The organism is Plantibacter sp., assembly GCF_059073635.1.
In genome coordinates, this window is record NZ_JCACOF010000007.1 from 1 (window position 1) to 405641 (window position 405641).

Below are 405641 nucleotides of genomic sequence, written 5' to 3' on the forward strand. Positions count from 1 at the left end.
GTCCCGATCGTTTCTCGATCGGGACGGGCCCTCCGTCGTTCGTTCGCCCATTCCTGGGCGAGCGAATGCCCGTTCGCCCCGGAATGGGCGAACGAATCGGGCATCGGTGAGTTGTGTGGCGGGTCTCTGCACGACATGCTGGTCCGATGAGTGATCAGCCCGAGCAGCCCACCGGCCAGTTCCAGCCGCTGGAGCCGGACGCGACCCCGGTGCAGCCAGACGTCCGCTACGGCGCTCCGGCACCCAAGCGGAAGCGCAATCCGGTCGTGATCGGCTTGAGCGTGCTCGCCGGCGTGCTGGCGATCGCGCTCATCGTCGTCATCGGGCTCCTGGTCGTCGGCCCGGGCGGCACGCCCGCCGCCGACTCGACCCGTACACCGAGTGCGACGGCGACCGCCGGCTCCACTCCTGCTCCGACCACGACGGACACCGCTGAGACCCCTGCCGCACCGGTGCGTCCGACCGAATGCACGCAGCTCTTCCCCGCCGGCTACATCGACTCACTCACCGCAGACGGCTTCCTCGCCTTGAACCCGGAATGGTCACTGCCGGAACTCGCCACCGACTTCTTCGGTTCGAACGACAGCGCCCTCGTGGCAGTGATCTCGTCGAACACCGACCGTCTGAACTGTGCCCTGGTGAAGGCGAGCGGTGGCGGCGACGTCGGCATCACCACCAATCGTCCTCTCCATCGACGCTGCGACCCAGGCGTCGGTGATCGCGCGGATGAACGAGGCAGGCTTCACCTGCTCCGAGGAGACCGGCGGAACGATGTGCTTCACCGAGGTCTCGGAGGACGCCGGTACGTACGGCGAACGTCACTTCGTGCGGGACGGTACCTGGATCGCCACGCGCTGGTCGAACACGAACATCAGCGGCTGGACCCAGGCGATCGTCTCCACGCTCTTCCCCGCCTGACCCCGGCGTCCCGTTCGCAATTCAGGACGGGTCCGGCGCGTCCCGCTCGAACGAGTGTGAGCGGGGCCGACATGCCGATGACGTCCTGAGTTGTGAACCGAGCGGGCGGGCTAGGCGATGCTCCAGTAGTAGACGGAGGCGCCGGGGTGGATGACGGTGATCGCCTCGTCGACGGTGCGGTAGTCGGTGTCGTCGGTGTGCCCCGCGTAGTACACCTGGGTGCCGGCGTCGGTGGTCTCGACCTTCGACACGATGCCCGTGTGGTCGCGGTCGCCGCTGTTGTCCCAGTCGAACTGCACGATGTCGCCGACCTTGACCTGGTTCGCGCTGGGTGTCGTCCAGGGCGGTGGCGAGCTCGGGGTGCTCCTCGACGTAGTTCATGAAGAACGTCGAGCTGACCCAGGCCTTCGAGAAGTCGAAGTCGTCGCCGGTCCCCTCGGCCCACCAGTCCTCGTCCATCGTCCACCCGCGTTCCAGCAGACTCTGGCTGGCGAAGTTCGCGCAGTCGGTGTCGACCAGTGAGCCGTATTCAGCCAGGTTGTAGTCGTTCCAGTGCGTGAACACGTAGGCCATCTGCGCGTCGACGGGGCTCGTGATGTCGTAGCTGTAGCTCAGCGCGTCACCGTCGACCCGGAGCTCGTCCGCGTAGACGGCGATACCGACGTCGGCGGGGGAGAAGCCGGTGGCTGCCGGTACGGCGACGGTCACCTCGGTGCTCGTCGCCGACAGGATCCGGGCTTCCTGCTCACCGAAGACGACGCGGGTCACGCCGTCGACGTCGACACCGCTCACGGTGAGGGTGCTGCCACCCGCGACGGAACCGGTCGTCGCGGAGATCGCGGTGACCGCCGTGGCGTTGACCGTGGAGGCCGGGACCGTGGACGTCGTGTCGTCCACCGCCTGCGCGGCCGGTGCGGATGCGGTCGTGTCGGACTGCTGCAGCGCGATCGGGGTGATGACCGCGGTGGCGAGGAGCAGGACGGCTCCGGCAGCGGTACCGGCGACCACGCGTCGCCCGCGCAGGGGGAGGGCGCGGTAGCGAGCGGAGAGCCGACCGAACGGGGAACGGGCGTCGGCGTGACGGGCGTGGGGGAGTTGCTCGGGCATGGGGCCTTTCCGGGGGATGCGCCGTGGGGGCTCGGCGTCGCGGGATCGGCAGTGATCCGACAGATGTCTGTTAGAACTCCCACTCAACCGCGCGGAGCTGAGGAGACCGTTTCCTCCGGATATGAATCAGACCTGAATCGGGTCGACGGGAGTGAGCGAGTCCCGGCGAGGTTGCCGAGCATCCGTGCCCCGGCTTGCTACCGTGGCGAGCGGAGTGCCGTGAGGGCGCTCCTGAACTGGCTTCCGCCGAAGGAGTACGCGATGAGCACCCAGAACCCCGAGCCCGGATCGCCGACCGACCCGAGCACTCCGGCGGCTGCCCAGACCGCGTCTGGCTCCGCGCGTCCCACGACCGCGTCCGAGCAGCCCGCGGCCGAGCGGCCCGTGGCTGAGCGGGACATCCTCTCCGAGGACACCGTGCAGCAGGACACCATCACCACGGCGGACGGCGTCGGCGCGGACCCGGTCGTCGACGACCGTCGGGTCGCAGACCGCGCCGACACGGCCTCGGACGCCGGGGTGCGCGAGACGCGTCCGTACCAGCCGCACACGCCGCAGCGCGCGTACTCGAACATCGACTTCGACGACGACGACACCGCCGGCACCCCGACGTCGACGGCGGCCACCCGGCAGGCCGACACCGGTGCCCACCCGTACCCCGCCGCGGCCTACGAGCCGGTCGCCCGCTCCGGCGCGACCGAGACCGCCACCGCCGCCGAGACCGAACAGCAGCAGGCCTTCCCGCTGTACGTCCAGGCACCCTCCGAGCCGGAGGTCCGCGGCAACCGCGGCTTCGGCATCCTCATCGGTCTCCTCGGCACCATCATCTTCGCCGGCCTCTACGCGGCGGCCGTCGCGGGCCTCCAGCTGGTGCTGGAAGGCGACGGTACGTTCGTCGAGAACCTCATCCAGATCGCCACCAGCTGGCCGTTCCTCATGGCCGCCGCAGGCTTCTTCCTGGCCTGGGTCGTGACCGCGACCATCGTGAACCGTTCCGGCTGGGTGCACTGGGTGCTCGGCGGTTTCATCATCGGCCTGGTCGTCTTCCTCGCGTGGGTCGGTGGGTTCCTGATCCAGGAGCGCGCTTGGACGCTCAGCATCGACGAGATCCTCGCCGAGGTCACCGGAGTCGCCTTCACGTTCGGGCCGGTCCTCGCCTTCGTCGTCGCCCGCGAGATCCCCGTCTGGTTCGGTGGCTGGATCGCCGCCCGCGGCCGCAAGGTGCGCGAGGCGAACCTCGAGGCGCGTGCCGAGTACGAGCGCGTCCTCGAAGCCGGACCGACGACCGCCCGCTGAGCATGACCGGTGACGCGGACGGAGCACGCGGTCCCTGGTGGATCGCCCCGTTCGCAGCGGTCACCTACGTGGCACTCGTCGTCTGCGCCTTCGGGTTCATCAGCCTGCTGGCAGACCTCGACGTCGTGACCGACCCGGACGCCGGCCCACTGACCGGTCCGCTCATGGTCGTGGTCGCAACGATCGTGGTCCTCTGGGGGATCATCCGTGAGACGCGCCGCACCCCGCTGCGCGTCTCGGTCGGCTCCGCGGTCCTCGCAGGGCTCCTCGCCTGGCTCGCGTACGGCGTGAGCGGCGGCGTGTTCGACGCGATCGCCAGCCGGGACGGAGCGGACGCCGCCGCCTTCGCCGTGACGACACTGACCGGGCCGTTCTCGGTCACCGTCGGTGTGCTGGCGCTCGTCATCGTCCTCGCGGCCGCCGCCGTCGCCACGTCGTCGACCGGGCGGCGTCCGACCCCGCGCTGGCCGTGGGAGCACGACGCGCGGTGAGCCGATGCGACGTCCACCCCGGGCCCGCCCGCGCGGTGCGCTGCTCGACCCTCCCCACGAGGGCGACGGCGTAGGCGATAATCGATCCGTTGCCGTCGTCGGCCGACGGCGCTTGGGGAGGAACCACCGATGAGATCACCCGACCTGACCGACACCGGTCTGGATCTCGACCTCGCGGGGACCGCTGACGACGTCGTCGCGCTCGTCCAACGTGCGGTCGCCGCCTCCGGTGAGGATGCGCAGCAGACCAGGCATTACGTCGCGATCGACGGTGGGACGAGCGCGGACATCCGCCTGCGGGTCGTCTCGGTCGACGATCCGGCTCCGCTGCTCGCGTTCGCGATCACGACCGCCCCGTCCGCACGGGGAACGGCCGCCGCGACGTTCATCATGCAGCACGGCGTCCAGAAGCGTCGGCGTCAGCGCTCGTTGCTCGGGCAGGAGCCGTTCCTCGAGCTTCCTGCAGCGCGCTCGCCGAGCTCGTCTCCGAGTGCCGATCCCGGCGCGTCCGCCACCCTGCGCGTGCACGGCGCTCGCACCGTCCTGGCTCCGCGCGCAGCGGTGTCGACCGGAAGCGAGCCGGCCGTCCCCGAGACGGCACCGGCGACGTGCGCCGGTCACAGGGGCACCGGCCATCCAGAGCTGGGTGCCAGCGGCCGTCGAGGAGCAGGCCCCGGCACCGGCGCACCCTGCGGAGATCCCCGCCCAGAACGTCCGCCGCGTCGACTCCGGTGTCAGAACCTCCGGCTCACGGGAGCAGCTTCCGAGCCGTGGACCGAGGCTCAGGCTTCCTCGGAGGTTCCGGCGGCCGAGCCGCATGCCGGCCCCGTCTGAACCGGCTCCCGTGGTCGCGTCGGTTGTCGCTGCACCTCCAGCGTCCGCAACTCCCGCATCCCCGCCACAGTTCCGTGAGCCTCCGATCGGCCCCCGCCCACACGCACGCTCCCGCGGCGTCGACGTCCTCGGTGCCGCCGGAGCTGCAGATCACCGTCCCGCCCGGCTTGATCGCCGGTGCTCCGGCGGCTCCCCGACCGGCCACGCCCGAACCGGTCCGGCCGACCGACGGCGTCGCGGTCCAGGCGGAGGATGTGGGAGCCACGGTCGTCTCGTCGTCGCTGCGTGCGGGGGACTTCGCCCTCGAGCTCCCCGGCGGCGAGCGGATCCCGCTCAGCGGGCCGATCCTGCTCGGGCGCAACCCCTGCGGCGCGGCCGGAACAGCCCGACGCCGAGCTGCGTGCACTCGTCGACCCGCGCATGTCCGTCTCGAAGACGCACACCGTGGTCGTACCCGGTCGGCGGTCGCTCCGCGTGACGGACCTGCACTCCACGAACGGCACGACGATCACGGACGCGTCCGGCGCCGTCACCGTGTGCCAACCGGGCGAGGCCTACGTCGTGGAGGCCGGTTCGACGATCGGGATCGGCGAGTTCCCGATCCGGCGTGGTCGCGGGCTGAGCCCACTGTCGCGCATGGGGAGTGCTCCCCATCGTCGCGTCGTCCGTGCTCTCGGATACGCTGATACGACGTACGCGCCGGAACCAGCTGTCCGGTGACTGTCGGTGCAGGTCGCCGGTGCCGTGACGACCGAAGGGGAACTGATGAGCCGAGCAACCAGCTCGTCGTCGACGGCGGAGCCAGATCCTGGCCGATCGCCGCGCCGGACTGGACACCGAGCGGATCCGGCCTTCCGACCGAACGTCGCCGCTCGACTTCTGCGCGGCAGCTGCAGCAGCTCGAGTGACGTCGGTGCCGCCGAGAGCTTCGCGATGTGGGTGTCCGTGCACGATCATCGCTCGCCGGCGGAGTCAGATCATGGACGCCGCGTCAGGTCGCAAGTGAGACGCCGCAGCGCACGTGGCAGGAGACGGAGGCAGCGATCGCGGAAGGAGGCACAGGGCTGATGGCGAACTGGACTAGCGGATGATCCCGGGACTGATCGACGTCGGGTGCGCTCGGCACCACCGCGACCGACCATCCAGACGACGGAGACGGCCCTCGACCGAGGCACGCACGGTCGCGACTCAACGCGCAGGGCGGGCATCACCGACGCGAGGTCTGGAGCGGGCGACGCCGCGGCCACGTGGATGGCCTCCCTCGACGACGCCGGTGGCGACGATCGACGCGGTCACCACCGCCGCTGAGCGGCGGCTCGTGACGGCCATCGGCGACGTACTACGACGACCGTGGCCGGCATCAAGCCACGCGTGCGGCGATCGGTGACACGGAGACGATGTTCGAGGCGAACCAGGTCACCGCGAACCAGCCAGTACGCTGGACCCCGCAGGGTGGCCCGAGCCCACGCGAGCAGGCCCAGCGCCGACCAGCTGCAGGACCAGGCGGCCGATGGGCGATCTCACGCTGAGCCCGCAGCGGCGCCTCGACGCGCTTGGCCGAGGAGCGCGACGCCTGGCCGACAGCACGCGCTGGTCTCTCGCGCTGTCCCCGCCCGGACGGCGACCACGTGGGATCGGCAGCAGCGCCAGGCACTCGCCGCGATCGGCATCACCGACGTCCGGCGTCGCTGACGCCGACCGCGATCGCGCAGGGCATGGCCGAGCTCGGGAACCGAGATCGGCTCCGGCGACGTCTCCGAGGCCGAACTGTCGTCGCAGCCTCCAGTCGCTGTACGACCTGTACGGCAACGAACCCGTCAGGTCATGGCGCAGATGAACCTCGCCATGGGCGGCGAGAACGTCGTCAGCCTCATCGACGAGCTCGGCCGTGGGCGAGTGGCTGGATGGGAGCATCCCGGCTGCCGCGGCTCTCGCGCTCGCGCAGAGCGTGCGTGGCGGCTTGTCCGTCGGCTCGCAACGGTGGACCGCCGCTGACGGGGCAGGAGTTCGCCGAGGAGATGATGGCGAACGCCAGCACGGCGGTCGGCGGTGACCCTGCTGGCGATCGGTTTCCTCTTCGGCGATCCGAGCGAACGCCCCGATCGGTGTCACGACGACGCCTCGCGCTCGCCGACATGATCGATTCCAGGACGGAGCGTGGGAACTACCACGATCTGGCAGGACGGCTCACCGCTGCCCGGGCGGCACGACGCTGGCGTCTCGCTCGAGGAGGAGCAGACCGGGCTACTCCGGGCTACCGGCGTCGTGCGACCTGGCCGGCGCGCGTGCTTCGAGCACCCTCGGGCAGTATCCCGGACGAGGCGCTCGACTGGCTGACTCGAGGATGACCGTACCGGACGACACCATGTCATCCGGACGAGGGCGTACGCCTCGGACGACCCGGGTCGAACTACTGGTACTGGACGGACGCGGGACTGGTCGCACGTACGACGAGTTCGCAGGGCTCCGCGCCGGTCTCTGGGCGGGCACGCAGTACGCCACCGGGCGGGCCCCGGGCGCCGCGACAGGTCCGAGCCTGGGACCGTACGTCGACCTCAGCCCGACGCATCTGGGCTCGATGCGGCGAGCCGCTGCCACCGAGGACGATCGATGGCAACAGCTCGCCGGCAACGACGTCACTTCAAGGGTGAGAACGTCAGCAGACTCGCGTCGCGTCGAGCTCGTCCGACGCGCTGGCGCCGCAGATGCCCGGGGCTCGTCGAGGCACCCGCTGTTGCGCCAGAGACCCGGCCAGGACCGTCCGACCCACGACGTCGAGCGTTCTTCGGCATCAGCGACGAGCCGCGCGTCTACGCGAACGTGCTCGCCGGAGGTCGCTCGCCGAGATCCTCGGGATCGCAGCGAGCGATCCGTCAGGCGATGCCGAAGCGTTGGAAGCCGTCGTGACCGCAGTACCAGGATGCGCTCCTCGGCGCAGCGGCCAGCTCGAGGACGCTGTCCAGTCCACGTGGACGCGGCCGAGCGTGATCGCCGTGCTGCAGGGCGATGCTCGACGGCTGCGCGGACCGGTGAGCGACCTCGGCGAGGCGGCACGCGTCACGATCGAGGCGGTCAGTCGACGCGATCGACGTCGTCGAGACCGGCGTCGGGATGCATCCCGATCCCAGGGCTCGGCAAGCGTGGTCGGCGGCGCTCGCCGGCGCGGTCATCGAGACATCGCGAGCAGAGGCTACGCGCGTCGGCGCAGTTGATCGGATGGGGCGGCGACACGCCGTCGACGGCGGGTTCGGTCGAACACGCACGACGCTGCTCGAGGAGCTCGAGGCCGGCGGTGACGCGAGTCCGTGCGACGCAGTCCGGCTGTCAGACCGCGCAGACTCGTCATGGGAGCTCGAGCACGACACGCCGGAGGGTCCGCTCGCCGCGTGCCGGACCCGACGGGCTGAACGGCACCGACCTGCAGGCCTGGTGCGACGACTGGATGCAGGACGACCTGCTGGATGCGCTCGACGAGCAGCGCGGTGGATCCGACTTTCGGAGCTCCCTGCGCCCGCGCCTCCATCGCGACGGAACGGCTCGAACGCCTTCAGACGACAATGATTCGGAGGACGGATGACCGCGACGGGTTCATGGTGCGCCGTGACCGGTCCGCGTCGCGCCTCGTCGACTCCTGGTCGTCGGTCGTCGCTGGTGCTCGCCGGTGCACGCCGAACCGGACGCCGGCACCGGCAGCCGTATCCCGGACGGTCGTCTGGCCTGATCGGCGAACCGGCAGGGTCCGCCTCGAAGGCGACGCGTGCGGTCGAGGCCGCCCGCGCACGCTCTGGCCGCGCATGGCCGATCGCCGCGAACCGCAACGACTTCTCGCTGCCGGAGCTCACGGTCGACGACCGTCGACTACGACGTGCGGTCGAGGCTGTGGCAGCGCCGCCCGTGACCAGCGCCTGACCAGCAGTGGGAGCGACCGAGCTGCCTGCCCGGACCGCTGCCGTTCGAGCCTGTCGAGGTGACCGGCGTCCCGGAGGACGACGGATCGCGTCCGTCCGTGGGTGCGTCGCTCGAGCGACTGGGCGACGGCCGAGGGCGGCACGCCCGCCGGCCGACCCCTGGTACGGGCGGAGCGGCATCGAGTACCGGCTCGCCCACGGACGACGGGTCCAGGACCGTCACGGTCGACGCGTCATCGTCCCGGACCTGGACTGACTGCGACCGTCGGCCGCGCCGGCGTCGCATTCTTCGATCCGGCACCGGTACCGTCGACCGTCGACGGACGCCGAGCGGATCGTCCGAGCCGACCCTGACCGACTGAGCCAGAGCGCGGCTCCGACATCGAGGCCGGATAGCCGCTATGCCGTCGCTAGGCTGATCGAGGTCGCGTCGAGCGGCCCGCACTTCCAAGGGGATCCTGCATGCGCATCAAGCTGACGTTGACCAGGCCGTCGGGGTCGTCCGCCGACATCGTCGTGACGACGGACGCGGCGGCGAGCATCGCGGAGGTCGCGTCGACCATCGCGCGCGTCGACCCGCAGGGGCCGGACTCCGCGAACGCCGACTTCACGCTGCACGCGCGCCTGCCGGGCTCGACCGAGACCCTGCCGCTCCCGCCCGAGGCCCCCATCGGCGAGGCGTGGGTCGGTTCGGGTGCCGTCATCGAGCTCGCCGACGCGGGGGTGTACTACTCCGCGGCGCGCACCGGCCAGGCGCCCGCCGTCGCCGTCGTGCGGGTCCTCTCCGGCGACGACGCCGGCCGTGAGTTCACCCTGCCGGCCGGCAGCTGGACCATCGGACGCGAGGCGAGCTGCGACATCGTCCTCGACGACCCGCTCGTCTCGAAGCGGCACGCACGCCTCGAGGTCGGCGGCGAGATCGAACTCGTCGACCTCGGCGCGGCCAACGGCATCGTCGTCGACGGCGGCATCGTGCCTCGACTCAAGGTCATCGAGCCGGAGCGCGTGCTCATCGGCGACACCGAGGTCGAGATCGGCTTCGCCGGGACCGTCGGTCGCGCGGGTGTCGTCCCGAAGGCCGGGCCGGTGTACTTCAACCGCTCGCCGCGCGTCGAACAGCGCTACGCGGGGGAGACCTTCCCCGCTCCCGAGCCGCCGACCGAGCGCGAGAACCAGCCGTTCCCGCTCCTCGGCATGCTCACGCCCATGCTCCTCGGTGGCGCGATGTACTTCTTCACGAAGAACCCGCTGTCACTGATCTTCATCGCCATGACGCCGCTCATGCTCATCGGCAACTACTTCACCGGTCGCGGGCGCAACAAGCGCAAGCTCAAGCAGCAGATCAAGATCTTCGACGAGCGGCTCGAGTCCCTCGGCAAGCAGCTCGCGGCCGAGCGGGAGATCGAGCACGACGTCCGCATGCGTGAGGCACCGTCCACCTCCGAGGCGCTCAAGCACGCGCTCACACGGGGGCCGCTGCTGTGGACCAGGCGCCCCGAGCACTGGTCCTTCCTGAACCTCCGGCTCGGCGTCGGCACGATGCCGTCGCGCAACGAGGTCTCGGCGAAGGCCCGCGACAGCTTCCTGCCGGAGTTCCAGGAACGACTCGAGAAGCTCAAGGACCAGTACGCGACCGTCGCCGACGTGCCGATCATCGACAACCTCTACGACGCCGGCGCGCTCGGCATCGCCGGTTCACCGCAGACGGCCGGGGGCGCGGTGAACGGCATCCTCGTCCAGCTCACCGCCCTCCACTCGCCGGCCGAGGTCGTCGTCTCGGCGATCGTCTCGCCCGCGTGGTCGAACGCCCTCTCGTGGGTCAAGTGGCTCCCGCACGCGTCCTCGCCGAACAGCCCGCTCGACGTCGGTCACCTCGCCGACAGCGTGTCGAGCGGCAACCTGCTGCTGGCCGCGATCGAGGAGCTCGTCCAGACCCGCCTGCAGGCGGCCCGGGCCGGCGACGCCCGACGCGGAGCCATCTCCGAGAAGCAGGCGGCCCAGGAGCGCGGCGCGGAGATCGGGACGAAGAGTTCCAACGACACCGGCACGAAGTCCCCGATCCCCGCGATCGTCCTGCTCATCTCCGACGACGTCGGCGTCGACCGCGCACGCCTCGTCCAGCTCGCCGAGATCGCGGCGGACGCGGGGGTCTTCCCGATCTGGATCGCCGACGACGTCGTCTCGCTCCCCGCCGCCTGCCGCACCTTCCTGCAGGTCCCGGAGGCCGGGGCCGGCGTCGACGCACCGGCGACGGTCGGCATGGTCCGCCTCGGGTACTCCGTCGACGACGCCCGCCCGGAGTTCGTCGACCCGGTGACGGCCCTCGACTACGCGCGACGCATGGCGTCCGTGATCGACGCCGGCGCCCTCGTCGAGGACTCGAGCGACCTCCCGCGGTCGGTGTCGATGGTGACGCTGCTCGGGCCGGAGCTCACGACCTCGAGCGACGCCGTGGTCGACCGCTGGCGGCAGAACTCCTCGATCCACGACCGCACGCCCGGGCTCCCGCCGAAGCCCCGCCGGGCCGGCCAGCTGCGCGCGACCGTCGGATCGGGCGGTGTCGACGCCATGCACCTCGACCTCCGCGCCCAGGGCCCCCACGCCCTCGTGGGCGGGACGACGGGTGCCGGTAAGAGCGAGTTCCTGCAGGCCTGGGTGCTCGGGATGGCGGCCGAGTACAGCCCCGACCGCGTCTCGTTCCTCTTCGTCGACTACAAGGGCGGTTCGGCCTTCGCGGACTGCGTGACGCTCCCGCACTGCGTCGGACTCGTCACCGACCTCAGCCCGCACCTCGTCCGGCGGGCGCTCACGAGCCTCCGCGCCGAGCTGCACTTCCGCGAGCACCTGCTCAACCGGAAGAAGGCCAAGGACCTCCTCGAGCTCGAGAAGCGCGGCGACCCGGACTCGCCGCCCGCCCTCGTCCTCGTCATCGACGAGTTCGCGGCGCTCGTCGGCGAGGTCCCGGAGTTCGTCGACGGCGTCGTCGACATCGCCCAGCGCGGTCGTTCCCTCGGGATCCACCTCATCATGGCGACCCAGCGACCCGCCGGTGTCATCAAGGACAACCTGCGCGCGAACACCAACCTCCGCGTCGCGCTGCGCATGGCCGACGAGTCCGACAGCCAGGACGTGGTCGGCGTCAAGGACGCGGCGCACTTCGACCCGGGCGTCCCCGGCCGCGGCATCGCGAAGACCGGTCCCGGGCGCCTGAGCATCTTCCAGTCCGGCTATGCGGGCGGCTGGACGAGCGACGAGCCCAAGCGCTCCGACATCGAGGTCCGCGAGCTGCGGTTCGGCGGCGAGACGCGCTGGGAGGAGCCCCGCGCGGCCGACGCCGAGGAGGAGCGCGACCTCGGCCCCACCGACCAGCAGCGGCTCGTCGCGAGCATCATCGCCGCAGCCGACCGGGCGTCCATCCCGGCGCCGCGACGGCCCTGGCTCGACGAGCTGGCGCCCGTCTACGACCTCAGCAAGCTCCGTCAGCGGTCCGACGCCGAACTGCTCATCGGTGTCGCCGACCTCCCGGACTCGCAGGAGCAGCGCCCGGTCTACTTCCGGCCGGACGTCGACGGCCACATCGCCGTGTTCGGCACCGGCGGCTCGGGCAAGAGCACCGTCCTGCGGACCCTCGCCACCGCGGCGGGCATCACGCCGCGTGGCGGTCCGGTCGAGGTGTACGGCCTCGACTTCGGCGCGGGCAGCCTCCGCATGCTGGAGGCCTTGCCGCACGTCGGCTCGATCATCCCCGGCGACGACCAGGAGCGCGTCATCCGACTGCTCCGCCGGATCAAGGAGATCGTCGACGAGCGCAGCGTCCGGTACGCCGAGGCGAACGCGTCCTCCATCACCGACTACCGCCGCGTCTCGGGTCGCAACGACGAGCGCCGCATCCTGTTGCTCGTCGACGGCTTCCAGTCCTTCCGGCAGGAGTACGAGACGACGCTCGGCCTGTCCTCGTGGTACACGCTGTTCCAGCAGCTCATCACCGACGGCCGCCAGCTCGGCGTGAACATCGCGTTCTCGGCCGACCGCCCGGGCTCCGTCCCGACGAACATCAGCTCCGGTGTGCAGCGACGCGTGGTGCTGCGCCTCGCGGACGAGACCGGCTACCAGCTCCTCGGCGTGCCGAAGGACATCCTCGGCCCCGAGTCGCCCGCCGGCCGGGCGATCGTCGACGGTCTCGAGGTCCAGGTCGCGATCCTCGGTGGTTCGCCGGTGCTCTCGGACCAGTCGGTCGCGACGGTCCGGCTCGCGGAGGCGATGTCGCGCGCGGGAGCCACGATCACGGCCCCGCCGATCGGCGCGCTGCCGAAGGAGATCGAGGCGCGCGAGCTGCCCGAGCGCGTCGGCGACCGCCCCGTGCTCGGCATCGGCGACGCCGACCTCGCACCGATCGGGTTCGACCCGTCCGGCGCGTTCCTCGTCGGCGGCCCTCCCGGCAGCGGTCGGACGAACGCCGTCGCATCCCTGGTCGGCGCCATGCGACGCTTCGATCCGACGACGCGCTTCGTCTACTTCGGCTCCAAACGCTCGGAACTGCTGCGGGAGCTGCGCTTCGACGAGTCGGCCGTCACCCCCGAGACGATCGCCGAGCAGGCGAAGGCGCTGTCCGCGGCGATCGCGGCCGAGACGGTGACCGGCCGGACGGTCGTCGTCATCGAGACGCTGTCGGACTACCTCAACGGCATCGCCGACCCGCCGCTCGTGGAGCTCATCAAGGCCATCAAACGCAGCGACCATCTCGTGATCGCCGAGAACGAGGTGTCGGGCTGGTCGTCGTCCTGGCCGCTCATGGGCGAGATCAAGAGCGCCAGGCGGGGCATCCTGCTGCAGCCGGAGCAGATGGAGGGCGACCTCGTCCTCCGGACGACCTTCCCCAGGCTCGCGCGCAAGGACTTCCCGCAGGGGCGCGGAATCTACGCGAACCGCGGTGCGCTGTCGCGCGTGCAGCTGCCGATCGCGCCCGAGTTCCCCGTCGCCTGAGCGGCGTCGTCCCTGGGTGGGGACTGCATGGGGAGTGCTCCCCATGTGCTCCCGCGAGGCGTTGTGGTTACATGATGAAGGCACCGACGGTGCCGGTGACCACAACGAAGGAGCAAGACTCATGGCCAACATCAACGTCAACTACAGCGAGATCAAGCAGGCCGCCGTCAACCTGACGACGGGTAAGGGCGAGGTCGAGACCACGCTCAACCGCCTCCAGACCCTCATCAACAACCTCGTGTCCTCCGGGTTCCAGACCGACACCGCGTCCGGCACCTTCAACGAGACCTACACGGCCTTCACGCAGAGCGCGACGGTCACGATCCAGCACCTCGACAAGCTGTCGGGCTACCTCAACAACGCTGTGACCACGCTCGAGCAGACCGACGCAGCGCTCGCTGCCGGCGCCGGCCAGTAGTCACCACCGTCGGCTTCGCTCTGCGCGCCCTCCCGACCACGTGTCGGTGAGGGCGCGCGGGTTTTCCGGCGAAGTCGACCCACGGCGACAGCGACGCAGCATCACCCGACGAGGAGCGAGCAGTGTACGGCGACACCCAACAGATCCGCCTCCGCGCGACGGAGCTACGAACCCTCGCGACCGAGGTCCGTAGCCGTGCCGGAGACCTCCGCTCGGCCGCCGAGCTCGCGTGGACCTCCACCGCGGCGGAGACCTTCATCGAGCAGCTCGGCACCCGGGCGGTCTCGCTCGAGAACTCGGCGACGCAGCTCGACGACGCGGCCGACAAGCTCGACGCGCACGCGACCGCCGTCGAACACGTGAAGCAGCTCATCGAAGATGCCGCGCGTTGGGTGGGCGACCGCTGGAACGACGCGGTGAACCTCGTCTCCGGCGCGGTCGAGACCGTCAAGGACGGTGCCGCGAAGGTGTTCGAGTTCTTCGGCCAGGAGGTCCCGGACTTCCTCGTGCACCAGGCCAAGGACATCGTCGCCTCCACGCCATCGCTTCCGACACCCGGTGACCGCAGCTGGCTGGACCTGGCAGACCTCTACCGCAGCCGAGGATGGACCCCCTGATGCCCATGACCCGTACCCGCCCGGCTCCGGCAGCGGCAGCCTTCCTGCTGACCGCTGACGAACTCCACGTCCTGGAGCACCGCACCCCGCACATCGTGCTGCCACCCGCCTTCCACACCGAATGGGGTTCGGACGTGTCGCCCGCCGAAGTCCGTGAGCGCGAGCAGCGAGCCGTCGCGCGGCTCCGGGAGCGGCGACTCCTCGCCGGCGGCGACGACAGCCTCCCGGACGACCTCACCGCTGACGTCGATCCCGATTTCGCCGCCTTCCTGTCGATGCCGCAGTTCGCGACGGCGGCCGTCGACGCCTCCTGCTGGACCCTCGACCGGACGGCGATCCAGTCCGTCTCCGTGATCGGCGCGCACGCTCTGGCGCTGTTGCGGACGCAGCGGGTCGACCACTCGGACGCGTCCGTCGCCGAGCACGGCACGGCCGCGCGCGACGAGGACGCCGTCGAGATCCGCGCCTTCGACACCGCCGGCCTGGCGCAGCAACTCCTGCGACCCCTCTCCGCGCTCCACGACGTCCCCGACACGCGGGGTCGTTCGACCGAGGTGGTCGTCCTCCCGCTCGCGGACGCCGAGGCGCTCGTCCTCGCGCTCCGACAGGACCGACCGGACGTCGTCGGCGCGGTCGTCGAACAGCTCCACAGCCCGCAGGCCGCAGTGCTCCTCGGCGGCGTCGCCCAGCGGATCGACGGCGGCTTCCGGCTCGACGCACTCTCCCGGAGCGGGGAGCCCATGAGACGGTGGACGGACACGTGGCTCCGTGGTGCCGACGGCTGGGTCGCCGTGTCGGTCGACACTCCGGACGTCGAAGCGGCGGGTATGGACCCGTCCACCGTCGCCGAGGGGACCCGGGTCTCGCTCCGGGCCGTCCGTCGCGCGGACATCGTCGCCGAGGTGTTGGCGATCGCCGCGACCATCCAGGGAGCACGGGCATGAGCGGCATCACGGTCTCCGGTGGAGCCGGAGGCGTCGGCGCGAAGCTCGACGACATGCGACTGCAGGCGCAGCAACTCGCCACGTTGTCGACCGAGCTGATCGGGCGTTCGGGCACGGCCGCTGCGAAAGCGGTCGACGGCGACCTGCTCGAATCCATGATCCTGTCGCCGGTGACGGGGGCGGCTGCGGAAGGCGCCATCGTCCTCGCCTCCGGTTCCCTGCTCCTCGTGGCGACCGAGACCGGCGTCTCCGCCGTCTTCCTCGAGGGCGCCGTGGTCGCCTACGAGACCGCCGACCAGCTGATCGCCGCGGCGACCGTCGCCCTCCACAACGGGGTCGCCTTCGTCATCGGCGTCCTCGCGGTGCCGGTCGGCCTCGTCGCAGCGGCGGGCGTGGCGGTGGTGGGCGGGGCGTGGATGCTCACCGTGGCAGGCGTCAACGTCGTCGTCGAGGGTGTCGACTCGCTGGTCGAGGGCGCCCAGCAGACGCTGGACCAGATCGGCGACAACCCCTGGCTGCTGCTCTCGCCGGCCGGCGTCGCGGGACTGTTCACCGCCAACTCGATCGCCGCCTACTCACCGCAGGAGGTCATCGACCGGACCGCCGCGACGTATGCGGACGCACTCGCGAGACTGCAGGAACTCGCTCCGATCGCAGGTCAGGCGGCCAACGAATGGTTGGGCGACAACGCGTGGATCGAGGACATCCTCACGGACGGCGCCCCAGGCCTGCTGGCCGGCCTCACCTTCCTCCCCGGGTTGTTGCCCGGCTTCAACGGACTCATGTCGGTCGTCACCGGCCAGGGCTGGCCGCCGCTCACCTATGAGCAGGCGATCGACGCCATCGCCACCGGTGGCGGCCGGTTCGGCCTCTTCGAGGACGGGCACCGCCGCTCTCGCGATCGGATCCCGACGGGACCCCGCACAGCCGCATCGCCGTGCCTCGGGACACGGACCGTCACGCGGCCTCGGCGACCTCATGCAGGGTTCGAGCGAACATCGATCAGATCGGCGAGCGACGAGCTTCAGCGACATCCGGATCGTGGAGCCAGTCGGCCGGACCGCCGCCGAAGTCGTGCATCGTGCAGATACCCGAGCACGCAGGTCTGGAATCCCGACGCGGTGGCGCGACCGCGAACGACTCTCACCTCCGACGTCGCTCGCCATGCAGGGGGAGCAGACCGCGCTCGGCCTCGGCGGTGCTCGACGCGATGGCGCGCCGCCGGCATCTCACCGACCGATCCGGTCATGCTCGAAGGGCTTCAGCCTCGGCGGGATCACGGCCGGGTTGATCGCCTCGGACCCGTCGGCTACCGGCTTCAACATCACCCATGTCGTCACGGCGGGCTCGCCGATCGCGCGATACGACATCCCCGATGACGTCCAGGTGCTGTCGACTCGAGTTCGAACGAGGACCCGGTCGCACGGCTGGACGGACAGGGACAACCCGGACAGGGCCAACTGGACGACGGTGCAGGGCGACGCACCACGAGCTGGTCGACCCGGCGACGCAGGAACTCGAGCAGGATGGCCCGGGAATCGCGTGTGCTCGCACAACTCGCAGCGGTACGAGGATGTTCGCCGATCGATGACGGCGAGCGTCGGGCGACCCGAGTGTCGACGCCTTCCTCGATTCAGCGGAGCGGCTTCTTCAGCGGCGATCAGACCGGTCGATCGACTACCGGGGGACGCGCCAGATGATCGAGCGCAGCCCGACGACCGGCGTCGCTCATCCGCAGTCGGTGCTGCTGAGCGTGACTCCTTCGCAGGGTGCATCAGTATCATCGTCCGAGCGCTCGGCGCCGCGTCGGCCGGCCTGATCCGGGCCCCGTCACGGTCCGGTGCGGGTCCATAGACGAGTCGGTGCGAGGCCATCCAGGCCCGCATCCGGACCGGTGTGACTGGCTCGCCATCGCGCGAAGCGAACGACGAGATCCACGGGGCGTACCTCTCGGTCACCCACGCCTGGAACTGCGACGACGGCGTACGTCACCGCGGACGATCGCGGCGGGCGATGGCGAGACACGACGACCGCGGTGCCCTCCTCGACTTCGTTCCTCGGGACAGGTCGCTGGTCGCAGGGTGAGGAGTCGACCGCGAGCAGCTACGTGACGATTAGGCGTCGACGGGTGCGGGTCGTGACCAGGCCGCCGTCGACGAGCGGCTCATCGCCCACGATCGGTGGTCATCTGCCATCCGAGCAGTACGTCGGTGGCGAGTCGGTGGAGCTCGCTGAAGCTCGCCGACCTCGACGTCGCGCTACGGTAGCTGGCCGGGAGCAGGTCCCCGACACTGCCCGCGACGTTCGGAGGCACGGGATGACGACGATCGAGACCGCGCGGTCCACGCACACCCTGCGCAGCGAGGGCCGGACCGACACCGGGCTGGTCCGACGCCTGAACGAGGACGCGTTCTACGCCGGCGCGCCCGCCTTCGTGGTCGCCGACGGCATGGGCGGGCACGAACGCGGCGAGGTCGCGAGCCGTGAGGTCGCGGCGGCGCTCGAACGCGGCATCCCGATCGGCATGCCGACGACGACCGAGGCGGTCGTGACCACGATCGTCGCCGCCAACGCGGTCATCCGGAGCATCCCCACGCCGAACGGGGTCATCGGCACGACCGTCGCGGGTCTCGCGCTCGTGGCGCTGTCGCCGCAGACCGATCTGCACTGGATGGTGTTCAACGTCGGCGACTCTCGCGTGTACACCTGGGCCGATGGCGCACTCCGTCGGATCACCGTCGACCACTCGGCCGTGCAGGAACTCGTCGACGCCGGTTCCATCACGGAGGAGGAGGCGCGCGAACACCCCGACCGCAACATCGTGACGAAGGCGATCGGCGTCGAGGCCGGCATCGACCCGGACGTCTGGCTCCTCCCCGTCGCCGGGCGGCAGCGGTTCCTCCTCTGCTCCGACGGTCTCACGGGCGAGCTGTCCGACGAGCTGATCGCCGAGGTCCTGTCGCAGGGCTTCGAGGGAGCCGCAGACCGCCTCGTGGAGCTCGCGCTGGCCGCCGGCGGACGGGACAACGTGACCGCGCTCGTCGTCGACGTCGTGTCGACCTCGCTGATGTCCAGCGGCCCCGGCTACGATGACGCGGGTGGTCTCGGGTATCTTGAAGAGACGATGCCGCGAGGCTAGAGGAGTGGCCGTGTACTCGTACGAAATGGAACCGGCCGAGGTCCGCCGTTGGCTCGCTGTGGCGGGGCCCGGCAGACTGGTGCTGGTCGACGCCCAGGGCGACGACACCGCCGCTGCCGCATTCGCCGCGGACCTCCCGGGCGACGCGTCGCTGTCGCTGATCGTCGACCGCCTCGCGGCCGGCGGTCTCTCGAACACGCCCGCGTTCGCCGCGGCCGTCTGGGACGAATCGGGCGCGACGGTCATCGTGCGCGGGCTCGCGGCCGCCGTCGTGACGAGCGCCGCCGGGACCGAGACGGTCCTGGGCGCCCGCGCGACCACCTGGGTCGAGGAACACCACGCCGACGCGGTGAGCGTCACGCTCCGGAGCGACCAGCCGAACCCGTCCGGCGTGCGCCTCCCGCTCGGGTCGGGAGCCGTCTGGACGACCTCCATCACGGCGACCCTCGACGAGGAGGCCACGGCTTCCCTCGCCACTCCGACCACCGACGAGCGCCGGCCGACCGAGTCGTCCACGAGCACGCCGACCGCGGCGGAGCAGCTCGCGGCCCCGCCCGTCCCGGCCCCCGCCGAGCCCGCTGCATCCGCGGCGACCTCGGACGACGCGGACGACGGGACGGACGGCGATGAGGCGACCCCGGTTGCGCACGTCGAGCCCGTTCAGCCGCTCCACGTCGTGCCGTCCGTCTCCGACACCCAGTTCTTCCACGACGAGGACGACCCGGACGAGACCCCGACGACCCCGGAGGAGCCCGTCGACGAGGGTTACGACTTCCTGTTCGGCCAGACCGTGCTCCGTCCGGTCGGTGCGGCGGCGGTCGACGAGGCCGGCGACGCCGAACGCGCGGCGGCCGAGGCGTCGGCGCACCAGCAGGCGGCCCCCACCGCAGTCGCCGCGCCGGAACCCGCAGCAGCCGGACCATCGGACCTCGGCGACCACGACGGCCACACGATCCTCGCCGAGGATCTCGCCGCATTGCGTGCGCGTCGCGCGGCCGAGACCCCGCCTGCTCGATCGACCACCCCGTCGGCCACGCCGCTCACCTACCTCGAGCTCCCCGGCGGCACTCGCCAGTCGCTCGCCTCACCCGTCGTGCTCGGCCGGGCGCCGAGCGTCTCGCAGGTCCCGGCGTCGGTCGTCCCGACGCTCGTCACGCTCACGGGAGACGACATCTCGCGGAGCCACGTGCGCGTCGCGGTCGAGGGCGGCACGGTCGTCGTCACCGACCTCCACTCGCGGAACGGCACGCAGGTCGTCCTGCCCGGTCAGGCGCCGCAGTCCCTGCGACCGGGGGAGCCGACACCGGTGATCGTCGGGACCGTCATCGACCTCGGCGGCGGCGTCGCGCTGCGCGTCCGAGAGGGCTGACGTGCGCCGCTCACCTTCGCAACCGCCGGCCATCCCCGGGCTGCGGTTCGAACGACAGCTCGGAGCCGGTGGGTTCTCCGACGTCTTCCTGTACGAGCAGCAGTTGCCGCGGCGTCAGGTCGCCGTCAAGGTGCTTCTCGCCGAGCACCTCAGTGAGCAGACCCGCGAGGCCTTCGTCGCCGAGGCGAACCTCATGGCGCAGCTCTCCGCGCACCCGTACATCGTCACGATCTACACGGCGGACGTCGCCCCGGACGGCCGACCGTACCTCGCGATGGAGTACTGCGCGGGGCCGAGCCTCGCCGAGCAGGCGAAGCTGCGGCGGTTCGCCGTCGCCGACGCGCTGCGGACCGGCGTCCGCCTGGCCAGTGCGGTGGCGACCGCACACGCCGCCGGCATCCTCCACCGCGACATCAAGCCGGCCAACGTGCTCACGAACGCGTACGGTTGGCCGGCGCTGACCGACTTCGGCATCTCGCAGGCCGTCGAACTCGAGGTGCCGTCGACGGCCGGCCCCGGGCGGCCGGGCGACGTCGGCTCGACAGGCGCCTCGGGTACCCAGACGGTGGGTCTCTCCATCCCCTGGTCACCGCCCGAGATGTTCGAGGACGAGCCGCATCCCGACGTCCGATCCGACGTCTTCTCCCTGGCCGCGACGGTCTACACGCTGCTCGCCGGACGCACGCCGTTCGAGATCCCCGGGCAGTCGAACGGTGCGGCCGACCTCATCAGCCGGATCGAGCGCGGGACCGTCACCCCGCTCGGGCGCGACGACGCACCGGCGTCCCTCGTCGCGACGCTGCAGAAGGGCCTCGCGAAGGACCGCGCCAACCGTTTCGAGAGCGCCGTCGACTTCGCGCGGGCGCTGCAGCGTGTCGAGATGGAGCTGGCCTACGCGCCGACGCCCATCGACATCCCGAACCTCGTACAGCCGCAGTCGCAGGCCCCCCGACCGGACACGTCCAGCAGTGCGTCGGACGAGACGCGGGTCCGGCAGGTCCCGACGGTCGAGGCCCAGCCCCGACCCGGCGTGCCGAGTGTGCAGCCGTCCATCGGAGACGAGACGGTCGTGCGCTCGGCCGGACCGCTCGTCCAACCGATCCAGCCGTCGGCGCCGATCACCGTCGGAGCGGCCTCGGTGCCCTCCGAGACGATCCGCCGCGACCGCCTCGAGACCGCGGCTGCAGTTCCCACGGAGGATCCCGATGCCGACGCCGCCGGACGGGCCAGACGTCGCCGACTGACCCGCCTCCTCGTCGCGGGCGGCGTCGCGGTGCTCGCGGTCGGCGGTATCGCGGCCGGGATCATCTGGCAGGGCGCCGCCGCCGACCCGAAGCCGACGGCCGCGGCGACCGGGGCGCCCATCCAACTGAGCGACGTCCCCTCGCCGAAGCCGTTCGGGGTGAACATCAGCGAGGACGGCAGCGTCGTGACGTTCATCTGGGACAACCCGGATCCGCAGGACGGCGACTCGTACATCTACCAGGTGACGAGCAGCGGCAAGAACTCGCCGAAGGTACCGACCTCGACGTACGCGGTCGACCTGAAGCCGAGCGCTCCGGGCGCGCAGCTGTGCATCGAGGTGGTGATCGTCCGAGGCGGCGTCACCTCACCCGATCCACTCGAGATGTGCTCGCAGCAGTAGCTGGAGCGAGACGATGACCGACCACAGGGGGACCAGACGATGACCACGGACGAGGCGACGGACACGGCGACGACGAAGACGGCGGTGCGCGTCGAGTTCTGCGGCGAGGAGTACGCCGTGGACGCACGCAAGCCGTTCCTGATCGGGCGCGAGGGCGACCTCGTCGTCGACGAGAACCCCTTCCTGCACCGCACCTTCCTCAGCGTGACCTTCGATGCCGGGCTCTGGTGGCTCACGAACATCGGGAACACCCTCTCCGCGACGGTGACGGACACGACCGGCAACGTGCAGGCGTGGCTCGCGCCCGGTGCGCGGCTCCCGATCGTGTTCCCCGAGCTGCAGGTGTTGTTCAGTGCCGGGACGACGACCTACGACTTCACGATCACCTCGGACCTCGAGTACTTCAGTCCGTCGCAGCTCTCGACGACCACCGCCGGAACCACGACGGTCGGGCCGATCCACCTGACGAGCAGCCAGCGCCTCCTCATCGTCGCCCTGGCGGAGGACGTCCTGCGCCAGGCGTCGCCCGGTCGCGGCGAGATCCCGGCGTCGGCCGCCGCTGCCGCCCGCCTCGGCTGGAGCCAGACCACCTTCAACCGCAAGCTCGACAACGTCTGCGACAAGCTCGACAAGTTCGGGGTGCAGGGGCTCCGCGGCGGGCCGGGGAAGCTCGCGACCGGCCGTCGTGCACGGCTGGTCGAGTACGCGGTCTCGACCCGACTCGTGGACGCCAGTGACCTCCCGCTCCTCGACCACGCCGATCAGGCGGACGTCGACGGGGGACAACCGGTTCGTGGTTGACCCTCGCAACCGTTTTCCATGACGGACTTCTTTGTTAGAGTGACTCCGCGTTTGCAGCGTGGCGCATCGACCGATGCTTGACCGAACATCACCTGGGGGACCGTGAGCAACTGGAGTGCCTGGCTGCGCAAACGCAAGACCGCGGCCTCGATCACGGCCCTGTCGGTCCTCGTCGCCGTACCGGTGACCGCCGCGCTCATCCACCAGGGCTTCCCGGTCACGGAGGTCGACCTCGAGTCCCGCGACGTCTGGGTCACCAACGGCGAGTCGCTCCTCGCGGGGCGTCTCAACGATCAGATCTCCGAACTCGACGGAGCGGTGTCGACGGCGTCCAACAACGCCGACGTGCTGCAGGACGGCGACGACGTCTTCCTCCAGGACAAGGCGCTCTCCTCGCTCGAACGCATCGACCCGGCCTTCACGAGCCTCATCCAGCGTGTCTCGCTGCCGACCGGCGCGACGGTGCACTACGGCGGCGACCGACTCTCGGTCGTGGCGGGGGAGACCGGCAAGCTCTGGTCCGTCGACGCCGCGGGGGAACTCCGCTTCGACCCCACGGAGACGAAGCCGATCGTCTCCATCGGCAAGGCCGGTCAAGCGGTCGTCACCTCGACGGGCACCATCCTCGCGGTCGCACCCGCGAAGGGGCGCCTCTACCGCATCCTGCCCGACGGCACGAAGACCGAGTCGAAGCTCCCGAAGCTCGACGACTACCAGTTGAGTGCGGCCGGTGAGCAGGCGGTCATCCTCGACCTGAAGTCCGGCGACCTCGTGAAGCAGGACGGCTCCGTCGTCGAGCTGCCGGGCAAGCCGCTGAAGATCCAGGAGCCGTCGGCGTCGGACGACGCCGCCGTCATCGCCACCGGTGACTCGCTCGTCCGCGTCCCGCTCGGCGGCGGCGACCCGGAGGTGCTCGACGCGGACGTCACGACGGCGGCGACGAGCGCGGCCGAGGTCACGGCACCGGTCAACCTCGACGGCTGCATGCACGGAGCCTGGGCCTCCTCCAGCCGGTACGCCGCCGAGTGCGCCGACAAGAAGCCCGTCATCGAGGACATCAACCCGGAGACCATCGGCCAGCAGCTCGTCTTCCGGGTCAACCGCTCGGTCATCGCCCTCAACAACGTCCAGACCGGCAACTCCTGGCTCGTGCAGGCGAACATGCGCCTCGTCGACAACTGGGACGAGGTGACGCCCCCGCAGGAGGAGGACGGCGAGGACGGCGACGAGAAGGCCTCCGAGCAGTCCTTCGAGGACACGCTCGCCGAGCGCACCGAGGAGAACCGCCCGCCCATCGCCCGCGACGACGCGTTCGGCGTCCGCCCGGGTCGCGCGACGGTCCTGCCGCTGCTCGACAACGACTCCGACGCGGACGGCGACGTCCTGACGATCCAGAACCCGCGCGGACGCTCGCCGCCGAGACCGGCAAGCTCGAATCCATCGACGGCGGGCGCGCGCTCCAGTTCACCCCGGCCGAGGGCTTCGTGGCCGGGACGACGTCGTTCCGCTACTCCGTCAACGACGGCCGCCCAGGCGGCGTGGCCGAAGCGAACGTGAGCATCGCCATCAAACCGCCCGAGGTCAACGAGCCGCCGACGTCCCATCGCGAGGCCGCCGTCTCGGTCGAGGCCGGGCAGACGGTCACCTACAACGTGCTCGCCGACTGGCGTGATCCCGACGGCGACGACATCTTCCTCCAGTCGGCCTCACCGGCGTCCAGCGACCTCGTCCGGTTCACCCCGGACGGCTTCGTCACGTTCACGCACGCCTCGCCCGAAATGGGCCCGCGCGACGTCAAGTTCGTCGTGTCCGACGGAGTCAACTCGGCGGAGGGCACCCTCAAGGTCGACGTCCAGCCCGCCGGAGCCTTGAGCCCGATCGGCACACCCGACTTCGTCTCGACCTTCGTCGGCGAGTCCGCGCTCGTCCAGCCGTTGGCGAACGACCAGTCACCGAGTGGGGCCCCGCTCGGGCTCATCGGCGTCGAAGCGTTGCAGGGCGGTCTCGTGTCCTCGCCGAGCCTCGAGAAGCAGTCGGTCACCGTCTCCTCGAACGAGCCCGGCACCTACTACCTGAAGTACACGCTCGGCGCCGGTATCGCCTCGAGCATCGGGCTCATCCGCGTCGACGTCCTCGAGAAGCCCACCGATGTGCGGCCGCCGGTCGCCGTCAAGGACGAAGGCTATCTGCGTCCGAACGAGACGATCACGATCCCGGTCCTCGCGAACGACGAGTCGCCGGGTGGGCAGGTGCTCGCCGTGCAGTCCGTCTCCGTTCCCGACGAGTCCACCTCGTTGTCCGTCGAGGTCCTCGACAGCGCGGTCATCCGCGTGTCCTCCTCCGCGCCGATCGAGCAGCAGCTGCAGTTCACCTACGTCGTGTCCGACGGCACCTCGTCGGCTCAGGCGGCCGTGACGGTCGTCCCGGTGCCACCGCTGCCGAAGCATCAGGCACCGGTCGCGACCGACGATGCGGTCGTCGTCCGCGCGGGCGACATCGCCAACGTCGCGGTGCTCGACAACGACTACCACCCGGACGCGGCGGTCATGCTCGTCGACCGCCAGCTCGTCGACGAACCGACCGCCGGCCTCGCCTTCGTCGACGACGACGAGGTCCGCTTCCAGGCGCCGAGCGAACCGGGCACCTACACGACGACGTACCGCGTGTACGACACGTTCGGCGAGGCCGACACGGCCACGGTCACCTTCAACGTGGTCGGCGAGGACAAGAAGAACAACCAGCCGCCCGTGCCGCAGCTGCTGACCTCGCGCGTGTTCGCGGGTGCGACGGTCCGCGTGGACGTCCCGCTCGACGGCCTGGACCCGAACGGCGACTCCGTCGTCGTCGACGACATCGCCTCGGCACCGTTGCTCGGTCGCGTCATCGAGCAGGGGAGCACCTGGTTCGTCTACGAGGCGGCTCCGGACTCCTCCGGCACCGACACGTTCCAGTACCGGGTCAAGGACACCTACGGTGCGGTCGCCGTCGGCACGATCAAGATCGGGGTCATCGGACGCCCGGAGGTCGACGGCCAGCCGAACGCGGTCGACGACTACATCGAGGTCCTCCCGGGCAAGGTCGCGTCCGTGCCGGTGCTCTCGAACGACTCCGATCCGAACGGGTACAAGCTCAAACTCGAACCGAAGCTGCTCTCGGTGGACGACGGCCTCACCGCCGAGGTCAGCAAGAGCCGTGTCGTCATCGAAGTGCCGGAGGAGGAGGCGTTCTTCACGGTCCGGTACCAGATCACCAACGGCAAGGGTGGCATCGACAGCGCCTACATCCAGGTCAAGGTCACGAAGGACGCGAAGCCGCAGTTCCCCGAGGCGGATGATCACGTCCTCGAGGACGCCGACATCGTCGGCAAGAAGACCATCGACATCGACGTGCTCGACGGCGCGCAGAACCCCGGTGGGCTGATCGACGACCTGCAGCCGAGCCTCGAAGGTGTGAACGCCGCCTCCGGCGAGGTCCGCGACGGTGGCACCATCCGGGTGACCCTCACCGACCGACGCCAGGCGATCGCCTACCGCCTGACGGACCCGGTCACGCAGCTGAGCGGCGCCGCGTTCATCATCGTGCCGGCGGCGACCGACGGCGAGCCACCGCGGATGAAGAGTCCGCTGCCGGAGCAGATCGTCAAGGTCAACGAGACGCGCACCTGGAAGCTCTCCGACATCACCGAGGCGCCGTCCGGCAAGCCCGTCACGATCGCCTCCGAGGGCAGCGTCGTCAACTTCCGGAGCAACGGCACGTCGAGCTACGTCGACGACGCCACGATCACCTTCACCCCGGCGAAGGACTACCGCGGACCCGCCTCGGTGAGCTTCGAGGCCACGGACGGCCGAGAGAGCAAGCTGCTCACGCTGCCGATCACGGTCGGCGACCCGAACCTCGAGGACGTCCCGCCGACGTTCACCCCGCCGACGGTGACGATCGAGGCCGGCGAGGCGCCGGTCGACCGTCGACCTGCGGGCGTCGAGCGACCACCCGAACCCGAAGATCCTCGCCGCGCTCACCTACCAGGGCTTCGGCGGCACGACCGCGGGCGTCCAGGGCAGCCTCTCCGGTTCGCAGGTCTCGATCTCCGCTCCGCAGGGGACGCAACCCGGCACCTCGGCCACGCTGACGTTCACCGTGAACTACAAGGAGTACTCCGTCCCGGGGTCGATCAACGTCCGCGTCGTCTCCTCGACCAGGCCGCTCCCACGTGCCATCGACGACCGTGTCGAAGAGGGCCGCAAGAACAAGGCCGAGTCGATCAGCGTGCTCGCGAACGACTACAACCCGTTCCCCGACACCCCGCTCAAGATCGTCGACGCCACCGTGGAGAGCGCGCCGGCCGGTGGGGCGACGGCCACGTTCTCCGGTGAGCACGGTCACGGTCACCCCCGGTTCGTCGAAGAGCGGGACCGTCAGCGTCATCTACACGGTCCAGGACGCGACGAACGACCCCAACCGGAAGGTCCAGGGTCGCATCACGGTCGATCGTGAAGGACGTTCCCGATCCGCCGTCGCTCAGTCTGAAGAGTGCGAAGAGCGGCAAGATCGCCGTCGTCGTCGGCGGTTCGCCGGCGAGCAACGGCGCACCCATCGAGTACGCACTGCGGTGAAGTGGAGCGGCGGCGGCGGAGAAGCAGTGCGCCCCCGGCAACGACTGCACCTTCGACGTGACGAACGGGCAGAACTACACCTTCACCGCCTATGCGCAGAACGCCGTCGGTCCGAGTGCCGGTTCGGAACTGAGATCGCTGCGACCGCCTACGGCGTGCCGAGTGCGCCACAGAACGTCTCGACTGAAGTCGTCAGGCGATGCGCCGGCAACGTTGACCATGCGGTGGAACGCTCCCGCCGACACCGGCGGACAGGTCGACAAGTACCACTGGCGGATCATGAAGCGGCTCCAGCACGGTGCAGACCGGGACGACGGGTGGCACCAGCGACTCGGTGGGCGGCATCGGCGCCGGCACCTACCAGGTCTACGTCTCCGCGGACCGGGTCCCGGAGGTACCGGACCCGAAGGCGGGCCGGCCGAGGTGACGGTGAACGACCCGCCACCGCCGAAGCCGAGCGGATCGCTGTACAAGTCCGGTCAGACCGCACGCGTGTCAGAGCGGCGGTACCGGTTGCTACGACGTCGGAGTCCGCTACGCCGACGTTCCGAACGGCAACTACGACGTGCAGATCCAGCGCAATGGCTCGGCGGTGCGGCTCGACCTCGAACATCAACGCCAGTGGGACGGGCAGTTTCGTCCACAACAACCACCTCGGCGTCATCCCCGCCGGCGAGACGATCACCGCGTTCTTCCGGAACACGGCGACGGGCGAGACGTTCACGCATCGGGGCCGACCTCAGCAGCCGCATGGAACGCGATGTAGCGGCTCGACCTTCCACCTCTCCACTCCTACGACGAAAGCACCCAACACCTCCATGACTGTCACGCAGGAACAGGCCACCTGGTTCGCCGACGCGTTCGGCAAGCTCGTCGGCAACGTCGAGCAGGCCATCCTCGGCAAGGAGCACGTCATCAAGCTCGTCGTCACGGCCATGCTCTCGGAGGGCCACGTGCTCCTCGAGGACTACCCGGGCACCGGCAAGACCGTGCTCGCGAAGGCCCTCGCGAACACGCTCGACGGCACGAGCTCGCGGATCCAGTTCACGCCCGACCTCCTGCCGTCCGACGTCACCGGTGTGACGATCTACGACCAGGGCAAGGGGATCTTCGAGTTCCACAAGGGACCGATCTTCGCCTCCATCGTGCTCGCGGACGAGATCAACCGTGCCTCGCCGAAGACGCAGTCGGCGCTCCTCGAGGTGATGGAGGAGGGCATCGTCACGATCGACGGCACGAGCTACGAGGCCGGCAAGCCGTTCATGGTCATCGCGACGCAGAACCCGATCGAGCAGGCCGGCACGTACAAGCTGCCCGAGGCGCAGCTCGACCGCTTCCTCATCAAGACGACGCTCGGCTACCCCGACCGCCAGACCTCCGTGAACCTGCTGCTCGACGCCTCCAACCGGGCACGCGCGACGAAGGTGCAGCCGATCATCGCCTCCAGCGCGGTCATCACCATGGCGCAGCTCGCCACCGAGGTGCACGTCGACGGCAGCATCCTCGAGTACGTCGCCGACGTCGTCGCGGCGACGCGGGACGACCAGGACGTCGCGCTCGGCGTGAGCATGCGTGGTGCGCTCGCCCTCGTGCGCGCGGTCAAGACCTGGGCGATCTCGCAGGGACGCACCTACGTCACCCCCGACGACGTCAACGACCTCGCGCAGGCCGTCCTCGCGCACCGCATCATCATCGACCCCGAGTCCGACTTCGCCGGCGTGACCGCGCAGGACGTCGTCGCCCGGGTCCTCGTCAGCATCGCTCCGCCGGCGTACCGCGCAGCATGAGCGAGACCCTCGAGCAGCGCGCCGCCGCCGCGCCGGACGGATCCGATCCGGTCCGCACGGCGTCGGTCGGCGCGCCTGCCGAGGCGGGGCCCGAGGGTCCCGATGCGCACATCGATGGCGCGCCGGCTCCCGCTCGACGGCCGAACCCGTTCCGCAGCGCGCTCGACGGCGTCGGTGCCGTCGTCGTGCCCTGGGCCAGGGTCGTCTGGTCGGCAGCGCAGCCCGTGCTCGCTGTCGTCAGCGGCCTCGGCTGGGTCGTGCTCGCGATCGGCGTCATCGCGACCGTCGCCGGCTTCATCCTGGGGTGGGCGGAGCTCGTCTTCCTCGGCTTCGTGCCGCTGGCCGCGTTGCTGGCCTCCGTCGCGTACCTCTTCGGGCGGTCGACCTTCCGCATCTCCATCCACTTGAACCCCAGCCGCGTCACCGTCGGGGAGCGCGCGATCGGGCAGGTCCTCATCGCCAACCCCGGCAACCGCGCCACGACGCCCACGCGCCTCGAGGTCCCCGTGGGCTACGGCCTCGCGGAGTTCGCGATCCCGGCGATCCCGAAGGACGGCGAGCACGAGGAGCTGTTCGCCGTCCCGACGAACCGGCGAGCCGTCATCCCGGCCGGGCCTGCCGTGTCGGTCCGTGGCGATCAGCTCGGTCTGCTGCGCCGCGAGGTGCGCTGGACGGAACCGGTCGAGCTCTTCGTGCACCCTGAGACCACGCGGCTCCACCCGACGGCCGCCGGTCTCATCCGCGACCTCGAGGGCCTCGTCACGAAGACCATCACGAACAACGACATCTCCTTCCACGCGCTCCGCGGGTACGTCCCCGGTGATGACCGCCGCTACATCCACTGGAAGTCCTCCGCGAAGACGGGCCAGCTCATGGTGCGGCAGTTCGAGGAGACTCGGCGGTCGCAGCTCACCATGGTGATGACGACCGACTCCCGCTACTACGCCGACGACGAGGACGAGTTCGAGTTGGCGGTGTCGCTCACCGCGTCGATCGCGACCCAGGTGATCCTCGACCAGGTGCCGATCAGCGTCGTGACCGACCGGCTCGCGCTGCGGACCCACACCGTGACCTCCTTCCTCGACGACAGCTGCAGGCTGCAGCTCGCCGAGGGCACCTTCGACACCCCACGCACCTTCGCCCGGGAGACCACGAAGCGTCTGCCTGCACCGAGTGTCGTCATCATCGTCGCCGGTTCGCGGCTCGAGGCACAGGAGTACCGGGGGATCCAACGCCTCTTCGGTCCCGACGTCAACGTGTTCGGCATCCGCGTCGAACGCGGTGCACGGGCCGGCATCAAGGACGTCGCCGGGATGAACGTCATGACGGTCGGGGCACTGAGCGACCTCGCCAAGGTCATGTCGAGGGCCCTGTGAGCGGGGTCGACGAGCGCACGACCGTGCGCCCCGGACGCGTTCCCGCCGGCTCGGCCGCGGACGTCGACGTCCAGGGCATCGTCCCGACCTTCGTCGCGCCGTGGCCGTTGCCCGGCCGCTCCTGGATCGACCTCGCGGTCGTCTTCGTCCTCGCGGCCCTCGGCCTGCTCGGCTTCGGTGCGGCGCTCAGCGGCACCGGGTTCCTCCTCGCCGGCCTCGGCGGTCTCGCGCTCGGCATGGCGGTCGGTGTCGCCTCCCACGCGCTCCGGCTGAACGCCCTCCTGACCGGTCTCTCGACCGTCCTCGTCTTCTACGTCTTCGGCAGTGCCCTGGCGATGCCGTCGGTCGCGACGTTCGCGGTCCTCCCGAACCTGCGGACCCTCGGTGGGATCAGCATCGGGGCGGTGTTCGGGTGGAAGGACTTCGTCACCCTGCAGACCCCGCTGAGCGCGCCCGCCTACATCATGACCCTGCCCTACGTCGCGGGGATGCTCGTCGGGGTCGTCTCCGCCGTGCTCGCCGTCCGCTGGCTGCCGCGCCGTCCGCAGGTCGCCGTGCGCTGCGCCATCCTGCTCGTCGGCCCGACCGTGCTGTACGCGCTCGGCGTCCTCCTCGGCACGCAGACGCCCTTCCTGGCGGCCGTCCGCGGGATCGCGTTCGCGCTGATCGCCCTCCTCTGGCTCGGGTGGCGGCCGGGTGCCGGTCGTGGCGAGAACGCGGCGGCGTCGACCACCGCCGTCCTCCGTCGCAAGAAGATCATCGGCACGGCCGTCCTCGCCGCCGTCGCGGTCGTCGTCGGCGGCGGCGCGGCCGTGGTCGCCTCACCGCCCACGGACTCCCGGTTCGTCCTCCGCGAGGTCGTCACCCCGCCGTTCGACCCCCTGGAGTACCCGAGCCCGCTCGCCGGGTTCCGCGAGTACACGAAGGACCTCGCCGAGACGAAGCTCTTCACCGCCACCGGCCTCGAGCCGGGGGATCGGATCCGTCTGGCGGCCATGGACAGCTACGACGGACGCCTGTGGACCGTCTCGGGACCGTCCACGGCGACCGACGGCTCCGGTGCCTTCGAACTCGTCGGCGACCAGCTGCCCGGACCGGAGCTCATCACGGCCGGTGGCGACCGCCGGGTGTCGATCGACATCACCGGCTACGACGACATCTGGGTGCCCAGCGTCGGATATCCGAGCGCGCTCACCCTCGACGGCAAGGCGGCGGAGCGATCCGAGGACATCCGCTACAACGCCGAGAGCGGCGCGGCCGTCGTCACCTCGGGGATCGGCACCGGCGACGACTACGAGGAGCGGACCACGACGCAGGCCGTCCCGAGCGACACGGCCCTCGCGACGACACCGACCGCAGCGGTCGAGCTGCCGCCCGTCACGAACATCCCCGACATCGTCGTCGCGAAGGCCTCGGAGTTCGTCGGCACCGAGACGACGCCCATGGCCCAGCTGCGCGCGGATCGAGCAGACGCTCCGCACCACCGGGTTCCTCAGCCACGGACTCGCCTCGGACAGCTCTCCGTCGCGCGCCGGCCACGGCGCCGACCGGATGTCGGAGCTGTTCACCCGCACACCGATGGTCGGCGACGAGGAGCAGTACGCGTCGGCGTTCGCGCTCATGGCCCGCTCGCTCGGCTACCCCGCGCGGGTCGTCATGGGCTTCGCGCCCGAGGTGACCGAGGGCCAGGGTTCGGTGCAGGTCGTCGGAGACGACGTGACGGCGTGGGTCGAGGTGCCCTTCGAGGGCTACGGCTGGGTGGCGTTCTCACCGACCCCCGATGAGACCGAGATCCCGCAGGACCAGGACCCGAAGCCCAAGACCGAGCCGCAGCCGCAGGTGCGTCAGCCGCCGCGCAGCGACAACCTCGACGACAGCCTCCTCACCGAGGCCTCGATCGACGATGGCGACGACAAGGACAAGAACGACGGACTCGTGATCCCGGAGTGGGTCTGGTGGCTCGCGCTGATCGTGGGTGTCCCGGTGTCGCTGTACTTCATCCCGCTCCTCGCCATCTCCGGCGCGAAGCGTCGGCGGACGAAGCGTCGCCGCGCGGGCAGTGGTGACCGCAGCGCCGCCGGTGCGTGGGACGAGCTGATCGACCGCTACGCCGAACTCGGGTACACGGTGCCCCCGGCCGCCACGCGGTCGGCCACGGCGTCCATGCTCGGTGCCCAGGAACCGGAGGGCGCGACCACGCTCACCGCGCTCGCGGGGACGACCGACGATGTCGTCTTCTCCGGTCGTGACGTGGACGACACGACGGCCGACGAGCTGTGGCAGCGGTCGGAGGCCGAGGCCTCCCGGGCGCAGGGAGCGCTCGGCTGGTTCGCCCGCCAGCGGAGCCGCTTCCGCTACCGCGCGAAGCGCAGTCTCGTGAGTCGGCTGCAGCCGTCCGGTGCGCTCGCCCGTCGAGCAGCACGGGACCAGCGCGCCGCCGGGCGGCGCTGAGGCCGATGCGGCCGCCGAGGCGCTACCCTCGGTGAGTATGGAGCGCTCGCTCGAGACCAGCGTGAGCCAGGCCGTCGACGCCTGGCTCCGGTGGCTGCCGCGCTGGCACCCCGCCGCCCACCGTGGACGCACCCGGATCTGCCGCCGGTGCATCGGGTCGCCGATCCTGCGGGCGGCCGGCCTCGTGGACGACGTCCCGCACCAGGTGCAGCACGGCCTCGCCACCCGGATGAAGGCAATCGTCGACCACGCGGTGGCGGAGTACACCGAGCGGAACCTCCCTGTCCTCCGCGCCGAACTGCGCGCGGCGGACCTGCGCGAGGCGCAGCGCTCCTACCGCCCCGGGGAGGGGCTCGACCCGGAGTTCGACGGGTTGCAGCTCGACCCCGACCCGGATCCCGAGCAGCCCTACCTCTTCACCCTCGCGGAGCTCGGCGAATCCCAGGCGAGGACGGTCCCGCCACCTCCGCCGTTGTCGGACGACGCGAAGGAGGCGCTGCGCACCGAGATCGCCCTCGCCGACCAGTGCGCGAACGAGACCGGGCGCCGCATCTGCGAACTCCTCGTCGGGCACCGCCTCGCCATCCACGACGCCGTGGAGCGGTACGTCGAACCGCAGGTCACCGCGCTCCTCGACGACCTCGCGCTGGAGCTGGATTCCCCCACCTCGCCCTGGTAGCCGTCGGGGTTCACCCGGACGCAGGAGGGGAGATCTCCCCATCGTGCTGTCCGACACCCGTCACTATACTTTCGAGCACTTGTCATCAGCACGATCCATGCTCATTGGGGGCGCAACACCATGACCGATCCCGGAGATCAGAACCCGCAGCAGCCCCAGTGGCAGCGACCACCCGCTCAGCCCGACCCGCAGCAGGGGTGGCAGGGCAACGGCCCGCAGCAGTCGGGCTCAGGCCAGCAGCAGACGGGGCAGTACGGACAGCAGTCGCCGTACGGGCAGTCGCCGACGCAGCCGTCTGGGCAGTACGGGCAGCAGTCCGGCCAGTACGGTGAGCAGTCGTCCGGCCAGCAGGACCAGCAGACGGGCCAGTACGGGCAGCAGTCCGGTCAGTACAGCCAACAGACCGGTCAGTACGGTCAGACGGCGCAGTACGGCCAGCAGCCGACCGAGCAGTTCGGTCAGCAGGGAACCGGTCAGTACGGCCAGCAGCCCACGGGGCAGTACGGCCAGCAGCCCACCGAGCAGTACGGCCAGGCGCCCTACGCGCAGGGCGCCGGCGGGTACGGCGGCGGCCAGCAGCCGCCCAAGAAGAAGCTCTCGAAGAAGGGGCTCACCGGCATCATCGCCGGCGGGAGCGCCCTCCTCCTCATCATCGTCGGTGGCATCGTCGGCGTCAGCGTCGGCAACGCCCTCCACGCCCCGGAGGTGACGGTCAAGAGCTACCTCGACGCCCTCAAGTCGGGCGACGCCGAACAGGCGCTCAAGCTCTCCGGTACCGAGGTGTCGGCGGCCGACGTGCTGCTGACCGACGACGCGTACAAGGCGGCGTCCGGCAAGGTCTCCGGCTACACGATCGGGAAGACGACGACCAGCGGGAACACCGCGACCGTCGAGGCCCGTCTCACCCAGGGCGGCGAGAGCGTCGACCAGGAGTTCACGCTCACCAAGGTCGGCAAGGACGCCGTGCTCTTCGACAAGTGGAAGCTCGAGGCTCCCGAACTCAGCACGGTCCAGGTCGACGTGGTCGCCCCTGAGGACGCGGTCGCGACGGTCGGCGGCGTCGACCTCACCGACGTCGAACCGATCGCCGAGGGTTCGTACCAGCTGCGCGCCCTCCCGGGCACCTACGACGTCGCCCTCAGCGAGAGCGACTGGTACACCGCCGAGGCGACGACCACGACGGCCGTGGGCTTCGGTCAGGCCGCGGAACCCGCGACGCTCGCCGTCGCCCTCACCGACGCCGGGACGACCGCCGTCGAGGAGGCCGTCAACGCGTACATCGACGGCTGCGGTGCGGCGACGGAGCTCGCCCCGGAGGGGTGCCCCTTCGAGATCCGCAACGACACCGGCTTCACCCCCTCCGGTGTGACCTGGAAGTTCGACACGCGCCCGACCTTCACGATCGGTGACTTCGCGGGAGGCGGCTGGACCGTCGACTCCGAGACCGTCGGACGCATGTCGATGACCTGCACGCTGACCGACCCGGCCACCGGCCAGACCGGTCCGGGCTACAGCATCAACCCCGTCGACTTCGTCGTCGGCGGCACGATCGAGGGCTTCACCGACGAGGGCGCGACCTTCGTCCCGTCCCCGTAGACGCCGAGCTGTACGGCCCCTGGGAGCGATGCTCCCAGGGGCCGTCGTCGTTTGACCACAGCCTGTCGGCGGGCTAGTCTTGTTTGGGTGTGCGCGCTGTCGTGCGCTCTCGTGCTGTCCACGTTCTCCGGAGCCTGGCTCGGGGGAGTGGACAGCAGTCTTGCACCATCGGGTTGATCCCCGCCGGGCTGGTCCCGGTTGCCGATCGCCCCCACGGCATACCCACCACGAAAGCGACGCGCACTCGCGCGGCGCCGGTGGGTCCATACGACCTCGTGATCCGGGAGACCGGTCCACGAATGCTGCAGTACCACTGTCACCGTGCAGTCATCATCAAGGAGCAAGTAGTGCCAACCATTCAGCAGTTGGTTCGGAAGGGCCGCAGCCCCAAGGTCGTCAAGACCAAGGCGCCCGCCCTGAAGAGCAACCCCCAGCAGGCCGGCGTGTGCACCCGCGTGTACACCACCACCCCGAAGAAGCCGAACTCGGCGATGCGCAAGGTCGCCCGCGTGAAGCTGCGCAACGGCACCGAGGTCACCGCGTACATCCCCGGTGAGGGCCACAACCTCCAGGAGCACTCGCTGGTCCTGGTCCGTGGTGGTCGTGTGAAGGACCTCCCGGGTGTCCGTTACAAGATCGTCCGTGGCGCCCTCGACACGCAGGCCGTCAAGAACCGCAAGCAGGCTCGCAGCCGCTACGGCGCGAAGATGGAGAAGAAGTAATGCCTCGCAAGGGTCCAGCTCCGAAGCGTCCCGTCGTCGCCGATCCCGTCTACGGCGCCCCCATCGTCAGCCAGCTCGTCAACAAGATCCTGCTGGACGGCAAGAAGGGCCTCGCTGAGCGCATCGTCTACGACGCACTCGAAGGCGTCACCGCCAAGAACCAGGGCGACGCCGTCGTCACGCTCAAGAAGGCGCTCGACAACGTCCGCCCGACCCTCGAGGTGCGTTCGCGCCGCGTCGGTGGTTCCACCTACCAGGTGCCGGTCGAGGTCAAGCCTCACCGCGCCAACACCCTCGCCCTGCGCTGGCTCGTGAGCTACGCGAAGGGCCGCCGCGAGAAGACGATGACCGAGCGTCTCCAGAACGAGATCCTCGACGCATCGAACGGTCTCGGTGCAGCTGTCAAGCGTCGTGAAGACACGCACAAGATGGCCGAGTCGAACAAGGCGTTCGCGCACTACCGCTGGTAGTCGCCGCCCGATGCGAGGGCGGGCGATCCGCCCGCCCTCGCACACCTGAGTGAATCAGCTCACCCCTACCTATCCCCGGAGGACCCCGTGGCACAAGACGTGCTCACCGACCTGAACAAGGTCCGCAACATCGGCATCATGGCCCACATCGATGCCGGCAAGACCACCACCACCGAGCGCATCCTGTTCTACACGGGCGTCAACCACAAGATCGGCGAGACCCACGACGGTGCGTCGACGATGGACTGGATGGCGCAGGAGCAGGAGCGCGGCATCACCATCACGTCCGCCGCGACGACCTGTTTCTGGAACAAGAACCAGATCAACATCATCGACACCCCCGGCCACGTCGACTTCACGGTCGAGGTCGAGCGTTCGCTCCGCGTCCTCGACGGCGCGGTCGCGGTGTTCGACGGCAAGGAGGGCGTCGAGCCCCAGTCCGAGACCGTCTGGCGTCAGGCCGACAAGTACGACGTCCCGCGCATCTGCTTCGTCAACAAGATGGACAAGCTCGGCGCCGACTTCTACTTCACCGTCGACACGATCATCAGCCGCCTCGGCGCGAAGCCGCTGGTCATCCAGCTGCCGATCGGTGCCGAGTCCAACTTCGAGGGCGTCGTCGACCTCGTCGAGATGCGTGCGCTCACCTGGCGCGGAGACGCCAAGGGTGACGTCGAGATGGGCGCCAAGTACGCCATCGAGGAGATCCCGGAAGACCTCAAGGAGAAGGCGGCCGAGTACCGCACCGCGCTCCTCGAGGCCGTCGCCGAGACCGACGACGCACTCATGGAGAAGTACTTCGGTGGCGAAGAGCTGACCGTCGCGGAGATCAAGGCCGCGATCCGTCACCTCACCATCACGAGCACCATGTACCCGGTCCTCTGTGGCTCCGCGTTCAAGAACCGCGGCGTCCAGCCGATGCTCGACGCCGTCATCGACTACCTCCCCTCCCCGCTCGACGTCCCGGCCATCGAGGCCCACGACGCGCGCGACGAGGAGAAGGTCGTGGAGCGTCACCCCGACTCGACCGAGCCCTTCACCGCGCTCGCGTTCAAGGTCGCGGTGCACCCGTTCTTCGGTCGCCTGACCTACGTCCGCGTCTACTCGGGTCGTCTCGACTCCGGTGCGCAGATCATCAACTCGACCAAGGGCAAGAAGGAGCGCATCGGGAAGATCTTCCAGATGCACGCCAACAAGGAGAACCCGGTCGACTTCGTCACCGCCGGTCACATCTACGCGGTCATCGGCCTGAAGGACACCACCACCGGTGACACCCTGTCCGACCCGCAGAACCAGGTCGTCCTCGAGTCGATGAGCTTCCCGGAGCCCGTCATCGAGGTCGCGATCGAGCCGAAGACCAAGGCCGACCAGGAGAAGCTGGGCACCGCGATCCAGAAGCTGGCCGAAGAGGACCCGACGTTCCGCACCGAGCAGAACACCGAGACCGGCCAGACGGTCATCAAGGGCATGGGCGAGCTCCACCTCGACATCCTCGTCGACCGCATGAAGCGCGAGTTCAACGTCGAGGCCAACGTCGGCAAGCCGCAGGTCGCGTACCGCGAGACCATCAAGCGCAAGGTCGAGAAGTACGGCTACACGCACAAGAAGCAGACCGGTGGTTCGGGTCAGTTCGCGAAGATCCAGTTCGATCTGGAGCCGATGGACGTCACTCCGGAGACGACCTACGAGTTCGTGAACGCCGTGACCGGTGGTCGCATCCCGCGCGAGTACATCCCGTCGATCGACGCCGGTTTCCAGGACGCCCTGCAGGTCGGTGGCCTCGCGGGCTACCCGGTCGTGGGTGTCAAGGCGATCATCACCGATGGTGCGGCGCACGACGTCGACTCCTCGGAGATGGCGTTCAAGATCGCCGGCTCGATGGGTCTCAAGGAGGCCTACTCGCGTGCCAACCCCGTCCTCCTCGAGCCGCTCATGGCGGTCGAGGTGCGTACTCCTGAGGAGTACATGGGCGACGTCATCGGAGACCTCAACTCGCGCCGTGGACAGATCCAGTCCATGGACGACGCCACCGGCGTCAAGGTCATCCGTGCCAACGTGCCGCTCTCCGAGATGTTCGGCTACATCGGCGACCTCCGGTCGAAGACCTCTGGTCGTGCCGTGTACTCGATGACGTTCGAGAGCTACGCGGAGGTCCCGAAGGCTGTCGCCGACGAGATCATCCAGAAGAACAAGGGCGAGTAGTCACTCACTCTCTCTTCACCGCGGTCCGGCCGGGTGTGCGAACACCCGGGCGGATCGCGTAACATGAATACACATCCCTGCAGTGCGTCGGGCATCGAATGGTGCCCGGCGTCCCGCACAACGTCCTGAGGAGGACTCACAGTGGCAAAGGCCAAGTTCGAGCGGACCAAGCCGCACGTCAACATCGGTACGATCGGTCACGTCGACCACGGCAAGACCACGCTCACCGCGGCGATCTCGAAGGTCCTGGCGGACAAGTTCCCGTCCGCGACCAACGTGCAGCGCGACTTCGCGTCGATCGACTCCGCGCCGGAAGAGCGTCAGCGTGGTATCACGATCAACATCTCGCACGTCGAGTACGAGACCCCGAAGCGCCACTACGCGCACGTCGACGCCCCCGGTCACGCTGACTACATCAAGAACATGATCACCGGTGCTGCGCAGATGGACGGCGCGATCCTGGTCGTCGCCGCCACTGACGGCCCGATGGCTCAGACGCGTGAGCACGTGCTGCTCGCCAAGCAGGTCGGCGTCCCCTACCTGCTCGTCGCGCTGAACAAGTCCGACATGGTCGACGACGAGGAGATCCTGGAGCTCGTCGAGCTCGAGGTCTCCGAGCTCCTCGCCTCGCAGGGCTTCGCTGAGGACGCACCGGTCGTCCGCGTCTCGGGCCTCAAGGCGCTCGAGGGCGACGAGAAGTGGGTGCAGAGCATCCTCGACCTCATGGACGCCGTGGACGCCAACGTCCCCGACCCCGTGCGCGACAAGGACAAGCCCTTCCTCATGCCGATCGAGGACGTCTTCACGATCACCGGTCGTGGAACCGTCGTCACGGGCCGCGCCGAGCGTGGCACGCTCGCGATCAACTCCGAGGTCGAGATCGTCGGCATCCGCCCGACGCAGAAGACGATCGTCACGGGTATCGAGATGTTCCACAAGCAGCTCGACGAGGCATGGGCCGGCGAGAACTGTGGTCTCCTGCTCCGTGGCACGAAGCGTGAAGACGTCGAGCGCGGCCAGGTCGTCGTGAAGCCGGGTTCGGTCACGCCGCACACGAACTTCGAGGGCACCGCGTACATCCTGTCCAAGGATGAGGGTGGGCGTCACAACCCGTTCTACGCGAACTACCGTCCGCAGTTCTACTTCCGCACCACCGACGTCACCGGCGTCATCACGCTGCCCGAGGGCACCGAGATGGTCATGCCCGGCGACACCACCGACATGACCGTTGAGCTGATCCAGCCCATCGCCATGGAGGTCGGCCTCGGCTACGCCATCCGCGAGGGTGGCCGCACCGTCGGCGCCGGCACCGTCACCAAGGTGCTCGCGTAAGCATCCGCTGACGCGAACCCCTGATCGACCTCAGGGTCGGCACGGTTCCACACGAAGGGCCCGGAGCATTTCGCTCCGGGCCCTTCGTCGTGCGCGCTGTCGGCCGATCGGCAACCGGGTGACTCATATGTAAGATATCGGTCGACCCATTCTGCATCGAGCCGCCCGAGGTGACCGTGTCCCGTTCCTCCATTCGCCCGCGTCGTCTGTCGCGCCCACGTGTCCTGATCCCGAGCGCCGTCGCCCTGTCCGTCCTGCTCGGCATCGCTGGAGCCTCCGTGTCGGCGGCGGTGGAGGCCATGTCCGTCCGGGAGGAGCTCGAGTCGGTCCTGCCGGAGCTCGAGACGATCCGGGCGGGCGGCGATGGCGGCGGCACCGACGCGATCGATCCTGCCGCCGTGGAGCGTGCAGGAGATGCGGTCGAGCGGGCACTGGCGTCGACGCAGCGGCCTGACTGGTGGCTTGCGGAACGCGTGCCCGTCTCCGGGGCGAACTTCGAGGCGGTGCGCACGGCCGTCGAGGCGGCGCACGTGGTCGTCGACGAGGTCGTCGAGCCGGTCCTCGCCCTGTCCCTCGACGGACTGGCGGTCGACGGGCGACTGGACACGGAGCGAGTGGGGAGACTTGCCCGGAGCTCGGCGCGTGCGCTCGAGCGACTCGAGGAGCAGGTGGCGCGCCTCGACCGTCTCGACCGTTCGGTGCTCCTGCCGCAGGTGGTGTCGGCGCTGGGTGGACTCGACGGACCGCTGCGCGAGGCCTCATCGCTCGCCGCGCGGCTCGCACCGGTGCTTCGGGCGCTGCCCGGGTTCCTGGGGGAGGAGGGTCCGCGAGACGTTGTCGTGCTGTTCCAGAACTCGGCGGAGAGCCGGGCCCTCGGCGGCATCGCAGGAGCTTCGGTGCTCGTGCACGTCGAGGAGGGGGTGCTCAGCGTGACCAGGACCCTCGGCGGCGCGGACTTCGTGTCGCACGCCGATCCGGTGGTGCCCCTGCCGGCCGATGCCGACGCGCTCTACCGGACCGAGGGCTACGCTGCAGCAGGCACCTCCATCCATGAGGTGACGGCGCGGCCGGACTTCCCGTACGGTGCGCAGGTGGCCTCGCGGCTGTGGGAGGAGAGCCAGGGCGTCGTGCCGGACCTGGTGCTGGCCGTGGATCCGGTCGCGTTGTCCCACCTGCTGCGAGCGACCGGCCCCGTGGAGCTGGCCGACGGCACGGAGGTGTCGAGCGAGACGGTGGTCGACGAGCTCCTGAACGGCGTGTACCGAGACCACCCCGGTCTCAGCGACGAGGCGAACCGGGCCCAGGACGCGACCTTCACCGCCGTCGTGCAGGCGCTCACGTCGCAGCTGCAGGCGGGGTCCATGGAGGTGCCCCGGGCGATCGACGGCTGGGTCCAGGCGGTCGACGAGCGGCGTCTGCTCGCCTGGAGTCCCGACCGCGTCGAGGAGCGGGCGCTGGTGCTCGCCGGGGTCGGCGGCGCCCTGCCCGAGCGTTCGTCTCGTTCGGTGCCGTTCGGGCTGTACCTCTCGGACGCGGTCGGGTCCAAGCTCGAGTACTACCTCCGACAGCAGGTCCGTGTCCGTGCGGGGTCGTGCGACGTCGACGGAACCCGCACGGTGATGGTCACGTCGGAACTCTCCAACACGATCGACACGGAGCCGGAGCTCGACACGGAGGCGTTCGACTACATCGCGGGGTTCCACGAGCGTGAGGGGCTCCCACGTGGTTGGATGCGCCTGCGGGTCATGGCCTACGCGCCCGACGGCGCCGACATCCGCTCGGTCCGGGTTGACGGCGCCGAGGTCCCGTACACGGCCGGATCGGACGACGGACGCCCGGTGGCCTACGTGGTGGTGGCGATCGCGCCGGGCGCGACGGTGACGCTCGACGTCGATGCGGACGTGTCCGGCGCGACGGTCGACGCGGTGCGGTTCGAGGGCACCCCGGGGGTGCGTCCGGTCGAGGTCGACAACGTCGTCGAGCCCTGCTGAGCAGCGGCGCCTCGGTGCTCTCGACGCCCGAGACTGGGCGGATCCTGACCATCCGCCGCGCGCGACACGCCCGGGTTGCACGCATGGTGGATCCGTGGCAAACTAGTCCAGTTCAGTATTTCGGACGAGCGTGCCCGTGCGCGCTCCGGCGGATCACTGCCAGGTAGTGCATAGGAGCTCCCAGACGCGGCAACGCGACAGGGATCGAGCCTAGGCCGCGGGTAGCAGAACACCAATCACTTCATCGCAATCCAGGTCGTAGCAGTGCTACGCCCAGCGCCGACCACGAGTCGGGGTGGATGCCGGTGGATGACCACGAGGGTCGCAAGACACGAGTGGTCGTTGACAGCAGAACAGTGGTGCGACACCAGTAGTGCCAATGGCGCGGAGCAACCGAACGTTGCAAAGCGCACGATATGCGTCCAATACGGAGCGATCCGCACGACGCGAGACAGAGAGTGAGTCACACATGGCGGGACAGAAGATCCGCATCCGACTGAAGTCGTATGACCATGAGGTCATCGATACTTCGGCGCGCAAGATCGTCGACACGGTCACCCGTGCAGGCGCAACCGTCGTCGGCCCCGTGCCGCTTCCGACGGAGAAGAACGTGGTCTGCGTGATCCGTTCGCCGCACAAGTACAAGGACAGCCGGGAGCACTTCGAAATGCGCACCCACAAGCGTCTGATCGACATCATCGACCCGACCCCGAAGGCCGTCGACTCGCTCATGCGTCTCGACCTGCCGGCGGACGTCAACATCGAGATCAAGCTCTGAGCTCGGTAGAGACGGAAGGAAGACATGTCTAACACGAAGACCAGCAAGGGTCTGCTCGGCACCAAGCTCGGCATGACCCAGGTGTGGGACGAGAACAACAAGCTCGTTCCCGTCACCGTCATCGAGATCACGCCCAACGTGGTCACGCAGGTTCGCACCCCCGAGGTCGACGGCTACGACGCCGTGCAGATCGCGTACGGCCAGATCGATCCCCGCAAGGTCAGCAAGCCTGACGCGGGTCACTTCGACAAGGCCGGCGTGACGCCGCGTCGTCACCTCACCGAGGTCCGCACCGCCGACGCATCCGAGTACTCGCTCGGCCAGGAGCTCACCGTCGACGGTGTCTTCGAGGCCGGCCAGAAGGTCGACGTCGTCGGCACTTCGAAGGGTAAGGGTTTCGCCGGTGTCATGAAGCGTCACAACTTCAAGGGAACGGGCGCATCTCACGGTGCTCACCGCAACCACCGCAAGCCGGGCTCCATCGGCGCCTCCTCGACCCCGAGCCGTGTCTTCAAGGGCATGCGCATGGCCGGTCGTATGGGTGGCGAGCGCGTCACCGTGCTGAACCTCCGCGTTCACGCCATCGACGCCGAGAAGGGCCTGCTGCTCGTCAAGGGTGCCGTTCCCGGCGCTCGTGGCCGCATCGTATTCGTCCGCACCGCAGTGAAGGGAGCGTAGTTCCATGGCTATCGCTACTCTCGACGTGCTCGACACCAAGCTCAAGAAGGCCGGCACCGTCGACCTTCCTGCCGAGGTGTTCGACGTTCAGACCAACATCCCGCTCATCCACCAGGTGGTCGTCGCGCAGCTCGCTGCCGCCCGCCAGGGGACGCACAAGACCAAGCGCCGCGGCGAAGTGTCCGGTGCCGGCCGCAAGCCGTTCAAGCAGAAGGGTACGGGTAACGCTCGTCAGGGCTCCATCCGTGCACCTCAGATGACCGGCGGTGGCATCGTCCACGGTCCAGTGCCCCGCAACTACGCACAGCGCACCCCCAAGAAGATGATCGCCGCGGCTCTCCTCGGCGCCATCTCCGACCGCGCACGCGGCAGCCGCCTGCACGTCGTCGACTCCCTCTCGATCGGTGAGAAGCCGTCGACGAAGGCCGTGTCCGAGTACCTGACGAACGTCGCTTCCTCGAAGCACGTCCTGATCGTCCTCCAGCGCGACGACGAGGTCAGCCTCCGCAGCGTCCGCAACCTGCAGAACGTGCACGTGCTGTCGTACGACCAGCTGAACGCATACGACGTGCTCGTCTCCGACGACATCGTCTTCACCAAGGCCGCCTTCGAGGCATTCGTCGCCAGCAAGACCGGCAACACGGCCGCAACCGAGGAGGTCTCGGCATGACCGCGATCAACAAGGACCCCCGCGACGTCATCTTCGCGCCGGTCGTCTCCGAGAAGAGCTACAGCCTGATCGACGAGGGCAAGTACACCTTCCTCGTCGACCCGCGCTCGAACAAGACCGAGATCAAGCTCGCCATCGAGAAGATCTTCGGTGTCGAGGTCGCTTCGATCAACACCCTCACCCGTCAGGGCAAGACCCGTCGCACCAAGTTCGGCACCGGCAAGCGCAAGGACACCAAGCGCGCCATCGTGTCGCTCAAGTCGGGTTCCATCGACATCTTCACGGCTGTTGGCTAAGACGGCCGGGAACGAAGAGGAATAAGAAATGGCTATTCGTAAGTACAAGCCCACGACTCCTGGTCGTCGCGGTTCGTCTGTCGCGGACTTCGCGGAGATCACCCGCACCACGCCGGAGAAGTCGCTGCTTCGTCCGTTGTCGAAGACCGGTGGTCGCAACAACCAGGGCCGCATCACGACGCGTCACATCGGTGGTGGCCACAAGCGCCAGTACCGTCTGATCGACTTCCGTCGCAACGACAAGGACGGCGTCAACGCCAAGGTCGCTCACATCGAGTACGACCCCAACCGCACCGCGCGTATCGCGCTGCTCCACTTCGTGGACGGCACCAAGCGGTACATCCTCGCTCCGAACAAGCTCAGCCAGGGCGACGTGGTCGAGTCGGGTGCCGGCGCGGACATCAAGCCCGGGAACAACCTGCCGCTGAAGAACATCCCCACCGGTACGGTCATCCACGCGATCGAGCTCCGTCCCGGCGGCGGCGCGAAGATGGCCCGCTCCGCGGGTGCATCGGTGCGTCTCGTCGCGAAGGACGGCCCGTACGCGCAGCTCCGTCTGCCGTCCGGTGAGATCCGCAACGTCGACCTGCGCTGCCGCGCCACCATCGGTGAAGTCGGCAACGCCGAGCAGTCGAACATCAACTGGGGTAAGGCCGGCCGTAAGCGCTGGCTGGGCGTCCGCCCGACCGTCCGTGGTGTCGCGATGAACCCGATCGACCACCCGCACGGTGGTGGTGAGGGCAAGACCTCCGGTGGACGTCACCCGGTCAGCCCGTGGGGCCAGAAGGAAGGCCGCACGCGCCACCCCAACAAGGAAAGCGACAAGCTCATCGTTCGTCGTCGTACCGCCGGCAAGAAGCGTAAGTAGGAGTAAGAGAAGATGCCACGCAGTCTCAAGAAGGGCCCCTTCGTCGACGACCACCTGCTCCGCAAGGTCGTCACGGCGAACGAGGCCAACAACAAGAACGTGATCAAGACCTGGTCGCGTCGATCGATGATCATCCCGGCGATGCTGGGTCACACCATCGCCGTCCACGACGGTCGCAAGCACATCCCGGTGTTCGTCACCGAGACGATGGTCGGGCACAAGCTCGGCGAGTTCGCGCCCACCCGCACCTTCCGTGGACACGTGAAGGACGACAAGAAGGGCCGTCGCCGCTAACGCGGTGACGTGAAGGAGGAAGAGAAATGGTGGAGTCGATCGCCCGCGTGCGACACATCCGCGTCACCCCCCAGAAGGCCCGTCGTGTCGTCGCGCTCATCCGTGGCAAGCAGGCTCAGGAGGCCTTGGCCATCCTGAAGTTCGCACCACAGAGCGCCAGCGAGCCCATCTACAAGCTCGTTGCCTCGGCCATCGCGAACGCTCGCGTCACGGCCGACAAGGACAACGTGTTCCTTGACGAGCAGGACCTGTACATCGCGAAGGCGTACGTCGATGAGGGTGCAACCCTCAAGCGTTTCCGTCCCCGCGCACAGGGCCGCGCGTTCCGCATCCTCAAGCGCACCAGCCACATCACCGTCGAGCTCTCGACGCCTGATGAGACTGCCGGCGCTGCCAAGGCCAAGAAGGTGAGCAAGTAATGGGTCAGAAAGTCAATCCATACGGCTTCCGTCTGGGAATCACGACCGACCACGTGTCGCGTTGGTTCTCCGACAGCACGAAGAAGGGTCAGCGTTACAGCGACTTCGTCGCGGAAGACGTCAAGATCCGCCGTCTGCTGGCGACCTCGCTCGACCGCGCTGGTGTCAGCCGCATCGAGATCGAGCGCACCCGTGACCGCGTCCGCGTCGACATCCACACCGCCCGTCCGGGCATCGTGATCGGTCGCCGTGGCGCCGAGGCCGAGCGCATCCGCGCCGACCTCGAGAAGCTCACGAAGAAGCAGATCCAGCTGAACATCCTCGAGGTCAAGAACCCCGAGGCCGACGCTCAGCTCGTCGCGCAGGGCATCGCCGAGCAGCTCTCCGCACGTGTGGCCTTCCGCCGCGCGATGCGTAAGGGCCTGCAGGGCGCTCAGCGCACGTCCACCGTCAAGGGTGTCCGCATCCAGGTGTCCGGCCGCCTCGGCGGCGCCGAGATGAGCCGTTCCGAGTTCTACCGCGAAGGCCGTGTGCCGCTGCACACGCTCCGCGCGAACATCGACTACGGCTTCTACGAGGCGAAGACCACGTTCGGCCGCATCGGCGTGAAGGTCTGGATCTACAAGGGCGACATCACCAACAAGGAGCTTGCTCGCGAGCAGGCCAACCAGAAGTCGACGCGTCCGGAACGTCGCGACGGTGGCGACCGCCCCCGTCGGAACGCCGGTCCGAGCAGCGCCCCCAAGGCAGCTGCTGAGGCGCCCGCCGCCGCAGGAGTTGAGGCATAACCATGTTGATCCCACGCAAAGTCAAGCACCGGAAGCAGCACCACCCCGGCCGTTCCGGCCAGGCGACCGGTGGCACCAAGGTGTCGTTCGGTGAGTACGGTATCCAGGCCCTGACGCCCGCTTACGTGACCAACCGTCAGATCGAGTCCGCTCGTATCGCCATGACGCGTCACATCAAGCGTGGCGGAAAGGTGTGGATCAACATCTACCCCGACCGTCCGCTGACCAAGAAGCCCGCCGAAACCCGCATGGGTTCCGGTAAGGGTTCGCCCGAGTGGTGGGTCGCGAACGTCAAGCCGGGTCGTGTGCTGTTCGAGGTCGCCGGAGTCGATGAGACCCTGGCCCGCGAAGCGCTCACCCGTGCAATCCACAAGCTGCCCCTCAAGGCACGCATCATCAAGCGCGAGGAGGGCGACGCATAATGGCGATCGGATCCAAGGAGCTCACCCCCGTCGAGCTCGACACCTTTGAAGACCAGCGCCTCCTCGAGGAGCTCCGCAAGGCCAAGGAAGAGCTGTTCAACCTGCGCTTCCAGTCGGCCACGGGGCAGCTCGAGAACCACGGCCGCCTGCGCGCCGTGAAGCGCGACATCGCTCGCATCTACACGGTCATCCGTGAGCGCGAGCTCGGCATCCGTGCCACGCCGACCGTCGAGGTCGTCGAGGCCAAGGCTGAGAAGAAGACCAAGAAGGCCAAGGCCGCACCGAAGTCCGAGGACACCGCTGCAGCCGACGCCGAGACCACGAAGGAGGCCTAGACATGGCTACCGCTACTGACAAGGCCCCCGAGGGTCACGAGTCGGCCGAGCACGACGTCAAGGACGCCGCTGCTCGTGGCTACCGCAAGACCCGCCGTGGTCTGGTGACCAGCGACAAGATGGAGAAGACCATCGTCGTCGAGGTCGAGGACCGCGTGAAGCACCCGCTCTACGGCAAGGTCATCCGCCGCACCTCCAAGGTCAAGGCTCACGACGAGGCGAACTCCGCCGGCATCGGCGACCTCGTCCTGATCAGCGAGACCCGCCCCACCAGCGCCACCAAGCGCTGGCGTCTGGTCGAGATTCTCGAGAAGGCCAAGTAGGCCTCGCGGCTTACTGAGAGGAAAGCGAACAATGCTTCAGCAAGAATCACGAGTCAAGGTCGCCGACAACACCGGCGCCAAGGAGCTCCTGACCATTCGCGTGCTCGGTGGCTCCGGCCGCCGCTACGCGGGCCTCGGTGACACCATCGTCGCGACCGTCAAGGACGCGATCCCCGGTGGCAACGTCAAGAAGGGCGACGTCGTCAAGGCGGTCATCGTCCGCACCCGCAAGCAGACCCGTCGTTCCGACGGTTCGTACATCAAGTTCGACGAGAACGCCGCTGTCATCCTGAAGGCTGACGGGGACCCCCGTGGTACCCGCATCTTCGGACCGGTCGGTCGCGAGCTTCGTGACAAGAAGTTCATGAAGATCGTCTCGTTGGCGCCGGAGGTTATCTAAGTCATGGCAAAGATCAAGAAGGGCGACCTGGTTCAGGTCGTCTCCGGCCCGAAGCAGGACCGCGGTGGTTACCGCGGCAAGCAGGGTCGCGTCATCGAGGTCCTGGCGGACAAGAACCGGGTGATCGTGGAGGGCGTCAACTACGTCACGAAGCACTCCCGTGTCGGCCAGACCCAGCGTGGAACCAAGACCGGCGGCATCGAGACCGTCGAGGCTTCGATCCACATCTCCAACGTCGCGCTCGTCGACCCGGAGACCAAGGGCCCGACCAAGGTCGGCCACCGCAACGAGGAAGTCACGAAGGACGGCGTCACCAAGACGGTCCGCGTTCGTTACGCCAAGAAGTCAGGTAAGGACCTGTAATGACCGACACAGAAGTGGCGACTGGCAAAATCCAGCCCCGTCTCAAGCAGAAGTACCGCGCTGAGATCCTTCCGCAGCTGCAGAAGGACTTCGGCTTCACGAACGTGCACCAGGTGCCCGGACTCGTGAAGGTCGTCGTCAACACCGGTGTGGGCGAGGCCGCTCGCGACAGCAAGGTCATCGACGGCGCTGTTTCGGACCTCACCAAGATCACCGGCCAGAAGCCGCAGGTCACCAAGGCACGCAAGTCCATCGCGCAGTTCAAGCTGCGCGAGGGTCAGCCCATCGGCGCTCACGTCACGCTTCGTGGCGACCGCGCTTGGGAGTTCCTCGACCGCCTGCTGAGCCTCGCTCTTCCGCGTATCCGCGACTTCCGCGGCCTCTCGGACAAGCAGTTCGACGGCAACGGCAACTACACCTTCGGTCTCCAGGAGCAGTCCATGTTCCACGAGATCGACCAGGACAAGATCGATCGTGTCCGCGGCTTCGACATCACTGTCGTGACCACGGCCAAGAACGACGACGAGGGTCGCGCGCTGCTCAAGGCGCTCGGCTTCCCGTTCAAGGCGGCTGAGTCCAAGTAGGCTGAGCTTCTGCCCGGTCCTCGGTGTATGTCGAGGACCGGGCTTCCGCCCGTTCGGGGCACTCCTGCCCAGAACGGTTCAACCACCACAGGTCGGCACCCTTGCACAGGATGTCGAAACCTGGTGAACAAAGGAAACACTCGATATGACCATGACAGATCCGGTCGCAGACATGCTGACCAGACTGCGCAATGCGAACTCGGCGCACCACGACACCGTGTCGATGCCGCACTCCAAGCTCAAGGTGAACATCGCCGAGATCCTCAAGTCCGAGGGCTACATCTCCGGCTGGGAGGTCGCTGACGCGGCCGTCGGACAGACGCTCTCGCTGAGCCTCAAGTTCGGCCCGAACCGCGAGCGCTCCATCGCCGGCATCAAGCGCGTCTCGAAGCCCGGCCTCCGCGTCTACGCGAAGTCGAACGAGATCCCCAAGGTCCTCGGCGGCCTCGGCGTCGTCATCCTGTCCACCTCCAGCGGCCTCCTCACGGACCGCCAGGCCGAGAAGAAGGGCGTGGGTGGGGAAGTCCTCGCCTACGTGTGGTAGCCAGTCATGTCTCGTATTGGAAGACTCCCCATCGACATCCCGGCAGGCGTCACCATCGACGTCGCCGGTCAGAACGTCACCGTCAAGGGCCCGAAGGGTGAGCTCCAGCTCACCGTCGCGAGCCCCATCGAGGTCAAGCTCGAAGACGCACAGCTGCTCGTCACGCGTCCCGACGACGAGCGCAACTCGCGCTCGCTCCACGGCCTGACCCGCACGCTCATCGCGAACCAGATCATCGGCGTCACCCAGGGCTACACCAAGGGCCTCGAGGTCGTCGGTACCGGTTACCGCGTCGCTCAGAAGGGCAGCGCCGTCGAGTTCGCGCTCGGCTTCTCGCACCCCGTCACCGTCGAGCCGCCGGTCGGCATCACGCTGACCGTCGAGGGCAACAACAAGCTCACGGTCGCCGGTATCGACAAGCAGGCCGTCGGCGAGGTCGCCGCCAACATCCGTAAGATCCGCAAGCCCGAGCCGTACAAGGGCAAGGGTGTGCGCTACGCCGGCGAGATCGTGCGTCGCAAGGCCGGAAAGGCTGGTAAGTAACCATGGCTCGTCCAACGAAGACTGCCGCACGTGGCCGTCGCCACACGCGTCTGCGCAAGAAGGTCGAGGGCACCGCGGTCCGTCCGCGCCTCGTCGTCAACCGTTCAGCCCGTCACGTGTTCGTGCAGGTTGTCGATGACACGAAGGGTCACACCCTCGTCTCCGCCTCGACCATGGAGGACACCCTCCGGACGTTCGACGGCGACAAGACCGCCAAGTCGCGCAAGGTCGGCGAACTCATCGCCGAGCGTGCCAAGGCAGCCGGCATCGACGATGTCGTATTTGACCGTGGAGGCAACCGCTACGCAGGTCGCGTGGCAGCAATTGCCGATGGTGCTCGAGAGGGCGGATTGAACCTGTGAGCGAAGACAACAAGCAGCAGCAAGAGCCTGTGGCGACCGTGGCCGAGGCCCCGGTCGAGACCGCGGCATCGACGGCGCCCACCGGCGACCGCGAGCCGCGCGAGGCGCGCCGCGGAGGCCGCGAGCGCAACCCCAACCGCGACCGCGGTAGCCGCGACAGCGACAAGAGCCAGTTCCTGGAGCGCGTCGTGACCATCAACCGTGTCTCGAAGGTCGTGAAGGGTGGTCGTCGCTTCAGCTTCACCGCCCTCGTGGTCGTCGGTGACGGCAACGGCATGGTCGGCGTCGGCTACGGCAAGGCTCGCGAAGTCCCGCTCGCGATCGCGAAGGGCGTCGAAGAGGCGAAGAAGAACTTCTTCCGCGTCCCGCGCGTCGGCTCGACCATCCCGCACCCCACCCAGGGTGAGGCAGCAGCCGGTGTGGTGCTCCTGCGCCCCGCCGCCGCTGGTACCGGTGTCATCGCCGGTGGTCCCGTCCGCGCCGTCCTCGAGTGCGCCGGGATCCACGACGTGCTGAGCAAGTCGCTCGGTTCGTCCAACACGATCAACATCGTCCACGCGACCGTCACGGCGCTGAAGCAGCTCGAGGAACCTCGTGCCGTCGCAGCCCGTCGTGGTCTCGAGTTCGACCAGGTCGCTCCGGCCCGCCTGCTCCGTGCAGAGGCAGAGGCCGTTCAGGCGGCCGCTGCTGCGAAGGTAGGTGCCTGATGGCCCAGCTGAGGATCACCCAGATCAAGGGCAGAATTAGTGAGAAGCAGAACCAGCGCGACACGCTTCGCAGCCTGGGTCTCCGTCGCATCGGTGCTGTCGTCGTCCGCCCGGACAACGCGCAGAACCGCGGCTACGTGAACACTGTTGCTCACCTCGTACAGGTTGAGGAGATCGACTAATGGCTGAGAAGAACGAAACCACTGAGGAGAAGGCCCCCAAGGCCGCTGCCAAGGCAGCTCCGAAGACGGCTGCCGCGAAGGCCGAGCCCAAGGCGAAGGCGGCCCCCAAGGCTGCTGCAGCCAAGAAGCCCGCGAAGGACGAGCCCGCTGAGAAGCGCGAGCAGGTCCTGAAGGTGCACCACCTCCGTCCCGCCGCCGGTGCCAAGAAGTCCCGGATGCGCGTGGGCCGTGGTGAGGCGTCCAAGGGTAAGACCGCGGGTCGCGGTACCAAGGGTACGAAGGCGCGTTACAACGTCAAGGTCGGCTTCGAGGGTGGGCAGATGCCGCTGCACATGCGCACCCCGAAGCTCCGTGGCTTCAAGAACCCCTTCCGCGTCGAGTACCAGGTCGTGAACCTGGAGAAGCTCGCCGAGCTGTACCCGAAGGGTGGCGACGTCACCACGGTCGACCTCGTCGCCAAGGGTGCCGTCCGGAAGAACGAGAAGGTCAAGGTTCTCGGAAACGGTGACATCTCGGTTAAGCTGAATGTCGCGGTTGACAAGGTCTCCGGCTCAGCTGAGCAGAAGATCGTGGCAGCCGGGGGCAGCGTCAAGTAGCCCTCGGCCGGCTCCGCACAGGAGCTCACTCGGGTGGCCGGCATCATGCCGGTCACCCGGGCCGACCCCGCAACATCTCACAGGAGGCCCCTTTTGTTCAGCGCCATCGGCCGGATCTTCCGGACCCCGGATCTTCGTCGCAAGATCGGGTTCACGCTCGGGATCATCGCCATCTACCGGCTGGGGTCCTTCATCCCCGCTCCGTTCGTGAACTTCCCGAACGTGCAGCAGTGCCTCGCGAACCAGCAGGCCGCCGGCGCATCAGGCCTCTACGAGCTCGTCAACCTCTTCAGCGGTGGCGCGCTCCTCCAACTCTCCATCTTCGCGCTGGGCATCATGCCCTACATCACCGCGTCGATCATCGTCCAGCTCCTCCGCGTGGTCATCCCGCACTTCGAGACGCTGCACAAAGAAGGCCAGGCCGGCCAGGGCAAGCTGACGCAGTACACGCGTTACCTCACGATCTTCCTCGGCATCCTCCAGTCGACGACGCTCATCACGGTCGCCAAGAGCGGTGCACTGTTCGGCAACCAGGGCGGCGTCTGCGCCGACCTCATCACCGCCCAGGGCGGCACCTGGTACGGCATGCTCCTCATGGTCGTCACCATGACCGCGGGCACCGGCCTCGTCATGTGGATGGCCGAGCTCGTCACCGAGCGCGGCGTCGGCAACGGCATGTCGCTCCTCATCTTCACCTCGATCGCAGCCACCTTCCCGGGCTCGCTGGCCGCCATCTGGACCGCGAAGGGCCCGGAGGTCTTCCTCCTCGTGCTCGCCGTCGGCCTCGTGATCGTCGGACTCGTCGTCTTCGTCGAGCAGTCGCAACGTCGCATCCCGGTGCAGTACGCGAAGCGGATGGTCGGACGCAGGACGTACGGCGGCAACAACACGTACATCCCCATCAAGGTCAACATGGCCGGTGTGGTGCCCGTCATCTTCGCGTCGTCGATCCTGTACCTGCCGGCCCTCATCGCGCAGTTCAACCAGCCGACGACCGGCACACCGGCACCCTGGGTCCTGTGGATCCAGCAGTACCTCACCAAGGGTGACCACCCGCTGTACATGCTCATGTACTTCCTGCTCATCGTCGGCTTCACCTACTTCTACGTCGCGATCACCTTCAACCCCGAAGAGGTCGCCGACAACATGAAGAAGTACGGCGGGTTCATCCCCGGCATCCGTGCCGGACGCCCGACGGCCGAATACCTCGACTACGTGCTGACCCGCGTGACCCTGCCCGGATCGATCTACCTGGGGTTGATCGCGCTCCTGCCGCTCATCGCCCTGGCGTTGGTGGGCGCGAACGCCAACTTCCCGTTCGGCGGCGCATCGATCCTCATCATCGTCGGTGTCGGGCTCGAGACGGTCAAGCAGATCGACTCGCAGCTCCAGCAGCGTCACTACGAAGGGCTCCTGCGTTGAGCGCGGCAGCCGGCAAGCCCCGTCTGCTCATCGTCGGTCCTCCGGGATCCGGCAAGGGCACCCAGGCGGCCTTCCTCGCGGAGCGCTTCGACATCCCCGCGATCTCGACGGGCGACATCTTCCGCGCGAACATCAAGGAGGGTACGGCGCTCGGGAAGCAGGTCCAGGCGATCGTGAGCGAGGGCGGGTACGTTCCCGACTCGTTGACGAACGAGATCGTCCGCGACCGGCTCCACCAGCCCGACGCCGTCGAGGGGTTCTTGCTCGACGGGTATCCGCGGACCACCGACCAGGTGGTCGCGCTCGACGCGCTGCTCGCGGAGAACGACGCGAGCCTCAACGCTGTCGTGCAGCTGCAGGCCGACACAGAAGAGGTCGTCGCTCGACTCCTCAAGCGTGCCGCCGAGCAGGGTCGCACCGACGACACGGAGGAGGTCATCCGCCACCGGCTCGACCTCTACGCACACGAGACCGCGCCGCTGATCGAGGTCTTCACCGCTCGCGGGCTCGTCGTGGCGGTCGACGGCCTCGGTGAGGTCGACGAGGTCACCGCGCGGATCGATGCCGCCCTCGCTGCCCGCGGCATCATCGTCCCGGCCGTCTGACGCACCGACACGTCCACCACGGTGTTCCGGAAGTCGATCTACAAGACCCCTGACCAGATCCGCGCGATGCTCGCGCCGGGGCTGGCCACAGCGGCCTCGCTCGATGCAGTGCGCGCGCTCGTCGCCCCCGGGGTGACGACGCTGCAACTCGATGCGGCTGCCGAGGCGGCCATCGTCGCGGCCGGCGGGCACTCCAACTTCAAGCTCGTCCCCGGCTATCGGCACACGGTCTGCACCTCGGTCAACGAGGACGTGGTCCACGGCATCCCCGGGTCACGCGTGCTGCAGGCGGGCGACATCGTGTCGATCGACAGCGGCGCCGAGATCGACGGCTGGAACGGCGACTCCGCGATGACCATCGTGCTGCCGGATCCCACGCGCCCGGAGCTCGTCACCGAGCGCGAGCGGCTCTCGGCGGTGACGGAGGGTTCGCTGTGGGCCGGGATCGCCGAGCTCGCGACCGCCCGACACCTCAACCAGGTCGGTGCCGCGATCGAGGAGTACGTCGAGGACCACTCGCCCGAGGGGAAGCCCTACGGGATCCTCACCGACTACGTGGGGCACGGCATCGGACGCACGATGCACGAGGCGCCGCCGGTGTTCAACTACCGGGTCCGCCAGCGTGGCCCCGAAGTGAAGCCCGGACTCGTGGTGGCCATCGAACCGATGGTGGTCGCCGGGAGCCCCGACACCTTCGTCCGCGACGACGAATGGACCGTCGCCACGCTCGACGGTGGTTCGGCTGCGCACTGGGAGCACAGCGTCGCCGTGCACCGCGACGGCATCTGGGTCCTGACCGCTCACGACGGCGGCGCCGAGGCTCTCGCCGCGTTCGGCGTCACCCCGGTCCGTCCCGCCTGACCGAGCGTCAGCCCGGTCGCCGTCCCGACCTCGTCCGTCCCGGTAGAGTTGCTCGGCATGAGCGTGCCGATCGTGTTCCTTCTCGACGTCCTCCCAGCGGACACCGTCATCGACGACGCCGACCTCGCGGCCACGATCACGCCGGCCGGCGACGGGTCCGGCGTCTTGAGCGTCTTCGATCTGGGCCCCGCGCGGGGGGACGGGATCTTCGAGACGATCGGTGTCGTCGGCCGGCACCCGCAGTCGGTCGACGCGCATCTCGATCGGCTGACCGAGTCGGCGGCCATCCTCGATCTGCCCGCGCCGAACCACGCACAGTGGCGCCTCGCGATCTCGCGCGCGATCGCGGAACTCCCCGACGTCGATCAGAGCGCCGTCCGACTCGTCGTGACGCGGGGGAGTGGCGGGCGCCCGACCGCGTGGATCTCGGCGACGCCGGCTGACGGCTTCCCCGAGCGTGAGAACGGCATCGAGGTCGTCCTGCTCGACCGCGGTCTCGCGAGCGACGTGCAGGAGCGTTCGCCGTGGCTGCTCGCCGGCGCCAAGACGCTGTCGTACGCGGTCAACATGGCCGCGCTCCGTGAGGCGCACCGACGTGGAGCGGACGACGTGCTCTTCGTCAGCAGCGACGGCTTCGTCCTCGAGGGCCCGACCTCCACCGTGGTCGTGCGGATCGGCGGCAGTTTCGTGACACCGCCTCCGTCGAGTGGGATCCTGCCCGGCACCACGCAGCTCGCGCTCTGGGCCCATCTCGAGGAGCAGGGGCTCCCGCACGAGTACCGGATGCTGACACCGGAGGACGTGCTCGACGCGGAGGCGGCATGGCTGCTCTCCAGCGTCCGACTGGCCGCGCCGGTGCGTGCCGTGGACGGACGCCCGCTGCCGATGGACGCCGGTCTCACGGCGCAGATCAACGACGCGCTGCGCTCCCGCACCGACTGACGGGCCCTGGCCGACGTTGAGTTGGCGAAACCCGGAAACATAGCATAGAATCGATCTTTGGTGCTTTCTGCATGCCTTCGGCGAGCCGACATCCGCACCGCAATCCATCCGCACGACCAGTGCGACTCAACCTGAGCGACAGTGAGGCTATGGCCAAAAAAGACGGCGTCATCGAGATCGAGGGCCAAGTGGTCGAGGCTCTGCCCAACGCGATGTTCCGCGTTGAGCTGACCAACGGACACAAGGTACTTGCCCACATTTCGGGCAAAATGCGTCAGCACTACATCCGCATCCTCCCAGAGGACCGCGTGATCGTGGAACTGACCCCCTACGACCTGACCCGTGGTCGGATCGTCTACCGCTACAAGTAGGTCGCGCTGTAAGTAACGGCCGGACGCGCCGCCACCATCCGGTGGTGGGCCCGGCACGATGACAGCGAAAAGAGAGAACTATGAAGGTCAAGCCCAGCGTCAAGAAGATCTGCGACAAGTGCAAGGTCATCCGTCGCAACGGCCGCGTCATGGTCATCTGCGAGAACCCGCGCCACAAGCAGCGCCAGGGTTGATCTCAGAGGATCTGCAGCACGCAGCCCTGAGCACCACAGCACCACCCCTCTAACGGCAGTTCCAGATCCCGCAGCACATCGTGCGCCGCGGGTGACACCTCGGGTCGGAGGCCCGAGCACCGGAACTGCTCCACACCTCCACAACTCCTAGGAGAAGCCACCATGGCACGTCTCGCCGGCGTAGACATCCCACGCGACAAGCGCGTGGAAGTTGCACTGACGTACATCTACGGTGTTGGCCGCACGCGGTCACTCAAGACCCTCGCCGACACCGGCATCAGCGGAGACATCCGCGTGAAGGATCTCACCGATGACCAGCTGATCGCCCTGCGCGATTACATCGAGGGCACCTTCAAGGTCGAGGGTGACCTCCGCCGTGAGGTCGCCGCCGACATCCGCCGCAAGGTGGAGATCGGGTCCTACCAGGGCATCCGTCACCGTCGTGGACTTCCGGTCCGCGGCCAGCGCACCAAGACCAACGCGCGCACCCGCAAGGGCCCGAAGCGCACCGTCGCCGGCAAGAAGAAGGCTCGCTAGGCCCCGCCTAGTCGCCTCGTCATAGGACTCAGGAGATATTCATGGCAGCACCAAAGTCGGCCGTTCGGAAGCCGCGTAAGAAGGAAAAGAAGAACATCGCCGTGGGCCAGGCCCACATCAAGTCGACGTTCAACAACACGATCGTCTCGATCACCGACCCCTCGGGCGCGGTCATCAGCTGGGCTTCGTCCGGTGGCGTCGGCTTCAAGGGTTCGCGCAAGTCGACCCCGTTCGCCGCACAGCTCGCCGCCGAGTCGGCTGCGCGTCAGGCGCAGGAGCACGGCATGAAGAAGGTCGACGTCTTCGTCAAGGGACCCGGCTCCGGCCGCGAGACCGCGATCCGTTCCCTCCAGGCCGCAGGCCTCGAGGTCGGCTCGATCAACGACGTCACGCCTCAGGCACACAACGGCTGCCGCCCCCCGAAGCGTCGCCGCGTCTAATTCCTTCGGTTCACCGGCCGTGATCCGTCCGTAGCGATCGTCTGATCGCCGCGGACGGATCACGGCATGGTCCTGGTGACCAGGGCCAGCGAACACCATTCACTACCTCGCCAACGCAAGTGTCATATAGCGGACACTTAGCCGAAAGGAATCCATAGTGCTCATCGCACAGCGCCCTACGCTCACCGAAGAATCCATCTCGGAGTTCCGCAGCCGGTTCATCATCGAGCCGCTCGAGCCAGGCTTCGGGTACACCCTCGGGAACTCGCTCCGTCGCACCCTGCTGTCGTCCATTCCGGGAGCAGCCGTCACCAGCATCCGCATCGACGGCGTGCTGCACGAGTTCAGCACGATCCCCGGTGTCAAGGAAGACGTCACCGAGATCATCCTGAACATCAAGGGCCTCGTCGTCTCCAGTGAGCACGACGAGCCGATCACGGCGTACCTCCGCAAGACCGGCGCAGGCCAGGTCACCGCAGCCGACATCTCGGCTCCGGCCGGCGTCGAGGTCCACAACCCGGACCTCGTCATCGCGACCCTCAACGACAAGGCGAAGTTCGAGCTCGAGCTCACGATCGAGCGTGGCCGCGGCTACGTGTCGGCCACGCAGAACCGCAACGAGTTCAGCGAAGCCGGTCAGATCCCCGTCGACTCGATCTACTCGCCCGTCCTCAAGGTGACCTACCGCGTCGAGGCGACTCGTGCCGGTGAGCGCACCGACTTCGACCGCCTGGTCGTCGACGTCGAGTCGAAGCCGGCCATCACGCCGCGCGACGCCATCGCGTCGGCCGGTCGTACGCTGACCGAGCTGTTCGGCCTGGCTCGCGAGCTCAACACCGCCGCAGAGGGCATCGAGATCGGCCCCGCGCCGGTCGACGCCGTGCTGCCGGGCGAGCTCTCGATCCCGATCGAGGACCTCGACCTCTCCGTGCGCTCGTACAACTGCCTCAAGCGCGAGGGCATCAACAACGTCAGCGAGCTCGTCGCGCTGTCGGAGACGCAGCTCATGAACATCCGCAACTTCGGACAGAAGTCGGTGGATGAAGTTCGCGACAAGCTCACCGAAATGGGCCTCTCCCTGAAGGACTCGGTTCCCGGGTTCGACGGCGCCCACTTCTACAGCGGCTACGACGACGAGACCGTCTCCTAGCACGCGATCCACCTGACGACTTTCCAACCTGAAGAGAGACAAGAATGCCTACTCCCACCAAGGGACCCCGCCTCGGAGGCGGACCTGCCCACGAGCGTCTCCTGCTCGCCAACCTCGCTGCTGCGCTGTTCACCCACAAGCGCATCCAGACCACCGAGACCAAGGCGAAGCGCCTGCGTCCGCTCGCTGAGCGCCTGATCACCTTCGCGAAGCGCGGCGACCTGCACGCCCGCCGTCGGGTGCTCGCGACCATCACCGACAAGAGCGTCGTCCACGAGCTCTTCACGGAGATCGCGCCCCTCGTCGCCGACCGTCAGGGTGGCTACACGCGCATCATCAAGACCGGTTACCGCAAGGGCGACAACGCTCCGATGGCCGTGATCGAGCTCGTCCTCGAGCCCGTCACGCCGAAGGCGAAGCCGGCCAAGCAGTCCGCGAAGCACGCCGCAGCGCCGGTCGACGAGGCTCCGGCCGAGGAGACCCCCGCCGAGGTCGAAGCTGACGCAGAGGCGACGGAAGCCGTCGAGGCGACCGAGACCGACGGCGAGTCCGTCGACGCCGGCGAGACCACCGACGAGGCTCCCGCGAAGGACGCCAAGTAGGTTCAGCGACACACGAACGGAACCCCGCTCTCCACGTGGAGGGCGGGGTTCCGTCGTTCCTGGCGGCGCTGCGACGGTGTCCTAGGCTGGAGACATGAGTACCACTCCCGCCGTTCCGGCCGGCCGGCCGGCCCTGCCACAGCACCCCGACGTCGATCACTGGCGTCCGGCGGTCCGCGCGGACATCGACGACATCGTGGCGCTGTGCCGTGCCATGGATCCGTTCGACAACCCCCACCGGGTGACGAGCCGCGACGAGATCGCGGACCAGTTCGACCACGCGTGGATCGACATGGCTGCGGACAGCCTGCTGGCGATCGCCGCCGACGGCACGCTGGTCGCCTACGCGATGGTGATCCTGTCGCCCTCGCGAGACGTGTCCGTGTATTCGTACGTCTTCGGCGGCGTGCATCCCGCGCGGCGTGAGCGGGGGATCGGCCGAGCGCTGCTCGCGTGGTCACTGGAACGGTCCGAGCAGCAGCTGGCCTCCGTCGAGACGGGTGCTCCAGCTTCGTCCCGTGCCTACGTCGACGAACGGAACCCGGGGGCGGCGCGCCTGTTGGAGCGGTTCGGCTTCGCCGTGGCGCGGTACTTCACGATCATGGAACGCGATCTCTCCGCGCCCGTCGACGAGATCGACGTGCCCGACGGTGTCCGACTCGAGGCGTACCACCCGGACGTGGCCGAACGCACGAGGGAGGCTCGGAACGACTCGTTCCGGGACCACTGGGGCAGCCTGGAGACGGTCCCGGCGATGTGGGCGCAGTTCGTCGGCGGATCCCACTTCCGCGACGACCTCTCGGTGGTCGCGATCGACGACGACGGACGGGTCGTCGGCTTCACGCTGGCCGAGGTGGACGAGGACAGCTGGTCCGCGCAGGGGTTCACCAGCGCGTACATCGCCCTCGTCGGGACCGTGCGCGACTGGCGTGGCCGACGACTCGCACCGGCTCTGCTGGCCACCGCGCTTCGCCGGATCCAGGCAGCCGGCCTCGAGCGGGCGACCCTGGAGGTCGACACGGCCAGCCCCACGGGTGCACTCGGGCTGTACGAACGACAGGGCTTCGTCGCGACGACGCGTGATCTGGCGTACGTCCGTGAGCGCTGAGCAGGTCGCGGCAGCGGAGGTCCTCCCGACCCAGCGGTTCCGGCTCGCCATCGCGTACGACGGCACGGACTTCGCCGGATGGGCGAAGCAGCCGGGGCTCCGGACGGTCGAGGGGGTCCTGGAGGAGGCGCTGTATCGCGTGCTCGGCAAGACCGTCCCGCCGATGCCGCGGTTCGTGGTGGCCGGACGGACGGATGCCGGGGTGCACGCGGCCGGTCAGGTGGCGCACCTCGACCTCACCGAGCCGCAGCTCGCGAAGATCACGCGATTGCAGGGGCGCCACGCCGAGTTCCACGACGGTACGCCGCGGAACGAGACCGCGAGCTCCCTCCTCGTGCGTCGACTGAACGGCGTGCTCGGGATGGACCGCGACGTCGTGATCCACACGGCGGAACCGGCGTCGGAGGGCTTCGACGCGCGCTTCTCGGCGGTCTGGCGTCACTACCGCTACCGCCTCGCGGACGCCGACGTCCGCAAAGACCCGATCCTCCGGCGGACGACGAGCTGGACGACGGCGTCGCTCGACGTGGAGCTGCTCCACCGGGCGGCCACCTCGCTCGTCGGGCTCCACGACTTCCAGGCGTACTGCAAACCGAGACCACGCGCGACGACCATCCGAACCCTGCAGTCCTTCAGCTGGGAGCGGGACGAGGCGGGCGTGCTCGTGGCGAGCCTCACCGCCGACGCGTTCTGCCACAGCATGGTGCGGGCGCTCGTCGGCGCTTGCGTCGCCGTGGGGGAGGGGCGCATGTCGCTCGAGGAGGTCGTCCGGCTCCGCGACGGCGGGCGGCGGGAGATCGATTTCCGGGTGATGCCGGCGCGCGGACTCACCCTCGTCGAGATCGGTTACCCCGAGCCGGGGCTGCTGCACGCGCGGGCCGCCGAGACCCGTCAGCGGCGGAGCCACGAGCAGGTGGAGGCGAGCGCCGAGTGAGGTTCCCGGTGGGAATTGACCGCCGGGACGTCGTCGCGTAGACTCTCCCGTTGGTGCCTGCGCCTTCTGCGGCGCGGTACCCGAAGTTGAGCCCTCCACCTCGGGCGTTCCGTTCGGAACACCCAACAGGAGCGGGATTCACGAACGACCAACTCCGACCAGAAAGCAGCACTATTGTGACGCGCACGTATTCCCCGAAGGCCAGTGAGATCACGCACGACTGGGTCGTCATCGACGCCACCGACGTGGTCCTCGGCCGCCTGGCCAGCCACGCTGCAGCGCTCCTGCGCGGCAAGCACAAGGCGACCTTCTCCCCTCACATGGACGGTGGCGACTTCGTCATCATCATCAACGCCGACAAGGTGGCCCTCACCGGCGCCAAGCTCCTGCAGAAGAAGGCCTACCGCCACTCCGGTTACCCGGGCGGGCTCTCGGCCGTCACCTACGCCGAGCTCCTCGAGAAGAACCCGATCCGCGCCGTCGAGAAGGCGATCCGCGGCATGCTGCCGAAGAACACGCTCGGCCGCGACCAGCTGAAGAAGCTCAAGGTCTACACGGGCAGCGAGCACCCGCACGCCGCTCAGCAGCCCAAGCCGTTCACGCTCGACCAGGTCGCCCAGTAAGCACCGGACAAGAAAAAAGGATTACACAGTGGCGAACATCGCAGATTCCATCGAAGAGACCCCGCAGAGCTACTCCACCGAGTCGGCTCCTGAAGCAGCAGTCACCGCGCCTCGCGCCGTGCTGAGCGTCCCCGGCGCAGCCGTCGGCCGTCGCAAGCAGGCCATCGCCCGCGTGCGCCTCGTCCCCGGCAGCGGCACCATCACGGTCAACGGCCGCACGCTCGAGGACTACTTCCCGAACAAGCTGCACCAGCAGCTCATCAACGACCCGTTCACCGTCCTCGACCTGGCCGGCGGCTACGACGTCATCGCACGCATCTCCGGTGGTGGCCCCTCGGGCCAGGCCGGCGCGCTGCGCCTCGGCATCGCTCGCTCGCTGAACCAGATCGACGAGGAGAACAACCGCGCCACCCTGAAGAAGGCCGGCTTCCTCTCCCGTGACGCTCGCGTCAAGGAGCGCAAGAAGGCCGGACTCAAGAAGGCCCGTAAGGCTCCGCAGTTCTCGAAGCGCTAAGCGCTCTCAAGACAAGCGAAGCTCGATGCCTCAGCTGTTTGGTACCGACGGCGTACGCGGACTCGCGAACGCCGACCTGACGGCAGACCTCGCTCTCGGCCTTGCCCAAGCCACCGCAGTGGTGCTTGGGCAAGGCCGTAGTGCTGAGGCCCGCCGTGCCGCCGGGAAGCGTCCGGTCGCCGTGCTCGCACGCGACCCACGTATCTCCGGCGAGTTCCTGTCCGCCGCCGTCGCGGCGGGCCTGGCGTCCTCGGGCGTCGACGTGCTCGAGGCAGGCGTGCTGCCCACGCCCGCGACGGCGTTCCTCATCGCCGACATCGACGCCGACTTCGGTGTGATGATCTCCGCCTCGCACAACCCCGCGCCCGACAACGGGATCAAGATCTTCGCCCGCGGCGGCACGAAGCTGCCCGACGCCGTGGAACGCCGGATCGAGGAGTACCTCGACCGCCCCAAGCTCAGCCCGACCGGCGCAGACGTCGGCCGGATCATCCGCTTCGCCGACGCCGAGGACCGCTACGTCCTCCACCTGCTCGGCAGCCTCCCGAACCGCCTGGACGGCATCCATGTCGTCCTCGACTGCGCGCACGGCGCGGCCGCGGGAGTGTCGCCGGAGACCTTCCGCGACGCCGGGGCCAAGGTCACGATCATCGGCAACGACCCCGACGGCATGAACATCAACGACGGCGTCGGCTCCACGCACCTCGACCTCCTGTCCAAGGCGGTCCTCGAGCACGGTGCCGACCTCGGCATCGCACACGACGGCGACGCCGACCGTTGCCTCGCGGTCGACGCTGCGGGCAAGGTCGTCGACGGCGACCAGATCATGGCCATCCTCGCCGTCTCGATGCAGGAGCGCGGCAAGCTCAAGGACGACACGCTCGTCGCCACGGTGATGAGCAACCTCGGCCTGCACGTCGCGATGCGCGAGCACGGCATCAACGTCGTCCAGACCGGGGTCGGCGACCGCTACGTCCTCGAGGCGATGAACGCGAACGCCTATTCGCTCGGCGGTGAGCAGTCGGGCCACGTGATCATGGCCGACTACGCGACCACCGGCGACGGCATCCTCACCGGCCTGCACATCGTGGCCGAGATGGCGCGCACCGGGAAGACGCTGGCGGAGCTCGCCGCGGTGATGCAGGTGTACCCGCAGATCCTCGTCAACGTCACGGGTGTCGACCGCACGCGCCTCGTCGGCGACGAGGTCGTCGACGCTGCCGTACAGGCTGCCGAAGCCGAGCTCGGAGACGACGGACGCGTGCTGTTGCGGCCGTCCGGCACCGAGCAGCTCGTCCGGGTCATGGTCGAGGCGGCCGACCAGCCGACCGCCGATCGCCTGGCGCACCGCCTCGCCGACGTCGTCCGCGAGCGACTCGCCATCTGAGTCGTCCGGCGGCGGGTCGGCACCTCAGCTGTGGAAGAGTGATCGCATGACTTCGACGACGACGGGCGGTGCCTCCGGGCAGCCGACGCCCTACGTGGAGATCGACCGTGCCGAATGGGCGCGACTCGCTCCGGAGACGGCCACACCGCTCAGCGAGACCGAGGTCGTGCAGATCCGTGGCCTCGGCGACCGTCTCGACATGCGGGAGGTCGAGGAGGTCTACGTGCCGCTCAGCCGGCTGCTGAGCCTGTACGCGAAGGGCACCCAGGACCTCGGGCGAGCGACGAGCCGGTTCCTCGGCGACCAGGCGCTCCGGACGCCGTTCGTGATCGGTGTGGCGGGTTCCGTGGCCGTCGGCAAGTCGACGATCGCGCGGCTGCTGCGCGAACTGCTGTCGCGCTGGCCGGACACCCCGCACGTCGAACTCGTGACGACCGACGGCTTCCTCTACCCGAACGAGGAGCTCCAGCGGCGCGGCATCATGGATCGCAAGGGCTTCCCCGAGTCCTACGACCGGCGCGCGCTCCTGCGGTTCATCACCGCGGTGAAGAGCGGTGCCGCCGAGGTGCGGGCACCGTTCTACTCGCACCTGCGTTACGACATCATCCCGACGGCGCAGGTCGTCGTCCGGCGCCCCGACGTCCTGATCGTCGAGGGCTTGAACGTGCTGCAGCCGGCTGCGACGGCGAGCGGACTCGCGATCAGCGACCTGTTCGACTTCAGCATCTACGTCGACGCACGGACGCGCGACATCGAGTCCTGGTACGTCGACCGCTTCATGGCGCTCAAGCGGGGCGCGTTCTCGAACCCGAACTCCTTCTTCAACGTGTTCGCCGAGCTCTCCGATGAGGAGGCGGCCGATCAGGCGCGTGGGTTCTGGCGCTCGATCAACGAGCCGAACCTCATCGACAACATCCGCCCGACCCGCTCACGCGCCAAGCTCGTGCTGCGGAAGGACTCCGATCACACGGTGTCCTCGGTGCTGCTCCGCAAGCTCTGAGCAGCGGCAGGGGAAGGGCCCGGGAACCGGTGGATCTCGGCAAGACCGTCCTGCTCCGAGGCTGAGCGCCGGCACCTCGAGGTTGGTGCAGGATCCTCGCAAAATCGCCCGATTATGCTGCTCTACATGTGTGGAATCGTAGGGTACGTCGGGAACGACAAGACGGTGGACGTCCTCATGGGCGGACTCAAGCGGCTCGAGTACCGGGGGTACGACTCCGCCGGGATCGCCGTGCTCGACGCGACGGGTTCGCTGAACACCCGGAAGCGCGCCGGGAAGCTGGCCGTCCTCACCGAGGACCTCGCCGCGAACCCCATCGCGCCGGGCTCGACCGGTATCGGTCACACCCGTTGGGCGACCCATGGTGGACCGACGGACCGCAACGCGCACCCGCACCTCGGTGACGAAGGACGCCTCGCGCTCATCCACAACGGCATCATCGAGAACTTCGCCGAGCTGCGCGCAGAGCTCCTCGCAGACGGCTTCACCTTCGAGAGCGACACCGACACCGAGATCGCCGCCGTGCTCATCGGCCGCGAGTACCGTTCCACCGGCGACCTCACCGAGGCCTTCCGTCGTGTCGTCGCTCGCCTGGACGGCGCCTTCACGCTGCTCGCCATGCACCAGGACCTGCCCGGCGTCGTCATCGGTGCGCGTCGGAACTCGCCGCTCGTCATCGGGCTCGGCGACGGCGAGAACTTCCTCGGGTCGGACGTCGCCGCGTTCGTGCAGTACACCCAGCGCGCGGTCGCGATCGGCCAGGACCAGATGGTCGTCATCACGCCCGACGACGTGACGGTCACCGACTTCTCCGGCAACCACGTCGTGACCGAGCCGTTCGAGATCCAGTGGGACGCTTCGGCGGCCGACAAGGGCGGCTGGTCGAGCTTCATGGCGAAGGAGATCAGCGAGGAGCCCGACGCGGTCGCGAACACGATCCGCGGACGGGTCGAGGGCGGCCAGGTCGTCATCCCCGAACTCGCCGGTCTCGACGAGCTCTTCGTCGACATCAACCGCATCGTGATCATCGCGTGTGGCACCGCCGCCTACGCGGGCACGGTCGGCACCTACGCGATCGAGCGCTGGGCCGGGATCCCGGTCACCGTCGAGCTGAGCCACGAGTTCCGCTACCGCGACCCGGTCATCGACGCGCGCACGCTCGTCATCTCGGTGAGCCAGTCGGGCGAGACCATGGACACGCTCATGGCGGTGCGTTTCGCGAGCGAGTCCGGCGCGAAGACCCTGTCGATCTGCAACACCCAGGGCGCCACGATCGCGCGCGAGTCGGACGCCGTGGTGTACACCCACGCGGGGCCCGAGGTCGCGGTCGCGTCCACGAAGGCGTTCACCGCTCAGATCACGGCGCTGTACCTGTTCGGGCTGCACCTCGCGCGGGTCCGCGGCACCCAGACTCCGCAGTTCCTGGCGTCGCAGGTCGAGGAGCTGCAGGCCGTGCCCGACAAGATCGCCAGCATCCTCGGCGCCTCCGAGAAGATCGCGCAGCTCGCCCACTGGATGGCCGACTCCCGCGCGGTGCTCTTCCTCGGTCGCCACGTCGGGTACCCGATCGCGCTCGAGGGTGCGCTGAAGCTCAAGGAGCTCGCGTACATCCACGCTGAAGGCTTCGCCGGTGGCGAGCTCAAGCACGGCCCGATCGCCCTGATCGAGCCGGGCCAGCCCGTCTTCGTCGTCGTCCCGAGCCCACGTGGCTCGGCGATCCTGCACCCGAAGGTCATCTCGACCATCGAGGAGATCCGCGCACGTGGTGCCCGGGTCATCGCGATCGCGGAGCAGGGCGACGCCGCCGTCCTGCCCTCGGCCGACGAGGTCATCCCGATCCCGCTCGCCGGTCCGCTGTTCGAGCCCCTGCTCGCCGTCATCCCGCTGCACATCTTCGCGATGGAGCTCGCGACGGCGAAGGGCCTCGACGTCGACCAGCCGCGCAACCTCGCGAAGTCCGTCACGGTCGAGTAGGGGCGGTCCGCGGGGTCCGAGGTGGCCCGTCGAGCGGGCCACCGGGCCGCGCAGGACGGCCGTAGAGTAGAGGGATGATCATCGGCATCGGGGTGGACCTGGTCGACCTCGCACGGTTCGAACGGGCGATCACGCGCACCCCGAACCTGCTGGCCAGGCTCTTCGTCCCGTCGGAACGCGACCTCCCGCTGCGGTCCCTCGCCGGACGGTTCGCCGCCAAGGAGGCGCTCATCAAAGCACTGGGTTCCTCGGACGGTATCCGGTGGCAGGAGATGGCGATCGTGAACGGCCCGGAGGGGAAGCCCGACTTCGCGCTGTCCGGCGTCACGGCGGGTGTCGTGGCCGAGCGGGGGATCACGAGCATGCACCTGACCATGACCCACGACGCCGGGGTCGCCGTCGCGTTCGTCGTCGCGGAGCGGGAGGGATGACGCCCGTGTCCGAGCACGACGAGCGACCGACCCGCGAGGCGATCATCGACCTCGACGCCCTGCGCCACAACGTCCGTCGTCTGCGCGAGCTGACCGGCGTCGGTGAACTCATCGTCGTCGTCAAGGCCGACGCCTACGGGCACGGTGCCGAGGCGATCGCCCGCGCGGCGGTCGAGGCCGGGGCCGATCGCCTGGGCGTCGCCGACATCACGGAGGGCGTCGCGCTGCGTGCCGCCGGGATCACGGCACCGATCCTCGCCTGGCTGCACGGCCCGCAGGCCGCCTTCGGCGCCGCACTCGACGCCGGGATCGACCTCGGTCTGTCGTCGGTCGCGCAGCTCGACCGCGTGATCGAGGCCGCTCGGGATCGGCCGTCCGTCGTGCCGGTCGTCCAGTTCAAACTCGAGACCGGGCTCAGCCGGAACGGCGCGGCCGAAGCCGACTGGCCGGAGCTCTTCCAAGCCGCCGCAGCCGCCGAGGCCGCCGGGCTCGTCCGGGTCGACGGGCTGTTCTCGCACGTCTCCAACACCTCCACCGACGACGACCGGGCCGCCGCCGTCCGCTTCGAGCGCGGTGTGGCCCTCGCCACGGAGGCCGGTCTCGCTCCGCGGAGTCTGCACCTCGCCGCGTCGGCGGCAGCGCTCGGCGAGCCGTCCCTCCGCTACGACGCCGTCCGCCTCGGACTCGCCGTGTACGGTCTCTCGCCCTTCGAACCCACCGACGACGCCGGCCGCTCGGCCGACGCCTTCGGCCTCCGGCCCGTCATGACCCTCCGGGCGACGGTCGCCGCCGTGCGTCGGGTCGAACCGGGCGCCGGGGTGTCCTACGACTACAGCTACCGGACCAGCACGGCGACGACGCTCGCCCTCATCCCGCTCGGATACGCCGACGGTGTGCCGCGGAGCGCCTCGAACGCCGGTCCGGTCATGATCAACGGACGCCGCTACCGGGTGTCCGGGCGGATCGCGATGGACCAGTTCGTCGTCGACGTCGGCGACGACGCGGTCGCGGTGGGTGACGACGCCGTGCTCTTCGGCGATCCGGCGTCCGGCGCGCCGCGCGTCGAGGAGTGGGCGGAGGCCGCCGGCACCATCAACTACGAACTCGTCACCCGCATCGGGCCGCGCGTGGTCCGGACGACCGGGGAGCGGTCATGACCGATCACGTCCTCACCCCGGGCACCGTCGAGGTGGCGACGCCCGAAGAGATGCACGCGTACGGCGTCCGGCTCGGCGCCGAACTGCGTGCAGGGCAGCTCCTGGTCCTGACCGGGCCGCTCGGAGCGGGCAAGACGACCCTCACGCGAGGGATCGGCGAGGGACTCGGCGTCCGCGGCCCCGTCACCAGCCCCACCTTCGTGCTCGCCAGGACGCACCCGAGCCTCGTCGGCGGTCCGCCGCTCGTCCACGTGGACGCCTACCGGCTCGGCTCGGCGCTCGAACTCGACGACCTCGACATCGACTTCGCCCGGTCCGTCGTCGTCGTGGAGTGGGGAGCCGGGTTACTCGACGGCGTGGTCCCCACGTGGTTCGAGCTCGTCATCGAGCGTCCGACCGGAGCCGGCGACGAGCCCGCGACGGACGACGCCGGTGAGGAGCCGATCGAGCGCCGGACCCTCACGCTCTCGCGGCACCCCGCCATCGACGCCGGGTAGGCTGGACGACGTGCTGTTGGCGATCGATACATCCGCGGGTTCGAGCGTCGCCGTCGTCACCCTGGGTGGCGAGGTGCTGGCCGAACGGTCCTCCGACGACCCGATGCGGCACGCCGAGGTCATCGGGACGCTCATCGCCGGATGCCTCGACGACGCCGGGATCGAGGTCGCCGCGCTCACCGGGCTGGTCGCGGGTATGGGACCAGGGCCGTTCACCGGACTCCGGATCGGGATCGCCGCGGCCCGCAGCTTCGGGATCGGCGCAGGCCTCCCGGTGCACCCCGTGGTGAGCCACGACGCGATCGCGCTCGACGCCTACCGTTCCGGTTCCGCCGCAGCCGACGCCACGCTCCTCGTGGTCACGGATGCCCGCCGTCGCGAACGCTACTGGACCAGCTACGCCGGACTCGACGCAGCCGGCCTCCCGGTCCGCGTGCAAGGGCCGGCCCTGGCGAAACCCGACGAGCTGCCGACCTCCGAATCCGCGCGCCTCGACGCGCTGGTCGTCCCCGCCGGGGCACTGGGACAGGTCGCCGCCGCACTCCTCGCCACCGATGGCGCGATTCGCGGGGGAGGAGCCGTTGTACCTCCGCTCGCCCGACGTCACGATGTCAGCGGGCGCCAAGCGGGTGACGGCGTGAGCTGGTCGCTGCGCCGCGCCGGTGTCGCCGACCTCGACGCGATCATGGAGCTCGAGCACACCGTTTTCGTGAACGACGCGTGGTCGGCGGACATGATGCGCGCCGAACTGTCGTCGCCGCACGGCTACTACCTCGTCGCGACGGAGGTCGACGCCGACGACGCGACACTCGCCGGCTACGGCGGTCTCTTCGCACCGTCCCGGTCCGACGACGCCGACATCCAGACCATCGCCGTCGCCGGGCACGCCAGAGGACGAGGGCTCGGACGACTCCTCATGCAGGCGCTCATCGAGCAGGCCCGGCAGCAGGACGTCACCCAGGTGTTCCTCGAGGTCAGGGCCGACAACCCCGTGGCGATCGCACTGTACCGGAGTCTCGGCTTCGAGGAACTCGGCGTCCGCCCCGGCTACTACCAGCCGGACGACGTCGACGCCATCGTCATGCGACTCACGGTCCAGCCGAGGCCACCCATGCCCGCCCACGGGCAGTCCCCGCTCGACCCGACCGACCAGCACCCCGGGAGCATCGCGTGAACCGTGCAGAACCGCTCGTCCTCGGCATCGAGACGAGCTGCGACGAGACCGGGATCGGCATCGTCCGCGGACACCACCTGCTGGCGAACACCATCGCCTCGAGCATGGACGAGCACGCACGGTACGGCGGCGTCGTCCCGGAGGTCGCCGCACGCGCCCACCTCGAGGCGCTCGAGCCCACGCTCACGGCGGCGCTCGCCGAGGCCGGCATCGCGTTGGCCGACCTCGACGCCGTCGCGGTGACGAGTGGCCCCGGCCTGTCCGGCGCACTCATGGTCGGCGTCGGCGCAGCGAAGGCGCTCGCCGTGTCCCTCGGCAAACCGCTGTACGCCGTGAACCACCTCGTCGGTCACGTCGGCGCGGACGTCCTCGACTCCGAAGACGGGACGATCGAGTACCCGACGATCGCCCTGCTCGTGTCCGGCGGGCACACCTCGCTGCTCCTCGTGCGGGACCTCGTGTCGGATGTCGAACTGCTCGGCGAGACCATCGACGACGCGGCGGGCGAGGCCTTCGACAAGGTCGCGCGCATCCTGGGTCTGCCCTACCCGGGCGGGCCGCAGATCGACCGGGCGGCCGTCGGCGGCGACCCGAAGGCGATCCGCTTCCCCCGCGGACTCAGCCTGCCGAAGGACATGGAGCGGCATCGCTACGACTTCTCCTTCTCCGGCCTGAAGACGGCCGTGGCACGCTGGGTCGAGGCGAAGCAGGACGCGGGGGAGCCGGTCCCCGTCGCGGACGTCGCCGCCAGCTTCCGCGAGGCCGTCGTCGACGTGCTCGTCTCGAAGGCGGTCAAGGCGTGCACCGAGCTCGGTGTGCCCCGCCTGCTGCTGGGGGGCGGTGTCATCGCGAACGCACGGCTCCGCGAGGTGGCAGCCGAACGCACCGCCTCGGCCGGGATCGAACTCCGCATCCCGCCGTTGCAGCTGTGCACCGACAACGGCGCGATGATCGCCGCGCTCGCCGCGCAGCTCATCTCCGCCGGACACGAGCCGTCCTCGCTCGACTTCGGCGCCGACTCGACCCTGCCGGTCACCGAGATCCAGGTGCACTGACCGCTCGACGAGCCGTCTCGCGGCCGTCGACCGGGTGCGCGGACGTCGGCGCATAGGATGGGCCGGTACCCGGTCACGGATCGAAGGAGCGGCGATGGATCAGCACGAGCACCCCGACGGACGACCTCAGCACCAGGACGGTGCGGTGGACGGGCAGTCGCGCCCGCCGCAGGCCGAGCAGCCGAACGGGCAGCCGCAGCAGCCGTGGGGGCAGCAGCCCCAGCCCCAGCAGCCCAGCAGCCCTGGTCGCCGTACCAGCCGCCACAGCCCTCCCAGCAGGCCGGCGTCGCGCCGCAGGGCCAGCAGCAGCCGTATCAGCCTCAGCCCCAGGGCCAGCAGCAGCCGTACCAGCCTCAGGCCCAGGCCCAACAGCCGTACCAGCCTCAGGGTCAGGCCTCCCCGCCGCCCACGGATTGGCAGCGCGGCGCCGGCGCGCCCGTCACGCCGCCGACGCGCCCTGCCCAGCAGGGGTCGTCCCCCTCGGCGCCTCCGGCGGGTTGGCAGGGCGATCACGCGACCTATCTCCAGACGGTGCCGACGGCGGTCTACCAGGCGCCGAGCCAGGGTGGCTACGCCGCGTACCAGCAGTCGCAGACGCAGACCCCTGCCGCGTCGACCGGGACCTCGCGGAGCACCTGGTCGCTCATCACCGGTGTCGTCGGGCTCGTCGTGTCGGTCTTCGTCGGTTGGGGCTTCCCCCTGTCGATCGCCGCGATCGTGCTCGGGTTCGGAGCCAGGCGTCGCGAGCCGCAGGGCCGAGGTCGCGCCCTCACCGGCCTCGTGACCGGGTTCGTCGGCCTCGCCTGCTCGGTCGGCTGGCTCGTCTACAGCGTCGTCGTGATCATCGGGTACGTCTCGACCTGATCCTCCTCGGGGCGCTGCGGCCCGGCGGAGGCCGTCGGGTCAGGCGTCGGTGGCCGGCGTCACCCGTTCGACGAGCAGCGCACTGTGTTTGCCGGCGATCCTCGTGAGGATGATCGTGGCCGAGCCGTCGCCCTTGAGCGCGAGGCGCTTCCGGAACGCCGCGGGGTCGACGTCGACGCCGCGTTTCTTGATCTCGAGGACGCCGATCCCGCGATCACGCATCGTGCGCTTGAGGACCTTCTCGTCCATCGGCAGCCGTTCGAGCACCCGGAAGGTCGTGGCGAACGGCGAGCTCGTCGCGGTGTCGGAGGTCAGGTAGGCGATGCCCTGGCCGAGCATGCCGGCCTCCAACCGGATGGCGAGGTCGCCGATGAGTCGGGCCCGGATCACGGATCCGTCGGGTTCGTGCACGTAGTCGCCGAGCTCCCGCACCGGGGCGTCGTCGGCGTCGGCCTCGGCGTGCAACTCGTGGTGGACGCCGTCCGCGAGGAGGAGCGCGGACCGTCGGACATCCGGACGGGCCAGCGGGCCGAACCAGAGCGCCATCTCGACGAGCTGTCCGTCGACCGACACCCACTGCGCCTCGGCGTCGTCGGGGATGAGGGAGCGGTCGAATCCGGGCCCGAGCTTGACGCCTGTGGGAAGGCGGGTCGCCGCACCGAAGACCAGGTCGAGGGACGGGGTGTAGTCGGCGGCACTCGACAGCCGCGCGGTGTCGGCGTGTCCTGCGGTGCGCCGCGCGGGATCGAACCAGACCGCGTCGAAGTCGTCGAGGGAGACGTCTTCGGCGGCGGCGTTCCGCACGGTCGCCGTGGGGAACGGAGCGAGGTTGTAGCTGGCGATGGCCGCGGTGACCTCGTCGATGTCGACCGCCGTGACCTCCAGGTCGAGCGAGGCCATGGCCATCGAGTCGGCGCCGATGCCGCTGCCGAGGTCGGCGATGCGCGTGAGGCCGGCCCGGGCGAACCGCCCGGCGTGCAGCGCGGCGACGGGAAGGCGTGTGGCCTGTTCGAGCCCGGCCTCGGTGAACAGCATGCGGCCGGCGAACGGTCCGAACTTGCCGACAGCCTTCTGCCTCAATCGCGACTGCGTGAGGACCGCCGCGACCAGCTCGGGGGAGTGGCCCTCCTTGCGCAGGCGCCCGACCAGGCGGACGGCCTCGTCCTTCGTCGGGTAAGGGCGGGAGGGAGTCGAGGAGCCTGAGGCCGTCGGCCGTGAGGAGTTCGACGAGTTCCGAACGGTCCATGGTCAGCGGGCCTCGGGCGGAGCTGGATGCATCCGGCAACGGTAGCAGTCGCTGATTGGCACTCGCATTGCATGAGTGCCAGAACATGCCTACACTGGAATCAGCACTCTCGCAGTGTGAGTGCTAACCACGTCTTCGTTTCAAGAAAGAGGTCAACCGTGTCGGTCTCCATCAAGCCGCTCGAGGATCGCATCGTCATCAAGCAGGTCGAGGCAGAGCAGACCACCGCTTCCGGTCTGGTCATCCCCGACACCGCCAAGGAGAAGCCCCAGGAGGGCGAGGTCGTGGCGGTCGGACCCGGTCGCATCGACGACAACGGCAACCGCGTCCCGCTCGACGTCGCCGTCGGCGACAAGGTGATCTACTCCAAGTACGGTGGCACCGAGGTCAAGTACGCCGGTGAGGACTACCTCGTCCTGTCCGCGCGCGACGTCCTCGCAGTCGTCGTCCGCTAGTCACCAGCGCACGGATCCGGCGGCTCAGGCCGCTCAACAGCCCGAATGGCATTCGCCGTTCGGGCTGTGTCCGTTTCCGGAGGGTGTCGCGGGGAGTCGCGGGTCTAGCCTGGACCAGTGCAGAACCCCAGCGATCCAGCCGACGTCGACATCCACCCCGTCACCGTCGACGGGGGAGGGGATCGACGTGCGAGCGTGGCCGTACCCCAGCAGGGGAGCCGGTCCGGACTGCTCTCGGCGGTCGCCGCCTACTGCCTCTGGGGAGCGCTCCCGCTCTACTTCATCGCCCTCGCACCGGCCGGCGCCTTCGAGGTGGTGGCGTGGCGGATCCTCTTCTCCCTCGTCTTCTGCGCCGTCCTCATCCTGGCGACCCGTTCCTGGCGTCGGCTGTTCGGCATCCTCCGCCAGCGCCGCATCGTGCTCACGATGGGCCTCGCCGGAGCGCTCATCTACGTCAACTGGCAGACCTACGTCTACGGTGCGCTCAACGGCCAAGTGGTCGAGGCGTCGCTCGGGTACTTCATCAACCCGATCGTGACCGTCTTCCTCGGCGTCTTCTTCCTCCGCGAGCGGCTGCGTCCAGCCCAGTGGGCCGCGGTGGTCGTGAGCGTGATCGCGGTCCTGGTCCTCGCGATCGGACACGGCAGCGTCCCCTGGATCGCCCTCATCCTGGCCTTCTCGTTCGGCCTCTACGGCTACATCAAGAAACTGGTGGGCGGCTCGGTCGACGCCGTGTCCGGGTTGACGCTCGAGACCGTGTGGCTGATGCCGGTCGCGATCGCCCAGCTCATCGCGGTCGGCGTGACCGGTGGGCTGACCATCGGCACCGCGGGCGTCGGGCACGCCCTGCTGCTCGTCGGCGCCGGCGTCATCACCGCCGTCCCGCTCCTGCTGTTCGCGGCGGCGGCCCGCCGCCTCCCGCTCACCTGGATGGGTTTCATCCAGTACTTCGCACCGATCATCCAGTTCGTCGTCGGTGTCGCGGTCCTGCACGAGGCGATGCCGCCGGAGCGCTGGTTGGGCTTCGGTCTCGTGTGGCTGGCGCTCGCGATCCTCACCGTCGACATGCTCGTCGCCTCCACCCGGGGTCGTCGGGCCGCCGGGGCCGAACGGCGCCGCTCGATGAGGGTCTGAACAGCGGATTCCAGCGCTGATCGCGCGACCACTGCAGGAAAAGCGCGAAACTGGCCCTCCTGAGGTAACGATTTGGTCGTGTTACACGCTTGTAACGTCAACGACATTGTCCAGCGCACGTGCAGCGGATAACTTGACTCAACGGCAGCCCCTGGAGCTGCCACTCTTCTGACAAGCAAGGAGTACCATGAGCGTCTTTTCGAAGGCCACGGCCGCTCGCTCCCGCCCACGTTCCATCGTTCTCGGTGGTATCGCACTGATCGGAGCCAGCGCGCTGGTTCTGAGCGGTTGCGCCTCAAGTGGTAGCGGCGACAGCGGCAGCAGCAGCAAGCCTGCTGGCGACCTGACCCTGAAGCTCGGCACGGCGTTGCCGCAGACCGGTAACCTCGCGTTCCTCGGCCCGCCCGAGGAGGCCGGTGTCGGTCTCGCGGTCAAGGAGGTCAACGACGCCGACCTCGGCATCAAGATCGACCTGACGCTCGGCGACTCGGGTGACTCCGACAACAAGGCGTACGCGACCGAGGTCCCCCGTCTGCTCTCCGAGGGCGTCACGGCCATCATCGGTGCAGCGTCCTCGGGTGTGTCGAAGCTCTTCATCGACGAAGTCACCGGCGCAGGCGTCATCCAGTTCTCCCCGGCGAACACCTCCGCGGACTTCACGACGTGGGACGACAACGGTCTCTACTGGCGGACGGCGCCGTCCGACGTGCTGCAGGGCGAGGTCCTCGGGAACCTGATCGCGGAGGACGGCAACGCCACCCTCGGCATCATCTACCTGAACGACTCCTACGGCACCGGCCTCGCGAAGTTCACCAAGGAGGCGTTCGAGAGCGCCGGCGGTGAAGTGGTCGCCGAGCAGTCGTACAACACCGGTGACACCTCGTTCGACGCGCAGATCAGCGCGGTCAAGGCGGAGAACCCCGACGCGATCGCGATCATCGCGTTCGAGGAGACCAAGACGATCGTCCCCGGTCTCGCCGGCTTCCCCTCGGACAAGCTCTACTTCGTCGACGGCAACCTCGCCGACTACAGCGCGGACTTCGCTCCGGGCACCCTGACGGGCGCCAAGGGCACGCTGCCCGGTCTCGACACCGCGAAGCTCGGTGACTTCACCGACCGCCTCCAGGCGTTCGTGAAGGACGAGGGCGGCGAGCCGCTGAAGGACTACAGCTACGCGGCTGAATCCTACGACGCCGTCATCCTGCTCGCCCTCGCGGCGCTGCAGGCCGGTTCGACCGAGGGTGCCGACATGGCGGCCCAGCTCCAGTCCGTGTCCGGTGGCAAGGACAAGGGCGAGAAGGTGACCACCTTCGAAGAGGGTGCGAAGGCCATCGCCGACGGCAAGAAGATCGACTACGACGGCAACTCCGGTCCGATCACGTTCGACGAGAACGGTGACCCGACCGAGGCGACCATCGGTATCTACCAGTACGGTGACGACAACAAGTACACCCGCACCAACTAGTCGCCCACGCGACTGACGAGGCCCCGGAGTGATCCGGGGCCTTCGTCGTGCCCGGCCGTATCTCTGACCGCTGCCCTGAGTGTTGCGCCGTGTGTGGCGGTGCCAGCGCGGTGCGCTGACGCGAGCGCGGGTCCAGCGCGTGAGCGCGGGTCTCCAGAGACCCGCGCCCACGCGCCTGCGGCGCGCTCACGCCGATTCCGAGCCCATGCGGCACAGCGGGTCGCGCTCACGCCGACGCACCGCGCTGGCGACGGGGCGCCTGCCAGCGCACCGCGCTGACGGAGGGTGCGGCGCGGTCACGTCGGCGCACCGCGCTGACAGCGACCAGTTGGGCGCCCGAGTCAACGGAACGCGCGTTGCAGTCCCGCGCGTTCGAGCTTCGCGGCGAGCCGGCTCGGATGGACGAGGTCCTCCCAGGTGGCGCGGACGACCGTGTAGCCGAGCGCGCGCAGCCGATCCTCCCGATGCTTCTCCGCCAGGACGATGTCGGCCACGTCCCGTCCTTGCGTGAACTCCTCCCGCACATACTTCTGCCGGCCGTCGAGTTCGAGGATGATGCGCTCGTCCGGCCAGACCGCATCGACCACACCGACTGGTCCGTCCGCGTCGGAGAACGCCTGCTGGAGCACCGGCAGGGCGAAACCGAGCTGCGCGATCACGACCCGCATCTTCGATTCGCCACCGTTCGCGGCGAGGGGGTCCGCGAATTCGATCGCAAAGCGCACCTGCCGTCCTCCCCGACGGCCCGGCAGGTCTCGTGCGAGCGAGCGGAGCACCGTCTCGTCGGTGAGCTTGAGCCGGAGGGCAGCGTCGGCGACGGCGACGGCGTCCTCGAGGCGGGCGATCCGAGCGAGATCGACGACGGTCCGTGCCGGGTCCGTGACCGCGAGCCCGTACCGCATCCGTCGGGCGACGGAGCCCTGCGTCGTGTGACGGATGATGCCGGGGGCCGAACGCCCTCCGCGATCACCGCTCGTCAGCGTGTGCACCTCGGGAGGCCACGGACCCACGATCGGAAGTCCCCACAACCGCGCCGCCGAGTAGTGGCTGAACAGAGCGTCCTTGCGGAGCGCGACGGCCGCCGCATCGATCCGGACCCGGTAGCGGTCATCGGGGGACAGGGAACTCCATATCGGTTCAGGGACGTAGATGCCCTTCCGCAGACGCACCAGGTCGCCGTCGCGGTGGGCGGCGCTCACCAGGCGCTCGGCACCGACCCGACGTGCGTCGCGGACGAGGAGGAGTCCGTTCGGGCGGAGGAGCAGGTTGAGATCGAAGGATTCCATCGCCTCACCGTGCCCGTTCGCCTCCGCCGTCACCTCGTGTCGTGGAAGCGATGTGGAGAACTGCTCCCATCCAGCCTCCGGTGGAGCGAGGGTGGAGTGGTACCCAGCGCGGTGCGCTGACGCCAGCGCGGGTCGTTGGCCTCAGCGCGGGTCGCTGTGCCGCGGGGGCGGGGATTCGGCGTGAGCGCGGGTCCAGCGCGTGAGCGCGCGCCTCCGGAGACCCGCGCTCACGCGCCAGGACCGCGCTCGCGTCAGCGCACCGCGCTGGCGAAAGGCGGAGGAGGGGGAATGCACAACTCCTCCGTCCCCGTCTCAGGAGGCCGTCTTGGTACGACGGTGCCCCTCGGGGGAGGGAGGAGTTGTGGTTCGTTCACCGGTCGGGATCCGGTGGCTTCTGGCCCGTCGCTCGGCACGCGGCCGGGACGAGCATGTTCGAGGGTACCGAAGTACCCGCCGACCCGCGAGTGGGGATCGCCCTGATCAGTCCTCGTCCTGGCCGAGCGTGCCCAGGTAGAGGCCGATCACCTTGTCATCCGAGAGGAGCTCGCGGCCCGTCCCGGTGTAGGCGTCACGACCCTGGTCGAGCACGTACCCGCGGTCGCAGATCTGCAGACAGCGACGTGCGTTCTGCTCCACCATGATCGTGGTGACGCCGGCCTTGTTGATGTCCGAGACCCGGATGAACGCGTCGTCCTGGCGCACCGGCGACAATCCCGCGGACGGCTCGTCGAGGAGCAGCACGTGCGGATCCATCATGAGGGCCCGCGACATCGCGACCATCTGGCGCTCACCACCCGACAGTGAACCGGCGCGCTGCTTGAGCCGCTTGCCGAGTTCGCTGAAGATCCCGGTGACGAACTCGAGGCGTTCGTTGTACTGCTTCGGCTTCTGGAACAGCCCCATCTTGAGGTTGTCCTCGATGGTGAGGCTCGGGAACACGTTGTTCGTCTGCGGGACGAACCCGACGCCGCGGGCCACGAGCTTGTTCGCCCGGAGCCCCGTGATGTCCTCGCCGTTCAGCAGCACCTGTCCGCTGCGCACCTTCACCTGACCGAAGATCGCCTTCAACAGCGTCGACTTCCCCGCACCGTTCGGTCCGATGATGCCGATGAGCTCGCCCTTCCGGGCGGTCAGGTTGGCACTGTTCAGGATGTTCACGCCGGGGAGGTACCCGGCGGTCAGATCGGTGACCTCCACGACCATCTCGGCGGTCTTGACCGCGGTGCCACCGACCGGCGCACCCTTCACGTCGCTCATTTCCGTTCCTCCTCCGGCTCGGCACCAGCCGCGAGCCGTTCGTCCTCGATCTCGGCGAGCAGCTCCTCGGCCGCAGCGCTGTCCTCTCCGGCGATCCTGCCGGTCACGACCCCGAGGTCGACGTCCTGGTGGCTCCCGAGGTAGGCGTCGATGACGGCGGGATCCTCCATGACGGTGTCTGGCGGGCCCTCGGCGACGACGCGACCCTCGGCCATGACGACCACCCAGTCGGCGATGTGCCGGACCATCTGCATGTCGTGCTCGACGAACAGCACGGTCATGCCCTCGTCCTTCAGCGCCAGGATGTGGTCGAGCAGGGACTGCGTGAGCGCCGGGTTGACGCCGGCCATCGGCTCGTCGAGCATGACGAGCTTCGGGTCGCTCATGAGCGCCCGCGCCATCTCGAGGAGCTTCCGCTGCCCACCGGAGAGGCTGGCGGCGTAGTCGTCACGCTTCGTGTCGAGCTTGAAGCGACGCAGGAGGTCCATCGCCTTGACCTCGAGGTCCTCCTCCTGCTTCCGCCAGAGCGGCTTCACGAGGCTGGAGAAGATGCCCTCCCCGGTCTGGCCGGTCGCGCCGAGCTTCATGTTCTCGAGCACCGTGAGCAGGCCGAGCGCCTTCGTCAGCTGGAAGGTCCGGACCTGACCCATGCGGGCGACCTTGAACGCCGGGACGCCCCCGAGGCTCTTGCCGTCGAAGTTCCACGTCCCGGTGTTCGGCTTGTCGAAGCCGGTCAGCAGGTTGAACAGCGTGGTCTTACCGGCACCGTTCGGGCCGATGAGGGCGGTGATCGCGTTGCGGGGCACCTCGAGGTGCTCGACGTTCACCGCCTGCAGGCCGCCGAAGGTCCGGGTGACCTGGTCCGCGATGAGGATCGGGTCGACCTTCTTGACGCCCGGGACGATCTCGCCGACGTGGAGGCCGGTGGTCTTGACCGGTCGCGAGGTGGGTGAGCTGTTACTTGACAAAGGTCAGCTCCTTCTTGTTTCCGAGGATGCCTTGCGGCCTGAAGATGACGATCAGCATGAGCGCGACACCGACCAGCACGTAGCGGAGCGTCGACGCCTGCGTCGAGCTCATGAACGGCAGGACGTCCGCCTTCACGAGCGCCGGGAGGACGTTCGAGAGGAACGCCATGATCACCCAGAAGATCACCGAGCCGAGCAGCGGCCCGAAGACCGTCGCGGCTCCACCGAGGAGGAGGATCGTCCAGATGAAGAAGGTGAGACTCGTGACGTACACGCTCGGCACGACCGCGGAGGGGAGTGCCAGCACCACCCCGCCGAGTGCGCCGAAGACACCACCGACGACGAGCGCCTGCATCTTGTAGGCGAACACGTTCTTGCCGAGGGCGCGCACGGCGTCCTCATCCTCGCGGATGCCCTTCAGCACACGGCCCCACGGGCTGCGCATGAGGAGGAACACGAGGAGGGCGGCGACGGCGAGCAGCAGGATGCCGAAGATCCGAACCCACCACTGGTTCGCGTTGAGCTCCCACGGGCCGAAGCCGTAGATGCCCTCCGGGATCGGGTTCGCGGCCCGGAACCCTGCGTGGTAGTTACCGAGTCCGTCGGCCGAGTTCGTGAACTCGTCGAAGACCTGCGTGGTGAAGAGGAGTCGGACGATCTCGGCCGCCGCGATGGTGACGATGGCCAGATAGTCCGCCCGCAGTCGCAGGGTCGGGATGCCGAGGATGAAGGCGAAGACCACCGAGGCCAGACAGCCGACGATGATGCCCGCCCACCACGGGAGGTTGAAGCTCAGGATCGAGATGGCGTAGCCGTAGGCGCCGAGCGCCATGAACCCCGCCATACCGAAGTTCAACAGACCGCCGTAGCCGAAGTGCACGGCCAAGCCGAGTGCTGCGAGCGCGTACGCGATCGTCTCCGGGCTGATGACCCAAGCGAGCGTGTTCGAGAGAATGCTTCCCCAGTCCATGCGCGTGCCCCTAACCGATTCTCTCGCGACGTCCGAGGATGCCCTGCGGTCTCACGAGGAGCACCGCGATGAGCACCACGAGGGCGCCGACGTACTTGATGTCAGACGGGATCCAGAGCGTCGAGACCTCGACGAGGATGCCGATGATGAGGGCGCCGACCATGGCGCCGAAGGCGGTTCCGAGCCCGCCGAGGGTGATGGCCGCGAAGATGAGGAGGAGCAGCTGCGCTCCCATGTCCCACTTGATGCCCGGTCGGAAGTACGCCCACAGGATGCCGGAGAGGCCGGCGAGGGTCGCTGCGAGGATCCAGACGATGCGGACCACGCGGTCGACGTCGATGCCGCTGGCCGCTGCGAGGCTCGGGTTGTCCGAGATGGCTCGCGTCGCCTTGCCGGTCTTCGTCTTGATGAGCCACCAGGCCACACCGAGGAGCACCACGACGCTGACCGCCATGCTGATCATGTCGGTGACGCTGAGCGAGACCGTGCCGAACAGCTTGATGTTCTCCTCTCCCGAACCGGGCAGCTGGAACGTGCCGCCGCCGACGAAGTAGAGGAAGACGTAGCGGAGCGCCAGCGACAGGCCGATCGAGACGATCATCACCTGCACGATGCCGACGCCCTTGCGTCTCAAGGGTCTCCAGATGCCGGCGTCGAGCGCGAAGCCGAACGCGGCACTCAACGCGAGGGCGATGATGATGGCCAACCAGATCGGCCATTGCAGGAACACCCCGAACACGAGCGCCATGATCGCGCCGAAGGTCACCATCTCCGCGTGGGCGAAGTTGCTGAGTCCGGTGGTGCCGAACACCAGGGAGGCTCCGATGGCAGCGAGGGCCAGCATGAGCCCGAAGTTCAGGCCGTTGACGAGTCGTTCTGCGAGTTGATCCCAGAAGCTGACGGTGACGCGGACGCCCTCGCCGAGGAAGAAGTTCACCGACTTCGATTGGGTGAGACCGAACTCGGCCTCGATGGTCGAGCCGCCCTCGGCGACGATGACGCCCTTCGGGAGGGTCTCCTCGTCGAGCGTTACCTTGTACGTACCTTTCTCGGGGACGCCGATCTTCCACTTGCCGTCGGCGTCGGTGTCGACATCGGCCTTGTAGCCGTTGCCGTCGACCGTGATGTTCACGCCTTCGAGTGGTTTGTCGTCGTACTTGACGTTCCCAGCGAAGTAGAAGTCGTACTCCTCGCCCACCTCGTCAGCATGGGCCGGGACGGCGCTCATGACGGACGTGAGGGTGATGGCCCCGAACAACAGGGCGATGAGGAGCACGAATCTCCGTGCCAGTCTCGGGTTTCGGGTCGTTCCAGCGAACTTCACTGCACCTCCAGTGCCGGGCCACTTCCGTGGACCGTTCTCCTGCGTCGGACAACGCTGTTCGACGATAGAACCTGATTATTGCCTACATGTTTCGCCCGTGCGTATTTCTCCGCATCGATTTGTCGGGATCGTGGAATAGGGGTAGGCCCTGCTCGGTTACGATGGTGATACCGGCAGGTCTGCGTTTCTCCGGTGTGTTCGTGGCTATGAGAGGGATAAATGGACCAGCCTGATCCGTTCGGATTCGTAGGACTCACGTATGACGATGTGCTGCTGCTGCCCGGGCACACCGACGTCATCCCGAGCGAGGCGGAGACCTCGTCCCGCCTGACGAAGCGGATCACCGTGAACACGCCGCTGCTGTCGAGCGCGATGGACACCGTGACCGAGGCCCGCATGGCGATCGCGATGGCTCGCGAGGGCGGCATCGGCATCCTGCACCGCAACCTGTCGATCTCCGACCAGGCCGAACAGGTCGACCGCGTGAAGCGGAGCGAGTCGGGCATGATCACGAACCCGATCACCACCACGGCCGACGCCACCGTCGCCGAGGTCGACGAACTGTGCGGCCAGTTCCGCATCTCGGGCCTCCCGGTCGTCGACGACAAGGGTGTGCTCGTCGGCATCATCACGAACCGCGACATGCGCTTCGTGTCGCCGTTCGAGAAGGCCACGACCCGCGTCAGCGAGGTCATGACGAGCACCGGTCTCGTGACCGCTCCCGTCGGCACCGACCGCAACGCGGTGATGGCGCTCCTCGCGCAGCACCGCATCGAGAAGCTGCCCCTCGTCGACGAGGCGGGCAAGCTCAAGGGCCTCATCACCGTCAAGGACTTCGACAAGAGCGAGAAGTACCCGCTGGCCACGAAGGACGACACGGGTCGTCTGCGGGTCGGTGCGGCCATCGGCTTCTTCGGCGACGCCTGGTCCCGTGCGGGCCAGCTGCTCGACGCCGGCGTCGACGTCATCGTGGTAGACACTGCCAACGGTGAGAGTGCCGGCGTGCTCGACATCATCCGCAAGCTCAAGGCCGACCCGGCGTTCGCCGGTGTCGACGTCATCGGCGGCAACGTCGCGACCCGCTCCGGCGCGCAGGCCCTCATCGAGGCCGGCGCGGACGCGATCAAGGTCGGCGTCGGTCCGGGTTCCATCTGCACCACGCGCGTCGTCGCCGGTGTCGGTGTCCCGCAGGTCACCGCCGTCTACGAGGCGTCGCTCGCGGCGCGCGAGGCGAACGTCCCGGTCATCGCCGACGGCGGTCTGCAGTACTCGGGCGACATCGCGAAGGCACTCGTCGCGGGTGCCGACACCGTCATGCTCGGCTCGCTCCTCGCCGGCACCGACGAGAGCCCCGGCGACCTCGTGTTCGTGGGCGGCAAGCAGTTCAAGAACTACCGCGGTATGGGATCGCTCGGAGCCATGCAGACGCGAGGCGAGAAGACCTCGTACTCGAAGGACCGCTACTTCCAGGCCGACGTGCCGAGCGACGACAAGCTGATCCCCGAGGGCATCGAGGGCCAGGTGCCCTACCGCGGCCCGGTGTCGGCCGTCGCGTACCAGCTCATCGGCGGGCTGCGTCAGTCCATGTTCTACGTCGGCGCGCGCAACATCGGCGAGCTGAAGGCCAAGGGCAAGTTCGTCCGCATCACCTCCGCGGGCCTCAAGGAGTCGCACCCGCACGACGTGCAGATCGTCGTCGAGGCGCCCAACTACCGCAAGTAAGCACCCGCACGAACGCCGACGGTCCGGCAGGCTTCCGCCTGCCGGACCGTCGGCGTATCAGGTCAGCGCCCCAGTCGGTGGTCGATACGTCTCAGCACTGCCCACGCCGCGATGGCGACCAGCGCCAAGACGATCGCGCCCAGGACAGAAGCCGCGACGTCGAAACGGTTGATCACGGCGATGATCGCGAACGTCGCGGCGCCGAAGAAGATGCTCGTCCGCATGATTCGAGGGATACGCGAGCGTCTCTCCTGACGTCGTTCCCGCCGAGGAAGAAGTCGCCGAGCGCTTCCAGGCCGACCGTCCATGTCATCCTCTTCACCGTTCACATCCGCTCCAGACAGCGACGTAATCCTCACATATATCACCTGCACCACTGGGTGTGTGCCCTGGACACGGTCCACGTGCGACCTGACCGGTAGGCTGGTGCGGTGAGCATGGATATTGAGATCGGCCGGTCAAAGCGCGCACGGCGCGCCTACGCGTTCGACGACATCGCCGTCGTCCCGTCGCGGCGGACCCGCGACCCACAGGACGTCTCGGTGTCCTGGTCGATCGACGCCTACCAGTTCGAGATCCCGGTGCTCGCAGCACCGATGGACTCCGTCGTCTCGCCGACGACCGCGATCATGATGGGCCAGCTCGGCGGCGTCGGCGTCCTCGACCTCGAGGGCCTCTGGACGCGGTACGAAGACCCTGAGCCGCTGCTCGCCGAGATCCGGTCGTTGCCGGTCGGCCGCGCGACCGCGCGCATGCAGGAGATCTACTCGGAGCCCATCAAGCCCGAACTCGTCACGGCCCGGCTCGCCGAGATCCGCGCGGCCGGAGTCACCGTCGCCGCCGCCCTCTCGCCGCAGCGCACGCAGGAGCTCTACGAGACGGTCGTCGCCGCAGGGGTCGACCTCTTCGTCATCCGCGGCACCACCGTGTCCGCCGAGCACGTCTCCAAGAACCAGGAGCCGCTCAACCTCAAGAAGTTCATCTACGAGCTCGACGTCCCCGTGATCGTCGGTGGCGCGGCCACGTACACCGCGGCCCTGCACCTCATGCGGACCGGGGCGGCCGGTGTGCTCGTCGGCTTCGGTGGCGGTGCGGCCTCCACCACGCGGGCCTCGCTCGGCATCCACGCCCCGATGGCGACCGCCGTGGCCGACGTCGCCGGTGCGCGTCGCGACTACCTCGACGAGTCCGGCGGCCGCTACGTGCACGTCATCGCCGACGGCGGTCTCGGGACCTCGGGCGACATCGTCAAGGCCGTCGCGATGGGTGCCGACGCCGTCATGCTCGGGACCGCATTGGCCCGCGCCACGGACGCACCCGGCGGTGGCTGGCACTGGGGTGCCGAGGCGCACCACCTGCACCTGCCGCGCGGTCGCCGTGTCGAGGTCGGCACCGTCGCGACCCTCGAGGAGATCCTCTACGGCCCGTCGCCGAAGTCGGACGGCACGGCCAACCTCATCGGCGCGCTCCGTCGCTCGATGGCCACCACCGGCTACTCCGACCTCAAGGAGTTCCAGCGGGTCGAGGTCGTCGTCGCGCCGTACCAGGGCGCCTAGCCCTGCCGGAAGCGAGTCGCTTCCGCAAGCGGTTGTCGGGTCGCATCGCGCCGACTAGCCTCTGAGGCAGAGCCTCGTGGACGAGCACCTGCCTCCGGCAGGATCATCGCGAGGGCGGTTCCAGCGAGCGGAGTTCGACGATGGCCACCACCCACAACAACGTGTCACGTTCCACCAAGCTGGGGATGGAGGAGCGCGACGCCGCGATCGAAGCGTTGAAGTCGAAAGAGCTCGACATCCTCGTCGTCGGTGGTGGCATCGTGGGCACCGGTGCTGCGCTCGACGCCGTCACGCGCGGTCTGAGCACCGGTCTGCTCGAGGCGCGTGACTGGGCGAGCGGCACCTCGAGCCGGTCCTCGAAGCTCGTGCACGGCGGTATCCGCTACCTCGAACAACTCGACTTCCGACTCGTCCGAGAGGCGCTCATCGAGCGCGGGTTGCTGCTGCAGCGCATCGCGCCGCACCTGGTGAAGCCGGTCCGGTTCCTGTACCCGCTCAACAAGCCGGTCTTCGAGCGCCTCTACATCGGCGCCGGCATGCTGCTCTACGACCTCTTCAGCTGGAGCGGTGGCCGTCCGCCCGGCGTCCCGCACCACCGGCACCTGTCCAAGCGTCAGGTCCTGACCTCGATCCCGAGCCTCAAGTCGGACGCGTTCGTGGGCGGACTCACCTACTACGACGCCCAGGTCGACGACGCCCGGTACGTCTCGTCACTCGCGCGGACGGCGTCGGCCTACGGCGCGCACGTCGCGAGCCGCGTGCGGGTCGAGGGGTTCGTCAAGGTCGGACAGCGCGTCGTGGGCGTCAAGGCGCACGACCTGCAGACCGACGAGCGCTTCGAGATCCGTGCCAAGCAGGTCGTCAACGCGACCGGGGTGTGGACCGACGACACGCAGTCGATGGTGGGGGAGCGGGGCCAGTTCAAGGTCCGCGCGTCGAAGGGCATCCACCTCGTCGTCCCGCGCGACCGCTTCCAGTCGAACATGGGTCTCCTGCTGCGCACGGAGAAGAGCGTCCTCTTCGTCATCCCGTGGGGCCGGCACTGGCTCATCGGCACGACCGACACGGACTGGCACCTCGACAAGGCGCACCCGGCGGCGACCGCGGCCGACATCGACTACCTGCTCGACCACGTCAACACGATCCTCGCCGTGCCGCTGACCCGAGAGGACGTCGAGGGCGTCTACGCCGGCCTCCGTCCGCTGCTGGCCGGCGAATCGGAGCAGACGTCGAAGCTCTCTCGCGAGCACCTCGTCGCGCACTCCGTGCCCGGTCTCGTGGTCATCGCCGGCGGCAAGTGGACCACCTACCGGGTCATGGCGAAGGACGCGATCGACGCCGCGGTGGACGCACTCGACGGCAAGATCCCGGCCAGCGCGACGGAGAACATCGCACTGCTCGGAGCCGAGGGGTACCAGGCGGCCTGGAACAAGCGTGGCAAGATCGCGCGGGCCTTCGGGGTGCACACTGCTCGCATCGAGCACCTGCTGAACCGCTACGGCGTGCTGACGGACGAACTGCTCGACCTCATCAAGGAGGACCCGACGCTCGCCGAAGCGCTGCCGGGGGCGGACGACTACATCGGGGCGGAAGTCGTCTACGCGGCCTCCCACGAGGGTGCCCTCCACCTCGACGACGTCCTCGCCCGTCGGACGCGCATCTCCATCGAGGCCTGGGACCGCGGTGTCTCGGCGGCCCCGGTCGCGGCGAAGCTCATGGGTGGAGTCCTGGGGTGGGACGAGGAGCGCATCGAGAAGGAGGTCTCCTACTACCTCACGCGCGTCGCAGCGGAGCGGGCCTCGCAGGAGCAGCCGAACGACGAGGCCGCCGACCGCGTGCGCCTGGAGGCACCGGACATCGTCCCAGGGGCCTGAACCGGCGGTGATCGCCCGCAGCGCAACGGCTGCGGGCGCCTCGGGCGAGCGGGCCAGGTGTGGCGGATAGACTAGGAGGACTGCCACAACAAGCCTGAGGAGTACAGCCATGGTGGATGTTCGGCGGGTCAAACTTCCCGGGGTCGGTGTGCTCCACACCTTCGTCACGGACGACGGCGGCAAGGTCGGCGTCATCGCCCACCGGTCCGGCCACAGCGACCTCATCACCTTCGCCGATCACGAGGACGGTGCCGATGCCGGCAAGGTGTCGCTCCGGCTCAACGAGGACGAGGCGCACACGCTGGCCGAACTCCTCGGTGGCACGCAGATCACCGAGTCGCTCAGCGCGCTCGACCAGATCCCCGGACTCAGCATCGACTGGTTCACCGTCGACTACGAAGACCACATCGCCGGGCAGCCGCTCGGCAACCCCGCCGAGAAGGGCATGGTCGGGCTGACCGTCGTCGCCGTCGTGCGCGGCGACTCCGCCAACCCGGCCCCTGCTGCGGACTTCCGGGTCTTCCCGGGAGACACCCTCGTCGTCGCGGGCAGTCCCGAGAAGGTCGCCAAGGCCTTCGCCTACTTCCGTTCGGGCGCCGTCAAGAAGGTCGCCGTCGACGCTCCGCCCGGAGGGTAGGCATGCTGCACGCCGCGACCGACAACCCCCACCTCGGCCAGGATCTGCTCATCCTCGGCGTCCTGTTCGTCATCGCCTACATCCTCGGCCGCCTCGGCAAGCTGATCGGCCTCCCGTCGATCCCCGTCTACATGCTCGTCGGCCTGCTCGCGAGTCCGTACACGGGCTGGTTCCCGCTCGACTTCGCCAGCGCGCAGATCGAACTCATCGCCGTCTTCGGCCTCGTGCTCCTGCTGTTCAACCTCGGCCTGGAGTTCGATCAGGACGAGTTCTTCGGCAACGCCGGAAAGCTCATCGTCTCCGGCGGCTCCTACATCCTCGTCAACATGGCCGCCGGGCTCGTGTTCGGGTTCCTGGTCGGGTGGGGCACACGGGAGGCGCTCATCATCGCCGGCATCACGGCGACGAGCTCGAGCGCGATCGTCACGAAGCTCCTCATCGAGCTCAAACGGCTGACGAACGACGAGACGCCCATGATCCTGGGCGTCACCGTGGTGGAGGACATCTTCATCGCCATCTACCTCGCCATCGTCGGTGTCGTCCTGAGCGGCGAGACCGAGGTGTGGCCCGTCATCGGCAAGCTCGCGATCGCCTTCACGTTCATCCTCGTGATGTTCGCGATCGCCCGGTTCGGCGGACGGTTCGTGTCGCGGCTGTTCCGCACCAAGGACGACGAGCTCTTCACGATCCTGTTCTTCGGCCTCGCGGTCGCGTTCGGCGGCATCGGCGAGCTCCTGGGAGTCACCGACGCGATCGGCGCGTTCCTCATCGGCCTGGTCCTCGGTGCCACCCGGTTCCGCAACAAGATCGAGCAGATCGCGATCCCGCTCCGCGACGTGTTCGGTGCGTTCTTCTTCCTGAACTTCGGGCTCGCGCTCGACGCGACGAAGTTCGGCAGCGTCCTCGTCCCGGTGCTCCTCGCCGTCCTCATGACGGTGGTCCTCAACGTCCTGGCCGGTCAGTTCGTCGCCTGGCTCAACGGACTCGGGCCGCAAGCTGGGATCAACGCCGCGGTCATCCTGCAGAATCGCGGCGAGTTCGCCCTCATCCTCGCGACGCTCTCGCTGAGCGCCGGGCTCAATCCGCTCATCCAGCCGTTCGCCGGGCTCTACGTGCTCATCATGGCCGTGATGGGCCCGATCGTCGCCGGTCGCTCCGAGCAGATCGGCGCCGTCATCCTGCGTCCGCGTCGCCGGAAGGCGCGCCGAGCGGAGCAGGTCGACACGACGGCGGAGGAGGCCATCGCGCTCGTCGAGGGTGCGGGCGACGACCAGGACACGACGCCCGCCGACACCGATCAGGCGGCCATCGACCGACTCGTCGAACAGGCGATGAACGACCAGGAACCACCAGCACGAAAGCGAGAGCCCGATTACTAGCACCGCCCCGTCGGCACCAGGCCCCGACAACCACGGACAGGTCCGTCCGACGCTCCGCTCCGTCATGCTGCGTCCCCGGTGGATCGGCGTCCTCGTCCTCTGTCTCGCCGTCGCGGGCGCGTTCGCCGCGCTCGGGCAGTGGCAGCTCGCACGCGCCATCGAATCCGGGCAGGTGGTGCCGACCGAGACCGAGTCGGTCAGGCCGCTCGCGGACGTCCTCGAACCGGGTGTCGGGATCCGAGAGGCCGACGCCGGTCAGCGGGTGAGCGTGTCGGGAACCTGGGTGCCGGAGGACTACCTCGTGGTGGGCAACCGGGTGAACGACGGCACGCTCGGGTACTGGGTGACGGGCCACCTCGCGACGGACCGCCCGGACCAGGCCGGTCTCGCGGTCGCGCTCGGCTGGACGAAGGACCGCGAGACCGCCGACCGCGTCGCCGAGGCGTTGAACGCTGACGCCCCCACCGGCGCCGTCGAGCTCGAAGGGCGGCTGAACCCGCCGGAGGGCCCGGAGGAGCCGGCAGCGGACGCCGCACCGACCGACCTCGACAACATGTCGGTCGCCGCACTGCTGAACCGCTGGAACGACGCCGACGGCCTGCGGGTGTTCAGCGCGTTCGTCGTGGACGACGTCGCCGTCGACGGACTCGAGCCCATCTCGTCGCCCGCGCCCAGCCAGGAGATCCAGCTCAACTGGTTGAACATCTTCTACGCGGCCGAGTGGGTCGTCTTCGCGTGCTTCGCCGTGTTCCTCTGGTTCCGGCTCGCCAAGGACGCCTGGGAGCGCGAGATCGAGGAGCTCGAGGACGCCGAGGAGGAGGCCGCAGCGCTCCGTCCGTGATGTCCGGTCGCCTGGCGGCCGCGGGTAAGATGGGGGCATGCCCCTCCAGCCGAAACCGTCGACGTTTCCCGCGATCCGAGGCGCGCTGAAGTTCTACCAGGTGGCCGCCCCCATCACCGGTGTGCTGCTCCTGTCGCTCTGCGCCGAGATGCTCATGAAGTACGCGTTCGGCCTCGAGCTCGAGCTCGGCGGTGCTTACGGCTTCCTCGCCTTCGTGCCCTCCGGCACCGCCACCGCGGTCAACCTCAGCACGGGCATCCTCATCATCCACGGCTGGTTCTACGTCGTGTACCTGTTCGCCGCGTTCCGGCTCTGGAGCCTCATGCGGTGGAACGTCCTGCGTCTGCTCTGGCTCGCGCTCGGCGGCATCATCCCGTTCCTGTCCTTCTTCTTCGAGAGCCGCATCCCGCGGGAAGTGAAGGGCTACCTCTCCGGCCGCGAAGCAGCAGCGGCCGCCGAACCCGTGGAGTCCATGCAGTGAGTGAAACCACCCCCGCAGCCGCAGCGGAGCAGACCGCCGCCCGACCGGTCCTCGTCGTCGACTTCGGTGCGCAGTACGCGCAGCTGATCGCGCGTCGCGTCCGCGAAGCCGGCGTGTACTCCGAGATCGTGCCGCACACCGTGTCCGCCGCCGAGGTCGCCGCCAAGAACCCCGTCGGGATCGTCTTGTCCGGTGGCCCGTCCAGCGTGTACGAGCCGGGCGCCCCGTCGCTCGACGAGGGCATCCTCGAGCTCGGCGTCCCGACGTTCGGCATCTGCTACGGCTTCCAGGTCATGGCCAAGCAGCTCGGTGGAGAGGTCGCGCACACCGGTCTCCGGGAGTACGGCGCCACCGACGCGACCAGCGTCGTCGACGTCCCTGGCACCCTCCTGCACGGCGTCCCGACCGAGCAGAACGTCTGGATGAGCCACGGCGACTCCGTCTCCAAGGCCCCCGAGGGCTTCGAGGTCCTCGCCTCGACCGCCTCGACCCCGGTCGCCGCCTTCGCGAACGCGGAACGCGGCCTCTACGGCGTCCAGTGGCACCCCGAGGTCAAGCACTCCGCTTACGGCCAGCAGGTGCTCGAGAACTTCCTCCACCGGGCGGCGGGCATCCCGGCCGACTGGAACAGCGGCAACGTCATCGCCGAACAGGTCGACCGCATCCGCGCCCAGGTGGGCGACGCCAAGGTCATCTGCGGACTCTCCGGCGGTGTCGACTCGGCCGTCGCCGCGGCGCTCGTGCACAAGGCCGTCGGCGACCAGCTCGTCTGCATCTTCGTCGACCACGGCCTGCTCCGGAAGGACGAGCGACGCCAGGTCGAGGAGGACTTCGTCGCCTCGACCGGTGTCCGGCTGGTCACGGTCGACGCCCGCGAGCAGTTCCTGTCGGCGCTCGCCGGCGTCAGCGACCCGGAGCAGAAGCGCAAGATCATCGGCCGCGAGTTCATCCGGTCCTTCGAACAGGCCGAGATCGACCTCGTGAAGGAGGCCCAGAGCGAGGGTGAGCCCATCCGCTTCCTCGTCCAGGGCACGCTGTACCCCGACGTCGTCGAGTCCGGCGGCGGATCCGGTACGGCCAACATCAAGAGCCACCACAACGTCGGCGGCCTGCCGGAAGACCTCCAGTTCGAACTCGTCGAGCCCCTGCGCACCCTGTTCAAGGACGAGGTCCGGGCGATCGGCCGCGAGCTGGGCCTCCCGGAGGAGATCGTCGGCCGTCAGCCGTTCCCCGGTCCCGGACTCGGTATCCGCATCGTCGGTGAGGTCACGGCCGAGCGTCTCGACCTCCTCCGCGACGCCGACGCGATCGTCCGCGAGGAACTGACCGCGGCCGGGCTCGACCAGGAGATCTGGCAGTGCCCCGTGGTCCTGCTGGCGGACGTCCGTTCCGTGGGCGTGCAGGGCGACGGCCGCACCTACGGCCACCCGATCGTGCTGCGACCGGTCTCGTCTGAAGACGCCATGACCGCCGACTGGACCCGCCTGCCGTACGACGTCCTCGCGCGCATCAGCAACCGCATCACCAACGAGGTGAAGGACGTCAACCGCGTCGTGCTCGACGTCACGTCGAAGCCACCGGGGACCATCGAGTGGGAGTGATCGCTCCCTGAGCCATCGGAAGGCCGTCCCGTTCGCGGGGCGGCCTTCCGTCGTCCGCGCCCTTCGACAAGCTCAGGGACCGCGGTGGGGTGGCTCAGGGACCGGGGTGGGTGGCTCAGGGACCGGGGATGGTGCCTCGGTCCGAGGGGTTCGGTCCCTGAGCCTGTCGAAGGGCAGTACCTCGACCGGCGGGTTCCTCGGACGACGAAGGCCCGCCCCGCGAACGGGACGGGCCTTGCAGTACGTGCGCTCCTAGTTGCGGGAGATGGCCAGCAGACGCAGGATCTCGACGTAGATCCAGATGACCGTGACCATGATGCCGAAGGCGCCGGTCCAGCCGTACTTGGCGGGAGCGCGGTTCTGCACGCCACGCTGGATGAAGTCGAAGTCGAGCACCAGCGAGTACGCACCCATCAGCACCGCGAAGATGCCGATGACGATCCCGAGCGGGATGCCGAAGATCGTCGCGCCGTAGAGGCCGAACGGGTTGTTCAGCACGCCCGTGAACATGAGCACGAGGTTGAGGAGCTGGAAGACGCCGTAGCCGATGATGGCGACGAGGAAGACCTTGGTCAGCTTCTTCGAGGCGCGGACCTTGCCGCTGGCGAAGAGGGCGAGGGTCACGCCGACGACGGCGAGGGTCGCGAGGACCGCCTGGACGACGACGCCGGACCAGGCCGGGTTCGCCTCGAAGACGCGCGAGATGCCGCCGACGAAGAGTCCCTGGAAGACCGCGTACCCGAGGATGAGCGCCGGGACCGGCTCCTTCTTGAAGGAGTTGACGAGACCGAGGCCGAGGCCACCGATCATGCCGATGATCATGGGGAGGGCGTAGCCGCTGCCTGCCTGCAGGAGGGAGGTCGTCCACATCCAGGAGATGACGGCGAACACGACGAGGACGGCGAACGAGCCGAGGGTCTTGACGAGCGTGTTCTCGATCGTCATGCGGTCGGCGGTGCCGACGCCCGCCGGTGCGGTGGGCTGCTCGTACATCTTGCGGAGCTGTTCGGCGGTCAGCGAGGGGTTCGCTGCTTGAGCTGCCTGCAGCGTCCCGCCTCCCTGCTTCGCGAATGCCGGGTTCTTCGAGAACGCGGGATTGTCGAGGGCCATGGCTGATTCCTACTCTCAGTCGTGGAGGCTGTGTCGCGCCAAGCGGCGCTGCTGACACCCAGAGTATCCGAGTTCCCTTTGAATCAGCCGGGTCGCGCGTGGAAAACCCCGAACGGACGCCGATGTTCGCGGCGGGCTGACAGCCGGCACCCTGCGCGCACGCCGGAGCGTCGTCCTAGGCTGATGGCGTGCGCATCGACTCCCTGCCCAACCCGCTCGTCATCGGACACCGCGGGGCTCCCGGTTACCGCCCGGAGCACACCGAGTCCTCCTACCGCTTGGCCGTCGCGCTCGGTGCGGACGCCGTCGAGCCCGATCTCGTCGCGTCGAAGGACGGCGTCCTCGTGGTCCGACACGAGAACGAGATCTCCGGGACGACCGACGTCGCCGCCCGAGCGGAGTTCGCCGACCGGCGGACGACGAAGCGCGTCGACGGCCACGAGCTGACCGGGTGGTTCACCGAGGACTTCACCTGGGCCGAGCTGTCGACCCTGACCGCACGTGAGCGGATCCCCGAGGTACGGACGGTGAGTGCGGGATTCGACGGCACCGAGGGCATCCTGCGGTTCGCCGACCTCGTCGCGGTCGTGCGCAGCGCGGCCGAAGCGCACCGACGACCCGTCGGCATCGTGGCCGAGGTGAAGCACGCCGACTACTTCGCGTCGATCGGCCTCCCGCTCGATCGGCTCCTGGCCGAGGAGCTCGCCGCCCTGGGCTTCGGCACCGATCCCGATGCCGAGCCGCTCATCATCGAGTCGTTCGAGCAGTCGGTCCTCATGGCGTTGCAGGCCCGTCGGGTGCAGGCGGAGTTCGTGTACCTCATCGAGCGGTCCGGCAGGCCGAGCGATCTCGTCGCCCGGCTGGGGGATTCGGCCCCGTCCTACGCCGACGCGATGACCGACGCCGGACTCGCGGCGCTCGCCCTCGAGGTCGACGCCATCAGTGTGGACAAGGCGATGCTCATCGACCTGGGCGACGACGACGGCGCCCACCCGACGGACCTCGTGGAGCGCGCCCACGCGGTGGGCCTGCGCGTCTACACCTGGACGCTCCGCCCCGAGAACCGGTTCCTCGCGCCACCCTTCCGGGACGGGTCCGATCCGGCGGCGGTCGGCCGCTGGCTCGAGGAGTTCGTCCTGGTGCTCTCCTCAGGGGTCGACGGCTGCTTCGTCGACCAGGCCGACCTCGGTGTCGCCGCGCGGTCGGCGGCCGGCGACCGTGCGGATCACCGCGACGGCGGTGCTCGGCCGAGCGATGTCGGAGGCAGCGCCTAGACTTGCAGGCGATATGGCGAGCTCTCCTTCTTCGAACGCCGACGCCGTGCAACCGGTGATCGTCGGCTGGCCCACGGCAACCGTTCCCGAGTCGTCCTCCGACGAGCGTGCCGGCGGGAGTCGGCTGCTGGAGGGGCTCAACCCGCAGCAACGGATCGCGGTGGAGTACCGGGGCCAGGCCCTGCTCATCGTCGCCGGTGCCGGGTCCGGCAAGACGAGTGTGCTCACCCGCCGCGTTGCGCTGCTGCTCGAGCAGCGGGAGGCCTGGCCGAGCCAGATCCTGGCGATCACGTTCACCAACAAGGCCGCCGCCGAGATGCGCGAGCGGGTGCAGGCGCTCGTCGGCCAGGCCGCGCAGGGCATGTGGATCTCCACCTTCCACTCCGCCTGCGTCCGCATCCTCCGCCGCGAGGCCGAGCACTTCGGCTTCACCAAGAACTTCACGATCTACGACAGCGGCGACCAACGTGCCCTCCTGAAGCGCATCATCAAGGAGCTCGAGGCCGACGCATACGGCTTCACGCCGTCGAACACCTCGGCGAAGATCTCGAAGCTCAAGAACGAGCTGTCGGACGTCGAGTCGTACTCCCGCACGATCAACACGAACGACCCGCAGGAACTCGTGTTCCTGCAGGTCTTCCGGAAGTACACGCGCGCGCTGGCCGACGCGAACGCCTTCGACTTCGACGACCTCATCAGCCAGACGGTGTTCCTCTTCCGGGCGTTCCCGCACGTCGCGGCGCAGTACCAGCAGCGGTTCCGCCACATCCTCGTCGACGAGTACCAGGACACCAACCACGCCCAGTACTCGCTCATCCGGGAGCTCACCCGCGCGCCCGAGGCCGGCACGGATCAGCTCGCCACCACCCGCACCGAGGGTGCCTCGCTCACCGTCGTCGGTGACTCGGACCAGTCGATCTACGCGTTCCGCGGGGCCGACATCCGGAACATCACCGAGTTCGAGCGCGACTTCCCGGGTGCCAAGGTGGTGCTGCTCGAGCAGAACTACCGCTCCACGCAGAACATCCTCTCGGCGGCGAACGCGGTCATCTCCAACAACTTCGACCGCAAGGACAAGAAGCTCTGGACGGCCGTCGGCGACGGGGAGAAGATCGTCGGCTTCACCGGGTACTCCGGCCACGACGAGGCGCAGTTCATCGCCGACGAGATCGAGAAGCTCCGGAACGCGGGCACGGCCTACAGCGACATCGCGGTGTTCTACCGGACGAACGCCCAAACGCGTGCGCTCGAGGAGATCTTCATCCGTGCGGCCCTCCCGTACCGGATCATGGGCGGCACCAAGTTCTACGAACGCGCCGAGATCAAGGACGCCCTCGCCTACCTCGTGTCGGTCGCGAACCCGGCCGACATCATGGCGCTGCGGCGCATCCTGAACACGCCCAAGCGTGGCATCGGGCCGGCGACGGAGACGGCACTCGCGAGCTTCGCCGAGAACAACGGCGTCACCTTCCGCGAGGCCATGCGGCGCGCCGACGCCCTCGGGCTCGGGCCGAAGGTCACGAGCGCGATCCTGCAGCTGTCGGCGCTCCTCGACGAAGCGCAGGCCGCGCTCGACGACGCCGCCGCGGCCGACCGCCCGACGGCGTCCGCGACCGCCGTCGGCGACGTCCTGTCGCTCCTCATGACGAAGAGCGGCTACCTCGACTCGCTGCGCAACAGTCGCGACCCGCAGGATGAGGCACGCGCCGAGAACGTCGACGAGCTCATCGCCGTCACCAAGGAGTTCGCCAAGAACAACCCCGACGGCGGCATCGTCGACTTCCTGACGGAGGTCTCGCTCGTCGCCGCGGCCGACGACCTCGACGACGCGACGGGCAGCGTGTCGCTCATGACCCTGCACACGGCGAAGGGCCTCGAGTACGACGCGGTCTTCCTGACGGGCATCGAGGAGGACCTCCTCCCGCACCGGATGTCGGCGAACGAGCCGGGCGGCCCGGCCGAGGAGCGACGCCTGTTCTACGTCGGCATCACCCGCGCCCGCAAGCGCCTGTACCTCTCGCTGGCGATGACGCGTGCCCAGTACGGCGAGACGGCCGTCGCCATGCCCAGCCGCTACCTGCAGGAGATCCCGGCCGAACTGATCGAGTGGCGTCAGTCGCCCGGCAACGTCAACGGTCGTGGTGGCACGCAGTCGCGTGCCCTGAACGCCCGCCGTGCCCCCTCGAGCGACCGCTGGTCGGTCCGCTCGCTCCCCGAGGGCGCCTCCGCGGGCGACACGCGGTTCTCCGGCGGTTCGAGCAAGCCGGAGACGGCCTGGGCCAATCGCATCACCGCGAAGGTCCGCGACAACGGCGACCTCGAGCTCGTTCCCGGCGACCGCATCTCCCACGCCGACTTCGGACCGGGCCGGGTGAACGCGGTGACCGGTGAAGGCGCGAAGCGCATCGCCCATGTCCAGTTCGAGTCAGCCGGAGCGAAGAAGCTGCTGATCAAGATCGCGCCCATCGAGAAGCTCGACTGACTGCGCTGAGGCGCGCACCGTCGGTCCGGCCGGTTCCCTGAGCGGAATCCAGCATCTAGGCTGATGCATCATGGGTCTGTTCTCCAAGCGCAACGCGTCCGATGCCCGATCTGCAGCCGTGGAGGCCGAGACATCGGCACCTGAGGATGAGGTGGATCCGGCCGCGGAAGCCCCGGAGACCGTGCCGCAGGTGTCGATCTCGGTCACGACGGTCAACGCAGCCGCTCGGACACCGGAGGCGCCTGTCTCCGTGCCTGCTGCGGCCCCGGCGCCGGCCCGGGCGCCCGCTCCCGTCGAGCCTGACTCCAACGTCGACCTCGCTCAGGCGCTTACCGCTCTGGCCGAAGGCGGTGACGAGCGCGCGATGATGCACGTCCTGCGCCAGAGCATCCAGGGCAAGCTGCTGTTGTCCACGAGCCTCGACGGTGTCTCGGAGGAGGACAAGGCTGCCGGGCGCATCCCGCTCGGCGTCCACCGCGACCCGGAGGGCGCCGTCTACCTCCTCGCCTTCACCTCGTCGCGTGAGCTCGAGAAGACGCGGACGGCGGACGGGCCGGTCACCGGGGTCGCGGTGGACGCCGTCTGGGCACTCCGTCAGGCGACCGGCGACGGGTACGCCGGCATCGTCCTGAACCCCGCCGACGGCAAGGCGAGTGCGGTCGTCCCGAAGACGCTGATCGTGCGTCTGTTCGGGGACGGCCGGAACAACGACCTCGCGAAGCAGGCGCTCGCCCAGCCGCGAGAACCCGATGCCCTCCAGCGGCTGGTCGCCGCACTCGCCGCGCACGGCGGGTTCGTAGCCGGTCGCGCCGAGGTCGACGAGGACGGTAACCGCAAGACCGTCGGCATCGCGGAGACCCGCCTCGGCGACCGTCGACTGCTGGAGGTCTTCACCTCGCCCATCGAGATCGCCGCACTGGGACGAGGGGATGACGCGTACCCGGTCACCGCAGCGGAACTCGCGGCCGCGCTCCGCAGCGACGAGGGCATCACCGGGATCATCGTGAACCCTGCGGCGCCGTGGCTGGACGTCGACCGCGCCCAGCTCGCACCCCTCCTCGACGTGCGCTGAGCGCCGCACCCGCTCCACTCGGAGTGATCCGCCGACGGAGAGCGAGCAGGATGCCGCCGAGCGCGAGCGCTCCGATCGCCGCAGTGCCGGCGAGGAGCAGGGAGCGGTCGTCGGCGCCGGTCTCGGCGAGGCGCGCTTCGGGCACGGTCGGCGTCGAGGCGAGGGTGATCTCCGAGGCGACCCCGAAGGCGGATCGCCAGGGGCGGATCATCGTGCCGCCGTTCTCCGGCAGGGTGTCGCTCGGCTCGATGCGTTCGACCCAGACGTAGTAGCCGTCCTCGGGGAGGACGCAGGACGGCGTCGTGTACTCGCCGGGGCCTGCATCCACGAGCGTCTCGACCTCGCAGACCACCGGTGCTCCGAGCGGGACCTCCGGTGCCTCGACCGGGCGCTCCGCGAACGGACCGAGCAACTGGCTTCGGACGGTCACCGGGATCGGCGTGTACGGTCCGCCCTCCGGCCCGATGAGGCCCCACTCCGCTGCGAGGCCGGTGTCGGTAGCGATCCCGACCGACAGCCGGTCGGTGACCTCGGTTCCCGGTGTCGCCGTCGCGTGCGAGGTGGTGGTGACGACGACCGGCTGGAAGGGGAGTGGAGTGGGACGCTCGCGGTCGGCGCTCGCTCCGGCGGCGACCGTGATGGGGCGGGCGATGAGGACGCTCTGCACGTTGGCGGCGCTCCGAGCGATCGTGAGGCCGGCCCCGTAGGGCAGCTCACCGAACGTGGCGTTCGCTGAGAAGGCCACGACCGCGGCATCGGTGCTCGGCAGGATCCGCAGGCTCTCACCGTTCCCGACGGCCCGCTCGGACGTGCCGTCCTCGAAGGTCGCGCCGTCGAGGGTGACCGTCCCGGTGTGGGTGCCCGGTGGCAGGGTGGTGACGCCGGAGGAGATGAAGTCGACGGCGAGTTCGGTTCGGACGAGGTCGAATCCGTCCTCGCCGCGTTCGATGGACATGGTGGCGCTCGCTCCCCGACTCGCGCCGCCGGGACCGTCGGCCTCGGCGAGCATCTGATGGGCCCGGGAGAGCACGCGGTCGGCGCTCGCTCCTGCCCGAGCGGCGATCTGCGCCGGCGTCCACCCGTTCAGGCCGGTGATGATCCAGGTGGCGAGCTGGCCCGCAGCTGCCTCGTCGGCGTCCTGGCTGGCGCCCCAGTGCCGCGACAGGTAGGCCAGGCGGGCGGCGTCCTCGGGGGTGAACCACCCGAGCGATGATCCGTCGACGTGCTCGTAGGCGTGACCCGGCGGGATCGGGAGGTCGAGGTTGATGCAGAACCCGACCGTCCCGTCGTCGAAGGCCCACGAGCCGAGCCAGCGGCCGTTCGACGCGTCGCGGTGACCGTAGGCGGCGCCGGTGGCGGTCAGTGCGGAGGATGCGGTCGCGCCGCCGAGGACGATGCCGAGGACGAGCGTGAGCAGGATCGGGACGGCTGCCAGGAGCCGGAGGATCCGCGGTCTGCCGCCGAGGAGGCGGCCGGTCTGGGGGAGGTGGTGTGTTGTCATGCCCCCATCGTGCGAACCACGGCACCTCGGTCAGCCGGGCGGGAATCCGAATGTGGACGGGACGGCTCCGCCAATGGGCTGTGGAGGGCGGTGCTGGAACGTCGTCAGCCGAGGTGGCGGGCCGCCTCCGTGCGATCGCGCTCTCGCATCGCCCGGAGGTACCAGGCGGAGGGTGCCGCGCGCAGTCGCTGCGGAAGACGCGGCCAGACGGCCCGCGCGACGGCGACCCGCCGCGCGAAGCGACGCTGCTGCCGCGGCGTCCAACGGAACCCGTAGGCGCTCCGCAGGCCGTCGGGCAGCAGTCCCGCCGTCACGAGCCGGACGAGCGGGAGCAGGCACCGGACGGGGAGCGGCGCCGCGCGAGCGGTCAGGAGCTCGATCGAGACGCGCGCGCGCCTCCGCGGTGACGTGGAGTCCCGCGACCCGGGCTGCGAAGTACTCGTCGAACGCGGCCCGGGTCGGAGGCCAACGGTCGGGCGGGAGCTGCAGGCTCGTCCCCACGATCGCGTACTCACGGTGCAGGCGCTCCCGCGACTCCTCGTCGAGCGGGCCGAACACGAGCTCGTAGACCTGGACGGCGGTGTCGTACAGCGTGGCCGCGACCCAGAGTTGCGCGTCGTGGTCGAAGGCCGAGTACCCGGGAGCGGCCTCGCCCGGCCGGGCTGCGGACCGGTCGCGTGGGCGTGGTTCACCCGCCGGGCCGCGCTGCGCTGCTCGTCCGGCGTGCCGAGGGCGAGCGCGTAGACGAAGGTGAGGGTGGCGTGCAGCCGGTCGAGCGGACGGGAACCGAAGTCGCTGTGCCGGGCCACCCCGGCGGCGACCGAGGGGTCCGCGATCTGCAGCAGGATGGCCCGCCCGGCGCCGGCGACGAGGATGCCCTCGCGAGCGAGGTCCGCCATGCCGGTCATGGACCCGACCTTAGTCGTTCACTGCGAACGTCCGGTTGCGGCGCAGCGCTGGGGGTAGAGTCGTCACTGGCCCTTTTTCTCTCGCCGCCGAGATAACGCGCGGCCGAAAATCGCCACGACAATCACAGCAGAACGCGCGAAGCGCGGATGGGAATGACACGTGGATCTTTACGAGTATCAGGCACGAGACCTGTTCGAGCAGTACGAGGTGCCGGTCCTCGCCGGCATCATCGCCGACACCCCGGACGAGGTGCGGGCCGCGGCCGAGCGTCTCGGCGGCGTGGTCGTCGTCAAGGCGCAGGTGAAGGTCGGAGGCCGCGGCAAGGCCGGCGGCGTCAAGGTCGCCAAGACCCCCGACGAGGCCTACGAGGCGGCGAAGGCCATCCTCGGACTCGACATCAAGGGTCACGTCGTCAAGCGCGTGATGGTCGCGGCCGGCGCACGCATCGCCCAGGAGTTCTACTTCTCGGTGCTGCTCGACCGCGCCAACCGGTCCTACCTGTCGCTCACGAGCGTCGAGGGCGGCATGGAGATCGAGCAGCTCGCGGTCGAGAAGCCCGAGGCGCTCGCGCGCATCGAGGTGAACCCGCTCACCGGTGTCGACAAGGCGGCCGCGGTCGAGATCGCGAAGGCTGCGAACTTCCCCGAGGAGCTCGTCGACCAGGTCTCCGACGTCTTCGTGAAGCTCTACGACGTCTACAAGGGCGAGGACGCGACGCTCGTCGAGGTCAACCCGCTCGTCCTCACGGAGGAGGGGCGCATCGTCGCCCTCGACGGCAAGGTCTCGCTCGACGAGAACGCCGCCTTCCGTCACCCGAACCACGCCGAACTCGAAGACACCGCAGCCGAGGACCCCCTGGAGCTCAAGGCCAAGGAGAACGACCTCAACTACGTCAAGCTCGACGGCGAGGTCGGCATCATCGGCAACGGCGCTGGGCTCGTCATGTCCACGCTCGACGTCGTCGCCTACGCGGGCGAGCAGCACGGCGGCGTGAAGCCGGCCAACTTCCTCGACATCGGCGGCGGCGCCTCGGCCGAGGTCATGGCAGCAGGCCTCGACGTCATCCTCGGCGACGCCCAGGTGAAGAGCGTGTTCGTCAACGTCTTCGGTGGCATCACCGCCTGCGACGCCGTCGCGAACGGCATCGTGAAGGCGCTCGAGATCCTCGGTGACGCAGCGACGAAGCCGCTCGTGGTCCGCCTCGACGGCAACAAGGTCGCGGAGGGCCGCGAGATCCTCGCCGCCGCCGCGCACCCGCTCATCACGCTCGCCGCAACCATGGACGAAGGCGCCGACAAGGCCGCCGAGCTGGCTTCGAAGTAAGGGATCGCACAAGCATGTCAATCTTCCTCAACAAGGACTCCAAGGTCATCGTCCAGGGCATCACCGGCGGCGAGGGCACCAAGCACACGGCGCTCATGCTGAAGGCCGGCACCCAGGTGGTCGGTGGCGTGAACGCCCGCAAGGCCGGCACGACCGTGACCCACGACGGCGGCGTCGAGCTGCCCGTGTTCGGCACGGTCGCCGAGGCCATCAAGGAGACCGGCGCAGACGTGTCGATCGCCTTCGTGCCCCCGGCATTCACCAAGGACGCGGTCATCGAGGCCATCGACGCCGAGATCCCGCTGCTCGTCATCATCACCGAGGGTGTGCCGGTCGGCGACTCCGCCGAGTTCTGGGCCTACGCCCAGTCGAAGGGCTCGAAGACCCGCATCATCGGCCCGAACTGCCCCGGCATCATCACGCCGGGGGAGTCGCTCGTGGGCATCACGCCCGCGAACATCGCCGGCAAGGGACCGATCGGCCTCGTGTCGAAGTCGGGCACCCTCACGTACCAGATGATGTACGAGCTGCGCGAGATCGGCTTCTCGACGGCGATCGGCATCGGCGGCGACCCGATCATCGGCACGACGCACATCGACGCGCTCGCCGCGTTCGAGGCCGACCCCGAGACCAAGGCCATCGTCATGATCGGCGAGATCGGTGGCGACGCCGAGGAGCGCGCGGCCGACTTCATCAAGGCGAACGTCACGAAGCCGGTCGTCGGCTACGTCGCGGGCTTCACCGCGCCCGAGGGCAAGACGATGGGCCACGCCGGCGCGATCGTCTCGGGCTCCGCAGGTACCGCGCAGGCGAAGAAGGAGGCCCTCGAGGCCGCCGGCGTCAAGGTCGGCAAGACGCCGAGCGAGACCGCCGACCTCATGCGCGAGATCATCGCCTCGCTGTAACACCCGCAGCTCGACTGCGACCACGACGCGACGCCCGGATCGGGCGTCGCGTCGTGGCGTTTCGGCCCACGCACGCCGTGTGCCTGACCGTCCGCACGCGCGGCTCCAGGTAGGGTCGAAGGCGCATGAACCGTCTGACCGTCGCCCTCCTCGCCGCCCTCGATGCCACCCTCGCCGTGGCCATCGGCATCGGTGTCGCACTCGTCCCACTCCTCGCCCTGTGGGCCCTGCACTTCCAGTTGGACGTCGACCCCGCCGCGCTCTGGCGGGGGGCCGTCGACATCTGGGCGCTCGGCAACGGCTCGAGCATGCGCATCACCCTCGACACGGCCCTCGTCACGCAGCTCGGCCTGCCTGCCGGGATGGAACCGTTCCTCGTCTCCCTGGCGCCCCTCGCCTTCACGATCGGCACGGTCCTGTTCGGCCTGCGCACCGGGGCCCGCGCGGCACGCAGCACCTGGTGGCAGGGTGCCGTCGTGCTGTCGGTGCTCGTGTTCGCCCTGCTCTCGTTCCTCGTGACCCTCACCGCCCTCCACCCGGCGGTGCGTCCCTCGATCGTCCAGGGGACCCTCGCGCCGACCGTGCGCTTCGCAGGCGGGGTCGTGGTCGCCGCGCTGTGGGTCCGGTTCCGAGAGCAGGACGCGGCCGATCCGATCCTCGACGGACTCCGCGCGATGCGGGACCGGATGCCGGACGGGACCTGGTCGATGGTCGTCGCGGCGCTGCGTGGTGGAGCACTCGCCGCCACCGGACTCGTGGCGGTCTCCGCGGTCCTGACCGCCATCCTCATCGCCGTCGGCTACGGCGCCATCATCTCCCTGCATGAGAGCGCGCAGTTCGGCGTCCTGGGCGGTGCCATCGTCACCGGCGCCGAACTCCTGTACCTGCCGAACCTCGTGATCTGGGCCATGAGCTGGATCACCGGCGCGGGCTTCGCCATCGGGAGCGGCACGGCGATCTCGCCGATCGGCACGCTCGTCGGGCCCATGCCGGCCGTGCCGGTCCTCGGCGCCATCCCGACGGGGGAGAGCCCACTCGGTTTCGCGGTCCTCGTGGTCCCGGTCGTCATCGGATTCGCCGCTGCCGTGGTGCTGCGCCGTCGTCTGCTCGTCGACCTCGACGGGCGTGGCGGGCTCGCACGGCTGGCGGTCGTCGGTCTCGGCGTCGGGGTCACAGCGGGCATCATCGTCGGTGTCCTCGCCGCCCTCTCGGCGGGCGCGGCAGGCCCAGGCCGCCTCATCGAGGTCGGCCCGAACGGTTGGGCGACGGGCCTGTGGACCACGCTGACGGTCGGGATCGCGGCCGTGGTCGGCATGGCGGCCGGTCCGACGCATCTCGCCGAGGAGGACCGCCTCCCGGAGCTGCACGCCCAGCCGAGCGGCCGGGGTGCCCGCGACCGATAGGATGCTCTGGTGCTGTCACTCGTCGTGCTGATCTCCGGTGGCGGATCCAATCTCCGCGCCCTCCTCGAAGCCTCACGCGACGCGGATTTCCCCGCTCGCGTCATCGCCGTCGGTGCCGATCGGGAGGCTGACGGCCTCGCCCACGCTGAGGAGTTCGGCATCCCGTCGTTCACCGTCCCCTACTCGTCCTTCGACTCGCGGGCGGAATGGGGCGCGGCCCTCCTCGAACAGATCCGGGTCTGGAACCCGGACGTCCTCGTCCTCAGCGGCCTCATGCGCCTCCTGCCGCCCGTCGTCGTCGACGCCCTCTCGCCGCGCATCATCAACACGCACCCCGCGTACCTCCCCGAGTTCCCGGGTGCGCACGGCGTCCGGGACGCCCTGGCGGCAGGCGCCTCGCAGACCGGGGCATCGATCATCGTCGTCGACAACGGCGTCGACGCGGGACCGATCATCTCGCAGGAGCGCGTCCCCGTCCTGCCCGAAGACACGGAGCACAGCCTCCACGAGCGGATCAAGCCGGTGGAGCGTCGACTCCTCGTCCAGGCCGTCCGCGACCTCGCCACCGGAACCATCGACCTCGAGGCGCTCTCCACGGCGTCCCGCCCGCCAGCAGAAGGAGCACCCCAGTCATGAGCGGTCCCAGCCACGACCACAGCCTCTACCGCGAACGCGACCTCGTCCCCGTCCGCCGGGCGCTGATCTCGGTCAGCGACAAGACCGGGCTGCTCGAGCTCGCCGGCGCACTCGCCGCAGCGGGCGTCGAGATCGTCTCCACCGGGTCCACCGCGGCGACCATCCGCGGTGCGGGCCACACGGTGACCGATGTGTCCGAGGTCACCGGATTCCCCGAGTCGCTCGACGGTCGGGTCAAGACCCTGCACCCCTCGGTGCACGCCGGACTCCTCGCCGACCTGCGGCTCGAATCCCACGAGGCCCAGCTCGCCGAGCTCGGCATCGAGCCGTTCCAGCTCGTCGTCGTGAACCTGTACCCCTTCGTCGAGACGGTCGCGAGCGGCGCAGCCGGTGACGACGTCGTCGAGCAGATCGACATCGGTGGACCGGCGATGGTGCGCGCCTCGGCGAAGAACCACGCCAACGTCGCGATCGTGGTCTCTCCCGAGCGCTACGGGCTGATCACCGAGGCCGTCGCCGCCGGCGGCACCACGCTCGCGCAGCGTCGCTCGCTCGCCGCGCAGGCCTTCGACCACACCGCCTCCTACGACGCGGCTGTGTCCGCGTGGTTCGCGAGCACGGAGACGACCGCAGCCGAGGCCTTCCCCAGCACGCTGACCGTCACCGGTCGTCGCGAGGCGGTGCTGCGCTACGGCGAGAACTCGCACCAGGCCGCGGCGCTGTACGTCCGTCCGGGCGGTGCCGGGATCGCCCAGGCGACGCAGTTGCACGGCAAGGAGATGTCGTACAACAACTACGTCGACGCCGACGCGGCAGTCCGCGCGGCCTACGACTTCGCCAACCCCGCCGTCGCGATCATCAAGCACGCGAACCCGTGCGGTATCGCCTTCGCGAACCCGAAGGCACCCGACCCGATCGCCTCGGCCCACCGTCGGGCGCACGAGTGCGACCCGGTCTCCGCCTTCGGCGGCGTCATCGCGGCCAACCGCGTCGTGACCCTCGGCATGGCCGAGACGGTCAAGGAGATCTTCACCGAGGTGCTCGTCGCCCCGGGCTTCGAGGACGCCGCGCTCGAGGTGCTCAAGACGAAGAAGAACCTGCGGCTCCTGCAGCTGCCGGAGGACTTCGTGCGCGAGGACCGCGAGGTCCGGCAGATCTCCGGTGGCCTGCTCTACCAGGACGCGGACCGCTTCGCCGACGACCCCCAGGACACCGCCAAGGGCTGGACGCTCGTCACTGGCGAACCCGCCGACGACGACACCCTGCTCGACCTCATCTTCGCGTGGAAGGCGTGCCGCTCGGTGAAGTCCAACGGCATCCTGCTCGCCAAGGGGAGCGCGAGCGTGGGCGTCGGCATGGGTCAGGTCAACCGCGTCGACTCCTGCCACCTCGCCGTGAGCCGAGCCGGTGACCGTGCCGCGGGTTCCGTCGCGGCCTCGGACGCCTTCTTCCCGTTCGCCGACGGCCTGCAGGTCCTGCTCGACGCCGGCGTGCGCGCGGTCGTGCAGCCCGGTGGTTCCGTCCGCGACGAAGAGGTCATCGCTGCGGCCGAAGCCGCCGGCGTGACCATGTACTTCACGGGGGAGCGTCACTTCTTCCACTAGGCCGTGCCGCCCGCCCCTGTGGGGGTTCTGGGCAGGCTCGTGGTGATCTCCCAGCGGCGTCGGACCCTCGTGGCCCGACGCCGCTGTGTCGTTGAGCTACGGTTGTCGAATGACTGCCACCTGGAGCCGCAAGCTCATCGCATCCGCCGCCGCCGCCGTCGCGACCATCGTCGTGGGCTTCCTGGGGGTCATGTTCGTCACGTTCGTCGGCTACCAGTTCGCCGGGACGATCTTCGCCCAGGCGAGTCCGTACTTCTTCGAGAGCACGATCATCACCTTCGTGCTGCTGCTGATCGTGGGCGTCGTCGGCCTCTACCGGTACCGACTCCTCGCCCTGCTGGGCGGCGCCGCCCTCGCCGTCATCGGAGCGCTCCTCGGGCTCATCGTCCAGGTGGCGACGACGGGGCAGCCCATCGACAGCACCGTGCTCGGCAGCATCGTCGCGACGCTCATCAGCCTCAACCTCGTCTTCGTGGTCGTCGTCGCGCTCTCCGCGGCCTTCATCGGATACCCCGTGTACTGGATGGTCGTCCGCACGCAGGACGCCGTGCTCGACGACGGACGCCGCATCGCACTCGTGCGGATGCCCGCCTCCAACCTTGCTGAAGGCCTCGTGACGCACCTGGAGCGCACGCCGATCGACACCGAACTCGCCGACAAGCAGTGGGACGCGTACGTCGCAGCGTTCGACGCCGCCGGCTGGGACACCACCGAGGTCTCCTGGGCCGACCAGCTCGCCGACTCCGTCTTCATCGAGGACGCCGTCATCGTGATCGGCGACGTCGCCGTGGTGACCCGACCGGGCGCCGAGAGCCGTCGCCCCGAGGTCGTCGCAGCCGAGACCACCGCCCGTGAGCTCGGCCTCCGGATCCACCGCATCGAGGGCGAAGGCACCCTCGAGGGCGGCGACGTCCTCCGGGTCGGCACGACCGTCTACGTCGGTCGCAGCGGCCGCACCAACGCCGAAGGCGTCCGGCAGCTCCGAGCCATCCTCGCGCCGCTCGGGTTCGACGTCGTGGCGGTCCCCGTCACGACCGCCCTCCACCTGAAGTCGACCGTCACCGCGCTCCCCGACGGGACCGTGCTCGTCCACCCCGACCTCGTCGAGGACCCGTCCTTCTTCGGTCGCCACCTCGTCGTGCCCGAGCGCGAGGGCGTCGCGGTGGTCGAACTCGCGGAGGACACCGTGCTCATCTCCGCAGCCGCTCCCAAGACGGCTGCGCTGCTCGAGGACCGCGGCTACACCGTGGTCCAGGTGGACATCAGCGAGTTCGAGAAGCTCGAGGGCTGCGTGACCTGCCTGTCCGTGCGGGTCAGCTGAGTCGATCGTGGAGCAGCAGGCTGGAGCGCGCGGGGGTCGGGATCTGAGCCGGAGGACCGTCGCGCAGCGACTGGACATCCCGCTCGAGATGGCCAGGCACCACGGGATCCCGCCGTTCTGGTCGACGGACCAGTTGGCGGCGTTCCTGGCCGACCCGCCGGCCTGGTACGTGCAGTCACGCGCGAACCGGACCGGGAAACGGCCGGTCTGGGTGGAGTTGCGGTGCACGATCTGCGGCACCAGTGAGACGCTCCGCCCGAAGAAGTGGTGGCCGGAGTTCTCGATGGTGAGCTGCTCCTGGCACGGCGCCGACGAGCTGCCTCCGGTGCCTGAGGGCGCCCGTCGGCGCGAGGTCGACGGCATCGGAGCCTTCGTCGGCATCGTCGACGAACCGACCTCCTGACGACGAGCGCACCCGGTCCGGTGCGTGCAACCGCATGGATCCCTTGCAGCCCGACGGCCGATTCCCATAGTCTGGTCTGCTGCGCCGAACCTCGTTCACCGTGATCGGTCGCCGTCCGCGTTCGAGTGCGACCTGTGCACCCGGCCCGCGGCTCTCGCCCCACAGGATGAGGAGGATGCCATGACGCTCTCGAACCACACCGCGCTCGCGCCGACGGTCGATCGTGCACGCTCCGCCTCGAGCCGCCGCCCGGTGGCCGTCCCGGCGCCAGCCGGACGCGACGCCGCAGCGGACGCCGACGCTTAGCACGAGCGCCAGGCAGTCCACCTCACCATCCGTCCGGCCTCGTCCGGGCCCGTCACCGGATGCTGCGACCTCGCACAGCGACCTCGCCGTCCGGCCGTTCCACGACCATCATTCCGTCGGTGATCGACGTCACCGACACTCTCGCAAGGAATCCTCGCAATGACTCCGCTCGGCGATGAACGCCGTCCTGTCCAACCGCGTCAGAGCACCTTCCGTGCCCTGATGCGGATCTACCCGTTCGCGAAGACGGCCATGCCGCGGATCGTGCTCGGCATGGTCGCCGCGCTCGTCGCCGGCCTGGTGGCGCTCGCGATCCCGCTCGTGCTGCAGGCCCTCGTCGACGGCCCGCTCTCGACCGGCGACTCCTCGCAGATCTGGCCGGCGGTGCTCGTGGTCCTCGCGCTCGGTGTCCTCGAGGCGGTCATGATCGCGCTGCGCCGCTGGTTCGTCCTGACTCCTGGGACGCACGTCGAGGCGCGGATGCGCAATGCGCTGTTCGCCAAGCTGCAGGACCTCCCCGTGACCTTCCACGACCGCTGGCAGAGCGGGCAGCTGCTCTCGCGCGCCGTCAGCGACCTCGGACTCATCCGCCGGTGGATCTCGTTCGGCTTCGTGCTCCTGATCGTCAACGGTGTCACGATCGTCATCGGTGCGGTCATCCTGTTCACCTGGAACTGGCTGCTCGGACTCATCTTCATCGCGCTCGCCATCCCCGTGTGGGTGTTCGGGTTCACCTTCGAGGGGCGGTACTCGGTGATCGCCCGGCGCAGCCAGGACCAGGCCGGTGACCTGGCGACCGCCGTCGAGGAGTCCGTCCACGGCATCCGGGTGCTCAAGGCGTTCGGTCGAGGCAAGCACGCCCTGCGGAGCTTCGCGTCGCGCGCCGAGGACCTGCGGGGCACCGAGATCGAGAAGGCGAAGGCCATCGCGGGGATCTGGTTCTGGCTGGTCCTGTTGCCCGACGTCGCCTTCGCGCTCTGCCTGTTGGCGGGGGTCTGGCTCGCGTCGATCGGCGAACTCACCGTCGGTCAGCTGTTCGCCTTCTTCGCGACGGCCACGATCCTGCGGTTCCCGATCGAGTCGATCGGCTTCCTGCTCGCGATGACCTTCGACACCCGTACGGCGACCGACCGGTATTTCGAGGTCATCGACTCGGTCAACACGATCACCGACCCCGAACACCCCGAGCGCATCCGTGAACCGCGTGGTGAGCTCGTGTTCGAGGACGTGCACTTCCGCTACCAGGACGCACCCGACCGCTACGCGGACGTGGTGAACGGCGTCGACCTCCGGCTCGAGCCGGGGGAGACCATGGCACTCGTCGGTCTGACGGGCTCCGGGAAGTCGACCATCACGGCACTGACCACCCGCCTGTACGACGTCACGGGCGGGCGGATCCTGCTCGACGGGGTCGACATCCGCGCGCTCACCCGGGAGGACCTGCGCCGGCACATCGCCATGGCGTTCGAGGATGCGACCCTCTTCTCGGCGAGTGTCAAGGAGAACGTCCTCCTCGGGCGGGACGACATCGACCTCGACTCCGCGGAGGCCGATCGGATCCTGCACGAGGCGCTCGACATCGCCCAGGCCGGGTTCGTCGACGAACTGCCGAACGGTGTGGAGACGTTGGTCGGTGAAGAGGGGCTCAGCCTGTCCGGTGGGCAGCGTCAGCGGCTCGCACTCGCGCGTGCGGTGGCCGCGCGGCCGGAGGTGCTCGTGCTGGACGATCCGTTGTCGGCGCTCGACGTCGACACCGAGGCGCTCGTCGAGGCGGCACTCCGCCGAGTGCTCGCCTCCACCACGGCCCTGATCGTCGCCCACCGGCCGAGCACCGTCACCCTGGCGGACCGCGTCGCCCTCCTGGAGGACGGTCGCATCACCGCCGTGGGTCGCCACAGTGAGCTGTTGCAGCACAACGCCCATTACCGCTACGTGATCTCGAGTCTGGAAGACGACGAACGAGAGTCCAACCGCCAGGAGGTGAACCTGTGACCCCGCCGACGACCGTCCACGGAGTGGAGGGTGAGGAGCGCGACGACCTCACCCGTGACGAGTCCGCGCACATCCGGCGCCGTTCGCTGCGCCTGCTCGGATCGCTGCTCGCGCCCCTGCGCCTGCGCGTGATCGCCGCCATGACCATCGTCGTGGTGTCGACCGCCGCCCAGGTCGCCGGGCCCGCGCTGATCGCCATCGGCATCGACCGGGCCCTCCCGGCCGTCCTGGAACGCGCCGACTGGATGCCGGCCTTCCTCGTGGTCGGCGCGTACCTGCTGACCGGCGCCGCCGGTGCGACGCTGATCTCCTGGTACACCGTGCTCGCCGCTCGGATCAGCCAGGCGATCCTGATCGACCTGCGGAAGCGCGTGTTCCTGCAGACACAGCGGCTCAGCCTCGACTTCCATGAGAGCTACACCTCGGGTCGCATCATCTCCCGGCAGACGAGCGACCTCGACTCCATCCGCGAGCTGCTCGACTCCGGCATCAACCAGCTCGTGTCCGGCGTGCTGTACATGGGGTTCACGGCCGTGGCCCTCGTCCTCGTGGACTGGGTCAGCGGGCTGGTGCTGCTCGGGTCGCTCATCCCGCTGTTCGTGCTCACGCGCTGGTTCCAGCTCCGCTCGCAGCGGATGTTCCGCGAGTCGCGGGTCCGGTCGGCGAAGCTCATCGTGTTCTTCGTGGAGGCGATGACCGGCATCCGCGCCGTGAAGGCGTTCCGGAAGGAGCGGCGGAACGAGCGCGCGTTCGGCGAGCTCGTGGAGCAGTACCGCGACACCAACGCCCGGGTCATCCAGCTGTTCGGGGTGTTCGATCCCGGACTGGTGTTCATCGGCAACGTCTCCGTCGCCGTGGTGCTCCTCGTCGGCGGGTTCCGCGTCGCGGACGGACAGCTCGCGATCGGAGCGCTGCTCGCGGCGCTCCTCTACACGCGCCGGTTCTTCGACCCGATGGAGGAGATGGCGATGTTCTACAACTCCTACCAGTCGGCCGCGGCGGCACTCGAGAAGATCTCCGGCGTGCTCGAGGAGCGTCCCGGGGTGCCCGACCCGGTCGCGCCGGTCGACCTGTGGACGTCGCAGGGACGGATCACCTTCGACGACGTGACGTTCGCGTACGCCGCCGACCGGGTGGTGCTCCCGAAGTTCGACCTCGAGATCCCCGCAGGGCAGACCATCGCGCTCGTCGGCACGACCGGTGCGGGCAAATCGACGCTCGCGAAGCTCATCAGTCGGTTCTACGACCCGACCGACGGTGCGGTGCGCCTCGACGGCATCGACCTGCGCGACCTGCACCCGAAGGACCTCCGTCGGGCGATCGTCATGGTGACGCAGGAGGCGTACCTGTTCTCCGGCTCGGTCGCCGACAACATCGCGTTGGGCAAGCCCGACGCGACGATCGAGGAGATCACCGCCGCAGCGAAGGCCGTCGGCGCGCACACCTTCATCGAGGCGCTGCCGAACGGCTACGACACCGACGTGAACAAGCGCGGTGGTCGGGTCTCGGCCGGCCAGCGGCAGCTCCTGTCGTTCGCACGGGCGTTCCTCGCGGATCCGGCCGTGCTGATCCTCGATGAAGCGACCGCTTCGCTCGACATCCCGAGCGAGCGACTCGTCCAGGAGGCGCTGCAGACCCTGCTCGCGGACCGTACCGCGATCATCATCGCGCACCGGTTGTCGACCGTCGCGATCGCCGACCGGGTGCTCGTGATGGAGCATGGCCGGGTGATCGAGGACGGCGCGCCCGCGGAGCTCATCGGCGGGACGGGTCGGTTCGCCGCGATGCACGCCGCCTGGCGGTCTTCGGTCGGCTGACCCGGACCGCGCAGGCGTGTCCACGGGGTCCTCCGGTGACGGAGTGACCCCGTGGGCACTACACCTCGTCTCGTCGACCTGCCACAATGAGCGGATGACCAGTCTGGAACCGCGTTCGCTGCGTGTCGCCGTCGCGGACGACGCGGTGCTCCTCCGTGAGGGTGTCGCGCAGATCCTCAAGGCGGGTGGTCACGACGTGGTCGGCTCGTTCGGCTCGGCGGTCGACCTGGTCGATCGCATCGACGCGGGGCTGCAGCTCGACGCCGTCGTGCTCGACATCCGGATGCCGCCCACCCACACCGACGAGGGCATCGTCGCCCTCGAGCAGTTGCGGGCGTCGGGCTTCGCCGCCGGGGTGCTCCTGCTGAGCACCTACGCCGTGCCGTCCTACGCGGTCCGCGCGCTCGGCTCCGGTGGTGGCACCGGTTACCTGCTGAAGGATCGCGTCGCCGACTCCGGGACGCTCGTCGACGCCGTGGAGCGCGTGGCGGCGGGTGAGTCCGTCGTGGATCCCGAGGTCGTCTCCCTCCTCGTCGCGGAGCGGACCCGGTCGGACGGTCTCGACCACCTCACGGAGCGGGAACGTGAAGTCCTCACCCTCATGGCCGAGGGGCGGTCGAACTCCGGCATCGCGAAAGCGCTGGTCGTCAGTCTGAAGACCGTCGAAGCACACATCAGCCGCATCCTGGCCAAGCTCGGACTCGAGGACTCTCCGGCGGACCACCGCCGCGTCCTCGCGGTCGTGCGATGGCTGGAACACACGGATGGCTGACGGTCGCCCACACGGACGGGCGACATCGCTGCCGATCCCGGCACCGGCCGGCCGCGGTCGACTCCCGTGGCCGTTGCGACTCGGCATCCTGCTCGCCGCCGCGCTCGTGTGCGTCCTGTCGGTCGTGTTCGGCGTCGTCCAGCCGGGCGTCGCCGACGGCAACGGTCTGCCCTGGTTGGTGGGCCACCTCGCGGCGCTGGTGGCGGCGGGGCTGATCTGGTGGCTGGCTCCGACGGCCACTCCGGGGTGGGTGATCGTCGGGTACGCACTGGCCGAGACGGCCTACATGTGGGCGTACGGCGTCGACGCGGGCTGGCTCTGGCCGCTCCTCATGTCGATCTCCGTGCTCCCGGGGGTCGCGCTGGTGTGGCTCGCGCTGGCCTTCCCCGCCGGGCGGCTGCGGCGCGGCTTCGATCAGCGGCTCGTCATCACCGCATCGGTCTACCTCGTCACCTATGCGATCGTGACGCTCCTGGTGACGCCGAACCACGTGCTCGACGCGAGCCACGAGCGGAGTCGGTACGCCGTCCTCGCCGCCGGAGACGTGGCCGACGTGCTCGGTCGGGTCCATGCGGGTGTCATGGGGGCCTTCGCGGTCGTCGTCGCGGGTGTCGTGCTGCTGCGATGGGCGCGGAGCAGCGGAGCGGCCAGACAGGTGGCCTTCATCATGCCGGTCGCGTTCGTGCTGTGGCTCGTCATCGGGGTGGCGTGGTCCCTCGTCCGCCTCGGGGGATGGCCGGAGCACCTCCGGCTTTTCGTCGAGGACCTCAACGCGTTCTCGGTGGTGCTCGTTCCCGCGGCGTACGCGACGGGTCTCATCCGGATGCGGACGATCCGCGCCAGGGCCGTCGACCTGGTGCAGACCGGACAGCTGAGCGAGACCGGCCACGACCGCTGGGACGGTGCGGTGAAGACCGTCCTCGGCGACCGCACCGCCCGGCTCGTCTGGCCGGGATCGCAGCGGACCACCGACCGGGACCCACGCGGTCGGGCGATGTCGAGCGTCGGCGATGCGGACGCGCCGCTCGTGTACATCGAGCACGACGCGGCACTGCTCGACAACCCGCAGTTGCTCCGGTCGGTGTCGGCGTCGCTGCGCATCATGATCGACAACGAACGACTCACCGCTGAACTCCGCCACTCGTTGCGGGAGGTGAGCCGATCGCGGTTGCGCATCGTGCAGGCGGCCGACGAAGCGCGACGGCGGGCGGAGCGAGACCTGCACGACGGCTCGCAGCAGCAGCTGTTCTCCGTCGCCCTGCGACTCCGGATGGCGAGCGACGCGGCACGCGCCGACGGCCAACTCGCCCTGGCCGACGGCCTCGAGACCACCATCGATCAGCTCGCGAGCGCCATCAAGGAGCTCCGCGAGCTCGCCCGAGGACTGCATCCGGCGCTCCTGGCCGAGGGGGGACTGGTGCCGGCGATCGCCGAACTCGGGCGCCGGTGCACCGTCGTCACCAGGGTCACCGTCGAGCTGCGCGAGCGGCCCGGGCAACTCATCGAGGCGACCGTCTACTACGTCGTCTCGGAGTGCCTGGCCAACGTCACGAAGTACTCCGGGGCGTCCAGCTGCGAGGTGGTCGTCTCCGACGACCCCGACGGCGGGCTCCGGGTCGTCGTTGCGGACGACGGGGTCGGCGGTGCCGATCCTGCGCGGGGGAGTGGGTTGCGCGGCCTCGCGGACCGGGTCGACGCCGTGGGCGGGACGATGCGCGTCGAGAGCCCGGTCGGTGCCGGGACGGTCGTCTCGATCCACCTTCCCGGCTGATCGGGCGCGAATCCGGTCAGTACAGCAGCGCCTCGCGGCCCAGGCGGTATCGCCCGCCGCTCATCGGGACGATCGGTGTGCCTTCGGCCTCGTAGTGCTCGAGCGCGCGATCCTCGTGCCCCGTCGGAGGGAGACCGCCCGACCGGACGACTCGCCACCAGGGCACGGCATGCCCGTACTGCGCCATCACGCGACCGACGCCACGAGCCGACTTCGACCCGATGATCGACGCGACCTGGCCGTAGCTCAAGGCGCAACCCTCGGGGATGTCGGCGACGACGGCCAGTACGGCCTCGGCGAACGCCTCAGCCGAGTCCGTCGGTGACGACCCGCTCACGGCCTCAGAGACTGATGCTGCCGATGGTCTCGCCGTACTGGGTCTCGCCGACGGGGGTGAACCCGACGCGGAGGAAGAACGCCTCGGGACCGAGATCACCGGGCTCGTAGATGACGTTGACGTGGTCGAAGTCACGCTGCTTGGCCTCCTCGATGAGCGAGGCCACCGCGAACCGGCCGACGCCCCGGCCCTGGTCGTCGGCGTCGACGTTGATGCGCCACAGGGCGGAGCGGAACTCCTCCTGCGTCGACTCGTGGTCGAAGTTGGCGGAGATGAAGCCGACGACCTCGTCGCCGTCGAGGATGACGCGCTGCCAGGAGGTGGCGGGGTTCACGACCGCGGCGGCGACCGCGTAGGACACCGGGGCGATGAACTGCTCCTGCCCGGGTTTCATGGTGAGCGCGTTGACCGCCACGATCGTCGATGCGGACAGTTCTTCCAGACGCAGCTCAGCCATGTCCTTAGGCTAACCGGTCGAGCCGACCGCGGATAGTCCGGCCCCCGGGCGACACGCGGTGACCGCCGACTTCCACGGCCGACCCACAGCTGGGGTCGGGGACGGAACCAGGCCATCCGCAACTGTCTCGATGTCAAGAGACCTGGCGGGTCTTGTAAGCTAGGGCGTGGCCGTGCCGTCCACCTTTCGGATGCGGTCTCCTCCATGCCATGCGGAGCACTCCACCGCGTGCGCACCTCCGTAGGCCGCTCGGCTCAGGGCGGCATCAGAAAGGACAACCAGTGTCGAAGATCAAGGTCGAAGGCACCGTCGTCGAACTCGACGGCGATGAGATGACTCGCATCATCTGGCAGTTCATCAAGGACTCGCTCATCCACCCCTACCTCGATGTGAACCTCGAGTACTACGACCTCGGCATCGAGAAGCGTGACGAGACGGACGACCAGATCACGATCGACGCCGCGCACGCCATCCAGAAGCACGGCGTCGGCGTCAAGTGCGCGACCATCACCCCCGACGAGGCCCGTGTCGAGGAGTTCGGTCTCAAGAAGATGTGGCGGAGCCCGAACGGCACCATCCGCAACATCCTCGGCGGCGTCATCTTCCGCGAGCCCATCATCATCTCGAACATCCCGCGTCTCGTGCCCGGGTGGAACAAGCCGATCATCATCGGCCGCCACGCGTTCGGCGACCAGTACCGCGCGACCGACTTCCTGTTCAAGGGCGAGGGCAAGCTCACGGTCGAGTTCACGCCCGACGACGGCTCGGAGCCGCAGAAGTTCGAGGTCTTCCAGTCGCCCGGCGACGGCATCGCGCAGGTGCAGTACAACCTCGACGCGTCGATCCGCGACTTCGCGCGTGCGAGCCTCAACTACGGCCTGAACCGCAACTACCCGGTGTACCTCTCCACGAAGAACACCATCCTCAAGGCCTACGACGGCCGGTTCAAGGACATCTTCCAGGAGATCTTCGACGCGGAGTTCAAGGAGCAGTTCGAGGCTGCCGGCATCACCTACGAGCACCGACTCATCGACGACATGGTCGCCTCGGCCATGAAGTGGGAGGGCGGTTACGTCTGGGCCTGCAAGAACTACGACGGCGACGTGCAGTCCGACACCGTGGCGCAGGGCTTCGGCTCGCTCGGTCTCATGACGAGCGTGCTGGCCACGCCCGACGGCAAGATCGTGGAGGCGGAGGCCGCACACGGCACCGTCACGCGCCACTACCGCCAGCACCAGCAGGGCAAGCCCACGTCGACGAACCCGATCGCCTCGATCTTCGCGTGGACCCGTGGCCTGCAGCACCGAGGCGTGCTCGATGGCAACCAGGAGCTCATCGAGTTCGCGGCGACCCTCGAGGACGTCGTCATCAAGACGGTCGAGTCCGGCGCCATGACGAAGGACCTCGCGCTCCTCGTCGGCCCCGACCAGGCCTACCAGACGACCGAGGAGTTCCTCGAGACCATCTCGGCGAACCTCAAGGCACGCCTGGCCTGATGACGTCGGCCTGACCGACACCAGCACCACACGGACGGGGTCCGGGAGCACACGCTCCCGGGCCCCGTCCGCCGTTCGGGTCTCGACGTCGGTCCGGACGGTCGTGTTAGCGTCGATGGACCACCTCGACGACGAAGTGAGGACCATCGATGTCACCGATGACGAGAAGACAGTTGCTCGCCTGGGCTGCAGCGGGCGGTGCGACCGCGCTCCTGGCGGGCTGTTCCACCCCGGGGACGGTGTCGCCGAACACCGGTCCGACGATCGCCCCGGCCGCCGCCGGTGAACGGATCACGCTCACGTACTGGGCCTGGTTGAAGGACCTCCAGAAGGTCGCGGACGTCTGGAACGCCGACCACCCGAACGTGCAGGTCGAGGCGGTCTGGATCCCCGGAGGCAACGACGGCGGGTATCAGAAGCTCTACTCGGCGCTCGCCGCGGGTGGTGGTCCGGACCTCGCGCAGGTCGAGATGCGGACGCTCCCCGAGTTCCTGCTCGTGAACGGGTTGGTCGACCTCCGGCGCTACGGCGCGGACGAGGTCGCGTCGCGGTACAACGAGACCCTCTGGAACCAGGTCTCCTACGTCGACGGGGTCTACGGGATCCCACAGGACTCCGGTCCGATGGCGCTCTACTACCGCCCGGACCTGCTCGACCGGGTGGGCGCGAAGCCCCCGGCCACCTGGGACGAGTGGTTCCAGGTGGCGGGTGCGGTGCGCGAGGCCGACATGTACCTGGATTGCTTCGCCCTCGACGACGCGTCGTGGTTCGCGGCCATGGCGACCCAGGCCGGCGCGTCCTGGTTCCGTGTCGACGGCGACCGGTGGATCGTGGACATGACGGACGAGGCGACCCTGGAGACGGCCAGATTCTTCGACCGGGCCATCGACGAGGGCGTCATGACCACCTCCTACAGTCAGTTCTCACCGGCCTGGTTCGCCGCTGCGGCGAAGGACTCGATCGCGTCGCTCGCCGGAGCCAGCTGGGGAGACGCCCTCCTGCAGGGCGTCTCGGGGGCCGAGGGCAAGTGGCGGGTCGCGCCGTTGCCCCGGTGGGGGAGCGAGGGGTACGGCTCGACCTTCCAGGGCGGGTCCACGGCTGCCGTCCTGGCGAACAGCGCCCACCCGAGGGAGGCGCTCGAGTTCGCCGTGTGGATGACCACGAGCGACGCCGGCATCGACGCCATGATCGAGCACTCCGGCATCGGGTGGTCGCCGAACGACGCCTACATCGGTGCCCGCCGACAGCAACCGAGCGAGTTCTTCGGTGGCCAGAACTACAACGAGGAGGTCTTCGTGCCGGCGGCCAAGGAACAGAACAACGAGTGGCAGTGGTGGCCACTCACCCAGCAGACCTTCAACATCCTCGCCGACGGGTTCCGGGCCAAGGCCTCAGGCGGCACCCTCGTGGACGCCGTGGTCCAGGGACAGCGCGACGTCATCACCGCCTTCCGCAACAAGGGCCTCCGGATCGAGGCGGCGTCGTGAGCGCCGTCACGGAACGCCCGGCGCGCGGTGTGGCGGACGACCCGTCGCGGTCAGGGGCGCAGCGCCGACGCCGGACCTCGGTCGCGGCTCCGTGGGTGCTCCTCGGGCCGTTCCTGGCGCTCTTCGTCCTCACCTTCATCCTGCCGATCATCGTCGCGATCGGCAGCAGCTTCCTCCGGGTCTCACGGAAGGGCGTCTTCGGCGAGGAAGGTGTCACGACCGAGTTCGCGTGGTTCTCCAACTACGCCCAGGCCCTGGAGAACGGCAACTTCATCGCCTCGATCGGCCGGATGCTCCTCTTCGGCGTCGTGCAGGTCACGGTCATGATCGCCCTGTGCACCCTGCTGGCGCTCCTCCTCGAGTCCGCCTCCGCGAAATGGCCGGGATTCTTCCGGGCCGTGTACTTCCTGCCCTACGGCATCCCCGGCGTGATCGCGACGATCCTCTGGTCGTTCCTCTACGTCCCGGGACTCAGCCCGATCATCGACATCGCCGGGGCGATGGGGATCGAGCTCGACTTCCTCGGCGCAGGCACCGTGCTCTGGTCCATCGCCAACATCGTGACGTGGACCTACACCGGCTACAACATGATGATCATCGTCGCCCAGTTGAAGGCCATCCCCGGCGAGGTGTACGAAGCCGCGAAGGTCGACGGCGCCGGGCCGTTCCGCGTCGCGATGAGCATCCAGCTCCCGCTCATCCGGCCGGCGCTCATCCTCACGACCGTGTTCTCCATCATCGGCACGCTCCAGCTCTTCGCCGAGCCCCAGGTGCTGCAGACCGTGTCGCCCGCGATCGACAACGAGTACACGCCGAACCTCAGCGCCTACACGACCGCGTTCGCCTACAACGACTACAACGTCGCCGCAGCGCAGGCGGTGCTCATCGCCGTTGTCGCGTTCGCGCTGTCGTTCATCTTCCTGCGTCTGACGTCGAGGAGGGCATCATGAGCGAGACCCGGAGCATCACGACCGCGACCTCGTCGAAGCGTGCCCGGCGGCTGAGCGACCAGCAGGGTCGACCCGGTGGGTCCAGGGCGATGCGGGTGCTCGTGACGGGCATCCTCGTCGTCGTCGCGGTCTACTTCCTGGTGCCGGTGTACTGGGTGGTGATCGCTGCGACCAAGAGCACCGAGGATCTGTTCGGCAGCAACGGCTTCCTCCTCGGCTCCGAGTTCTCATTGTGGTCGAACCTCCACGAGGTGCTCACCTACGACGGCGGCATCTTCGTCCGCTGGTTCGGCAACTCGGTGCTGTACGCGGGCGTGGGAGCCCTCATCGCGACGTACCTCGCCGCCGCAGGGGGGTACGCGCTCGCCAAGTACCGGTTCCGCGGGCGCAACCTCGTCTTCGGCACCATCCTCGGCGGGGTCCTCGTGCCGGGGACGGCCACCGCGCTCCCGCTGTTCCTGCTCTTCAGCCAGATGGGGCTCGCGAACACGTACTGGTCGGTGCTCCTGCCGTCGCTCGTCTCGCCGTTCGGGTTGTTCCTCTGCCGGATCTACGCCGACGCGACGATCGACGACTCGCTCATCGAGGCGGCACGGATCGACGGCGCGAGCGAGCTGCGGATCTTCCACACCGTGGGGCTGAAGATCCTCACGCCCGCGCTCGTGACCGTCTTCCTCTTCCAGCTGGTCGGCATCTGGAACAACTACTTCCTGCCGCTCGTCATGCTGTCCGACAGCACGCTGTACCCGATCACCCTGGGCCTCAACAACTGGCGGAGCCAGGTCGACCGCCTGCCGGAGTTCTACGAGCTGACGACCGGCGGCGCGCTGTTGTCGATCATCCCGTTGGCGATCGCGATGATCGTGCTGCAACGCTTCTGGCGTGGCGGGCTCACCGAGGGATCCGTGAAGTAGCCGTCGGCCCGGAGACGGCGACGGGCCCCGGATCAGCCGATCCGGGGCCCGTCGTCAGTCGTGTCGAGCTAGAGGCTGCAGGTGTTGCCGAGCGTCGTGAACTCGTCCTGGAGCTTCGTGAGTGAATCGGTGAGCCCGGTCTGGTCGACGTTCTGCGGGTCGTCGACAGCCGTCTTCGCGACGTCGATGAAGTCGTTGAGCGCCTTCACCGAGTCGTTCGCCGCGGTCTTCACCTCGTCGTTGGTGACCTTGTCGGCCGCCGCCTTGAACGTTCCGGAGAAGTCGTCGAGCTGGGTGACGGCCGCCTCAGGGTCGGAGGACAGCGAGCTCAGGCCCGACTGCAGCTGCGAAGCCGACTCCGTCACCTCGGACTGGATGAGCTTGCACGCATCCTCTTTGCTCTGGGCGCCGCCGGCACAGCCGGTGAGGAGCAGGCCCGAGACGGCGATCGCGCCGAGGAATGCTGCTGCGTTCTTCTTCATGGTGGTGTGATTCCCCCGTGTTCGGTGCCCGTGGCGGGCCCGCCCGCGCGCTGCGGGTCGGCCTCCAGGCTACCCGGTGGAGCCCGCCACCCGCAGGCGTGCGCGGCCCGATCATCGTGTGCGGTCGTCGTCGGCATGGACGCGAGCCCCGTTTATTTGTAAGCTTGGCGAACAAACCGGTGGTGCGAGCGGGTCGCACCACGGATCGAAGGAACCACAGCATGCAGACGCGCCACGACGCCCTCCGGAGACGAACCGCGTGAGGGTGGGACTCGACATCGGCGGCACGAAGACCGATGCCGTCGTCGTGACGGATGACGGCGCGCTCCTGCACCGGCTCAGGCTGGTCACCGGACGCGGTCCGGAAGCGGTCGTCGAAACCGCCGTCGAGGCCGTCAGCCGGCTCGCCGACGCCGTCGCGCGTCCGATCGACGCGTTCACGTCGGTCGGCGTCGGTATCCCCGGCCTCATCGTCCCGGGCACCGGCCGCGTGACCCACGCCGTCAACCTCGACGTGGAGGAACTCGAGCTCGGTGCGATCCTCGCCCAGCGCCTCGGGGTCCCCGTCGCCGTGGAGAACGATGTGAAGGCGGCGGCCCTCGGCGCCTGGCAGCTGCTCGACGGTTCCGGCACGATGGCCTACCTCAATCTGGGCACGGGCGTCGCCGCCGGCATCGTCACGGACGGCCGGCTCTGGCAGGGCTCGAGCGGGGTCGCCGGCGAGGTCGGGCATCTGTCGGTCGATCCGCTCGGTGACCGCTGCGGGTGCGGACAGCGCGGGTGCGTCGAGACCATGGCCGCCGGTGGTGCGGTCTCCGCCGCCTGGGGAGCCGACGTGGCGCTGCCGGTGCTCGACCTCTTCGACCATGCCGACGCCGGTGACCCGCGGGCCATCGCGCTCCGCGCACGCCTCGGTCACGGAGCGGCCGCGGCCGTCCGCATCCTGACCCTCACCGTCGACGCCGACGACATCGTCCTCGGAGGAGGACTCACCGCTCTCGGCGAGCGACTGCTCGCCGTCATCCGCGAGGCTCTGGCCGAATCCGCCGCCGGGTCTCGATTCGTCGCATCATTGCAACTGGAACAGCGCGTGCGCCTCGTGCCGACGGGATCCCCCGTCGCGGCGATCGGCGCAGCGCTCGTGGGAAGAGGAGAATCGTCGCATGGCTGAAGTCGTGATCGTGGGGGACAGCGGTGCCGCAGGCGCCCTCGTCGCGGAGGCGATCGTCGCCCTGATCGAGGAGCGTCCAGACGCCGTCCTCGGACTGGCGACGGGTTCGACACCGCTCCCCGTCTATGAGGCGCTCGCCGCACGCTCGCAGGGCCTCGACCTCTCGCAGGTGCGCGGGTTCGCCCTCGACGAGTACGTCGGCCTGCCGGCCGGGCACCCCGAGTCGTACCGTTCCGTCATCACCCGTGAGGTCGTCGAGCCGCTCGGCCTCGCGCCCGAGCGCATCCAGGTGCCGAACGGTGCGGCCGAGACCATCCAGCACGCCGGCGCCGACTACGAAGCGGCGATCCAGGCCGCCGGCGGCGTCGACCTGCAGATCCTCGGCATCGGCACCGACGGCCACATCGGGTTCAACGAGCCGGGCTCGTCGTTCGCCTCGCTCACCCGCGTGAAGACCCTGACGGAGCAGACCCGCCGGGACAACGCACGGTTCTTCGACTCGATCGACGACGTACCCATGCACTGCATCACCCAGGGACTCGGCACCATCCTCCGCGCGAGACACCTCGTCCTCCTCGCCTTCGGTGCGGGGAAGGCCGCTGCGATCGCCGCCGCGCTCGAGGGACCGCTCTCCGCGAACCTCCCCGGTTCGGCCGTGCAGCTGCACCCGCGTGCCACGGTGGTCCTCGACGAAGCGGCGGCGTCCGAGCTGCAGCACGCCGACTACTACCGCTACGCGTACGCCAACAAGCCCGCCTGGCAGGGCATCTGACGGCTCAGGCGACGCCCGCCAGGCGGAGGAGCGCCGTGGTGAGGGCTGCCGCGAGGACGATGACGACGAACGGCGCGTTCCTCCAGGCGAGGACGCCGGCCACCAGGACGCCCGAGAGTCGCGCGAATCCCGCGAACTGCTGGTCCTGGGTCAGGGCCGTGGTCGTGAGCACCGCCATGAGCAGGACGATGGCGGCGTCCGCGAGCAGCGTCTCGACCCGTTCCGAGACCTCGGTGCGGGTCCGCAGGAGTGGCCCGGCCAGGCGGAACGTGTAGGTGCCCACCGCGAGGATCAGGATCCCGACCAGCACGAGCATCGACTGGTTCATGCGGTGACCTCCGGCTTCGGCTGCTTCCGGCCGAAGCCGAACAGGAGACCGACGAGCGACAACAGGACGGGGATCCCCGCAGGGAGGAACGGCGTCGCGGCGACGGCGACGACCGCGCCGACGAGTGCGGCTCGGCGCGTCCGGCGCTCGCGGAGGGCGGGGAAGATGAGGGCGAGCAGGACGGCGGGGAACATCACGTCGAGTCCGAAGGCGTCCGTGTCCTCGATCACGGTGCCGGCGAAGGCTCCGAGTGCCGCGCCCGCCGGCCAGCAGAGGAGGATGCCGAGGCCACACGCCCAGAACGCGGCGCGCTTCCGCTCCAGGGTGTCCTGGTCGAGCGCGAAGACGACGGACTCGTCGTTGAGGAGGTGCGTCCCGAGCACGCGACGCCAGCCCGTACCGACGACCTCGTGGATCGCGAGGCCGAACGGCAGGTGACGGGCGTTCACGAGCAACCCTGCCAGGGCGGCGGTGAGCGGACTCCCGCCGGCCGCGACGATCCCGACGAACAGGATCTCCGATGCGCCGGCGAGGACGAGCAGGGCGAGCGCCAGCACGACCCAGGGCTGGATGCCCGAGTGCACGGCGACGGCTCCGTAGGAGATGCCGACCAGCCCGTCGGCGATGCAGACCAGCGCGATGGCCCGCGTGGTCGGCCGACCGAGGTGACTCCATATCGAACGCACGTACACTATATTGAACGTCGATCAAGCGTTCGTCAAATCGAACGCGTAACACTCTGGAGCGAACGCATGACGCAGCTCGAACCATCCGACGACGGAGCACCGCACGCCGCGGTCGCGGCGGCGCTGACCCGCGAGCGGCAGCGCACCGGCCTGTCACTCGCGGAGGTGGCCCGTCGAGCCGGGATCGCGAAGTCGACCCTCTCGCAGCTGGAGGCGGGGCTCGGGAACCCGAGTCTCGAGACCCTCTGGGCGCTCAGCGTCACCCTCGACGTCCCGTTCGCCCGCCTGGTCGAGCCGGTGCGGCGACCGGTCCAGGTGATCCGTGCCGGTGAGGGGCCGACCCTCGCCGCGTCCGGGGCGGACTACGTCGCGACGGTGCTGTCCGCGTGCCCGCCGAACGCCCGACGCGACATCTACCGCATCGTCGTCGAACCGGGGGAGCCGAGGCGTTCGGAGCCGCACATGCCGGGCGTCGTCGAGCACTGGATCCTCAGCACCGGTCGCGCGTCCGTCGGACCCGTCGGCGAGGAGGTCGAACTCGGACCGGGGGACTACCTCGCCCACGCCGGGGACGTGCCGCACGTCTTCGAGGCACTCGAGCCGGGTACGACCGCGGTGGTGGTCACCGAGCACGTCTGAGCACCTCGACAAGCTCGGTGACCGGGACCGCTCGGTGACCGGGACCGCGCGACGGGTGCTCAGCCGTCGATGACGTGCACGAGCTCGTCGATGAAGCCGGCGAAGTCCTCGGAACGGCGGATGATCCGGGCGACGCTCGAGCGCTCCGAGAACACCTCGACGAACTGGTCGAACACCGTCTGGAACGCGGCACGACCCGATTCACTGAACGCCACGAGTGCGACGACGCTCACGCGCGCGCCGCCCCACTCCATCGGCGTCTCGTTCACGGCGATCGCGATGGCCGTCGAGTGCGCGGTCATCGCCATGGCGTGCGGCACGGCCAGGGTGTCGGTGAACGCCGTCGACGACATGCGCTCCCGCTCGATCGCCGCGGTGAGGTAGCTCTCGTCGATGATCCCCCGGGCGATCATGCGCTCGCCGAGCAGGCGGATCATGCCCTCCTCGTCCTCGGCATGCGCGTTCCGGAGGAAGAGGTCCGGGTGGAAGTACTGCAGCAGTTCGTCGGTGATCTCCGACAAGCGGGACGAACGACGGACGCGGCTGACCGCGGTGCGGACGCGCTCCACGTCGGCCGCGGTGAGGAACGGTTGGATGACGACGATGCCGTCGGCAGGGGCCGGTGGCTCGATCGTCGTGAGCACGAGGTCGGTGTCGATGGCGGCCCAGTCGACATCGGTGCGGGTGATGACGGATCGGACGTCGAGGACGTCGCCCAGCTGCGATTCGACGCGTCGGCGCAGCACCTCGTGCATGTCGTAGTAGCCGGCGGAGACGATCGTGGAGCCGAGGAGGGCCTCCTTGCGGGCCTTCTGCTCGAGCTGGGCGCCGACGTGCATCGCGATGTAGGCGATCTCGTCGTCGTTGATGATGATCGAGCCGTGCCGCTGCAGTTGGCTGGCGATGAAGACCGCGAGCTCGTAGATCATCGGGTACGAGGTCTTGATCGAGCGGGTCAGCGGATTGCGCGAGTAGGACTGGTCCTGTGCACGACGGATGAGGTTCTGGACGTGGAGGGTGAGCCGGACGATGAAGTCCTCGTCGGAGAGGTCGACGAGGTACTCGCGGCCGGCACGGTCGACGGCCTGACGGACGGCGGCGAGGTCGTCCTGGTTGACGTAGTCGTCGACGAGGACCTCGGCGGGAGCCCCGCTGCCCGGCGTCACCACCCGCGTCACGAGCAGGTAGCTGAGGTAGACGAGGTCGCCCTCGCCGAGCGCGACGTGGAAGTGGGCGTCGACGAGCCGCGCCAGATCCTCAGCGACCGCCTCGACCTCCGGGGTGCGCGGAGCATGGTCTGCGGGCTCCGCCGGACGGTCCTTCGTGACCCGGTCGATGGCGATCGCGATGTGGAGCAGGACGTTCGCGATGCCGTACTCGTTCACGTAGTACCCGCGCGCGGTCAACGCCTCGAGCAGCTCGCCCTTGAACGGGCTGAACTCGTTCGGCGCGAACGCGCGTTGGAGCGCCTCGAGTTCGACGATGCCGCGGTCGGTCTCGTCGCGGAACATCCGGCTGAGGAGACGTCGTCCGCTCGGTCTCACCGCCCGCCATCGTCACCGTCGATCCGGAACGGTCGAGCGTGAGGGCGGTGTCGGCGAGCATGGCGCGGACCCGGCCCAGGTCGCCCTCGACGGTCGACTCGCTGACGTGGAGCCGCTGTGCCGTCTCGTGCACGTCGATTCCCGAGGGGGCGCTGATGAGCAGCCGGACGAGCCCGTACAGCCGATCCCGCGGGGTCTCCGATTCGAACGCCGATGCGGCTCGTCGCCGGTAGACCGCATAGCCGTCGGCGTTCAGCCGATACCCGTTCGGCCCGGACTCGACGACGTCGTGCGGTGCCGTGCGGGTGTTGACCGCCGTGACGTAGCTGCGGACGCTGCGCGGCGTGACGCCGAGCACCTCCGCGACCTCCGTGGCCGTCGTCCAACCGTCCCGTCCCGCGAGGTAGCCGAGCATGCGGTCGTGTTTCTCGCGTGCCACGATGCCCTCTCCGTCGGTCGGCCGTCGCGCGGTCCGGGCGAACCGCTCCACCGAGTCAACCACCTTCCCGGCTGCTTCCGCGCGTTCGACGACCTTTCCGCCCCGGCGGAAGAGCTTCTGGTGGAGCCGCGAGGAGCGCGACGGAATGATGGATTGGTAGGCAATCGGCGGTTCTGGAGAAGGTTCGATGAAGATCCTGGTGATTTGCGGCGCGGGTGCGTCGAGCACGTTCATGGCCCAACGCCTGCGTCGCGCAGCAGCCGACCGATCGATCGACGTCTCCGTCGCGGCCGGTGCCGAATCACAGGTCCTCGGCGGCACGATCGCCCTCGACGGTGTCGACGTCCTGCTCGTCGGCGCCCACCTCGCCGACCACGAGGCCGCGTTGCGTGCAGCGGCCGAGCCCACCGGCACCGCGGTCGCCGTCCTGCCCGGCGACGTCTTCGGCGTCGAGGGTGGCGCGCGAGCCCTCGAACTCGTCCTCTCGATCCAATCACCAACCAGGAGGTAACCCCATGGCAACTCGAACCGTCCGCATCGGCTCGTCGCACGGCCTGCATGCCAGGCCCGCGAAGCTGTTCACGCAGGCTGCGAAGGACGCCGGGGTCCCGGTGACGATCGCGAAGGGCAGCGGCAAGCCCGTCAACGCGGCGAGCATCCTCGGCGTGATCGCGCTCGCCGTCGAGCACGGCGACTACGTGACCCTGTCCGTCGACGGCGAGGGCGCCGCAGCCGAGGGCACCCTCGACACGCTCTCCGAGCTCCTGGTGACCGACCATGACGAGCAGTAGTCCGATGACCGCGTTCCAGGGCATCGGCATCGGCCAGGGCGTCGCCGTCGGCCCGGTGGCCCGCATGGCCGACCCGCTCCCCGCCCCCGCCGACGTCGCCAGCACCCTCGACCTCGCGACCGAGACCGAGCGCGCGAACACCTCCCTCGCCGCGGTCGCCCGTGAGCTCGAGGCCCGAGGCGCCGCCGCCGGTGGTGCCGCTCGTGACGTCCTCGAGGCCCAGGCGATGATGGCGGAGGACCCGACCCTCGCCGAGGAGATCGCCACGCGGCTCGCGGACGGCAAGACCGCCGAGTGGGCCGTCTACGCGGCCTTCGCCTCGTTCCGCGACCAGCTCGCTGCGATGGGCGGCTACCTCGGGGAGCGCGCCGCCGACCTCGACGACGTGTCGCAGCGGGTCATCGCCGACCTCATGGGCGTGCCGGCCCCCGGCGTCCCCTCGCCCGGCCACCCGTTCATCCTCGTCGCCCGCGACCTCGCGCCGGCCGACACCGCTCTCCTCGACCTCGACCTGGTCCTGGGCCTCGTCACGAGCGACGGCGGCCCGACTTCGCACACGGCGATCCTCGCCCGCGAGAAGTCGATCGTCGCGATCGTCGGCGTCGTCGGAGCAGCCGAACTGACCGACGGCACGACGCTCGTCGTCGACGCGGCAACCGGTGAGGTCACGGTCGATCCGACCCCCGAGCTCGTCGCCGCCACGGAGCAGCGCATCGCCGACCGACTCGCGCTCGTGAACGCACCGGTCGTCCCCGGTGCACTGGCCGACGGCACCCCCGTGCCGCTGCTCGCGAACCTGGGCTCGGCCGAGCACGCCGACGCCGCCGCGGAGCTCGGCGCCGAGGGCGTCGGCCTCTTCCGCACCGAGTTCCTCTTCCTCGACCAGGCGCTCGCACCGACGGTCGAGCAGCAGCGGGCGCACTACGAGAAGCTCCTGAACGCCTTCCCCGGCCAGAAGGTCGTCGTGCGCGTCCTCGACGCCGGTGCCGACAAGCCGTTGGCGTTCCTGAACGACGCGCACGAGGACAACCCGGCGCTCGGACTCCGCGGCCTCCGTGCGTTGCGGGCGAGCGAGGACATCCTGCGCGAGCAGCTCACGGCGCTCGCCCAGGCCGACGCGGCGACGAACGCCGACCTGTGGGTCATGGCCCCGATGGTGTCGACCGTCGAGGAGACGAAGTACTTCATGGCGATCGCCGCCGAGTACGGCCTGAAGACGCCCGGCGTCATGGTGGAGGTGCCGTCGAGCGCCCTCCTCGCCGACCGCGTCCTCGCCCACGCCGGATTCGCGTCGATCGGGACCAACGACCTCACGCAGTACACGCTCGCCGCGGACCGCCTGCTCGGTTCCGTCGGCGCGTTCCAGGACCCGTGGCACCCGGCGGTCCTCCGCCTCGTGCAGCTCGTCGGCGAAGCCGGCCAGCACCACGGCAAGCCGGTCGGCATCTGCGGCGAAGCAGCCGCCGACCCGCTCCTCGCCGTCGTCCTCGTCGGACTCGGCGCCACCACCCTGTCCATGTCACCGTCGGCGCTCGCCGACGTCCGTCACTCCCTCCAGCAGTACACGCTCGACGATGCCCGGCGCATCGCGGCAGCAGCACTGGCCGCCGACGGTGCGGCCGAAGCCAGGGCAGCGGCCACCGCTGCAACGACTCCCGAAATGAAAGAGGCAACATCATCATGACAACGACGTCTACTCCCAAGAAGCCGGGAGGTGCACGAGTCGGCGTTCAGCGATTCGGCACCTTCCTCTCCGGCATGGTCATGCCGAACATCGCGGCCTTCATCGCCTGGGGCCTCATCACCGCGTTCTTCATCGCGACCGGCTGGTTCCCGAACGGGATCCTCGGCGGCTTCGGCAACGCCGACCTCATCGGTTGGCAGGGTGCCGCGACGGCGCTCGCGCAGGCCGACGACGGCACGACCTTCCCGCAGTACGTCGGCCTCGTCGGCCCGATGATCACGTACCTGCTCCCGCTGCTCATCGCGAACACCGGTGGCCGCATGATCTACGGTGAGCGTGGCGGCGTCGTCGCGTCCATCGCGACCATGGGTGTCATCGTCGGCAGCGCGATCCCGATGTTCATCGGTGCGATGATCATGGGCCCGCTCGCCGCGTGGCTCATGAAGCAGGTGGACCGGATCTGGGACGGCAAGATCAAGGCCGGCTTCGAGATGCTGGTCAACAACTTCTCCGCGGGTATCCTCGGAGCCATCCTCGCCATCGGCGGCTTCTTCGGTATCGCACCGATCGTCACCGCGCTCAGCAGCTTCCTCGAGGGCATCGTCGACTGGCTCGTCGCCAACTCGCTCCTGCCGATCGCGAGCATCTTCATCGAGCCCGGCAAGATCCTCTTCCTCAACAACGCCATCAACCACGGTGTGCTGACCCCGCTCGGTGTCCAGCAGTCCGAGGAGACCGGCAAGTCGATCCTGTTCCTCCTCGAGGCGAACCCCGGCCCGGGCCTCGGCATCCTGCTCGCGTTCTGCTTCTTCGGCATCGGTCTCGCGAAGGCGTCGGCCCCCGGCGCGGTCATCATCCAGTTCTTCGGTGGCATCCACGAGATCTACTTCCCGTACGTGCTCATGAAGCCGATGCTGGTCCTGGCCGCGATCGGTGGCGGCATGGCCGGTGTGGCGACGAACGTCGCGTTCAACACGGGTCTCCGCGCCCCGGCCTCGCCCGGCAGCATCATCGCCGTGCTCATCCAGACCGCACCCGACAGCTACTTCGGCGTGATCCTGTCGGTCATCGTCGCCGCAGCCGTCTCGTTCGGGATCTCCGCGATCATCCTGCGGGCCAGCCGGAAGCGCGACCTCGAGAACGAGAACGCCGGTGACCTCTCGGCCGCCGTCGCCGCGACCGAAGCCGCCAAGGGCAAGAAGTCGAGCGTGCTCGGCAACCTCTCCGCCGGAAGCGCCGCAGCCGGTGCGGACGTCGTCGACGAGGGCGTCGTCACGACGCTCGAGCGCGGCCCGATCCGCAACATCGTCTTCGCCTGCGACGCCGGTATGGGTTCGAGTGCGATGGGCGCCTCGGTGCTCCGCAACAAGATCAAGAAGGCCGGCATCGACGAGATCACCGTCACCAACAAGGCGATCGCGAACCTCGCCGACGACGTCGACCTCGTCATCACCCAGCGCGAGCTGACGGAGCGCGCGAAGGAGAAGACCCCGAGTGCCGTGCACATGTCGGTCGACAACTTCATGAACTCTCCGAAGTACGACGAAGTGGTGGAGTTGCTCCGCGGAGAGGGAGCACACTAGCAACGGAACGATCCCGGGGCGCACGCGAAGGGCGTGCGCCCCGGGGCTCCATCCACCGCCCTTCATCCGGCTCCGGACCGCACCGGCGGAGCCCCGCACGACGAATGCAGAGGAAGACATGTCGCAGGTACTGACCCAGGATCGGATCACCATCGTCACCGGGACGGTGACGCAGGAGGAGGCCATCCGCCGCGCTGCCGACGCCCTCGAAGCGGCCGGCGCCGTGACCGACGAGTACTTCGAGGCCATGCTCGCCCGCGAGCAGTCCGTGTCGACCTACATGGGCAACCTCCTCGCCATCCCGCACGGGACGAACGACGCGAAGGAGGCGGTCCGCGATTCCGCCCTGTCGTTCACCCGCTACGAGACCCCCATCGACTGGGACGGCGACGAGGTCCGCTTCGTCGTCGGCATCGCCGGCAAGGACGGCGGGCACATGGAGATCCTCTCCAAGATCGCCATCATCTTCTCCGAGGACGACGAGGTCGCCAAGCTGCTCGCAGCCGAGACGCCTGAGGAGCTCTACGCGCTCCTGAGCGAGGTCAACGAGTGATGCGAGCCGTCCACTTCGGCGCCGGCAACATCGGGCGCGGCTTCGTCGGCCTGCTCCTCCACGAGGGTGGCTACGAGGTCGTCTTCGCGGACGTCAACGCCGAGCTCATCGATGCGATCGCCGCGGCCGACAGCTACACGGTGCACGAGGTGGGCGACGGCGCGAAGGACACGGTCGTCACCGGGTTCCGTGCGATCAACAGCGCCACCGACGAGGAGGCCCTCGTCCAGGAGATCGCCACCGCCGACGTGGTGACCACCGCCGTCGGGCCGACCATCCTGCGCTTCGTCGCTCCGGTCATCGCGCGTGGGATCGCCGCCCGTCCGGCCGACGCCGCTCCGCTCGCCGTCATGGCCTGCGAGAACGCGATCAACGCCACCGACCTCCTCGCCACCGAGGTGCGCCAGGCGGTCGGCGACGAGGCCTGGGCGTCGCTGTCGACCCGGGCCGTGTTCGCGAACACGGCCGTGGACCGCATCGTCCCGGGCCAGCCCGCCGGGCAGGGCATCGACGTGACCGTCGAGACCTTCTACGAGTGGGCGATCGAGACCCCGGCGTTCAACGGCTCGCTGCCGTCGATCCCCGGTGCCCACTTCGTCGAGGAGCTCGCGCCGTACATCGAGCGGAAGCTCTTCACCGTGAACACCGGCCACGCCTCCGTCGCCTACTTCGGTGCGCGCGCCGGTATCGGGACCATCGCCGAAGCACTCGCCGAGCCGTCCATCGCCGTCGCCGTCGGTGCGGTGCTGGAGGAGACCTCCGCGCTGCTCGTCGCCAAGCACGGGCTCGACGTCGACGCGCAACGCGAGTACCGCGAGACGATCCTCCGTCGCTTCGCGAACGTGCACCTGCCCGACACCGTGGAGCGCGTCGGTCGGCAGCCGCTGCGCAAGCTGAGCCGGACCGAGCGGTTCATCGGACCCGCCGCAGAGCTGGCGGAGCGCGGCATGGCCCACGACGCCCTCGTCTCGGCCATCGGTGCCGCGCTCGAGTTCGACGTCGCCGACGACGAGCAGAGTGTCCACCTGCAGGCGAAGCTCCACGAGCTCGCGCCGGGCACCTTCGTCGAGGAGGTCACCGGCCTCGCTCCCGAGCACCCGCTGGCTCCCGCGGTGCTCGCGCAGGTCGTCGCCCGACAGGCATCGCTCGCGTAACACCCTTCGACAGGCTCAGGGACCGGATCCGTCCGGACCCTGAGCCTGTCGCCGTTCCCGGAGCCGGTTCCGGTCCCTGAGCCATCCTCCGGCCGCCCGTCGTCGGTCACTGAGCGCGCCCCATTCCGGTCCCTGAGCGCGCCTCATTCCGGTCCCTGAGCGCCCCTCATTCCGGTCCCTGAGCCTGTCGAAGGGTCTCAGAACATCTTGCCCGGGTTGAGGAGGTTCTCCGGGTCGAAGAGCCGCTTGATCCCGTGCTGGAGCGCGAGCTGATCTTCGCCGAGCTCGTCGCCGAGCCAGCGCTTCTTGAGCAGGCCGATGCCGTGCTCGCCGGTGAGGGTGCCGCCGAGCCGCAGCGCGGTGGTGAAGAGGTCGTCGGCGGCCTGCCAGATGAGGTCTGGTACCTCGACTCCCTCGAAGACGAAGTTCGGGTGGAGGTTGCCGTCGCCCGCGTGCGCGACCGTGGGGATGGAGATGCCGTACCGGCGCTCGATCTCGCCGATCGCCGTGAACATCGCCGCCAACTGACTGCGGGGGACCGACACGTCCTCGATGAGCGGGGTGCCGAACTGCTCGAGTGACGGATGCAGGGCGCGGCGGACGGCCAACAGGTGCTCACCCGTCGCGTGGTCGGTGGACATCTCGGCACGCCCGCCGCCGGCGTGGAGCACCTCGAGGATCGCGGCGGCCTCCGCCTCGGCGTTCGGGCCGTCGGTCTGGATCACGACGTGCGCCTCGCCGCTGGTCGGGGTCGGCAGCTGCAGGTAGCGGTGCACGGCGACGAGCGCGACGGGGTCGAGCAGTTCCATGATCGACGGCTGGACACCGGACGCGGTGACGGCGGCGGTGGCCTCTGCTGCCGAGACCACGCTCGGGAAGTACCCGGCGATGGTCGCGACGGTGCCCGGCGTCACGCGCCGGATGCGGACGGTCGCCTCGACGATGACGCCGAGGACGCCCTCGGAGCCGACCATGAGACTCGTGAGGTCGAGGCCGGTGACCCCCTTCACGCTCCGGTGCCCGACGCTGATGAGTCGTCCGTCGGCCAGGACCACTTTGAGGGCGAGGACGGCGTCGCGCGTCACGCCGTACTTGGCGCACAGCAGGCCGCCGGCACCGGTCGCGATGTTCCCACCCACGGTCGAGATCGCGCGGCTCGCCGGGTCGGGCGCGAACCAGAGTCCACGGGCGAGCAGGAGGTCGTTGAAGGCGCCGTTGATGATGCCCGGTTCGACCACCGCGAGGAGGTCGGGTTCGTTGATCTCCAGGACGCGCTGCATCTCGAGCGTCGACAGGACGATCTCGCCCGCGCCGCCGAGCGCGCCGCCGGCCAGTCCGGTACCGGCGCCGCGCGTCACGACCGGCGTCCCGGTCGCGGTGGCGATGCGCATCACCGTCTGGACGTCTTCGATGGAGCGCGCGGAGACCACGGCGATCGGTGGGGCGTCGGACACGTGACCCGACTTGTCGGACCGTGCGTCCGCGAGGACGGCGTCCGTCGTCGAGACCGCGTCGCCGAGGGCGTCACGGAGGGCGTCGAGGACGGTCGGCGTCGTCATCGCGGCAGGGCTGATCCGTCGGCCCAGACCGCCTGGACGTTCCACTGGTGGTCGAGGAGGACGGCGTCCGCGGCGTATCCCGGGGCCAGTCGTCCGAAGCGGTCGGCGAGGCCGAGGACACGGGCCGGGGTGCTCGTGAGGGCACCGACCGCCGCGTCCGCCGCCACACCGCTCGCGACGGCGAGTCGGAGCGCCCGGTCGAGCGTCAGCGTGGAGCCGGCGATCGAGTCGCCTTCCACGAGCCGCGCCAGACCGTCCGTCACCTGGACCTCGAGCGCGCCCAGGAGGTAACGGCCGTCCGAGGACCCGGCTGCGGCCATCGCGTCGGTGATGAGTGCGACGCGGCCCGGGGCCTGCTCGAAGGCGAGCTTGGCGACGTCGGGGTGCACGTGTTCGCCGTCGAGGATGAGCTCGACCGTGACCCGCTCGTCGGCGAAGGAGGCGATGATCGGTCCGGGCGCACGGTGGTGGATCCCGTTCATCGCGTTGAACACGTGGGTGACGAGTCGGGCACCGAGATCGAACGCCGTCTTCGTCAGTGCCTCGTCGGCGTCGGTGTGACCCACGGCGACGATGACGCCGGCCTCGACGAGGACCTGGATCGCCTCGAGGGCGTTCGGCAGCTCAGGGGCGATCGTGATCTGCCGCAGCGTGCCGCGGCTCGCGTCGATGAGGCGTTCGACGACCGCCGGGCTCGGGTCGATGAGCGCCCCGGGGTCGTGCGCGCCCTTCTTGGCCGGTGAGAGGAACGGACCTTCGAGGTGGGCTCCGAGGACCAGGGGATCCTCGGCGACGAGGTCGGCGATCCCCTCGAGACTCGCGACGAGGGCGTCGACCGGGTTCGACACGAGACTGATGAGCGTCCTCGTGGTCCCGTGTGCCCGGTGCACCGCGAGTGCGCGTCCGATGGCGTCGCGTCCGTCGTCGAAGGACGACCCGCCGCCGCCGTGGACGTGGAGGTCGATGAACCCCGGCGTGAGGTGGCCGCCGTGTGCGTCGTGGACGGATGCGTCGTCGCCGACGGGGATGGACCGCCAGTCGTCGCCGGTGCCGGTGGAGCGGATGACGCCGTCGACCGCGTGCAGCCAGAAGGCGTCCTGGTGGCCGTCGACGTCGACCTTGGTGGCGGAGTGGATCAGGAGCTCGGTCATGCGAGCTGCTTCCGTCCGCGGACGACACCACTGGCGACGGCGACCACGGCGAAGACGGTCGCGATGATCGGCTGCCCGAGGTGCAACCAGGCGAGCGCCGCCGCCGCGAAGATGAGGAGCTCGACGACCGCCTGGCCGTAGAGGTCGATGCGGATCACGGCGCGCGGCGAGAGGAACAGCGCCCAGAGGATGATCGCCACGACCGGGGCGGCGATCCCGACGACCACGTTCAGCGGGAACGGCCACACCGCGACGCCCCAGAAGCCGAGCGAGAAGAAGGCGAAGAGTTCGAGGAAGAACCGCAGGATCTCGTTGGGGCCGATCTTCACGTCGGCGGGAGTTCGTTCAGACACCACACGATTCTACGGCGCGTGGCCGCGAGCCCGCTCCGGGTCAGCGGAAGATGATCGTCCGCGCACCGTCGAGGAGGACGCGGTCCTCGGCGAACCACTTCACCGCCTGGGTGAGGGTGCGGCTCTCCTCGTCCTGACCGATGGCGACGAGCTCCGCGGGGGAGCGGGAGTGGTCCACGCGGACGACGTTCTGCTCGATGATCGGTCCCTCGTCGAGGTCGCTCGTCACGAAGTGCGCCGTCGCACCGATGAGCTTGACGCCGCGCGCGTGCGCCTGCTTGTACGGGTTCGCGCCCTTGAAACCGGGCAGGAAGGAGTGGTGGATGTTGATGGCGCGACCGGCGAGGCGCTCGCAGAGCTCGGGGGAGAGGATCTGCATGTACCTGGCGAGGACGACGAGCTCGATGTCGTGTTCCTCGACGGCCTCGACGACCCTGGCCTCGAACGCCGCCTTCGATGCGGCGTCCGTCACGGGCAGCGCCTCGAAGGGCACGCCGTAGAAGGAGGCGAGATCGCGGAGCGAACCGTGGTTGCTGAGCACGAGGGGGATCTCGACCGGGAGCTGGCCGGCCCGCTGGCGGAAGAGGAGGTCGTTGACGCAGTGCGCCGCCGTCGAGGCCAGGACGAGCGTCCGGAGCGGACGACCGACGACGTCGAGCCGCCACTGGAGGGCGTATCGCTCGACGACGGGTGCGATGGCCGCCTCGAACCGCTCGCGCGAGACCGCCGCCTCGACCTGGAGCCGCATGAAGAACCGTCCGGTGTCATCGCTCGAGAACTGCTGGCTCTCGGTGATGTTGCCGTCGGCCTCGACGATCGCACCGCTGATCGCGTGCACGATGCCGGGCCGGTCCTCGCAGATGATCGAGAGCACCCAGTGGACGGAGCGCTCGTGCGTGGTCGAGGGCACAGCGGAGGGATCGGTCGAGTTCGTCACCGACTCAGGTTACCGGGACCCGACCGCTCAAGCCGCAGGGACGGACCGCTCGTCGACGAGGTCGGCGTGCGAGGACTGCCGCAGGTACGACCGCACCGTCTCGCGGCTCTGCCGCAGGCAGTCGATGCGGGCGTCGATCGAGGCGATCTGCGCGTGGAGCGACTCGGCCGTCGCGCGGGAGCAGTCGGGCACGGCACGCGAGGTGCGTGCGTCGTCGAGATCGAGGACCACGCGCACGAGACGGGTCGTGAGCCCCGCGTCGAACAGGTTGTCGACCGTGACGACGTGGTCGATCGCGGACGGTTCGTACTCGTCGGGCGCGTGCGACGCGCGCACGGCCGCCAGGAGTCCCTCCTCCTCGTAGGAGCGGAGCCGGGTGGCCGGGACACCCGTTCGTTCAGCGAGTTCTGCAATGCGCATGAGCGGCCTCTCTGTCACCTTCACGTCAGCTGCAACGTCGGATCGAGCCCTCCGCATTCCCGCCCTCGGGTAGACTCGTCCGCGGTCGCCGGATGTCGGTTGACCCTGGGCGCGCACATCAGCGCGTAGACGAACTCGTCCGCCACGTCAGCCGACGAGTGAACGCCATCGTTGGAGCAATCCGATGACCTCCTCTTCGCCCTCCTCGGCGCGCGCCGCCGAACCCTCCAAGCCGTCGTCACCGCCGTTCCCCTGGGTCGGCCTGATCGCGCTCGCGGCGGGCACCTTCCTCTCCGTCACCGGCGAGATGATCCCGACCGGCCTCCTCCCGGAGATGAGCACCTCGCTCGGCGTCACCGAGTCGCAGATCGGGCTCCTCGTCAGCGTGTTCGCGTTCACGGTGGTGCTGTCGAGCACCGCGCTCATCCACCTCACCAGGCGTGTCCCGCGACACGCGTTGCTCGTGGCCGTCATCGTCGTCCTCGGCGTGAGCACCGGTCTCGGCGCGCTCGCCCCGAACTACGAGCTCCTCGTCGCCACCCGGGTGCTCGGCGGGCTCGCCCATGGCGTCTTCTGGGCGGTCGTCGGCGCGTACGCCGGTCACCTGGTCCCGAAGGAGCAGCTCGCCCGTGCCGTGTCCGTGACGATCGCGGGAGGCACGCTCGCCTTCGTCCTCGGCGTCCCGCTCAGCACCGCGCTCGGGCACGCGCTCGGCTGGCGCCTCGCGTTCGGCGTCCTCGCCGCGGCCATGCTCCTCGGCGCCGTCGTCGTGTGGTGGAAGCTGCCGCCCGTCGGTCGGGAGGAGTCGCACGCGGCCGCCTCGGGTGCCACGGGCCGTGATCCGAGCATCGTCCCGGTCGCGATCGTCTGCATCGCGGTCGGCGTCATCATGGCGGGCCATTACGCGTTCTACACCTACATCGCGCCGTTCCTCATCGGCGAGGTCGGTGTCCCGGCCGGCCAGCTCAGCATCCTCCTCCTCGTCTACGGCGTCGCGGGCGCGATCGGCCTCATCCTCACCGGCAGCGTCTTCGCGAGGCGTGCGACCACGGGCCTGTTCGTCGCCCTGACCGTGTCTGCGGCCATGGTGAGCGTCCTCGCCCTCTCGGCAGGGTGGCTTCCGGGCGCGCTCGTCGCGTTCTTCCTCTGGGGGACGGCCTTCGGCATGCTGCCGCCGCTCATGCAGACGCGCCTCCTGCACGCGGCGAGCCCGCGCATCCGCGACACCGCGAACGCGTTCTACACGACGGCGTTCAACACGGGTATCGGTGGCGGCTCGGCGCTCGGCGCGTTGCTCCTCGCCGAGATCGGTCTCGGCGTGCTGCCGTGGGTGTACGTGTGCCTGGCCGTGGTCGCGACCTCGCTCCTCGCGGCGGACGTGCTGCGCACCCGCAGGCGCGAGTCCGTCTGATCGAGCACGAGCCGTTGCGGACGCGCTGAGCGGGACCGCTTACGGTACAGCCGGTTCGTCCGTCGTCGGCGCCGGTGAGGCGTCTGCGCCATCGGTCGGCGCGGTGACGTCGGGCGCGGTCTCCACCGGCGTCTCCGTCTCCGTCGTCGGATCCGGCTCGGTCGTACTCGGCACGTCCGTCTCCGTCGGGGGAGCCGCTTCCACCGGGGTCTGGTCCGCGATCGGGTCGACGACGGCCTGAACCGGGACCGGAGCGGGAACCGCCTCCGGTGCGGTGTCCAGAACCGCTTCCGGGAGCGGGGCCGTCGCCGGATCGACGGCGGCGTCGGTACTCAGGAGTCCGGTCAGCGAGAGGTACTCGACGGAGGTCGCAGGTCCCACGCGCGATGGGTCGGACGGGTCGACGCTCCAGACGCTGAGCTCGTGGAACCCGACGGCGACGGCGGCGCCGGTGAGCGTCGCTCGACCGTCGGCGTCGAGCGCGACGCGTTGCTCGTCACCACCGTCGACCGTGTATCCGACCGCGCCGTTCGGAGCACCGACGACCACGAGCGGGCCGGTCGGATCGAGGAACTGCACCGACAGCACCGTCCGGAGCCCGGTGACGGCCGGCCCGCTGATCGACATGGTGGCCGGTTCGGCGGACACGGAGACCTCGTCGCCGAGGGTCTGGCGGACGGTCAGGACGAAGGTGCCCGTGCGGCCGAGGTCGACCGGGCCGGTCGACCAGGTCCCGGTCTCGGGAGCGGCTGTGGCGGACGCCCGCCGAGCGGAGGCCGGCACGACCGTCGACGCGACGACCACGTCGCCGTCGAGGATGTCGACGGTGGCGCCGGCCGCTGCGGTGCCGCTGAAGGCGGGCCACAGGAAGCCGCCACCGGTGTCGGCGGCCATCGTCGGCGCCGGGAGCTCCTCGGGGTCAGTCGGATCCACGGGGTCCACCGGGTCGACGGGATCGACGGGAGGGGCGACGGGCGGAGCCGTCGGCGACGGGACCTGCGGCTCGGCGACCGGAGGCGGCGTCGCACCCGTGCCGGGCGTCGGCCGGGGCGTGGGCACCGGTCCCGAGGGTGTCGGGGTCGTCGGCGCGGACGGCGACGTCGTCGGACCCGTGGTCGGAGTCGCGCCCGGTGTCGGCACGGCGACGGGGTCGCTGGTCTCGTCGGCGGAGACGGAGGTCGCCGAGTCGGCTCCGGGCGGGAACACCACCGGACCCAGGACGAGCGCGGCGGCGGTCACCACCGCGACGACGCCGACGCCGATCGCGGCGATGATGCCACCGGAGAGACCTGCCGTCGCAGCACCCGCGACGCCCGCACCCGACGCGACGCCGGCACCCGACGCGGCGCCACTGGAACCGGCTGCACCGGAAGCCGCTGCTCCGCCGGAGGCCGCCACCGAGGTGCTCAGGTGCGCCGTCAGTGCGACCCCGCCGGTGACGCCGGCCGGCATCGCGGCGACCGCGGTCGTCGACGCACCGTTCGTCTGCAACCACGCGGTGTAGCCGGCCGCACCGGCGGCGCCTGCGACGAGGGGGAGGAGGACGAGCGCCATGCGCGAGCCGACCTCCTTCGCCTCAGCGGCCACGATGGTGCACCGCTGACAGGCGTCCAGGTGCGACTCGACCTTGGCCGTGTCCCGGGCGGAGAGGTTCCCGCGCGCGTAGGATCCGAGCCTGCTGATCGTGAAGGCGTGCTCCGAGTCGTCGTCGACGGCCTGCAGGTGCGCCTGGATCCACGCTTCGCGCAGCCCCTCGCGTGCTCGGTAGGCGAGCGCGGCCACCGAGTTGGCCTTCATCCCGAGGAGCGGCGCGACCTCCGCGGGCGTCATCGCCTCGATCTCCGTGTACCAGAGCACCTCCTGCCACCGGGTCGGCAGGCTTCGGAACGCTCGGGCACTCAGGCTGCGGTCGAGGGCCTCGATCGAGGACGCCTCGTTCGTGTCCGGGTCCTCGAAGGAGTCCAGGGTGTCGAGCGAGGTCTCCCGACGCGATCGGCCCCACGCGGCCGCCGTGTTCCGGATGGTCGTGAACAGGTAGGGGCGGAAGGCGCCGGTGGGGCCCTTCCCGCGGCGGACCGCCTGATAGATGCGGGCGAAGGACTCCGAGACGAGGTCGTCGGGATCGAGGCTCGAGGTGACGGACCGGGCGACGGTCCGTCCGGCGTTCGAGTGCCGTCGCCACAGCTCCGCGTAGGCGTCCTGCGAGCCCGTGCGGGTGTGCTCGATGAGCTCGGCATCCGATCGCTCGGTGAGCGATGAAGCCGGGGATGTGTCCAGGCTCATGATGCCTCCGTCTGCGAGCTGCGCACTACCGGGCACCGTGCCCGCTCAAGAGAGTCGGGTGAAGCGGGATCATGACGCCGATTCCTCATCTTGGCACGAGGTGTCTCGCGGACAGCCGCTGGCGCCGAGGAAGATCCGTTTCGATTGTTCTGGGAAACCGCGTCATGACCTGCTCGGGAGGCACTCTCTCAGGATGAACAGCAGGATTCCCGGCGACGGGGACCCGGCTGGGTCGTCCTCGGACGGCCACGATGCGCGCCACGGCCGGTGTGCATCGGGCAACGGACCCGAAACGTTGCAGATCTCGACGGGAGGGGGCGCCTTCGTGCGTACCCGTCGACAGGCCGGGAGTGGTGCTCGGGGGCGAGCATCACTCCCGGCCGCTTTTCCGACCGTCGCTCGGATCAGTCGAGCCAGCCGACCTCGGGGGAGCGGTGGAAGGCGATGCCCGCGGCCGACCAGCCCTGGGCAAGCTCGGCCAGCCGGACCCGGAAGTCGCTCCAGTCCGGCGCGCGTCGCTCCGACCAGCCGATCTCCGCGATGGACGCGACCCGGGGGAAGACGAGGAACTCGAGCGTCTGCACGTCGGCCACGGTCTCCGTCCAGAGCGGGGCCTCGACGCCGAGGATGTCCTGCTCACCGACGCCTTCGACGATCTCGGTCGGCTCCCAGACGGCGGAGCGTTCGACACTCGTGGGGCCGTCCGCCCAGGTGAGGCCGGCCGTCGCGACGTCGGGGTACTGCATGTCGAGGTAGGCGGCGTCGGCCGGAGACATGATGACCTGCCCGCCCTGATCCACGAACGAGCGCAGCTTGTCGGCGTGACCGTCCTCGGGGGAGACGTAGTTCCAGTACTGGCCGATGGTGCCGGGGGCGAGGTCGCGTGACGCGCCGAACTCGTGCCAGGCGATGGCGGTCTTCCCGGTCGTGGCGACCAACTCGGACACCCGACGGGCGAAGTGGAGGAAGTCCGCCTCAGTGGTGGCGAGCGCTTCATCGCCGCCCAGGTGGAGATAGGGGCCCGGGGTCATCGCGGCGAGCTGGGTGAACACGTCCTCGAGGAACGTGTAGGTGGACTCGGCATGGATGTCGAGGCTCGAGAAGCCGACCTCCGTGCCGGTGTAGGGCTCGCGGGCGACGCCGTCCGGGTTGAGTTCGGGATACGCCGCGAGGACCGCGTTCGTGTGTCCGGGGACGTCGATCTCGGGGACGATCGTGACGCGGCGGTCGGCGGCGTACTCGATGATCGCCCGGTAGTCGTCGGCGCTGTACGAGCCGCCCGTACCACCACCGACGGCGGTCGCCGCACCGATCCCGGTGAGCTCCGGCCACCCGGCGATCTCGAGGCGCCACCCCTGGTCGTCGGTGAGATGCAGATGCAGGTGGTTGAGCTTGAGTGCGGCGATCTGGTCGATGAACCGCTGCACCTGCGCGACCGTGAAGAAGTGCCTCGCGACGTCGAGCATCGCGCCGCGGTAGGCGAAGCGCGGAGCGTCGTCGATGACGGTCGCGGCGATGATCCAGTCCTGTGCGCCGGCCGTCGGTGCCCAGTTGGCCGGCGGGAGGAGCTGCCTGAGCGTCTGCGTGCCGTGGTGGACCCCGTCGGCGTCCGCGCCGACGATCTCGACACCGGAGGCCGCGGCGGTCAATCGGTAGGCCCCGCTCGTCGTCGACAGGCGGGGGTCGATCGACAGCGTGATGTCCGTACCCGCGGAGTCCACGATCTCCTCCGTGCCGGTGGTCTCGACCGGGAGGGCGAACCCCGTCGAGGCGCGCAGGGCGTCGGCGAGGATCCGAGCCGTGGTCGCCGCCGACGGGTCGGTACGGATCACCGAATCCGCCGACAACCGGAACGGGGGAGCGGAGGCGTCCGTGGTCTGCGAGACGGGGCGGGGCAGCAGGCTCATGCGCGGTTCCTTCGGCGTCGGCGACGCGGGATCGTGGGGGCTGGAACGGGGTTTGTTCGGAGGGTGAACAAGCGTCGGGCCATCCTGACACACCGGCCCCCACCGCTGCCCGACCTCTCCACAGGACGGTGCGCGTCGGGCGTCCCGTTGCTATGCTGCTAGCAGTCGCAACTGGCGTATAGACGGAGTTCCGCTCCGCCTCAGATGGTTCACCATCGGGGAGCGACCCTGCACCTTGAAGACAAGGGCGGATTCGGCCGCACGCCTGGGCCGAAACGGCACATCACCGACATCCGTTCTGTCACAAAAGGGAGCCAGTCTTGTCCGACACCTTCAACGCGCCACTCTCCGAGGTCGATCCCGAGATCGCAGCGGTCCTCGAGCAGGAGCTCGGTCGCCAGCGCAACACCCTCGAGATGATCGCGAGCGAGAACTTCGTGCCCGTCTCCGTCCTGCAGTCGCAGGGCAGCGTCCTCACCAACAAGTACGCCGAGGGCTACCCGGGTCGTCGCTACTACGGCGGCTGCGAGTTCGTCGACATCGCCGAGTCCCTCGCGATCGAGCGGGCCAAGAGCCTCTTCGGTGCCGCGTACGCGAACGTCCAGCCGCACTCGGGCGCCACGGCCAACGCCGCGGTCCTCTCGGCGATCGCCACCCCCGGCGACACCATCCTCGGTCTCGAGCTCGCCCACGGTGGTCACCTCACCCACGGCATGAAGCTCAACTTCTCCGGCAAGCTCTACAACGCCGTCTCCTACGGCGTCGACCCCGAGACCTTCCTCGTCGACATGGACGTCGTCCGCGACAAGGCACTCGAGCACAAGCCGCAGGTCATCATCGCCGGTTGGTCCGCCTACCCGCGCCAGCTCGACTTCGCCGCGTTCCGCGCGATCGCCGACGAGGTCGGCGCGAAGCTCTGGGTCGACATGGCGCACTTCGCCGGCCTCGTCGCCGCAGGTGTCCACCCGTCGCCCGTGCCGTTCGCCGACGTCGTGTCCTCCACCGTGCACAAGACCATCGGCGGCCCGCGCTCCGGCTTCATCGTGAGCCGCGACATGGAGCTCGCCAAGAAGCTCAACTCGAACGTGTTCCCCGGCCAGCAGGGCGGACCGCTCATGCACGTCATCGCCGCCAAGGCGACGGCGTTCAAGCTCGCCGCCACGGCGGAGTTCAAGGACCGCCAGGAGCGCACGCTCCGCGGTGCCAAGCTCCTCGCCGAGGCGCTCACCTCCGAGGCGTCGAAGGCCGCCGGCATCGACGTCCTCACCGGCGGCACCGACGTGCACCTCGTGCTCGCCGACCTCCGCACCTCCGAGCTCGACGGCCAGCAGGCCGAAGACCTCCTCCACGAGGTCGGCATCACGGTCAACCGCAACTCGGTGCCGTTCGACCCGCGCCCGCCGATGGTCACCTCCGGTCTGCGGATCGGTACCCCGGCACTCGCGACGCGTGGCTTCGGCGACACCGAGTTCGCCGAGGTCGCCGACATCATCGCTCTCGCGCTGCGCAACGGTGCCGAGGCCGGAGCCCTCCGGGAGCGCGTCACGGCGCTCGCCGAGCGCTTCCCGCTCTACCCCGGCCTCCAGCAGTAGGGCGCGGGCGCATGACCGCACAGATCCTCGACGGTAAGGCCACGGCCGCCGCCATCAAGTCCGAACTCGCGATCGAGGTGGCCGCGCTCAAGGAGCGCGGCATCTCGGTCGGGCTGGGCACCGTCCTCGTCGGGTCCGACCCGGGTTCGCAGTGGTACGTCGCCGGGAAGCACCGCGACTGCGCCGAGGTCGGCATGGAGTCGATCCGACGCGACCTGCCCGAGACGGTCTCGCAGGAGGAGCTCGAGGCCGTCCTCGACGAGCTCAACGCCGACGAGAGCTGCACCGGCTACATCGTGCAGCTGCCGTTGCCGAAGCACATCGACACCGACGCGATCCTCGAGCGCATCGATCCCGAGAAGGACGCCGACGGGCTCCACCCGACCAACCTCGGTCGTCTCGTGCTCAACGTGAACCGTCCGATCCACACGCCGCTGCCGTGCACGCCGAAGGGCGTCATCGAGCTGGTGGAACGTCACGGGATCAGCTGGGCGGGCAAGCACGTCGTCGTCGTGGGCCGCGGGGTCACCGTCGGTCGCGCGATCGGCCCGCTGCTCACCCGTCGCGAATACAACGCGACGGTCACGCTGACGCACACCGGAACGGTCGGACTCGACGACATCCTCCGCACCGCCGACGTGATCGTCGCCGCGGCGGGCGTCCCCGGGATCGTCACGCGCGATGCCGTGAAGCCGGGCGTCATCGTCCTCGACGTCGGTGTGAGCCGCGAGACCGACCCCGAGACCGGCAAGTCCCGGGTCGTCGGCGACGTCGCCCCTGACGTGGCCGAGGTCGCCTCGTGGATCAGCCCGAACCCCGGTGGTGTCGGCCCCATGACCCGCGTTGGTCTCCTCGCCAACGTCGTCCGCATGGCCACCCCCTAACCCAGCCCGCGAACTGTCACTCGACGCTAGTCCGAGCGGCCGGCGACTAGCCGGAAGTGACAGTTCGCGAGCCAGGGCGGTGAGGATGGGCGACGGGTCCGTCAGGTGCGAGCGATTCACCCGGATGACCCGCCAGCCCGCTGCCATGACTCGGTCGAGGCGATCGATGTCGTGGAAGATCTGCCGTTCATCCGTGAAGTGGGTGCCGCCGTCGTATTCGACGAGGACCCGCTGTTCGGGATACACCAGGTCGCCCAAGGCCAGAAACCGTCCGTGGGCGTCTGAGATGACCTCGTTGACGAGCGGTTCCGGAAGGCCCGCGCGGACGATCAGCAAGCGCAAGGCGGTCTCCATCGGCGAATCCGTCCGAGGCCGCATCATCGAGAACGCGAGCCGCAGCCGTTTCGCGCCGCGACGGCCGTTCATCCGTGCCAGCCCGCGGACGATCTGCTGCTCCGAGGCCAGTGGTCGCTTGCGGCGGAGCAGCACGTCGCCGGCGACCACCAGGTCGTCCACGGGGAGCCGGGTTCCGAGCTGACACCAGGCGTCGACGGCGGTCAGTACCGGCAGTCCTTCGACGGCGACGACCTCCCAGTGGTCCCCGTCGAGTTGATGCCCGCGCACGCCCGCTCCTCGAGGCGCGCGTGCCGGCGCGATGGAGGCGACATCGAGTGGTGCCTCGTGTTCCCAGGTGGGCACGGGGAGGCCGTGCAAGGCCGCCGCGCTCACGTGGCTGAAGAACTGCCCGTCGTGCAGGAGCGGGGCGTAGGCGTGACAGCGTCCGGGGATGTCCGTGGGCTGGTCGAGCGGTGCCCGGACGCCTCGGTGCGGCGTGGCGAGGTCGCGCGCTCGTAGCCGCGATCGAGGCACGCCGAGGTCGTCGGCGTCGGCCATGGAGAACGGCTGCTTGCTGAGTTCGAGGGGGAGGGGACGTCGGCGGACCATCCCACCACGGTGCCGACTGCGGCGCTTCGGCGTCGGAAGTTCTCCACACCCTGCCCGCGAACTGTCACTCGACGCTAGTCCGAGCGGCCGGGACTAGCCGGAAGTGACAGTTCGCGGGCAGGGGAGGGGAAGGTCAGGATTCTCGGGTGGCGCCGGCGGCGGGGCGGACGGGGAAGATGGTCGGGGCGGTGAAGGACGCCTCGGCGAAGGCCGCCGTGACCGCCTCGGCCACGGACGATGCCAGGGCGACGGGGACCAGGGCGATCGCCGCACCCCCGAAGCCACCACCGGTCATGCGCGAACCGATCGCACCGGCCGCCATCGACGTCTCGACGGCCAGGTCGAGTTCCGGCACCGAGATCTCGAAATCGTCACGCATCGACGCGTGCGAGGCCACGAGCAGCTCGCCGATCGACGTCGGGCCGTGCTCGCGCAGGGTCCGGACGGTGTCGAGGACACGCTGGTTCTCCGTCACGACGTGACGGACGCGACGGAAGGTCTCGTCGTCGAGCAGCTCACGAGCGCGGTCGAGGTCGCCGACCGTGACGTCGCGGAGCGAGTCGGCGCCGAGCGCTGCGGCCCCCGCCTCGCAGGACGCCCGACGTGCCGCGTACCCGCCGGAGACGTGGGCGTGCTCGACGCGCGTGTCGATGACGAGCAGCTCGAGGTCGTGCTCCTCGAAGCCGAGCGGGATGACGTCGGTCTCGAGCGAGCGGCAGTCGAGGAAGACGCCGCAGTCACGCTGGCCGAGGAGCGACGCCGACTGGTCCATGATGCCGGTCGGCGCACCGACCGCTCGGTTCTCGGCGAGCTGGCAGATCTTCGCGAGCGTCCGGCGGTCGTGGTCGAGGTGCCAGATCTCGGTGAGTGCGACGGCGACCGAGGCCTCGATGGCCGCGGAGGAGGAGAGGCCTGCCCCGACCGGGACGTCGGAGTGGATGTAGATGTCGACCCCGGGCACCTCCTGCAAGGGTGCCCCGAACTGGCCGAGCGCCCACGCGACGCCGAGCGGGTAGGCGGACCAGCCGTGCAAGGCGTCGGGATCGAGCGCGCGCACCGAGACCTCGACGATCTCGGGTGAGAAGCTGCTCGACACGCGGATGCGGTCGTCGTCGCGACGCCGGACGGCTGCGACGGTGCGGCGGTCGATCGCCATCGGGAACACGAAGCCGTCGTTGTAGTCGGTGTGCTCGCCGATGATGTTCACGCGGCCGGGCGCGGTCCAGAGGCCGTGCGGCTCGCTGCCGAAGGCGTTCTCGAATCCGCTCGTGGCGGTGCGCTGCAGGTCGGTCATACGGGGTTCTCCTCGTCGGCTGCGGCGATCGCGGCGCGCAGGGCGGTGGCGGTGGTCTCCGGTGGGACGTCGCCGATCCAGGCGCCCATGGCGGCCTCGGAGCCGGCCAGGTACTTCAGTCGGTCGGCTCCACGACGCGGGGAGGTGAGCTGCAGGTGGAGTCGGAGCTCGTCGCGGTGGACGCGGGTCGGGGCCTGGTGCCAGGCGGCGATGTACGGGGTCGGGGTGTCGTACAGGGCGTCGACGCCGCGCAGCAGCCGCAGGTAGAGGACCGGCGAGTTCGTCCCGTTCCTCGAGCGAGGTCGCGGCGAAGTCGGGCACGTGCCGGTGGGGGAGCAGGTGCACCTCGATGGGCCAGCGCGCCGCGAACGGGACGAACGCCGTCCAGTGCTCGCCCGCGAGGACGACGCGCTCGTCAGCCTGCTCGGCGGCGAGGATGTCGGCGAAGAGTCCGGGACCGTAGGCCTCGCTCGCGGCGATGAGTCGCTGCGTGCGCGGGGTCACGTAGGGGTAGGAGTAGATCTGTCCGTGCGGGTGGTGGAGGGTGACACCGATCTGCTCCCCGCGGTTCTCGAAGGGGAACACCTGCTGGATCGAGTCGATCTGCGACAGCGCGTGCGTCCGGCGGGCCCACGCCTCGATGACCGTGCGCGCACGGGTGCGGGACAGCGAACCGAAGGAGCCGGTGCTCGACGGGCTGAAGCTCACGACCTCGCAGCGGCCGACCGAGGTGCGCGTCCGGCCGATCCCGATCGTCTCGAGGTCGGCGAGATCGACCGGTGCGTTCTCGTCTTCGAGCAGCGGTCCGAAGGACGGCGACTTGTTCTCGAAGACCGCGACGTCGTACTGGTCGGGGATCTCGGAGGGGTTCGAGGGGCTCGCGGGCGCGAGCGGGTCGAGGTTCGCGGGTGGCAGCATCACCCGGTTCTGGCGGGCGGCGGCGATCGAGATCCACTCACCCGTCAGCGGGTCCTGGCGCATGGACGCGGTCGGTGGTCGTGGCGCGAGTTCGCGTGCGTCGGGCAGGCGCTCCGCGGGCAGCGTCGTGTCGACGTCGTCGAAGTAGATGAGTTCGCGACCGTCGGCGAGGCGCTGGGTCGAGCTCGCGATCGCCGGGTCGATGACGAAGGTGTCGTCGAGTGGGGGCATGGGGATCCTCAGAACGGGTTGTCGAAAGGAAACGTACAACGTTTCGCCTTGAAAAGTATAGGCAAGTCAGCGAAGATTCATGCATGTCCGACGACGAGCCGATGCAGTTGCCCGCCCCACTGCGACGCGACCGCATCCGCGAGCTCCTCGACGAGCGCGGCTTCGTGCGCGTGGCCGACATCTCCGACGACTTCGGCGTCTCCCGGGTGACCGCCCGGACGGACCTCGACACCCTCGTCGACCAGGGCGACGCCGTCCGCGTGCACGGAGGCGCGATGCCCGTGCAGGGACGCGGCGCCGTGGAGTCGCCGATCGAACTCGCGACCGCGACCTCGGCGCATGCGAAGCAGCGGATCGGTGAGGCGGCGGCCGCGATGGTGCGCTCCGGTCAGAGCGTGATCGTCGACGTCGGCAGCACCGGCCTCGCCCTCGCTCGCGCGCTCAAGGCTCGCCGCGACCTCGCCGACGTCGTGGTCATCACGAACGGTCTGACCATCGCTCTCGAACTCGAGTCGGAGATCCCGAGGTTCTCGGTGATCGTCACGGGTGGGTCGCTCCGACCGCTGCAGCATTCGCTCGTCGATCCGCTCGCCGGGTCGCTGCTCGGCCAGGTCCACGCCGATCTCGCCTTCATCGGGTGCAACGGTGTCGACGCAGGCCATGGCGTGACCAACGTCAACCTGCCCGAAGCCGAGGTGAAGGCCAGGATGGTGCGCGCGGCCGAGCGGGTGGTCGTGGTCGCCGATGCCTCGAAGCTCGGGGTGCGGCAGCTCGGCCGGATCGCCGGCCTGGAGGCCTTCGACGCCCTCCTGACCGACGACGGGGCCGCACCCGAGACCATCGCACTCCTCCGGGAAGCGGGACTCGCCGTGACGCTCGTCCCGCTCGGCGACTGACCTCGCGCCGCGTCCCGCGGCGTCCCGGCACTCGCGCGCCGACGGCCCGATGCGGCAGCATGGTCGCATGAGTGATCGAGTGCATCCTGCCGTGTCCATCGTCGAGCAGACGCTGCGTGATCGCGGGGCCCAGGGCGAGATCACCTGGCTCGACGACGCTGCGCGCACGGCCGCGCTCGCAGCGGAGGCCTTGGGGATCGAGGTCGGGGCGATCGCGAACTCCCTCGTGTTCACGCTCGACGGCGAGCCGACGCTGATCCTCACGAGCGGCGCCCACCGTGTCGACACCGCCTGGGTCGGCGAGCGGCTCGGTGGACGGCTGAAGCGTGCTGACGCCGAGGTCGTCAAGGCGGCGACGGGGCAGGTGATCGGTGGCGTCGCGCCCGTCGGTCACCCGGAACCGATCCGCACCTACGTGGACGAGGCGCTCGCCGCCTACCCGGAGGTCTGGGCCGCAGCCGGCCATGCGCACACGGTGTTCCCGACGACCTTCGAGGAGCTCGTGCGGGTGACCGGCGGGCAGGTCATCGCGGTGGAGCCGCCGACGGATCCTGCGGGGTCGTCGGCAGCTGCGTCGGTGTAGCCACCGGAGCGGCCATGGCGGCCGGCGGCGTCCCCTGCTGCTTCGTCACCCGGCTCGGCGGCAGCGGAGCCGTCGCGGTCACGCCGTTCCTGCGCCCCCACCAGGTGCTCACGACGGCTGCGGCCACGCAGAGCGCCATCGGGATGAGCATGAACGGTCCGCCGGCGCCCTCGCCTCGCTCGAAGACCTGGTCGGTCTGCGACATGAGGGCCGTGGGGACGAGGAGGAGGACGTTGTTCGTCGCATGGATGAGCACCGGAGCCTCGAGGCCACCGGTCCCGCGTGCGGCGAAGGACATCGAGGCGCCGAACACGAAGTAGTAGGCGATGAGCCAGGGGTCGCCGGCGAAGTGCACCGAGGCGAAGACCGCGCCGGAGACCACCGTGCCGACGAGGAACGCCGTCATCGGTCGACTGAACCAGGATCCGACGGAACGCTGGATGAGGCCGCGCGCACCGTACTCCTCGCCGGCCGACTGCAGCGGCGTCGTGAGGATCACGACGGCGAGCATCGCGATCATGGTGCCGTCGACCACGATGGGATCGAGCGGGGAGAGCAGGACGGAGGCGCCGACGTACACGATCCACACCGGGACGATGATGAGCGCGAGACGCCCGAACCAGCGCCAGCGGAAGCGACCCTCCACCGAGGACAGCCACCGCGGCCGGACGCCGAAGAGCGCCCACTGGATGAGCATCGACACCGGGATGAGCGCGGCGAGCGACAGGTTGTTCGCGAGCATCGTCACCGGCGTCAGCGTCATGAGGCCGTTCGCGACGTCGTCGAGTGTGTAGGCCCCGGTGGCCACGTCCACGATGAGCGCGATGCCGCCGAGAACGATCGAGAGGATCAGGAACCCGACGACGAGGAGGAGGAGTGCGAGGGCGCCGCGCCACCAGGCCGGTGCGGCGCGGAGGGCGTGGTCGTAGGTCGCGAGCTGCCGCTGGGGCACGGCTGGATCGACGGGCGTCGAGGCTGGCGTCGAGGGTGATGGCGATGGCGAAGGCGTCTGCGGGTGCTGTCCAGGATTCGTCATGCTGCCAGGGTAGGCAACCGTCGCGACAGGACGCGTCCCCCGAGCGATGGACGACGAGCGACGGATAGCCCGCGATCGGCCTGGTCCCGAACGCTCGACGGTGGGAGACTGGCCGGTATGGCCGGACACCGCATCTTCACGACGAGCTTCGCCAGCGTGTACCCGCTCTACGTCGCGAAGGCGGAGCGGAAGGGCCACACGAAGGACGAGGTGGACCAGGTCATCACCTGGCTCACGGGCTACGACGACGCCGCGATCGAACGGGTGCTCGCCGACGGTACGGACTTCGAGACCTTCTTCGCCGAAGCGCCGGCGATGCACCCCAACGCGTCGCTCATCACGGGCCTCATCTGCGGCATCCGCGTCGAGGAGATCGAGGATCCCCTCATGCAGCGCATCCGTCAGCTCGACAAGCTCGTGGACGAGGTCGCGAAGGGGAAGAAGATGACGTCGATCCTCCGCACCTCCGCCTGACGGCCGAACGCGAGCCCCTCCGATGACGCAGACGGCCGCCGCGCGAGTGCGCGACGGCCGTGTGCTCGGGACCCGCTTGGATCAGTGCGCGAGCACCGGTTCCGCGGACGCCTCCGGGGCGTGGTGCAGGGCGAGTCCCTGGTTGCGTCGGCGGAACAGCAGTGCCGCCGTCACCGCGCCGACCGCGAAGAACCCGGCACCCCAGAAGTAGGCGGTCTGGTAGCTCTGGATCGCAGCCTGCGCCAGCACCTCGGGGGTGGGCGGCGCGTTGTCGGTCACGTAGGCCGTGGCGGCGCTCGCCGCGAGGGTGTTGAGCAGCGCCACACCGATCGACCCTCCGACTTGCTGGCTCGTGTTGACCGTCGCCGACGCGACCCCGGCGAACGCCCGGTCGACACCGAGCGTCGCGGTCTGCATCGAGGCGGGCATGATCGATCCCATCGCGAAGCCGAGCACCATGAGCGCGGGCATGACGTTGCCGACATAGGAGCTGTCGAGGTCGAGTCGGGTGAGGAGGAGCATGCCGATCGCACCGAGCGTCATGCCGAACGGCACCATGACCTTCGGCCCGAAGCGGGGGACGAGGAGGTTGGTCCCCAGCTGTGCGGCGAGCACGAGCATCGCGATCATCGGGAGGAAGGCGAAGCCCGTCTGCTGTGGTGAGTACCCGAGCGAGGCCTGCAGGTAGTAGGTGACGAAGAGGAAGATGCCGAACATCCCGGCTCCGGCGATCATGACCGAGATGAACGCGGCACCGCGGTTGCGGTCGAGGATGATCGACAACGGGAGGAGCGGGTGCGCGGCCCGGCGCTGCCAGAGGACGAACACGACGAGGAGCACGGCTGCGGCGGCGAGGAAGGCCCAGCTGAGCGGCGAGTCCCACCCGTCGGTCTCGGCATTGGCGAAGCCGTAGACGAGGCTGAACAACGCACCCGAGACGAGGACGGTGCCCGGAACGTCGAGCTTGGGGCGGGGGCCGGTCGTCTTCGGGGTGGTGATGAAGAGGACCGCCCCGACGATGGCGATCACGGCGATCACGACGTTGATGTACAGGTTCCAGCGCCAGTCGAACTGCTCGGTGAGGAATCCGCCGAGGAGGAGACCGACCGCGCCACCTGCGCCGGCGATCGCACCGAAGACGCCGAACGCGCGGGCGCGCTCCTTCGGGATCGTGAAGGTGGTCGTGAGCATCGCGAGCGCGGTCGGTGCGAGGAGGGCGGCGAAGACGCCCTGGAGTGCCCGCGCGGCGACGAGGGTGCCGAACGAGTCCGCTGCGCCTCCGAGGGCCGAGGCGATCGCGAACCCGACGAGCCCGATGATGAAGGCCCGCTTCCGGCCCATGAGGTCGGACAGGCGTCCGCCGAGCAGCAGCAGGCTGCCGAAGGCGAGGGAGTAGGCGGTGACGATCCACTGGCGATCGCCGTCGGAGAACCCGAGGTCGGCCTGGGCGGCGGGCATCGCGATGTTCACGACGGTGGCGTCGAGCACGACCATGAGTTGCGCGAGGCCGACGGTGACGAGCGTCCACCAGCGGCGTGAGGAGACTGCCGGGGTTCCGGCGGCGAGATTCGAAGTCATGCTGAGGACTCTATACGGAACTGGACAGTTTCGGAACCGAATAGTTCCAGAACGTTCGAGTTCCTGAACTATGCTGTTCCCGGAGACGAAAGGGAGGTGAGCCGCGATGACGCAGCTCGAGACCCCACCCGCAGCGCCGAAGCTCGGCCGGAAGCGCGACCACACGCGGGACGCTGAGATCCTCGACGCCGCGCTCGACGTCCTCGCCGACACGGGCTACGCCGGGATGACGGTCGACATGGTCGCCGCGCGGGCGAAGGCCGGCAAGGCGACGCTCTACCGCCGATGGGCGTCGAAGTCCGAACTCGTGATCGACGCGGTCGCCTGCATGAAGCAGATCGATCCCGACTTCTCGAAGCTGCCCGACACCGGCTCACTCCGCGGCGACCTCGTCGCGATGATCAAGGCGCCGTCCATCGCCGAGGGCGAGCGCAAGATGCGCGTGTTCGCCGGCGTGATGTCGATGATCTCGGATGCGCCCGAGCTCACCGAGTCCATCCACGCGGCGATCGTGGAGCCGCGCATGGCGGTCAACCGCTTCCTGTTGCAGCGCGCGATCGACCGCGGTGAGATCCGCGCGGACGCCGATGTGGAGACCCTTGCGCTGATCAGCCAGGCGATGGTGAGCTATCGCGTGCTCATGCTGCGGGAGCCGGTGACGCGTGACTTCCTCGTCTCGGTGATCGACGGCGTCATCATCCCGGCCGTCCGGAAGTAGCTCGATGACCGACGGACCCGCCCGATCTCGAACCGGGCTGCTCGATCACGCGGCGCCGGTCCGCCTCGGGACGCCCGACGCCGCACTGCGCTTCTCCGGCTTCCGTGAGCCGGGCGGACGCCACCTCATCGTCGATGGCGCGGAGGCGTTCGAGTTGAGCTTCCCGTGCGGAACCTGCGCGCTGCTGTTCCGTCGTCTGGACGAGGGTGCTCGGGCGCTCGCCGCAGACGCACTGCACGATCACCTGGACGAGGGCGTGCCCGCGATCGACGATCCTTCGTTGCGCGACCTCGTGTCGACGTTCCTGCCCGAGGGGACCTACCTGCCGCTCCTGCTGTCCATCGAGCCCGTCCTGGTCGCTCCGGGTGACGATCACGACTACTTCTCGCGGGAGCAGGTCGCGCACCGCGGGATCGACCCCACGCTCGGGGCGCCGGAGGACCCGGCGACCGGCTACTACCGCGGCCCGACCCGGACGACCGGCGAGCACGAGACCCTCTTCGAGTTCCTGGTGCCGATGGTGCCGCCCGGTTGGAACGACCGCGAGCGCGTGGCCTCGTACGAGGAGCGGCTTCGTGCCGGGGGAGCGGCGACCGTGCTCGCGGTCTCCGTGCTGGACCGGACACAGCCGTTCGACAGCGCCGACGCCCACACGGGTCTCGTGCACTTCGTGCTCGACGGCCACCACAAGCTCGAAGCAGCCGCGCGTCTCGGGGTCCCTGTCACGGTCCTGTCGTTCGTCTCGGTCGACGCGAGCCTCGCGGACGAAGCGACGGTGGCCGGCCTCCCGGAGCTGCTCGCGCGCTGATCACGTCGCGTGTGTGACCGGGTGGATCACGCAGCGCTGGATCCCCCGATCCCTGCGTGACCCACCGGTCGAGGCGGTGAGCGTCGCAAACCCCCGTCGCGAACACACAGTCCACTGAGGCGTGGACTGCGGCGGCATCACCTCCACCAGTGTGTCACGAATAAGTCGTTCGTACCAGTTATCGAGAAGAGGTCGGTTGTGTGAGCTCCGAGCCTCTAGGCTGAGGCCCCGACCGGCCACGGTCGACGGATACGGCGCCGATGGATCGGAGCCGGAACACAGGCTGCCCGAGGAGGTCAGGATGCCGGGGACGCGACGAACGCCCACGCAGGAGCGCGGACAGGTGACGCAGGACGCGATCGTCGAGGGTGCCGCGACCGTCTTCGACCGCATCGGCTACGGGAACGCGAGTCTGTCGATGATCGCGGAGGCGTCCGGGATCTCGCAGGGCTCCATGTACTTCCACTTCAAGTCGAAGGAGCAGATCGCCCTCGCGGTCATCCACGAGCAGCACGACCGGTCGATGCCGCTCATGGCACGGGTGTCGGAACAGTACGACGGGGTCCTCGAACGGCTCATCCGGGTTTCGCGCGCCATCGTCGACCAACTCGAGAACGACCCGGTGGTCCGTGCCGGGATCAGACTCACGCTCGATGAGGGTTCGCTGAGCCAACCGGCCGGCGCGTTCTACGAGGACTGGATCTCGGGGACGGCCGCTCAGCTCGACGTGGCGCTGCAAGCCGGGGACCTGGTGAGTTCGATGTCGGCGCCGGACCTGGCCCGCACGCTGATCGGATTCTTCACCGGTGTCCAGCTCACCGCCCAGGCGACGGTCGGGCGCTCGGACATCGCAGCGTCGGTGGACCGCATGTGGCGGCTCGCGATCGACGCCATCGTCCCCGAGGCGCAGTGGGCCGAGGCGACGCGGGTCCGGGAGGACGCCTTCGGCGCTGCGGGCGATGTGCGCCCGACACGACCTGCCGCGTCGATGTAGCGATCCACGCCGGGGGATGGGCGGGCGACGACCGTCTATCCCGACGTGACGCGTTCGAGTACCGCGTCTGTGGTGGGCCCGGTGGGGCTCGAACCCACGACCCGCGGATTAAAAGTCCGATGCTCTGCCAACTGAGCTACAGGCCCATACGCGCTCTACTCTACGAGATTTCGACGGCACCCGTTGACGCGCGGGTCGGGGCCACGGGGGAGGATCGCCCGCACGGGGCGAGTACCGTTGTCGGGTGCGCGAAGCGCGTCGCAGGGAGGAGCAGGCATGACCGAGGGATTCCATCGTCCGACGAAGCTCCCGCCGTCGATGCTCGAAGCGATCCAGGGCGGTCTCGACCCGGAGGCCGTCTCGAGGATCACCCATGAGACGGCCGTCGCCCTCCTCACCCGGGTGCGGGCGGACCCGGACCCTGCCGTGGTCGATCGCCTCGTGACGTACACGGACGAGCACGGGATCGACGCGATCGCCGAACTCTGGTCGCACGCCAGCCCGCGGAGTCTCCCAGGAGCGCTCTGGCGGATCTACCTACTGCGCCTGCTCATCCGGCAGGACCCGGTGGGGACGAGCTTCAGCTTCCAGCGGGGCACCGAGCTCATCACCACCGTCGACCCCGTGATCGCCGGCGCGGCCGAGCCGACCGGGCCGGAGGAGATCATCGTCCTCGCCGACCAGATCCTCCGTGGGCTGTACACCGGCGACTTCGCGATCGCCCTCGAGCGGGCGGCGTCCTTCTGCCGGATCAACGCGGTCGGCTGCACCTCCCTCGCGAACGACCGGGACGCGGTCGACCCCGCAGACGCCGCGAGACTCACCACGAAGGCCGCACGGTTCAGCACCATCGCCGAGGAGCTCGCCGGCTGCGCCCGACTGTGGCGCACCGACTCCCTGGACTGATCCAGGCGCCCTGGTCAAGGCCTTCGACCTGGGAATGTCCACAGGTGATCCCTTGCTACACTGTTCTAGCCGGGCCGCAGTAACCCCGGGCTCCAAAAATCGCCGCTTCGAGCGGCCTTGCGCCGAGAGGCGTTCCTGCGGCCTGGCACTTGCTTTGTGCGGAGGTCTTCAGCCGCCTGCCGCCCGTTCCGTGATGACACCGGAACTGGGGTGTCGAATCGCGTCGATTCCTCCAATCGGATCCCGGGTCGGCACCGAACTCCGTGTATGACCGCCGCACTGTACACGCAGACCCGACCTCGGGTGGGCGTCGCGCAAACGGCCGGTGTCCGTGAGAAGCTAAGACTTGTGACCACGGGACCGGAAGCCGACGCTGCACCGCAGGTGTCTTTGGCGAACGTGCTCGACGCGCTCCTCATCCGCGTGGCCGGCGGCGACCAGGTCGCGTTCAGCGAGCTGTACGACCACATCGCGCCGCGGGTCCTCGGACTCGTCAAGCGGGTGCTCGTCGACCACGCGCAGTCCGAAGAGGTCACCCAGGAGGTGTTCCTCGAGGTCTGGCAGAACGCCCAGAAGTTCGAGGCGGGCAAGGGCACGGCCACGACCTGGGTGCTCACCATGGCCCACCGTCGTGCGATCGACCGCGTGCGCGCCTCACAGGCCGGACGTGACCGCGATCTCAAGATCGGCATCCGCGACTTCGACGAGCGTGTCGACAACGTGCAGGAGACGGTCGAGATCCGGATCGAGCACGAACGCGTCAAGCGGGCCTTCGTCCGGTTGAGCGAGCTGCAACGCGAAGCTGTTTCGCTCGCCTACTACGGCGGCTACAGTCACAGCGAGATCTCGAACCTGCTCGGCGTGCCCATCGGTACGGTGAAGACCAGGTTGCGAGACGGAATGATCAGACTTCGAGACGAGTTGGGGGTGCGTACATGACCGAGCGAGACGATGCAACAGACCTGGCAGCCGGAAACGCGCTGCACACCCTGACCCCGCGCGAGCAGGAGCGGTTCGACCGCCTGCGCGCCGAACACGAGTCCGTCCGCGAGGAAGCGGCGGAATTCGAGGAGACCGTCGCCATGCTCGACCTCGCAGCACCTCCCGTGCAGCCGTCGGCAGCGCTCAAGAACTCGCTCATGGCTGCGATCCAGAACCTGCCGCAGCTGCCCGCTGACGCCCCCGTCGATGCTCCTGTCGCCGAGGTGCGGGCGCTTCCGACCGCGGTCCCAGAGGTCGACGAGACGCCGGTGTCGACACCGACCGCCACGCCGGCCCCTGCAGCAGCGACCACCCCGGTGGCCGGTGCAGCGGAGCGCAAGGCCGCCTCACGGTGGCGTCGCAGCGCCGTCGGCATGGTGGTCGGCGCCGCAGCAGCGGTCGGCCTCATCTTCGGTGGTGTCGGACTCGCGAACACCTTCGGTGGCGGATCCCTCACGCAGACGGTCGCGCTCGCGGAGATCAACGCGGCGTCCGACGTCCAGCGCGCGAAGGTGTCCATGGACGATGCGACGGCGACCCTCGTCTGGTCGGGCGAGCTCGGCAAGTCAGCCCTGCTCGTCGACGGACTCGGGTCCCTGCCGTCAGACAAGGTCTACGAACTCTGGTACATCGGCGAGGGAGGCCCGGTCTCGGCCGGCACCTTCTCCGCAGCGAACGGCACCACCTGGCGGGTCCTCGACGGCGCCATGAGCGCGGGCGACAAGGTCGGCGTGACGGTCGAGCCGCAGGGTGGCTCCAAGCAGCCCACCACCGACCCGATCATGGTCATCGAGACGGCGTAGTCCGTTCCCTCCGGCCCGAGAGGGTGTGTCGGCAGGCCCTTCGCCTCGACAGACTCGCGGAGCCGCTGCAGACGACGACAGCCCCGCCCGGGATTCCCGGGCGGGGCTGTCGTGATGCCGGCGTCAGATCAACCGAAGCGACCAGAGACGTAGTCCTCGGTCGCCTGGACGGACGGCTTCGAGAACATCGTCGTGGTGTCGTCGTACTCGATGAGCTTGCCCGGCTTGCCGGTGCCCGCGATGTTGAAGAACGCGGTCTTGTCGCTGACGCGGCTCGCCTGCTGCATGTTGTGCGTCACGATCACGATCGTGTACTCCTGCTTGAGTTCCTCGATGAGGTCTTCGATGGCGAGCGTGGAGATCGGGTCGAGGGCCGAGCACGGCTCGTCCATCAGCACGACGTCGGGGGAGACGGCGATGGCACGGGCGATGCAGAGACGCTGCTGCTGACCACCGGAGAGACCGGAGCCCGGCTTGTCGAGGCGGTCCTTCACCTCGTTCCAGAGGTTGGCGCCCTGAAGCGAGCGCTCGACGAGCGCGTCCTGGTCGGACTTCGACATCTTGCGGTTGTTGAGCTTGACGCCCGCGAGGACGTTCTCCTTGATGCTCATCGTCGGGAACGGGTTCGGGCGCTGGAAGACCATACCGACCTGACGACGGACGAGGACCGGGTCGACGCCCGGGCCGTAGAGGTTGTTGCCGTCGATCAGGACCTCGCCCTCGACGCGTGCGCCGGGGATGACCTCGTGCATGCGGTTCAGGGTGCGGAGGAAGGTGGACTTGCCGCAGCCGGAGGGGCCGATGAAGGCGGTGACCGTGCGGGGCTGGATCTGGAGGGAGACGCCCTCGACAGCCATGAAGCTGCCGTAGAAGACGTTGAGGTCGTTGACTTCGATGCTCTTGGACACGGGGTTCCTTTGCTCGCGGCCTAGCGGCCGAACTTGGGGGCGAAGATCTTGGCGATGAGTCGGGCGATGAGGTTCAGCGCCATGACGATGAGGATGAGGACGAGTGCGCCGGTCCAGGCGCGGTCCACGTAGGCGGCCCCGTCGGTGCCCTGGTTCGCGTACTGGGTGTACACGAAGACGGGGAGGGTCATCATCGGGCCGTCGAACAGGTTGTAGTTCATGCTCTGGGTGAAGCCGGCGATGATCAGGAGGGGCGCGGTCTCACCGATGACGCGGGCGACGGCGAGCGTCACGCCGGTGATGATGCCGGCGATCGAGGTGGGGAGGACGATCTTCAGGATGGTCAGCCACTTCGGCACACCGAGGGCGTAGGAGGCCTCACGCAGCTCGTTCGGCACGAGCTTCAGCATCTCCTCGCTGGAGCGGACCACGACGGGGATCATGAGCAGCGACAGCGCGATGGCGCCGCCGATGCCGAGCCGGACGCCCGGGCCGAAGAAGATCGCCAGCAGGGCGAAGGCGAACAGTCCGGCGACGATGGACGGGATACCGGTCATCACGTCGACGAGGAAGGTGATGCCCTGGGAGAGCTTGCCGCGACCGTACTCGACGAGGTAGATCGCCGTCAGGATCCCGATCGGGATGGAGATGACCGACGTGGCCAGCGTGATGAGCAGCGTGCCGGTGATGGCGTGCAGTGCTCCACCGCCCTCACCGACGACGTTCCGCATCGACAGGGAGAAGAACTCGATGTCGAAGCGGGCGGCGCCGGCCGAGATCACCGTGATGGCGACCGAGACGAGCGGCAGGAGGGCGACGACGAAGGCCGCGGTCACCAGGGTGGTGAGCAGGCGGTCCTTGGCCTTCCGGCGTCCCTCCACCATGAGCGACGAGACGTACACCGTCACCGCGTAGAGCGCGGCGCCGAGCACGACGGCTCCGGGGACGTTGTAGCTCTTGTCGGCCGTCGACTGCTGCAACAGCAGGAAGATGACACCGCTGACGATGAGGCTGCCCGCGAGGATCGTGAGCGGCGCGAACTTCGGCAGCTTGCCCGCGGTGAGCGAGTTGGAGAACGGCGTGGCGATGGACGCCTGGCGGCGGTCGGTCGTGGCGGTCATCAGTTCGCTCCCGAGAATTCTTTACGACGGTTGACGATGAGTCTGGCGATGAAGTTCACCACGAAGGTGATGATGAACAGGATCAGGCCGGTGGCGATGAGCTTGTTCACGTCGATGCCGAAGGACTCGGGGAAGTTCAGGGCGATGTTCGCCGCGATGGTGTTCGGGTTGCTCGAGGTGAGCAGGAAGAACGAGTAGACGGCGGCGGGGGAGAGCACGAGCGCGACGGCCATCGTCTCGCCGAGGGCGCGTCCGAGGCCGAGCATGGAGGCGGACACGATGCCTGGGCGTCCGAACGGCAGGACCGCCATCTGGATCATCTCCCAGCGCGTGGCGCCGAGCGCGAGCGCGGCCTCCTCGTGGAGCTTCGGGGTCTGGAGGAAGATCTCCCGGGAGATGGCCGTGATGATCGGGATGATCATGACCGCGAGCACGAGGGCGACGGTGAGGATCGTGCGACCGGTGCCGGACACCGTGCCACCGAAGAGCGGGATCCAGCCGAGGTTCTCGGACAGCCAGGCGAAGAAGGGCTGGACGAACGGCGCGAGGACGAGCGCACCCCAGAGGCCGTAGACGACCGACGGCACGGCGGCCAGGAGGTCGATGACGTAGCCGAGGGCGACCGCGAGTCGGCGCGGCGCGTAGTGGGTGATGAAGAGGGCGATCCCGAGCGAGAGCGGCACGGCGATCGCGAGGGCGAGGATGGCCGCCCAGATGGTGCCGAAGACGAACGGGCCGACGTAGGCCCAGAAGCTCGTCGGAGCACCGGTGAACGACGAGGAGTCGGCCGTGAGGGCCGGGAACGCCTGGACGATGAGGAAGATCGCGACCGCCGCCAGGATGACGAGGATGAGTGATCCGGAGACGACGGAGAGCGTCGAGAAGACGCGGTCGCCGACTCGTTGCTTGGCTTTGGGTCTCGCAGCTAGGGCCTCGACAGCCATGGGTTCCCGTTCTCTCGATGCGATGGTGGTGCCCCTCGACAGACTCGGGGAGCGGGTACTGCGGGTGCTGGTGACGCAGGTCGAGCGTGCCGGGCAGGACCCGGCACGCTCGACCGTTGGATTACTTGATGGACGCGATCGCGTCCTGGACCTTCTTGGCGAGGTCTGCGGAGAGCGGCGCAGCACCGGCCGACTTCGCAGCCTCTTCCTGGCCGGCGTCGCTGGCGATGTAGCCGGCGTAGGCCTTGACGAGGTCGGCGACCTTCGGGTCGGCGTACTCCTGGCAGGCGATGAGGTAGCTCACGAGCACGATCGGGTAGTGGGTCGCGTCCGTGGTCTCGCGGTCGAGCTTGATCGCGATGTCGTTCGCCTCGCGGCCTTCGACGAGCGGCGAGCCCTCGACGACGGCGGCAGCACCCTCGGCGCTGTACTCGACGAACTCCTCGCCGACCTTGATCTTCGCGACACCGAGGTCGCCGGCCTTCGACGCGTCGGCGTAGCCGATGGTGCCGGTGCCACCCTTGACGGTGTCGACGACGCCGGAGGTGCCCTTGGCACCCTCACCCGACTGGAACGGGAAGGTGTCGGCCGGCTCAGCGGTCCAGACGTCCGGAGCGTTCTTGTTCAGGTAGTCGGCGAAGTTCTTCGTCGTTCCCGAGTCGTCCGAGCGGTGGACGGCGGTGATGGGGGTCGAGGGGAGCTTGGCCTCGGGGTTCAGCGCGACGATCGCCGGGTCGTCCCAGCTGGTGATCTGACCGGCGAAGATCTTCGCGATGGTCGCTGCGTCGAGGTTGAGCTCGTCGACGCCCTCGACGTTGAAGATGACCGCGATCGGGGAGATGTAGACCGGGAGGTCGATCGCCTTGGTGTCGGCTGCACATGCGGCGAAGGTGCTCGAGAGCTCTTCGTCGGAGAGGGCCGAGTCCGAACCGGCGAACTGCACGCCGCCGGCGATGAACGCCTTGCGGCCGGCGCCGGAGCCGTCGGGGGAGTAGTTGATGGTGACGTCCGGGTTCGACGTCTGGAAGGCGGCGACCCAGGCTTCCTGGGCGCTGCCCTGCGACGATGCGCCGCTACCGGCCAGGCTGCCCTTGAGGTCGCTGGCGGCTGCGCTCGTGGCGGTGGCGCCGCCTTCGTTGGCCGCACAGGAGGTCAGTGCGACGGCTGCGACTGCTGCTACGACCGCGACGCGGCCGAAACGTGAGAACTTCACAGGGATGTCCATTCATTGGTGTGGGTGCGAGCCGGTGCTGGCTCGTCAGTGACGCTAACCACGTGGCATGACGAGCATCCCCCGTGATGGTAAACAACGGGTGAACGGATATCGACGGCTTCATGGCGGCCGACGTGGCGATGCCGCGAATGCGCGACGAACGCCCCCTGTTCAGGGGGTTCGCGCGGATGGGTCAGACGCGGGGTTCGTGCGTCTCGATGGCGATGATGCCGGAGCTCGGGTTGGTCCGGGAGAGGTGCACGATGGAGAACGCCCCGGTCTCGAGTGCGGCGGCGCTCCCGAGGTAGGAGCCTCGGGTGGACCCGGTGGCGAGCGCGATCTCGTGCAGGATCTCGGGGAGGACCGGTCCGTGGCTGCAGAGGATGGCCGTCTTGAGCGCCCGGACGCGGCGGCCGACGACCCGGCGGACATCCGATTCGCCCCGCTCGTAGGCGTCCTGGCTGATGAGCTCGGAGCGTTTCGGCTCGATGCCCGCGGCCGCGGCGATCGGGCTGACGGTGCTGACGCAGCGCACGGCCGTGCTCGTCACGATCTTGCGAGGACCGAAGGCGAGCAGGGTCGGGACGTTCCCCGCGGCCTGCTTGACGCCGCGCGGCGCCAGTGGCCTGGTCGCGTCCTCGCCGGGCCATTCGGAGGGCGACGTGGCCTTCCCGTGGCGCATCGCGATGAGGGCGAAGGTCGCTGTGACGCCTTCGTCGACCAGCGCGGCGAAGGCGTCGAGGATCTCCACGTCGCGCTCGTAGCTGAGGTAGCTCCGTGCCCGCTTGATGGTGACCCACTCCAGGGCGGCGACCTCGCCGTTCGGGATGAACGTGCTCTCGCGGACGGCCTGGTCGGTGACCTCGGCCGACCAGTAGTGGACGATCTTCTCGCGTCCGCTCGACAAGGGGTACGTGGAGACACCGAGCGGCACACCGAGGTGGACGCTCAGGCCGGTCTCCTCCTTGATCTCCCGCACGGCCGTCTGCGCGAGCGTCTCTCCGGGATCGACCTTGCCCTTGGGGATGGTGACGTCGCCGTAGACCGTCCGGTGGATGACGAGGAGGTGGACCTTGCCGTCGATGAGACGCCAGCACACGGCACCGGCTGCATAGATTGCCGTCGTCGTCATAGTCACTGCCTCGTCGTGTCGTGGTGCTCGGGTGGGTCGCGGTGCGAAGTCGTCAGCGACGGTTCCTCGGCCGGCGGCGCGCCGCGGTCTCGAGCATGAGGGAGTCTTGCAGATCCGTGAGCGGTCGTCCGTCAGCGTCGACCGCGTGGCGCGTCCAGACGCCGTCGGCGTCGAGCCACCAGGACGACGTCTGCTCGTCGAGAGCCTGCTCGAACATCGCGGCGGTCGCCTCGAGGTGCTTCGGGTCGGTGAGCCTGACGAGCGCCTCGACGCGGCGGTCGAGGTTGCGGTGCATCATGTCGGCGCTGCCGATGAACACGTGCGGGTCGCCGTCGTTGTGGAACGAGAAGATGCGCGAGTGCTCGAGGTACCGCCCGAGGATGGAGCGCACGCGGATCGTCTCGCTCATCCCCGGCTGGCCTGGCTTCAGCGCGCAGATCCCGCGAACCCACAGGTCGACCGGGACCCCCGCCTGGCTGGCCCGGTAGAGCGCGTCGATGATCGACTCGTCCACCATCGAGTTGACCTTGATGCGGATCCCGGAGGGCTTGCCCTCCTCGGCGTTCGTGCGCTCCTGCTCGATGTGCTTGAGGAGGCCCTTGCGCAGGTGGCGCGGCGCGACCAGGAGTCGCTTGAACTTCTTCTCGATCGCGTACCCGGACAGCTCGTTGAAGAGGCGGGTGAGGTCTTTGCCGACCTGGTCGTCGGCCGTGAACAGACCGAGGTCCTCGTAGATGCGGCTCGTCTTCGGGTTGTAGTTACCCGTGCCGATGTGGCTGTAGTGGCGCAGCACGCCGCGCTCCTGTCGGACGACGAGCGCGAGCTTGCAGTGCGTCTTCAGTCCGACGAGCCCGTAGACGACGTGGACGCCGGCCTTCTCGAGCTTCCTGGCCCAGGAGATGTTGTTCTGCTCGTCGAACCGGGCCTTGATCTCGACCAGCGCGAGGACCTGCTTGCCGGCCTCGGCCGCGTCGATGAGTGCTTCGACGATGGGGCTGTCGCCCGAGGTCCGGTAGAGGGTCTGCTTGATCGCGAGCACGTGCGGGTCGGCGGCGGCCTGCTCGATGAACGCCTGCACGCTCGTGGCGAAGGACTCGTAGGGGTGGTGGACCAGGACGTCCTCACGGGCGATCGACCGGAAGAGGTCGGGCTTGCCGTTGGGCTCGTCGGGCTGGAACTGCAGCGCCGTGGTCGGGACGCGTTTCGGGTACTGGAGATCCGGGCGGTCGATGCCGGCGAGGCTGAAGAGGCCACCGAGGTCGAGCGGCGAGGGCAGGCGGTAGACCTCCTGCTCGGTGATGTCGAGTTCGCGGACGAGGAGTCCGAGGGTGACATCGTCCATGTCGTCGGTGATCTCGAGCCGGATGGGCGGCCCGAACCGGCGGCGCAGCAGCTCCTTCTCGAGGGCCTGGATGAGGTTCTCGGTCTCGTCCTCCTCGATCACCATGTCCTCGTTGCGCGTGACGCGGAAGACGTGGTGGTCGACGATCTCCATGCCGGGGAAGAGGTGGCCGAGGTGGTTGGCGATGACCTCCTCGAGGGCGATGTAGCGCACGCTGGGAGCGGTGTCCAGCGACGCGGAACGGCGCTCCGCCGGACCGACGCGGACGAAGCGCGGCATCATCTGCGGGACCTTGAGCCGGGCGAACTCCTCGCGCCCGGTGCGGGTGTTCCGCACTCGGACCGCGAGGTTCAACGAGAGGCCGGAGATGTAGGGGAACGGGTGCGCCGGGTCGACAGCGAGCGGCATGAGCACCGGGAAGACCTGGTTGCTGAAGTACTCGCTGAGGTACTCGCGGTCGGCTGCGTCGAGTGAGTCCCAGGTGACGACCGTGACGCCGCGTTCGGCGAGGTCGGGACGGACGAGGTCGTGCCAGGCGCGCGCGTGCCGTTCCTGCAGGACGTGCGCCTGCTGCGAGATCTCGGACAGGACGTCGGCCGGAGCGTTGCCGACGTTGGTCGGGACAGCCAGGCCCGTGAGGATGCGGCGCTTCAGGCCGGCGACCCGCACCATGAAGAACTCGTCGAGGTTCGAGGCGAAGATCGCGAGGAAGTTGGCGCGTTCGAGGACGGGCAGCGCCGGGTCTTCGGCGAGCTCGAGCACACGCTGGTTGAAGGCGAGCCAGCTGAGTTCGCGGTCGAGGTAGCGGTGTTCGGGCAGCGCGGGATCGTTCCGCTCGAAGGCGGGGTCGAAGTCCTCTTCGTCTCCATCGAGGCCGACATCGAGCACGGTTGGGTCTGCTGGCATGTCTTCATCATGACACCGTGGCGGGGGTGGTCGCGACGACTGCGGTGAACACTGTGTAAATGCCGCAGCGCCGCGCCGCTGTGGAGGGGATCAGGCGTCGGTTCTCGCGTACTGCACGTCGATGGTGTGGTCGGTGAATCCGAGCGAGCGGTACAGCGACACCGCAGGGAGGTTGTCGGCTTCGACGTAGAGCGTGACCGCCTCGACGCGTCGATCCCGCAGGCGGGCGAGGCCGGCCTCCATCAGGAGTCGCCCGAGCCCTCGGCCACTGGCCGCAGGGTGCACGCCGACCGCGTAGACCTCGCCGACCGTGTCCTCGACCTTCAACCAGATGAATCCGAGGAGGTCGCCGTCGGAGCCTCGTGCGAGCAGGAAGTCGTCGGCGTCGAACCAGGACTCGGCTTCCCGGGCGCGGAGATCGTCGAGGGTCATGCGTCCCTGCTCGGGGTGGTCGGCGAAGGCGAGCGCGTTGACCTCGAGCCACTCCTCCTCGTCGACTCCCGGCCGGAACGTGCCGACCGTGACATCCGCGTGCCCAGTGGTGGCCGGTCGTGCGCGGCTCGTCGGCGCCTTGGTCAGGCGGAGCTGCAGCAGCGTCCTGACCGGCGAGAAGCCGAACTCCTGTGCGAGCACCCGGGAGGCGGGGTGGTCGCCGTGTGCCCAGATGCGCACCTGCGGAGGACAGTTGGCGAGGACGCCGCGCAGTGCGGCGCGACCGTAGCCGTGACCCCGCCACTCGGGCTCGACGACGAACTCGAGTTCGCCATGGCCGAGGATGGCCGCGCCCACGACGGCGAAGTCGTCGGGGTCGACCGGCGGGTCCTGTGGTTCGACGGCGAGGATCAGTGTTCGGGCGCCGGACGCGGCGTCGATGAGCGACTGGTCGCTGAACGGCGGCTGGCCGTCGACGAGCGACGCCGTGCGCACGACGCGCTCGAGCGCATCCCTGGTGCGGGCGTCGTCGACGTTACGAACCGACAGCGTCAGCCGGGGCATGATCGTCCTCGTAGACGTTGAAGCGGTAGCCGACGTTGCGCACGGTGCCGATGAGCTGCTCGAGGTCGCCGAGCTTGGCGCGCAACCGGCGGACGTGGACGTCGACGGTTCGCGTGCCACCGAAGTAGTCGTAGCCCCACACCTCGCTCAGCAGCTGCTCGCGCGTGAACACGCGGGAGGGGTGGGTCGCGAAGAAGCGGAGCAGCTCGAACTCCTTGAAGGTGAGGTCCAGCGGCTTGCCGTGGACCTTCGCGGAGTAACTGGCCTCGTCGATGACGACGCCCGACGCCTGGATCTTGCTCGCCGAGTGCTCCTGGGAGGCGCGGCCGATCGCGAGCCGGATCCGAGCGTCGACCTCGGCCGGTCCGGCGGATTCGAGGATGACGTCGTTCACGCCCCAGTCGGCGCTGACGGCGGTGAGGCCGCCCTCGGTCAGGATGAGGAGGAGTGGGACCGACAGCCCGGACGCACCGAGGATCTTGCAGAGCGACTTGGCGCTCGCGAGGTCCTGGCGGGCGTCGACGAGCACGAGGTCCGAACTCGGAGCGTTCACGAGTTGTGCGGGGTCGGCTGGGATCTGCCGGGTGCGGTGGCTCAGGAGCCCGAGGGATGGGAGGACCTCGGTGCCGACCATGGAGGTCAAGACCAAAATTTGCGCCACGCGCATCCTCCCGACTGAGTTTGGAACCATATTAGGCGAACGACCGCACCCCACGTCGCACCGGGCGCCCGCTGGTGGTCCGATGGCGTCCGCTCTGTGACAATGGGTCCGTGAGCGAAACCACTCTCTCCCCCCGGCTGCGCTGGATCAGTGTCGTCTCCATCTGGGCGCTCGCGCTCGTCGGCGTCGTCGTGTCCGGCTTGCTCTGGAGCCCGGGGGAGACCTTCTTCGGGCTGTCGGCCACGCTCGGCCTCTGCACCCTGGCCGCGTTCTCGGCACAGCTGTTGACGCGACAGAAGGTGGGATTCGTCGATCGGATGTCGACGAGCGTCACCGGCGCCGTCCTCATCCTCGCCATCGGCGGTGCCGTGTATGGCCTCATCGCCCTGGCCTCGGGGTAGACTTTCCCCATGCTGCTCGCTCTCGAAATCTTCTTCATCGGCTTGCTCGTCCTCGCCAGCCTCGCCATCGCGTTCACCGCGGTGGTCGTGCTGAAGAACCTGTACCGCGGTCAGCGCTAGTCCGGGTCCCTCGATGATCGAGATCCCGAGCGGCCTGCCGAGCGAACTGGTCCCGCTGTCGTGGCTCATCGGCGTCTGGGAGGGCACCGGCGTCATCGACTACCGGGTCGGCGACGAGACCGTGACCCGCGAGTTCGGTCAGCGCGTGAGCTTCAGCCACGACGGCCTGCCGTACTTGAACTACAACTCCTACACCTGGCTCCTGCCCGAGCAGCCCCCGCGCGACGCCGAGGGGGCCTCGTCCACGGACGAGGACGCCCTGTCGGACGACACCGCTGCGGACGTCGCGCCTGACGGAGCCTCGGCGGACGAGTCCGGTGTGCCCGAGCCGCTCGTCACCGAGACGGGTTATTGGCGCCTCGAACGCCCGCTGATCGAAGGCGACCCGGGCCCGGGCATGCTCCCAGGGCAGGGCCCCCGCCCGTTCGGCACCGCGCAATCGGTCGAGACCCTGCGCACGTCGACCGGCGCCTTCCCCCTGCAGGTCTCGATCGTCCACCCGAACGGTGTGAGCGAGCTCTACCTCGGCCAGATCGACGGCCCGCGGATCGACCTCGCGACCGACGCCGTCGTCCGGACCGCTGGAGCCAAGGAGTACGCCGCCGCGACCCGCCTGTACGGTCTCGTCGAGAACCACCTGCTCTGGGCCTGGGACATCGCCGCCCTGGGACAGGACCTCCGGACGCACGCCTCGGCGCGCCTGGCCAAAGCCGACTGACGTGACCATTCCCAACGGAGCGGTCACACCGGAACCGATTCCGGGTTCGCCCTTCCTCACGCTGCCGGGTGCCGTCGAACAGGCGGATGCCGTCGACCACGGCGTCCCCTCCCATTACGGCAGCCCGAACATCGAGCAGCGCCTCATCGCCAACGGTAAGGCGATCGTCGACCTGTCGAACCGTGGCATCGTGACGGTCACCGGCCCCGATCGGCTGAGCTGGCTCAACTCCATCACGAGCCAGGAGCTGCGCTCGCTGTCGGCCGGCATCTCGACGGAGACCCTCTTCCTCGACCAGAGCGGCCGGATCGAGCACGCGGTCAAGCTGCTCGACGACGGCACGACCACGTGGCTCGTCACCGAAGCCGACGATGCTGCGCCCCTCCACGCCTGGCTCGACCGGATGCGGTTCATGCTGCGCGTCGAGGTGGCCGTCGCGACCGAGCAGTACGCCGTGATCGGTGCGGCGGCGGGTCTCGCGGTCGACGCTGCAGAGCCGAACGGCATGCCGCTCGTCTGGCACGATCCGTGGTCCGAGGTCGCGGTCGGCGGGCATCAGTACGCGACGGGCGAGCACCCGGGTGCAGCGTGGACGTGGACCGAGACGATCGTCGCGCGCGAGCAGCTCGAGTCGCTCGTGCAGCAGGTCCGTGCGGGGACGTTCTCCGCCGCGGGTTCGCTGGCCGCCGAGGCCCTGCGGATCGCCGCCTGGCGCCCGCGGTTGCAGTCCGAGGTCGACGAGCGGAGCATCCCGCACGAGCTCGACTGGCTGCGCTCGGCCGTCCACTTGAACAAGGGCTGCTATCGCGGTCAGGAGACGGTCGCCAAGGTGCACAACCTCGGGCATCCGCCGCGTCGCCTCGTCATGCTCCTCCTCGACGGCTCCGATGCGGTCCTGCCGCCGGCCGGTTCGAACGTGGTGCTCGTCGGCGTCGGCGACGACGCGACCCGGAAACCCGTCGGACGCATCACCTCGAGCGGGATCCATCACGAGTTGGGCCCGGTGGCCTTGGCGATCGTCAAGCGCTCCGCGGATCCGGCGGCCGTGCTGACGGTGGAAGCCGACGGCATCGATGTCGCGGCATCGCAGGAGATCGTCGTGCCGGCGGATGCCGGGGCCACGGCGAACGTGCCGCGGCTGCCGCGACTCGGCGCCGTCCGGCGCTGACCTCGGTGGGGAAGCGACGACGCCTCGGACCCGGGCGTACGGGTCGACCGATGGACCGCTGCGGTGCGTCGCCGCATCGCGCTCGGCGACGCCTGGCATCGTCTCGTCGGATCCGTGCCGGCGGTGCTGCAGGTCAGCGCCACGGCGATCGGCGCGTACGCGTTCGCCCACTACGTGCTCGGGCACGCCGTGCCACTCCTCGCCTTGACGGTGACGATCTCGAGTCTCGGGTTCGTTCGCGACGCCCGCCCGATCCGGGTCCTCGAGACGGCCGTGGGGATGAGCGTCGGGATCGCGCTGGCCGAGATCCTGCTCCTCGGCTTCGGGCAGGGGACGTGGCAACTCGCGGTCGCGCTCGTGCTCACGCTGCTCGTCGCCCGGTTCCTGTCGCCGGCGGCGTCGTTCGCGATCGCGGCGGCGGTGCAGTCCGTCCTCGTCATGCTCCTGCCCGTGCCCGACGGCGGCCCGTTCGTGCGCACCCTCGACGGTCTGATCGGCGGGGTCTTCGCCCTGCTCGCGACCGCGCTCATCCCGCGCGACCCACGCCGGAGCGCTCGCCGGGACGGCCAGCGGCTCATCGACGAACACGTCCGGACCCTCGCCTCGCTCGTCGCCGCCCTCCGTCTCGGCGACCTCGAGGAGGCTGACCGCGCGCTCGCACGGGCGAGGGCCACCCAGCCGGCCCTGGACGCGTGGCGCGGAACCCTCGACTCAGGGCTCGCCATCGCGCGCATCTCGCCGTTCCTCCGCAAGGCGGTGTTCGACCTCGAACGGCAGCGGACCATGCTCGACGGCATGGACCTCGCGACCCGCAACCTCCGGGTGATCGCCCGGCGCATCGACTACGTGTCGCGCGACGCCACGAGCCGCCCCGAGCTCGCGGACCTGCTCGCGCGCACCTCCGTCGCGCTCGGCATCCTGTCGCAGTCGATCGGCGACATCGCCCAGCAGCCGGTCGCGAGGCAGTCCCTGCTGGAGATCGCGAAGCACCTCGAGCCGGTCGCCGTCCTCCCCGACGCCTCGGTCTCCGAGCAGGCGCTCGTGCTCGTGCTCCGGCCGTACCTCGTCGACCTGCTCACGGCGACGGGGCTGCCGACGCCGGAGGCGCAGGCGGCGCTGCCCTCGCTCTGACGGCAGCATTCCCCGACACTCAGTCCGTCGAGGAGGGATTCGGGGCGACAGCCGACCACGGCAGTGTCAGCTCACCGAGGCGCCAGCGGCTGCGGCCGGCCAGCACCGGCCACCCGCTGTCCCGGAGCGTCCGGACGGTCGCCAACCAGCGCTGGACCGGGCTGTAGACCGCCAGGGGTGCATGCATCCGCCAGGCGCGGTCGAGGTCCGTCATGAGCGCATGGACACGTTCGCCCGGCACGTTGTGATGGATCAGCGCCTTCGGCAGTCGTTCGGCCACGATGGACGGCAGCTCGAGGTCGGCGAGCCGCAGACTGACGGAGAACGACTCAGCACGCCCCTGGTCGTCGACCGCGATCCAGCTGGACACCCGTCCGATCTCGTCGCACGTCCCCTCGACGAGCACACCGCCGGGCTGCAGCCGCGACGCCATGAGACGCCAGGCCCCCGCGACCTCGGCTTCGTCGTACTGCCGGAGCACGTTGAACGCCCGGATCACCGTGGGACGGTCGTCGCCGGTCGGCACCTCGAACCCGCCGCGCGCGAAGGAGACCGCAGCCGTCGGCGTGAACCGGGTCGTGCCCGCGCGCACCTGCTGCAGCTGCGCGTCAGCGGTGCGGACGCGCCCCGGCTCGATCTCGAATCCGATGACCCGTACGTCGGGCCGGACGGCGAGTAGTCGGTCGTGCAGTTCCAACGCCGTGACGCCGCTCGCGCCGTAGCCGAGGTCCACCACCAGCGGGTTCGTCGTCCGTCTGAGTGAGGGGTGGGTCGCGATCCAGCGGTCCACCCGCCGGAGCCGGTTCGTACCCGTCGTCCCGCGGGTGATCGATCCGACGGGCATGGACCCATTCTCCCTCACGGAGCGGGGTCATCGTCCACCTCGCGGTCATGCGCCGTCGGTATGCTGGGGACATGCCTGAGACTTACACCCTCGTCCTGCTGCGCCACGGCAACAGCGACTGGAATCAGAAGAACCTGTTCACCGGTTGGGTCGACGTCCGACTCAGCGAACTCGGCGTCACGGAGGCCAAGCGTGCGGGCGAGCTGCTCGCCGACTCCGGCATCACCCCGGACGTGCTGTACACCTCGGTGCTCTCCCGCGCGATCCAGACGGCGAACCTCGCCCTCGAGACCGCCGACCGCATGTGGATCCCGGTCAAGCGCAGCTGGCGCCTCAACGAGCGTCACTACGGCGCGCTGCAGGGCAAGGACAAGGCGCAGACGCTCGCCGAGTACGGTCCGGAGCAGTTCCAGACCTGGCGTCGTTCCTTCGACGTGCCGCCGCCGCCGATCGACGACGACAACGAGTGGTCGCAGGCCGATGACCCCCGGTATGTCGGGATCGACGGAGAACTGCCCCGCACCGAGTGCCTGAAGGACGTCATCGACCGGATGTTGCCCTACTGGGAGTCCGACATCACGGTCGACCTGGCCGCCGGCAAGACCGTCCTCGTGACGGCGCACGGCAACTCGCTCCGCGCACTCGTGAAGCACCTCGACGACATCTCGGACGACGAGATCGCCGAGCTGAACATCCCCACCGGCATCCCGCTCGTCTACGAGCTCGACGCGGACTTCCGTCCGGTCGCCCCGGCCCGGTACCTCGATCCCGAGGCCGCAGCAGCAGGCGCCGCCGCCGTCGCGGCGCAGGGGAAGAAGTAGCGGAAACCCCACCAAACCACCACCCCGGTCGGGAGCGCGGCTTGGCGACATCGTCGCCGAAAGTGCTCCTGGCCGGGGTTTTCCATGTCGAAAAAAAGGGGTTGAACCGCCTCGGGGTTGGGCGTACAGTGACTGCACTGTAACCCGATTGGGGGGATACGCATGGAGCAGTCGACCGACGGCACCCGTTTCCCCCTGTGGCGCGCCCTGGCGCTCGGTGGCTTCGCCGCCGCGGCGTTCACGGCGGTGGCCCTCTTCGGGTCGCCCGTCCTCCGCGCATGCCGACGACGGTGCCACCGATCCGTCGCTCCTGGGCGCGGTGACCGAGGTCGTCGGCTCGCTCGAACAGCCCGTCAATGCTGTCGCCGAGGTCGTCGACGTCGTCGACACCACCGTGCTCGAACCGGTGGTCGACGTCGTCGACGAGACCGTCGCGGCGGTACCGGTGGTGAACGACGTGGTCGAGGAGACCGTCGGCGCAGCACCCGTCGCCGCGATCGTCGATCCGGTCGTGCAAACGGTCGACCAGACGTTGACCGGCGTCGCCGACGTCGTCGCCGCGGTCCCGGTCCCCAGTACGCCGATCATCGATCCGGTCGTCCCAGCGCTTCCGCAGGGCCCGGCAGCGGACGTGTCGGCCACTGACTCGACCGCCGGCGGCGCGATCCTCCCGACGACGGTCCTCGGACCGCCGTCCGTCCAGCAGGGCGACTCGGACGACCGTGTCGGGCGGCCAGGATCGCGAAGACACGTCGTCCACCGCGGCCGAGCCCGCCGCCGTCGTCGGATCGTCCAGCCTCCCCGCCACCCCTGCGAACCTTCCGCTGCTGCCGGACGCCGACGGCCGCTGGGCCGTCACGCCGAGCGGCTCCGGGTCCTCCGGCTCCGGTGGGGCCGTCGGTGGCGCCGCAGCGGCCGAACAGTCGATCTCCGTCATCCTCCCTGCGCCCGGCGACGACCGTCGCGGACCTGCGCGAGACGAAGACCTCCCGGCTTCACCCACGTTCCCCTCCGATACCTCTCCTGACTGACCCCGGACCACTCTGCCGTTCGCGGCGGAGACCCGCCCACTGGGCGGTTCAACGGTCCGAAGCCTCCCGACCACGGGAGCACATCAGTCACTCTGCAAGGAGCAGGAATCATGAATTCGTATGTCAAGAAAGGCCTCTACTGTGGCCTGTTCGTCGCGGGACTCACGTTCCTCGGCGCTACGGCGGCCAACGCCGACACGTCCGGGGACGACAGCATCCTCGGCGGAACCCTCGTCGACGTGGTCCTCGAGGCCCCCGTCGAGATCGTCGACACCGCGGTGAGCGTCGTCGGCGATTCAACGGCGACGTCCGCACCCGAGGCGGTACCGGCGCCTGAGCCGGCACCCGCACCTGAGCCGGCACCCGCACCGGAGCCGGCACCAGCACCGGAGCCGGCACCTGCGCCGGAGCCCGCACCGGTGCCCGAGCCCGCGCCGGCCGCCACCACCAGTGGTGACGACAGTGTCGCGGGTGGGAACCAGGTCCAGTTGCCCGTCTCCATCCCGGTGACGGTCGAGGACAACGCGATCTCGATCATCGGCGATGCCGAGCAGTCGGGTTCGACGTCCGGACCGGTGGCGGGGGAGTCCGCCTCACCGGTCACCGACGAGGCGACCACGTCCGGTGACGACAGTGTCGCCGGTGGGAACCAGGTGTCGCCGGTGGTGACCGTTCCGGTCACGGTCGGTGGGAACGCCATCTCGCTGTTCGGTGATTCGAGCAGCGAGCAGGCGGGTGCGCCTGCCACGTCGGGTGGTGCGGCTGTTCCGGCGGCGCCGTCGACCACCTCCGGTGACGACAGTGTCGCCGGTGGGAACCAGGTGTCGCCGGTGGTGACCGTTCCGGTCACGGTCGGTGGGAACGCCATCTCGCTGTTCGGTGATTCGAGCAGTGAGGAGGCGGGTGCGCCTGCCACGTCGGGTGGTGCGGCTGTTCCGGCGGCGCCGTCGACCACGACCGGTGACGACAGTGTCGCCGGTGGCAACCAGGTCCTCGGCGACGTCGGGCTCCCGATCTCGGTGGTGGGCAACGCCGTCAGCGTGATCGGCGACTCCGAGTCGACGGGCACCTCGGCCTCCGCTCCGGCATCGTCCGGCGGCGCCACGTCGACCACGGATGGTGACGACAGCCTCGGCGGTGGGAACCAGATCGACCTCGGCCTGGAGCTGCCGGTCACGATCGGCGGCAACGCGATCTCCGTGATCGGGGACAGCGAGACCGGTGGTCCCGGGACGACCGATCCCACCACCCCGGTCGACCCGACGGACCCCACGGACCCGACCGACCCGACGGACCCCACCACCCCGGTGACCCCCGTCGTGCCGACGGTCCCCGCCACGGTGATCACCACCGCGACGGCGGCGTCCTCGACCGGCTCGAACACGACGGCCTCGGCCGCGCGTTCAGCTGAGCCGACGCTCGCCGACACCGGCAGCGCCGCGGGTCAGCTCCTGCCGCTCGCCGGCCTCGCCACGGTCCTCGGCCTCCTGCTCCTGGCAGGCGGCGCGATCACCCGTCGTCGGATGAGCTAGTCCCGCACGAACAGACGAGCGGTGCCGACCCGGTCTCGGGTCGACACCGCTCGTCGGGGTGTCCGGGATCAGCTGGTCAGTGGTGCACCGGCGTGGTCGCCTCGGGGATCCAGTCGCCCGTCGCGAGGTACTGGACCTTCTTGGCGATGGAGACGGCGTGGTCGGCGAAGCGCTCGTGGTACCGCGAGGCCAGGGTGGCGTCGACGGTCGCGACGGGCTCACCCTTCCAGGTGTCGCCGAGGACCTTCTCGAAGACGCTGGCGTGCAGCTCGTCGACGTCGTCGTCGTCGTTGCGGATCTCGTCGGCGATGCGCGGGTCCTGGGTGCGCAGCAGCTCCGTCAGCTTGCGAGCGATCGAGACGTCGAGTCGCCCCATCTCGGCGAAGGTGGTCCGCAGGCCCTTGGGCACGGCCTTGTCGGGGAAGCGGTACCGCGACAGCTGGGCGATGTGCTCGGCCATGTCACCCATCCGCTCGAGCGACGCGCTGATGCGCAGCGCGCTCACGACGATGCGGAGGTCGCGCGCGACCGGCTGCTGGCGGGCGAGGATGTCGATGGCGAGCTCGTCGAGTTCGATCGCGAGCTGGTCGATGCGGTTGTCGTTGGCGATGACCTCTTCAGCGACCGCGACGTCCGAGTTGCCGAAGGACTGCGTCGCCTTCTCGATGGAGATCGTGACGAGTTCGGCGATCTCGACCAGGCGATCCTGGACCTCTCGCAGTGACTGCTGGAATACCTCGCGCATGGCTCTGGGTGCCGTCCTTCCGTGACCTGGCGGTGGGCAGGCAGATGCCCGCTCCGCCGATGATGCCGAACCAAGGTTAACAGTTGGGGCACCAAGCGTGAACAGTCGTCGAAGTGGCGGGGTATTCGCGAGTTCGGCGTTCGGCGGACTGAGTAACGTAGTACCCATGGACACCATGTGGTTGGTGCTGATCGCCCTGGCACTCGGCCTCATCGTCGGGGGCGGTTTCGTCGCCCTCATCACCCTCGCCCTCAGACGGGGCGAGCGCGCCGCGACGGTCGTCAACCCGGTCGTGCCCGACGGGGTCGACCAGGTGCTCGAGGCCCTCGACAGCGCGGGCATCGTCGTCGATCCGTCCAACAACGTGCTGAAGGCCTCTCCTGGGGCCTTCGCGCTCGGGCTGGTGCGCGACCGCGTGCTCGACAACCAGGAGTTCATCGACCTCGCGCTCGAGGTCCGCCGCACCGGCGAGGCCGTCACGAGCGACCTGGAACTCGCGCTCGGGCGCTTCGGTGAGGCAACCCGGCACCTGCGCGTGCGGGCGGCGCCGCTCGGGTCGCGGTTCATCCTGCTGCTCGCCGAGGACCACACGGAGGCGCGTCGACTCGACGAGGTCCGCCGGGACTTCATCGCGAACATCAGCCACGAGTTGAAGACGCCGATCGGCGCCATCGGGCTCCTCTCGGAAGCACTCGACACGGCGGCGGACGACCCGGAACGGGTGAAGCGGTTCGCCAGCCGGCTCTCGACCGAGTCGCAGCGACTCACCCGGATGACGGCGGAGATCATCGACCTCTCGCGGTTGCAGGCGGCCGACGCCCTCCATCAGCCGGAACTCGTCCGCCTCGATCGGGTCATCGCCGCGGCGGTGGACCAGAACCGCGTGCCGGCCGAGGCGACCGGGGTGGGGCTCTCCCTCAAAGGCGGCAAGAACCTCGAGGTGTACGGTGACGAGGCCATGCTCGTCGTCGCCGTGCACAACCTCATCTCGAACGCCATCCACTACTCGCCCACCGGCGCACACGTGGGTGTCGGCGTCCGGGCGGTCGACGACGTCGTCGAGATCGCCGTCACCGATCAGGGCGTCGGGATCGCCGAAGAGGACCGCGATCGGGTCTTCGAACGGTTCTTCCGCGTCGACCAGGCGCGGTCCCGCCACACGGGCGGCACCGGCCTCGGCCTCAGCATCGTCAAGCACACCGTCCAGAACCACGGCGGCGAAGTGAAGGTCTGGTCGCAGCTGGGCCGTGGCTCGACGTTCACCATCCGCCTTCCCAGAGCAACGACCCCGCCGGAGGACCTCTCCACCGGCACGGCAAGGAGTACCCCGTGACCCGCATCCTGCTCGTCGAAGACGAAGCGTCCCTGAGCGAACCATTGAGCTACCTGCTCGAACGGGAGGGGTACGAGGTCGAGGTGGCGGAGGACGGCCCCTCGGCGGTCCAGGCCTTCACGGCTCGCGGCGCGGACCTCGTGTTGCTCGACCTCATGCTCCCCGGCATCCCCGGGACGGAGGTCTGCCGTCAGATCCGCGCGGTCTCGAGCACGCCGATCATCATGCTGACCGCGAAGGACTCCGAGGTCGACATCGTCGTCGGGCTCGAGCTGGGCGCCGACGACTACGTCACGAAGCCCTACTCGACCCGCGAGCTGCTCGCGCGGATCAGGGCGGTGCTGCGACGCCGTGTCGAGGCGGACCAGGCGCAGGAGGAGGTGCTGCTCGAGGCCGGCACGGTCCGGATGGACACCGAACGTCATGTCGTCGAGGTCAACGGGGCGCCGATCCCGATGCCGCTCAAGGAGTACGAGCTGCTCGAGCTGCTCCTGCGGAACGCCGGACGGGTCCTCACCCGTGGTCAGCTGATCGACCGGGTGTGGGGGAGCGACTACTACGGCGACACCAAGACGCTCGACGTCCACATCAAGCGCATCCGTTCCCGGATCGAGGCGAACCCCTCCGAACCGGTGATGCTCGTCACCGTGCGTGGGCTCGGCTACCGCTTCGAGGCCTGACGCAGGTCCAGGACGGACGAACGCCCCGCAACTCTGAAGAGGTGCGGGGCGTTCGGTCGTGTTGGGCGACGGAGCGTTATTCGGTCGGCTCCGTGGTGGGCGTCGCGAGCGGCGTCGGCGTCTCGGTGGGCTCATCCGTCGGCAGCGGCGTCGGGACGAGCGTGGAGTACTCGAGCAGCTGGCCGGTGAGGACCGGCACGCTCGCCGTGGCGCCCGTCTCGTCGCCGTACTGGAAGAAGACGTCCAGGACGGCTCCGGGCTGCGATGCCGAGGGACTCGATGCGCAGCGGGTCGTTGGCTCCCGAGCCGTCGAACGTCGTCAGGCCGGGCTCCGCGAGGACCTGGAACTGCTCGTCCTTGCCCTCGATCTCGATCAGCACCGTGTGGGCGCGGTCGTCGCGGTTCGCGACGCTGAAGACGAGGTTGCCGGTCTCGCCGTCGTCGGAGACGACGATGGCGTTGCGGACGGCCACGGAGCCGACGGTGACACCGACGCCGTCCGAGGCGTCGTAGTGCTTCAGGGTCGCCTGCGGCGCGATGAGGTTGCAACCGCTCATGCCGAGTGCGACAGCACCCGCGACGACGATGGAAGCGATGAGACGCGCCTTCACAGAACCCTCCAAGATGTGGTGGCCCCGGGCGCAGACGAGTGACAGGTGTCCCGGGATCCGGATTCGAGTCTAGCCCACGGCTGCGAAGGGGTGTGGCCGGGTCGTCGACCCGTGATCGGCCGGTGCGCCACCCGGTCCGCGGGGCACCCGGTACCCGGCTCTGATCAGGGGTCCCGTGGTATTCTGGGAGACGCTGAAGGGACCGAGACCCATGATCTTCGAAGTTGGCGAGACCGTCGTCTACCCGCACCATGGCGCCGCGACCATCACCGAGGTGAAGACCCGGATCATCAAGGGCGAGGAGAAGCTCTACCTCAAGCTCCGCGTCACCCAGGGCGACCTCATGATCGAGGTCCCGGCCGAGAACGTCGACCTGGTCGGGGTGCGCGACGTCATCGGACGCGAGGGTGTCGACCGCGTGTTCGACGTGCTCCGTGCGCCGTTCACCGAGGAGCCGACGAACTGGTCCCGCCGCTACAAGGCGAACCTCGAGAAGCTGGCCTCGGGCGATGTCATCAAGGTCTCCGAGGTGGTCCGCGACCTGTGGCGTCGCGACCAGGACCGAGGCCTCTCAGCGGGAGAGAAGCGGATGCTCGCGAAGGCCCGCCAGATCCTGGTCTCCGAACTGGCGTTGGCGGAGCAGACCGACGAGGAGCAGGCGTCGTCCGTCCTCGACGAGGTCCTCGCCTCCTGAGCCGACCGTCCGTTCGGGCGGGGCGCCCGAGAAGTAGGCTCGTGGCATGACTGCGATCGACGAACCGGGTGCCGTTGCCGACCCATCCCTGGACGGCCCGGCTGTCGGCGTGATCGTCGTGGCGGCGGGCAGTGGGACGCGCCTCGGTGCCGGCATCCCGAAGGCGTTCGTGTCGCTCGCCGGCAGCACCGTGCTCGAACACGCGCTCGCCCCGGTCTTCCGCCTGCGGGACGCGGTCCAGGTCGTCGTCGTGGTCCCAGCGGATCGCGTCGGTGAGGCGGAGACGATCGGTCGTCGCGCGGCGGGGAAGGCGGCCGACCACCTCCGCGTCGTCGTCGGAGGCGACACGAGACAGTCCTCCGTCCTCGCCGGACTCGCCGCCCTGTGGCCGGGAGTCCGCACGGTGCTCGTCCACGACGCCGCACGAGCACTCACCCCGACCGAACAGTTCGAACGGGTGATCGACGCCGCCGCGCGAACGGGGTGGGGGGTCGTGCCGGGGCTCCCGGTGACCGACACGATCAAGCGGGTCGACGCGAGCGACCTCGTCGAGCAGACCGTTGATCGGGCCGCCCTCAGAGCCGTCCAGACACCGCAGGCGTTCCCGCGTGATGCCCTCATCGCGGCCTTCCGCGTCGCCGAGGACCGCCTCGCGGCGGCCACCGACGATGCGGCGCTCTACGCGGACGCCGGACATCCCGTCCTCACGGTCGCGGGATCGGAGGCGGCGTTCAAGATCACGACCCCGTGGGACGCCCAGCGTGCTGAGCGACTCCTGGCGGACCGAGGCCGAGAGCGCGAGGTGGGCGCACGGCCGACCTCCTCGATCAGGACCGGCATCGGCGTCGACGTCCACGCCTTCGCCGACGACGGCGAGCTGAGCCTCGCGGGCCTCAGCTGGCCGGGGGAACGGCCGCTGGCCGGACACAGCGACGGGGATGCGGTCGCCCATGCCATCGTCGACGCCCTGCTGTCCGCTGCCGGCCTCGGCGACATCGGCTCCATGTTCGGCACCGATGACCCCCGCTTCGCCGGGGCGAGCGGCGAGGTCTTCCTGCGGGCAGCTGTCGAACGGCTGCACGCCGCGGGCTTCGTCGTCGTCAACGTCGCGGTGCAGCTCGTCGGCAACCGCCCGCGGTTCGCGCCCCGTCGGACGGAGGCGGAGGGCGTGTTGAGCGCGCTCGTCCACGGGCCGGTCAGCATCGCGGCGACGACCACGGATGCGCTCGGGTTCACCGGCCGTGGCGAGGGTGTCACAGCCATCGCCACCGCCCTCATCGAGCGCCGCTGACGGGTCGGTCCTCAGTCGGCGGACGTGCCCTCGTCGACCGACGCACCGAGCCCGAGGAACCGGCCGTATTCGCCAGCGGCTCGTCGGAACCCCGCCTGCACCCGCTGCGACAGCGGTTGGAACGGCGTCGGGGTGACGACGACGCCGGTCGCGCTCGTCCGTCGGCGCCAGGTGCCGACGACGCGTCCGTCGACGGCGATCATCGGGAGGAAGATGCCGTTCGCGCCGGGGACGATGCGGTCTGCGAACGCCGCCGGGAGCGTCAGCTCGCGGTCGCGGTAGCCGAGGAGCAGTTCGTCGAATCCGGGAAGCGCGAGCACCCGTGGTCGCCGTGGAGCAGGTGACGGCTCGATGCCCTCGGACGCCGACCAGCGGGTGACACCCGTCGCGCGACTCGGAGACCAGCCGTCCGGCGGCCACCTCGACGCCGCGTTTCGCCTGTGCGACGGTGAGCTTCGACCACCAGGTGAGGTCGGCGATCGTCGACGGGCCGTGGCCGGTGAGATACCGGACGACGAACTCGCCGAGCGCCTCGTCCGCCTCGAGCACCCGCGGTGCACGGATCCACTCCTCAGTCAGGACGAGTGCCTGCTGTCTTCCTGCTGGAGGTCCCCAGCAGACCACGCCCGACATCGCGAGTTCCATGATGAGGTGGGAGCCCCGTTGTCCGTCGATCGGGATCCCGGCATCGGTGTGGGCCGTCAACAGCTCATCCCTCGTCACGCGCCGATGCCCGCTGAGCAGTCCCTCGGTGAGCGCACGGGAGCGCGAGAAGGTCTCGGCGTCGAGCTCGAGCTGACGGTGTCTGGCCGCGATCGTCGAGCGGACCCGCGGGACACCGAGTCCGAGCAGCCACCCGAGGTCCTCGGCGGCGACGAGATGCAGGGTGCCGCGCATCGGCCAGGACCGGACGATCGAGCCGTCCTCGAGCGCCGCGAGCACCTCGTCCATCGTCGTGCCGCTCGACCTGACGCCGACCGCCCACAGCGACGAAGCGAGGTCTTGGGCCTGGACCGCGAGCAGCCGCGAGACGACACCCGTGGGGGAGCGGTGATCGGCTCCGGCGAGGAGCTGGGCCGCGAGTCGCGCGCGGAGAACCTGCTGGTCGTCGCGTCCCGTGGTCATGGGACCATCATGCCCGGACGACGGCGGCTAGTCTGGTCTCGTGGCCCTCCGACTCTACGATTCGAAAACGCAGTCCCTCCGGGACTTCGTGCCGCTCCGCGAAGCCGAGGCGGGGCTGTACGTCTGCGGACCGACCGTGCAGTCCTCTCCGCACATCGGACACCTGCGCAGCGCGCTCGTCTACGACCAGCTGCGACGCTGGCTGACGGCCTCCGGGGTCCGCGTCACGCTCGTCCGCAACGTCACCGACATCGACGACAAGATCCTCGCGAACGCCGCCGCCGGCGTCGAGGGCGGGTTCGCCCAGCCCGGCGAGGAGTGGTGGGCGCTCGCCTACCGGTACGAACTCGAGTTCACGGCCGCCTACCGTGCCCTGGGCATCCTGCCCCCGAGCTACGAGCCACGCGCGACGGCGAGCATCCCGGAGATGCAGGAGCTCATCGAGCGGCTCATCGACGCCGGGCACGCGTACCCGGCTCCCGACGACTCCGGCGACGTCTACTTCGACACCGCCTCATGGAGCCGCTACGGCGAACTCACCCGGCAGAGCGCCGAGCACATGGAGGCCGCGACCGACGCCGACCCGCGCGGCAAACGCGATCCCCGCGACTTCGCGCTCTGGAAGGGCACCAAGCCTGGGGAGCCGCGCTCGGCGAGCTGGATGTCGCCCTGGGGCGAGGGACGGCCCGGCTGGCACATCGAGTGCTCGGCGATGTCGACCAAGTACCTCGGCGAGGAGTTCGACATCCACGGCGGCGGACTCGACCTCCGCTTCCCCCACCACGAGAACGAGCTCGCCCAGTCGAGCGCAGCCGGCGACCCCTTCGCCCGGTACTGGTTGCACAACGGGCTGGTCGCCGTCACGGGCGGGCAGAAGATGTCGAAGTCCCTCGGCAACTCCGTCTACGCAGCCGACCTCTTGGCAGCAGCCCGGCCGCTCGTGGTCCGCTACTACCTCGGTGCAGCGCAGTACCGATCGACGCTCGAGTTCCATCCGGGCGCACTCGCCGAGGCCGAAGCCGCACTCGGACGCATCGAGGGCTTCCTCGATCGTGCCGCCCGCGCCGACCTGCTCACCGAGACGACCACGGCCGCCAGTCGAGCGACGCTCCCGGCCGCCTTCGTCGAGGCGATGGACGACGACCTGAACATCCCCCGCGCGCTCGCCGTGTTGCATGACGCCGTGCGCGTCGGCAACGCCGCCCTCGATGGCGGCGACGACCTGGCGACAGCCCGCGAGCGTGCGGTCGCCGTCCTCGACATGACCCGGGTGCTCGGCATCGACCCGACCGACCCTTCGTGGTCGTCGGGCACCGACCCCGTCACTCACCGATCCCTGTCCGCACTCGTCGAGCGTCTGCTCGTCGATCGCGCGGACGCCAGGGTCGCCAAGGACTTCGCAGCGGCCGACCGGATCCGCGACGAACTCACAGCGGCTGGGATCACCATCGAAGACACCCCGTCCGGAGCACATTGGAGTATCAGTGGCAAGTAAGCCTTCCCGCCCGACCGGGCCGAAGAAAGCGAAGAAGGGTCCCACCAAGGGCACCGGCGGCCTCGGCCGCAAGGCGCTCGAGGGTCGTGGACCGACCCCCAAGGCCGAGGACCGCGCCTGGCACCCGGCCGGCAAGCGGAAGGCCGCGCAGGAGCGCTACGCGGCCTCCGGCGGCACCGGCAAGCCGAGGCAGGCGGCCGGCCAGAACGGACGCCCGTCCACGAACGGCCGGACCAAGCAGAAGTCGAGCGACGAGTCCGAGGTCGTCACCGGCCGCAACTCCGTCCTCGAAGCGCTCCGCGCGAAGATCCCAGCCACCACGCTGTACGTCGCGACCCGCATCGAGATGGACGACCGGGTGAAGGAGGCGCTCAGCATCGCCACCCGACGCGGGATCCCGGTGCTCGAGGTCATGCGTCCGGAGCTCGACCGCATGGCCGGGTTCGACGGCGTGCACCAGGGCCTCGCCATCAAGGTGCCGCCCTACGAGTACGCGCACCCCATGGAGTTGCTCGACCAGGTCATCGCCCGTGGCGAGAACCCGTTGTTCATCGCCCTCGACGGCATCACCGACCCCCGGAACCTGGGTGCGATCATCCGATCGACCGCAGCCTTCGGTGGTCACGGCGTGATCCTGCCGCAGCGCCGGAGCGTGGGCCTCACCGCCTCCGCGTGGAAGACCTCGGCAGGAGCGGCGGCTCGGACGCCGGTCGCGATGGCCGCCAACCTCACCCAGACGCTCAAGGCGTTCAAGGAGCGCGGCGTCTTCGTGATCGGTCTCGACGGCGACGGCGACGTCTCCCTTCCCGGGCTCGAACTCGCCGACCAGCCGATCCTCGTGGTCGTCGGCAGCGAGGGCAAGGGCCTGTCCCGCCTCGTCACCGAGACCTGCGACGCGGTCGTGTCGATCCCGATCTCGGCCTCGACCGAATCGCTCAACGCCGGGATCGCGGCCAGCGTGACGCTGTACGAGATCGCGCGTCGCCGGAACGCCGAGTAGGCGACCGGCGCTCGCGCCGCACGAACGAGGACAGGCCCTCGGAACGGATCTCCGTTCCGAGGGCCTGTCTGTCGTCAGTCGAGGAGACGGACGTGGTCAGACGAGGTCTCGCCAGTCGACCGGTCCGGTCATGGCGGCGGGGATGCTGATCGCCTCGGTCGGCGGCACGATCATGGTCGCCTCGTCGCGGCGGTGCCGCAGGACGGTGTTCACGTAGGAACCGACGGCTTCCGCCAGCGGGATGTCGCGACCCTCGTTCTGCGCGAGGAACCAGCGGTGCTCCAGGAGTTGGTGGAAGATCTCGGCGGGCTCGAGCTTGCCGCGGAGTTCGCGCGGGATCGCCTTCACCACCGGCTCGAACACGCGGATGAGCCACTCGTGCGCCGCCATCTCCTCGTCGAACCCGTCCTTCCCGAACGAGGCCGAGTAGGCGTCGAGATCGTTGAGCAGGCGCCTCGCCTGGTTCTCGCCCGCGTCGAGGCCGGTGAGCCGCAGGAGGCGGCGCTGGTGATGCCCGGCGTCGACGACCTTCGGCTGGATCCGCACGGTCGAGCCCTCGTCGGTCGTCTTGATCGCGAGTTCCTCGATGTCGAAGCCGAGTTCGTTCAGACGGTGGACGCGCTCGGTGATGCGCCAGCGCTCGGACGCGTCGAAGGACTCGGAGCCCGTGAGCTCCTTCCAGAGGGACCGGTAGGCGGCGACGATGCCGTTGCTCACGGTGACGGGGTCGAGTTCGGCGTCGGCGCGTCCGCCGGCCTCGAGATCGAGGAGCTCGCCGGCGATGTTCACCCGGGCGATCTCGAGGTCGTTCTCACGCTGCCCGTTCGACAGCCCGCCCTCGTAGAGCTTGCCCGTCTCGGCGTCGACGAGGTAGGCGGCGAAAGCTCCCGCGTCACGCCGGAAGAGCGTGTTCGACAGCGACACGTCACCCCAGAAGAAGCCGACGATGTGGAGGCGGACGAGGAGGACGGCGAGCGCGTCGACGAGGCGGGTCGCGGTGTCGGGCCGGAGGGTGCCCTGGAAGAGCGCACGGTAGGGGAGTGAGAACTTCAGGTGCCGCGTCACGAGCACGCTCGGCAGCTCACGGCCCTTGCGATCGCTCCGGTTCGTGATGACCGCGAGCGGGTCGACGCAGGGGATGTCGAGCCGCTGCAGGGTGCGCAGCATGTCGTACTCGCCCTTCGCCATCTCCGCGGTCGTCTCCTTGACGGCGATGACGTAGCCGGACAGGTTCGCGAACCGGACCAGGTGGCGCGAGATGCCCTTCGGGAGCGAGGCGATGGCCTCATTCGGCCAGTTCTCGAGGGGGAGCTCCCAGGGGAGATCGAGCAGCGCCGGGTCGACGGTGGCAGCGGTGATGTTCAATGCGCCGGACATGGTGCGGAGCGCTCCTCGGGGATCGTCGTACTGAGACTGGACAAGCGAAAACGACGATGGCCGAGCGATCGGAGACCGACCGCTCGACCATCGTCGGCGGGAAACTAGATCGAGGAGGACACGACCGGCTTGTTGCCCAGACGCTCACCCGATGCCGAGTCGAACGCGTGCACGTGGTGCGGCGTCGGCGCGAGGAACACCGTGTCGCCGATGTGCGCGTGGTTGCGACCGTCGACGCGGGCGACGATGTCGGTGCGCTTGCCGGAGACGTCGGTGTGGCCGTAGAGGTAGCCGTCGGCGCCGAGCTCCTCGACGAGGTCGACGGTCACCTCGATGCCGGAGCCCGAGTTGCTGGACACGGTGATGTCCTCGGGGCGCACGCCGACCGTGACGTTCTTCGACGGAGCGGCGTCGGTGATCTCGCGCTCGACCGGGATGATGAATCCGCCGAGCTTGATGCCGCCGTCGGCGATCTCGCCCTCGAACAGGTTCATGGCCGGGCTGCCGATGAAGCCGGCGACGAAGACGTTGTTCGGCTTCTCGTAGAGGTCGCGCGGGGTGCCGACCTGCTGCAGGATGCCGTCCTTGAGGACCGCGATGCGGTCGCCCATGGTGAGCGCCTCGGTCTGGTCGTGGGTGACGTAGACGGTGGTGACGCCGAGACGACGCTGCAGCGACGCGATCTGGGTGCGGGTCTGGACGCGGAGCTTGGCGTCGAGGTTCGACAGCGGCTCGTCCATGAGGAAGACCTGGGGCTGACGGACGATGGCTCGACCCATCGCGACGCGCTGACGCTGACCACCGGAGAGCGCCTTCGGCTTGCGGGTCAGGTAGTCCTCGAGGTCGAGGAGCTTGGCGGCTTCGAGCACGCGGGTGGCACGCTCTTCCTTGCCGACACCGGCGATCTTGAGCGCGAAGCCCATGTTCTCGGCGACGGTCATGTGCGGGTAGAGCGCGTAGTTCTGGAACACCATCGCGATGTCGCGGTCCTTCGGCGGCACGTCGGTGACGTCGCGGTCGCCGATGAAGATGTGGCCGTCGTTGACCTCTTCGAGGCCGGCGAGCATGCGGAGGGAGGTGGACTTGCCGCAGCCGGACGGGCCGACGAGGACGAGGAATTCGCCGTCGGCGACCTCGAGGTTCAGCTTGTCGACCGCGGGGCGGGTGCCACCCGGGTAGAAACGGGTTGCGTTGTCGAACGTCACAGACGCCATGGTTGTTCTCCTTCACCGGCAGGTACGTGCCGGACGATCCGTTGTGAATGGACGCGAACCCGTCATCGATGGCCGGTTCGCCGTTCCAGTATGCCACGACCACCTGTGAATGGAAGGTCCAGCGGCCAGTGGATCTCTCGGTGGACGCACAGCCGGCTCCCGGCCTGGTTTGGGCCTCTCCCAGGCGGCAGGTCTACGATTACTCTGTTTGGCGCTGCCTCGTCTCCGCAGCGCGAGCCCCCCGAAACGAGGATCAATGTCTGGCGCTGGATCGCAGAACCGACCGACCAAGAACGAACGACGCGACGCGGCACGCGAGAAGGCGCGGGTGCTGCGCGAGCAGCAGAAGCGCCGCGACCGCCGCAACCGGGTGCTGCTCCAGGGCGGCATCGTGCTCGGTGCGCTCGCGATCGTGGCGGTGGTGGCGGTCATCATCGTGACGTCGATCAAGCCCGCCGGACCGGTCCCGACCGCGGCCAAGAACGACGGCTTCACCGTCTCCGCCGGCTTGCAGCTGGTCGGAGCCCCGGCCGGTGCGTCCACGCCGACGCCGAGCGCGACCGATCCGGCCGCCCCCGCGGAGCCCGCCCCGGCCGAGACGCCGGCAGCCACCGAGACCCCGGCCGCCGACGGCGTCGAGATCTCCGTCTACCAGGACTTCCTCTGCCCCTACTGCGGTCAGTTCGAGACCACGAACGCCGAGCAGGTCAAGGGTTGGCTCGAGGCCGGCGCCGCGACCTACACGGTGCACCCCCTCGCAACGCTGAGCAACCTCTCGCTCGGGACGCAGTACTCGCTGCGCGCCTCGAACGCGGCGGCCTGCGTCGCGGAGTACTCGCCGAACGACTTCTTCTCCTTCAACACCGCACTGTTCGAGAACCAGCCCAAGGAGAACACCGAGGGCCTGACCGACGCCGAGCTGAAGTCGATCGCCAAGGGCGTCATCTCCGGCGGCGAGAAGAAGATCAACGCCTGCATCGACGACGGCACCTACAAGTCGTGGGTGAAGGACTCGACCGACCGTGCGCGCAGCGGCCCGCTGCCCGGCACCGACGTCGCCAAGGTCGAGGGGACGCCGACCATCCTGGTGAACGGCAAGCAGTACACGGGTTCGCTCACCGACGCCGAGCAGTTCGCGGCCTTCGTCCTCGCCGTCTCGAGCGAGAGCTACTCCACCGGCACGCCGACGCCGGGTGCCAGCGAGTCGCCCGTGACCAACGGCTGATCCGCCGTCATCGTAGGATGGATGGGACCGGGGCCAGCCCCTGTCGGCCGACGTGGCGCAATTGGTAGCGCAACGCTCTTGTAAAGCGTAGGTTACGGGTTCAAGTCCCGTCGTCGGCTCCAGCCGAGAACCGCCCGCTCAGCCTCGCTGAGTGGGCGGTTCCTCATTGGAAGGAACCCTCCCGTGACCCGTGTCCCAGCGCCGCTCGCGCTCCTCATCGCCGTCGTCAGCGGTGCCTTCATCGCGGTGCAGGCCCGGTTGAACGGCGAGCTCGGCGCGCGACTCGGCGACGGGTTCACCGCAGCTGCGATCTCGTTCGGCGGCGGCTTGATCATCCTCACCGTCGGACTGGCGCTGTCCCGTACCGGTCGTCGCGGTCTCTCCACGGTGGCCGGTGCCGTCCGACGCAGGGAGATGCCCTGGTGGACGGTGCTCGGTGGGTGTGCCGGCGCGTTCCTCGTGCTCTCGCAGGGGCTCACCGCCGCCACGCTCGGCGTCGCCCTCTTCACGGTCGCGGTCGTCGCCGGCCAGACCGCGAGCGGACTCGTGCTCGACCGGATCGGCTTCGGCCCGGGAGGCGTCGTCGGGTTCAGCGTCCAGCGCGTCCTCGGGGCGGTCGTCGCCCTCATCGCAGTCGGCGTCGCGGTCTCGGGCGAGCTCGGCGGGAGCATCCCACTCGGCCTGCTCGTCCTGCCGCTGCTCGCCGGGATCGGGATCGGCTGGCAGCAGGCGGTCAACGGCCGCGTGAAGATGCGGGCACAGAGCACGCTCGCCGCCACGTTCATCAACTTCATCGTGGGGACGGTCGTGCTGGTCATCGCCGCCGTGCTGCACGCGGTCATCGTCGCGCCGCCCGGACCGCTCCCGGGGGAGTGGTGGCTCTACCTCGGCGGCCCGATCGGATGCGTGTTCATCGCCGTGGCGGCGTTCCTCGTGCAGCACACGGGCGTGCTCATCCTCGGGCTCGGCACGGTGGCCGGTCAGACCCTGAGTGCGCTCGCCCTCGACGTGCTCCTGCCCACCGACGACGGCGGCGTGCATGTCGCGACGGTCATCGGGACACTCCTCGCGTTCGCCGCCGTGGCGATCGCATCGGCGCGGTTCAGGCGTCGTCCCACGGCATCGTCGTCCGCCGACTGAGTCGAGCCGTCGAGCCGTCGGATGCCGTGAGCGACTCCGTCCTCAGGGCATGGAGCTGAGGTGCGCCTTCGCGTTGATCGTCTTGCGGCGCCCTGTGCGAGCGTTACCCGGCTTCCCTCCGACGTACAGCCAGCCGAGGAGCTCCTCGCCCTTCTTCAGGCCGTGTGCCTTCCGGACCGCTTTGGCGCGAGTCGCGCCGCCGGTGCGCCAGAACACGCCCCAACCGGCGTCGTCGAGCAGGAGACTGACCATGTGGGCCACTCCGGCCGCGACCGCCTCCTGCTCCCAGGCGGGCACCTTCGACTTCTTCACGCTCACGACGACGGCGAGCAACAGGGGCGCGCGGAGCGGCTTCGTCGAGGGCTTCGAGTCGCCCTCCGCCTTCGCGAGCGCCCGGCCGAGCTTCACGCGGTCGTCGCCGCGGAGGGTGATGACCCGCCACGGACGCAGGGCGCTGTGGTCGGCCACCCGACCGGCCGCCGCGAGGACCTCGAGGAGTTCCGCGTCACTCGGAGCGACGTCGGTGACCTTGGACCACGAACGCCGCCCGGCGACGGCGGCGAGGACGGGGCGCTCGACCGGTTCGGTCACTCCGTCGGCTCGGTGGTGTCGGCCGCGGCGAAGTTGAGCGCGATCGAGTTCATGCAGTAGCGGTCGCCGGTGGGCGTGCCGAAGCCGTCGTCGAACACGTGGCCGAGGTGCGAGCCGCAGTTGGCGCACCGGACCTCGGTGCGCACCATGCCGAGGGTGCGGTCCTCGATGAGCTGCACCGCCTCGGGGTTCACGGACTCGTAGAAGCTCGGCCATCCGCAGCCGGAATCGAACTTGGTACCGCTCTTGAAGAGTTCGGCGTTGCAGGCGGCACAGGTGTAGAGGCCCGCGCGCGACTCGTCGAGGAGCTCACCGGTCCAGGCCCGCTCGGTCGCCGCTCCGCGGAGGACCTGATACTGCTCCGGCGTGAGTTCCTCGCGCCACTGCTCATCGGTCTTCGACACGTCGTACGTCATGCTGCTCCATTCGTCTCGGTCATCCTACGTGCGGGGCTGCCTCGTGCATGCGGCTCCCGACGTATTCCATAACACTGCACCGAGCCTGATCCTTCCCGGTGAACGTCGGCCCTCGCCGGGGTGGATGCGGCCCGGCGGCCATCGGCTGAATAGACTTGGACGGCGGCGGACCGGAGCATGACTCCACGGTCGCCGCATCGGCACCGATCGGCAGGAGATGAGCATGCAGCCAGCGTCGCGCACGCCTGCCGATGACGACGCGTCGACGCCGACGGGAGGCCTCGACCAGCGCGAGCTCGAGATCCTCGAGTTCGAGTCCCACTGGATGCAGCACGTCGGGGCCAAGGAGGCCGCCATCCGCGACCGCTTCGCCCTGTCCCCGGCCCGGTACTATCAACTGCTCGGCGCGCTCATCGACTCGCCGTCCGCCCTCGCCCACGACCCCATGCTGATCAAGCGGCTGCAGCGCACCCGCGACGCCCGACTCTCGGCGCGAGGAGCCTCGGCTCCCCGCACCGACGGCTGAGCAGCTCTCGGAGACCACACCATGGCTGAATCCTTCCCGCCCGACCGCTTCGACGAGGTCCCCGACCTCAAGCGCGTCGGCGCGCACCGTGCCCCTGCTCCCAAGGGACGCGGCTGGATCGCCTTCCTCGTCGCCGTCGTCGCCACGCTCGTCCTCGTGGGGGTCGGCACCTTCGCCCTCTTCGGGCTGAACGACCGGATCGACTTCTTCGGCGGCTCGCAGAGCCCGAGCGCCACGCCAACGCCGACCCCCACCCCGACCGAGGTGGCCCCCGTCGTCGACCCCGCGGCCAGCATCCTCGTCCTGAACGGCACACCCACCGCCGGCCTGGCCGCATCGGCGGCGGCAGCGATCACGGCCGCCGGCTTCACGCAGCAGATCCCGACGAGCGACGCCAGCACGGAGGACGTCACGGCGAGCGGCGTCTACTACCAGGATCCGTCGCAGGAGGGCGTCGCCCGCGCCATCGCGAACGCGCTCGGCGGCATCCCGATCCAGATCACGGACACGTACGCGATCCCCGTCGAGGAGGGCGAGGCACCGGTCCTCCGCATCGTCGTCGTGGTCGGCGCGGACTACCAGCCGGCCGCCTGAGCGCGGCTGGAGCAGGTCGATCGAGCAGGTCGCAGGCACGCCGTGTTTCCGGAGTGTTTCCTCCATGTTGAGTTGTCGTATCACTCCGCCCCGTTTGTCGATTTCGAGGGTGAATCCGCGCGGTGCTCCGGATTAGTATCTGGAACTGGCCGCTCATCCCGTCCCGTCTCGACTCGCCCCCGGGTCCGCTTCGGCGCAGGGTGGTCACCGGGGTCCCGATCCCGGATGGCAGGTCCGGGTTCGGCAACAGTCGATGCCTGCGAGCACGCAGCAATGGGAGTATGAAATGGCGAACGGAACCGTCAAGTGGTTCAACGCTGAGAAGGGCTTCGGCTTCATCACGGTCGACGACGGCGGACAGGATGTCTTCGTCCACTACTCGGCGATCGACATGAGCGGCTACAAGTCCTTGGAAGAGGGCCAGGCGGTCGTCTTCGAGGTCGGCACTGGAGCAAAGGGGCCTCAGGCCGAGGGTGTGCGCCTGGCGTAGCCGCTGATCAGGTACGCGATTCCTGCGACGCCGTCCACTTCGGTGGGCGGCGTCGTTCGTCGTTCCGGGGCTGTTCCCGGGAGTTCGCTCAGGGCGCCGGTGCTCACTTGCACTCCCACCCCCTGAGTGCCAGAATCGACTTAGCACTCGTACTCATTGAGTGCTAACAACGTTCATGACGTCCGGGAGGGACGAAAAACACACATGGCTAAGATCATTGCTTTCGACGAGGAGGCCCGTCGCGGCCTCGAGCGTGGACTGAACATTCTTGCTGACACGGTCAAGGTCACCCTTGGGCCGCGCGGTCGCAACGTTGTCCTCGAGAAGAAGTGGGGCGCCCCCACGATCACCAACGACGGCGTGTCCATCGCCAAGGAGATCGAACTCGACGACCCGTACGAGAAGATCGGCGCGGAGCTCGTCAAGGAGGTCGCCAAGAAGACCGATGACGTCGCCGGCGACGGCACCACCACGGCGACCGTGCTGGCACAGGCGCTCGTCCGCGAGGGCCTCCGCAACGTCGCCGCAGGCGCCGACCCCATCAGCCTCAAGCGCGGCATCGAGAAGGCCGTCGAGGCCGTCACGGTCGAGCTCATCGCCAACGCCAAGGAGGTGGAGACCAAGGAGGAGATCGCTGCGACCGCTTCCATCTCCGCCGGCGACACCACCATCGGCGAGATCATCGCCGAGGCGATCGACAAGGTCGGCAAGGAGGGCGTCGTCACCGTCGAGGAGTCGAACACCTTCGGCACCGAGCTCGAGCTCACCGAGGGCATGCGCTTCGACAAGGGCTACCTGTCGCAGTACTTCGTGACCGACCCCGACCGCCAGGAAGCGGTGTTCGAGGACCCCTACATCCTCATCGCCAACCAGAAGATCTCCGCGATCAAGGACCTCCTGCCGATCGTCGACCAGGTCATCCAGTCGGGCAAGCAGCTCCTCATCATCGCTGAGGACGTCGACGGCGAAGCTCTCGCGACGCTCGTCGTCAACAAGATCCGTGGCATCTTCAAGTCCGTCGCCGTCAAGGCTCCGGGCTTCGGCGACCGCCGCAAGGCTCAGCTGCAGGACATCGCCATCCTCACCGGTGGCCAGGTCATCTCCGAGGAGGTCGGCCTCAAGCTCGAGACCGTCACCCTCGACCTGCTCGGCCGTGCTCGCAAGGTCGTCATCACCAAGGATGAGACCACCATCGTCGAGGGTGCCGGCGACGCCGACGCCATCGCCGGTCGTGTCTCGCAGATCCGCAAGGAGATCGACAACACCGACAGCGACTACGACCGCGAGAAGCTCCAGGAGCGTCTCGCCAAGCTCGCGGGCGGTGTTGCGGTCATCAAGGCCGGTGCAGCGACCGAGGTCGAGCTCAAGGAGCGCAAGCACCGCATCGAGGACGCCGTTCGCAACGCGAAGGCTGCCGTCGAAGAGGGCATCGTCGCCGGTGGTGGCGTCGCCCTGATCCAGGCCGGCAAGACCGCGTTCGAGAAGCTCGAGCTCGTCGGCGACGAGGCGACCGGTGCGAACATCGTCAAGGTCGCCATCGACGCTCCGCTCAAGCAGATCGCGCTCAACGCAGGCCTCGAGCCTGGCGTCGTCGCCGACAAGGTCCGCAACCTGCCCGTCGGACACGGCCTCAACGCCGCGACCGGTGAGTACGTCGACATGCTCGCTGCCGGCATCAACGACCCGGTGAAGGTCACCCGCTCCGCGCTGCTCAACGCAGCGTCGATCGCCGGCCTGTTCCTCACCACCGAGGCCGTCGTCGCCGACAAGCCGGAGAAGAACCCGGCTCCGGCCGGCGACCCGACCGGTGGCATGGACTTCTAAGTCCGACAGCAACACCTGCGCAGGGCGTCTCCTTCGGGAGGCGCCCTGCGTCGTTTCCACCAGACGCATCGGGGAGAACCCTCGATCTGTATGCCTGTTTCCGCATGGGTCCGACAGTCGTTGTAGAGACGTGATCGGAACGGCATATCGGCCCGCGCGCCAGTTCCTATGATCGAGCTATGAGACGTATCGGGGGAGCGGCGATCGCCGCCGTATTGGTTCTGGGGCTGAGCCGCGTGCACGCCGAGCTGAAGCGGCTCCGACGCGACATCCACACGACGGTGTCGTCCGCGACACCGAAGCCACTCGGCGACGGCTGAGCCCACTGCGCCGGTGAGCTCATACGGCTTCGGGTGCGAGAACCTCGTCCCAGCCAGGACGTGGTCGGCGACGGCGCTCGCGCCCTCACGGCGTACCCTGGAGGCCCGCGTTTACGGCTGACCCGTCCAGTGCGAACACCGCTGCTGTGGGCGGCGACCGTGGCGCTCGGAGGGCATGCACTGCAGCGTGGAGCAATGGTGAGCCGAGCAGACCTGGCGGCAGGGTGGGACGCCGGTCGGCACGGAACGGTGGGCCGAGTTGACCAGTCCTGCCCGGGTCGCACGCCGACTGGCAGACGTTCTACTACGAACGCTGGGCGAACGGGCGAATCCGGGCCGTGGCCGGACTCCACGCAAGCTGTCCTGCTTCACCCAGAACGGACGCTGTGCCCGGCGTCTGCAGCATGCAACTTCCTGGTCGGCGACAGCTGGGTCGAGGTCCTGATCATGTATGGCCCGGCCGACGATGCCGCAGCGTCGGACGAGGACGCCGTCGGACCGCGGTCACACCCTTCATCGAGGCGATCCGGCTCGGCGCTCGAACCGGTCGGCGACGGCGCCACGGTACGCCTGGGGCGGGACGACGGCCGGGGGCGAACGTCGCTGCCGACGGAGTGCGAGGCGTTTCGTGCCTGCGGCGGCGATGAGTGAGGCCTCTCGGCCAGGAGCTCACCTACAACGTCGGCACCGAAGAAGGCGACTGTCGGCAACCGAGGCGTCGCCGCCGACGACTTCGGAGTCGCCGGACTGCATCTTCTGCCTCCCCGACAGTGACTCGGCTCGCGGATGGCGTCACTGCGAGCTGCTCCCGGGCGGACAGCTGGGCGTACGAGCAGCTGGTCGAGACCCGCATGAAGCGACGGGAGCGGACATCGAGCTTCCTGACGATCGACGGGCTCGGAGTCGCGGGACGCCTTCATCGCAGTGCCAGACGGAGCCCGTGGTCTCATCGTGCAGCGTGCAGATGGCGGTCGCCGGGCACTGGTTGCGAAGTCGAGGTCGAACAACGTGAGTTCCGCTCGATCCGACACCTACGACGTCGACGAGCTCGGCGTCAGCAGGCTCTCGGCCTACGCTCAGCACTCGCCGCCGCCGGTATCGCCGCGCGGCCGCTGATCCCCGCACCGCCGCGCGGGAGGTCCCGCCGACGCGGGTCGTGACCCGCGTCGGCGGGACCTCACGCGCGCGGATCACCCGCTGAACATACTCGCGTTCGCCCGCTCGATCTCGGCGTACTGGGTACCCGCGACGGCGAGCGCCCGGCTGATCTCGCCGAGGTTCTCCTCGACCTGACGCTGGGTGCCCCTCCAGCGCTCGACGACACCGTGGAACGCGGCGGCCGCAGCGCCGGTCCATTGGCCGTCGAGTGCCGCCAGCTGCGTGTGCAGGCGGGCGACCTCGTTCTGGATCTGCTCGATCGTGACGCGTGCTGCCGTGGAGGCGCGCTCGACCGCGTCGCTGTCGACCTGGAAAGTGGCCATCGGGAACTCCGTTCGTCCGGGCGATGCCTGTCATCGCCGCTACCGAGACGGTAGGTGCTCGCCACCGGCCGGAACCGGCGAGGAAGGTTTCGTGCGCGCACTCCGAAGCAGGCCGGAGCCTGTGGAGGAGGGTCGAGCCAGCCCGCCGGCGGGTCAGGCCGGAGGGCCCGCGATGACGATGGGGCTCGTGGCCGCCGACGGGGCGAGCGGCAGGATGACGCGGAACGTCGCGCCGCCGCCGGGGGTCTCGGTCACGTCGACCGTGCCACCGTGCGCCGCGACGATGGAGGCGACGATGGCCAGTCCGAGGCCGCTGCCGCCCGTCTCGCGCGTTCGCGAGCTGTCGGCACGCCAGAAACGCTGGAAGATCTTCTCGCGGATCTGTGGCGGGATGCCCTCGCCGTGGTCGACGATGGCGATGCTGGCGGTCCCTGCGCGGGCGTCCGTGCCGACCGCGAGCTCGATCGGGCTGTCGGCGGGCGTGAAGCGCAGGGCGTTTCCGATGAGGTTCGTGACGACCTGCCGGATCTTGTTCTCCTCGCCGAGGACGATCGGTGGCACGGCCAGGGTCAGTGGTTCGGCGATGGGCTTCGTGTCGGGCGTGGTGGCGTCGCCGGACGGCTTCGGCCGACGCCGGAAGCGGTTGAACGTCGCGCCGAAGATCGGCCCGGTCGAGCTCGTCTGGGCTGGTGCGTCGGCAGCGGCCGGGGACTCGCCGGTCGTCTCGGAGGCATCGTCGTCGACGGCTCGCGCCATGCGTTCGTCGCGGACCACCTGGACCGTGCGCCCGGGGGCCTGGGCGGTGGTGTCGAGCGCGGCGTCGCGCGCGATCGGGAGCAGGTCGACGGGCGCGACGTTCAGTGGTCGCGTCTCATCGAGGCGGGCGAGCTGGAGGAGGTCCTCGACGAGCGCACCCATGCGGATGGCCTCCTTCTCGATGCGCTCCATGGCCTGTGCCACGTCCTGCGGCGTCTGGAGGGCACCCATCCGGTAGAGCTCGGCGTAGCCGCGCACGGAGACGAGCGGGGTGCGGAGCTCGTGGCTCGCATCCCCGACGAAGTTCCGCATCTGCTCGATGGTCTTCCCGCGATCCGAGTACGCGCGGTCGATGCGAGCCAGCATCGTGTTGAGTGATCGGCTGAGTCGCCCCACCTCGGTGTTCGGTGTCGAGCCCGCGAGTCGCTGGCTGAAGTCGCCGTCGGCGAACGCGGCGGCCGTCCGTTCCACCTGGCGGAGCGGTTCGAACGTGCCGGTCACCAGCCACCGGGTGAGGAGCGCTCCGACCACGATGATGAGCACGCCGAGGACGAAGAAGATCGTGAGGTAGGTCGCGATGGTGTTGTCGGTGCCCTGCATCGAGATGGCGACCCATGCCGCTCCCGTGCGGAACCCGTCGAGGGTGACCGGGACGGAGACCGCGTGGTACACGATCGTGCCGCTCGCGTTGGTGGTCGTGTAGATCTGGGTCCCGCTCGCGGCGACGTCGTTCGCGCTGAGGTGCGCCGGGTGTTCGGGAGCGATGCTGTCGTCCCACCCGGACGAGGCGCGGAGTTCGCCGTTCGTGTCGTACACGGCGACGAACAGCGTCGAGGGGGCGTCGAGCTGGAGTTGTCCGTCCTCGGAGATCTCACCGACGATCTTGCCCTTGGCGGCAGTGACCAGACTGTCGTTCGCCTGCTGGGTGAGGACCTCTTTGAGGAGCGGGGTCGTCCCCATGCCCGCGACGAGCAGGCCGAAGGCGAGGACGAGCACCGTCACCCCGGTGATCTTCGTCCGGAGTGAGACGCTGCTCCACCAGGTGGACAGGGAATCGGCCATCGGGTGGGGGCTACGCCTTTCCGGCCTTGAGCATGTAGCCGAATCCGCGCTTGGTCTGGATGAGCGGCTCGCTGGAGAACTGGTCGAGCTTCCTGCGCAGGTAGGAGATGTAGCTCTCGACGATGCCGGCGTCGCCGTTGAAGTCGTACTCCCAGACGTGGTCGAGGATCTGGGCCTTCGACAGGACACGGTTCGGGTTGAGCATGAGGTAGCGGAGGAGCTTGAACTCGGTCGGGCTGAGGTCGATCGGGGTGTCGCCGACGAGGACCTCGTGGGTGTCCTGGTCCATCGTCAGCTCGCCGGTGCGGATCACCGCATCCTCGTCGGCCTGCATGGTCCGGCGAAGGATGGCCTTGATGCGTGCCACGATCTCGTCGAGGCTGAACGGCTTGGTGACGTAGTCGTCGCCGCCGACCGTGAGGCCCGTGATCTTGTCCTCGGTGTCGTCCTTCGCGGTGAGGAAGAGGATGGGCGCCGTGTAGCCGGCGCTGCGGAGGCGCTTGGTGACGCCGAAGCCGTTCATGTCCGGCAGCATCACGTCGAGGATGATGAGGTCGGGCTCCTCCTCGAGGACCGCTGAGATGGCGGCTGCGCCGTTGCCCACGGCACGGACGGCGAAGCCGGCGAATCGCAGGCTCGTGGTGAGGAGGTCGCGGATGTTCGGTTCGTCGTCGACGATGAGGATGCGGGGTCCGGTCATGACACCATTATCTGCACGTTTCTTGAGACTTTTCTGAGAGCCTGTTTCACGCGGTCTGCAGGGCGTGGGCGTCGAGGATCGTGTAGCTGTAGCCCTGTTCGGCGAGGAAGCGTTGGCGGTTCTGCGCGAACTCCTGATCGACCGTGTCGCGCGACACCAGCGTGTAGAAGCTCGCGGTGAGTCCCGTGGACTTCGGGCGCAACAGGCGGCCGAGACGCTGCGCCTCCTCCTGTCGTGAACCGAACGATCCCGACACCTGGATGGCGACGGTCGCTTCGGGCAGGTCGACCGAGAAGTTCGCGACCTTCGAGACGACGAGCACCTGCTCGGTGCCGTCGCGGAAGGCCTGATAGAGCCGTTCGCGCTCGTCGACCGGCGTTGCGCCCGTCAACTGCGGGGCACCCAGCGTCTCTGCCAGCTCCTCGATCTGATCGAGGTACTGCCCGATGACGAGGATCTGCTCGCCACGGTGCCGTTCGACGAGCTGCCGGACGACGTCGAGCTTCGCCGGGGCGGTCGCCGCGAGGCGGTATCGCTCGTCGTCGGCGGATGCGGCGTAGGTGAGTCGGTCCGCCTGGGGCAGGTCGACGCGCACCTCGAAGCACGCGGCGGGGGAGATGAAGCCCTGCGCCTCGATCTCCTTCCACGGGGCGTCGAACCGCTTCGGGCCGATGAGCGAGAAGACGTCGCCCTCGCGGCCGTCCTCCCGGATGAGCGTCGCCGTCAGGCCGAGGCGACGCCGCGCCTGCAGCTCGGCGGTGAGCTTGAAGACGGGTGCCGGGAGCAGGTGCACCTCGTCGTAGACCACGAGGCCCCAGTCCATGGCGTCGAGCAGCGCGAGGTGGGCGTACTCGCCCTTCCGCTTGGCCGTGAGGATCTGGTAGGTCGCGATCGTGACCGGCTTGACCTCCTTCACCTGCCCCGAGTACTCGCCGATCTCCTCGGCGGTGAGGGAGGTGCGCTTCAACAGCTCGTCGCGCCACTGCCGTGCCGACACCGTGTTCGTGACGAGGATCAGGGTGTTGGTGGACGCCGTCGCCATCGCCCCGGCGCCGACCAGGGTCTTGCCCGCACCACAGGGGAGCACCACGACGCCGGAACCGCCGGAGAAGAAGTTGTCGACCGCCTGCTGCTGATAGTCGCGGAGGTGCCAGCCGTCCTCGACCAGGTCGATCTGGTGCGGCGTGCCGGCGGTGTACCCGGCGAGGTCCTCGGCGGGCCAGCCCAGCTTCACGAGTTCCTGCTTGAGCGCGCCGCGTGCCCACGGCTCGACGAGGAAGGTGTCCGGCGTCGGGTGCCCGATGAGGAGGGGCGCGATCCGCTTGGCGCCGGCCACCTCGGTCAGGATCGGGAGGTCCGTGGAGCGGAGGACGAGCTCGCCCTCCTCGGAGCGTTCGATCACGAGCCGGCCGTAGCGGTTGACGGTCTCGCGCATGTCGATCGTCACGGACGCGGGGATGGAGAACTTCGAGTACCGCTCCAGCGTCTCGATCATCTGGTCGGCATCGTGCCCGGCGGCCCGTGCGTTCCAGAGTCCGAGACGGGTGATCCGGTAGGTGTGGATGTGCTCCGGCGCGCGCTCGAGCTCGGCGAACACCGAGAGATCGTGGCGGGCGTCCTCGGCGAGCGGGTGGGCGACCTCGAGCAGCACGGTGCGGTCGCTTTGGACGATCAGTGGTCCATCAGACATAACGGTCGAGTCTACCGGCGGATCCGGTGCGCAACCCCCTGAGCGAGCGCTCAGCCGGCGATCCGGACCTCGGTGATCATCGCGAGCGGCAGGGTGCGTTCGACGTCGGCCGACCGGTCCAGACCGCGCAGGCGACCGCCGGCAAGGCTCACCGGTTCGATCGTGAACGTGGATCGGCGCTCGCCGTGCTGCAGCTGCACGGTGACCGGCGTGTGGTCGCGGACGGCGATCTCCAGTTGCTTGGCCAACCATGCGCTGCTCGTGTCGCCGCTGTCGTCGGCGCGGAGCCGCGACACCAGATCCGGTTCCGTCGAGGCGGCCGGAGCGGAGAGGCTGGTGCGCATGACCGGCTGCCGGCGGATCCGGAGCGGTGCGCCGCCGTCGTCCTCCGCGACCACCGGGTAGCGCGCGTCGTGGAGCGCCCAGTAGACCGTCGCCGCCTCGATCCGGCTGGTGAGCCGGTGCTCGTCGCTCGGACGGAGACCGAGCGCGACGAGGCTCTGGTCGACCGAGATCGCCGCGATCAGGCCGGCGTCGTCGGAGCGGATGTAGCTGCTGCGTCCAGGGTCGGCCGAGGCGTCGGCCGACGCGCGGATCGTCCCGACGCGGACGAGGCCGAATCGGGATGCGGCCTCGGACACGAGGTACCGCAGGGGTTGAGGGACGCCGGTCAGGGAGATCGACTCGAGGTACGCGAGCAGGTCCTCGGCCGTGTCTCCGTCGGCGAGGGCCCGGGTGACGCTCGCGGTCGTGATGCGGTACCTCGACGCCTGAGCGCGCCCCTCCGGCTCCGCGAGGGCCCGGAGTCGCACGTCGAGTTCCGCCGTCGGGGGACCGAGCGCGATGACCGTCAGGTCGTCCTGGAGGACGACCTGCGACACCTCGGCGGGGAGCATGGACGCGAGCGTCGAGGCCGCGTCGGCCGCGTGGTCGTCGACGAGGAGTCGTCCGAATCCGCTGGTCGCGCCGTCGACGGTGATCCCGAGCAGCTCGGCGACCGCGTCGACCGCCCGCGTCGGCGCCACGACGGCATCCTCCGCCAACGGGTACCACCAGCTGAGCTCTTCGACCAGGTCGACGGAACCGCGCCGGTACGCCGTCAGGATGCGATCGCGGATCGTGGCCGGGATCGCGTCGCGCCAGGCTGTCGCGAGACGGAGCCAGCGTTCCGCGGTGGCCGACGCCAGCCAGGCCTCGCCGACCTCGCTCAGGCGGATGGCGGAGCCGATCGCGTCCGTGAGCCCGGCAGCCGACGCCACGGACAGGGCGAGCTCGATCTGGTCGGGCGTGCTCGCCGCCGCGGCTGCGAGCCGTTTGAGGTCCGGCATGGACGGGGCTCCACGGCCGAGCAGGCGTGCGGGCTCGCGGTCGAGTTCATGGAGGCTCTCGCCGACGATGCCGACCGCGCCGGCCGCTCGCTCGCTCGCGAGGGCGTCCGTGTCGGGCGAGGGGCGGGTCGCGTGGGACGTCGGCGCCGCCGCCGGAAGTTGGAGTTCTGCACGGCCTGGTCTGCCGCTCGCCGCCCACTCCTCGAACACCGCGGCCACCGCGCTCACCGGCCTGATCGGACCGGCTCCGTCGTCCAGCACGAGGATGTCCCGCTCCAGCCGCTCCAGGGCGGCATCCACCTCCGACTGCTCGCGTCCGAGCGCGGTCGCGAGCGAGTGGCGCTCGGTCCCGTCCAGCGCGGCGGCGAGCACTGCGAGGGTGTCCCGGTCGAGCAGTGCCATCCGGCGGGCGACGCTCGCATCGTCCAACAGGGCCTCGGCGAAGTCGAAGAAGTCCGCGATGCGGGCGGAGGAGGCCCTGCGGTCGGGAGTCAGCCGGCGGAGCGCGTCGTCCGGGAGCTCCCGGAGGCGGCGCGCGATCGCGAAGGCCTCGCCCATGGTCGTCAGCGCGGCGACTGACCGCGGGACTCGCGGGACCGTCGTACGGCACCCACGATGATGAGCGTGATCAGCATCAGGAAGGCGATCGGGAGTCCGACGAGCGGCAGGATCGTCACGACCGGCCAGACGCCGACGGCGAAGTCGCCCTGCTCGAGGCCGGTGGCGGTGCCGACCATCACCGCGACGAACGCGGCGATCGACACGGCGACGATCGTCACGACCATGTAGGCCAGGATCCGTTCGGGCCGCGAGATGCTCGGCGTCTGCTCATCAGTCACGCTCCCAGGATAGAGGCACGCGGCTGCTGCACCGAATAGGCTGGGGGCCGAGGACCGATGGTCCTCTCGATCGCGCTTCCTGCGCGATCACCGCACGGCGCTGCATTTTCTGCGCACGACACACAGCGAGGTTCCCATGCCCACCGGCAAGGTCAAGTTCTACGACGAGGAGAAGGGCTTCGGCTTCATCAGCTCCGATGACGGCCAGGAGGTCTTCCTGCACGCTTCCGCACTGCCCGCGGGCACGGCCGGCGTGAAGCCGGGGACGCGGCTCGAGTTCGGCATCGCCGACGGCAAGCGCGGCGCCCAGGCGCTGTCCGTGCGCGTCCTCGAGGCTCCGCCCAGCCTCGTCAAGCTGAAGCGCAAGCCGGCCGACGACATGGCGATCATCGTCGAGGACCTCGTGAAGCTCCTCGACGGCATCGGCGGCGACCTGCGCCGCGGCAAGTACCCGAACAGCAGTCACAGCACGAAGATCGCTGCCGTGCTGCGCAAGGTCGCGGACGAGCTGGATGCCTGACGCCGATCAGGAGACGCCCGTCGAGGATCGCGACGTCACGGCCGACACGGACACACGAGCCGAGTCGGACGAGCATCGCTCGGACGACGGCACCGATGGCGAGTCGACCCCGGCACCCGTGCCGGACGAGACCCTGATCGCCGCCGTGGAGCTCGCGCGCGAAGCGCTGCAGGAGATCACGCCCGCGAGCACGGTCGGTGAGCCGGCCGGGCACGTCGTGGTCGATGATCACGTCGTCTCGCTGCTGTTCGCGAACACGATGGCGGGCTACCCCGGATGGTTCTGGACGGTGACGCTCTCGCGGACCGCCGACGACGCCGCGCCGAACGTGCTCGAGACGGAGCTGATGCCCGGCGACGGCGCGTTGCTGGCTCCGCAGTGGGTGCCGTGGTCGGAACGCCTCGCGGACTACCGCGCCGCGCAGGAGGCAGCGGCTGCGGCTGCGGCTGACGACGCGCTCGACGACGCGGACGACACCGACGAGTTCGACGACGACGATGTCGCGCTGTCCGGGGATCCCCGCGACCGCGACCGCGACGGCATCGAACTCGAGTACGACGAGGACGACGTCGATGCGGCGTCGGACGACTCGGATGACGACGACTCGGACGAGGACGAGGACGACTCGGATGAGGACGACGACTCCGACGAGGACGACGACCGGTTCGAGGACGAGTAGCACTCGCACACCGCGAGACAGACGAACGGGCGGCCGAACCTCGAGAGGGTTCGACCGCCCGTTCGGCGTTCAGCGGGGGAGACGGATCAGAGCGCCCCGACGACGTGTTCGATGCTCGCGATGAGCTGACGGACGTCTGCGGGGTCGATCGCCGTGAAGGTCGCGACGCGCAGCTGGTTGCGGCCGAGCTTGCGGTAGGGCTCGGTGTCGACGATGCCGTTCGCCCGCAGGGTCTTCGCGACCAGCGCGGCGTCGATGGCGTCGTCGAAGTCGATCGTGACGACGACCTGCGAGCGGTGGTCGGGGTTCGTCACGAACGGCGTCGTGTAGGAGGTGCGCTCGGCCCACTCGTACAGGGCGCCGGAGGACTCGGCCGTCCGTGCCGATGCCCAGGCGAGGCCGCCGTTGCCGTTGATCCACGAGATCTGCTCCTCGAGGAGCACGAGCGTCGACAACGCGGGAGTGTTGAGCGTCTGCTCGAGTCGGGAGTTGTCGACCGCGTTCTTCAGGCTCAGGAACTCCGGGATGTAGCGGCCGCTCGCCGCGATCCGTTCGATGCGCTCGATCGCCGCGGGGGAGCAGAGCGCGAACCACAGGCCGCCGTCGGATGCGAAGTTCTTCTGCGGTGCGAAGTAGTAGACGTCCGCCTGGCTCGCGTCGAAGTCCACACCACCCGCGGCGCTCGTCGCGTCGATCACCGTGAGGGCGCCGGTGTCGCCGGACACGCGTCGCACCGGGGCCATGACGCCGGTCGAGGTCTCGTTGTGCGGCCAGGCGTACACGTCGACGCCCTCGACCACCTCGGGATCGATGCGGGATCCACCCGGCACCTCACGGACGTCCGGAGCGGTGAGCCACGGGGCGCCCGCCGCCTTGGCGAACTTGCCGCCGAACTCGCCGAAGACGAGGTTCTGGCTGCGCTGCTCGATGAGGCCGAAGGCGGCCGCGTCCCAGAACGCGGTCGAGCCGCCGTTGCCGACGATGATCTCGTAGCCCTCGGGGGCGCGGAACAAGTCGGCCAGGCCGGCGCGCACGCGGCCGACGAGCTGCTTGACGGGAGCCTGACGGTGGGAGGTGCCGAGGAGGGACAGGCCGGCCTCGGAGAGCGCTGCGATCTGCTCAGGTCGGATCTTGGAGGGGCCGCAGCCGAATCGACCATCGGCGGGCAGAAGGGACGTGGGAATCGTGATCTCCGGCATACGGCGATTCTAGAGGCGAGGGCCTCATGGCGTCGTGCCACGGCGCCCGGATGCGTCCACGCGGGGCGGAGTGGCTTGGCGCGGGAACGTCGCCGCCGCGCACTAGGCTTACCGGGAACGTGCAATCGGGCAGGGAGGGCGTCGATGACCGATTTGATTGACACCACAGAGATGTATCTCCGCACCATTCTGGAGCTCGAGGAGGAGAACATCATCCCGCTTCGTGCGCGGATCTCCGAGCGCCTCGGGCACTCCGGACCGACGGTCTCGCAGACGGTCGGTCGGATGGAGCGCGACGGACTCGTCGTCGTGTCGGGCGACCGGCACCTCGAGCTCACCGAACCGGGCCGACGCAAGGCGGTCCACGTCATGCGGAAGCACCGCCTGGCTGAGCGCCTCCTGAGCGACGTCATCGGGCTCGAGTGGGAGTTCGTCCACGAGGAAGCCTGTCGCTGGGAACACGTCATGAGTGAGCAGGTCGAGCGCAAGCTGCTCGACATGCTCAACCACCCCACCGAGTCGCCGTACGGCACCCCGATCCCCGGACTCGACGAGTTCGGCGACAGCCCCGCCGTCGCCTTCTCGCAGGGCGTCATCAACATCGTCGGCCTCGTCGAAGGACGCTCCGAGCCGGTCACGGCGACGGTCCGACGTCTCGGCGAGCCGGCGCAGGTCGACCCCGAACTCCTCCTGCAGCTGAAGCAGGCCGGCGTCATGCCGGGTCGCTCGGGAACCTTCGCGGCAGCGGGCGGCTACGTGCTCGTCACCATCGACGGTGTCGAGGGCGGCCTCGAGCTGCCCAACGAGCTCGCGACGCACATCTTCGTGGAGACCCCTGCCGCGTGAGCATGAGACGCGTATGAGGATTCCCTCATGTGCCCGTTTTCCCGTGATCGAAACGTGACTTTCTGAGGGGTAACCCGTAGGCTGTCACTCGTCCTGAAGGCCATGATCTGGCCCCAGGAAGACGACCGAGGCACCCCCTAGCCCGTCCCTCGGCCACACGAACCGACATCAATCGTCGGATGGGGCTGCGCCATGCCGATCGCCACACCGCGATCGTCGTCGCTCATGCGGGGTGCCGGAGGAATCCACTTGACTGCAGCTGGCGAGAGCGGCCCCGAACAGGCCGAGACGACCCCGAACGTCCCCCTCACCCGGAAGCAGCTCCGACTCCAGGAGCAGGCCGCGAAGCAGGCGGAGCCGACCACCCCGTCCCAGTCGGCAACCGACGACGCGCTCGTCGCCGACGTCGCTCCGGACGCACCCGTCGAGCACCCCGAGATCATCCTCGACGATGCCGTGGTCGAGGAGGCCGACGCCGCCGTCACGACCGGCGAGGTCCGTCTCGACGAGCGGCCGCTGACGAAGCCCGCCGCGCCGGAGCCGACGACCCCGCAATCCTTCACCGTGACGTCCGCCACCGACGACCTCGTTCGCGACCGTCGCTCCGCTCCGCACCGGCGCGGACCGCGTCGCCCGCAGCAAGCCCCCGGTCAAGCCGACCGCGTCGACGGTCGCCGTGCGCAAGCCGAAGCCGTCCGGAGCCCGACCCGGATCCGTCCGCGGCGTCGCCACCATGGCCTTCCTCGTGCCGGCACTGGTCGCCACCGTCGCCCTCCCGGCGTATGCGGCGAGCAGCAGCGCGCAGACCACGTACGGGACGTCCGCCTCGGAGCAGTTGAAGACCTCCGGCGCCCAGAGCGTCGTCGCTTCCGACAAGGTGGCCGACGCCCCGATCTCTCGCGATCTCTACAGTGCGACGACGCCGGACGAGCTCGCCGAGCGCCAGCGGCAGCTCGACGCCGCTGCAGCTGCCAGCAACGCCACCTACTCGATCACCGTCGGCGCACGCCAGGCCGGCGACGACTACCCCTGGTTCGACCAGGCGACCGACGACGAGGGCGGCGGGCTGTCACCACTGCGCTACTACTACCGTGAGTGCGTGGACTTCGTCGCCTGGCGACTCAACCGCGACGCGGGCACGCCGAGCGGGAACTGGGCCTTCACCTGGGGCAACGGCCTGCCGCCGAGCAGTGCCTACGGCTGGGCGGACTCGTGGCAGTACAACAAGGGGACCAACGCCATCGCCGGCTCCGTCGCCTGGTTCAACTACAACCACGTCGCCTACGTGCAGTCGGTCAACGCCGACGGGACGGTCACCCTGGAGGAGTACAACTGGGGGTCCGCGCGTCACAGCTACAACACGCGCACCATCGCCGCCAGTGCCGTGGCGCTCTACCTCTACCCGCCGGGCGTCGGCTGATCCGACCCGCTCGACCTGGATCGCGTCCCTCCGTCGGAGGGGCGCGATTCGTCGTCGATGCGTGTTGACCGTTCGCGACCATGCGGTGTCCGTCGGCCGAAGCCGAGGTGGCGCGGAGGGGAATTCTCCTGCAACGTGCGGAAATCCGGTCGGTGTGGGTTAATCTGGTGCTCTGCAACTCGGAGAGGTTCAGGAGCTGATGCACGCTATACGTCGCCACGTGGTCGCGAATGGTCGCGGCCTCTACGTGCTGCGGCATTCCAGCCAAGCGTGCCGCGGCTCCGCCGTGGGTCAAGAGGGTGCTGTCGTCATGACAGTGCCCTTTTTTGTTCCCCGGAGACGACTCGATCCGGCGCGTCACGGACGCTGCAGGTGGTGATCGTCGACCGGTCGCGGCAGCCGTCGTGGCCCTTCGGAAGGGAACGTGCATGCGCACACTGGTGTTGAACGCGGGCTACGAGCCGCTCGCGATCGTCTCGTTCAAGCGGGCCCTCGTGCTCGTGATGCATCACAAGGCGACCGTCGTCGAGATCGACTCCTCGCATCCCGTGGTGGCGACGAGCGGATCGTTCGATCGGCCGTCGGTCATCCTGCTCACCAGATACGTCCGGATCCCGAACGCCCGCCGGGTGCCCGTGACCCGCCGCGGGGTGCTGCGCCGTGACGGCCACCGCTGCGCCTACTGCGGGAAGGCGGCGACGACGATCGACCACGTGCAGCCGCGCTCGCGCGGGGGTGTGGACAGCTGGGAGAACCTCGTGGCCTGCTGTCTGCGCTGCAACAACGTGAAGGGCGACCGCACGCCGATGGAGATGAACTGGAGCCTCCGGGTCTCACCGGGGACGCCGCACGGCTCGCAGTGGATGGTGCGGGGCGTCGAGCGCTCGGAGCCCGACTGGGAGCAGTACCTGGCGCCCGCCGCCTGAGCGACCGGCTAAACTCGACGGGTCAGCCTCTGTAGCTCAATGGAAGAGCAGTTCCGTCCTAAGGAAAGGGTTGGGGGTTCGAGTCCCTCCAGGGGCACAGTCGGAGGTACGGTCGTCCAGGCGAGCACGGCTTCGCCTGTCGGGTAGGGCTGCGAGCACGCCGTAGGCTCGAAGCATGACGCACGACCTCCACCGCCAACTCGAACGCGACGCCATCACCCTTCGTCAGCTGCGGTCGGCCGTGGTCGTCGCGGATGCTCGGACGCTCGGTGCCGCGGCGAACCTGCTCGGGGTCGCACAGCCGAGCCTGGCGCAGCAGCTGCGGCGGCTCGAGGCCGCGCTCGGGGTCGAGCTGTTCAGCGTCCTGGGGGAGGAGTACCGCCCGACGCGTGAGGGGCAGCGCTTCCTGTTGAAGGTCCGCACCTTCATCGACGTCGTCGCCGACATGGATCCCGCGTCACCGGCTCGGCACATCCGGGTCGGCCGTCCGCCGACGACGTGGGACGCGGTCGTCTCCGAGGCCGGTCGCCGCATCGACGTCCCGGCGGTCGCCGTCGCGATCGAACCGGTCGAGCAGCTGCACCTCGTCACCACCGGTCGTCTCGACGCCACCATCGTGCGTCTGCCGATGGAGCTGCCGGACGAGCTCGCCGCCGAGGAGATCGCTGCGCTGCCGCTCGGCGTCGTCATGCGCGCGGCGCACCCGCTGTCGGCGAAGGACGTCATCGAGTGGTCCGATCTCGCCGACCAGGAGCTGCTCCGTCCCGAGCCCGGCAAGGACCCGGCGTACTCGGCCTGGTTGGCCGGCGCGCTCGCGGCGCGCGGCTGGTACCCGCGCTCGCTGACGATCGACGCGGGGAACGACACCCTGTTCCTCGACGCCCTGCGCTTCGGTGAGCGACTCGTCGCCCTCCGTCCGGTAGCTGCGATGCGGGAGGACGACGGCCTGTGCTGGCGACCGTTCGCCGACGCACCTGAGCTCCGCGAGCGGTTCGCCCTGGTCACCCGACGCGAGTGAGTCCGCTCGGTCGCGGTCGGTGATGACACCCTCGATGCGCCCTTTTGCGACCCGACCGGGATCTTCTCGCGATCAAGTCGGTCGACTTGTTCCGAATTTCTGCCGCGTTCGACACCGTCTTCTCAGCTCGGAGTGGGTACGCTTATCCCTGAATCGGGGGATGACAGAAGCAGGAAACGCACATGCCCGAACGACGACCACAGCAGCAACGAGGTCATGAACGACGCCAGACCGTCGTCGAAGGTGCCGCCCGCATGTTCGACCGGGTCGGCTACGGACAGGCGAGCCTGTCGGACATCGCCCGCGAGGCGGGGACGACGCAGGGCTCGCTCTACTTCTACTTCCCCTCGAAAGAGGAACTGGCGATCGCCGTCATCAACGAGCAGAGCACGCGCTCGATCGCTGCGTTGACCGCGCCGACCACCGCGCCCTCGCCGTTCGGTGGGCTGGTCCAGGCCTCCCGCCTCATCACCGAGCAACTGCTCACCGACCCCATCACGCGCGCCGGCCTGCGGCTGTCCCTCGAGCAGGGCGTCATCCAGGCTCCGACGACCGCGTTCCACGAGCAGTGGATCGCGAGCGTCGAGGAGCGGGTGCAGGCCTCGATCGAGCTCGGTGAGCTGCAGTCTCCGCTCGAGCCGGCGGAACTGGCGAGGTCCTTCGTCGCGTTCTTCACCGGGACGCAGCTCATCTCGAACCTGCTGGCCGGCCGGACCGACCTCCTCAACGCGGTCGACACCATGTGGCGGATCCTCATCGCGGCGGTCATCGTCGCGGATCGCCAGGCCGAGGTGCTCGCCGTCCTCGACGCCGCCTTCGACGCGCAGGACGCCTGAGCGGTCGGGTGCACGTTAGGGGGTAGCCCTGACGCATGCGCCGTGAGGTCACCCTAAACTGAATCGGGTGATTAACTCACTTTGCTGATCGTCGTGCGACGACGGATGGATCACGGTGTGCGGGGGCATTCCGCGTTCCATCGGCGAAGAGTTGGTTCACGTGCCGGGCTGGGCGATGTCGTGGGGGGATCGCCCAGCCGACGGCGTGTGGACGCCTCAGCGGCCGACGCCTGGCGGCGCGTACCGGTGCTCTGGACGCCCGGTGGTCCCGTACCGCAGCTGCGTCGTCAGGAGCCCTCGGGCGGCCAGCGCGGAGAGATACCGTTGCGCCGTCGCGCGTGAGACGCCGACCAGCTCGGCCACCTCGGCGGCCGAGCGCTCTCCGTCCGCCTCCGACACCGCTTCGAGGACTGCCGTCTCCGTCGCGGATCTCGACCGGGTCGTCGCCCCGGCGTCGCCGGAGTGCAGGATGCGCAGGGCGCGCTCGATCCTCTCCTGGTCGGCGTTCACCGCCTCGTCGAGGACGTTGCGGAAGCGGGCGTAGGCGGCGAGCCGGTCCTGGAGCACCTGGGGCGCGAACGGCTTCACCAGATACCCGAGGGCTCCCGCACGAAGCGCTCGGCGCACGGACGCACCGTCCGACGCTGCGGAGACGACGATGGTGTCGATCGGGAGGTCCACGAGGAGCTCGAGCCCGTTCCGATCGGGAAGGTAGCCGTCGAGGAGCACGAGGTCGGGCGGCTCGGCGGCGATGGTCCGTGCGGCCTCGGCAGCAGACCCGACAGGACTGAGCGCACGGAACCCGTCGACCTCGTCGACGATCCGGCAGTGTAGGCGGGCGACGTGGAAGTCGTCGTCGACGACCAGCACGGTGAGATCGGCCGCCATCATCCGTCTCCCGCCATGGACGGCGCCGGTACGACCGTCCCGGGGAGCCGCGCGCAGAAGACCGCTCCGTGTTCGCCGCGGACGCCGGGAGACGCCAACCAGACGTCCCCGCCTCGACGACGGGCGATGTCGCGTGAGAGGGGCAGACCGAACCCGTGGCCGTGGACGTCGTCCAGATCGCCGTGGTCGCTGGTCGGGGAGGCGGGTGGAGCGTCGTCCTGGCCGGTCGCCACGACGCCGTCGCCCGAGTCCATCACGGAGCAGTGCAGCTCGGTGCCGTGGTCGAGGACCTCGACCTCCACCCAGGCCGGTCGGACCCGGCCCGCGACGGCCGCGTTCACCGCATTGTCGAGCAGGTTGCCGAGGACGGTGGTCACGTCCTCAGGATCGCACAGGGAGCCGGTGACGAGGGTCTCGGAGCCGATGGTCACGAGCACCCCGCGTTCCGCGGCTTCGACGCCCTTCGCGCCGAGGAAGGCCTGGAGGTAGGGCTCGGTGAGTCGGTCCGCGTGTTGCACCGGGTACTTCAGCGGTCCATGGTCGAGCACGTTGGCGAGATAGTCGCGGGCCTCGGCGTCCTGCCCGGTCTCGAGGAGTCCGGAGATCGCGTGCAACCGGTTCGCGAACTCGTGCCGCTGCGCGCGGAGGGCGGTCGTCATCGTCGCGACCGCGTCGAGCCGCCGGGTGAGCGCCTCGACGTCGGTACGGTCGCGGACGACGACCACCCGCCCGAGGTCGACGCCGTCCTGGGACACGGGCCGGACGTCGACGAACAGGACGCGGGACCCGACGACGAGCTGGGCCGAGGTCGGCGATGCGGCGTCGTCCACGACGAGGTCCACCAGTGGATCGGGCAGGTCGAGGTCGTCGAACCGGCGCCCGACGACCGACCCGATGTCGAGGAGCCTGGCCGCCTGATCGGTGCACACCGTCACGACGCCGTCCGGCGAGACACCGAGGACGCCTTCGCCGACCCCGCCGAGGACGGCAGCCTGGTTCTGCACGAGCGCGGCGAGTTCCTCCGGTCCGAGGCCGAGGGTCAGCCGCCGCAGCCGGCGCCGGATGAGCATCGAAGCGACCAGGCCGATCGTCAGCGCGAGGAGCGCTGCGCCCGCGACCAGCATGGTCTCGCCCACGACGTCGGCGAACACGCGCTGCGGGGCGAACCCGACGCTGATCTCGCCGACGACCTCGCCGGCGCCGGACGAGACCACGGCCCCACCGGTGTCGGAGGACTCGGCGGCGAAGACGGGCACCTTGGCGCGCGCGGACGGGCCGAGGGTGCCGGTCTCCCACGAGACCGACTCCGTACCGGCCAAGGCCGCTTCCGCGCTGGTGCTCACCCGGAGCCCGAGCTGGTCGGGGTCGGGGTGCGCCAGACGGATCCCGCGCTCGTCGGTGATGACCACGAAGAGCGCCCCGGTCCGTGCGCCGACCTCACGGCCGAGCTCCTGCAGGGGGCCGGTCCGGAGGTCGGCCGCCGTCGGCGTCCCCGGGGTACGTGCCTCGAGCGTCACGGCGGTGCGGACGTCGGGATCGCTCGCGACACTCTGGGCGATCGCGAGGGCGGTGGACTGGGCCTCCTGCACGAGGCGCTCGCTGCTCATCCAGGCGAACACGCCCGTGCACACGGCGACGACCGCGATGACGACGACCAGCTGCAGCACGAGCACCTGCGCCGCGAAGCTGGAGCGCCCGCCCCGTCGTCGACCTGGCCGCTCCGCTTCGTCGCCGATCATGGCTCCGATCGTACGTCGCCGGGGCGATGGGCGGCGTCGACCGCGTGATGAGCAGAATGCGCAGAAGGTGGTGTAACCCGCAGATCCGAGCCGAACGCCCACAAGCGAGACAGCTCCGTGCCGCTCCCGTACGGTTCCGGGAACGCCCGCCGCGCTCGGTCCATCGCCCGTGTCGCCGCGCGGCGTCCCGTCGTGCACACCGCGGTGCACGCAGACGAAGGAGTCGACATGCTGGTCATTCTCGGATTCGCGATGATCCTCACCTTCATGGTGCTGATCATGACGAAGCGCCTCACCCCGATGGTGGCGCTCATCATCGTCCCCACGGTCTTCGGGCTGTTCGCCGGCGCCGGACTCGGGCTCGGCGACATGGTCATCGAGGCGATCGGCAGCCTCGCTCCGACCGCCGCCCTGTTGATGTTCGCGATCATGTACTTCGGGATCATGATCGACGTCGGGCTCTTCGACCCGCTCGTCCGGTTCATCGTCCGTGCGCTGGGCAATGACCCGGCGAAGATCGTCGTCGGTACGGCGCTCCTGGCGGGCGCGGTGTCACTCGACGGCGACGGGTCGACGACCTTCATCGTGACGACCGCCGCGATGCTGCCGATCTACCTGCGGCTCGGCATGAACCCGGTCGTCCTCACCTGCGTCGCCGGGCTCGCGAACGGCACGCTCAACATCGTCCCGTGGGGTGGGCCGACCGTCCGAGCCGCCTCGGCCCTGGGCGTCTCGCCGACCGAGATCTTCGTCCCGATGCTGCCGTCGCTCGCCGCCGGCCTCGTCCTCGTGTTCGCCTTCGCCTGGTTCCTGGGACTGGGGGAGCGCAAGCGCCTCGCGGGCGTCGACCTCCTCGGCGACGGCGCCTCCGGCGTCGCCGCACCGGGTTCGGGTTCCGGGCCCGCCGACCACCCGCTCACCGGCGGCATGTCGACGACCTTCTCGACCAGTGCCCGTGGGCGCCTCGCGACCCTCGTCCGCCCTGACGACACGGCCATGGCCGACACGATGCTCGACCCCGAGCGCGACACCCTGCGCCCGCGACTCATCTGGGTCAACCTCGTGCTCACGGTCGCGGTCATGACGCTGCTCGTGCTCGACCTCGTGCCGTTGCCCTACGTGTTCATGGTCGGCACCGCCATCGCCCTCCTGGTGAACTTCCCGCGGCTCGCGCAGCAGTCCAAGGAGATCGTCGCCCACGCCCCGAGCATCGTCGGCGTCGTCTCGATGGTGCTCGCGGCCGGTGTGCTGATCGGCGTCCTCAACGGGACCGGCATGGTCACCGCGATGGCCGATTGGATCGTCGACATCATCCCGACGGAGCTCGGTCCGTTCCTCGCGGTCATCACCGGGGTGCTCAGCATCCCGATGACGTTCTTCATGAGCAACGACGCGTTCTACTTCGGCATCCTGCCGGTGCTGGCCGAGAGCGCCTCGACCTTCGGCATCGAACCGGTCGAGATGGCGCGGGCGTCGATCACCGGTCAGCCGGTCCACCTGCAGAGCCCGCTCGTGCCGGCCATCCTCCTGCTCGTCTCGCTCGCCAGCGTGAACCTCGGCGACCACCACAAGAAGGTCCTGTGGCGCGCCGCGATCGTCTCGCTCGTGATGCTCGTCGTCGGCGTGCTCGTGGGCACCATCCCGTTCGGCTGACACCGGCGGGCGCCGAGGCTCAACGCGTGGTCGTCCAGTCGAGGTTGACGATGTCGCCGATGTAGATGTCGAGTCCGAAGCCGGGGATCGACGGGTTCATGCGGAGCAACTGCTGCTGCGGCAGGTCGAAGCGCTGCGCGATGTCGAAGAACACGTCGCCGGCGACCACCGTGTAACTGATCGGATTGCCATCGGCGTCCGAGACGACCGGGCCGAGCGCACCGTCCCTCGGCCCGAGGTCGAACGCGGGGCCCTCCGGAATCGGTTCCGCCGGTTCCGCCGGCGCGTTCGGCACGATCGGCGCCGGTTCAGGAGGCAGCGCGTCGCGCGCAGTGGAGGTGGGCACCGGGGCGACCGAGGGCGACGGGTCCGGCTGCTGGGTGACGACGACCGTCACCGGAGGCGGGGCCGGCTCCGAGACGCAGCCGCTGAGGGCGAGGAGACCGACGACACCGATCGCGAGGGTCCGGACGTGCGACAGCGCACGTCGACGTCCGGTCGATTCCTTCGGCCCCACAACGCATCCCCCCAGGATGGACCGGGCCCTCAGCGCGGTCGGCGGGGCTCGGTCGAACCCTCAGCCTACGGCGAGGCGCCGCGAGTCCGAGCAGGGCTACCCCCGAAATCCCGAGCGCCGGAGGCCCTCCAGTAGGCTGCTGGAACGCGCATCGAAGGAGAGCCATGACGGAGCAGGACATCGACCGGACCGGAACGGGAACCCCAGCGGCAGGCCCGTCCACCGGCTTGCGATGGGGCATCCTCGGCCCCGCCGGCGTCGCGAAGAGCTTCACCGCCGACCTCCGACGGCACGGCTTCGACGTCCGGGCCGTCGCCTCGCGATCCGCCGAGACCGCAGCCGCGTTCGCCGCAGAGTTCGACATCCCGAACGTCCACGTGGGGTACGAGGCGCTCGCCGCCGACCCCGAGGTCGACGTGATCTACATCGCGACCCCGCACCCGTTCCACGCCGAGCAGGCGGTGCTGGCGCTCGACGCCGGGAAGCATGTCCTCATCGAGAAGCCCTTCACCCTCAACGCCGCCGAGGCGCAGGCAGTCGTGGCGCTCGCCGCGGAGCGCGGTCTGGTCGTCCTCGAGGCGATGTGGACCCGGTTCCTCCCGCACATGGTCCGGCTCCGCGAGCTGCTTGCCGACGGCGTCATCGGGCAGCCGCGCAGCCTCGTCGCCGATCACACCCAGCTGCTCTCGGACGACCCGGAGCACCGCATGAACAACCTCGAGCTGGGCGGCGGCGCGCTGCTCGACCTCGGCGTGTACCCGGTCTCCTTCGCGTCGTCGGTCTTCGGGACCCCGACGACGATCCAGGCCACGGCCGCGCTCCGCGACACGGGGGCGGACATGCAGGTCGCGACCCTCTTCGGCTACGCGGACGGCCAGGTGGCGAACACCCTGTCGGCGAGCAACACCGTCGGCCCGAACCGCGCGGCCATCGTGGGGACCGACGGCTGGATCGAGTTCGACCGCGTCTGGTACACGGCGACGACCTTCCGGGTGTTCGGCACCGACGGCGAGGTCGTGGAGACCTACCGTTCCGAAGTGGACGGCCGTGGGATGCACTTCCAGGCGTGGGAGCTCGAACGGCTCGCCTCCGAGGGCCGGCTCTCCGGCGACATCATGCCGCTCGCCGAGACGGTCGCGATCATGGAGACCCTCGACGAGGTCAGGCGTCAGATCGGCGTCCGGTACCCGGGCGAGTGACCCGAGGCACCTGAACGCGCGGGTCGAGACCGCTCCGCCGTGCCCGAGCGCCCTCGTGCAACTCGATGGCGTCACTGTAGTGCCCGATCAGCGCGCTGCTGACGCTCTTCCAGCTGCGCGGCAGGACGCCTGCCCGAGCCGCGGCACCGAACGCCGCCCGCTTCACCTCGTCGCCCACGAGGTCCTGGACGAACCCGCGCAGCTGGTCGAGCCTGCCGGGTTCGTAGAGCCACCCGGTGCGGCTGGAGTCCACGAGGTCGACCGGCCCACCTCGACCGGTCGCGACGACGGGTACGCCAGAGGCCATCGCCTCCTGGATGGTCTGGCAGAAGGTCTCCGACTCGCCGGGGTGGACGAACACGTCCAGTCCCGCCATCGCGACCGCCAGCTCCTCGCCGCCCAGGAATCCGGTGAAGACCGCGTTCGGCAGCCGCTGTTCGAGTGAGGCACGCAGTGGCCCCTCGCCGACGATGACGAGCTTGACGCCCGGGAGCCCACCGAGCACCGCGAGGTCCTCGACCTGCTTCTCGGCCGCGAGCCGACCGACGTAGCCCACGATCCGTTCGCCGCCGGGAGCGACGGAACGACGCCAGGCTTCGCTGCGCCGCTCCGGGGAGAACCGCACGGCGTCGACGCCGCGCACCCACAGGCGGACCCGCGGGATGGCGTGCGCCTCCAGCTGAGCGATCGACTGCCGTGACGGCGCGAGCGTGAGCGTCGACCGGCCGTGGAGGCGCTCGACGTGCTGCCACAGCAACGCTTCGGCGACCGGGAACCCGTACCGTCCGGCGTAGGCCGGGATGTCGGTCTGGTACACGGCGACGGTCGGGACGCCCAGGCGCTCGGCGGCCTGGACACCGCGCCAGCCGAGGACGAACGGCGAGGCCAGGTGCACCACGTCGGGGCGGAAGCCGCGGAGGAGCTCGGTGATCCGGCCGACTCCGCCGGCGGCGACCCGCACGTTCCGGTAGCGGGGGAGCGGGATCGACGGGACGCCGTCCACCCGGAAGCCCTCGTGGAGCCGTGGCGTCGAGGCTCCGGCGCCGGGGGCGATGACGAGCACCTCGTCCCCTCGGTCCGCGAAGTGCTCCATGATGCGGAGCAGGGAGTGGGTGACGCCGTTCATCTGCGGCAGGAACGACTCGGTCACGATTGCGATCCTCACACCCATGATGCTCCGCGTCGTACGGGTCGCAGCGGTGCCCGGCGGGCGACGTGTCGGTGACCATCGGGTGACATCGCGGTGCCGCACGATGAGGCGCAGCCTGCTTTACTTATCGCATGAGTGCTGGTGGATTCGGAAGCGGCGGCGGGATCGCGTCGGAGCGGATCGAATCCTTCTCGTACACCCCGGCGCGGCGGCTCCGGCCGAACGCGAAGGTCCTGCCGGAACACGCCCGTGGTCATAACCGGGCGCTCGTCCTCCAGACCCTCTTCGCCAGCGGTGCCATGAGTCGGGCCGACATCGCCCGCGCCACCGGCCTGACCCGGGTGAGCATCTCCGACCTCGTCGCCTCGCTCATCGCGGACAACCTCATCGTCGAGGTCGGCCTCCGCGAGACCTCTCGCCCGGGCAAGCCCGCCACGCTCATCGACATCAACCGCGACGAGTTCCAGATCGTCGGCCTCGACCTCTCCGACACCGAGGTGTTCAGAGGTGCTGTGCTGACCCTCGACGGCGAGGTCGTGACGATGCTCGAGGTGCCGCTCGACGGCGCCACGGGGACGGACGCGATCGCGAAGGCCGTCGCGCTCGCCGCAGACCTCGTCGAGGAGGCGACGGTCGAGGTGCTGGGCATCGGGGTCGGTTCGCCCGGCGTCGTCGACATGACCGGCACGGTCCGCAGCGCCCCGAACCTCGGCTGGACCGACGTCGACCTCCAGGGGGCGATCGAGCAGGTCGCCCAGGTGCCGGTCCTCGTCGCGAACGACGCCAACGCCGCGGTGCTCGCGGAGTACAGCTTCGGCGGGGCGGACGGCGACCTCATGCTCGTGAGCGTCGGGAACGGCGTCGGGGCGGGGCTGCTCGTGGGCGGCCATCCGCTCTTCGGGAGCCGGTTCGCCGCCGGTGAGATCGGCCACGTGGTCGTCGGCACCGACGGCGGGCCGCTGTGCGCCTGCGGGAAGCGGGGGTGTCTCGAGGCCTGGCTGGCCGTGCCGCACCTGCGCGAGCTCCTCGCGGCGGCCGAGGCGAGCGATCTTCCCGCCGCGGAGGTCGAGCAGCGTCGCGAGGAGATCCTGCGCGCGGCAGGGGAGCGCCTCGGTGTCTCGCTCGCCGCGATCGTCGGTGCGCTGAACCTGTCGGAGATCGTGGTGAGCGGCCCGGAGGAGTTGCTCGCCGGCGTGCTCCTCGACGCGGCGATCGAGACCGTGCGGGCGCGCACGATGACCGAGTTCCACGGCGGCGTGCAGATCCGGATGAGCGAGCAGGGCGCCGACATCGTCCTGCGCGGCACCGCGGTGATGGTGCTCTCCGGCCTCCTCGGCGTCTCCTGACCCTCGGACGACGCGCGCGTCGCACATTTCCTCGGCGGACTCGGCGAAAAACCGCACCGCTTCCCGGTGTTTCCACTACCGGGCACGTATGGTGCAAGTGTGTGGCGGCTAGAGAAGAGACGGGATGACGGCGACGTGACGTCCGGAGTCGAACGGGAAGCAGCGGAGGCGCAACTCCGCGAGGGTCCCGTGGCGGCATCGGCAGGCGTGGTCGACACGGCGCTGCACGCCTGGCGTCAGCAGCTCAGCACGGTCGGCGGCCCATCGCCGCTGCTCCACTTCGTGGACGCCCCGACGACCCGGGTGGAGCTCAGCTCGACGCATCCCGGTGGTCTGCCGCAGTTCATCTCGGGCAAGTCGACGCTGCTGTCGAACCTCATCCGCGACGAGATCGCGCTCCGCGGTGCGAAGCGCGCCGCCGACCGCATCACGACGAAGGGCATCGAGCTCTCCACCGTCCGCGGCATCGACGCCGTCCACCTCGCCGTCGGTCTCGCCCAGTGGACGCATCAGGGTGAGGACTTCAGCGCGCCGGTCCTGCTCCGGCCGCTGGCCATCCGCCGGTACGGTCGCGACTACGAGGTCAAGCTGCGCGGCGCCACGACCGCGAACCCGGAACTCGTCCGCGCCCTCCGCGAGCAGTTCGGCATCGTCCTCGATCCCGACGAGTTCGTCGCGCTGAGTGAATCGGGCGGGGTCTTCAAGCCGCAGCCCGTCATCGACCGCCTCCGCTCGCTCGCCGCCGGGCTCGAGTGGTTCACCGTCCAGCCGCGTCTGCTCGTCTCCTCGTTCGCCGCCGTCGGTCACTCCCTGCTCGACGACGCCGCCAAGCTCGACCACCCGATCCTCGACGCCGTCGCCGGCGACGAGGGTGCGGTCGGCCTCGTGCGCAGCAGCTTCACGCCCGTCGACGCGCCGGGCCAGGACGACCGCCCGCCGTCGACCGACACCCTCCTGCTCGACGCGGACGTCGAGCAGGAGAACGTCATCGCGCAGATCGGTGCCGGCAACTCGCTCGTCGTCACGACGCTTCCGGGCACGGGCGGCACGCAGACCATCGTGAACGCGATCGGCGTGCTCGCGTCGCAGCACAAGCGCGTCCTCGTCGTCAGCCCCCGCCGCTCCACGCTCGAGGGCATCCGCCACCGCCTGACCAAGGTCGGTCTGCCCGGTCTGTGCGCGTCGCCGTCGACCCTCCGCCGCGACCTCATCCAGGCGATCACGCGCAACGAGCGCGCGATCCCGCCGCAGGTCGGCGAGGTCGACGACGCACTCGTCCGGCTGCGTCGGGTCCTCATCGACTACCGCACCTCGCTGCAGGCGAAGGACCCGGACCTGCGGGTCTCGGTCATCGAAGCGCTCGAAGCACTCTCGAAGCTCTCCAAGCTGCCGCACCCTCCGGGAACCCTGGTCCGGCTCGACCGCCAGACGCTCGTCGGGCTCGCCGCAGGCCGCTCCCGCGCGGCGGAGGCGCTCGAAGGCGCGGCCGCCCTCGGCGAGTTCCGCTACGGTCCGGGCGACTCGCCCTGGTACGGCGCGTCGTTCGACACGACCGCGGAAGCCCAAGAGACCCACGACCTCGCCAAGCGCCTGCACCGTAAGGACCTGCCGCAGCTCCTGGAGCGCGCGTACGGCCTCATCGGGCAGACGCAGATGCGGCCGTTCGAGTCCATCGACGAGCTGGGCATCTACCTGCGACTCCTCGCGGACATCCGGGAGACGCTCGACCGCTTCCAGCCCGACGTCTTCGACCGGTCGCTCGCCGACCTGATCGTCGCGACGAGCCCGCGGAAGGACTCCGCCGCGATGTCGTCGGCGAGCCGCCGGCGACTCAAGGCCCTGGCCAAGGAGTACCTGCGGCCCGGCGCACACGTGCCCGACATGAACGCCGCCCTCCGTCGGATCCAGCAGCAGCGCACCCTGTGGCAGCGCTACGTGACGACCGGCGCGCCGCCCGAGGTGCCGCTCGGCATCGCGGACGTCGAGCAGGCGTACCAGACGGTCGCCGCGAAGCTCGAGCTGGTCGACCAGCCGCTCGGCATCGCCGACACTCCGGACCGCCTCGGACGCCTCGCGATCCCGAGTCTCGTCCGCACGATCTCCGAGCTCGCCGCCGAGTCGGAGGTCCTCCACAACCTCCAGGAGCGCACCGCGATCCTCGCCGGCCTGCGCGAGCAGGGTCTCGGCGAGCTCATCATCGACCTCTCACAGCGGCACGTGCCGCGGACGCGCCTCGCCGACGAGCTCGAGCTCGCGTGGTGGCAGTCGATGCTCGAACTCGTGCTCACCGAGGACCGCGGTCTGCTCGGTGCGAACACGAGCGTCGTCGAGCGTCTCGAGTCCGACTTCCGGCTGGTGGACGAGGCGCACGCCTCCGCCTCCGGACAGCTCCTCGCCTCGCTGCTGGCCGACACCTGGAAGATCGGTCTCGTCGACCATGCCGCGGAAGGCATGGCGCTCCGGTCGCTCCTCAAGCGCGATCGACCGCTCCGAGCGGCCGAGCTCGAGCAGGCGGCACCCACGCTGTCCCGAGTCCTCGCTCCGGTCTGGCTCGTCTCGCCGTACGAGGTGCCTCGCATCCCCGAGAGCGCGTCCTTCGACGCCGTCTTCCTCGTCGACGCTGGAGCGACGCTCCTCGCCGAGAACGTGGACGCCATCCGTCGTGCGCGTCAGGTCGTCGCCTTCGGTGACCCGGTCACGCAGAGTCCGTCGCCCTTCGAGATCCGTCTGACGGATCAGGAGGCGACGCCCGAGCAGCACGCCGACATCGCCGAGCTGCACCGTGAGTCCGCGCTCGAACAGCTGAGCTCCGTCCTGCCGACCCTCATGCTGACGCGCTCCTACCGTGCCGGAGGCGAGGACCTCGCAGAACTCGTCAACGAGCGGTTCTACGGTGGCCAGATCGACTCCCTGCCGTGGGCGGGTTCGTTCTTGGGCCACGGCAGCCTGAGCCTCGACTACGTGCCCGGCGGGCTCGGCATGCCCGACCCGGTCACCGGAGCGGTGGAGAGTGTCGACGTCGAGGTCGAACGGGTCGTGGAACTCGTCCTCGAGCACGCCTCGAACCGCCCGAAGGAATCCCTGATGGTCGTGACCGCGAGCGACAAGCACGCGGTCCGGGTCCAGCAGGCGGTCCTCGCAGCGTTCTCCCGTCGGGCCGACCTCTCGGACTTCCTCCTGCGCGAGCGGGCGGAACCGTTCACCGTGCTGACGCTCGAGCAGTCCGTGGCCGAGAGCCGCGACCGTGTCATCTTCTCGATCGGGTACGGCCTGACGCCGCACGGGCGGGTCCTGTCCGACTTCGGCGCGCTGGGTCAGCCCGGCGGCGACCGGCTGCTCGCGGTCGGTATGACGCGCGCACGGCGGTCCATGGTGATCGTCTCGTGTGTCCGCCCCGAGGACCTCGACCAGAACCGGATCCAGCACGGCATCCTCGCGCTCGCACGCATCCTCACGGACACGTCGCGCCGCGCCTCCGAGGATCAGGCGACGCACGAGGCCGAGCCGATGCTCGTCGACCTCGCGACGCGCCTCGAGACGCTCGGGATGCGGGTCGACATGGGCTACCGCGGCAAGCTCGCCCTGGTCGCCTCGTGGGGTGGCCGAGCCGTGGTCGTCGAGTGCGACGAGGAACTGGGTGACGCGAGCCTCCGTGAATCGCTGCGGCTCCGCCCCGACGTCCTGCGCCGCCTCGGCTGGCACTACGTCCGCGTGCACAGCTTCGACCTCTTCGCCGATGCCGAGGCGGTCGCGCAGCGTGTGGCCGGTGTGCTCGGGCTCAACACGACCGAGCACCTCGACACCGCGCCGATCGCCGTGCAGGTCCCACGCCACTGATGGTCGGACACTGATCATGCAGGACGATCAGGAGCCACGGATCGTCCGTCCCCGAGGATCGAGGCGGGCGATCCGCCCCGGTGCTCCCGGGACGGATCCCGCGCCGCAGCTGCCGGCCGATCCCGTCAAGGCGGCGGAGGACACCGACGCCGCCTGGGGCGGCACCGCCAAACCCGCTGGCGGCGGTGGCAACGACGACGAGCTGCAACGCAACGTCCCGCCCCACTGGTGAGCGGGACGGGACGTCGGTGCTGCTGGACGAGCCGGACTAGCGGCCGTCGGTCGTGTCGTCGCGTGCGGGCGGCAGCGGAGCGCTCGTGCCCGTCTTCAGCACGTCGCGGATCTCGGTGAGGAGCGACAGCTCGCTCGGCGCTGCGGCCTCGTCGGCGATCGTCGGCTTCGTCGTGATGCGCTTGAAGTGGTTCATCGGCAGCACGATGACGAAGTAGACGACGGCGGCGACCAGCACGAACTGGATCGCCGCGCCGAGGAACGCACCGAACTGGAGATTCGGCCGTCGTCTCCGTCGAGCGTCGGGATCGGCGACGATGAAGGCGTCCTTCAGGCTCTCCGCCTGGAAGAGCGCCCCGAGCAGCGGGTTGAAGATGTTCTCGACGAGCGAGTTGACGATGGCGGTGAACGCGGCCCCGATCACGACGGCCACGGCCAGGTCGATCACGTTGCCGCGGAGGATGAACTCCTTGAAGCCTTTGAGCATGGGGTCTCCCTGGGGGATCGGCGATGGTGCAGGACCCTGGCTACGCTACCGGCTCAGGACGCGGCTGCTCCCGGCGGAGGCCGGTGTGGCGCTGGAGCCGGAGCCGGAGCTGGAGGAGCCGCCCGAGGAGGAGGATCCGCCCTTGGTGTCCGAGGAGGACGAGCTCGACGACCCTTCCGAGGACTTCGAGGAGGCCGGGATCGAGCTCGAGCCCTTGCCGGCACCGGCGCGGGAGTCCGTGCGGTAGAAGCCGGAGCCGTTGAACGTGACACCGACCGCGCTGAAGAGCTTGCGCAGCTTGCCGGAGCACGCCGGGCACTCGGTGAGGGAGTCGTCGGTGAAGGACTGCTGGACGTCGAAGGCGTTGCCGCACTCGGTGCAGCGGTAGGCGTAGGTGGGCACGGGGTCTCCTGGGATGTGGTGGGTCGGCGCGCTCAGCGGCGCGGTCTGACCTGGTCGAAGTCGAGGATGCGGCTCGGGGTCACGGCACCGCCGACGGGTTCGTCGTGGATCTCGCTCGGGACCTCGTCGAGGATCTCGGTGTCGTACAGCACGGCGTAGACGGGAGGGCAGCGCTCCATCGAGCCGAGCGTCTTGTCGAAGTACCCGCGACCCCAGCCCATGCGCATGCCGTGGGCGTCGACGGCGGCCGCGGGGACGAGGATGAGGTCGACGTCGTTGATCGCGATGGGACCGAGGGTGGTACCCACGACCTCGGGGGTGCCGGCGAAGCCCACCGTCTCGATGCCCTCTTCGCCGATCGTCCAGTCGAGGAGCCCGTCGGTGCGGGTGATGGGGAACAGGATGCGGATGCCCGCCTCCTGCGCCCACTGGAGGAAGGGACGGGTGTCGGGCTCGCTCGGGGAGGAGAGGTAGCAGGCGATGGAGGTCGCGCCGAAGCGGGAGACGAGGGCTCGGAGGTTGTCCGTCAGGCCGGTGGTCGAGCGCTCCTTCTCCAGGGAGGTGAGCAGCTCCCGCCGCTCACGGAGCTCGGCGCGCAGCGCTCGTTTCTCGTGTTCGGCGGGGCTCGTCATGCGACCCATTCTAAACGGCTCGTCGTCGCGCCCGGCTCGTTGCCCGACGTCCTACCCGACATCCGCCGCCTCGTCCAGGGGTTCAGGGGATTTCACCCTCGATCGAGGGGGTATTCGGCGACTTCACCGACTCCACACGATAGGTTTTCCCTCATGACCACTCGTGTTACCAAAGCAGTCATCCCCGCAGCAGGTCTCGGCACCCGGTTCCTTCCGGCGACGAAGGCCCTGCCGAAGGAGATGCTCCCCGTCGTCGACAAGCCGGCCATCCAGTACGTCGTCGAGGAGGCCGTCAGCGCCGGGCTCGCCGATGTGCTCATGATCATCGGCCGCAACAAGAACGCCCTCGCCAACCACTTCGACCGCGTGACCGAGCTCGAGCTCAACCTCGCGAAGAAGGGCGACACCCAGCGCCTCGAGAAGGTCAACGAGTCGAGTGAGCTCGCCGACATCCACTTCCTGCGCCAGGGAGACCCGAAGGGCCTCGGCCACGCCGTCCTGCGGGCCAAGCGCCACGTCGGCCACGAGCCCTTCGCCGTGCTCCTCGGCGACGACCTGATCGACGCCCGCGACGTCCTCCTCGAGCGCATGCTCGACGAGCAGGACAAGCGGAACGCGACGATCATCGCTCTCATGGAGGTCGACCCCGATTCGATCCACATGTACGGTGCAGCAGCCGTCGAGGCCACCGACGACCCCGACGTCGTCCGGGTGACCGGGCTCGTCGAGAAGCCCGCGAAGGAGGACGCCCCGTCCAACCTCGCCATCATCGGCCGCTACGTGCTGAAGCCCGAGGTGTTCGAGATCCTCGAGCGCACCGAGCCGGGCAAGGGTGGCGAGATCCAGCTGACCGACGCGCTCCAGGAGATGGCCGCCGACGTCGAAGGCACGGGCGGCGTCTACGGCGTCATCTTCCGTGGCCGTCGCTACGACACGGGCGACCGCCTCGACTACATCAAGGCGATCGTGCAGCTCGCCGTCGACCGCGAGGACCTCGGTCCCGAGCTGCGTCCGTGGCTCAAGGACTTCGCCGGGGACCTCGACTGAGTCCACCCGACGACGCACGACGCGCCCCGGGTCCGCAGCTGCGGATCTCGGGGCGCGATGCTGTCGACGACGTGGTGTCGGTGCATCGGTGAGCGCTCCACTAGGCTCACCACAGAACGCGAGAGGGGTGGCACGGTGGCGCAGGTCGTACCCGTTCTGAGCAGTGGGCGAGTGAGCATCCGGCCGATCAAGGTCCGTGACGCGAGGCCGCTCGAGCGCGAGCTCGCGGAGAACCGAGCCTGGTTGCGCCGCTGGGAGGCGACGAGCCCCTACGGCCCGGTCCCGGCCGACAGCCGTGCGGCGATCCGGTCGCTGCAGAACCACGCACGCTCGGGTGCCGGCCTCCCGTTCGTCATCGAGGTCGACGGGGAGTTCGCCGGCCAGCTCAACGTCTCCGGCATCACCTACGGATCGCTGGCCTCGGCGTCGATCGGCTACTGGGTCTCCCAGCGGTTCGCGGGTCTCGGTGCCACACCGATCGCGACCGCCCTGGCCACCGACCACTGCTTCACCGCCCTGCAGCTCCATCGTCTGGAGATCTGCATCCGGCCCGAGAACGCTCCGAGCCTGCGGGTCGTCGAGAAGCTCGGGTTCCGGTACGAGGGACTGCGGCGCCGCTTCATCCACATCGACGGCGACTGGCGTGACCACTTCTGTTTCGGCCTCGTCCGCGAAGAAGTCCCGGGCGGCGTCCTGAACCGGTGGTTGGACGGCCAGGTCCCGAAGGACGCGTGCGTGATCCCCGAGGCCGACCGTCTCGCGGCCGCGTCGCCGTTCCCCACCCGCTGACCCGGTAGCCGTTTTCCCCCTCTATCCGGGGACACACCCGACGACTGCCCGTCTCCGGTCGTTGCACCCGCTACGGTCAGGGACATGGACGGCGGATTCCTGAGCGGTGGGGTGATCATTCTGGTCGCAGCGATGCTGTGGCTGGTGTACCTGGTGCCGTCGTGGGTGCGTGACAGTCAGTTCTCCGCCAGCGAGCGCAACGCGATCCGGCTGCAGCAGACGCTCCGTGTGCTCGCCGAGACGGCTGAGGTCCCGGAGGCCGTCCGGCTCGAGGCGACGTCGCGTGAGGTCGCCGCGCAGCGCAAGCTCCTCAAGCAGCTCGAGGCCAGGACGAAGGCGACGGCCGAGGCCGCGGCGCGCGTCGAACTCGCCGAAGCCGACCGGATCCGCCGCGAGGAGGAGGCCAGGGCCGTGCAGGCCGAAGCCGCCGCCCGTGCCGCGGAGGATGCTCGTCGTGCGGCCGCTGCCGCAGCCCGTGCCGTGCAGCGCAACGCCCGAGCGGCGAAGCTCGCGCGAAGCCGTCGTCGCTCCAGACTGCTCGCGACCACCGTGTTGGTCGCCTCCATCATCGGGTTCTGCTCCGGCGTGACCGCGTTCCTCGCGGGTGGCGGTCTCGTCCTCGGTATCTCGTCCACGGTCGTCGGTCTGCTCGCGCTCTCTGCGCTCTCCCGGATGTCGCGCATCGCCCACCGTGCCGTCGCGCCGGTACCGGCGGTCGCTGTCACGACCAGGCGTGTCGAGTCGGCGCTCTTCGAGTACAACGAGCCCGTCAAGGCGGCGTCGCAGGCGCAGACGTGGACCCCGACGTCCATCCCGAAGCCGCTCCACCTCTCCGAGGGCTCGTCGGCTGCCGCCGAGCTGGCGAAGGCCGACGCCTACGATCGCCTGCGCCAGGCGGCCATGCAGGAGGCCATCGCCTCCCGCGCCGAGCGTCTCGCGCCGGTCGTACCGACGATCGTCCGTCGTCCGGAGCCCGTCGCCGCTCCGCAGCCCGAGCGCGTCGACCCGCAGCCGGCCCCGAGTCGTTTCGCCTCGATGGGTGTCATCGACGAGGGCGAGATCGCCGCCGGCGGCTCCACCCTGTTGCAGCGTCGCCGCGCCGCGGGCTGAGTCCCGACCGCGCCCGTCCGGTCGTTCATGAACCGGTCACCGGCGACGGATAGACTCGTCGAGGGGGTTCGTCGCTCGGTTCTCGTCGACGCCCTGGAACGCGAAAGGTGACCATGGGCGTGTGGCGGAAGAGCCGGCGGAAGCCGATGAAGCCCTACGTCGCGCCCCCTGAGGTGGCTCCGCCGCCGGTCGAGCACGCGGTCGAGGAAGGCCTCCTCATCGCGCGGTCCTGGACCGTGGTCGAGGTCACGAACTGGATCATCGAGCGAGCACTCCGCGACGGCGCGTCCTACGACGCCGAGGCGACGCAGGCGGCCGTCCGGCGTGAGCTGGGACGCATGGCGGACGAGCAGGAGGAGTACGCCGACCTCGCACGGGAGGCGCGCCAGACGGCGTTCCAGCGGCGGGGGAGTGCTCGTCACCAGCACGACTACCGCGCGGGCGACCTGAGCGCCCTGTCCCGTCGCCGCGAGGTGTACTCGGGGCTCGCCGCCGAACTCCGTCGGGTGAGCAAGGACGAGGAGTTCGTCGCGGCGATCGCGGAATCCGCTCGTGAGCGTGCGTGGGGCGACCTGGAGCGCGCCATCCAGGCGAAGCTCGACCGGGTCCTCGACGAGCCGGTCGTCGACGAGCACTATCGGCGTGCCCGGAGCCAGCGGCTCCGCTGGTTCCGCGATCTCGACCTCGCTGCCCTCATCGCCGCCAATCCGAAGGACGGCAGCATGCCGGTCGACGACGGCCCGAACCCCTACGAGGACTAGCGCGGCCGGTTCGAAACGGCTCGCCGGTTCTGCTAGCCTGGACGAGTAGTTGGGCCCATGGCGCAGTCCGGTAGCGCACCTCGTTCGCATCGAGGGGGTCAGGGGTTCGAATCCCCTTGGGTCCACCAGCTGCAACGACAACCCCGCACCTCACGGTGCGGGGTTGTCGCGTTTCCGGGTGTCGGAGCGTCCGTGTCGGCAGCGCCCGCGTCCTGTACGGTCAGGGGCACGGCGCCGCTTCGGTTCCCGTGAACGGGACGAGCAGTCATGCCAGCAGCATCCGAACCGACCGTGCAGCACGACGCCGTCCTCGGGGTGATCGGCACCTCGCTGAAACCCGACGAACGACGCGTGCCGATCCACCCGGCGCACTTCGAGCGCATCCCGGAGGAGTTCCGGTCTCGGATCGTCGTGGAGCACGGCTATGGTGCCCGGTTCGGCGTCTCCGACGAGGAGATCGCGCCCTACGTCCGCTCGTTCGCGACGCGCGCCGAGGTCATCGCGCAGGCGGACGTCGTCCTCCTGCCGAAACCGCAGCTCGAGGACGTCCAGGAGCTCCGCGACGGGCAGACGCTCTGGGGCTGGCCGCACTGCGTCCAGGACACCGCGCTGACGCAGCTCGCGATCGACAAACGACTCACGCTGATCGCCTTCGAGGCGATGAACCATTGGGCCGCCGACGGCAGCTTCGGGTTGCACGTCTTCCACAAGAACAACGAGCTCGCCGGCTACAGCTCGGTGATCCACGCGTTGGAACTCTGCGGCTCCACCGGCAGCTACGGCCGTCGCCTGACCGCCGTGGTCATCGGGTTCGGCGCGACCGCCCGAGGTGCCGTGACCGCGCTCAACGCCCATGGGATCCACGACGTGCGCGTGCTCACCAACCGCCGGGTCGCGGCGGTCGCGGCGCCCATCCATTCCGCCCGCATGATCCAGTTCGACCACGACGACGGCCCGTACCTCAGCGAGGTCATCACCGACGAGGGCCGCGTGCCGCTCGCACCCTTCCTGGCCGAGAGCGACATCGTCGTCAACTGCACGCTGCAGGACCCCAACGCACCACTGCTCTACCTCCGTGAGGACGATCTCGGCGCGTTCCGGCCCGGGAGCCTCATCGTGGACGTCTCCTGCGACGAGGGCATGGCCTTCGAATGGGCGCGTACGACCGGGTTCGACGACCCGATGTTCACCGTCGGGCGCGGGGAGATCAACTACTACGCGGTCGACCACAGTCCGTCGCTCCTGTGGAACTCGTCCAGCTGGGAGAACAGCGAGGCGTTGCTGCCGTTCCTGCCCACCGTCCTGGCCGGACCGGCCGCCTGGGCCGACAGCCTGACCGTCCAGCGGGCCGTCGAGATCCAGGACGGCGTCATCCTCAACCCGGCGGTCACCGAGTTCCAGCACCGGTCGGCCGAGTACCCGCACGAGGTCATGCTCGGGCTGATCGGTTCTCTGGCCAGTACCAGCTCAAGCAGTGGGGCCGCGGCGGGCCTCGTCGGTGTACCTCGACAGCCAGGACCGTGCACCGGAAGGACGTGGGCCTTCGTGGGCTCAGCGACCGGGAAGGTGCGCCCGCTGCGGTCCCCGAGCTGTGGCACTTCGACAGGCTCAGTGACCGGAAGAGGTGCACCCGTACTGAATCGGAACGATGAGGCCTGTTCGTGGGCACTTCGACAAGCTCAGTGACCGGGAAACGTCTGTCCGCACCGCTGCGGTCCCGGAGCTGTGCCGCCTTCGACGGGCTCAGGACCGGGAGGTCGCGCATGCTCGGTCCCTGAGCCTGTCGAAGGGCAGCCCGGGCCGTGCCACCTCGGTGAACGGGGAGGTTCGCTCGGTTCACGTGGGACGCGCCAGCCACGTGAACTCGGCCTGAGAGGTTCGTGGCAGGCCGCGCAAGCGGTCGAGCGCGGCATGCACCCGCCCCTACGCTGGACGCTTGCGCCGTACGGTATCGGTCGGCGGAGGAACACACTAGTGCACGACCGGCTCGAGGAGGCATGGATGTTCGTTTGGCAGAGCTGGTGGGGTGTCGCCGCAGCAGCCGGGATAGCGCTGATCGCAGCGCTCGTCGTCATCGTGATCGTGTCGGTCTCCTTCCGGATGGCGGCGCGGCGGAGCGACTGGCCGGGTGCGCTCGCCGGGAGTGCCAGGCACCCCTTCCGGGCCCTCGTGATCCTGGTCGCCGTGTGGCCGGCGGTGGCGGCGACGCTTCCCGATGAGACCGCCCGTGGGTTCATCGACCAGACCTTCCGGATCGCCGTCATCGCCGCAGCGACGTGGCTGGTCGCCGCGCTGCTCGCCTTCGTCATCGGGCTCGGCCAGGCCCGGTACCGCATCGACGTCCCGAACAACAAGGTCGCCCGCCGCATGCAGACGCAGCTCGCGCTCGTCCGTCGCCTGGCGATCGCGGTCGTCGTCATCGTCGGTGTCGCGTCGATCCTCCTGACGTTCCCCGGCGTCCAGGGCGTCGGGGCGAGCGTGCTGGCCTCCGCCGGTGTCGTGAGCATCGTCGCCGGCCTCGCGGCGCAGTCCGTCCTCGGGAACGTGTTCGCCGGGATCCAGCTCGCCTTCAGCGATGCGATCCGGGTCGACGACGTCGTCATCGTCGAGGGGGAGTGGGGCCGGATCGAGGAGATCACCCTCACCTACGTCGTCGTCGGCATCTGGGACGATCGCCGCATGGTGCTCCCGTCCACCTACTTCACCTCCACGCCCTTCCAGAACTGGACGCGGAACACGAGCGAGCTGCTCGGGTCGGTCGAGTTCGACCTCGACTGGTGGGTGAGTCCCGCGGTCATGCGGACCGAGCTGGAGCGCATCCTCGACCGCACCGACCTCTGGGACGGCCGGGCGCAGGTCCTGCAGGTCACGGACGCCGTCGGCGGCTACGTGCGCATCCGCATCCTCGTCACCGCGGTGGACGCACCGACCCTCTTCGACCTCCGATGCCTCGTGCGCGAGCAGATGGTCGAGTGGATCCTCGCGCAGAACCCGTCGGCGATCCCGCGCAACCGGGTGCAGATGGTCGAGCAGGAGCCTCGTCCGGTGCCGAAGCGCGGCGGGCCGGTCACCGAGCCCGTCGGGCTGTTCAGCGGCAGCGCCGAGGCCGAACAGCGCGCGAGCCTCTTCACGTCCTCGATCACCCTGCCCGACCTGGACGACGAGCCCGAACGCTGACCGTCGCACGACCGGACGCGTGTGCACCGAATCGTTGTCGTTCCGGCGATCCTGTATGCGCTTCCCGTCGCTACCATCAAGGGAACCTCGCCGGGTGACCTGCCGGCGGGCCGTCGGTGCTGCTGCCGACACGAACGGACGGCGCCGGCCCGAACCCCGGCGACGGCATGCGAAGGAGACCGCGCGTGAACGACGACACCCTCTTCCTCACCGATGAGGACACCGCCGTCCCCGGCGAACGCCCGGAGCAGCGTCTCGAACGACGCTCCGCGTCCGTCCTGAAGCACCGACTCCTCGAGCAGGAACGCAAGCAGTTCGAGGAGTCCCTCGCCTCGGCCAAGGCGGACGGCGCCCTCGAACGCGCAGCGGCCCTCATCGTCTCCGCCCGGCGACGCTTCCTCATCGGGGCGTCGAAGTCGTTCACCTACGCGTCCCTCCTCGCCGCGGACCTCAGCTACGGCCTCGCGAACGTCACGCTCATCGACGGCACCATCGTGCGTCCCCTCGACGTCCTGAGCGACGTGCGTACGAGCGACGTCATGATCGCCGTGTCGCTGCAGCGGTACCGGAAGTACACGATCGACTCCGTCGTCCCGTTCGCCGAGGCGGGAGGCAGCCTCGTGCTCATCACGGACGCGCCGGACGCCCCGCTGACCCCGTACGCCGACGAGACGATCGTGCTCGGCCGTGCCGAGGACGGCCACCCGAGTTCCTCGATCGGGATCGCGCTCACCCTGCACATCCTCGCCACGCTCACGACGGCCAGCGCCAAGGGCGCCGGCCGTCGGGCGGTGGAGCGGGAGCGCCTCGCCGAGACGCTCGGGGTCTACGTCTCCGACGAGGACTGAGCGCGGACCGGGATCAGCTTCCCGAGCCCTTCCCCTCGCGCACGATCGACAGGGGTTCCGTGATGTCCTCGAGGGACTTCCGCGCGGCGTCGACCCCGAAGATGAGGGCGATCAACCCGCCGAGGACCATCACGCCGGCACCGACGAAGTAGCCCACGGTGAGCGGCCCGCGGTCGGTGCCGTCACCGATCAGGATCCCGTAGAGCAGGGGCGCGACCGAACCCGCGATCTGTCCGATCGCGAAGAAGTAGCCGATCACCTGGCTGCGGAGCTCGAGCGGGAAGATCTCGCTCACGGTCAGGTAGGCGCTTGACGCACCGGCGGAGGCGAAGAAGAACGAGACGCACCAGAAGATCGTCTGGGTCGTCGCGTCGAGCGCACCGGCGTTGAAGAGCACCGCCGACACGGCCAGGACCGCCCCGGAGACCCCGTAGGTGAGGAAGATCATCTGGCGACGACCCCAGGTGTCGAACAGCCTGCCGAGGAGGAGTGGGCCGAGCAGGTTGCCGATCGCGAAGGGGAAGAAGTAGTACTGCGTCGACGAGGGGCTCGTGCCGTAGAAGTTCTGCAGCACGAGCGCGTAGGTGAAGAAGATCGCGTTGTACAGGAACGACTGGGTGATCATCATCGCGAGGCCGACGAAGGTGCGCTTCGGGTACTTCGAGAAGAGGACGCCGAAGATGGTCCGGATCGGGATGTGGCCCTGGGCCTGCACCGTGAGCGCCTTCGACTCGTCGACCGGCTCGATCGTCCCGCCCTGCTTGCGGACGGTCGCCTCGATGTCGTCGACCGTGGCCTCCGCCTCCTGTTCCCGACCGTGCGTCATGAGCCACCGCGGACTCTCGGGGATGTGGCGGCGCAGGAAGATGATGGCGAGACCGAGGACCGGCCCGATGAAGAACCCGATGCGCCAGCCGACGTCCTCGGCGAAGTAGTCGGTGTTCAGCAGGAACAGGTTCGCCGCCGATCCGAGGGCGGCGCCGCCCCAGTAGGTGCCGTTGATGGCGATGTCGACGTGCCCGCGGTACTTCGACGGGATGAGCTCGTCGATGGCCGAGTTGATCGCCGCGTACTCGCCGCCGATGCCCATGCCGGCGAAGAACCGGAAGATGGCGAGGAACCAGAACGTGGGGGACAGGCCGGCGATGCCGCTCGCGACGAGGTAGATCGCGAGGGTCAGGATGAAGAGCTTCTTGCGGCCGAGGCGGTCCGCCATGCGGCCGAAGACGAGGGCACCCGTCACCTGGCCGAGCAGGTAGATCGTCCCGAGGAGGCCGACCTCCGCCGCCGACAGCCCCAGCGACTTCTGGAATCCGGCGGAGGCGACGATCTGGATCTCGAGGCCGTCCAGCACCCACGAGAAGCCGAGACCGACGACGATCATCCAGTGGAACCGGGTCCACGGCAATCGGTCCATCCTGGCGGGGACGAGGCTCCGGACCGGGGCAGGCTGCCCGGAGGTCGACGTGTTCGACATGGAATGACTCCTTCCACGGCCGTCCCGTCGACGGTCGATCCGGGAGATGACGCTACTCCCGCGGCGGGCATCGGACGTCGCTGATCGGTGCCCCTTGACTTCGTCCTGGCGGAGGAGCACCCTACGCCCGGCACCCCGTGCGATGGCGCCCGGTGGCGCGGAATGGTCGTACGCTCGAAGCGCGACGAGATCGCGGACGGCTGCCGAGGGCCGTCGAGGAGGAGGCGGCATGCACCTGGTCGAGGACAGCACCGAGACGGACATCACGCGGGTCTTCCAGGACCGGATCACCTCCGGCGTCGCCCCGGGATCGTACGTCGCCGTGTTCGACCGCGAGCGGGTCCGGTTCGAGCAGGGGTTCGGCGGGGTCACCGTGGGCGGTCCGGTGCCCGACGCCGACACGCTGTTCCGCATCGCCTCCTGCACGAAGAGTTTCACCGCGGCCGTGCTCCTCATCCTCCGCGACGCCGGTCGCCTCGACCTGGACGCGCCAGTGGACGGGTTCGTGCCGGAGTTCGCGCCGGTGCTCCCTGACGGCATCGCCGTCCGGCCGACCGTGCGGATGCTCCTGACGATGTCGGGTGGGCTCGGAACGGACGATCCGTGGGGTGACCGCCAGGAGTCGATCAGCGTGGACGAGTTCCGGCGGCTGCTCGTGCGCGGCGTCCGATGCGTCACGACACCCGGGACGGCGTTCTCCTACTCGAACCTCGGCTACGCGCTGCTCGGGCAGGTCATCGAGCGTGTGACCGGTGGCTCCTACATCGACGCGGTGACCTCGCTCCTGCTGGAGCCGCTCGGGCTCGGCGCCGTGTTCGAGCGACCCGAGGGCGACGGGGCGGTCACGGCGACCGGTCATCGTGTCCGCCGCGAACGGGCCGTCGATGAAGACGGCCGATTCGTCGAGGTCCCGTTCTCCGGCCCCGGGGTCTTCTCCTCGATCGGCGGGCTCTTCGCCTCGGCCTCCACCCTGATCGGATGGGTGCGCTGGCTCGACGGCGCCTGGACCGGGGACGAGACCGGACCACTGTCGAGCGCCAGCCGCCGCGAGATGCAGCAGCTGCACCGGCTGGCTCCGTCGCGGCCCACCCTCGACGGCGTGCCGCCGAGACTCGCGCTCGGCTACGGCTTCGGCCTCTTCGTCGAGGAGGACGCCGACCTCGGGACGCTCGTCTCGCACTCGGGCGGCTACCCCGGTTACAGCGCCCACATGCGGTGGCACCCGACATCGGGGTTCGGCGTCGTCGCCTTCGAGAACGCCGGCTACGCGGCCGTGGCGAAGCCCGCCGAACAGGCCCTGCGGCTGGCGATCGCGGGCGCCCAGGCCTCCGGTGAGCTGCCGGAACCGGCGATCCGCCCCTGGCCGGAGACCCTCGTGGCGTCGATGACCGCGACCGGGCTGCTGTCGCACTGGGACGACCGCGTCGCCGCGTCGCTGTTCGCCGAGAACGTCGCCCTCGACCGGCCGCTGGACGAGCGACGCGAGGCGGTCGACGCCGCTGTCACCGCCGTCGGTGGCATCGCCGAGGTGGCTTCGGGGCGCGCGACGCCGATCTGCGATTCGCCGGACCACCTGGTCTGGTTCGTCGAGGGGACGGAGGGCCGCCTCCGCCTGGAGGTCCGGATGACACCCGTGCTTCCGCTCCGGGTCCAGACCTTCACGGTGACGGTCGACGACCAGGGCGAGTGAACGCCGAACGCCGGCAGCTGAGGCTCAGCTACCGGCGTTCAGGTGGAACGGTGTGGCTCGGTTCAGCCGATCGAGTCGTCGTCGCCGTTGCCGTTGCGGTTCGTCGGGGAGATGTCCTCCGTCGACTCGACGTACTCGTAGTCGGTCGTCGTCGGGCCGTCGTGGTCGCCGGTGTTCGTCGCTTCGCCGACGGGACGGTAGATGAGCTGGCCTTCGCCGTAGGGCAGGACGAGCTCGCCGTCCTGACCGTCTTCGAGCGGGATGATCTCGCTGTCGAGCGGGCCGCCGGTGAGTTTCGCAAGAGTCTGTGACATGTCGCCAGCCTAGCCCCGACGACTGTCAGAGTGCTGCGATGGTCCAGGACACCCGGTGTGGTGTATTGGGAGCCAGGACGACGAGGTCGGTCCCGGTCGAGAAGGCGTCGGGTGGGACAGGTCATCGGTTCGACGGCGAGCCCCAGTCGGTTCAGCTCCGCGACGGGCTGATCGGCCGTGTGCACCTGGACCCAGGGCAGACCGTCACCCCAGTGCATGGCGACGCCGCTGCCGGATGGCGTCGTCACGCGCACCGTGACCCGGCCGTCGACGTCGCGATCGAGCGCCGTGTACGCGTGGTCGATGAAGGTGTCGCCGATGGCCCGGGGTGACGCGGAAGTCGAAGTGCTCCGTCGCCTCCGTGTCGACCGGCTCCAGCGAGACCGGGATGAGCCGGTCCGGCGTGACGGTGAGCACCTCGGCGGCGGGCAGTTCGAGCGTCCAGTCGTCGACACGGCCCTCACCCGCGACGAGGTACGGGTGCGGTCCCGTGCCGTAGGGCGCGTCGACGTCGCCGAGGTTCAGCGCCTCGACGTCGGTGCGGAGTCCGTCGTCGTCGAGCGTGTAGGTCGCGGTGACCTGGACGCGGAACGGATAGCCCTCCTGCGCCTCGATGACCACGCGGAACGCCGCCGACGCCGCGCTCGACGACACGAGGTCCCACTCCGACCAGGCGGCGAGCCCGTGGAGGGCGTGACCGCGAGCGGGTTCCGTGAGTGCGAGCTGGTGGTCGACGCCCGCGAAGGTGTACCGGCCGTCGACGACGCGGTTGGGCCACGGGGCGAGCATGGCGCCGCGGAACGCCGGACGGACCTCCTCGGCGTCGAACGGGACGACGAGGTCCCGGCCGTCGTGCCGCAGGAACCGCAGTGAGGCACCGACCGAGGCGATCGACGCGGTGTACGCACCGTGCTCGAGATCGACACGACGTCCCGAGATCGGACGTCGGTCGACGGAGGCGGACGGGGACACGGCGCTGGTGGATTCGGTCACGGCCCCATTCTGTCGCATCGACGCCGACCGACCCGGCCGACTGGCGGTGCGGGTCGGGCGGTGGGACGCGGCTCAGTCGAGGGAGCGGCCGCGCATGTCCGAGAGGAACAGTGCGGCGACCGCGGCGACGACGAAGAAGGCGGCGAACACGGAGAAGAGCAGGGCCTGTCCTGCGAGGAGGAGCACCGGAACCGACAGCGGGGCGATGATCGAGGCGATGCGGCCGATGCCGGCGGCCCACCCCGCCCCCGTCGCACGGAGCGCCGTCGGATACAGCTCCGGGGTCGTCGCGTACAGGGCGCCCCAGGCTCCGAGGTTGCAGAAGGACAAGCACATGCCGAACACGATGATCGTCGGTTCGGTCGTCGCCGTGCCGAACAGGACCGCCGACACCGCGGAGCCCGCCAGGAAGGTCGCGAGGGTCTGCTTCCGGCCCCAGGCCTCGATCAACCATGCCGAGACGGCGTAGCCCGGGATCTGGGCGAGGGTGATGATCAGGGTGAAACCGAAGGACCGGACGAGGGAGAACCCGGAGGCGACGAGGATCGTCGGGATCCAGATGAACGCACCGTAGTAGGAGAAGTTGACGCAGAACCACACGATCCAGAGCGAACCGGTGTCGCGGCGGTGCGTGGGTACCCACAGCCCACGGAGGCGCTCGCCGGCGGAGAGACCGGCGCTCACGGGGGTGTCGGTGGTGGTGTCGCCGGCTGGCTCCGGGTGGGCGACGCCGGCCGAGGCCTCGAACTCGCGGACGACGGTTTCTGCCTCGCGGTGGCGCCCACGCGACTCGAGGAAGCGCACCGACTCCGGCAGTCGCGTCCGCACGATGGCCGCGTAGACCGCGGGCAACGCGCCGATGGCGAGCGCCCAGCGCCACCCGTCGTCGCTCGTCGGCACGACCAGATAGCCGATGAGGGCGGCGGCGATCCACCCGATGGCCCAGAACGCCTCCAGGAACACGATGATCCGCCCGCGGATCCGTGGCGGGGCGAACTCGCTCATGAGGGTCGAGGCGACGGGCAGCTCGGCGCCGAGTCCGAGGCCGACGATGAACCGCAGCACGATGAGCACGCCGAGTCCCCAGGCGAGGGCCGACGCGCCCGTCGCGATGCCGAACACGAGCAGGGTGATCGCGAAGACGTGGCGCCGTCCGACCCGGTCGGCGAGCAAGCCCGCCGAGCGTCGCACCGATGGCCATGCCGAGGAACCCGGCTGAGGCGATCCAGGAGAGCTCCGTGTTCCCGAGCTGCCACTGCACGGCGAGCTGGGCGAGCACGAAGGACACGAGTCCGACGTCCATGGCGTCGAGGGCCCAGCCGACGCCGGAACCGACGAGCAGTCGCCCGTGGGCCTTGGTGAACGGGAGCGCGTCGAGGCGCTCGCTGCGGGTGCGGGGTGTGGTGGGGGCGGTGGACACGTCACCATTCTGGTGCAGGATGTGCCCACCGGCGCCGGTCCGTCGCAGATAGGCTGACGGCATCGAACTGCAGGCGTGCGGCCGGGCAGTTCACCCGCTCCGCCCGCCGTTCCGTCGAAAGGCCACTCCCGTGACCGATGCACCGCCTCCCGACCCGCAGCAGCCTGACGGCCGCCCGCCGCAATGGCCCGACGGGTCAGCAGCCGCAGCACCCCTCCGGCCAGCAGCCGCAGGCAGCCGTACGGACAGGGACCGCAGCAGCAGAACCCGTACGGCAGCAGCAGCAGCGCGCCGTACGGGCAGGGACCGCAGCAGCAGAACCCGTACGGGCAGCAGCAGCAGCCGCCGTACGGGCAGGGACCGCAGCAGCAGAACCCGTACCAGCAGAACCCGTATGGCGGGCAGCAGAACCCCTCCGGCGGACAGCCATACCAGCCGCAGCAGCCGTATCAGCCGCAGCAGAACCCGTACCAGCAGCAGCCACCGCAGGGCCCTCCCGGGTACGGCCAGCAGCCGCCGCCTCCCGGTGCCCCGAAGCGCAAGCGGACGGGGCTCATCATCGCCCTCGCCGTCGGTGTCCCGCTCGTGTTGGCGGCGATCATCACCGTCGTCGCCCTCGTGCTCACGCAGGGGGGCGCACCGGTCGCGGACCCGAGCCCCACCCGCTCGGCCACCCCGACGAAGACCGCTTCTCCGACGCCCACGGAGACGGACTCGACGCCGGAGCCGACGAAGACCTACGTCTCCATCCCGCCCGACCTCGACTTCGCGGCCGGGCAGGACGTCCCCACCGAATGGACGGCCTACCTGACGAACGACCTGGACTCGTCCTGGGCGGCGATCGGTCCGGACCGCGAACGGCGATCGAGATCTACACGGAACGCGGCGACCTCCTGCGACGTGCGGACTCGGCAACATCGCGCTGACGCCTGACGAGATCGCGGTCGGAGACGACGAGAAGCTCGAGCGACGCCTATCATGGCGAAGTACGTCGGGGCCGACTACGTCAAAGCGGACGGCACGACGGAACAACTGAACTACAACAGCGGTGGCGGGCCTCATCGAGTTCCGGGTCCTGTCGTGGACGCAGCCCTCGGGGGAGCGCACGTACTGGGGCGTCCGGTCGCTCACGAAGATGGGGATCGCTCGTCGTCTTCACCTTCACCTGCAAGGACCAGGGCGTCGCTCGACCTGCTCGCGAACGACGTCGTGAACCTCATCTCCGTGGAGCTGCTCCCGAAGCGCTGACCGGTCCCGTCGTCAGAACGCGCGGAGGACCGCCTGCGCGACCGTGAAGATCGCGAGGCCGGCGAGCGCGCCGACGATGGTGCCGTTCAAGCGGATGAACTGCAGGTCGCGTCCCACGAGCAGCTCGATCTTCTGGGTCGTCTCCCGGGCGTCCCAACGCTCGACGGTCTCGGTGATGATGCTCGCGATGTCGTGCCGGTAGCGGGTGACGACGTAGGACAGGGCGTCCGCGACGCGGGTGTCGACGCGGGTGGAGAACGCCCGGTCGGTCGACAGTCGCCGGCCGAAGTCCGCGATGGTGCCGGCGATCCGCACGCGGAGGTCGCTGTCGGGGGCGTCGAGTGCCTCGAGGAACGCGCTCTTCGCGGCCGTCCAGGTCTTGCCGGCGACCTCCCGGACGCGAGGACTGTCGATGACCTCGTGCTTGGCGTTCTCGAAGCGGGTGATGGTCGCGTCGTCGTGCTGCAGTTGCTCCGCGAGCTCGCCGAGGTAGCCGTCGAGGGCATGACGGAGCTGGTGGTCGGGGTCCGCGCGGACGGCCTGGACGAAGGACACGGCCTCCCGGTAGAGCTTGTCGTCCACGAGCCGGTCGACGAAGGACGGCACCCAGGTCGGCAGACGGCTCGAGACCAGGCGTTCGAACGCCTTCGGATTCGTGCTCAGCCATTCACCCGTGCGGTCGAGGAGGAGGTCGACCGCGTCGTGGTGCGCGCCGACGCCGACGATGTGCTCGACCCAACGGCCGATGTTCGGGGCCCACTGCGGGTCGATGAGGTGTTTGGACGCCAACGCCTCGATGACTTCGCGGACGTCGTCGTCGGACAGCGTCTCCAGCAGACCCCGCACCGCGATGGACCCCTCGGCGGTGACCCGCTCGGCGTTCGCGGGCTCGGACAACCATCCGCCGAGCTTCTCCGAGACGGAGACGGACGCGAGCTTCTGCCGCACGACCTCCTCGGAGAGGAAGTTGGTCTCCACGAACTCGCCGAGGCTGACGCCGATCTCGTCCTTGCGCTTCGGGATGATCGCCGTGTGGGGGATCGGGATGCCGAGCGGGTGCCGGAAGAGGGCGGTGACGGCGAACCAGTCCGCGAGCGCCCCGACCATGCCGCCTTCCGCAGCGGCCCTGACGTACGCCAACCACGGGTAGCGTCCCTCGAGTGCGAACGCGACGGCGAAGATGACCGCCATGACGAGGAGCAGTCCGGTGGCCAGGCGCTTCATCGAGCGCAGGGCTCGCGCGCGGTCCGCGTCGGCAGCGGTGAGTTCGAGTGTGGGGGAGCTCGTCATCCGCCCATCCTAGGCTCGTCGCCCGTGTCCTCCGGTCCGATGGAGCAGGAGGACACCGTACCCCCTGGTGGTACCCTGAGCCGGTGATCGAAGACATCAAGAAGCGGGCCCTGCACCGGACGAAGATCCTCGAGGGCCAGATGCGTGGCCTCGAGAAGATGATCGAGAACGAGGACTACTGCATGGACATCATCACGCAGTCGCTCGCCATCCAGAAGTCGCTGGGGTCCCTCAACAAGCTGCTCGTCGAGAACCACCTGCTGACGCACGTCACGCAGATGTTCGAGGAGGGCGGGGACAGCAAGGACGCCGCGGTCGGCGAGCTCCTGCGGATCTTCGAGCTCAGCAACAACCGCGGCTGAGCCGGGCCGTCAGGCCGGCCCGAGCCGTCGCACGGGCCCGAGCAGAGCCGTCACGCGGGCCCGAGCCAGGCGTTCGCGACCGTGGCGTGGGCGGACTCGTCGTCGGAGGGATGGAACATCCCGGCGAGGACGTCGCGGTACAGCCGGCCCAATTCGCTCGCGGCGAAGTAGCTGCCGCCGCCGGCGACCCGGATCGCCTGATCGACGACCTCGCGGGCGGTCTCCGTCGCGCGGACCTTGAGCCCGACGAGTTTCGGGAACCAGAGCGCGCCATGGTCGACCCCGTCGTCGAGGTCCCGGGCGATGCCGGCGAGCTGTGGCAGCATGCCGTCGTACGCGATGGCGGCCGAGGCGATCCGACGGCGGATGTCGGGGTCCGCCGCGTAGCTCGCGCCACCGGCCTTCTTCGACGTCTTCCGGTGGGCGGTCTCGACCGCGAGTCGGAGGGCGCGTTCGCCGATGCCCGTGTACACGGCGGCGATGAGGGTCTCGAAGCAGGCGAAGATCCCGAAGACGATGGGGTCCGGGTTGGGCCCCGGGTCGAGGCGTCGGACGATGTGCTCCGCCGTCGACTCGGCCCCCTGGAGCAGGGTCGTCCTGCTCTGGCTGGCGCGCATCCCGACGGTGTCCCAGTCGTCGAGGATCTCGAACCCGCCGCGCGAGCGCTCGATGAAGCCGTAGACGACCTTCGGACCGTCGGCCGAGGTCGTGTCGAGCCCGGTCGTCCCCAGCCAGGTCCACGCGGGCGACAGCGAGGTGAAGATCTTCCGGCCGTGGAACCGATAGGAACCGTCGGGGCCCGGACGGGCTTCGGTGTCGGATCCGAAGAGCACGAGGTCGTTGCCCGCCTCGCTCACCCCGAACGCGTAGAGCTCGTCCCCGGCAGCTCCCTCGAGGACGAAGCGGAGCGAGTCGTCTCCTCGGGCGTGGAGCAGTCGCGCGACACCCGTCCACACGAGGTGCATGTTGATCGCGAGGGCGGTCGCCGGGGCGGCGGTGGCGAGCCGGGATTGGAGCAGCGTGACCTCGCTCAGGCCGAGGCCGAGGCCGCCGAACTCCTCGGGGACGAACGCCCGGAGATAGCCGCACGCTCGCAGCTCGGCGAGGTCCTCGTCGAAGAAGGCGTTCTCGCGGTCCGCCACGGCGGCACGTTCGCGGATGCGCTCGACGAGCCCGTCACTGAGGATCGAGGCGGGGTCGAACGACCGATCGGACGGGTGGTGCTGCGCTTGAGCGGTCACCGGTCCATTGTCGCATCGGGCCCGGCCGAGGTGGCAGGTGTCTGCGAGCGGCGAGCAGCGCGCCGACGGCCCGACCTGACGAGGAGGACCACGACCGCGGCGACGACCGCGAGGGGGAGCAGCCACGGCACCAGGACGCCGACCACGACGACGAGTCCCGAGGCGGCGGCGACGAGCGCGTTCCACCCGGCGACCACGCCGCCCCAGAAGTCGGTGGGCACACCCGGCGCGACCACGCCTGGGGCCACGAAGCTCACGAACACGGAGGAGAAGTCGACCTGATCGGCGAGCGCGTCGCGCTGGGCGACGAGCCCGTCCAGTTCCGCCTGCCGCTGGGACAGGCTGGTCTCGGCGGCGAGGAGGTCGGCCGTCGTGGTCGAAGCCGCCATGAGTCCGAGCAGTCGGTCGACCGAGGCCTGGAGGGCGGTGACCCGCGCGTCGAGGTCGGCGGCCTGTGCCGTGACGTCCACCGCGGACACGGAGAGGTTGTTCACCGTGCCGAGCGCCTGCAGCTGCGCGAGCACGTCGTCGAAGTCGTCGGCGGGGATGCGGACCGTCAGGGTCGCCTGCGCGGCCTGGTCGGAGGTGCCCGGAGTCTCGTCGCGGCTGTCGACGCGCCCGCCCGCCTCGGTGACGATCCGGGTGGCGTCCGTCGCGGTGCTGATCGGGTCGTCAGCGGTGACGGTGAGTGAACCGGTCGTGACCACCTGCTGTTGCGTGAGGTCGGGGGAGGCGGCGCCGTCGACGCCGACCTGCGCGTCGCCGGCGACCTGGCCGGGCGCGGGCATCGCAGCTCGCGAGTCGCTGCCGGCCTCGGTGCTCGACCCGGCCGAGCAGCCCGAGAGGACGAGCCCGACGAGGACGGCGGAGACGAACACGGTGGTGGTGCGGGTCACTGCGGAGCGCTTCATGGCATCACCCTAGGGAGCCGCCGCACCGCGGAGGTGCAGGGACCCTGGGAAGCGGGTCACGATCAGGTCTCGCGACGCGCATCACCCGAGGGAGCCGCTGCACCGCGGAGGTGCAGGGACCGTGGGAAGCGGGTCGTGATCAGGTCTCGCGACGCGACCGCTGTTCGAGTTGCAGCTCGGCCCAATCGCCGATGGCCTTCGTGGTCTCCGCCGGGCGGTCCCGGTGCACGTTGTGACCGGCGCCCTGGACGATCGTCAGGCTGACCTGGCGGTTGGCGAGGACCTCGGCGGCGAGCGCGCCGCGGAAGAGGCTGTACACCTCAGGGTCGGAGGCGATCACGAAGGTCGGGTTGCGCAGAGCGGCCGCCGCGGGGCGGACGTCCCACGGATGGTTCTGTTCGCTCGTCTGCTCGATCGCCCACCGGCTCGCCTCGGACACCGCCTGGACCTTGATCTCCACGTCGAGCGGGTGCCACTCGGGGTTCTTCGCGCGGACGGATGCGATCGTGTTGTCGGCGAAGGCGGCCTCCTGGCTGGCCCGGATGATCTCGGCGTCGTGGTCGTCGAGCGCGATGGCGGGGTCGAGCAGCACGACCGCCGCCGCCCATCGGGGATCGGCTGCGGCGGCGACCGCCGTGGCGGCGCCTCCGAGCGAGTGTCCGACGACGAGGTCCCACGCGGCGTGCCCGACGCCGGGCACGGGGGTCGGCCTGGTGGCCAGCAGATCGGCGGCGTAGGCCTCGACCCGGTAGTCCAACGCACGAGGGGCGACGCCGTGGCCGCGGAGGTCGACCGCCTCCACGAGCCAACCGCGATCGGCCAGGGCTGCGCAGATGCGCCAGGTGCTCGGACCGTTGCTGCCGAGTCCGTGGACCACGAGCGCCCGAGCCGGCGCGTCGTGGCGACCCCAGCGGTGACGCGGGAGCTCCACGGGCGTGATCGTGCGGGCGGCGAGGCTGGAAGCGGTGTCGACGACGGGCTCGGTCATGCGTTCAGCCTACGGTCTCGCGTCAGTCGAGCCGGTCCGGGTCGGTGCCGGTGCGCTCGCCGTTCTCGAGCGCCGAGATGGCGGCCAGGTCGTCGGCGTCGAGGGTGAAGTCGAACACCGCGAAGTTCTCCGAGATCCGCGCCGGTGTGGCCGACTTGGGGATGACGATGTTGCCGAGCTGCAGGTGCCAGCGCAGCACCACCTGCGCGACCGTGCGCCCGTGCTTCTGTGCGATGGCCCCGAGGTCGGAGGTGGCGTCGGATCCGTCCGCGGCGGGCGTGAAGAAGCGGCCGCGGGCGAGTGGCGACCAGGCCTCCGTCGCGATGCCGTGTGCCGCGTTGACGGCGCGCAACTCCCGCTGGGGGAGGAACGGGTGGAGTTCGATCTGGTTGACGGCCGGGGTGACCTCCGCCGACTCCAGGAGTCGTTCGAGATGGCTGCGGTGGAAGTTCGAGACGCCGATGGAGCGCGTACGTCCCTCGGCCCGCAACCGCTCGAGCGCGCGCCAGGTCTCGCGGTACCGGTCCTGGCGCGGGGCCGGCCAGTGGATGAGGTACAGGTCGACGTGGTCGAGGCCGAGGAGGTCGAGGCTCGTGTCGAACGCGCGCAGCGTCTCCTCGTACCCCTGATCGGTGTTCCAGACCTTCGTCGTGACGAAGAGCTCGTCGCGGGGGATGCCCGACTCGCGGATCGCGACGCCGGTGCCGCGCTCGTTGCCGTACAGCGAGGCGGTGTCGATGTGGCGGTACCCGACCTCCAGCGCCGTCTGCACGATCTCGGTGCTGGCGAGGTCCGGGACCTTGTAGACGCCGAAGCCGAGCTGGGGGATCGTGTGCCCGTCGTTGAGGAGGACGGTCGGGGTGCTGTCTGCCATGGCACCAGTATCCTCGACAGGGCCACCGTCACCGTCGAAAGGGAGCCCATGCCGCAACTCATGATCGTCACCGGGAGCGTCCGTCCCGAGCGGGTGGGCGGTGCCGTCGCCGACTGGGTCGCGGGTGTGGCCGAGGCGGACGAGCGGTTCACCGTCGACGCGGTCGATCTCCGGGAGCTGGCGTTGCCGTTCATGGACGAGCCCGCGCACCCGCGGAAGCGCGCCTACGTCCACCCGCACACGATCGCCTGGAGCGAGCGGGTCGATCGGACGGACGCCTTCGTGTTCGTGACGCCCGAGTACAACTACAGCTACGCGCCCGCCCTCAAGAACGCGCTCGACTACCTCATGCACGAGTGGGCGCGGAAGCCGGTCGGGATCGTCAGCTACGGCGGGCTGTCGGGCGGAACCCGCGGTGTCGTCGCGCTTCGACCTGTCCTGCAGGCACTCGGCCTCGTCAGTACCGGTGCGAACGTGGAGATCCCGTACGTCTCACGGCAGATCGCCGACGGGGTGTTCACGCCCAACGACCGCCAGACGACGATGCTCCCGATGCTGCTGGGCGAACTGGCCGCACTCGACGGGGCCCTCGCGCCGCTGCGCGCCGCCGACTGAAGCGGGGCGGCTCAGGACGGGTGGGTGTTGATCGGCTCGGTGTCGGGGATCGGGCTCGCATCGCGGCCGCGGAGGTCGGGGTGCCACCGGTGACCGATCCACGGGATGACGAAGCCGAACAGCGCGAACACGCCGGCGACCCAGAACGCGCCGACCGCTCCGGAGCCGTCGATGAGGAAGCCGGCCGCCGCCGACCCCATCGCGGCACCGATGAGCTGACCGGTGCCGACCCAGCCGTAGGCCTCGGCGGTGTCGCTGAACTTCACGCTCGCCGAGACGATGGCGAACAGCACGGCGAGGGCCGGCGCGATGCCGATGCCGGCGACGAAGAGGGTGACCGACAGCCACCAGGCGTTGAGGAAGAGGCTCGCGACGGCGAGTCCGGCGAAGACGATGAAGATGCGCCGCGCCAGCGCGTAGGGACCGATCGGGGTGTGTCCGAGGGCGAGGCCGCCGGCCAGCGAGCCGACCGAGAAGATCGCGAGGACGATACCGGCCTCGAGGCCGTCGTGCCCGAAGGTCGCGACGACGCCCGCCTCGACGGCCGAACAGGCGCCGATGAGGAGGAAGCCGACGACGGTGGCGAGGAGGACCGGCGGGCGCTTGAGCACCTGTCCGAGTTTGCGACGGCTCCTCGGGATGCGGACGCGCCCGACCTCCGGTGAGGAGATGAACCACAGGCAGCCGACGACCATGATCACCGCCGCCAGGGCGATGCCCCAGACCGTGCCGACCTGGGTGGACACGAAGGTGGTCACGACGGGCCCGAGCACCCAGATGATCTCCTGGGCCGAGGCGTCGAGGGAGAACAACGGGGTGAGCTGCTGGGAGGTGACGAGCTTCGGGTAGATGGTGCGGACCGCGGGCTGGACGGGCGGCGTGCTCAGCCCGGCGACGAATCCGACCGCCATGTACGCGGGGACGGTCATGGTGACGAGGGCGATGGTCGTGACGGAGACGGCACAGACCGCGAGGGTGAGGAGGAGCACCTTGCGGATGCCCCAGACGCCCATCCACCGGCTCGTGAGGGGGCCGGCGATCGCCTGCCCGATGCTCGTCGCGGCGAGGACGAGCCCGGCGGCCCCGTAGGACCCGGTGACCTGCTCGATGTGGAGCAGGAAGGCCAGCGAGAGCATCCCGAACGGGAAGCGTGCGGTGAGCTGCGCCGCGATGATCCGGGCGACGCCGGGGGTACGAAGAAGGTCACGGTAGCTGCTCACAAGGACACCAGTCTAGGGACCGGTTCCGACACGCGCGACACGCCCGCGACACGCCCAAACCGACAACGGATGTCGGAGGTGCGGAGGAGAATCTCGCCTGTGGATAGATATCCCTCAGACGGGGGAGAAAAGGCCGTCAATCCGGGATTTTCGCGTCGCCCACGGGCGTTGTACCCAGTGGAGAACCGGTGGATAACTCGCCCGAAACGGTGGAGAACCCGGTGGAAAACTACAGGGCTGTAACTACTAGCCCTTGTGGTCGACCTGAAGACCGCCATCTATATGTAGTATTGGAACCCCGGCGCAGGACGCCGCGGGAATCACCAGATTTTGAGGGGAAGGCACGAAGAGCTATGGCAATCACGGTCTACACGAAGCCCAGTTGCGTGCAGTGCACCGCGACGTACCGCGCACTCGACAACAAGGGCATCGAGTACAACATCCTCGACCTCTCGGTCGACGAGAACGCGCTCGAGCAGGTCAAGGCCCTCGGCTACCTGCAGGCACCGGTCGTCATCACCGAGGAAGACCACTGGTCGGGCTTCCGTCCCGACAAGATCGAAGAGCTCGCCGCACGTCTGGCTTGAGCCCACGGTCGCAGGCGTCATCATGAGCCGGCTCCAGCAGCACCGCACCATCCGACCGTCCGGACGTCGACGAGGAGGCCACCCGTGCAACCACGGCTGATCTACTTCTCCAGCATTTCCGGCAACACGCATCGCTTCATGCAGAAGCTCGACCTGCCCTCGTTGCAGATCCCGCTGTATGCGAAAGACGAAGCCGTGCACGCCACGGCACCCTACGTCCTCGTGACCCCCACCTACGGCGGGGGCAACGGCGACGGAGCGGTGCCCAAACAGGTGATCCGGTTCCTCAACGTCGAGGCCAACCGCTCCCTGATCCGCGGGGTCATCGCCGCCGGCAACACGAACTTCGGCGAAGCCTACGGGCTCGCCGGCGACGTGATCGCCAGCAAATGCAAGGTCCCGCACCTGTACCGCTTCGAACTCTTCGGAACCCAGGACGATGTCACCACCGTCCACAATGGATTGGAATCATTTTGGCAGCAGCGCCAGTTTCAGTGATCGACGCACCGTCGACGAGCCAGATGGACTACCACTCGCTCAACGCGATGCTCAACCTCTACGGCCCGAACGGCGAGATCCAGTTCGACAAGGACCGTGAGGCCGCGCGGGAGTACTTCCTCCAGCACGTCAACCAGAACACCGTCTTCTTCCACTCGCTGAAGGAACGGCTCGACTACCTCGTCGAGAAGGAGTACTACGAGCAGGCAGTGCTCGACAAGTACTCGTTCGACTTCATCCAGGAGCTCAACGACCTGGCCTACTCGAAGAAGTTCCGCTTCCAGACCTTCCTCGGCGCGTTCAAGTACTACACCTCGTACACGCTGAAGACCTTCGACGGCAAGCGCTACCTCGAGCGGTTCGAGGACCGCGTCGTCATGACCGCCCTCGGTCTCGCCGACGGCGACCAGCAGCTCGCGGTCGCGCTCGTCGAGGAGATCATCGCGGGTCGGTTCCAGCCGGCGACGCCCACCTTCCTCAACTCGGGCAAGGCCCAGCGAGGCGAGCTCGTCTCCTGCTTCCTCCTCCGCATCGAGGACAACATGGAGTCGATCGCCCGTGGCATCAACTCCGCGCTCCAGCTCTCGAAGCGTGGCGGCGGCGTGGCGCTCTCGCTGTCGAACATCCGTGAGTCCGGTGCACCGATCAAGCAGATCGAGAACCAGTCGAGCGGCATCATCCCCGTGATGAAGCTCCTCGAGGACTCCTTCAGCTACGCGAACCAGCTCGGCGCGCGTCAGGGCGCCGGCGCGGTGTACCTCAACGCACACCACCCCGACATCCTGCGATTCCTCGACACCAAGCGTGAGAACGCCGACGAGAAGATCCGGATCAAGACGCTGTCCCTCGGCGTCGTCGTCCCCGACATCACCTTCGACCTCGCGAAGAAGGGCGAGGACATGTACCTGTTCTCCCCGTACGACGTCGAGCGCGTCTACGGTGTACCGTTCGGCGACATCTCGGTGAGCGAGAAGTACCACGAGATGGTCGACGACTCCCGCATCAAGAAGACGAAGATCAACGCCCGCGAGTTCTTCCAGACCATCGCGGAGATCCAGTTCGAGTCCGGCTACCCGTACATCGTGTTCGAAGACACGGTGAACAAGGCGAACCCCATCAAGGGCCGCATCAACATGTCGAACCTCTGCTCGGAGATCCTCCAGGTCAACACGCCGACCACCTACAACGAGGACCTCTCGTACAAGGAGATCGGCAAGGACATCTCCTGCAACCTCGGCTCGCTGAACATCGCGCTCACGATGGACTCGCCCGACTTCGGTCGCACGGTCGAGACCGCCATCCGCGGCCTCACCTCCGTGTCCGACCAGAGCCACATCTCCTCGGTGCGTTCGATCGAGGACGGCAACGACAAGTCGCACGCCATCGGCCTCGGCCAGATGAACCTCCACGGCTACCTCGCCCGCGAGCGCGTGCACTACGGCAGCCCCGAGGGCATCGACTTCACGAACATCTACTTCTACACGGTGGTGTTCCACGCGCTGCGCGCCTCGAACCTCATCGCCAAGGAGCGCGGGGAGACCTTCGACGGTTTCGCCGACTCGCAGTACGCGTCGGGTGAGTTCTTCGACAAGTACATCGACCAGGTCTGGGAGCCCGAGACGGCTCGTGGCCGCGAGCTCTTCGAGCAGGCCGGCGTGCAGATCCCGACGCAGGCGGACTGGACGGCCCTCAAGGCGTCCATCCAGGAGTACGGCATCTACAACCAGAACCTCCAGGCCGTCCCGCCGACCGGTTCGATCTCCTACATCAACAACTCCACGTCGTCGATCCACCCGATCGCGTCGAAGATCGAGATCCGCAAGGAAGGCAAGCTCGGTCGCGTGTACTACCCGGCTCCGTTCATGACGAACGACAACCTGGAGTACTACGAGGACGCCTACGAGATCGGTGCCGAGAAGATCATCGACACGTACGCCGCGGCGACGCAGCACGTCGACCAGGGGCTGTCGCTGACGCTGTTCTTCAAGGACACCGCCACCACGCGCGACATCAACAAGGCGCAGATCTACGCGTGGAAGAAGGGCATCAAGACCATCTACTACATCCGTCTCCGCCAGCTCGCGCTCGAGGGCACGGAAGTCGACGGCTGCGTCAGCTGCATGCTCTAAGGAGCTTCGCGCTTCGTCATCCGCACTTCGACAGGCTCAGTGACCGGGATTCCGGTCCCGGATCCCGACCCCGGTCCCTGAGCCTGTCGAAGGGCATCGGCATCACCTGAGTCCTGTCGAGGGCCACAGCATCACCGGTCCGTCGAGGGCCATCAGCATCACCGGTCCCTGAGCCTGTCGAAGGGCCAACCCCACTTCCCGATAGAGGACACCAATTCATGTCAGAGAAGCTCAAGCTGGTCGACCGCGTCCAGGCGATCAACTGGAACAAGATCGAGGACGAGAAGGACGTCGAGGTCTGGAACCGCCTCGTCAACAACTTCTGGCTGCCCGAGAAGATCCCGCTGTCGAACGACGTCCAGTCGTGGAACACCCTGACGCCGCAGGAGCAGCAGCTCACCATGCGCGTGTTCACGGGCCTCACGCTCCTCGACACGATCCAGGGCACCGTCGGCGCCGTCGCCCTCATCCCCGATGCGATCACCCCGCACGAGGAGGCCGTCTACACGAACATCGCGTTCATGGAGTCGGTGCACGCGAAGAGCTACTCCTCGATCTTCTCCACGCTCAGCAGCACGAAGGAGATCGACGAGGCGTTCCGCTGGTCGGTCGAGAACCCGAACCTGCAGAAGAAGGCGTCCATCGTCCTCGACCGCTACCACGGTGACGACCCGCTGAAGCGGAAGGCCGCCTCGACCCTCCTCGAGTCCTTCCTCTTCTACTCGGGCTTCTACCTGCCCATGCACTGGTCGAGCCGCGCGAAGCTCACCAACACGGCCGACATGATCCGCCTGATCATCCGCGATGAGGCCGTGCACGGGTACTACATCGGCTACAAGTTCCAGAAGGGACTCGAGAAGCTGACGCAGGCCGAGCGCGACGACGTCAAGGACTACACGTTCTCGCTGCTCTACGAGCTCTACGACAACGAGGTGCAGTACACGCAGGACCTCTACGACGAGGTCGGTCTCACCGAGGACGTCAAGAAGTTCCTGCACTACAACGCCAACAAGGCGCTCATGAACCTCGGCTACGAGGCCATGTTCCCGAAGACGGTCACGGACGTGAACCCGGCGATCCTGTCGGCGCTCTCCCCGAACGCCGACGAGAACCACGACTTCTTCTCGGGCTCCGGCTCCTCCTACGTGATCGGCAAGGCCGTGGTCACGGAAGACGAGGACTGGGACTTCTAGTCACCGCGCAGTCGCTGCGCTGAACGCCTGAGGGCCGGATGGAATCCACGATTCCATCCGGCCCTCAGGCGTTCAGCGTGTAGCGGCGTCAGCCGCCGAGGCCACCGAAGCCGGCCAGGAAGAAGTAGAAGAACGCCGTCGCGCCCTGGACGACCGGGAGGAAGAGCGCCGCGATCGCGGTGACCACGATCGTGAGGATGACGACGAGTGAGACGAGACTCACGACACCGTTGCGTCCGGCGCTCGGCGTCTCGACGGATTCGGCGACGAGCAGCTCGTCCATGGTCGCTTCGGTCGTCAGCATCGTTCTCCCTGTGGCTCTGGTGTCCTCGACCCTACCTGGCGATCCGCCGTGCGCCGCTGACTCGCCCGAGGATGTTCGAATCCGACGCGGAAACGCGCAGATTCGGGCGACTCAGCGACGGCTGGTGGTCAGCGGCGGGTGGACCAGAGGGCCCAGGCGATGAGCACGGGCTGGAAGAAGAGCCGGGTGAACCGGCGGCTGTCGGTGTCGAGACCGAAGGCGTCGCGGCGGTTGAGCCACTGGGAGAGGTTGCCCGGGAAGATCGCGGTGAAGAACGCCGCAGCGAGGTTGCCGACGGCCGTCCGCTTCACGCCTGAGGCGAGTGCCGCACCCAGCGCGATCTCGACGACGCCCGAGGCGAGCACGGTGGTGTCCTCGTCGATCGGGACCCATTCCGGCACCTGCGCCTGGAAGTCCTTCCGAGCGAAGGTCAGGTGGCTGATGCCGGCGAACACGAGTGCGCCTCCGAGCAGCAGACGTGCGGCGGTGCGGGCTTTCGATCCAGCCATGAGGGTCCTCTCGACGATGGTGATGTCACCACGCTATCCGGAGATCGGTGGACCGACGGCGGGTTGGAGTGCACAGATGTCCAGCAGCAGGCCGCTCAGCCGTCGATCTGCGAGTTCGCGTCGAGACGGTGCCAGGTGCGGTTGTGGTAGACGAGCGGCGCGCCGTCGAAGCTGGGGCTGAATGTCGGGACGGCGGGAGCGGGCGCCTCGGCGGCAGGCTCGGCCCGGACCGGCTCCTCGGCCGCTTGCGGCTGCGAGACGCTCGACTCCAGTGCGTGCACCGCGATGACCGTCGAGGTGCCCGCCTCCATGCGGTTCACGATGCGTCCGCGGATCCAGACGCCGTTGCCCGTGAAGTACGGCTCGCCCGTCGGCAGGCGGTCCCAGATGGAGGTGTCGGCGAAACGGTCGATCCCACTCGTCGCGCAGAGCTTCGCGATGTGCAGCTGCTCGGAACCCAGGAGGTGGACGACGACGGTGTCGGACGCGGTGATGGTCGGCGCGCTCGAGGACAGCGACGACACGGAGAAGACGAGGAGCGGCGGTTCCGCACTGACGGAGAAGACCGAGGTGGCGGTGAGTCCCACCGGCCCGCTGCCGTCGTCCGCGGTGATGACCGAGACGCCGGCCGGGTGCTGACGGAACGCCGCCTTGAAGTCGTCGGGGGACAGGGAGGCGAAACCGGGGGCGACCTCGCCACCGTCGACGGGGGACGGCAAGGTGGTCACGGAGGCGGCTGCCGGGTGGACTGAGCTCACGGGGGATCCTTCGAACGGCTGTGGACGACTGCTGCAACGCCGATTCGGTGGACGCTGCACAGGCTACGTTTCGCTCATCCGGCCGGAGCTGCAACTCTGTTACCCGGTGTGACGGCGACCGAGCGGTCGGGCGCAGGTCCCGTCGACCTCGCGTGCGTACGCTGGACGCATGCCCATCCTCATCGCCCCGGACGACCTCGCCGCCTTGATCGCCTCCGAGACGCCGGTGCGCGTCCTCGACGTGCGGTGGCGACTCGACGCACCGGACGGACGGCCCGCCTACCTCGAGGGGCACCTGCCCGGCGCGGTGTACGTCGACCTCGACCACGAGCTGGCCGACCACGTGCCGACCGGAGAACCGGCCGTCCGAGGCCGTCACCCCCTGCCCGATCGCGAGGCGCTCCAGGCGTCCGCGCGATCGTGGGGCGTCGACGACGGCGACGTGGTCGTGGTCTACGACGACCTCAAGAGCCTGTCGGCGGCACGAGCCTGGTGGGTGCTGCGGAACGCCGGCATCGCGGACGTCCGCATCCTCGACGGCGCGTTCCGGGCGTGGACGGACGCCGGACTGCCCGTGGAGCGCGGCGAGGTCGTCCCGGAACCCGGGACGGTCACGCTGACGACGGGTGTCCTGCCGACCATCGACATCGACACCGCCGCGACGTGGGCGGGCGAGGGACGGGTGCTGCTCGACGCGCGCGCCGGCGAACGGTACCGGGGCGAGGTCGAACCGATCGACCCTCGGGCCGGTCACATCCCCGGAGCGCTCAGCACACCGACGACCGCCAACGTCGGCGCAGACGGCCGATTCCTGTCGCCTGAGACCCTCCGCGAGCAGTTCCTCGCCGCGGGCGTGCCTGAGGACGCGACGGTCGCGACCTACTGCGGCAGCGGGGTGACCGCGGCGCACAACGCGGTCGCACTGACCCTGGCCGGCTTCGAACCGGTGCTGTACCCGGGGTCGTGGAGCGAGTGGGCGAACCACCCGGAGCGTCCGGTGGCGACGGGTTCCGACGCCTGAATCGCTGACCCCGGTCATCGAGCCTGTCGAGATGCGCCCTTCGACAGGCTCAGGGACCGGGGTCCGCGAGCGGTGCCCTTCGACAAGCTCAGGGACCGGGGAGCGCTAGCCCGCGAGGACCTTCTGCAGGCGCTGCAACGACACCGACTCGGCCGTGCCCAGCTGCTGGGCGAACAGGCTGATCCGGAGCTCCTCGAGCATCCACCGGGCCTTCACGAGGTGCTCCGGAGCCTCGGCGGGCAGTGGGATCGTGCCGCCGGCGGCCTCGAACCGCGCCGACGCCGTCTGCGCCTCCGTCATCCACACCCGGTCGCGGTTCGGGTTGTCCGTCAGTCGCTCGGCGCGGTAACGGATGCCGGCGAGGTAGCGGGGCAGATGTTCGAGTCGTGCTGAGCCCGTCCGGGAGACGAAGCCCGGGAAGACCAGTCCGTCGAGCTGGCCCCGCATGTCGGTGAGGGCCGCGAGCAGCGTCATGCTCGTCGCCGCCTTCATGGCCTTCTCCGTGTCGCGCGCGGCCTGCAGGATGCGGGCGACGATGGCGACCGTCTGGAACATCCGGTCCATGACCGAGGCGGACACGCGGTCGCGCAGCGTCTCGTACTGCAGTCGGGAGAACACCTGTCCGTCGGGCACCACACGGAACAGGACATCGTCGATGCAGGCGGCGAGGCAGTCCTCGAACAACGCCGGCGTCGACCGGTAGGGGCTCGTCGCGAGCGCGAGCTTCTCGTTGGCCTTGAGGTGCTGCTGCACGTAGGCCGTCGGGGACGGGATCGCGAGCAGGAGGAGGCGGCGCACCCCCGCGGGCATGGCGCGGGCCTGGTCGGCCTCCGTGCTCATGATCCGGATCGACACGCTCGTGCCGTCGTCGACGATCGCGGGGTAGCCGCGGATCACGCCGTCCTCCTGGCGGATGTCGATGAAGCGGGGGAGGTCGTCGAAGTCCCACCTGGTGAACCCGGAGCGCTCGATGGCGTTGGGCACTCTGGCGGCCGCGACCTTGGCGACGCTCGCCCGCGTGCGCTGCTTGAGGCGCTGCTGCAGCTCGACGAGATCCTTGCCGCTGGCGAGCGTCCGGCCGCGCTCGTCGATGACCCGGAAGGTCACGAGCAGGTGCTCGGGGACGCGTTCCATCTCGAAGTCCGAGGCGGTGATGTCCATGTAGGAGAGCCGCTTGATCGCGTTCGCGAGACGGGTGGCGAACGAGTCCTCGGCGGCCGGACTGCCGGGGGCGACCGCCGGGACGTCGGCGGGGAGCTCGGCGAGCAGCTTCGCCGCCCAGTCGGCCGCAGGCACGATGTTCCGACGCAGGGCTTTCGGGAGCGCTTTGATCATCGCCGTGATGAGGTCCCGACGGAGACCGGGGACCTGCCAGTCGAAGCCCGCGGGCGAGAGCCGGTCGAGCAGGGCGAGCGGGACGATGACCGTCACGCCGTCGTCGTCGCTTCCGGGCTCGAAACGGTAGCTGAGCTTCAACCGCTGGTCGGCCTGCACCCACTCGGCGGGGAAGCGGTCCTCATCCACCGCCGGAGCGTCCTCGGGGAGGAGGTCCTCCTGGCGCATCGTGAGCAGCTCGGGCTGGTCGACGCGCGTCTTGCGCCACCAGGACTCGAAGCCCCGCGTCGTCGAGATCTCGGCAGGGACGCGGGCGTCGTAGAAGTCGAAGACGGCTTCGTCGTCGAAGAGGATGTCGCGGCGTCGCGTCCGCTCCTCGAGCTCACTCAGCTCCTTGCGCAGCCGTCGGTTCGCGCGGTGGAAGTCGAACAGCTTGTCGCGACCGATGTCGTGGGTCCACTCGCCGTCGACGAGCGCGTGCCGCAGGAACAGTTCACGGGCCTGCTCCTGGTCGATGCGACCGAACTGCACCCGGCGGCGCGGCACGATCGGCACGCCGAAGAGGGTCACCTTCTCGAAGGCGACGGCGGAGCCCTGGTTCTTCTCCCAGTGCGGCTCGCTGTACGAGCGCTTGCAGAGGTCGCCGGCGATCTGCTCCGCCCACGCCGGGTCGATCGAGGCGTTGGTGCGGGCGAACAGCCGACTCGTCTCCACGAGTTCCGCGCTCATCACGGCGTTCGGCTGCTTCTTCGCGAGCGCGGACCCGGGGAAGAGGACGAAGCGCGTCTGGCGGGCGCCGATGTAGTCGCCCTTCTTCGCGGTCTTCGTCGCCGGTGGAGCGTTCCGGCCCTTCACGACCGGAGCGACGGTCTGGTCCTTCAGCCCGATGTGCGAGAGGAGCCCCGCGAGGAGCGACTTGTGGATGCCGTCGGGGTTCACCGCCGGCTCGTTGATCGTCAGGCCGAGGGGCTTCGCGAGTTGACGCAGCTGGCGGTAGACGTCGTGCCACTCGCGGACGCGGAGGTAGTTGAGGAACTCGTTCTTGCAGAGCCGACGGAACGCGCTCGACGAGAGTTCGTCCTGTTTCTCCTCGAGGTAGTTCCAGAGGTTCAGGAGGGCGAGGAAGTCGCTCGTGGGGTCGACGAACCGGCGGTGCAGTTCGTCGGCCTTCTGCCGGTGCTCGAGCGGTCGTTCGCGTGGGTCCTGGATGGTGAGCGCCGCGACGATCGCGAGCACCTCCCGCGACACCCCGTGCCGCTTCGACTCCACGACCATGCGCGCGAACCGCGGATCGATCGGCAGGCGGCTGAGGTCGCGCCCCACCCGCGTGAGACGTGGACCGCCGCCGCGAGGTGAGCCGTCGGCGAAGGTGCGGGTCTCGATCGCGCCGAGTTCGGACAGCAGATCGACGCCGTCCTTGATGCCCCGGGCGTCCGGCGGTTGGAGGAAGGGGAAGGCGGCGATGTCGCCGAGGCCGAGGGAGATCATCTGGAGGATCACCGCGGCGAGATTCGTTCGGAGGATCTCCGGTTCGGTGAACTCCGGGCGCTTCGCGAAGTCGTCCTCCGAGTAGAGGCGGATGGCGATGCCGTCGCTCGTGCGGCCGGACCGACCCGAACGCTGGTTCGCCGACGCCTGCGAGATCGCCTCGATGGGGAGCCGCTGCACCTTGGAGCGCACGCTGTAGCGCGAGATGCGGGCGGTTCCGGCGTCGATCACGTACTTGATGCCGGGCACCGTGAGGCTCGTCTCGGCCACGTTCGTCGCGAGGATGATGCGGCGGCGGAGGCCTGCCACGGTCGACGGCTGGAACACGCGGTGCTGGTCGGCGGAGGAGAGCCGGCCGTAGAGCGGCAGCACCTCGGTGCCGGGCAGGTTGCGCCCGCGGATGGCGTCGGCGGCGTCGCGGATCTCCGTCTCACCGGACAGGAAGACGAGGACGTCGCCCATCGACTCGCGCGCCAGCTCGTCGAGGGCGGCGTTGATGCCTTCGAGGTAGTCGCGGTCGGCGGCCTCGGACTCGGGGGCGTCCTCATCGTCGTCCGTGGGCTCGTCGGCCACGAGCGGCCGGTAGCGGATCTCGACCGGGTACGTGCGGCCGGAGACCTCGACGATGGGCGCTCCGTCGAAGTGCTTCGAGAAGCTCTCCGGGTCGATCGTCGCGGACGTGATGATGACCTTGAGGTCGGGGCGCTGGGGGAGGAGCTGCTTGAGGTAGCCGAGCAGGAAGTCGATGTTGAGGCTGCGCTCGTGCGCCTCGTCGATGATGATCGTGTCGTACTTGCGCAGCATCCGGTCGCGGTGGATCTCGTTCAGCAGGATGCCGTCGGTCATCAGCTTGATCTTCGTCGCCTTCGACGCCTGATCGGTGAACCGGACCTGGTAGCCGACGATGCCACCGAGCTCCTGGCCGAGTTCCTCCGAGATGCGTTCGGCGATCGTGCGCGCGGCCAGTCGTCGGGGCTGCGTGTGCCCGATGGATTCGCGACCGAGCTCGAGGCAGATCTTCGGCAGCTGAGTGGTCTTGCCGGAACCCGTCGCTCCCGCGACGATGACGACCTGGTGCTCGCTGATGGCACGCGCGATGTCCGCGCGGGCGGCACTGACCGGCAGCTCGGGCGGGTAGGAGATTCGGAGGTCGGACATCAGCCCTCCATCGTATCGGGCTGGACGCGGTCGTGCTGCCGCTCCGGGCCTCCTGATCCGGCGAACCCTTCCTCCGGTCCCTGAGTAACCTCCTTCGGTCCCTGAGCTTGTCGAAGGGCGCACGAGGAACTTCCACAGTCAGCTTCGACTCGGCATCTGGAATGTCAGTGGTCCATGATGAACTTGTTCCATGACCGAGACCACCCTCAGCCGCGACCCGCGTCGGCGACGAATACGCCGCGCAGCTGGCGGAGTTCTCGGACGAGTGGGCTGAGCTCCACCGGCAACAGGCCGTCCTGGACGCACGGAAGGCGCGCCTCCTGGCCCGCTCCGCCGCCTACGCCGATGCCTTCGCGGACGCCACGGTCCCGGCGATCTTCCCGCCGGCTGAACGTCAGGCGCTCTCCCGCCGGTCGACGTGTGCGGCCCTCGCGATGGCGACCCGGATGCCGGAGCGGACGGTCCAGCGTGCGACGAACGACGCCGAACGTCTCGTGAACGACGCACCGGCCGTGCTGGCGTCGCTCGAGGCCGGCCGCATCTCGGCGCGGCATGCGCAGGTGATCACCGACCAGCTCTGCGACGTCCCTGACTGCTGGGCGGGCGGTGTTCCTCGACCAGGTCCTCGCCAGTCGCGGAGCGCACCACGGCCGCAGGCCTCCGCACGCGCGCCCGCGTCCTGCGCGAGCGTCTCCACCCCGAGTCCATCACCGCCCGCGCAACCCGCTCCGAAGCCGACCGCCGGGTCGAGTTCGAACCCGCAGCCGACGGCATGGCGTGGGTGCACCTGTTCACCACCGCACCCATCGCCCAGGGCATCATCGAGCGCGTCGAAGCAGCGGCCGCGGAATCGCGCGCAGCTGGCGACACCCGCACCTGCGCGCAGCTGCAGGCCGACGCCCTCGCAGCACTCGCGCTCACCGGCGTCACGCCCGAAGACGTGATGTCGAGCCCGGTGCTTCCGCATCCGATCGAGGTGCAGGAGCACATCAAGCCGACGGTGCAGATCACGGTGCCGGCGCTCAGCATGGCGGGCGTGAGCGATGCCCCGGCGATGCTCGACGGGTACGGCCCGATCGACCCCGAGACCGCGGCTCGCATCGCGGTGAACGCACCAAGCTTCACCCGGATCCTCGTCCAGCCGGAAACCGGCGCCGTCCTCTCCGTCGGGCGGAATCAATACCGGGTCCCGGCCGACCTGCAACGCGCGGTCCGCCTGCGGGACGGCACCTGTCGCGCACCAGGCTGCGGCAGGCGAGCCCGGGCCTGCGACCTCGACCACTCGGTCGCGTGGGAGGACGGCGGGACGACGGATGTCGGGAACCTCGCCTGTCTCTGTCGACATCACCACCGGATGAAGCATCTCCCCGGGTGGAACCTCGACCACGGACCCGGCGGGGTCCTCGAGTGGACGACACCTGACGGGAAGCAGCCATCGGACCGAACCCGATCCCGCGCCCTTCTGACCAGTTTTGGTCCCTGAGCCTGTCGAAGGGGGTGGGTCCTCGTGGGCACTTCGACAAGCTCAGTGACCGGGAGAAGTCTGTCCGCACCGCTTCGGTCCCCGAGCTGTGCCGCACTTCGACAGGCTCAGTGACCGGGAGAGGTTCACTGAAGGTGATTCGGTCCCTGAGTTTGTCGAAGGGTGAGCGGGAGAGGGGCGGCCGGATGAACCCGGTCCCTGAGCCTGTCGAAGGGCAGTTGGGCTGTGGCACCTCGGTGTGAAGCGGGCACGTCTAGCGCTGTGTCGCAAACAGGGTTGCTTCGCAGAGTGGTTTGCGTTACAAAGTAGATATGACTTCACCGATGGAACCCACCGACGGCTCGGACGCGCTCGACCCGGCCGCCATGCTCGCTCTGCAGGAGCGACAGGCGAGCCGTGTCGACGACATCTTCACGAGGCCCACCATCGCGATCGTGTACATCTGGGGTGTCGCGTGGACCGTCGGGTTCCTCGCGCTCTGGTCCGCGAGCGACGAGAACCCCTGGTTCACCACGCCGCCGACGGTCGCCGGATGGCTCTTCGGGATCCTGATGGTTGGCGGCATCGTCTCGTCGTCGATCATCGGCTCCCGCGTGTCGCGCGGGATCCAGGGAGCACAGCAGGTGCAGGGGACCATGTACGGCATCGCCTGGGCGATCGGGTGCACGGCAGCGGCGGTGTTCGGCGGCGCCCTGTTCGCTGCGGGGATGGCACCCGCACTCGCCGCCATCTTCTACCCGGCCATCTACAGCCTCGTGGTCGGTCTGCTCTACCTCGCAGGTGGAGCAGTCTGGCGCGACCGCCTCATGTACGGCATGGGCATCTGGATCATCGTGGTCGGCATGGCCGCGCCGTTCTTCGGCTCGCCTGGCAACGCGCTCATCATGGCCATCGCCGGCGGAGGTGGGTTCCTCGTGTACGCGACCTTCCTCGAGGCGACCCGCCGTCGGCGTGCCCACCGATCGGCGGCGTGACCGATGGAGGAACTCGACCCCCTCATCCATGCCCAGGCCCGCCTGCGCATCATGTCGACGCTCGCGGCGATCGATGCGGACAGCAGCATGTCGTTCCCCCGCCTGCAGGAGATGCTCGACATGACCGCCGGGAACCTGTCCACACACCTGCGGAAACTCGAGGACGGCGCCTACGTCCTCGTCACGAAGACCCACCGGGGACGCACCCCGGTCACCTACCTGGAACTCACCACGCTCGGGCGCCGCGCGTTCGAGGACTACATGACCGGCCTCCGAGCGATGCTCGGCGGCGCGTCGGGAACGGGGACATCATGACGATCACATCACTGGCCACCCTCGAGGGCGTGACACGACGCTACGGCGAGGTGACCGCGCTGCACGACGTCGACCTCAGTATCGAGCCGGGCTCGCTCGTCGGGCTCCTCGGGCCCAACGGCGCCGGCAAGTCCACCGTGCTGTCCCTGCTGCAGGGCACCCGACGTCCGACGACCGGCACGGTGACGCTCTTCGGCGGCGATCCCGCCCAAGCGGTCAACCGCACCAGGCTCGGATCGACACCGCAGGAGACGGCACTGCCGCCCACGCTCCGGGTGGGAGAGGTCGTCGACTTCGTCGGACGGCACTTCGCAGACCGCGTGCCGACGGCCGCCCTGGCGGAGCAGTTCGGTTTCGGCGACCTCCTCCGACGCCAGACGGGCTCGCTCTCGGGCGGCCAGCAGCGCCGCCTCGCGGTCGCACTCGCGTTCGTCGGCAGACCGCGTCTCGTGCTCCTCGACGAGCCGACGACGGGCCTCGACGTCGACGCCCGCCGGACCCTCTGGGACGCGATCCGCCGGCAACACGAGCTCGGGGCGACGATCGTCCTCACCAGTCACTACCTCGAGGAGATCGAAGCGCTCGCCGAGCGCGTCGTGGTGCTGGGGGGTGGACGGGTCATCACCGATGCCCCACTGCGCGACGTGCTCGGGCTCGTCGGCATCCACCGGGTGCGGCTCCGGACCACCGACCCCGGAGCGGTGGAGCGGCTCGCCGGGGTCGTCCAGGCGAGTCGGGACGGTGACGCCGTCGAACTGGACGTCCGCGACGCCGACGCGTTCGTGCGCGATCTCGTCCGGTCCGAGGTCCCGTTCACCGATCTCGCCGTGCGCGGAGCGACCCTCGAGGAGGCGTTCCTGACCCTCACCGCGGGTGCCCGGGCGGACGTCGAACGGAGCGCCGCCTGATGGCCACCACACTCCAGCTCACCGCCCTGCACGCGCGGTACTCCCTGCTCGAGACCGTGCGCGTCCCGATCGCGCTGATCGGCTCGCTCGTCTTCCCCGCGCTCTCGCTGCTGTTCTTCGTCGTCCCGCAGGCGCAGGTCGCCGGCGATCCGGTCATCGCGACCCAGGCGGTCATCTCCCTCATCGTCTTCGCGGTGCTCGCCAACTCCCTGTTCGGCTTCGGGCTGACCATCGCCCAGGCGAGGGAGCAGGCGTGGGATCCGTACCTCCGCACCCTTCCGGTGACGGGTGTCGCCCGTGTCCTCTCGCACCTGTGCTCGGTCGGTCTCCTCGGGTTCGCGGCCGTCATACCGGTCGTCGTGCTCGGTGCGCTCCTGACCGCCGCCACCACGACTCCGACAGGGCTGCTCGGCGGCATCGTGGCGCTCCTGGTGGGTGCCCTGCCGTTCATGCTCCTGGGCACCGCGATCGGGTACGCCCTCCCCAGCAAGGCCGCGATCGCGGTGGTGCAGGTGGTCATGTTCTCACTGGCCTTCGCCGGCGGACTGTTCATCCCACCGTTCCTCTTCGCCCCGTGGCTCGACCGGCTGTCGATGTTCCTCCCGAGCCGCCAGACCCGGGAGCTCGTCGTCTGGGCGGTCCAGGGTGGCGAGTTGCCGTGGTGGTCGTGGGTCGGCGTCCTGGCCTGGACCCTCGTCCTGACCGTCGTGGTCCTCGCTCTCTACCGCCGCGACGAGGGCCGCCGCTACCGCTGAGGTCGACGGACACCTCGCCGAGCACCGACCGTCCCCGTGTGCTGTCACACGTCGACACACACCGTGCACCGGCCGCCAGGCGCTCGTACGCTGACGTCCATCCCGGCCGGACCACGGCCCATGACGAGCGGATGGAGCGACCCGTGTCCAACAGCGCAGACCAGACGAACGCCGCCGACCGATCGACGGGCGCGCACTGATGGGAGCCCCGGTCGTGTTCGGCATCGGCCCGATCTCGGTCGACGACCTCGTGGCCGTGTCCCGCGACGACGCCATCGTCGTCCTCGACACCCCGGCGCTCGACCGCATCGGCGCCGGCCGGGCCGTCGTCGACCGGCAGACGACGCCGATCGGCGTCGGTGCGCCGGGTCCTCGGTCCCAGGGTCCACGGATCCCTGGTCCCGCCGGGGGACGAGCGGCTCCGCGCACCGCGACGCTCGATGCCTCGGCGGTGGAGGAGCGCGTCGTCCATGACCGCCGTGGCGGCATCGGACTGCCGCTCTCGGTGGACCGTGCTCGGGCGGTGGTCGCCGCCCGGCTCGCCGGATGGACCCGTGGCGCATCCGGGATCCGCCTCGAGACGGCCGTGTTCGTCGCGGAGCTCCTCAACCGTGGGGTGACCCCGGTGATCCCGTCCGTCGGCTCCCTCGGCGACGGCGACGAGACCCACCTGGCGTCCGTCGCGACGCTCGTGATCGGGCAGGGGGAAGCGGTCCTCGCGGGTGAGCGGCTCTCCGCCCAGGTCGCCCTGTCGCGGGTCGGGCTCGCACCGCTCGACCTCGCTGTGCACGAGGGCTTGGCGTTCGTCCACCACAACGCCTACTCCCTCGGCGTCGGTGCGCTCGCACTCCACCGGCTCGGCGCGCTCAGCCGACTGGCGGACACCACGAGCGCGCTCTCGTCGCGGGCCGCTGCGCGGTCCGGGCTCGGCGGGCGAGGACCGGCGTTCGACGCGAGGGTCCTCGCCGGCAGCCCGTCGGCGGGCACCCGGGCGAGCGGCGAGCGGATCTCCGAGTTGTTGGCGACGCCGGTCGGCCCGGAGGGTGCGCGCGGCGGACGGGACCGGGACGGACTGCGGCTCCGGGCGACCCCGCAGATCAACGGTGCGCTCGCCGACGAGGTCACGGCGGCCGTCCAGCTCGTGGAAGCGACGCTCGGAACGGCTTCGGAGGATCCACTCGTCGATCAGGCGTCGGGCGTCCTGCGGACGGGCGGGCTGCTGCATGGCGCGCGGCTCGCCCGCGCCTTCGACGGGCTCCGCGCGGCCATCGCGCACACCGCTGCTGCCGCCGAGCGACGGCTCGGACGCATCGACCGGAGGCGGGGTCGACCCGCGGGGGACCGGGCACGGGCTCGTACCGGGTCGGCTCGGTCAGTCGGCGGCGGACCTCGTCGCTGAACTGCGCGTGCTCGCGACCCCGGTCGTCACCGCCGGCGTGCCGGACGAGGACTCGGACGACCCGGCCTCCTTCGCCGGGACCTCGCTGCGACTGCTGGAACGCTCGACCGCCCTCCTCGCGGACGTGCTGGCGGTCGAGGCGGTCGTCGCGGCGGACGCGCTCGGCCCGGCGGAGCACGACGGATGGTCGGTCGGGTTCTCCGTCGCCCACGCCGGCCTCCGGTCGGCGATCGAGCAGGAGCTGCACGGTCAGCAGCTCGTCACGGCGGCGCTCGCCGCGTTGGGCGTCGACCGATCCTGAGCGACGGCGGCCGGCCGGCGAACGTGCGCGGGCGCACCCACGTCGTCGCATGCCATGTATTTCGACACGTGTCGAGGGGGTGGGCGATGTCAGTGCCCTCCGGTAGGTTCGGACCACCGACCGAGAGACGTTCAGCGAGCCACCGACCGCGGCGGCGACGACCCTTGGAAGACGACCTGTCACGAACAGCCGTGCAGAGAAGAGGCATCGGTCCAGCATGATCTCCTTCGAACACGTCTCCAAGCGCTTCGACGACGGCACCCTCGCGGTCGACGACTTCTCCCTCACGATCCCGTCGCGGTCCACCACGGTCTTCGTCGGGTCCTCAGGCTGCGGCAAGACCACGCTCCTGCGGATGATCAACCGCATGGTCGATCCGAGCGAGGGACGCATCGTCATCGACGACGAGGTCGTCTCCGCCGTCGACCCGGTCCGTCTCCGTCGCCGCATCGGCTATGTCATGCAGAACTCCGGTCTCCTCCCGCACCGCACCGTGATCGACAACGTGGCCACGGTGCCCATGCTCACCGGCGTCAACAAGAAGCAGGCCCGGGCGGACGCCCTCACCCTCCTCGACACCGTCGGACTCGACCGCGCGCTCGCCGACCGGTACCCGAGTCAGCTCTCCGGCGGCCAGCAGCAGCGCGTCGGCGTGGCACGAGGCCTCGCGATCGACCCGAACATCCTGCTGATGGACGAGCCGTTCGGCGCCGTCGACCCGCTCGTGCGTGCCGAGCTCCAGCGGGAGCTGCTCCGACTGCAGCGCGACATCGCGAAGACGATCGTGTTCGTCACCCACGACATCGACGAGGCGTTCCTCCTCGGCGACCAGGTCGTCATCCTGCAGAAGGGTGGCCACATCGCCCAGGTCGGCACGCCGGCCGAGATCGTCGCCAACCCTGCCGACGACTTCGTCGCCCAGTTCATCGGCGCCGATCGTGGCCAGCGGACGCTCCACGTCGAGCGCGTCGACGGACGCGACGTGGTCGTCGACGAGTCGGGCCGCCCCGCCGGCGTCCTCGGAGCCGGGCCCGGCGCAGGCGACCGCCCCGGCCTCGACGTCCGGAAGGACGGCGCATCCACATGAGCTGGGTCATCGCGAACTGGGACATGATCTGGGACCTCACCCTCACCCATGTCCAGCTGAGCCTGCCCCCGATCATCCTGGGGTTCCTCATCTCCCTCCCCCTCGGCTGGCTCGCACACCGGTACCGGTGGTCGCGAGGCGTGCTGCTCACACTGAGCGGCATCCTCTACGCGATCCCGTCCCTCCCGCTGTTCGTCCTCATGCCGTCCCTCATCGGCACGAAGATCCTCGATCCGGCGAACGTCGTGATCGCGCTCACCATCTACGCCGTGGCCCTGCTCGTCCGCACGGTCGCCGACGCGCTCGACGCCGTCGACGCCGGGGTCCGGCAGTCGGCACAGGCCGTGGGGTTCTCCACCGGCCAGCGGTTCTGGCGGGTCGAGTTCCCGCTTGCGGGTCCGCTCATGCTCGCCGGCATCCGGGTGGTCTCCGCGAGCACGATCAGCCTGCTGAGCGTCGGCGCCCTCATCGGCGTCACGAACCTCGGCTACCTCTTCACCGACGGCTACAACCGGCAGTTCCCGATCGAGATCCTGACCGGCATCGTCGGGACGGTCGTGATCGCGATCGTGTTCGACGTCCTGCTGGTGCTCCTCGGCCGACTCCTCATGCCGTGGACGCGGATCAGCTCGAAAGGCGCGATCCGTCGTCGTCGCGCGGCCACCGAAGCCCGTGAGCTGGCGACCGCCGGGGGAGGAGCAGCATGATCAACTTCCTCGCCGCCTTCGCCTGGATCTTCGACCCCGCGCACTGGGAGGGCCCAGGCGGCATCCCCGTGCGGGTGCTCCAGCACCTGGCCGTGACCGGCCTGACCGTCCTCATCGCCTGCGTCATCGCGATCCCGCTCGGGCTCCTCATCGGGCACACCGGGAAGGGACGGGAGATCGCGGTCGCGATCACCGGCGCGCTCCGGGCGCTGCCGACCCTCGGTCTGCTCTCACTCCTCGCGCTCATCACGCTCGGGTGGGGCTTCTCCAGCACGAGTCTCGTCCCCGCGATCACGGCCCTCGTCGTGCTCGCCGTCCCGCCAGTCCTGGCCGGTGCGTACGGCGGGGTCGAGTCGATCGACCGCCAGACCATCGACGCCGCGCGTGCGGTCGGGATGAACGAGTGGCAGATCCTCGGCAAGGTGGAGATCCCGCTCGCCCTGCCGCTCATGATCGGTGGCGTGCGCTCGGCGGTCCTGCAGACGATCGCGACCGCCACCGTCGTCGCGTTCCTCACCAACGGCCCCGGTCTCGGTCGCTACATCCTCGACGGCCTCCCGGTACGCGACTACGCGCAGATGCTCGCCGGCTCGATCATCATCATCGTGCTCGCCCTCCTCCTCGAGGGCGTCTTCTCGCTGCTGCAGCGCGCCGTCGTGCCGCGCGGTGTCCAGGCGACCCACACGCGGGTCGACGAGACCCGGGGTCACGCCGCCACCGGCGGCGACCGGTCCACCGCACCAGACCCCGTCGTCGCAGAAGCGGAGGCGAACATGCAGACCGCGGCATACCGCAACAACTGACGCGTCCCGTCATCCCGGGTGACAGCACCGCCCGGCTCCCAGACCCACAACGGCACCACCGTTCTCGCCCATCACAGATAGGAAACACCATGTTCACAGTTCGACAGGGTCGACGCCTCGCCGTCGGCATCGCCGCGACCGCCGTCGCGGCCCTCGCGCTCAGCGCCTGCTCCGCAGGCGACCCGACCGCCGGGGAGACCGCGGCATCCGACACGATCACGGTCGGCTCCGCCGGATTCCCCGAGTCGGAGATCATCGCCCAGATCTACATCCAGGCGCTCGAGGCCAACGACATCAAGACGGCCGAGTCCCTCAACATCGGCGCGCGCGACGTCTACATCGCAGCGCTCGAAGACGGCTCGATCGACCTCGTCCCCGACTACAGCGGCAACCTGCTGCAGTTCTTCGACGACTCCGCCACGGCCACGTCGAGCGACGAGGTCTACTCCGCCCTCCAGGAGGCCACGCCGAAGGGCTACGAGGTCCTCGACCAGTCCAAGGCGGAGGACAAGGACTCCTACAACGTCACGAAGGAGTTCAGCGAGGCGAACAACGTCACGAGCCTCGCCGACCTCGCGGCCCTCACCATCCCGCTGGCCATCGGCGGCGCACCCGAGTTGGCCGAGCGCCCGTACGGCCCGAAGGGCCTGACCGAGGTGTACGGCGTCCCCGCCGACAAGCTCACCTTCGTCCCGATCAGCGACGGCGGCGGCGCACAGACCACCGCGGCCCTGCTCGACGGCACGGTCCAGCTCGCCGACATCTACACCACGACCCCGTCGATCACCGAGAACGACTTCGTCACGCTCGAGGACCCGGAGAACCTGATCCTCCCGCAGAACGTCCTGCCGCTGATCAACTCGGCCAAGGCCAGCGACAAGGTCAAGGAGGTCTTGAACGCCGTGTCCGCGGAGCTGACCACCGAGGACCTCATCGAGCTCAACGCCCGCAACCAGGGCGACGAGAAGGCCGCTCCGAAGACCCTCGCGGCCGACTGGCTGAAGGACAAGAAGCTCTTCAGCTGAGCAGCAGCCACACGTCGATGGCGTCGTCCGGTTCTCCGGGCGGCGCCATCGCGCTGTTCGCGGGGAGCGCATCCGGCTGCAGCCGGATGTCCAGGGGGTCTCCGACACCTGAGGAGTTGGTAGCGTCAGGGTATGAGTTCCGAGACCCCCGCAGAGTTCATCGCGTCCTGGACCGCCTGGCACACCGCTCGCGAGCGTTCCGTCCGAGCACCCCACGGTATCGCCGCCCTCCGGTTCACCCACTGGCTGACCGAGGAGGCGACCGCCCTCGAGGGCGCGCCGGGCACCTGGCGTGCGGACGCGACCGGCATCGTCGGTGAGCGGCTCACGGGCACCGGACTGACCACGCCGAGTGGCGCGCAGATCATGACCGACCGCGTCGAGCTGGTCCACGGTGACGAACTGCACTTCGGCGACGCGCTGCTCCGAGGCATGGAGCGGGACGGCGTCTACGCCCTCCGCGTGCTCGACCCGGAGGCGCCGACGCGGACCTCGCTCGCGGGCATCAGCGCGTTCGCCCCCGACGTCGCCTGGATCCGGCCGGCGCGGTTCGTGCCGTCCCCGGGACGTCACGGTCGAGACCGAGTCGATCGACGGCCACGTCACGACCGAGACCCCCGTCGGCCGGGTCGAGTTCGAGCTCGGTGATGAAGCGGTGTCGCTGACGGTCACGGGCGGCCCGAACGGACTCTGGGCGGTCTTCTCCGACGGCACGAGTGGCGACGAGAGCTACCGGTTCCGGTTCATCAGCATGCCGGCCCCGACCGCGGACGGCCACGTCCTCGTCGACTTCAACCGCGCGTACCTGCCGCCGTGCGCGTTCAGCGACCACTACGTGTGCCCGCTGCCTGCGCCGAACAACCGGCTCCGCACGCGGATCACGGCGGGCGAGCGACTGCCGCTCGGCCAGTAGGTCCCGGGCCACGGATCCCGCATGACGAACCGGCTCGCCGAGGCGATGAGCCCGTACCTCCGCTCGCACGCCGAGCAGCCGGTCGACTGGTACCCCTGGGGGCCGGAGGCCTTCGCCGAAGCGGCCCGTCGTGACGTCCCCCTGCTCGTCTCGATCGGCTACTCGACGTGTCACTGGTGTCACGTCATGGCACGCGAGTCGTTCTCGGACGAGCACATCGCCGAGCTCCTCCGACGCGACTTCGTGGCGGTGAAGGTCGACCGCGAGGAGCATCCCGACGTCGACGCCAGCTACCTCGCCGCCGCCGGCGCGTTCACCCGTGACCTGGGTTGGCCGCTGAACGTGTTCGTGACGCCGCGCGGACACGTCTTCCACGCGGGGACCTACTCGCCTCCCGTCCCGCTCCGCGGGCATCCCTCGTTCCCGCAGGTGCTCGAGGCCGTCCGCGTCGCGTGGACCGAGCGACGGGAGCAGGTCGTCGCGAGCGCCGACGGACTCGCGCGGGCGATCGCCGAGACGATGTCGTCCACGGATGACGCCCCACTGCCGGAACCCGGAGACCTCGACGCGTCGATCGTGGCGGTCGAGGCGCTGGAGGACCAGGAGCTCGGCGGCTTCGGCACGGCTCCGAAGTTCCCGATGGCCCCGCTGTTCGACTTCCTGCTGACGCCGCGCGAGGGGGAGGTCGCCCGCCGCGGTGTCGACCTCGCGCAACGCACCCTCAGGACGATGGGGGCCTCAGCGCTCCGGGATCCGGTCGAAGGCGGGTTCTTCCGATACGCGGTCAATCGGGACTGGACCGAGCCGCACTACGAACGCATGCTGACCGACAATGCGCTCCTGCTCACCGCGTACACGCGGGCCTGGGCCGAGCGCCCGAGCTCGTGGGCGGCCAGTGTCGCCGCCGGGATCGCCGAGTTCCTCATCGGCACGCTGCAGCAGCCGAGCGGCGGCTTCGGGTCGGCGCAGGACTCCGAGAGCGTCGTCGACGGCATCGGATCCGAAGGTGGCTACTATCGACGCGATGCCGACGGCCGGGCGACGCTGACCCCGCCGGCCGTTGACCGCAAGGTGCTCACCGGTTGGAACGGGCTCGCGATCGGCGCGCTGGCGGAGGCCTCGACGGTCTTCGACCGCCCCGAATGGATCGAATCAGCGAGGTGGGCGGCGGACGCGGTGGTCGAGAACCACCTCGCCTCGGACGGCACGCTCGCCCGGGCCTCGCTCGACGAACGGCGGTCGGGTGCGGCTGCGGCCCTCGAGGACTACGGGATGCTCGCGGAGGGGCTCCTGCGCCTCGGCCTCGCGACGGGCGAGGTCCGCTACGCGGAGGTCGCCCGCGACCTCGTCGACCGGTGCTTGCCGGACGAGACCGTGACTGACGAGACCGTGACCGACGCCTCCTCCGCCACGGTGGCCGGCTTCATCCTGCCGGGCGGCGGCGACCCGGTGCTGTCGGCCCAGGGCATGCGGATCGACGGCGACCCGTCGGAGGGCGCGTATCCCTCGGGGATCTCGTCGCTCGGACGCGCGTCGCTGCTGCTGTTCCAGCTGACGGCCGACGGCCGGTTCCGGGACGCCGCCGAGAGCGCGGTCCGGTTCGCCGCGTCGGCTGCGCTGTCGGCACCGACCGCGTTCGGCGCGAGTCTGGCCCTCGCGGCATCGCTCACCGGGCCGGCGTCGCAACTGATCGTCGTCGGGCCGGATCGGGCGGACCCGGAGGAGGACGAGGATCGCGCGACGGCGGACCGGGCGATGCGCGACGCGGTCAGGACGCGCCGGGACGACGTCGTGGCGGTGGTCTCCGAGCGGCAGGCGGTGGCCTGGGCGAGGAGCGGGTTCGACGTCTTCGCCGAGCGGACGAGTCGGGACGGCCGGTTGACCGCCTACCACTGCCGGGACTTCGTCTGCCGCCTCCCCGTGACGGATGTGGCGCAGCTCGACGCCCGCTGAACCAGCGCGCCCGTCGCCCCGACACCTGGGTGGGTCAGGCTCCGAACGTGCCGTCCGGTCGGCCGAAGCGCAGCTCGCGGGCTTCGGAGCGCCAGCGCCCGAGGCCGCCGTCGAGGAGCGCGACGCGCTTGTATCCAGCTCCGGTCAGCGCCGCACGAAGGCGCTCGGCGGAGCGCCCGTCCAGCTGGTCGTACAGGACGACCGTGTGCTGCTCCGTGACGCCGATGGCGGCCGCGCCGCGTCGGACCTCGTCCGGTGAGGATGCTCCGAGCCCCTGGCGCGCGTCCAGCAGCTCGACGAACACGGCGCCGGGTACGTGCCCGTCGAAGAGGTACAGGTCGTAGCCGCTCACCAGTCGCACCGGGCCGCCGTCCAGCGCAGGCAGCTCGACGACGCTCGCGTCGAGGACGATGAGGCTCTCGCTGCCGAGATGGTCCGCGAGCCACTGGGTGGAGACGAGCGGGTCCACCAGGAACGGCGCGTGCGTGGAGGTCATGCGCCCACCGTAGGAGGCCGCGGCCCGGATGACCACGGTGGTCGGCAACACGCGGTCACACGACGCCGCGGTTCAGCACTCGATGACGTTGACCGCGAGACCGCCCTCGCTCGTCTCCTTGTACTTCGTCGACATGTCGACGCCGGTCTGGCGCATGGTCTCGATCACGGTGTCGAGCGACACCAGGTGCGTCCCGTCGCCGTGCAGCGACAGGCGTGCGGCGCTGACGGCCGTCGAGGAGGCGATCGCGTTGCGTTCGATGCACGGGACCTGGACGAGCCCGCCCACCGGGTCGCACGTGAGGCCGAGGTGGTGCTCCATCGCGATCTCCGCGGCGTTCTCGACCTGACGCGGTGTGCCGCCGAGGACGGCGCACAGGGCACCGGCGGCCATGGCGCAGGCCGATCCGACCTCGGCCTGGCAGCCGCCCTCGGCGCCCGAGATGGACGCGTTGGCCTTGAAGAGCGAGCCGATGGCGGTCGCCGTGAGCAGGTACCGACGGATGCCGTCGAGCGAGGCGCCCGGCACGAACCGCAGGTAGTAGCTCCCGACGGCCGGGATGATCCCCGCGGCCCCGTTCGTGGGTGCGGTCACGACCCGCCCGCCGGAGGCGTTCTGCTCGTTGACCGCCAGGGCGAACGCGTGCAGCCACTCCGTGGGGAGCTCGCGCCCGCTCTCGGCCTCGGCCACGTCGAGGCGCTCACGGACGGCACGCGCCCGGCGCTTGACGCCGAGACCGCCCGGGAGGGTGCCGGTGTCGGCGAGCCCGGCGGTCACGCACTCGTGCATGGCCGTCCAGATGGCGTCGAGGCCGGCGTCGACCTCGACCGCCGACCGCAGGGCCTCCTCGTTGCGTCTCGCGATCGCGTCGATCGGGAGCCCCGTCTCGTCGCAGAGCCCGATGAGCGTCTCAGCGGTCCGGAACGGCATCGGCACGGGTGTCGACGGCAGCACCGTGCTCGGGTCGTCGCCGTCACGACGGATGAAGCCGCCGCCGACCGAGTAGTACGTCTCGGAGCGCACGGGGAGGTCGCTCCGCTGATCCCAGGCGTGGAGCGTCATGGCGTTCGGGTGGCCCGGCAGCCTCGTCCTGGGCACGAACGAGACGTCGTCCTTCGAGAACGCGATGGCACGCGTCCCGGCGAGCGTGAGCGGAGCGCCGTCGGGGTGGTCGCTCCAGGCCCGTCGGACCTCGGCGGGATCGCACCCTTCGGGAGTGAGCCCCTGGAGTCCCGCGACGACAGCGTCGGGGGTGCCGTGGCCGATGCCGGTCGCGCCGAGCGATCCGTACAACGAGCACGTGACGCGGTCGACCCGGTCGAGCAGGCCGTCGTCCGCGAGCCCGGTGGCGAAGGCCAGGGCCGCCCGCATCGGTCCGACCGTGTGCGAGCTGGACGGCCCGATCCCGATGGAGAAGAGGTCGAACGCGGACACGTATGCGGTCACTGGACGACCCCCTTCGGTGCGACTGGCTCCTCTCACTCTAAGCGTCTTCGGCGCCGGGTGCGGTGTCAGCGGCCGTCAGCGGGTGTCAGCGGCAGGTGAGCGATCCGTGAGTGCCCCCGCCCACACTGTTGTCCGGGTCGCCCACCGGCGGCCCACACCTGATTTCGAAAGGCATCCGCATGAGCATCAGCTCCGACTGGGCGATCGAAGCCCACGGCCTCGTGAAGACCTTCGGCGACAACCGGGCGGTCGACGGCGTCGACCTCTCGGTCCGCACCGGCACCGTCTACGGCGTCCTCGGCCCGAACGGCGCCGGCAAGACCACCACCATCAGCATGCTGGCGACGCTCCTGCGTCCTGACGCCGGCACCGCCACCGTCTTCGGACACGACATCCAGCGGGAGTCGCAGGTCGTGCGCCAGCTCATCGGCGTGACCGCGCAGTTCGCGTCCGTCGACGAGAACCTCTCGGCCACCGAGAACCTCGTCATCTTCTCGCGACTGCTCGGACTCGGCCGCGCGGAGGCGAAGCGCAAGAGCGCGGAACTCCTCGAGGAGTTCGGCCTGAGCGACGCGGCGTCGCGACCCCTGAAGAAGTTCTCCGGCGGCATGCGTCGTCGTCTCGACCTCGCGGCGAGCCTCATCGCCCAGCCGCCCCTCATCTTCCTCGACGAGCCGACCACGGGCCTCGACCCGCGGACCCGCGCGCAGATGTGGGACACGATCCGCCGCCTGGTCGCGACGGGCTCGACCGTCCTCCTGACCACCCAGTACCTCGACGAGGCGGACCAGCTCGCCGACCGGATCGCCGTCATCGACCGCGGTCTCGTGGTCGCCGAGGGCACCTCCGACGAGCTGAAGGCCTCCGTCGGCGAGTCGTCGCTGCAGCTGCGGCTCGCGGACCCCGCCGACCTGGAGGATGCGCGACGGGTCATCTCGAGCGTCCTCGGCGTCGACACCGTCGTCTCGCCGGAGGCCACCCGCATCACGGCCCCGATGCGCGACCCCGACGCCGTGACCGACCTCTTCATCACGCTCCGGGAAGCCGGGATCCGGCTCGCGGAGATGAGCGTCCAGAAGCCGACGCTCGACGAGGTCTTCCTCACCCTCACCGGGCACGGCGTCGAGGCGGACGACGCCGACGCCACGTCCGACACCGATTCCCTCGACACCGCAGAGCAGGTCCACGCATGAGCACGATCACCATCACCCCGGCCGCAGACCGGTCCCTCCGGAACCATGTCAGCCTCTCGCAGACGGTCCGCAACTCCTTCACCATGGCGTACCGCGGACTGCTCAAGATCAAGCGCACGCCCGAGCAGCTGATCGACGTGACGGTCCAGCCGATCATCTTCACCCTGATGTTCACGTACATCTTCGGCGGCGCGATCGCCGGCGACGTCGCGAGCTATCTGCCGATCATCATCCCGGGCATCCTGGTCCAGACCGTCATCACGACCTCGGTCGTGACCGGCATCCAGCTCCGCGAGGACATGGACAAGGGCGTGTTCGACCGCTTCAAGTCGATGCCCATCGCCCGCATCGCACCGCTGGCCGGTGCCCTCCTCGCCGACACGGTGCGCTACACGATCGCCACGACGCTCACCTTCGCGATGGGCTTCGTCATGGGGTACCGGCCGGAGGGCGGCATCGGCTTCGTGGCCCTCGCCGGCCTCCTCGTGATCGTCTGCGCCTGGGCCATCAGCTGGATCTTCGCGTTCTTCGGGGTCATCGCCCGGAGCGCGAGCAGCGTGCAGGGCATCTCGTTCCTCGTCCTGTTCCCGCTGACGTTCCTGTCGAACGCCTTCGTGAACCCGGAGACGATGCCGAGCTTCCTCCAGGGCTTCGTGGACGTGAACCCGGTCTCGCACCTCGTGACCGCGGTCCGCGACCTCGCGAACACGGGTGTCTTCGGCGGCGACGCCTGGCTGGCGCTCCTCGGTGCCGCCGTCATCGTCGCGGTCTTCGCACCGCTCACCGTGCGGGCGTACATGCGCCGCGCCTGACGACGAGACGATCGCAGCGACCGATCAGCGCGCCGCCAGGGCAGGACTGCCGAGCAGTTCGAACGCCCTGGCGGCGCTCTCGTGCGCCTGCAGGGAGAGGGACCGCTCGGCGATGCGGTCGCGCTCGGTCGGCGTGAGTCGCGCCGCCGCTGCTGCCTCGTGTGGTGTGCGGACGAGCGAGGGGATGTCCTGACGGGAGGCGAGCGCACTGGCGAGCGCGACGAGCTCTGCGCCGATCAACCGCACCTCGTCGTCCTCCGAGCGGACGTACCAGGCGCCGAGGGCGATGACGGTGGAACCCAGCACCGGTCGGTCGAACCGGTTCGGGAGGAGGCGTCCCAGCGCGATGGTGCGGGTGCGGACCCGCCGCGCGAGACGCTGGACCTCGGTGGCGTCCGGGACACCGTCCAGCACGGCGGCGGCGATCGCGGCGGAGCCGACGAGGGTGAACCACGGCGATCGGCGCGACTCACCCGGAGCGAACGCCACGAGCGCCTTCCCGTAGAGCTCGGCTCCCCGTGCGGCGTCGCCCTGTGCCCGCGCGATCTCGGCGAGACCGGCCCAGCCGATCGACCGCCGTTCGGGGAGCGGGGCGAACGCGGAGAACGAGACGTCGTCCGAGAGGAACCGGTCGAGCACGGTGGTGGCGGCGGCGTGGTCGCCGCGGGCGATGTCGCCGATCGCGATCAGCCACTCGAGTTGACGGAGGTCCGCCTCGGCACCGATCGCGGTCAGCCCCTCGGCAGCGCGGGCCGCCCAGACGAGCGCCTCCTCCGGCTCGTCGTTCTGGCTGTGCAGTTGGGCGAGCATGTGCGCACTCATGGCGGCGCCCCAGACGTCGCCGAGCGTGAGCGAGAGGTCGTTCGCGCGCAGGGCGGCCGCTTCGGCGGCGCGGGGGTCGCCGTCGTTCTCCGCCGCCTGGGCCGACATGAGGTTCCCGAGGTTCGCGACGTGCGGGTCGGTCGACCGGGAGTACTCGCGGAGGAGGGCCTCCGCGCGTTCGGGGCGACCCGCGACCAGCAACAGGCTGACCATCGCGCGCATCCGTGGGGCCTGTGTCGTCCGTACCCGTTCGAGTCGGCGGAGCACGCCGATCGCCCGCGCGGACGTCCGGGGATCGGTGGCGAGGAAGGTCACGGTGATGATGGCGACGGCGATGGCCGGGGTGTCGGTCGACACCGACTCCGGGTCCTGATGGCGGAGCACGTCGAGGACGGCCGTTCCGAAGACCAGGACCTCCTGATGCGCGCTGCGGATCGTCCAGAAGAGGGCGAGTCCTGCGAAGACCGGGGCGACGACGTCGGCGCGATCGTCGGCGACGGCCCCGCGGAGCACGTCCACCAGGGTGTCCTGTTCGAGGGCGAGGCGCGCGAACGCCGCCACCTGTCGCGGTCCCTGCATGGCGGGGAGGAGCGTCTCAGCGAGTGCGACCGCCCACGTCCGAGTGCGGTCGAGTACGAGGTCGTCCTCGTGCGCCTCGGCGGACTTGATCGCGCCGAACTCGCGGACCGTCTCGAGCATCCGGAATCGGACGGTCCCGGTGGCCGGGTCGTCCTGCACGGTGAGCAACGACTGGCCGACGAGCGCGTCGAGCGCCTCCACGACCTCGACCTCGGGGGCGAGCGCTGCAGCCGCCTCCAGATCGAAGCCGTCGGGGAACCTGGACATGCGACGGAGGACGACACGTTCGTGCTCGCCCAGGAGGTTCCAACTCCAGTCGATGACGGCGAGCAGGGTGCGGTGGCGCTCAGGCGCACTGCGATCACCGGCGGTCAGCAGGGTGAAGCGGTTCCCGAGTCGTCGCTCCACCTCCTCGACCGACATGGATCTGGTGCGCGCCGCCGCGAGTTCGATCGCCAGCGGCAGGCCGTCGAGTCTCGCGCAGAGACGTGCCGCGACGTCGAGTGGCACATGGAGTCCCGGACGGGCGGCGCGGGCACGCTCGACGAACAGCCGCACCGCCGGGCCCGCGTGTTCGAGGTCGGTGCCGTCCACGGCGGCGTCCAGCGGGTCGAGTTGGTAGACGTGCTCGGCGGCGATCGACAACGGGCTCCGACTCGTCGCGAGGACGCGGAGGTCGCCGGCCCAGGCCAGCGCATCGGCGATCCAGCGCGCCGCCGCATCCACGAGGTGCTCGCAGTTGTCCATCACGAGCAGCGTCGGCCGCTCCGAGAGCCTGTCGATGATGCGTTCGTGCAGTTCGACCGGTTGCACCATGATCGCTTCGCTCAGCCGACGCGGGGTCGGGGCCTCGCGGATGCCGAGTGCGGTCGCGACCGCGAGTGGCAGATCCTCCGGGTCCCGCACGCTCGCCAGTTCCACCACGACGACGCCGGGCGTGGTCGTGGTGGCACGCCGGGCGACCTCCTGGGCGAGTCGGGTCTTCCCGAGGCCACCGGGGCCGAGGATCGTGGTGAGGCGGACCTCGGACACGAGCGTGCCGATCGCGTCGAGGTCGGCGTCGCGACCGAGGAGCTCGTTCGGCGCCGTCCGGAGTCCGAGCACCATGCTGGAGACCCGGGCGGTCAGCGGGAGTGGCCGCCGGCGGAGACGGCTCGACGGCGTCCTGCAGGAGCGCCGCGTGTGCCGCGACCAGCGCCGACGTCGGGTCGGCACCGAGTTCGTCCCGGAGCCGGTGACGGTGGTCTGCGAAGAGCTGCATCGCGTCGGAGCGACGTCCGCTCTGCGCGTAGGCGTTGAAGAGCATCAGCTGGGTGGCGTCGTCGAGTGGATCGGCGGCGACGAGCGCCTCGAGATCGGTGATGACGGCCGCGCCGTCGCCGAGCTCGAGGCGGCTCTGGGCACGCACCCGGCGCAGGTCGTCGCGGAGCCGCGCCGCGCGGTGCGCCAGCTCGTCGCCGAGCGGGCCGTCCAGTTCAGCGCCTGGATCACCGGTCCAGAGGAGGAGCGCGTCCCGGGCGAGCGTGCCCGCGGTGTGCGGGTCGGCGGCGCGGATGGCCGTCGACGCCGCATCGGCCGCCTGCGCGGCGACGTGGAGGTCGACCAGGGACTGGTCGATCGACAGTCGATAGCCGGCGGCCGAGGAGTCGATGAGGTCCGGCGCCGACACGGCGCGCACCCGTGAGACCAGGGTCTGCAGCGCGGCTTTGGCACCTGCGGGCGGTGCGTCGTCCCACAGCTCGTCGATGAGGGCGGCCGTCGACACGGCGCGCCCGTCCGCGAGCACCAGGATCGTCACCAGCGCTTTGGCGAGCCGGCCGCCGGGTTCGACGAGCCGACCGGTGCGTCCCTCGACGAGCACCGGCCCCAGGACGGTCACTCGGAGGTTCGACGCAGGCACGTCACGAGTGTATCCAGGGCTCGTTACTTGGACCGGCCCGGTCACTGAGCCTGTCGAAGTGCGGTCCGTCGACACGCTCAGGGAACGGGTGGGGGAGCCCTCAGCGCAGGGTCTTGCGGGCGGTGATCTGCCCGGTGTCGAAGCCGAGCAGGTGGAGGCCACCGTGGAACCGGGCGTGCTCCACCTTGATGCAGCGGTCCATCACGACGTTCAGACCCTTCGACTCGCCGTACTCGGCGGCCTCCTGGTTCCAGATGCCGAGCTGCACCCAGACGGTCGGTGCTCCGATGGCGACGACCTCGTCGATGACCTGGGGGATGTCGCTCGCCTTGCGGAAGACGTCGACGATGTCGGGTACCTCCGGCAGGGAGGCGAGGTCGGGGTAGGCGGGCTGACCGAGGATCTCCGTGGCGTTCGGGTTCACGAAGTAGATCGTGAAGTCGCTCGACTGCTGCAGGTAGGTGCCCACGAAGTACGAGGAACGCGCCGGGTTCGGGGAGGCGCCGACGATCGCGACGGACTTCGCCTCGCGGAGGAGCTTCAGGCGGGCCTTCGCGTCGGGGCCCGCCCACGTGCGCTGCGAACGCAGCAGCTTCGCGAGCGGCGAATCGGCGGGCAGCGAGCAGGTGAGACCGTTGGTGAGCCGGACCGTCTCGGTCGCGTCCTGGTCGGTCTCGGTCGCGGTCGCATCCACACCGGTCACTGTCGCGTCCACACCGGTCACGGTCGCGTCCACAACGGTCACTGAGCTTGTCGAAGTGCTCATGCCACTACTCCTTCACCGCTGCGGCGAGCGCCTGGTCGAGGTCGTAGATGATGTCGTCAGGGTCCTCGATACCGACGCTCAGCCGGACGATGCCCGGCAGCACACCGGCGTCGACGAGCTGCTGGTCGGACAGCTGCGCGTGCGTCGTCGATGCGGGGTGGATGATGAGCGTCTTCGCGTCGCCGATGTTCGCCAGGTGGCTCGCGAGGTCGACGGACTCGATGAGCTTCTGGCCGACCTGACGGCCACCCTTCACCTCGAAGCTGAAGACCGAGCCCGGTCCCTTCGGCAGGTACTTGTTCGCGCGCTCGTGGTGCGGGTGGGCCGGGAGTCCGGCCCAGTTGACGGCGGCGATGCGCGGGTCGGCGTCGAGCCACTCGGCGACGATCCGCGCGTTGTCGACGTGGGCCTGGATCCGGAACGGCAGCGTCTCGACACCCTGGGCGAGGAGGAAGGCCGAGTGCGGTGCGAGCGCCGGACCGATGTCGCGGAGCTGCTCGGCGCGCAGCCGGGTGAGGAAGGCGTACTCGCCGAAGTTGCCCGACCACTGCAGGCCGCCGTAGCTCGGGACGGGCTGGCCGAACAGGGGGAACTTGTCGGTGTTCCAGTCGAAGCGCCCGCTCTCGACGACGACGCCACCGAGGGTCGTGCCGTGGCCGCCGAGGAACTTGGTGGCCGAGTGCGTGACGATGTCGGCGCCCCACTCGATCGGGCGGTTGAGGTAGGGCGTCGCGATGGTCGAGTCGATGATGAGCGGAATGCCGTGTGCGTGCGCGACGTCGGCGAGGCCCTCGATGTCGGCGATCTCGCCCGAGGGGTTCGCGACCGTCTCGGCGAAGACGAGCTTCGTGTTCTCCTGGATGGCGGCGGCGTAGTCGGCGGCGTCGGAGGACTGCACGAAGGTGGTCTCGATGCCGAACCGGCGGAGGGTGACGTCGAGCTGGGTGATCGAACCGCCGTAGAGGTTGGCCGAGGCGACGATGTGGTCGCCCTGTCCGGCCAGCGAGGCGAAGGTGATGTACTGCGCGGCGAGGCCGGAGGCGGTCGCGACGGCACCGAGGCCGCCCTCGAGGCTGGCGATGCGCTCCTCGAAGCTCGCGACCGTCGGGTTGGCGAGGCGGGAGTAGATGTTCCCGTACTTCTGCAGGGCGAAGCGGGCGGCGGCGTCGGCGGTGTCGTCGAAGACGAAGGCGCTCGACTGGTAGATGGGCAGCGCCCGTGCGCCGGTCACCTGGTCGGGGATGTTGCCCGCGTGGATCGCACGCGTGCGGAAGCCATACTCACGATCTGCCATGCGTTCACGCTACCGGAGCACCGTCGAGCGCTTCACCGTGCTGCAACATTGCGTCGCATTCGACCGCACTGCACAGGGCCTGCCCAGGGCGTCGGCGTATCGTGTGGGACACAGCCCTCATCGGGCTGCCGGACGAGGGCGCAGTACCCGGAACGCGACAAGACTGACCACTGGGGAGTGATCGTCATGTCTTGGATCGTACTCATCGCGTCCGGGGTCCTGGAAGCCGTCTGGGCCACCGCGCTCGGCAAGTCCGAGGGCTTCACGAAGCTCTGGCCGACCGTGACGTTCGCGGGGGCGCTCGTGCTCAGCATGGCCGGCCTCGCCTGGGCCATGCGCGACATCCCGGTGGGCACCGCCTACGCGGTCTGGGTCGGGATCGGCGCAGCGCTCACCGTCGGATACGCCATGACCTTCGGCGGCGAGCAGCTGTCGGTCGTCAAGGTGCTGCTCATCCTCGGGCTCATCGGCTGCGTCATCGGCCTGAAGATCGTGGGCGGCGAGCACTAGCCGCGCTGGTCGGGCACGCACCCCTTCCTCAGGCCAGGTGCACCGCTCCGAGCGCGAGCACCGCGATGAGGAGCCAGGAGACGAGCCCGACGACGAGCGCGCGCCACCCGGTGGTGACGAGCGTGCGGACGCGGATCGCGGCGCCGAGTGCGAAGAGCGCCATCGCCAGCAGTGCGGTCTGCACGCCGTCGGCGACGTCGAGGACGAGCTCGGGCACCGGGAGCAGGGTGCGGACGAGGACCGCGGCGATGAAGCCCGCGACGAACAGCGGGACGATCGGCGGTCGGGCTGCGGTCGCGGTCCCGTCGGCATCGACCTGAGCACCGGCGCCGGCCGACACCGCCAGGAGTCGGCGGCGCTCGATCGTCGCGGCGGCGGCGACCATGGGGGCGAGGAGCACGACGCGGGTCAGCTTGACGACGACGGCGATCGCGAGTGCGCTCGTGCCGGCGATCTGGGCGGTCGCGACGACCTGACCCACGTCGTGCACGCTCGCCCCCACCCAGTGACCGAACTGCTCGTCACTGAGCCCGAGTGGGCCGCGGAGCGCCGGGAGGACGAAGATCGCGAGGGTCCCGCAGAGGGTGACGAGCGCGACGGGCGTCGCCTGCTCCTCGTCCTTCGCCTTCACGACGCCGCTCATCGCGCCGATGGCGGAGGCGCCGCAGATGGAGAAGCCCGTGGCGATGAGGAGCGGTTCGGGGCCCGCGAGCCCGAGTCTCCGGCCGAGCCAGAGGGTGACGAAGAAGGTGACGACGACGATCGCGACCGTGGTGGCGAGCGTGACCCACCCGAGGCCGGCGATGTCGACGAGGCTCAGCTTCAGCCCCAGCAGGACGACACCGATCCGCATGAACCGTTTCGCGCTCATGCCGAGTCCCGGCTTCAGGACGCCCGCCGCGAGCCGCTGGAACGCGGGGAGCTGGCCCACCACCATGCCGAGCAGGACGCTCGCGGTCAGCAGCGGGACGACCGGCAGGAGGGTGTGGAGGCCCAGGGCGGCGAGCGCCGCTGCACCGGCGACGAGCACCCCTGGGAGCGCCTTCATCGTCGTCCTCCCGTCACACCCATGACGGCAACCAGGCGTGCAGGTGCCAGAACCAGTAGGGCACGGTGATGGCGGTCCAGAGCGGATACCAGAAGATGCTCAACAGCGTCGTGATGGTCACGAACACCCCGATGACGCCGACGCCGGCGAACCGTCGTTCCTCCGGGTCGTCGCGGGACCCGAGGATCTTCCCGATCGCGAAGACGAGCGCCAGGATGAGGTACGGCTCGAAGACGATCGTGTAGAACTGGAACACCGTCCGGTTCAGGTAGAGCAGCCAGGGCAGGTACCCCGCTGCGACCCCGAGGACGATCAGCCCGACCTGCCACTCGCGGTACCGGACGAGCCGGTAGACGCAGTACCCGAGCGCGACGGCGGCGCCCCACCAGATGAGCGGGTTGCCGATCGAGGTGATCGCGGAGGAGCAGGCGTCCCACGCGCAGCCGTCGGTCCCGGTGGCGGGGGACTGGTAGTACATGCTCGTCGGCCGGATCATGAGCAGCCAGCCGAGCGGGTTCGCGGCGTAGGGGTGCGGGGTGCTGAGGCCGACGTGGAAGCTGTAGGCGCTCTGGTGGTAGTGCAGGAGGCTCTGGAACCAGTGGGGGACCCACGCGAAGGTGCCGGTCCAGGCGTTGCCCACCGCGTCCGCCCACTGGCGGTCGTACCCGCCGGACGTCCTGATCCACCCGGTCCAGCTGGCGAGGTACACGACGGCGGCCACGGGGACGAGGGTCACGAAGGACACGGGGCCCTGCTTGAGGACCGCCGCGCTCGCCCACAGGCTGAGGCCCAGTCGGCGGCGGAGCAGGAGATCCGTGACGATCACGTACACGCCGAACGCGGCGAGGAAGTACAGTCCGTTCCACTTGACCGCGGTGGCCGCGCCGAACGCGACCCCTGCGGCGAGCAGCCACGGCCGCCACCAGAGGACGGGACCCCAGGCCGGATCGGCGCCCCTCGCCCGGGCTGACGCGACCTTCGCCGCCAGGCGTGACGCGTGCCACGACCGGTCCAACAGGATCGCGCCGAATCCCGCCAGCACGAAGAACATGACGAAGTTGTCGAGCAGCGAGACCCGGGCCATGACGATCGCGTGCCCGTCGATCGCGAACAGGAACCCGGCCAGGACGGCGAGGATCGACGAGGTGAACAACCGCTTGGCGATGAGCGTGACGAGCAGGACCGCGAGCGTTCCGGCGATCACGGTGGAGATGCGCCACCCGGTGCTGTCGTCGATGCCGAACACGGCGATGCCGAGCGCGATCAGCCACTTGCCGAGTGGTGGGTGCACGACGTAGGACGGATTCGTGCTCGGGCTGCCCGCGTCGCCGTTCGCGAAGCCCTCGTCGGCCCCGTCCGGCCAGGTGCTCTCGTAGCCGTTCAGCCACAGCGACCACGAGTCCTTCACGTAGAAGGTCTCGTCGAAGACGAGCGAGTGCGGGTGACCGAGGTTCCAGAACCGCAGCACGAACGCGAGGAGCGTCACGGCGGCTGGGCCGCCCCAGATCCAGAGCTTCCGGCGGCGCTCGGTGCGGAGCATCCGCTCCCACCAGCGGTCGAGGCGGGATCCCGTCACAGGGGCTTCCAGAAGATCGACCGACACCGTCTCATCTAACCACCCCGACCGGATGGGAGACTGGTCCGGTGATCATCCTCGGAGCGACCCCCATCGGCAACCTCGGCGATGCGTCGCCACGACTCCGGGAGGCGCTGGCCGCGGCGGAGGTCATCGTCGCCGAGGACACCCGGACGGCCATCCACCTGCTGCGCGCCCTCGGTGTGGAATCGCGGCCGCGGCTCATCGCCATGCACGACCACAACGAGCGCGAACGCGCGGCCGAGATCGTCGAACTGGCCCGTGAGACCGACGTCCTCGTGCTCAGCGACGCCGGCATGCCGACCGTGTCCGACCCCGGCTTCCACCTCGTCGACGCGGCGGCGGCCGCAGACGTCCAGGTCACCGCGATCCCCGGACCGTCGGCGGTCGTGACGGCGCTCGCCGTGTCCGGCCTCGCGACCGACCGCTTCACCTTCGAGGGGTTCCTCCCGCGGAAGCCGGGCGACCGACGCAGCAGCCTCCGAGCGCTCGCGACCGAGCCGCGCACGATGGTGTTCTTCGAATCGCCCAACCGACTCGCCTCCTCCCTCGAGGACATCGCCTCCGTGCTCGGAGCCGATCGTCGCGTGGCCGTGTGCCGGGAGCTCACCAAGCTGTTCGAGGAGGTCAAGCGGGGGACGGCCGCTGAACTGGCCGAATGGGCGTCCGGGGGTGTGAAGGGCGAGATCTGCATCGTCATCGCCGGTGCTGAGGCCGTCGAGGCCGATCCGGCCACCGCGCTCGAGCAGGTACTCGCGCTCGTGGCCTCGGGCACACGCCTGAAGGACGCCTCCAACGAGGTCGCCGAGGCCACCGGCCTCTCGAAGCGCGACCTGTACCAGGCGGCCCTCGCAGCCCGGCCTCCGAAGGCGTCGCCGGACGCGCAGGTGCGTCCCGCGCCGTAACAGGCACGGTGGCGACGCCCGCTCGTCCTAGGATTGACCCCATGGCCGACGGCACCTCGTTCTACATCACCACGCCCATCTTCTACGTCAACGATGCCCCGCACATCGGGCACGCCTACACGGAGGTGGCCGCGGACGTCCTCGCGCGCTGGCACCGTCAGGCCGGCGACCGCACCTGGTTCCTGACCGGGACCGACGAGCACGGCCAGAAGATCCTGCGCACGGCGACCGCGAACGGCGTGACGCCGAAGGAGTGGGCCGACAAGCTCGTGAGCGAGTCCTGGTACCCGCTGCTCGACACGATCGACATCTCGAACGACGACTTCATCCGCACGACGGACGTGCGGCACGAACAGAACGTCCAGCTCTTCCTCCAGCGCCTGTACGACGCCGGCTTCATCTACACCGGTGAGTTCGAGGGGTACTACTGCGTCGGCTGTGAGGAGTACAAGCAGGAGAGCGACCTCGTGCAGGGCACCGGCGAGTACGTCGGGCAGCTCGTGTGCGCGATCCACTCGAAGCCGGTCGAACTGCTCCAGGAGAGCAACTACTTCTTCCGCATGAGCGACTTCGCCGAGCGCCTGCTGGCCCTCTACGAGGAGCGACCGGAGTTCGTGCAGCCGGAGTCGGCGCGCAACGAGGTCATCCAGTTCGTGCGCCAGGGGCTCAAAGACCTGTCCATCTCCCGCTCGACCTTCGACTGGGGCATCAAGGTCCCGTGGGACGAGAGCCACGTCGTCTACGTGTGGTTCGACGCCCTGCTCAACTACATCACCGCCGCCGGGTACGGCTCCGACGAGGAGGCGTTCGCCGAGCGCTGGCCCGCCACGCAGATCGTCGGCAAGGACATCCTGCGGTTCCACGCGGTCATCTGGCCGGCCATGCTCATGGCCGCCGGGCTCGAGGTCCCGAAGCGGGTCTTCGGTCACGGCTGGCTGCTCGTCGGCGGCGAGAAGATGTCGAAGTCGAAGCTCACCGGTATCGCACCGAGTGAGATCACCGACACCTTCGGATCCGACGCGTTCCGCTACTACTTCATGCGCGCCATCGCGTTCGGGCAGGACGGTTCGTTCAGCTGGGAGGACCTCTCCGCGCGGTACCAGGCGGAGCTCGCGAACGGCTTCGGCAACCTCGCGTCGCGCGTGCTCGCCATGGTGACGCGGTACTTCGACGGCGTCGTGCCGGCGAGCGGCCCCGCCGGACCGGCCGACGTGGCCATCCAGGAGACGGTCGCCCGGGCTGCTGCGGACGCCGACGCCGCGATCGAGCGCCTCGCCATCCAGGACGCGCTCGCGGCCATCTGGCGGATCGTCGACGAGCTGAACGGCTACATCACCGAGCAGGAGCCGTGGGCGCTCGCGAAGGACGAGGCCAAGCGGGAGCGGCTCGGCACCGTGCTCGCCACGGCGGTCGAGGGCCTGCGCGCCCTGTCGGTCCTGCTCCACCCCTTCGTCCCGAAGGCGACCACCAAGCTGTGGTCCGCCCTCGGCGCTGAAGCCGCCCTCGGCGAGCTCGGCGCACAGCGCATCGGCGACGTCGGCACCTGGGGGCAGCTGCCCGCCGGCACCTCGGTGGCAGGGCTCGAGCCCCTGTTCCCGCGGATCGAGGCCGTCGCCGAATGAGCGGGGGCGTCGCGCCGGATCCGGCCGCCACACCGCACCTGCGGCAGCGCGAAGCGGGGGAGCGGAAGCAACTGAGCTACCCCGAGGCACCTGAGGCGCTGCCGGTCGCGGTCTACGACAACCACACGCACCTCGAACACGCCGACGGCGACGCCCCGCTGACCCCGTCCGAGCACTTGGACCGTGCGGCCTCCGTCGGGGTCCGCGGCATCGTGCAGGTCGGCACCGACGTCGAGACCTCGCGTTGGTCGGCGGCGATCGCCGCTCGTGACCCCCGCGTGCTCGCGGCGGTCGCGATCCACCCCAACGACGCACCGGACCTCGACCGCGCGGGCACCCTGGACGAGGCGCTGGCCGAGATCGACCGTCTGGCGGCGGAGCCTCGCGTCCGCGCCGTCGGCGAGACCGGCCTCGACTTCTTCCGCACCGAGGAGGACGGCCGCGCGGCGCAGTTCGCATCGTTCGAAGCGCACATCGCCATCGCGAAGCGCCACGGTGTCGCACTGCAGATCCACGATCGCGACGCCCACGACGAGGTCGTCGAGACGCTCCTCCGAGTGGGCGCTCCGGAACGCACCGTCTTCCACTGTTTCTCGGGCGGCCCGGAGCTCGCCGAGCTGTGCGCCGAGCACGGCTGGTACGCCTCCTTCGCCGGGACGGTCACGTTCAAGAACGCCGCACCGCTGCGTGAGGCGCTCGCGATCATGCCCCGCGAGCTGATCATGGTCGAGACCGACGCGCCCTACCTCACGCCCGCCCCGTTCCGCGGTCGGCCGAACGCGCCGTACCTCCTCCCGTACACGGTGCGCGGCATGGCCCAGCACCTGGGTGAGGACGTCGCCGCGTTCGCGACGCAGCTCGCGACGAACACCGAGCGCGTCTACGGCTCCTGGGCCGACTGAGCGACTGAGCCCGTCACCGAGCCTCGCGCCCGTCGCCCGACGAGGACCGGCTCCCCGATCAGGGATACTGGAGGGATGACCGCCTCCGTCGCCCTGCTCGGCCCCGCCGAGATCCGAGATCTCGCCACCCTGCTGGACGTGACGCCGACGAAGAAGCTCGGTCAGAACTTCGTCATCGACGCGAACACCGTCCGCAAGATCGTGTCGGTCGCGCACGTCGCTCCGGGCGACGTCGTCGTCGAGATCGGCCCCGGCCTCGGCTCGTTGACGCTCGGCCTGCTCGAGGCCGACGCGAGCGTCGTCGCCGTCGAGATCGACGGTCGGCTCGCCAAGCAGCTGCCGCTCACCGTGGGGGAGATGGCACCGGGCATGATCGACCGGTTGTCGGTCGTCCACGAGGACGCGATGCGCATCGAGGAACTCCCGGCGCAGCCCAACCGACTCGTCGCCAACCTGCCGTACAACATCTCCGTGCCCGTCCTCCTGCACTTCCTGGAGCACTTCACCTCGCTGACGGCCGGTGTCGTCATGGTGCAGGCCGAGGTCGGCTACCGGCTCGCCGCCGGCCCGGGGAGCAAGGTCTACGGCGCACCGAGCGCGAAGGCCGCCTGGTACGGCGCGTGGCGCATCGCCGGCCAGGTGAGCCGCCAGGTGTTCTGGCCCATCCCGAACGTCGACTCCGTGCTCGTCGGATTCGAGCGGCGCAGCGACGTCATCGGCACCGAGGAGGAGCGCATCAAGACCTTCGCGCTCATCGACGCGGCGTTCCAGCAGCGTCGCAAGATGCTCCGGCAGGCACTCGGGAGCGTCCTCGGCAGCTCCCAGGCCGCGACGGAGCAGATGGAGGCCGCCGGAGTGAAGCCGACGGCACGCGGCGAGGAGCTCACGGTCCACGACTTCCTGTCGATCGTGCGTGCGGGACGATAACGTTGGCGCATGACCGCTGATGCTCGATTCCCGCTGAACGTCCCCGACATCCACCGCCCGTACGCCGCGGCGGACGACCGCTACGCGCGGAACGACTACCGCCAGGTCGGCACCTCGGGGCTCTTCCTCCCGCCGATCTCGCTCGGCCTCTGGTACAACTTCGGCGACAACCGGCCGTTCGACGGGCAGCGCGCGCTCCTGCGCCACGCGTTCGACCACGGCATCACCCACTTCGACCTCGCGAACAACTACGGCCCGCCCTACGGCTCCGCCGAGACGAACTTCGGTCGCATGATGCGCGAGGACTTCGGTCCGTACCGCAACGAGCTCATCATCTCCTCGAAGGCCGGTTACGACTTCTGGCCAGGCCCGTACGGCAACTTCGGTTCGAAGAAGTACCTGACCGCGAGCCTCGACGAGTCGCTCGAACGGATGGGTCTCGACTACGTCGACATCTTCTACTCGCACCGGGTCGACGAGGTCACGCCCATCGAGGAGACCGTGGGCGCGCTCGACGCGATCGTGCGCTCCGGCAAGGCCCTGTACGTCGGCATCTCGTCGTACTCGGCCGAGCGGACGGCCGCCGCACACGCCGTCGCTCGCGAGCTCGGCACGCCGCTCGTGATCCACCAGCCGTCGTACTCGATCCTCAACCGCTGGGTCGAGGACGGCCTCACCGAGGTGCTGACCGAGACCGGCCTCGGCGCGATCGCGTTCGTGCCGCTCGCGCAGGGGCTGCTCACCGACAAGTACCTCGGCGACGGCCCGGCCGAACGTGCGACGAACCGTCCCTCCCTGCCCGACCGCCAGGTGAGCGAGGAGATGGCGACCCGCCTCCGGTCCCTCAACGACATCGCCGTGGAGCGCGGGCAGACCCTCGCGCAGATGTCGCTCGCCTGGGTCCTGAACAACCCCGCGATCACCTCCGCCCTCATCGGTGCCTCCCGCCCCGAGCAGCTCGACGAGAACCTGGCGGCGCTCGACGGCCCCGCGTTCACGACCGAGGAGCTCGAGGAGATCGACCGACTCGCGGAGGGCGCCGACGTCAACATCTGGGCGGACTCCTCCGACAAGTGACGCGGTCTGAGGCGCCTGCTCGATCGACTAACTTGGAACAATGACCACCGAGGCCATCCTCAAGCACGTCCACGTGCGAGCACCGGGGAAGATCAACGTCTTCCTCAAAGTCGGCGAAGTGATGGACGACGGCTACCACGACGTCGCGACCGCGTACCAGGCGATCTCGCTGTACGAGGACGTGCACGCGTACCCGGCCGACGACTTCAGTGTGTCGTTCTCCGGCTCGGTGGACGTGTCGGGTGTGCCGACCGACACGAGCAACCTCGCCATCCGCGCCGCGAAGGCCCTCGCGAGACGGACCGGGTACCGCGGCGGTGTCCGGCTCGAGATCGAGAAGCACGTGCCGGTCGCCGGCGGGATGGGCGGCGGCTCAGCCGACGCCGCGGCCACGCTGCTCGCCTGTGACGCCCTCTGGGGGACCGAACGCAGCCGCGACGACCTCCTGGCGCTGGCGGCACGCCTCGGCGCCGACGTGCCCTTCGCCCTGCTCGGCGGCACCGCTGTCGGCACCGGCCGCGGCGACCAACTGAGCAGTGCGTTGGCCAAGGGGCAGTTCGAGTGGGTGCTCGCCCTCGCCGACTTCGGCATGTCGACCCCGCAGGTCTACCAGGAGCTCGACGCCCACCGGGCGCGGCACATCCTCGACATCTCTCCGTCCGGTCGCCAGCCGACGGTCGACGCCGCGGTGCTCCAGGCGTTGCGGGCGGGCGACGCCCACCTCCTCGGCGAGGTCCTCTACAACGACCTGCAGGCCGCCGCGCTGCAGCTGCGCCCGGTGCTGGGCGAGGTGCTCGAGTTCGGCGACTCCCAGGGCGCCCTCGGCAGCCTCGTCTCCGGCTCCGGGCCGACGATCGCCTTCCTGGCTGCCGACACCGACGACGCCGTCGAACTGCAGGTGACGCTCGCCTCGTCCGGGCTGAAGGTCATCCGTGCCCACGGACCGGTCCACGGCGCCCGTATCGTCTCGCAGAGCTGAGACGCGGCCCGCACGACACGAAGCAGCCCCGGTCGGAGATCCGACCGGGGCTGCTGTGCGAGGTGGCGCGGTTCAGGCCGCGACGCCGCGCACGCGGAGCGAGTTCTCGATGATCGTGAGCCCCTCCATGCCGGGGAGCTTGGCGATGTGCCCGTCGATGCGGCGCACCTCGGCCAGGCCGTCCTCGTCGCCGAAGAGGTGGCCCATGACGTGCGTGACCTCGGAGTCGGGCATGACGCCCGAGCCGACGGGGCCCCACACCTTGCGGAGCAGGAAGCGGGTGAGTCGACGTGCGCTCTTCGACGACTCCAGGCGCGCCTTGGCCTGGCTCGCGTAGAACGCCACGTGACGCGTCTCCTGCTTCGCGATCCGCTTGAGGAGCACCGAGAGCACCGGGTGCCGCTCCAACTGCGCGAGGCGGGTGTACGCGGCGGTCGCGGACCACTCGTTCGCCGCGCCCCAGCTCATGTGCACCGCGATGAAGTCGGTGCCAACGAGGTTGCCGAGGATCGACTGCTTGATGGGGTCGAGGCGGTCCTTCCAGCCGAGCTTCAGGCGCGTCGCCTTGAGCTCGTCGAAGTCGACCGTGATGTCGTGGGCGGCGAGGACGGCGGCGAGCGCCTCCCCGTGCCAGAACTCCTCACGGTTCCACATCGTCATGAACGCGCCGACGTCGTCGTCCTCGTGGGACGGCGTCATGAGCATGTCGCGCAGGTAGCAGACCGTGTGGTACTCGATGTCGCACATGTAGCGCAGGCTGCGCAGGGTGGAAGCGGGGAGCGGGTTCGTCTTGAACTCGTCGAAGTCGAGGTCGCTCCAGTTCACCGAGACACTCGTCTCGGTGAACTTGTCGATGTCAAACGCCATGTGCGGTGGGGCGGTCGGGGATCGTGTCCTCGGCCGTCCGCTCTCCTCTCGGCTGTGCGGGGCGCGGTGCGCGGGTCAGTTCGTCTTCGGAGCGGACGCCTCCGGTGGTTCGTGCCCATTCTCGCACCGTCCACCGGCCGGCCTGCGCCAGCTTGTACAGGGTGTGGTCGGGGTTGACGGCGACCGGGTTCCCGACCAGCTGCAGCCAGGCGGCGTCCGCATGGGAGTCGCCGTAGCCGTAGGAGTGCGCGAGGTCCATGCCGTGCTGCTCGGCGTACTGCGTGAGCCAGGCGCCGCGCGCTTCGTCGACGAGCGGCGGGCTGTCGAGGTAACCCGTGAGGCGTCCGTTCTCGGCGTGCATCGCCCCGGCCACGACCTCGTCGAAGAACGGCTCGAGCGGAGCCGTCATGAGGTCGATGGTGCCGGTGACGAGGATCGTCCGGTGACCGGCCGCCCGGTGCGCGGCGATCTGCTCGAGCGCCTGGGGGAGGAGGCGGGACCGGACGGCCTTGCCGAAGCCGCCCCGGACGATCTTCTCGAGCTGCGCCACGTCGACGCCCTCGTAGCGACGCATGAACGTGCGGATGAACTCACCGCGGTCGCGGAGTTCAGCACCGATGTACCCCGGCATGGACGCGCCGAGCGCGGCGATCTCGATGGGCCAGCGCGACCGCGAGGTCGCGGCGAGCCGCAGCCAGAGGTACTGCTCGATGAGGTTCCAGGCGAGCACCGTGCCCTCGAGGTCGAACACCGCGAGGACGTCGTCGCGCACGGGCAGGATCTTCTGCTGCTTCGCGGCGCCCGCCTTGCGGTTGGCGAAGGCGCGGGTCAGGGTCGTGACGGCGGGGAAGTGGATGCGCTGGAAGTAGTCGTCCCAGTCGATCGTGGTGACGTCGAACCCGCGGTCCGCCTGCTGCTCGGGCGTCAGCGAGGCGTGCAGGGCACGGGTGCGCTGGTCGTCGAAGACGATCTCGCTCTGCACGTAGGAGCGGTAGAGCCCGGTGAAGTCGCGGAGCGAGCCGAGGTCGCTCGACGCCTTGCGGATCCGGTCCTGCCACCCGCGGGTGGTCGCGTTCGCCGGCAGGTGGGAGACGACCCGGCCGGCCGCCGTCGTCGCCTTCTGCCGCCGGTCGATGGAGCGCTCGATCGCGCGCCCGCCGGGGAAGTTCCAGGTCGGCACACTGATGTCACCGGCGTCCGCCGGGATCGGGTGCTCCGTGAAGTAGCTGTGCACGTTCGCGTACATCTTGTGGAACGGCAGCGGGTTGCTGGCTCCGGAGCTCACGTGGAAGTAGCGCGCCGCAGCCGGCTCCGGCGGGGTCTGGGCCGCTGCGAGGATCGCGTTGACGACGAAGTCGACGGGGATGATGTCGAGCACGCTGTCGGGGAGGCCCGGGAAGTCGGGCAGCTGTCCGCGCCCGTAGGCGATGATCAGCGGGTCGGCGACCTTGTAGCCGTCGATCCAGCCGGGGAACGGGTGCGCGAGTGCACTCTCGATGATCGACGGGCGCACGACGGAGAGTCGGTTTCCCTCGCCGGCCCAGCGCTCTTCGGCGACCCGCTCGGCCATCGCCTTCGTGAAGGTGTAGACGTCGGTCCAGCCGAGGCTCTCGGCGCGTGCACGGCCGTGGGCGACGAGTCGGGCGTCGACCCAGGCGATGCGTGCGGCCTCGGCGGCGTTCGAGACGGCCTGGGGGCCGGCCTTGCCGTGCTCGCGACGGGCGGTCTGCATGAGCTTGCGCAGGACCTCCGGACGACGGGACGACTCCTCGGTGCGGACGCGTGCCGAGCGGGCGGCCTCGGCCTCGACGCGCCAGTCGACGTCGTGCGCGAGGCTGCGTTCCGGCTGGATGCCCTTCCGCGTGCCGCCGACGTAGGCGGTTGAGACGTGGACGACGTGCGGGGTCGCGCCGCTCTTCGCGAGCGCCGCGTACAGGGTGGTCGCGCCGCCGACGTTCGTGGCGAAGGCCTCGTCGATCGGCGGGTCGAAGGAGACGGTCGACGCGCTGTGGATGACGACGTCGAGGTCGGCCGGCAGCGCCATCTCGTCGAGGCCACCCTCGATCACACTGACGCGCTCGGCCACGATCGCCGCAGCGGCTTCGGCGCCGACGCGTTCGCGCCAGGCCTTGAACACCGGCTTGCGGAGCAGGGTCTGGAGACGGTCGCTCCCGCGGACCGACCCCTTCTTCCGGATGAGCAGGCTGACGCGGGTGGTCGGGTGATCGGCGAGCAGGCGCTCGAGCACCGCCTGCCCGAGGAAGCCGGTGCCGCCGGTGACGAGCACGTGCGCGCCGTCGAGGGCATCCGGGGCGGTGGCGGGCTGCTGAGCCTCCGGCTCCTGAGCGTCGGGCTGTTCGGCGTCTGGGGTGGGGTTGTCGGTCATCGGTTCTCCTCGAGGCTGCCGCGGCGTCCGCGGCGGGCAAGTCTGGCGGCGAGATGGAGGCCCGACTGACCGGGCAGCGCGTCGATCGACGCGTCGATGCCGAGGACGGCGGGGTCGCTCCAGGTGGCGGTGCTGCGGAACACGAGCGCGGCGAACCGCGCCGTCTGTCGGGGGCCGTTCGCATCGGAGCCGGTGGGCCACACGGCGTTCCGGATGCGGCGACGGGTGATGCCCTGCGCACGGGGCGATGCGGCGAGGCGGTCGCTCGCCTGAGCGGTGAAGAACTCGAGGTGCCGGGCCTTCGTCTCGAGGATCTCGTCGACGAGGCGGTCGAGCACGGGGTGCGGCTCGCGCTCGCGCACCGCACGGTAGGCCGCGTGGGTGATGAGGTCGTCGATCGTCCCGATCGTCATGTGCCAGGCGATGATGTCCTCGCCGAGCACGTTCGCGATGAGGGCCTGGCCGATGGGCGCGAAGCGGTCGCGCACACCGTGGACGGTGCGCCGGAGACCCGTCGAACGCGTCTTGTCGCGCGGGGTCCCGTTCGCCTTGAGGACGGTGTCGAGGGTGTCGGTGATCCAGTATTTCTCGTACGCCCAGGTGATGAGGAACGCGGTGACTCTGGCGTCCTTATGGGTGGGGGTGACGAGCACCCCGCGGAGGTACTGCATGGTCGCGCGCTCGATGTCCGACAGGGCGCGGAGCAGCGCGACCGTCTCAGCACTCAGCGGCGTCTCGGCGAAGGCCGCGGCGTCGATCTCCTTGCGACGACTGCCGACGGCGGACTTCGCGTAGTCGCGGACGCTGAACCCGTGGGCAGGCCGCAGCATGGCGCTCTCCTGCTCCGCGTCCTCGAGGGCCGCGGGTGCTGTTCCGCGCGGCGAATCCCGGTTCACCATGGCGTCTCCGTTCCGTGACGATCCGACCTCATCACTGTAGCTTGCAACGATACGCAACGCGTAGCGTATTCTGATCCCCATGGCTACAGCTCTCGTCACCGGTGGGACGTCCGGCATCGGTGCCGCGTTCGCCACGGCGCTCGCCGGACGGGGCTTCGACCTGGTGCTCGTCGCCCGTGACGTCGGGCGGCTCGAGCGATCGGCCGAGCGGCTGCGCGCGACCGGTCGCACCGTCGAGGTGATCAGTGCCGACCTCTCGGACCGCGCCGACGTCGCGAGACTCGCCGCACGGATCGAGGATCAGGCGTCGCCGATCGAGGTCGTCGTGAACAACGCCGGGTTCGGTGTGCACGCCCGCCTCACCGATCCCGACACGAGCGAGCTCGACAACGCGATCGAGGTCATGTGCCGGAGCGTCACCACGCTCTCGGGCGCCGCGGCCCGCGCCATGCGGGAACGCGGACGCGGCACCATCATCAACGTCTCGAGCACGGCGGGGTACATCACCACCGGCGGTTACTCGGCGGTGAAGGCGTTCGTCACCACCTACACCGAGGCGCTCGCGGTCGAGCTCGCCGGCTCGGGTGTCCGCGTCACGGCCCTGTGCCCCGGGTGGGTCCGCACCGAGTTCCACGATCGCGCCGGCATCAGCACCCGATCGATCCCGTCAGGTCTGTGGATCGATGTGGACCGGCTCGTCGCCGACGCCCTCCGCGACGCCGGGAGAGGGGTCGTCGTCTCCATCCCGAGCTTCCGCTTCAAGGCCCTCATGGCCCTCGTCAAGTTCGCGCCCCGTGCGTCCATCCGGTGGATCTCCGGCCGGATGTCCTCGAGCCGTCGAGCCGCCAACGCCGCCCAGTCAGGAGCCCACCGATGACCGCAGAGCCGCGGTTCACCTCCTCCCTCCACGCCAACGCGCGGTTCGTCGCCCAGCGTCTGCTGTTGAAGCCGCTCGTCTGGTCGCTGACCCGCGTGACGGTGACGGGTCGCGAGCGCCTGTCGGGCGTGACCGGTCCGTACATCGTCGTCGCCAACCACCAGTCGCACCTCGATGCACCGCTCGTCGTCGGGGCGATGCCGCGTCGGCTCTCGCGCTACCTCGCCGCCGGTGTCGCCGCCGACTACTTCTTCGACGTCCCCGCCCGCCGCATCTTCGCCGCCCTCTTCTTCAACGCGTTCCCGGTCGACCGCTCGGGTGACCGCAAGCGTGCAGGCGTGTCACGGGAGCTGCTCGAGGCCGGCGTCCCGATCCTCATCTTCCCCGAGGGCGGCCGATCGCGGACGGGTGAGCTCGGCCGGTTCAAGCCCGGTGCCGCGGCACTCGCCACCCGCCAGGGCATCCCCTGCCTCCCGGTGGCCGTCCTCGGCACCCACTCCGCCATGCCGAAGGGTCGCAACTGGCCCGTCCCCGGACGACCGCCGGTGCGCGTCGTCTTCGGGCAACCGATCCACCCGCAGCCGAACGAGACGCCCGTCCAGCTCATGGACCGCGTCGTCGCCGAGATCGTCGCGCTGCGCGCCTCGGTCGAGCCGGGAGCACACGTTTCGATCGACACACCACGAAAGGAAGCCGGATGACGTCTGTGGAGCACATGAAGTGGTGGGGCTGGGGAGTCGAAGGGGTCGCCTTCGAGCACAGCAACAAGCCGGACTTCGCGCCGTTCGTGAAGCAGGCCGTCGGTCTCGACCTCCGGAAGCCGGCGCAGGCACACCTCAGCTTCGACGAGCTCACCGTCCCAGCATCGCGCGCGTCCGAGGAGTTCATCGCCGAGCTCTCGACGCTCGTCGGTCAGGGGCACGTGACCACGGACGACCAGGAACGCGTCGTCCACACCTACGGCAAGAGCATCCGCGACCTGCTCCGGATCCGCGCGAACGACCTGCCCCGCACGCCCGACCTCGTCGTCTACCCGGCTGATGAGGCCGAGGTCGCGTCGGTCGTCGCTGCAGCCGTCGCCGCAGACGCCGTGATCATCCCGTTCGGCGGTGGCACCAACATCGCCGGCTCGCTCGACCCGCAGCCGACGGAGGAGCGGGTCATCATCTCGCTCGACCTCGGCCGGCTCGACCGCGTCCTGTCGATCGACGAGGGCTCCGGTCTCGCCACCATCCAGGCCGGCGCGCAGGGCCCCTCGATCGAGGAGCAGCTGGGCGCCAAGGGCTGGACGATGGGCCACTTCCCCGACAGCTTCACGCACTCCACGCTCGGCGGATGGGTCGCGACCCGCTCCTCGGGCATGCAGTCCGACAAGTACGGCGACATCGCCGACATCACCAAGGGCCTGCGGATGGTGCGCCCGAACGGCATCGTGGCGATCCGCCCCGTCCCGAGTGCGTCGACCGGGCCGAGCGTCCGCGAGATGATCATCGGCAGCGAGGGTCGACTCGGCATCATCACCGAGGTCACCGTGCAGGTCCACCGGACGCCCGCCGTCCGCGAGGTCCTCGGCTACTTCTTCCCCACCTGGGAGGCCGGGCTCGCGGCGATGCACGAGATCGCGGAGAGCGACGCCAGCCCCTCGGTCACCCGGGTGTCGAACGCCCGGGAGAGCGGCTTCTCGCTCGCGACCCGCAAGGCCAGCACCGGCGTCTCGGCGCAGGTCACCAAGGGCCTCATGAAGGTGCTCACGGCCAGGGGCTGGGACCTCGAGCAGCTGTGCCTCTCCTTCATCGGCTACGAGGGCAGCGCGTCCCACGTGCGGTACGAGAAGGGCCTCGTCGGCTCGATCGTCCGGAAGCACGGCGGCATCGGCGTCGGCAAGGGCCCCGGTGCCCTCTACGACCAGAAGAAGTTCGACACCCCGTACCTGCGCGACTTCCTCCTCGACCGCGGAGCCGCGGCCGACGTCTCGGAGACCGCAGCGCCCTGGTCGCGCCTGCAGGAGGTCTACGACGCCGCGAACGACGCCGCCAACGCCGCGTACGACAAGCTCGGGGTGCACGGGTGGATCATGTGCCACCTCTCGCACTCGTACCACTCCGGTGCGTGCCTGTACTTCACCTTCGCGTTCATCACCGGCGACGACCCGATCGGCGAGTACGAGCAGGTCAAGTCGGCGATCCAGCAGGCCTTCGTCGACCACGGTGGCACGCTCTCGCACCACCACGCGGTCGGTGTCGAGCACTCGCCGTGGATGGAACAGGACATCTCGACCGAGGGCGTCGCGATCATGCGCGGCCTCTTCGACAGTGCTGACCCCGGCTCGAACTTCAACCCCGGCAAGATCCTCGCGGACTGAGTCGTTCCTCCGGTCCATGCGCGGTCTCCGGTCCCTGAGCCGTTCCTCCGGTCCCTGAGCCGTTCCTCCGGTCCCTGAGCCTGTCGAAGGGCGGGCTCAGGGCCGGAGCCGACCCGAGCGCGCCGCCGTCGCGGGTAGTCGGACGATGAGCGCACCGGGGTCGACGGTCAGCCTGGCCGCCGAGACCAGGCCGATGCCGTCGCCGTCTGCCTGGAACTCGGCGGGCGGTGAGACCGTCACGTCGATCCGTCGCACGCGCAGGTAGCGGAGCGCACCTCCGGCGGAGCCGGCCGTCTCGACGGCACTCGGCTGCACGCGGCTGCCCCGTGTCCGTCTGCCCTTGGAGAACCGGGCGACGGGATTGTTCGCGCGGTGCAGCCAGCGCGTGACCCGGACCCCGTCCCACCCCTCGAGGGACCGCACCATCAGGACGTCGAGTACACCGTCGTCGAGGAGTGCGTCGGGGAGGACGTCGAGGCCCGCCGAGACCGTGCCGCAGTTCCCGACGAACATCGTGTGCGTCCGTCCGCTCCGGATCGGTCCGCCGTCCTCCTTCCAGGAGACGCGAGGGCGGTCGCGGCGGAAGAGCCCGCGGATGATCGGGACGACGTAGGCGATCCAGCCGAAGCGGCGCTTGAGGACGGGGTCGGCGTAGGCCACCATGTCCGCGTCGACGCCGAAGCCCGACATGACGAGGAACGGGGTGCTGCGCCGGACGCCGTCGGGGTTCCGATATTCGATGACCCCGACGTCGACGCTCCGGTCCTCCCCGGTGAACGCGGCCCGCACCGCGGTGGCCGTGTCGATCGGGATCCCGGCGTTCCGGGCGAAGAGGTTCGCGGTGCCGACGGGGACGACGGCGAACGGCGTCCGGGTGTGACGCATCGCCCCTGCCACCTCGCGGACCGTCCCGTCGCCGCCGGCGGCGATCACGAGCGACGCGCCGTCTCCGAGCGCCTCCGCGACCTGGTCGACCGCGGTCGACCGCTCGCGGGTCGGGATCCAGCTCGTCGGGCCCCAGCCGGCCTCGGCGGCCGCGGCGTCGACGAGCCTCGTCACGCGCTCGAGCTGGATGCGCGTCGGGTTGTAGATCACCGCAGCGTGCGGCGGGGTGCTGCCTCGCGTCATGCGGCCAGTGCCGGCCAGAGGACGGACAGGACCTGGTCCGCCCAGTCGTCGTCCATGTCGGCGCCGCGGACGAGCTGTCCGAGGACCGCGCCGAGGAGGAGGGTCGCGACGAGGCGGCCGTCGAGTCCGGGCTTCAGATCGCCGGTGGAGATCCGTTCGTCGACCAGGTTGGACAGCGCGCGCGCCCGGTTCCTCGTGAGGTCGCGGAGCAGCGTCGAGAACTCCGGGTCGTCCTGGAGCAGGATCGACGCGATCGTGCCCCGGCCCACCACGTCCTCGATCATCGCCCGGGCTTCGTGGAGCAGCCAGGTGAAGGTGTCGTAGGTCGAGAGGTCCTCCGGGATCTCGACCGGGGTCTCCATGGCGCGCGCAACAGCCGCCGTGAGCAGCTCGGAGCGGTTGCGGTAGCGCCGATAGATCGTCGTCTTCGCGACACCGGTGGTCTCGGCGACCGCCTCGATGTTGACGGCGACGGAGCCGCGGGATCGCATCAGGTCGAGCGCTGCGTCGAGGATGCGGTCACTCATCTGTTGAGCGCGGGAGACGCGTCGGGAGACGGGCACCGACCAACCTCCTCCGTGCGCGGCAGGATCCGGTCGGGTCGGTCCGTTGCGCTACGCCCACCGTAGCGCAATCGTGGGGGCGCGCAAAGGGAGGGCGCTCAGTCCCAGCGGGGGTCGTCCGGGTCGGGGGAGTCCTCGCCGTCGGCGTCGGTCATGATCGTCGCTCCGTCGATCCAGGCGGCCAGGGCATCGCCGTGCAACTGGACGGGCGCCGGCGCGCCGAACAACTGCGGGTGCGTGACGGCGGCAAGCTGGCTGTCGCTCGCGAAGATCGACGACGTTGCCGAGCGGGCCCTCGTCGTCGACCGGATCGAAGTCGAGGACGACGGCGACGTGAGCGAACACCGTCAGGAGGGTGGCCGCCTGGCGCCGGGAGTAGTCGAAGGGGCTGCCGTCGAGGAGGTTCACCGCGATCACGCCGTCGGCCGCGGACCGCGCCGCCACCCGGCGGTAGAACTCGAGGCTCGCGACCCGACGATGGATCACCGCGGCGTCCCAGAGGTCGACGACGGTCACCTTCGCGTCCCGCCACGCCGTGACGTCCGCGTCGGTGGTGGTGGCTTCGTCGATCGGCTCGTCCGCGACGGCCCTGGCATCACCGAAGCGGACCTCGACCCGGTGGCCGTCCGGGAGCGGCAGCGCGTCCAGCATCCCGGCGTACAGCTCCGGCTCGAACTCGACGACGAGCTGCGGCGATCCCGGACGCGTCGCCTGGACATAGCGGGGGAGCGTCAGCGCGCCGGCACCGAGGTGGACGACGAAGAGCTCCTCGCCCGCCGGCGCCTCGGCGTCGATCACGCGGGCGATGTGCCGGATGTACGGGTACTCGAGCAAGCGGGGATCCGCGAGGGAGACCACCGACTGCGGGATGTCGTCGACGCTGAGCTCGTAGCGCAGCGTCCGCTTGTCGAGGAGGGTGATCCGGGCGTCGCGACGGCCGAACGGGAGCCGGCGGGAACGGGAGAACAGAGGCACCCGTGCAGCCTACGGTGCACGGGCGGTGGTCGACGCCCGGGCCCGGTATCGTTGACCGGATATGGCACACCTTCTCGGCGCTGAAGCGCTCCACCTCGAGTACCCGACCAAGGTCGTCTTCGACGGCATCACGATCGGGGTGAACGAGGGCGACCGCATCGGCATCGTCGGCCGCAACGGCGACGGCAAGTCCACGCTCCTCGGCCTCCTCGCCGGCCGCAAGGAGCCCGACTCCGGACGCGTGACGGTGCGCAACGGCGTCACGGTCGGCGTGCTCGACCAGTCCGACACCCTCGACCACGACAAGACCGTCGGACAGACCATCGTCGGCGGCTTCGACGAGCACGAGTGGGCGGGCGACCCGAAGGTCCGCGACGTCATCTCCGGCCTCGCCTCCGACATCGCCTGGGACGCCCTCGTCGCCGACCTCAGCGGTGGTCAGCGCCGCCGGGTCGCGCTCGCGGCCCTGCTCGTGGGCGACCACGACATCCTCTTCCTCGACGAGCCGACGAACCACCTCGACGTCGAAGGCATCACCTGGCTCGCGCAGCACCTCAACCGCCGCTGGTCGAAGAACTCCGGCGGCCTGCTCGTCGTGACCCACGACCGGTGGTTCCTCGACGCCATCTGCACGGCCACGTGGGAGGTGCACGACCGCATCGTCGAGCCCTTCGAGGGTGGGTACGCGGCGTACGTCCTGCAGCGCGTCGAGCGCGACCGCTCCGCCGCGGTGTCCGAGGCCAAGCGCCAGAACCTCATGAAGAAGGAGCTCGCCTGGCTGCGCCGTGGCGCTCCCGCCCGCACGGCCAAGCCGAAGTTCCGCATCGAGGCCGCCAACGCGCTCATCGCCGACGAGCCGCCCGTGCGCAACACGGTCGAGCTGGCCGGCATGGCGACCGCCCGCCTGGGCAAGGACGTCGTCGACATCCTCGACGTCACCGTGTCCTACGGCGACCGGACGGTCATCAAGGACGTCGAGTGGCGCATCGCCCCGGGCGAGCGCACCGGCATCCTCGGCGTGAACGGCGCCGGCAAGTCCACCCTCCTCGGGCTCGTCACGGGCGAGGTCGAAGCGACCGAGGGTCGCGTCAAGCGCGGCAAGACCGTGCAGGTCGCGACACTCACGCAGCAGCTCGACGAGCTCGCCGAGTACGAGCAGGACCGCGTGAGCGACGTCATCGGGCGCAAGCGCACGAGCTACGTGGCCGGCGGCAAGGAGATGACCCCGGGGCAACTGCTCGAACGCCTCGGCTTCACGAGTGCGCAGCTGTCGACGCCGGTGAAGGACCTCTCGGGTGGCCAGCGCCGCCGCCTGCAGCTCCTGCTCATCCTGCTCGACGAGCCGAACGTCCTCGTGCTCGACGAACCGACCAACGACCTCGACACCGACATGCTCGCCGCCATGGAGGACCTCCTCGACTCGTGGCCGGGCACCCTGCTCGTCGTCTCGCACGACCGGTACTTCCTCGAGCGGGTGACCGACCAGCAGTACGCGATCATGGACGGCCACTTCCGGCACCTGCCCGGCGGCATCGACCAGTACCTCGAGCTCAACGCCGGGACGGCCGGCAGCCGCTCCCAGGAGCACGACCGCCCGACGGCCTCCGGCGGTGGCCCGACCAAGAAGACGCCGAAGCTGAGCGGTGCGGAGCTCCGGAACGCGCAGCAGGAGATCAAGGCGATCGACCGCAAGCTCCACAAGCTCAACGGTCAGATCGAGCAGGCCCACGAGAAGGTCGCGGTCCACGACCAGAGCGACTTCGCCGGGATCACCGCGCTCGGCGCCAAGATCCAGGCCATGTACGGCGAGATCGCCGACCTCGAGGTCCGCTGGCTGGAGCTCTCCGAGCTCGTCGAGTAGTCCACTCGCGGCGGCCGGATCACCTCGATCGTCGCTCTGTTCCGAAGTGTTACGCACCGGTTCGTCATCCCTGCTAGGCCGACGTACCGTCGAATCAGCGTCCACCGGCGCGCACCACCCGAAAGAGGAATCACAGCAATGACCTTCTCGAAGAAGCTTCTGGCCGGACTGGCCATCATCCCCGCCATCGCGCTCCTCGCCGGATGCGCCGGCGGCTCAGGCGCAGGCGCCGCCGCTGAAGACAAGGGCACCGAGGCGAACCCCGTCAAGATCGGCGTCGTCGGCGCGAGCGACCCCTACTGGGAGACGTACAAGGAGGCCGCCGAGAAGGACGGCATCTACGTCGACATCGTCGACTTCGGCGAGTACACCCAGCCGAACCCGGCACTGACCGAGGGCGAGATCGACCTCAACCAGTTCCAGCACATCGTCTACCTCGCGCAGTACAACGAGGCGTCCGGTGAGGACCTCACGCCGATCGGTTCGACGGCGATCTACCCCCTCGGCCTCTACTCGACCAAGGTCGACAGCGTCAAGGACATCAAGAAGGGCGACACGATCGCCATCCCGAACGACGAGAGCAACCAGGCTCGTGCGCTCCTCGTCCTGCAGTCCGCAGGCCTGCTGGAGCTGAAGGACGGCGGCAACATCTTCTCGACGCCGGACGACATCATCGCCGACAAGTCGAAGGTCACCGTCACCTCGCTCGAGGCCTCGCTGACGCCGACCTCGCTGCCTGACGTCACCGGCGCGATCATCAACAACGACTTCATCAACGACTCCGGTCTGAAGGCGTCCGACGCGATCGCCGAGGACGACCCGTCCGACCCGAACGCGCTGCCGTACGTCAACATCTTCGCCGCGAAGGCCGCCGACGCCGACAACGAGACGTACGCGAAGCTCGTGAAGATCTACCAGGACACGAAGTCCGTCGTCGACGGCGTCGTGGAGAACTCCGGTGGAACCGCGGTTCCGCTGAAGACCCCGGTCAAGGACCTCGTGAAGTCGCTCGAGACCGTCCAGAAGGACATCAAGGCCAAGGGCTGATCCGACGTTCAGAGCGTTCCTGTGGGAGGCTGTCATCCGCTCCCACAGGAACGCTTCGTCGTTTCACCGCCTCCTGATCACCCGACACACCGAGGACACCCCCATGCCACTCGTCAGCCTCCGAGACGTCGCGAAGCGGTACCCGTCTCCGCAGAAGGGCGCCGCGCCGATCGCCGCGATCGACGGCGTCGACCTCGACATCGAGGCCGGTGACGTCTTCGGGATCATCGGCTACTCGGGAGCCGGCAAGTCGACGCTCGTCCGCCTCATCAACGCGCTCGAGCCCGCGACGTCGGGGAGCATCGTCGTCGACGGCACCGAGGTGACGACGCTCTCGGAGCGCGGTCTCCGCGACCTCCGCCTCGGCATCGGGATGATCTTCCAGCAGTTCAACCTCTTCAACTCCAAGTCGGTGCGGAAGAACATCGCGTACCCGCTCGAGGTCGCCGGACGTCCCCGCGCGGAGATCCGCACCCGGGTCGACGAGCTGCTGAAGTTCGTCGGGCTGTCCGACAAGGCCGACAACTACCCCGACCAGCTCTCCGGCGGCCAGAAGCAGCGCGTCGGCATCGCTCGCGCGCTCGCGACCTCGCCCCGGATCCTGCTCGCGGACGAGGCGACGAGCGCCCTCGACCCCGAGACCACGCAGGAGGTCCTGGCGCTGCTCAAGCAGGTGAACCGCGACCTCGGCGTGACCATCGTCGTGATCACCCACGAGATGGAGGTGATCCAGTCGCTCGCGACGAAGGTCGCCGTCATGGAGCGTGGCAAGGTCATCGAGCAGGGCGACGTCTTCGAGGTGTTCTCCGACCCGCAGCACGCCGCGTCCAAGCGCTTCGTGTCGACGGTCATCAAGGGCGTCCCGTCGCCGGCCGAGCTGGCGGTGCTCAAGGAACGACACGTCGGGCGCATCGTCACCCTGTCCTTCCGCGACGGCGACGCGTCGCAGGCGGGCGTCTTCCTCACGCTCGCGCAGGCGGGCGTCGACTTCGAGCTCGTCTACGGCGGGATCAACGACATCCAGGGTCGCGCGTTCGGCCACCTGACCCTCGCCCTCCGCGGCGACGACCAGACGATCGACGGGGCGCTGACCGCCATCGGATCCCAGGCAACCGTGACGGAGGTGCGCTGACATGGATGCACTGATCGATCTGCTCCCGAAGCTCGGCGACGCGACCGTCGAGACCCTCTACCTCGTCTCCTTCAGCCTGCTCTTCGGTGGGATCGCTGGACTCGTCGTCGGCACCGGCCTCTACGTGACGCGGCCCGGCAACCTGTACTCGCACCCGGTGCTCTACGGCGTACTCAACGTGATCGTGAACATCTTCCGGCCGATCCCGTTCATCATCTTCCTGGCCGCCGCCCAGCCGCTCTCACGACTCGTGATCGGCACCGGCATCGGTGCGAACGCGTTCATCTTCATCATCTCCCTGGCGGCGACCTTCGGCATCAGCCGGATCGTCGAGCAGAACCTGCTGACGGTGTCGCCCGGCGTCATCGAGGCCTCGCGTGCCGCGGGTGCGAGCCGGCTCCGGACGTTGCTGAGCATCGTCCTCCCGGAGGCGCTCGGTCCGCTGATCCTCGGCTACACCTTCGTGTTCGTGGTCATCGTCGACATGTCGGCGGTCGCGGGCTTCATCGGCGGCGGTGGGCTCGGTGCCTTCGCGATCCAGTACGGCTTCCGGCAGTTCGAGCCGGTCGTCACGTGGGCCGCGGTGATCATCATCATCCTGCTCGTGCAGCTCATCCAGTTCTTCGGCAACTGGCTGGCCCGGAAGATCCTCCGCCGCTGACCGGTCCCTGAGCCCCCCGGTCCGGTCCCTGAGCCACCCCACCCGGTCCCTGAGCCACCCCACCCGGTCCCTGAGCTTGTCGAAGGGCGCACTTCGACAGGCTCAGTGACCGAGCGTGCTCCGCTAGTCGAAGTCGAGGCTGAGCTTCCGCAGCAGGACGGTCAACCTGGCCTGTTCGGTCGAGCTCAGGCCGTCGAGCAGGTCCGCCTCGGCGTCGACGAGGCGCGTGATGGCCGCGTCGACCGTGTTGAGTCCCGCGTTCGTCATCTGCACGAGGATGCCGCGGCCGTCGTTGGGGTCGCCTTGGCGTTCGACGAGTCCGCGCTCGACGAGGCGGTCGATGCGGTTCGTCATCGTGCCGCTCGAGACGAGCGTCTGGAGCAGCAGGGCCTTCGGACTCAGCCGGTAGGGGGAGCCGGCGCGCCGGAGTGCGGCGAGGACGTCGAACTCCCACGGCTCGAGGTTCGACCGGGTGAAGGCCGCCCGACGCGCCCGGTCGAGGTGGCGTGACAGCCGGGCGACACGGGAGAGGATCTGGAGGGGCGAGAAGTCGAGGTCCGGGCGCTCGCGGTTCCAGGCGTCGACGATCCGGTCGACCTCATCGGTGCTAGCTGGCATCCCACCATTATCGAGGCACGCGGGCGTCGGGGCTCGATCGGCCGCCGCGAGCTGATTCCGAGGCGGCACATCCATGGCAGAATTGACCACGCTCCGCCGTCAGGCTGAGTGGTCCGCCATAGTGTAACGGCAGCACGGCAGCCTTTGGAGCTGTTCGGTCCAGGTTCGAATCCTGGTGGCGGAGCGACCGATCACCGACCGGGCGAGTGCCCGGACCGAGGGGGAGCACACGTGACCGACGACCGTCTGGCCATCATCATCCTGGCTGCTGGCCAGGGAACCCGCATGAAGTCGGCGCTGCCGAAACTCCTGCACCCGCTCGGCGGCGTGCCGATCGTCGGCCACGTGCTGGCGACCGCCCGCTCGCTCGACGCCGGGCACGTCATCGCCGTGGTCCGCCACGAGCGCGACCGCCTCGTCGAGGCCATCGAGTCGGAGCTCCCGGGTGCGACCATCGTCGACCAGGACGAGGTGCCCGGCACCGGTCGCGCGGTGGAGCAGGCGCTCCTGGCGCTGCCCGACGACTTCGACGGCGACGTCCTCGTGGTCAACGGCGACGTCCCGTTGCTGAACGCCGCCACGCTCACCACGCTCATCGAACGCCACCGCAACCACGACGTCGCGGCGACGATCCTCTCGGCCATGCCCGACGACGCGACCGGCTACGGACGCATCATCCGCACCGAGGCCGGGGCACTCGACTACATCGTCGAGCAGAAGGACGCCACCGACGCCGAGCGGGCCGTCAACGAGATCAACGCCGGGGTCTACCTCTTCGGCGTGAGCCAGCTCCGCGACGCGCTCGCCGAGGTCACCACCGACAACGCCCAGGGGGAGAAGTACCTCACGGACGTCATCGGCCTCCTGCGACGCGCGGGCTCCGAGGTCTCTGCGCTCCCCGTGAGCGACTCCTGGCTGGTCGAGGGCATCAACGACCGCGCCCAGCTGAGCGCCGCCGCGGCCAAACTGAACGCCCTCCTCGTGCGCGCCTGGCAGCTCGCCGGCGTGACCGTCCAGGACCCGGCCACGACGTGGATCGACATCAAGGCGCGGCTGCACGCCGACGTCACCCTGCTTCCCGGGACGCAGATCCTCGGCGCGACGGTCGTCGAGTCCGGTGCGACGATCGGTCCGGACACCACGCTCATCGACACCGAGGTCGGCGCTGGTGCGCGCGTCCGCCGCACGGACGCGACGCTGTCGGTCATCGGTGCCGGTGCCGAGGTCGGGCCGTTCGCCTACCTGCGACCCAGGCACGGTGCTCGGCGAGCGCGGCAAGATCGGCACCTTCGTGGAGACGAAGAACGCACAGATCGGTGAGGGCAGCAAGGTCCCGCACCTCAGCTACATCGGCGACACCGAGATCGGCGTCGAGTCGAACGTCGGTGCCGGAACGATCACCTCGAACTACGACGGTGTGCACAAGCACCGCACGACCATCGGATCGCACGTCCGCACCGGCGCGCACAACACGCTCGTCGCCCCGGTCAGCGTCGGCGACGGCGCCTACTCCGGTGCCGGCACCGTCATCCGCAAGGACGTCCCGGCAGGGGCGCTGGCGTTGACGGTCGCGCAGCAGCGCAACGTCGAGGGCTGGGTCGAGCAGAAGCGCCCGGGTACGGCGGCTGCGACGGCTGCCGGCGCTGCCTCGGCGGCACCGACCGTGGATGCCGTGTCGGACGACACGGCTGCGGCTGGTAACGTCGACTCGTGAGTGAGGCCGGAGGATTCCGGCAGAAGGCAGGGTCTGTGTCAGGCATCACGGCGGACAACAAGAAGCAGCTGGTTCTCGTCTCCGGACGAGCCCACCCGGAACTCGCCGAGGCGATCGCGGCGGAGCTCGACTCCGAGCTCCTCCCCACCGATGCCAGGACCTTCGCCAACGGCGAGATCTACGCCCGGTACGACGAGAGCATCCGCGGCACCGACGTCTTCGTCATCCAGTCGCACACCGCTCCGATCAACGAGTGGCTCATGGAGCAGCTCATCATGGTCGACGCGGCCAAGCGGGCGAGCGCCAAGCGCATCACCGTGGTCGCCCCGTTCTACCCGTACGCGCGCCAGGACAAGAAGGGTCGCGGACGCGAGCCGATCTCCGCCCGCCTCGTCGCCGACCTCTTCAAGGCCGCCGGTGCCGACCGCATCATGTCGGTCGACCTCCACGCCGCGCAGATCCAGGGCTTCTTCGACGGTCCCGTCGACCACCTCTTCGCGATGCCGGTCCTCCTCGAGCACTTCCGTGCCAAGCTCGACGCGTCGACGCTGACGGTCGTCTCGCCCGACATGGGCCGCGTCCGTGTGGCCGACATCTGGAGCGACAAGCTCGGTGCGCCGCTCGCCATCATCCACAAGCGCCGCGACCCGCTGGTCCCCAACCAGGTCAGCGTCCACGAGATCGTCGGCCAGGTCGAGGGCCGGGTCTGCCTGCTCGTCGACGACCTGATCGACACCGGACGCACGATCGTCAAGGCGGCCGAGGCGCTCAAGAACGCCGGCGCCATCGGCGTCGTCGTCGCGGCCACCCACGCGGTGTTCTCCGACCCGGCGGTCGAGCTCCTGCAGAGCGACGCCATCGACTCCGTCGTCGTCACCGACACGCTGCCGGTCGACGAGGCCAAGCGTTTCGACAAGCTGACCGTCCTCTCGATCGCGCCGCTCATCGCCCGCGCGATCCACGAGGTCTTCGACGACGGCTCCGTGACGAGCATGTTCGACGGCGCCGCGTAATCCCGTCACCCTCCGCTGGTACGCAGAACGCCCGGTCCGAACTCGGACCGGGCGTTCTGCGTCTGCAGGCCGTGGGCTAGTGGCTCGAGCCCGCCTGCTCGACCTCGCTGCGGTCGCCCGACCAGAGGGTGTGGAACGTGCCGTCGAGGTCGACGCGCTTGTAGGTGTGCGCGCCGAAGAAGTCGCGCTGGCCCTGGACGAGCGCTGCGGGCAGACGCTCGGCGCGGAGGCCGTCGTAGTACGACAGCGACGACGAGAACGCCGGCGAGGGGATGCCCGCCTGAGCGGCTGCGACGACCACGCGGCGCCAGCTGTCCTGCGCCTCAGCGACGGCGTCGCTGAAGTAGGGCGCCGTCACGAGGGCGACCAGCTCGGGGTTCTCCTCGTAGGCCTCGGTGATGCGGTTGAGGAACTGTGCACGGATGATGCAGCCGCCGCGCCAGATCTTCGCGATCTCGCCCTTCTTGATGTCCCAGCCGTATTGCTCGGCACCGGCGACGATCTCGTCGAAGCCCTGCGAGTAGGCGATGATCTTCGACGCGTAGAGCGCCTGGCGCACGTCCTCGACGAACTGGTCGGGGTCGGCGACGGTCCACTCCTCGGACGGGCCCGCGAGCTCGCGGGCCGCTGCGCGCTGCGCCGGCTTCGACGACAGCGAACGGGCGAACACGGCCTCCGCGATGCCCGACACCGGGATGCCGAGGTCGAGTGCCGTCTGCACGGTCCACGCGCCGGTGCCCTTGGCGCCGGCCTGGTCGAGGATGACGTCGACGAGCGGCTGCCCCGTCTTCGCGTCGACCTGCTTGAGGACCTCGGCGGTGATCTCGATCAGGTAGCTCTCGAGCGTGCCGCGGTTCCACTCGGCGAAGATCTCCGCGATCTCGGCCGGCGACTTGCCGGTGCCGCGACGGATGAGGTCGTAGGCCTCGGCGATGAGCTGCATGTCCGCGTACTCGATGCCGTTGTGGATCATCTTGACGAAGTGGCCGGCGCCGTCGGTGCCGACGTGGGTGACGCAGGGTTCGCCTTCGGCGATCGCAGCGATCGACTTGAGGATGGGGCCGAGGGTCTCCCACGCTTCGGCGGAGCCGCCCGGCATGATCGACGGTCCCTTGAGGGCGCCCTCCTCGCCGCCGGAGATACCGGCGCCGACGAAGTTGATGCCGGTCTCGCGGACGGCCTTCTCGCGGCGGATGGTGTCGGTGAAGAGTGCGTTGCCGCCGTCGACGATGATGTCGCCGGGCTCGAAGACCTCGGTGAGCTGCTGGATGACGGCGTCGGTGCCCTTACCCGCCTGCACCATGATGATCGCGGTACGTGGCTTCGAGAGCGACGCGGCGAACTCCTCGATGGTCTTCGACGCGACGAAGCCGGCCTCGGGGTGCTCGCTCACGAGCAGGTCGGTGCGTTCGGGGGAGCGGTTGTACACGGCGACCGTGTTGCCCTCGCGGCTCGCCAGGTTGCGTGCGAGGTTGCTGCCCATGACGGCCAGACCGACGACGCCGATGTTGGCGCGAGCTTCGGCGGTGTTCACCATGTGGTTCTCCTTCAGAGTGGGTGATGCGGGAAGCGTTCCGAGTGCTCAGGAGTCGACGGGGCGGCTGCAGGACAGCGGCGACACCCTCGTCGATCCGGGCACGGCCCGTCCTGCAACCGTAGCAAAGGGAGGTGTCGCTCCACCTCTCAATGACCCCGCGTGCAGGTGAGGTCCGAGCGGACCGTGCGGAGGTGTCCGGTATCGTGCTGTGCGGGTCGGGCGAGCCGGCCGCCCGGCCATCGGCCGGAGACCACAGGGGGTTCCGTGTGAATGCACCGCTCGTCGTCGTCATGGGCGTGTCCGGGTCCGGGAAGAGCACGACCGGAGTGCTGATCGCCGACCGGCTCGGGGTGCCCTTCGTCGACGCCGACGCCCTGCACCCGCTCGAGAACGTGCGGAAGATGGCCGCCGGAACGCCGCTCGAGGACCCCGACCGCTGGCCCTGGCTGGCCCTCGTGGGCAAAGCCCTCGCCGACGCCTCGGACACCGGGCCTCGTGATGGCCTGCTCCGCACTCCGACGGGCCTACCGGGAGGCGATCCTCGCGGAGGCGCCCGGGGTGCGGTTCGTGCTCCTGCACGGCTCGCGCGAGGTGCTCGGACGCCGGATGGAGGGCAGGAGCGGTCACTTCATGCCGCCGTCGCTCCTCGACTCGCAGTTCGCACTCCTCGAAGACCTGGACGCCGACGAACCGGGCTTCGTGGTGGACGTCGACGCCACCGTCGACGAGATCGTGGACGAGGCGGTCGCGGGCCTCAGCGCGGTGCGATAGACTCTCCCACTGAACTTCGGCGAGGGAAGCGGCCCGTGGCAGCTTCCGTGATCGACGCGGTGGTCTGGCTTCCGGCTTTTCCTCACGCAGATACGCGTTCGAGTTGACTCATCCATTCCGCCGCGCATCGTCGCGGCACGACCAACCGGGTGCAAGACCCGTGAGGAGAACATCATGTCCGATGACCTGAAGGTCACCGCGGAACTCCGCGAATCGTTCGGCAAGGGCGCAGCCCGCAAGCTCCGTGCCCTCGGCAAGATCCCCGCCGTGCTCTACGGCCACGGCACCGAGCCCGTGCACGTCTCGCTGCCCGGCCACCAGATGCTGCTCATCCTCCGCAAGTCCAACGCGGTGCTCGAGCTCGACATCGCCGGCAAGGGCCAGCTCGCGCTGGTCAAGGACGTCCAGAAGGACCCCGTGCGCCAGATCATCGAGCACCTCGACCTCATCGTGGTCAAGAAGGGCGAGAAGGTCCAGGTCGACATCCCCGTGACCATCGAGGGCGAGTCCGCCGCCGGCACCATCCTCAACCAGGACGCCACCACGGTGAGCCTCGAGGTCGAGGCGACCCACATCCCCGAGCGCGTCACCGTCAGCGTCGAGGGCCTCGAAGAGGGCGCCCAGATCCTGGCCGGCGACCTCGAGCTCCCGAAGGGCGCTTCGCTCATCACCGAGGCCGACGTCCTCATCGTCGCGATCACCGTCCCGGCCGCTCCGGCGGACGAGGAGACGGAGGCCGCTGAGGCCGCCGCCGAGGAGACCGCAGCCGAGGCCGCGGAGTAGTCACCACTCCAGCAGACGAACCTGTCGCCCGCCCGCCCCGATAGTCTCGGTGCATGGCAGGCGGCAGGTTCGCTCGGTTTCTGGCCGGTCTCACCGGTCGAGCCGAGGCGTTCGATCAGGAAGGCAGCATGGCTGCAGACACGTGGCTCATCGTCGGGCTCGGGAACCCGGGCGAGCAGTATGCCCGCAACCGGCACAACGTCGGGCAGATGGTCCTCGACGAGCTCGCGAAGCGCATCGGCGGAACCTTCAAGACCCACAAGGGCAACGCGCGCGTGGCCGAGGGGCGGCTCGTGCCGGGCGGCCCGAAGCTCGTCCTCGGCAAGCCCAACAGCTACATGAACCTCTCCGGCGGCCCCACCGCAGCGCTCGCCCAGTTCTTCTCCGTCGACCCCGACCACGTCATCGCCGTCCACGACGAGCTCGACATCCCGTTCGACTCGATCAAGCTCAAGCAGGGCGGCGGGCACGGTGGGCACAACGGCATCCGCGACATCGCCTCAGCGCTGAAGACCCCAGAGTTCCTGCGCGTCCGCGTCGGTATCGGGAGGCCGCCGGGTCGTCAGGACGCCGCCGACTTCGTCCTCAAGGACTTCGCGGGAACCGAGCGGGAGCAGCTTCCCCTGCTGGTCTCCGACGCGGCCGATGCGGTCGAGCTCCTCGTGAACGAGGGCCTGCTGGCTGCACAGACCCGGTTCCACGGCGCCTGACGCCCGCTCAGCCGAGCGGTGAGCGGACGCGTCGGCCCTGGCGCGTGCCGGCGCCGACGAGCACCGCGCCCACCAGGAGCAGTCCGCTGATGAGCAGTGCGGTGGAGAGCGGGACCTCGGCTCCCGTCCGGACCAACGGCGCCTGCGGTTCGAGCGGTGCGACCCTCCACACGATGCCGAGCGAGGTGTGCAGCGCCCCAGTCGAGACGCGGGGTGCGTCCGGGAGTGGCAGGCGACCGGTGTCGGCGCGGTCCGATGCGCGCGAGTATCCGGTCAGGACCGCCTCGAACGCGTGGACGAACGAGCCGTCGTCGAGGGCGGTCCGGTGTCAGGACGAGCGGCTCGCTGCTGGTGCAGACCGTCGAGGCACCAGGCTCGATGAACTCGCTGCTGCAGGTGAGGCGGGTGTCCGGCGTCTCCGCGAGGGTGACGTCGCCCAGCGCGTTCTCGCCGGTGTTGGTGACCGTCGCGATGACACGCAAGCGGTCACCGGGGTCGGTCGTGACGGTCTCGCCCCCGACCGGAACCCACGATCCGTCGGCACCCTGGATCTCGAGGCGGACGGTGCCCTCCACGGCCAGCGCGGGGACGATCACGCGGTAGGTGGTCTCGTCCGTGCTGCTGAGCCCCGCGGCGGTCTGCTCCACGCGCACGACCGCCTCGCCGGACTCGACGACCTCGGTGCTCGCGCAACTCCACCGGCCGGCCGGGTCCACGGTGGTCTCACACCGGGTGTGGCCCTCGCCGTCGCGCACGGTGATGCCGGCGCCCGGCTCGCCCGTTCCGGCGAAGATCGGTCGTGAGGACTCGACGAGGGCGCCCGATGCCGGGCTCTCGATCGCGACCCGGTCGATGGCGGTCAGGGCGGGCTGTGAGCCGAGGTCGAGCCCACGGACGGCGTCTCCCGCCACGGTGACGGTCAGCGCGCCGCGAGCGACCGGTGTGGCGTCGACCTCGATCGTGCAGGACTCCTCGCCCGCCGCGAGGTCGCCGGTGAACGCGATGTCGGCCCCGGACGCCGGAGCGGTCACCTCCGCCGAGCAGCTCGCGGTCACTCGCGGATCGGTGGCGACCGCGAGTCCACCGGGCAAGGCCGTCTGCACGGACCAACCGGCCTTCGCGGCGAGTTCCGGGGTGTTGCGCACGACGAAGCGGAGACGCATCGTGTCCCCGACGAAGGCGGTGTCCTGCGACAGCTCGACATCGAGGGTCGGGGTCACGTCGATGATGCTCAGATCGTCGAAGGCGTGGTCGTTGCCCGATCCGCCGCCGTGATCGTTGCGCATCACGACACCGATCGCCGCCGCGTCCACCAGCATCGAGGCATCGCCGGCGAAGTGCCCGGCACGAGCGGAGACGCCGCCGTGGCTGAGCGATTCGGCGCGGTCGTCCGTGCACGGGTCGATCGCCTGCTCGGACACCGGGTGTTCGACGCCGTCGGGGGTCCGCAGCGCCAGCTGCAGTGCGGTCGGCACCGCTGCGAAGCAGTTCAGGGACGCGACGTTCACGGAGGCGGTCAGGAAGCGGCCGGTGCCGGTCGCCAGTGGGATCGGCGTGGTCGTCTCCAGTTCGACCGCGCCGTCGGGACCGTTCGTCTGGGTGTAGGCCGCAACGGCGGAGTTGGTCCCCGGATCGGTGCCGTTGAGGACGCCCAGCACTCCGGCGAGGGCACGGACGTTCGCCACGGCGCTCGCGGCGTCCAGGCAGTCACCGGGCTCGGCGCCCGTCATCGAGGCGGACAGGATGAAGCCGTTGCACGCCGCTCGGTCCGTCCAGAAGTCGTCGGCGTCGAACCGGAGGTCCGAACGGCCCAGGTAGTCGCGGACCGACATGGGCGTACCGGTGTCGGGTGCGCGTTCGAAGTCCTCGTGGAAGACCTCACCGCGTGGAGTGCCTGCTGCGTCAGTCGGTGGCTCGGAGGCCGTCGCTCCTGCCGGCGCCGGTTGGATCATCGAGAGGGTCCAACCGACCGCCAGCACGAGTGTCGTGGTCAGGATCGGACGGAGTGGGCTGGTCGAAACGCGCATGCAGCATCCCAAGAAATCATCGGATGGGGGAGGCCGCCAGCGTAGCAGTGCTGATCTTCTGGGATATCAGACGATCGAGGGATGGAAGTCCGATGAGAGGGGAGCCGACGGCTCAGGCGCGTACGTACCGCGAGATCAGCAGCTCGTCCGAGCGCAGGAGGTGCTGCAACCGCATCGGTCGCGGTGCTTCGGACGCGGGACCCGCGGAGACCCGGACACTCTCCCCGCCGACGAGCGACGGACTGATCGTCAGACAGAGTTCGTCGACGGCGTCGGCAGCGATGAACGAGCCGAAGAGTGCCGGACCACCCTCGCACAGGATCTGCCGCAGGCCGCGGTCGGAGAGTGCCTGGACGACACGCGCCGGTTCGACGTGTTCGTCGCCGCACGCCACCACGTCGGCGACCGCCTCGAGTGCCGCGCGCTTCGCGGGGTCGGCGCGGTCGGTCGTCACGACGAGCGGCCGGACCGGTGCCTGGGTGAAGACCTCCGAGCGGAGGTCGAGGTCGAGCGAGCCCGACACGATCGCGAACACCGGGTGCAGGGGGAGGTCGTGGTCGTCGCGCCACGCCGCGGCGTCGACGTCGAGCCGCATGGCACCGTAGCCCTCGTCGCGCACGGTTCCGGCACCGACGAGCACGACGTCGGAGAGTCGACGCAGGATGTCGAACACGGTCTTGTCGGCCGGGCCGCCGAGCCCGCCGGAGACGCCGTCGACGGTCGCTCCACCGTCAAGGCTCGTCACGAAGTTCACGCGGACGGTCGTGGCGGAGCGGTCCTCGACGGTGTAGGCCGCCACGAGCTCCTCGACCGACAGCGGTCGGTCCTGCGCGGGGACCAGGCTCGTGATGCTGGGGATGCTCATGTGACTCCTCGAGGGTTCCGGATCAGACGTTGTGGACGGGCGCCACCGGTGCACGGAAGCCGAGGATCGCCTCGGTCATCCGCACGGCCGCGATCGACTCGGGCACGGCGTGCATCCGCACGATGCGGGCGCCGAGGAGGATGCACGCCGCAGCGGACACCAGGGACCCCTCGAGACGTTCCGACTTCGGGCGGTCGAGGGACTCGCCGATGAAGTCCTTGTTCGACACCGCGGCGAGCGTCGGCAGGCCGAGCGCGGCGATCTCGTCGAACCGGCGGGTGAGTTCGAGCGTCTGCACGGTGTTCTTGTTGAGGTCGTGCCCGGGGTCCACGATGAGCCGCGACTCGGGGACGCCGTGCGAGAGCGCGAGGTCGACGCGGGCCGTCAGGAAGGCGGCGACCTCACCGGCGACGTCGTCGTAGTGGGGGCGGGGATGCGGCTGCCTCGGCCTGGCCAGACTGTGCGTGATGACGAGGGTGGCCTCGCTCGCGGCGACGACGTCCGCGAGAGCCGGGTCGTGGATCCCCGTGGTGTCGTTGATGACGGAGGCGCCCGCCGCGATGCAGGCCGCCGCCACCTCGGGGCGGAAGGTGTCGACGGAGATGACGACGTCGCTCCGTGCGGCGAGCGCCTCGACGACGGGGAGCACGCGGTCGAGTTCCTCGGCGGTGGGGATCTCCGGCCCGGGGGCGAACTTGGCTCCGCCGATGTCGACCCAGTCGGCGCCCTGTTCTGCGGCGGTCACGGCGGCGTCGACGGCTCGGTCGAGCGAGAACGTCGCGCCCTGGTCGAAGAAGGAGTCCGGGGTGCGGTTGATGATCGCCATGACCGCGACCTGCTTCGAGAAGTCGAACGTCCGCGCTCCGATCCGGCGGATCGGTTGGCGGATCGGGGGGAGCGGGAAGCCGCCGGTCCGTTCGGGGTGTCGGTCTGACCGGGGCTCCGTGCTCGTCATGGGTCAATCATGACGCGTCCGGCGCGAGAGGATGCCGCGTGACGCGTCGTCCGCAGCCGATTGACAGCGGTGGCCGGTGGGCGATGGGGTCATGGGTGTCGGTGGCTCGGCGTAGGCTGTCCCGGTGACGCTTCAGGGTTTGACTCACGCGCTTCGGCGCGCCGCAACGATCGACGATGCCCTCGCGTACGCGGGCAAGAGCGCGGACTTCTCCGTGATCGACGGGCTGCGTGCACCGCTCCTCGCGGCGCTCATGGACGAGCGCGGTCGGCAGGGTGCCGCCCAGGCGGCCCTCGTCGTCACCGCGACCGGCCGCGACTCCGAGCGGCTCCGCTCCGCGCTCAGCGACCTCATGCCCGAGGCCGAGATCGTCGAGTTCCCGGCCTGGGAGACCCTGCCGCACGAGCGCCTCAGCCCGAGCGCCGAGATCGTCGGCCGACGCCTGGAGGCGCTGCGGCGGCTCGGCGCCTGGACGGGGGAGCGGCCGTTCCTCCTCGTCGCGTCGGTGCGCGCCGCGCTGCAGCCCGTGGCCGACAACCTCACCGAGACCGCTCCGATCGAACTCGTCCAGGGCGGTCGCGGACACGACCTCGCCGCGATCGCGCTGCGACTCGTCGAACTCGCGTACACCCGGGTCGACATGGTGTCGCGGCGTGGTGAGTTCGCGTTGCGCGGTGGCATCCTCGACGTCTTCCCGCCGGTCGCCGACCACCCGTACCGGGTCGAGTTCTTCGGCGACGAGGTCGACGGCATCCGGGCGTTCTCGGTCGCCGACCAGCGTTCGCTGCCCGAGCCGGTCGACGCGATCCGCCTGCCGCCGTCCCGTGAGCTGCTCCTCAGCCCGGCCGTCCGGCAGCGCGCCGCGGAGATGCAGCACGAGTTCCCGAGCCTCACCGGGATCCTCGAGAAGATCGCGGAGGGCATCGCGGTGGAGGGCATGGAGTCGCTCTCCCCGGCCCTCGTCGACCGCCTCGTCCCGATCACCCATTACCTGCCGGATGGAGCGGCCATCGCCGTCGTCTCGCCGGAGCGCGTCGTCACGAGGTCGATCAGCCTCGCCGAGACGAACCGCGAGTTCCTCGCCGCCGCATGGAGCGCCGCGACCGTCGGTGCGAACGCGCCGATCGACCTCGCCTCCGGCGACTTCATCTCGCTGGGCGCCCTGAAGGAGTCCGTCACCTTCAGCGCTCCCGGCCAGCCGGCGCCCGACCACCCGTGGTGGACGTTCAGCGGCTTCCGCGCCGGCCCCGACGTCGAGACGCTCCCGGAGCACCTCGAACTCGACGAGCTCCTCACCGTCACGGTCGACGGCGACACCGTGCCGAGCTTCCACGGCAACGTCGAGGGCGCCATCGAACACGTCGCCGACCGCATCCGCGAGGGGTGGACGGTCATCGTCGCCGCCCGCGGGGTCGGTCTCGTCGAGCGTGCGGCGGACGTCCTCGCCGAGCACGAGATCGCGGCCCGCATGGTCGACGAGCTGCCGGCCGACCCGGAGCCCGGGGTCGCCTACCTGCTGCAGGCCGACGTCGAGGGCGGCTTCGAGCTGGAGACGTCGAAGCTCATGCTGCTCGGCGAGACCGAGTTCTACGGACGCACCGCCGGGTACGACTCGCGCCTGGTCAAGAAGCTCGCCACCCGACGCAAGAACGTCGTCGACCCGATGCAGCTCCGGTCCGGCGACTTCGTCGTGCACCAGACCCACGGCATCGGCAAGTTCGTCGAGATGACCCAGCGCGAGGTCTCGAGCGGTGGACGCAACCCGGTGAAGAGCACCCGCGAGTACCTCGTGCTCGAGTACGCACCCTCCAAGCGCGGCTACCCGGGCGACAAGCTGCTCGTCCCCACGGACCAGCTCGACCTCCTCACCCGCTACGTGGGCGGCGAGGCTCCGCAGCTCAGCAAGATGGGCGGCAGCGACTGGTCGCAGGCGAAGAGCAAGGCGCGCAAGGCCGTCCGCGACATCGCCGTCGAGCTGGTCAAGCTCTATTCGGCGCGCATGGCGTCGAAGGGGCACGCCTTCGGTCCGGACACCCCGTGGCAGCGCGAGCTCGAGGAGGCGTTCCCGTTCGCGGAGACCCCCGACCAGCTGCAGACCATCGACGAGGTCAAGGCCGACATGGAGCGCGAGATCCCGATGGACCGCCTCCTCTCCGGCGACGTGGGGTTCGGGAAGACCGAGGTCGCCGTCCGTGCCGCGTTCAAGGCCGTCCAGGACGGCAAGCAGGTCGCGATGCTCGTGCCGACCACCCTGCTCGTCAAGCAGCATTTCGAGACCTTCCAGGAGCGGTTCGCCGGGTTCCCCGTGCACCTGCGGCCGCTCAGCCGGTTCCAGTCCGACAAGGAGGCGCGGGAGGCGCTCGCCGGACTCGCCGACGGCACGGTCGACGTCATCATCGGGACGCACCGTCTGCTGACCGACAAGGTGCAGTTCAAGGACCTCGGCCTCGTCATCATCGATGAGGAGCAGCGGTTCGGTGTCGAGCACAAGGACGCCCTCAAGAAGCTGAAGACGAACGTCGACATCCTGGCGATGAGCGCGACCCCGATCCCGCGCACGCTCGAGATGGCGGTCACCGGCATCCGGGAGATGTCCACGCTTGCGACCCCACCGGAGGACCGCCACCCGATCCTGTCCTTCGTCGGTCCGTACAACGGCAAGCAGGTCGGTGCGGCGATCCGGCGCGAGCTCCTGCGCGAGGGCCAGATCTTCTTCGTGCACAACCGGGTCTCGTCCATCAGCCGCGTCGCGGCGGACCTCGCGGAGCTCGTCCCCGAGGCGCGCATCGCCATCGCCCACGGGCAGCTCGGCGAGGCCGCGCTCGAACAGGTCGTGGTCGACTTCTGGGAGCGCCGTTTCGACGTCCTCGTCTGCACGACGATCATCGAGACCGGCCTCGACATCTCGAACGCGAACACGATCATCATCGACCGCGCCGACAAGTACGGCCTGAGCCAGCTGCACCAGCTGCGGGGTCGTGTCGGTCGCGGCCGCGAGCGCGCCTACGCGTACTTCCTCTACGACGAGCACAAGCCGCTCTCCGAGACCGCCCACGACCGGCTCTCGACCATCGCGGCGAACAACGAGCTCGGCAGCGGCATGCAGGTCGCCCTGAAGGACCTCGAGATCCGTGGCGCCGGCAACATGCTCGGCGGTGAGCAGGCCGGCCACATCGCGGGCGTCGGCTTCGACCTCTATCTCCGCATGATCGGCGAGGCCGTGTCCACCTTCCGTGGCGACGTCGCCGAGGGGCAGACCGAGCTGCGGCTCGAACTGCCCGTCGACGCGCACATCCCCGAGGAGTACGTCGACAGCGAGCGGCTGCGGCTGGAGGCCTACCAGAAGCTGTCGGCCGCGTCCGGACCTGCGGCCAAGGACGGCCAGATCGACCTCGTGATCGACGAACTCACCGACCGATACGGCGAGCCGCCGGCGCAGGTGAGCACGCTCATCGCCGTGTCGCGGCTCCGTCAGCGTGCGCAGCGCTCGGGACTCAGCGACCTCATCGCCGTCGGACCGAACCTGCGGGTCACGCCCGCCGACCTCCCCGACTCCATCCAGACGCGGCTGCGACGCATGTATCCCGGCGCGAAGTACCTGGCCCAGACGAACACCGTCATCGTGCCGTTGCCGCGCGTCGGCGACGAACCGCTGGCCGACACCGACCTCATCGCCTGGGTGCAGCAGTTCCTGAACGCGATCTACCCGCTGCCGGAGGGCTCGACGTCGTCCTAGCGGGCAGCCGCAGATGGGCCCGCGGGACGACGGCGTCGGTACCCGCGGCCGATCCGACGGCCGTCGTCCATCCCTAGCGTGGAGGGATGAAGAAGTTCCTCCGCATCGTCCTCACCGGGGTCGTGGCGCTCGTCGCGCTCGTGCTCGCCGGGCTCCTCACGACCACCATCGTCAACACCGCCGCATCGGCTTCCGAGGCAACGCGCATCGAGGAGTACGGGCAGCGGGTCGAGGTCGACGGCAAACGCATGAACGTGTCGGTGACGGGGGAGGGAGACCAGACGATCGTCCTCCTGCCCGGCTTCGGTACCGGTTCGCCCGTGCTCGACTTCTCGCCGCTCGTCGGGGAGCTCTCGTCGTCGTACCGGGTGGTCGTGGTCGAGCCCTTCGGATACGGGCTGAGCGACCAGACCGACGTGCCGCGAACGACCGAGAACATCGTCTCCGAGATCCACGAGGCGGTCGCCGGGCTCGGCATCGACCGGTACGTGTTGATGGGGCACTCCATCGCGGGGATCTATGCGCTGGACTACGTCGAGCGGTTCCGCGACGAGGTGACGGCGTTCGTCGGCATCGACAGCAGCGTGCCCGATCAGCCGGGCATGGACGCCGCGCTGCCGGTCGACGCCCTGCGTGCGGCGAAGGCACTCGGCATCACCCGGGTCGTCACGGCGCTGTCGGGCGACCCGTACCCGGATCCGCCGTACGACCAGCACACGCGTGAGCAGCTCGGGATGATCTCGCTGCGCAACACCTCGAGTGCGACGTCGTCGGACGAGATGTCGCGCATCGCGGCGAACTTCCGAGCGGCGAAGGGGAAGACCTTCCCGGCAGACCTCCCGGTGCTGCTCTTCGCCCAGCGGGACAACCCGACGGTGGCGGGGTGGCTGCCGCTCCATGAGGAGCAGGCTGCGAGCGTCGACCGAGGAGAGGTCGTGCCGCTCGACGCCGACCACTACCTGCACCACACGAAGTCCCGCGAGATCGCCGCGGACGTCGACCGCTTCCTCGCGACTCCAGGCGTCGGGTAGCCGGTCGCCGGGCCAGGCCGTCGGTCTGCGGACGGACGTATGCTGGTGCCCACGATCCCGTCGAGTCGGAGGAACCCATGGCGACCAGCATCCGGACGAAGCAGGAGCCGAAGGTGGTCGTGGCCGACGCCGTGGCCCGGCTCCGACAGACCTTCGACCGCGGCACCACGAAGCCCGTCGCCTGGCGGCTCCGCCAGCTCCGTGCGCTGAAGCAACTGCTCCTCGAACGCGGCGGCGAGCTCGAGCGGGCGCTGGCGACCGACCTGGGCAAGAGCGGCACCGAGGCGCAGATCACCGAGATCGGCCTCCTCGTCGGCGAGATCGATCACACGCTGAAGCACCTGAAGCGCTGGGTGCGGCCCCGACGCGTCGCGGTGCCACTCACCCTCGCCCCGGCGTCGGCATCGGTCGTGGCGGAACCGGTCGGCGTCGTCCTCGTCATCGGCCCGTGGAACTATCCGGTCCAGCTCTGCATCGGTCCCGTCATCGGGGCGCTCGCCGCGGGTGACGCCGTCCTGCTGAAGCCCAGCGAGCTCGCCCCCGCCACGAGCGCCGCACTCGCGCGCCTCCTCCCGGAGTACCTCGACGACCGTGCCGTCGCGGTGGTCGAGGGCGATGCGGAGGTCGCCACCGCCCTCCTCGCCGAGCGGTTCGACCACATCTTCTACACGGGTGGCGCCGCCGTGGGCAAGGTCGTCGCCCGGGCCGCGGCGGAGCATCTGACCCCGATCACCCTGGAACTCGGCGGGAAGTCGCCGGTGTACGTCGACGACACCGTGGACCTCGCGGACGCGGCCCGCCGGATCGTCTGGGGCAAGCTCATGAACGCCGGCCAGACCTGCGTCGCCCCCGACTACCTGCTCGCGACGCGGTCGGTCGCCGATCGGCTCGTCCCGTACCTGCGCGACGCGATCGCAGCCCTCTACGGCCCCGACCCCGCCGACAGTGCCGACTACGGCCGCATCATCTCCGACAAGCACTTCGCCCGGGTCAGCGGTCTGCTCGACGGTCTCGAACCGGCCCTCGGCGGCGGGGTCGACGCCTCGGAGCGGTACATCGCCCCGACGGTCGTGAACGGCGTCGACGCTACGGCGTCGATCATGCAGGAGGAGATCTTCGGTCCGATCCTGCCGATCCTCCACGTGTCCGGGCTCGAACAGGCCATCGCGCACATCCGGGCAGGGGAGAAGCCGCTCGCGCTCTACGTCTTCAGCGACGACCGCGCCACGCGGAAGCGGTTCACGCGCGACACCTCCTCGGGCGCGTTGGCGTTCGGTGTGCCGGCCGCGCACCTCCTCGTGCCGGGTCTGCCGTTCGGCGGCGTCGGGGCAAGCGGGATGGGCGCGTATCACGGTCGCCATTCCTTCGACACGTTCAGTCACGCGAAGGCGGTGTTCTCCAAGCCGCTGTCCCCGGACACGCTGTCGCTCGTCTACCCGCCCTTCACCGAAGCGCGCGACCGGATCGCGCGACTGATCTCGAGGACCGGCAGCACCGACGACCGCCGCCCGTGGGGAGCCCGTCGGTGAGCAGCGAGCCCGTCGGCGACACCTCCACTGAGCGCCTCGTCGACGCCATGCGGCAGATCCGCGACCGCTGCGTCTGGACGCAGGGCATCGACCACGACATGCTCGTGCCGTACCTCATCGAGGAGAGCTACGAGCTCGTCGAAGCGGTCGAGGCCGGGACGCGCGACGAACTCGTCGAGGAACTCGGCGACGTGCTGTGGCAGGTCGTCTTCCATGCGGAGATCGCGTCCCGTGACGCCGATGCACCGTTCGACTTCGACGACGTCGCCGAGGCCGTCACCCGCAAGATGGTCCACCGTCACCCACACGTGTTCGGCGACGAAGCAGCGCCGACCCCGGAGGACGTGGTGCGCGTGTGGAACGCTGCGAAGGCCGAGGAGAAGGCGAAGCGCAGCAGCGCGCTCGAGGGGATCCCGCAGGGGATGCCGTCGCTCGCCCTCGCCGACAAGGTGCTGGGCAGGGCCGTGCCGCTCGGGGTGGGCCCGACGGTCGACGCCGATGTCGTGGACGACGAGGACGCCCTGGGGGAGCAGCTCCTCGCCGTCGTTGCCGCAGCACGGGCGAACGGGCTCGACGCGGAACGGGCGCTCCGGGGTGCCGTCCGTCGGTTGAGCGCGCGAGTGCAGGACGCCGAGCGTCCGGTGGCGTCCCCGACGGACGGCTGAGCGAGGGGTCGCCAGGCGTCGGCTCGCGGAGCCGGTTCCCCGCCATGCCAGAATTGAGGCATGGCAGCTCCAGTGAACCCGCCGCGCGGCATGCGCGATTTCCTCCCCGCCGACAAGGCCCGTCGGGAGCACGCGCTGGGCACCATCCGTCGGGTCTTCACCGCACACGGCTTCGACGAGATCGAGACGCCCGTGGTGGAGGAGTACGACCGGCTGCACTCCGGGCTCGGCGGCGACAACGAGAAGATGGCGTTCAACATCCTCCGGCGCAAGCTCACCCCGGAGGCCATCGTGGCCGCGGCGGACAACCAGACCGAACTCACCGACCTCGGCCTGCGCTTCGACCTCACCGTGCCGCTCGCCCGGTTCTACGCGACGCACCGGGCCGAGCTCCCGCCGGTGTTCCGCTCGATCCAGATCGCTCCGGTCTGGCGCGGCGAACGGCCGCAGCAGGGCCGGTACCGCCAGTTCGTGCAGTGCGACATCGACATCATCGGAGAGTCCTCGAACCTCGCCGAGACCGAGCTCATCATCGCGACCCTCGGGGCCCTCGCGGAGCTCGGCATCACCGGCTGCAGCGTGCGGATCAACGACCGCCGACTCCTCATCGGCATGCTCGAGTCGCTGGGCTTCCCCGCCGACGAGCACGCGCAGGTGCTCATCACGATCGACAAGCTCGACAAGATCGGTCAGCAGGGCGTGGTCGCCGAACTGCGCGACCGTGGCGTCGACGCCACCGCCGTCGACGCACTCGAGGCCTTCTTCTCCCGTCCGCAGACGATGGAGTTCAACACCTTCGGCGAGCGGGCGATCCGCAAGGCGCTGCCGCTCGGTGCGGACGACGCCGTCGTCGCGGAGCTCGACGCACTCGGGAAGGCCGTCGCCGCGGCCACCTCCCTCCAGGGCCAGCCGGCCGACCCCTTCGCGAACCCGCTCGTGTTCGACCCCTTCCTGGTGCGGGGCATGGGGTACTACACCGGCGCCATCTTCGAGATCGCGCACCCCGACCTCGGGTACTCGCTCGGCGGCGGCGGTCGCTACGACGGCATGATCGGGCGTTTCCTCGGCCAGGACGTGCCGGCGGTCGGGTTCTCGATCGGCTTCGAGCGCATCGTCGACCTCATCGAGCTCCCCGCGGGCGCGGCCGCGGATGCCGTCGTGCTCGTGCACGACCGCGACGTGCCTCCCGTGACGCTCGTGGCGTTGAAGGCCAAGCTCGTCGCCCAGGGGCGTCGGGTGCGCCTCGAAGCCCGCGTGAAGAACCTCAAGGCCCTCCTCGACCGCGTGTCGGCAGCCGGCTTCGGCGCCTTCGCGTTCGTCTCGGCCGACTCGACCCTCGAGTCGCTCGAGTTCAAAGCGCTCGACTGACGATTCCCGCACCCGCTTCCCGCTCCTCGGCGCGCTTCCGAGCCGCTGCCCAGCTCGTCGGTGCAGGATGGAGCATTCGGCCGGATCCCCTCCCACGAGCGATCCGTCCGCTCTGCCCCCGATCGAAGAACTGGTTCCCCCGATGAGCGTCATGGCCCCTGCAGCGCGCCCTCGGCGCGCGCCGGAGTCGACCGGTCCCACGCGCCGCCGGGTGAGCCTCGCACGGCGCCGGGCGACCACGCTCGCGCTGGCCGTCGGTGTCCCGCTCGCCCTGCTGACGGCCGCCCACGCCCTCGTCCCCGACATCCTCGGCCTCGGACTCGTCTGGGACAACGCCCTGCCGTGGACGTGGGTCGTGCTGCCGGTGCTCTTCCTCGTCCTCCTCGTCGCCCGCACGCCGGGCGCCGTCATCGGTCTCCTCGCGCCGACGCTCGTCTGGGCCTTCCTGTTCGGCCCCGGCGTCGTCCCCATGGGTGACGCACGTTCGGCGGTCCCTGCCGAAGCCTCCCTCACGGTCGCCAGCCAGAACCTCGGGCCGGAGGGCGACCCCGCGGTCATCGCGGCTTCCCTCCAGGCCAGTGGGGCGGATCTCATCGCGCTCCAGGAGATCGAGGACCACGACCGCGAACCGCTCGCCGCGACGCTCGACGAGCAGTACCCGTACTCCGTGCTCACGGGGACGGTGGGTCTCTGGAGCCGCTATCCGATCGCCGACTCGGTCGGGCTGAAGCTCGGCCTCGACTGGTACCGGGCGATCAACGCCGTCGTCGACACCCCGTCCGGAGCCGTGAGCGTCTACGTGATCCACGCCGACTCCGCGCGTCCGGGTGCCCACGCCGAGCGGGACGTGATGCTCGCGGAGTTGGCCGACACCGTCGCGGCGAACACCCGTGATCGGATCGTCGTCATGGGTGACTTCAACGCCTCCGCCTCCGACCGGGCGCTCGCCGCACTCCAGAGCGAGGTGTCGGAGCCCAACCAGAGCGAGGGCGGCTTCGGACTCACCTGGCCGGCCGGGACACCGCTCATGCGACTCGACCACGTCTTCGTCCGCGGCATGACCGCGACCCACAACGCCGTCGGCGACGCCGAGGGCAGCGACCACCACGGCATCGTGTCGAGCTTCCGGCTCGACCGCTGACCGCGCGCCTCGGGCGACGATCCGCGGCTCTGCGCCCGTTCAGCCGATGTCACTAGACTGAGCGCGGGCGGCCGTCGTACCCGTCCCACGTCCCAATCCCCACAAGGAGAACATCAGTGGCACTCATCGAGGCAGTAGGCGCTCGCGAAATTCTCGACTCCCGAGGCAACCCGACCGTCGAGGTCGAGGTGCTCCTGGAAGACGGCACGGTCAGCCGTGCAGCAGTCCCGTCCGGCGCATCGACCGGTGCGTTCGAAGCGTACGAGCTGCGTGACGGCGATGCCGCGCGTTACCTCGGCAAGGGTGTCGAGAAGGCGGTCGACGCCGTCCTCGACGAGATCGGCCCGGCACTCGAGGGCATCGAGGCGGACGACCAGCGCCTCGTCGACCACACCATGATCGAGCTCGACGGCACCGAGAACAAGAGCCGCCTGGGCGCGAACGCGATCCTCGGTGCGAGCCTCGCGGTCGCCCGTGCCGCTGCGGACTCCGCAGACCTGTCGCTCTACCGCTACGTCGGCGGCGCCAACGCCCACGTCCTCCCGGTCCCGATGATGAACATCATCAACGGTGGCTCGCACGCCGACACCGGCGTCGACATCCAGGAGTTCATGATCCTCCCGATCGGCGCTCCGAGCTTCCGTGAGGCGCTCCGCTGGGGCACCGAGACCTACCACACGCTCAAGGGCCTGCTGAAGTCGAAGGGCTTCGCGACCGGCCTCGGCGACGAGGGTGGCTTCGCCCCCGACTTCGAGCACAACCGTGCGGCCCTCGACTTCATCGTCGAGGCCATCGAGCAGGCCGGCTTCACGGTCGGCACCGACATCGCGCTCGGCCTCGACGTCGCCTCCAGCGAGTTCTACAAGGAGGGCGCGTACCAGTTCGAGGGCAAGGCGCTCAACAGCACCGAGATGACCGCGTACTACGCCGACCTCGTCGCGAACTACCCGCTCATCACCATCGAGGACCCGCTGGCCGAGGACGACTGGGCGGGCTACGCCCACCTCACCCCCGAGCTCGGCTCCAAGGTCCAGATCGTCGGAGACGACCTGTTCGTCACGAACCCGAAGCGTCTCGCCGACGGCATCGCCAAGGGTGCGGCGAACTCGCTGCTCGTCAAGGTCAACCAGATCGGGACGCTCACCGAGACGCTCGACGCGGTCTCCCTCGCGCAGCGCTCCGGCTACACGACGATCCTGTCGCACCGCTCCGGCGAGACCGAGGACACCACGATCGCCGACCTCGCGGTCGCCACGAACGCGGGCCAGATCAAGACCGGTGCGCCTGCGCGCAGCGAGCGGGTCGCGAAGTACAATCAGTTGCTGAGGATCGAAGAGGAGCTGGGCCAGGCAGCCGTCTACGCCGGCCGCAGCGCCTTCCCCCGGTTCACCGCCTAAGCATCGTCACCTGAAGGCTCTCAGGGGTGCCGATCGGCACCCCTGAGAGCCTTCGTCGTGTGCGGGAGGCGCCTGTGAAGAAGCCATCGATGCCGGCCGGCGGCGAGTCGAAGCCCACGTCGTCCGGCAGCGGAGCAGCGTCCTCCTCGTCCTCCGGCTCGTCGAAGCAGCGACCGGCGTCGAAGCCCCGGTCGAGCTCCGCGGATGCCTCCGCCAAGCGCGCCTCCTCGTCGTCCAAGCGCCCGGCGGGGGCCACCGCGAAGCCCGCACGCTCCGCAGGCACAGCCCCGCGGTCGACGACGAAGGCACTCGCGATCAGCGTCGGCCGGTTCCTCGGCGCCGCGCTCCCGGACCGGCTCGACACGCACCGCCCCGGTACGCCAGTCGGACGCCGGCGGCTGGTTGCGGAGTCTGCGACTGTCCGGGTTCAGCGTCCTGCTCCTCGGGATCCTCGTGCTCGGGGTCGTCGTCCTCGCGCCGAACCTCAAGACCTTCCTCGAGCAGCGGCAGCAGATCGCCGCGCTGGAGGCCGGTGTCGCCGACACCCAGAAGCAGGTGGACGCGCAGCAGGCCGAACGCGAGCGCTGGAACGACCAGAGCTACGTCATGACGCAGGCGCGCGACCGCCTGTTCTACGCCCTGCCCGGCGAGGTCAGCTACATCATCATCAACGACGTCGACCCGGCCTCGTTGCCCACCACCGAGACACCCGTGAGCGACACGCTCGTCGACTCGCAGTCCGACTGGCTCGACGGCCTGCTGTCCTCGCTCGTCGCCACCGGCTACTCGCCGGCCCCGGTCGCGACCGAGACCCCTGCTCCCACGCAGACGACGCCTCCCGCCGGCGGCTGACGTCCGGACGCAGTGGTGAACCCGGCGATAATGGAACCATGAGCACCCCTCCCTTCGGCCCCGTCTCCGAGCGCGACGTCGAGATCGTGTCGGCGCAACTGGGACGCCCGGCCCGAAACGTCGTCGGCATCGCGGCGCGCTGTGTCTGCGGCGCCCCGACCGTCGTCTCCACCGCTCCTCGCCTGGCCGACGGCACGCCGTTCCCCACGTTCTACTACCTGACCCACCCGGCCGCCACGGCCGCGGTCTCCTCGCTCGAGGCGACCCAGGTGATGAACGAGTACAACGAGCTTCTGGCCGAGGACGAAGCGGTCCGCGCCGACTACGCCACCGCGCACACGGCCTACCTCGCCGACCGCACCTCCATCGCCGAGGTCGCCGAGATCGACGGGATCTCCGCCGGCGGCATGCCGGTGCGCGTCAAGTGCCTCCACGCGCTCGTCGGCCACGCTCTCGCGGCTGGTCCGGGCGTCAACCCCATCGGCGACCTCGCGCTCGACCGCGCGAGCTGGAGCCCCGAGGTGTGCGCATGCGCGGACGGCCAGGCGGGGCAGGGATAGGCCCCGCACGCGACGGGGGTCGCCTGTGGGGGAGTGACGGACCGCGACGCGGAGACCGTCGTCGTCCGCGCGGCCTCCGAGGTGCGCTGTCGGCGCTGTCCGCGATGCTTCTGGCGCTCCTGCTCGTGGGGACGCAGGCGCTCCCGGCGTCGGCGGACACCGTGCGCGACATGCAGTACTGGCTCGGTGACTACGGCTTCACGACGGCGTGGGAGACGACGAAGGGCGCCGGTGTCACCGTCGCCGTGATCGACACCGGTATCGCGAGCGGTCCGGCGGAGTTGACCGGGGCGGTCGCGGGTGGCGTCGACGTCTCCGGGCTCGGGAGTCCCGACGGGCGGACGCCGGTGGGTTCCGAGGGGAGCGAGCACGGGACGCTCGTCGCCTCGATGATCGCCGGTCGTGGCCGCACGGGCGGTGCCGGGGTCATCGGCGTGGCGCCCGAGGCCCGCCTGCTCTCCGTCTCGGTCGGGTTCGGCTCCGACGGGTCGGCCGTCGTCCCCTGGGACGATCAGATCGCGACCGCCGTCCGGTGGGCGGTGGACAACGGTGCGGACGTCATCAACATGTCGCTGACGCGCAACAGCCTCGACTGGCCGACGAGCTGGGACGACGCCTTCCTCTACGCCTTCTCGCACGACGTCGTCGTGGTGGCTGCAGCGGGCAACCGGGGGAGCGGGACGGTCGAGGTCGGTGCTCCGGCGACGATCCCGGGTGTGCTGACCGTCGCCGGTGTGGACCGCGCGGGGTCGGCGAGCTTCGACGCCTCGAGCCAGGGCATCACGATCGCCGTCGCTGCGCCGAGCGAGCAACTCGTCGGGGTGACGCCCGCCGGGTCCTACGTGCAGTGGCAGGGGACGAGCGGGGCGGCACCGATCGTCTCCGGACTCGTGGCCCTCGTCCGCTCCGCCTGGCCGGAGCTCAGCGCCGCCGACGCCATCAAGCGCGTGACGGCAACGGCGAAGCAGGTGGGCGACTCCGCACAGAGCCCCATCTACGGGGCAGGACTGATCGACGCCGCGAAGGCGGTCAGCGGTTCCGTCGGCCCGGCGGCGACCTCGCCGGAGCAGCAGCTGTCCGACTGGATCACGCTCTACCGACGGGCACCGCAGGTCCCCGATCCCGATCCGGGTGCCGAGCAGCCGTCGCCGACACCGGAGCCGGTACCCCCGGCGATCCCGGAGAACGAGGCCGTCGAGGTGCGCGCCAACCCGTTCCTCCCGACGCCGAGCACCCTGCTCTACGGCTCGCTGCCACTGGCGCTCCTCCTCGGAACTGGTAGCCTGGTCACGCTCGGTGTCATAGGCGCTACCAGGCATTTCAAGCGGGTGCTGCAGAAGTAGTACTCTGTTCCGATATTCTCAGACACTCATCTGAACCAATCGTCTTGACGTAGGAGATCGTTCGCCGTGCCCAAAATTCTGATCGTCGGTGGTGGTTACGCCGGGTTCTACACCGCATGGAAGCTCGAGAAGCAGCTTCGTCGTGGTGAGGCCGAAGTCACCATGGTCGACCCGCTGCCCTACATGACCTACCAGCCCTTCCTGCCGGAGGTCGCCGCCGGTTCCATCGAGCCGCGTCACGCGGTCGTCTCGCCGCGTCGCCACCTGAAGCACACCAACGTGATCACCGCCAAGGTCACGGGCATCAACCACGCCGAGAAGAAGGCGACCATCACGCCTGAGGTCGGTGAGCCCTGGGAGGTCGACTACGACATCATCGTCGTCACCGCCGGAGCCGTCTCCCGCACCTTCCCGATCCCCGGTGTCGCCGACACCGCGATCGGTCTCAAGACCATCGAAGAGGCCGTCGCGATCCGCGACCGCGTGCTCTCCAACTTCGACAAGGCCGCGAACCTGCCGGCCGGGCCCGAGCGCGACCGCCTGCTGACCTTCACGGTCGTCGGTGGCGGCTTCGCCGGTATCGAGGTCTTCGCCGAGCTGCGTTCGTTCGCGAGCTCGCTGCTGAAGTTCTACCCGCAGCTCTCCTTCGAGGACACGCACTTCCACCTCATCGAGGCCATGGGTCGCATCATGCCCGAGGTCAAGATCGAGACGAGCCACTGGGTCCTCAAGAACCTGGCCGAGCGCGGCGCGCTCGTGCACCTCGACACCCAGCTGCAGTCGGCTGTCGACGGCAAGATCGAGCTCTCGACCGGTGAGTCGTTCGAGTCCGACCTCATCGTCTGGACCGCCGGTGTCATGGCGAACCCGGGCGTCGTCCGCGGTGGCGACCTCCCCGTCGAGGAGCGCGGTCGCATCAAGACCCGCGCCGACCTCCGCGTCGGCACCGACGACGACATCGTCGAGGGCGCCTGGGCGGCCGGCGACGTCTCCGCCGTCCCCGACCTCAGCGGTGGTGGCGTCGGCGGGTTCTGCGTGCCGAACGCACAGCACGCCGTCCGTCAGGGCAAGCTGCTCGCGAAGAACATCACCGCGGTCCTCCGTGGCGAGGAGCCGAAGAACTACTTCCACAAGAACATGGGTGCGGTCGCCGGTCTCGGCATCGGCGTCGGTGTCTTCCAGTCCGGCAACCTCGCGATCAAGGGCCTCCCGGCCTGGTTCGCGCACCGTGGGTACCACGGGCTGGCCATGCCGAGCTTCGAGCGCAAGTTCCGCGTGTTCGGTGGCTGGTGGAACAACTTCTGGCTGGGACGCGACATCGTCTCCCTGTCGGCCGTGCAGAACCCGCGTGAGGCCTTCGAGACCTTCGCGTCGCGCCCGAAGCCCCCGGCAGACGCTGCGGCCCCCGCAGCAGCTCCGGCGGCTCCCGCAGCGGCTGAGAAGCCCGCTCGCAAGGCTCCCGTCAAGCGCAAGCCGAAGGCCGCCCCGGCCGAGGCCGCAGCGCCCGCCGCCGAGGCCCCTCGCGCTGCCGAGGCTCCTGCTGCTGCTGGCGCCCCGACCGGTGCCGACGACGAGCAGGCCTATGCGACGCCCGCTGAGGAAGTCAGCGCGAACAAGTAGTCCGGTCCGGAGCCCAGCTCCGTTCCTCGAGAGGCGCATGTCATCCGGTCCGCCGGGGCATGCGCCTCTCGGCGTTCGACGCCTCGATACGATGAGGTGCACGCCCCCGTAGCCCAACTGGCAGAGGCAGGCGACTTAAAATCGCCGCAGTGTGGGTTCGAACCCCACCGGGGGTACCGCCCTGGGCTGCGAGATCACGCGGATCCGGGAGGAGTACATCACCTCCATCAGCGATGTCTCCTCCGGCGTCATCGAGCTTGTGTCAAGGGCGTTTGCGTTGCAGCGACGAAGGAGTACCGTCTGGCTGGTGAATCTGGATGTGAGACGTCGAAACATCGCGCGGGGTCGCTCGTCGGTCTGGGTTCGGGGCGGTGCCGTAGCCGTTCCCCTCGCCATGGTGGTGGTGTTGAGTGGCTGCTCGGGGGGTGCGGTCCCGGCGATCGGGGCGGCGGCGGTGCAGCTTGATTCCGCCGTGCAGACGGCATCCCTTGCTCTCCAGCAGGCGGACGCCGACATCACCTTCACGCCCGTCGCGGAGACGACGCTTGAGAACGCGATCACCGAGGTCGACGACGTCTCGACGCAGCTGAGCGAGACTCCGGTTCAGACCGGCCGCGAGCAGGATGCGAAGCGTGAGGCCACGGCCGTGCTGCAGGACGCCGTCGCAGTCCTCGACGACGCCCGCACGGCACTCCAGGCCGGCGACGACCTCCCCGACACCGTGGAGCAGTTGCAGCAGACGGCGAAGCAGACGGCCGAACTCCGCGAGCGGTGGGAGCCGTTCTCGTGAGCGGTGTGATGAAGCGTGTTCTCGGTGTCGCGCTCGGTGTCCTCACCGCGATCGGTGGCTTCCTCGACATCGGAGACCTCGTCACCAACGCGGTCGTCGGCTCGCGGTTCGGGCTGTCGCTCGCCTGGGTGGTGCTCGTCGGCGTCGTCGGCATCTGCCTGTTCGCGCAGATGTCCGGGCGCGTCGCTGCGGTGAGTGGCCGGGCGACGTTCGAGATCATCCGGGAGCGCCTCGGGCCGAAAGCAGGGCTCGCCAACCTGAGCGCGTCGTTCCTCATCAACCTCCTCACGCTCACGGCCGAGATCGGCGGTATCGCCCTCGCTCTGCAGCTCGCGTCGAGCGTGTCTCCAGGCCTGTGGATCCCGGTCGCCGCGTTCGCCGTCTGGCTGGTGATCTGGCGGGTGAAGTTCTCGATCATGGAGAACGTCACCGGGCTCGTAGGTCTCTGCCTGATCGTGTTCGCCGTCGCCCTGTTCCTCCTCGGCCCGGACTGGTCGAAGCTCGCGGAGCAGGCGTTCGCGCCGTCCGTGCCGGGTTCCGAGTCGGCGGGCGCGTACTGGTACTACGCCGTCGCTCTCTTCGGAGCGGCGATGACGCCCTACGAGGTGTTCTTCTTCTCCTCCGGTGCGGTCGAGGAGAAATGGACGAAGAAGGACATCGGGCAATCGCGCATCAACGTGCTCGTCGGGTTCCCCCTCGGCGGTGTGCTGTCGGTCGCGATCGCCGCCTGCGCCACCATCGTGCTGCTGCCCCGTGGGATCGAAGTGTCCTCGCTGTCGCAGATCGTCCTCCCGGTGGCGGAGGCCGGCGGCAAGCTCGCGGTCGCGTTCGTGATCGTCGGCATCGTCGCAGCGACGTTCGGCGCGGCCCTCGAGACGACCCTGTCGAGTGGCTACACGCTGGCGCAGTTCTTCGGCTGGTCGTGGGGCAAGTTCCGGAAGCCGGCGGAGGCGGCGCGGTTCCATGTCGCGATGATCGTCTGTCTGCTCGTCGGCCTCGCCGTTCTGGCGACCGGTGTCGACCCGATCCTCGTGACGGAGTACTCGGTGGTGTTCTCCGCGATCGCACTGCCGCTCACCTACTTACCGATCCTCATCGTGGCCAACGACGAGCAGTACATGGGCGATGCGCGCAACGGCAGGGTGACGAACGCGTTCGCGCTCGTCTATCTGGTGATCATCCTCGTCGCCTCGATCGCAGCCATCCCCCTGATGATCCTGACAGGAGCCGGAGCATGACCCGCCGATCCAAGCGCTTCGACGCACCATTGCCGGTGCTGGAACCGGCCGAACAGTACGCCGGACAGGTGCTCGACGCCCGGCTGCACCTCCTCGACCGGCAAGTACTCGACCGCGACGGTGTCCCGGTGCAGGTCGTCGACGACCTCGAACTCAGTGACGTCCCCTTCGGCGAGTCGATCCCTTCGGAAACGCCGGCGCCGGTCATCGAGTCGATCCTCAGCGGCCCCGTCCTCGGCACACGGATATTCGGCGGACGTCCGCCCTCGAGTCGGTTCCATCGCGTGTCGTGGGACCGGATCGCGGAGATCGGCATCGCGATACACCTCGGCGTGGCAGGCTCGACGCTCGACGTGACGTGGGTCGAGCGTTGGGTGCGCGACCGCATCATCTCTCGCATTCCCGGAGGCCACCATGATCCTGAGTGACGTCCTGCGCTCGCGCGTCCTCGACGACGAGGGGCGGTCGGTCGGCATCGTCATTGACGCCCGGTTCGTGCTCGACGGCGTCCCGCATGGCCCGCTCGCCGACGCGCGCTTGGTCGGCTTCATCGTCAGTCCCCACACCGGTAGCTCGTTCCTCGGCTACGAGCGCCACGACGACGGCCGGCCGGCGCTCATCGCCCGCGTCCTTCGCTGGCACCACCGAGGCTCGTTCCTCGTGCACTGGGAGGACATTGCGCGCCTTGACGAAACACGCGTCATCCTCCGTCCAGGCTACCGACGGATCTCACCCGCGCTGCTCGGCGCCCAGCGACGGTGAAGCCGCGGCGAGAGCCGTAACCGGGAGGTGCCGTTCGAGCGCCAGGGAGCGCTCAAGGTCGACCGAACAGTCCGAATCCGGTCTCGTGTGTCCGAGCAGGTGCTGCCCGGTGGGTCGTGAGCGGTCAAGGCCTTGGCGGTGCGTGTGGCCTGAAGTTAGCGTGCGAGGCATGGATCCGAAGGAGAACGCAGCACAGGGTGGCGAGCTGATTGCGGTGCCGACACCTCACGAACTCGCCAGAGACGCGATGGACGGCTCCGCTATTCCCGTGGAGACCGTGGACAGTGCCGGCACGGAGAATCCGAGTGAGACGCTCGCGGAACGCATAGCGGCCACCGCGCTGCAAGGGGGTATTCGTGTCGGTGTGGCCGAGTCTCTGACCAGTGGGGCGATCGCGTCGACGCTCGGCGCCGCGTCAGATGCAGGCGAGTGGTTCTCGGGTGGAATCGTGGCCTACCGACCCGAGGTGAAGTTCGACGTACTCGGTGTTCCGCCAGGCCCGGTCATCACCGCGACTGCCGCGCAGCGGATGGCGTCAGGGTGCGCGCGCGTGCTCGCAAGCACGGCGACTGTCGCGGTCACGGGCGCGGGGGGCCCGGGACCACAGGAAGGGCAGCGCGCCGGAACCGTGTTCATCGCCGTCCGTACTGAGCACGACGAAACCGTGCAGCAGTGCTGGTTCCCGGGCGATCCGAGAACGGTTGTGATGAAGACCGTCGAGGCCGCTCTGGAACTGCTGGCGACCACCCTGGAGAACGCCGCCTCCGGGGCGTCCCGCTCCGCTGAGTGAGCAGCCCGGCTTTTCCCACCGGACGACGCCGATGTCCGCATATGAGTTGGCGTACTTCTGCCCTGTGGGCGCTCTGGACTACACGATCCTCATCCGGTTCCGAACCGCCAGATCATCTGAGCTCACCCTCCTCTCGCCGGGCGCAGGCATCGCTCAACGGCGCGTGATCATGCACCCCGACGAGCCCGTCCTGTTCGAGTTCACCACGATCCTCGATCCCACTCCGGTGCGGGTAGTCGTCCCCGCAGACGACGTGGACTACTGCCGCCACTCCCGTGGAAGGATGGACGCATGGCTACCCGCACGATCACGACGCTCGTCGACGACCTCGACGGTTCCGACATCCCTCGCGGGCTGGGGGAGACGGTCCGGTTCGGCATCGACGGCGAGAACTACGAGATCGACCTGACCGACGACAACGCGGCGGCACTGCGCGAGACCCTGGCGTCATACGTCGAGGCCGCACGACCCGTCATCGCTTCGGCATCGCTCCGCCGGCTGCACTGAGCGGTCGCCCGCACGGCGGTCGTACCCCTCTGCACGTTCGCCCCGATCCTGCAAGGGTCCCTGCCGGGCTTGGGGGCGCGACTAGCGTGCTCAGCATGAGTACTCCGAGCGACCACGACCACGCCCTGAACGACGACGAGCAGACGAGCAAAGACCGCACGTACAGCCCCTCCAGCGAGGCGGAGACGGCGGCCAAGCAGGACGACGGGCAGCCCGTCGTCCGTGATCCCGACATCGCCTCCGGCATGATCAACGTCGCCCCCGGGACCGGTGGTCCGGACGACACCGGCGACGTCGACGTCGACCCGGGTGAGCTCCACATCCCTCGCGATCCCGACAGCGCGCACTGAGACAACGATGCCTCGAGCGTTGACCCCCGAACGGGGTGCACGAAACGCACGACGCGAACGCGACACGGCGGTGTTGCGTCACGCAAGGTGCCTCCCGTCCGCTACCTTCGAGGTGGGGGCGTCACCCGTGAGCCGGTCCCGGAAGCCGCAAGCTTCTTGGTCGACCGGTTGCTAGACGCCTCAAGTGAGGGCGAGGTATTCGGGTTACCTCGCCCTCACGCTTGCCCGCTGCATCTTCCGGCCCGGCCGTACGTCCTCGACGGTAGGCTGAAACGATGCAGGAGATCACCCCAACCGAACTGAGCAAGCTCGAGCAGGCCGTCATCATCGACGTCCGCGAAGCCGACGAGGTCGCCGTCGCCAGCGTGCCCGGTGCCCGGCACCTGCCGATGTCGTCCTTCCTCGACCACCTCGACGAGGTGCCCCGCGAAGAGACCGTGTACGTGATGTGTCACTCCGGCGGTCGCAGTGCCCGCGTCACGGGCTACCTCGAACAGCAGGGCTATGACGCCGTGAACGTCACCGGGGGCATCTCCGAGTGGGCCGCCAGCGGCCTGCCGGTCGAGCGTCCCGCCGACGCCGGCTGAGTCGTCCCCGACGAGCGGATCGCGATGGTCGCGAGCCGTGCCGTGCGGTGCGGGCGATCGGATCAGCGCCGCTTGCGTCTCGCGATCTCGTCCGCGAGCTGCTGCACCAGGGCGGGGTCCGCGTCGCGCGCGAGGGCGACGTAGTGGTCCATGACGTCCGGGCGGTAGCGCACGGGCAACGTCTGTCCGGGGGCGAGTCGAGTGAGCTCCGTGATCGTGAAGTTCTCGTCGGCGATCCCGCGGAACGAGCGGCCGTCGGCGGTCTCCACGTCGAGCATCAGGACCAGGCGTGGATTGTTGTTGACCTCCCGCCAATCGACGAGGACACCGAGCGCCAGCGTCCCCGTCCGCAGTTCGGCGTTCCGCTTGCGAGCATCTCCGCTGAGGACCGGATTCGGGGCGACGCCGGGGAATGCGGGCCCGACGCCCAGTGCTTCCCGACTCAGGTCAGGCCTGAGCTGCGCCATGAGATCGTCGAGCTTCCTCTTCGAACCGAACATCCCGAACCCTCCCGCACCTCGGCACCGGGTTCTCGACCCGGTGTGTGGCCTTCACCGCGATTGTAGGCCAGGGCCGTTCGCGACCGCCGTCGCCGGAGGAGTCCGGCCTAGCGCGCGTCGATGAGCGGCCGGAGGTGACGGTTCCAGGCCCACGTCCCAGCTCCGACCGCCGCGAAGGCGAGCGACCCCAGCAGGAGCCCGACGAGCGTGTCACCCGCACCCGGAACCGTCGCCGTCGGGCCCAGGAGTCCGAACAGCAGTGTGAATCCCACGAACGCGCTGCCGAGCCACACCGGCCTCGACCAGGCGAGGATGGCGCGTCCACCGAGCGGCCCGAGGGGGAGGAGTGCGATCGACGCGGATCCGATCCCCGCGATCGCGGTCAGGTTCACGGCCTCGACGAGCATCGCGCCCACGCCGCCGCTCGGCTCACCGGCCAGCGCCGACACGAGCCAGGCGACCGAACCGAGCCCGGCGGCCGCAGCGATCCGGGCCAGCGCGAGGCGACCCGCGATGCGTGGCGTGATGGCATCGGAATCGGTCTCCGTCGAGGATGTCGAGCCGGCTTCATGCGTTTCGGGTCTCCGTGTGGGTCGGAGTTCGGTCAGTAGCGCGAAGAGCAGAGCCGGCTGCACGGCCAGGAGGCGTGAGAGCGCGGTGACGACACCGACCGCCACCAGTCCGCCGACACGGACGCTGACGCGCATCGAGCCCAGCCTGGCTCGGCGGGCGACGACGAGCTGCGCGAGGAGGCCCACGACGTTGATCGCGACCACGGCGATGAGTGAGGCGAACCACAGCCGGAGGTACGCCGGCTGACCGGTCACCGGGTGCGCGAACATGAGGATGCCTGCCGCGAGCACGGCGGTGACGACGGCCATCGCCGTGCGATTCGGGAGCGGGACCGACGGGACCCGCTCGAACTCGTCCCTCGGTCGGTTGCGCCCGGTCACCGCTGCACGACGACGGTCGGCGATCGTGGCGCGCCAGGGGGCGATGGAGGTAGCGAGGAGTCGGGCCGGGATCGCGATGAGCGCCACCGCCGCGAGGGCGAGGAGTGCGGCGAGCCACCAGACCGGCTGGCCGCGGCCGTCGATCGTGGAGGCGAGGGTTTGCGTGAACGGCGTCGTCCCCGACCAGAGTCCGCCACCACCGGTGGGTGGAGCGGCGCCTGGTGCCGGTTCGCCGCTCGGCGACGGGGTCGGCTGCTGCGTCCCCGGAGCGGGTGTCCCCGGCGCGGGCGCGGGCTCGGTGCCGTCGGACGGCGATGGGGAGGCGGACGGTGCCGGCGTGGCGGGCGCGGCCGATGCGTCGCCGAACGTCAGGGTGATCGCCGTACTCGCCCCGCTCGTGTTGCCCGCGGCATCCTGTTGGATCGCGAGGACGACGTGCGCGCCCGCCGGTACGCCCCCGCCCGAGCAACTCCACACGCCACCGGTGACGACCGCCGTGCAGACCGACGTCGAGTCGGCGAAGACGGTGACGGTCGCGCCCTCCTCGCCGGTGCCGGCGTAGCTTGCCGCCGAGGTCGGCATCGCCTGTCCGGCCGTCGGTGAGGACATGACAGGCGGGGCCGGAGCGTCGCGGTCGATGGTGAGCACGACCGGGGCGGACGCGTCGGAGCGCTGATTGCCGCTGAACGAAGCCTGCTGCGTCGCCGTCACGGAGACGTCGCCGGCCGGCAGCGGCTCGCCCAGCACGCAGAACCAGCTTCCGGAGCTGTCCGCCGCGAAACTGCAGGTGGCACCGGAGTCGGCGCGGACCGTCACCGTCGCTCCGGGGTGGGCGGTGCCGCGGACGCCGCCGTTGCTCGGCGTCCCCTCGGTGATGGTGGGCGGGCCGAGCGCGGACACGGAGATCTGCGCGGAGAGCGTCTCCGGGCCGCCGACCTCGACGGCGGTGATGAGCAGTCCGCCGCCGTCGGGCAGGTCGATCGAGCAGGACCACTCGGTGCTGTCGTCCTGCGGCAGGATGCAGACCGGCTCGAGACCGTCGCCGACCTGCAGCTGGACCCCCGTGCCGGCGTCCTTCGTCCCGGTGACCGTGGTGCTGCCGCTGCCGATGAAGGAACCGGAATCGGGGCTCGTGATGGTCGGCCCGTCGAGCGGCGGTGGTGTCGGCGTCGCAGCGCTCTCGCTCGGGGTGGGGAGCGGTTCGGGCGTCGCCGATGCAGGGCCCGCGACGGTCGTCGTCCAGAGTCCGGCCGAGAGGAAGACGGCGAGGAGGATCGCGACGCGTCCGATCGAGCGATTCGATCGGACTCCTGTTCCTGCGCGCGCGTGTTCCCCGGTCACCGTCTCCATTCCCCCAAGATCACCGCGGGAAGTCAACCTCCCGCGCCAGATCGGGTCACATTCTCGGCCGATCCGCACGGGAAAACCGTCGCGACAGGTGCGCTCGGGCCGGCGGTCCGCCATACTTGCGCGACTGGGTCATCCGTCCCAGTCGAGTCGACCGCGATGGAGCGGCACGACCCGTAGGCGCCCCGGGAAGGGTTGCGATGCCGAGGATCTCCGTTGTCGACCGACGAGCCGAGCTGATCAGCGCCGCCCTCCGCGTCGTCGCAGCCGAGGGCGTCGCCGCCGCCACGACCAGGGCCATCGTGGCCGAGGCCGGGATGTCGCTCGCCAGCTTCCACTACGCCTTCGCCTCCCGCGACGAGCTCCTCGCCGAACTGGTCGCACACGTCGTCGAGCATGAACGCGTCGTCCTCGACGTCGGCGAGCTGCTGACGGACGAGGAGGCCAGTCAGGAGCATCCGCCCACCCTCGAGGCCGTCGTCCGTGCCGGCCTCGAACGCTACGTCGACCTCCTCCGCGCCGATCCGGCTCGGGAGGCGGCGATGCAGGAGCTCAGCGCCTACGCGATGCGGACGCCGGGCCTCGAGCACCTCGCGCTCGAGCAGTACCGACGGTACGAGGAGCTCGCGTGTGAGGCGCTCGCGCTCGCCGCCACGGTCAGCGGCAGCACCTGGACGCAGCCCGTCGACGAGATCGCGCGGACCGTCATCGCCTTCACCGACGGCCTGACACTCGGCTGGCTGGTGCGACGCGACGATGCCGAAGCCCGGCGACTCGTCGGGACGGTGGCGCACCTCGTCGCGACCCTCGCCGAACCGGGGCCGAGATGAGCGGCCTCGGCACCGCAGCCGTCGACCACCCGGCCGACCGACGGGTCACCGGGCGCTGGGTCGCCGCCTTCGCGGTCGCCTGGCTGGGCGTCTGGATGGCCCAGCTCGCCCCGCTGCAGCTCCTCCTGCCCGCGCAGATCGACGCGACGCTCGCTCCCGAGCACTGGGTGGACAGCGTCGTCGCCTTCGGTGTCGTCGCCGGGGCGGCCGGACTCTGCTCCATCGTCGTGTATCCGCTGACGGGCGCCCTGTCCGACCGCACACGGTCGCGGTTCGGGAGACGCCGCCCGTGGATCGCAGCTGGTGCGCTCGTCTTCGCCCTGGGGCTCGTCCTCCTCGGACTCCAGACCGGCATCGTCGGCATCGGCGTCTGCTGGTGCCTCGCCATCATCGGCTTCTGCATCCTGGGAGCGGCGCTCACCGCGACCATCTCCGATCAGGTGCCCGTGGGGCAGCGCGGCTTCGTCTCGGGGTGGATCTCCGCTCCGCAGGCCGTCGGGGTCATCCTCGGCATCGCCCTCCTGCTCCTGCTCGGCACCCAGATGGTCGTGGGGTACCTGGCGCTCGCCGTCCTCCTCATCGTGCTCGTCGTGCCCTTCCTCCGGCTGCCCGATCCACTCCCGACGGGTGATCGACCCGTGCCACTCACCGTGCACGCGCTCCTGGAGAGCCTCTGGATCTCACCGCGACGCCATCCCGACTTCGCCTGGACCATGCTCAGCCGCGTCCTCGTGAACCTCGGCAACGCCTTCAGCACCTCGCTGCTGTTCTACTTCCTGCTCTTCGGGCTCGGGGACGCCGACGCCGAGACCGACCTCCTGCTGGTCACGGTCGTCTACACGGTGTTCGTCGTCGGGTCCTCGATCCTGCTCGGCCGACTGTCCGACCGCATCGGCCGACGACGAGTCTTCGTCGTCGCGGCCTCCGCCTCACAGGCGCTCGCCGCACTCCTGCTCGCGATCTGGCCCTCGCTGCCGATGGGGTTCGTGTCGGCGGCGCTCATCGGGCTCGGCTACGGCTGTTTCATGTCGGTCGACCAGGCGCTCGCGACGCAGGTCCTGCCGGACCCGGCGTCGCACGGCAAGGACCTCGGCATCATGAACATCGCCCAGGCGGTGCCGCAGGCGGTCGCTCCGCTCATCGGCGCCTGCCTCGTCGCCTGGCTCGGCGGATTCGCCGGCCTCTACCTCGTCTCCGCGGCCTGCGCCGTCGCAGGGGCGGTCGCCGTCACCCGAGTACGAGGAGTGCGCTGATGAGCATCGAACTGACCGCCGGCGGCCGGGTGTCCGACCCGATGCCCTGGCTCGACCCGAGACGGTACTGGGGCGGTATCGAGCGGGCCGTGTCGGACGTCGACTCGCCCGTCGCCGTCCTGCAGCTCGGAGCCCTCCGCCACAACACGCACGACATGCTCCGACGGGCCGCGGGGAAACCGATCCGCGTCGCCAGCAAATCCATCCGTGTCCGAGCGGTGATCGACGCGCTCCTCAGACAACCCGGGTACGCCGGCGTGCTGGCCTACTCCCTGTCCGAGGCGCTCTGGTTGTCCGAGACGGTGGACGACATCGTGGTCGGCTACCCGACGGCGGAGCGGGGCGCCATCGCGCGGCTGGCAGCCGACGAACGGGCGGCCTCGCGGATCACCCTCATGATCGACTCCCTCGACCACCTCGACCTCGTCGACGCGGTGACACCTCCGGAGCGACGTGCACGCATCCGCGTGTGCATCGAGCTCGACGCCTCGTTCCGCGCGCCCGCCCTCGGCCACGTCGGTGTCCGCCGCTCGCCCCTGCGCACGCCGGACGAGGTCCGGGCTCTCGCGGAGGCGGTCGTCGCCCGACCCGGTTTCAGCCTGGTCGGGATCATGGCCTACGAGGCGCAGATCGCCGGGCAGGGGGACGACCTCGCGGGTCGACCGGCGTGGTCGGCTGCGCTCCGCGCGATCCAGCGGCGCTCGTGGGCCGAACTCCGGGAACGTCGTGCCGCCGTGGTCGCGGAGGTCCGAGCGGTCGCGGAGCTGGAGTTCGTCAACGGCGGCGGGACGGGATCCCTGGAGCTCACCGCGTCCGACGACTCGGTGACCGAGATCGCCGCCGGGAGTGGCGTCTTCGGCGGACACCTCTTCGACCACTACCGGGCGTTCACCCCGGCACCGGCCGCGGCATTCGGTCTGTCGGTCGTCCGGAAGCCGTCGCCGGAGCTCGCGACGATCCTCGGCGGCGGATGGGTCGCCTCCGGTCCGCCAGGGCTCGACCGCCTCCCGCTCATCGCGTGGCCGGAGGGCCTCGAGATGCTCCCGCGGGAGATGGCCGGCGAGGTGCAGACGCCGGTCTCCGGGGCTGCGGCTGCGTCGCTCCGGCTCGGTGACCGCGTCTGGTTGCGGCACACGAAGTCCGGGGAGCTCAGCGAACGGGTGGACGCCTTCCACGTGGTCGGGGACGACGGGGTGGAAGCCGTCCTACCGACGTACCGCGGCGAAGGGCAGGGGTTCGTCTGATGGGGAAGACGACAGCGTGGACGAACTGGGCGCGGACCGAGCGGGCGTGGCCCGTGCGGGTCGAGCGGCCCGACTCGGTCGGCGCGGTGCAGCGCCTCGTGCGTGCCGCAGCGGGGGCGGGCCTTCCGATCAAGGCGGTCGGAGCCGGACACAGCTTCACCGGGATCGCCGTGGCGCCCGGTGTGCTGCTCGAGCTCGACGCCCTGAGCGGCCTGGTCCGGGTCGATCGGGAACGCAGCCGCGTGACCCTCCGCGCCGGCACGCGCCTCCATGACATCCCGCGCCTCCTCGAACCGTTCGGTCTCGCCATGCCGAACCTCGGCGACATCGACCGGCAGTCCGTCGCCGGCGCGATCTCCACCGGCACACACGGGACCGGGATGGCGTTCGGCGGCATCGCGACGCAGGTCGTCGGGGTGACGATGGTGACGGCGGACGGCGAGCTGCTGACGTCGGACGCCGAGCAGGAACCAGGGCTCCTCCCGGCGCTGGCGCTCGGGCTCGGCGCGCTCGGGATCCTCGTCGAGGTCACGCTGCAGTGCGTCCCGGCGTTCGTGCTGCACGCGGTGGAACGGCCGGAGCCGCTCGACGAGCTGCTGCCCGACGCTGCTCGACCGGGCCGCCGCCGTCGACCACTTCGAGTTCTACTGGTTCCCGCACACCGCGACCGCCCTGACCAAGACGAACCACCGGTTGCCGGGTGACGCGCCCACCAGGCCACTCCGCCCGGTCGCGAAGTGGGTCGACGACACGCTCCTCGCCAACGGGGTCTACCGGGTCCTCTGCAACACGGGCGTCGTCGCGCCGGCCATCGTCCCGCGCGTGAACCGGCTCGCGGACCGCCTCGTCGGCGACCGTGAGTTCACCGATCGGTCGACGCGCGTGTTCACCACGAGCCGCACGGTGCGGTTCGTGGAGATGGAGTACGCGGTGCCGCTCGAGCACCTCCCGACCGCGTTCGCCCGGATCCGCGCGCTCATCGAGGAGCGGGGGTGGCGGATCTCCTTCCCCATCGAGGTCCGGGTCGCAGCGGCCGACGAGCTGTGGCTCTCCACGGCATCAGGACGAGCGACCGGATACGTCGCCGTGCACCGCTTCTTCCGCGAGGACCCGGGGGAGTACTTCCGCGCCGTCGAGGCGATCATGATCGAGTTGGGCGGTCGGCCCCACTGGGGCAAACTGCACGGCCGTGACGCGTCGTCCCTGCGTGGCGCCTATCCTCGCTTCGACGAGTTCGTCCGCCTCCGCGACCGCCTCGACCCCGGCCGCCTGTTCGGGAACCGGTACCTCGCCCGCGTCCTCGGCGAGTGACGGCCCGCCGGGTGTCCGGTGCGTCCGCGCTGCACGCCTGCTGCGTGCTTCCTCCGAACTCCCCAAGGGCACCGGCGGGTCGCAGGTAGAATGAGCAGACCCGCTCTCCATCGACTCACAAGGAGCCCATCCTCATGGAATGGCTGATCCCAGTCCTCATCGTCGTCGCCCTGGTCGTCATCGTCGGCATCTACTTCTGGGTGACGTACAACTCGCTCGTGACGCTGAACGTGCGGGTCGAGGAAGCATGGAGCGACATCACCGTCCAGCTGAAGCGACGCGCCGACCTCATCCCGAACCTCATCGAGGCGGTCAAGGGGTATGCGGCGCACGAGAAGGCCGTGTTCGAGAACGTGACGAAGGCTCGTGCCGAGACGCTCACCGCGCAGGGGCCGGCGGCCGTGAGTGAGGCCGAGACCCACATGCAGCAGGCGCTGAAGAGCATCTTCGCCGTCGCGGAGGCCTACCCGCAGCTCCAGGCGAGCCAGAACTTCCTCCAGCTCCAGTCCGAGATCGTCGACACCGAGGACAAGATCCAGGCCTCGCGCCGCTTCTACAACGGCGGTGTCCGGGAGCTGAACACCAAGGTCAAGGTGTTCCCGAACAACCTGTTCGCCAAGGGCCTCGGGTTCTCGGAGCACGACTTCTTCGAGGTCACCGACAACGCGGCGATCGCCGAACCGCCGCGCGTCCAGTTCTGACGTGCGGTAGCGCAGTCCCATGTACCGCGCCATCGCCAGGAACAAGCTCAACACGGTCCTGATCTTCGTCGTCTTCCTGGTCATCATCGGCGGCCTCGGTTGGCTCGCGGGGTATCTCTACCAGAACCTGACGATCACGATCGTGGTGCTCGTCGTGGCCGTCGTGTACGCGGTGATCCAGTACTTCTTCGCCGGGCGGCAGGCCATCGCGATGACCGGTGCGCAGCGCATCGAGCTGGCCGACAACCCGAGGCTGTACCGCATCGTCGAGAACCTCGCGATCACCACCGGGACGCCGATGCCCGAGGTGTACCTCATCGCCGACCCGGCGCCCAACGCCTTCGCGACGGGTCGCGACCCCCAGCACGCGATGGTGGCCGCGACGACCGGCCTCCTCGAGATCCTCAACGACGCCGAGCTGGAGGGGGTCATGGCCCACGAACTCGGTCACGTCCGCAACTACGACATCCGCGTGTCCATGGTCGTCTTCGGGCTCGTCGTCGCGATCGGGTTCCTCTCCGACATGCTCCTCCGGATGACGATCTGGGGTGGCGGCAACCGGAACAACAACAACGGCGGCAACCCCGTCATGCTGATCATCGGCATCGTGGCGATGCTCGTGGCACCGCTGCTCGCGACGCTCGTCCAGCTGTCCATCTCACGGCAGCGTGAGTACCTCGCCGACGCGACGGGCGCCCTCACGACCCGTCACCCGGAAGCGCTCGCGAGCGCGCTGGGGAAGCTCGCCGCCTACGGTCGACCGATGGCGAAGCAGAACTCGTCCATGGCGCACCTCTGGATCTCCGACCCGTTGAAGCCCGGCGCGGTCGCCCGCTTGTTCAGCACCCACCCGCCGCTCGTCGAACGGATCAAGCGCCTGAGCACCATCGGCGGCGGCTTCTAGGCGAGGGCCTCCCGGCCCCGGACACACGAATGGGGCGGCACCCGGAGGTGCCGCCCCATTCGGCGTTCAGGCGAGAACCGTTACTCGGTCTGCTCGTCGGAGTCGAACGTCACCGTGACCTTGTCGTCGGCGTCGATCGTGATCTTGCCGGGGAAGTTCAGGTACGTGTCCCACACCTGCTGACCCGCCACGGCGCTGCCGTACCAGGAGGCGTCGAACGAGCCGTCGATCCGGCCGTCCGAGGTGTAGAAGTACGAACCGCTCTCATCGACCTCGACGGTCGGGGGAGAGGTGAGCGTCCAGGTCACCGGGCCGACACTCGTGAACTGCTTCTGCTGCCAGTCCGGCATGACGCCACAGGTGGTGTCGAGCGTGGTGGCGTCGAGGCACTTCTCGATCATCGCGACGACCTGCTTCGTGACCTCGGTCGTGAGTGCCTCGGTGGCGGTCACGTCGATGTCGATGAAGGCCGAACCCTCGCCGGCGCTGTACGAGCTCAGCGTGATGGTCTGGGCGTCGCCCTGCAGGAACTTGCTCTCCGGCGGAGCGACCGTGTAGATGGCCGGGTAGGCGAACAGGCTCTCGTCGGACGCGCCGTCGAAGTTGACGCCGTTGACGCTGAACGCCGTGCCACCGAGACCGGTGTAGACGTTGATGCTGCCGACGAGGGAGCTGGCGAGCTTCCACTGGTCGAAGAACAGGAACTGCTTGCCTTCGCTCTCGAGCGTGACCGAGTCCTCGTACTTCTTGCCACCGAGTTCGTACGTGACCTGCACGCGTGCCTCGCCGTTGCGGTTGTAGACGCGGCCGACCTCAGGGTTCTTGATGCGCTCGTCGGCGCCCTTCAGGACCTCGTTGGTGAGCAGTGCGGTCGGCTTGACGGCGGCCGGAGCCTCGGCTTCGGCGTCCGCATCCGGATCGGCCGACGCGGACGGGTCCGGGGTGGCCTCGGGCTCTGCGGACTCGTCGTCGGTGCTGCCGACGATCGAGGGGTCCGGTGCGACGAGGCTCGTCGCGAGCTTCGCGTCGCCGGCGGCGATGGCCTTGAGGTATTCCTCGACCTTCGCCTGCGGGCCGAACGCCGTGGTGTTCAGCACGCTGATGGTGATGGCGGCGGCGGCGATGAGTACGAGTGCACCACCGGCGATCGACGACCACAGGATGATCCGCTTCTTCTGCTTCGGGTCCATCGGCTGCTTCGGAGCGCCGGTCGCGTACGGGTTCTGCGCCGTCGCGTACTGGCCGTTGGGCTGCTGGCCCTGCTGGCCCTGCTGGTACGGGTTCTGGGCGCCGGGCTGCTGACCGGTCTGCTGACCGTAGGGAGCCGGGGGCGCCTGGTTCGGCGTCTGCTGCTGCCCGGACTGGTACGGGTTCTGCTGACCCTGCTGGTACGGGTTCGGCGTCTGCTGCTGGCCCTGCTGGTACGGGTTCGGCGTCTGCTGCTGTCCGGACTGGTACGGGTTGGGCTGCTGCTGACCCTGCTGGTACGAGGGCTGCTGGTCGCCCTGGGACGGCTGGTTGTGCTGCTCGCCCGGGTTCGGTCGGCCTGGTTGCTGTGGTGTGGTGTCGTCGTTGCTCATGGGCGGGTTCCCCTCGTTTCGGACCATGAAGGTGCTCATCAACTTAGCAGTCGGTGTGCATCCCCTGAGAGTGATTGCGCCTCCTGAGCATGGGGAGTAGTACCCATCTCCGGCGCGCGCGAGCCGGGGACGAGCCGGGTGCCGACCGCATGCGCGAGGGGCGCCGCCAGCGTCCCGCGGTCGACGACGACCACCGCGTCGAGTCCCTGCCAGCGGGCCGTCTGTTCGAGGAGCTCCGCGAGGCGTCCTGCGATCGCGTCGTCGGCGACGGGACGAAGCCCTCTGGCGACGGCATCCTGGTGTCCACGCTCGAACCAGGCGGACTGGACCCGCAGGACCCCGGCCTGGCGGTCGCTCTTCAGATCGACGCGCGCGACGATCTCGCCGTCGATGAGAACCGGTAGCACGTAGTAGCCGTAGACGCGCTTGGGCTCCGGCGTGTAGATCTCGATCCGGTAGTGGAGTCCGAACATGCGGAGGGCGCGTTCGCGGAACCAGACGACGGGGTCGAACGGGCTGAGCAGCGCGGCCCCCTCGATCCGTCGCGGCCGTCGGGCGTCGCGGTGCAGCCACGCTTCCTGCGGCCCACCGCGTCGGTCCCAGCCGGCCACGGTCACGGGTTCGAGGACACCGGCGTCCACGAGCTCGTCGACAGCTCGGCGGACCGCGGTCTGCGGCTTGATCCGGAAGTAGTCCGCGAGGTCCGCGACGGTCGCGACGCCCTGCGCTGCCGCTGCCTGCTCGACGAGCGCACGGATCGCGTCGGGCCGGGCGACGTCGAGGTCGAGGAGGTGCTGCGGCAGCACGTGCTCGGCCAGCGCGTACCGGCGCTCGAACCGGTCGCGACCGGCCGTGACCACCTCGCCGTAGAGGAACAGGACCTCCAACGCCCGTTTCACATCGGACCATCCCCACCAGGGTCCGCGTCGGACGTTCGCGTCGTGTTCGATCTCGCTCGCCTTCAGCGGCCCCTCGACGCGCAGGAGCGCTCGGACCCAGTCCAACATCTCCGTGTTCTGGCTCGCCCAGGTGGTCTCGTCGCCGACATGCTTCGCGCGGTGCGCGTCCATCCGCCACCGGAACAACGGCCACGAGTCGCGGGGGATGAAGGCCGCCTCATGCGCCCAGTACTCGAGGTAGGGCGCGTCGGCTCCGAGGGTCAGCCGATCCAGCAGCGTCTTGTCGTATCCGCCGAGCCTCGCGAACAGCGGCAGGTAGTGACTGCGCTCGAACACGTTGACGGAGTCGATCTGCAGGAGACCCAGGCGATCGATCGTCGAGCGCAGGGTGCGGGTACCCGCCGGAGTCGTGCGCTGCGGGGCGCCGAACCCTTGCGCACCGAGCGCGATCCGTCGGGCGAGGGCGGGGGAGAGGGAAGCGGACACGGCCCGACGCTAGCACCGGCGTCGGACACCCGCCGTGCACCGGCGGAAGCACCGCCGCCCGACCGGCGTCCGCATGCGCTCACCGGCATGTGCCAGCCATACACTTGAGCAATGGCGGACGACACTCCGAAGACCTGGTGGGGACGCTTCCTTCCCGAAGCGGCCTCGCCCGTGCGCGAACCGGACCTGAGCGGATCGAGCAGCGTCCCGCGCGGCATGCGCGTGGCCGCAGCGTGGTCCTGGCGGATCCTGCTGGTGGCCGCGGTCGTCGCGCTGCTCGTCTTCCTCGTCGTGCAGCTCCGCCTCATCGTGATCCCGCTGCTCATCGCCGTCCTCGTCTCCGCGCTCCTGAAGCCCGTCGTCGACGTCCTGGTGCGGCACCGCTGGCCGAAGGGTCTCGCCATCGCGCTCGCGATGGTCGGCACGCTCTCCGTGGTGAGCGGACTGATCTTCCTCGCGATCTCGCAGATCACCTCGCAGTTCGCCTCCGTGCAGGCCCGCACCATGACCGCCTACGGCGACTTCAAGGCCTTCCTGCTCGCCAGTCCGTTGCACGTGACCGAGACACAGCTCAACGACTTCATCGCCCAGGCGTTCGACTCGCTCCAGCAGGACAGCCAGGTCCTGCTCTCGGGCGCCCTGTCGATCGGTTCGACGCTCGGCCATGTCGCGACGGGCGTCTTCCTGACGCTCTTCTGTCTGCTGTTCATGCTCATCGACGGTCGGACGATCTGGCGTTGGACGGTGCGCGTCTTCCCGCAGCGGGCACGCCCCGCGGTCGACAGCGCCGGTCGCGCAGGCTGGCGGACGCTCGGCAACTACGTCCGCACGCAGATCCTCGTGGCCTCGATCGACGCGGTCGGTATCGGACTCGGCGCGTTCTTCCTCGGCGTCCCGCTCGCGATCCCGGTGGCCGTGCTCGTCTTCCTCGGCTCGTTCGTGCCGATCGTCGGCGCCGTGGTGACCGGCGCCGTGGCCGTCTTCCTCGCGCTCGTCTACAACGGTCCCGTCATCGCGCTGCTCATGCTCGGCGTCGTGCTCCTCGTCCAGCAGCTCGAGGGCCACGTCCTGCAGCCGCTCATCATGGGTACGGCCGTCAAGGTCCACCCGCTCGCCGTCGTCCTCGCCGTCGCGGGCGGCACGCTCGTCGCCGGCATCCCCGGCGCCCTGTTCGCGGTGCCCGTGGTGGCCGTGATCAACGTGATGGTCCACACCATCGCCAGCGGCACCTGGCGGACCGGCGGCAGTGCTCCTCCGGAACCGGGTGCCGACGGCGCCATCTGGCAGACCGTCCCGAGCCCCAGGCGAATCCGTCCGGGCTCCCGCTCGTCCCACGAGCCGCAGGATCGCCCAGGCGATCAGGAGCCCCAGCACCCCAGCGAAGACCTCCGAGAGACCTCGTCCCCAGAAAGTCCAGGACCCCGCACACCATGACCGATTCAACGACCACCACACCCGTGTTCCCCGGCCCGTCGCTCGCCGCGTTCGAGCGAGCCAGGGACACCCTCGTCGGCACCGTCCAGCGCACGCCGATGGAGAGCTCCCGCTACCTCGCCGACGTCCTCGGCGTGCCCGTGCACCTCAAGTGCGAGAACCTCCAGCGCACCGGCTCCTACAAGATCCGCGGCGCGTACAACCGCATGTCCAGCCTGACCCCCGAGGAGCGGGCGCGCGGCGTCGTCGCGGCCTCAGCGGGCAACCACGCGCAGGGTGTCGCCTTCGCCGCCCGTGAGCTCGGCATCACCGCGACCATCTTCATGCCGGTCGGCGTCCCGCTCCCGAAGCTCGCCGCCACGCGCGACTACGGTGCGCACGTCATCCTGCGCGGCCACACGGTGGCGGAACCGCTGATCGCCGCCGCCGAGTTCGCCGCGGAGACCGGTGCCATCCTCATCCCGCCGTTCGACCACCCGGACGTCATCACCGGGCAGGGCACGCTCGGGCTCGAGATCCTCGAGGAGGTCCCCGACGTCGAGACGGTCATCGTGCCGATCGGCGGCGGCGGGCTCATCTCGGGTGTCGCGGGTGTCATGAAGCAGCGCGCGGCCCTCGAAGGACGCACCATCCGCGTGATCGGCGTCCAGGCGGCGAACGCGGCCGCGTACCCGGCGTCGCTGGAAGCCGGAACCCCGACGACCATCACCGTGCAGCCGACCATCGCCGACGGCATCGCCGTGGCCCGTCCCGGTGAGCTCAACTTCGAGATGATCAGCGCCCTCGTCGACGAGGTCGTCACCGTCAGCGAAGACGACCTCGCCCGGGCGATCGTCGTCCTCCTCGAGCGCGCCAAGCTCGTCGTCGAACCTGCCGGAGCCGCCGGTGTCGCGGCGATCCTGGCCGGGAAGATCGAACCGACCGGCACGACGGTCACCATCCTCTCCGGCGGCAACATCGACCCGCTCCTGCTCCAGCGGGTCGTCAGTCACGGCCTCGCGGCGTCGGACCGCTACCTGACGCTGCGCATCCCGCTGCCCGACCGACCGGGGCAGCTCGCACGGACGGCGGAGCTCGTCGCGCAGGCCAACGCGAACGTCATCGAGGTGCTGCACACCCGACACGGCCACGGCTTGCAGATCAGCGACGTCGAACTCGAGCTCAGCATCGAGACGCGCGGGCCCGACCACCGCGACCTCGTCGTGCAGACGCTCCGCGAGGCGGGGTACGACCCGCAGATCGTCGACGACTGATCCGACCGACGGAACGCAGCAGGGCCCCGCCGTGTCGGCGGGGCCCTGCTGCGTCTGGTCGGTCGCGAAGGCGCGACGTACCGGATCAGGAACCGGTGTAGGTCTCCACCGCGCTGATCGACACGGTGATCTCCTTGCCGTTCGGCGCCTCGTAGGTGGTCTTCTCGCCGATCTTCAGACCGAGGATGGCGGCGCCGAGCGGGCTGCCCTCGCTGTAGACGTCGAGGTCGGTGTTGCCGGCGATCTCGCGGCTGCCGAGGAGGAACCGCTCCTCGCCGCCCGCGACGACGGCCGTGATGACGGTGCCGGACTCCACGACACCACTGGACTGCGGTGCCTCGCTCACCTTGGCGTCGCGCAGCATCTGCGTGAGCGTCCGGATGCGGGCCTCCTGCTTGCCCTGCTCGTCCTTCGCGGCGTGGTAGCCGCCGTTCTCCTTGAGGTCGCCCTCTTCGCGAGCCGCTTCGATGCGCTTGGCGATCTCCTCGCGGCCCGTCGTGCTGAGGTGCTCGAGTTCCGCCTGCAGCCGGTCGAAGGCCTGCTGGGTGAGGAACGTCTCCTGGATCTGCTCGGACACGATGGAACTCCTTTGCATGGTGGGTCCGCACACGACGGCCGAAACGCCCGTCATATGCCAGACGCCCCGGCGGAATGCCGGGGCGTATGAAGTACTGCCTTCGAGTATCGCACGATCGGCGCGCGAGTGCGGTGCACGCGCCGACGCCGTCGCGGGTCAGGAGCGGCGCTCGACCACCCAACAGGTGTCGACGACGCCGGTGTTGCTGAGCTCCGTGGTGCGGACGCTCTCCGTGAAGGTGCGGGTGCGCTGCTCGGACGGCGGCAGCTCGACGACCTTCCATCCGACGACCGCGAACTGCTCGTTGAGCGCCTGGACCGAGCAGGCCATGGGGGTGTCCTGCGGACCGGTGACCTCGAAGGACACGCTGACCATCGTGTCGTCGACGATCTCGTGCGCCGTGTTGCGCGACTCGATGCTCGGCCGACTGCCGTCGAGACCGGCCCACACGACCCACGCGATGAAGACGACGGCGAACGCGGCGGCGGCCAGCCAGATCAGGCGGCGGTCGCGGGCACGGTTGCCAGGGGTGCGTCCGTATCGCGCCGCGATGGCGTCCTGAGGGCCGGCATCCTGCAGGGGAGAGGTCACGTCACGGGCTCCGGTTCGAACGGTTAAGCTGGACCAGGAGTGCGAGACGCCTCGAGGTCGACACCTCAAGCGTATTGCCTCTTCCTGGATGCGGAGTCCCGACCGCGTCGTCACGTCACGAGTCGCGAAGCGGTCCCCTCGCGCAGACCAGCCGGAAGGCGGAGCACCATGACCATGAGACTGCTCGCCGTGCACGCGCACCCCGACGACGAGTCGAGCAAGGGTGCGGCGACCCTCGCGCACTACCGGAGCCTCGGCGCCGAGGTCATGGTCGTCAGCTGCACCGGTGGTGAACGCGGCGACCTCCAGAACCCCGGACTCGCCGACGTCGCGATGATCGAGCGCGACCTCCCCGGCTACCGTCGCCTCGAGATGGCCGCGGCGCAGGAGATCCTCGACATCGAGCACCGGTGGCTCGGCTATCAGGACAGCGGGATGGCCCGCGACGACGGCACGGTCCCACCCGCGAGCTTCGCCGACATCCCCCTCGAGGTCTCGACCGGTGTGCTCGTGCGCATCGTCCGCTCCTTCCGGCCGCAGGTCATCATCACCTACGACGAGAACGGGGGCTACCCGCACCCCGACCACATCCGGTGCCACGAGGTGAGCGTCGCGGCGTTCGAAGCGGCGGCAGATCCCACGCGCTATCCCGAAGCGGGCGAGCCCTGGCGGGTCGACAAGCTGTACTACGACCGCTCGTTCAGCCCCGCCCGGCTCGAGGCCGTGTACGCCTACCTGTTGGAGCACCACCCCGACGACCCGGCGGTCGAGCGACTGGCCGAGATGCGCGAGTGGATGGCCGGCCGGCCCGATCTCGCGACGACGCACGTGCGCGTCGGCGACTTCTTCGAGGCGCGCGACGCCGCGCTCCGGGCGCACGGCAGCCAGGTGCCGCCAGACTCACCGTTCTTCTTCTGGCCCAACGACGTCCTCCGTGCCGCATGGCCGTTCGAGGACTACCAACTGGTCACGTCGCACGTCGCGTCGACCACCCCAGAGTCGGAGCTGTTCGACGGCATCGACACCAGCGAAGGAACCGCATGATGCACCACCTGTTCACCGAGGTCCTGTTGGCGGTCACGCCGTCGCCGTCGCCCTCGCCGGCGTTCGACGAGAACCAGGTGACGCCGGGACCGTGGGGCTTCGTGATCACCTTCGCCATCGCCGGCGTCGTCGTGTTCCTCGTCATCGACATGGTGCGTCGCGTGCGCCGGGTCAACTACCGCGCGGAGATCGACGAGCGGCTCCAGGCCGAGGTCGCCGAGCGGGCAGCCGCGGACCGCGCGGGGAGCGACACCGGTGAGGCGGCCCCCGCAGGCGTCGAGGACGACCCTCGCCCGCCGTCGGACCAGTCGGCCCGCTGACACCACCACCGCGACGCCTCGCCGCGCGCCGGGCCGCCGGTCGTCAGCGGTTGTAGACCGGGTCGATCGCGATCAGCAGGATCCCGGTCCAGTGGCAGAGGAACGCGAGCACCGTGCACAGGTGGAAGAGCTCGTGGAACCCGAACCGCCCCGGCCAGGGGTTCGGTCGCTTCATCGCGTACATGACCGCGCCGACCGTGTAGAACAGGCCACCGGCGGCGACGAGCACCATCGTGGCGAAGTTGCCGCGGGCGATGTCGCCGAGGTACGCGACCGCACCCCACCCGAGTGCCAGGTAGAGCGGGACGTAGAGCCACCGCGGGGCGTTGATCCAGAACACGCGGAAACCGATGCCGAGGAGCGCGCCGCCCCAGACGAGCACGAGCAGGAGGTTGCCCTGCGCCGGTGGTAGCGCGAGCACGGCGAGCGGCGTGTAGGTGCCGGCGATCAACAGGAAGATGTTGGCGTGGTCGATCCGCTTGAGGAGGAGCTTGACCGAGGGGCGCCAGGAGAACCGGTGGTACAGCGCCGAGTTCCCGAAGAGCAGCATCGAGGTGAGCACGAAGACCGTCGAACTCCACTTCGCGGCCGCGCCCTGTGCGAGCACGACGAGGACGATCCCGGCGACGATCGAGATGGGGAAGATCCCGGCGTGCAGCCATCCGCGCCAGGTCGGTTTGACCTCCTCCGGTGCGGCGGCATCGTCGGCGGCGACCTCGAGCAACGGCAGCTTCGGCAGCTCGGGGTCTCCACTCGTCATGGGTCCAGGATACGGGGTGGCACGGAACGCGTACTGGGAGCGATGCAGGAAACTGCACTAGCGTTGCAGGGTGATGACGAGGCATTCCGCACCGGTGGACGGCTTCCTGTACGGCGTCTACGCACGGCGCCTCCGGAAGGCGCTCACTCCGCAGACGCTGCCGCACCATGTCGCGATGATCATCGACGGCAACCGGCGGTGGGCCAAGCAGCTCGGGTACGACACAGCGGCGCACGGCCACCGGGCCGGTGCGGCGAAGATGCGCGAGTTCCTGACCTGGTGCGACGACCTCGGCATCGGCGTCGTCACCCTGTACCTGCTGTCGAGCGACAACCTGGTGAACCGCGCACCGGACGAGCTGGACGACCTCGTCGACATCATCGCCGACCTCGCCGAGGGGCTGTCGCACTACCGTGACTGGCGCGTGAAGCACGTCGGTTCGAGCGACGGTCTCCCGGAGTCGCTGCGCACGGCGTTGACGAGCGCGGAGGAGCGCACGGCCGACCGTGCCGGCATGCACATCAACCTCGCGGTCGGCTACGGCGGTCAGCACCGAGATCGTGGACGCGATGCGCGCCATCGTCGCCAAGCACCACCTCGAGGGTCGGAGCCTGGAAGACCTCGCGGCGCTGCTCACCCCCGACCTCATCGGTGAGCACCTCTACACGGGAGGCCAGCCCGACCCCGACCTCGTCATCCGCACCAGCGGCGAACAGCGGATGAGCGACTTCATGCTCTGGCAGAGCGCCCACAGCGAGTTCTACTTCGTCGAGGCGCTCGGGCCCGACCTCCGCGAGGTCGACTTCCTCCGCGCCCTCCGCGACTTCTCCAGGCGGCAGCGGCGGTTCGGCGGATGAGCCGGTCCGACTCCGGCCTCGGAGCCGGACGAGCCGGAGACGGCGTCCCGGTTGGAGACCTTCCAAGCGGGATTCGGTGAGGTCGACGGCTATCTCAACTACGGCAGTGTCGGTCCGTTGGCGGCGTCCGTCGTCCTCGAGGCCAGCCCGCTGGAACGACGTGCTCGCGAGTGCGACCCCCGGCACGCTCGGCGCGGTCGACGTGCAGGACGAACGGATGCGGACCGCCGTCGGGACGCTCACCGGGTTCCGAGCCGACCAGGTCGTCGCCCAGCCCAACACCTCGCAGGGCCTCATGCACGCGATGTTCGGCCTGAGCGGCACGGTCCTGCTCTCCCGCCTGGAATACCCCACGCTGCCGCTCGCCGCGGAGCGGGCCGCCGAGCACCGGCACCTGCTCACGCCGAGATGGCTCGAGACGCGACGCGGGCACGTGACGGCCGAGAGCGTGCGCGAGCAGCTCGACGACGCCGTCACCGCCGTGGCCGTGAGCCTCGTCGACTACCGCACCGGCTACGTCTGCGACCTCGAAGCCGTCCGCGAGGTGATCGGCGACCGCCTCCTGATCGTCGACGCCATCCAGGGCTTCGGTGTGGTCGACGCCCCCTACGCCGTCGCCGACGTGGTCGCCTCGGGCGGGCAGAAGTGGATGCGGGCGGGCTGGGGCACCGGATTCCTCGCCCTGAGCGACCGCGCCGTCGAGCGACTCGAGCCGGTCTTCTCCGGCGTGACCGGCACCGACGAGCCCTGGCCGTTCAGCGCGACCCCGGCACCGAGCCGATCGGCGCGCGCGTACTCGATCACCAGGCCCGACCCGCTCGCGGCGGCGCGGTTCGCCGCGTCGCTGGAGGACACGGTCGCCGTCGGGACCGCGACGGTCCACGCCGCGATCGCCGAGCTCACGGCCGAGGTGATCGAGCTCGCGGACGAGTTCGGCGTCGCGGTGGTCTCCTCGCGAGACGAGCACGAACGCGCGGGCATCGTCGTCCTGGAGCCGGAGGAGTCCGTCCTCGACACGCTGTGGACCTCGCTCGAGAACCACGGCGTCACCGCGACGATCCGCGCCGGGGCCGTGCGGCTCAGCGTGCACGCCGGTACCAGCCGGCAGACGCTGGACCAGCTGCGCGGTGCGCTGCTGTCGTTCGCGACGGCCGCGAGCTACTGAGCCGCCGTCCGACCACCGGCGGGCCAGAAGACGGCCCCCATCTGTTCACCTCCCCGTAACAGGACACGGGGCGTGTCGTCGCGTCGATGTCGGCGGCCGGACGTACGTTCATCTCATCGGGCATGGAGCCCGGTCGAGACGGCCACACAAGTTCGGCTCGAAACCCTGCAGGCGGCCGTTTCGCACAGTGATCCGAGCATCAGATGCTCGGGGTGGGAGTGGTTGTGGCCTCGCGAGAAATCCAGAACACGTCAGCCGGGACCGAGACGCGGGACGCGTCGACGAGACGGAGCCGGCGACCCGCCGACCACACGGCGAGCGGGGGAGATCAGGCGCAGGCCGAGATCACCTACGTGCTCGACACCTCCGTGCTGCTGTCGGACCCCAAGGCGCTCTTCCGGTTCGCCGAGCACGCCGTCGTCATCCCGGTCGTCGTCATCAGCGAGCTCGAGGGCAAGCGCAACGACCCCGAGATCGGCTACTTCGCACGTCAGGCACTCCGCATCCTCGACGAGCTCCGCATCGAGCACGAACGCCTCGACTTCCCGATCCCCGTCGGTGACGGCGGATCCCTGCGGGTCGAACTCAACCACTCGAGCATGGCCTCGCTGCCGTCCGGTCTCCAGCTCGGCGACAACGACTCGCGCATCCTCGCGGTCGCGCTGAACCTGGCGAACGACGGCCTGACGGTCACGGTCGTGTCCAAGGACCTGCCGCTGCGCGTCAAGGCGGCCTCCATCGGTCTGCAGGCGGAGGAGTACCGGGCGGAACTCGCGGTCGACTCCGGCTGGACGGGCATGTCCGAGATCACCCTCGGCTCCGAGGACATGAGCACGCTGTGGGAGCGCGAGGAGGGGACGACGCCGATCATCGAGGACCTGCCGATCAACACGGGCCTCGTGATCCACTCGGACCGGGGATCCGCACTCGGGCGGGTCACGGGCAAGCGCAGCTACAAGCTCGTCCGCGGCGACCGCGACGTCTTCGGTCTGCACGGACGCTCGGCCGAGCAGCGGCTCGCGATCGACCTCCTGCTCGACCCCGAGATCGGGATCCTCTCGCTGGGAGGTCGAGCCGGGACGGGGAAGTCCGCGCTCGCCCTCTGCGCGGGTCTGGAGGCCGTCCTCGAGCGACAGGCGCACAAGAAGATCATGGTGTTCCGGCCGCTGTACGCGGTCGGCGGCCAGGAGCTCGGGTACCTGCCCGGCGACCAGGGCGAGAAGATGAACCCCTGGGGACAGGCGATCTTCGACACGCTCGGCGCGGTCGTCTCGCAGAACGTGCTCGACGAGGTGGTCGAACGGGGCATCCTCGAGGTGCTCCCGCTGACGCACATCCGCGGCCGGTCGCTCCACGACGCCTTCGTGATCGTCGATGAGGCGCAGTCGCTCGAGCGCAACGTCCTCCTCACGGTCCTCAGCCGGATCGGGCAGAACTCGCGGGTCGTCCTCACGCACGACGTCGCCCAGCGCGACAACCTGCGCGTCGGCCGACACGACGGCGTCGCCTCGGTGATCGAGACGCTCAAGGGGCACCCGCTGTTCGCGCACGTCACGCTGACGCGCTCGGAGCGCTCGGCCATCGCGGCTCTCGTGACCGAGATGCTCGAAGGGAACGAGCTGGCCTAGCGGCCGTCGGCGGGGCTGGCTCGCAAGGCCCGCCCCGCCGACCCCGGCCGCCTGTGGAGAACGCCGCAGGCCGGCACGAGGATCCTCCTATCCTGACGGGATGCCCTCGCGACCGACCTCCACCGGCAGGCGGCTGCCGCCCGCGTGTCGCCACCGCGGCGATGGCCGGCTCGACGCTGCTGCTCGTAGCCGTCACCGTGGCCCGGCTCGGCCCCGACCCGCGTCCGGTCGTCATCGTGCTCGTGTGGCTCGCCTGCATCACGCCGCCGCTCGTGCGCATCGACGTCGCGGAGCGGCGGCTCCCGAACCGTCTCGTGCTGCCGGCGCTCGCCATCGCGGTGCCGGTCACCGCGGTCGATGCCGCAGTGCGTCAGGTGGCCCCGCTCGAACCGCTCCTGATGGGGTTCGCGGTCGGCGCCGTCCTGTACGTGTGCGCCCTCCTCGGCGGGCTGGGCATGGGGGACGTGAAGCTCGGCGCGCTGCTCGGCCTCGCGGTCGGCTGCTTCGGGACGTCCGCGGTGCTGCTCTTCGCGGTGGTGTCGGTCTCCTCGGCCGGCCTCGCGGGTGCGGTCGTCGTGTTCCTCGCACGCTCACGTGGCGGCTCCGCCGGTTGGCGCACGCGCATCCCGTTCGGCCCGTTCCTGCTCCTCGGCTGCTGGAGCGCGATCGCCGTCTCGGCGTGACCACACGGACGGAGACGGCCCCGGAACCGCGAGGGTTCCGGGGCCGTCCGGTCGTTCGACGAGCGGGTCGACTCAGCCGGGGTGCGTCATCGAGAGGACGTCGAGCGCCGTGTCGAGCTGCTCCTCCGTGATCTCGCCGCGTTCGACGAACCCGAGGTCGACGACGGCCTCGCGGACGGTCAGACCCTTGGCGACGGAGTGCTTGGCGATCTTCGCCGCCGACTCATAGCCGATGATCTTGTTCAGCGGGGTGACGATCGAGGGCGAGGAGCCGGCGAGTGCCGCAGCGCGGTCGAGGTTGGCCTCGAGGCCGTCGACGGTCTTGTCGGCGAGGACCCGGGTCGCGTTCGACAGGAGACGGATGCTCTCGAGGAGCGCCGTGCCCATGACCGGGATCGCGACGTTGAGCTCGAAGGAGCCCGAGGCGCCGGCCCAGGCGATGGTCGCGTCGTTGCCGATGACCCGGGCGCCGACCATCAGGACGGCCTCCGGGATCACGGGGTTCACCTTGCCGGGCATGATCGAGGATCCCGGCTGGAGGTCGGGGATGTGCAGCTCGCCGAGACCGGTGTTCGGGCCGGAGCCCATCCAGCGGAGGTCGTTGCAGATCTTCGTGAGGCTCACCGCGATGACCCGGAGGGCGCCGGAGGCGTCGACGAGTCCGTCGCGCGCGCCCTGGGCCTCGAAGTGGTCCTGGTCGCCTCCGTGATCGGCAGCTCGGTCTCCTGCGCGAGCAGCTCGATGACGAGCTGGGGGAAGCCCTTCGGCGTGTTGATGCCGGTGCCCGTCGCGGTTCCGCCGAGCGGGACCTCTGCGACGCGGGGGAGTGCCGTCCGCACCCGCTCGATGCCGAGCCGCATCTGGCGGGCGTAGCCGCCGAACTCCTGCCCGAGGGTGACGGGGGTGGCGTCCATGAGGTGCGTCCGGCCGGGCTTCACCGCGGTCTTCCACAGCTCGGCCTTGCGCTCGAGCGACACGGCCAGGTGGTCGAGGGCCGGGATGAGGTCGTCGATGAGGGCGCTCGTGACCGCGATGTGCACCGAGGTCGGGAAGACGTCGTTGGAGGACTGCGAGGCGTTGACGTGGTCGTTGGGGTGCACCGGGCTGCCGAGGCGCGCGCTCGCGAGCGTCGCCAGGACCTCGTTCATGTTCATGTTCGACGAGGTGCCGCTGCCGGTCTGGTAGGTGTCGACCGGGAACTGCGCGTCGTGCGCGCCGGTGATGACCTCGTCGGCCGCTGCGGCGATCGCGTCGGCGACACCCTGGTCGAGGACGCCGAGCTTGGCGTTGGCGAGTGCCGCGGACTTCTTGATCCGGGCCAGCGAGGCGATCTGCGCCGACTCGAGTCCGCTGCCCGAGATCGGGAAGTTCTCGACGGCCCGCTGCGTCTGGGCGCCGTAGAGCGCGTTCGCGGGGACCCGCACCTCACCCATGGTGTCGTGTTCGATGCGGTACTCGGTTGCTGAGGTGTCTACCACGCTGTTCGTTCTCCTTCGTGCGATTGCGATGGTGGGTGCTGCGCCGGACGGCGAGCGGATGGTTATTCGGGGACCGTGACGTCGCCGATGACGATGTCGGCCATGGCGGTCCCCTCGAGGAGCTTGTAGTTCGCGCCGATGATGGCCACCGTGCCGGCGGCGACCGCGTCGCTGATGAGCTCGGACCTCGAGACGACCTCCATGACGGTACGCCGCAGGTGGCGGCGACCGACCTCCGAGGAGTCCACCGCGGCCGCGTCGATCGGGGCAGGTCCGGCGACGGCGCTCACCGCGGGGACGATCTGCTGGATGAGCCGGTCGATGTACGGCGGGAGCGGGACGGCGTCCTCCGCCTGCGAGTCGATCGCCGCGCGGACGGCACCGCACTCGTCGTGCGCGAGCACGAGGATGAGCGGGACCTGCAGGACGCCGACGGCGTACTCCAGGGTGCCGAGCACCGAGTCGGAGACGATCTGGCCGGCGTTGCGGACGACGAAGAGGTCGCCGAGTCCCTTGTCGAAGATGATCTCGGCCGCGAGACGGGAGTCGGAGCAGCCGAAGATGACCGCCTCCGGGGCCTGGGAGTGCGCGAGCGTGGCGCGGCGTTCGACGTCCTGCCGGGGGTGTGCGGGCTGACCGGCGACGAACCGCGCGTTACCGCGCTGCATCTCGCGCCAGACGGCACCGGGGCGCTTCTGGGTCATTCTGAGTCCGTTTCTGCGGGGGCGCCCGACGGGGCGTCGAGGTTGGCGGTGACCCCGGTGCGCACGGAGCGTGCGACATCGAGGACGTACTCGGGCTTCGCCGTGCCGAACACGGCGATCGTGCTCCGACCGGCGACGGTCGACAGGGCGTACGCGACGTTGCCGTCGTCGGAGCCGCTGCCGTTCGCGTATTCGACCCACTCGACGCCGTCGATGGTGACGGTTCCGGTGGGCCGGGCTTCGTCGAGCTCGGCGAGGAGCCAGGTGTCGTTGGCGTCCACGCCTTGGACGAGGCCGACGAACTCGTCGTCGGGGGAGATGAGTCCGACGTTCCATGAGCGGATGTCGGGTGTGCCGGCGACCGGTGAGGCTGCGGTGCGGACGTCGGCGTAGTTGCTGCCCCAGTCGTCGCCGAGCTCGGGGGTGAGGAGTGGGACGGGGAGGTCGGGCTGCGCCTGACCGGCGAGCTGCGCGTAGTCGACGGTCGGGCGTTCCGGGGCCTCACCTCGGGGCACGGCCAGCACGATCACGACCACGAGGCCGACCGTGGCCAGGAGCGACAGGACGAGGTTGTTGACGGTCTTGCGCGAGCGGTACAGGCGGGAGTTCTCCGCCTTGCGGTCGGCGGTCTCCTGCGGCGTCTCGGGGCGGCCGAGCTCGGCCACGACGCGCGGCGGCTTGGTGTCCTTCACCGCGATGCGTCCGGAGTGCCGGATCCGAGCTGGGCGGCGCGAGCCGCGTCCAGCCGTGCCTTCGCGCCGATCAGCCACTCCTCGCAGCGCTGGGCGAGCTGTTCGCCGCGCTCCCAGAGCCGGAGGGAGTCCTCGAGCGACGCCGAGCCCTGCTCCAGCTCGGACACGACACGCACGAGCTCGTCGCGTGCCTGCTCATAGCTGAGCTCCTGGACATCGGAGGGGGTTGGCATGCTTCTATCCTATTCGTCGTCGGTCCGGGCGGCAGCCGTGGCCGGGCCGGTACTGGAGGCGCCGATCGCGCCGGAGGCGAGGGTGACCAGGAGCTCCGTCCCGGCGGGGGCGTCGCCCTCCGCGCGGATGACCGCGCCGCCCGGGACACCGGCCTCCGGGTCCGCTCGCTGGACGATGGCGTAGCCGCGGTCGAGCGTGCGCTGCGGCGACAGGGCGCGGAGGTGCGAGCGGAGCTCCGTCACCTCGCGCTGGGAGCGCTCGACGGCGCGGTCGATGAGCTCGGCACCCCTGGCGACCGTGCGGGTCAGCTCGTCCGCCCGCGAGTCGACGATCCAGGACGGGTCGGCGAGCGCGGGACGGGTGCGGAGCGTCGCGAGCCGGTCGATCTCGTGACCGAGCAACGAGGTCACCCGGGAGGACAACCGGACGCGGGCCTGCTGCACGCGAGCGAACTCCTCCGCGACGTCGGGGACGACCCGCTTGGCGGCGTCGGTCGGTGTGGAGGCGCGGAGGTCGGCGACGTCGTCGAGCAGTGGGCGGTCCGCCTCGTGGCCGATGGCGCTCACGAGGGGCGTGGTGCAGGCGGCCGCGGCTCGGACCACGCGTTCGTCGCTGAACCCGAGGAGGTTCTGGAAGTCGCCGCCGCCACGCGCGACGATGATGACGTCGACCTCGGGGTCGGCGTCGAGCGTCTGGAGAGCGCTCACGACGTCGCCGGGGGTGCGGTCGCCCTGGACGGCTGCGTGGACGACGCGGAACCGGACCGACGGCCAGCGCAGCTCCGCGTTGCGCAGGACGTCCTTCTCGGCGTCGGAGTCCTTGCCGGTGACCAGCCCGATGCACTGCGGAAGGAACGGGAGCGGCCGCTTGCGCGACGCGTCGAAGAGCCCCTCGTCGGCGAGCTGCCGACGGAGTCGTTCGAGTCGCTCGAGGAGGTCGCCGATGCCGACGTGCTTCATCGCCATGACCTGCATGGTGAGCGTGCCGCCCTTGAGCCAGTAGTTCGGCTTGACCAACGCGATCACGTGGTCGCCCTGCTTGAGGTCGGCGGGGATCTTCGCGCGGACGGACGACCAGATGGTGAACCCGACCGTCGCATCGATCTCGAGGTCTTTGAGCTTGCCGTAGACGTTGCCGCCCGAGGCGCCCCACTGCGTGATCTCGCCCTCGACCCAGACCGTGCCGAGGCGGTCGATGTAGTCGCGGAGCTTCGTGCCGAGGAGCGCGACCGGCCAGGGGGCTTCCATGGTGGCCGGTGCATCGCTCATCCCTCAAGCCTAGCCGCGAGCACCGACGGCGCGGGGTCGCGGACCACCCGACCGTTCACGGCCGACTCCCGAGCGCTGCCGCGTAGAATCCACACGTGACCGATCTCCGCGACGCCCCAGCCATCGGCCTCGGCATGCCGAGGCTCCGACGCATCGCCGGACGCCTCGCAGACCTCCCCGTCGCCGGCGAGAAGCGCGTCCTGCTCGCCGCCCCTCGTGGTTACTGCGCCGGCGTGGACCGCGCGGTCGTCGCCGTCGAGAAGGCGCTCGAGCACTATGGCGCGCCGGTGTACGTCCGGAAGCAGATCGTCCACAACGTGCACGTCGTCGATCAGCTCGAGGCCCAGGGCGCGGTGTTCGTGGAGGAGGTCGACGAGGTGCCGTCCGGCGCGCACATCGTCTTCAGTGCGCATGGCGTCTCGCCAGCCGTGGTCGATGCCGCCGCCGACCGTGGGCTGCTCGCGATCGACGCCACCTGCCCGCTCGTCACCAAGGTGCACCGCGAGGCCGTGCGCTTCGCCCGCGACGACTACGAGATCCTGCTCATCGGACACGAGGGGCACGAGGAGGTCGAGGGGACGGCCGGTGAAGCGCCCGACCACGTCACGCTCGTGACGAGCCCGGAAGCCGTCGACGACCTCGTCGTCGCCGACCCCGACAAAGTCGTGTGGCTCTCGCAGACCACGCTGTCGGTGGACGAGACCATGGAGACGGTCCGCCGCCTGCGCGAGCGGTTCCCGAAGCTCCAGGATCCGCCGAGCGACGACATCTGCTACGCGACCCAGAACCGTCAGGTCGCCATCAAGAAGGTGGCCCAGGACGCTGACCTCGTGATCGTGGTCGGGTCGGCGAACTCCTCGAACTCGGTGCGCCTCGTGGAGGTCGCCCTCGAGTACGGCGCGAAGGCCGCCTACCGCGTCGACTACGCGCACGAGATCCAGCAGGCCTGGCTCGACGGCGTCGTCACGGTCGGTGTCACCAGCGGCGCCTCCGTGCCGGAGGTCCTCGTCGACGAGGTCCTCGAAGAACTCTCCGGAGCCGGCTACGGCGCGGTGCAGGAAGTCAAGACGGCCGAGGAGGACCTCATGTTCTCCCTGCCGAAGGAGCTGCGCAAAGACCTTGCCGGCACGACCGATCCGCGCGCCCTGGGAGGGCGTCGACCATGAGCGAATCCCGCCCCCGTCCGCAGTTCGGTGAGTACGCGTCCCCCGAGGAGCAGCGTGCCCGGATCGCCGAGCCCATCGACGAACAGCGGGCGGAGGAGCTCGGCATCGCGCCGGTCGTCCCCGTCGAACGGCAACCGCGGCAGCAGCAGGAGCCGACCCTCCGCGAGCAGACGCGTGAGCAGGCGCATGAGCCTGGGGTGGTGCAGCCGGGCGCTCCGACCGTGGCCGCCCGACGACCCGTCGCCGGAGACCGGATCGCGACGTCGATCCTGCTCGGACTCGGCCTCGTCGGCCTGATCGTGACCATGCCGGGTCTGCTCGACCTCCCCGGCCTGATCCGCCCTGCACTCGTGCAGATGGGTGTCTCGGGGTACTCCTCGGACGGTCTCGCGAGCGCCATGGGCATCCTGGCGCTCGGTCTCCAGATCGCCCTGTGGGTGGGCGCCATCATCCTGTCGAGCCGGTCCCTCCGCGCGGGTCGACTGACCTTCTGGATCCCGCTCGTCGCCGGTGTCGCAGCGAACCTGGTCGTGGTGATCTGTCTCGCCGTGGCCATGGGTGCCGACCCGGCGTTCATGGAGTACGTCCGCTCGCAGCAGCCGTAGTCGTCCACACACGAAGAACGGGCCCGGCAGCGATGCCGGGCCCGTTCTGTTGGTGCAGGTGACTAGGAGGTGCTGGTGCCGTACGAGCCGAGCTGCTTCGTCGACTCCAGGACGCGAGCGGCCATCGCCGACTCGGCGACCTTGCCCCAGGCGCGCGGGTCGTACACCTTCTTGTTGCCGACCTCGCCGTCGAGCTTCAGCACACCCTCGTAGTTCGAGAGCATGTAGCCGGCGATCGAGCGGGTGAACGCGTACTGCGTGTCGGTGTCGATGTTCATCTTGACGACACCGTTCGCGACGGCCTCGGCGATCTCGGCGTCGGTGGAACCCGACCCGCCGTGGAAGACGAGGTCGAGCGGCTTGGGGCCGTGGCCGTACTTGGCGGTGAGGCCGTCCTGGATGGTCTTCAGCAGCTCGGGCTGGAGCTTGACGTTGCCGGGCTTGTAGACGCCGTGCACGTTGCCGAAGGTGAGGGCGGCCATGTAGCGACCCTGCTCGCCGAGGCCGAGCGCCTCGACGGTCGCGATGGCGTCGTCGAGCGTGGTGTACAGGTGCTCGTTGATGTCGTGGCTGACGCCGTCCTCTTCGCCGCCGACGACGCCGATCTCGACCTCGAGGATGGCGTTGATGGCCTTGGTGCGCTTCAGCATCTCGGTCGCGATCTCGAGGTTCTCCGTGAGCGGGACCGCCGAGCCGTCCCACATGTGGGACTGGAAGATCGGGTTGCGACCGGCCTTCACCTCTTCTTCGGAGGCGGCGATGAGCGGCATGACGAAGCCGTCGAGCGCGTCCTTCGGGCAGTGGTCGGTGTGGAGCGCGACGGTGACGGGGTAGTTCTTGGCGACCTCGGTCGCGAACTTCGCGAAGGCGATCGCGCCGGCGGCACGGTTCTTCACGGTGTGGCCGGCGAAGTAGTCGGCGCCGCCCGTGGTGACCTGGATGATGCCGTCGGAACCGGCCTCGGTGAGGCCCTGGAGGACGGAGTTGATGGTCTGGCTGCTCGAGACGTTGAACGCCGGGTACGCGAACCCGTTCGACTTCGCCTTGTCGAGCATCGCTGCGTACTGTTCCGGGGTGGCGACGGGCATGTCTTCTCCTTGCGTGGGGACGATTCGCCTTGAAGTCTAGTGACTCGGGCTCCGAGGCATACGGCACGATGGGGACATGATCGAGCGCACTCCGGACACCGACCTCCTCGACGGCTTCCTCGACGCCACGAGGGCCGCGGCTGCCGCCGTCGCGGGTCTCGTCGGAGGTGGAGACGGCATGCGCATCGACGGGGTCGCCGTCGATGCGCTCCGCCGAGCGCTCGAATCGCTCCCGGTCGACGGGCGCGTCGTCGTGGGGGAGGGCGAGAAGGACCAGGCGCCCATGCTCTTCGTCGGGGAACGTTTCGGCACGGGAGCGGGGCCGGCGATCGACCTCGCCGTCGACCCCGTGGACGGCACGAAGCTCGCTGCCTCCGGGAAGCCGGACTCCGTCGCCGTGATCGCCATCGCCCCGCGCGGTGCGATGTTCGACATCGGCCCGGCGTACTACCTCGAGAAGCTCGTCGCCGCCGGCGGGGGACGCGAGTTGTCGCTGGCCGACCCGATCGCGGTGACCCTCGACCGGCTCGCGGCCCGGCTGGGGCGGCCGGTCGAGCAGCTGCGGGTCGCGGTCCAGGACCGTCCGCGGAACGCGGCGACCGCCCAGGCCGTGACCGCCGCCGGTGCCGAGCTCGTGAGCTTCATGGACGGCGACGTCGCCCTGTCCCTGCGGGCCGCGGCCGCCGACGGCGACCTCGATCTGCTCCTCGGTGTGGGAGGAGCCCCCGAGGGCATCCTCACGGCTGCCGCGGTCCGGGCCCTCGGTGGTTGGATGACAGCGCGCTTCGCACCGCAGTCGCCGGAGGAACGTGCGCGGCTCGTCGAGGCCGGGACCGATCTCGATCGCGAGGTCCCGCTCGACGAACTCTGCCGCGATGACGCCTGGCTGCTGCTCAGCGCCGTCACGTCGACCGCGCTCGCCGCCGGAGCCGAACTCGCCGGAGTCCGGGTCGAAGCGGACGGCGGTGTCATGGTCGAGTCCGTCGTCGTCGGTCCCGGAAGCCCGCTGACGAGGTCACGGAAGCGCCTCGATCGAGACGCACCCAGCGGCCTTCCCAGCCCGGTTCGATAGGCTGAAACCCTCATCCACCGAAGCGTCGTGTCCCACGAGGCGAGCGATCCATGGAGGATCCAGTGACCCAGCCTGAAACCGGCTCCCACTATCTGCAGCCCGACCGCAACCTCGCCATGGAGCTCGTGAGAGCGACGGAGGCCGCCGCGATCCGGGCGGCGCCGTTCATCGGGCGAGGCGACAAGAACGCCGCCGACGGCGCAGCGGTCGACGCCATGCGCGCCTTCCTCGGCACCGTCAACTTCGACGGCGTGGTCGTCATCGGCGAGGGCGAGAAGGATGAAGCGCCCATGCTGTTCAACGGCGAGCACGTCGGCAACGGCCGCGGCCCGTCCTGCGACATCGCCGTCGACCCGATCGACGGCACGAGCCTCACCGCCGCCGGCCGCCAGAACGCCCTCTCCGTCATCGCCGTGTCCGACCGCGGCAGCATGTTCGACCCGTCCGCGGTGTTCTACATGGACAAGATCGTCACCGGCGCCGACGGCATCGGTGTCGTCGACATCAGCCAGTCCATCGGCGACAACATCCGCGAGCTCGCGAAGGCCAAGGGCAAGCAGCCCGAGGACATCCGCGTCGCCGTCCTCGACCGACCGCGCCACGCGCAGCTCATCGAGGAGATCCGCGCGGCGGGTGCCGGGACGCGTCTGCTGCTCGACGGCGACGTCGCGGGTGGCATCAACGCCGCGCGCTACGACTCGCGGATCGACATGTGCGTCGGCATCGGCGGCACGCCTGAGGGCATCATCACCGCGTGTGCGGTGAAGGCGCTCGGCGGGCTCATCCAGGGCAAGCTCATGCCGAAGGACGACGCCGAGCGCGAGCGTGCGCTCGCGGCCGGTCACGACCTCGACCGCGTCCTCGGCGCGAACGACCTCGTCCGAGGCGACAACACGTACTTCGTCGCGACGGGCGTCACCCACGGTGAACTCGTCGACGGTGTGCAGCGCAAGGGGCCGATCATCCGCACCGAGAGCCTCGTGCTGCGGTCGCGTTCCGGCACCATCCGTCGCGTCGAGGCGGACCACCTCGCTGCGAAGTGGCTGTAGCCGTTCCTCCAGCAGAGCGAAGCGCCCGGTTCCACCTCACGGTGGTGCCGGGCGCTTCGTCGTGCGGTGCTCGTGCCGGTCAGTCCTGCAGCCGGTGCGCGAGTCGCGCCTCGAGCTCGCTCGGCTCGCTATCGGACGGCTCCGGCGAGGGCTGCGCCTCCGGTGCGGTGAGGCGCTTCGGTGAGGCGTCGCTCTGGCTCACCTGACCGATGACCGTCGCCTCGTCGAGGGCGTCGAGCTTGCGCGCCGTGACGAGCACGCGGGTCTCGAACGACGAGGCGAACTGGTTGTAGTTGGTGACCGTGCTCTCGATGGACCGGCGCAGGCGGTCGGCGTGGTCCGACAGCGTCGAGAGCCGCTGGTAGAGCTCCTTGCCGAGGTCGAACAGTCGCTTCGCGTCCTCGGTGAGGACGTCCTGCTGCCAGGTGAACGCGACCGTCTTGAGGACCGCCCACAGGTTGACGGGGGAGGCGAGGGCGACCCGTTTGCCGAAGGCGTAGTCGAGCAGGCTCGCGTCGGCCTCGAGTGCTGCGGCGAGGAGCGACTCGCTCGGGATGAAGCAGATCACGAACTCCGGGCTCGACTCGAGGCCGCGCCAGTACCCCTTCGCCGCGAGGGCGTCGACGTGCGACCGCACGGCCTTCACGTGCTGCGCGAGGAGGGCGGTGCGTCGTGCGGCCTCCTCGCCCGTCGCCGTGACGGGGATGGTGCTGGCTTCGAGGTACTGCGCGAACGGCACCTTCGCGTCGACCGCGATCGACTTGCCGCCGGGGAGTCGCACGACCATGTCGGGTCGGCCGATGCCGTTGTCGGACGTGATGCTCGACTGCAGGTCGAAGTCGACGCGCTGCGTGAGGCCCGCGGCTTCCACGACGTTGCGGAGCTGGGTCTCGCCCCAGACGCCGCGGGTGGCGTTGTTCCGGAGCGCCGAGGCGAGCGACTCCGTCGTGGACCGCAGGCGTTCCTCGGACTCCGAAGCCGTCTTCAGTTGTTGGGCGAGCTCACCGTGCTGGCGGCTGCGCTGCTGCTCGAGTTCCGCGACCTTCGCCTGCATGTGCTCGAGGCTGTGCTGCACGGGCGCGAGGGCCTGCAGGACCTGGCTCTCCTCGTGTTCCTGGCGCGATCGTCGTTCGGCGTCGGCGCGGTGGCGTTCGGCGAGCTCGCGGTACTGCTCGCGCTGGGCGTTCAGCTCGCGTCCGAGCCCGTCGGCCGTGGCGTCGAGTGCGGCGAGTTCGGCGCGCAGCGCGGCGCGGAGTTCCGCCTCCCGTGCGGACGCGTCGGCGAGGAGTTGCGCCTGCTGGCCGCGGAGGTCGGCGAGCTGGGCGGTGTGCCTGGCCTCGAGCAGCGCCGGGTCGACCGAACCCGCGCCGGTGCGCCGCTGCAGCAGGAGGACCGCCACGGCTGCGCCGATGACGAGTCCGATGAGGAGGCCGATCCCGAGGGCGAGTGCGCTGTCCATGCCCTCAGTGTGTCGCGGGCCGCCGACATCGCTCGGAGGCCGCGCGGCGACCGCGCGCTCAGGCGGCGACGGCTGTCCCGATCCGGCCGATCTTCACGCTCGTGAGCTGCGCGAGTTCGGCGATCGAGGAAGCTCCATGGCGGGCGGCGGCGTGGATGATGATGTGCGCGGAGGCCTCGGCGTCGCCGGTGGCGTCGTGGTGCTGGAAGTCGTCGAACCCGGCGGCGAGGGCCGCCACGGGGAGCCGGTAGGAGTCGAGCTGATACGTCTTGCGGGCGACGTTGAGGCTGCACAGGTAGCTGAGGTCGGGGCAGTCGAGGCCGGTGGCGGCGCAGCCACCGCGGATGACGCCCATGTCGAAGCCGGCGTTGTGGGCGACGAGGGCGTCACCCTGGGCGAAGTCGAGGAGGGTGTCGAGCTGGTCCGCCCAACCCGGCGCACCGAGGACGTCGGTCGCGACGATCCCGTGGATGCGGGTGTTCCACTCGAGGAACGCGTCGTGTCCGGCAGGGGGCTGGATGAGCCAGCCCGCGCGGTCGACGACGATGCCGTCGCGGACCCTGACGAGGCCCACGCTGCAGGCGGAGGCGGATGACGAGTTCGCGGTCTCGAAGTCGATGGCGGTGAAATCCAGTGGCACGTCCTCACCCTCGCACCAGCGTCCGACACCGCTCGGGTGGCACGCCGCATGCCGCTCGATCGACGGTGCCGATCCGTGCCCGGAGCGGAGGCGCGACCCACGGGGACGCGCGGCCAAGTACGATAGACCCTCGTGGCTCTTACTCTCGGCATCGTCGGCCTGCCCAACGTCGGCAAGTCCACCCTGTTCAACGCGCTCACGCGCAACAACGTGCTCGCAGCGAACTATCCGTTCGCGACGATCGAGCCGAACGTCGGCGTGGTCGAACTGCCCGACGCCCGGCTCGGCAAGCTCGCGGAGATCTTCGGCAGCGAGCGCATCCTGCCCGCCGCGGTGTCCTTCGTCGACATCGCCGGCATCGTCAAGGGCGCGAGCGAGGGGGAGGGGCTCGGCAACAAGTTCCTCGCGAACATCCGTGAGGCCGACGCCATCGCGCAGGTCGTCCGCGGCTTCGCCGACCCCGACGTCGTGCACGTCGACGGCGACGTGAACCCGGCGTCCGACATGGAGACCATCAACACCGAGCTCATCCTCGCCGACCTCGAGACGCTCGAGAAGGCGATCACCCGGTTCGAGAAGGAGGTCAAGGGCAAGAAGCTCGACCCCTCCGTCCTCACGGCGGCGAAGGAGGCGCAGGACGCGCTGAACGCCGGCACCCCGCTCTCGGCGACGAAGATCGACCTCGCGCCCATCAAGGAACTCGGTCTCCTCACGGCCAAGCCGTTCATCTACGTCTTCAACGTCGACGAGGACGTCCTCCAGGACCAGGCGAAGCTCGACGAGCTGGCCGCCCTCGTGGCACCGGCGAAGGCCGTCTTCCTCGACGCCAAGCTCGAGTCGGAGCTCGTCGACCTCGACGAGGACGACGCCCGCGAGATGCTCGAGTCGACCGGCCAGACCGAGTCCGGCCTCGACCAGCTCGCACGCATCGGCTTCGCGACGCTCGGCCTGCAGACCTACCTCACGGCGGGCCCGAAGGAGTCGCGTGCGTGGACGATCCCGCAGGGTGCCAAGGCGCCCCAGGCGGCCGGCGTCATCCACACGGACTTCGAGAAGGGCTTCATCAAGGCCGAGGTCATCTCGTTCGACGACCTCGTCGAGACCGGCTCCGTCGCCGAGGCCCGCTCCAAGGGCAAGGCCCGCATGGAGGGCAAGGACTACGTCATGCAGGACGGCGACGTCGTGGAGTTCCGCTTCAACGTCTAGCCCGTCGAAAGCGCACGTCGCGTCGTCGACCAGCCCCCACGTCGACGGAATGAGCGCTCTCGGTGGTGGTCTACCGCTTCCGCCGCTGTTCCGCGATCCACGTGTGATCGGCGATCGCCGCTGAGACGGCTTCGCGATACTGCGTGCCGTCTGCGCTGCGGTACAGATCCCTGCTGAAGAACTGCGATGCAGGTCGGTAAGGCGCACTGTTGTGGACACGTCTGGCGAGGTCGGACAGGACATCGTGGTCGCCCGCGAGGTAGGCGGCGAGCTCGGTGTCGTTCAACCGGATGAGCGCGGAATCGTCGATGAGAGCGCTGTAGCTGTACCTCGCGTCGAGGTAGAGCGAACCCTCCTGCTCGACGAGGAACCACATTCCCGGTTCATGGTCGACGTAGCGCATGTCCATGCCTCGATTCTCCCGGAGGTCCGGAGGTCCGGAGGTCCGGAGGTCCGGAGGTTCGGGTAGGGGTGTTCCTACCATGAACCGGTTCATCGCAAGGAGTGTGTAACGACTCGCGTTATTAACGAGGTGCGTTATACCCTGCTACGATGATCAGGTCGTTCGGCAACCGGGATACCGAGCGATTGTGGCGTCGGGAACGAGTGCGGTCGATCGATCCTCGGATCCATCGGGTTGCGCTCCGGAAGCTTCGCCAGGTGGGTGCCGCAGAGATGCTCGACGATCTTCGGATCCCACCGGGCAACCGACTCGAGCCGCTCAAGGGCGATCGTGTCGGGCAGCACAGCATCAGGATCAATGACCAGTGGAGAATCTGTTTCGTGTGGACGGACACAGGGCCAGAGGAGGTGGAGATCGTTGACTATCACTGACTCGAGCGGCAAGCTCGCACCGATCCACCCCGGTGAAGTCCTGATGGAGGACTTCATCGAGGGGTTCGGCATCACTCAGAACAAGCTGGCGGTGTCCATCGGAGTCGCGCCACGTCGCATCAATGAGATCGTCCACGGCAAGCGGTCCATCACGGCAGACACCGCGCTCCGGCTTGCGAAGTACTTCGGCACTTCGGCGCAGTTCTGGCTCAACCTGCAGATGCGGTACGAGCTCGACCTCGCTGAGGATCGGCTTTCGCAACAGATCGCGGCGATCACGCCACTGAAGCCTGCTGCCGCGTAGCGTCATACTTCCACGCCGAGAGTGCGCGTTCTGTCGCCTGCGTACGGGTTTCGGGACAGAACGCGCACTCCGGGTCGAGGCGATCGACCGTCACCACCACCGTCTGGCGCGAGGGACCAGGCCCGCGAGGGCTGCGAGCCCGGCGAACGCGCTGACCACCCCGAGGAAGCCCACGAGGGGTGTCGCGGAGCGGGCCGATGACGAGCAGGGCGCCGAGGCCGAGCGCTGCCACGCCGAACCCGGTGCGCCAGCGTCGCCCGGCCTTCGCCGATGGGCGGCGGCCGGGCAGGTCGGAGGGTCGCGGGCGCGCGCGGCGCCGTGCGCTCAGCGGCGGTCCGCCGTCGTCTGGCCCGTCGACGGCACGCCCGAACCCGTCGACCCACGGACCGGCACCGACCTCGGGGCAGCGGTCGTGGACGTTCGTGTCGCGGGTCGAGGCATCCGCCGGGTGGGCAGGCATGGCTGCGGCGAGATCCACGTCGAACCGGACGGAACCGTCCGGCAGGAGGGCGTCGTAGCCGACGAACCGCAGCGGCCGTCGGCGCCATCTCGACGTGCCACGGAACGCCGTCGCGCGGACGGCGACGGGACGGTCGGGCGATTCGCGCATGGATCGATGGTGGCACATCGGGTCTCCGTGGTTCAGCACCCTGATGCTTCCGACGTCCCTGCCGCCAGCGGGGTCGTGCTCCGGCGGTACGCTCGATGAGGCGCCACCCGAACGGGCGCCTGGGGGAGGCCACGGGTGACGATCGATCTGGCGAGCATGCTGGTGGTGGCGGTGATCGTCTGCGCCGCGTGCGGGATCTTCTACGGACTCGACAGCGCGCGAACCCTCGCCGGACGCCACATGGCAGCCTGGATGTCCGGATTCGCCACCACCCTGCTCTCGGCGGTCAGCTATCTCGCCGCCACGCTCAACGGCGACTCGGTATGGATCGTCGCCGTCGCCAACGCCGCCATGGTCGCTTCGATCGCCGCCCTGTGGGTCGGGTGCCGGCTGTTCAACGGTCGACGCAGCCTCGTGCTGCTCGGCACCCTCTTCGTCGGCGTGACGGCGATCTCCGCCGTCCTCGACCCCACCGACGACCCGGAGTGGGCCGGCACCATCGCCCGGCTCATCTCGCTCATCATGCTGTCGCTGCTGGTCGCGTACGAGGCGCGGCGGGGGCGGATGCGAACGGCACCGGCGTCGCTGGTGCTCGTCGTCGTCATGATCCTGCACGCGGTGTTCACCGCCGTGCGCCTCGCGGTCTACCTCACGGGCGGGTCCCCACTCGGAGCTCTTCGAGCGGTTGTTCGGCACGGCCTTCGTCACGTACATGAACCTCGTGTTCGTGGTCCTCGATCGCGGTCGGCCTCGTCCTCCTGCGCTCCTGGGAGCGCAAGCAGCGCCTCTCCTCGGAGCGGGTGGGCGTCCGCGCGGTGGGGCGCCGGGCGTTCATCGCCGAGGCGACCCGACTCCGCGAGGGGCAGCAGTCCGATCGTCGCCTCGCGATCCTCGTCGTGGCGATCGACGGCTACGGCGACCTCCGCCGCGCCTACGGGATGGCGACGGCGGGGGAGCTGGAGGCACTGCTCGCAGCCGCGGTCTTCCGTGAGCTGCCGGCCGGGTCCGTCTGCACCCGCGTGTGGAGCGGGACGATCCTCGTGGCCACGTCGGTCGAATCGGGGCCGACCGGCCTCTCGGGTCTCCACGACCTCGCGGCACCGATCGCCGCCGGCTACCGGGAGGCCGTGACGCAGCAGCTCGACGGTTTCGCGGGCGCTGCCAACCTCGGTGTCGCGGTGGATTCGGCCGCGCCGACGCCCGTCGAGACCCTCGTGTCGATCGCACGGACGGCCCGAGCCGACGCGGAGCGGCGAGGCGAATCGGTGCGGGTCGTCGAGTCCGCGTCGGAGACGCAGGACCGCTGACGGCGCGGGACGGCTCAGCGACCCTGGCGCTTCTTGTACGGCAGCGGCTCGCCCTTGACCTTCGGCGCGCGACCCTTGCCCTTGTTCGCCTTGGCTTTGCCGCCCGGCGCAGGAGCCGACTTCGCTGCTGCTGCCGCTGAGGCGTCGAGTTGGCGACGCGCCTCGATGAGGAACGCGTAGCCGGCGTCCGTCAGCTGCGTGGATTCCACGTCGCGAGCGAACAGTTCCGCTCCGACGCTCTCCTCGAGCTTCCGGACGTCGGCGACGACGGTGCTCCGCGGCACACCGAGCGCCTTGGCCGCCTTCGCGAAGTGGAGGGTCTCCGCGGAGGCGACGAAGGAGCGCAGCTGCTTGTGATCCATGCCCTCAGCCTACGGTCACGGCGTCAGGCTGCCGACCAGTGTCGCGTCAGCCACCCAGCTGGTCGCGTCGACGACGTCGCACGATCACCGAGGCGATACCCGCGAGCAGACCGAGGCCGAGCAGGGAGCCGGCCACGATCGCGAGCGTGGATCCCTGGAACCCGGTGTCGGGGAGCCTCGTGATGTCTCCGGCCGGAACCGCCGGCTGACCGGGGACCTGCGGGGTGCCCGGCGGGACGATGACGATCGTCGATTCGATGGAGTCGTCGGGCGCGCCGCCGTTACTCGCGGTGATGGTGACCGTGTAGGTCCCGGGCGTCGTGGGCGTGCCGGTCACGCCACCGGTCACGCTGTCGAGGACGAGTCCCGGGGGCAGGGCACCCGAGGTGACCGTGTACGTCGCGTCGGGGCTGCCGGTCGAGGTGACCGTGCTGTCGTACGTCGTGCCGACGGTGCCGCCGGGGAGCGGAGCGGAGGTGATCTCCGGGCTCGTCGTCACGACGGAGCCGCTGCCGTCGTCGCAGCCGGTCAGGACGGGTGATGACGGTGTTGATCGAGCGTCACGGCGCCGGTGGATGCGAGCAGACGTCCCTCGACGACCGTGCCCGATCCCGTGGAGATGGACGCGTCGGCGAGGATCGTGCCGACGAAGGGCGCGCCTCCGCGGAGCGTGGCCGAGCTGCCGACGCGCCAGAACACGTTGCAGGCGCTCGCGCCGCCGACGAGGGTGACCGAGGAACCGATGGCGGTGTTCAGCGTGCTCGCGGCCTGGAAGACCCAGACGGACTCTGCGGTGCCGGTGAGCGTCACGTTGCCGGTGAGGGAGATCTCTCCGCCGGCGTAGACGCCGGGCGTCGAGGTTGAGGCCGGTGAGGTCACCGACCTGCTGCGGGGCCGGCGTGAGGCTGGAGGCGACACCCATCGCGATGAGGAGGTCGTTCTTGGCGAGTGGCGGCGACCTCGTTGGTCACGTCCTGGATGCCGTTGACGATGCCCGGCGGGAAGCCGGTCACGGAGCTCCCCGGGCTCAGCCCGAGGTCGCCGTTGATCGTGGTCGGGGCGTCGGTGTTGGTGACGGTCGACCCTGCGAGCACGCCGTACTTGGCTGCCGTGCCCAGGTTGATCGGGCCGTCGATCGTGGTCGCGGCGTTCGCCGGTCCGGCACCGATGGCCAGGAGTCCGACGGTCACGACTGCCGCTGCGGCGAAGAGGCGAGAGCGAACGCGGCCGGGTCTGGCGCTGCGGGCGGGTGGAGAGAGTTCGAGGCGCATCAGGGCCCCTTCCGTGTGGGAGGGGCGCGAAGCCAAAGAACATGGCGACATCAACCGCAACTGCTCCCTGTGTAACACCTTCGGGGGGCGCCCAGTCGGTTAGCGCGGAACGCGTACCCGATCGTGATGTCGTGCTATTCGCGGGCGGGCGCGACGGGTGGCGCGGAATGAACGGTCTCCTGCGCCCGGTCCGAGTGAGACGATTGCACCTATGACTGCAACGCTCGTGGCCCAAGGCCTGGCCGGAGGACACGGCCACCGCACCCTGTTCGACGGCCTCGATCTGACGGTGGCACCGGGCGACGTCATCGGCGTCGTCGGGATGAACGGCGCGGGGAAGTCGACCCTGCTCCAGCTCCTCGGCGGCTCCCTCGAACCGCAGGCAGGCACGATCACGCTGTCGCCCTCCGACGCCTTCGTGGGCGCGCTCCCGCAGGAACACGAGCGCGTCGTCGGCGAGAGCGTCGCCGCCTACATCGCCCGGCGCACCGGCTGTGCTGCGGCGACCGAGGCGATGGACGCGGCTGCCGCGGCGCTCGCCGAACCCCCGCAGGCAGGCGCGGACCCCGCGGACGTCTACTCCGCCGCCCTCGACCGCTGGTTGGCGAGCGGCGCGGCCGATCTCGAGGAGCGGATCCCCGCGGTCCTCGCCGACCTCGGGCTGGACCTCGACGCGGATGTCACGACCACGATGATGACCTCGCTGTCCGGTGGGCAGGCCGCTCGCGTCGGACTGGCGGCGCTGCTGCTGTCGCGATTCGACATCGTCCTCCTCGACGAACCGACCAACGATCTCGACCTGGACGGCTTGGAGCGGCTCGAACGCTTCGTGCAGGGATTGCGCGGGGGTGTGGTGCTCGTCAGCCACGACCGCGAGTTCCTCGCCCGCTGCGTCACGCGCGTCCTCGAACTCGACCTCGCACAGCAGAGCAACCGCGTCTTCGGGGGCGGATACGAGGCCTACCTCGAGGAGCGCGAGGTCGCCAGGCGGCACGCCCGCGACGCCTATGACGAGTTCGCCGACAAGAAGGCCGATCTCATCGGTCGCGCCCGGGTGCAGCGGGAGTGGTCCAGCCAGGGCGTGCGGAACGCGATGAAGAAGGCGCCCGACAACGACAAGATCCGGCGGAAGGCCTCGGCGGAGTCCTCGGAGAAGCAGGCCCAGAAGGTCCGGCAGATGGAGAGCCGCATCGCCCGGCTGGACGAGGTCGAGGAACCGCGCAAGGAGTGGCAGCTGCAGTTCACGATCGGCAGCGCACCGCGTTCGAGCACGGTCGTCGCGACGCTGTCCGAGGCCGTCGTCCGGCAGGGCGACTTCCAGCTCGGCCCCCTGTCGCTCCAGGTGAACGTGGGCGATCGCATCGGCATCACCGGGCCCAACGGCGCCGGCAAGTCCACCCTGCTCGCGACGCTGCTCGGTCGTCGCGAACCCGACGCGGGCAGCGCGAGCCTCGGCTCGAGTGTGCGGATCGGCGAGATCGACCAGGCCCGCTCACTGCTCGTCGGCACGGAGCCGCTCGCCGACCGCTTCGAGGCGATCGTGCCCGACCTCAGTCCGGGAGAGGTCAGGACGCTGCTGGCGAAGTTCGGGCTGAAGGCCGACCACGTGAACCGGCCCGTCGACGAGCTGTCACCGGGGGAGCGCACCCGCGCCGGGCTCGCCGTGCTCCAGGCGACGGGGATCAACCTGCTGGTCTTGGACGAGCCGACGAACCACCTCGACCTCGCTGCGATCGAACAGCTCGAGGAGGCACTCGAGAGCTACGACGGAACACTCCTCCTCGTCACCCACGACCGCCGCATGCTCGACACCGTCCGGATCGAACGGCGGTGGGTCGTCGAGGCCGGCCAGGTCGCGGAGCGCTAGCCCGCGGCGGTACCGCTCAGAGGCCCCGGAGGAGCGCGTCACGGAGTTCGGGTCCGATGTCCTCGGGAACGTCGACGTCGACCGCGAGCGCCTGGATCGCTCGGCTGTAGTAGTTGCGGGCGGCCGCAGCGAGCGTGATGTCGAGGATCTCCCGGTCGGAGAAGCCGTGCTGGCGCAGGGTCAGGCTGTCGGCGTCGGTCATCCGGTCCGAGTCGCGACCCACCCGTTCCGCGTAGGCCATCATCGCGACCTCCGCGGGGCTCAGGCCGGCGTCGCGATAGTCCGCCGCGATGCGCACGAGTTGGTCCTCCTCGAACAGCGCAAGCGATCTCCGGCCGTGAGCGAGACGGCAATGCCGTGACCGCGTCCCTCGCGCCGCGGCGAGCGTCACGAGCTCGTAGCGTCGCAGGCCGAGCGGTCGGGCGATCTCACCGATCAGCGCCTCCCACGCGGCGTAGGCCCCGGGGTTCAACGCCATCACCTTCGTGTGCGCCGCGACGAAACCCTGGTCGGCGATGTCGTCGTCGTACATCGCGGCCGTCGTCGCATCGGCATCGGCTTCGGGGATGGTGTGGAGGATCGACATGTCGGCCACCTCGTCGGAACGGGCCGCGGGCCGGGCGTCCGCGGCTACCGTTCATGATGGCACTCGAGATCGGCGCTGTCAGAACCCTTTTCCGGTTGGTCTCGGCGATCACATCGGCATCACCGGCCCCGGTTGTCGCCGGGGAGACCCGCGCCCCGACAATGAGCGAGGACCCCGCGGCGTTCGCCAGGCGGGGTCCTCGTCGTTCAGAGGGCGCGTCAGTCGCGCAGCTGCTCCTTGTAGTCGTTCTTCGCCTCGGTGGTGTCGCGCTCGGCTTCGGCCTTCTTCACGTCGGCCTCCGCCTGCTTCACCTTCGCGTCGGCCTTGGCCTCGTCGACCTTGTCGCCGATCCGGTCCTTGGCGTCTTCGACGGTCTCGCCGATCTTCCGGCCGGTCGCCTCAGCAGCGTCCTTGGCGTTGTCCAGGAATCCCATGTCAGCTCCGTCTCTGATCCCGACTCTCGGTCACCGTTCCAGCCTCGCGGGCCCGCGCCCGCGCGGCAACCACTTGTGTTCCGAGGCGTGGACGGCTAGATCATGAGACGATCCGGCGCGCGGGGGCGCCGTCGCTCAGGGGGCGGGGGCGCCACCGTCGGTCGGGGTCGCGTGCGGCAGCCAGTCCTTGAGGATGACCTCCTCCGGGTCGACCAGACGTTCGGTGTGGAGGTCGTACTCCGGGTCACGCTCGGCGAGGAACCGGGTGACGGCGTCAGCGTCCTCGTTGTCGTGTCGACGTCGTGCGCGGTCTGCCGCGTCCTGCTCGGTGCTCATGGATCCCACCGTAGCCCAGCCTCCGGCGGAGGGTGCCGCCAGACACCCGGCGTCGGACAGCCGTCACCGAACGCGCGGCCGGATCCGTCCGGTCGGTCGTCGTGGGGTTCAGCGGAGACCCGCGACGGCCTCCACCGAGGCGACGACGGCGCTCGCCGTCCGGTCCAGCTCGGCCGCGGTGACGGCGGCGGTCCAACTGAAGCGCACGGCGGTCTGCGCGACCTCCGGAGCGATGCCGATCGCGAGGAGGACCGGTGACGGCTCGTCGCTGCCGGCGGCGCACGCGGAGCCGCTCGAGGAGATGACGCCCCGCCGTTCGAGTTCGAGGAGGACCGCCTCGCCGGAGGTCCCGGGGAACACGAACGATGCGATACCCGGTAGGCGTCGTTCGGGGTGGCCCGTCAACCGAGCACGCGGGACCTCGTTCAGGACCCTCGCGATGAACGCGTCACGCAGTCCGCTGACGCGGTCCACCGCTTCCACCCGATCACGCTCGGCGAGCTCCAGCGCCGTCGCGAGCCCGACGGCGGCGGCCACCTGTTCGGTCCCGCTCCGGCGACCGCGTTCCTGACCGCCACCGTGCAGGAGCGGTTCCAACGGCAGGGAGCCGCGCACGGCGAGCAGTCCGACGCCCTTCGGAGCACCGAGCTTGTGGCCGGCCAGGCTCAGCGCGTCCACGCCGAGGCGATCCAGTCCGAGCGGCAGCCATCCCGCCGCCTGCACGGCGTCGGTGTGGAACGGGACGCCTGCGGCCTGGGCGACGCCTCCGAGCGCCGACAGGTCCTGGACCGTGCCGATCTCGTTGTTGGCCGCCATCACCGAGACGAGCACTGTGTCCGGCCGCAGTGCAGCGGCGAGTTCGGCCGGGTCGACCAGGCCGGTCCCGTCCACCGGGAGGACGGTGGCCTCGACCCCGTGGAACCGCGTGAGGTACGCGACCGATTCCGCGACCGCCTCGTGCTCGATCGGCGAGGTGACGACATGGCGTCCGCGATCGAGGGCCGCCAGGGTGATGCCCTTGACCGCGAGGTTGTCCGCTTCGGTGCCGCCCGAGGTGAACACCACGTCTCCAGGTCGGACGCCCAGCACGGTCGCGACGCGTCGCCGGGCGTCCCGCAACGCCCCGGCCGCCGCCTCGCCGACGGTGTGATGGCTCGACGGGTTGCCGAAGGTGCTCGTCAGGTACGGCCACATCGCCTCGAGCACCTCCGGGCGCACCGGCGTCGTCGCGGCGTTGTCGAGGTAGAGCATCTCAGTCGACCGAGACGTCGAGCCCGAGGTCGAGGGACCGGACGCTGTGGGTGAGGGCACCGGAGGAGATGACATCGACGCCGGTCTCCGCGATGGCCCGCACCGTCGTCAGCGTCACGTTCCCGCTCGCCTCCACGATGGCGCGGCCGGCGATCAGCGCGACGCCCTCGCGGAGCTGGTCGACGGTGAAGTTGTCGAGCATGATCGTGTCGACGCCCGCCGCGAGCACCGCCTCGATCTGGTCCAGGCGGTCGACCTCGACCTCGATCGTCGTCGTGTGCGGGAGCTCCTCGCGAGCCCGCAGCAACGCCTCGGTGACCGTCAGGCCGCGCTCGAGGAGGACCGCCAGGTGGTTGTCCTTGACCATGACGGCGTCGGAGAGCGAATGGCGGTGGTTGTGCCCGCCGCCCGATCGCACCGCGTGGCGCTCGAAGACGCGCAGGCCCGGGGTCGTCTTCCGGGTGTCGACGATGCGGGCGCGGGTGTCGGACACGGCTTCGACGTACGCCGCGGTGATGGTCGCGATGCCGCTCATCCGCTGGACGAAGTTCAGGGCGACGCGCTCAGCGGTCAGGACGGCACGCGCCGGACCCGACACCATGGCGATGGTGTCACCCGCAGCGAACCGTTCGCCGTCGGCGACGAGGAACGCGACCGTGATGCGTGGGTCGGTCAGTCGGAACGCCGCCTCGAACACGGCCGAACCGCTGAAGACGCCCGCCTCGCGGGCGGCCAGGGAGGCCGAGGCCGTGGCGTCCTCCGGGATGAGGGTCGCCGCCGTCAGGTCGCCCCACGGGGCGTCCTCGACGAGGGCCGCGGTGACGGTGGTGTCGATGAGATGTGGGGTCAGCATGGTGCGAGCACGGTTCCGTTCACGGATGGGTGGGTGGTGGGCTGGGGCGCGTCAGCCGGGGTCGCGAGGGTGATCGCGATCGGCGACGCCTGATCCGGATCGACACCGGGATGGTCGTCCCTGGCGTGGGCACCGCGTGACTCGGTGCGCGCGAGGGCAGCGGCGACAACGGCCCGGGCGAGCAGCAGGAGGTTGCGGTCCTCGGTGGCCGCGACCGACCGTGGCGCGGTGACGACGTCGTCGAGCTCGGTCGACCAACGGTCCAGGGTCCGGCGCGCGAGCTCAAGACCACGCGCGTCACGGACCAGCCCGGCATCCCGCCACATCACGGCGTGGAGCGCCGCGCGGCTGAAGGGCTCGACGGCGTCCGTTGGGAGTCGGAGGTCGTCATCGGCCGCAAGGGGATCGAGGACGACCCGCTCACCACCGAGCCTCGGGCGACCGGCGATCGGACCCGGTGCCGCATCGATCGCCGCGACGGCGCGGGCCGCGAAGACGGCACCCTCGAGGAGCGAGTTGGAGGCGAGGCGGTTGGCCCCGTGGACGCCCGTGCGAGCGACTTCGCCCACGGCGAGGAGCCCGGGCAGGGTGGTCCGGCCGTCGAGGTCCGTGGCGACACCGCCCATCCAATAGTGTGCGGCCGGGGCGACGGCGACCGGTGTGCGCGACCAGTCCACGCCGGAGGCTCGGAGGTGCTCGTCGATCCCCGGGAACCGCGCGGCGAGGCGGTCCGCACCGAGCGCGGTCGCGTCGAGCGTCACCGGGGCGCCGCCCTGCGCGGCCATGGCCCGGGCGATCCCTCGGGCGACGACGTCGCGTGGTGCCAGCTCGGCGTCGGGGTGGAGCGCCCGCATGAAGCGTTCACCGTTCGCGTCCCGGAGGACGGCCCCCTCGCCGCGGACGGCCTCGGAGACGAGGAAACTGCCGGGTGCGGCGAGCGCGGTCGGGTGGAACTGGACGAACTCCACGTCGGCCAGCACCGCTCCAGCACGGAGTGCTGCAGCGGCGCCGTCGCCCGTCGCCACCGCCGGGTTGGTCGTGAACGGGTAGAGCTGCCCGACACCGCCGGTGGCGAGGATCACCTGGTCGGCGTCGACGGTGAACGCACCTCGCTCGGAGGACCGGAGGTGTGCACCGGTGACCGTCCCGGCGGTGACGACCAGGTCGACGAGGACGGTGTGCTCCAGCACGGTGACCCGCCGGGCCGCAAGCGTCTCGACGAGCGCCGTCTCGATCGCCGCGCCGGTCGCGTCACCGCCGGCGTGCAGCACCCGGGGGTAGGAGTGGGCCGCTTCGAGGCCCTTCGCGAAGCCGTCGCCGTCGCGGTCGAACGCCACACCGAAGGCGATGAGCTCGCGGATCCGTTCGGGCCCCTCGGTGCAGAGCACCCGGACGGCCTCCTCGTCGCACAGCCCCGCACCGGCCAGCAGCGTGTCCCGGACGTGGTCCTCGACGCGGTCGTCGTCGAACATGACCCCGGCGATCCCGCCCTGCGCATAGCGCGTGTTGCTCTGGCCGAGGACGTCCTTGGTGACGACCACCACCTCGTGCCGTTCACTCGCGTGGATCGCGGCCACGAGCCCGGCGATCCCGCTCCCGACCACGAGCACCGTCGCCATGTCAGCCGGCCTGGGTTCCGGCGGCGACCGGCGGCTTCGCGGCGAGCATGCGCTCGAGCGACAGGCGGGCCGGGACGGCCACGTCGTCGGAGACGGTGATGCGGTTGAGCACCTCGCCCGCGACGAGTCCTTCGAGCACCCAGGCCAGGTAGCCGGGGTGGATGCGGTACATCGTCGAGCAGGGGCAGATCACGTCGTCGAGGCAGAAGATCGTGTGCTGCGGGTACTGCGCGGCGAGGCGCTGCACCATGTTGATCTCGGTGCCGATCGCGAACGTGGTGCCGTCCGGCGCCGCCGCGATGGCCTTCTGGATGTAGTCCGTCGATCCCGCCTCGTCGGCGGCGTCGACGACCGCCATCGGGCACTCGGGGTGCACGATGACCCGGACGCCGGGGTGCTCCGCCCGGGCGCGGTCGATCTGGTCGACGGTGAACCGCTTGTGCACCGAGCAGAAGCCGTGCCACAGGATGACCTCTGCCTGCTCGAGGTCCGTCGCCTCGTTGCCGCCGAGCGGGCGGTTCGGGTTCCACATCGGCATGTGCTCGAGTGGCACGCCCAGCTTCTTGGCGGTGTTCCGACCCAGGTGCTGGTCCGGGAAGAACAGCACCCGCTGTCCGCGCTCGAAGGCCCACCGCAGGACCGTCTCCGCGTTGCTGGACGTGCAGACGATCCCGCCGTGCCGACCGCAGAAGCCCTTGAGCGCCGCCGAGGAGTTCATGTAGGTGACGGGGATGACCGGTACCCGGCCGTCGGCGTCCGGTTCGGTCCCGTAGAGCGCCTCGAGGGCCTCCCACGCCTCCTCGACCTGGTCGATGTCCGCCATGTCGGCCATCGAGCAGCCGGCGGCGAGGTTCGGGAGGATCACGGCCTGCTCGGGTCCGGACAGGAGGTCGGCCGTCTCGGCCATGAAGTGCACGCCGCAGAACACGATCGCCTCGGCCTCGGTGCGTGCCTTGGCCGCGTTCGCGAGTTGGAAGGAGTCGCCGATGTAGTCGGCGTGCTGGACCACCTCGTCGCGCTGATAGAAGTGCCCGAGGATCACGACGCGGTCTCCGAGGGTCTGCTTCGCGGCCACGATGCGGCGGTGGAGCTCGTCGTTCGAGGCGTCGCGGTACGCGGCCGGGAGTTGTCCCTGTCGCGGCGAACCGGTCGGGATGACGTCGCCCATCGACGCGCCAGGGCCGTAGCTCGGCGGCTGCAGGTCGAACACCCAGGGCCCGGCCGCGAGCTCGGGCGCGCAGGTCGCGCCGTCGGACGCACCCTCGGTGATCTGCTGGATGGTGTCGTCGACGGATGCGGTGATGGTCATGCTGGCTCCTCGGACTGCTGACGGGTGGTCGGGGTGGACGTCGTGGGCCTGCGGCTCGTCGACCGCCCGGGCGACGGGGTCTCCGGTCGGGTGACGGGCTGGGTCCACCGGTAGAGCCGCGCCGGGCGGTGGCGCCCACCGGTACGGAGCTCGTCGGTCTGCAGGACGAGACCGGAGGACTCGACCTGGCGTCGGAAGTTCGCGGGGTCGAGCTGCTTCTGCAACACCGCCTCGTGCACCTCCCGGAGTTCGGAGAGGGTGAAGGTCTCGCCGAGGAAGGCGTGCGCGATGTGGCTGTACTCCAGCTTGTTGCGGAGCCGCCACAGGGCGTACTCGACGATGTCGCGGTGGTCGAACGCCAACGGGGGGAGTGCGTCGGCCGGGAACCAGCGGACGTTCTGGCCGAGCCGCGTGCGCTTCGCCTCGTCGGACCCGACGAGCGCCCAGTAGACGATCGAGACGACCCGCTCGGCGGGGGAGCGGTCGAGGTCGCCGAACGCGTACAACTGCTCGAGGTACCGCGGGCGGAGGGAGGTGGTCGTCTCCAGGGTCGACGAGGCCGCGTCCGCGAGGGATTCCGCGGCACCGAGCGGGCCGCCCGGCAGCGCCCAGAGGCCGTCGTAGGGCTCACGGATGCGCCGGACGAGCGGGAGCCAGATGCCCGGCTGCGGGTCGGTCGCGCCGAACCCGTCGTCGGCTCGGAGCGTGAAGATGACGGTCGAGACCGCGAGGCCGACCTGCGGGTCCGTCTGCTCCGCGGGAGTCGTCGATCGCTGCATGGGGGATCTCCGTGTTCCGGAGCACCGGCGGCACTTCAGGTAGAAATGACCTGTACTCGATACAGGCTTAGTGTACACCTGACTCGAACAAGGTCCTGCGCCGAGGCGACCACTCGCGATATGCTGGCGGCTCAATCGAACATCGGGCCGCAAACACGATGCGGGAGAGCCGGTACGCCGGCACCGAAGGAGCAAGCCTCCCCGCCAATCTCTCAGGTCCTGTACCGCATCGGACTGGCCACTCTGGAAAGCAGCGCACGTTCGTGGTGCGCTCGCCGACGGTGAAAGCAGTGTCCGCAGCAGCGGCGCTCGTGAAGCTCTCAGGCCAATGACAGAGGGGGAGTTCCCAACGGGCACCGTCAGGTGCCCGCAGCGCACCACGCGACCCCGGAGAACTCGTGACCGACCTCGAACGAACCAGCCCGCTCCATGCCGTCCACGAAGCCGCCGGCGCGAGCTTCACGGACTTCGCCGGATGGCAGATGCCCGTGCGGTACTCGAGCGACCTCGCCGAGCACCACGCCGTGCGCACCGCCGCCGGCATCTTCGACATCTCCCACATGGCCGAGATCCAGGTCGTGGGCGACGACGCCGCCGACTTCCTCGACCAGGCGCTCGCGGGCAAGCTGTCCGCCATCGATCTGCTCCAGGCCAAGTACTCCCTGCTGCTGAACGAGGCCGGCGGCATCATCGACGACCTCGTCGTCTACCGCAACGGTGAGCACGAGTACCTCGTCGTCGCGAACGCGGGCAACCACGACGCCGTCGTCGCAGCGCTCACCGAGCGGGCCGCGGCGTTCGAGCACGTGGTCGTCATGGACCGCAGCGACGAGATCGCGCTCATCGCCGTCCAGGGGCCCGCCTCCCGCGCCATCCTCCAGGCGACCGAGGGGCTCCACATCCTGGACGAACTGCCCTCCCTCGACGAGGTGAAGTACTACCGCGCGACGGGTGCCTCCTTCGAGAACGGCACGGTCTTCATCGGGCGCACCGGGTACACCGGCGAGGACGGGTTCGAGCTGTACGTCGACGCGGCCGACGCCGTGGAGCTGTGGAACGCCATCGTCGCCGCCGGGACACCGCTCGGACTGGTCCCCGCCGGGCTCGCCAGTCGCGACACGCTCCGGCTCGAAGCCGGCATGCCGTTGTACGGCCACGAGCTCGGTCCGGACATGCTGCCCGTGCAGGCCGGACTCGGCCGCGTCGTCGCACTCGGCAAGCACGGCACGTTCATCGGTCGTGACGCCGTCGAGGCCGGTCCGGCGGACGACGCACCGGTGCTCGTCGCCCTCGTCTCCGAGGGGCGTCGCGCCGGTCGTGCCGGTTACCGCGTCCTCGCCGGCGACACGACCGTCGGCGAGGTGACGAGCGGGGCGCTGTCGCCGACCCTCGGACACCCGATCGCCATGGCCTACGTGCACCCCGACCACGCCGAGCCGGGCACCGTGCTCGACATCGACGTCCGCGGCACGCGGATCCCCGCGACCGTCACCACGCTCCCCTTCTATTCGAGAGAGAAGTAACCCATGGCCGACAAGACCACCCTCAAGTACACCGCCGAGCACGAGTGGATCCGCGTCGAGGGCGATCTCGCCGTCATCGGGATCACCGACTACGCCGCCGAGAAGCTCGGTGACGTCGTCTTCGTGGACCTCCCCGCCGTCGGCGCGGCGCTCTCGGCCAGCACCGTGGTCGGCGAGATCGAGTCCACGAAGTCCGTCGGCGAGCTCTTCGCCCCGCTCGACGGCGAGGTCGTCGAGGCCAACGGCGCCGTCGTCGACGACCCGTCGCTCGTCAACAGCGACCCGTTCGGTGCCGGCTGGCTCGTCTCGGTGCGCTACGACGCGCTGCCCGACACGCTCCTCAGCTGGGACGACTACGCCGCGCTGGTGGGCGAGTGATGGCGGACCGCTTCGCAGAACGGCACATCGGAACCGACACCGCCGCCCAGGCGACGATGCTCGCCGCCGTCGGGTACGACAGCGTCGACGCCCTGCTCGCCGCGGCCGTCCCCTCCGCGATCACGGCCGCCGAACTCGCCTCGTCCAGCATCCCCGACGCCGCGACCGAGCGGGCGGCGCTCGCCGAACTCCGTGAGCTCGCCGGCCGCAACACGGTGAACCGGAGCCTGATCGGTCTCGGTTACTTCGACACGATCACGCCGGCGGTCATCAAGCGGAACGTCCTCGAGAACCCCTCCTGGTACACGGCCTACACGCCGTACCAGCCCGAGATCTCGCAGGGCCGCCTCGAGGCGCTCATCAACTTCCAGACGATGGTCGCCGACCTCACCGGTCTCGACACGGCCAACGCCTCGATGCTCGACGAGAGCACCGCGGTCGTCGAAGGCATGCTCCTCGCGCGCCGGGCCTCGAAGCTCGCCGACGCGACGTTCATCGTCGACGCCGACGCGTACCCGCAGACGAAGGCGCTCCTCCGGAGTCGCGCGGAAGCGGTCGGCATCGACCTCGTCGAGCTGCCGTTGTCGACCACCTCGCCCGAGGACCTCCCGGCGGCGTTCGGTGTCTTCGTGCAGTACCCCGGTGCCTCCGGGCTCGTGTGGGACCCGTCGGCGATCATCGCGGCGGTCAAGGCGGCCGGCGGCGTGTCGGTCGTCGCGGCCGATCTCCTCGCCCTCACGCTCATCTCCTCGCCCGGTTCCCTCGGCGCGGACATCGCGGTCGGGACGAGCCAGCGCTTCGGCGTGCCGATGGGCTTCGGCGGGCCGCACGCTGGGTACCTCGCGGTCCGCAAGGGCCTCGAGCGCCAGATGCCCGGTCGCCTCGTCGGCGTCAGCCAGGACGCGGCGGGTCACCCCGCCTACCGGCTCACGCTGCAGACGCGCGAGCAGCACATCCGCCGTGAGAAGGCCACGAGCAACATCTGCACGGCCCAGGTCCTGCTGGCGGTCATGGCCGCGATGTACGCCGTGTACCACGGGCCCGACGGGCTCAAGCGGATCGCGCAGTCGGTGCACGCGACCACCGCGAGTGCAGCCCGTCTGCTGGGGTCGGCGGGTGTCGAGGTGCTCACGGAGCACTACTTCGACACCCTGCAGGTGCGCGTCGCCGACAGCGCAGCGGTGGTGTCGGGTGCGCACGACCGCGGCCTCCTGCTGTGGGCCGTCGACGAGACGACCGTCTCGATGAGCTTCGACGAGGTGAGCGCGGTCGAGAGCGTCGTCCCGACCCTCGTCGAGGTGCTCACGACCGCTGGGACCGCCACCGCCGGAGAGCCGTCGGCATACGTCTTCGACGAGGGGGCGTCCGCCTCGGCGTTCGGTCCGAGCGCCGTGTCGGAGTACCCGGCCACGCTCGCCCGCGAGACCGAGTATCTGACGCACCCGGTGTTCAACACCCACCACTCGGAGACCGCCATGATGCGGTACCTCAAGCAGCTTGCCGACCGCGACTACGCGCTCGACCGGGGGATGATCCCGCTGGGTTCGTGCACGATGAAGCTCAACGCCGCCACCGAGATGGAGGCCGTCACCTGGCCCGAGTTCGCCGGGCTGCACCCGTTCGCCCCGCGTGAGGACGTCGCAGGCTCGCTCGAACTCGTCGACCAGCTCGAGACCTGGCTGGCCGAGGTCACCGGGTACGACTCCGTGTCGCTGCAGCCGAACGCCGGCAGCCAGGGCGAGCTCGCCGGTCTCCTCGCCATCCGCGGCTACCACCGCGCGAACGGCGACGAGCAACGGACGGTCTGCCTCATCCCCTCGAGCGCGCACGGCACGAACGCGGCCTCCGCCGTCCTCGCCGGCATGCGTGTGGTCGTCGTCGCGTGCGACGAGCAGGGCAACGTCGACCTCGACGACCTCCGGTCGAAGATCGAGGCCAACGCCGAGTCCCTCGCCGCGCTCATGATCACCTACCCGTCCACCCACGGCGTCTACGAGCACGAGGTGAAGACCATCACCCAGGCCGTGCACGACGCCGGCGGCCAGGTCTACGTCGACGGCGCGAACCTCAACGCGCTGCTCGGGTACGCGCGGTTCGGTGAGTTCGGCGGCGACGTCTCGCACCTGAACCTGCACAAGACGTTCTGCATCCCGCACGGCGGTGGCGGCCCCGGTGTCGGGCCGGTCGCCGCCAAGGCGCACCTCGCGCCGTTCCTGCCCGGTCACCCGCTGGCGCAGCGGGCCGAGCACCCGCTGCTCGGCGGCGGGACGGTCGTGCACGACGGCGGTCCGATCTCGGCGGCTCCCTACGGCAGCCCGAGCATCCTGCCGATCTCGTGGGCCTACGTCCGCATGATGGGTTCGGAAGGGCTCCGCGAGGCGACCGGGGCCGCGGTGCTCGCGGCGAACTACATCGCTGCGCGACTGCGCGACCACTATCCCGTCCTGTACACGGGCGACAGCGACCTCGTGGCGCACGAGTGCATCCTCGACCTCCGTCCGCTCAAGGAGGCGACCGGGATCTCCGTCGACGACGTGGCCAAGCGTCTCGTCGACTACGGGTTCCACGCGCCGACGATGTCGTTCCCCGTCGCGGGGACGCTCATGGTCGAGCCGACGGAGAGCGAGGACCTCACCGAGGTCGACCGCTTCGTCGACGCGATGATCGCGATCAAGGCGGAAGCGGACGCCGTCGCGGCGGGCGAGTGGCCTGCCGACGACAACCCGCTCGTCGGGGCGCCGCACACGGCCCAGTCGGTCATCGAGGGGGAGTGGACGCACGCGTACTCGCGCGAGCTCGCCGTCTACCCCGTACACACGCTCGTGCGCACGAAGTACTGGCCGCCGGTGCGTCGCATCGACCAGGCGTACGGCGACCGCAACCTCGTGTGCGCCTGCCCGCCGCCCGAGGCCTTCGCCTAGCCGGTCCATGAGCACTCCCTCGCCCATTCGTGGGCGAGGGAGTGCTCGTCCGCCCCGTGATGGGCGAACGGGTCGTCAGGAGGACGGCGTCGCGGCGAAGATCTCCGGCCACCAGGCGACGGCGAGCGGGAAGCCCGCGAACGAGATGATGTCGATGACCGTGTGCGCGACGACGAGCGGCATCACCCGCCCCCAGCGCTTGTAGCACCAGCCGAACGCGATCCCCATGGCGACGTTGCCGAAGAACGGCCCGATGCCCTGGTACAGGTGGTAGCTCCCGCGGAGGACGGCGGTCGACAGGATGATCGTCCACCACCCCCACCCGATCTCGCGGAGCCTGGTGTACAGGTAGCCGATGATGATGACCTCCTCCTGGAGGCCGGCGCGGAGGGCGGAGAAGACGAGCATCGGGATCGTCCACCAGTACATGGTGTCGGGGAACGTCGAGACCGCGACCGTGACGCCGAGTGCGCGGCCCAACGCGTACACACCGATGCCGGGGACACCGATCGCGGCGACGAGGAGCAGACCGCGGCCGAGGTCGCGTCCGGGGGAGCGGAGGTCGAGTCCCATCCGCGCGAAGCCGCTGCGTCCGGGCTGCCAGAGCAGGTAGATGACGAGGGCGACCGGCGCGAGCTGGAAGAAGAGCCCGAGGAACTGGTAGCTGAAGTCGAGCCACTCCCGGGTGGCCTGCGTGGTGTTGATCGCCGCAGATTGATCGGAGAGCGGCGGCCCCGCGGTGAGCTTCGCGATGAGCGAGATGATCGAGTACACCGCCGACGCCCCGAGGCTCAGCGCGAGGACGATGCCGATCTCCCACCACCGACGGTTGTTTCCGGCGCCCTCGGGGAGGTCCGGTCCCCGCTCGGTGGTGTTCTGTTCGCTCACCGGTCCATTCTGCTGGCTGGTGGCTCCGAGCGCACCGCATACCATCTGCGCGTCCGCTCGGCGGATATCAGGAGACGAACGCCTTACGATTCGTATCCAGAACGACGAAGTGACTGCACGAGTTTTGCGATCATGATCGTTCTGTTGCGTCGTGGGCGGGATCCGTGCACGAAAAAGCATCCGTGAGCAACAATCCGGCGATTGGGTTACCGCTGTGTAACGTTTGGCGTCCCAGTTTGCTCGCCGTCCTGCTTCTGCTTATCGTCAGAGTATTCAAAGAGCGATCCAGCGCACACGATGCGCTGTTTTCGCTTGCCCTTTCCCCAAGGAGGAACTGTGAAGTTCAGTCGGTTCGGCTCTGCCGCCGCCATCATCGCAGCAGGGGCTCTCGTCCTCACCGGTTGTTCCGGTGGCGGTTCCAGCAGCGAGAGCACCAGCAGCGCATCATCCGTCATCACGACCAACGGCTCCGAGCCGGAGTCGGGCCTCATCCCCAGCGACACCAACGAGGTCGGTGGCGGAAAGATCATCGACGAGGTCTTCGCAGGCCTCCGCTACTACGCGGCCGACGGCAAGCCGGTCGACGACCTGGCCGAGTCGATCGACACCGACGACTCGACCACCTTCACGATCAAGATCAAGGCTGATCAGAAGTTCACCAACGGCGACCCCGTCACCGCTGACTCGTTCGTCATGGCATGGCAGGACGCCGTCGTCAACCTCCGCAAGAACGCCTCGTTCTTCGCTGACGTCGAGGGCTACAACGAGACCGGCCAGCCCCTGACGGGCCTGAGCGTCGTGGACGACACCACCTTCACGGTGAAGCTGTCCGCACCTGCATCGGACTTCCCGCTGCGTCTGGGCTACTCCGCCTTCTACCCGCTGCCCGCTGCAGCGTTCGACGCGGCCGGCAAGGTCACGGACGAGTTCGGACAGAACCCGATCGGCAACGGCCCGTACAAGGTCGACGGCGACAAGGCGTGGAAGCACAACGAGTCGATCAAGCTCGTCAAGAACGACGAGTACAAGGGTGGCCGCGAAGCCAAGAACGGTGGCCTGACCATCACGTTCTACAAGGACTTCGACAGCGCCTACGCCGACCTGCTGAGCGGCAACCTCGACGTCCTGGACCAGATCCCGGACTCCGCGCTCTCCACCTACCAGGACGACCTGGGCGACCGCGCGGTCAACCAGCCGGCCGCCGTGTTCCAGTCCTTCACGATCCCGTCCCGCCTCCCGCACTTCAGCGGTGAAGAGGGTCAGCTGCGTCGTCAGGCCATCTCGTACGCGATCAACCGTGAAGAGATCACCAAGGTCATCTTCAACGGGACCCGCACGCCGGCGACCGACTTCACCTCGCCGGTCATCGACGGCTACTCGAAGGACATCGAAGGTAACGACGTCCTCAAGTACAACGAGAAGAAGGCCAAGGAACTCTGGGCCGAGGCCGACGCCATCTCCCCGTGGGACGGCTCCTTCCAGATCGCGTACAACGCCGACGGGCCGCACCAGGCCTGGGTCGACGCAGTGACCAACGGCATCAAGAACGTCCTGGGCATCGAGTCCTCGGGCGTCCCGGTCGCCGTCTTCGGTGACTTCCGCGCCGGCATCACCAACCGCTCCATCGAGACGGCGTTCCGCTCCGGATGGCAGGCCGACTACCCGGGTCTGTACAACTTCCTCGCTCCGCTCTACGCGACCGGTGCTTCCTCGAACGACGGTGACTACTCGAGCCCCGAGTTCGACAAGCTCCTCTCCGAGGGTTCGTCCGAGACCGACCTGGACGCTGCGAACAAGAAGTTCCAGGACGCCCAGGCGGTCCTCTTCAAGGACCTGCCGGCCATCCCGCTCTGGTACCAGAACGTGAGCGGCGGCTTCGGCGAAGGCGTGCAGAACGTCGAGTTCGGTTGGAACTCGGTGCCGCTGTACTACGAGATCACCAAGTAGTCTTGTAGCGGCATAGCTGGGTGGGTCCGGTTCTTCCGGGCCCACCCAGCTTCACGAGTTCAGGAGTCCCACACCATGGGCGGTTACATTCTTCGTCGTGTCCTGCAGGCTATCCCCGTACTGCTCGGCACGACCTTCCTCATCTATTTCATGGTCTTCGCGTTGCCCGGTGATCCCGTGCTCGCATTGTTCGGCGACAAGACGCCGAGCGCCGCGCAGATCGCTCAACTCAACGCCGAGTACAACCTCGACAAGCCGTTCATCGTGCAGTACTTCCTGTACCTCGGCGGCATCTTCACCGGCGACCTCGGAACGTCCTTCTCCGGGCAGCCGGTCAGCGAGATCCTCGCGCAGGCCTTCCCGGTCACGCTGCGGCTCGCCGTCATCGCCGTCTTCTTCGAGATGGTCGCCGGCATCACGATCGGTCTCATCTCCGGCATCCGCAAGGGCGGCATCTTCGACGCCTCGTTCCTCGTGGTCAGCCTGATCCTCATCTCGCTCCCCGTCTTCGTCATCGCGTTCGTCGCGCAGTACGTGTTCGGGATCCAGCTCGGGTGGTTCAGACCGACGGTCGGCCCGGGCGCGCCGATACAAGACCTCTTACTCCCCGCACTGGTCCTCGCCACCATCAGCTTCGCGCAGATCGTGCGGTTGACCCGGTCCTCGGTCATCGAGACGCAGTCGCTCGACTTCGTCCGTACGGCGTACTCGAAGGGCCTCAGCCGTCGCCGGGTCATCCCCGTGCACATCCTGCGCAACTCGCTGATCCCGGTCGTGACCTACCTCGCGGTGGACTTCGGTGTGCTGATCGTCGGCGCCACGGTGACCGAGGGCATCTTCAACGTCCCCGGTGTCGGCCGCACGCTCTACCAGGCCATCCTCCGAGGAGAAGGCCCGACCGTGGTGTCCTTCGTGACGGTGATGGTGTTGTTCTACCTCATCATCAACCTCGTCATCGACCTCTTCTACGCCGTGCTCGACCCAAGGATCCGCTATGTCAAGTAATGATCAGGAGCCGACGATCAAGCGATCCCCGAATCACTTCGTCGCGCCGCTCGAAGAGACCCCCCTCGCGGTCATCGACGCCGTCAAGGTCGACGAGAAGGTCAGCAACCTCTGGACCGACGCGTGGGCGTTCATGCGCCGTCGTCCCATGTTCTGGATCTCGTCCGTCCTCATCCTGCTCGTCGTGGTCGTGGGCCTGTTCCCCTTCCTCTTCACGCAGACGCCCCCGAACAACCAGTGCTTCCTCGAGAACAGCAACGGCGGGCCTGAGGCCGGCCACATCCTCGGGTTCACGAAGCAGGGCTGCGACATCTTCGCGCGGGTCATCTACGGGACCTCCACGTCGCTGTCCGTCGGGCTCATCGTGACGCTGATCACCGCCACGCTCGGCATCGTGTTCGGCGCGTTCGCCGGCTTCTACGGCGGTTGGGTCGACTCGGTGCTGTCCCGCATCGGCGACATCTTCTTCTCCATCCCGTACATCCTCGCGGCCGTCGTCGTCATGTCGGTGCTCGCGAAGTACCGGAGCGTGTGGACGATCTCCTTGGCGATCGGTCTGTTCGCCTGGCCATCCGTCGCCCGAGTGCTTCGAGCGGAGGTGCTCAGGGTCAAGAACGCGGACTACGTCCAAGCGTCCATCGCGCTGGGTGTCTCCCGCTTCAAGATCCTCCTGCGCCACGTGCTGCCGAACGCGATCCCACCGGTGATCGTCGTCATCACGATCTCGCTGGCGTCCGCGATCGTCGCCGAGGCGACGCTGTCCTTCCTCGGCGTGGGGCTCGGAAGCGAGACCATGTCCTGGGGCAACGACATCAGCCAGGCGCAGCGTGACCTCCGCACGGCGCCGCAGGTGCTGATCTACCCGTCGATCGCGCTGTCGCTCACCGTGCTCAGCTTCATCATGATGGGCGAAGTCCTGCGAGACGCGCTCGACCCGAAGGCGAGGGCCCTGCGTTGAACGCGAGCCAGATGAACACCCAGCAGCCGCTGCTCGAGGTCAAGGACCTCGAGGTCACCTTCCGTACCCAGAGCGGGACGGTCCAGGCCATCCGCAAGACCGGGTTCACCATGATGCCCGGGGAGACCGTCGCGATCGTCGGTGAGTCCGGATCCGGGAAGTCGACGACCGCGCACGCGATCATCAACCTCCTGCCCGGTACCGGCAAGATCAGCGGGGGCGAGATCCTCTTCGAGGGGCGCGACCTCTCGAAGCTCTCCCGCAACGAGATCGAGGACGTCCGAGGACGCCTGATCGGTTTCGTACCGCAGGACCCGATGTCCAACCTGAACCCGGTGTGGAACATCGGCTTCCAGGTCGAGGAGGCCATCCGTGCCAACGGCATCGCCCACGGCAAGAAGGCCGTCCGCGCCAAGGCGATCGAGGTGCTCCAGCAGGCCGGCCTCTCCGACGCCGACCGTCGCCTGAAGCAGTTCCCGCACCAGTTCTCCGGCGGCATGCGTCAGCGCGTGCTCATCGGTATCGGTCTGTCGTCGAGCCCGAAGCTGCTCATCGCGGACGAGCCGACGTCGGCGCTCGACGTCACGGTCCAGCGGAAGATCCTCGACCACCTCGAGAGCCTGACCCGCGACAGCGGCACGGCGCTGCTCTTCATCACGCACGACCTCGGCCTCGCCGCCGAGCGCGCTGAGAAGCTCATCGTCATGTACAAGGGGCAGATCGTCGAGGCCGGTCCGTCGGTCGAGATCCTGCAGAACCCGGTGCACCCGTACACGAAGCGGCTCGTCGCAGCGGCGCCGAGCCTGGCGTCGCGTCGCATCCAGTCGGCGACCGGATCGCTCGAGACCCTCGACCACGAGGCTCCCGCCGGCTCCGAGGGCATCGACCTCATCGTCGCCGCCGAGCACCGCGCTGCGGCGCAGGCTGCCCAGCCGGACGCGGAAGCCGCGATCGTGGTCAAGGACCTCGAGAAGGTCTACAACATCCGTGGCCAGAAGGCGGCTGAGCGGGAGCTCAAGGCCGTCGACGGCGTCTCGTTCGAGATCCCGAGGGGCACCACCATGGCGCTCGTCGGCGAGTCCGGATCCGGCAAGTCGACCGTGGCGAAGCTGCTCCTGCAGCTGGAGACGCCGACGTCCGGCCAGATCCGCATCGGTGGCAAGGCGATGGAGGGGCTCGATCGCAAGGGCCTCCTCGCGCTGCGCCGGAAGATGCAGCCGGTCTTCCAGGACCCCTACGGTTCCCTCGACCCGCTGCGGAACATCGGCAACACGATCGCTGAACCGCTCGTCACGCACAAGGTGGGCGACAAGGCCTCCCGCCGTGCTCGCGTGCTGGAGCTCCTCGACCAGGTCTCGCTGCCGCAGGCGGTCGCGACCCGGTACCCGAACGAACTCTCCGGTGGACAGCGTCAGCGCATCGCGATCGCTCGCGCACTCGCGTTGAAGCCTGAGATCGTCGTCCTCGACGAGGCGGTGTCCGCGCTCGACGTCCTCGTCCAGGCGCAGATCCTGCAGTTGCTCGCCGACCTCCAGTCGGAGCTGCAGCTGACGTACCTCTTCATCACCCACGACCTCGCGGTCGTGCGCGTGATCGCCGACAACGTCGCGGTCATGCAGAAGGGGAAGATCGTGGAGGCGTCGACCACGGACGACGTCTTCGAGAACCCGAAGCAGCAGTACACGCGCGAACTCCTCGACGCCATCCCCGGCGCCGGGATCGAGCTCGCGCTGTAACCGGCGCACCACGTCGAAGGGCGGTGCCGCGGAGTGATCCGTGGCACCGCCCTTCGGCGTTGCGGGAGGCGTCCGCCGGTCGCTAGCCGAGGAGCGCCGAGGCGACGCCCCAGAGGACGAGTGCGGCCGTGACGCCGAGGGCGACGACGTCCCAGCGCGAGGTGGCGAGGCGGTCGTCCTTCGGGTCGATCCGACCCCAGCGTTCGTGCGCACGGTCGATGAGGTCGACGGCCGTCGGACCCTCGTTGCCGGCGCGGCCGGGTCGGCGGACACCCGCCGCGCGGTCCTGGTGGTCGACCCCGCGTCGTCCGGCGCGTCCGCCGATCATCGACGGGCGGTCGAGACCGGCGCTCGGCGCGCCCCAGCTCGTGATCTTCCGACCGTCGCGGAGGAGCACCGTGAGCTGGTAGCGGCTGGTCGCCTCCTCCATGCGCGACCACGGGATGTCGTGGAGACGCCCCACGTTCACGATGGTCAGCTGCGACGGCTCGATGACGATGCAGGGGCGGACGAGGACGAGGTAGACCAGCCACACGACGAGGAGCTCCCACGGGAGCGCCTGGACCGCGAAGTTCCAGGCCCCGCGGCCGACGGCGTCGATGATGAAGAAGACCATGAGCAGGGCGGTGACCCCGAGGATCCAGAAGCCGCTCGTGCTCCGCAGAGTGGTCCGATTGCCGGCGTTCGTCGCTTCGTTCACGTCCACCATCCTTCCAGGCCGCCGACCCGCGGGGCCGCACGGCTCGATCAGGCGGTGACGAGCCGGTCGCTCTCCGCATGGTGACACGCCACGAGCCGTCCGTCGACGGGGCGCTCTCGCGGATCGTCGCGTTCGCAGACCGCCTGCTTCTCCGCCGGCAGCAGCTGGAACAGCGGGCAGCGGCTCCGGAAACTGCAGCCGACCCGGTCGTCGCTGGGGGAGGGGAGGTCGCCGTTCAGCAGGATGCGCTGCCGGCTGCGTTCGATCTCGGGGTCCGGGACCGGCACCGCGGAGAGGAGCGCCTGCGTGTACGGGTGCTTCGGGTCGTCGAAGATCGTGGCACTGGGTCCGTACTCGACGATGCGCCCGAGGTACATGACCGCCACGTCGTCGGCGATGTGCCGGACGACGGCGAGGTCGTGGGCGACGAACAGGTACGAGAGTCCGAGCCGCTGCTTGAGGTCTTCGAGCAGGTTGATGACGCCGGCCTGGACGGAGACGTCGAGCGCGGAGACCGGCTCGTCGAGCACGAGGATCTTCGGTTCGACGACGAGCGCCCGGGCGATGCCGATGCGCTGTCGCTGGCCACCCGAGAACTCGTGCGGGTACCGGCCGGCGAAGGACGGTTCCAGGCCGACGAGTTCGAGCATGGCACCGACGCGGGAGCGGATCTCGGTGGGGGAGACCCCGTGGACGGTCAACGGTTCGCCGATGATGTCCTCGATCGTCATGCGCGGATCGAGCGAGGCCATCGGGTCCTGGAACACCACCTGGATGTCGCTGCGCAGCTTCCGGCGGTCGGGCTTCGACAGCGTCGCGGTGTCGACCCCGTTCACGTGGATGCTGCCGCCCTGCGTCCTGGCGAGTTCGAGGATCTCCATGATCGTCGTCGTCTTCCCGCAGCCGGACTCCCCGACGAGGCCGAGGGTGCGTCCGCGCTGGACGCTGAACGAGACCCCGTCGACCGCGCGGACGGTGCCGATGTTGCGACGGAACACGACGCCCTTCGTGAGCGGGAAGGCGCGGGTCAGGTCGCGGACGTCGAGGACGGTCTCCGGAGCGACCTCGGCGACGAGCTCCTCCGGTACCTCGTCCGGCCGAGGGAAGATCTCCGGGCGGCGCAGCGACCCGTCGGCGATCTCGCCGGCGCGGATGCACGCCGCGGTGTGGTTGACCGAGGTCGTCGGGTCCTCGACGGGACCGTCGAGGACGGGGAGCAGCGCCGGTTCACCCTCGAGGCAGGCGGCCACGGCGATCGGGCAGCGCGGGGCGAAGGGGCAGCCGGTCGGCACGGTCGTCAACAGCGGTGGGCGTCCCTCGAGCGGGACGAGTCGCTCCTGCTGGTTCGCGGCCATGTTCGGCATGGAGCGCAGCAGACCGATCGTGTACGGCATGAGGGGTTCGCGGAACAATGGGACGACGGGTGCCGTCTCGACGATCCGACCCGCGTACATCACGGCCACCCGGTCGGCGTTGCCGGCGACGACACCGAGGTCGTGCGTGATGAGCACCACGGCGGCGCCGGTGATGTCCTTCGCCTTCTGGAGCACCTCGAGGATCTGCGCCTGGATGGTGACGTCGAGCGCGGTGGTCGGCTCGTCGGCGATGATCAGCTGCGGGTCGTTGGCGATGGCGATCGCGATCATGGCCCGCTGACGCATGCCACCGGAGAACTCGTGCGGGAACGACTTGGCACGCCGCTCCGCGTTCGGGATGCCGACGATCTTCAGGAGTTCGACGGCCCGGGTCTCGGCGGCGCGCTGCGAGAGCGCGGAGTCGTGGAGACGGAGGCCCTCGGCGATCTGCTGACCGATCGTGTAGACGGGCGTGAGGGCCGAGAGCGGATCCTGGAAGATCATGGCGATGTCGCGCCCGCGGATCTTCGACAGTTCCTTGTCAGACTGGCCGAGCAGCTCGACGCCGTCGTAGCGGATGCTGCCGCTCACCTGCGCATTGGTCGGGAGCAGCCCCATGACGGCCATCGAGGAGACGCTCTTACCGGAGCCCGACTCGCCGACGATGCCGAGGAACTCGCCTCGCCGCACCTCGTAGGAGACACCGCGGACGGCGTGCACCGGCGTGCCGGCGTTGGGGAAGGTGACGCTGAGGTCGTCGACCTTGAGGAGCGGCGCGGTCGCCTGGGGGTCAGTCACGGTTGGCTCCTGAGGTCGGGTCGATGGCGTCGCGGAGGGCGTCGCCGAGGAGGCTCGAGGCGAGCACGGTGATGACGAGGATCGCTGCGGGGAAGACGAACAGCCAGGGCCGCGTCACGGCCGCGCTCGCACCGGCGGCGAGGAGAGTGCCGAGCGAGACGTCGGGTGCCTGGACGCCGAAGCCGAAGAAGCTCAGCGTCGTCTCCGACAGGATCGCCGCGCCGATGCCGAGCGTCGCGTCGATGATGAGGAGGCTCGCGACGTTCGGGATGATGTGCCGACGGATGATCGTGAACCCGGGGACGCCCATGAAGCGCGCGGCCTTGACGTACTCGCGTTCGCGGAGCGACATCGTCTGCCCGCGGATGACGCGGGCGAGCACCATCCAGCCGAACAGGACGAGGAAGACGACGAGGGCGAGCCAGGAGAGCGACTTGAACGCCGGGCTGAGGAGCACGAGGAGGAAGAAGCCGGGGATGACGAGGAGCAGGTCGATGAGCCAGACGATCGCCTTGTCCCAGACGCCGCCGACGTAACCGGCGATGGCCCCGACGAGTCCGGCGATGATCGCCGCCCCCGGGCCGACGATCAGGCCGATGACGATGGACTTCTGCAGACCGACGAGGGTCTGCGCGTACACGTCCTGGCCGATGTTGTTCGTGCCGAACCAGTGCGACAGCGAGGGCGGCTGGCTGAAGGCGAGGCCGTCCTGGTCGGTGAAGGACCAGGGGGAGAGCAGCGGGCCGATGAAGGCCCAGAGGATGATGAAGAGGAGGACGCCACCACCGATGCGGGCGCGCTTCGTGGCGAGCACCTTCCGGAGGATCGTGCGTCCGCGGGACTGCGGCCGCTTGGGTGCGTCCCGCATCGTCTCGGGTTCGCCGACGGTGAGGGTCGATGGGTCGGTCAGTGCCATGTCGTTACACCCGCACTCTCGGGTCGAGCGCCGCATAGATCACGTCGGAGAGGGTTCCGGCGATCAGGACGAGGATGGAGGTGAAGAGGATCGTCCCGGCGGCGGCGTTGATGTCCGAGTTCGAGACGCTCGTGAGGAGGTACTCGCCCATGCCGTGCCAGCTGAAGACGTTCTCCGTCACACTCGCGCCGGTGAGGATGAGCCCGAAGGAGTAGGCGAAGAACGTCGACATCGGGATGAGCGCGACGCGGACGCCGTGTCGGATGATCGCGGAGCCGCGGGTCCGGCCCTTCGAGCGGGCGGTCCGGATGTAGTCGGCGCTCATCACGTCGAGCATGGCGCTGCGCTGGTACCGCGAGTACGAGGCGACGGCGCCGACGGTGAGGGTGATGGTGGGCAGCAGCAGATGCATCGCCCGGTCGCCGAACTGTGTCCAGAACCCGCCCTGTAAGCCGGCGGTGTACTCGCCGGTGAAGTTGATGACGTTCGTGCCGACCGCCTGGTTGAGCGACGTCGCGAGGATCATGAGCACGACGCCGATGACGAAGACGGGCATCGCGAGGATCGTGAACGAGGCGTAGGTGATGATCTGGTCGCTGGCCCGGTACTGCCGGACGGCGCCCCAGACGCCGAGGGCGACGCCGATGACCGCGCCCAGGATGGTGCCGATGACGAGGAGTCGGAGGCTCGTGCCCGAGCGCTCGAAGATGTCGGCCGTGACCTGGGTGCCGCGGGTGCTGACGCCGAGGGACCCGGTGGTCACGAGCTGGGTGACCCAGTCCCAGAGGCGTTCGAGCAGCGGCACCTTCGGGTTGACGCCCATCTTGTCGAGCGCCGCGTCGATCGAGGACTGCGGGATGGGCGGGTTCTTCCCGAGGAACCGGGCCGAGGGCTGGAGCGTCATGCTCACGAGCACGTAGCCCAGCATGGTGGCGATGGCGGAGAGGAACAGGTAGTTGACCAACCGCCGTGCAATGAACCCGATCATGTACCAGCCTTGCGAAGTCGTTGTGCGGGACCGCGTCGTCCCGTCAGCTGTGCTCCCCTCGTGGGGTGGAGACACTGTAACCCCGAACCATCGGGAATCAGAAAACGACGCGTGTTCCCAGGAAACGAAACGTATGTTTCCGGCTCGTACCGTCGAGAAATCGAAACGGTAACAATTCGTGCCCACTTGTGGGGGATCCCCGGAGCGGGTGCAAGATGGTCCACATTGGCCTGCGCGCCTTCCGCTCCGCATCGGTGCGGCGTTGCGCAGTTACACGTCACGAAAGGTGGATCTCGATGAGTTCCAGAACACAGGGATCGAAGCGGCGCGGCGGGATGATCCTCGCCGGCGTCTCGATCGTCGCCCTCGCATTGACGGCTTGCACCGGAGGCGGTTCAGGCGGTGGCGGCTCGACGTCGAAGCCCGCCGAGCTGTCCGGCACCGGCTGGGAGCGCGCCGACGCCGACCAGATCGCCCAGGGCGGCACACTCAACCTCGCGGTCGACACGATCCCGGCCAACTGGAACCTCAACAACCTCGACGCCGGCACGGTCGACGACCAGTTCCTCACGAACCTGTACACGCCGTCGTTCGTCAAGATCAAGGAAGACGGCTCCTGGGAGGCGAACCCCGACTACGCGACCTCGGTCGAGCTGAAGAGCGAGGACCCGCAGGTCGTCGAGATCAAGATCAACCCCGACGCCGTGTGGTCCGACGGCACCGCGATCAGCGTCGACGACGTCGCTGCGACGTGGCAGTCCCTGAACGGCGCGAACGAGGCGTACGCACCCACGTCCACGAACGTGTGGAAGGACATCGAGTCCGTCACCGCCGGCGACAGCCCGCAGGACGTCCTCATCACGTTCAAGAACAAGAACGCCGACTGGCCGTCCATCCTCGGCAACATCTGGCCGAAGTGGCTCGGCGCGACGCCGGAGTCGTTCAACACCCTCTGGGCGACCGGACCGTACGCGGCCGACGGCACGACCTACGTGTCGGGTGGCCCGTACATCGTCAGCAAGATCGACCAGACCGGTGCCGTCGTCACCTTCGCGCCCAACCCGAAGTGGTGGGGCGACAAGCCGAAGCTCGACAACATCATCTTCAAGCAGATCTCCCGCGCCGGGCTCGCCCAGGCGTTCTCCAACAGTGAGATCGACGTCTTCAGCGTGGGTTCCAACGCCGACAACTACCAGACGGCTCAGAAGCGCAGCGACGCCGAGATCCAGCGTTCGCGCGGCACCACCTACAACCACATCACGCTGAACGGCACGTCCGAGGTCCTGAGCGACCCCGAGGTCCGCCAGGCGTTCGCCAAGTCGATCAACCGTCAGACCATCGCCGAGGCCCGCCTCGCCGCGATCGACGCACCGACCGACCTGCTGAACAACCTCATCTTCCTCCCGGGCCAGGACGGCTACGAGGACGACGCCTCCAAGGTGCTCGGCTACGACATCGACGCGGCCAAGAAGCAGCTCGAGGACGCCGGTTGGAAGGAAGGCAGCGACGGCATCCGCGAGAAGGACGGCCAGAAGCTGACCGTCCGCTACGTCATCGACTCCGACAACCCGGTCTCCGCCGAGACGTCGCAGCAGGTGCAGGCCATGGTGAAGGAGTCGGGCTTCGACCTCCAGATCGACACCGTCCCCTCGGACGACTTCTTCACGAAGTACGTCACCACCGAGACCCGCGACTTCGACGCCGTGAGCTTCGCGTGGCAGGGCACCGCCTTCCCGATCTCCAGCACCGAGTCGATCTTCTACCCGGCCGACTCCGGGCAGAACTTCCCCGGCGTCACCGACGACTCGCTCGGTGACCTCTGGGCGAGCGCCAACGCGGAGCTCGACCCCGACAAGCGCCTCGAGATCGCGAAGGAGATCGACAAGAAGATCGTCGCCCTCGCGACCACGCTCCCGCTGTTCCCGGTGCCGTACACCTACGGCGTCAAGACCGGCCTCGTGAACTACGGGCCGACCCAGTTCGAGACCATCGACTGGAAGAACGTGGGCTGGAAGAAGTAAGCGACACGACGGGTTCCTCCTGAACCCTGAGGACGACGGGCATCGGCGGGAAACCGCCGGTGCCCGTCGCCGTTCAGCCCCCGGCCAGGACTCCTGCGGTATGATGGTCCGTCGGCACCATCGTGCCCGAATCCCATCCACTTGAAGGAAGCCACCCTTTTATGGCGCTCGCCACTCGTTCCGATCTGCGCAATGTCGCGATCGTGGCCCACGTTGACCACGGCAAGACGACCCTCGTCGACGCCATGCTGCGACAGACCAACTCTTTCGCCGAACACGCCCACCTCGAAGAACGCGCCATGGACTCGAATGAGCTCGAGCGCGAAAAGGGCATCACCATCCTCGCCAAGAACACGGCGATCTCGTACAAGGGCGAACACGCCACCGACGGCCCGATCACGATCAACGTCATCGACACCCCGGGCCACGCCGACTTCGGTGGAGAGGTCGAGCGCGGCCTGTCCATGGTCGACGGCGTCGTCCTCCTCGTCGACGCGTCCGAGGGCCCCCTGCCGCAGACCCGGTTCGTGCTCCGCAAGGCGCTCGAGGCCAAGCTGCCGGTCATCCTCCTGGTCAACAAGACCGACCGCCCCGACGCGCGCATCGACGAGGTCGTCGTCGAGAGCCAGGACCTCCTCATCGGTCTCGCCAGCGACATGGTCGACGACGTCCCCGACCTCGACCTCGACGCCGTCCTCGACGTCCCGGTCGTCTACGCCTCCGGTAAGGCCGGCCGCGCGTCGTCCAACAAGCCCGCCAACGGCGAACTGCCCGACAGCGAGGACCTCGAGCCGCTGTTCGCAGCCATCCTCGAGCACATCCCGGCTCCGCAGTACGACGACGAGCACCCGCTCCAGGCGCACGTCACGAACCTCGACGCCTCGCCGTTCCTCGGTCGCCTCGCGCTCCTGCGCATCTTCAACGGCACGCTGAAGAAGGGCCAGACGGTCGCCTGGGTCCGCCACGACGGCGACGTCCACAACGTCCGCGTCACCGAGCTCATGATCACGAAGGCCCTCGACCGCTACCCGGCCGAGAGCGCCGGCCCCGGCGACATCGTCGCCGTCGCCGGTTTCGCCGACATCATGATCGGCGACACCCTGGCCGACCCCGAGGACGTCCGCGCGCTGCCGGCCATCACGGTCGACGACCCGGCCATCTCGATGACCATCGGTACCAACACCTCGCCGCTCATGGGCAAGGTCAAGGGCCACAAGCTCACCGCGCGCATGGTCAAGGACCGCCTCGACCGCGAGCTCATCGGTAACGTCTCGCTCAAGGTCCTCGACATCGGTCGACCCGACGCGTGGGAGGTCCAGGGCCGTGGAGAGCTCGCGCTCGCCATCCTCGTCGAGCAGATGCGTCGCGAAGGCTACGAGCTCACCGTCGGCAAGCCGCAGGTGGTCACGAAGCGTATCGACGGCAAGGTCCACGAGCCGTACGAGCACCTGACCATCGACGCTCCCGAGGAGCACCTCGGCGCGATCACCCAGCTCCTCGCCGCTCGCAAGGGCCGCATGGAGAACATGGCGAACCACGGCACCGGCTGGGTCCGCATGGAGTTCATCGTCCCGTCGCGCGGCCTCATCGGTTTCCGCTCCGAGTTCCTCACCGCCACGCGCGGTACGGGTATCGCCAACGCGTTGGCACACGGATACGGCGAGTGGGCCGGCGCGATCACGACGCGCAACAACGGCTCGATCGTCGCCGACCGCTCCGGCGTGGTCACGCCCTTCGCGATCATCGCGCTGCAGGAGCGCATGTCGTTCTTCGTGCAGCCGACCGAAGAGGTCTACGAGGGCATGGTCATCGGTGAGAACTCGCGCAACGACGACATGGACGTCAACATCACCAAGGAGAAGAAGCTGACCAACATGCGTCAGTCTTCGGCCGACAACTTCGAGTCGATGACGCCGCCGCGCGTCCTCACGCTCGAGGAGAGCCTCGAGTTCGCCCGCGAGGACGAGTGCGTCGAGGTCACGCCCGAGCACGTGCGCATCCGCAAGGTCGAGCTCGACGCTCAGGCCCGCCAGCGCAGCTACTCGCGTCTCAAGAAGCAGTCCGAGTAGGCAGCAGCCGCTCCAACCCGATGCCCGGTCCTCTCAGGAAGACCGGGCATCGGGTCGTTAAGCTGATGGGCATGCGCCGACCCGCCTCCCTCGCCCTGCTGGCCGCCCTCGTCCTCGCTCCGACGCTCGCCGGGTGCAGCGTCATCGAGTCCACCGTCAAGGACTCCGTCGAGCAGGGCATCCGCGACGCCACCGGTGGCGACTTCGACGTGAACCTCGACGAGGGGCTGCCGGACGGATACCCCGTCGACGCGGTCCCGGTGGTCGACGGCACGGTCAACGGCGGACGTGGAACGGTCGACGGCAAGGACACCTTCGTCGTCACGGTCCAGGCGACCGACGCGGCCACCGCAGCGAAGGACGCGCTCGTCGCGGCGGGCTTCACGGTCGACGCGGAGATCGCGAACGGAGACGGTTCGATCGTGACGATGTCGACGACGGCCTACGACGTGAAGCTCGTCGCCTCGGCGGACAGCATCCTCTACACGGTGACGGTCAAGTAGCACTTCGACAGGCTCAGTGACCGGACAGGGAGGGCTCAGTGACCGGGGCTCAGCGACCGGGCAGGTCCTACGCGAAGAGCGTCTCGCCGACCCAGCCGTCCTTGCTCGCGCCCGGCGGCACCGCGAAGATCGCCGACCCGACGTGCTTGATGTACTCGTTGAGCGCATCGGTGGCCAGCGCGCGCTGCACGTCGATGAACTGCTTCGGCGATCGCTGGTACGACATGAAGAACAGTCCGGCGTTCAACCGCCCGAGGTCGTCGTTGCCGTCGACGAAGTTGTATCCGCGTCGCAGGAGCTTCGTGCCCTTGAGCTGGGTCGGGTGCGCCAGGCGCACGTGCGAGTGCTTGTCGATGAGCGGCTGATCCGTTGCGCCGACCGCGTCGAAGTCGGGCTCAGTGAACTCCTTACCGCCCGACAGCGGTGCGCCCTCGCCCTTGCTCCGACCGATGACGCGCTCCTGCTCCTGGAGCTGCGCGCGGTCCCAGGTCTCGATGATCATGCGGATCTTCCGGACCACGAGGTAGGAACCACCGCTCAGCCAGGCGGCGCTGTCTCCGTCCTGAACCCAGACCTGCTCCTCGACCGTCTTGGTCTCCTCGGACTTGACGTTCGCGGTGCCGTCTTTGAAGCCGAACAGGTTGCGCGGGGTGACCTGGCTGGTGGAGGTCGAGGAGGTACGACCGAAGCCGAGCTGCGACCAGCGGATGGAGGCGCGTCCGAACGCGATGCGGCTCAGATTGCGGATCGCGTGCACGGCGACCTGCGGGTCGTCGGCGCACGCCTGGATGCAGAGGTCGCCGCCGGTGAGGCCCGCCTGGAGGTTGTCGCCCGTGAAGCGGGGGAGCTTCTCCAACTCGGCCGGGCGCCGGTCGGCGATGCCGAACCGGTCCGTGCCGTCCTCGGCGGTGAAGAGCGTGGGTCCGAACCCGAAGGTGATCGTGAGCCCGCTGGCGGGCAGTCCGAGCGCTTCTCCGGTGTCGACCGGGGGAGCGAGCGGGGAGCCGTCGACGGCACCGCCGTCGGCGACCTCCTTCCCCTGCGTCATGCGCGCCGCGGCGACACTCCAGTCCTGGAGCAACTCGATGAGCTCCTCCCGGGTGGTCCCAGCCGACACGTCGTACGCGGCGAAGTGCAGGCGGTCCTGCGCCGGCGTCGTGATCCCGCTCTGGTGGGCCCCGTTGAACGGGTAGACCGTCGTGACGCCCGCGGCACTCGCCGAGGCGCTGACGGCGGCGGTGATGGCCGCGGTCGCCCCGGCTCCGGCCGCCAGCCCTGCGGCGCCCGCTCCGGCGAGGCCGAACAGCGCCCGGCGCGACAGCCCGCGCCGCGGGGCGTCGTTCGGTGGTGCGGACGCGGCGCCGGGTTCAGGCGCGGTGGGCGTCGATCCTGCCTCGGGTCCAGACGCGGTGGGCGTGGACCCTGCCTCGGTTGCAGGAGTCGTGGGGGGAGTGTGCTCGGTCATCGGACCTCATGCTATTCAGGGATGGCTGGAAGGCCGCAGGGCCGGAACCCCCAGAATGCTCTGAGCGGTTCCGGCCCGGCGCGCCGCGGAGGCGGCGGTGGATCCGTTCGGTGCTACTCGGCGACGCCGAGCACCGTGTGGGTGAGCTGCGACAGCGGCTCGGCGAGGGCGTTCACCTGGTCGGAGAGCTCCTTGCGCTGCTCCTCGGTGACGGTGTCGTAGCTCACGAAGCCGCTGTCGAGGCTGCCGTACTTCGCGAGCAGGTCCTGCAGCGCCGTGAACTCGGTCTCGATCTGGCCGACGAGCTTCGTGCCCGCGTCACCCTTGCTCGCGGCGATGTCCTTGACGTTGCCGAACGCGACCTCGGCTCCCTGCACGTTGGCCGCGAAGTCGTAGAGGTCGGTGTGGGACCACCAGTCCTCCTCGCCGGAGATCTTGCCGACGGCGACCTCGTCGAGGAGACCGATGGCACCGTTCGAGATGTCGCCGAGGCTCACGGTGAAGTCCTTCTCGGAGACGAGGTCGAACAGCTGCTGCACGTCGTCGACGAGTCCGGTGGCGAACTGCTGACGCTGTTCCGGCGTCGACGGCGTCCAGTCCGTCAGCGCGCTCGTGCCGTCGGAGTTCAGCGCGTCGGCTGCCGGCGGCCAGAGGTCCTTCTCGATCCGGTGGAAGCCGGTCCAGTCGAGTCCTTCAGCCACGGCGTCGACCTCGCGGTAGTCGATCTTCGGGTCGAGGTCGCCGAACGCCTCGGCCGTCGGCTCGATGCGTTCGTACGAGACGCGCGTCGTCGCGAAGAGCTGACGGGCGGTCTCATCGTCGCCGGCGGCGTACGCGTCGGTGAAGGCCTTCACCTGCGGCACGAGTTCGGCCACCTGCGACTTGATGTAGGCGACGTAGTTCGTCACGGCCTGGTCGGTGAGCGCCTGCTCGTCCTTCGAGACGGCCGCGTTCTCACCGGTGACGGTGAACTCGGCGAGGCCGACGGGAGCGCCGACGAGCTGGAACTTGCAGGCCGTGTAGTACGTGCCGGGGTTCAGCTGTGCGACGTAGGACACCGTCTGGCCCGGCGTCACGTTCTCCTTCTCGCCGACGATGCGCAGCTTGTCCGAGGCGAGGATCTCGAACTCGTTGACGTCGGTGCCGTTGTTGGTGATCGAGAACGTCACGGCACCGGCCGTCGCCTTCGCGACGGACACCGAGCACGAGTCGTCGGTGATGGCGACG

The 405641-nt window shown here is 69.5% G+C and carries 374 protein-coding genes, 6 tRNA genes, 15 pseudogenes and 4 riboswitches; of the genes and pseudogenes, 263 read left to right on the top strand and 132 right to left on the bottom strand.

The window, feature by feature from the left end:
- Positions 1-226: 226 nt before the first annotated feature.
- On the bottom strand, positions 227-472 hold the full coding sequence (locus AC5JOC_RS05225) for a hypothetical protein (protein ID WP_494245674.1): 246 nt from the start codon (positions 470-472) through the stop codon (positions 227-229).
- A gap of 179 nt (positions 473-651) precedes the next feature.
- Here AC5JOC_RS05225 and AC5JOC_RS05230 point away from each other — a divergent pair, with 179 nt between their 5' ends.
- Positions 652-918, top strand: a complete 267-nt coding sequence (locus AC5JOC_RS05230) for a hypothetical protein (protein ID WP_494245675.1) — start codon at positions 652-654, stop codon at positions 916-918.
- A gap of 21 nt (positions 919-939) precedes the next feature.
- Here the strand turns inward: AC5JOC_RS05230 and AC5JOC_RS05235 are convergent, their stop codons facing one another.
- On the bottom strand, positions 940-2025 hold the full coding sequence (locus tag AC5JOC_RS05235) for an IPT/TIG domain-containing protein (RefSeq protein WP_494245677.1): 1086 nt from the start codon (positions 2023-2025) through the stop codon (positions 940-942).
- Between the two features lie 261 nt (positions 2026-2286).
- On the opposite strand from AC5JOC_RS05235, the gene AC5JOC_RS05240 reads away from it, so the two are divergent.
- From AC5JOC_RS05240 to AC5JOC_RS05585, 70 genes and pseudogenes are all read left to right on the top strand, one after another.
- Positions 2287-3321, top strand: a complete 1035-nt coding sequence (locus AC5JOC_RS05240; RefSeq protein WP_124768798.1) for a hypothetical protein — start codon at positions 2287-2289, stop codon at positions 3319-3321.
- Between the two features lie 2 nt (positions 3322-3323).
- The gene (locus AC5JOC_RS05245) at positions 3324-3812 is read left to right on the top strand and encodes a DUF6121 family protein (RefSeq protein ID WP_411557984.1); all 489 of its coding nucleotides are present in this window, start codon (positions 3324-3326) and stop codon (positions 3810-3812) included.
- Between the two features lie 129 nt (positions 3813-3941).
- Complete coding sequence (locus tag AC5JOC_RS05250; RefSeq protein WP_494245679.1) at positions 3942-4646, top strand: hypothetical protein; 705 nt, start codon at positions 3942-3944, stop codon at positions 4644-4646.
- Positions 4647-5066: 420 nt separating this feature from the next.
- A complete protein-coding gene (locus AC5JOC_RS05255; RefSeq protein ID WP_494245681.1) occupies positions 5067-5366 on the top strand; it encodes an FHA domain-containing protein in 300 nt (99 codons plus the stop codon).
- A gap of 3650 nt (positions 5367-9016) precedes the next feature.
- Positions 9017-13537, top strand: a complete 4521-nt coding sequence (locus AC5JOC_RS05260) for a type VII secretion EssC family protein (RefSeq protein WP_274499511.1) — start codon at positions 9017-9019, stop codon at positions 13535-13537.
- A gap of 121 nt (positions 13538-13658) precedes the next feature.
- Positions 13659-13955 carry a WXG100 family type VII secretion target gene (locus tag AC5JOC_RS05265; RefSeq protein ID WP_056008215.1) on the top strand — a complete coding sequence of 99 codons (297 nt, stop codon included), beginning with the start codon at positions 13659-13661 and terminating at the stop codon, positions 13953-13955.
- Between the two features lie 119 nt (positions 13956-14074).
- A pseudogene (locus AC5JOC_RS05270) lies at positions 14075-14572 on the top strand (hypothetical protein); the annotation flags it as partial.
- Complete coding sequence (locus tag AC5JOC_RS05275; RefSeq protein WP_494245684.1) at positions 14572-15516, top strand: hypothetical protein; 945 nt, start codon at positions 14572-14574, stop codon at positions 15514-15516. The pseudogene AC5JOC_RS05270 and the gene AC5JOC_RS05275, both read left to right, overlap by 1 nt.
- The gene (locus AC5JOC_RS05280) at positions 15513-16895 is read left to right on the top strand and encodes a hypothetical protein (protein WP_494245686.1); all 1383 of its coding nucleotides are present in this window, start codon (positions 15513-15515) and stop codon (positions 16893-16895) included. Before AC5JOC_RS05275 ends, AC5JOC_RS05280 begins: the two co-directional genes overlap by 4 nt.
- Before the next feature lie 938 nt (positions 16896-17833).
- Positions 17834-18655: a PP2C family protein-serine/threonine phosphatase gene (locus tag AC5JOC_RS05285; RefSeq protein ID WP_192004658.1), complete on the top strand. Its 822-nt coding sequence runs from the start codon at positions 17834-17836 to the stop codon at positions 18653-18655.
- A 10-nt stretch (positions 18656-18665) separates the two neighbouring features.
- The gene (locus AC5JOC_RS05290) at positions 18666-20024 is read left to right on the top strand and encodes an FHA domain-containing protein (protein WP_139382412.1); all 1359 of its coding nucleotides are present in this window, start codon (positions 18666-18668) and stop codon (positions 20022-20024) included.
- A 1-nt stretch (position 20025) separates the two neighbouring features.
- Positions 20026-21669 carry a serine/threonine-protein kinase gene (locus AC5JOC_RS05295; RefSeq protein WP_159877943.1) on the top strand — a complete coding sequence of 548 codons (1644 nt, stop codon included), beginning with the start codon at positions 20026-20028 and terminating at the stop codon, positions 21667-21669.
- A 39-nt stretch (positions 21670-21708) separates the two neighbouring features.
- A complete protein-coding gene (locus tag AC5JOC_RS05300; RefSeq protein ID WP_192018640.1) occupies positions 21709-22470 on the top strand; it encodes a hypothetical protein in 762 nt (253 codons plus the stop codon).
- Between the two features lie 102 nt (positions 22471-22572).
- On the top strand, positions 22573-24027 hold the full coding sequence (locus AC5JOC_RS05305) for an Ig-like domain-containing protein (RefSeq protein ID WP_494245690.1): 1455 nt from the start codon (positions 22573-22575) through the stop codon (positions 24025-24027).
- Positions 23955-26843, top strand: a complete 2889-nt coding sequence (locus AC5JOC_RS05310; RefSeq protein ID WP_494245692.1) for an Ig-like domain-containing protein — start codon at positions 23955-23957, stop codon at positions 26841-26843. Before AC5JOC_RS05305 ends, AC5JOC_RS05310 begins: the two co-directional genes overlap by 73 nt.
- A gap of 117 nt (positions 26844-26960) precedes the next feature.
- Complete coding sequence (locus AC5JOC_RS05315; protein ID WP_494245694.1) at positions 26961-27083, top strand: hypothetical protein; 123 nt, start codon at positions 26961-26963, stop codon at positions 27081-27083.
- A gap of 818 nt (positions 27084-27901) precedes the next feature.
- Positions 27902-28870, top strand: coding sequence for an AAA family ATPase (locus AC5JOC_RS05320; RefSeq protein WP_079001701.1), 969 nt, complete (start codon positions 27902-27904; stop codon positions 28868-28870).
- Positions 28867-30246, top strand: coding sequence for a DUF58 domain-containing protein (locus AC5JOC_RS05325; protein WP_494245696.1), 1380 nt, complete (start codon positions 28867-28869; stop codon positions 30244-30246). Before AC5JOC_RS05320 ends, AC5JOC_RS05325 begins: the two co-directional genes overlap by 4 nt.
- Before the next feature lie 1578 nt (positions 30247-31824).
- Positions 31825-31959, top strand: a pseudogene (locus AC5JOC_RS05330) (transglutaminase-like domain-containing protein); the annotation flags it as partial.
- Positions 31960-31962: 3 nt separating this feature from the next.
- The gene (locus AC5JOC_RS05335; RefSeq protein WP_494245922.1) at positions 31963-32697 is read left to right on the top strand and encodes a DUF4129 domain-containing protein; all 735 of its coding nucleotides are present in this window, start codon (positions 31963-31965) and stop codon (positions 32695-32697) included.
- Between the two features lie 37 nt (positions 32698-32734).
- A complete protein-coding gene (locus tag AC5JOC_RS05340; RefSeq protein WP_192004665.1) occupies positions 32735-33376 on the top strand; it encodes a spermidine/putrescine ABC transporter substrate-binding protein in 642 nt (213 codons plus the stop codon).
- Positions 33377-33496: 120 nt separating this feature from the next.
- Positions 33497-34972, top strand: a complete 1476-nt coding sequence (locus AC5JOC_RS05345; RefSeq protein WP_192004666.1) for a zinc ribbon domain-containing protein — start codon at positions 33497-33499, stop codon at positions 34970-34972.
- A gap of 347 nt (positions 34973-35319) precedes the next feature.
- Positions 35320-35694, top strand: coding sequence for a 30S ribosomal protein S12 (gene rpsL / locus AC5JOC_RS05350; protein ID WP_056008169.1), 375 nt, complete (start codon positions 35320-35322; stop codon positions 35692-35694).
- Positions 35694-36164, top strand: coding sequence for a 30S ribosomal protein S7 (gene rpsG / locus AC5JOC_RS05355; protein ID WP_064296707.1), 471 nt, complete (start codon positions 35694-35696; stop codon positions 36162-36164). The genes rpsL and rpsG overlap by 1 nt, the downstream gene beginning before the upstream one ends.
- A gap of 87 nt (positions 36165-36251) precedes the next feature.
- A complete protein-coding gene (fusA, locus tag AC5JOC_RS05360) occupies positions 36252-38366 on the top strand; it encodes an elongation factor G (RefSeq protein WP_079705261.1) in 2115 nt (704 codons plus the stop codon).
- Between the two features lie 141 nt (positions 38367-38507).
- Positions 38508-39698 carry an elongation factor Tu gene (gene tuf, locus AC5JOC_RS05365; RefSeq protein WP_064296705.1) on the top strand — a complete coding sequence of 397 codons (1191 nt, stop codon included), beginning with the start codon at positions 38508-38510 and terminating at the stop codon, positions 39696-39698.
- Between the two features lie 170 nt (positions 39699-39868).
- Positions 39869-41689: a DUF4012 domain-containing protein gene (locus AC5JOC_RS05370; RefSeq protein WP_494245700.1), complete on the top strand. Its 1821-nt coding sequence runs from the start codon at positions 39869-39871 to the stop codon at positions 41687-41689.
- A gap of 469 nt (positions 41690-42158) precedes the next feature.
- On the top strand, positions 42159-42467 hold the full coding sequence (gene rpsJ, locus AC5JOC_RS05375; RefSeq protein ID WP_005050520.1) for a 30S ribosomal protein S10: 309 nt from the start codon (positions 42159-42161) through the stop codon (positions 42465-42467).
- A 24-nt stretch (positions 42468-42491) separates the two neighbouring features.
- Positions 42492-43145, top strand: coding sequence for a 50S ribosomal protein L3 (gene rplC, locus AC5JOC_RS05380; protein ID WP_056008154.1), 654 nt, complete (start codon positions 42492-42494; stop codon positions 43143-43145).
- A gap of 4 nt (positions 43146-43149) precedes the next feature.
- Positions 43150-43815: a 50S ribosomal protein L4 gene (rplD, locus tag AC5JOC_RS05385; protein WP_079705263.1), complete on the top strand. Its 666-nt coding sequence runs from the start codon at positions 43150-43152 to the stop codon at positions 43813-43815.
- Entirely contained in the window at positions 43812-44111 is a 300-nt protein-coding gene (rplW, locus tag AC5JOC_RS05390) for a 50S ribosomal protein L23 (RefSeq protein ID WP_056008147.1), read from the top strand. The genes rplD and rplW overlap by 4 nt, the downstream gene beginning before the upstream one ends.
- Positions 44112-44139: 28 nt before the next feature.
- Positions 44140-44979 carry a 50S ribosomal protein L2 gene (gene rplB, locus AC5JOC_RS05395; RefSeq protein WP_064296701.1) on the top strand — a complete coding sequence of 280 codons (840 nt, stop codon included), beginning with the start codon at positions 44140-44142 and terminating at the stop codon, positions 44977-44979.
- A gap of 12 nt (positions 44980-44991) precedes the next feature.
- Entirely contained in the window at positions 44992-45273 is a 282-nt protein-coding gene (rpsS, locus tag AC5JOC_RS05400; RefSeq protein ID WP_064296700.1) for a 30S ribosomal protein S19, read from the top strand.
- 26 nt (positions 45274-45299) lie between these two features.
- A complete protein-coding gene (rplV, locus tag AC5JOC_RS05405; protein WP_056008137.1) occupies positions 45300-45692 on the top strand; it encodes a 50S ribosomal protein L22 in 393 nt (130 codons plus the stop codon).
- Positions 45692-46480: a 30S ribosomal protein S3 gene (gene rpsC, locus AC5JOC_RS05410; RefSeq protein WP_064296699.1), complete on the top strand. Its 789-nt coding sequence runs from the start codon at positions 45692-45694 to the stop codon at positions 46478-46480. The genes rplV and rpsC overlap by 1 nt, the downstream gene beginning before the upstream one ends.
- Before the next feature lie 2 nt (positions 46481-46482).
- On the top strand, positions 46483-46902 hold the full coding sequence (rplP, locus tag AC5JOC_RS05415; protein ID WP_056008131.1) for a 50S ribosomal protein L16: 420 nt from the start codon (positions 46483-46485) through the stop codon (positions 46900-46902).
- Positions 46902-47237, top strand: coding sequence for a 50S ribosomal protein L29 (gene rpmC / locus AC5JOC_RS05420; protein ID WP_079705264.1), 336 nt, complete (start codon positions 46902-46904; stop codon positions 47235-47237). Before rplP ends, rpmC begins: the two co-directional genes overlap by 1 nt.
- A gap of 2 nt (positions 47238-47239) precedes the next feature.
- The gene (gene rpsQ / locus AC5JOC_RS05425; protein WP_056008125.1) at positions 47240-47560 is read left to right on the top strand and encodes a 30S ribosomal protein S17; all 321 of its coding nucleotides are present in this window, start codon (positions 47240-47242) and stop codon (positions 47558-47560) included.
- Between the two features lie 31 nt (positions 47561-47591).
- Positions 47592-47960: a 50S ribosomal protein L14 gene (rplN, locus tag AC5JOC_RS05430; protein WP_064296696.1), complete on the top strand. Its 369-nt coding sequence runs from the start codon at positions 47592-47594 to the stop codon at positions 47958-47960.
- 3 nt (positions 47961-47963) lie between these two features.
- Positions 47964-48323, top strand: a complete 360-nt coding sequence (gene rplX / locus AC5JOC_RS05435) for a 50S ribosomal protein L24 (protein ID WP_056008121.1) — start codon at positions 47964-47966, stop codon at positions 48321-48323.
- Entirely contained in the window at positions 48323-48907 is a 585-nt protein-coding gene (gene rplE / locus AC5JOC_RS05440; RefSeq protein ID WP_056008119.1) for a 50S ribosomal protein L5, read from the top strand. Before rplX ends, rplE begins: the two co-directional genes overlap by 1 nt.
- A gap of 145 nt (positions 48908-49052) precedes the next feature.
- Entirely contained in the window at positions 49053-49451 is a 399-nt protein-coding gene (rpsH, locus tag AC5JOC_RS05445; protein WP_064296695.1) for a 30S ribosomal protein S8, read from the top strand.
- 6 nt (positions 49452-49457) lie between these two features.
- Positions 49458-49994, top strand: coding sequence for a 50S ribosomal protein L6 (gene rplF, locus AC5JOC_RS05450; protein WP_064296694.1), 537 nt, complete (start codon positions 49458-49460; stop codon positions 49992-49994).
- A gap of 2 nt (positions 49995-49996) precedes the next feature.
- The gene (rplR, locus tag AC5JOC_RS05455) at positions 49997-50356 is read left to right on the top strand and encodes a 50S ribosomal protein L18 (protein ID WP_064296693.1); all 360 of its coding nucleotides are present in this window, start codon (positions 49997-49999) and stop codon (positions 50354-50356) included.
- Positions 50357-50394: 38 nt separating this feature from the next.
- Positions 50395-51063, top strand: a complete 669-nt coding sequence (gene rpsE / locus AC5JOC_RS05460; RefSeq protein ID WP_229939737.1) for a 30S ribosomal protein S5 — start codon at positions 50395-50397, stop codon at positions 51061-51063.
- A complete protein-coding gene (gene rpmD, locus AC5JOC_RS05465; RefSeq protein ID WP_079001710.1) occupies positions 51063-51245 on the top strand; it encodes a 50S ribosomal protein L30 in 183 nt (60 codons plus the stop codon). The genes rpsE and rpmD overlap by 1 nt, the downstream gene beginning before the upstream one ends.
- Positions 51245-51841 carry a 50S ribosomal protein L15 gene (gene rplO / locus AC5JOC_RS05470; RefSeq protein WP_079705265.1) on the top strand — a complete coding sequence of 199 codons (597 nt, stop codon included), beginning with the start codon at positions 51245-51247 and terminating at the stop codon, positions 51839-51841. The genes rpmD and rplO overlap by 1 nt, the downstream gene beginning before the upstream one ends.
- A 93-nt stretch (positions 51842-51934) precedes the next feature.
- A complete protein-coding gene (secY, locus tag AC5JOC_RS05475; RefSeq protein WP_064296691.1) occupies positions 51935-53263 on the top strand; it encodes a preprotein translocase subunit SecY in 1329 nt (442 codons plus the stop codon).
- On the top strand, positions 53260-53868 hold the full coding sequence (locus tag AC5JOC_RS05480) for an adenylate kinase (RefSeq protein WP_192004669.1): 609 nt from the start codon (positions 53260-53262) through the stop codon (positions 53866-53868). Before secY ends, AC5JOC_RS05480 begins: the two co-directional genes overlap by 4 nt.
- 21 nt (positions 53869-53889) lie before the next feature.
- Entirely contained in the window at positions 53890-54729 is an 840-nt protein-coding gene (map, locus tag AC5JOC_RS05485) for a type I methionyl aminopeptidase (RefSeq protein ID WP_192004670.1), read from the top strand.
- Positions 54730-54786: 57 nt separating this feature from the next.
- Complete coding sequence (locus tag AC5JOC_RS05490) at positions 54787-55671, top strand: aminodeoxychorismate lyase (protein WP_274499526.1); 885 nt, start codon at positions 54787-54789, stop codon at positions 55669-55671.
- Positions 55672-55820: 149 nt separating this feature from the next.
- Positions 55821-56042: a translation initiation factor IF-1 gene (infA, locus tag AC5JOC_RS05495; protein ID WP_017885304.1), complete on the top strand. Its 222-nt coding sequence runs from the start codon at positions 55821-55823 to the stop codon at positions 56040-56042.
- Between the two features lie 80 nt (positions 56043-56122).
- Complete coding sequence (rpmJ, locus tag AC5JOC_RS05500; RefSeq protein WP_021759549.1) at positions 56123-56236, top strand: 50S ribosomal protein L36; 114 nt, start codon at positions 56123-56125, stop codon at positions 56234-56236.
- Between the two features lie 162 nt (positions 56237-56398).
- Entirely contained in the window at positions 56399-56773 is a 375-nt protein-coding gene (rpsM, locus tag AC5JOC_RS05505; protein ID WP_064296688.1) for a 30S ribosomal protein S13, read from the top strand.
- Between the two features lie 41 nt (positions 56774-56814).
- Entirely contained in the window at positions 56815-57213 is a 399-nt protein-coding gene (rpsK, locus tag AC5JOC_RS05510; protein ID WP_056008094.1) for a 30S ribosomal protein S11, read from the top strand.
- 157 nt (positions 57214-57370) lie between these two features.
- A complete protein-coding gene (locus tag AC5JOC_RS05515; protein ID WP_056008091.1) occupies positions 57371-58363 on the top strand; it encodes a DNA-directed RNA polymerase subunit alpha in 993 nt (330 codons plus the stop codon).
- A 44-nt stretch (positions 58364-58407) separates the two neighbouring features.
- Complete coding sequence (gene rplQ / locus AC5JOC_RS05520) at positions 58408-58965, top strand: 50S ribosomal protein L17 (protein ID WP_064296687.1); 558 nt, start codon at positions 58408-58410, stop codon at positions 58963-58965.
- 94 nt (positions 58966-59059) lie between these two features.
- Positions 59060-60073, top strand: coding sequence for a GNAT family N-acetyltransferase (locus AC5JOC_RS05525; RefSeq protein WP_494245714.1), 1014 nt, complete (start codon positions 59060-59062; stop codon positions 60071-60073).
- Complete coding sequence (truA, locus tag AC5JOC_RS05530; RefSeq protein WP_192004672.1) at positions 60063-61007, top strand: tRNA pseudouridine(38-40) synthase TruA; 945 nt, start codon at positions 60063-60065, stop codon at positions 61005-61007. The genes AC5JOC_RS05525 and truA overlap by 11 nt, the downstream gene beginning before the upstream one ends.
- Before the next feature lie 176 nt (positions 61008-61183).
- Complete coding sequence (gene rplM / locus AC5JOC_RS05535) at positions 61184-61630, top strand: 50S ribosomal protein L13 (RefSeq protein WP_071259493.1); 447 nt, start codon at positions 61184-61186, stop codon at positions 61628-61630.
- Positions 61631-61658: 28 nt separating this feature from the next.
- Positions 61659-62144 carry a 30S ribosomal protein S9 gene (gene rpsI, locus AC5JOC_RS05540; RefSeq protein ID WP_064296683.1) on the top strand — a complete coding sequence of 162 codons (486 nt, stop codon included), beginning with the start codon at positions 61659-61661 and terminating at the stop codon, positions 62142-62144.
- Between the two features lie 25 nt (positions 62145-62169).
- Positions 62170-63531, top strand: coding sequence for a phosphoglucosamine mutase (gene glmM, locus AC5JOC_RS05545; protein WP_079705270.1), 1362 nt, complete (start codon positions 62170-62172; stop codon positions 63529-63531).
- 46 nt (positions 63532-63577) lie between these two features.
- The gene (coaA, locus tag AC5JOC_RS05550; RefSeq protein ID WP_064296681.1) at positions 63578-64531 is read left to right on the top strand and encodes a type I pantothenate kinase; all 954 of its coding nucleotides are present in this window, start codon (positions 63578-63580) and stop codon (positions 64529-64531) included.
- Between the two features lie 126 nt (positions 64532-64657).
- Entirely contained in the window at positions 64658-66505 is a 1848-nt protein-coding gene (glmS, locus tag AC5JOC_RS05555) for a glutamine--fructose-6-phosphate transaminase (isomerizing) (protein ID WP_494245717.1), read from the top strand.
- A gap of 74 nt (positions 66506-66579) precedes the next feature.
- A complete protein-coding gene (locus tag AC5JOC_RS05560) occupies positions 66580-66936 on the top strand; it encodes a holo-ACP synthase (RefSeq protein ID WP_064296680.1) in 357 nt (118 codons plus the stop codon).
- On the top strand, positions 66933-68093 hold the full coding sequence (alr, locus tag AC5JOC_RS05565; protein ID WP_494245719.1) for an alanine racemase: 1161 nt from the start codon (positions 66933-66935) through the stop codon (positions 68091-68093). Before AC5JOC_RS05560 ends, alr begins: the two co-directional genes overlap by 4 nt.
- Positions 68090-68590: a tRNA (adenosine(37)-N6)-threonylcarbamoyltransferase complex ATPase subunit type 1 TsaE gene (gene tsaE, locus AC5JOC_RS05570; RefSeq protein WP_274499530.1), complete on the top strand. Its 501-nt coding sequence runs from the start codon at positions 68090-68092 to the stop codon at positions 68588-68590. Before alr ends, tsaE begins: the two co-directional genes overlap by 4 nt.
- A 10-nt stretch (positions 68591-68600) precedes the next feature.
- Entirely contained in the window at positions 68601-69764 is a 1164-nt protein-coding gene (gene tsaB / locus AC5JOC_RS05575) for a tRNA (adenosine(37)-N6)-threonylcarbamoyltransferase complex dimerization subunit type 1 TsaB (protein ID WP_494245721.1), read from the top strand.
- Positions 69761-70819 (top strand): tRNA (adenosine(37)-N6)-threonylcarbamoyltransferase complex transferase subunit TsaD, encoded by a 1059-nt coding sequence (gene tsaD / locus AC5JOC_RS05580; RefSeq protein WP_079705274.1) that lies wholly within the window; start codon positions 69761-69763, stop codon positions 70817-70819. The genes tsaB and tsaD overlap by 4 nt, the downstream gene beginning before the upstream one ends.
- 204 nt (positions 70820-71023) lie before the next feature.
- Positions 71024-71683, top strand: coding sequence for a DUF4190 domain-containing protein (locus AC5JOC_RS05585; RefSeq protein ID WP_494245723.1), 660 nt, complete (start codon positions 71024-71026; stop codon positions 71681-71683).
- Between the two features lie 39 nt (positions 71684-71722).
- Here AC5JOC_RS05585 and AC5JOC_RS05590 read toward each other — a convergent pair.
- Positions 71723-72929: pseudogene (locus AC5JOC_RS05590) on the bottom strand (class I SAM-dependent methyltransferase).
- A 158-nt stretch (positions 72930-73087) separates the two neighbouring features.
- On the opposite strand from AC5JOC_RS05590, the gene groES reads away from it, so the two are divergent.
- From groES to AC5JOC_RS05605, 3 genes are all read left to right on the top strand, one after another.
- On the top strand, positions 73088-73384 hold the full coding sequence (gene groES, locus AC5JOC_RS05595; RefSeq protein WP_056008047.1) for a co-chaperone GroES: 297 nt from the start codon (positions 73088-73090) through the stop codon (positions 73382-73384).
- A gap of 195 nt (positions 73385-73579) precedes the next feature.
- Positions 73580-74518, top strand: a complete 939-nt coding sequence (gene rarD / locus AC5JOC_RS05600; RefSeq protein ID WP_494245924.1) for an EamA family transporter RarD — start codon at positions 73580-73582, stop codon at positions 74516-74518.
- 187 nt (positions 74519-74705) lie between these two features.
- The gene (locus AC5JOC_RS05605) at positions 74706-75983 is read left to right on the top strand and encodes an ABC transporter substrate-binding protein (protein WP_079705276.1); all 1278 of its coding nucleotides are present in this window, start codon (positions 74706-74708) and stop codon (positions 75981-75983) included.
- A gap of 341 nt (positions 75984-76324) precedes the next feature.
- Here the strand turns inward: AC5JOC_RS05605 and AC5JOC_RS05610 are convergent, their stop codons facing one another.
- From AC5JOC_RS05610 to AC5JOC_RS05630, 5 genes are all read right to left on the bottom strand, one after another.
- Complete coding sequence (locus tag AC5JOC_RS05610) at positions 76325-77269, bottom strand: hypothetical protein (RefSeq protein WP_192004679.1); 945 nt, start codon at positions 77267-77269, stop codon at positions 76325-76327.
- Between the two features lie 480 nt (positions 77270-77749).
- Positions 77750-78526 (bottom strand): ABC transporter ATP-binding protein, encoded by a 777-nt coding sequence (locus AC5JOC_RS05615; protein ID WP_064296669.1) that lies wholly within the window; start codon positions 78524-78526, stop codon positions 77750-77752.
- On the bottom strand, positions 78523-79494 hold the full coding sequence (locus AC5JOC_RS05620; RefSeq protein ID WP_064296668.1) for an ABC transporter ATP-binding protein: 972 nt from the start codon (positions 79492-79494) through the stop codon (positions 78523-78525). Before AC5JOC_RS05620 ends, AC5JOC_RS05615 begins: the two co-directional genes overlap by 4 nt.
- A complete protein-coding gene (locus AC5JOC_RS05625) occupies positions 79484-80464 on the bottom strand; it encodes a branched-chain amino acid ABC transporter permease (protein ID WP_124768833.1) in 981 nt (326 codons plus the stop codon). Before AC5JOC_RS05625 ends, AC5JOC_RS05620 begins: the two co-directional genes overlap by 11 nt.
- Before the next feature lie 10 nt (positions 80465-80474).
- Positions 80475-81692 (bottom strand): branched-chain amino acid ABC transporter permease, encoded by a 1218-nt coding sequence (locus AC5JOC_RS05630; protein WP_079706237.1) that lies wholly within the window; start codon positions 81690-81692, stop codon positions 80475-80477.
- Between the two features lie 315 nt (positions 81693-82007).
- Here AC5JOC_RS05630 and guaB point away from each other — a divergent pair, with 315 nt between their 5' ends.
- The gene (gene guaB, locus AC5JOC_RS05635) at positions 82008-83510 is read left to right on the top strand and encodes an IMP dehydrogenase (protein WP_079705279.1); all 1503 of its coding nucleotides are present in this window, start codon (positions 82008-82010) and stop codon (positions 83508-83510) included.
- 62 nt (positions 83511-83572) lie between these two features.
- Here the strand turns inward: guaB and AC5JOC_RS05640 are convergent, their stop codons facing one another.
- Positions 83573-83734 carry a hypothetical protein gene (locus AC5JOC_RS05640; RefSeq protein WP_192004681.1) on the bottom strand — a complete coding sequence of 54 codons (162 nt, stop codon included), beginning with the start codon at positions 83732-83734 and terminating at the stop codon, positions 83573-83575.
- A 213-nt stretch (positions 83735-83947) separates the two neighbouring features.
- Here AC5JOC_RS05640 and AC5JOC_RS05645 point away from each other — a divergent pair, with 213 nt between their 5' ends.
- From AC5JOC_RS05645 to guaA, 7 genes are all read left to right on the top strand, one after another.
- Positions 83948-85066 carry a GuaB3 family IMP dehydrogenase-related protein gene (locus AC5JOC_RS05645; RefSeq protein ID WP_064296664.1) on the top strand — a complete coding sequence of 373 codons (1119 nt, stop codon included), beginning with the start codon at positions 83948-83950 and terminating at the stop codon, positions 85064-85066.
- 140 nt (positions 85067-85206) lie between these two features.
- Positions 85207-86940, top strand: a complete 1734-nt coding sequence (locus tag AC5JOC_RS05650; protein ID WP_191940639.1) for a glycerol-3-phosphate dehydrogenase/oxidase — start codon at positions 85207-85209, stop codon at positions 86938-86940.
- A gap of 109 nt (positions 86941-87049) precedes the next feature.
- Positions 87050-87577: a cation:proton antiporter regulatory subunit gene (locus AC5JOC_RS05655; RefSeq protein WP_056008027.1), complete on the top strand. Its 528-nt coding sequence runs from the start codon at positions 87050-87052 to the stop codon at positions 87575-87577.
- 2 nt (positions 87578-87579) lie between these two features.
- Entirely contained in the window at positions 87580-88956 is a 1377-nt protein-coding gene (locus tag AC5JOC_RS05660) for a cation:proton antiporter (RefSeq protein WP_079705280.1), read from the top strand.
- A gap of 64 nt (positions 88957-89020) precedes the next feature.
- Entirely contained in the window at positions 89021-89797 is a 777-nt protein-coding gene (locus AC5JOC_RS05665) for an SURF1 family protein (RefSeq protein WP_079001734.1), read from the top strand.
- A 37-nt stretch (positions 89798-89834) separates the two neighbouring features.
- Positions 89835-90278: a DUF3817 domain-containing protein gene (locus AC5JOC_RS05670; protein WP_056778703.1), complete on the top strand. Its 444-nt coding sequence runs from the start codon at positions 89835-89837 to the stop codon at positions 90276-90278.
- The gene (gene guaA / locus AC5JOC_RS05675) at positions 90275-91879 is read left to right on the top strand and encodes a glutamine-hydrolyzing GMP synthase (RefSeq protein WP_124768837.1); all 1605 of its coding nucleotides are present in this window, start codon (positions 90275-90277) and stop codon (positions 91877-91879) included. Before AC5JOC_RS05670 ends, guaA begins: the two co-directional genes overlap by 4 nt.
- Before the next feature lie 252 nt (positions 91880-92131).
- Here the strand turns inward: guaA and AC5JOC_RS05680 are convergent, their stop codons facing one another.
- A complete protein-coding gene (locus AC5JOC_RS05680; protein ID WP_064296659.1) occupies positions 92132-92989 on the bottom strand; it encodes a Bax inhibitor-1/YccA family protein in 858 nt (285 codons plus the stop codon).
- Positions 92990-93183: 194 nt separating this feature from the next.
- Between AC5JOC_RS05680 and AC5JOC_RS05685 the strand changes: the two genes are divergently transcribed.
- The 3 genes from AC5JOC_RS05685 to AC5JOC_RS05695 all read left to right on the top strand — a co-directional run bounded on the left by AC5JOC_RS05685 (position 93184) and on the right by AC5JOC_RS05695 (position 97817).
- Positions 93184-94263, top strand: coding sequence for a glycerophosphodiester phosphodiesterase family protein (locus AC5JOC_RS05685; protein ID WP_494245925.1), 1080 nt, complete (start codon positions 93184-93186; stop codon positions 94261-94263).
- A gap of 13 nt (positions 94264-94276) precedes the next feature.
- Positions 94277-96745, top strand: a complete 2469-nt coding sequence (locus AC5JOC_RS05690) for an ATP-dependent helicase (protein ID WP_079705283.1) — start codon at positions 94277-94279, stop codon at positions 96743-96745.
- A 70-nt stretch (positions 96746-96815) separates the two neighbouring features.
- A complete protein-coding gene (locus tag AC5JOC_RS05695) occupies positions 96816-97817 on the top strand; it encodes an SseB family protein (protein WP_139382416.1) in 1002 nt (333 codons plus the stop codon).
- Here the strand turns inward: AC5JOC_RS05695 and AC5JOC_RS05700 are convergent.
- Both AC5JOC_RS05700 and AC5JOC_RS05705 read right to left on the bottom strand, forming a co-directional pair.
- Positions 97744-99318 (bottom strand): hypothetical protein, encoded by a 1575-nt coding sequence (locus AC5JOC_RS05700; RefSeq protein ID WP_494245727.1) that lies wholly within the window; start codon positions 99316-99318, stop codon positions 97744-97746. The genes AC5JOC_RS05695 and AC5JOC_RS05700 overlap by 74 nt on opposite strands.
- Positions 99319-99422: 104 nt before the next feature.
- Complete coding sequence (locus tag AC5JOC_RS05705; protein ID WP_494245728.1) at positions 99423-100226, bottom strand: oxygenase MpaB family protein; 804 nt, start codon at positions 100224-100226, stop codon at positions 99423-99425.
- Between the two features lie 160 nt (positions 100227-100386).
- Here AC5JOC_RS05705 and sucC point away from each other — a divergent pair, with 160 nt between their 5' ends.
- The 12 genes from sucC (at position 100387) to AC5JOC_RS05765 (ending at position 114480) form a co-directional block, all read left to right on the top strand.
- Positions 100387-101550 (top strand): ADP-forming succinate--CoA ligase subunit beta, encoded by a 1164-nt coding sequence (sucC, locus tag AC5JOC_RS05710; protein WP_124768842.1) that lies wholly within the window; start codon positions 100387-100389, stop codon positions 101548-101550.
- Between the two features lie 14 nt (positions 101551-101564).
- Positions 101565-102455, top strand: coding sequence for a succinate--CoA ligase subunit alpha (gene sucD / locus AC5JOC_RS05715; RefSeq protein ID WP_064296653.1), 891 nt, complete (start codon positions 101565-101567; stop codon positions 102453-102455).
- Positions 102456-102580: 125 nt separating this feature from the next.
- A complete protein-coding gene (locus AC5JOC_RS05720; RefSeq protein WP_124768843.1) occupies positions 102581-103858 on the top strand; it encodes a cell division protein PerM in 1278 nt (425 codons plus the stop codon).
- A 9-nt stretch (positions 103859-103867) separates the two neighbouring features.
- Positions 103868-104494, top strand: coding sequence for a phosphoribosylglycinamide formyltransferase (gene purN, locus AC5JOC_RS05725; RefSeq protein ID WP_085510275.1), 627 nt, complete (start codon positions 103868-103870; stop codon positions 104492-104494).
- Complete coding sequence (gene purH / locus AC5JOC_RS05730; protein ID WP_159877997.1) at positions 104491-106098, top strand: bifunctional phosphoribosylaminoimidazolecarboxamide formyltransferase/IMP cyclohydrolase; 1608 nt, start codon at positions 104491-104493, stop codon at positions 106096-106098. The genes purN and purH overlap by 4 nt, the downstream gene beginning before the upstream one ends.
- Before the next feature lie 109 nt (positions 106099-106207).
- Positions 106208-107419 (top strand): dimethylargininase, encoded by a 1212-nt coding sequence (gene ddaH, locus AC5JOC_RS05735; protein WP_159877999.1) that lies wholly within the window; start codon positions 106208-106210, stop codon positions 107417-107419.
- Between the two features lie 88 nt (positions 107420-107507).
- Positions 107508-107822 (top strand): hypothetical protein, encoded by a 315-nt coding sequence (locus tag AC5JOC_RS05740; RefSeq protein ID WP_159880207.1) that lies wholly within the window; start codon positions 107508-107510, stop codon positions 107820-107822.
- A gap of 180 nt (positions 107823-108002) precedes the next feature.
- Positions 108003-108128: a hypothetical protein gene (locus tag AC5JOC_RS05745; RefSeq protein ID WP_256377204.1), complete on the top strand. Its 126-nt coding sequence runs from the start codon at positions 108003-108005 to the stop codon at positions 108126-108128.
- 159 nt (positions 108129-108287) lie between these two features.
- A complete protein-coding gene (locus AC5JOC_RS05750; RefSeq protein ID WP_426737200.1) occupies positions 108288-110120 on the top strand; it encodes an ABC transporter ATP-binding protein in 1833 nt (610 codons plus the stop codon).
- Positions 110117-111937, top strand: coding sequence for an ABC transporter ATP-binding protein (locus AC5JOC_RS05755; protein ID WP_192004692.1), 1821 nt, complete (start codon positions 110117-110119; stop codon positions 111935-111937). Before AC5JOC_RS05750 ends, AC5JOC_RS05755 begins: the two co-directional genes overlap by 4 nt.
- A gap of 94 nt (positions 111938-112031) precedes the next feature.
- Positions 112032-112709 carry a LuxR C-terminal-related transcriptional regulator gene (locus AC5JOC_RS05760; protein ID WP_123539688.1) on the top strand — a complete coding sequence of 226 codons (678 nt, stop codon included), beginning with the start codon at positions 112032-112034 and terminating at the stop codon, positions 112707-112709.
- The gene (locus tag AC5JOC_RS05765; protein WP_192004693.1) at positions 112702-114480 is read left to right on the top strand and encodes a sensor histidine kinase; all 1779 of its coding nucleotides are present in this window, start codon (positions 112702-112704) and stop codon (positions 114478-114480) included. Before AC5JOC_RS05760 ends, AC5JOC_RS05765 begins: the two co-directional genes overlap by 8 nt.
- 16 nt (positions 114481-114496) lie before the next feature.
- On the opposite strand, the gene AC5JOC_RS05770 is transcribed toward AC5JOC_RS05765, so the two are convergent.
- Both AC5JOC_RS05770 and AC5JOC_RS05775 read right to left on the bottom strand, forming a co-directional pair.
- On the bottom strand, positions 114497-114817 hold the full coding sequence (locus AC5JOC_RS05770) for an MGMT family protein (RefSeq protein ID WP_064296644.1): 321 nt from the start codon (positions 114815-114817) through the stop codon (positions 114497-114499).
- A 4-nt stretch (positions 114818-114821) separates the two neighbouring features.
- Positions 114822-115274 carry a GNAT family N-acetyltransferase gene (locus tag AC5JOC_RS05775; RefSeq protein ID WP_079705295.1) on the bottom strand — a complete coding sequence of 151 codons (453 nt, stop codon included), beginning with the start codon at positions 115272-115274 and terminating at the stop codon, positions 114822-114824.
- A 281-nt stretch (positions 115275-115555) separates the two neighbouring features.
- Here AC5JOC_RS05775 and AC5JOC_RS05780 point away from each other — a divergent pair, with 281 nt between their 5' ends.
- The 4 genes from AC5JOC_RS05780 (at position 115556) to AC5JOC_RS05795 (ending at position 120121) form a co-directional block, all read left to right on the top strand.
- Positions 115556-116770: an NADP-dependent isocitrate dehydrogenase gene (locus AC5JOC_RS05780; protein WP_079705296.1), complete on the top strand. Its 1215-nt coding sequence runs from the start codon at positions 115556-115558 to the stop codon at positions 116768-116770.
- A 149-nt stretch (positions 116771-116919) separates the two neighbouring features.
- Positions 116920-118257 (top strand): ABC transporter substrate-binding protein, encoded by a 1338-nt coding sequence (locus AC5JOC_RS05785; protein ID WP_137242131.1) that lies wholly within the window; start codon positions 116920-116922, stop codon positions 118255-118257.
- Positions 118254-119207: a carbohydrate ABC transporter permease gene (locus AC5JOC_RS05790; RefSeq protein WP_370582582.1), complete on the top strand. Its 954-nt coding sequence runs from the start codon at positions 118254-118256 to the stop codon at positions 119205-119207. Before AC5JOC_RS05785 ends, AC5JOC_RS05790 begins: the two co-directional genes overlap by 4 nt.
- 89 nt (positions 119208-119296) lie before the next feature.
- A complete protein-coding gene (locus tag AC5JOC_RS05795) occupies positions 119297-120121 on the top strand; it encodes a carbohydrate ABC transporter permease (protein ID WP_228498429.1) in 825 nt (274 codons plus the stop codon).
- 68 nt (positions 120122-120189) lie between these two features.
- Here the strand turns inward: AC5JOC_RS05795 and AC5JOC_RS05800 are convergent, their stop codons facing one another.
- Positions 120190-120603 carry a hypothetical protein gene (locus tag AC5JOC_RS05800; RefSeq protein ID WP_064296639.1) on the bottom strand — a complete coding sequence of 138 codons (414 nt, stop codon included), beginning with the start codon at positions 120601-120603 and terminating at the stop codon, positions 120190-120192.
- Positions 120604-120868: 265 nt separating this feature from the next.
- Here AC5JOC_RS05800 and AC5JOC_RS05805 point away from each other — a divergent pair, with 265 nt between their 5' ends.
- Both AC5JOC_RS05805 and AC5JOC_RS05810 read left to right on the top strand, forming a co-directional pair.
- On the top strand, positions 120869-121774 hold the full coding sequence (locus AC5JOC_RS05805; protein WP_494245736.1) for an ROK family protein: 906 nt from the start codon (positions 120869-120871) through the stop codon (positions 121772-121774).
- On the top strand, positions 121767-122546 hold the full coding sequence (locus AC5JOC_RS05810) for a glucosamine-6-phosphate deaminase (protein ID WP_191940656.1): 780 nt from the start codon (positions 121767-121769) through the stop codon (positions 122544-122546). Before AC5JOC_RS05805 ends, AC5JOC_RS05810 begins: the two co-directional genes overlap by 8 nt.
- 4 nt (positions 122547-122550) lie before the next feature.
- Here AC5JOC_RS05810 and AC5JOC_RS05815 read toward each other — a convergent pair whose 3' ends face one another.
- Together AC5JOC_RS05815 and AC5JOC_RS05820 are read right to left on the bottom strand one after the other, a co-directional pair.
- Complete coding sequence (locus tag AC5JOC_RS05815; RefSeq protein ID WP_494245739.1) at positions 122551-122874, bottom strand: AzlD domain-containing protein; 324 nt, start codon at positions 122872-122874, stop codon at positions 122551-122553.
- Positions 122871-123560, bottom strand: a complete 690-nt coding sequence (locus AC5JOC_RS05820; RefSeq protein ID WP_159878013.1) for an AzlC family ABC transporter permease — start codon at positions 123558-123560, stop codon at positions 122871-122873. Before AC5JOC_RS05820 ends, AC5JOC_RS05815 begins: the two co-directional genes overlap by 4 nt.
- 66 nt (positions 123561-123626) lie before the next feature.
- Between AC5JOC_RS05820 and AC5JOC_RS05825 the strand changes: the two genes are divergently transcribed.
- The gene (locus AC5JOC_RS05825) at positions 123627-124199 is read left to right on the top strand and encodes a helix-turn-helix domain-containing protein (RefSeq protein ID WP_191940659.1); all 573 of its coding nucleotides are present in this window, start codon (positions 123627-123629) and stop codon (positions 124197-124199) included.
- 59 nt (positions 124200-124258) lie between these two features.
- Here AC5JOC_RS05825 and AC5JOC_RS05830 read toward each other — a convergent pair whose 3' ends face one another.
- Positions 124259-125710 (bottom strand): BglG family transcription antiterminator, encoded by a 1452-nt coding sequence (locus AC5JOC_RS05830; protein WP_494245740.1) that lies wholly within the window; start codon positions 125708-125710, stop codon positions 124259-124261.
- A gap of 659 nt (positions 125711-126369) precedes the next feature.
- Here AC5JOC_RS05830 and AC5JOC_RS05835 point away from each other — a divergent pair.
- From AC5JOC_RS05835 to AC5JOC_RS05860, 6 genes are all read left to right on the top strand, one after another.
- The gene (locus AC5JOC_RS05835; RefSeq protein WP_071259442.1) at positions 126370-126693 is read left to right on the top strand and encodes a PTS sugar transporter subunit IIB; all 324 of its coding nucleotides are present in this window, start codon (positions 126370-126372) and stop codon (positions 126691-126693) included.
- 4 nt (positions 126694-126697) lie between these two features.
- Positions 126698-126973: an HPr family phosphocarrier protein gene (locus AC5JOC_RS05840; RefSeq protein ID WP_064296634.1), complete on the top strand. Its 276-nt coding sequence runs from the start codon at positions 126698-126700 to the stop codon at positions 126971-126973.
- Between the two features lie 4 nt (positions 126974-126977).
- Positions 126978-128657: a phosphoenolpyruvate--protein phosphotransferase gene (gene ptsP, locus AC5JOC_RS05845; protein ID WP_124768858.1), complete on the top strand. Its 1680-nt coding sequence runs from the start codon at positions 126978-126980 to the stop codon at positions 128655-128657.
- Positions 128654-130240, top strand: a complete 1587-nt coding sequence (locus AC5JOC_RS05850; RefSeq protein ID WP_079705307.1) for a PTS mannitol transporter subunit IIBC — start codon at positions 128654-128656, stop codon at positions 130238-130240. The genes ptsP and AC5JOC_RS05850 overlap by 4 nt, the downstream gene beginning before the upstream one ends.
- Positions 130241-130358: 118 nt before the next feature.
- Positions 130359-130793 carry a PTS mannitol transporter subunit IIA gene (locus AC5JOC_RS05855; protein ID WP_064296632.1) on the top strand — a complete coding sequence of 145 codons (435 nt, stop codon included), beginning with the start codon at positions 130359-130361 and terminating at the stop codon, positions 130791-130793.
- A complete protein-coding gene (locus tag AC5JOC_RS05860; RefSeq protein ID WP_494245742.1) occupies positions 130793-131947 on the top strand; it encodes a mannitol-1-phosphate 5-dehydrogenase in 1155 nt (384 codons plus the stop codon). Before AC5JOC_RS05855 ends, AC5JOC_RS05860 begins: the two co-directional genes overlap by 1 nt.
- 197 nt (positions 131948-132144) lie before the next feature.
- Here AC5JOC_RS05860 and AC5JOC_RS05865 read toward each other — a convergent pair whose 3' ends face one another.
- Genes AC5JOC_RS05865 through AC5JOC_RS05885 form a run of 5 tightly spaced genes read right to left on the bottom strand, consistent with a single transcriptional unit; the run spans position 132145 to position 136367 of the window.
- Positions 132145-133506 (bottom strand): FAD-binding oxidoreductase, encoded by a 1362-nt coding sequence (locus AC5JOC_RS05865; RefSeq protein ID WP_494245744.1) that lies wholly within the window; start codon positions 133504-133506, stop codon positions 132145-132147.
- Entirely contained in the window at positions 133503-134657 is a 1155-nt protein-coding gene (gene nagA / locus AC5JOC_RS05870; RefSeq protein WP_494245746.1) for an N-acetylglucosamine-6-phosphate deacetylase, read from the bottom strand. Before nagA ends, AC5JOC_RS05865 begins: the two co-directional genes overlap by 4 nt.
- Positions 134654-135010: a YrdB family protein gene (locus AC5JOC_RS05875; protein ID WP_234993927.1), complete on the bottom strand. Its 357-nt coding sequence runs from the start codon at positions 135008-135010 to the stop codon at positions 134654-134656. The genes nagA and AC5JOC_RS05875 overlap by 4 nt, the downstream gene beginning before the upstream one ends.
- A 40-nt stretch (positions 135011-135050) precedes the next feature.
- On the bottom strand, positions 135051-135947 hold the full coding sequence (purU, locus tag AC5JOC_RS05880) for a formyltetrahydrofolate deformylase (protein WP_370582583.1): 897 nt from the start codon (positions 135945-135947) through the stop codon (positions 135051-135053).
- 27 nt (positions 135948-135974) lie between these two features.
- Complete coding sequence (locus AC5JOC_RS05885) at positions 135975-136367, bottom strand: MerR family transcriptional regulator (protein WP_494245747.1); 393 nt, start codon at positions 136365-136367, stop codon at positions 135975-135977.
- Between the two features lie 184 nt (positions 136368-136551).
- Between AC5JOC_RS05885 and AC5JOC_RS05890 the strand changes: the two genes are divergently transcribed.
- On the top strand, positions 136552-137778 hold the full coding sequence (locus AC5JOC_RS05890; RefSeq protein WP_194602143.1) for an MFS transporter: 1227 nt from the start codon (positions 136552-136554) through the stop codon (positions 137776-137778).
- Between the two features lie 39 nt (positions 137779-137817).
- On the opposite strand, the gene AC5JOC_RS05895 is transcribed toward AC5JOC_RS05890, so the two are convergent.
- Positions 137818-140061, bottom strand: coding sequence for a sigma-70 family RNA polymerase sigma factor (locus AC5JOC_RS05895; protein ID WP_494245749.1), 2244 nt, complete (start codon positions 140059-140061; stop codon positions 137818-137820).
- 404 nt (positions 140062-140465) lie between these two features.
- Positions 140466-141968 carry a beta-N-acetylhexosaminidase gene (locus tag AC5JOC_RS05900; RefSeq protein WP_494245750.1) on the bottom strand — a complete coding sequence of 501 codons (1503 nt, stop codon included), beginning with the start codon at positions 141966-141968 and terminating at the stop codon, positions 140466-140468.
- Between the two features lie 159 nt (positions 141969-142127).
- Positions 142128-142246: riboswitch (ZMP/ZTP riboswitch) on the top strand.
- Positions 142247-142288: 42 nt separating this feature from the next.
- On the opposite strand from AC5JOC_RS05900, the gene glyA reads away from it, so the two are divergent.
- From glyA to AC5JOC_RS05915, 3 genes are all read left to right on the top strand, one after another.
- Positions 142289-143560, top strand: a complete 1272-nt coding sequence (glyA, locus tag AC5JOC_RS05905) for a serine hydroxymethyltransferase (protein ID WP_064296623.1) — start codon at positions 142289-142291, stop codon at positions 143558-143560.
- Between the two features lie 11 nt (positions 143561-143571).
- Positions 143572-144444 (top strand): bifunctional methylenetetrahydrofolate dehydrogenase/methenyltetrahydrofolate cyclohydrolase, encoded by an 873-nt coding sequence (locus tag AC5JOC_RS05910; RefSeq protein WP_071259424.1) that lies wholly within the window; start codon positions 143572-143574, stop codon positions 144442-144444.
- Positions 144445-144549: 105 nt separating this feature from the next.
- The gene (locus tag AC5JOC_RS05915) at positions 144550-144729 is read left to right on the top strand and encodes a hypothetical protein (protein WP_494245751.1); all 180 of its coding nucleotides are present in this window, start codon (positions 144550-144552) and stop codon (positions 144727-144729) included.
- Between the two features lie 793 nt (positions 144730-145522).
- Here the strand turns inward: AC5JOC_RS05915 and galK are convergent.
- Together galK and galT are read right to left on the bottom strand one after the other, a co-directional pair.
- Positions 145523-146683, bottom strand: a complete 1161-nt coding sequence (gene galK, locus AC5JOC_RS05920) for a galactokinase (protein ID WP_494245753.1) — start codon at positions 146681-146683, stop codon at positions 145523-145525.
- A pseudogene (galT, locus tag AC5JOC_RS05925) lies at positions 146680-147832 on the bottom strand (galactose-1-phosphate uridylyltransferase). The gene galK and the pseudogene galT overlap by 4 nt, the downstream one beginning before the upstream one ends.
- Before the next feature lie 83 nt (positions 147833-147915).
- Between galT and AC5JOC_RS05930 the strand changes: the two are divergent.
- Both AC5JOC_RS05930 and AC5JOC_RS05935 read left to right on the top strand, forming a co-directional pair.
- On the top strand, positions 147916-148728 hold the full coding sequence (locus AC5JOC_RS05930) for a DeoR/GlpR family DNA-binding transcription regulator (protein WP_137242114.1): 813 nt from the start codon (positions 147916-147918) through the stop codon (positions 148726-148728).
- A 67-nt stretch (positions 148729-148795) separates the two neighbouring features.
- Positions 148796-149311, top strand: a complete 516-nt coding sequence (locus AC5JOC_RS05935; RefSeq protein WP_494245755.1) for a YbaK/EbsC family protein — start codon at positions 148796-148798, stop codon at positions 149309-149311.
- On the opposite strand, the gene AC5JOC_RS05940 is transcribed toward AC5JOC_RS05935, so the two are convergent.
- Positions 149253-150263, bottom strand: a complete 1011-nt coding sequence (locus tag AC5JOC_RS05940) for a CPBP family intramembrane glutamic endopeptidase (protein ID WP_494245757.1) — start codon at positions 150261-150263, stop codon at positions 149253-149255. The two genes, AC5JOC_RS05935 and AC5JOC_RS05940, sit on opposite strands and share 59 nt — an antisense overlap.
- A gap of 201 nt (positions 150264-150464) precedes the next feature.
- Here AC5JOC_RS05940 and AC5JOC_RS05945 point away from each other — a divergent pair, with 201 nt between their 5' ends.
- Entirely contained in the window at positions 150465-150821 is a 357-nt protein-coding gene (locus AC5JOC_RS05945; protein WP_079705322.1) for a DUF2200 domain-containing protein, read from the top strand.
- An 81-nt stretch (positions 150822-150902) separates the two neighbouring features.
- On the opposite strand, the gene AC5JOC_RS05950 is transcribed toward AC5JOC_RS05945, so the two are convergent.
- On the bottom strand, positions 150903-152399 hold the full coding sequence (locus tag AC5JOC_RS05950) for an MFS transporter (RefSeq protein ID WP_426737155.1): 1497 nt from the start codon (positions 152397-152399) through the stop codon (positions 150903-150905).
- A 106-nt stretch (positions 152400-152505) separates the two neighbouring features.
- Between AC5JOC_RS05950 and AC5JOC_RS05955 the strand changes: the two genes are divergently transcribed.
- The 3 genes from AC5JOC_RS05955 (at position 152506) to AC5JOC_RS05965 (ending at position 154919) form a co-directional block, all read left to right on the top strand.
- Entirely contained in the window at positions 152506-153117 is a 612-nt protein-coding gene (locus AC5JOC_RS05955) for a TetR/AcrR family transcriptional regulator (protein WP_079705324.1), read from the top strand.
- 4 nt (positions 153118-153121) lie between these two features.
- On the top strand, positions 153122-153925 hold the full coding sequence (locus tag AC5JOC_RS05960; protein WP_494245760.1) for a ParB N-terminal domain-containing protein: 804 nt from the start codon (positions 153122-153124) through the stop codon (positions 153923-153925).
- Positions 153926-154226: 301 nt separating this feature from the next.
- Positions 154227-154919 (top strand): ScbR family autoregulator-binding transcription factor, encoded by a 693-nt coding sequence (locus tag AC5JOC_RS05965; protein WP_274499561.1) that lies wholly within the window; start codon positions 154227-154229, stop codon positions 154917-154919.
- 70 nt (positions 154920-154989) lie between these two features.
- Here AC5JOC_RS05965 and AC5JOC_RS05970 read toward each other — a convergent pair.
- Positions 154990-155065 (bottom strand) — tRNA-Lys (locus AC5JOC_RS05970).
- 130 nt (positions 155066-155195) lie between these two features.
- Here AC5JOC_RS05970 and AC5JOC_RS05975 point away from each other — a divergent pair.
- The 3 genes from AC5JOC_RS05975 (at position 155196) to AC5JOC_RS05985 (ending at position 157609) form a co-directional block, all read left to right on the top strand.
- The gene (locus AC5JOC_RS05975; protein ID WP_086474394.1) at positions 155196-155825 is read left to right on the top strand and encodes a DNA-directed RNA polymerase subunit beta; all 630 of its coding nucleotides are present in this window, start codon (positions 155196-155198) and stop codon (positions 155823-155825) included.
- A 348-nt stretch (positions 155826-156173) separates the two neighbouring features.
- A complete protein-coding gene (gene sigK / locus AC5JOC_RS05980; RefSeq protein WP_229940357.1) occupies positions 156174-156764 on the top strand; it encodes an ECF RNA polymerase sigma factor SigK in 591 nt (196 codons plus the stop codon).
- Entirely contained in the window at positions 156761-157609 is an 849-nt protein-coding gene (locus AC5JOC_RS05985; protein WP_426737146.1) for an anti-sigma factor, read from the top strand. The genes sigK and AC5JOC_RS05985 overlap by 4 nt, the downstream gene beginning before the upstream one ends.
- 128 nt (positions 157610-157737) lie before the next feature.
- Here the strand turns inward: AC5JOC_RS05985 and pstB are convergent, their stop codons facing one another.
- From pstB to AC5JOC_RS06025, 8 genes are all read right to left on the bottom strand, one after another.
- Positions 157738-158517 (bottom strand): phosphate ABC transporter ATP-binding protein PstB, encoded by a 780-nt coding sequence (gene pstB, locus AC5JOC_RS05990; protein WP_056007815.1) that lies wholly within the window; start codon positions 158515-158517, stop codon positions 157738-157740.
- Between the two features lie 20 nt (positions 158518-158537).
- Positions 158538-159638: a phosphate ABC transporter permease PstA gene (gene pstA, locus AC5JOC_RS05995; RefSeq protein ID WP_086474391.1), complete on the bottom strand. Its 1101-nt coding sequence runs from the start codon at positions 159636-159638 to the stop codon at positions 158538-158540.
- The gene (gene pstC, locus AC5JOC_RS06000; RefSeq protein WP_079705344.1) at positions 159638-160582 is read right to left on the bottom strand and encodes a phosphate ABC transporter permease subunit PstC; all 945 of its coding nucleotides are present in this window, start codon (positions 160580-160582) and stop codon (positions 159638-159640) included. Before pstC ends, pstA begins: the two co-directional genes overlap by 1 nt.
- Before the next feature lie 121 nt (positions 160583-160703).
- The gene (pstS, locus tag AC5JOC_RS06005; RefSeq protein WP_079706246.1) at positions 160704-161795 is read right to left on the bottom strand and encodes a phosphate ABC transporter substrate-binding protein PstS; all 1092 of its coding nucleotides are present in this window, start codon (positions 161793-161795) and stop codon (positions 160704-160706) included.
- Positions 161796-161988: 193 nt separating this feature from the next.
- Positions 161989-162927 carry an NUDIX hydrolase gene (locus AC5JOC_RS06010; RefSeq protein WP_079705345.1) on the bottom strand — a complete coding sequence of 313 codons (939 nt, stop codon included), beginning with the start codon at positions 162925-162927 and terminating at the stop codon, positions 161989-161991.
- Positions 162928-162979: 52 nt separating this feature from the next.
- On the bottom strand, positions 162980-165175 hold the full coding sequence (locus AC5JOC_RS06015) for an RNA degradosome polyphosphate kinase (protein ID WP_079705346.1): 2196 nt from the start codon (positions 165173-165175) through the stop codon (positions 162980-162982).
- A 90-nt stretch (positions 165176-165265) separates the two neighbouring features.
- Positions 165266-166171 (bottom strand): mycothiol synthase, encoded by a 906-nt coding sequence (gene mshD / locus AC5JOC_RS06020; RefSeq protein ID WP_159878053.1) that lies wholly within the window; start codon positions 166169-166171, stop codon positions 165266-165268.
- Positions 166143-166832: a response regulator transcription factor gene (locus AC5JOC_RS06025; protein ID WP_175116223.1), complete on the bottom strand. Its 690-nt coding sequence runs from the start codon at positions 166830-166832 to the stop codon at positions 166143-166145. The genes mshD and AC5JOC_RS06025 overlap by 29 nt, the downstream gene beginning before the upstream one ends.
- Before the next feature lie 110 nt (positions 166833-166942).
- Between AC5JOC_RS06025 and AC5JOC_RS06030 the strand changes: the two genes are divergently transcribed.
- The 4 genes from AC5JOC_RS06030 to AC5JOC_RS06045 all read left to right on the top strand — a co-directional run bounded on the left by AC5JOC_RS06030 (position 166943) and on the right by AC5JOC_RS06045 (position 170370).
- On the top strand, positions 166943-167233 hold the full coding sequence (locus AC5JOC_RS06030) for a hypothetical protein (protein WP_064296602.1): 291 nt from the start codon (positions 166943-166945) through the stop codon (positions 167231-167233).
- 133 nt (positions 167234-167366) lie between these two features.
- Positions 167367-168071, top strand: a complete 705-nt coding sequence (locus AC5JOC_RS06035; protein WP_494245766.1) for a nitrobindin family protein — start codon at positions 167367-167369, stop codon at positions 168069-168071.
- A 1-nt stretch (position 168072) separates the two neighbouring features.
- Positions 168073-169239, top strand: coding sequence for a CAF17-like 4Fe-4S cluster assembly/insertion protein YgfZ (gene ygfZ, locus AC5JOC_RS06040; RefSeq protein ID WP_371413637.1), 1167 nt, complete (start codon positions 168073-168075; stop codon positions 169237-169239).
- 63 nt (positions 169240-169302) lie between these two features.
- Entirely contained in the window at positions 169303-170370 is a 1068-nt protein-coding gene (locus AC5JOC_RS06045) for an FUSC family protein (protein ID WP_494245768.1), read from the top strand.
- A gap of 19 nt (positions 170371-170389) precedes the next feature.
- Here AC5JOC_RS06045 and AC5JOC_RS06050 read toward each other — a convergent pair whose 3' ends face one another.
- A complete protein-coding gene (locus tag AC5JOC_RS06050) occupies positions 170390-171214 on the bottom strand; it encodes a class I SAM-dependent methyltransferase (RefSeq protein WP_494245770.1) in 825 nt (274 codons plus the stop codon).
- A gap of 71 nt (positions 171215-171285) precedes the next feature.
- Between AC5JOC_RS06050 and AC5JOC_RS06055 the strand changes: the two genes are divergently transcribed.
- On the top strand, positions 171286-172035 hold the full coding sequence (locus tag AC5JOC_RS06055; protein WP_079705352.1) for a phosphoglyceromutase: 750 nt from the start codon (positions 171286-171288) through the stop codon (positions 172033-172035).
- Positions 172036-172273: 238 nt separating this feature from the next.
- On the opposite strand, the gene AC5JOC_RS06060 is transcribed toward AC5JOC_RS06055, so the two are convergent.
- A complete protein-coding gene (locus AC5JOC_RS06060; protein ID WP_494245772.1) occupies positions 172274-172552 on the bottom strand; it encodes a hypothetical protein in 279 nt (92 codons plus the stop codon).
- A 624-nt stretch (positions 172553-173176) separates the two neighbouring features.
- On the opposite strand from AC5JOC_RS06060, the gene AC5JOC_RS06065 reads away from it, so the two are divergent.
- Positions 173177-174598, top strand: a complete 1422-nt coding sequence (locus AC5JOC_RS06065) for a chaplin family protein (protein ID WP_494245774.1) — start codon at positions 173177-173179, stop codon at positions 174596-174598.
- Between the two features lie 76 nt (positions 174599-174674).
- On the opposite strand, the gene phoU is transcribed toward AC5JOC_RS06065, so the two are convergent.
- Positions 174675-175343: a phosphate signaling complex protein PhoU gene (gene phoU / locus AC5JOC_RS06070; RefSeq protein ID WP_064296372.1), complete on the bottom strand. Its 669-nt coding sequence runs from the start codon at positions 175341-175343 to the stop codon at positions 174675-174677.
- A gap of 166 nt (positions 175344-175509) precedes the next feature.
- On the opposite strand from phoU, the gene AC5JOC_RS06075 reads away from it, so the two are divergent.
- Together AC5JOC_RS06075 and AC5JOC_RS06080 are read left to right on the top strand one after the other, a co-directional pair.
- Complete coding sequence (locus AC5JOC_RS06075) at positions 175510-176676, top strand: sensor histidine kinase (RefSeq protein ID WP_079705355.1); 1167 nt, start codon at positions 175510-175512, stop codon at positions 176674-176676.
- Positions 176673-177356, top strand: a complete 684-nt coding sequence (locus AC5JOC_RS06080) for a response regulator (protein ID WP_064296370.1) — start codon at positions 176673-176675, stop codon at positions 177354-177356. The genes AC5JOC_RS06075 and AC5JOC_RS06080 overlap by 4 nt, the downstream gene beginning before the upstream one ends.
- Before the next feature lie 131 nt (positions 177357-177487).
- On the opposite strand, the gene AC5JOC_RS06085 is transcribed toward AC5JOC_RS06080, so the two are convergent.
- Entirely contained in the window at positions 177488-177967 is a 480-nt protein-coding gene (locus AC5JOC_RS06085) for a hypothetical protein (RefSeq protein ID WP_494245776.1), read from the bottom strand.
- A 211-nt stretch (positions 177968-178178) separates the two neighbouring features.
- Between AC5JOC_RS06085 and AC5JOC_RS06090 the strand changes: the two genes are divergently transcribed.
- Together AC5JOC_RS06090 and ispD are read left to right on the top strand one after the other, a co-directional pair.
- Positions 178179-178661 carry a CarD family transcriptional regulator gene (locus AC5JOC_RS06090; RefSeq protein WP_064296368.1) on the top strand — a complete coding sequence of 161 codons (483 nt, stop codon included), beginning with the start codon at positions 178179-178181 and terminating at the stop codon, positions 178659-178661.
- A 46-nt stretch (positions 178662-178707) separates the two neighbouring features.
- Positions 178708-179952: a 2-C-methyl-D-erythritol 4-phosphate cytidylyltransferase gene (gene ispD / locus AC5JOC_RS06095; RefSeq protein ID WP_494245778.1), complete on the top strand. Its 1245-nt coding sequence runs from the start codon at positions 178708-178710 to the stop codon at positions 179950-179952.
- Between the two features lie 11 nt (positions 179953-179963).
- Here ispD and AC5JOC_RS06100 read toward each other — a convergent pair.
- Positions 179964-181077, bottom strand: a pseudogene (locus AC5JOC_RS06100) (winged helix DNA-binding domain-containing protein).
- A 40-nt stretch (positions 181078-181117) separates the two neighbouring features.
- Between AC5JOC_RS06100 and cysS the strand changes: the two are divergent.
- Positions 181118-182572, top strand: coding sequence for a cysteine--tRNA ligase (gene cysS, locus AC5JOC_RS06105; RefSeq protein ID WP_159878060.1), 1455 nt, complete (start codon positions 181118-181120; stop codon positions 182570-182572).
- Positions 182562-183572 carry a 23S rRNA (guanosine(2251)-2'-O)-methyltransferase RlmB gene (gene rlmB / locus AC5JOC_RS06110; RefSeq protein ID WP_064296364.1) on the top strand — a complete coding sequence of 337 codons (1011 nt, stop codon included), beginning with the start codon at positions 182562-182564 and terminating at the stop codon, positions 183570-183572. Before cysS ends, rlmB begins: the two co-directional genes overlap by 11 nt.
- Before the next feature lie 96 nt (positions 183573-183668).
- Here the strand turns inward: rlmB and AC5JOC_RS06115 are convergent, their stop codons facing one another.
- On the bottom strand, positions 183669-184949 hold the full coding sequence (locus AC5JOC_RS06115; RefSeq protein WP_064296363.1) for a DUF4032 domain-containing protein: 1281 nt from the start codon (positions 184947-184949) through the stop codon (positions 183669-183671).
- A gap of 104 nt (positions 184950-185053) precedes the next feature.
- Positions 185054-186163: an ABC transporter ATP-binding protein gene (locus tag AC5JOC_RS06120; RefSeq protein ID WP_079705359.1), complete on the bottom strand. Its 1110-nt coding sequence runs from the start codon at positions 186161-186163 to the stop codon at positions 185054-185056.
- A gap of 256 nt (positions 186164-186419) precedes the next feature.
- Here AC5JOC_RS06120 and AC5JOC_RS06125 point away from each other — a divergent pair, with 256 nt between their 5' ends.
- From AC5JOC_RS06125 to AC5JOC_RS06135, 3 genes are all read left to right on the top strand, one after another.
- Positions 186420-187388, top strand: coding sequence for a DsbA family protein (locus AC5JOC_RS06125; protein WP_494245782.1), 969 nt, complete (start codon positions 186420-186422; stop codon positions 187386-187388).
- Between the two features lie 46 nt (positions 187389-187434).
- Positions 187435-187510: transfer RNA gene (locus AC5JOC_RS06130), tRNA-Thr, on the top strand.
- A 61-nt stretch (positions 187511-187571) separates the two neighbouring features.
- Complete coding sequence (locus AC5JOC_RS06135) at positions 187572-188528, top strand: DMT family transporter (protein ID WP_494245783.1); 957 nt, start codon at positions 187572-187574, stop codon at positions 188526-188528.
- A 42-nt stretch (positions 188529-188570) separates the two neighbouring features.
- On the opposite strand, the gene AC5JOC_RS06140 is transcribed toward AC5JOC_RS06135, so the two are convergent.
- Positions 188571-189119 carry a nitroreductase family protein gene (locus AC5JOC_RS06140; RefSeq protein ID WP_192005404.1) on the bottom strand — a complete coding sequence of 183 codons (549 nt, stop codon included), beginning with the start codon at positions 189117-189119 and terminating at the stop codon, positions 188571-188573.
- Entirely contained in the window at positions 189116-189535 is a 420-nt protein-coding gene (gene msrB, locus AC5JOC_RS06145; RefSeq protein ID WP_079705364.1) for a peptide-methionine (R)-S-oxide reductase MsrB, read from the bottom strand. The genes AC5JOC_RS06140 and msrB overlap by 4 nt, the downstream gene beginning before the upstream one ends.
- A 217-nt stretch (positions 189536-189752) precedes the next feature.
- On the opposite strand from msrB, the gene AC5JOC_RS06150 reads away from it, so the two are divergent.
- From AC5JOC_RS06150 to AC5JOC_RS06170, 5 genes are all read left to right on the top strand, one after another.
- Positions 189753-190061 carry a DUF3263 domain-containing protein gene (locus tag AC5JOC_RS06150; protein ID WP_079705365.1) on the top strand — a complete coding sequence of 103 codons (309 nt, stop codon included), beginning with the start codon at positions 189753-189755 and terminating at the stop codon, positions 190059-190061.
- Positions 190062-190082: 21 nt separating this feature from the next.
- Entirely contained in the window at positions 190083-190655 is a 573-nt protein-coding gene (locus AC5JOC_RS06155) for a LytR C-terminal domain-containing protein (protein WP_079705367.1), read from the top strand.
- 286 nt (positions 190656-190941) lie between these two features.
- On the top strand, positions 190942-191145 hold the full coding sequence (locus AC5JOC_RS06160) for a cold-shock protein (protein ID WP_079705369.1): 204 nt from the start codon (positions 190942-190944) through the stop codon (positions 191143-191145).
- Between the two features lie 204 nt (positions 191146-191349).
- Positions 191350-192969 carry a chaperonin GroEL gene (gene groL, locus AC5JOC_RS06165; RefSeq protein WP_064296567.1) on the top strand — a complete coding sequence of 540 codons (1620 nt, stop codon included), beginning with the start codon at positions 191350-191352 and terminating at the stop codon, positions 192967-192969.
- Between the two features lie 179 nt (positions 192970-193148).
- The gene (locus AC5JOC_RS06170) at positions 193149-193289 is read left to right on the top strand and encodes a hypothetical protein (RefSeq protein WP_494245787.1); all 141 of its coding nucleotides are present in this window, start codon (positions 193149-193151) and stop codon (positions 193287-193289) included.
- A gap of 1190 nt (positions 193290-194479) precedes the next feature.
- On the opposite strand, the gene AC5JOC_RS06175 is transcribed toward AC5JOC_RS06170, so the two are convergent.
- From AC5JOC_RS06175 to AC5JOC_RS06200, 6 genes are all read right to left on the bottom strand, one after another.
- The gene (locus AC5JOC_RS06175; protein WP_064296564.1) at positions 194480-194770 is read right to left on the bottom strand and encodes a WXG100 family type VII secretion target; all 291 of its coding nucleotides are present in this window, start codon (positions 194768-194770) and stop codon (positions 194480-194482) included.
- A 153-nt stretch (positions 194771-194923) separates the two neighbouring features.
- Complete coding sequence (locus AC5JOC_RS06180; protein WP_494245789.1) at positions 194924-196588, bottom strand: sensor histidine kinase; 1665 nt, start codon at positions 196586-196588, stop codon at positions 194924-194926.
- A gap of 10 nt (positions 196589-196598) precedes the next feature.
- Positions 196599-197288, bottom strand: a complete 690-nt coding sequence (locus tag AC5JOC_RS06185) for a response regulator transcription factor (protein ID WP_056007716.1) — start codon at positions 197286-197288, stop codon at positions 196599-196601.
- Positions 197289-197334: 46 nt separating this feature from the next.
- Positions 197335-198978 (bottom strand): DNA repair helicase XPB, encoded by a 1644-nt coding sequence (locus AC5JOC_RS06190; RefSeq protein ID WP_085510338.1) that lies wholly within the window; start codon positions 198976-198978, stop codon positions 197335-197337.
- 50 nt (positions 198979-199028) lie between these two features.
- On the bottom strand, positions 199029-200864 hold the full coding sequence (locus AC5JOC_RS06195; protein ID WP_494245792.1) for a helicase-associated domain-containing protein: 1836 nt from the start codon (positions 200862-200864) through the stop codon (positions 199029-199031).
- Positions 200865-200869: 5 nt separating this feature from the next.
- On the bottom strand, positions 200870-201145 hold the full coding sequence (locus tag AC5JOC_RS06200; RefSeq protein WP_124768896.1) for a multidrug ABC transporter ATPase: 276 nt from the start codon (positions 201143-201145) through the stop codon (positions 200870-200872).
- 136 nt (positions 201146-201281) lie between these two features.
- On the opposite strand from AC5JOC_RS06200, the gene AC5JOC_RS06205 reads away from it, so the two are divergent.
- Both AC5JOC_RS06205 and AC5JOC_RS06210 read left to right on the top strand, forming a co-directional pair.
- Positions 201282-201665 carry a cold-shock protein gene (locus tag AC5JOC_RS06205; RefSeq protein WP_079705376.1) on the top strand — a complete coding sequence of 128 codons (384 nt, stop codon included), beginning with the start codon at positions 201282-201284 and terminating at the stop codon, positions 201663-201665.
- Complete coding sequence (locus AC5JOC_RS06210) at positions 201658-202344, top strand: DUF3027 domain-containing protein (RefSeq protein ID WP_494245794.1); 687 nt, start codon at positions 201658-201660, stop codon at positions 202342-202344. Before AC5JOC_RS06205 ends, AC5JOC_RS06210 begins: the two co-directional genes overlap by 8 nt.
- A gap of 86 nt (positions 202345-202430) precedes the next feature.
- On the opposite strand, the gene serC is transcribed toward AC5JOC_RS06210, so the two are convergent.
- Complete coding sequence (gene serC / locus AC5JOC_RS06215; RefSeq protein WP_430891573.1) at positions 202431-203543, bottom strand: phosphoserine transaminase; 1113 nt, start codon at positions 203541-203543, stop codon at positions 202431-202433.
- A gap of 144 nt (positions 203544-203687) precedes the next feature.
- Here serC and AC5JOC_RS06220 point away from each other — a divergent pair, with 144 nt between their 5' ends.
- The 6 genes from AC5JOC_RS06220 (at position 203688) to AC5JOC_RS06245 (ending at position 208589) form a co-directional block, all read left to right on the top strand.
- Positions 203688-204389: an iron-dependent transcriptional repressor DtxR gene (locus AC5JOC_RS06220; protein WP_079705381.1), complete on the top strand. Its 702-nt coding sequence runs from the start codon at positions 203688-203690 to the stop codon at positions 204387-204389.
- A 676-nt stretch (positions 204390-205065) separates the two neighbouring features.
- On the top strand, positions 205066-205809 hold the full coding sequence (locus tag AC5JOC_RS06225) for a CHAP domain-containing protein (protein ID WP_494245797.1): 744 nt from the start codon (positions 205066-205068) through the stop codon (positions 205807-205809).
- A 428-nt stretch (positions 205810-206237) separates the two neighbouring features.
- Complete coding sequence (locus AC5JOC_RS06230; RefSeq protein WP_079001921.1) at positions 206238-206735, top strand: HNH endonuclease; 498 nt, start codon at positions 206238-206240, stop codon at positions 206733-206735.
- A 25-nt stretch (positions 206736-206760) separates the two neighbouring features.
- A tRNA-Arg gene (locus AC5JOC_RS06235) sits at positions 206761-206832 on the top strand.
- A gap of 78 nt (positions 206833-206910) precedes the next feature.
- Positions 206911-207753: a LysR family transcriptional regulator gene (locus AC5JOC_RS06240; RefSeq protein ID WP_079705383.1), complete on the top strand. Its 843-nt coding sequence runs from the start codon at positions 206911-206913 to the stop codon at positions 207751-207753.
- A 182-nt stretch (positions 207754-207935) separates the two neighbouring features.
- Positions 207936-208589: a ScbR family autoregulator-binding transcription factor gene (locus tag AC5JOC_RS06245; RefSeq protein ID WP_079705384.1), complete on the top strand. Its 654-nt coding sequence runs from the start codon at positions 207936-207938 to the stop codon at positions 208587-208589.
- A gap of 216 nt (positions 208590-208805) precedes the next feature.
- Here the strand turns inward: AC5JOC_RS06245 and AC5JOC_RS06250 are convergent, their stop codons facing one another.
- Both AC5JOC_RS06250 and AC5JOC_RS06255 read right to left on the bottom strand, forming a co-directional pair.
- Positions 208806-209477, bottom strand: a complete 672-nt coding sequence (locus tag AC5JOC_RS06250) for a response regulator (protein WP_202937981.1) — start codon at positions 209475-209477, stop codon at positions 208806-208808.
- Positions 209477-211216, bottom strand: a complete 1740-nt coding sequence (locus AC5JOC_RS06255; RefSeq protein ID WP_494245800.1) for a sensor histidine kinase — start codon at positions 211214-211216, stop codon at positions 209477-209479. Before AC5JOC_RS06255 ends, AC5JOC_RS06250 begins: the two co-directional genes overlap by 1 nt.
- A 228-nt stretch (positions 211217-211444) precedes the next feature.
- On the opposite strand from AC5JOC_RS06255, the gene AC5JOC_RS06260 reads away from it, so the two are divergent.
- The gene (locus AC5JOC_RS06260; protein WP_124768902.1) at positions 211445-212869 is read left to right on the top strand and encodes a CitMHS family transporter; all 1425 of its coding nucleotides are present in this window, start codon (positions 211445-211447) and stop codon (positions 212867-212869) included.
- A gap of 19 nt (positions 212870-212888) precedes the next feature.
- Here the strand turns inward: AC5JOC_RS06260 and AC5JOC_RS06265 are convergent, their stop codons facing one another.
- Positions 212889-213386, bottom strand: coding sequence for a LysM peptidoglycan-binding domain-containing protein (locus AC5JOC_RS06265; protein ID WP_159878082.1), 498 nt, complete (start codon positions 213384-213386; stop codon positions 212889-212891).
- A gap of 164 nt (positions 213387-213550) precedes the next feature.
- On the opposite strand from AC5JOC_RS06265, the gene AC5JOC_RS06270 reads away from it, so the two are divergent.
- Positions 213551-214585: a Gfo/Idh/MocA family protein gene (locus AC5JOC_RS06270; protein WP_085510392.1), complete on the top strand. Its 1035-nt coding sequence runs from the start codon at positions 213551-213553 to the stop codon at positions 214583-214585.
- Here the strand turns inward: AC5JOC_RS06270 and AC5JOC_RS06275 are convergent.
- Entirely contained in the window at positions 214548-215750 is a 1203-nt protein-coding gene (locus AC5JOC_RS06275) for a glycosyltransferase family 4 protein (protein WP_494245803.1), read from the bottom strand. The genes AC5JOC_RS06270 and AC5JOC_RS06275 overlap by 38 nt on opposite strands.
- 116 nt (positions 215751-215866) lie before the next feature.
- Between AC5JOC_RS06275 and AC5JOC_RS06280 the strand changes: the two genes are divergently transcribed.
- The 3 genes from AC5JOC_RS06280 (at position 215867) to AC5JOC_RS06290 (ending at position 221150) form a co-directional block, all read left to right on the top strand.
- Positions 215867-217081: an ROK family transcriptional regulator gene (locus AC5JOC_RS06280; RefSeq protein ID WP_124768906.1), complete on the top strand. Its 1215-nt coding sequence runs from the start codon at positions 215867-215869 to the stop codon at positions 217079-217081.
- 99 nt (positions 217082-217180) lie between these two features.
- Positions 217181-220918, top strand: coding sequence for an AAA family ATPase (locus AC5JOC_RS06285; RefSeq protein ID WP_202937979.1), 3738 nt, complete (start codon positions 217181-217183; stop codon positions 220916-220918).
- A gap of 16 nt (positions 220919-220934) precedes the next feature.
- Positions 220935-221150 (top strand): hypothetical protein, encoded by a 216-nt coding sequence (locus tag AC5JOC_RS06290; RefSeq protein WP_079705393.1) that lies wholly within the window; start codon positions 220935-220937, stop codon positions 221148-221150.
- Positions 221151-221186: 36 nt separating this feature from the next.
- Here AC5JOC_RS06290 and mscL read toward each other — a convergent pair whose 3' ends face one another.
- From mscL to AC5JOC_RS06305, 3 genes are read right to left on the bottom strand one after another with little or no spacing between them, the layout of a single operon-like run.
- The gene (gene mscL, locus AC5JOC_RS06295) at positions 221187-221636 is read right to left on the bottom strand and encodes a large conductance mechanosensitive channel protein MscL (protein WP_494245805.1); all 450 of its coding nucleotides are present in this window, start codon (positions 221634-221636) and stop codon (positions 221187-221189) included.
- Positions 221637-221681: 45 nt separating this feature from the next.
- Entirely contained in the window at positions 221682-222038 is a 357-nt protein-coding gene (locus AC5JOC_RS06300) for an FmdB family zinc ribbon protein (RefSeq protein WP_494245807.1), read from the bottom strand.
- A 32-nt stretch (positions 222039-222070) separates the two neighbouring features.
- Positions 222071-222670, bottom strand: coding sequence for a 5-formyltetrahydrofolate cyclo-ligase (locus AC5JOC_RS06305; protein ID WP_085511023.1), 600 nt, complete (start codon positions 222668-222670; stop codon positions 222071-222073).
- Between the two features lie 153 nt (positions 222671-222823).
- On the opposite strand from AC5JOC_RS06305, the gene galU reads away from it, so the two are divergent.
- The 8 genes and pseudogenes from galU (at position 222824) to AC5JOC_RS06345 (ending at position 230402) form a co-directional block, all read left to right on the top strand.
- Entirely contained in the window at positions 222824-223717 is an 894-nt protein-coding gene (gene galU / locus AC5JOC_RS06310; protein ID WP_079001930.1) for a UTP--glucose-1-phosphate uridylyltransferase GalU, read from the top strand.
- Positions 223718-223852: 135 nt separating this feature from the next.
- The gene (locus AC5JOC_RS06315) at positions 223853-224506 is read left to right on the top strand and encodes a GNAT family N-acetyltransferase (RefSeq protein ID WP_086474356.1); all 654 of its coding nucleotides are present in this window, start codon (positions 223853-223855) and stop codon (positions 224504-224506) included.
- 84 nt (positions 224507-224590) lie between these two features.
- A complete protein-coding gene (locus AC5JOC_RS06320) occupies positions 224591-225616 on the top strand; it encodes a hypothetical protein (RefSeq protein ID WP_274499586.1) in 1026 nt (341 codons plus the stop codon).
- Between the two features lie 107 nt (positions 225617-225723).
- Positions 225724-226377, top strand: coding sequence for a hypothetical protein (locus AC5JOC_RS06325; RefSeq protein WP_137242059.1), 654 nt, complete (start codon positions 225724-225726; stop codon positions 226375-226377).
- Between the two features lie 51 nt (positions 226378-226428).
- Positions 226429-226505: transfer RNA gene (locus tag AC5JOC_RS06330), tRNA-Ala, on the top strand.
- 139 nt (positions 226506-226644) lie between these two features.
- Positions 226645-227802, top strand: a pseudogene (locus AC5JOC_RS06335) (N(5)-(carboxyethyl)ornithine synthase); the annotation flags it as partial.
- 576 nt (positions 227803-228378) lie between these two features.
- Complete coding sequence (locus AC5JOC_RS06340; RefSeq protein WP_086474686.1) at positions 228379-229554, top strand: mechanosensitive ion channel family protein; 1176 nt, start codon at positions 228379-228381, stop codon at positions 229552-229554.
- A 185-nt stretch (positions 229555-229739) separates the two neighbouring features.
- Positions 229740-230402, top strand: a complete 663-nt coding sequence (locus AC5JOC_RS06345; RefSeq protein WP_197977484.1) for a MurR/RpiR family transcriptional regulator — start codon at positions 229740-229742, stop codon at positions 230400-230402.
- Between the two features lie 13 nt (positions 230403-230415).
- Here AC5JOC_RS06345 and AC5JOC_RS06350 read toward each other — a convergent pair whose 3' ends face one another.
- Positions 230416-231879, bottom strand: coding sequence for an MFS transporter (locus tag AC5JOC_RS06350; protein WP_137242052.1), 1464 nt, complete (start codon positions 231877-231879; stop codon positions 230416-230418).
- Between the two features lie 229 nt (positions 231880-232108).
- Between AC5JOC_RS06350 and AC5JOC_RS06355 the strand changes: the two genes are divergently transcribed.
- Complete coding sequence (locus AC5JOC_RS06355; protein ID WP_494245812.1) at positions 232109-233569, top strand: serine hydrolase domain-containing protein; 1461 nt, start codon at positions 232109-232111, stop codon at positions 233567-233569.
- A 62-nt stretch (positions 233570-233631) separates the two neighbouring features.
- Here the strand turns inward: AC5JOC_RS06355 and AC5JOC_RS06360 are convergent, their stop codons facing one another.
- The 3 genes and pseudogenes from AC5JOC_RS06360 to AC5JOC_RS06370 all read right to left on the bottom strand — a co-directional run bounded on the left by AC5JOC_RS06360 (position 233632) and on the right by AC5JOC_RS06370 (position 236296).
- Positions 233632-233883, bottom strand: coding sequence for a response regulator (locus AC5JOC_RS06360; RefSeq protein WP_079001938.1), 252 nt, complete (start codon positions 233881-233883; stop codon positions 233632-233634).
- A 25-nt stretch (positions 233884-233908) separates the two neighbouring features.
- Positions 233909-234822, bottom strand: a pseudogene (locus AC5JOC_RS06365) (aldose 1-epimerase family protein).
- Between the two features lie 126 nt (positions 234823-234948).
- Positions 234949-236296 (bottom strand): annotated as a pseudogene (locus AC5JOC_RS06370) (MFS transporter).
- A 183-nt stretch (positions 236297-236479) separates the two neighbouring features.
- Between AC5JOC_RS06370 and AC5JOC_RS06375 the strand changes: the two are divergent.
- A complete protein-coding gene (locus AC5JOC_RS06375; RefSeq protein WP_494245814.1) occupies positions 236480-237229 on the top strand; it encodes a hypothetical protein in 750 nt (249 codons plus the stop codon).
- Positions 237230-237556: 327 nt separating this feature from the next.
- On the opposite strand, the gene AC5JOC_RS06380 is transcribed toward AC5JOC_RS06375, so the two are convergent.
- On the bottom strand, positions 237557-238834 hold the full coding sequence (locus tag AC5JOC_RS06380) for a DUF445 domain-containing protein (RefSeq protein ID WP_085510407.1): 1278 nt from the start codon (positions 238832-238834) through the stop codon (positions 237557-237559).
- Positions 238835-238917: 83 nt separating this feature from the next.
- On the opposite strand from AC5JOC_RS06380, the gene AC5JOC_RS06385 reads away from it, so the two are divergent.
- A complete protein-coding gene (locus AC5JOC_RS06385) occupies positions 238918-239196 on the top strand; it encodes a metal-sensitive transcriptional regulator (protein WP_064296530.1) in 279 nt (92 codons plus the stop codon).
- 50 nt (positions 239197-239246) lie between these two features.
- Here the strand turns inward: AC5JOC_RS06385 and AC5JOC_RS06390 are convergent, their stop codons facing one another.
- The 4 genes from AC5JOC_RS06390 to AC5JOC_RS06405 form a co-directional block, all read right to left on the bottom strand.
- Positions 239247-240437: an acyl-CoA dehydrogenase family protein gene (locus AC5JOC_RS06390; RefSeq protein ID WP_494245816.1), complete on the bottom strand. Its 1191-nt coding sequence runs from the start codon at positions 240435-240437 to the stop codon at positions 239247-239249.
- The gene (locus AC5JOC_RS06395; RefSeq protein ID WP_079705411.1) at positions 240434-241348 is read right to left on the bottom strand and encodes a DUF4349 domain-containing protein; all 915 of its coding nucleotides are present in this window, start codon (positions 241346-241348) and stop codon (positions 240434-240436) included. Before AC5JOC_RS06395 ends, AC5JOC_RS06390 begins: the two co-directional genes overlap by 4 nt.
- Before the next feature lie 139 nt (positions 241349-241487).
- Complete coding sequence (locus AC5JOC_RS06400) at positions 241488-242336, bottom strand: alpha/beta fold hydrolase (protein WP_191940715.1); 849 nt, start codon at positions 242334-242336, stop codon at positions 241488-241490.
- A gap of 22 nt (positions 242337-242358) precedes the next feature.
- Positions 242359-243210: an aldo/keto reductase gene (locus tag AC5JOC_RS06405; RefSeq protein ID WP_494245819.1), complete on the bottom strand. Its 852-nt coding sequence runs from the start codon at positions 243208-243210 to the stop codon at positions 242359-242361.
- Between the two features lie 48 nt (positions 243211-243258).
- On the opposite strand from AC5JOC_RS06405, the gene AC5JOC_RS06410 reads away from it, so the two are divergent.
- Positions 243259-243825 (top strand): NADPH-dependent FMN reductase, encoded by a 567-nt coding sequence (locus AC5JOC_RS06410; RefSeq protein ID WP_159878112.1) that lies wholly within the window; start codon positions 243259-243261, stop codon positions 243823-243825.
- Between the two features lie 11 nt (positions 243826-243836).
- On the opposite strand, the gene AC5JOC_RS06415 is transcribed toward AC5JOC_RS06410, so the two are convergent.
- Positions 243837-245045, bottom strand: coding sequence for an MFS transporter (locus AC5JOC_RS06415; protein WP_086474343.1), 1209 nt, complete (start codon positions 245043-245045; stop codon positions 243837-243839).
- A 353-nt stretch (positions 245046-245398) separates the two neighbouring features.
- On the opposite strand from AC5JOC_RS06415, the gene nrdH reads away from it, so the two are divergent.
- The 4 genes from nrdH to nrdF all read left to right on the top strand — a co-directional run bounded on the left by nrdH (position 245399) and on the right by nrdF (position 249452).
- On the top strand, positions 245399-245632 hold the full coding sequence (nrdH, locus tag AC5JOC_RS06420; protein ID WP_056007615.1) for a glutaredoxin-like protein NrdH: 234 nt from the start codon (positions 245399-245401) through the stop codon (positions 245630-245632).
- A gap of 84 nt (positions 245633-245716) precedes the next feature.
- Positions 245717-246130, top strand: coding sequence for a class Ib ribonucleoside-diphosphate reductase assembly flavoprotein NrdI (gene nrdI / locus AC5JOC_RS06425; RefSeq protein ID WP_064296523.1), 414 nt, complete (start codon positions 245717-245719; stop codon positions 246128-246130).
- 23 nt (positions 246131-246153) lie between these two features.
- A complete protein-coding gene (gene nrdE / locus AC5JOC_RS06430; protein ID WP_079706251.1) occupies positions 246154-248259 on the top strand; it encodes a class 1b ribonucleoside-diphosphate reductase subunit alpha in 2106 nt (701 codons plus the stop codon).
- Positions 248260-248477: 218 nt separating this feature from the next.
- Complete coding sequence (gene nrdF / locus AC5JOC_RS06435; RefSeq protein ID WP_056007612.1) at positions 248478-249452, top strand: class 1b ribonucleoside-diphosphate reductase subunit beta; 975 nt, start codon at positions 248478-248480, stop codon at positions 249450-249452.
- Between the two features lie 88 nt (positions 249453-249540).
- On the opposite strand, the gene AC5JOC_RS06440 is transcribed toward nrdF, so the two are convergent.
- The 3 genes from AC5JOC_RS06440 to AC5JOC_RS06450 form a co-directional block, all read right to left on the bottom strand.
- Positions 249541-249756 carry a hypothetical protein gene (locus tag AC5JOC_RS06440; RefSeq protein ID WP_191940724.1) on the bottom strand — a complete coding sequence of 72 codons (216 nt, stop codon included), beginning with the start codon at positions 249754-249756 and terminating at the stop codon, positions 249541-249543.
- Positions 249757-249884: 128 nt separating this feature from the next.
- Entirely contained in the window at positions 249885-250265 is a 381-nt protein-coding gene (locus AC5JOC_RS06445) for a DoxX family protein (protein WP_079705419.1), read from the bottom strand.
- Positions 250266-250360: 95 nt separating this feature from the next.
- Complete coding sequence (locus tag AC5JOC_RS06450; RefSeq protein WP_494245928.1) at positions 250361-250993, bottom strand: flavin reductase family protein; 633 nt, start codon at positions 250991-250993, stop codon at positions 250361-250363.
- Between the two features lie 199 nt (positions 250994-251192).
- On the opposite strand from AC5JOC_RS06450, the gene AC5JOC_RS06455 reads away from it, so the two are divergent.
- Complete coding sequence (locus tag AC5JOC_RS06455; protein WP_494245823.1) at positions 251193-252044, top strand: sulfurtransferase; 852 nt, start codon at positions 251193-251195, stop codon at positions 252042-252044.
- 105 nt (positions 252045-252149) lie between these two features.
- Here the strand turns inward: AC5JOC_RS06455 and hrpA are convergent, their stop codons facing one another.
- Together hrpA and AC5JOC_RS06465 are read right to left on the bottom strand one after the other, a co-directional pair.
- Positions 252150-256025, bottom strand: a complete 3876-nt coding sequence (gene hrpA / locus AC5JOC_RS06460; RefSeq protein WP_494245825.1) for an ATP-dependent RNA helicase HrpA — start codon at positions 256023-256025, stop codon at positions 252150-252152.
- A gap of 394 nt (positions 256026-256419) precedes the next feature.
- On the bottom strand, positions 256420-256812 hold the full coding sequence (locus AC5JOC_RS06465) for a hypothetical protein (RefSeq protein ID WP_494245826.1): 393 nt from the start codon (positions 256810-256812) through the stop codon (positions 256420-256422).
- On the opposite strand from AC5JOC_RS06465, the gene AC5JOC_RS06470 reads away from it, so the two are divergent.
- The 14 genes from AC5JOC_RS06470 to AC5JOC_RS06535 all read left to right on the top strand — a co-directional run bounded on the left by AC5JOC_RS06470 (position 256705) and on the right by AC5JOC_RS06535 (position 268648).
- Positions 256705-257508: an HNH endonuclease signature motif containing protein gene (locus AC5JOC_RS06470; RefSeq protein ID WP_494245929.1), complete on the top strand. Its 804-nt coding sequence runs from the start codon at positions 256705-256707 to the stop codon at positions 257506-257508. The two genes, AC5JOC_RS06465 and AC5JOC_RS06470, sit on opposite strands and share 108 nt — an antisense overlap.
- 311 nt (positions 257509-257819) lie before the next feature.
- Positions 257820-258482, top strand: a complete 663-nt coding sequence (locus AC5JOC_RS06475) for a hypothetical protein (protein ID WP_137242037.1) — start codon at positions 257820-257822, stop codon at positions 258480-258482.
- A gap of 3 nt (positions 258483-258485) precedes the next feature.
- The gene (locus tag AC5JOC_RS06480) at positions 258486-258797 is read left to right on the top strand and encodes a transcriptional regulator (protein WP_079705424.1); all 312 of its coding nucleotides are present in this window, start codon (positions 258486-258488) and stop codon (positions 258795-258797) included.
- A complete protein-coding gene (locus AC5JOC_RS06485; protein ID WP_494245828.1) occupies positions 258794-259705 on the top strand; it encodes an ABC transporter ATP-binding protein in 912 nt (303 codons plus the stop codon). The genes AC5JOC_RS06480 and AC5JOC_RS06485 overlap by 4 nt, the downstream gene beginning before the upstream one ends.
- Positions 259705-260460: an ABC transporter permease gene (locus AC5JOC_RS06490; RefSeq protein WP_137242035.1), complete on the top strand. Its 756-nt coding sequence runs from the start codon at positions 259705-259707 to the stop codon at positions 260458-260460. The genes AC5JOC_RS06485 and AC5JOC_RS06490 overlap by 1 nt, the downstream gene beginning before the upstream one ends.
- A 199-nt stretch (positions 260461-260659) precedes the next feature.
- The gene (locus AC5JOC_RS06495) at positions 260660-261859 is read left to right on the top strand and encodes an aromatic amino acid lyase (protein ID WP_494245830.1); all 1200 of its coding nucleotides are present in this window, start codon (positions 260660-260662) and stop codon (positions 261857-261859) included.
- A gap of 7 nt (positions 261860-261866) precedes the next feature.
- The gene (locus AC5JOC_RS06500) at positions 261867-262160 is read left to right on the top strand and encodes a hypothetical protein (protein ID WP_494245832.1); all 294 of its coding nucleotides are present in this window, start codon (positions 261867-261869) and stop codon (positions 262158-262160) included.
- Positions 262161-262377: 217 nt separating this feature from the next.
- Complete coding sequence (locus AC5JOC_RS06505) at positions 262378-263247, top strand: ABC transporter ATP-binding protein (RefSeq protein WP_137242033.1); 870 nt, start codon at positions 262378-262380, stop codon at positions 263245-263247.
- Positions 263244-263954, top strand: coding sequence for an ABC transporter permease (locus tag AC5JOC_RS06510; RefSeq protein WP_079705429.1), 711 nt, complete (start codon positions 263244-263246; stop codon positions 263952-263954). The genes AC5JOC_RS06505 and AC5JOC_RS06510 overlap by 4 nt, the downstream gene beginning before the upstream one ends.
- A complete protein-coding gene (locus AC5JOC_RS06515) occupies positions 263951-264757 on the top strand; it encodes an ABC transporter permease (RefSeq protein WP_274499604.1) in 807 nt (268 codons plus the stop codon). The genes AC5JOC_RS06510 and AC5JOC_RS06515 overlap by 4 nt, the downstream gene beginning before the upstream one ends.
- Before the next feature lie 89 nt (positions 264758-264846).
- Entirely contained in the window at positions 264847-265782 is a 936-nt protein-coding gene (locus AC5JOC_RS06520; RefSeq protein WP_079705431.1) for an ABC transporter substrate-binding protein, read from the top strand.
- Between the two features lie 132 nt (positions 265783-265914).
- Positions 265915-266430 carry a hypothetical protein gene (locus AC5JOC_RS06525; protein WP_494245934.1) on the top strand — a complete coding sequence of 172 codons (516 nt, stop codon included), beginning with the start codon at positions 265915-265917 and terminating at the stop codon, positions 266428-266430.
- Positions 266372-266695, top strand: a complete 324-nt coding sequence (locus tag AC5JOC_RS06530) for a DUF1684 domain-containing protein (RefSeq protein ID WP_494245931.1) — start codon at positions 266372-266374, stop codon at positions 266693-266695. Before AC5JOC_RS06525 ends, AC5JOC_RS06530 begins: the two co-directional genes overlap by 59 nt.
- 21 nt (positions 266696-266716) lie before the next feature.
- The gene (locus AC5JOC_RS06535; protein WP_494245835.1) at positions 266717-268648 is read left to right on the top strand and encodes a thioredoxin domain-containing protein; all 1932 of its coding nucleotides are present in this window, start codon (positions 266717-266719) and stop codon (positions 268646-268648) included.
- A 34-nt stretch (positions 268649-268682) separates the two neighbouring features.
- Here the strand turns inward: AC5JOC_RS06535 and AC5JOC_RS06540 are convergent, their stop codons facing one another.
- Both AC5JOC_RS06540 and AC5JOC_RS06545 read right to left on the bottom strand, forming a co-directional pair.
- Positions 268683-269144: a rhodanese-like domain-containing protein gene (locus tag AC5JOC_RS06540; protein WP_124768936.1), complete on the bottom strand. Its 462-nt coding sequence runs from the start codon at positions 269142-269144 to the stop codon at positions 268683-268685.
- A gap of 72 nt (positions 269145-269216) precedes the next feature.
- A complete protein-coding gene (locus AC5JOC_RS06545; protein WP_194601942.1) occupies positions 269217-270590 on the bottom strand; it encodes an L-serine ammonia-lyase in 1374 nt (457 codons plus the stop codon).
- Positions 270591-270769: 179 nt separating this feature from the next.
- On the opposite strand from AC5JOC_RS06545, the gene AC5JOC_RS06550 reads away from it, so the two are divergent.
- Together AC5JOC_RS06550 and AC5JOC_RS06555 are read left to right on the top strand one after the other, a co-directional pair.
- Entirely contained in the window at positions 270770-271783 is a 1014-nt protein-coding gene (locus AC5JOC_RS06550) for an ATP-binding cassette domain-containing protein (RefSeq protein WP_085510429.1), read from the top strand.
- The gene (locus tag AC5JOC_RS06555; RefSeq protein WP_064296503.1) at positions 271780-272595 is read left to right on the top strand and encodes an ABC transporter permease; all 816 of its coding nucleotides are present in this window, start codon (positions 271780-271782) and stop codon (positions 272593-272595) included. The genes AC5JOC_RS06550 and AC5JOC_RS06555 overlap by 4 nt, the downstream gene beginning before the upstream one ends.
- 24 nt (positions 272596-272619) lie before the next feature.
- On the opposite strand, the gene AC5JOC_RS06560 is transcribed toward AC5JOC_RS06555, so the two are convergent.
- The 4 genes and pseudogenes from AC5JOC_RS06560 to AC5JOC_RS06575 all read right to left on the bottom strand — a co-directional run bounded on the left by AC5JOC_RS06560 (position 272620) and on the right by AC5JOC_RS06575 (position 277956).
- Positions 272620-275103: an ATP-binding protein gene (locus AC5JOC_RS06560; RefSeq protein ID WP_494245838.1), complete on the bottom strand. Its 2484-nt coding sequence runs from the start codon at positions 275101-275103 to the stop codon at positions 272620-272622.
- A gap of 121 nt (positions 275104-275224) precedes the next feature.
- Positions 275225-276058, bottom strand: a pseudogene (locus AC5JOC_RS06565) (AfsR/SARP family transcriptional regulator); the annotation flags it as partial.
- Positions 275997-276488 carry a CoA-binding protein gene (locus AC5JOC_RS06570; RefSeq protein WP_370282230.1) on the bottom strand — a complete coding sequence of 164 codons (492 nt, stop codon included), beginning with the start codon at positions 276486-276488 and terminating at the stop codon, positions 275997-275999. The pseudogene AC5JOC_RS06565 and the gene AC5JOC_RS06570, both read right to left, overlap by 62 nt.
- A gap of 178 nt (positions 276489-276666) precedes the next feature.
- Complete coding sequence (locus AC5JOC_RS06575; protein WP_079705440.1) at positions 276667-277956, bottom strand: O-acetylhomoserine aminocarboxypropyltransferase/cysteine synthase family protein; 1290 nt, start codon at positions 277954-277956, stop codon at positions 276667-276669.
- 108 nt (positions 277957-278064) lie between these two features.
- Positions 278065-278128: riboswitch (guanidine-III (ykkC-III) riboswitch) on the top strand.
- A gap of 14 nt (positions 278129-278142) precedes the next feature.
- Between AC5JOC_RS06575 and AC5JOC_RS06580 the strand changes: the two genes are divergently transcribed.
- The gene (locus tag AC5JOC_RS06580; protein ID WP_079003866.1) at positions 278143-278466 is read left to right on the top strand and encodes a DMT family transporter; all 324 of its coding nucleotides are present in this window, start codon (positions 278143-278145) and stop codon (positions 278464-278466) included.
- 28 nt (positions 278467-278494) lie between these two features.
- Here the strand turns inward: AC5JOC_RS06580 and AC5JOC_RS06585 are convergent, their stop codons facing one another.
- Both AC5JOC_RS06585 and AC5JOC_RS06590 read right to left on the bottom strand, forming a co-directional pair.
- Positions 278495-279514 (bottom strand): YeiH family protein, encoded by a 1020-nt coding sequence (locus AC5JOC_RS06585; RefSeq protein WP_191940733.1) that lies wholly within the window; start codon positions 279512-279514, stop codon positions 278495-278497.
- A gap of 13 nt (positions 279515-279527) precedes the next feature.
- Entirely contained in the window at positions 279528-281090 is a 1563-nt protein-coding gene (locus tag AC5JOC_RS06590; protein ID WP_229938717.1) for a dolichyl-phosphate-mannose--protein mannosyltransferase, read from the bottom strand.
- Between the two features lie 68 nt (positions 281091-281158).
- Here AC5JOC_RS06590 and rsmI point away from each other — a divergent pair, with 68 nt between their 5' ends.
- The 6 genes from rsmI (at position 281159) to AC5JOC_RS06620 (ending at position 287523) form a co-directional block, all read left to right on the top strand.
- On the top strand, positions 281159-282016 hold the full coding sequence (gene rsmI, locus AC5JOC_RS06595; RefSeq protein WP_124768941.1) for a 16S rRNA (cytidine(1402)-2'-O)-methyltransferase: 858 nt from the start codon (positions 281159-281161) through the stop codon (positions 282014-282016).
- Between the two features lie 41 nt (positions 282017-282057).
- Positions 282058-283638 (top strand): methionine--tRNA ligase, encoded by a 1581-nt coding sequence (metG, locus tag AC5JOC_RS06600; RefSeq protein WP_430891513.1) that lies wholly within the window; start codon positions 282058-282060, stop codon positions 283636-283638.
- Complete coding sequence (locus AC5JOC_RS06605) at positions 283635-284540, top strand: TatD family hydrolase (RefSeq protein WP_274499613.1); 906 nt, start codon at positions 283635-283637, stop codon at positions 284538-284540. The genes metG and AC5JOC_RS06605 overlap by 4 nt, the downstream gene beginning before the upstream one ends.
- Positions 284541-284615: 75 nt before the next feature.
- A complete protein-coding gene (gene rsmA, locus AC5JOC_RS06610) occupies positions 284616-285467 on the top strand; it encodes a 16S rRNA (adenine(1518)-N(6)/adenine(1519)-N(6))-dimethyltransferase RsmA (RefSeq protein WP_079705445.1) in 852 nt (283 codons plus the stop codon).
- 9 nt (positions 285468-285476) lie between these two features.
- Positions 285477-286544, top strand: coding sequence for an L-glyceraldehyde 3-phosphate reductase (gene mgrA / locus AC5JOC_RS06615; protein ID WP_064296494.1), 1068 nt, complete (start codon positions 285477-285479; stop codon positions 286542-286544).
- A 40-nt stretch (positions 286545-286584) separates the two neighbouring features.
- Positions 286585-287523, top strand: a complete 939-nt coding sequence (locus tag AC5JOC_RS06620) for a 4-(cytidine 5'-diphospho)-2-C-methyl-D-erythritol kinase (protein ID WP_064296493.1) — start codon at positions 286585-286587, stop codon at positions 287521-287523.
- A gap of 72 nt (positions 287524-287595) precedes the next feature.
- Here the strand turns inward: AC5JOC_RS06620 and AC5JOC_RS06625 are convergent, their stop codons facing one another.
- Genes AC5JOC_RS06625 through AC5JOC_RS06635 form a run of 3 tightly spaced genes read right to left on the bottom strand, consistent with a single transcriptional unit; the run spans position 287596 to position 291675 of the window.
- On the bottom strand, positions 287596-288390 hold the full coding sequence (locus AC5JOC_RS06625) for a ferritin family protein (RefSeq protein ID WP_124768945.1): 795 nt from the start codon (positions 288388-288390) through the stop codon (positions 287596-287598).
- Complete coding sequence (locus AC5JOC_RS06630) at positions 288380-290776, bottom strand: SDR family oxidoreductase (protein ID WP_494245843.1); 2397 nt, start codon at positions 290774-290776, stop codon at positions 288380-288382. Before AC5JOC_RS06630 ends, AC5JOC_RS06625 begins: the two co-directional genes overlap by 11 nt.
- Positions 290773-291675, bottom strand: a complete 903-nt coding sequence (locus AC5JOC_RS06635; protein ID WP_229938712.1) for a hypothetical protein — start codon at positions 291673-291675, stop codon at positions 290773-290775. The genes AC5JOC_RS06630 and AC5JOC_RS06635 overlap by 4 nt, the downstream gene beginning before the upstream one ends.
- 79 nt (positions 291676-291754) lie before the next feature.
- On the opposite strand from AC5JOC_RS06635, the gene AC5JOC_RS06640 reads away from it, so the two are divergent.
- Genes AC5JOC_RS06640 through AC5JOC_RS06650 form a run of 3 tightly spaced genes read left to right on the top strand, consistent with a single transcriptional unit; the run spans position 291755 to position 294914 of the window.
- On the top strand, positions 291755-292552 hold the full coding sequence (locus tag AC5JOC_RS06640; protein ID WP_494245845.1) for an SDR family NAD(P)-dependent oxidoreductase: 798 nt from the start codon (positions 291755-291757) through the stop codon (positions 292550-292552).
- Complete coding sequence (locus AC5JOC_RS06645) at positions 292549-293253, top strand: lysophospholipid acyltransferase family protein (protein ID WP_192005289.1); 705 nt, start codon at positions 292549-292551, stop codon at positions 293251-293253. Before AC5JOC_RS06640 ends, AC5JOC_RS06645 begins: the two co-directional genes overlap by 4 nt.
- Positions 293250-294914: an FAD-binding oxidoreductase gene (locus AC5JOC_RS06650; RefSeq protein WP_192005288.1), complete on the top strand. Its 1665-nt coding sequence runs from the start codon at positions 293250-293252 to the stop codon at positions 294912-294914. Before AC5JOC_RS06645 ends, AC5JOC_RS06650 begins: the two co-directional genes overlap by 4 nt.
- A gap of 96 nt (positions 294915-295010) precedes the next feature.
- On the opposite strand, the gene AC5JOC_RS06655 is transcribed toward AC5JOC_RS06650, so the two are convergent.
- The 3 genes from AC5JOC_RS06655 to AC5JOC_RS06665 form a co-directional block, all read right to left on the bottom strand.
- On the bottom strand, positions 295011-296042 hold the full coding sequence (locus AC5JOC_RS06655; RefSeq protein ID WP_494245848.1) for a diacylglycerol/lipid kinase family protein: 1032 nt from the start codon (positions 296040-296042) through the stop codon (positions 295011-295013).
- Positions 296039-296569, bottom strand: a complete 531-nt coding sequence (locus AC5JOC_RS06660; protein ID WP_192005286.1) for a TetR/AcrR family transcriptional regulator — start codon at positions 296567-296569, stop codon at positions 296039-296041. The genes AC5JOC_RS06655 and AC5JOC_RS06660 overlap by 4 nt, the downstream gene beginning before the upstream one ends.
- A gap of 87 nt (positions 296570-296656) precedes the next feature.
- Positions 296657-297580: a spermidine synthase gene (locus AC5JOC_RS06665; protein WP_494245850.1), complete on the bottom strand. Its 924-nt coding sequence runs from the start codon at positions 297578-297580 to the stop codon at positions 296657-296659.
- A gap of 61 nt (positions 297581-297641) precedes the next feature.
- Between AC5JOC_RS06665 and AC5JOC_RS06670 the strand changes: the two genes are divergently transcribed.
- From AC5JOC_RS06670 to AC5JOC_RS06685, 4 genes are all read left to right on the top strand, one after another.
- A complete protein-coding gene (locus tag AC5JOC_RS06670; protein ID WP_137242013.1) occupies positions 297642-299441 on the top strand; it encodes an ABC-F family ATP-binding cassette domain-containing protein in 1800 nt (599 codons plus the stop codon).
- A 138-nt stretch (positions 299442-299579) separates the two neighbouring features.
- Positions 299580-300488: a MetQ/NlpA family ABC transporter substrate-binding protein gene (locus AC5JOC_RS06675; RefSeq protein ID WP_494245852.1), complete on the top strand. Its 909-nt coding sequence runs from the start codon at positions 299580-299582 to the stop codon at positions 300486-300488.
- A gap of 103 nt (positions 300489-300591) precedes the next feature.
- Positions 300592-301620: a methionine ABC transporter ATP-binding protein gene (locus AC5JOC_RS06680; RefSeq protein ID WP_079705461.1), complete on the top strand. Its 1029-nt coding sequence runs from the start codon at positions 300592-300594 to the stop codon at positions 301618-301620.
- Between the two features lies 1 nt (position 301621).
- Positions 301622-302281 carry a methionine ABC transporter permease gene (locus AC5JOC_RS06685; protein ID WP_064296483.1) on the top strand — a complete coding sequence of 220 codons (660 nt, stop codon included), beginning with the start codon at positions 301622-301624 and terminating at the stop codon, positions 302279-302281.
- 123 nt (positions 302282-302404) lie between these two features.
- On the opposite strand, the gene AC5JOC_RS06690 is transcribed toward AC5JOC_RS06685, so the two are convergent.
- Positions 302405-302899: a MarR family winged helix-turn-helix transcriptional regulator gene (locus tag AC5JOC_RS06690; protein ID WP_064296482.1), complete on the bottom strand. Its 495-nt coding sequence runs from the start codon at positions 302897-302899 to the stop codon at positions 302405-302407.
- A gap of 112 nt (positions 302900-303011) precedes the next feature.
- On the opposite strand from AC5JOC_RS06690, the gene AC5JOC_RS06695 reads away from it, so the two are divergent.
- The 3 genes and pseudogenes from AC5JOC_RS06695 (at position 303012) to AC5JOC_RS06705 (ending at position 305626) form a co-directional block, all read left to right on the top strand.
- Positions 303012-303083 (top strand) — tRNA-Gln (locus AC5JOC_RS06695).
- Positions 303084-303130: 47 nt separating this feature from the next.
- Positions 303131-304613 (top strand): annotated as a pseudogene (gene glmU, locus AC5JOC_RS06700) (bifunctional UDP-N-acetylglucosamine diphosphorylase/glucosamine-1-phosphate N-acetyltransferase GlmU).
- Between the two features lie 35 nt (positions 304614-304648).
- On the top strand, positions 304649-305626 hold the full coding sequence (locus AC5JOC_RS06705; protein WP_079705464.1) for a ribose-phosphate diphosphokinase: 978 nt from the start codon (positions 304649-304651) through the stop codon (positions 305624-305626).
- Positions 305627-305702: 76 nt separating this feature from the next.
- On the opposite strand, the gene gnd is transcribed toward AC5JOC_RS06705, so the two are convergent.
- A complete protein-coding gene (gene gnd, locus AC5JOC_RS06710; protein ID WP_079001993.1) occupies positions 305703-307163 on the bottom strand; it encodes an NADP-dependent phosphogluconate dehydrogenase in 1461 nt (486 codons plus the stop codon).
- Positions 307164-307453: 290 nt separating this feature from the next.
- Here gnd and AC5JOC_RS06715 point away from each other — a divergent pair.
- From AC5JOC_RS06715 to pth, 4 genes and pseudogenes are all read left to right on the top strand, one after another.
- Positions 307454-307525: pseudogene (locus AC5JOC_RS06715) on the top strand (gluconate kinase); the annotation flags it as partial.
- Positions 307526-307661: 136 nt separating this feature from the next.
- Positions 307662-307934 (top strand): gluconokinase, encoded by a 273-nt coding sequence (locus AC5JOC_RS06720; protein ID WP_494245936.1) that lies wholly within the window; start codon positions 307662-307664, stop codon positions 307932-307934.
- Between the two features lie 174 nt (positions 307935-308108).
- On the top strand, positions 308109-308717 hold the full coding sequence (locus AC5JOC_RS06725; RefSeq protein WP_079705465.1) for a 50S ribosomal protein L25/general stress protein Ctc: 609 nt from the start codon (positions 308109-308111) through the stop codon (positions 308715-308717).
- 128 nt (positions 308718-308845) lie between these two features.
- Positions 308846-309427, top strand: coding sequence for an aminoacyl-tRNA hydrolase (gene pth, locus AC5JOC_RS06730; protein ID WP_159878155.1), 582 nt, complete (start codon positions 308846-308848; stop codon positions 309425-309427).
- 881 nt (positions 309428-310308) lie between these two features.
- On the opposite strand, the pseudogene AC5JOC_RS06735 reads toward pth, so the two are convergent.
- The 3 genes and pseudogenes from AC5JOC_RS06735 to folP all read right to left on the bottom strand — a co-directional run.
- Positions 310309-311454: pseudogene (locus tag AC5JOC_RS06735) on the bottom strand (DUF7933 domain-containing protein); the annotation flags it as partial.
- 112 nt (positions 311455-311566) lie between these two features.
- Positions 311567-312319, bottom strand: a complete 753-nt coding sequence (locus AC5JOC_RS06740) for a pyrimidine reductase family protein (RefSeq protein ID WP_192005281.1) — start codon at positions 312317-312319, stop codon at positions 311567-311569.
- Between the two features lie 22 nt (positions 312320-312341).
- A complete protein-coding gene (gene folP, locus AC5JOC_RS06745) occupies positions 312342-313274 on the bottom strand; it encodes a dihydropteroate synthase (RefSeq protein WP_494245857.1) in 933 nt (310 codons plus the stop codon).
- A gap of 124 nt (positions 313275-313398) precedes the next feature.
- Here folP and mfd point away from each other — a divergent pair, with 124 nt between their 5' ends.
- The 7 genes from mfd to eno all read left to right on the top strand — a co-directional run bounded on the left by mfd (position 313399) and on the right by eno (position 324141).
- Positions 313399-317010 (top strand): transcription-repair coupling factor, encoded by a 3612-nt coding sequence (gene mfd / locus AC5JOC_RS06750; RefSeq protein ID WP_494245859.1) that lies wholly within the window; start codon positions 313399-313401, stop codon positions 317008-317010.
- An 86-nt stretch (positions 317011-317096) separates the two neighbouring features.
- The gene (locus AC5JOC_RS06755) at positions 317097-318041 is read left to right on the top strand and encodes an alpha/beta fold hydrolase (RefSeq protein ID WP_430891494.1); all 945 of its coding nucleotides are present in this window, start codon (positions 317097-317099) and stop codon (positions 318039-318041) included.
- 77 nt (positions 318042-318118) lie between these two features.
- The gene (locus tag AC5JOC_RS06760) at positions 318119-319570 is read left to right on the top strand and encodes an aldehyde dehydrogenase family protein (protein ID WP_494245860.1); all 1452 of its coding nucleotides are present in this window, start codon (positions 318119-318121) and stop codon (positions 319568-319570) included.
- A complete protein-coding gene (locus tag AC5JOC_RS06765) occupies positions 319567-320235 on the top strand; it encodes a nucleoside triphosphate pyrophosphohydrolase (RefSeq protein ID WP_494245862.1) in 669 nt (222 codons plus the stop codon). The genes AC5JOC_RS06760 and AC5JOC_RS06765 overlap by 4 nt, the downstream gene beginning before the upstream one ends.
- 60 nt (positions 320236-320295) lie before the next feature.
- Positions 320296-321603, top strand: a complete 1308-nt coding sequence (gene hisS, locus AC5JOC_RS06770; RefSeq protein WP_494245863.1) for a histidine--tRNA ligase — start codon at positions 320296-320298, stop codon at positions 321601-321603.
- A 211-nt stretch (positions 321604-321814) separates the two neighbouring features.
- A complete protein-coding gene (locus AC5JOC_RS06775) occupies positions 321815-322744 on the top strand; it encodes an endonuclease/exonuclease/phosphatase family protein (RefSeq protein ID WP_124768962.1) in 930 nt (309 codons plus the stop codon).
- A 116-nt stretch (positions 322745-322860) separates the two neighbouring features.
- Entirely contained in the window at positions 322861-324141 is a 1281-nt protein-coding gene (eno, locus tag AC5JOC_RS06780; protein WP_056007454.1) for a phosphopyruvate hydratase, read from the top strand.
- Here the strand turns inward: eno and AC5JOC_RS06785 are convergent.
- A complete protein-coding gene (locus AC5JOC_RS06785; RefSeq protein WP_494245866.1) occupies positions 324131-324358 on the bottom strand; it encodes a hypothetical protein in 228 nt (75 codons plus the stop codon). The genes eno and AC5JOC_RS06785 overlap by 11 nt on opposite strands.
- Before the next feature lie 185 nt (positions 324359-324543).
- Between AC5JOC_RS06785 and AC5JOC_RS06790 the strand changes: the two genes are divergently transcribed.
- From AC5JOC_RS06790 to AC5JOC_RS06850, 13 genes are all read left to right on the top strand, one after another.
- Positions 324544-324993, top strand: coding sequence for a septum formation initiator family protein (locus tag AC5JOC_RS06790; protein ID WP_064296468.1), 450 nt, complete (start codon positions 324544-324546; stop codon positions 324991-324993).
- 38 nt (positions 324994-325031) lie between these two features.
- On the top strand, positions 325032-325553 hold the full coding sequence (locus tag AC5JOC_RS06795) for a DUF501 domain-containing protein (RefSeq protein WP_124768964.1): 522 nt from the start codon (positions 325032-325034) through the stop codon (positions 325551-325553).
- Between the two features lie 104 nt (positions 325554-325657).
- Complete coding sequence (locus AC5JOC_RS06800) at positions 325658-326896, top strand: S8 family serine peptidase (protein ID WP_159878167.1); 1239 nt, start codon at positions 325658-325660, stop codon at positions 326894-326896.
- A gap of 66 nt (positions 326897-326962) precedes the next feature.
- Entirely contained in the window at positions 326963-328516 is a 1554-nt protein-coding gene (locus tag AC5JOC_RS06805) for an NAD(P)/FAD-dependent oxidoreductase (RefSeq protein WP_494245869.1), read from the top strand.
- Between the two features lie 102 nt (positions 328517-328618).
- Positions 328619-328692: transfer RNA gene (locus AC5JOC_RS06810), tRNA-Leu, on the top strand.
- Positions 328668-329306: a hypothetical protein gene (locus AC5JOC_RS06815; protein WP_494245871.1), complete on the top strand. Its 639-nt coding sequence runs from the start codon at positions 328668-328670 to the stop codon at positions 329304-329306. Before AC5JOC_RS06810 ends, AC5JOC_RS06815 begins: the two co-directional genes overlap by 25 nt.
- A gap of 8 nt (positions 329307-329314) precedes the next feature.
- Entirely contained in the window at positions 329315-330544 is a 1230-nt protein-coding gene (locus AC5JOC_RS06820; RefSeq protein ID WP_079705478.1) for an NRAMP family divalent metal transporter, read from the top strand.
- Complete coding sequence (locus AC5JOC_RS06825; protein ID WP_079705479.1) at positions 330541-330972, top strand: hypothetical protein; 432 nt, start codon at positions 330541-330543, stop codon at positions 330970-330972. Before AC5JOC_RS06820 ends, AC5JOC_RS06825 begins: the two co-directional genes overlap by 4 nt.
- A complete protein-coding gene (locus AC5JOC_RS06830) occupies positions 330959-331306 on the top strand; it encodes a PRC-barrel domain-containing protein (RefSeq protein WP_494245874.1) in 348 nt (115 codons plus the stop codon). Before AC5JOC_RS06825 ends, AC5JOC_RS06830 begins: the two co-directional genes overlap by 14 nt.
- 169 nt (positions 331307-331475) lie before the next feature.
- Complete coding sequence (locus tag AC5JOC_RS06835) at positions 331476-332096, top strand: CinA family protein (RefSeq protein ID WP_494245876.1); 621 nt, start codon at positions 331476-331478, stop codon at positions 332094-332096.
- A gap of 291 nt (positions 332097-332387) precedes the next feature.
- Entirely contained in the window at positions 332388-332603 is a 216-nt protein-coding gene (locus AC5JOC_RS06840; RefSeq protein WP_064296464.1) for a histone-like nucleoid-structuring protein Lsr2, read from the top strand.
- A gap of 95 nt (positions 332604-332698) precedes the next feature.
- On the top strand, positions 332699-332953 hold the full coding sequence (locus AC5JOC_RS06845) for a hypothetical protein (RefSeq protein ID WP_138946673.1): 255 nt from the start codon (positions 332699-332701) through the stop codon (positions 332951-332953).
- 275 nt (positions 332954-333228) lie between these two features.
- Positions 333229-333540: a rhodanese-like domain-containing protein gene (locus tag AC5JOC_RS06850; RefSeq protein WP_064296463.1), complete on the top strand. Its 312-nt coding sequence runs from the start codon at positions 333229-333231 to the stop codon at positions 333538-333540.
- A gap of 62 nt (positions 333541-333602) precedes the next feature.
- Here the strand turns inward: AC5JOC_RS06850 and AC5JOC_RS06855 are convergent, their stop codons facing one another.
- Positions 333603-334040, bottom strand: coding sequence for a hypothetical protein (locus AC5JOC_RS06855; protein ID WP_159878169.1), 438 nt, complete (start codon positions 334038-334040; stop codon positions 333603-333605).
- A 107-nt stretch (positions 334041-334147) separates the two neighbouring features.
- Entirely contained in the window at positions 334148-336343 is a 2196-nt protein-coding gene (locus AC5JOC_RS06860) for a hypothetical protein (protein ID WP_494245879.1), read from the bottom strand.
- 197 nt (positions 336344-336540) lie between these two features.
- Between AC5JOC_RS06860 and AC5JOC_RS06865 the strand changes: the two genes are divergently transcribed.
- The 6 genes and pseudogenes from AC5JOC_RS06865 (at position 336541) to AC5JOC_RS06890 (ending at position 342583) form a co-directional block, all read left to right on the top strand.
- Entirely contained in the window at positions 336541-337170 is a 630-nt protein-coding gene (locus tag AC5JOC_RS06865; protein WP_079705485.1) for a TetR/AcrR family transcriptional regulator, read from the top strand.
- Positions 337167-338423 (top strand): MFS transporter, encoded by a 1257-nt coding sequence (locus AC5JOC_RS06870; RefSeq protein ID WP_274499634.1) that lies wholly within the window; start codon positions 337167-337169, stop codon positions 338421-338423. Before AC5JOC_RS06865 ends, AC5JOC_RS06870 begins: the two co-directional genes overlap by 4 nt.
- Positions 338423-339667 carry an alanine racemase gene (locus AC5JOC_RS06875; RefSeq protein ID WP_124768974.1) on the top strand — a complete coding sequence of 415 codons (1245 nt, stop codon included), beginning with the start codon at positions 338423-338425 and terminating at the stop codon, positions 339665-339667. Before AC5JOC_RS06870 ends, AC5JOC_RS06875 begins: the two co-directional genes overlap by 1 nt.
- Positions 339667-340978 (top strand): annotated as a pseudogene (locus tag AC5JOC_RS06880) (D-arabinono-1,4-lactone oxidase). Before AC5JOC_RS06875 ends, AC5JOC_RS06880 begins: the two are co-directional and overlap by 1 nt.
- Before the next feature lie 134 nt (positions 340979-341112).
- The gene (locus tag AC5JOC_RS06885) at positions 341113-341679 is read left to right on the top strand and encodes a LemA family protein (RefSeq protein WP_064296457.1); all 567 of its coding nucleotides are present in this window, start codon (positions 341113-341115) and stop codon (positions 341677-341679) included.
- A 19-nt stretch (positions 341680-341698) separates the two neighbouring features.
- Complete coding sequence (locus AC5JOC_RS06890; RefSeq protein ID WP_079002033.1) at positions 341699-342583, top strand: M48 family metalloprotease; 885 nt, start codon at positions 341699-341701, stop codon at positions 342581-342583.
- 80 nt (positions 342584-342663) lie between these two features.
- Here AC5JOC_RS06890 and AC5JOC_RS06895 read toward each other — a convergent pair whose 3' ends face one another.
- Positions 342664-344163, bottom strand: coding sequence for a zinc ribbon domain-containing protein (locus tag AC5JOC_RS06895; RefSeq protein ID WP_192005260.1), 1500 nt, complete (start codon positions 344161-344163; stop codon positions 342664-342666).
- Positions 344164-344201: 38 nt separating this feature from the next.
- Entirely contained in the window at positions 344202-345548 is a 1347-nt protein-coding gene (locus AC5JOC_RS06900) for a winged helix-turn-helix domain-containing protein (RefSeq protein ID WP_494245883.1), read from the bottom strand.
- Between the two features lie 111 nt (positions 345549-345659).
- Between AC5JOC_RS06900 and AC5JOC_RS06905 the strand changes: the two genes are divergently transcribed.
- Both AC5JOC_RS06905 and ilvA read left to right on the top strand, forming a co-directional pair.
- Positions 345660-346982 (top strand): AI-2E family transporter, encoded by a 1323-nt coding sequence (locus tag AC5JOC_RS06905; protein ID WP_085510479.1) that lies wholly within the window; start codon positions 345660-345662, stop codon positions 346980-346982.
- Entirely contained in the window at positions 346979-348235 is a 1257-nt protein-coding gene (ilvA, locus tag AC5JOC_RS06910) for a threonine ammonia-lyase (RefSeq protein WP_079705493.1), read from the top strand. Before AC5JOC_RS06905 ends, ilvA begins: the two co-directional genes overlap by 4 nt.
- Before the next feature lie 85 nt (positions 348236-348320).
- Here the strand turns inward: ilvA and greA are convergent, their stop codons facing one another.
- Together greA and AC5JOC_RS06920 are read right to left on the bottom strand one after the other, a co-directional pair.
- Positions 348321-348812: a transcription elongation factor GreA gene (gene greA, locus AC5JOC_RS06915; protein ID WP_229938696.1), complete on the bottom strand. Its 492-nt coding sequence runs from the start codon at positions 348810-348812 to the stop codon at positions 348321-348323.
- 156 nt (positions 348813-348968) lie between these two features.
- Positions 348969-349403 (bottom strand): DUF4307 domain-containing protein, encoded by a 435-nt coding sequence (locus AC5JOC_RS06920; protein WP_159878183.1) that lies wholly within the window; start codon positions 349401-349403, stop codon positions 348969-348971.
- Between the two features lie 168 nt (positions 349404-349571).
- Between AC5JOC_RS06920 and mca the strand changes: the two genes are divergently transcribed.
- Both mca and AC5JOC_RS06930 read left to right on the top strand, forming a co-directional pair.
- On the top strand, positions 349572-350447 hold the full coding sequence (mca, locus tag AC5JOC_RS06925; protein ID WP_079706259.1) for a mycothiol conjugate amidase Mca: 876 nt from the start codon (positions 349572-349574) through the stop codon (positions 350445-350447).
- Positions 350444-350767, top strand: a complete 324-nt coding sequence (locus AC5JOC_RS06930) for a hypothetical protein (RefSeq protein ID WP_079705496.1) — start codon at positions 350444-350446, stop codon at positions 350765-350767. Before mca ends, AC5JOC_RS06930 begins: the two co-directional genes overlap by 4 nt.
- Before the next feature lie 43 nt (positions 350768-350810).
- Here the strand turns inward: AC5JOC_RS06930 and trhA are convergent, their stop codons facing one another.
- The gene (gene trhA, locus AC5JOC_RS06935) at positions 350811-351527 is read right to left on the bottom strand and encodes a PAQR family membrane homeostasis protein TrhA (RefSeq protein WP_079705497.1); all 717 of its coding nucleotides are present in this window, start codon (positions 351525-351527) and stop codon (positions 350811-350813) included.
- Positions 351528-351600: 73 nt separating this feature from the next.
- Between trhA and AC5JOC_RS06940 the strand changes: the two are divergent.
- The 4 genes and pseudogenes from AC5JOC_RS06940 to AC5JOC_RS06955 all read left to right on the top strand — a co-directional run bounded on the left by AC5JOC_RS06940 (position 351601) and on the right by AC5JOC_RS06955 (position 355860).
- A pseudogene (locus AC5JOC_RS06940) lies at positions 351601-352384 on the top strand (isoprenyl transferase).
- Positions 352385-352490: 106 nt separating this feature from the next.
- Positions 352491-353549 (top strand): aminotransferase class V-fold PLP-dependent enzyme, encoded by a 1059-nt coding sequence (locus AC5JOC_RS06945; protein ID WP_494245886.1) that lies wholly within the window; start codon positions 352491-352493, stop codon positions 353547-353549.
- A gap of 344 nt (positions 353550-353893) precedes the next feature.
- Positions 353894-355177, top strand: coding sequence for an RNA 5'-3' helicase PhoH2 (gene phoH2, locus AC5JOC_RS06950; protein ID WP_370282231.1), 1284 nt, complete (start codon positions 353894-353896; stop codon positions 355175-355177).
- A gap of 161 nt (positions 355178-355338) precedes the next feature.
- Positions 355339-355860 carry a prepilin peptidase gene (locus tag AC5JOC_RS06955; protein WP_494245888.1) on the top strand — a complete coding sequence of 174 codons (522 nt, stop codon included), beginning with the start codon at positions 355339-355341 and terminating at the stop codon, positions 355858-355860.
- A gap of 72 nt (positions 355861-355932) precedes the next feature.
- On the opposite strand, the pseudogene AC5JOC_RS06960 reads toward AC5JOC_RS06955, so the two are convergent.
- From AC5JOC_RS06960 to xseA, 5 genes and pseudogenes are all read right to left on the bottom strand, one after another.
- A pseudogene (locus AC5JOC_RS06960) lies at positions 355933-357293 on the bottom strand (class II fumarate hydratase).
- A gap of 107 nt (positions 357294-357400) precedes the next feature.
- Positions 357401-358042: a carbonic anhydrase gene (locus AC5JOC_RS06965; protein WP_079705503.1), complete on the bottom strand. Its 642-nt coding sequence runs from the start codon at positions 358040-358042 to the stop codon at positions 357401-357403.
- Positions 358039-358734 carry a DUF4245 domain-containing protein gene (locus AC5JOC_RS06970; RefSeq protein ID WP_167620449.1) on the bottom strand — a complete coding sequence of 232 codons (696 nt, stop codon included), beginning with the start codon at positions 358732-358734 and terminating at the stop codon, positions 358039-358041. Before AC5JOC_RS06970 ends, AC5JOC_RS06965 begins: the two co-directional genes overlap by 4 nt.
- A complete protein-coding gene (locus AC5JOC_RS06975) occupies positions 358731-358967 on the bottom strand; it encodes an exodeoxyribonuclease VII small subunit (RefSeq protein WP_064296575.1) in 237 nt (78 codons plus the stop codon). Before AC5JOC_RS06975 ends, AC5JOC_RS06970 begins: the two co-directional genes overlap by 4 nt.
- Before the next feature lie 9 nt (positions 358968-358976).
- Positions 358977-360236 carry an exodeoxyribonuclease VII large subunit gene (xseA, locus tag AC5JOC_RS06980; protein WP_274499645.1) on the bottom strand — a complete coding sequence of 420 codons (1260 nt, stop codon included), beginning with the start codon at positions 360234-360236 and terminating at the stop codon, positions 358977-358979.
- A gap of 134 nt (positions 360237-360370) precedes the next feature.
- On the opposite strand from xseA, the gene AC5JOC_RS06985 reads away from it, so the two are divergent.
- Positions 360371-361402: a 4-hydroxy-3-methylbut-2-enyl diphosphate reductase gene (locus AC5JOC_RS06985; protein WP_071261248.1), complete on the top strand. Its 1032-nt coding sequence runs from the start codon at positions 360371-360373 to the stop codon at positions 361400-361402.
- Positions 361399-362007, top strand: coding sequence for a DUF6264 family protein (locus AC5JOC_RS06990; RefSeq protein ID WP_192005251.1), 609 nt, complete (start codon positions 361399-361401; stop codon positions 362005-362007). Before AC5JOC_RS06985 ends, AC5JOC_RS06990 begins: the two co-directional genes overlap by 4 nt.
- Before the next feature lie 62 nt (positions 362008-362069).
- On the opposite strand, the gene fbaA is transcribed toward AC5JOC_RS06990, so the two are convergent.
- The gene (gene fbaA, locus AC5JOC_RS06995) at positions 362070-363095 is read right to left on the bottom strand and encodes a class II fructose-bisphosphate aldolase (protein WP_085510491.1); all 1026 of its coding nucleotides are present in this window, start codon (positions 363093-363095) and stop codon (positions 362070-362072) included.
- A 76-nt stretch (positions 363096-363171) separates the two neighbouring features.
- On the opposite strand from fbaA, the gene AC5JOC_RS07000 reads away from it, so the two are divergent.
- On the top strand, positions 363172-364167 hold the full coding sequence (locus AC5JOC_RS07000) for a fructose-bisphosphatase class II (protein WP_079705508.1): 996 nt from the start codon (positions 363172-363174) through the stop codon (positions 364165-364167).
- A gap of 50 nt (positions 364168-364217) precedes the next feature.
- A complete protein-coding gene (glpX, locus tag AC5JOC_RS07005; protein ID WP_064296437.1) occupies positions 364218-365216 on the top strand; it encodes a class II fructose-bisphosphatase in 999 nt (332 codons plus the stop codon).
- Positions 365217-365295: 79 nt separating this feature from the next.
- Here the strand turns inward: glpX and AC5JOC_RS07010 are convergent, their stop codons facing one another.
- Positions 365296-366675 (bottom strand): DNA recombination protein RmuC, encoded by a 1380-nt coding sequence (locus AC5JOC_RS07010; RefSeq protein WP_494245891.1) that lies wholly within the window; start codon positions 366673-366675, stop codon positions 365296-365298.
- A gap of 58 nt (positions 366676-366733) precedes the next feature.
- Complete coding sequence (locus AC5JOC_RS07015; RefSeq protein ID WP_064296572.1) at positions 366734-367315, bottom strand: exonuclease domain-containing protein; 582 nt, start codon at positions 367313-367315, stop codon at positions 366734-366736.
- Between the two features lie 132 nt (positions 367316-367447).
- Between AC5JOC_RS07015 and ychF the strand changes: the two genes are divergently transcribed.
- Positions 367448-368521: a redox-regulated ATPase YchF gene (gene ychF, locus AC5JOC_RS07020; protein WP_085510494.1), complete on the top strand. Its 1074-nt coding sequence runs from the start codon at positions 367448-367450 to the stop codon at positions 368519-368521.
- Positions 368522-368591: 70 nt separating this feature from the next.
- On the opposite strand, the gene AC5JOC_RS07025 is transcribed toward ychF, so the two are convergent.
- Positions 368592-368930, bottom strand: a complete 339-nt coding sequence (locus tag AC5JOC_RS07025) for a hypothetical protein (RefSeq protein ID WP_494245894.1) — start codon at positions 368928-368930, stop codon at positions 368592-368594.
- A gap of 143 nt (positions 368931-369073) precedes the next feature.
- Between AC5JOC_RS07025 and AC5JOC_RS07030 the strand changes: the two genes are divergently transcribed.
- A complete protein-coding gene (locus AC5JOC_RS07030) occupies positions 369074-369355 on the top strand; it encodes a type II toxin-antitoxin system RelE/ParE family toxin (RefSeq protein WP_191940773.1) in 282 nt (93 codons plus the stop codon).
- Positions 369342-369659, top strand: coding sequence for a HigA family addiction module antitoxin (locus AC5JOC_RS07035; protein WP_079705513.1), 318 nt, complete (start codon positions 369342-369344; stop codon positions 369657-369659). The genes AC5JOC_RS07030 and AC5JOC_RS07035 overlap by 14 nt, the downstream gene beginning before the upstream one ends.
- On the opposite strand, the gene AC5JOC_RS07040 is transcribed toward AC5JOC_RS07035, so the two are convergent.
- Positions 369631-370269 carry a hypothetical protein gene (locus AC5JOC_RS07040; protein ID WP_494245896.1) on the bottom strand — a complete coding sequence of 213 codons (639 nt, stop codon included), beginning with the start codon at positions 370267-370269 and terminating at the stop codon, positions 369631-369633. The genes AC5JOC_RS07035 and AC5JOC_RS07040 overlap by 29 nt on opposite strands.
- Before the next feature lie 800 nt (positions 370270-371069).
- Here AC5JOC_RS07040 and AC5JOC_RS07045 point away from each other — a divergent pair.
- Complete coding sequence (locus tag AC5JOC_RS07045; protein WP_494245898.1) at positions 371070-371576, top strand: hypothetical protein; 507 nt, start codon at positions 371070-371072, stop codon at positions 371574-371576.
- Between the two features lie 14 nt (positions 371577-371590).
- Here AC5JOC_RS07045 and AC5JOC_RS07050 read toward each other — a convergent pair whose 3' ends face one another.
- Genes AC5JOC_RS07050 through AC5JOC_RS07065 form a run of 4 tightly spaced genes read right to left on the bottom strand, consistent with a single transcriptional unit; the run spans position 371591 to position 373209 of the window.
- Complete coding sequence (locus tag AC5JOC_RS07050; protein ID WP_064296432.1) at positions 371591-371938, bottom strand: LysR family transcriptional regulator; 348 nt, start codon at positions 371936-371938, stop codon at positions 371591-371593.
- A 46-nt stretch (positions 371939-371984) separates the two neighbouring features.
- Positions 371985-372437 carry a putative Ig domain-containing protein gene (locus tag AC5JOC_RS07055; protein ID WP_494245900.1) on the bottom strand — a complete coding sequence of 151 codons (453 nt, stop codon included), beginning with the start codon at positions 372435-372437 and terminating at the stop codon, positions 371985-371987.
- 29 nt (positions 372438-372466) lie between these two features.
- Positions 372467-372817, bottom strand: a complete 351-nt coding sequence (locus AC5JOC_RS07060; protein ID WP_494245902.1) for an ice-binding family protein — start codon at positions 372815-372817, stop codon at positions 372467-372469.
- Positions 372814-373209 carry a hypothetical protein gene (locus AC5JOC_RS07065; protein ID WP_494245904.1) on the bottom strand — a complete coding sequence of 132 codons (396 nt, stop codon included), beginning with the start codon at positions 373207-373209 and terminating at the stop codon, positions 372814-372816. Before AC5JOC_RS07065 ends, AC5JOC_RS07060 begins: the two co-directional genes overlap by 4 nt.
- Before the next feature lie 211 nt (positions 373210-373420).
- Between AC5JOC_RS07065 and AC5JOC_RS07070 the strand changes: the two genes are divergently transcribed.
- A complete protein-coding gene (locus tag AC5JOC_RS07070) occupies positions 373421-375076 on the top strand; it encodes an ABC-F family ATP-binding cassette domain-containing protein (RefSeq protein ID WP_079705516.1) in 1656 nt (551 codons plus the stop codon).
- A 16-nt stretch (positions 375077-375092) separates the two neighbouring features.
- Here AC5JOC_RS07070 and AC5JOC_RS07075 read toward each other — a convergent pair whose 3' ends face one another.
- From AC5JOC_RS07075 to AC5JOC_RS07110, 8 genes are all read right to left on the bottom strand, one after another.
- Complete coding sequence (locus tag AC5JOC_RS07075; RefSeq protein ID WP_494245906.1) at positions 375093-375662, bottom strand: carboxymuconolactone decarboxylase family protein; 570 nt, start codon at positions 375660-375662, stop codon at positions 375093-375095.
- 218 nt (positions 375663-375880) lie between these two features.
- Positions 375881-376096, bottom strand: a complete 216-nt coding sequence (locus AC5JOC_RS07080) for a hypothetical protein (protein ID WP_079705518.1) — start codon at positions 376094-376096, stop codon at positions 375881-375883.
- A 135-nt stretch (positions 376097-376231) separates the two neighbouring features.
- Entirely contained in the window at positions 376232-376432 is a 201-nt protein-coding gene (locus tag AC5JOC_RS07085) for a hypothetical protein (protein WP_064296429.1), read from the bottom strand.
- Positions 376433-376540: 108 nt separating this feature from the next.
- Entirely contained in the window at positions 376541-377683 is a 1143-nt protein-coding gene (locus AC5JOC_RS07090) for a cysteine desulfurase family protein (RefSeq protein ID WP_494245908.1), read from the bottom strand.
- A gap of 1 nt (position 377684) precedes the next feature.
- Entirely contained in the window at positions 377685-378536 is an 852-nt protein-coding gene (gene nadC, locus AC5JOC_RS07095) for a carboxylating nicotinate-nucleotide diphosphorylase (RefSeq protein WP_159878220.1), read from the bottom strand.
- Entirely contained in the window at positions 378530-380155 is a 1626-nt protein-coding gene (gene nadB, locus AC5JOC_RS07100; RefSeq protein WP_494245910.1) for an L-aspartate oxidase, read from the bottom strand. Before nadB ends, nadC begins: the two co-directional genes overlap by 7 nt.
- Position 380156: 1 nt before the next feature.
- A complete protein-coding gene (gene nadA / locus AC5JOC_RS07105) occupies positions 380157-381464 on the bottom strand; it encodes a quinolinate synthase NadA (RefSeq protein WP_274499657.1) in 1308 nt (435 codons plus the stop codon).
- Positions 381461-382243: an NUDIX hydrolase gene (locus AC5JOC_RS07110; RefSeq protein WP_192018209.1), complete on the bottom strand. Its 783-nt coding sequence runs from the start codon at positions 382241-382243 to the stop codon at positions 381461-381463. Before AC5JOC_RS07110 ends, nadA begins: the two co-directional genes overlap by 4 nt.
- 151 nt (positions 382244-382394) lie before the next feature.
- A riboswitch (glycine riboswitch) is annotated at positions 382395-382480 on the top strand.
- A 1-nt stretch (position 382481) separates the two neighbouring features.
- Positions 382482-382585: riboswitch (glycine riboswitch) on the top strand.
- Between the two features lie 56 nt (positions 382586-382641).
- Here AC5JOC_RS07110 and gcvT point away from each other — a divergent pair.
- Genes gcvT through gcvP form a run of 3 tightly spaced genes read left to right on the top strand, consistent with a single transcriptional unit; the run spans position 382642 to position 387065 of the window.
- The gene (gene gcvT, locus AC5JOC_RS07115) at positions 382642-383766 is read left to right on the top strand and encodes a glycine cleavage system aminomethyltransferase GcvT (protein ID WP_192005239.1); all 1125 of its coding nucleotides are present in this window, start codon (positions 382642-382644) and stop codon (positions 383764-383766) included.
- Positions 383767-383769: 3 nt separating this feature from the next.
- Entirely contained in the window at positions 383770-384144 is a 375-nt protein-coding gene (gene gcvH, locus AC5JOC_RS07120) for a glycine cleavage system protein GcvH (protein ID WP_124769004.1), read from the top strand.
- On the top strand, positions 384144-387065 hold the full coding sequence (gcvP, locus tag AC5JOC_RS07125; RefSeq protein WP_494245914.1) for an aminomethyl-transferring glycine dehydrogenase: 2922 nt from the start codon (positions 384144-384146) through the stop codon (positions 387063-387065). Before gcvH ends, gcvP begins: the two co-directional genes overlap by 1 nt.
- Before the next feature lie 75 nt (positions 387066-387140).
- Here gcvP and AC5JOC_RS07130 read toward each other — a convergent pair whose 3' ends face one another.
- Positions 387141-387953: a CPBP family intramembrane glutamic endopeptidase gene (locus AC5JOC_RS07130; RefSeq protein WP_426737029.1), complete on the bottom strand. Its 813-nt coding sequence runs from the start codon at positions 387951-387953 to the stop codon at positions 387141-387143.
- Positions 387954-388289: 336 nt separating this feature from the next.
- Between AC5JOC_RS07130 and AC5JOC_RS07135 the strand changes: the two genes are divergently transcribed.
- The 4 genes from AC5JOC_RS07135 (at position 388290) to AC5JOC_RS07150 (ending at position 393599) form a co-directional block, all read left to right on the top strand.
- On the top strand, positions 388290-389900 hold the full coding sequence (locus AC5JOC_RS07135; RefSeq protein ID WP_241160856.1) for a peptide ABC transporter substrate-binding protein: 1611 nt from the start codon (positions 388290-388292) through the stop codon (positions 389898-389900).
- Between the two features lie 75 nt (positions 389901-389975).
- Positions 389976-390905: an ABC transporter permease gene (locus AC5JOC_RS07140; RefSeq protein ID WP_064296418.1), complete on the top strand. Its 930-nt coding sequence runs from the start codon at positions 389976-389978 to the stop codon at positions 390903-390905.
- Complete coding sequence (locus AC5JOC_RS07145; protein ID WP_064296417.1) at positions 390895-391863, top strand: ABC transporter permease; 969 nt, start codon at positions 390895-390897, stop codon at positions 391861-391863. The genes AC5JOC_RS07140 and AC5JOC_RS07145 overlap by 11 nt, the downstream gene beginning before the upstream one ends.
- 11 nt (positions 391864-391874) lie before the next feature.
- On the top strand, positions 391875-393599 hold the full coding sequence (locus AC5JOC_RS07150; protein WP_079705528.1) for a dipeptide ABC transporter ATP-binding protein: 1725 nt from the start codon (positions 391875-391877) through the stop codon (positions 393597-393599).
- 82 nt (positions 393600-393681) lie between these two features.
- Here AC5JOC_RS07150 and AC5JOC_RS07155 read toward each other — a convergent pair whose 3' ends face one another.
- From AC5JOC_RS07155 to AC5JOC_RS07170, 4 genes are read right to left on the bottom strand one after another with little or no spacing between them, the layout of a single operon-like run.
- Positions 393682-394299, bottom strand: coding sequence for a hypothetical protein (locus AC5JOC_RS07155; RefSeq protein ID WP_192005234.1), 618 nt, complete (start codon positions 394297-394299; stop codon positions 393682-393684).
- 47 nt (positions 394300-394346) lie between these two features.
- A complete protein-coding gene (locus AC5JOC_RS07160) occupies positions 394347-396452 on the bottom strand; it encodes an ABC transporter ATP-binding protein (protein ID WP_202939683.1) in 2106 nt (701 codons plus the stop codon).
- Positions 396445-397368 carry an ABC transporter permease gene (locus AC5JOC_RS07165; RefSeq protein ID WP_079705531.1) on the bottom strand — a complete coding sequence of 308 codons (924 nt, stop codon included), beginning with the start codon at positions 397366-397368 and terminating at the stop codon, positions 396445-396447. Before AC5JOC_RS07165 ends, AC5JOC_RS07160 begins: the two co-directional genes overlap by 8 nt.
- A gap of 4 nt (positions 397369-397372) precedes the next feature.
- Positions 397373-398356: an ABC transporter permease gene (locus AC5JOC_RS07170; RefSeq protein ID WP_079705532.1), complete on the bottom strand. Its 984-nt coding sequence runs from the start codon at positions 398354-398356 to the stop codon at positions 397373-397375.
- A 296-nt stretch (positions 398357-398652) separates the two neighbouring features.
- Between AC5JOC_RS07170 and AC5JOC_RS07175 the strand changes: the two genes are divergently transcribed.
- The 3 genes from AC5JOC_RS07175 to AC5JOC_RS07185 all read left to right on the top strand — a co-directional run bounded on the left by AC5JOC_RS07175 (position 398653) and on the right by AC5JOC_RS07185 (position 402949).
- The gene (locus AC5JOC_RS07175) at positions 398653-400377 is read left to right on the top strand and encodes an ABC transporter family substrate-binding protein (RefSeq protein ID WP_159878240.1); all 1725 of its coding nucleotides are present in this window, start codon (positions 398653-398655) and stop codon (positions 400375-400377) included.
- 161 nt (positions 400378-400538) lie between these two features.
- Positions 400539-402446, top strand: a complete 1908-nt coding sequence (gene typA / locus AC5JOC_RS07180) for a translational GTPase TypA (protein ID WP_056007297.1) — start codon at positions 400539-400541, stop codon at positions 402444-402446.
- A 71-nt stretch (positions 402447-402517) separates the two neighbouring features.
- Complete coding sequence (locus AC5JOC_RS07185) at positions 402518-402949, top strand: hypothetical protein (protein WP_192005231.1); 432 nt, start codon at positions 402518-402520, stop codon at positions 402947-402949.
- A 67-nt stretch (positions 402950-403016) separates the two neighbouring features.
- On the opposite strand, the gene efeB is transcribed toward AC5JOC_RS07185, so the two are convergent.
- Positions 403017-404414, bottom strand: coding sequence for an iron uptake transporter deferrochelatase/peroxidase subunit (gene efeB / locus AC5JOC_RS07190; protein WP_192005230.1), 1398 nt, complete (start codon positions 404412-404414; stop codon positions 403017-403019).
- Positions 404415-404527: 113 nt separating this feature from the next.
- Positions 404528-405641, bottom strand: a 1114-nt coding sequence (gene efeO / locus AC5JOC_RS07195; RefSeq protein ID WP_494245920.1) for an iron uptake system protein EfeO, incomplete at its 5' end; no start/stop codon positions are given.

Coding starts and splice junctions, on each gene's coding strand:
- AC5JOC_RS05235 (WP_494245677.1), bottom strand. CDS start 2,025: ATGCCCGAGCAACTCCCCCACGCCCGTCACGCCGACGCCCGTTCCCCG.
- AC5JOC_RS05240 (WP_124768798.1), top strand. CDS start 2,287: ATGAGCACCCAGAACCCCGAGCCCGGATCGCCGACCGACCCGAGCACT.
- AC5JOC_RS05245 (WP_411557984.1), top strand. CDS start 3,324: ATGACCGGTGACGCGGACGGAGCACGCGGTCCCTGGTGGATCGCCCCG.
- AC5JOC_RS05250 (WP_494245679.1), top strand. CDS start 3,942: ATGAGATCACCCGACCTGACCGACACCGGTCTGGATCTCGACCTCGCG.
- AC5JOC_RS05255 (WP_494245681.1), top strand. CDS start 5,067: ATGTCCGTCTCGAAGACGCACACCGTGGTCGTACCCGGTCGGCGGTCG.
- AC5JOC_RS05260 (WP_274499511.1), top strand. CDS start 9,017: ATGCGCATCAAGCTGACGTTGACCAGGCCGTCGGGGTCGTCCGCCGAC.
- AC5JOC_RS05265 (WP_056008215.1), top strand. CDS start 13,659: ATGGCCAACATCAACGTCAACTACAGCGAGATCAAGCAGGCCGCCGTC.
- AC5JOC_RS05275 (WP_494245684.1), top strand. CDS start 14,572: ATGCCCATGACCCGTACCCGCCCGGCTCCGGCAGCGGCAGCCTTCCTG.
- AC5JOC_RS05280 (WP_494245686.1), top strand. CDS start 15,513: ATGAGCGGCATCACGGTCTCCGGTGGAGCCGGAGGCGTCGGCGCGAAG.
- AC5JOC_RS05285 (WP_192004658.1), top strand. CDS start 17,834: ATGACGACGATCGAGACCGCGCGGTCCACGCACACCCTGCGCAGCGAG.
- AC5JOC_RS05300 (WP_192018640.1), top strand. CDS start 21,709: ATGACCACGGACGAGGCGACGGACACGGCGACGACGAAGACGGCGGTG.
- AC5JOC_RS05320 (WP_079001701.1), top strand. CDS start 27,902: ATGACTGTCACGCAGGAACAGGCCACCTGGTTCGCCGACGCGTTCGGC.
- AC5JOC_RS05325 (WP_494245696.1), top strand. CDS start 28,867: ATGAGCGAGACCCTCGAGCAGCGCGCCGCCGCCGCGCCGGACGGATCC.
- AC5JOC_RS05340 (WP_192004665.1), top strand. CDS start 32,735: ATGGAGCGCTCGCTCGAGACCAGCGTGAGCCAGGCCGTCGACGCCTGG.
- AC5JOC_RS05345 (WP_192004666.1), top strand. CDS start 33,497: ATGACCGATCCCGGAGATCAGAACCCGCAGCAGCCCCAGTGGCAGCGA.
- rpsG (WP_064296707.1), top strand. CDS start 35,694: ATGCCTCGCAAGGGTCCAGCTCCGAAGCGTCCCGTCGTCGCCGATCCC.
- rpsJ (WP_005050520.1), top strand. CDS start 42,159: ATGGCGGGACAGAAGATCCGCATCCGACTGAAGTCGTATGACCATGAG.
- rplC (WP_056008154.1), top strand. CDS start 42,492: ATGTCTAACACGAAGACCAGCAAGGGTCTGCTCGGCACCAAGCTCGGC.
- rplD (WP_079705263.1), top strand. CDS start 43,150: ATGGCTATCGCTACTCTCGACGTGCTCGACACCAAGCTCAAGAAGGCC.
- rplW (WP_056008147.1), top strand. CDS start 43,812: ATGACCGCGATCAACAAGGACCCCCGCGACGTCATCTTCGCGCCGGTC.
- rplB (WP_064296701.1), top strand. CDS start 44,140: ATGGCTATTCGTAAGTACAAGCCCACGACTCCTGGTCGTCGCGGTTCG.
- rpsS (WP_064296700.1), top strand. CDS start 44,992: ATGCCACGCAGTCTCAAGAAGGGCCCCTTCGTCGACGACCACCTGCTC.
- rplV (WP_056008137.1), top strand. CDS start 45,300: ATGGTGGAGTCGATCGCCCGCGTGCGACACATCCGCGTCACCCCCCAG.
- rpsC (WP_064296699.1), top strand. CDS start 45,692: ATGGGTCAGAAAGTCAATCCATACGGCTTCCGTCTGGGAATCACGACC.
- rplP (WP_056008131.1), top strand. CDS start 46,483: ATGTTGATCCCACGCAAAGTCAAGCACCGGAAGCAGCACCACCCCGGC.
- rpmC (WP_079705264.1), top strand. CDS start 46,902: ATGGCGATCGGATCCAAGGAGCTCACCCCCGTCGAGCTCGACACCTTT.
- rpsQ (WP_056008125.1), top strand. CDS start 47,240: ATGGCTACCGCTACTGACAAGGCCCCCGAGGGTCACGAGTCGGCCGAG.
- rplN (WP_064296696.1), top strand. CDS start 47,592: ATGCTTCAGCAAGAATCACGAGTCAAGGTCGCCGACAACACCGGCGCC.
- rplX (WP_056008121.1), top strand. CDS start 47,964: ATGGCAAAGATCAAGAAGGGCGACCTGGTTCAGGTCGTCTCCGGCCCG.
- rplE (WP_056008119.1), top strand. CDS start 48,323: ATGACCGACACAGAAGTGGCGACTGGCAAAATCCAGCCCCGTCTCAAG.
- rpsH (WP_064296695.1), top strand. CDS start 49,053: ATGACCATGACAGATCCGGTCGCAGACATGCTGACCAGACTGCGCAAT.
- rplF (WP_064296694.1), top strand. CDS start 49,458: ATGTCTCGTATTGGAAGACTCCCCATCGACATCCCGGCAGGCGTCACC.
- rplR (WP_064296693.1), top strand. CDS start 49,997: ATGGCTCGTCCAACGAAGACTGCCGCACGTGGCCGTCGCCACACGCGT.
- rpmD (WP_079001710.1), top strand. CDS start 51,063: ATGGCCCAGCTGAGGATCACCCAGATCAAGGGCAGAATTAGTGAGAAG.
- rplO (WP_079705265.1), top strand. CDS start 51,245: ATGGCTGAGAAGAACGAAACCACTGAGGAGAAGGCCCCCAAGGCCGCT.
- AC5JOC_RS05490 (WP_274499526.1), top strand. CDS start 54,787: ATGAGCGTGCCGATCGTGTTCCTTCTCGACGTCCTCCCAGCGGACACC.
- infA (WP_017885304.1), top strand. CDS start 55,821: ATGGCCAAAAAAGACGGCGTCATCGAGATCGAGGGCCAAGTGGTCGAG.
- rpmJ (WP_021759549.1), top strand. CDS start 56,123: ATGAAGGTCAAGCCCAGCGTCAAGAAGATCTGCGACAAGTGCAAGGTC.
- rpsM (WP_064296688.1), top strand. CDS start 56,399: ATGGCACGTCTCGCCGGCGTAGACATCCCACGCGACAAGCGCGTGGAA.
- rpsK (WP_056008094.1), top strand. CDS start 56,815: ATGGCAGCACCAAAGTCGGCCGTTCGGAAGCCGCGTAAGAAGGAAAAG.
- rplQ (WP_064296687.1), top strand. CDS start 58,408: ATGCCTACTCCCACCAAGGGACCCCGCCTCGGAGGCGGACCTGCCCAC.
- AC5JOC_RS05525 (WP_494245714.1), top strand. CDS start 59,060: ATGAGTACCACTCCCGCCGTTCCGGCCGGCCGGCCGGCCCTGCCACAG.
- glmM (WP_079705270.1), top strand. CDS start 62,170: ATGCCTCAGCTGTTTGGTACCGACGGCGTACGCGGACTCGCGAACGCC.
- coaA (WP_064296681.1), top strand. CDS start 63,578: ATGACTTCGACGACGACGGGCGGTGCCTCCGGGCAGCCGACGCCCTAC.
- glmS (WP_494245717.1), top strand. CDS start 64,658: ATGTGTGGAATCGTAGGGTACGTCGGGAACGACAAGACGGTGGACGTC.
- AC5JOC_RS05560 (WP_064296680.1), top strand. CDS start 66,580: ATGATCATCGGCATCGGGGTGGACCTGGTCGACCTCGCACGGTTCGAA.
- alr (WP_494245719.1), top strand. CDS start 66,933: ATGACGCCCGTGTCCGAGCACGACGAGCGACCGACCCGCGAGGCGATC.
- tsaE (WP_274499530.1), top strand. CDS start 68,090: ATGACCGATCACGTCCTCACCCCGGGCACCGTCGAGGTGGCGACGCCC.
- AC5JOC_RS05605 (WP_079705276.1), top strand. CDS start 74,706: ATGAGCGTCTTTTCGAAGGCCACGGCCGCTCGCTCCCGCCCACGTTCC.
- AC5JOC_RS05610 (WP_192004679.1), bottom strand. CDS start 77,269: ATGGAATCCTTCGATCTCAACCTGCTCCTCCGCCCGAACGGACTCCTC.
- AC5JOC_RS05615 (WP_064296669.1), bottom strand. CDS start 78,526: ATGAGCGACGTGAAGGGTGCGCCGGTCGGTGGCACCGCGGTCAAGACC.
- AC5JOC_RS05625 (WP_124768833.1), bottom strand. CDS start 80,464: ATGGACTGGGGAAGCATTCTCTCGAACACGCTCGCTTGGGTCATCAGC.
- AC5JOC_RS05630 (WP_079706237.1), bottom strand. CDS start 81,692: ATGAGCGCCGTCCCGGCCCATGCTGACGAGGTGGGCGAGGAGTACGAC.
- guaB (WP_079705279.1), top strand. CDS start 82,008: ATGGACCAGCCTGATCCGTTCGGATTCGTAGGACTCACGTATGACGAT.
- AC5JOC_RS05640 (WP_192004681.1), bottom strand. CDS start 83,734: ATGCGGACGAGCATCTTCTTCGGCGCCGCGACGTTCGCGATCATCGCC.
- AC5JOC_RS05645 (WP_064296664.1), top strand. CDS start 83,948: ATGGATATTGAGATCGGCCGGTCAAAGCGCGCACGGCGCGCCTACGCG.
- AC5JOC_RS05650 (WP_191940639.1), top strand. CDS start 85,207: ATGGCCACCACCCACAACAACGTGTCACGTTCCACCAAGCTGGGGATG.
- AC5JOC_RS05655 (WP_056008027.1), top strand. CDS start 87,050: ATGGTGGATGTTCGGCGGGTCAAACTTCCCGGGGTCGGTGTGCTCCAC.
- AC5JOC_RS05660 (WP_079705280.1), top strand. CDS start 87,580: ATGCTGCACGCCGCGACCGACAACCCCCACCTCGGCCAGGATCTGCTC.
- AC5JOC_RS05665 (WP_079001734.1), top strand. CDS start 89,021: ATGCTGCGTCCCCGGTGGATCGGCGTCCTCGTCCTCTGTCTCGCCGTC.
- AC5JOC_RS05670 (WP_056778703.1), top strand. CDS start 89,835: ATGCCCCTCCAGCCGAAACCGTCGACGTTTCCCGCGATCCGAGGCGCG.
- AC5JOC_RS05680 (WP_064296659.1), bottom strand. CDS start 92,989: ATGGCCCTCGACAATCCCGCGTTCTCGAAGAACCCGGCATTCGCGAAG.
- AC5JOC_RS05690 (WP_079705283.1), top strand. CDS start 94,277: ATGGCGAGCTCTCCTTCTTCGAACGCCGACGCCGTGCAACCGGTGATC.
- AC5JOC_RS05695 (WP_139382416.1), top strand. CDS start 96,816: ATGGGTCTGTTCTCCAAGCGCAACGCGTCCGATGCCCGATCTGCAGCC.
- AC5JOC_RS05700 (WP_494245727.1), bottom strand. CDS start 99,318: ATGACAACACACCACCTCCCCCAGACCGGCCGCCTCCTCGGCGGCAGA.
- AC5JOC_RS05705 (WP_494245728.1), bottom strand. CDS start 100,226: ATGACCGGCATGGCGGACCTCGCTCGCGAGGGCATCCTCGTCGCCGGC.
- sucD (WP_064296653.1), top strand. CDS start 101,565: ATGTCAATCTTCCTCAACAAGGACTCCAAGGTCATCGTCCAGGGCATC.
- AC5JOC_RS05720 (WP_124768843.1), top strand. CDS start 102,581: ATGAACCGTCTGACCGTCGCCCTCCTCGCCGCCCTCGATGCCACCCTC.
- purH (WP_159877997.1), top strand. CDS start 104,491: ATGAGCGGTCCCAGCCACGACCACAGCCTCTACCGCGAACGCGACCTC.
- ddaH (WP_159877999.1), top strand. CDS start 106,208: ATGACTGCCACCTGGAGCCGCAAGCTCATCGCATCCGCCGCCGCCGCC.
- AC5JOC_RS05740 (WP_159880207.1), top strand. CDS start 107,508: ATGGCCAGGCACCACGGGATCCCGCCGTTCTGGTCGACGGACCAGTTG.
- AC5JOC_RS05745 (WP_256377204.1), top strand. CDS start 108,003: ATGACGCTCTCGAACCACACCGCGCTCGCGCCGACGGTCGATCGTGCA.
- AC5JOC_RS05750 (WP_426737200.1), top strand. CDS start 108,288: ATGACTCCGCTCGGCGATGAACGCCGTCCTGTCCAACCGCGTCAGAGC.
- AC5JOC_RS05760 (WP_123539688.1), top strand. CDS start 112,032: ATGACCAGTCTGGAACCGCGTTCGCTGCGTGTCGCCGTCGCGGACGAC.
- AC5JOC_RS05765 (WP_192004693.1), top strand. CDS start 112,702: ATGGCTGACGGTCGCCCACACGGACGGGCGACATCGCTGCCGATCCCG.
- AC5JOC_RS05775 (WP_079705295.1), bottom strand. CDS start 115,274: ATGGCTGAGCTGCGTCTGGAAGAACTGTCCGCATCGACGATCGTGGCG.
- AC5JOC_RS05785 (WP_137242131.1), top strand. CDS start 116,920: ATGTCACCGATGACGAGAAGACAGTTGCTCGCCTGGGCTGCAGCGGGC.
- AC5JOC_RS05795 (WP_228498429.1), top strand. CDS start 119,297: ATGCGGGTGCTCGTGACGGGCATCCTCGTCGTCGTCGCGGTCTACTTC.
- AC5JOC_RS05800 (WP_064296639.1), bottom strand. CDS start 120,603: ATGAAGAAGAACGCAGCAGCATTCCTCGGCGCGATCGCCGTCTCGGGC.
- AC5JOC_RS05810 (WP_191940656.1), top strand. CDS start 121,767: ATGGCTGAAGTCGTGATCGTGGGGGACAGCGGTGCCGCAGGCGCCCTC.
- AC5JOC_RS05815 (WP_494245739.1), bottom strand. CDS start 122,874: ATGAACCAGTCGATGCTCGTGCTGGTCGGGATCCTGATCCTCGCGGTG.
- AC5JOC_RS05825 (WP_191940659.1), top strand. CDS start 123,627: ATGACGCAGCTCGAACCATCCGACGACGGAGCACCGCACGCCGCGGTC.
- AC5JOC_RS05830 (WP_494245740.1), bottom strand. CDS start 125,710: ATGTTCCGCGACGAGACCGACCGCGGCATCGTCGAACTCGAGGCGCTC.
- AC5JOC_RS05835 (WP_071259442.1), top strand. CDS start 126,370: ATGAAGATCCTGGTGATTTGCGGCGCGGGTGCGTCGAGCACGTTCATG.
- AC5JOC_RS05840 (WP_064296634.1), top strand. CDS start 126,698: ATGGCAACTCGAACCGTCCGCATCGGCTCGTCGCACGGCCTGCATGCC.
- ptsP (WP_124768858.1), top strand. CDS start 126,978: ATGACCGCGTTCCAGGGCATCGGCATCGGCCAGGGCGTCGCCGTCGGC.
- AC5JOC_RS05850 (WP_079705307.1), top strand. CDS start 128,654: ATGACAACGACGTCTACTCCCAAGAAGCCGGGAGGTGCACGAGTCGGC.
- AC5JOC_RS05855 (WP_064296632.1), top strand. CDS start 130,359: ATGTCGCAGGTACTGACCCAGGATCGGATCACCATCGTCACCGGGACG.
- AC5JOC_RS05860 (WP_494245742.1), top strand. CDS start 130,793: ATGCGAGCCGTCCACTTCGGCGCCGGCAACATCGGGCGCGGCTTCGTC.
- AC5JOC_RS05865 (WP_494245744.1), bottom strand. CDS start 133,506: ATGACGACGCCGACCGTCCTCGACGCCCTCCGTGACGCCCTCGGCGAC.
- nagA (WP_494245746.1), bottom strand. CDS start 134,657: ATGACCGAGCTCCTGATCCACTCCGCCACCAAGGTCGACGTCGACGGC.
- AC5JOC_RS05885 (WP_494245747.1), bottom strand. CDS start 136,367: ATGCGCATTGCAGAACTCGCTGAACGAACGGGTGTCCCGGCCACCCGG.
- AC5JOC_RS05890 (WP_194602143.1), top strand. CDS start 136,552: ATGACCTCCTCTTCGCCCTCCTCGGCGCGCGCCGCCGAACCCTCCAAG.
- AC5JOC_RS05895 (WP_494245749.1), bottom strand. CDS start 140,061: ATGAGCCTGGACACATCCCCGGCTTCATCGCTCACCGAGCGATCGGAT.
- AC5JOC_RS05900 (WP_494245750.1), bottom strand. CDS start 141,968: ATGAGCCTGCTGCCCCGCCCCGTCTCGCAGACCACGGACGCCTCCGCT.
- AC5JOC_RS05910 (WP_071259424.1), top strand. CDS start 143,572: ATGACCGCACAGATCCTCGACGGTAAGGCCACGGCCGCCGCCATCAAG.
- galK (WP_494245753.1), bottom strand. CDS start 146,683: ATGACCGACCTGCAGCGCACCGCCACGAGCGGATTCGAGAACGCCTTC.
- AC5JOC_RS05930 (WP_137242114.1), top strand. CDS start 147,916: ATGTCCGACGACGAGCCGATGCAGTTGCCCGCCCCACTGCGACGCGAC.
- AC5JOC_RS05935 (WP_494245755.1), top strand. CDS start 148,796: ATGAGTGATCGAGTGCATCCTGCCGTGTCCATCGTCGAGCAGACGCTG.
- AC5JOC_RS05945 (WP_079705322.1), top strand. CDS start 150,465: ATGGCCGGACACCGCATCTTCACGACGAGCTTCGCCAGCGTGTACCCG.
- AC5JOC_RS05950 (WP_426737155.1), bottom strand. CDS start 152,399: ATGACTTCGAATCTCGCCGCCGGAACCCCGGCAGTCTCCTCACGCCGC.
- AC5JOC_RS05955 (WP_079705324.1), top strand. CDS start 152,506: ATGACGCAGCTCGAGACCCCACCCGCAGCGCCGAAGCTCGGCCGGAAG.
- AC5JOC_RS05960 (WP_494245760.1), top strand. CDS start 153,122: ATGACCGACGGACCCGCCCGATCTCGAACCGGGCTGCTCGATCACGCG.
- AC5JOC_RS05965 (WP_274499561.1), top strand. CDS start 154,227: ATGCCGGGGACGCGACGAACGCCCACGCAGGAGCGCGGACAGGTGACG.
- AC5JOC_RS05975 (WP_086474394.1), top strand. CDS start 155,196: ATGACCGAGGGATTCCATCGTCCGACGAAGCTCCCGCCGTCGATGCTC.
- AC5JOC_RS05985 (WP_426737146.1), top strand. CDS start 156,761: ATGACCGAGCGAGACGATGCAACAGACCTGGCAGCCGGAAACGCGCTG.
- pstA (WP_086474391.1), bottom strand. CDS start 159,638: ATGACCGCCACGACCGACCGCCGCCAGGCGTCCATCGCCACGCCGTTC.
- pstC (WP_079705344.1), bottom strand. CDS start 160,582: ATGGCTGTCGAGGCCCTAGCTGCGAGACCCAAAGCCAAGCAACGAGTC.
- AC5JOC_RS06010 (WP_079705345.1), bottom strand. CDS start 162,927: ATGACGACGACGGCAATCTATGCAGCCGGTGCCGTGTGCTGGCGTCTC.
- AC5JOC_RS06015 (WP_079705346.1), bottom strand. CDS start 165,175: ATGCCAGCAGACCCAACCGTGCTCGATGTCGGCCTCGATGGAGACGAA.
- mshD (WP_159878053.1), bottom strand. CDS start 166,171: ATGCCCCGGCTGACGCTGTCGGTTCGTAACGTCGACGACGCCCGCACC.
- AC5JOC_RS06035 (WP_494245766.1), top strand. CDS start 167,367: ATGATCGAGATCCCGAGCGGCCTGCCGAGCGAACTGGTCCCGCTGTCG.
- AC5JOC_RS06050 (WP_494245770.1), bottom strand. CDS start 171,214: ATGCCCGTCGGATCGATCACCCGCGGGACGACGGGTACGAACCGGCTC.
- AC5JOC_RS06055 (WP_079705352.1), top strand. CDS start 171,286: ATGCCTGAGACTTACACCCTCGTCCTGCTGCGCCACGGCAACAGCGAC.
- AC5JOC_RS06065 (WP_494245774.1), top strand. CDS start 173,177: ATGAATTCGTATGTCAAGAAAGGCCTCTACTGTGGCCTGTTCGTCGCG.
- phoU (WP_064296372.1), bottom strand. CDS start 175,343: ATGCGCGAGGTATTCCAGCAGTCACTGCGAGAGGTCCAGGATCGCCTG.
- AC5JOC_RS06075 (WP_079705355.1), top strand. CDS start 175,510: ATGGACACCATGTGGTTGGTGCTGATCGCCCTGGCACTCGGCCTCATC.
- AC5JOC_RS06090 (WP_064296368.1), top strand. CDS start 178,179: ATGATCTTCGAAGTTGGCGAGACCGTCGTCTACCCGCACCATGGCGCC.
- ispD (WP_494245778.1), top strand. CDS start 178,708: ATGACTGCGATCGACGAACCGGGTGCCGTTGCCGACCCATCCCTGGAC.
- AC5JOC_RS06115 (WP_064296363.1), bottom strand. CDS start 184,949: ATGTCCGGCGCATTGAACATCACCGCTGCCACCGTCGACCCGGCGCTG.
- AC5JOC_RS06120 (WP_079705359.1), bottom strand. CDS start 186,163: ATGGCGTCTGTGACGTTCGACAACGCAACCCGTTTCTACCCGGGTGGC.
- AC5JOC_RS06125 (WP_494245782.1), top strand. CDS start 186,420: ATGTCTGGCGCTGGATCGCAGAACCGACCGACCAAGAACGAACGACGC.
- msrB (WP_079705364.1), bottom strand. CDS start 189,535: ATGACGTACGACGTGTCGAAGACCGATGAGCAGTGGCGCGAGGAACTC.
- AC5JOC_RS06150 (WP_079705365.1), top strand. CDS start 189,753: ATGAGCATGCAGCCAGCGTCGCGCACGCCTGCCGATGACGACGCGTCG.
- AC5JOC_RS06155 (WP_079705367.1), top strand. CDS start 190,083: ATGGCTGAATCCTTCCCGCCCGACCGCTTCGACGAGGTCCCCGACCTC.
- AC5JOC_RS06160 (WP_079705369.1), top strand. CDS start 190,942: ATGGCGAACGGAACCGTCAAGTGGTTCAACGCTGAGAAGGGCTTCGGC.
- groL (WP_064296567.1), top strand. CDS start 191,350: ATGGCTAAGATCATTGCTTTCGACGAGGAGGCCCGTCGCGGCCTCGAG.
- AC5JOC_RS06170 (WP_494245787.1), top strand. CDS start 193,149: ATGAGACGTATCGGGGGAGCGGCGATCGCCGCCGTATTGGTTCTGGGG.
- AC5JOC_RS06175 (WP_064296564.1), bottom strand. CDS start 194,770: ATGGCCACTTTCCAGGTCGACAGCGACGCGGTCGAGCGCGCCTCCACG.
- AC5JOC_RS06180 (WP_494245789.1), bottom strand. CDS start 196,588: ATGGCCGATTCCCTGTCCACCTGGTGGAGCAGCGTCTCACTCCGGACG.
- AC5JOC_RS06185 (WP_056007716.1), bottom strand. CDS start 197,288: ATGACCGGACCCCGCATCCTCATCGTCGACGACGAACCGAACATCCGC.
- AC5JOC_RS06190 (WP_085510338.1), bottom strand. CDS start 198,978: ATGTCTGATGGACCACTGATCGTCCAAAGCGACCGCACCGTGCTGCTC.
- AC5JOC_RS06195 (WP_494245792.1), bottom strand. CDS start 200,864: ATGGGCGAGGCCTTCGCGATCGCGCGCCGCCTCCGGGAGCTCCCGGAC.
- AC5JOC_RS06205 (WP_079705376.1), top strand. CDS start 201,282: ATGCCCACCGGCAAGGTCAAGTTCTACGACGAGGAGAAGGGCTTCGGC.
- AC5JOC_RS06210 (WP_494245794.1), top strand. CDS start 201,658: ATGCCTGACGCCGATCAGGAGACGCCCGTCGAGGATCGCGACGTCACG.
- serC (WP_430891573.1), bottom strand. CDS start 203,543: ATGCCGGAGATCACGATTCCCACGTCCCTTCTGCCCGCCGATGGTCGA.
- AC5JOC_RS06220 (WP_079705381.1), top strand. CDS start 203,688: ATGACCGATTTGATTGACACCACAGAGATGTATCTCCGCACCATTCTG.
- AC5JOC_RS06230 (WP_079001921.1), top strand. CDS start 206,238: ATGCGCACACTGGTGTTGAACGCGGGCTACGAGCCGCTCGCGATCGTC.
- AC5JOC_RS06240 (WP_079705383.1), top strand. CDS start 206,911: ATGACGCACGACCTCCACCGCCAACTCGAACGCGACGCCATCACCCTT.
- AC5JOC_RS06245 (WP_079705384.1), top strand. CDS start 207,936: ATGCCCGAACGACGACCACAGCAGCAACGAGGTCATGAACGACGCCAG.
- AC5JOC_RS06250 (WP_202937981.1), bottom strand. CDS start 209,477: ATGGCGGCCGATCTCACCGTGCTGGTCGTCGACGACGACTTCCACGTC.
- AC5JOC_RS06255 (WP_494245800.1), bottom strand. CDS start 211,216: ATGATCGGCGACGAAGCGGAGCGGCCAGGTCGACGACGGGGCGGGCGC.
- AC5JOC_RS06260 (WP_124768902.1), top strand. CDS start 211,445: ATGCTGGTCATTCTCGGATTCGCGATGATCCTCACCTTCATGGTGCTG.
- AC5JOC_RS06270 (WP_085510392.1), top strand. CDS start 213,551: ATGACGGAGCAGGACATCGACCGGACCGGAACGGGAACCCCAGCGGCA.
- AC5JOC_RS06280 (WP_124768906.1), top strand. CDS start 215,867: ATGAGTGCTGGTGGATTCGGAAGCGGCGGCGGGATCGCGTCGGAGCGG.
- AC5JOC_RS06290 (WP_079705393.1), top strand. CDS start 220,935: ATGCAGGACGATCAGGAGCCACGGATCGTCCGTCCCCGAGGATCGAGG.
- mscL (WP_494245805.1), bottom strand. CDS start 221,636: ATGCTCAAAGGCTTCAAGGAGTTCATCCTCCGCGGCAACGTGATCGAC.
- AC5JOC_RS06305 (WP_085511023.1), bottom strand. CDS start 222,670: ATGACGAGCCCCGCCGAACACGAGAAACGAGCGCTGCGCGCCGAGCTC.
- galU (WP_079001930.1), top strand. CDS start 222,824: ATGACCACTCGTGTTACCAAAGCAGTCATCCCCGCAGCAGGTCTCGGC.
- AC5JOC_RS06320 (WP_274499586.1), top strand. CDS start 224,591: ATGGACGGCGGATTCCTGAGCGGTGGGGTGATCATTCTGGTCGCAGCG.
- AC5JOC_RS06340 (WP_086474686.1), top strand. CDS start 228,379: ATGTTCGTTTGGCAGAGCTGGTGGGGTGTCGCCGCAGCAGCCGGGATA.
- AC5JOC_RS06350 (WP_137242052.1), bottom strand. CDS start 231,879: ATGTCGAACACGTCGACCTCCGGGCAGCCTGCCCCGGTCCGGAGCCTC.
- AC5JOC_RS06355 (WP_494245812.1), top strand. CDS start 232,109: ATGCACCTGGTCGAGGACAGCACCGAGACGGACATCACGCGGGTCTTC.
- AC5JOC_RS06360 (WP_079001938.1), bottom strand. CDS start 233,883: ATGTCACAGACTCTTGCGAAACTCACCGGCGGCCCGCTCGACAGCGAG.
- AC5JOC_RS06375 (WP_494245814.1), top strand. CDS start 236,480: ATGGCCCGACGGGTCAGCAGCCGCAGCACCCCTCCGGCCAGCAGCCGC.
- AC5JOC_RS06380 (WP_085510407.1), bottom strand. CDS start 238,834: ATGACGAGCTCCCCCACACTCGAACTCACCGCTGCCGACGCGGACCGC.
- AC5JOC_RS06395 (WP_079705411.1), bottom strand. CDS start 241,348: ATGAAGCGCTCCGCAGTGACCCGCACCACCACCGTGTTCGTCTCCGCC.
- AC5JOC_RS06400 (WP_191940715.1), bottom strand. CDS start 242,336: ATGACCGAGCCCGTCGTCGACACCGCTTCCAGCCTCGCCGCCCGCACG.
- AC5JOC_RS06405 (WP_494245819.1), bottom strand. CDS start 243,210: ATGGCAGACAGCACCCCGACCGTCCTCCTCAACGACGGGCACACGATC.
- AC5JOC_RS06410 (WP_159878112.1), top strand. CDS start 243,259: ATGCCGCAACTCATGATCGTCACCGGGAGCGTCCGTCCCGAGCGGGTG.
- nrdH (WP_056007615.1), top strand. CDS start 245,399: ATGGCAATCACGGTCTACACGAAGCCCAGTTGCGTGCAGTGCACCGCG.
- nrdE (WP_079706251.1), top strand. CDS start 246,154: ATGGACTACCACTCGCTCAACGCGATGCTCAACCTCTACGGCCCGAAC.
- nrdF (WP_056007612.1), top strand. CDS start 248,478: ATGTCAGAGAAGCTCAAGCTGGTCGACCGCGTCCAGGCGATCAACTGG.
- AC5JOC_RS06440 (WP_191940724.1), bottom strand. CDS start 249,756: ATGCTGACGACCGAAGCGACCATGGACGAGCTGCTCGTCGCCGAATCC.
- AC5JOC_RS06445 (WP_079705419.1), bottom strand. CDS start 250,265: ATGGCTGGATCGAAAGCCCGCACCGCCGCACGTCTGCTGCTCGGAGGC.
- AC5JOC_RS06455 (WP_494245823.1), top strand. CDS start 251,193: ATGCCCATCCTCATCGCCCCGGACGACCTCGCCGCCTTGATCGCCTCC.
- hrpA (WP_494245825.1), bottom strand. CDS start 256,025: ATGTCCGACCTCCGAATCTCCTACCCGCCCGAGCTGCCGGTCAGTGCC.
- AC5JOC_RS06475 (WP_137242037.1), top strand. CDS start 257,820: ATGACTTCACCGATGGAACCCACCGACGGCTCGGACGCGCTCGACCCG.
- AC5JOC_RS06480 (WP_079705424.1), top strand. CDS start 258,486: ATGGAGGAACTCGACCCCCTCATCCATGCCCAGGCCCGCCTGCGCATC.
- AC5JOC_RS06485 (WP_494245828.1), top strand. CDS start 258,794: ATGACGATCACATCACTGGCCACCCTCGAGGGCGTGACACGACGCTAC.
- AC5JOC_RS06490 (WP_137242035.1), top strand. CDS start 259,705: ATGGCCACCACACTCCAGCTCACCGCCCTGCACGCGCGGTACTCCCTG.
- AC5JOC_RS06495 (WP_494245830.1), top strand. CDS start 260,660: ATGGGAGCCCCGGTCGTGTTCGGCATCGGCCCGATCTCGGTCGACGAC.
- AC5JOC_RS06505 (WP_137242033.1), top strand. CDS start 262,378: ATGATCTCCTTCGAACACGTCTCCAAGCGCTTCGACGACGGCACCCTC.
- AC5JOC_RS06510 (WP_079705429.1), top strand. CDS start 263,244: ATGAGCTGGGTCATCGCGAACTGGGACATGATCTGGGACCTCACCCTC.
- AC5JOC_RS06515 (WP_274499604.1), top strand. CDS start 263,951: ATGATCAACTTCCTCGCCGCCTTCGCCTGGATCTTCGACCCCGCGCAC.
- AC5JOC_RS06520 (WP_079705431.1), top strand. CDS start 264,847: ATGTTCACAGTTCGACAGGGTCGACGCCTCGCCGTCGGCATCGCCGCG.
- AC5JOC_RS06525 (WP_494245934.1), top strand. CDS start 265,915: ATGAGTTCCGAGACCCCCGCAGAGTTCATCGCGTCCTGGACCGCCTGG.
- AC5JOC_RS06535 (WP_494245835.1), top strand. CDS start 266,717: ATGACGAACCGGCTCGCCGAGGCGATGAGCCCGTACCTCCGCTCGCAC.
- AC5JOC_RS06540 (WP_124768936.1), bottom strand. CDS start 269,144: ATGACCTCCACGCACGCGCCGTTCCTGGTGGACCCGCTCGTCTCCACC.
- AC5JOC_RS06550 (WP_085510429.1), top strand. CDS start 270,770: ATGAGCATCAGCTCCGACTGGGCGATCGAAGCCCACGGCCTCGTGAAG.
- AC5JOC_RS06555 (WP_064296503.1), top strand. CDS start 271,780: ATGAGCACGATCACCATCACCCCGGCCGCAGACCGGTCCCTCCGGAAC.
- AC5JOC_RS06560 (WP_494245838.1), bottom strand. CDS start 275,103: ATGGTGCTCGGACTCCGGACGGCGCCGAACGAGCTCCTCGGTCGCGAC.
- AC5JOC_RS06575 (WP_079705440.1), bottom strand. CDS start 277,956: ATGGCAGATCGTGAGTATGGCTTCCGCACGCGTGCGATCCACGCGGGC.
- AC5JOC_RS06580 (WP_079003866.1), top strand. CDS start 278,143: ATGTCTTGGATCGTACTCATCGCGTCCGGGGTCCTGGAAGCCGTCTGG.
- AC5JOC_RS06585 (WP_191940733.1), bottom strand. CDS start 279,514: ATGAAGGCGCTCCCAGGGGTGCTCGTCGCCGGTGCAGCGGCGCTCGCC.
- metG (WP_430891513.1), top strand. CDS start 282,058: ATGGCCGACGGCACCTCGTTCTACATCACCACGCCCATCTTCTACGTC.
- AC5JOC_RS06605 (WP_274499613.1), top strand. CDS start 283,635: ATGAGCGGGGGCGTCGCGCCGGATCCGGCCGCCACACCGCACCTGCGG.
- rsmA (WP_079705445.1), top strand. CDS start 284,616: ATGACCGCCTCCGTCGCCCTGCTCGGCCCCGCCGAGATCCGAGATCTC.
- mgrA (WP_064296494.1), top strand. CDS start 285,477: ATGACCGCTGATGCTCGATTCCCGCTGAACGTCCCCGACATCCACCGC.
- AC5JOC_RS06620 (WP_064296493.1), top strand. CDS start 286,585: ATGACCACCGAGGCCATCCTCAAGCACGTCCACGTGCGAGCACCGGGG.
- AC5JOC_RS06625 (WP_124768945.1), bottom strand. CDS start 288,390: ATGGCGTTTGACATCGACAAGTTCACCGAGACGAGTGTCTCGGTGAAC.
- AC5JOC_RS06630 (WP_494245843.1), bottom strand. CDS start 290,776: ATGACCGACAACCCCACCCCAGACGCCGAACAGCCCGACGCTCAGGAG.
- AC5JOC_RS06635 (WP_229938712.1), bottom strand. CDS start 291,675: ATGGTGAACCGGGATTCGCCGCGCGGAACAGCACCCGCGGCCCTCGAG.
- AC5JOC_RS06640 (WP_494245845.1), top strand. CDS start 291,755: ATGGCTACAGCTCTCGTCACCGGTGGGACGTCCGGCATCGGTGCCGCG.
- AC5JOC_RS06645 (WP_192005289.1), top strand. CDS start 292,549: ATGACCGCAGAGCCGCGGTTCACCTCCTCCCTCCACGCCAACGCGCGG.
- AC5JOC_RS06650 (WP_192005288.1), top strand. CDS start 293,250: ATGACGTCTGTGGAGCACATGAAGTGGTGGGGCTGGGGAGTCGAAGGG.
- AC5JOC_RS06655 (WP_494245848.1), bottom strand. CDS start 296,042: ATGACGCGAGGCAGCACCCCGCCGCACGCTGCGGTGATCTACAACCCG.
- AC5JOC_RS06660 (WP_192005286.1), bottom strand. CDS start 296,569: ATGAGTGACCGCATCCTCGACGCAGCGCTCGACCTGATGCGATCCCGC.
- AC5JOC_RS06670 (WP_137242013.1), top strand. CDS start 297,642: ATGGCACACCTTCTCGGCGCTGAAGCGCTCCACCTCGAGTACCCGACC.
- AC5JOC_RS06675 (WP_494245852.1), top strand. CDS start 299,580: ATGACCTTCTCGAAGAAGCTTCTGGCCGGACTGGCCATCATCCCCGCC.
- AC5JOC_RS06680 (WP_079705461.1), top strand. CDS start 300,592: ATGCCACTCGTCAGCCTCCGAGACGTCGCGAAGCGGTACCCGTCTCCG.
- AC5JOC_RS06685 (WP_064296483.1), top strand. CDS start 301,622: ATGGATGCACTGATCGATCTGCTCCCGAAGCTCGGCGACGCGACCGTC.
- AC5JOC_RS06690 (WP_064296482.1), bottom strand. CDS start 302,899: ATGCCAGCTAGCACCGATGAGGTCGACCGGATCGTCGACGCCTGGAAC.
- gnd (WP_079001993.1), bottom strand. CDS start 307,163: ATGGTGAACACCGCCGAAGCTCGCGCCAACATCGGCGTCGTCGGTCTG.
- AC5JOC_RS06720 (WP_494245936.1), top strand. CDS start 307,662: ATGGCCTGCTCCGCACTCCGACGGGCCTACCGGGAGGCGATCCTCGCG.
- AC5JOC_RS06725 (WP_079705465.1), top strand. CDS start 308,109: ATGTCCGATGACCTGAAGGTCACCGCGGAACTCCGCGAATCGTTCGGC.
- pth (WP_159878155.1), top strand. CDS start 308,846: ATGGCTGCAGACACGTGGCTCATCGTCGGGCTCGGGAACCCGGGCGAG.
- AC5JOC_RS06740 (WP_192005281.1), bottom strand. CDS start 312,319: ATGAGCATCCCCAGCATCACGAGCCTGGTCCCCGCGCAGGACCGACCG.
- folP (WP_494245857.1), bottom strand. CDS start 313,274: ATGACGAGCACGGAGCCCCGGTCAGACCGACACCCCGAACGGACCGGC.
- AC5JOC_RS06755 (WP_430891494.1), top strand. CDS start 317,097: ATGAAGAAGTTCCTCCGCATCGTCCTCACCGGGGTCGTGGCGCTCGTC.
- AC5JOC_RS06760 (WP_494245860.1), top strand. CDS start 318,119: ATGGCGACCAGCATCCGGACGAAGCAGGAGCCGAAGGTGGTCGTGGCC.
- hisS (WP_494245863.1), top strand. CDS start 320,296: ATGGCAGCTCCAGTGAACCCGCCGCGCGGCATGCGCGATTTCCTCCCC.
- AC5JOC_RS06795 (WP_124768964.1), top strand. CDS start 325,032: ATGAGCACCCCTCCCTTCGGCCCCGTCTCCGAGCGCGACGTCGAGATC.
- AC5JOC_RS06800 (WP_159878167.1), top strand. CDS start 325,658: ATGCTTCTGGCGCTCCTGCTCGTGGGGACGCAGGCGCTCCCGGCGTCG.
- AC5JOC_RS06820 (WP_079705478.1), top strand. CDS start 329,315: ATGAAGCGTGTTCTCGGTGTCGCGCTCGGTGTCCTCACCGCGATCGGT.
- AC5JOC_RS06825 (WP_079705479.1), top strand. CDS start 330,541: ATGACCCGCCGATCCAAGCGCTTCGACGCACCATTGCCGGTGCTGGAA.
- AC5JOC_RS06830 (WP_494245874.1), top strand. CDS start 330,959: ATGATCCTGAGTGACGTCCTGCGCTCGCGCGTCCTCGACGACGAGGGG.
- AC5JOC_RS06835 (WP_494245876.1), top strand. CDS start 331,476: ATGGATCCGAAGGAGAACGCAGCACAGGGTGGCGAGCTGATTGCGGTG.
- AC5JOC_RS06840 (WP_064296464.1), top strand. CDS start 332,388: ATGGCTACCCGCACGATCACGACGCTCGTCGACGACCTCGACGGTTCC.
- AC5JOC_RS06845 (WP_138946673.1), top strand. CDS start 332,699: ATGAGTACTCCGAGCGACCACGACCACGCCCTGAACGACGACGAGCAG.
- AC5JOC_RS06850 (WP_064296463.1), top strand. CDS start 333,229: ATGCAGGAGATCACCCCAACCGAACTGAGCAAGCTCGAGCAGGCCGTC.
- AC5JOC_RS06855 (WP_159878169.1), bottom strand. CDS start 334,040: ATGTTCGGTTCGAAGAGGAAGCTCGACGATCTCATGGCGCAGCTCAGG.
- AC5JOC_RS06860 (WP_494245879.1), bottom strand. CDS start 336,343: ATGGAGACGGTGACCGGGGAACACGCGCGCGCAGGAACAGGAGTCCGA.
- AC5JOC_RS06865 (WP_079705485.1), top strand. CDS start 336,541: ATGCCGAGGATCTCCGTTGTCGACCGACGAGCCGAGCTGATCAGCGCC.
- AC5JOC_RS06870 (WP_274499634.1), top strand. CDS start 337,167: ATGAGCGGCCTCGGCACCGCAGCCGTCGACCACCCGGCCGACCGACGG.
- AC5JOC_RS06875 (WP_124768974.1), top strand. CDS start 338,423: ATGAGCATCGAACTGACCGCCGGCGGCCGGGTGTCCGACCCGATGCCC.
- AC5JOC_RS06885 (WP_064296457.1), top strand. CDS start 341,113: ATGGAATGGCTGATCCCAGTCCTCATCGTCGTCGCCCTGGTCGTCATC.
- AC5JOC_RS06890 (WP_079002033.1), top strand. CDS start 341,699: ATGTACCGCGCCATCGCCAGGAACAAGCTCAACACGGTCCTGATCTTC.
- AC5JOC_RS06895 (WP_192005260.1), bottom strand. CDS start 344,163: ATGAGCAACGACGACACCACACCACAGCAACCAGGCCGACCGAACCCG.
- AC5JOC_RS06905 (WP_085510479.1), top strand. CDS start 345,660: ATGGCGGACGACACTCCGAAGACCTGGTGGGGACGCTTCCTTCCCGAA.
- ilvA (WP_079705493.1), top strand. CDS start 346,979: ATGACCGATTCAACGACCACCACACCCGTGTTCCCCGGCCCGTCGCTC.
- mca (WP_079706259.1), top strand. CDS start 349,572: ATGACCATGAGACTGCTCGCCGTGCACGCGCACCCCGACGACGAGTCG.
- AC5JOC_RS06930 (WP_079705496.1), top strand. CDS start 350,444: ATGATGCACCACCTGTTCACCGAGGTCCTGTTGGCGGTCACGCCGTCG.
- trhA (WP_079705497.1), bottom strand. CDS start 351,527: ATGACGAGTGGAGACCCCGAGCTGCCGAAGCTGCCGTTGCTCGAGGTC.
- AC5JOC_RS06955 (WP_494245888.1), top strand. CDS start 355,339: ATGGCCGGCTCGACGCTGCTGCTCGTAGCCGTCACCGTGGCCCGGCTC.
- AC5JOC_RS06965 (WP_079705503.1), bottom strand. CDS start 358,042: ATGACCCAGAAGCGCCCCGGTGCCGTCTGGCGCGAGATGCAGCGCGGT.
- AC5JOC_RS06975 (WP_064296575.1), bottom strand. CDS start 358,967: ATGCCAACCCCCTCCGATGTCCAGGAGCTCAGCTATGAGCAGGCACGC.
- xseA (WP_274499645.1), bottom strand. CDS start 360,236: ATGAGCGATGCACCGGCCACCATGGAAGCCCCCTGGCCGGTCGCGCTC.
- AC5JOC_RS06985 (WP_071261248.1), top strand. CDS start 360,371: ATGCCGAGGCTCCGACGCATCGCCGGACGCCTCGCAGACCTCCCCGTC.
- AC5JOC_RS06990 (WP_192005251.1), top strand. CDS start 361,399: ATGAGCGAATCCCGCCCCCGTCCGCAGTTCGGTGAGTACGCGTCCCCC.
- fbaA (WP_085510491.1), bottom strand. CDS start 363,095: ATGCCCGTCGCCACCCCGGAACAGTACGCAGCGATGCTCGACAAGGCG.
- AC5JOC_RS07000 (WP_079705508.1), top strand. CDS start 363,172: ATGATCGAGCGCACTCCGGACACCGACCTCCTCGACGGCTTCCTCGAC.
- glpX (WP_064296437.1), top strand. CDS start 364,218: ATGGAGGATCCAGTGACCCAGCCTGAAACCGGCTCCCACTATCTGCAG.
- AC5JOC_RS07010 (WP_494245891.1), bottom strand. CDS start 366,675: ATGGACAGCGCACTCGCCCTCGGGATCGGCCTCCTCATCGGACTCGTC.
- AC5JOC_RS07025 (WP_494245894.1), bottom strand. CDS start 368,930: ATGGACATGCGCTACGTCGACCATGAACCGGGAATGTGGTTCCTCGTC.
- AC5JOC_RS07030 (WP_191940773.1), top strand. CDS start 369,074: ATGATCAGGTCGTTCGGCAACCGGGATACCGAGCGATTGTGGCGTCGG.
- AC5JOC_RS07040 (WP_494245896.1), bottom strand. CDS start 370,269: ATGCGCGAATCGCCCGACCGTCCCGTCGCCGTCCGCGCGACGGCGTTC.
- AC5JOC_RS07050 (WP_064296432.1), bottom strand. CDS start 371,938: ATGGATCACAAGCAGCTGCGCTCCTTCGTCGCCTCCGCGGAGACCCTC.
- AC5JOC_RS07065 (WP_494245904.1), bottom strand. CDS start 373,209: ATGCGCCTCGAACTCTCTCCACCCGCCCGCAGCGCCAGACCCGGCCGC.
- AC5JOC_RS07070 (WP_079705516.1), top strand. CDS start 373,421: ATGACTGCAACGCTCGTGGCCCAAGGCCTGGCCGGAGGACACGGCCAC.
- AC5JOC_RS07075 (WP_494245906.1), bottom strand. CDS start 375,662: ATGTCGATCCTCCACACCATCCCCGAAGCCGATGCCGATGCGACGACG.
- AC5JOC_RS07080 (WP_079705518.1), bottom strand. CDS start 376,096: ATGGGATTCCTGGACAACGCCAAGGACGCTGCTGAGGCGACCGGCCGG.
- AC5JOC_RS07085 (WP_064296429.1), bottom strand. CDS start 376,432: ATGAGCACCGAGCAGGACGCGGCAGACCGCGCACGACGTCGACACGAC.
- AC5JOC_RS07090 (WP_494245908.1), bottom strand. CDS start 377,683: ATGCTCTACCTCGACAACGCCGCGACGACGCCGGTGCGCCCGGAGGTG.
- nadC (WP_159878220.1), bottom strand. CDS start 378,536: ATGCTGACCCCACATCTCATCGACACCACCGTCACCGCGGCCCTCGTC.
- nadB (WP_494245910.1), bottom strand. CDS start 380,155: ATGGCGACGGTGCTCGTGGTCGGGAGCGGGATCGCCGGGCTCGTGGCC.
- nadA (WP_274499657.1), bottom strand. CDS start 381,464: ATGACCATCACCGCATCCGTCGACGACACCATCCAGCAGATCACCGAG.
- AC5JOC_RS07110 (WP_192018209.1), bottom strand. CDS start 382,243: ATGCAGCGATCGACGACTCCCGCGGAGCAGACGGACCCGCAGGTCGGC.
- gcvH (WP_124769004.1), top strand. CDS start 383,770: ATGGCCGACAAGACCACCCTCAAGTACACCGCCGAGCACGAGTGGATC.
- gcvP (WP_494245914.1), top strand. CDS start 384,144: ATGGCGGACCGCTTCGCAGAACGGCACATCGGAACCGACACCGCCGCC.
- AC5JOC_RS07140 (WP_064296418.1), top strand. CDS start 389,976: ATGGGCGGTTACATTCTTCGTCGTGTCCTGCAGGCTATCCCCGTACTG.
- AC5JOC_RS07145 (WP_064296417.1), top strand. CDS start 390,895: ATGTCAAGTAATGATCAGGAGCCGACGATCAAGCGATCCCCGAATCAC.
- AC5JOC_RS07150 (WP_079705528.1), top strand. CDS start 391,875: ATGAACACCCAGCAGCCGCTGCTCGAGGTCAAGGACCTCGAGGTCACC.
- AC5JOC_RS07165 (WP_079705531.1), bottom strand. CDS start 397,368: ATGGCACTGACCGACCCATCGACCCTCACCGTCGGCGAACCCGAGACG.
- AC5JOC_RS07170 (WP_079705532.1), bottom strand. CDS start 398,356: ATGATCGGGTTCATTGCACGGCGGTTGGTCAACTACCTGTTCCTCTCC.
- AC5JOC_RS07175 (WP_159878240.1), top strand. CDS start 398,653: ATGAGTTCCAGAACACAGGGATCGAAGCGGCGCGGCGGGATGATCCTC.
- typA (WP_056007297.1), top strand. CDS start 400,539: ATGGCGCTCGCCACTCGTTCCGATCTGCGCAATGTCGCGATCGTGGCC.
- AC5JOC_RS07185 (WP_192005231.1), top strand. CDS start 402,518: ATGCGCCGACCCGCCTCCCTCGCCCTGCTGGCCGCCCTCGTCCTCGCT.
- efeB (WP_192005230.1), bottom strand. CDS start 404,414: ATGACCGAGCACACTCCCCCCACGACTCCTGCAACCGAGGCAGGGTCC.